At 68.8% G+C, this 461,373-nt stretch carries 371 protein-coding genes, 1 other RNA gene, 9 pseudogenes and 1 riboswitch (2 of these 382 running past the window's edge); of the genes and pseudogenes, 215 read left to right on the forward strand and 166 right to left on the reverse strand.

From position 1 onward, the window contains the following. On the forward strand, positions 1–4 hold the 3' end of the coding sequence (locus HEP73_RS03130) for a hypothetical protein (protein WP_185822085.1). The gene continues 719 nt to the left of window position 1, outside the view; the window shows 4 of its 723 coding nt (coding positions 720–723); its start codon lies beyond the left edge, outside the window; the stop codon is at positions 2–4. 68 nt (positions 5–72) lie between these two features. Here the strand turns inward: HEP73_RS03130 and HEP73_RS03135 are convergent, their stop codons facing one another. The 4 genes from HEP73_RS03135 to HEP73_RS03150 are packed head-to-tail and all read right to left on the reverse strand — an operon-like array spanning position 73 to position 4,597. Continuing rightward, positions 73–1,518, reverse strand: coding sequence for an efflux transporter outer membrane subunit (locus HEP73_RS03135; protein ID WP_185822086.1), 1,446 nt, complete (start codon positions 1,516–1,518; stop codon positions 73–75). Beyond that, complete coding sequence (locus HEP73_RS03140) at positions 1,515–2,399, reverse strand: efflux RND transporter periplasmic adaptor subunit (RefSeq protein ID WP_185822087.1); 885 nt, start codon at positions 2,397–2,399, stop codon at positions 1,515–1,517. The genes HEP73_RS03135 and HEP73_RS03140 overlap by 4 nt, the downstream gene beginning before the upstream one ends. A 1-nt stretch (position 2,400) precedes the next feature. Then, entirely contained in the window at positions 2,401–2,610 is a 210-nt protein-coding gene (locus HEP73_RS03145; protein WP_185822088.1) for a DUF1656 domain-containing protein, read from the reverse strand. A 4-nt stretch (positions 2,611–2,614) separates the two neighbouring features. Continuing rightward, the gene (locus HEP73_RS03150) at positions 2,615–4,597 is read right to left on the reverse strand and encodes an FUSC family protein (RefSeq protein ID WP_185822089.1); all 1,983 of its coding nucleotides are present in this window, start codon (positions 4,595–4,597) and stop codon (positions 2,615–2,617) included. A gap of 77 nt (positions 4,598–4,674) precedes the next feature. Between HEP73_RS03150 and HEP73_RS03155 the strand changes: the two genes are divergently transcribed. Then, complete coding sequence (locus tag HEP73_RS03155) at positions 4,675–5,493, forward strand: AraC family transcriptional regulator (protein WP_185822090.1); 819 nt, start codon at positions 4,675–4,677, stop codon at positions 5,491–5,493. A gap of 14 nt (positions 5,494–5,507) precedes the next feature. On the opposite strand, the pseudogene HEP73_RS22790 reads toward HEP73_RS03155, so the two are convergent. Further along, positions 5,508–5,597: pseudogene (locus HEP73_RS22790) on the reverse strand (transposase); the annotation flags it as partial. Between the two features lie 149 nt (positions 5,598–5,746). Here HEP73_RS22790 and HEP73_RS03165 point away from each other — a divergent pair. Together HEP73_RS03165 and HEP73_RS22740 are read left to right on the forward strand one after the other, a co-directional pair. Beyond that, on the forward strand, positions 5,747–6,787 hold the full coding sequence (locus tag HEP73_RS03165) for an HNH endonuclease (RefSeq protein ID WP_185822092.1): 1,041 nt from the start codon (positions 5,747–5,749) through the stop codon (positions 6,785–6,787). A 54-nt stretch (positions 6,788–6,841) separates the two neighbouring features. Then, a pseudogene (locus HEP73_RS22740) lies at positions 6,842–7,055 on the forward strand (helix-turn-helix domain-containing protein); the annotation flags it as partial. A gap of 51 nt (positions 7,056–7,106) precedes the next feature. Here HEP73_RS22740 and HEP73_RS03175 read toward each other — a convergent pair. Beyond that, positions 7,107–8,126 carry a DUF4238 domain-containing protein gene (locus HEP73_RS03175; protein WP_185822093.1) on the reverse strand — a complete coding sequence of 340 codons (1,020 nt, stop codon included), beginning with the start codon at positions 8,124–8,126 and terminating at the stop codon, positions 7,107–7,109. An 881-nt stretch (positions 8,127–9,007) separates the two neighbouring features. On the opposite strand from HEP73_RS03175, the gene HEP73_RS03180 reads away from it, so the two are divergent. The 3 genes from HEP73_RS03180 to HEP73_RS03190 all read left to right on the forward strand — a co-directional run bounded on the left by HEP73_RS03180 (position 9,008) and on the right by HEP73_RS03190 (position 13,220). Beyond that, complete coding sequence (locus tag HEP73_RS03180) at positions 9,008–9,364, forward strand: type II toxin-antitoxin system VapC family toxin (protein ID WP_255423654.1); 357 nt, start codon at positions 9,008–9,010, stop codon at positions 9,362–9,364. A gap of 362 nt (positions 9,365–9,726) precedes the next feature. After that, entirely contained in the window at positions 9,727–12,390 is a 2,664-nt protein-coding gene (locus tag HEP73_RS03185; protein WP_185822094.1) for an AAA family ATPase, read from the forward strand. A 389-nt stretch (positions 12,391–12,779) separates the two neighbouring features. Continuing rightward, complete coding sequence (locus tag HEP73_RS03190; RefSeq protein ID WP_185822095.1) at positions 12,780–13,220, forward strand: SymE family type I addiction module toxin; 441 nt, start codon at positions 12,780–12,782, stop codon at positions 13,218–13,220. A 199-nt stretch (positions 13,221–13,419) separates the two neighbouring features. On the opposite strand, the gene HEP73_RS03195 is transcribed toward HEP73_RS03190, so the two are convergent. After that, positions 13,420–14,169, reverse strand: coding sequence for an SDR family oxidoreductase (locus tag HEP73_RS03195; RefSeq protein WP_185822096.1), 750 nt, complete (start codon positions 14,167–14,169; stop codon positions 13,420–13,422). 99 nt (positions 14,170–14,268) lie between these two features. Between HEP73_RS03195 and HEP73_RS03200 the strand changes: the two genes are divergently transcribed. The 3 genes from HEP73_RS03200 (at position 14,269) to HEP73_RS03210 (ending at position 16,981) form a co-directional block, all read left to right on the forward strand. Then, positions 14,269–15,219 carry an AraC family transcriptional regulator gene (locus HEP73_RS03200; RefSeq protein ID WP_185822097.1) on the forward strand — a complete coding sequence of 317 codons (951 nt, stop codon included), beginning with the start codon at positions 14,269–14,271 and terminating at the stop codon, positions 15,217–15,219. A 159-nt stretch (positions 15,220–15,378) separates the two neighbouring features. Next, positions 15,379–15,639 carry a helix-turn-helix domain-containing protein gene (locus tag HEP73_RS03205; RefSeq protein WP_185822098.1) on the forward strand — a complete coding sequence of 87 codons (261 nt, stop codon included), beginning with the start codon at positions 15,379–15,381 and terminating at the stop codon, positions 15,637–15,639. 1 nt (position 15,640) lies between these two features. Further along, complete coding sequence (locus HEP73_RS03210; protein WP_185822099.1) at positions 15,641–16,981, forward strand: type II toxin-antitoxin system HipA family toxin; 1,341 nt, start codon at positions 15,641–15,643, stop codon at positions 16,979–16,981. A 202-nt stretch (positions 16,982–17,183) separates the two neighbouring features. Here HEP73_RS03210 and HEP73_RS03215 read toward each other — a convergent pair whose 3' ends face one another. From HEP73_RS03215 to HEP73_RS03230, 4 genes are all read right to left on the reverse strand, one after another. Beyond that, positions 17,184–18,047: an IS3 family transposase gene (locus tag HEP73_RS03215; protein ID WP_345776850.1), complete on the reverse strand. Its 864-nt coding sequence runs from the start codon at positions 18,045–18,047 to the stop codon at positions 17,184–17,186. Beyond that, positions 18,041–18,334, reverse strand: coding sequence for a transposase (locus HEP73_RS03220; RefSeq protein WP_185821683.1), 294 nt, complete (start codon positions 18,332–18,334; stop codon positions 18,041–18,043). The genes HEP73_RS03215 and HEP73_RS03220 overlap by 7 nt, the downstream gene beginning before the upstream one ends. A 146-nt stretch (positions 18,335–18,480) precedes the next feature. Beyond that, positions 18,481–19,137: a serine/threonine protein kinase gene (locus HEP73_RS03225; protein WP_185822100.1), complete on the reverse strand. Its 657-nt coding sequence runs from the start codon at positions 19,135–19,137 to the stop codon at positions 18,481–18,483. 19 nt (positions 19,138–19,156) lie between these two features. After that, a complete protein-coding gene (locus HEP73_RS03230) occupies positions 19,157–19,690 on the reverse strand; it encodes an RNA polymerase sigma factor (protein WP_185823270.1) in 534 nt (177 codons plus the stop codon). Positions 19,691–19,811: 121 nt separating this feature from the next. On the opposite strand from HEP73_RS03230, the pseudogene HEP73_RS03235 reads away from it, so the two are divergent. Then, a pseudogene (locus tag HEP73_RS03235) lies at positions 19,812–20,144 on the forward strand (helix-turn-helix transcriptional regulator); the annotation flags it as partial. Between the two features lie 14 nt (positions 20,145–20,158). Here the strand turns inward: HEP73_RS03235 and HEP73_RS03240 are convergent. Continuing rightward, the gene (locus HEP73_RS03240; protein WP_185822101.1) at positions 20,159–20,743 is read right to left on the reverse strand and encodes a TetR/AcrR family transcriptional regulator; all 585 of its coding nucleotides are present in this window, start codon (positions 20,741–20,743) and stop codon (positions 20,159–20,161) included. A gap of 64 nt (positions 20,744–20,807) precedes the next feature. Here HEP73_RS03240 and HEP73_RS03245 point away from each other — a divergent pair, with 64 nt between their 5' ends. The 4 genes from HEP73_RS03245 (at position 20,808) to map (ending at position 23,773) form a co-directional block, all read left to right on the forward strand. Then, positions 20,808–21,842, forward strand: a complete 1,035-nt coding sequence (locus HEP73_RS03245) for an NADP-dependent oxidoreductase (protein ID WP_185822102.1) — start codon at positions 20,808–20,810, stop codon at positions 21,840–21,842. Between the two features lie 292 nt (positions 21,843–22,134). Then, positions 22,135–22,566: a gas vesicle protein gene (locus HEP73_RS03250; protein ID WP_185822103.1), complete on the forward strand. Its 432-nt coding sequence runs from the start codon at positions 22,135–22,137 to the stop codon at positions 22,564–22,566. Positions 22,567–22,787: 221 nt separating this feature from the next. After that, the gene (locus HEP73_RS03255) at positions 22,788–23,000 is read left to right on the forward strand and encodes a ParD-like family protein (RefSeq protein ID WP_185822104.1); all 213 of its coding nucleotides are present in this window, start codon (positions 22,788–22,790) and stop codon (positions 22,998–23,000) included. After that, positions 22,997–23,773: a type I methionyl aminopeptidase gene (gene map, locus HEP73_RS03260; protein ID WP_185822105.1), complete on the forward strand. Its 777-nt coding sequence runs from the start codon at positions 22,997–22,999 to the stop codon at positions 23,771–23,773. The genes HEP73_RS03255 and map overlap by 4 nt, the downstream gene beginning before the upstream one ends. Positions 23,774–23,908: 135 nt before the next feature. Here the strand turns inward: map and HEP73_RS03265 are convergent, their stop codons facing one another. The 6 genes from HEP73_RS03265 to HEP73_RS03290 form a co-directional block, all read right to left on the reverse strand. After that, entirely contained in the window at positions 23,909–25,477 is a 1,569-nt protein-coding gene (locus HEP73_RS03265) for a S41 family peptidase (protein ID WP_185822106.1), read from the reverse strand. Positions 25,478–25,556: 79 nt separating this feature from the next. Next, positions 25,557–26,729 carry a helix-turn-helix domain-containing protein gene (locus HEP73_RS03270; protein ID WP_185823271.1) on the reverse strand — a complete coding sequence of 391 codons (1,173 nt, stop codon included), beginning with the start codon at positions 26,727–26,729 and terminating at the stop codon, positions 25,557–25,559. Positions 26,730–26,915: 186 nt separating this feature from the next. Beyond that, positions 26,916–27,149, reverse strand: a complete 234-nt coding sequence (locus HEP73_RS03275; protein ID WP_255423655.1) for an MBL fold metallo-hydrolase — start codon at positions 27,147–27,149, stop codon at positions 26,916–26,918. Between the two features lie 90 nt (positions 27,150–27,239). Next, positions 27,240–27,626 carry a hypothetical protein gene (locus HEP73_RS03280; protein ID WP_185822107.1) on the reverse strand — a complete coding sequence of 129 codons (387 nt, stop codon included), beginning with the start codon at positions 27,624–27,626 and terminating at the stop codon, positions 27,240–27,242. Next, entirely contained in the window at positions 27,607–28,026 is a 420-nt protein-coding gene (locus tag HEP73_RS03285; protein ID WP_221899374.1) for a hypothetical protein, read from the reverse strand. Before HEP73_RS03285 ends, HEP73_RS03280 begins: the two co-directional genes overlap by 20 nt. A 115-nt stretch (positions 28,027–28,141) precedes the next feature. Then, complete coding sequence (locus HEP73_RS03290; RefSeq protein WP_185822109.1) at positions 28,142–30,457, reverse strand: TonB-dependent siderophore receptor; 2,316 nt, start codon at positions 30,455–30,457, stop codon at positions 28,142–28,144. 350 nt (positions 30,458–30,807) lie between these two features. Between HEP73_RS03290 and HEP73_RS03295 the strand changes: the two genes are divergently transcribed. The 4 genes from HEP73_RS03295 (at position 30,808) to HEP73_RS03310 (ending at position 37,210) form a co-directional block, all read left to right on the forward strand. Further along, entirely contained in the window at positions 30,808–31,953 is a 1,146-nt protein-coding gene (locus HEP73_RS03295; protein ID WP_185822110.1) for an efflux RND transporter periplasmic adaptor subunit, read from the forward strand. Between the two features lie 11 nt (positions 31,954–31,964). Then, the gene (locus tag HEP73_RS03300) at positions 31,965–35,057 is read left to right on the forward strand and encodes an efflux RND transporter permease subunit (protein WP_185822111.1); all 3,093 of its coding nucleotides are present in this window, start codon (positions 31,965–31,967) and stop codon (positions 35,055–35,057) included. A 13-nt stretch (positions 35,058–35,070) separates the two neighbouring features. Further along, positions 35,071–36,513: an efflux transporter outer membrane subunit gene (locus HEP73_RS03305; RefSeq protein ID WP_221899375.1), complete on the forward strand. Its 1,443-nt coding sequence runs from the start codon at positions 35,071–35,073 to the stop codon at positions 36,511–36,513. 124 nt (positions 36,514–36,637) lie between these two features. After that, complete coding sequence (locus HEP73_RS03310) at positions 36,638–37,210, forward strand: Fur family transcriptional regulator (protein ID WP_185822112.1); 573 nt, start codon at positions 36,638–36,640, stop codon at positions 37,208–37,210. Positions 37,211–37,257: 47 nt separating this feature from the next. Here HEP73_RS03310 and HEP73_RS03315 read toward each other — a convergent pair whose 3' ends face one another. After that, complete coding sequence (locus HEP73_RS03315) at positions 37,258–38,109, reverse strand: AraC family transcriptional regulator (protein ID WP_185822113.1); 852 nt, start codon at positions 38,107–38,109, stop codon at positions 37,258–37,260. A gap of 194 nt (positions 38,110–38,303) precedes the next feature. Between HEP73_RS03315 and HEP73_RS03320 the strand changes: the two are divergent. Further along, a pseudogene (locus tag HEP73_RS03320) lies at positions 38,304–38,463 on the forward strand (type I methionyl aminopeptidase); the annotation flags it as partial. A 21-nt stretch (positions 38,464–38,484) separates the two neighbouring features. Here the strand turns inward: HEP73_RS03320 and HEP73_RS03325 are convergent. From HEP73_RS03325 to HEP73_RS03340, 4 genes are all read right to left on the reverse strand, one after another. Then, positions 38,485–39,474: an MBL fold metallo-hydrolase gene (locus tag HEP73_RS03325; protein ID WP_185822114.1), complete on the reverse strand. Its 990-nt coding sequence runs from the start codon at positions 39,472–39,474 to the stop codon at positions 38,485–38,487. Between the two features lie 79 nt (positions 39,475–39,553). After that, positions 39,554–40,237, reverse strand: a complete 684-nt coding sequence (locus tag HEP73_RS03330; protein ID WP_255423656.1) for a TetR/AcrR family transcriptional regulator — start codon at positions 40,235–40,237, stop codon at positions 39,554–39,556. Continuing rightward, positions 40,209–41,726 carry an FAD-dependent oxidoreductase gene (locus tag HEP73_RS03335; protein ID WP_185822115.1) on the reverse strand — a complete coding sequence of 506 codons (1,518 nt, stop codon included), beginning with the start codon at positions 41,724–41,726 and terminating at the stop codon, positions 40,209–40,211. The genes HEP73_RS03330 and HEP73_RS03335 overlap by 29 nt, the downstream gene beginning before the upstream one ends. Positions 41,727–42,012: 286 nt before the next feature. Then, positions 42,013–42,492 (reverse strand): VOC family protein, encoded by a 480-nt coding sequence (locus HEP73_RS03340; protein WP_185822116.1) that lies wholly within the window; start codon positions 42,490–42,492, stop codon positions 42,013–42,015. Positions 42,493–42,776: 284 nt separating this feature from the next. Between HEP73_RS03340 and HEP73_RS03345 the strand changes: the two genes are divergently transcribed. Next, complete coding sequence (locus HEP73_RS03345; protein ID WP_185815159.1) at positions 42,777–42,932, forward strand: hypothetical protein; 156 nt, start codon at positions 42,777–42,779, stop codon at positions 42,930–42,932. Between the two features lie 329 nt (positions 42,933–43,261). Here HEP73_RS03345 and HEP73_RS03350 read toward each other — a convergent pair whose 3' ends face one another. The 6 genes from HEP73_RS03350 to HEP73_RS03375 all read right to left on the reverse strand — a co-directional run bounded on the left by HEP73_RS03350 (position 43,262) and on the right by HEP73_RS03375 (position 52,410). Then, positions 43,262–46,435, reverse strand: a complete 3,174-nt coding sequence (locus HEP73_RS03350) for a bifunctional cytochrome P450/NADPH--P450 reductase (RefSeq protein ID WP_185822117.1) — start codon at positions 46,433–46,435, stop codon at positions 43,262–43,264. Further along, a complete protein-coding gene (locus HEP73_RS03355) occupies positions 46,432–47,136 on the reverse strand; it encodes a TetR/AcrR family transcriptional regulator (protein ID WP_185822118.1) in 705 nt (234 codons plus the stop codon). Before HEP73_RS03355 ends, HEP73_RS03350 begins: the two co-directional genes overlap by 4 nt. Positions 47,137–47,430: 294 nt before the next feature. After that, entirely contained in the window at positions 47,431–48,726 is a 1,296-nt protein-coding gene (locus tag HEP73_RS03360; RefSeq protein WP_185822119.1) for a carbohydrate porin, read from the reverse strand. Between the two features lie 275 nt (positions 48,727–49,001). Beyond that, positions 49,002–49,931 (reverse strand): dihydrodipicolinate synthase family protein, encoded by a 930-nt coding sequence (locus tag HEP73_RS03365; protein ID WP_185822120.1) that lies wholly within the window; start codon positions 49,929–49,931, stop codon positions 49,002–49,004. A gap of 114 nt (positions 49,932–50,045) precedes the next feature. Next, positions 50,046–51,452 (reverse strand): MFS transporter, encoded by a 1,407-nt coding sequence (locus tag HEP73_RS03370; RefSeq protein WP_185822121.1) that lies wholly within the window; start codon positions 51,450–51,452, stop codon positions 50,046–50,048. A gap of 103 nt (positions 51,453–51,555) precedes the next feature. Beyond that, positions 51,556–52,410 carry an IclR family transcriptional regulator gene (locus HEP73_RS03375; RefSeq protein ID WP_185822122.1) on the reverse strand — a complete coding sequence of 285 codons (855 nt, stop codon included), beginning with the start codon at positions 52,408–52,410 and terminating at the stop codon, positions 51,556–51,558. A 433-nt stretch (positions 52,411–52,843) separates the two neighbouring features. Here HEP73_RS03375 and HEP73_RS03380 point away from each other — a divergent pair, with 433 nt between their 5' ends. After that, positions 52,844–53,314 carry a hypothetical protein gene (locus HEP73_RS03380; protein ID WP_185823274.1) on the forward strand — a complete coding sequence of 157 codons (471 nt, stop codon included), beginning with the start codon at positions 52,844–52,846 and terminating at the stop codon, positions 53,312–53,314. 30 nt (positions 53,315–53,344) lie between these two features. Here HEP73_RS03380 and HEP73_RS03385 read toward each other — a convergent pair whose 3' ends face one another. Further along, complete coding sequence (locus HEP73_RS03385; protein ID WP_185822123.1) at positions 53,345–54,100, reverse strand: nuclear transport factor 2 family protein; 756 nt, start codon at positions 54,098–54,100, stop codon at positions 53,345–53,347. A 260-nt stretch (positions 54,101–54,360) separates the two neighbouring features. Between HEP73_RS03385 and HEP73_RS03390 the strand changes: the two genes are divergently transcribed. The 8 genes from HEP73_RS03390 (at position 54,361) to HEP73_RS03425 (ending at position 73,008) form a co-directional block, all read left to right on the forward strand. After that, positions 54,361–55,692 (forward strand): sensor histidine kinase, encoded by a 1,332-nt coding sequence (locus HEP73_RS03390; protein ID WP_185822124.1) that lies wholly within the window; start codon positions 54,361–54,363, stop codon positions 55,690–55,692. Between the two features lie 69 nt (positions 55,693–55,761). Further along, a complete protein-coding gene (locus HEP73_RS03395) occupies positions 55,762–56,478 on the forward strand; it encodes a response regulator transcription factor (RefSeq protein ID WP_185822125.1) in 717 nt (238 codons plus the stop codon). Positions 56,479–56,955: 477 nt separating this feature from the next. After that, positions 56,956–64,590 carry an SdrD B-like domain-containing protein gene (locus tag HEP73_RS03400; protein ID WP_185822126.1) on the forward strand — a complete coding sequence of 2,545 codons (7,635 nt, stop codon included), beginning with the start codon at positions 56,956–56,958 and terminating at the stop codon, positions 64,588–64,590. Next, on the forward strand, positions 64,587–67,961 hold the full coding sequence (locus HEP73_RS03405) for an Ig-like domain-containing protein (protein WP_185822127.1): 3,375 nt from the start codon (positions 64,587–64,589) through the stop codon (positions 67,959–67,961). Before HEP73_RS03400 ends, HEP73_RS03405 begins: the two co-directional genes overlap by 4 nt. A gap of 10 nt (positions 67,962–67,971) precedes the next feature. Next, positions 67,972–68,991 carry an OmpA family protein gene (locus HEP73_RS03410; RefSeq protein ID WP_185822128.1) on the forward strand — a complete coding sequence of 340 codons (1,020 nt, stop codon included), beginning with the start codon at positions 67,972–67,974 and terminating at the stop codon, positions 68,989–68,991. 505 nt (positions 68,992–69,496) lie between these two features. After that, positions 69,497–70,288: a C40 family peptidase gene (locus tag HEP73_RS03415; protein ID WP_185822129.1), complete on the forward strand. Its 792-nt coding sequence runs from the start codon at positions 69,497–69,499 to the stop codon at positions 70,286–70,288. Between the two features lie 196 nt (positions 70,289–70,484). Continuing rightward, a complete protein-coding gene (locus HEP73_RS03420; protein ID WP_185823275.1) occupies positions 70,485–72,746 on the forward strand; it encodes a methyl-accepting chemotaxis protein in 2,262 nt (753 codons plus the stop codon). Between the two features lie 49 nt (positions 72,747–72,795). Next, complete coding sequence (locus tag HEP73_RS03425) at positions 72,796–73,008, forward strand: hypothetical protein (protein WP_185822130.1); 213 nt, start codon at positions 72,796–72,798, stop codon at positions 73,006–73,008. A 36-nt stretch (positions 73,009–73,044) separates the two neighbouring features. On the opposite strand, the gene HEP73_RS03430 is transcribed toward HEP73_RS03425, so the two are convergent. Beyond that, positions 73,045–73,929 (reverse strand): SOS response-associated peptidase, encoded by an 885-nt coding sequence (locus tag HEP73_RS03430; protein WP_185822131.1) that lies wholly within the window; start codon positions 73,927–73,929, stop codon positions 73,045–73,047. A gap of 82 nt (positions 73,930–74,011) precedes the next feature. Between HEP73_RS03430 and HEP73_RS03435 the strand changes: the two genes are divergently transcribed. After that, positions 74,012–74,653, forward strand: a complete 642-nt coding sequence (locus HEP73_RS03435) for a DUF6766 family protein (RefSeq protein WP_185822132.1) — start codon at positions 74,012–74,014, stop codon at positions 74,651–74,653. A gap of 292 nt (positions 74,654–74,945) precedes the next feature. Here the strand turns inward: HEP73_RS03435 and HEP73_RS03440 are convergent, their stop codons facing one another. The 3 genes from HEP73_RS03440 to HEP73_RS03450 all read right to left on the reverse strand — a co-directional run bounded on the left by HEP73_RS03440 (position 74,946) and on the right by HEP73_RS03450 (position 77,041). Then, complete coding sequence (locus HEP73_RS03440) at positions 74,946–75,848, reverse strand: manganese catalase family protein (RefSeq protein WP_185815177.1); 903 nt, start codon at positions 75,846–75,848, stop codon at positions 74,946–74,948. A gap of 124 nt (positions 75,849–75,972) precedes the next feature. Beyond that, entirely contained in the window at positions 75,973–76,479 is a 507-nt protein-coding gene (locus HEP73_RS03445) for a YciE/YciF ferroxidase family protein (protein ID WP_185815178.1), read from the reverse strand. Positions 76,480–76,528: 49 nt separating this feature from the next. Beyond that, a complete protein-coding gene (locus HEP73_RS03450) occupies positions 76,529–77,041 on the reverse strand; it encodes a ferritin-like domain-containing protein (RefSeq protein ID WP_185815179.1) in 513 nt (170 codons plus the stop codon). 265 nt (positions 77,042–77,306) lie between these two features. Between HEP73_RS03450 and HEP73_RS03455 the strand changes: the two genes are divergently transcribed. Both HEP73_RS03455 and HEP73_RS03460 read left to right on the forward strand, forming a co-directional pair. Then, on the forward strand, positions 77,307–78,062 hold the full coding sequence (locus HEP73_RS03455; protein WP_255423657.1) for a histidine phosphatase family protein: 756 nt from the start codon (positions 77,307–77,309) through the stop codon (positions 78,060–78,062). Then, a complete protein-coding gene (locus tag HEP73_RS03460; protein WP_255423658.1) occupies positions 78,059–78,940 on the forward strand; it encodes an NAD(P)H-hydrate dehydratase in 882 nt (293 codons plus the stop codon). Before HEP73_RS03455 ends, HEP73_RS03460 begins: the two co-directional genes overlap by 4 nt. A 62-nt stretch (positions 78,941–79,002) precedes the next feature. Here HEP73_RS03460 and HEP73_RS03465 read toward each other — a convergent pair whose 3' ends face one another. Both HEP73_RS03465 and fabR read right to left on the reverse strand, forming a co-directional pair. Then, positions 79,003–79,869, reverse strand: coding sequence for an SDR family oxidoreductase (locus tag HEP73_RS03465; protein WP_185822134.1), 867 nt, complete (start codon positions 79,867–79,869; stop codon positions 79,003–79,005). Between the two features lie 231 nt (positions 79,870–80,100). Then, complete coding sequence (gene fabR / locus HEP73_RS03470; RefSeq protein WP_185815183.1) at positions 80,101–80,748, reverse strand: HTH-type transcriptional repressor FabR; 648 nt, start codon at positions 80,746–80,748, stop codon at positions 80,101–80,103. A 94-nt stretch (positions 80,749–80,842) separates the two neighbouring features. Between fabR and HEP73_RS03475 the strand changes: the two genes are divergently transcribed. From HEP73_RS03475 to HEP73_RS03495, 5 genes are all read left to right on the forward strand, one after another. Further along, on the forward strand, positions 80,843–81,919 hold the full coding sequence (locus HEP73_RS03475) for a ferredoxin reductase (RefSeq protein WP_185822135.1): 1,077 nt from the start codon (positions 80,843–80,845) through the stop codon (positions 81,917–81,919). Positions 81,920–81,929: 10 nt separating this feature from the next. Next, entirely contained in the window at positions 81,930–83,060 is a 1,131-nt protein-coding gene (locus HEP73_RS03480; protein WP_185815185.1) for a fatty acid desaturase family protein, read from the forward strand. A gap of 175 nt (positions 83,061–83,235) precedes the next feature. Beyond that, entirely contained in the window at positions 83,236–83,568 is a 333-nt protein-coding gene (locus tag HEP73_RS03485; protein ID WP_255423659.1) for a type II toxin-antitoxin system RelE/ParE family toxin, read from the forward strand. A gap of 36 nt (positions 83,569–83,604) precedes the next feature. Further along, the gene (locus HEP73_RS03490; RefSeq protein ID WP_185822136.1) at positions 83,605–83,907 is read left to right on the forward strand and encodes a helix-turn-helix domain-containing protein; all 303 of its coding nucleotides are present in this window, start codon (positions 83,605–83,607) and stop codon (positions 83,905–83,907) included. Between the two features lie 225 nt (positions 83,908–84,132). Then, positions 84,133–84,588, forward strand: a complete 456-nt coding sequence (locus HEP73_RS03495) for a low affinity iron permease family protein (protein WP_185822137.1) — start codon at positions 84,133–84,135, stop codon at positions 84,586–84,588. 147 nt (positions 84,589–84,735) lie between these two features. On the opposite strand, the gene HEP73_RS03500 is transcribed toward HEP73_RS03495, so the two are convergent. Further along, positions 84,736–84,972: a hypothetical protein gene (locus tag HEP73_RS03500; protein ID WP_185822138.1), complete on the reverse strand. Its 237-nt coding sequence runs from the start codon at positions 84,970–84,972 to the stop codon at positions 84,736–84,738. A gap of 294 nt (positions 84,973–85,266) precedes the next feature. Between HEP73_RS03500 and HEP73_RS03505 the strand changes: the two genes are divergently transcribed. The 7 genes from HEP73_RS03505 to HEP73_RS03535 all read left to right on the forward strand — a co-directional run bounded on the left by HEP73_RS03505 (position 85,267) and on the right by HEP73_RS03535 (position 93,864). Further along, positions 85,267–85,638: a hypothetical protein gene (locus HEP73_RS03505; protein ID WP_185822139.1), complete on the forward strand. Its 372-nt coding sequence runs from the start codon at positions 85,267–85,269 to the stop codon at positions 85,636–85,638. A gap of 128 nt (positions 85,639–85,766) precedes the next feature. Then, positions 85,767–87,476, forward strand: a complete 1,710-nt coding sequence (poxB, locus tag HEP73_RS03510) for a ubiquinone-dependent pyruvate dehydrogenase (protein ID WP_185823277.1) — start codon at positions 85,767–85,769, stop codon at positions 87,474–87,476. 80 nt (positions 87,477–87,556) lie between these two features. After that, positions 87,557–88,996 carry a sensor histidine kinase gene (locus HEP73_RS03515; protein ID WP_185822140.1) on the forward strand — a complete coding sequence of 480 codons (1,440 nt, stop codon included), beginning with the start codon at positions 87,557–87,559 and terminating at the stop codon, positions 88,994–88,996. After that, complete coding sequence (locus HEP73_RS03520) at positions 88,981–90,321, forward strand: sigma-54-dependent transcriptional regulator (RefSeq protein WP_185822141.1); 1,341 nt, start codon at positions 88,981–88,983, stop codon at positions 90,319–90,321. Before HEP73_RS03515 ends, HEP73_RS03520 begins: the two co-directional genes overlap by 16 nt. Before the next feature lie 554 nt (positions 90,322–90,875). Further along, on the forward strand, positions 90,876–91,676 hold the full coding sequence (locus tag HEP73_RS03525; RefSeq protein ID WP_185822142.1) for a hypothetical protein: 801 nt from the start codon (positions 90,876–90,878) through the stop codon (positions 91,674–91,676). A gap of 93 nt (positions 91,677–91,769) precedes the next feature. Then, a complete protein-coding gene (locus HEP73_RS03530; protein WP_185822143.1) occupies positions 91,770–92,426 on the forward strand; it encodes a hypothetical protein in 657 nt (218 codons plus the stop codon). 169 nt (positions 92,427–92,595) lie between these two features. Further along, positions 92,596–93,864, forward strand: a complete 1,269-nt coding sequence (locus HEP73_RS03535) for an MFS transporter (protein WP_185822144.1) — start codon at positions 92,596–92,598, stop codon at positions 93,862–93,864. Positions 93,865–93,897: 33 nt separating this feature from the next. Here HEP73_RS03535 and HEP73_RS03540 read toward each other — a convergent pair whose 3' ends face one another. Further along, the gene (locus HEP73_RS03540) at positions 93,898–94,884 is read right to left on the reverse strand and encodes an NAD(P)-dependent oxidoreductase (RefSeq protein WP_185822145.1); all 987 of its coding nucleotides are present in this window, start codon (positions 94,882–94,884) and stop codon (positions 93,898–93,900) included. Between the two features lie 92 nt (positions 94,885–94,976). Between HEP73_RS03540 and HEP73_RS03545 the strand changes: the two genes are divergently transcribed. From HEP73_RS03545 to cobA, 12 genes are all read left to right on the forward strand, one after another. Then, entirely contained in the window at positions 94,977–95,549 is a 573-nt protein-coding gene (locus tag HEP73_RS03545) for an ANTAR domain-containing response regulator (protein WP_100225477.1), read from the forward strand. A 7-nt stretch (positions 95,550–95,556) separates the two neighbouring features. Further along, positions 95,557–96,672 (forward strand): CmpA/NrtA family ABC transporter substrate-binding protein, encoded by a 1,116-nt coding sequence (locus HEP73_RS03550; protein ID WP_185822146.1) that lies wholly within the window; start codon positions 95,557–95,559, stop codon positions 96,670–96,672. A 215-nt stretch (positions 96,673–96,887) separates the two neighbouring features. Further along, the gene (locus HEP73_RS03555) at positions 96,888–97,160 is read left to right on the forward strand and encodes a type II toxin-antitoxin system TacA family antitoxin (protein WP_184412216.1); all 273 of its coding nucleotides are present in this window, start codon (positions 96,888–96,890) and stop codon (positions 97,158–97,160) included. Positions 97,161–97,163: 3 nt separating this feature from the next. Continuing rightward, the gene (locus HEP73_RS03560; protein WP_185815196.1) at positions 97,164–97,640 is read left to right on the forward strand and encodes a GNAT family N-acetyltransferase; all 477 of its coding nucleotides are present in this window, start codon (positions 97,164–97,166) and stop codon (positions 97,638–97,640) included. Positions 97,641–97,753: 113 nt separating this feature from the next. Continuing rightward, the gene (locus HEP73_RS03565; RefSeq protein ID WP_185822147.1) at positions 97,754–97,969 is read left to right on the forward strand and encodes a hypothetical protein; all 216 of its coding nucleotides are present in this window, start codon (positions 97,754–97,756) and stop codon (positions 97,967–97,969) included. Between the two features lie 51 nt (positions 97,970–98,020). Beyond that, positions 98,021–98,296 carry a hypothetical protein gene (locus HEP73_RS03570; RefSeq protein WP_185822148.1) on the forward strand — a complete coding sequence of 92 codons (276 nt, stop codon included), beginning with the start codon at positions 98,021–98,023 and terminating at the stop codon, positions 98,294–98,296. 72 nt (positions 98,297–98,368) lie between these two features. Continuing rightward, positions 98,369–99,154, forward strand: coding sequence for a hypothetical protein (locus HEP73_RS03575; protein ID WP_185822149.1), 786 nt, complete (start codon positions 98,369–98,371; stop codon positions 99,152–99,154). A gap of 1,100 nt (positions 99,155–100,254) precedes the next feature. Continuing rightward, entirely contained in the window at positions 100,255–101,424 is a 1,170-nt protein-coding gene (locus HEP73_RS03580; protein WP_185823278.1) for a nitrate/nitrite transporter, read from the forward strand. 61 nt (positions 101,425–101,485) lie between these two features. Next, positions 101,486–103,903, forward strand: coding sequence for a nitrite reductase large subunit NirB (nirB, locus tag HEP73_RS03585; protein ID WP_255423758.1), 2,418 nt, complete (start codon positions 101,486–101,488; stop codon positions 103,901–103,903). A gap of 3 nt (positions 103,904–103,906) precedes the next feature. Continuing rightward, a complete protein-coding gene (gene nirD, locus HEP73_RS03590) occupies positions 103,907–104,287 on the forward strand; it encodes a nitrite reductase small subunit NirD (protein ID WP_255423660.1) in 381 nt (126 codons plus the stop codon). Then, positions 104,287–107,079 (forward strand): nitrate reductase, encoded by a 2,793-nt coding sequence (locus tag HEP73_RS03595; RefSeq protein ID WP_458309672.1) that lies wholly within the window; start codon positions 104,287–104,289, stop codon positions 107,077–107,079. The genes nirD and HEP73_RS03595 overlap by 1 nt, the downstream gene beginning before the upstream one ends. Before the next feature lie 250 nt (positions 107,080–107,329). After that, complete coding sequence (gene cobA / locus HEP73_RS03600) at positions 107,330–108,070, forward strand: uroporphyrinogen-III C-methyltransferase (protein WP_221899409.1); 741 nt, start codon at positions 107,330–107,332, stop codon at positions 108,068–108,070. Positions 108,071–108,595: 525 nt separating this feature from the next. On the opposite strand, the gene glgX is transcribed toward cobA, so the two are convergent. From glgX to glgA, 7 genes are all read right to left on the reverse strand, one after another. Next, positions 108,596–110,770, reverse strand: coding sequence for a glycogen debranching protein GlgX (gene glgX / locus HEP73_RS03605; RefSeq protein WP_185822152.1), 2,175 nt, complete (start codon positions 110,768–110,770; stop codon positions 108,596–108,598). 9 nt (positions 110,771–110,779) lie between these two features. Next, the gene (locus tag HEP73_RS03610; RefSeq protein WP_038238289.1) at positions 110,780–110,968 is read right to left on the reverse strand and encodes a DUF2934 domain-containing protein; all 189 of its coding nucleotides are present in this window, start codon (positions 110,966–110,968) and stop codon (positions 110,780–110,782) included. A 44-nt stretch (positions 110,969–111,012) separates the two neighbouring features. Further along, positions 111,013–113,634, reverse strand: coding sequence for a malto-oligosyltrehalose synthase (gene treY / locus HEP73_RS03615; protein ID WP_185822153.1), 2,622 nt, complete (start codon positions 113,632–113,634; stop codon positions 111,013–111,015). Further along, the gene (gene malQ, locus HEP73_RS03620; protein WP_185822154.1) at positions 113,631–115,586 is read right to left on the reverse strand and encodes a 4-alpha-glucanotransferase; all 1,956 of its coding nucleotides are present in this window, start codon (positions 115,584–115,586) and stop codon (positions 113,631–113,633) included. Before malQ ends, treY begins: the two co-directional genes overlap by 4 nt. A gap of 154 nt (positions 115,587–115,740) precedes the next feature. After that, positions 115,741–117,477, reverse strand: a complete 1,737-nt coding sequence (gene treZ / locus HEP73_RS03625; RefSeq protein ID WP_185823280.1) for a malto-oligosyltrehalose trehalohydrolase — start codon at positions 117,475–117,477, stop codon at positions 115,741–115,743. Between the two features lie 61 nt (positions 117,478–117,538). Further along, complete coding sequence (locus tag HEP73_RS03630; protein WP_255423661.1) at positions 117,539–119,788, reverse strand: 1,4-alpha-glucan branching enzyme; 2,250 nt, start codon at positions 119,786–119,788, stop codon at positions 117,539–117,541. After that, positions 119,785–121,299 (reverse strand): glycogen synthase GlgA, encoded by a 1,515-nt coding sequence (gene glgA / locus HEP73_RS03635; protein WP_185823282.1) that lies wholly within the window; start codon positions 121,297–121,299, stop codon positions 119,785–119,787. The genes HEP73_RS03630 and glgA overlap by 4 nt, the downstream gene beginning before the upstream one ends. A 326-nt stretch (positions 121,300–121,625) precedes the next feature. On the opposite strand from glgA, the gene HEP73_RS03640 reads away from it, so the two are divergent. Continuing rightward, a complete protein-coding gene (locus HEP73_RS03640) occupies positions 121,626–121,949 on the forward strand; it encodes a hypothetical protein (protein ID WP_255423662.1) in 324 nt (107 codons plus the stop codon). A gap of 52 nt (positions 121,950–122,001) precedes the next feature. Here HEP73_RS03640 and HEP73_RS03645 read toward each other — a convergent pair whose 3' ends face one another. Then, on the reverse strand, positions 122,002–122,301 hold the full coding sequence (locus HEP73_RS03645; protein ID WP_255423663.1) for a response regulator: 300 nt from the start codon (positions 122,299–122,301) through the stop codon (positions 122,002–122,004). 187 nt (positions 122,302–122,488) lie between these two features. Between HEP73_RS03645 and HEP73_RS03650 the strand changes: the two genes are divergently transcribed. After that, positions 122,489–123,784 carry a two-component system sensor histidine kinase NtrB gene (locus HEP73_RS03650; protein WP_185822156.1) on the forward strand — a complete coding sequence of 432 codons (1,296 nt, stop codon included), beginning with the start codon at positions 122,489–122,491 and terminating at the stop codon, positions 123,782–123,784. 9 nt (positions 123,785–123,793) lie between these two features. On the opposite strand, the gene HEP73_RS03655 is transcribed toward HEP73_RS03650, so the two are convergent. Then, on the reverse strand, positions 123,794–124,333 hold the full coding sequence (locus HEP73_RS03655) for a cysteine hydrolase family protein (RefSeq protein WP_185822157.1): 540 nt from the start codon (positions 124,331–124,333) through the stop codon (positions 123,794–123,796). Beyond that, on the reverse strand, positions 124,330–124,611 hold the full coding sequence (locus HEP73_RS03660) for a hypothetical protein (RefSeq protein ID WP_185815209.1): 282 nt from the start codon (positions 124,609–124,611) through the stop codon (positions 124,330–124,332). Before HEP73_RS03660 ends, HEP73_RS03655 begins: the two co-directional genes overlap by 4 nt. A 457-nt stretch (positions 124,612–125,068) precedes the next feature. Here HEP73_RS03660 and mdoH point away from each other — a divergent pair, with 457 nt between their 5' ends. From mdoH to hemC, 4 genes are all read left to right on the forward strand, one after another. Then, positions 125,069–127,000, forward strand: a complete 1,932-nt coding sequence (gene mdoH, locus HEP73_RS03665; RefSeq protein ID WP_185822158.1) for a glucans biosynthesis glucosyltransferase MdoH — start codon at positions 125,069–125,071, stop codon at positions 126,998–127,000. A 43-nt stretch (positions 127,001–127,043) separates the two neighbouring features. After that, positions 127,044–127,709 (forward strand): alpha/beta hydrolase, encoded by a 666-nt coding sequence (locus HEP73_RS03670; RefSeq protein ID WP_185823283.1) that lies wholly within the window; start codon positions 127,044–127,046, stop codon positions 127,707–127,709. A 127-nt stretch (positions 127,710–127,836) separates the two neighbouring features. Beyond that, positions 127,837–128,565, forward strand: a complete 729-nt coding sequence (locus HEP73_RS03675; protein ID WP_185816488.1) for a LytR/AlgR family response regulator transcription factor — start codon at positions 127,837–127,839, stop codon at positions 128,563–128,565. Positions 128,566–128,769: 204 nt separating this feature from the next. Beyond that, entirely contained in the window at positions 128,770–129,693 is a 924-nt protein-coding gene (hemC, locus tag HEP73_RS03680) for a hydroxymethylbilane synthase (protein ID WP_185822159.1), read from the forward strand. Positions 129,694–129,894: 201 nt separating this feature from the next. On the opposite strand, the gene HEP73_RS03685 is transcribed toward hemC, so the two are convergent. Next, a complete protein-coding gene (locus HEP73_RS03685; RefSeq protein ID WP_185815212.1) occupies positions 129,895–130,683 on the reverse strand; it encodes a DUF481 domain-containing protein in 789 nt (262 codons plus the stop codon). 194 nt (positions 130,684–130,877) lie between these two features. Between HEP73_RS03685 and HEP73_RS03690 the strand changes: the two genes are divergently transcribed. After that, a complete protein-coding gene (locus HEP73_RS03690; RefSeq protein WP_179567441.1) occupies positions 130,878–131,849 on the forward strand; it encodes a helix-turn-helix transcriptional regulator in 972 nt (323 codons plus the stop codon). Between the two features lie 120 nt (positions 131,850–131,969). Here HEP73_RS03690 and HEP73_RS03695 read toward each other — a convergent pair whose 3' ends face one another. Both HEP73_RS03695 and HEP73_RS03700 read right to left on the reverse strand, forming a co-directional pair. Continuing rightward, the gene (locus HEP73_RS03695) at positions 131,970–132,386 is read right to left on the reverse strand and encodes a winged helix-turn-helix transcriptional regulator (protein WP_185822160.1); all 417 of its coding nucleotides are present in this window, start codon (positions 132,384–132,386) and stop codon (positions 131,970–131,972) included. A gap of 111 nt (positions 132,387–132,497) precedes the next feature. Beyond that, the gene (locus HEP73_RS03700) at positions 132,498–133,079 is read right to left on the reverse strand and encodes a lipocalin family protein (RefSeq protein ID WP_185822161.1); all 582 of its coding nucleotides are present in this window, start codon (positions 133,077–133,079) and stop codon (positions 132,498–132,500) included. Positions 133,080–133,192: 113 nt separating this feature from the next. On the opposite strand from HEP73_RS03700, the gene HEP73_RS03705 reads away from it, so the two are divergent. Together HEP73_RS03705 and HEP73_RS03710 are read left to right on the forward strand one after the other, a co-directional pair. Continuing rightward, positions 133,193–133,513 carry a hypothetical protein gene (locus tag HEP73_RS03705; protein ID WP_185823284.1) on the forward strand — a complete coding sequence of 107 codons (321 nt, stop codon included), beginning with the start codon at positions 133,193–133,195 and terminating at the stop codon, positions 133,511–133,513. A gap of 66 nt (positions 133,514–133,579) precedes the next feature. Continuing rightward, the gene (locus tag HEP73_RS03710; protein WP_185822162.1) at positions 133,580–135,685 is read left to right on the forward strand and encodes a prolyl oligopeptidase family serine peptidase; all 2,106 of its coding nucleotides are present in this window, start codon (positions 133,580–133,582) and stop codon (positions 135,683–135,685) included. 524 nt (positions 135,686–136,209) lie between these two features. On the opposite strand, the gene HEP73_RS03715 is transcribed toward HEP73_RS03710, so the two are convergent. Next, positions 136,210–137,433, reverse strand: a complete 1,224-nt coding sequence (locus HEP73_RS03715; protein ID WP_185822163.1) for a pyridoxal phosphate-dependent aminotransferase — start codon at positions 137,431–137,433, stop codon at positions 136,210–136,212. 206 nt (positions 137,434–137,639) lie between these two features. Between HEP73_RS03715 and HEP73_RS03720 the strand changes: the two genes are divergently transcribed. The 9 genes from HEP73_RS03720 to hslU all read left to right on the forward strand — a co-directional run bounded on the left by HEP73_RS03720 (position 137,640) and on the right by hslU (position 145,673). Next, entirely contained in the window at positions 137,640–139,727 is a 2,088-nt protein-coding gene (locus tag HEP73_RS03720; RefSeq protein WP_185822164.1) for a S9 family peptidase, read from the forward strand. 320 nt (positions 139,728–140,047) lie between these two features. Continuing rightward, complete coding sequence (locus HEP73_RS03725) at positions 140,048–140,431, forward strand: YbaN family protein (RefSeq protein WP_185815220.1); 384 nt, start codon at positions 140,048–140,050, stop codon at positions 140,429–140,431. A gap of 99 nt (positions 140,432–140,530) precedes the next feature. Then, entirely contained in the window at positions 140,531–140,782 is a 252-nt protein-coding gene (gene lptM / locus HEP73_RS03730) for an LPS translocon maturation chaperone LptM (protein WP_185822165.1), read from the forward strand. Continuing rightward, on the forward strand, positions 140,775–141,629 hold the full coding sequence (dapF, locus tag HEP73_RS03735; protein WP_185822166.1) for a diaminopimelate epimerase: 855 nt from the start codon (positions 140,775–140,777) through the stop codon (positions 141,627–141,629). The genes lptM and dapF overlap by 8 nt, the downstream gene beginning before the upstream one ends. Continuing rightward, complete coding sequence (locus HEP73_RS03740) at positions 141,626–142,297, forward strand: DUF484 family protein (protein WP_185815223.1); 672 nt, start codon at positions 141,626–141,628, stop codon at positions 142,295–142,297. Before dapF ends, HEP73_RS03740 begins: the two co-directional genes overlap by 4 nt. Before the next feature lie 140 nt (positions 142,298–142,437). Next, complete coding sequence (gene xerC, locus HEP73_RS03745) at positions 142,438–143,268, forward strand: tyrosine recombinase XerC (RefSeq protein ID WP_255423665.1); 831 nt, start codon at positions 142,438–142,440, stop codon at positions 143,266–143,268. A 112-nt stretch (positions 143,269–143,380) separates the two neighbouring features. Continuing rightward, on the forward strand, positions 143,381–143,605 hold the full coding sequence (locus HEP73_RS03750) for a DUF3079 domain-containing protein (protein ID WP_185822167.1): 225 nt from the start codon (positions 143,381–143,383) through the stop codon (positions 143,603–143,605). 48 nt (positions 143,606–143,653) lie between these two features. Continuing rightward, on the forward strand, positions 143,654–144,205 hold the full coding sequence (hslV, locus tag HEP73_RS03755; protein WP_003465879.1) for an ATP-dependent protease subunit HslV: 552 nt from the start codon (positions 143,654–143,656) through the stop codon (positions 144,203–144,205). Between the two features lie 100 nt (positions 144,206–144,305). Then, positions 144,306–145,673, forward strand: coding sequence for an ATP-dependent protease ATPase subunit HslU (gene hslU, locus HEP73_RS03760; protein ID WP_185815225.1), 1,368 nt, complete (start codon positions 144,306–144,308; stop codon positions 145,671–145,673). 394 nt (positions 145,674–146,067) lie between these two features. Here the strand turns inward: hslU and HEP73_RS03765 are convergent, their stop codons facing one another. Next, positions 146,068–147,432: a DUF2252 domain-containing protein gene (locus tag HEP73_RS03765; protein ID WP_185822168.1), complete on the reverse strand. Its 1,365-nt coding sequence runs from the start codon at positions 147,430–147,432 to the stop codon at positions 146,068–146,070. A gap of 94 nt (positions 147,433–147,526) precedes the next feature. Beyond that, positions 147,527–148,693, reverse strand: coding sequence for a DUF1624 domain-containing protein (locus HEP73_RS03770; protein WP_185822169.1), 1,167 nt, complete (start codon positions 148,691–148,693; stop codon positions 147,527–147,529). A 61-nt stretch (positions 148,694–148,754) separates the two neighbouring features. Between HEP73_RS03770 and HEP73_RS03775 the strand changes: the two genes are divergently transcribed. Beyond that, positions 148,755–150,923, forward strand: a complete 2,169-nt coding sequence (locus HEP73_RS03775) for a TonB-dependent siderophore receptor (RefSeq protein WP_185822170.1) — start codon at positions 148,755–148,757, stop codon at positions 150,921–150,923. Between the two features lie 13 nt (positions 150,924–150,936). Here HEP73_RS03775 and HEP73_RS03780 read toward each other — a convergent pair whose 3' ends face one another. Beyond that, complete coding sequence (locus tag HEP73_RS03780; protein ID WP_185822171.1) at positions 150,937–151,392, reverse strand: nucleoside deaminase; 456 nt, start codon at positions 151,390–151,392, stop codon at positions 150,937–150,939. Positions 151,393–151,659: 267 nt separating this feature from the next. Here HEP73_RS03780 and HEP73_RS03785 point away from each other — a divergent pair, with 267 nt between their 5' ends. From HEP73_RS03785 to HEP73_RS03840, 12 genes are all read left to right on the forward strand, one after another. After that, positions 151,660–152,799, forward strand: a complete 1,140-nt coding sequence (locus HEP73_RS03785; RefSeq protein WP_185822172.1) for a porin — start codon at positions 151,660–151,662, stop codon at positions 152,797–152,799. An 88-nt stretch (positions 152,800–152,887) separates the two neighbouring features. Continuing rightward, positions 152,888–153,649 carry a bifunctional demethylmenaquinone methyltransferase/2-methoxy-6-polyprenyl-1,4-benzoquinol methylase UbiE gene (ubiE, locus tag HEP73_RS03790; RefSeq protein WP_185813890.1) on the forward strand — a complete coding sequence of 254 codons (762 nt, stop codon included), beginning with the start codon at positions 152,888–152,890 and terminating at the stop codon, positions 153,647–153,649. 142 nt (positions 153,650–153,791) lie between these two features. Next, the gene (locus tag HEP73_RS03795) at positions 153,792–155,729 is read left to right on the forward strand and encodes a M1 family metallopeptidase (RefSeq protein ID WP_185822173.1); all 1,938 of its coding nucleotides are present in this window, start codon (positions 153,792–153,794) and stop codon (positions 155,727–155,729) included. Between the two features lie 206 nt (positions 155,730–155,935). Further along, positions 155,936–156,925: an alpha/beta fold hydrolase gene (locus HEP73_RS03800; RefSeq protein ID WP_185822174.1), complete on the forward strand. Its 990-nt coding sequence runs from the start codon at positions 155,936–155,938 to the stop codon at positions 156,923–156,925. Continuing rightward, positions 156,922–157,641 carry an outer membrane protein assembly factor BamD gene (locus HEP73_RS03805; protein ID WP_185822175.1) on the forward strand — a complete coding sequence of 240 codons (720 nt, stop codon included), beginning with the start codon at positions 156,922–156,924 and terminating at the stop codon, positions 157,639–157,641. The genes HEP73_RS03800 and HEP73_RS03805 overlap by 4 nt, the downstream gene beginning before the upstream one ends. Further along, on the forward strand, positions 157,632–158,258 hold the full coding sequence (locus HEP73_RS03810; RefSeq protein WP_185822176.1) for an HAD family hydrolase: 627 nt from the start codon (positions 157,632–157,634) through the stop codon (positions 158,256–158,258). Before HEP73_RS03805 ends, HEP73_RS03810 begins: the two co-directional genes overlap by 10 nt. Positions 158,259–159,349: 1,091 nt before the next feature. Next, positions 159,350–161,356: a methanol/ethanol family PQQ-dependent dehydrogenase gene (locus HEP73_RS03815; RefSeq protein ID WP_185822177.1), complete on the forward strand. Its 2,007-nt coding sequence runs from the start codon at positions 159,350–159,352 to the stop codon at positions 161,354–161,356. Further along, entirely contained in the window at positions 161,353–163,113 is a 1,761-nt protein-coding gene (locus HEP73_RS03820) for a quinoprotein dehydrogenase-associated putative ABC transporter substrate-binding protein (RefSeq protein ID WP_185822178.1), read from the forward strand. The genes HEP73_RS03815 and HEP73_RS03820 overlap by 4 nt, the downstream gene beginning before the upstream one ends. A gap of 77 nt (positions 163,114–163,190) precedes the next feature. After that, positions 163,191–163,766, forward strand: coding sequence for a c-type cytochrome (locus tag HEP73_RS03825; RefSeq protein WP_185823286.1), 576 nt, complete (start codon positions 163,191–163,193; stop codon positions 163,764–163,766). Next, complete coding sequence (locus HEP73_RS03830; RefSeq protein WP_185822179.1) at positions 163,763–164,794, forward strand: beta-propeller fold lactonase family protein; 1,032 nt, start codon at positions 163,763–163,765, stop codon at positions 164,792–164,794. The genes HEP73_RS03825 and HEP73_RS03830 overlap by 4 nt, the downstream gene beginning before the upstream one ends. Before the next feature lie 46 nt (positions 164,795–164,840). After that, positions 164,841–165,950, forward strand: coding sequence for an S-(hydroxymethyl)glutathione dehydrogenase/class III alcohol dehydrogenase (locus HEP73_RS03835; RefSeq protein ID WP_185813881.1), 1,110 nt, complete (start codon positions 164,841–164,843; stop codon positions 165,948–165,950). Between the two features lie 15 nt (positions 165,951–165,965). After that, entirely contained in the window at positions 165,966–168,362 is a 2,397-nt protein-coding gene (locus HEP73_RS03840) for a TonB-dependent receptor (protein ID WP_185822180.1), read from the forward strand. Between the two features lie 745 nt (positions 168,363–169,107). Here the strand turns inward: HEP73_RS03840 and HEP73_RS03845 are convergent. The 4 genes from HEP73_RS03845 to HEP73_RS03860 form a co-directional block, all read right to left on the reverse strand. After that, positions 169,108–171,093, reverse strand: coding sequence for a sigma-54-dependent Fis family transcriptional regulator (locus tag HEP73_RS03845; RefSeq protein WP_185822181.1), 1,986 nt, complete (start codon positions 171,091–171,093; stop codon positions 169,108–169,110). 232 nt (positions 171,094–171,325) lie between these two features. Continuing rightward, positions 171,326–173,080: an XVIPCD domain-containing protein gene (locus tag HEP73_RS03850; RefSeq protein ID WP_185822182.1), complete on the reverse strand. Its 1,755-nt coding sequence runs from the start codon at positions 173,078–173,080 to the stop codon at positions 171,326–171,328. 46 nt (positions 173,081–173,126) lie between these two features. Further along, positions 173,127–173,654 carry a hypothetical protein gene (locus HEP73_RS03855; protein ID WP_185823287.1) on the reverse strand — a complete coding sequence of 176 codons (528 nt, stop codon included), beginning with the start codon at positions 173,652–173,654 and terminating at the stop codon, positions 173,127–173,129. A 429-nt stretch (positions 173,655–174,083) separates the two neighbouring features. Then, positions 174,084–175,016: a carbohydrate kinase family protein gene (locus HEP73_RS03860; RefSeq protein ID WP_003465839.1), complete on the reverse strand. Its 933-nt coding sequence runs from the start codon at positions 175,014–175,016 to the stop codon at positions 174,084–174,086. A gap of 261 nt (positions 175,017–175,277) precedes the next feature. On the opposite strand from HEP73_RS03860, the gene HEP73_RS03865 reads away from it, so the two are divergent. The 9 genes from HEP73_RS03865 to HEP73_RS03905 all read left to right on the forward strand — a co-directional run bounded on the left by HEP73_RS03865 (position 175,278) and on the right by HEP73_RS03905 (position 187,394). Beyond that, positions 175,278–176,324, forward strand: a complete 1,047-nt coding sequence (locus HEP73_RS03865; RefSeq protein WP_003465837.1) for a rod shape-determining protein — start codon at positions 175,278–175,280, stop codon at positions 176,322–176,324. Positions 176,325–176,494: 170 nt separating this feature from the next. Continuing rightward, entirely contained in the window at positions 176,495–177,631 is a 1,137-nt protein-coding gene (gene mreC / locus HEP73_RS03870; RefSeq protein WP_185822183.1) for a rod shape-determining protein MreC, read from the forward strand. Continuing rightward, complete coding sequence (mreD, locus tag HEP73_RS03875; RefSeq protein WP_185822184.1) at positions 177,628–178,116, forward strand: rod shape-determining protein MreD; 489 nt, start codon at positions 177,628–177,630, stop codon at positions 178,114–178,116. Before mreC ends, mreD begins: the two co-directional genes overlap by 4 nt. A 1-nt stretch (position 178,117) precedes the next feature. Continuing rightward, positions 178,118–180,178 (forward strand): penicillin-binding protein 2, encoded by a 2,061-nt coding sequence (mrdA, locus tag HEP73_RS03880; protein WP_458309646.1) that lies wholly within the window; start codon positions 178,118–178,120, stop codon positions 180,176–180,178. After that, the gene (gene rodA, locus HEP73_RS03885) at positions 180,175–181,293 is read left to right on the forward strand and encodes a rod shape-determining protein RodA (RefSeq protein WP_185813876.1); all 1,119 of its coding nucleotides are present in this window, start codon (positions 180,175–180,177) and stop codon (positions 181,291–181,293) included. The genes mrdA and rodA overlap by 4 nt, the downstream gene beginning before the upstream one ends. A gap of 336 nt (positions 181,294–181,629) precedes the next feature. Next, positions 181,630–182,964, forward strand: coding sequence for a virulence factor family protein (locus tag HEP73_RS03890; protein ID WP_185822185.1), 1,335 nt, complete (start codon positions 181,630–181,632; stop codon positions 182,962–182,964). 437 nt (positions 182,965–183,401) lie between these two features. Further along, positions 183,402–184,538 (forward strand): lytic murein transglycosylase B, encoded by a 1,137-nt coding sequence (gene mltB / locus HEP73_RS03895; protein WP_185822186.1) that lies wholly within the window; start codon positions 183,402–183,404, stop codon positions 184,536–184,538. After that, a complete protein-coding gene (locus HEP73_RS03900) occupies positions 184,535–185,989 on the forward strand; it encodes a septal ring lytic transglycosylase RlpA family protein (RefSeq protein ID WP_185822187.1) in 1,455 nt (484 codons plus the stop codon). The genes mltB and HEP73_RS03900 overlap by 4 nt, the downstream gene beginning before the upstream one ends. 193 nt (positions 185,990–186,182) lie before the next feature. Further along, the gene (locus HEP73_RS03905; RefSeq protein ID WP_185822188.1) at positions 186,183–187,394 is read left to right on the forward strand and encodes a D-alanyl-D-alanine carboxypeptidase family protein; all 1,212 of its coding nucleotides are present in this window, start codon (positions 186,183–186,185) and stop codon (positions 187,392–187,394) included. A 106-nt stretch (positions 187,395–187,500) separates the two neighbouring features. Here the strand turns inward: HEP73_RS03905 and HEP73_RS03910 are convergent, their stop codons facing one another. Beyond that, positions 187,501–188,562, reverse strand: coding sequence for a lipid A deacylase LpxR family protein (locus HEP73_RS03910; protein ID WP_185822189.1), 1,062 nt, complete (start codon positions 188,560–188,562; stop codon positions 187,501–187,503). A gap of 281 nt (positions 188,563–188,843) precedes the next feature. On the opposite strand from HEP73_RS03910, the gene HEP73_RS03915 reads away from it, so the two are divergent. From HEP73_RS03915 to HEP73_RS03930, 4 genes are all read left to right on the forward strand, one after another. Further along, the gene (locus tag HEP73_RS03915) at positions 188,844–189,122 is read left to right on the forward strand and encodes a DUF493 family protein (protein WP_009606261.1); all 279 of its coding nucleotides are present in this window, start codon (positions 188,844–188,846) and stop codon (positions 189,120–189,122) included. 98 nt (positions 189,123–189,220) lie between these two features. After that, a complete protein-coding gene (lipB, locus tag HEP73_RS03920) occupies positions 189,221–189,823 on the forward strand; it encodes a lipoyl(octanoyl) transferase LipB (protein ID WP_255423761.1) in 603 nt (200 codons plus the stop codon). 22 nt (positions 189,824–189,845) lie between these two features. Continuing rightward, positions 189,846–190,859 (forward strand): lipoyl synthase, encoded by a 1,014-nt coding sequence (lipA, locus tag HEP73_RS03925; RefSeq protein ID WP_185822190.1) that lies wholly within the window; start codon positions 189,846–189,848, stop codon positions 190,857–190,859. Positions 190,860–191,087: 228 nt separating this feature from the next. Then, positions 191,088–193,265 carry a carboxy terminal-processing peptidase gene (locus tag HEP73_RS03930; protein ID WP_185822191.1) on the forward strand — a complete coding sequence of 726 codons (2,178 nt, stop codon included), beginning with the start codon at positions 191,088–191,090 and terminating at the stop codon, positions 193,263–193,265. 292 nt (positions 193,266–193,557) lie between these two features. Here the strand turns inward: HEP73_RS03930 and HEP73_RS03935 are convergent, their stop codons facing one another. Then, a complete protein-coding gene (locus HEP73_RS03935) occupies positions 193,558–194,301 on the reverse strand; it encodes a sulfite exporter TauE/SafE family protein (RefSeq protein WP_185822192.1) in 744 nt (247 codons plus the stop codon). Positions 194,302–194,386: 85 nt separating this feature from the next. Between HEP73_RS03935 and HEP73_RS03940 the strand changes: the two genes are divergently transcribed. Beyond that, positions 194,387–195,301 carry a LysR substrate-binding domain-containing protein gene (locus tag HEP73_RS03940; protein ID WP_185822193.1) on the forward strand — a complete coding sequence of 305 codons (915 nt, stop codon included), beginning with the start codon at positions 194,387–194,389 and terminating at the stop codon, positions 195,299–195,301. A 25-nt stretch (positions 195,302–195,326) separates the two neighbouring features. Here the strand turns inward: HEP73_RS03940 and HEP73_RS03945 are convergent, their stop codons facing one another. Both HEP73_RS03945 and HEP73_RS03950 read right to left on the reverse strand, forming a co-directional pair. Continuing rightward, a complete protein-coding gene (locus HEP73_RS03945) occupies positions 195,327–196,205 on the reverse strand; it encodes an endonuclease/exonuclease/phosphatase family protein (RefSeq protein ID WP_185822194.1) in 879 nt (292 codons plus the stop codon). A gap of 166 nt (positions 196,206–196,371) precedes the next feature. Continuing rightward, the gene (locus tag HEP73_RS03950) at positions 196,372–197,370 is read right to left on the reverse strand and encodes a glycoside hydrolase family 53 protein (protein WP_185822195.1); all 999 of its coding nucleotides are present in this window, start codon (positions 197,368–197,370) and stop codon (positions 196,372–196,374) included. A gap of 223 nt (positions 197,371–197,593) precedes the next feature. On the opposite strand from HEP73_RS03950, the gene HEP73_RS03955 reads away from it, so the two are divergent. From HEP73_RS03955 to HEP73_RS03980, 6 genes are all read left to right on the forward strand, one after another. After that, positions 197,594–198,649: a bifunctional nicotinamide-nucleotide adenylyltransferase/Nudix hydroxylase gene (locus tag HEP73_RS03955; RefSeq protein ID WP_185822196.1), complete on the forward strand. Its 1,056-nt coding sequence runs from the start codon at positions 197,594–197,596 to the stop codon at positions 198,647–198,649. Between the two features lie 64 nt (positions 198,650–198,713). Then, a complete protein-coding gene (locus HEP73_RS03960) occupies positions 198,714–200,138 on the forward strand; it encodes a nicotinate phosphoribosyltransferase (protein ID WP_185813860.1) in 1,425 nt (474 codons plus the stop codon). Positions 200,139–200,176: 38 nt separating this feature from the next. Further along, positions 200,177–201,253, forward strand: coding sequence for a hypothetical protein (locus tag HEP73_RS03965; protein ID WP_458309673.1), 1,077 nt, complete (start codon positions 200,177–200,179; stop codon positions 201,251–201,253). Further along, on the forward strand, positions 201,246–202,310 hold the full coding sequence (locus HEP73_RS03970; protein ID WP_185822198.1) for a DNA methyltransferase: 1,065 nt from the start codon (positions 201,246–201,248) through the stop codon (positions 202,308–202,310). The genes HEP73_RS03965 and HEP73_RS03970 overlap by 8 nt, the downstream gene beginning before the upstream one ends. Positions 202,311–202,388: 78 nt before the next feature. Further along, positions 202,389–203,120 carry a DUF2242 domain-containing protein gene (locus HEP73_RS03975; RefSeq protein WP_185822199.1) on the forward strand — a complete coding sequence of 244 codons (732 nt, stop codon included), beginning with the start codon at positions 202,389–202,391 and terminating at the stop codon, positions 203,118–203,120. A 142-nt stretch (positions 203,121–203,262) separates the two neighbouring features. Next, positions 203,263–203,631 carry a glycine zipper 2TM domain-containing protein gene (locus HEP73_RS03980; protein WP_179567333.1) on the forward strand — a complete coding sequence of 123 codons (369 nt, stop codon included), beginning with the start codon at positions 203,263–203,265 and terminating at the stop codon, positions 203,629–203,631. Positions 203,632–203,898: 267 nt separating this feature from the next. Here the strand turns inward: HEP73_RS03980 and HEP73_RS03985 are convergent, their stop codons facing one another. After that, on the reverse strand, positions 203,899–204,786 hold the full coding sequence (locus HEP73_RS03985) for a TIGR01777 family oxidoreductase (protein WP_185822200.1): 888 nt from the start codon (positions 204,784–204,786) through the stop codon (positions 203,899–203,901). A gap of 217 nt (positions 204,787–205,003) precedes the next feature. Here HEP73_RS03985 and HEP73_RS03990 point away from each other — a divergent pair, with 217 nt between their 5' ends. Beyond that, complete coding sequence (locus tag HEP73_RS03990; protein WP_185822201.1) at positions 205,004–206,317, forward strand: hypothetical protein; 1,314 nt, start codon at positions 205,004–205,006, stop codon at positions 206,315–206,317. A 69-nt stretch (positions 206,318–206,386) separates the two neighbouring features. Continuing rightward, positions 206,387–207,328 carry a phosphogluconate dehydrogenase (NAD(+)-dependent, decarboxylating) gene (gnd, locus tag HEP73_RS03995; RefSeq protein WP_185822202.1) on the forward strand — a complete coding sequence of 314 codons (942 nt, stop codon included), beginning with the start codon at positions 206,387–206,389 and terminating at the stop codon, positions 207,326–207,328. Between the two features lie 11 nt (positions 207,329–207,339). On the opposite strand, the gene HEP73_RS04000 is transcribed toward gnd, so the two are convergent. After that, on the reverse strand, positions 207,340–208,383 hold the full coding sequence (locus HEP73_RS04000) for an oxidoreductase (RefSeq protein WP_185822203.1): 1,044 nt from the start codon (positions 208,381–208,383) through the stop codon (positions 207,340–207,342). A 152-nt stretch (positions 208,384–208,535) separates the two neighbouring features. Between HEP73_RS04000 and HEP73_RS04005 the strand changes: the two genes are divergently transcribed. From HEP73_RS04005 to HEP73_RS04025, 5 genes are all read left to right on the forward strand, one after another. Beyond that, positions 208,536–208,925, forward strand: a complete 390-nt coding sequence (locus tag HEP73_RS04005; RefSeq protein ID WP_185813852.1) for a BON domain-containing protein — start codon at positions 208,536–208,538, stop codon at positions 208,923–208,925. A gap of 199 nt (positions 208,926–209,124) precedes the next feature. Beyond that, positions 209,125–209,490, forward strand: a complete 366-nt coding sequence (locus HEP73_RS04010; protein WP_185822204.1) for a hypothetical protein — start codon at positions 209,125–209,127, stop codon at positions 209,488–209,490. A gap of 202 nt (positions 209,491–209,692) precedes the next feature. After that, the gene (locus tag HEP73_RS04015) at positions 209,693–211,504 is read left to right on the forward strand and encodes a sensor histidine kinase (RefSeq protein ID WP_185822205.1); all 1,812 of its coding nucleotides are present in this window, start codon (positions 209,693–209,695) and stop codon (positions 211,502–211,504) included. Continuing rightward, positions 211,501–211,941, forward strand: a complete 441-nt coding sequence (locus tag HEP73_RS04020) for a response regulator (RefSeq protein ID WP_179567317.1) — start codon at positions 211,501–211,503, stop codon at positions 211,939–211,941. The genes HEP73_RS04015 and HEP73_RS04020 overlap by 4 nt, the downstream gene beginning before the upstream one ends. A 6-nt stretch (positions 211,942–211,947) precedes the next feature. After that, positions 211,948–213,462 (forward strand): hybrid sensor histidine kinase/response regulator, encoded by a 1,515-nt coding sequence (locus HEP73_RS04025; protein WP_185822206.1) that lies wholly within the window; start codon positions 211,948–211,950, stop codon positions 213,460–213,462. 190 nt (positions 213,463–213,652) lie between these two features. Here the strand turns inward: HEP73_RS04025 and HEP73_RS04030 are convergent, their stop codons facing one another. Next, the gene (locus tag HEP73_RS04030; RefSeq protein ID WP_185822207.1) at positions 213,653–214,492 is read right to left on the reverse strand and encodes a 20S proteasome subunit A/B; all 840 of its coding nucleotides are present in this window, start codon (positions 214,490–214,492) and stop codon (positions 213,653–213,655) included. Between the two features lie 95 nt (positions 214,493–214,587). Here HEP73_RS04030 and folK point away from each other — a divergent pair, with 95 nt between their 5' ends. Continuing rightward, the gene (folK, locus tag HEP73_RS04035; RefSeq protein WP_185822208.1) at positions 214,588–215,109 is read left to right on the forward strand and encodes a 2-amino-4-hydroxy-6-hydroxymethyldihydropteridine diphosphokinase; all 522 of its coding nucleotides are present in this window, start codon (positions 214,588–214,590) and stop codon (positions 215,107–215,109) included. Between the two features lie 102 nt (positions 215,110–215,211). On the opposite strand, the gene HEP73_RS04040 is transcribed toward folK, so the two are convergent. Next, a complete protein-coding gene (locus HEP73_RS04040; protein ID WP_185822209.1) occupies positions 215,212–215,946 on the reverse strand; it encodes a pteridine reductase in 735 nt (244 codons plus the stop codon). A gap of 54 nt (positions 215,947–216,000) precedes the next feature. Here HEP73_RS04040 and HEP73_RS04045 point away from each other — a divergent pair, with 54 nt between their 5' ends. From HEP73_RS04045 to HEP73_RS04055, 3 genes and pseudogenes are all read left to right on the forward strand, one after another. Continuing rightward, the gene (locus HEP73_RS04045; protein ID WP_255423667.1) at positions 216,001–217,185 is read left to right on the forward strand and encodes a class I SAM-dependent methyltransferase; all 1,185 of its coding nucleotides are present in this window, start codon (positions 216,001–216,003) and stop codon (positions 217,183–217,185) included. Then, a complete protein-coding gene (locus HEP73_RS04050) occupies positions 217,185–217,592 on the forward strand; it encodes a VanZ family protein (protein WP_458309647.1) in 408 nt (135 codons plus the stop codon). The genes HEP73_RS04045 and HEP73_RS04050 overlap by 1 nt, the downstream gene beginning before the upstream one ends. Positions 217,593–217,927: 335 nt before the next feature. Beyond that, positions 217,928–218,530: pseudogene (locus tag HEP73_RS04055) on the forward strand (expansin EXLX1 family cellulose-binding protein); the annotation flags it as partial. A gap of 205 nt (positions 218,531–218,735) precedes the next feature. On the opposite strand, the gene HEP73_RS04060 reads toward HEP73_RS04055, so the two are convergent. Together HEP73_RS04060 and HEP73_RS04065 are read right to left on the reverse strand one after the other, a co-directional pair. After that, positions 218,736–221,366 carry a TonB-dependent receptor gene (locus tag HEP73_RS04060; protein ID WP_185822211.1) on the reverse strand — a complete coding sequence of 877 codons (2,631 nt, stop codon included), beginning with the start codon at positions 221,364–221,366 and terminating at the stop codon, positions 218,736–218,738. A gap of 174 nt (positions 221,367–221,540) precedes the next feature. Then, a complete protein-coding gene (locus tag HEP73_RS04065) occupies positions 221,541–221,774 on the reverse strand; it encodes a hypothetical protein (protein WP_185822212.1) in 234 nt (77 codons plus the stop codon). Positions 221,775–222,497: 723 nt separating this feature from the next. On the opposite strand from HEP73_RS04065, the gene HEP73_RS04070 reads away from it, so the two are divergent. The 10 genes from HEP73_RS04070 (at position 222,498) to HEP73_RS04115 (ending at position 238,128) form a co-directional block, all read left to right on the forward strand. Next, the gene (locus tag HEP73_RS04070) at positions 222,498–225,206 is read left to right on the forward strand and encodes a TonB-dependent receptor (RefSeq protein ID WP_185823290.1); all 2,709 of its coding nucleotides are present in this window, start codon (positions 222,498–222,500) and stop codon (positions 225,204–225,206) included. A 111-nt stretch (positions 225,207–225,317) separates the two neighbouring features. After that, positions 225,318–228,203, forward strand: a complete 2,886-nt coding sequence (galA, locus tag HEP73_RS04075) for a beta-galactosidase GalA (RefSeq protein ID WP_185822213.1) — start codon at positions 225,318–225,320, stop codon at positions 228,201–228,203. A 106-nt stretch (positions 228,204–228,309) separates the two neighbouring features. After that, positions 228,310–230,562 carry an alpha-N-acetylglucosaminidase gene (locus HEP73_RS04080; protein WP_255423762.1) on the forward strand — a complete coding sequence of 751 codons (2,253 nt, stop codon included), beginning with the start codon at positions 228,310–228,312 and terminating at the stop codon, positions 230,560–230,562. Next, the gene (locus tag HEP73_RS04085) at positions 230,559–231,713 is read left to right on the forward strand and encodes an acyltransferase family protein (protein WP_185822215.1); all 1,155 of its coding nucleotides are present in this window, start codon (positions 230,559–230,561) and stop codon (positions 231,711–231,713) included. Before HEP73_RS04080 ends, HEP73_RS04085 begins: the two co-directional genes overlap by 4 nt. Before the next feature lie 104 nt (positions 231,714–231,817). Continuing rightward, positions 231,818–232,540: a GntR family transcriptional regulator gene (locus tag HEP73_RS04090; protein ID WP_179568040.1), complete on the forward strand. Its 723-nt coding sequence runs from the start codon at positions 231,818–231,820 to the stop codon at positions 232,538–232,540. Between the two features lie 38 nt (positions 232,541–232,578). Further along, complete coding sequence (locus tag HEP73_RS04095; protein ID WP_185822216.1) at positions 232,579–233,859, forward strand: sugar MFS transporter; 1,281 nt, start codon at positions 232,579–232,581, stop codon at positions 233,857–233,859. A 42-nt stretch (positions 233,860–233,901) separates the two neighbouring features. After that, entirely contained in the window at positions 233,902–234,969 is a 1,068-nt protein-coding gene (locus HEP73_RS04100; protein ID WP_058360639.1) for a LacI family DNA-binding transcriptional regulator, read from the forward strand. 8 nt (positions 234,970–234,977) lie between these two features. Then, complete coding sequence (locus HEP73_RS04105; protein ID WP_185823291.1) at positions 234,978–236,006, forward strand: SIS domain-containing protein; 1,029 nt, start codon at positions 234,978–234,980, stop codon at positions 236,004–236,006. Further along, on the forward strand, positions 236,006–237,151 hold the full coding sequence (gene nagA, locus HEP73_RS04110; protein ID WP_185822217.1) for an N-acetylglucosamine-6-phosphate deacetylase: 1,146 nt from the start codon (positions 236,006–236,008) through the stop codon (positions 237,149–237,151). The genes HEP73_RS04105 and nagA overlap by 1 nt, the downstream gene beginning before the upstream one ends. Before the next feature lie 170 nt (positions 237,152–237,321). Further along, positions 237,322–238,128, forward strand: coding sequence for a fructosamine kinase family protein (locus HEP73_RS04115; protein ID WP_185822218.1), 807 nt, complete (start codon positions 237,322–237,324; stop codon positions 238,126–238,128). Positions 238,129–238,350: 222 nt separating this feature from the next. Here HEP73_RS04115 and HEP73_RS04120 read toward each other — a convergent pair whose 3' ends face one another. After that, positions 238,351–239,586, reverse strand: coding sequence for a multifunctional CCA addition/repair protein (locus HEP73_RS04120; protein WP_185822219.1), 1,236 nt, complete (start codon positions 239,584–239,586; stop codon positions 238,351–238,353). Between the two features lie 128 nt (positions 239,587–239,714). Further along, positions 239,715–241,679, reverse strand: a complete 1,965-nt coding sequence (locus HEP73_RS04125) for a transglycosylase SLT domain-containing protein (protein WP_185822220.1) — start codon at positions 241,677–241,679, stop codon at positions 239,715–239,717. Positions 241,680–242,332: 653 nt separating this feature from the next. On the opposite strand from HEP73_RS04125, the gene HEP73_RS04130 reads away from it, so the two are divergent. Continuing rightward, positions 242,333–245,218, forward strand: a complete 2,886-nt coding sequence (locus HEP73_RS04130) for a TonB-dependent receptor (protein WP_185822221.1) — start codon at positions 242,333–242,335, stop codon at positions 245,216–245,218. 227 nt (positions 245,219–245,445) lie between these two features. On the opposite strand, the gene HEP73_RS04135 is transcribed toward HEP73_RS04130, so the two are convergent. The 4 genes from HEP73_RS04135 to HEP73_RS04150 form a co-directional block, all read right to left on the reverse strand. Continuing rightward, positions 245,446–246,213, reverse strand: a complete 768-nt coding sequence (locus tag HEP73_RS04135; RefSeq protein WP_185822222.1) for an endonuclease/exonuclease/phosphatase family protein — start codon at positions 246,211–246,213, stop codon at positions 245,446–245,448. A 28-nt stretch (positions 246,214–246,241) separates the two neighbouring features. Beyond that, positions 246,242–247,069, reverse strand: a complete 828-nt coding sequence (locus HEP73_RS04140) for a thiol:disulfide interchange protein DsbA/DsbL (protein ID WP_185822223.1) — start codon at positions 247,067–247,069, stop codon at positions 246,242–246,244. 118 nt (positions 247,070–247,187) lie between these two features. Further along, positions 247,188–247,829: a thiol:disulfide interchange protein DsbA/DsbL gene (locus HEP73_RS04145; protein WP_185822224.1), complete on the reverse strand. Its 642-nt coding sequence runs from the start codon at positions 247,827–247,829 to the stop codon at positions 247,188–247,190. Between the two features lie 85 nt (positions 247,830–247,914). Beyond that, positions 247,915–248,736, reverse strand: coding sequence for a c-type cytochrome (locus tag HEP73_RS04150; protein WP_185822225.1), 822 nt, complete (start codon positions 248,734–248,736; stop codon positions 247,915–247,917). Between the two features lie 129 nt (positions 248,737–248,865). On the opposite strand from HEP73_RS04150, the gene yihA reads away from it, so the two are divergent. Beyond that, positions 248,866–249,489, forward strand: a complete 624-nt coding sequence (yihA, locus tag HEP73_RS04155; RefSeq protein ID WP_185822226.1) for a ribosome biogenesis GTP-binding protein YihA/YsxC — start codon at positions 248,866–248,868, stop codon at positions 249,487–249,489. A 723-nt stretch (positions 249,490–250,212) separates the two neighbouring features. On the opposite strand, the gene HEP73_RS04160 is transcribed toward yihA, so the two are convergent. From HEP73_RS04160 to HEP73_RS04170, 3 genes are all read right to left on the reverse strand, one after another. Continuing rightward, a complete protein-coding gene (locus HEP73_RS04160; protein ID WP_185822227.1) occupies positions 250,213–251,205 on the reverse strand; it encodes an MBL fold metallo-hydrolase in 993 nt (330 codons plus the stop codon). A gap of 112 nt (positions 251,206–251,317) precedes the next feature. Beyond that, positions 251,318–252,148, reverse strand: a complete 831-nt coding sequence (locus HEP73_RS04165; RefSeq protein ID WP_185822228.1) for a helix-turn-helix transcriptional regulator — start codon at positions 252,146–252,148, stop codon at positions 251,318–251,320. A gap of 226 nt (positions 252,149–252,374) precedes the next feature. Then, complete coding sequence (locus tag HEP73_RS04170; RefSeq protein ID WP_185822229.1) at positions 252,375–253,070, reverse strand: VIT1/CCC1 transporter family protein; 696 nt, start codon at positions 253,068–253,070, stop codon at positions 252,375–252,377. 225 nt (positions 253,071–253,295) lie between these two features. Between HEP73_RS04170 and HEP73_RS04175 the strand changes: the two genes are divergently transcribed. The 9 genes and pseudogenes from HEP73_RS04175 to HEP73_RS04215 all read left to right on the forward strand — a co-directional run bounded on the left by HEP73_RS04175 (position 253,296) and on the right by HEP73_RS04215 (position 260,676). Next, entirely contained in the window at positions 253,296–254,660 is a 1,365-nt protein-coding gene (locus tag HEP73_RS04175; RefSeq protein ID WP_185822230.1) for a glutamate--cysteine ligase, read from the forward strand. A 188-nt stretch (positions 254,661–254,848) separates the two neighbouring features. Next, positions 254,849–255,304 (forward strand): helix-turn-helix domain-containing protein, encoded by a 456-nt coding sequence (locus HEP73_RS04180; protein WP_185822231.1) that lies wholly within the window; start codon positions 254,849–254,851, stop codon positions 255,302–255,304. Between the two features lie 1,279 nt (positions 255,305–256,583). Further along, positions 256,584–256,946, forward strand: coding sequence for a TonB family protein (locus HEP73_RS22795; protein WP_458309674.1), 363 nt, complete (start codon positions 256,584–256,586; stop codon positions 256,944–256,946). 279 nt (positions 256,947–257,225) lie between these two features. Then, positions 257,226–257,558, forward strand: a pseudogene (locus tag HEP73_RS04190) (glutamate--cysteine ligase); the annotation flags it as partial. Positions 257,559–257,907: 349 nt separating this feature from the next. After that, positions 257,908–258,240, forward strand: a complete 333-nt coding sequence (locus tag HEP73_RS04195; protein WP_185822233.1) for a hypothetical protein — start codon at positions 257,908–257,910, stop codon at positions 258,238–258,240. A 59-nt stretch (positions 258,241–258,299) separates the two neighbouring features. Then, complete coding sequence (locus HEP73_RS04200; RefSeq protein ID WP_185822234.1) at positions 258,300–258,701, forward strand: Imm10 family immunity protein; 402 nt, start codon at positions 258,300–258,302, stop codon at positions 258,699–258,701. Between the two features lie 55 nt (positions 258,702–258,756). Next, positions 258,757–259,206, forward strand: a complete 450-nt coding sequence (locus tag HEP73_RS04205) for a hypothetical protein (protein ID WP_185822235.1) — start codon at positions 258,757–258,759, stop codon at positions 259,204–259,206. An 877-nt stretch (positions 259,207–260,083) separates the two neighbouring features. Continuing rightward, on the forward strand, positions 260,084–260,341 hold the full coding sequence (locus tag HEP73_RS04210) for a DUF1287 domain-containing protein (RefSeq protein WP_255423763.1): 258 nt from the start codon (positions 260,084–260,086) through the stop codon (positions 260,339–260,341). A 2-nt stretch (positions 260,342–260,343) separates the two neighbouring features. Beyond that, positions 260,344–260,676: a hypothetical protein gene (locus HEP73_RS04215; protein WP_185822237.1), complete on the forward strand. Its 333-nt coding sequence runs from the start codon at positions 260,344–260,346 to the stop codon at positions 260,674–260,676. Positions 260,677–260,831: 155 nt separating this feature from the next. Here the strand turns inward: HEP73_RS04215 and HEP73_RS22800 are convergent. The 3 genes and pseudogenes from HEP73_RS22800 to HEP73_RS04225 form a co-directional block, all read right to left on the reverse strand. After that, positions 260,832–261,791 (reverse strand): annotated as a pseudogene (locus HEP73_RS22800) (ATP-binding protein); the annotation flags it as partial. A 263-nt stretch (positions 261,792–262,054) separates the two neighbouring features. Then, positions 262,055–262,382, reverse strand: a pseudogene (locus HEP73_RS22805) (two-component sensor histidine kinase); the annotation flags it as partial. Further along, the gene (locus tag HEP73_RS04225) at positions 262,379–263,095 is read right to left on the reverse strand and encodes a response regulator (protein WP_185815272.1); all 717 of its coding nucleotides are present in this window, start codon (positions 263,093–263,095) and stop codon (positions 262,379–262,381) included. The pseudogene HEP73_RS22805 and the gene HEP73_RS04225, both read right to left, overlap by 4 nt. Before the next feature lie 261 nt (positions 263,096–263,356). On the opposite strand from HEP73_RS04225, the gene HEP73_RS04230 reads away from it, so the two are divergent. From HEP73_RS04230 to fghA, 5 genes are all read left to right on the forward strand, one after another. After that, complete coding sequence (locus tag HEP73_RS04230; protein ID WP_185822239.1) at positions 263,357–263,623, forward strand: hypothetical protein; 267 nt, start codon at positions 263,357–263,359, stop codon at positions 263,621–263,623. A gap of 715 nt (positions 263,624–264,338) precedes the next feature. After that, positions 264,339–264,614 carry a metal/formaldehyde-sensitive transcriptional repressor gene (locus tag HEP73_RS04235; RefSeq protein ID WP_145702911.1) on the forward strand — a complete coding sequence of 92 codons (276 nt, stop codon included), beginning with the start codon at positions 264,339–264,341 and terminating at the stop codon, positions 264,612–264,614. A gap of 43 nt (positions 264,615–264,657) precedes the next feature. Next, entirely contained in the window at positions 264,658–265,767 is a 1,110-nt protein-coding gene (locus HEP73_RS04240) for an S-(hydroxymethyl)glutathione dehydrogenase/class III alcohol dehydrogenase (RefSeq protein ID WP_185815275.1), read from the forward strand. Positions 265,768–265,836: 69 nt separating this feature from the next. Then, complete coding sequence (gene gfa, locus HEP73_RS04245) at positions 265,837–266,409, forward strand: S-(hydroxymethyl)glutathione synthase (protein ID WP_185815276.1); 573 nt, start codon at positions 265,837–265,839, stop codon at positions 266,407–266,409. A gap of 107 nt (positions 266,410–266,516) precedes the next feature. Beyond that, positions 266,517–267,347, forward strand: a complete 831-nt coding sequence (gene fghA / locus HEP73_RS04250) for an S-formylglutathione hydrolase (protein WP_185822240.1) — start codon at positions 266,517–266,519, stop codon at positions 267,345–267,347. Between the two features lie 715 nt (positions 267,348–268,062). Here the strand turns inward: fghA and HEP73_RS04255 are convergent. Together HEP73_RS04255 and HEP73_RS04260 are read right to left on the reverse strand one after the other, a co-directional pair. Continuing rightward, the gene (locus HEP73_RS04255; protein ID WP_185822241.1) at positions 268,063–268,221 is read right to left on the reverse strand and encodes a hypothetical protein; all 159 of its coding nucleotides are present in this window, start codon (positions 268,219–268,221) and stop codon (positions 268,063–268,065) included. An 87-nt stretch (positions 268,222–268,308) separates the two neighbouring features. Further along, entirely contained in the window at positions 268,309–269,718 is a 1,410-nt protein-coding gene (locus HEP73_RS04260; RefSeq protein WP_185822242.1) for an aminotransferase-like domain-containing protein, read from the reverse strand. Between the two features lie 125 nt (positions 269,719–269,843). On the opposite strand from HEP73_RS04260, the gene HEP73_RS04265 reads away from it, so the two are divergent. Both HEP73_RS04265 and HEP73_RS04270 read left to right on the forward strand, forming a co-directional pair. Continuing rightward, positions 269,844–270,635: a PhzF family phenazine biosynthesis protein gene (locus HEP73_RS04265; RefSeq protein ID WP_185822243.1), complete on the forward strand. Its 792-nt coding sequence runs from the start codon at positions 269,844–269,846 to the stop codon at positions 270,633–270,635. Continuing rightward, positions 270,632–271,561, forward strand: a complete 930-nt coding sequence (locus HEP73_RS04270) for a DMT family transporter (protein ID WP_185822244.1) — start codon at positions 270,632–270,634, stop codon at positions 271,559–271,561. Before HEP73_RS04265 ends, HEP73_RS04270 begins: the two co-directional genes overlap by 4 nt. Before the next feature lie 162 nt (positions 271,562–271,723). Here the strand turns inward: HEP73_RS04270 and HEP73_RS04275 are convergent, their stop codons facing one another. The 3 genes from HEP73_RS04275 to HEP73_RS04285 all read right to left on the reverse strand — a co-directional run bounded on the left by HEP73_RS04275 (position 271,724) and on the right by HEP73_RS04285 (position 273,870). Further along, the gene (locus tag HEP73_RS04275) at positions 271,724–272,062 is read right to left on the reverse strand and encodes a hypothetical protein (RefSeq protein WP_185822245.1); all 339 of its coding nucleotides are present in this window, start codon (positions 272,060–272,062) and stop codon (positions 271,724–271,726) included. A gap of 162 nt (positions 272,063–272,224) precedes the next feature. Next, positions 272,225–273,166 (reverse strand): DegV family protein, encoded by a 942-nt coding sequence (locus HEP73_RS04280; RefSeq protein WP_185822246.1) that lies wholly within the window; start codon positions 273,164–273,166, stop codon positions 272,225–272,227. A 74-nt stretch (positions 273,167–273,240) separates the two neighbouring features. Next, the gene (locus tag HEP73_RS04285) at positions 273,241–273,870 is read right to left on the reverse strand and encodes a 2-hydroxychromene-2-carboxylate isomerase (protein ID WP_185822247.1); all 630 of its coding nucleotides are present in this window, start codon (positions 273,868–273,870) and stop codon (positions 273,241–273,243) included. A gap of 324 nt (positions 273,871–274,194) precedes the next feature. On the opposite strand from HEP73_RS04285, the gene HEP73_RS04290 reads away from it, so the two are divergent. Further along, a complete protein-coding gene (locus HEP73_RS04290) occupies positions 274,195–275,013 on the forward strand; it encodes a GH12 family glycosyl hydrolase domain-containing protein (RefSeq protein ID WP_185822248.1) in 819 nt (272 codons plus the stop codon). A 223-nt stretch (positions 275,014–275,236) separates the two neighbouring features. Here the strand turns inward: HEP73_RS04290 and HEP73_RS04295 are convergent, their stop codons facing one another. Continuing rightward, the gene (locus tag HEP73_RS04295; protein ID WP_185822249.1) at positions 275,237–276,529 is read right to left on the reverse strand and encodes an amidohydrolase family protein; all 1,293 of its coding nucleotides are present in this window, start codon (positions 276,527–276,529) and stop codon (positions 275,237–275,239) included. After that, positions 276,526–277,926: an amidohydrolase gene (locus HEP73_RS04300; protein WP_185815286.1), complete on the reverse strand. Its 1,401-nt coding sequence runs from the start codon at positions 277,924–277,926 to the stop codon at positions 276,526–276,528. Before HEP73_RS04300 ends, HEP73_RS04295 begins: the two co-directional genes overlap by 4 nt. A gap of 174 nt (positions 277,927–278,100) precedes the next feature. On the opposite strand from HEP73_RS04300, the gene HEP73_RS04305 reads away from it, so the two are divergent. Continuing rightward, complete coding sequence (locus tag HEP73_RS04305) at positions 278,101–278,646, forward strand: DUF924 family protein (protein ID WP_185822250.1); 546 nt, start codon at positions 278,101–278,103, stop codon at positions 278,644–278,646. Between the two features lie 116 nt (positions 278,647–278,762). Here the strand turns inward: HEP73_RS04305 and HEP73_RS04310 are convergent, their stop codons facing one another. Both HEP73_RS04310 and grxD read right to left on the reverse strand, forming a co-directional pair. Then, positions 278,763–279,653 (reverse strand): hypothetical protein, encoded by an 891-nt coding sequence (locus HEP73_RS04310; protein WP_185822251.1) that lies wholly within the window; start codon positions 279,651–279,653, stop codon positions 278,763–278,765. A 100-nt stretch (positions 279,654–279,753) separates the two neighbouring features. Then, on the reverse strand, positions 279,754–280,680 hold the full coding sequence (gene grxD / locus HEP73_RS04315; RefSeq protein ID WP_185822252.1) for a Grx4 family monothiol glutaredoxin: 927 nt from the start codon (positions 280,678–280,680) through the stop codon (positions 279,754–279,756). A 45-nt stretch (positions 280,681–280,725) separates the two neighbouring features. On the opposite strand from grxD, the gene HEP73_RS04320 reads away from it, so the two are divergent. Continuing rightward, a complete protein-coding gene (locus HEP73_RS04320) occupies positions 280,726–281,517 on the forward strand; it encodes a polysaccharide deacetylase family protein (RefSeq protein WP_185822253.1) in 792 nt (263 codons plus the stop codon). A 105-nt stretch (positions 281,518–281,622) separates the two neighbouring features. Here the strand turns inward: HEP73_RS04320 and HEP73_RS04325 are convergent, their stop codons facing one another. The 17 genes from HEP73_RS04325 to HEP73_RS04405 form a co-directional block, all read right to left on the reverse strand. Beyond that, the gene (locus tag HEP73_RS04325; protein WP_185822254.1) at positions 281,623–281,964 is read right to left on the reverse strand and encodes a hypothetical protein; all 342 of its coding nucleotides are present in this window, start codon (positions 281,962–281,964) and stop codon (positions 281,623–281,625) included. A gap of 368 nt (positions 281,965–282,332) precedes the next feature. Then, positions 282,333–283,673 (reverse strand): hypothetical protein, encoded by a 1,341-nt coding sequence (locus HEP73_RS04330; RefSeq protein WP_185822255.1) that lies wholly within the window; start codon positions 283,671–283,673, stop codon positions 282,333–282,335. Positions 283,674–283,676: 3 nt separating this feature from the next. Continuing rightward, positions 283,677–284,573: a hypothetical protein gene (locus HEP73_RS04335; RefSeq protein WP_185822256.1), complete on the reverse strand. Its 897-nt coding sequence runs from the start codon at positions 284,571–284,573 to the stop codon at positions 283,677–283,679. Between the two features lie 10 nt (positions 284,574–284,583). Next, the gene (locus HEP73_RS04340) at positions 284,584–285,834 is read right to left on the reverse strand and encodes a hypothetical protein (protein WP_185822257.1); all 1,251 of its coding nucleotides are present in this window, start codon (positions 285,832–285,834) and stop codon (positions 284,584–284,586) included. A 15-nt stretch (positions 285,835–285,849) separates the two neighbouring features. Next, entirely contained in the window at positions 285,850–287,184 is a 1,335-nt protein-coding gene (locus HEP73_RS04345) for a hypothetical protein (protein ID WP_185822258.1), read from the reverse strand. A gap of 91 nt (positions 287,185–287,275) precedes the next feature. Next, the gene (locus HEP73_RS04350; protein ID WP_185822259.1) at positions 287,276–288,328 is read right to left on the reverse strand and encodes a hypothetical protein; all 1,053 of its coding nucleotides are present in this window, start codon (positions 288,326–288,328) and stop codon (positions 287,276–287,278) included. 10 nt (positions 288,329–288,338) lie between these two features. Beyond that, positions 288,339–290,087: a hypothetical protein gene (locus HEP73_RS04355; RefSeq protein ID WP_185822260.1), complete on the reverse strand. Its 1,749-nt coding sequence runs from the start codon at positions 290,085–290,087 to the stop codon at positions 288,339–288,341. A 232-nt stretch (positions 290,088–290,319) separates the two neighbouring features. After that, complete coding sequence (locus HEP73_RS04360; protein ID WP_185822261.1) at positions 290,320–291,771, reverse strand: S8 family peptidase; 1,452 nt, start codon at positions 291,769–291,771, stop codon at positions 290,320–290,322. Continuing rightward, positions 291,768–292,547, reverse strand: coding sequence for a hypothetical protein (locus HEP73_RS04365; RefSeq protein WP_185822262.1), 780 nt, complete (start codon positions 292,545–292,547; stop codon positions 291,768–291,770). The genes HEP73_RS04360 and HEP73_RS04365 overlap by 4 nt, the downstream gene beginning before the upstream one ends. Beyond that, complete coding sequence (locus HEP73_RS04370; RefSeq protein ID WP_185822263.1) at positions 292,544–292,783, reverse strand: hypothetical protein; 240 nt, start codon at positions 292,781–292,783, stop codon at positions 292,544–292,546. Before HEP73_RS04370 ends, HEP73_RS04365 begins: the two co-directional genes overlap by 4 nt. After that, a complete protein-coding gene (locus HEP73_RS04375; RefSeq protein ID WP_185822264.1) occupies positions 292,783–293,754 on the reverse strand; it encodes a hypothetical protein in 972 nt (323 codons plus the stop codon). The genes HEP73_RS04370 and HEP73_RS04375 overlap by 1 nt, the downstream gene beginning before the upstream one ends. A 6-nt stretch (positions 293,755–293,760) precedes the next feature. After that, positions 293,761–298,587, reverse strand: coding sequence for an N-acetylmuramoyl-L-alanine amidase (locus HEP73_RS04380; protein ID WP_185822265.1), 4,827 nt, complete (start codon positions 298,585–298,587; stop codon positions 293,761–293,763). Positions 298,588–298,596: 9 nt separating this feature from the next. Beyond that, positions 298,597–298,914 (reverse strand): hypothetical protein, encoded by a 318-nt coding sequence (locus HEP73_RS04385; protein WP_185822266.1) that lies wholly within the window; start codon positions 298,912–298,914, stop codon positions 298,597–298,599. A 297-nt stretch (positions 298,915–299,211) separates the two neighbouring features. Continuing rightward, positions 299,212–300,144: an AfsR/SARP family transcriptional regulator gene (locus tag HEP73_RS04390; protein ID WP_185822267.1), complete on the reverse strand. Its 933-nt coding sequence runs from the start codon at positions 300,142–300,144 to the stop codon at positions 299,212–299,214. 363 nt (positions 300,145–300,507) lie between these two features. Then, positions 300,508–301,179 (reverse strand): methyltransferase, encoded by a 672-nt coding sequence (locus HEP73_RS04395; RefSeq protein WP_185822268.1) that lies wholly within the window; start codon positions 301,177–301,179, stop codon positions 300,508–300,510. A gap of 60 nt (positions 301,180–301,239) precedes the next feature. Further along, positions 301,240–301,881 (reverse strand): SGNH/GDSL hydrolase family protein, encoded by a 642-nt coding sequence (locus HEP73_RS04400; protein WP_185822269.1) that lies wholly within the window; start codon positions 301,879–301,881, stop codon positions 301,240–301,242. Positions 301,882–301,971: 90 nt separating this feature from the next. Further along, positions 301,972–303,252 carry a pyridoxal phosphate-dependent aminotransferase gene (locus HEP73_RS04405; protein ID WP_185823292.1) on the reverse strand — a complete coding sequence of 427 codons (1,281 nt, stop codon included), beginning with the start codon at positions 303,250–303,252 and terminating at the stop codon, positions 301,972–301,974. A 90-nt stretch (positions 303,253–303,342) separates the two neighbouring features. On the opposite strand from HEP73_RS04405, the gene rsgA reads away from it, so the two are divergent. The 3 genes from rsgA (at position 303,343) to HEP73_RS04420 (ending at position 306,526) form a co-directional block, all read left to right on the forward strand. Further along, positions 303,343–304,458 (forward strand): ribosome small subunit-dependent GTPase A, encoded by a 1,116-nt coding sequence (rsgA, locus tag HEP73_RS04410; protein WP_185822270.1) that lies wholly within the window; start codon positions 303,343–303,345, stop codon positions 304,456–304,458. A gap of 28 nt (positions 304,459–304,486) precedes the next feature. After that, positions 304,487–305,740, forward strand: coding sequence for a flavohemoglobin expression-modulating QEGLA motif protein (locus HEP73_RS04415; RefSeq protein ID WP_185822271.1), 1,254 nt, complete (start codon positions 304,487–304,489; stop codon positions 305,738–305,740). A gap of 105 nt (positions 305,741–305,845) precedes the next feature. After that, entirely contained in the window at positions 305,846–306,526 is a 681-nt protein-coding gene (locus HEP73_RS04420; protein WP_185822272.1) for a type 1 glutamine amidotransferase domain-containing protein, read from the forward strand. Positions 306,527–307,098: 572 nt separating this feature from the next. On the opposite strand, the gene HEP73_RS04425 is transcribed toward HEP73_RS04420, so the two are convergent. From HEP73_RS04425 to HEP73_RS04435, 3 genes are all read right to left on the reverse strand, one after another. Further along, positions 307,099–308,961, reverse strand: a complete 1,863-nt coding sequence (locus HEP73_RS04425; RefSeq protein ID WP_185823294.1) for an alpha-amylase family glycosyl hydrolase — start codon at positions 308,959–308,961, stop codon at positions 307,099–307,101. A gap of 78 nt (positions 308,962–309,039) precedes the next feature. After that, entirely contained in the window at positions 309,040–311,481 is a 2,442-nt protein-coding gene (locus HEP73_RS04430) for a TonB-dependent receptor domain-containing protein (protein ID WP_458309648.1), read from the reverse strand. A 142-nt stretch (positions 311,482–311,623) separates the two neighbouring features. Next, on the reverse strand, positions 311,624–311,794 hold the full coding sequence (locus HEP73_RS04435) for a hypothetical protein (RefSeq protein WP_185822273.1): 171 nt from the start codon (positions 311,792–311,794) through the stop codon (positions 311,624–311,626). Between HEP73_RS04435 and HEP73_RS04440 the strand changes: the two genes are divergently transcribed. Then, the gene (locus HEP73_RS04440) at positions 311,793–313,133 is read left to right on the forward strand and encodes an MFS transporter (protein WP_185822274.1); all 1,341 of its coding nucleotides are present in this window, start codon (positions 311,793–311,795) and stop codon (positions 313,131–313,133) included. The genes HEP73_RS04435 and HEP73_RS04440 overlap by 2 nt on opposite strands. 63 nt (positions 313,134–313,196) lie before the next feature. Here the strand turns inward: HEP73_RS04440 and HEP73_RS04445 are convergent, their stop codons facing one another. The 4 genes from HEP73_RS04445 to HEP73_RS04460 all read right to left on the reverse strand — a co-directional run bounded on the left by HEP73_RS04445 (position 313,197) and on the right by HEP73_RS04460 (position 317,841). Continuing rightward, positions 313,197–314,228 carry a LacI family DNA-binding transcriptional regulator gene (locus tag HEP73_RS04445; RefSeq protein WP_185822275.1) on the reverse strand — a complete coding sequence of 344 codons (1,032 nt, stop codon included), beginning with the start codon at positions 314,226–314,228 and terminating at the stop codon, positions 313,197–313,199. Between the two features lie 87 nt (positions 314,229–314,315). Continuing rightward, positions 314,316–315,056 carry an acetoacetyl-CoA reductase gene (gene phbB / locus HEP73_RS04450; protein WP_185815299.1) on the reverse strand — a complete coding sequence of 247 codons (741 nt, stop codon included), beginning with the start codon at positions 315,054–315,056 and terminating at the stop codon, positions 314,316–314,318. Positions 315,057–315,169: 113 nt separating this feature from the next. Further along, the gene (locus HEP73_RS04455; protein WP_185815300.1) at positions 315,170–316,495 is read right to left on the reverse strand and encodes a CitMHS family transporter; all 1,326 of its coding nucleotides are present in this window, start codon (positions 316,493–316,495) and stop codon (positions 315,170–315,172) included. A gap of 146 nt (positions 316,496–316,641) precedes the next feature. Then, positions 316,642–317,841 (reverse strand): OprO/OprP family phosphate-selective porin, encoded by a 1,200-nt coding sequence (locus tag HEP73_RS04460; RefSeq protein WP_185822276.1) that lies wholly within the window; start codon positions 317,839–317,841, stop codon positions 316,642–316,644. Between the two features lie 231 nt (positions 317,842–318,072). On the opposite strand from HEP73_RS04460, the gene HEP73_RS04465 reads away from it, so the two are divergent. From HEP73_RS04465 to HEP73_RS04475, 3 genes are read left to right on the forward strand one after another with little or no spacing between them, the layout of a single operon-like run. Continuing rightward, on the forward strand, positions 318,073–318,786 hold the full coding sequence (locus HEP73_RS04465) for a response regulator transcription factor (protein ID WP_185822277.1): 714 nt from the start codon (positions 318,073–318,075) through the stop codon (positions 318,784–318,786). Beyond that, entirely contained in the window at positions 318,779–320,167 is a 1,389-nt protein-coding gene (locus HEP73_RS04470) for a sensor histidine kinase (RefSeq protein WP_185822278.1), read from the forward strand. Before HEP73_RS04465 ends, HEP73_RS04470 begins: the two co-directional genes overlap by 8 nt. Beyond that, on the forward strand, positions 320,164–321,264 hold the full coding sequence (locus tag HEP73_RS04475; protein ID WP_185822279.1) for an ABC transporter substrate-binding protein: 1,101 nt from the start codon (positions 320,164–320,166) through the stop codon (positions 321,262–321,264). The genes HEP73_RS04470 and HEP73_RS04475 overlap by 4 nt, the downstream gene beginning before the upstream one ends. Before the next feature lie 24 nt (positions 321,265–321,288). Here HEP73_RS04475 and HEP73_RS04480 read toward each other — a convergent pair whose 3' ends face one another. Next, entirely contained in the window at positions 321,289–324,450 is a 3,162-nt protein-coding gene (locus tag HEP73_RS04480) for a ligand-binding sensor domain-containing diguanylate cyclase (RefSeq protein WP_255423668.1), read from the reverse strand. A gap of 111 nt (positions 324,451–324,561) precedes the next feature. Here HEP73_RS04480 and HEP73_RS04485 point away from each other — a divergent pair, with 111 nt between their 5' ends. Beyond that, the gene (locus HEP73_RS04485) at positions 324,562–325,200 is read left to right on the forward strand and encodes a LuxR C-terminal-related transcriptional regulator (RefSeq protein ID WP_185815305.1); all 639 of its coding nucleotides are present in this window, start codon (positions 324,562–324,564) and stop codon (positions 325,198–325,200) included. Positions 325,201–325,317: 117 nt separating this feature from the next. After that, positions 325,318–325,659: a DUF5713 family protein gene (locus HEP73_RS04490; RefSeq protein ID WP_185822280.1), complete on the forward strand. Its 342-nt coding sequence runs from the start codon at positions 325,318–325,320 to the stop codon at positions 325,657–325,659. Positions 325,660–326,306: 647 nt separating this feature from the next. On the opposite strand, the gene HEP73_RS04495 is transcribed toward HEP73_RS04490, so the two are convergent. Together HEP73_RS04495 and HEP73_RS04500 are read right to left on the reverse strand one after the other, a co-directional pair. Continuing rightward, positions 326,307–328,955 carry a hybrid sensor histidine kinase/response regulator gene (locus HEP73_RS04495; RefSeq protein ID WP_185822281.1) on the reverse strand — a complete coding sequence of 883 codons (2,649 nt, stop codon included), beginning with the start codon at positions 328,953–328,955 and terminating at the stop codon, positions 326,307–326,309. Between the two features lie 268 nt (positions 328,956–329,223). Next, positions 329,224–330,396, reverse strand: coding sequence for an OprO/OprP family phosphate-selective porin (locus HEP73_RS04500; protein WP_185822282.1), 1,173 nt, complete (start codon positions 330,394–330,396; stop codon positions 329,224–329,226). Between the two features lie 474 nt (positions 330,397–330,870). Between HEP73_RS04500 and HEP73_RS04505 the strand changes: the two genes are divergently transcribed. Further along, the gene (locus tag HEP73_RS04505) at positions 330,871–332,235 is read left to right on the forward strand and encodes a dicarboxylate/amino acid:cation symporter (RefSeq protein ID WP_185822283.1); all 1,365 of its coding nucleotides are present in this window, start codon (positions 330,871–330,873) and stop codon (positions 332,233–332,235) included. Positions 332,236–332,385: 150 nt separating this feature from the next. Next, a complete protein-coding gene (locus tag HEP73_RS04510; protein ID WP_185815310.1) occupies positions 332,386–334,680 on the forward strand; it encodes an NADP-dependent malic enzyme in 2,295 nt (764 codons plus the stop codon). A 458-nt stretch (positions 334,681–335,138) separates the two neighbouring features. On the opposite strand, the gene HEP73_RS04515 is transcribed toward HEP73_RS04510, so the two are convergent. Then, positions 335,139–335,378 (reverse strand): helix-turn-helix domain-containing protein, encoded by a 240-nt coding sequence (locus HEP73_RS04515; protein ID WP_145703540.1) that lies wholly within the window; start codon positions 335,376–335,378, stop codon positions 335,139–335,141. A 202-nt stretch (positions 335,379–335,580) separates the two neighbouring features. On the opposite strand from HEP73_RS04515, the gene HEP73_RS04520 reads away from it, so the two are divergent. The 3 genes from HEP73_RS04520 to HEP73_RS04530 are packed head-to-tail and all read left to right on the forward strand — an operon-like array spanning position 335,581 to position 338,229. After that, complete coding sequence (locus HEP73_RS04520; protein WP_184412051.1) at positions 335,581–335,778, forward strand: zinc-finger domain-containing protein; 198 nt, start codon at positions 335,581–335,583, stop codon at positions 335,776–335,778. A gap of 11 nt (positions 335,779–335,789) precedes the next feature. Further along, a complete protein-coding gene (locus tag HEP73_RS04525; RefSeq protein ID WP_185822284.1) occupies positions 335,790–336,902 on the forward strand; it encodes a glycosyltransferase in 1,113 nt (370 codons plus the stop codon). Continuing rightward, on the forward strand, positions 336,883–338,229 hold the full coding sequence (locus tag HEP73_RS04530) for an O-antigen ligase family protein (protein WP_185822285.1): 1,347 nt from the start codon (positions 336,883–336,885) through the stop codon (positions 338,227–338,229). Before HEP73_RS04525 ends, HEP73_RS04530 begins: the two co-directional genes overlap by 20 nt. A gap of 280 nt (positions 338,230–338,509) precedes the next feature. Here HEP73_RS04530 and HEP73_RS04535 read toward each other — a convergent pair whose 3' ends face one another. Continuing rightward, positions 338,510–339,454 (reverse strand): LpxL/LpxP family Kdo(2)-lipid IV(A) lauroyl/palmitoleoyl acyltransferase, encoded by a 945-nt coding sequence (locus HEP73_RS04535; RefSeq protein ID WP_185822286.1) that lies wholly within the window; start codon positions 339,452–339,454, stop codon positions 338,510–338,512. Between the two features lie 114 nt (positions 339,455–339,568). On the opposite strand from HEP73_RS04535, the gene waaA reads away from it, so the two are divergent. Beyond that, positions 339,569–340,888, forward strand: coding sequence for a lipid IV(A) 3-deoxy-D-manno-octulosonic acid transferase (gene waaA / locus HEP73_RS04540; RefSeq protein WP_185822287.1), 1,320 nt, complete (start codon positions 339,569–339,571; stop codon positions 340,886–340,888). 234 nt (positions 340,889–341,122) lie between these two features. Here waaA and HEP73_RS04545 read toward each other — a convergent pair whose 3' ends face one another. The 3 genes from HEP73_RS04545 to HEP73_RS04555 form a co-directional block, all read right to left on the reverse strand. After that, positions 341,123–342,487, reverse strand: coding sequence for a TolC family outer membrane protein (locus tag HEP73_RS04545; protein WP_185822288.1), 1,365 nt, complete (start codon positions 342,485–342,487; stop codon positions 341,123–341,125). Between the two features lie 18 nt (positions 342,488–342,505). Next, positions 342,506–343,165: a protein-L-isoaspartate O-methyltransferase family protein gene (locus HEP73_RS04550; protein ID WP_185822289.1), complete on the reverse strand. Its 660-nt coding sequence runs from the start codon at positions 343,163–343,165 to the stop codon at positions 342,506–342,508. Positions 343,166–343,294: 129 nt separating this feature from the next. Then, positions 343,295–343,954, reverse strand: a complete 660-nt coding sequence (locus HEP73_RS04555) for a TetR/AcrR family transcriptional regulator (protein ID WP_185815318.1) — start codon at positions 343,952–343,954, stop codon at positions 343,295–343,297. A 380-nt stretch (positions 343,955–344,334) separates the two neighbouring features. Here HEP73_RS04555 and HEP73_RS04560 point away from each other — a divergent pair, with 380 nt between their 5' ends. Then, positions 344,335–347,229: a two-component regulator propeller domain-containing protein gene (locus HEP73_RS04560; protein ID WP_458309649.1), complete on the forward strand. Its 2,895-nt coding sequence runs from the start codon at positions 344,335–344,337 to the stop codon at positions 347,227–347,229. 188 nt (positions 347,230–347,417) lie between these two features. Here the strand turns inward: HEP73_RS04560 and leuB are convergent, their stop codons facing one another. The 10 genes from leuB to ilvC all read right to left on the reverse strand — a co-directional run bounded on the left by leuB (position 347,418) and on the right by ilvC (position 357,383). Then, positions 347,418–348,509 carry a 3-isopropylmalate dehydrogenase gene (leuB, locus tag HEP73_RS04565; protein WP_185822291.1) on the reverse strand — a complete coding sequence of 364 codons (1,092 nt, stop codon included), beginning with the start codon at positions 348,507–348,509 and terminating at the stop codon, positions 347,418–347,420. Continuing rightward, complete coding sequence (gene leuD, locus HEP73_RS04570) at positions 348,499–349,077, reverse strand: 3-isopropylmalate dehydratase small subunit (protein ID WP_185822292.1); 579 nt, start codon at positions 349,075–349,077, stop codon at positions 348,499–348,501. The genes leuB and leuD overlap by 11 nt, the downstream gene beginning before the upstream one ends. Further along, positions 349,077–349,283, reverse strand: a complete 207-nt coding sequence (locus HEP73_RS04575; RefSeq protein WP_185823296.1) for a hypothetical protein — start codon at positions 349,281–349,283, stop codon at positions 349,077–349,079. Before HEP73_RS04575 ends, leuD begins: the two co-directional genes overlap by 1 nt. Then, on the reverse strand, positions 349,283–350,698 hold the full coding sequence (leuC, locus tag HEP73_RS04580; protein ID WP_185822293.1) for a 3-isopropylmalate dehydratase large subunit: 1,416 nt from the start codon (positions 350,696–350,698) through the stop codon (positions 349,283–349,285). Before leuC ends, HEP73_RS04575 begins: the two co-directional genes overlap by 1 nt. Positions 350,699–350,734: 36 nt before the next feature. Further along, positions 350,735–351,517, reverse strand: a complete 783-nt coding sequence (locus tag HEP73_RS04585) for a class I SAM-dependent methyltransferase (RefSeq protein WP_185822294.1) — start codon at positions 351,515–351,517, stop codon at positions 350,735–350,737. A gap of 4 nt (positions 351,518–351,521) precedes the next feature. Then, on the reverse strand, positions 351,522–353,081 hold the full coding sequence (locus HEP73_RS04590; RefSeq protein WP_185822295.1) for a 2-isopropylmalate synthase: 1,560 nt from the start codon (positions 353,079–353,081) through the stop codon (positions 351,522–351,524). Next, a complete protein-coding gene (locus HEP73_RS04595; RefSeq protein ID WP_185823297.1) occupies positions 353,078–354,184 on the reverse strand; it encodes a threonine dehydratase in 1,107 nt (368 codons plus the stop codon). Before HEP73_RS04595 ends, HEP73_RS04590 begins: the two co-directional genes overlap by 4 nt. A gap of 195 nt (positions 354,185–354,379) precedes the next feature. Next, on the reverse strand, positions 354,380–354,628 hold the full coding sequence (locus tag HEP73_RS04600) for an ACT domain-containing protein (protein WP_185815326.1): 249 nt from the start codon (positions 354,626–354,628) through the stop codon (positions 354,380–354,382). After that, entirely contained in the window at positions 354,612–356,333 is a 1,722-nt protein-coding gene (gene ilvG / locus HEP73_RS04605) for an acetolactate synthase 2 catalytic subunit (protein WP_185822296.1), read from the reverse strand. The genes HEP73_RS04600 and ilvG overlap by 17 nt, the downstream gene beginning before the upstream one ends. A gap of 42 nt (positions 356,334–356,375) precedes the next feature. Further along, positions 356,376–357,383 carry a ketol-acid reductoisomerase gene (gene ilvC, locus HEP73_RS04610; RefSeq protein WP_185822297.1) on the reverse strand — a complete coding sequence of 336 codons (1,008 nt, stop codon included), beginning with the start codon at positions 357,381–357,383 and terminating at the stop codon, positions 356,376–356,378. A 523-nt stretch (positions 357,384–357,906) separates the two neighbouring features. Between ilvC and HEP73_RS04615 the strand changes: the two genes are divergently transcribed. The 3 genes from HEP73_RS04615 to ggt all read left to right on the forward strand — a co-directional run bounded on the left by HEP73_RS04615 (position 357,907) and on the right by ggt (position 363,147). After that, on the forward strand, positions 357,907–358,542 hold the full coding sequence (locus tag HEP73_RS04615) for an ECF-type sigma factor (RefSeq protein WP_185822298.1): 636 nt from the start codon (positions 357,907–357,909) through the stop codon (positions 358,540–358,542). After that, complete coding sequence (locus HEP73_RS04620; protein ID WP_185822299.1) at positions 358,539–361,289, forward strand: serine/threonine-protein kinase; 2,751 nt, start codon at positions 358,539–358,541, stop codon at positions 361,287–361,289. Before HEP73_RS04615 ends, HEP73_RS04620 begins: the two co-directional genes overlap by 4 nt. A 142-nt stretch (positions 361,290–361,431) precedes the next feature. Next, positions 361,432–363,147 (forward strand): gamma-glutamyltransferase, encoded by a 1,716-nt coding sequence (gene ggt, locus HEP73_RS04625; protein WP_185822300.1) that lies wholly within the window; start codon positions 361,432–361,434, stop codon positions 363,145–363,147. 88 nt (positions 363,148–363,235) lie between these two features. Here the strand turns inward: ggt and HEP73_RS04630 are convergent, their stop codons facing one another. Beyond that, positions 363,236–364,813 carry a BCCT family transporter gene (locus tag HEP73_RS04630; RefSeq protein ID WP_185822301.1) on the reverse strand — a complete coding sequence of 526 codons (1,578 nt, stop codon included), beginning with the start codon at positions 364,811–364,813 and terminating at the stop codon, positions 363,236–363,238. A 454-nt stretch (positions 364,814–365,267) separates the two neighbouring features. Between HEP73_RS04630 and HEP73_RS04635 the strand changes: the two genes are divergently transcribed. The 6 genes from HEP73_RS04635 to HEP73_RS04660 all read left to right on the forward strand — a co-directional run bounded on the left by HEP73_RS04635 (position 365,268) and on the right by HEP73_RS04660 (position 376,700). After that, a complete protein-coding gene (locus tag HEP73_RS04635; protein ID WP_185822302.1) occupies positions 365,268–367,118 on the forward strand; it encodes a methyl-accepting chemotaxis protein in 1,851 nt (616 codons plus the stop codon). Between the two features lie 217 nt (positions 367,119–367,335). Next, a riboswitch (TPP riboswitch) is annotated at positions 367,336–367,436 on the forward strand. 109 nt (positions 367,437–367,545) lie between these two features. Next, positions 367,546–369,423: a phosphomethylpyrimidine synthase ThiC gene (gene thiC / locus HEP73_RS04640; protein ID WP_185822303.1), complete on the forward strand. Its 1,878-nt coding sequence runs from the start codon at positions 367,546–367,548 to the stop codon at positions 369,421–369,423. A gap of 71 nt (positions 369,424–369,494) precedes the next feature. Beyond that, positions 369,495–370,160 carry a two pore domain potassium channel family protein gene (locus HEP73_RS04645; protein WP_185822304.1) on the forward strand — a complete coding sequence of 222 codons (666 nt, stop codon included), beginning with the start codon at positions 369,495–369,497 and terminating at the stop codon, positions 370,158–370,160. A gap of 256 nt (positions 370,161–370,416) precedes the next feature. Then, positions 370,417–372,759 (forward strand): winged helix-turn-helix domain-containing protein, encoded by a 2,343-nt coding sequence (locus HEP73_RS04650; protein WP_185822305.1) that lies wholly within the window; start codon positions 370,417–370,419, stop codon positions 372,757–372,759. A 121-nt stretch (positions 372,760–372,880) separates the two neighbouring features. Next, a complete protein-coding gene (locus HEP73_RS04655) occupies positions 372,881–373,777 on the forward strand; it encodes a helix-turn-helix transcriptional regulator (RefSeq protein ID WP_185822306.1) in 897 nt (298 codons plus the stop codon). Positions 373,778–373,826: 49 nt separating this feature from the next. Then, on the forward strand, positions 373,827–376,700 hold the full coding sequence (locus HEP73_RS04660; protein ID WP_185822307.1) for a TonB-dependent receptor plug domain-containing protein: 2,874 nt from the start codon (positions 373,827–373,829) through the stop codon (positions 376,698–376,700). A gap of 491 nt (positions 376,701–377,191) precedes the next feature. Here HEP73_RS04660 and HEP73_RS04665 read toward each other — a convergent pair whose 3' ends face one another. Next, positions 377,192–378,307 (reverse strand): HDOD domain-containing protein, encoded by a 1,116-nt coding sequence (locus HEP73_RS04665; protein WP_185822308.1) that lies wholly within the window; start codon positions 378,305–378,307, stop codon positions 377,192–377,194. 161 nt (positions 378,308–378,468) lie between these two features. Then, complete coding sequence (gene ppa / locus HEP73_RS04670; protein WP_179567039.1) at positions 378,469–379,002, reverse strand: inorganic diphosphatase; 534 nt, start codon at positions 379,000–379,002, stop codon at positions 378,469–378,471. 195 nt (positions 379,003–379,197) lie between these two features. Here ppa and HEP73_RS04675 point away from each other — a divergent pair, with 195 nt between their 5' ends. Beyond that, complete coding sequence (locus HEP73_RS04675; protein ID WP_185822309.1) at positions 379,198–379,686, forward strand: hypothetical protein; 489 nt, start codon at positions 379,198–379,200, stop codon at positions 379,684–379,686. Positions 379,687–379,745: 59 nt separating this feature from the next. Here HEP73_RS04675 and HEP73_RS04680 read toward each other — a convergent pair whose 3' ends face one another. After that, entirely contained in the window at positions 379,746–381,773 is a 2,028-nt protein-coding gene (locus HEP73_RS04680; RefSeq protein ID WP_185815341.1) for a sodium-translocating pyrophosphatase, read from the reverse strand. A 257-nt stretch (positions 381,774–382,030) separates the two neighbouring features. Here HEP73_RS04680 and HEP73_RS04685 point away from each other — a divergent pair, with 257 nt between their 5' ends. Then, positions 382,031–382,570: a hypothetical protein gene (locus HEP73_RS04685; protein WP_255423669.1), complete on the forward strand. Its 540-nt coding sequence runs from the start codon at positions 382,031–382,033 to the stop codon at positions 382,568–382,570. A 280-nt stretch (positions 382,571–382,850) separates the two neighbouring features. Here HEP73_RS04685 and HEP73_RS04690 read toward each other — a convergent pair whose 3' ends face one another. The 4 genes and pseudogenes from HEP73_RS04690 to HEP73_RS04700 form a co-directional block, all read right to left on the reverse strand. Further along, entirely contained in the window at positions 382,851–383,078 is a 228-nt protein-coding gene (locus HEP73_RS04690; RefSeq protein ID WP_185822310.1) for a DUF6434 domain-containing protein, read from the reverse strand. A gap of 613 nt (positions 383,079–383,691) precedes the next feature. Beyond that, positions 383,692–383,846: pseudogene (locus tag HEP73_RS22570) on the reverse strand (IS5/IS1182 family transposase); the annotation flags it as partial. Between the two features lie 251 nt (positions 383,847–384,097). Then, on the reverse strand, positions 384,098–384,898 hold the full coding sequence (locus HEP73_RS04695) for a hypothetical protein (protein WP_185822311.1): 801 nt from the start codon (positions 384,896–384,898) through the stop codon (positions 384,098–384,100). A gap of 264 nt (positions 384,899–385,162) precedes the next feature. Continuing rightward, entirely contained in the window at positions 385,163–386,422 is a 1,260-nt protein-coding gene (locus tag HEP73_RS04700; RefSeq protein ID WP_185822312.1) for a 6-phosphofructokinase, read from the reverse strand. Positions 386,423–386,567: 145 nt separating this feature from the next. On the opposite strand from HEP73_RS04700, the gene HEP73_RS04705 reads away from it, so the two are divergent. The 3 genes from HEP73_RS04705 to HEP73_RS04715 all read left to right on the forward strand — a co-directional run bounded on the left by HEP73_RS04705 (position 386,568) and on the right by HEP73_RS04715 (position 390,323). After that, entirely contained in the window at positions 386,568–387,131 is a 564-nt protein-coding gene (locus HEP73_RS04705; protein ID WP_185815346.1) for an adenylate kinase, read from the forward strand. A 1,100-nt stretch (positions 387,132–388,231) separates the two neighbouring features. Then, positions 388,232–389,713 carry a UDP-N-acetylmuramate:L-alanyl-gamma-D-glutamyl-meso-diaminopimelate ligase gene (mpl, locus tag HEP73_RS04710; RefSeq protein WP_185822313.1) on the forward strand — a complete coding sequence of 494 codons (1,482 nt, stop codon included), beginning with the start codon at positions 388,232–388,234 and terminating at the stop codon, positions 389,711–389,713. 28 nt (positions 389,714–389,741) lie between these two features. Further along, complete coding sequence (locus HEP73_RS04715; RefSeq protein WP_185822314.1) at positions 389,742–390,323, forward strand: LON peptidase substrate-binding domain-containing protein; 582 nt, start codon at positions 389,742–389,744, stop codon at positions 390,321–390,323. A 302-nt stretch (positions 390,324–390,625) separates the two neighbouring features. Here HEP73_RS04715 and HEP73_RS04720 read toward each other — a convergent pair whose 3' ends face one another. Continuing rightward, a complete protein-coding gene (locus HEP73_RS04720) occupies positions 390,626–392,641 on the reverse strand; it encodes a bifunctional DedA family/phosphatase PAP2 family protein (protein ID WP_185822315.1) in 2,016 nt (671 codons plus the stop codon). A gap of 49 nt (positions 392,642–392,690) precedes the next feature. On the opposite strand from HEP73_RS04720, the gene HEP73_RS04725 reads away from it, so the two are divergent. The 4 genes from HEP73_RS04725 to HEP73_RS04740 all read left to right on the forward strand — a co-directional run bounded on the left by HEP73_RS04725 (position 392,691) and on the right by HEP73_RS04740 (position 396,374). Then, positions 392,691–393,365 carry a serine/threonine-protein kinase gene (locus tag HEP73_RS04725; protein WP_185822316.1) on the forward strand — a complete coding sequence of 225 codons (675 nt, stop codon included), beginning with the start codon at positions 392,691–392,693 and terminating at the stop codon, positions 393,363–393,365. A gap of 125 nt (positions 393,366–393,490) precedes the next feature. Beyond that, positions 393,491–394,306 carry an SDR family oxidoreductase gene (locus HEP73_RS04730; RefSeq protein WP_185822317.1) on the forward strand — a complete coding sequence of 272 codons (816 nt, stop codon included), beginning with the start codon at positions 393,491–393,493 and terminating at the stop codon, positions 394,304–394,306. A 319-nt stretch (positions 394,307–394,625) separates the two neighbouring features. Next, positions 394,626–395,786: an ROK family protein gene (locus HEP73_RS04735; RefSeq protein ID WP_458309650.1), complete on the forward strand. Its 1,161-nt coding sequence runs from the start codon at positions 394,626–394,628 to the stop codon at positions 395,784–395,786. 165 nt (positions 395,787–395,951) lie between these two features. Continuing rightward, the gene (locus HEP73_RS04740) at positions 395,952–396,374 is read left to right on the forward strand and encodes a VOC family protein (RefSeq protein ID WP_185815352.1); all 423 of its coding nucleotides are present in this window, start codon (positions 395,952–395,954) and stop codon (positions 396,372–396,374) included. A gap of 4 nt (positions 396,375–396,378) precedes the next feature. Here HEP73_RS04740 and HEP73_RS04745 read toward each other — a convergent pair whose 3' ends face one another. After that, on the reverse strand, positions 396,379–397,248 hold the full coding sequence (locus tag HEP73_RS04745; RefSeq protein ID WP_185822318.1) for an ion transporter: 870 nt from the start codon (positions 397,246–397,248) through the stop codon (positions 396,379–396,381). Positions 397,249–397,489: 241 nt separating this feature from the next. On the opposite strand from HEP73_RS04745, the gene HEP73_RS04750 reads away from it, so the two are divergent. Further along, a complete protein-coding gene (locus HEP73_RS04750; RefSeq protein WP_185822319.1) occupies positions 397,490–398,722 on the forward strand; it encodes an acetylornithine transaminase in 1,233 nt (410 codons plus the stop codon). A 399-nt stretch (positions 398,723–399,121) separates the two neighbouring features. Here the strand turns inward: HEP73_RS04750 and HEP73_RS04755 are convergent, their stop codons facing one another. Then, a complete protein-coding gene (locus tag HEP73_RS04755) occupies positions 399,122–399,739 on the reverse strand; it encodes an HAD-IA family hydrolase (protein ID WP_255423767.1) in 618 nt (205 codons plus the stop codon). 288 nt (positions 399,740–400,027) lie between these two features. Here HEP73_RS04755 and HEP73_RS04760 point away from each other — a divergent pair, with 288 nt between their 5' ends. The 6 genes from HEP73_RS04760 (at position 400,028) to azu (ending at position 407,338) form a co-directional block, all read left to right on the forward strand. Next, positions 400,028–402,724 carry a TonB-dependent receptor plug domain-containing protein gene (locus HEP73_RS04760; protein WP_255423670.1) on the forward strand — a complete coding sequence of 899 codons (2,697 nt, stop codon included), beginning with the start codon at positions 400,028–400,030 and terminating at the stop codon, positions 402,722–402,724. Positions 402,725–402,925: 201 nt separating this feature from the next. Continuing rightward, positions 402,926–404,524 carry an FAD-dependent oxidoreductase gene (locus HEP73_RS04765; protein WP_458309651.1) on the forward strand — a complete coding sequence of 533 codons (1,599 nt, stop codon included), beginning with the start codon at positions 402,926–402,928 and terminating at the stop codon, positions 404,522–404,524. Then, on the forward strand, positions 404,521–404,949 hold the full coding sequence (locus tag HEP73_RS04770; protein ID WP_185822321.1) for a c-type cytochrome: 429 nt from the start codon (positions 404,521–404,523) through the stop codon (positions 404,947–404,949). Before HEP73_RS04765 ends, HEP73_RS04770 begins: the two co-directional genes overlap by 4 nt. 44 nt (positions 404,950–404,993) lie before the next feature. Continuing rightward, positions 404,994–405,503, forward strand: coding sequence for a RidA family protein (locus HEP73_RS04775; protein ID WP_185822322.1), 510 nt, complete (start codon positions 404,994–404,996; stop codon positions 405,501–405,503). 31 nt (positions 405,504–405,534) lie between these two features. Further along, positions 405,535–406,731 (forward strand): pyridoxal phosphate-dependent aminotransferase, encoded by a 1,197-nt coding sequence (locus HEP73_RS04780; RefSeq protein ID WP_185822323.1) that lies wholly within the window; start codon positions 405,535–405,537, stop codon positions 406,729–406,731. Between the two features lie 166 nt (positions 406,732–406,897). After that, complete coding sequence (gene azu, locus HEP73_RS04785) at positions 406,898–407,338, forward strand: azurin (RefSeq protein ID WP_185823302.1); 441 nt, start codon at positions 406,898–406,900, stop codon at positions 407,336–407,338. A 203-nt stretch (positions 407,339–407,541) separates the two neighbouring features. Here the strand turns inward: azu and HEP73_RS04790 are convergent, their stop codons facing one another. Further along, positions 407,542–410,316, reverse strand: a complete 2,775-nt coding sequence (locus tag HEP73_RS04790) for a LuxR C-terminal-related transcriptional regulator (RefSeq protein ID WP_185822324.1) — start codon at positions 410,314–410,316, stop codon at positions 407,542–407,544. 221 nt (positions 410,317–410,537) lie between these two features. Beyond that, entirely contained in the window at positions 410,538–411,830 is a 1,293-nt protein-coding gene (hemL, locus tag HEP73_RS04795) for a glutamate-1-semialdehyde 2,1-aminomutase (RefSeq protein ID WP_185822325.1), read from the reverse strand. 334 nt (positions 411,831–412,164) lie between these two features. On the opposite strand from hemL, the gene HEP73_RS04800 reads away from it, so the two are divergent. After that, entirely contained in the window at positions 412,165–415,332 is a 3,168-nt protein-coding gene (locus tag HEP73_RS04800; protein WP_185822326.1) for a TonB-dependent receptor, read from the forward strand. 438 nt (positions 415,333–415,770) lie between these two features. On the opposite strand, the gene thiE is transcribed toward HEP73_RS04800, so the two are convergent. Continuing rightward, positions 415,771–416,394 carry a thiamine phosphate synthase gene (thiE, locus tag HEP73_RS04805; RefSeq protein WP_185822327.1) on the reverse strand — a complete coding sequence of 208 codons (624 nt, stop codon included), beginning with the start codon at positions 416,392–416,394 and terminating at the stop codon, positions 415,771–415,773. Between the two features lie 74 nt (positions 416,395–416,468). Between thiE and HEP73_RS04810 the strand changes: the two genes are divergently transcribed. Further along, positions 416,469–416,660: a rubredoxin gene (locus tag HEP73_RS04810; protein ID WP_185815365.1), complete on the forward strand. Its 192-nt coding sequence runs from the start codon at positions 416,469–416,471 to the stop codon at positions 416,658–416,660. 204 nt (positions 416,661–416,864) lie between these two features. Here HEP73_RS04810 and HEP73_RS04815 read toward each other — a convergent pair whose 3' ends face one another. The 10 genes from HEP73_RS04815 to HEP73_RS04860 form a co-directional block, all read right to left on the reverse strand. Further along, a complete protein-coding gene (locus tag HEP73_RS04815; RefSeq protein ID WP_458309675.1) occupies positions 416,865–417,779 on the reverse strand; it encodes a SirB1 family protein in 915 nt (304 codons plus the stop codon). Between the two features lie 38 nt (positions 417,780–417,817). Then, positions 417,818–418,267, reverse strand: a complete 450-nt coding sequence (locus HEP73_RS04820; RefSeq protein WP_185822328.1) for a DUF192 domain-containing protein — start codon at positions 418,265–418,267, stop codon at positions 417,818–417,820. Between the two features lie 181 nt (positions 418,268–418,448). Then, positions 418,449–419,096, reverse strand: coding sequence for a ribose-5-phosphate isomerase RpiA (gene rpiA / locus HEP73_RS04825; RefSeq protein ID WP_185822329.1), 648 nt, complete (start codon positions 419,094–419,096; stop codon positions 418,449–418,451). A gap of 100 nt (positions 419,097–419,196) precedes the next feature. Beyond that, the gene (locus tag HEP73_RS04830) at positions 419,197–419,667 is read right to left on the reverse strand and encodes an EVE domain-containing protein (protein ID WP_185822330.1); all 471 of its coding nucleotides are present in this window, start codon (positions 419,665–419,667) and stop codon (positions 419,197–419,199) included. Then, positions 419,664–420,257, reverse strand: coding sequence for a 5-formyltetrahydrofolate cyclo-ligase (locus HEP73_RS04835; protein WP_185822331.1), 594 nt, complete (start codon positions 420,255–420,257; stop codon positions 419,664–419,666). Before HEP73_RS04835 ends, HEP73_RS04830 begins: the two co-directional genes overlap by 4 nt. A gap of 78 nt (positions 420,258–420,335) precedes the next feature. Further along, positions 420,336–421,115, reverse strand: a complete 780-nt coding sequence (locus tag HEP73_RS04840; RefSeq protein ID WP_185822332.1) for an acyl-CoA thioesterase — start codon at positions 421,113–421,115, stop codon at positions 420,336–420,338. 178 nt (positions 421,116–421,293) lie between these two features. Continuing rightward, positions 421,294–421,479, reverse strand: a non-coding RNA gene (gene ssrS / locus HEP73_RS04845) — 6S RNA. Positions 421,480–421,577: 98 nt separating this feature from the next. Beyond that, the gene (locus HEP73_RS04850; RefSeq protein WP_185822333.1) at positions 421,578–421,871 is read right to left on the reverse strand and encodes a cell division protein ZapA; all 294 of its coding nucleotides are present in this window, start codon (positions 421,869–421,871) and stop codon (positions 421,578–421,580) included. Continuing rightward, the gene (locus tag HEP73_RS04855) at positions 421,868–422,089 is read right to left on the reverse strand and encodes a TIGR02449 family protein (protein ID WP_053836518.1); all 222 of its coding nucleotides are present in this window, start codon (positions 422,087–422,089) and stop codon (positions 421,868–421,870) included. The genes HEP73_RS04850 and HEP73_RS04855 overlap by 4 nt, the downstream gene beginning before the upstream one ends. 67 nt (positions 422,090–422,156) lie before the next feature. Continuing rightward, on the reverse strand, positions 422,157–424,376 hold the full coding sequence (locus HEP73_RS04860; protein WP_185815372.1) for a putative bifunctional diguanylate cyclase/phosphodiesterase: 2,220 nt from the start codon (positions 424,374–424,376) through the stop codon (positions 422,157–422,159). A 161-nt stretch (positions 424,377–424,537) separates the two neighbouring features. Here HEP73_RS04860 and HEP73_RS04865 point away from each other — a divergent pair, with 161 nt between their 5' ends. Both HEP73_RS04865 and pepP read left to right on the forward strand, forming a co-directional pair. Then, positions 424,538–425,083 carry a YecA/YgfB family protein gene (locus HEP73_RS04865; RefSeq protein ID WP_179566969.1) on the forward strand — a complete coding sequence of 182 codons (546 nt, stop codon included), beginning with the start codon at positions 424,538–424,540 and terminating at the stop codon, positions 425,081–425,083. 3 nt (positions 425,084–425,086) lie between these two features. Beyond that, the gene (gene pepP, locus HEP73_RS04870; RefSeq protein ID WP_185822334.1) at positions 425,087–426,436 is read left to right on the forward strand and encodes a Xaa-Pro aminopeptidase; all 1,350 of its coding nucleotides are present in this window, start codon (positions 425,087–425,089) and stop codon (positions 426,434–426,436) included. 198 nt (positions 426,437–426,634) lie between these two features. Here the strand turns inward: pepP and pepQ are convergent, their stop codons facing one another. From pepQ to rph, 7 genes are all read right to left on the reverse strand, one after another. After that, complete coding sequence (pepQ, locus tag HEP73_RS04875) at positions 426,635–427,963, reverse strand: Xaa-Pro dipeptidase (protein ID WP_185822335.1); 1,329 nt, start codon at positions 427,961–427,963, stop codon at positions 426,635–426,637. A 271-nt stretch (positions 427,964–428,234) separates the two neighbouring features. Further along, on the reverse strand, positions 428,235–428,576 hold the full coding sequence (locus HEP73_RS04880) for a PilZ domain-containing protein (protein WP_185815382.1): 342 nt from the start codon (positions 428,574–428,576) through the stop codon (positions 428,235–428,237). Beyond that, a complete protein-coding gene (locus tag HEP73_RS04885) occupies positions 428,573–431,083 on the reverse strand; it encodes a DUF1631 domain-containing protein (protein WP_185822336.1) in 2,511 nt (836 codons plus the stop codon). Before HEP73_RS04885 ends, HEP73_RS04880 begins: the two co-directional genes overlap by 4 nt. Before the next feature lie 87 nt (positions 431,084–431,170). Next, the gene (gene hemW, locus HEP73_RS04890) at positions 431,171–432,328 is read right to left on the reverse strand and encodes a radical SAM family heme chaperone HemW (protein ID WP_185822337.1); all 1,158 of its coding nucleotides are present in this window, start codon (positions 432,326–432,328) and stop codon (positions 431,171–431,173) included. A 103-nt stretch (positions 432,329–432,431) separates the two neighbouring features. After that, on the reverse strand, positions 432,432–433,025 hold the full coding sequence (gene rdgB / locus HEP73_RS04895; protein ID WP_185822338.1) for an RdgB/HAM1 family non-canonical purine NTP pyrophosphatase: 594 nt from the start codon (positions 433,023–433,025) through the stop codon (positions 432,432–432,434). Continuing rightward, on the reverse strand, positions 433,022–433,414 hold the full coding sequence (locus HEP73_RS04900) for a VOC family protein (protein WP_185815386.1): 393 nt from the start codon (positions 433,412–433,414) through the stop codon (positions 433,022–433,024). Before HEP73_RS04900 ends, rdgB begins: the two co-directional genes overlap by 4 nt. Next, positions 433,411–434,136, reverse strand: a complete 726-nt coding sequence (rph, locus tag HEP73_RS04905) for a ribonuclease PH (RefSeq protein WP_046981340.1) — start codon at positions 434,134–434,136, stop codon at positions 433,411–433,413. Before rph ends, HEP73_RS04900 begins: the two co-directional genes overlap by 4 nt. 109 nt (positions 434,137–434,245) lie before the next feature. Between rph and HEP73_RS04910 the strand changes: the two genes are divergently transcribed. The 9 genes from HEP73_RS04910 to HEP73_RS04950 all read left to right on the forward strand — a co-directional run bounded on the left by HEP73_RS04910 (position 434,246) and on the right by HEP73_RS04950 (position 444,534). Next, positions 434,246–435,106 carry a YicC/YloC family endoribonuclease gene (locus tag HEP73_RS04910; protein WP_185822339.1) on the forward strand — a complete coding sequence of 287 codons (861 nt, stop codon included), beginning with the start codon at positions 434,246–434,248 and terminating at the stop codon, positions 435,104–435,106. Between the two features lie 110 nt (positions 435,107–435,216). Continuing rightward, on the forward strand, positions 435,217–435,846 hold the full coding sequence (gmk, locus tag HEP73_RS04915) for a guanylate kinase (RefSeq protein ID WP_179566932.1): 630 nt from the start codon (positions 435,217–435,219) through the stop codon (positions 435,844–435,846). 112 nt (positions 435,847–435,958) lie between these two features. Then, the gene (gene rpoZ / locus HEP73_RS04920; protein WP_003470812.1) at positions 435,959–436,258 is read left to right on the forward strand and encodes a DNA-directed RNA polymerase subunit omega; all 300 of its coding nucleotides are present in this window, start codon (positions 435,959–435,961) and stop codon (positions 436,256–436,258) included. A gap of 101 nt (positions 436,259–436,359) precedes the next feature. After that, positions 436,360–438,531: a RelA/SpoT family protein gene (locus HEP73_RS04925; RefSeq protein WP_185815389.1), complete on the forward strand. Its 2,172-nt coding sequence runs from the start codon at positions 436,360–436,362 to the stop codon at positions 438,529–438,531. Positions 438,532–438,929: 398 nt separating this feature from the next. Next, a complete protein-coding gene (locus HEP73_RS04930) occupies positions 438,930–439,313 on the forward strand; it encodes a RidA family protein (RefSeq protein ID WP_053842173.1) in 384 nt (127 codons plus the stop codon). Between the two features lie 9 nt (positions 439,314–439,322). Beyond that, positions 439,323–441,479, forward strand: coding sequence for an ATP-dependent DNA helicase RecG (recG, locus tag HEP73_RS04935; RefSeq protein WP_185822340.1), 2,157 nt, complete (start codon positions 439,323–439,325; stop codon positions 441,477–441,479). Positions 441,480–441,611: 132 nt separating this feature from the next. Continuing rightward, on the forward strand, positions 441,612–442,550 hold the full coding sequence (locus HEP73_RS04940; RefSeq protein ID WP_185822341.1) for a nucleoside hydrolase: 939 nt from the start codon (positions 441,612–441,614) through the stop codon (positions 442,548–442,550). A 162-nt stretch (positions 442,551–442,712) separates the two neighbouring features. Continuing rightward, positions 442,713–442,955, forward strand: coding sequence for a type B 50S ribosomal protein L31 (locus tag HEP73_RS04945; protein ID WP_046977672.1), 243 nt, complete (start codon positions 442,713–442,715; stop codon positions 442,953–442,955). 289 nt (positions 442,956–443,244) lie between these two features. Then, positions 443,245–444,534: a citrate synthase gene (locus HEP73_RS04950; protein ID WP_185815393.1), complete on the forward strand. Its 1,290-nt coding sequence runs from the start codon at positions 443,245–443,247 to the stop codon at positions 444,532–444,534. 377 nt (positions 444,535–444,911) lie between these two features. Here HEP73_RS04950 and HEP73_RS04955 read toward each other — a convergent pair whose 3' ends face one another. The 3 genes from HEP73_RS04955 to HEP73_RS04965 all read right to left on the reverse strand — a co-directional run bounded on the left by HEP73_RS04955 (position 444,912) and on the right by HEP73_RS04965 (position 449,082). Further along, positions 444,912–445,730 (reverse strand): DMP19 family protein, encoded by an 819-nt coding sequence (locus tag HEP73_RS04955; protein WP_185822342.1) that lies wholly within the window; start codon positions 445,728–445,730, stop codon positions 444,912–444,914. 64 nt (positions 445,731–445,794) lie between these two features. After that, positions 445,795–446,442 (reverse strand): hypothetical protein, encoded by a 648-nt coding sequence (locus HEP73_RS04960; protein WP_179566916.1) that lies wholly within the window; start codon positions 446,440–446,442, stop codon positions 445,795–445,797. A 210-nt stretch (positions 446,443–446,652) separates the two neighbouring features. Further along, complete coding sequence (locus HEP73_RS04965; RefSeq protein ID WP_185822343.1) at positions 446,653–449,082, reverse strand: penicillin-binding protein 1A; 2,430 nt, start codon at positions 449,080–449,082, stop codon at positions 446,653–446,655. 217 nt (positions 449,083–449,299) lie between these two features. On the opposite strand from HEP73_RS04965, the gene HEP73_RS04970 reads away from it, so the two are divergent. The 11 genes from HEP73_RS04970 to HEP73_RS05020 all read left to right on the forward strand — a co-directional run. Further along, positions 449,300–450,358 carry a pilus assembly protein PilM gene (locus tag HEP73_RS04970; RefSeq protein WP_343203498.1) on the forward strand — a complete coding sequence of 353 codons (1,059 nt, stop codon included), beginning with the start codon at positions 449,300–449,302 and terminating at the stop codon, positions 450,356–450,358. Then, the gene (locus HEP73_RS04975) at positions 450,358–451,128 is read left to right on the forward strand and encodes a PilN domain-containing protein (RefSeq protein ID WP_185822344.1); all 771 of its coding nucleotides are present in this window, start codon (positions 450,358–450,360) and stop codon (positions 451,126–451,128) included. The genes HEP73_RS04970 and HEP73_RS04975 overlap by 1 nt, the downstream gene beginning before the upstream one ends. Then, complete coding sequence (locus tag HEP73_RS04980) at positions 451,125–451,799, forward strand: type IV pilus inner membrane component PilO (protein WP_185815399.1); 675 nt, start codon at positions 451,125–451,127, stop codon at positions 451,797–451,799. Before HEP73_RS04975 ends, HEP73_RS04980 begins: the two co-directional genes overlap by 4 nt. Beyond that, positions 451,796–452,335 carry a pilus assembly protein PilP gene (locus HEP73_RS04985; RefSeq protein WP_185822345.1) on the forward strand — a complete coding sequence of 180 codons (540 nt, stop codon included), beginning with the start codon at positions 451,796–451,798 and terminating at the stop codon, positions 452,333–452,335. The genes HEP73_RS04980 and HEP73_RS04985 overlap by 4 nt, the downstream gene beginning before the upstream one ends. A gap of 20 nt (positions 452,336–452,355) precedes the next feature. Next, on the forward strand, positions 452,356–454,248 hold the full coding sequence (locus HEP73_RS04990; RefSeq protein WP_185822346.1) for a type IV pilus secretin PilQ: 1,893 nt from the start codon (positions 452,356–452,358) through the stop codon (positions 454,246–454,248). A 177-nt stretch (positions 454,249–454,425) separates the two neighbouring features. Then, positions 454,426–455,445 carry an AAA family ATPase gene (locus tag HEP73_RS04995; RefSeq protein WP_185822347.1) on the forward strand — a complete coding sequence of 340 codons (1,020 nt, stop codon included), beginning with the start codon at positions 454,426–454,428 and terminating at the stop codon, positions 455,443–455,445. A gap of 122 nt (positions 455,446–455,567) precedes the next feature. Next, positions 455,568–456,497, forward strand: coding sequence for a DUF58 domain-containing protein (locus HEP73_RS05000; RefSeq protein WP_185822348.1), 930 nt, complete (start codon positions 455,568–455,570; stop codon positions 456,495–456,497). After that, positions 456,494–456,949 (forward strand): DUF4381 family protein, encoded by a 456-nt coding sequence (locus tag HEP73_RS05005; RefSeq protein WP_185822349.1) that lies wholly within the window; start codon positions 456,494–456,496, stop codon positions 456,947–456,949. Before HEP73_RS05000 ends, HEP73_RS05005 begins: the two co-directional genes overlap by 4 nt. Continuing rightward, a complete protein-coding gene (locus tag HEP73_RS05010; protein WP_053841925.1) occupies positions 456,946–457,977 on the forward strand; it encodes a vWA domain-containing protein in 1,032 nt (343 codons plus the stop codon). The genes HEP73_RS05005 and HEP73_RS05010 overlap by 4 nt, the downstream gene beginning before the upstream one ends. Further along, the gene (locus HEP73_RS05015; RefSeq protein ID WP_185822350.1) at positions 457,974–459,788 is read left to right on the forward strand and encodes a vWA domain-containing protein; all 1,815 of its coding nucleotides are present in this window, start codon (positions 457,974–457,976) and stop codon (positions 459,786–459,788) included. The genes HEP73_RS05010 and HEP73_RS05015 overlap by 4 nt, the downstream gene beginning before the upstream one ends. A gap of 41 nt (positions 459,789–459,829) precedes the next feature. Next, a protein-coding gene (locus HEP73_RS05020) for a BatD family protein (RefSeq protein ID WP_185823303.1) crosses the window boundary here: on the forward strand, positions 459,830–461,373 show its 5' portion. Its footprint extends 181 nt past the window's final position; the window shows 1,544 of its 1,725 coding nt (coding positions 1–1,544); its start codon is at positions 459,830–459,832; its stop codon lies off the right edge, out of view.

Here is a 461,373-nt window from a genome sequence, read left to right on the forward strand (position 1 = left end):
GTGAATCCGCGAGCGTTCCGTGCGGCGGGCCCTCGATAAGCGGTCAAGGGACGGGCGCCGGCAATGGCGCAACTATTGACCTGCTCTCGCCTGATCGGCCTCCGACGCGGCACCCGACCAGCCACCGCCGAGCGCCAGGAACAGATCCACCTGGCGGTCGACCAGTTGCGCGCGCGAGGACGCCAGCGCCGATTCGGCGTCCGCCAGCGCGGCCTCGGCGGAAAGAACGTCGAGGAAGTCGATCCTGCCGAACCGATACAGCTGCCCCGCCTGGCCGCTCGCGCGGGCGGCAGCGTCGCGCGCCTGGGCGAGGCTGCGTTCGCGGTCGATCTCCTGGGCGTAGGCCGACAGCGCAGTCTCCGTCTGTCGCAAGGCCTGCAGCACCGCGCCATCGAACGACGCCAGCGCGGCATCGGCGTCGGCGCCGGCCGCGTCGATGCGGGCCTTGGCCACGCTGCGATTGGGCCAACGCCACGACAGCAGTGGGCCAATGGTGGCGCCGAAGCTGTCGCCGGACAGCAGTTTCCCCAGCGAGTTCGCCATGCCTGCGGAGGCGCCGATGCTCACCTGCGGGTAGAGGTTCGCCGTTTCCACGCCGATCGTGGCGGTGGCGGCCGCCAGGTTGCGCTCCGCCGCGCGGATGTCCGGGCGGCGCTGGATCAGCTGCCAGCCATCGCCGATCGGAATGGCGCGCTGCAGGCGCGGCGGCTGCGGGCAACGGCGCGCGTCCTGCGGGTAGTCCGCCGGCAGCCGGCCCATCAGCGCGGCCAGTTCGAACAAGGCCGCCTGGCGCTCGGCCACCAGATGCGGGACCGCCGCCGCGCTGCGGTCGACCGCGGCCTGGGCCCGGCTGACGTCGAACGCCGTGCCGCGCCCGCCCACCGCAAGCCGACGCGTGGCATCCAGCGTGGCGCGCTGCGTCTCCAGCACGCGCTGCGTGGCCACCAACGTCAGGTTGGCCGAGCAGGTGCCCAGATAGGCGCGGGTGACGGCCGCGGCGACGACCACCCGCACGTGGTCGCGTGCCGCCGCCACGGCCTGCGCGTCCGCGCTGGCCGCCTCGATGCCGCGGCGGATGCCGCCGGCCAGATCCAGCGGATAGGACAGGCCGATGCCGAGCGCGTACACCTGTGGCGACGACGAAGGCGAGGTGTATCCCCCGGCATGCGCCAGCGTGGCCGACGCGCTCGCGTCGGTGTGCAACGCGCCTTGGGCGCGGTACTGCAGCACCGTCGCCGAGGCGCGCCGCAGGTTGGCGTCCGCCGTGCGCAGGTCGGTGTTGGCCTTCAGTGCTTCGGCGACGTAGGCGTCGAGCCTGGGATCGTCGTAGAGCTGCCACCAGCGCTGCGGCGGCTCGGCCAGTGCGAACGCCGGGTCCTGGCCGGAGACGAACGCGCGCCCGGCCTGCGGCGCGGCCGCAACCGCGTCGGCCGGAACGCGGTAATCCGGGCCGGACACGCAGCCGGCCAGCGACAGCGCCAACGCCATCGCGCCGGCGCGGCGAACCTTGCCGCTCATTCGCAGGCACCCGATGCGCTCGGGATCACGGTCACGCTCGCGGTCCTGCCGATGATGAGCCGGGTCTGCGGCGCGGCGTCGTCGATCCGGATGCGGACCGGAATGCGTTGCGCCAGCCGCACCCACGAATAGGTCGGCGCCACGGCGGGCAGCAGGTTGTGGGTGCTCGCGCGCTGGTCGTCGGCAATGCCGGCGGCGATGCTCTCCACATGCCCGCGCACCGCGCGGCCATCGCCCATCAGCCGGGCGACGGCGGCGTCGCCTTCGCGGATGCAGGCGAGCTTGGTTTCCTCGAAATAGCCTTCGACCCGGACGCTGCCGGCATCGATCAGCGCCATCGCCTGCGCGCCCGGCTGCAGGAAATCGCCGGTGTGCAGGTCGAGGTTGGTCACGATGCCGTCGGTGCTGGCGCGTACCTCGGTGCGCTGCACGTTCAGCAGCGCCACCCGCCGCTGCGCCTGGGCCTGCGCCAGGTTCGCCAGCTCCGTCTCCACCTTGGCGGCGTTGCGCTCGCGCGTCTCCGAGGCGACCAGATCGCCCAGCGCCATGTCCCGTTTCGATTCGCGCCGGGCCAGGCCGAGCGTGGCCTGCGCGCTGCGCACGCTGGCCTCCGCCTGCTCCAGCGCGGCGGCGACGCGGGGCTGGTCCAGCACCAGTAGCAGCTGGCCGGCCTTCACCCGCTGGTTGTCGTGCACCAGCACCTGCGTGACCAGCCCGCCCATGTCCGATGCCACGCGCACCACGTCCGCGCGCACCCGGCCATCGCGCGTCCATGGCCGCGTTTCGTAGCGGTTCCAGATGGACAGGGCCGCGACGACGGCGATGGCGAAGACGGCGAGCGTGGCGCTCCAACGTCCGATGACGACAAGCATGTGCTTCATTTCATTTCTCGAGCAGGGGCGCGAGCCGGATCAGCAGCTCCGCCAGGATCACGAACAGCGACAGGCCCACCAGCGGCCGATAGGCGAACACCCGGTACAGGCCGAGGCGCGCCAGCAGCCGCGACACCAGCAACGACAGCGCCAGCGCGACCAGCGCCACCGCCAGCAGGCCAGGGACGAAGACGCCATCGATGGAAAGGTCGGCAAACATCGCCTCAGTCCCGTTGCACGATCAGCGGCGCCAGCAGGTCGCGGCGCAGATCCGAAAGCAGCGAGAGCACGCGTTCGCCTTCGGGTTCCTTGTCCGCGACCACCGCCATGCGCAGGCGGTCGAGGGAGTCCAGCAGTTGCCCGTCCAGCGCGTGTGCGGGCATGGCACGGGTCCGGAAATGGGCGGCCGCCCGGTCGAGCAACTCGGCATGGCGGGCACGGGCGTGTTGTCCCTTCAGCGCCGTGCCCATCGCACGCAACTCGGCCACGGCACCTGCCGCGCGCATGTCCGCAAACAGCGTGCGCAGGATGTGGGCGGCATCCGGCTGGCCGCGCAGGCGCGGGGCGAGCAGCCCGAGCCGGTCCACCATGCGGCTGGTCCAGTCGGCGGTAGTGCGTCCGCGCCCGCGGGCGCGGCGTGCGATGGCGCGCGCGATCGACCCCAGCAGCCGCTTGCGGGTGCGCCGCGTGTCCATGGTCTGGAACAGCAGCATGCTGCACAGCGCCGCCGCCGTGCCCACGAACAGCGCCACGCTGCCGTTGAGCGCGCCCGCGAAGCTCGCCGCATTGGTGGCACCCAGGCCCGCGATGAGCGGAAACGTCAGCACCACTCCCAACGCGCCCATGATGAAAGCCGGGCGCCCCAGGAACGACCCGCACAGCAGCAGCGCCGGCGCGAGCGCGGCCGCCAGGCCGATGAAATCGGACAGGCTCGGGAAGATCACGAAGCCGTACAGCAGCCCGACCGCGACACCGATGGCCGACCCGGCCAGATAGCGCATGACATGGCCGGCCGGCGCCTCGGTGGTGCCGAACAGCAGGCACGCCGTGCCGACGATGGACACTGCCGTTGCGCCATCGGACCAGGCCGTGGCGATCCACAGGCCGCAGCTCAGCACGATGCCGACGAAGGCACCGAACGCGGCGCGCAGCGCAAGGCGGTGATCGCGATGCAGGACGTGGCCGCGCGCCTGTTTCGCCAGCCGCGCGGGAACCCGCAGGCGCCAGTGCGGGTTGGCGGCGCGCAACTGCGCTTCCAGCAAGCGGCAATCGCGGTGCGCGGTGTCCAGCTCGGCAAGGCGCGATGCCAGGTTGGCCTGCAGCACGTCGCGCCAGCCGTCCGCGTCGTCCGTGTCCACGCCCTGCGGACCGCGCTCGGCTGCGCGCAACTCGGCCATCGCATCGTCCACGGCACTGGACAGCAGCAGCACGTCGAGCATCCGATCGTGCAGCGCCCGCAGCATCTCCACCTGGGCAGGGCCATGCGCGCTATCGAAACGCAGGTGCACGGAGAGCGTGTGCAGCTCCAGCAGGTCCACCGCCGCCTTCGCGCGATCCTCCGCCAGCACCGTGTCCTTCGCACCCGCCCGCATGTCCTGCGTCCAACGCTCGGCATCGGACAGGATCGCGGCGACGCGCGCCTGCACACGCGGCGCCACCTTGCGCGGCAGCACCAGCCCATGCACCAGCGTGGCGGCCAGGATGCCGATGGCGATTTCCTGCACGCGGGTGATGGCGATGGTGAAGACCTCACCGGGCACCATCACGCTGGGGAAGCCGATCAGGCTGGTCGTGTACCCGGCCAGCAGGAAGGCGTAGGAACGCGGCGTCCGGTCGAGCATGGCCAGGTACAGGCACAGCCCCATCCACGCGGCCAGCGCCACGCTCAGCACCAGCGGCGCGTTGGCGAAGCGCGGCACCAGCACGATCGTGGCGACCGCACCCCCCAGCGTGCCCACCAGGCGGAACAGGCCACGGCTCAGCGTGGCCCCGGACAGCGGCTGCGACACCAGGTAGACCGTGCCGATCACCCAGAACGGACGCGTCAGGCCGATCCGCAACGACAGGTACAGCCCGAGCAGCGCGGCGGCCAGGCATTTGAGCGAGAACAGCGCGGCCTCCCGATCGGCCTGCAGCGCGGGCGCCGCCAGCAGCGCGCGCGGCCGCGCGAGGAAGGAGCGGAAAGGGGAGGGGGCCGGCGTGTGCATGGGCACATCGTAGGCAGCGGCCCGCTCGCCGAATTTCGCTACAATGACAACGTTTCGCTAAATCCGGTCAACCTGACATGACGCGCGTAGCGCTCCCCGGCTTCGATCTGGACCCGGACGCGACGGACCGGCCAGCGGTTGCCAGCCGCTTGCAGGTGGCCGACCACGATGCCGAGATCCCGGTGCACGAACACCGCAAGGGGCAGTTGATCCTCGCCCTGCACGGCGCCGTGACCTGCCAGGTCGAACGCGCCCTGTGGATCGTGCCGCCGCAGTGCGGCGTGTGGATTCCCGGCGGCATGCCGCACAGCAACCGCGCCACCGCCAATGCGCGCCTGTGCTACCTGTTCGTCGAGCCCGGCCTCGTGGACTTGCCGCAGCACTGCGTGACCCTGTCCATCTCGCCGATGGTGCGGGAGATGATCCTGCACCTGGCCGATGCACCGCCCGACGAGCCGCGCGACGGGCACACCGACCGGCTCGCGCGCGTGCTGCTGGACGAACTGGTGCAGATGCCGGCGGAACGCCTGTACCTGCCGGTCAGCCACCACCCGAAAGTACGGGCGCTGGCCGACGCGCTGGCCGCGCATCCGGCGGACCGCAGCACCATCACCGACTGGGCCAAACGCCTGGCGCTGGGCGAGCGCACGCTGACGCGCCTGATCGCCCGGGAAACCGGCCTGTCCTTCGGCCGCTGGCGGCAACAGCTGCACCTGCTCATCGCCATCCGCGACCTGGCCGGCGGCGCCCCGGTCCAGCGCGTGTCCGAAAGCCTGGGCTACGAATCGGTCACCGCGTTCATCACGATGTTCAAGAAGGCGCTGGGGCTGTCGCCGACACGCTATTTTGCGGTGCGGTCGCGGGGTCGATCTTCTGGTGGGCGGGAGGAGAGGTGAGTCTTTCGGCTGTGCTCGGCGACCTCTGCCACTTTGAACCCGCGATCATTCACCTGACGGGCTGCCTCTACCTTGAACTCATCCGTATACCGCTTCCTGCTCATGGACACCTCCGAATAGCCATTTTCCATGGCCTTGAAATATCTAGGAAATCCTGGGTGAGTCACGGGGTTTTTCTCTATCAATAACTTTGGCCATGGCGCCGCCGCTCAAGCAATGATAAGAAGTGCTTCCACCTTCACTGGAAAAAGCAATGGAACTGCTCAGATCCCTTAAGCCTTCTAAGAAAGATCGAATCATGGACCTCGTAGAGGCAGTCGGTATTGACGTGACCGCCTGGAAGGCTAGTGGGCCCGCAAACCCGAGCTTTTGCTACCAGTGGGGCTTTGCTAGTGATGATCGCAATCGGATACTGCTTTGCTTGTGGTACGACGACTGTGGGCTGGACGCGGACGGTGTTCTTCAGCGGTGGAACTTCAGAGACTACATTAAGCAAATCGAGTCGGATGGTGGGCCCAAGGCGGGCCGCGCACGAAGAGTCGACGAGCTACTTCAGGATGCATGGAGGCTGAAAGTTCCTATCCGCGTAGCACTCGTAGAGGAGAGCGAGCGGAAGAAGGCGGCGAAGAAAGAAGGAGACCCTTCAAAGCCTGATTTCCGCGAGCTTGATCCAGTTCCATGGAGGCTGACCCACTACGATTGGATGACGGGAGAGTGCGTTCTTCGCAGAGGCTTGGGTGATGTAGATCGCGAGCTCGATTCAGTCGAGCGAGGTCATGGCGGCCCCACTGTAATCGCCGAGGTGACGCCTGAGAACGAAGTCGCCTCTTCCAATCAGCGATCAGACGAGCTTCTTGAAGATTTGATTGCCGAGGTCACGCGAACGGACATTCCTAGCACTACACGCGATGCGTTGATCCAGGCGCGCGTTGGACAAGGGTCTTTTAGGGCCGCATTGATCAAAGCATGGGACGGCCGATGTGCGGTGACGGGATGTAAAGAGCTGGCGGTGCTGCGAGCATCGCACGTGAAGCCATGGCGACGAAGCAACGATAGTGAGCGGTTGGATTCATCAAACGGATTGCTGCTGACTGCGAACCTGGATGCCATGTTCGACACCGGCCTTATTAGCTTCACTGACGATGGAGGAATGTTGCTAAGTGAGGAGATAGGGGTTGATAGCGCTGCAGAACTCGGGCTTCCGGCACCACTGAGAATCGCTTTATCAGAAATACAGCGACGCTATATGGATTTTCATCGAGCCGAGCGATTTCGTGCTGATATTCGTCGGTAGCTTTTTTTGAATCGCATCCGGGCCGGCGGTGCGGGCGCTGGCCGACGCTGGCCACGCACGCTGATGCGCCTGATCGCCCGCGAAACCGGCCTGTCCTTCGGTCGATGGCGGCAACAGCTGCATCTGCTCATCGCATCCGCGACTGGCCGGCGGAGCCCCGGTCCAGCGCGTGTCCGAAAGCCTGGGCTACGAATCGGTCGCCGCGTTTATCACGATGTTCAAGAAGGCGCTGGGGCAGTCGCCGACACGCTATTTTGCGGGGCGGTAGCGGGGTCGACGCTAGAGTGAATTTGGCCCTGCTATTTTTGCCCCGAAGATGTCAACCAAAACTGTAGCCGTGCTCTGCTCGCGCCTGGTCTGAATTCCAGCTTTCCCAGGCCATTCGTTCCTCCTTCAGTAGCTGCGCATCTACGGTCCGCTTACGGATACTCTCAATGTCGAACTCTTGCTGTGCGAAGACGTAGCGGTCCGCATGTTCAATGATGATCCTGATGATCTGCCGAGTTGTGGCGACGTCTAGTCTAGTGCCCGGGGTCTTGGGTCGAACACCAGCGCATCTATGGAGTAGATGAGTTGGAGAGAGCGGCAGCAGGACGTCGCCTAGAGGTGCGTTCCAGCCGCCCTCAAAATTGTAGTTGTTCTCGTTCCAGTAGTTCAGCCTTATCAGTGGACTGTCCGACGAAGGCCAGAGGTAGCCCCGTGCGGGTTTGACGATAGACCACCCCCTCGCCGGAACCTTTGCGATGGTGCCCGTCAGTAGGCGCCGGATCGACCAATGCCATAACGACCTTCCAATTATTGCTTCCGCGCGCAAGATGCCTGACTCTTGATCTTCAGATGCTTCGATGGAGACCTTAAGTGGGAAGCCGGTCGCTTCTATCCCATGCACTGAGTGAACTGCTGCGTCTTCACTGATTAGCTTGTCAGCCACGCGCTTTACAGCGCTATCTAGCATGGCCGGAAGCTGCTCGGCCTGGCGTCGCATGAATTCCCGCAGGCGCGCGGGAGTTCTAACGTCTTGCGCGACAGCGAAGCGCACCAACTTGTGCCAGTCATCGGGCTCCAGCCTGCAGTCATGAGTCGCGAGAGCCAATGGACGTTCCGCTGGTGCTTCAAACTCGCTGTCCAGCCACCGTTCGAGCTCGTCGTTCTCGGCTCCATTCACGATATTCGTGTAAAGGTTCCGGTGATAAGCGAGTCCCTTAGGGGAACGTGACTTCCAGAGAGGAGCGTTGTGATGAGCCACCAGTAGGCTGTATGTAGGGATCCGCCCATTGATCGCCCACTGCTTCAAATACAGCTGTGGGACGTAGTGGTTGTCTATGTGCAGTTGTGACATAGCAAACTTTCGGGGTGAGGAAATGGCGGCTTATCTCCAACTATTCTGCAGCCAGTTGGCTTGGGCCGCAAAGAGCCTTGCAGCTGCAGAAGTGACCCTGACCCCGTTCTTTGTTGCAACGAGATCCAGAAGTTCGCACGCATTCCGGTCAGGGCAAAGCAGCTGAGTCCCGTTCCTTACGTGTAGTCTCCTGGTTTGCCGGGGATGATGTGGGAGTCGTCTAAGGGGGCCTTGCAGGCAATGCAGCGGGGCGATGTCTCGCTGCCCCCAAGGTTCTCCAGCCGGGTGCGCTCCCAGTTCTGAGAGTACGGCTGATCGTTTTCGGACGTGTGCACAGCGCCGATTTGGCCGCAGGTGCAACAATAAGTGGTGTAGGTATGCAGCGTCATTGGCGAAGCCCTTCTTGTTTCTGCGAAAATACACCTCAACGCGCCCTTGAATCCGGCATCAGCAGGCGTATGCTCAGCTTGTCTCCCACTCGGGGGAGTCAAAGGAGCTGCCATTGAAGGGTTTCTTTTCTCCCCGACTCCGATCCGGGCCTTGTGGCCCAAGGAACGGGTGTTGACCTAAGGGAGCACAGAGGGCCAAACGACGAAGGCTGGAAGAGTCACGTACTTCCCGCGCCTGTAGGGGCCACCTGCAGGTGAGACCACGGTGCAAGTCTCCTGCTTTGCTGGGGCGACCAAAAAAGGCAAACGAGTCGGTTCGGAGGTCAACAACGGGCCAATTGGGGATCCGGCGGTGCCGGACAGTCTCGAAAGGCTCCGCTCCGGAGCAAGCCGAACGGACCTCGACTATGTGGGCTGGCATGCAGCGCCACCTGCCCGCACAAGGGCTACAATCAGGCGGCGTGGCCGACGGACGGCAGGGCGGATGCGAATGTGGCGGCATGGGCGGAAAGCGTTGATGCCGCCGATCTCTTCATCTCGGCCATCACCGTCATGGAGCTGGAGCTTGGCGTTCTGTCAATCGAATGCAAGGACGCTACCCAGGGCGCCATGCTGCGCTCGTGGCTAGAGCAGCACGTACTGCCCGAGTTCTCCGGGCGTACATTGCCGATCGATACCGCTGTGGCGCAACGCTGCGCCCGGCTGCATGTACCCGACAAGCGAGGCGAGCGCGACGCGCTTATCGCGGCGACGGCGCTGGTGCATGGCATGGCGGTTGTAACGCGCAACGTTTCTGACTTCGAGCCCACGGGAGTTCCCGTCGTCAATGCTTGGGAGCCGTTGCCATGATCGCCCACGAGCTTATGCGTAAGGGCAATTGAAAATTGTCCGCTATGGAAAAAAGCGAGGTTAGAAGTCAACCTGACCCCGTCTATTCGTGCCCTCGCCCTATCAGTGGTCGGCGGCCGTTTGGCACGGCGCTTTCTAATGCATGCGTCCCGGCTGAGCATGGGGGAAGCTATGTGGGCGCATTTGCCATGTCTTGTTTCGAACACACTATGGGTTGACGGCGTCGGGGTGTTACTCCCAAGCCGCCTGGCGGCCAGTAGTAGACTTCACGGCACCAAGGGAAATCCGGGGTGGGACGATGCGCTATGCAGCGGAAACGGCTTTGCCGGAGATATGCGCCAGGTGCGGAGGGAAAACCTGACATGGCTCTCTTAGATGACATTTTGACGTGGTCCGAGGGGTTGCCTGCATGGCAGAGAGATGCGCTCCGGCGGCTGTTTGCGAATCGCACGATGGCCCCGGATGACCTCGGAGAGGTTCTCTCCATGGTCAAGGAGGAACATGGCGCTGGTGGAGCAGCTCCGGTTCAACCCATTGTGTTGAGTGCGGAACACATTCCGACCGCCGGCGCTAGGTCGAACGTGCATCTCCTTCGCATCGGCAACCTCCAGCACGTGAACCGGCTTCCGGCCGGCCACGGCGTCGATCTGGCTTCCGACAAACTGACGGTGCTGTTCGGAGAGAACGGTGCCGGGAAGTCTGGATATGCCCGAGTTCTGAAAAACGCTTGTCGAGCGCGAACCAAGCTAGCGGTGCTCCCAGACGTGTTCGCTGCAGTCGAACCGAGGCCGACTCCGTCGGCCGACATTACCTATGCCATAAACGGCGGCGCGGCAACGACGAGTTCTTGGCGTCAGGGTGCTGTCGCCGTCCGTGCGCTGAGTAACGTGGCTGTCTATGACAGCGCCTGCGGGTCAGACTACGTAGCCAAGGAAGGCGTCAGCGATTATCAGCCATATGGCTTGCCCTACCTCAATCGCTTGGCAGACGCCCAGAAAACGATGCAGGCCACGATCGAGCAGGAGAGGAATCAGATCCGGCTTAATGCGGCTGCGTTCACTGATCTTCATGGGCAGCATGACGTCGGCGAGATCCTTGGTCGCCTAGATAAGGATACCGACGTCGCTCGTCTGCGCGTCCTAGCGACCGTCACTGCTGAGGAAAGTGCCAGGATCGGAGAACTCGAAAAGATCCTCGGCAGCATGAATCCGGAACCCGATGCACGAGCCGCCGAACGCTTGGCAGAGCGGCTCGACGCCGCTGCCGCCAGTGCGCAAAAAGGCCAGAGATATGTGGCCGACAGGGCGCTGGATGAGGTTCGACAGCGTCAGGCGAATGCCAGCGCCGCCGCTGATGCGTGGAAGCTGGCTCAGGATCGGCTTCATATGAAAGAGGACGATGCTGACGTCGATTTGCTCGAAGGAACAGGCAACGATGCGTGGAAGAAGCTCTTCAAAGCTGCTGAGGCCTTCTCCACGGGTCATGCTTATCCCGCACATCCTCATCCCAATGTCGAAGAAGGAGCTCGTTGCGTCCTCTGCCAGACTCCGCTGGACGAATCAGCCAAGGACCGGCTGACCCGCTTTGCCGCCTTCATTGCCGACGCGGCATCGACAGAAGCCGATGCGACTGCCGCGCGGATGAAGGAGACTATGATGGCGATAGCAGACGCCAACTTGGCTCCGCTAGACACCCCTACACTGACCGAACTCGAAACCGTCGCCCCAGAACTGCGCGTGTTTGTAACCCAAGCCGTTGAAGCCTGGGCCAAGCGTAGGCTTTGGGTAGAGACGTGTGTTGGAACGAATGAGTGGTCAACCGAACGGCCTCCGCTTCCGGAAGGGGAAGCACTCGATGTTCGCCTGCGCAGCAAAGCGGAGGCTCTGCGGACGCACGCTAAAGAGCTGCGTGCGTCGCTTAATCCGGAGGCAAAGCGGACGCTGGACGGCGAAAAAGTGGCTCTCGTCGCTCGACAAAGACTCGCCCAGCGCCTCGCTCAGGTAGAACAGCACATTTGCGATGCAAAACTTCACCACAACTTGACCACGGTGCACGCTGCACTCGCCCCTCGTAAGGTCTCGGTGAAGATGACTGAGCTCGCCAACGCGTATGTCACTGCCGAGCTCGCCAAGGTCATGACCGAAGAGCTTACCGCCCTGGGCTATCGGAGAAAGGTACTTCCTGACATCCGAGGCCGCACTGACGTTGGTCAGACCATGGTCACGTTGAGGGTCAAGGACTGCAATGACGCTCCCGGGCTAGTTCTCTCAGAGGGCGAGCAGCGAGCAATGTCGCTCGCTCTCTTCTTGGCTGAAGTTCGCTTGCAGGGTCACCATTCGACGGTGGTGTTCGATGACCCTTCGACTTCTTTCGATCATCATCATCGCCGGCACATCGCGGATCGCATCGTCGCTTTGGCGTCCGAGCGCCCGGTCGTCATCTTCACCCATGACGCTGTTTTCCTCACCGAGCTGAGCCGAGCGATCGGTGACCATGCTCAGACCGTCGCTTACCGCACGATTGCTTGGACCGGCGAAGGTCCTGGCTTTGTCAGCGATGGGCTGACGTGGGAGACGATGAACGCCGATGCGCGGCTCAACGACCTGGAGGCATCGGTTAAGCCCCTCACCACCTATGCTGGCGACTACATGGACGAGGCGACTAAGGAAGCTGTAAAGGTCGGCTATACCAAACTCCGTGGAACCATCGAGCGGGCGGTCCGGGAGGTGTTCTTGAACAACACCGTTCGCCCGTTCACAGACGAAGTTTCGGTCGGAAGTTTCGGTGCTGTGATAGGTCATCCTCAGGAGGAATGGGATCGTGTGTCTGAGATATATGCGCGCTGTTGCGAAGTCACGGATGCCCACGACACAAATGCTGCAAGGCAACTACCAATCCCAGACCCCGTCGTACTTCTGGAAGACATTGCTGTTTTCAGGGCGCATCTCGACCTAGCGAAGAAGCGGAGGCGGGCATTCCAGGCGGAGCGCAGCAAGCAGATTGAAGCTGCGAAGAACCCTTTCTAGACGCGTGCAATGTATCAGCGCTCGAAAAACAGGGGGGTGGCTCAGGTTGACTCAATCTGCACCGGAAGCATCTTCCGCAGATGTCTACAGGCATCCGTTTTTTGACGTTGACAACCGCTGTTGGTAGAGCTAAATATCTGCCTGCTGCGGCAAATTCCGCAGCCGGGATTGGTCTCCCGAAATCAAATGGCGCACCAGCGCCCCTCGTCGATGTCAGGCGCTTTTTTGTTGCCTCGACATTGCGTCGGGGCTGTTCGCTCTTCAATGGCGGGCGGTGCGTGGGGGCCTTCGGGCCCGCCGGGTTGCCTTTTGACCGGTAGACCAACCCGCACCGTCCGCCACCCCGATTGGTCTCGCGATGGCGGACTCCTACTCAAAAGGAGAACGTCATGCCCCGTAACGCTTCCGTCCGTTCGAAGTCCGCGTCCACCCGCCGCGCCGTTGAGGCGCCCCCATGCTGGCTCAGGGTCGAATCGCCAGACCCCATCGCGGCCATTGCCGACGAACCACTGCTACCGCCGCCTGGCTCAGCCGCGGCGCTGCCTGCGTGTGCCGAGCCCAACGAGGTCACCGCGCCCAGGCGCTCGGTCCCGCGCCGGCCGAGGCAATGCACCATCGGCTATCGCTACTACGATGTGGATCGCAATGGCATGCGGGTCGGGCGGCAGGTGCCCAGCCTGCGCTTGCATGGCCTGTGGCTGGAAGGCCTCGGCTTCGCGGTGGGCGGCAAGGTGCGCATCACGATGGCCAATGGGGCTCTGTTGATCACGGCCGAGCGTGCGGCGCCGCCGGCGGCGAAGACGCGGCGCGGCGCCACTGCGGCGCTGTAGCCGCCTGGCCCTGGTGTGGCAGGTGCCGGGGGCACTGTGAGGCGCAGCAGGCGTTCCCCGCTCCCTGCCGACCCGACAGATCCTTTGCCTCCAGCAATGTCGTTGACTACCTGCAGCATGTCGACGACACCGTTGCAGGTTTCCAGCAAATGCCGGAACCGCCAGGCGCGTCGTGCGCGCGCGCCCGGCGGCCGCCGGCTCAGCGTGCCTCTGCCGCCCACTGCAGGGCATCCGCTCCGGCCGGCAGGTACATCGGTGTCGACACATCGGTCGCCGCGCGCCATACGGCGTCGGCGACATCCTGCATGCGCGTCCCCGGGCCGGTGGATTCGGCCATCCGCGCGATGGTGCGGCGCATGAAGTCGCCATAGACCGCATCGTCCATGCCGCGCAGGCGGGTGCGGGCGGTGTCGCGAAAACGTGTCTCGCCGGAAGATCCGGGCAGCACGATGCGCACGCGCACGCCGAACGGCTCCAGTTCGCTCGCCAGCGATTCGGAGAACGCATTCACGGCCGCCTTGGCCGCCCGGTAGATGCCGACCAGCGGCAGCGGTTTGTAGGTGACGCTGGAGGTGACGTTCACAATGACGCCGGCACCGCGCGCGCGCATCTGCGGCAACACCGCTTGCGTGACCGCCATGGTGCCGAAGGTGTTGGTTTCGAACAGGGCGCGCACGGTCTCCATGTCCGTCAACTCGAACGGCGCGGGCGCGCCGAAGCCGGCGTTGTTGACCAGCACGTCGATCGGGCCGGCGGCCGCGACGGCGGCGCGGATGCTCTGTGCGTCGGTGACGTCCAACGGCAGCACGCGCACCTGCTCCGAGGGCGGCAGCAGGTCGTCTTGGGGCGTGCGCATCGTGGCGAGCACGCGCCAATCGCGGGCGAGGAAGTGGCGTGCGGTTTCCAGGCCGAAGCCGGAGGAGCAGCCGGTGATCAGGACGGTCTTCAAGGGGATTCCTTCGATGGGTGGACGATGCAGCGACGATAGATTGCCGCCGCCGTACTCGCTACGATTCAGAGTCCTTGATTCGTTTGCGAGCGTCCAGCGATGGTGGATCCTCTTGCCGAGGTGGTCACGCTGCTGCAGCCGACCGCCCGGTTCTCCAAGCATGTGGTCGGCGCAGGTCCCTGGCGCATCCGGCGCTCGGACGCCGGCCAGCCCTTCTACTGCGCCGTGCTGGAGGGCGGCTGCCGGCTGGCGCTCGATGGCGGCGAGCCGATCGTGCTGCAGGCGGGCGATTTCGTCCTCGTCCCGGCGGCTTACGAGGTCACGATGTCCAGCCTTGCGCCGCACGAGGGCACGGTCGAGACCGTGCCGACTGCGCTAGGGCCGGGGTTGTTCCGGATCGGCGCGCAAGAGGGTCCGACCGACCTGCGCATCCTCGCCGGCCACTGCAGCTTCGGCTCGCCGGATGCGGCGCTGCTGGTTTCGTTGCTGCCGCAACTGGTCTGCGTGCGCGGCGAGCAACGACTCGCCACGCTGGTGCAGCTGGTGAGCGAGGAGTCGCGCGAGGCGCGGCCCGCACGCGAGGTCGTGCTCGCGCGGCTGCTGGAAGTGCTGCTCATCGAAGCCCTGCGCTCGGCCGCCGGCACAGCGGCGTCGCCGGGCCTGGCGCGCGGGCTGGCCGATGCGCGCCTTGCCGCGGCAATCCGCGCGATGCACGAACAGCCCACGCACGCATGGACGGTGGTGGCGCTGGCGAAGGAAGCCGCGTTGTCGCGCTCGGCGTTCTTCGAGCGCTTCGGCCGCACCGTGGGCATGACGCCGATGGAATACCTGCTGGCCTGGCGCATGGCATTGGCCAAGGACCTGCTGCGCCGCACCGAGTTCGGCATCGCCGAGATCGCCGAGCGCGTCGGCTACAGCTCCGCGAGCACCTTCAGCGTCGCGTTCGCGCGCCACGTCGGACAGCCGCCGACGCAGTACGCGCGCGCAAGCGGCCGCGGCAGTGCGCGCAGCCAAGCAGCGGTCTCCGATCGAGTTGAGGACATGGAGTAGCTGCTCTTCGTGTCGCCCAGCCGACGCCCCGCCTCCGCTTCGGCGCACGGCGATCAGGCGCGGCCATGCGCAGTATGTGTGCTAACTTGAATATCAGCTATTTGACGCTTATTTGTTTTACAGGTATTTTGCGTTTAGCTGGATTACGGGTGCAGCCCAATGTCGATACGCCACGTTCTGGTCACCGCGACGCAGCTAGGCGCGACGCTGCAGGCCGCGCGCAAGGCCAAAGGCCTGACCCAGTCGGCGCTGGCTAGCCGTCTTGGCTTGAGCCAATCGCGCGTCTCCCATCTGGAACTGAACGCCCATGCGTTGAGCGTGGAGCAACTCCTGGCCTGGTGCGCGGCGCTGGGGTTGGAGTTGACCATTGGCACCCGCGGCGACGCTGGCGCGCGCTCCAGCGCGCCTGTGGAGTGGTGACATGGGGCGCCGATCCCACAGCCGCAGCCTGTCCATCTGGACCAACGGCGTCCGCGTCGCGCGCTGGACGATGCCGACACGCGGGGACATGGAGCTGCACTACGACACGGACTGGCTGGGTGCCGACGTTGGCCGGCCGCTGTCGCTATCGCTGCCGTTCAACCTGCAGAACCAGCCGCTCAAGGGCGAGAAGGTCTTCAACTACTTCGACAACCTGCTGCCCGACAGCGATGCGATCCGCCGGCGCGTGGCGCAGCGCTTCAGGTCGCCATCCACCGATCCCTTCGATCTGCTGAGCGCAGTCGGGCGCGATTGCGTGGGGGCCGTGCAGATCCTGGGCGAGGACGAGGTACCGCAGGATGTCGAACGCATCGATGGCGTGCCCCTATCCGAAGAGGACATCGAACGGCACCTGATCGAGACGGTCTCGCCGCATGCCTTCGCCGCGCACCGCGACCCGGATGCGGACTTCCGCATCTCCCTGGCCGGTGCGCAGGAGAAGACGGCCTTCCTGTGGTGGGGCGGTCAATGGCACTCACCGCGCGGCGCCACGCCGACCAGCCACATCTTCAAGCTGCCGATGGGCCTGGTGGGCGGGCGGCGGGCGGATTTCAGCACCTCGGTCGACAACGAATGGCTGTGCCTGCGGCTGTTGAAGGCCTATGGCTTGAACGTGGCCGATGCGCGCATCGCCCGCTTCGGCCAGCAGCGCGTGCTGGTGGTGGAGCGCTTCGACCGGCGCCTGGCGCCCAATGGGCAGTGGCTCATGCGCCTGCCGCAGGAAGACTTCTGCCAGGTCGAGGGCTGCTCGCCGCTGCGCAAGTACGAGAATGAGGGCGGTCCAGGGCTCAAGGCCTTGTTCGGCACGTTGCGCCAGTCGGTCGACCCCGAGGCCGACATGAAGACGGTGCTGGCTGCGCAGGTGTTGTTCTGGTTGCTGCGCGCGCCCGATGGTCATGCCAAGAATTTCAGTATCCAGCTTCTGCCGCGTGGCCGCTTCCAGTTGACTCGGCTGTATGACGTGATGTCGGCCTATCCGGTATTGGGCGACGGTCCCCATCAATGGTCGCCCTACGACATCACGTTGGCCATGGCGTTGCTCGGCAGGAACAAGCATTACGCGATGCACAGCATCCAGCGCAGGCATTTCAGCAGCACGGCGCAGCGGGTGGGCTATGCGTCGACGGCCGAGCCGGTCATCGAAGAGATCCTGGCACGTACACCGGCCGCTATCGCCGAAGCGCGCGCGGATCTGCCGCAGGACTTCTCGCCGCGCGTTGCCGACGCCATCCTGGGCGGACTCGAGCAGGCTGCCGCCGCGCTCGAAGGGATGGCCGCGTAGCTGGCGAGAAACCGCCAGCGGACGGTTGCAGTCCGGATGCGGCTTCTGCGCGCAAGTGGGTGGCAAAGTGCGCATCCGGAATCGCCAAATGCATCATGCGGACGCACCTGGCGCGGGCGCCGGCTTGACTGCCTCCGCCGCCCACTGCCGTGCAAAAACAAGGGGTCAGATTGAGCCACCCCCGATTTCTCGGACAGGTTAATTAGGGAACAACCGCCATCTTCTCGAACTCGGCCGGCGAGCGGTAGCCCAGCGCACTGTGCAGCCGCTGCCGGTTGTAGAACACTTCGATGTACTCGAACACTTTCCCGCGCGCTTCGTCGAGACTGGCGAAGCGCTCGTGGTGCGTCAGTTCCTGCTTGAGCGAACTGAAGAAGCTCTCCATCACCGCATTGTCGTAAGGCATGCCCTTGCGGCTCATGCTCGCGACCAGCCCAGCTTCCTGCAACTGCCGCTGATATGCACCGCTGGTGTATTGCGTGCCCTGGTCGCTATGGTGGATTGCACCCTGCGCTGGCCGTCGGCGGTGCACGGCCATGGCCAGTGCAGCGCTGGCCAACGCCTGGTCGGCCCGCTCGCCCATCGCCCAGCCCGCGATCTGCCGACTGTGCATGTCCAGCACCGCCGCCAAGTACAACCAGCCCATCCGAGTCGGGACGAAGGTGATGTCCGCCACCCACACCCGATCTGGTCCTGGACTGACGAACGGCCATGCCAGCCGGTTAGGCGCCACCGCCACACGCTGATAGGTGCTGCGCGTGCGCAGGTAGCGTTGCCGCCGTTTGGTGCTGATCGCATGTGCCTGCCGCAGGCGCCGCACCCGATGCCGGCCGCAGGTCTCACCTTGCTGGCGCAACGCGCGCCACAGGCGCTCGCTGCCATACGCCTCGCGGGTTTGTACGTGCAACTGCTCGATCCGCTGCAATAGCCGAGCATTCTCCTGCGCGCGCGGCCCCGGACGGCGAGCGCACCATGCGTAGTAACCACTGGGCGACACGCCCAGCGCATGGCAAAGCCAACGTACACGGTAACCCTGCTGGTCTCGGATCCAGGCGTACTTCACGATAGTTCTCGCGCAAAGTACGCCGCCGCTTTTTTTAGGATCTCGTTCTCTTGCCGCAGACGCTCGTTCTCGCGCTGCAGCTTGGTCAGTTCATCCGGGTTGGACTTAGGTCGGCCACTGCCGCCAAAGGCGCCCGCGCCTTTCGCATCGAGGTCCGTGGCCCACTTGTAGAGCCGGTTGCGCGGGATGCCTAACTCCCGCGCGATCACGGCCGCTGGCCGATCCCCCGCCTTGAGCAATCGCACTGCTTCCCGCTTGAACTCCGCCGTGAACCGCTGCCGCTTCTGCATCGAACACCTCCGTGCGAGGATTGTCCTCGCTTTCAGGTGTCCGAGTTATCAGGGGTGGCTCAGATTGCGCTTGCTCGCATCAGTTCCCAATGAGCAAGGTCAAAAACCTATGTAGTGTGAGATGTCCTTTGACCCCAGCTTCTCCCTCATTCGCGCTCGAAGCGTTGTAGTTCGTCCAGTTGCGCCAGCGCTCGGCGCAGGCTGCCGCCGCTTAAGGAATCGTCCATCTTCCGGCCGAACTCGGCGCGTTGCGGGCGGCGTGCCCAGCGGTGGAACCACCAGGTCGCCAGCAGGCCGGCGACGCCGATGCCGTAGCCGCTCCACACCAGCGCTGGGGCCTTGGCCAGCAAATCGGCATCGCTCAGGCCAGCCAAGGTCTGCAGAACCGCGATCCACAGAAACCACCACGGCAGACCGGCGACCATGCCGCTGCGGATGTACAGCATGCGTGCGCGCAGCAACTGCTTCTGGATACCGAGCACCGGTTGCGAATAGTCGATGTTGCCGATCTGCCCCAGCACCACGCCCGCGGCGACGATCGTCAGTACGCCATACGCCTGCACCAAGACGCCGGCGACGATGGACGAGGCGTGCGCCGGCTGGCTCATCCACAGCAGCGAAGCGAGCAGGATGAAGAGAACGCCGAACAGCATCTGCACGATTTGTCCCCAGAACAGCGGACGCAGGCTGCCGCGCGTCCTGTCCAGTTTGCGCTCGCGCAGTTCGTGAAGTTTCAGTGTGTTGTCCAGTTGCAACCGGCTGTCCAGCGATTGCCAGGCGGATTTAAGGTTATCGAGTTCCATCGTGGTCTCCATGTCGGGTCTATCGAAATTCGTCGCGGATGCGCTGTTTCAGGCGTCCGATCTTGGTGGAGACATTGCTTTCGGTGATGCCGAGGATCTGGGCGATCTCGCGTTGCGGGCGGTCTTCGAGGTAGAGCAGCAACAGCGCGCGATCAAGCGGCGGCTGGCGGGCGATGAAGTCCTTTAGCAGGCGAAGCCGCTGTTCGTTCTCCGGGTCTGCGACGTTGCTGTCGGCCACGTCGTGCAGGGTTTCGTCCAGCGGCATCGCATCGTGCCGCTGCCGCAGTTCGCGGTTGCGCAGGTGGCTGATCGCCACGTTCAGCGCGATCCGGTACATCCAGGTGCTGACCCTGCGCGCCGGGTCGTACTGCGGCCAGGCATGCCAGAGCTGTGCCGCGATTTCCTGGGCCAGATCGGCGCGGTCCTGGGCGCCGCGCGCATAGCTGCCGGCAACCTTGAACACGATGCCGGAATGGCGCTGCAGCAGCGCGCTGAAGGCGTCTCTGGCGTCTTTGGCGTCGTTCGCGGTCATGGTGGTTGTGATGGTATCCATTGGTTCACCTACGCGATCTTCGCGCCCCTCGGAACCATGATTCGCGCCAGCGCACGGAATCTCACACCCCGCCAGCAAGAAATTTCAAGGAGGTGCTCGGCCCCGAGTCCCTCGGTGATCGCAGCCCACACGCGCGTGGACGGTGGCAGCCTTGGCCAAGGAAGCCGCGTTGTCGCGCTCGGCGGTCTTCGAGCGCTTCGGCCGCACGGTGGGCGTGGCGCCGATGGAATACCTGCTCGCCTGGCGCATGGCCTTGGCCAAGGAGCTGCTGCGCCGCAACGAGTTCGGCATCGCCGCTGTCGCCGAGCTTGTCGGCTACAACTCCGCGAGCACTTCCAGCGTCGCGTTCGCCCGCCACGTCGGGCAGCCGCCGACGCAGTACGCGCGCGCAGGCGGCCGCGGCGCTGCGCTCGGCGAGCCGTCGTTCTCTGGGCAAGCCGAGGGCAGGGAGTAGGCATTCGGCGCGGCTTACCGCTTCCGCGCAGGCGTTTTCTTCGCACGCGGTGCGGGCTGCGCAAGGACCGCCCCGGTCACGAGTTCGAAGAGGCGCTCGGAGCGCTTGGCATGCGACGGTTGTTCCCGTAGCCAGGCCAGCGCCGCGATCAGGTCGAACAGTTCGTCGCCGTCCATGTCGGCGCGCGCCTTGCCTTCCGCCTGCGCGCGGGCCAGCAGCGCGGCGCCCGCGGCGCGGAGCCGCACGCAGGACGTGTGCAGCGCTGACGATGCGTCTTCGATGGCGGACATCATCGGGGCGATGACGCCGCGCTGGCGATGGGTGAAGGCAATGATCTCCTGCAGCCAGGCCACCAGGGCCTGGTCCGAGTCTTGTGCGCTGCGCAAGGCGTCGGCCTTCGCCGCCAGGTCCTCGAAGCCGCTGCGCAGCAGCGCTTCGAGCAAGGCTTCACGGGTGGGGAAGTGGCGGTACAGGGTGCCCAGGCCAACTTCGGCGCGGCGGGCGATGTCCCGCAGCGAGGCGTCCGCGCCGGTTTCGGCCAGGGCCTCGCGGGCCACGTCCAGCAGGCGTTGGTAGTTCTTTTGAGCGTCGGCGCGCATGCTGTCCTTTACATGTGGAACAGTGCTCCGTATATTCGGAGCACTGTTCCGATCAGGATACGCCATGCACAGCTCCGACGACACACGGCCCATGATGAAAGTGGTCCGCCAGCAGGCGTTCGGCGGCCCTGAGGTGCTCCATTACGAGGGCGCGCCTCTGCCCGTGGTGCGGCAGGGTGAGGTACTCATCCGGGTTCACGCCATCGGCTTGAACCCGCCGGACCTGTACCTGCGGGAGGGCTACAGCCGCCTGCCTCCGGAATGGCGCCCGTCGGTGACCTTTCCGCTGATCCTGGGCACGGACGTGTCGGGGGTGATCGAGGCGGTGGCGGAGGATGTGGACGGGCTGTCGCGCGGCGACGCGGTCTACGCGATGGTGCGCTTTCCGGACGGATTGGCCGGCGGCAGCCAGGCGTATGCGCAGTACGTCACCGCGCCCGCCACCGAGGTGGCGCGCAAGCCGGCCGGGATCGACCACGTGCACGCCGCGGGCGCGCCGATGTCGTTGCTGACGGCGTGGCAGTTCCTGATCGCGCAGGGCCACGCCGTGGCCAATCCGCTGCAGCCCATGCCGCATGTGCCGGTGCCGTTGCAGGGCAAGACCGTGGTGGTCAATGGGGCGGCCGGTGGCGTCGGCCATTTCGCGCTGCAGCTGGCCAGGTGGCAGGGTGCGCGCGTGATCGCTGTGGCCTCCGGCAAGCAGGAGGCCTTTGTGCGTGCGCTGGGGGCCGAGAGTTTCGTCGACTACACCAAGGCCGCGCCCGAGGAGGTGCTGCGCGACGTGGACCTGGTGGTGGATGCCGTCGGCGGCCCCGGCGCCGGCAGGTTCCTGCGCACGCTCAAGCGAGGCGGCGCGCTGTTCCCGATCTTCCCGCTCGGCTTCGATGGGCACGCCGAAGCGGCGGCGCGGGGCGTGACGGTGTCCACCACCCAGGTGCGCTCCAGCGGCGCGCAACTCGGCGAACTCGCGGCACTGCTGGACGCGGGCACGGTGCGCGTGGCCATCGACAGCACCTTCGCGCTGTCCCAGGCCCGGCAAGCGCACGCACGCGCCGAGCAAGGGCACATCCAGGGCAAGATCGTGATGACGGTCGACTGAGGCCGCGGGCCGGGGCGTTGCCACCTGGATCGATGCTGGCGATCCCGGCAGGCGGTGCGCGCGCTGGCCGCAGTGGCGACGCCACGCAGGAGCGACGGCGATCGTCTGAATGCGCGGCAAGCGCTGTTGCAGCCTTCCCCGTGCCGGGAGCCGGTGCGCGCGGCACGTTGGCCGGTGCATCGTGGCAGGGATTTCCGCCACGGCACGTGCCGGCGTCTCTGCGCGCGCCGACGAATCTGTATACCCTCATGGCGCCATGGGATCGCTGTGGCGACTCAAGGGAGAGACACACATGTCACAACACGAAGAACAATCGACCGCGGCGCTGGATACCGATGCGCTGCTCGCCGCGGCGCATCACCCCGACTACCTGCTGCAGGATCTGGTGGCGATCGCGAACCTGGGCGTGCAGATCGGGCTGACGCTGACGGTGGGCGGCAGCACCATCTCCGGCATGCTGATCGGCGGCAAGGAGTTCATGCAGCGGCTGACCGAGTCGATCACCGAGGTGGCGCCCGACGAGTTGGTCGCGCCGCTGCAGGAGCGCTTCCAGCCCTACCGCGACATCTACGAGCAGAGCGATCTGAAGCCGGCCACCTTCGTGCACCTCGCCGATGCGCGGGTCGTGGCCAGCGGCGGCGAGTTTCCGGTCAACGGCTGTCTGTGGCGTGGACGGATCAGCCAGGTCTCCGGCTTCAGCATCGGCCTGATGTCCAGCGTCTGATGCGCTGCAGCGGCACGGCATGACCCCGCTTCGGCGGGGTTTTTTTTGCCCGTTGTGATGCGCTGCCTGGGCCGCGACCTCGCGTGACGGTGTCGGCTCGGCGGACTGCCGCGCGATCACGCGTGCCTGTCTGACCTGCACAGGCGCGGCACCGGCGGCGGTTGCGCCACCATATACGAAACGTATACGATCCGTGCATCCTCTCGCTACCGGGTGCACCCATGGGCATCGTCAACATCGATGACGACCTGCACGACCAGCTGCGCCGCGCCTGCACGGTCACCAGCCGCTCGATCAATGCGCAGGCCACCTTCTGGATCAGGATCGGCATGCTGTGCGAGATGCATCCGGAACTGTCGTTCCAGGACCTGGTGGCGCGCGAGTTGCGTGCGGCCGGGGTGCAACCGCAGGCGCTGAAATCGGGGCGGGCGTGATCAAGCAGCCGGACGAGCTTGTGTTGATGGCCGAGTCCGGCCGGCTGCTGGCGCAGGTGTTCCATGCGCTGGACCAGTTGCCGCTGCAAGGCCGCAGCACGCTGGAACTCAACGACTTCGTCGAACGGATGATCGTCGATGAACTGGGCGCGCGGCCGGCCAGCAAGGGCCAGTACGGATTCCCGTTCGTGCTCAACGCGTCGATCGACGACGTGGTCTGTCACGGCGTGCCGTCGGCCGACGACGTGCTGCGCAGCGGGCAGATCGTCAACCTGGACATCACGCTTGAGAAGAACGGCTACATCGCCGATTCCAGCACTACCTACCTGGTCGGCGAGGTCGCCTATCCGGCGCGGCGGCTGGTGCAGGCGACCTATCAGGCGATGTGGAAGGGCATCGCCGCGGTGCGCCCCGGTGCGCGCCTGGGCGACATCGGCCACGCCATCGCCCGCCATGCGCGCGAGCACGGCTACAGCGTGGTGAAGGAATACTGCGGGCACGGCATCGGCCGCGAGATGCATGAAGATCCGCAGATCCTGCACTACGGCCATGCAGGCACCGGGCTGGAACTGCAGGAAGGCATGGTGTTCACCATCGAGCCGATGCTCAACCAGGGCCGCGCGGCGATCCGCGCGCTACCGGATCAATGGCCGGTGCATACCCGCGACGGCAAGCTGTCGGCGCAGTTCGAGCACACCGTGGCGGTGACGCGCACGGGAGTGCGGGTGCTGACGTTGCGGCCTGGGGAGAAGCCGCTTTGCCTGGTTGAGTGACGCGTACGTAGCGTGTGCTTGCTGCGTGTCGCAGCAGACGCCGGCAACAAGGGCCTGCGCGTTTGGCGCTGTCGCTGGCGGCGCGAAGCGGCGGCAGCAGCGTTGGCCGATGCAACGCACCGATCAGCAACGCTTTTACAGCGCGTTCCCTGGCGGCGACGAAGGCGACGCGTCCGGCATGCCAGTCAATGCCTTCAGTACCGCGGCCATTTCCGCATCGCGCCCCGCGGCGATATCGGCGATGCCGGGTGCGACCGCTACATCCGGTGAGATGCCGGCATCGGGTTGCGCGTCGGCCGGGTACTGGCCGACCAGCGGCAGATCCAGTTCGATGCCCGAATGCGGCAGGTGCAGGAAGAAGAAGGCGCTGCCGTTGATGCCGCGGCGGTTGCCGCCGCTGGTCTGGCCCACCAGCGTCGCCAGGCCGCTGGCCTTGAGTTGGTCGGCGAATTTGAAGGTGGCCGAGCTGTTGTCCGGGCCGATCAGCACGAACACCTTGCCGCGGTAATGCGGCGCCTGCGGCTGTATCGCCGCGCTCGCCGTCGCCGGTTGCCAGCGGGTCAGGGTGTAGTAGCGGCCGTCGTAGGGCTGCGCGGCGTCGCCCCAGTCGCGGAACGAGGCGTCCCAGGTGCTCAGATAGGGGGCGAGCGCATCGGGTACGCGCCGGTAGCGCACCAGCTGGCGGATCTGCGGCAGGTGCACAGGCTGGGTCGTCAGGTGCGCCAGCAGCGCGTTGCCGACCTCGTCCAACCCGCCCTCGTTGCCGCGCAGGTCGATCACCAGGGCCGGCACCTGGCGCGCATCCAGATCGGCGAAGGTGGTATCCAGGAAGTCGCGCCAGTTCCAGACGCTGTCGTAGAGCGCCCAGTCGGGCATGCTCAGCACCGCCAGCTGCGGGGTCTGCATGCGGATGGTCCATGCCGGCGCATCGCTGCCGCGTTCGCGCACGCTGGCCATCGCGCTGCGTTGCGCAGGAGCGAAGCCTTGCACGCGCACGTTGCGTGGCGCTCGCTCGTCGGGCAGCTGCACGCGCAGCAGTGGGTTTTGTGCGATCTGCGGGAACAGCAGCAGCAGATAGACGTCAAACGCCTCGGTCCGTTCGCGGCCCTGTATCTGCATCTGTGCGACACGCTTGGCGTCGTTGCCGCCGTCGGCGCGGGCCACCTGCATCAGGGCCGACAGGATGCGGCTTGTCGGGATACCGTCGATCACCAGCACCTGGGTGCCGCGCGGCAGGCGTGCCGGGACGCTGCCGTCGCGGGTGATCACCATGCGCCCATCCAGCCATACGAACTGGAACGGCAGCAGTCCCGCGTGGGCGAACAGGGCGCGCCGGATCGGCTCGGGCTGGTTGGCGAAGTTGGGATAGGTATGGCCGCAGCGGATGCCTGCGGTGAACCGGGAAAATGCCAGGTAGGCCTGGCCCAGGGTGGCGCCATTGCGCACTTGCTCGCGCAGCGCATCGAAACGGCGGGCCATCTCCGCTTCGCCGACGTAGCGGTAGAGGCCCGGGTGCAGGGCGGTATAGGCCTGGCGCAGCAGCTCGACATCGGCGACCAGTCCGGCGCCGGGCAGGGGACTGTCCGCGTGCGGATCGGCGGGGAGGTCGGCAGGCGCTGGGATGGCGCCATGCGCAAGCGGGGCAGACAGCAGCAGCGCCAGGCACAGCGGCCAGGCGCACAGGCGGAACAGGAGCTGGGACATGGGCGATCCTCGGAAGAGCGCCCAGCCTGCGCGACGCCCGCCGCCGCCGCGACTCAAAAGCGCCTGCGCGCGATGTTTTTCAGGCGATGGGACGTTGCGCCCGGCGGTAGTCGCTGGGCGTGCGGCCGACGTAGGCGCGGAACACGCGGTTGAAGCTGGCCTTGGAGCCGAAGCCCACGCGCAGCGCGATGGCGAGCACATCGTCGTCGCCGGCCAGCAGCGCCTGCGCCTCGGCGATGCGCTGGCGGTTGAGGAACTCGCTGAAGCTCTGGCCCAGGCCTTCGTTCAACGCCCGCGACAGGTAGTTGCTGTTGGTGCCCAGGCGCCGCGCCAGTTCGCCCAGGCTTAGCTCCGGCTCGCGCCACCAGCCTTGCGCGGCGACCTGTGCGGCGAAGCGCTGGCCCAGTGCGGCCCAGTCCTTTTCCGTGCCTGCACCGGGTGTTGCGGTTGCGTCCGACTCGACCGGCTCGACGAACTCCACTGGCTCGACGGGCTGCGCCGTCTCGGGCACCGCCGCCGTGGCGTCGGCCGCGTCCTGTGCCGATGCGCGCTGCGGATAGGCGACGCGCGCATGCCGCCAGCCTTCCAGGCCCAGGTAGTACATCAGCAGCACCAGGCCCAGGTAGCGCGGGAATTCGTCGAAGTAGGACAGCGGCCGCAGCAGTCGATCGGTGACGGTGAACCCCAGCCGCAGCAGCACCAGCAGCGAGGCGGCGACCAGGAAACCGCGCAGCCAGGACAGCCGCAGTTCCTCGCGTGCGCCGCTGTGCTGTTCCAGCCAGCGTTGATAGTCCAGGTACTGGCGCCAGGCCAGGCCCAGATAGATGGCGAGGGACAGCAGCACCAGCGCGTCCTGCGCCGGCTGCACCCATGGCTGCTGGACCTGTGTGTCCCAGGCCCACTTGCGCGACAGCGGCCAGGTGAACAGCACGCTGTAGTAAAGGCCTTGCAGCGCCCCGGGCAGCAGATGGCAATACCAGTAGCGCGGCAGGCGCGCATGCGCCAGCTGGCGCACGTACATCCACACCAAGGGGCCGATCGCCAGCTCCCAGAAGAAGGGCGCGTAGGTCAGCTGCGGGTAGGCATCGTAGACGCCGGCGTAGCCGAGCGTGTACGGGGTGACCAGCGCCACCACCACCAACAGCAAGGCCGCCAGGCAGCGATTGGCGCTGCGGTTGACCGGGGCGAGCGACAGCAAGACCGCGCCCAGCACGCCGTGCAGGCTGCCGAGCAACAGGATGGTGCTCCACATGCCGAACTTGATCGGGGACATGCCGCAGGTTGCTGGGAACGGCGTACAGCATATCGCCAGTGCCACGATCAGGCAGGATGTGTGCCGGCCGCACCGGCAGGCGCGCCTGGTCGAGGCGTAGCCGTCGTCGCTGCCTGACCAGAGGGTTTACGCGCGCGCGATGCTGAGACAGCATGGCTGTAGCGCTTAGCGCGGGGCTTCGCGGCCTTCGTCGGTGAGTTGGAAGGTTCCCAGTGGATGCCGGGCGCCGGTGTCCTGGAAGACGCGCACGGCTTCGGCGGGGTCGATATGCTGGGGCGCCATGAACCAACGCGGCGCGTAGGCGCCGATGGGGATCAACGCCACATCGGGCGCGCCGTACCTGTCGCGGATCTCGCTAAAGATGGCGTCATCGCCGTAGCTGGTATCGCCGGCGAACAACGGTCAGGGCGGCAGCTCGCTGCGACAGTGCGCTGCGACAGGGTTTCATGGGAGATCGGACGCCCGCGTGGGCCATCAGTTGGATGGCCTTCAGTCCTTTGGGAGCAGTTCTCCAGCCATCTCGATTGCTTGCTCACGCGAAGCGGCAAGCAGTAGGGGGTAGCCCCAGAACTTGGCAAAAAGGACCGCAAATGCCTTGAAACCAAGACGTTTTGCCGAGTTGGGCTCGACCAGGATCATTGCCAGAACCAGCCTTCGCAATTCAAGCTTGTGCTTCTTCATCCACAGCGCGGTGCGTTTCTTTTCTTCCGGCGAGTGCTCATGGTCTTCAGCAGGCGCGGTATCGGTCAAGAGCACGAAGGGCTCCCCGCGGCGCAGATTTTCCTCGAGTTCGTCGAAGTCCTTCTCGTGATCATGTCCGGATTCTTGCGCAAAATTCATCCAGACCAAAGGGAAGTCAGAACTGTTCATCAACATGGCCGTTTCCTTTGTTTTTGATGTGCCGCCAAGTGGCCGCAATGGCGAACACGCCGGGCAACGTAATGAAAAACACTACCGAAAAGGCAATGTGCCAACCGTCGCGCAACCCGTCGGAGATTCCCCCGAGGGTATCCAGGACGACAAGCAGGCTGCCGAGGACCAGCGCAACCCACTGGGCCTTGCGGGTTCCGATCAGTGCGAGAAGCACCGTGACGATCCAGCAACCATAGAACGCGGAAAACATCCACAGTACGTTGGGCTCAAACGTAATCGCCGGTGTCGCTCCGTGCGCTCTCACAAAGTCGTTTACGTAAAAGAACAGCTGGAAGGTGACAAAAAGCACGGCGCCAGCGGCTGTCGTCAACCAGAACAAGGCAACCTTGTTTGCGATGTTCACGGCCAGGTCTTGTGCGGGGCGTGGGGGGAACTGAAGGGGCATGGGAGCTGTCTCGGTAGTCAGTGGCGATATGTCTGAGAATTTCCAACGGCTGAAGCGTTCGCCTGAGCGCAAATCAATACCTGTAGTTCAGCGTCACCATCACGTTGCGTGGTGCGCCATAACCTACGGTGTCGAAATCGCCTTTCTGTAGCGCGTACTTCTTGTCGAAAACGTTGTTGACGTTGACGGCAACGTCGGTCTGCTTCGTCATGGAGTAACGCCCCATCAGTGATGCCAGGGCATAAGACCCCTGTTCCCCGCCCAACGAACTGGTGCCAGTGTTGGGCGCCTGGTAGAAGCGGCTTTGCCATTTGACGCCTCCGCCCAGCGTCAACTTGCTCCACACTCCGGGCAACTGGTAGGTGCTGAAAAGCTGGGCCGTGGTGCGCGGCAGTTGCGAATTCAAGCGGACGCCATCGCCATCTTGCGCCGTGAAATGCGCGATCCCTGCGTAGATGTTCCAGCCGCGCGCCAGTTCACCCTGCAGGTCCAGCTCGATCCCGCGCGACTTCGTCCCATCCGAGCCTGTATAGGCTTGGGCACCACTTGGCGTATAGGTTCCTGCGACTATCTGTGCAGCGTTGTCCAGTTCGGTGTCGAACAAGGCTACCGACGCATTCAGACGCCCGTCCATGTAAGCGCCTTTGAGGCCGATTTCCTTGGTTTTTCCCTTCGGCGGCGTGAGTACGTTGCCGCTGCTGTCGCGATAGTCGGTTTGCGGGTTGAAGATGCCGGTGTAGCTCGCGTAGGCCGAATAGGTCTTGTCGATGTCGTAGATCAAGCCGGCATACGGGGTGAATTCGCTGTTCTTCTTGTAGTGCAACGACGCGCCACCGGCGACGTCGTCGATTTCGTAGTTGCTGAAGCGGCCGCCGACAATGAGTTTCAGTGGTTCGGCCAGCGAGAACCGGGCTGCGCTATAGACACCGCTCTGCTTGATTCGGGTGCGGGTCGGTATCCAAGCCATGGCATCGAAGTCAGGGCGGGGATAGGCCGGGCTCAGGTCATAGACATTGACCGGCGCAATGCCTGCATAGAACGGAGCGATATCCTCCTGGCTGGCCGTACGGCGCGAACTCGTCGCACCCACTACCAGGTCATGCTGGCGGCCCAGCAGTTCGAAGCGGCCGCTCGCCATCACGTCGAAGGTGTTTTGACGGCTGCGACCTTCGGACGCCAGTGCTACCGGATAAGCCCCGTACGGATAGAAGCCCAGTCCGGTGGCGCGATCGGGGCGGCCGATCAGGCCGAGCAGTTCGGCATCGTATTCCGTGCGGTATTGGTTAGCGACGGCCCGGAAGTTCCAGCCGTTTTCGAAGCGGTGCTCGATTTCGGCAAACGCCGTCTTCAGGCTGTTGTCCCAATGGCTCCAGTCCTGCGCGTAGTTCCTGGAGCGCGAATACTCCGCCTGCGTGCCGTCGCTGAACCATAGCGGCAAGCCTCCCCAGGTGGAGCCCTTCGGCGTGATGTCCTGATAGTCATAGCCCAGGCTCACCGTCGTGTCTGGTGTCAGATCTGCCTCGATGATGCCGTAGAACGACTTCCTCTTCGGCTTGTAGCCGTCGATGTACGAGTGTCCGTCCTGGTACGTCCCCACCACGCGCGCGCGGATGCGGCCGTCTTCGGTCAACGGCGTCGAGATGTCGCCCATGCCCCGGTAGGTGTCCCAACTCCCGGCACCAAGCGAGGCGGCTGCCGAGAAGTCACGGGTCGGTCGTTTGCGCACCAGGTTGATGGCGGCCGAGGGATTGCCGGTGCCCGTCAGCAAGCCGGAGGCGCCGCGCACGACCTCGACACGATCGTAGAACGCGGTATCGAGGGAGCCGATGCCGCTCCCATTGACGATGTCGCCGACGACGGTGGGGATGCCGTCGTACTGAACGTTGTTGATCAGGAAACCACGCGAATAGAAACTCGTCCGTTCGCTGTCGGACTGGTACGGCGAGACGCCCGTGGTGTTCTCCAGTACGCCCTGCACCGAATTCAATTGCTGGTCGTCCATGCGCTGGCGGGTGATCACCGTTACCGCCTGTGGGGTTTCCCGTAGCGACAGCGGCAGGTGCGTCGCTGCCGCCGTCGCGCCCGTGGTGTAGGAGTCCGTACCCTCGGTCGCCGCCGGATCCACGCGGCGCGTTACGGTGATGGCCGGCAAGGTCGTCCCCTCCTGAGACGTTTTTCCCACCGCCTCGTTTTGCAGCTGCGCTGGCTCGGCGGCGAATGCGCCCTGCGCGCTAATGAAAACCGCCGCCGCAACTGCCGAGCCAAGCACGATGCGGGACGCGCTCCTGATGGCGCCCTTGTACTGCCCATCCAGATGAGGATGAGCGGCGCGCGATGTGCGCGTGGCGATTGGCCAGCGGGACTTCCCGGCAGTTGTGGGGGCGGGCATTAACAATACTCATTTGCGTTTAGATGCCGTATTTAACAATAGAGCGGCATGAGCACGATGGTGAAATTAAGCCAGATTGTTATTCACTTAGGCCAAATGCGCTCGCCCCCGGGTCTTTGGCCGTATTGCGAAATAAATTTACCTTTTTTCGCAATGTAGAAGTGTGCCCACGCGGATAGGCTGCGCTTCATCGTGGTCTGCCATGCCTCCACCCAGCGTGCTTGGCCGGCCGAACGAGAACCCCGTTCTTCCCGAGGAAATTCCCCCATGCATTCGCTTTGCCTTGGTGGATCGGCCCCGCACAGCCGGTCACGCGCCACCCCAATTCCCGTTGTCGCCGGGAGGAACGCATGAGCACCGCCGTTGTCTCCCGTGCCAAACCCATTGTCGTCAGCGTTGTTGGTCTGGTCGTGGTCTTCGGCCTGCTGTATGCCTGGCGCACCACCCGCAGCGGTGGCGCTGAACACTACGCGATGCCGCCGATGCCGGTCTCGACGATCCGCGCCGAACCTCGCGGCGTGGCCGAGGAGTTGCAGGCCGTCGGCAATTTGCAAGCCGTGCGCGAAGTGCTGCTGGCCCCCGACACGTCGGGCCGCGTGACCGCCATCCATTTCGACGCCGGCCAGTCCGTGAAGGAAGGGGCGGTGCTGATTCAGCTCTACGACGCTCCCGAGCAAGCGGATCGTGCCGCTGCTGCGGCCAAGGCCGATTTCGCCCAGGCGCAATTACGGCGCTCGCAGGAACTTGCGCCCACCGGCGCCGAGCCGCGCGAATTGCTCGAACAACGCAAGGCAGAGGCTGCTCAGGCCGTCGCGGCAGTCCGGCAACTGGACGCACGTATCCAGCAGAAAAGCATTCGTGCGCCGTTCTCCGGCCAGATCGGCCTCCGGCGCATCAATCCCGGCCAGTACCTCAATGCCGGCGATGCGATCGCCACGCTGACCCAGCTCGACCCGCTCTACGTGAACTTCACGCTGCCCCAGCAGGACTTGCCCAAGCTGACGCCGGGCGCGCCGGTGCAGGTGACGGTAGATGCAGCACCAGGTCGGGTGTTCAACGCCACGATCAGCACCATCGAACCACGCATCGACGGCGAAACCCGCAATGTGGCCGTGCAGGCACTGTTGCCCAATGCCGACCGGCTGCTGAAGTCCGGCATGTACGCGACGGCGCGGCTGGCGTTGCCCGCCACGACCAACGCCATCGTGTTGCCGCTAACGGCGATCCAGACGTCGGCCTCCGGTGACAGCGTGGTGCTCGTGCAAGGCGCCGACGCGCAGGGAATCGGCAAGGCGGTCGCCGTGCCGGTCGTCACGGGTCGCCGGCTCGGCGAGGACGTCCTGGTGACCCAGGGCGTCAAGCCCGGCGACGTCGTGGTGATGGCCGGCCAGAATCGGCTGCCGCCCGGCGCGACGGTGAAGATCAATGCGCCCGCGCCTGCCGCCGCAGTGCCGCATGCCGCCCCTGCGGCCGCTTCCGCCGCTGGCGCACGATAGAGGACGGCGCCATGCATTTCACCGACATCTTCATCCGCCGCCCCATCCTGGCCCTGGTCGTCAGCCTGCTGATCCTGCTGATGGGCGCCACCGCCATGTTCCTGCTGCCCGTGCGGCAGTACCCCTATCTGGAAAACGCCACCATCACGGTCAGCACTACGCTTCCGGGTGCGACCCAGGACGTGATGCAGGGCTTCGTCACCACCCCGATCGCGCAGTCCATCGCCACGGCCAGCGGTATCGAATACCTCAGTTCGACCACCACGCAGGGCAAGAGCGAGATCAAGGCGCGGCTGGTGCTCAACGCCAACGCCGATCGCGCGATGACCGAGATCCTCGCCAAGGTGCAGCAGGTCAAGTACCAGTTGCCGGCCGGCGTCACCGATCCGGTCATCGCCAAGTCCACCGAGGGCGGCACCGCCGTGCAGTACGTCGCCTTCTACAGCAAGACGCTGTCGATCCCGCAGGTGACGGATTTCGCATCCCGGGTGGCGCAACCGCTGTTCACCAGCATTCCCGGCGTGGCCTCGGCCGACGTCTTCGGCGGTCAGGCGCTGGCCATGCGCATCTGGATCGATCCGGTACGGTTGGCTGCACATGGACTGTCGGCCGGCGAGATTTCGGCCGCACTGCGCGCCAACAACGTGCAGGCCGCGCCAGGCCAGCTCAAGAGCCCGCTGACCGTCACCAACATCAGCGCCGCCACCGACCTGCGCGGTGTCGAGGACTTCCGCCAGATGGTCATCAAGTCCAGCCCCGGGGGCGGCGTGGTGCGGCTGTCGGATGTCGCCACGATGGAAGTCGGTGGTCAGAACTACAACAATCTCTCGTTCGCTAGCGGTGTCCCCGCGATCTTCGTTGCCCTCCAGCCGACGCCCGATGGCAATCCGCTGGAGATCGTCAAGCGGGCCAACGAACTGCTGCCCAAGATCCGTGCGATGGCGCCGCCGGGACTGACGGTGGCACCCAATTACGACGTGGCACGTTTCGTCAACGCCTCCATCGAGGAAGTGAAACACACGCTGATCGAAGCCATCGTGATCGTGATCGTGGTGATCTTCCTGTTCCTCGGCACCTTCCGCGCCGTCATCATCCCGGTCGTCACCATTCCGCTGTCGCTGGTCGGCACGGCGGCGCTGATGCTGGCCTGCGGCTTCTCGATCAACCTGTTGACGCTGCTGGCGATGGTGCTGGCGATCGGCCTGGTGGTGGACGATGCCATCGTCGTGGTGGAGAACATCCATCGCCACATCGAGGAAGGACTGACACCCGTGCGTGCGGCACTGCTCGGCGCGCGCGAAATCGTCGGGCCGGTGATCGCCATGACCATCACGCTGGCGGCGGTCTATGCGCCGATCGGCATGATGGGCGGGCTGACCGGCACCCTGTTCAAGGAATTTGCCTTCACGCTGGCTGGCTCGGTGCTCGTCTCGGGGATCGTCGCGCTGACGCTCTCGCCGGTGATGAGCTCGATGCTGCTCAGTTCCAAGCAAGGCGAGGGACGGCTGGCGAAGCGGGTCGAACACACCATGCAAGGGCTGACCACATTTTATGGACGCCTGCTGGCCCGCACGCTGGCCGCTCGCGGTGCGGTGCTGCTGGTCGGCGCGGTCGTGCTGGCCGCCATCGTGGTGCTGTTCACCGGCACCCGCCACGAACTGGCGCCGACCGAGGATCAGGGCGCCGTCATCGTCGTCACCAAGGCGCCGCAGTATGCCGGCGTGGGCTACACCGCCCACTATGCCCAGCAGATCGAAAAGCTGTTCGAGTCGATTCCGGAGTTCGATAGCAGCTTCATGAATATCGGCGACTATGCCGGCGGCCAGAACATGATGGTCGGCGGCGCAATCCTCAAGGATTGGTCGGAACGCAAGCGATCGGCCGCCGACATCCAGGGCCAGATCCAGGCCGCCGGCGGCGCCATCGACGGCGAGACGCTGACCGCCGTGCAGTTGCCCCCGCTACCGGGTTCCAGCGGCGGCCTGCCGGTGCAGATGGTGCTGCGCTCGCCCGACGACTTCAAGACGCTGTACGAGACCGGCGAGAAGATCAAGACCGCCGCCTATGCCAGCGGCCTGTTCCTCTACGTGCAGAACGACCTGTCCTACGACAGTCCGCAGGCGCATATCAGCATCGACAATGCGAAGGCCAGCGAAATGGGTGTGACCATGCAGTCCATCGCCGACACCCTGGCCGTGCTGGTCGGTGAGAACTACGTCAACCGCTTCAACTTCCACGACCGCTCCTACGACGTGATCCCGCAGGTGCGTGGCGGCGAACGCATGACGCCGGAAGACCTCGGGCGCTTCTACGTCAAGGCGACCTCCGGCGCACTGGTGCCGCTATCGACCGTGACCCGCGTCGAAATGCGTCCGCAGGCCAACCAGCTCACCCAGTTCGGCCAGATGAACTCGGCGACGTTGGAAATGCTGCCGGCCCCGGGCGTGACCATGGGTGACGCCGTGGCGTTCCTGCAATCGCAACCGCTGCCGCCCGGCACCAGCGTGGACTGGCTCAGCGACAGCCGCCAGTTCGTGCAGGAAGGCAACCGCCTGCTGGTGTCGTTCTGCTTCGCGCTGGTGGTCATCTTCCTGGTGCTGGCGGCGCAGTTCGAGAGCCTGCGCGATCCGCTGGTGATCCTAGTGACGGTGCCGCTGGCGATCTGCGGCGCGTTGGTGCCGCTGTGGCTGGGCTACGCGACGCTCAACATCTACACCCAGATCGGACTGGTCACGTTGATCGGGCTGATCTCCAAGCACGGCATCTTGATGGTCACCTTCGCCAATCACATCCAGCGTCACGAAAACTTGAGTCGCATCGAGGCCATCGAGAAAGCCGCAGCGGTGCGTATGCGCCCCGTGCTGATGACCACCGCGGCGATGGTCGCCGGCCTGGTGCCGCTGCTGTTCGCAGATGGCGCGGGTTCGGCCAGCCGCTTCTCCATCGGCATCGTGGTGGTGATGGGCATGCTGGTCGGCACCTTCTTCACGCTGTTCGTGCTGCCCACCATCTACAGCTTCATCGCCAAGGATCACCGGGCGGCAGCGGAGAGTCCCCGTGCCCGCGAACTCGCCACTGCGGAGGCCCCCCATGTCACGCTCTAAGCCGATTGCTGCCATGACGACTGCTTCGCATCCCGCCATGTTTCCTCCTCGGCGCGCTGCCTTCATGGCCATTGCCGTTGCCGTGATCACCGCAGGCTGCGCCAGCGGCCCCGACTATCGCGCTCCGGCCACGCCGGAAACCGCGGCAGGCCCCTTCGTCAGCAAGCCGGCCGATACGGACTCCGCTGCATCACTGCCGGCGGACTGGTGGAAGCTGTATGCCGATCCGGCACTCGACCATCTGGTGCGCGAAGCCCTGTCGGCCAATACCAACCTGCGCGTGACGCTGGCCAACCTCGACCGCGCACGGGCCATCTACAAGGAAGCGCGCGGTGGCCTGTTTCCCTCGACCAACGTGTCGGCGGGCGCAGGCTACGGCCGCGACCAGTCCACATGGACGGGCACCGGCCAGGCGCCCACACAATGGAGCTACAGCGGTGGCCTCGACGTCTCCTACGAACTCGACCTGTTCGGCCGGGTCAGGCGCGACATCGAGGCCGCAGGCGACGACACCGATGCAGTCGCCGCCGCCCATGATGCCGCCAAGGTCGTCGTCGTCGCCGAGACGACACGCGCCTATGTGGACGCCTGCACCTATGGCGAATCCATCGGCGTCGCACACGCGTCCATCGACCTGGCTCAGCGCAGCCTGGATCTGGTCAGCCGCCAGGAACACGCCGGCTCGGCGTCGCATCTGGATGTGGAGCGGGCCGGTGTCACGTTGGCCCAGGCCCGGGCCGCCTTGCCGCCGTTGCAGGGTCAGCGGGATGCCGCGTTGTTCGAACTGGCCGCGCTGATCGGCCGCACGCCGTCGCAAGTGCCCGAGTCGGCGCGCACCTGTACCCAGGCGCCGGAGATCGCGGGGGCGCTGCCGATCGGTGATGGCACCGCGCTGCTGCGCCGCCGTCCGGACTTGCGCCAGGCCGAGCGGCAACTGGCTGCCGATACCGCCCGCATCGGCGTGGCCGTTGCCGACCTCTATCCGCGCGTCACGCTGGGCGCCTCTGGCGACTACCTGCGCAACGACTACCTAAAAGGCAATCGCACCTGGTCGTTCTCCTTCGGACCGCTGATCTCCTGGAGCTTCCCCAACACAACGGCCGCACGTAGCCGCATCGCACAGGCAAAGGCGCAAAACGCGGCATCGCTGGCCAGCTTCGATGGCGCCGTGCTGAATGCCCTGAAGGAGTCCGAACAATCGTTGAGTGCATACGGGGCCGCAATGCAGCAGCGCGAGGTACTGATCGACGCGCGCGACCGGGCCGAGAAAGCCTTCCAGTTGGCAGACCAACGTTACCGCGCCGGGTCGATCAGCTACCTCGACGTGATCGTCGCGCAGACCAGTCTGATCGACACGAAATCGCAGGTGGCCGCTGCCGACCAGCGCGTAGGTTCCGCGCGGGTCAGCGTGTTCAAGGCGCTTGGCGGCGGATGGGAACAGGCCAGTACGCAGTAGCTCCTACGGATATAGGCGCGGCGACGGCCCTGCCATCGCGCCCATGTCCGAGGCCAACCATCAGCCACGCCGCTCCGCATTGTCACAAACAACCGGAGATTCGGCATAGCGAAGGAAGACACAGATGGAACCGCACGATGACCCACCTCGGATCATTGACCTGATTACCTCATTCGGTAGCAAGAACCTGCCGTCAGGCAAACACACGATGAAGCACACCGCAGCAGCCAATCCCGAGGCCGGAGCGCCGATGTCGTCTCAGGAACAACGATTGGCGGCGAGCCGACTGCGACCGACGCTCGCTCGTACCAGAGTCTTGAACGCGCTGGAGCAGGCGACACCGAACTGTCTGGATGCAAACCAGATGTATCGTCTCCTCAGCACGCAATCCGACAGCTTCGCCCCGGGATCGATCTACCGAACGCTGAATGATCTATGGACTGCCGGGTTGTTGGTTCGCACGGAAGGCGCACGTGGGCGCGCGTTCTATGCAATCAAACCGGAGGCGCTGAACGACCAGCACGACACACTGCGATGCCATTGTGGCGCGCGGCTGGTTTTCATTGAAGACCTGGCGTTGCGTGAACACCTGCAGTCGCTGGCATCCGAGGAGGGCTTCGCTCTCGACGAGGAGTCGGTCTTCACCATCACCACGACATGTGCGAAATGCCGGCAACTGCGCAAGGAAGGACAGTAGACGATGGAGGGCGGTGGGTGGTCCCGGGCCAAGACAGCCTGATCCAATCAGGCCGAGATTTCATCGGGGAGCATGATGCCGGGCACGGGAGCAAGCTCCGCGCCGCTCATGCGCTCCGAGAGGTAGCGTGCCGGGGGCTTGCCTACTGCCTTGCGGAACATGGTGACGAACCCGCTGGCGTTTTCGTAGCCCAACTCCAATGCCACCGTTTGCACGCTTTCACCCTTGGTCAAACGTTGCAGCGCAAGGATCACATGCAGCTGCCGGCGCCAGCGCCCGAAGCTCATTCCGATTTCGTGCAGCAGAAGCCGGCTCATGCTTCGCTCGCTCATGCCAATGCGAATGGCCCAATCGGCCTTCGAGGTTTTGTCCGTGGGATCGGCCAGCATCATTTCCGCGAGGCGGCGCAATCGGAGGTCGCGCGGCATGGGCAGATGCAGGTCTTCCACCGGTGCCGCCACCAACTCATCGATCAAGGCTGCAATCAAGCGGTCTTCCCGTCCCCCCAGCGCGTACAACTCGGGAAAACCGGCCACCTTCAGCAGCAACTCGCGTAGCAATGGCGATACCGAAATCGTGCAACAGGTTTTCGGAAGATCCGGTGCGGCGTCCGGCTCGACGAACAGGCAATAGCATTCCGTTTCACCCGTCCCCCGCGCCGCGTGCGGCAAGTCTCCCGGTATCCATATGGCGCACTGCGGCGGCACGATCCAGACGCCGTCTTCGATTTCGCAGTTGAGGATGCCGCGTAACGAGTAGATCAGCTGCGCCTTGCGGTGCTGATGTCTCGCATTTTCCCAGTCCTTGGTTACCGATGTGGCACTCAAGGCCACAACGGGTCGCGAGACGCTGTCGATGTCCCTGGCCGCGGTGAGATCGGTGATTTCAATGCTGGACATGTTGTCTTGTAGAGCCCCGGATGGACGATCAGGCTTTGGCCTGATCGGAAAATATCATGAAATACTTTCTCAATTTCGCCTAGCCATTCCGCAGGTAAGGTGCGATTAGCCGAGCCGGCCATTCGTCCGGCTCGAGGTCTGGCTCCTCCTGACTGGGGAGGGACCAAGGTGCGGATGGTTGACGCGGAGTTGGCGGCCGCGTGGCGATCCGCGTGCTATCGGAGCAGTGGGCCGGTGCATACCCGCGACGGCAAGCTGTCGGCCCAGTTCGAGCACACCATGGCGGTGACGCGCACCGGCGTGCGTGTGCTGACGTTGTGGCCTGCAGAGAAGCCGCTTTGCCGGATCGACTGACGGGACGGCAGGAGCTGAGCGCTACGCCGCAGGATCGTCGAAGTCGAAGACCTGCCCAGGCTCGGCGGCGACGAAGCTGGCCGCGGCGATACCTGCCTGGTGTAGCGCATCCGACAACGCCTCGCGCGGTTCTTCGCGGCCTTCGTCGGTGAGCTGGAAGGTGCCCCAGTGGATGCCCAGGGCATGCCGGGCGCCGGTGTCCTGGAAGATGCGCACGGCTTCGGTGGGGTCGATGTGCTGCGGCGCCATGAACCAGCGCGGCGCGTAGGCGCCGATGGGGATCAACGCGACATCGGGTGCGCCGCATCTGCTGCGGATCTCGCGAAAGATGGCGCCGTCGCCGTAGCCGGTGTCGCCTGCGAACCAGACGGAACCCCGCGCCGTTTCGATGAAGAAGCCGCACCACAGCGCCATCCTGCGGTCGCGCACGCCGCGGCTGGACCAGTGGTTGGCGCGGGTGAGGGTCACCGTCGCGGTGTCGCCGATCGGGAGCCGGTCGTGCCAGTCGCCGGTTTCGATGCGTGCATCGGGCACGCTGTTGCGCAGCAGCAGGTCGTTGCCCAGCGGCATCACGAACAGCGGGCGATGCGCGTGATGCAGCTTGCGCAAGGTTGCGATGTCGAAGTGGTCGTAGTGGTTGTGGCTCAGCAGGACTACATCGATCGGCGGCAAGTCCGCGAAGGTTACGCCTGGCACCGTGACTCGCTTCGGACCTGCGATCTGCGAGGGGCTGGCGCGTTGCGACCAGACCGGATCGGTGAGCAGGTTGATACCGGCCACCTGGATCAGCAACGTGGCATGGCCGACCATGGTGACGCGCAGGCCGTCGTGCCGCGGCGCAGGAATGGCGGGACTCACCGGCACCTGCGTCGGCCAGCGAACCGTGGCCATGGCGGCTTTCCAGCGCAGCACCTTGCCCAGCGAATTGTCGATGGTCGGTTGGCCGGGATTGAAGAAGCGCACGCCATCGAAGTGATCGCTGATGGGGCCGTTGTAGTAGGGGTTTTTCATCGGAAGTGGGATCAATGCGATGGGGGGTGATGAGGCAGGTAGAGCGGCGCGGAAGGGATGGGCGAAGTCCGATCCCGGTTTATCCGGTACCGGCTCTCGGCTCGATCCCGTGCAACAGCAACCGTCCGTGCTGTTCGGCCAGCGCGCCGAGATCCGGCGCGTGCGCGCTGTCGCTGCCGAAGACCTGCTGGAACAGCATCGCCATCAGCATCGGCCCCATGATCGACAGCACGTAGAGCTTGGGATCGCCGGCGGGGGCCGCGCCGCGCGCCTGGGCTTTTGCGATGAGGCCGGCGACAGTGGACATCACCCGGTCGATGGCTTCGGCGTGCCAGATGCGGGCCAGTTCCGGAAACGCGCGGCTCTCGCCGATCACCATGCGCATGATCGCGGGCAGGCGTTGGTCGCCCATGCGCTCGGCGGCGCGCGCCAGCAGCAGGGTGCTGAGTTCGGCGAGCCCGCCTTCGAAGCTGGCGGCGGCTTCCTCGATCGGGGCGAGGCTGGTCAGCAGCCCGTGGCGCACGACCGCGGCGAACAGATCCTGCTTGTTGTCGAAATACAGGTATAGCGTGCCTTTCGCCACACCTGCACGTTTCGCCACGTCTGCCAGCTTGGTCTCGGCAAAGCCGTTCTCGGCGAACGCGTCGAGCGCGGCGCTCAGGATCTCCGCAGGGCGGTCTTCCTTGCGGCGTTTCCATTTGGGGGTCGTCGGTTGCGTCATGCGGTCTCGGTGCTCAGTGCGGGCTGTATCCGTGGGACACACGATACGCATCCAGCGCCGCGGGCGATGCGTCGGCCGTGGCGAAGGCGATATAGCCGTCGGGACGCACGAGATAGGCTGCGTCCTGCGCGAAGCCGGCGGCGTGATGGCCGGGCTGCCATGCGAAGACGCGCAGGGCGATGTCGCGCGCGTCGCACCAGGCCTGAAGTGCGGGCTGCGCGTTGCCGTAGACGTGCAGCTGCCAGCCGATCTGCGGCAACGCGGCGTAGTTGTCGGCGTCCGCGGTCTGCACCCACGGCAGGCGATCGCCGCCGGCGACGTCGCCGGCCTTGCCGGCGCTCAATGGACTGTCGCAATAGTTCAGCATCGTCTGCGACACAGTGCGGAACATCAGCTCGCTGACGTTGCGCAGTCGGTAGGCCAGGCTGGCCAGGGTCGGGGCGACGTAGGTCCTGACGAAACTCGCCGCGCTGCCTTCGGCGGTGACCAGGGTGAAGGCGCGGTCGGTGGTGTTGACCAGGGTGCGCGCGAAGGCCTGCCGCTCGGCGGCGTAGCTGTCGAGCACGGCGTCGGACGCGTGGTTCTGGAGCACGTCGGCGAGTTTCCAGGACAGGTTGATGGCGTCGAGGATGCCGGTGTTCATGCCCTGGCCGCCGACCGGGCTGTGGACGTGCGCGGCATCGCCGAGCAGGAACACGCGGCCGCGACGGAAGGCGTCGGCGACGCGATGGTGCACACGATAGGTCGAGAACCAGTTGACCCGGTCGATACGCACGCCGAGGTTGCGGATGGCGTCCTGGCTGACGTCGGCGAAGGTCAGGCTTTCGGCCCGGTCGGCGCGCGCGTCGCGTACGGTGCCGATCAGCCGGTAGTGCCCGCGCTTGCTGTAGGCCAGCACGAGGATGAAGTCGCCGTCGCCCAGCGCGATGTGCGCTTCGTCCATCGACTGCAGGCCGCCGAGTTCGACATCGGCGACGTAGAACACCTGTTTGTAGGTGCCGCCTTCGAAGCCGATTCCGAGCTGGTGGCGCACGGGCGATCGCGCGCCATCGCAGGCGGCCAGATAGCTGAAGTCCGCCGCCTGCTCGCTGCCGTCGGGCAGGCGCAGGCGCGCGGCGACGCGATCGCCGTGGTCCTCGAGGGCCAGCAGTTCGGTAGTGCGCTCGACGGCAACGCCCAACGCCTGGAGCTGGGCGATCAGCAGGCGCTCATGCTGGTCCTGCGGATACACCAGCACGAACGGGTAGGGCGAGATGCCCGCCGCGGAATCCTGCAGCGCGATCCGCGCGCGGCGCTTGCCGCGTGCCCACAGGTTCATCGCCGGCGTGCGATGGCCGGCAGCGACGACCGCGTCCGCGATGCCCACCTGCCGGTACAGCTCGAGGGTGCGTGCCTGCACCGCCATGGCGCGCGAGGTCTCGCCCGGGCCGGCGCTCTTGTCGATGAGGCGCACGCGCACGCCCTGCCGGGTCAGCCACAACGCCAGAGTGAGCCCAGTGGGACCGGCGCCCACGATCAGTACTTCGGCCATGGCATGTGTCCTCGATATAAATGACCAATGGGTCATTTATTGCAGGCCGAGGTCTGGCAGTCAAGCAACAATTACTTGGCGAGTACGGGTTCCTCTCAAAAGCGACGCAAAAAGGGCTGTTTTGCCGATGCGGCGATTACGGTTCCTAATCGCCGCAAAAAATGCGGTGATTTGTGCCTGCGGGAAATGGCACCAGATACGACATCGTGATGGGAGGCGATTGAGCTTGCGAATCTGCGCAGTGCCGTCCGCGGCGGCCGGCCAGATCGCGAAGCATGCGCAGGCATCAACCGCGCCGCGCGGCCTCGATCGTGGCGATGTCGATCTTGATCATGCCCATCATCGCCTCGAACGCGCGCTTGGCCACCGCGGGATCGGGATCGGTGATCGCGGCGGTCAGCACGCGCGGGGTGATCTGCCACGACACGCCCCATTTGTCCTTGCACCAGCCGCAGGCGTTTTCCTGGCCGCCGTTGCCGACGATCGCGTTCCACAGACGGTCGGTTTCGGCCTGGTCGTCAGTGGCCACCTGGAACGAGAACGCCTGGCTGTGCGGGAACGCGGGGCCGGCGTTGAGGCCGAGGCACGGAATGCCGAGCACGCTGAATTCGACCGTCAGCACATCGCCCTGCTTGCCGGCGGGGTAGTCGCCGGGCGCGCGGTGCACGGCTTTGACCGCGCTGTCGGGAAAGGTATCGGCGTAGAACGTGGCGGCATCCAGCGCGGTGCCGTCGAACCACAGGCAAATGGTGTTCTTGCTGATCATCTGGATGCTCCTGAGTGGGCAGGGATATCGCAGCGGACAGCATCGCCGCCGCGCGAGTTGGGGACAGCCGTGGCGCGCATGCGACGAGAAGCGCCACGCTGCTGGCACGTGGCGCACGCCGGATGCTACGGCGCGATTAAGCTACGGATGGCGCCGGAAGGCATGTCGCACGGCAGCATGCCGCATTCGGTCTGGCGCGCGCGCCGTCGAGGCGGGTCCAGGCTAGCAAGCCCTTCACCTGCGGTGTGGTGTTTTAGAGGCCGCACAACCACACGGAGCTTTGCATGGACACCACGCTGATGCCATGGGTCGCCGGACTGTTCATCCTGTTCGTCGGATCCGCCTTCTATCTGGTCACCCGGGCCAAGAAGAATCGTAACCGCCCGGCCAAGGATGCAGCCGCGACGAAGAGCGGCGACGATGCGTCGCTGAAGAAGTAGCGTGCATGGGCAGCGTGCGCATGGCGCGCTGCCACGAGGGTCCTGTCGCAACGCGGCACTCCGATGTCGCTGCTCCTGCGGCTTTCCAGCCCGCAACCGGACTAGAGAAACCTACGCTGCCGTTCGCGCCGCGGCTGCGCAGGGATACGCCTGGCTTGGCGCCGCGTTGGCCGTCGCACAAGGCGATGCCGATGCGAAGGCGTCAGCAGCATGCGCTGTCCCGAACGAACCCATCGGCGCATGGCCGCAAGCAAGGCCGCCCGGGGCGAGCGCATTCGCAGGCGGTTGCCTCCGCTGCCGTTCGCCAGACGGTCCTGATCTCCTCGCTGTCACGAAAAAATGTCCGCCACGTAGCGGCCGTGTTCGCGTTCGATACGGTCGGCCCAGGCGTTTGCCGCTTCGTCGCTGACGCCCATGCTGTCGCGATAGATGCGCACGAAGGTGTCGCGTACCGCCGGCGCCATGTGCTCGCCGTCGCCGCAGACGAACACGGTGGCGCCTTGCTGGAACAGCGCCGACACGCGCTCGCGGTCCTGCCACATGCGGTGCTGGACATAGGCGATGCCGTCCTGCGGCGCTTGCGAGCAGGCCAGGCGCACATCGACCACGCCCATGTCCTGCCAGCGCTGCAATTCCTCCTGGTACAGGCAGTCGACGTCGGGATGGTCGATGCCGAAGAACAACAAGGCTTCGCCGACGTCGCGGCCGCCCGCCTTCTGGATCGCGCGCTCCTGCAGGAAGCCATGGAACGGCGCGATGCCGCTGCCGGCGCAGACCAGGATGATCGGCGTGGCCGGATCTTCCGGCGGGTGGAAGCTGGCCTGCGAAGGCCGCACCGCGACCGACACCAGCGCGCCTGCGTCCAGGCCGGCCAGATAGGTGGAGGCCACGCCGCGGCGCCGCCCGATTCCCGATAGCGCCGGTGCGTCGAGCACGGCCACGGTCAGCGAACACTGTGCCGGGTCGCGCAGCGGCGAGGAGGAAATGGAATATTGCCGCGCGCGCATGGCCGGAAGCGCGCCGAGGAACGCGCCCAGCCCCAGTTCGCAGGCGGGGAAGCGCTCGAGCAGATCGAGCAGGCTGGTTTTCCTGGCGAGCACCTCGTCGGTATAGGCCGGCTCGGCGGCCAGCGTTTCCAGCGCGGCGCGATCGGGCGGGCAGCGCGTGGCGGCGGCCAGTTGCGCGACCTGCGCGCGGGTGGCCGGTTGCGCCAGCTCCACGTAGTCGGTGAGCACCTGCGCCAGCGCGACCGGATAGCCGCTGGGCAGGCCGGATGCCGCACCGGGCCGCTGGCCGATGACGACCTGGGTATCGCTGGCCAGCCCGAAGCGCCGCAGCGCGCGCTCGACCTGCGCGGCGGGGTTGCGCGGCAGCACCGCGAGATAGTCGCCGGTGCGGTAGCGCATGCCGTCGGGCAGCGCGATCTCGATGTGGCGCTTGGAGCGCGCGAACGGCGCGGACATGTCGACCAGTTCGCGATTGTCGACGATGCGCCCCTGGTCGAGTTCGGTCAGCCGCAATGCGCCGAGCCGTGCCGAGGGCACGATGTCCACCTCCAGCGCGTGCGCGGTCTGCTCCATCGTCGCCTTTCCCAGGGCCTGGCCCAGATCCGCCCACAGGCCGGCGTACCAGGCATCGAAGCCGCCGAAGAAATCGCCGCCGGCATCGGTTTCGCCGCGAGGTTTGAAGCGTGCGGCGCCGGCCGCTTCCAGCGCGGCATCGACGCGTTTCGGAATCGCCTGGTAGGTGCGTGCCCATTGCCGGTTGCCGGATCCGAACACGGCGTAGCGCACGCCGGCCAGATCGCCGGCAGCCAGGGTTTCGATCCAGTCCACGAAGCGGCGCGCGTTGTCCGGCGGCTGGCCTTCGTAGGAGGAGGTGACCACCACCACCGCGCCGTCGCGCGGCAGGCGGCCGACATGGTCGTCCAGCGGCGCGACCACCGGCGCATAACCCTGCGCCGCCGCGTCGCCGCCGATGCGCTGCGCGAACGCCTCGCACGAACCGGAATTGCCGCCGTACAGCACCAGCAGCGGCGTCCCCGCGGCCGTGCTGGCGGGCGCCGGGATGGTGGCCGGCGCCAGGATTTTCTGCGGCGCGGACGGCACCGCGCTACGGCGGCGCAGGGCGACATCATCGCGCCGGCGCGCGCGGATGCGGAAGCCGTCCGGCTTCAGCGTCAGGGTTTCCGCGACCTCGAGCTGGTAGTTCGGATCGACCTGGTCCAGGTCGAAACGTTGCAGGATCATCGTCAGCACCAACTGCGCCTCCTGCATCGCAAAGCCGCGCCCGATGCAGGCGCGCGCGCCGTTGCCGAACGGTTTCCAGGCATTGGGCGGCAGCCGTTCGGCCGCGTCGGGCGCGAAGCGCTCCGGACGGAAGGCTTCCGGCTCCTCCCATACCTTCGGATCCCGGTGCAGGGTGGGAATCAGCACCAGCAAGGTGTCCTGCGGCGTGACCGCATAGCGGCCGGCCAGCGTGGTCGCTTCGCGCGCCGCGACCGCGAACGCCGGTGCGGTCGGCCACAGCCGCAGGGTTTCCTGCAGGATCTGCTCGATGTAGCGCAGTTTGGCCAGATCCTCGACCTGCGGCGGCTGCGTGCCCAACGCGGCGTCCACCGCCTGGCGCGCGCGCGCCAGCGCCGCCGGATGGCGCAGCAGCAGATACAGCGCGAACGACAGCAGGCCGCTGGTCGTCTCGTGGCCGGCGATCAGGAAGGTCACCATCTGGTAGCGGATGTTCTCGTCCGACAGCGCTTCGCCGGTCGCCTGGTCGCGTCCGTACAGCATCAGGTTGAGCAGGTCGTCGCGCGAGGCCGCGTCGGGGTCGGCCCTGCGCTCGGCGATCAAGGTATCGGCGACGCTGCGGATCATCGCCAGGTCGGCTTCGTAGCGGCGCCGGCCTGGCGCCAGCAGGCGATTGGCCAGGTCAGGCCGGCGCGCGCGCGATCCGGCCTCGGCCAAGGCGCCCACCATCGCCGCGACGAAGGGGTGCATCTCGTTCTGGTAGAAGCTGTTGAAGCGGTAATCGAAAGCGCACAACGCGATGGTGTCGAGCGTCAGCCGGGTCATGTTGTCGGCCACGTCGATCACCGCGTCCGGGCCGAACCGCTCCCAGCGTTGCAGCATCTGTTCGGCGATGTCCTCCATGCGCCCGAACATCGAGCGCACGCCGATCGGACCGAACGCAGGCATCAGCAGCCGGTGCGCCTTGGCCCAGTTGGGTTCGTCGTTGTAGGCGGTGAACAGGCCGTCGCCGCCGAGGTCGCGCAGCGCCTGCAGCGGACGGTGCAGCTTCTTCTCGAAGCGGGTTTCGTCGCAGACCTCGTCCACCAGGTCCTGCCCGCTCAGCACGGTCAGCGACAGCGGGCCGCTGTTCAAGCGAAAGATCGGGCCGTGCACCTTGGCCAGCCGCATCAGGCTCTGCACCGGCGCATCGCCATCGAGGTGGTGGAAATTGCCGAGCAGCGGCAGCGAACGCGGTTGCGGGATTGCGTCTGTCATGGGGTGCCTTCCTGGGGAGCGTGCAGTGGCGCGACCGGCGCGCGATCGGTGTCGCGATGCGGTGGATGCAGCAAGGTGGCGAGGACGGTGGCGACCAGTCGCGGCCGCGCCTCGCCGGCAGCGATCTCCGGGGCCAGCCGCGCCAGCAATTGCGGGAATTCCGGCGGCTGGCTCAGCATGCTGTTCAGCAGCACGAAGAACAGCGCCGGGTGCGTGGCCTTCACGATGCCGGCCTCGATGCCGGCAAGGATCAGCGCATGGCCGGCTTCGTAGGAGGGACGCAGCAAGCGTTCGGCGACGACGGTGGCGCGCTCTGGGCTTTCCGACACCACGCGCGCGACGAAGTCGCGGACCGCGGGGTTGGCCTCGTAGAAGGTGGCCATGATCAGGATGGCGTCCGTCAGCCGTTCGTGCAGCGGGCGCTGGTCGTGGCGGGTCAGCTGCGCCATGGCCGCAAGGCGCGGGACGACGTCCTGCGCGAGCTGGTTCACGCAGGCGTTCCACAGTTCGGCCTTGCTGCCGAAATGCACGCGCACCAGGCTCGGGCTCACCCCTGCGGCGGCAGCGATGGTGCGGATATCGGCCCGCTCGAAGCCGTACCGGGCGAAGCTGCCGGTGGCCGCCGCCAGCAGCGCCTGGCGGCCGTCGGCCTGGTCCTTGCTGGGGCGGCCGCGGGGGCGCGGGGGTGGCTTTGCCGCCATGGTCGGTGTTCCTGCATAAATGTTCAGTCGTACATTTAATGGCAGTCGGCGGTCTTTGCAACTCGGCCGTTCAGCGGGCAGAGCGTTTGCGCGGCGGCTGGCGCAGGCACGGCATTGCTGCGTGTTCCTGCCCGAGAAGCGGCCGCTGCGCCGTGCCGCGAATCGCGGCGAGATACGTTGCCCGTCCTCGCCGCAGGCTTTGCCCGATCGGCATGCCGCTCAGGTGGGCGCGCGGCCGTGCAAGCGCTGCAAACCGCAGCGCTTGCCGCTATCGCAGTGCGCCCTGCATGCGTTTCACTTCGGCGTACCCAGCCCGCCGATATTGACCATCACCCGCAAGCCGATCACCAGCGCGTTGTCCGGCGCGCGGCGTGCGGCGGTATTGCCGAGGATGTCGGGATTGACGATGTACTGCACGTTCGGGACCAGGGACAGCGGCAACTGCGCGACGCGGTAGCTGTAGTTGAGTTCGAAGATGGTTTCGTTGCGCGAGATGTCCGGCGCCGCGCCGCGCTTGCGCAGCAGGTCGTTCATGTAGCCCTGCTGGTCGGCGCTGAAGCGGTAGTAGTTCGCGACGATGCCGAATCCGTCGCCCGGCCGCGATGCGAACGGGCCGGCGTAGTACAGGCCGGCGGTGACCTGCAGGTCGTACACCTGGCGCGAATCCAAAGGCGCGGCGATGTTGCCGAATGCGACCAGCATGCGCTTGCCGGCCATGCCCTGCGGCCGGTAGAGCGCGCGTTCGCCCATCACGTAGGTGCCCCAGCGGCCGCCGTCGTACATGCGCGCCTGCCCGCCGACCAGGCCGCGCAATCCGCCGCTGCGGTTGTAGCGCAGGTCGCTGTAGTCGGCCGAGTTGTACCAGACGCCGGCCACGTAGCGCGGCGCACCTCGGCCGAGCGCGGGGTCGGGCTCGTAGCCGACCTCCATGGTGCCGAGCACGCCGCTGCTGTCGGCGGTGCTCCAGTCCAGGCCGTGGTTGTTCTTGCGTTGCGGATTGAGTTCGAACGCGCCCACCGAGACGTAGGTCGCGCCGGGTTTGTAGCGCAGCTTCGCGCCCCAGTTGACGTAGGGAAAGCCGACGAAGCCGCCATCGGCCTGGCTCAGCTGGAACGGGCAATCCGATGCGCCGACGAAGCGGCAACCGTAGCGGCTGCGCGCGAATTGCCAGGTGGTGTTCATGCGTCCGGCGACGAGTTGCCAGCGGCCATCGGCGAACACCTGTTCCCAGGTCAGCTGCGCCAGTTGCGCCTGTTGTTGCGGGTACCAGTAGCCCTGCACCTTGACCGTATTGCCGATCTGGCGCTGCGACAGGCTGTCGCCGTAGTACCAGGCGCCGGTGGCGTGCAGCGTGGCGCCGGGAATGCCGAACAGACGCTGCAGGTCCAGGTCGGCGCCGGCGACCACGCCGCCGGCATTGCGATCGCCGCGCGACAGACCGCCATCGGCATTGCGCGCGTAGTCGTTGGACCAGACGAAACGCGGCGCGATGCCGTGTTCGTCCAGCCATCGATCGGTGTCGGCGGCCATGGCGGTGGCGGGCAGCGCGGCGGCGGCCAGCAACGAGACAAAAGAAAGAGTTCGGGACATGGGACGCTCCACGGACGAGGCGAGGCACTCGCTGGACGCGCGCAGTAGGTGTGCGGCGTCGCGGCAGTGCGCGAAGGGGAGACACCTTCCGGTCGTGGAGCCGCAGGACAGCGTTGCGTCCGTCGGCGACGGACACGGCATGTGCGCAGAGCTGTGGGGGGACCGGCAAAACACGCGGTGACGAACACATTGCGCTGCGCCGATGCGCGCGCCATCGGCGCAGCGGATGGGCCGCGCAACCGCGCGGCCCATCGAGCTGGATCGGACCGGTCGGCTCAGGCCACCTTGCCGAGGCCGGCGGCGGCCATCGCGTCGGCGATTTCCTTGTCGGCGCCTTCGGCCAGCGGCAGCAGCGGCGAACGCACCGTGGCGTGATCGAGCAGGCCGCGCGCGGCCAGCGCCCACTTCAGCGCGACCGAACCTTCCATGTGCGAGCCGCGGTGATAGACGCTCTTGGTCACCGGCAGCAGGCGGTCGTGCAGTGCGCGCGCCTTGGCGTAGTCCTTGGCCTTGCCGGCGGCGATCATCTCGATCAGCGGTTCCGGTGCGATGCAGCCGTAGCCCACCAACGCACCGTCCACATCGAACATGGTGTGCAGCAGGTATTCGTCGTGGCAGGTCAGCACCGGCACGTTCGGGCGCTCCTTGCGGAACACCGGAATCTCGGTGTCCCAGCGCTTCATGTTGCGCACGCCGTTCTTCATCGCGATCACGCCCGGCAGCGCGGCGATCTCCAGCAGCGTGTCCAGGTTGTAGGTGGCCTTGGTCACGTCCGGGTACTGGAACAGGATCATCGGCAGGCCGCTGGCTTCGTGGATGGCCTTGTAGCGGTCCTGCGGCGCGCCCTTCTGGTAGCCGAAGCGCAGCCAGCCGTGCGAGGGATAGATCAGGCCCGCCGATGCGCCGGCGGCGACCGCGCGCTTTGCTTCGTCGGCCGCCACGCGGGTGCCTTCCAGGGTGATGCCGGCGATGATCGGAATGCGCGCGTCGACGGCATCGCGGAACGCCTCGATCACCTTGGCCTGCTCGTCGCGCTCCAGGAAGGTGCCTTCGCCGGCGTGGCCGAGCACGGTCAGGCCCTTGACGCCGTCGATGCCGCCCAGCCACTTGCCGATGCGCTTGATCGCGGGATAGTCGACGGCGCCGTCGCGGGTGAACGGGGTGACGGGCGCGGGAACCAGGCCTTTCAGGTCGATGTTGCTCATGTTGTTTTCCTTTTCTTCGGGTCAACGGGGGATGGAGTCGAACGCGAGGCTCGACGTGGGGTGGTGCGAATCGAAGGCGTGCGGCGGATTGCGCAGCCGCGGCCGGCGCCGGACTCAGGGCGAGAGTTCTTCCAGCGATTTGCCCTTGGTTTCCAGCGCGCACAGCAGCGTCACCGCCGCGCCGGCCAGCAGCACCGCGGCGAAGGCGACGAACACGTAGCGCAGGCCGATGCCGGCGATGACCGCGCCGACCACCAGCGGGCCGCTGGCCGAACCCAGGCGCAGCCAGGCGCTGCCCAGGCCGGTGCCGATGGCGCGGATGCGGGTGGGATAGAGCTCGGCCGAATACAGGTACAGCGAGAAGGTGATGGTCTGCACCGCGGCATAGCCCAGCGCGGCGAACACCAGCACCTGCAGTGCCGAGGTGCCGCCCAGCATCGCCAGCGCCAGCAGCGGGACGCTACCGACAGCGAAGGCGACGACGTACCAGCGCTTGCGCCCGACCTTGTCGATCGACAGTGCGCACACCACCGCGGCGGCGACGCCGGCCAGCGAGGTGAGGAAGCCGTAGGCGATGCTCTGCTGCAAGGACAGCCCGAAATGCTGGCGGTACAGCGTCGGCAACCAGGTGATGAGGCCGTTGGCCACCAGGTAGGAGCAGAACCACAGGCACCAGATCACCAGCGTGCGCTTGAGATAGACGCTGCCGAACAGTTCGCGCCAGTCCGAGCGCTGCGCCTTGGGCAGCGCGTTGCGGTCGAACACGGGCGCCGGCAACGGGCCGTGGCGGCGCTCGGCGCTGCGCTCCAGTTCGGACACGATCGCATCGGCCTTGTCGTAGCGGCCCTTTGACGCCAGCCAGCGCGGCGACTCGAACATGAAGAAACGCAACGGGATCATGATCGCCGCGGGCACCAGCCCGACCATGAACATCGCCTTCCAGCCGTAGGCCGGCACCAGGAAGTAGCCGATGCCGCCGGCGGCGACCAGGCCCAGCAGGAACATCACTTCGTACAACAGGAAGAAGCGGCCACGCTTCTTCGAGCCGATCAGTTCGTTGATGTAGGCGCTGGCCACCGGCACTTCGCCGCCGGTGCCGATGCCCTGGATGAAGCGGAACGCCATCATTGCCGCCGCGCCGCCGGCGAACAGGCAGGCGACGTCCATCGATACGAACAGCAGGATGGTGAACAGCAGTACGTGCAGGCGGCCGATGCGCTCGGCCAGCCAGCCGAAGAACACCGAGCCGAGCAACTGTCCCAGGTAGCCGGCCGACAGGATCATGCCGATCTGCGCCGGCGACAGGTTCCATTCCTTTGCCAGCACCGGCATCGCGTAGGCGATGGCGATCACCGTGTAGCCGTCGAAGAAGGTGGCGGCGCCGACGATGTTGCGCGCCCACCAGACCTGGCGGGTGATGGGCAGGCGTTCGAGCCGGGCGCCGATTTCGGCCTGCGCCTCGGCGGGCGGCAGCGAACGGGCGGTGGCGGCGTTGGCGGTGGTGGTGGTGGTGGTGGGCATGAGCATCGTTGCTGCCTCTCGCAGGACAAGAAGAACCCGGCGCGGGCGCCGGAGCGTCCACGAAGCGGTCGGATTGCAGGGGACCGGGCGGGCGCCCGGACGGTCAGGTGCTGGGTGCGGTCACGGCGACGCTCCCGCTGGCCTGGATCGCGAAGGCGATGTCCTTGGCCGCGAGCAGGGTGGGTTGCAGGGCGGTGTCGAGCAGTTCGTCGTGGCTGGTGCGCACCGACGGCGCGGCGACGCTGATCGCGCCGAGCGGATAGTCGTCGGCATCCAGCACCGGCACCGCCAGCACGCGCAATCCCTCGGTCAGCATCGAATCGAGGATCACGTAGTTGTCGCGGCGGATGCGCTCGAAGGTGGCGAGCATGGCGGCGATCTCCGGTGCGTGCGGCGCGTGCACGTTCACCCCGGTCACCCGCGTCACTTCCGCCGGCGACAGATGCGCGAGCATGGCCAGGCCGATCGCGGTGCGGGTGCTGGGCACGGTGGTGCCGATGCGGATGTCCACGCCCAGGCGGGTGATGCCGGCACGCACCCGCTCGATGTAGAGCACGGCGGGACCCTGCAACACCGCGAAGCTGGCCGCTTCGTTGACGTCGCTGACCAGTGCGCGCAGCAACGGCCGCACCACGCTGCGCAGGTCGCGGCGGGCGATAGCGTGGAAGCCGAGGTCGAGCACTTTCAGGGTCAGGCGGAAGCGGCGGCTTTCCGGAAGGCGGTTCACGTAGCCCAGTTCGACCAGCGTGTTGAGCATGCGGAAGGTGGTTCCCGGATCCAGCTTGGCCAGTGCCGCGATCTGGCTCAGCGACAGTTCCTCGTGCTCGGAGGAAAACGCTTCGAGCACCCGGAACCCCTTCGCCAGCGATTGCACGGTGCTGCGCAGCTTCTTGTCCGCCGCGTCGCCGCTGTCGTCGGAGGCGACGTCCAGCACGCCTGGGGAGATGGTCTTGGTCATCGGCTTTCCTGGTGGCTGTCGTGCGTGGCCAGCTTGCCGAACCGGCGGGCTGATGTCGCTTGACAAGTAGGTTTCGGATTGCGAAAATTATTTCGAAAGTACATGGCAAGGTTCCGCCAGGCGCAGTCGCTGCGTCAAGTTGCGGCGCAGCATGCGTGGAAGCGCGGCATTGGCCGCGGGTGCGGGTGGTGGCGCCGGGTGCGATCGCGCGGCGCGCGACGATGGTGGTCAAGGCCATTCCGCTGACGATCGGCGCCATGCCCGATCGAGCGGGTTCGCCATGCCGTGTTGGCGCCGATCCTCCGCCGATCGCTCCATCCTTCGACCGATGCATGGTTGGACTGCGGAGCGCTGTGTAGACGGAAGCTTCCGCGATCCACAGCGCAAGCCGTGCTAACAGACAAGCCTGCGCGGCGCCGATAGCGTGGCGTGCATGGCCCGAGCGAACCGTCAGCCGCCGCAACCACCTGCGCAGAAATGGTGGCAGACGCTGTCGTTCAAACGCGCCGCCGCCGAGGTGTCGGCGGTGCTGGTGCTGGTCGGCGGCACTTACGGATGCGTGCAGTACGTGGAGGTCAAGCCGCTGGAGCGGCGTTTGGCCGAAGCGCAGGCCGCCGCGTGCAAGCCGGCGCCCAGTTCGCCCTCGATCGAATTCAGCCTGCTGCCGGGCGACAGCCGCGTCCTTTGGGACGGCGCGCTGACGGTGACCAATGCGACGCGCGGCGAGGATGGCGCGAAGACGCGGTTGCGGGCGACGCCGCGCCAGGGTGCATCAGTCGAGCGCGCAGGGCTGTCGCCGGGCGATGGCTTCGATGTGCCGATTGCCGGACAGGGCAGCTATCGGGTCTATCTGAAACGCAGCACGGCCGATTTCATCGAGGTGTCCGTGCTGCATCGGCGTTGAAGCGCAGCCCGCGACGTCGCCGTCGCTGCCTCACTGCGCGGTTGCGGTCTCGACGATGGCGCCGTTCTCGTACACGCTCAGCTGGCGCACGCTTGCGTCGGTTGCCGGCGCGAATACGAAGCGCAGGTCGCGTTCCTCGGCGAAGAAGCGCGTCGGCGATTCGGCGCGCAAGGTGACGACCAACGCGCCGGCAGTGAGCTTCAGGTGGTCGCCTTCCACCGCAACGAGGATGTCGCCGACCTTCTTGCCGAGATAGGTGCCGGCGTAGCCGGCCAGGATGTCGGGCGCCAAGGTCAGGTGCGTGGCGGGCGGCACGTACGCCACCGCACCGTGCGCATAGCTGTAGATGCGGCGCATGCGCCAGTGGCCATCGACCGCTTGCCAGAGATTGGTGAACTCGGCCTGGCCGTCCAGGTGTTCGGGCGTGCCGTCGCGCTGTACGTAGAAGCGGTGCGTGCCCGACAGCAGCGCGAAGCCGCCGGCCAGCGGATGGAACTGCAGGCTGTCGGCCACGGCTTCGCGGCGCAGGTGCATCGCCGGATCGGCGCAGGGGCCGTTGCGCAAGGATTTCAGTACCGCGGGTCTGGTCGCGGTGAGGCCGGTCTTGTCGTGGTAGAACTCCACGTCGTCGGTGAGCAGTTCGCCCATCGCGCGCATGTCGCAGGCGTTGTAGGCCTGCCAGTAGCGCGCATCGGCGGCGCGTACCGCCGCTGCGTCGTCGTCGGCCGCGGCCGCGGCGCCGCTCAGGCTCAGCAGTACGCACAGGACAAGGTGGCGAAAGCGCATGGCGGGCTCCTGCAGCAGGACCGCGATTGCAGCGCACTTCCGCGCCGGTGGCGCGTGCAGTAGGTCATGTGCACGAATGGAGCGGCAAGGCCGGCGCGCGCGGCTCACGCGTTCGCAAGCGCGTGAAGGATGCGTATGGGACGCAATCGTCGCATACTGGTCGCGCAGGGGTGCGCGGGGAGGAGCGGTTGGCGGTGCTGATGCGGGGAGATGGGATATTCAACCGGTTGTTGCATGGCCCGGCTAGATGGTTGCGTGCCGTGCCGGTCGCCGATCCGGTGGATCTGCGCAATGCGCCGATGTTCCAGGTGGTGTTGCTGCTTTTCGGGACCTTGCCCGTCGCCGCGTGGTTGTATCGCGCGATCGCGGTGCCGGTTGCGTGGCGCCCCGGCGAACTGACCAGCCTGGGGTTGAGCGCGCTGTTCAGCGCGGTCGCGCTGCTGGGCGTGGTGCTGATCCGTTTCGGTCGTTTCCGCTGGGCCGCCCACCAGACGCTGTGCGTGTTCGCGATCTCGGTCGTGGCGAGCTACGCCGCCAGCGGCTTCGGTGGACAACGCTTCGAGCAACCGGTGCTGGTGGTGCCGATGGCGATCGCCGCGCTGGCGGTGGGGCGGCCGGCGTTGTGGATGATGTTCGCCGTCGTCGCGCTGTCGTTCGCGCTCGGAACGAACCTGGACCTGAGCAATGGCGAGCCGCAGGACGTCATCGGCGATGCGCTCATCAGTGGCGTCATCTTCCTGCTGATCGCGGTGGTACTGGACCGCACGTCGGCCGCGTTGCGGCAGAGCCTGCGCGATGCGCAGGCGCGCGCCGAGCAACTCGGCATCGCGCACGCCACTCTGCAGCGCGAAGTGGCCGAACGGCAACGGGTCGAAGAGCAACTGGTGAACGCGAAGAAGGTGGAAGCGGTAGCGCGACTCGCCTCCGGCCTCAACCATGATTTCAACCATCTGCTGAGCCTGGTGCTGGGCTACGTGCGCCAGGGACGCCGCGCCAGCGATGCGCAGGCGATCGGTGCGGCGTTCGATGGCGTCGAGTCGGCGGCCAGGCGCGCCACCGCGGTCAGCGCGAAATTGCTCAGCTTCAGCCGCCAGGACGAGACCCAGGCCGAGGCGCTCGATCTCGGCGAACTGGTGGCGACGCTGCAGCCGCTGTTGAAGCAGGCGCTCAAGCCCGGAATCGCGCTCGATGTCCAGGTGCCGCCCGGGTTGCAGGTGCATTTCGACCGGCATCAGCTGGAGCTGATCCTGCTCAACCTGGTCGCCAATGCCGACGATGCGATGGAGCATGGCGGCACGGTGACCTTGCAGGGCCGGCGCGTGGGCAGCGAAGCCTGGCTGCAGTGCCGCGATACCGGCCCGGGCATTCCCGCCGATCTGCACGACAGGATCTTCGAACCGTTCTTCACCACCAAGCCGGTCGGCCAAGGCACCGGGCTGGGCTTGGCGATGGCGAACGGGCTGATGCAGCGGCATGGCGCGCGGATCTGGATCGATGCAGAGACCGGCACCGGCGCCGCGTTCGTGCTGAGCTTCCCGCACGAGCATGCGCAGCCGCCTGCGCTGGCTGGCGCGAATGGCGGGGAGGGCTAGCCGCGTGGCCTGCGCGCGCTACCTGGCGTACGCCGCGCGCGTGCCGTCGCCTTCTGCGAGCGGCCGGCGATGACTGCGTCGCAGGGTCTGGTGCTGGACGGTGTGCGGATCGCGGTGGTCGAGGACGACGCCGAACTGTGCGCGATCATCGTCGATGAGCTGCGCCACGAGGGCGCGCAGGTGCTCGGCTTCGGCAGCGCCGAACTGCTGTACCGGCATCTGCTCGGCCATATCTGCGATCTGGTGGTGCTGGATGTCGGGCTGCCGGGCGAAGACGGCTATTCGGTGGCGCGCTATCTGCGGCAGATCGCGCCGCAGGCGGGCATCGTGATGCTCACCGGCCGCGGCGCCAACACCGACATGACCCGCGGCTTGCTGCAAGGCGCGGATATCTACCTGGTCAAGCCGCTGGATGTGGAACTGCTGATCGCCGCACTGGCCAATCTGCGCCGGCGCCTGCAGCCCGCCACGCCGCCGGAGGCGGTGCCGGCGCAGGAATGGCGCCTGAGCGACGACGGCTGGACGCTATCCTCACCGGCGCAGCGCACGCTGGCGCTGACCGAGGCCGAACGCGGCCTGCTCAAGGCGCTGTTCGCGCAACGCGGCGCGCCGGTCGATCGCGACACGCTGATCGCGGCGGTCACCGACGCGCCGTGGGATTTCGATCCGCACCGCCTGGAGGTGCTGGTGCATCGCCTGCGCGCACGGGTGACCGCGGCCACCGCGGCGACGCTGCCGCTGCGTGCGGTGCGCGGGCAGGGCTATCTGCTGGGCGACAACGCCTAGTCTTCGCAGCCTCCGCATCGGTATCGGCATCGCACGCGAAGCCGCTGCCACTCGATCGGTAGACAGATCGCGGCGTTTTGCCCGCCATGCCGGCTTGCCTCCTTCCGTCACAGCGCCGCCACGGCCCCCATCTCATTGCCATTGCGCCCTGCGTCTCGCTGTGCGTGTGAGGAAGTGAGAGCGAACGCGAACTGCTGCTACTGACTGCCTGCGTCCTCCTGCGCAGAATCCGCGCCACCACACCGGCAGGCCTCGCCTGCGCTTTCGGGGTGGGTACCGATCCCGATCGTCAGCGCGTCCCGCACGGCCTAGGCCTGGGGCGCCGGTTCGTGGGTCCGGCTTGGATGCTTGGGGAGAGAGAGGCACATGGATCATCTGATGCGCGGCAGCCGTGCGGCTGCACTGCGGGCGTGGGCGCGTGCCGCCTGCGAATACCACCGGACCACGGCGTCGTCGGGGCGACGCTTGCGGTTGCTGATGGCCGTCCTGCTGTCGGCCGCGCCTGCGCTGGCCGCGGCCGCGGACCTGCAGATCACCAACCTGTCCGACACCGGCTACGATCCGACGCCGGCCGGGGGCAACGTGGTCTACAGCGTCACCGTCGAGAACAGTGCCGCCGATACGGTCAACAACGCGGTGGTGATCTTCGATCTGCCCACCGGTGCCCAGGCGGGCTCGCCGTTGCCATCCTCCTGCAGCGTGGCCGCCGGCAACGCGCAGCGCATCGAATGCCGGGTCGGCACACTGGTCGGTACCTTCTCTTCCAACGGCGCGCCGGTGACCTTCCAGTTACCGGTGAGCACGGTCGGCCTGGCCCCAGGCACGATCGAGATCCGCGGTGCGATCGGCGTGGAAACCGGCCTGCCCGCGGCGAGCACGCCGATCGCGTCGCTGGCCGATGCCGATCCGTTCTTCGCTGGCGACAGCAACGCGGCCAACAATCGCCGCCTGGAAGCGACCACGCTGGAATCGGCGGGCGACCTGAGCGTGGAGAAGACCGCGACGCCGAACCCGGTCGTCGCCGGCGCCGAGGTCACCTATACCGTCACCGTGCGCAACGCCGGGCCCAGCGCTTCGGCCGGCTTCACCGTGGTCGACACGTTGCCGGCCGCGGTGCAGTACGTGGCCAACAGCTTCAATGGCAGCGGCTGGACCTTCAACAGCGGCAGCATGACCGCCACCCACGCCGGCGCGCTGGCCAACGGCGGCAGCAGCAGCTTCACCTTCCGCGCCCGGGTCACCGCGGCCAGCGGCAACATCGTCAACACCGCACGCGTGCAGGCCGGCTCCACGCCGGATCCGCTGCCCGACAACAACACCGGCAGCGTGACCACCACGGTCACCGCCGGCGCCGACCTGGCGCTGAGCAAGAGCGTCAATCCCTCGCCGGCGATCTCCGGCCAGCCGGTCACCTTCAACATCCAGGTGCGCAACCAGGGCCCGAGCGCTGCGGTCAATCCGCGCTTCGTGGACAACCTGCCCACCGGCTTCCTGGCCTCCGGCGGCACCGTGCCGGCCGGCTGGACCTGCACCAACAGCAACGGCAACGCCACCCGCACCTGCGCATTGAACGGCAGCCTGGCGGTCGGCGCCGTGGCCGATTTCACCATCGAGAGCACGGTGCCGGCGTCCGGCACCAACAGCAGCGGCGACGTCACCAACAGCGCCACCGCCAGCTCCGATACGCCGGACGCGAACAGCACCGACAACACCGGCAGCACCACCTTCACCGTGCTCGCCGACGGTGCCGACCTGTCGTTGCAGAAGACCAAGACCCCGGCGCTGGTGCCGGTGTGGAGCGGCGTCGGCAGCGATCTGGACAGCCGCATGACCAGCAGCATCGTCGTGCGCAACATGGGCCCGCGCCCGGCCACCGGCCAGGTGCAGACGGTGGATACGCTGGCGACCGGCGAAGAACTGTTGCAGCCGGACGGCAGCGTGGCGCAGCCGGGCGTGGCGTTCGCCAGCGGCGCGTGGACCTGCAGCGTGGACCAGGCCTACAGCGGCTCCAGCGTGCAGCACGTGACCTGCGACCTCGGCGCCGGTTCGCTGCCGTTGGCAGTGGGCGCGCAGGCGCCGACGCTGCAGTTGCTGACGCGTGCGCGCAGTTCCTCGGCCAACCTGCTCAACAACGCCTGTACCGGCGGCTCCGGCGGCTCGATCGAGCCGCTGACCGGCAACGGCATCGACCGCGATCCGGAAACCGGCAACGACTGCTCGGGCGCGGGCACCCGTACCACCGACGAGCGCGCCGACCTGTCCATCGCCAAGCAGACCAATGGTGCCGGCGCTGCCGACAACGTGCTGGCGGCCAACCAGGACACGCTCAGCTACACCCTGACCGTGACCAACAACGGCCCGGACAGCACCACCGGCGTGGTGGTCAACGACACCGTGCCCGGCTTCGTCAACGGCCGCACCCAGATCAGCGTGACCGCCGCCCCGGTCGGCTGGAACTGCGCCATCAACGGCGCCTCGGTGGTCTGCCGCTCCGGCACCAACGCACTGGCCAACGGCGCCAGCGCGCAGATCGTCATCCAGGTCAAGCGCGCGCTGTTCGACAGCTTCAACCAGCCCGCCGGCACCTGCGGCGGCACCGCCATCAGCGGCGCGTTCTGCAACACCGCCGGCGTCGGCATCGATGCGGCCGTGGCCGGTTCGGTGGGCGAGCTCAACGGCAACAACAACCAGGCCTCGGACTGGATCCGCATCGCGCGCGTGGCCAACGTCGCCACCACCGCCAAGACCATTTCCTCGGGCACGCCCGGCCGCGCCGGCGTCAACACCACCTATGTGATGTCCTACATCAACCGCGGCCCGTCGACGGTGCCCGGGGTGATCTTCCGCGACGTGTTCACCCTGCCGGCCAACGATTCGGGCTTCGTGCTGGTGTCCGCGCAGCGCACCGGCGCCGGCACCAAGGCCTGTACCGCCACCGCTGGCGCCGGGGTGACGGTCACCGTCGATGCCGGCGGCACCTCCTATGCCAACCCGACCGGTTCGCCGGCGCAGGTCACCGTGCAGTGCCCGGCGCTGCCCTCGCTCACCAATGAGCAGACCGAAACCCTGCAGGTGGTGATCCGGCCCAACGTCAACAGCGGCAACACCGGCCGTCAGTTCGACAACATCGCCGACTTCGTGGTGGACATCGATGGCGACGGCAACGGCGATGCCACCGCGGGCACCGACGGCGACGGCAACACCTACGACTTCAACACCGACACCAGCGACGACAGCAAGAGCGCGCAGCTGCCGTTCGAGGCCGGCCAGGTCGACCTGATCACCAACAAGGTGGACACCGGCTTCACCGGCGGCGTGGACCCGCTCGGCTTCGACGCGACCAATGCCGCGGCGAACCTGATCACCTACCGCATCACCATCCGCAACAACGGCCCGTCGGTCGCCACCGACGTGCGCCTGGCCGACACCTTCACTCCGCCGTCCGGCCGCACCGTCACCTTCATCGGCGCCTCGGCCACGCCCACCGGCACCTTCGATCCGGCCGCCTGTTCGGTGACCTCCGGCAGCAACCCGACCGTGGGCGCGGTGCAGGTGCTGAACTGCCTGATGCCTGGCATCGGCTTCAGCACCAACGTCGCCGGCGTGGTCGCCTCCGGCCAGACCAGCACGCTGTACCTGCGCTACCGCTACGACACCCCGCCCGGCGCGGCCGGCGACACGGTCAGCAACCTGGCCCAGGCCACGTCTGCCGAAACCGACAGCAACACCGCCAACAACGGCGCCAGCCAGGAAACCACGATCCGCGCCTCCGCCGACGTGGGCGTGAGCAAGCACGTGGTCACCACCGCGCCCGATGCCGATCCGGATGCGGCGCTGCCGGCCAATGCCACCTCGGTGGGCCTGCGCCAGCCGTTCTTCTACGTCATCGACGGCGTCAACAACGGTCCCGGCGCGAGCCTGTCGCGCGACCGCAGCGGCAGCAGTCCGCTCAACGGCACCGGCACCGTGGTCAGCGACACGCTGCCCGCCGGGCTGGTGGTCGTCGGCCAGGTGACCTGGCAGAAGAAGGGCCCGATCCCGGGCGGCGGTGGCGGCGAAGTGCCCAACGGCACCGGCAGCTGCACCCAGGCCTCGGCCACGCTGACCTGCAACCTCGGCGACGTCACCGTCAGCGGCAAGCTGCGCATCGTGGTGCCGGTGCGCTGGGATACCTATCCGGGCGCGTCGGCGATCAACAACACCGCCACCATCACCACCGAGCAGGTCGATCGCGTCCCGCCGAACAACACGTCCACCGTGCCGATCCTGGTCACCCGGGCGTCGCTGGCCGGTACCGTGTTCGAGGACCGCGACCGCGCGGGCGGCAACGGCGGCGTGCACCAGAACGGCGAACCCGGCATCGCCGGCGTGACCATCGTGCTGAGCGGCACCGATGCCTACGGCAATGCGGTCAACCGCAGCACCACCACCGCGTCCGACGGCAGCTACAGCTTCGACAACCTGTCGGCGGCCGGCGCCAGCGGCTACACGCTGACCCAGACCCAGCCCACCGGCTATCGCAATGGCCCGGTGGATCCGCCGGCCGCCGGCGCCAGCGCGCCGTCGCTGGGCGGCACCTATGCCGCCGGCAGTCCCAACTCCAGCTACACCACGATTCCGGTCGGCGCGACCGACGCGGCGGTGCGCTACGACTTCCCGGAAGTGCGTCGTCCCAGCCTGTCCGGCCGGGTCTACGTGGACCTGAACTTCAACAACGTGCGCGACGGCGGCGATCCGGCGATCGCCGGTGCCACCGTGGAACTGCTCGACGCCACCACCGGCGCGGTACTGGCCACCACCAGCACCGACGGCAACGGCGCCTATCGCTTCGACGACCTGGATCCGACGCTCACCTACAGCGTGCGCGAGCCGCTGCCGAGCGGCCAGTACAGCAACCGTCCCAGCGCGATCAATCCCGGCCAGATCGGCGGCGCGGCGTGCGCGGCGGCCACCTGCGTGCCCGGCACCGCGGTAGCCGCGCCCGGCGGCCCGGATGCGGCCAGCACCGACCGCATCTCGCAGATCCAGCTGGGCGCAGGCCTGGACGGCACCGAGTTCAACTTCGGCGAGAACCCCAGCGGCAGCGCGATCCAGGGACGGGTGTGGCGCGACGATGACAACGACGGCGTGATCGACCCGGCCGAGACCGGCCTGGCCGACGTGGAGCTGGTGCTGACCGGCACCGACCAGAACGGCCAGGCGGTGAACCTCACCACCAAGACCGATGCGACCGGCAACTACAGCTTCATCGGCCTGCTGCCGGGCACCTACACGGTGACCGAGCCGACCCAGCCGACCGGCACCCTCAACGGCAAGACCGTGCCCGGCGACAAGGGCGGCACCGCCACCGGCGTGACCACCACGCCGTCGGCGATCGCCACCATCGTGCTCGGCGCCAACCAGCAGGGCCAGCACTACGACTTCGGCGAAGTGGCGGCGGCCTCGCTGTCCGGCCGCGTGTACTACGACAACGACGACAACGGCGTGGTCGGCAGCGACGAGTCGGGCATCGCCAACGTGCGCGTGGTGCTGACCGGCACCGACGATCTCGGCGCCGCGGTGCAGCTGAGCGTGCAGACCGACGCGCAGGGCCACTACCGCTTCGAGAACCTGCGTCCGGGCACCTACACGGTGACCGAACCCGATCAGCCGGCCGATACCCGCAACGGTGTCACCACGGCCGGTACCGTCGGCGGCGCCACGCGCGGCGTGGCGACCCCGCGCGAGACCGTGCCGTCGGCGATTTCCGCGGTGGTCCTGGCCCCGGGCGCGCAGTCGATCGACAACAACTTCGGCGAGATCGCCAACACCCCGGACCTGGTCGTCAGCAAGCTCGCCGACCCGGTCAAGTTCACCGTCAACAACACCGCCAGCTACACGATCAGCGTGCGCAACATCGGCCCGCGTCCGACCGCCGGCGTGTACCAGGTGCAGGACCGCCTGCCGCCGGGCGTGACCCTGGCGGCGCTGCCCACCGGCAACGGCTGGACCTGCACCGGCGCGGTCGGCGGCGACCGCTTCAGCTGCGATGCCAGCGCCACGATCGCGCCTGCGCAGACCGCCAGCGACCGCATCAAGGTGCAGGTCGCGGTCGGTGCCGCGGCGGCGACCGGCACTCCGGTCAACAACGCGGTGCTGGTGCAGGGCGGCGGCGAAGATGCCACGCACAGCCCGACGCCGGCCGAACGCGGCGCGTTCGAGGGCGACGTGACCCAGCTGCCGGTGTGCGATCCGGCGATCACCCAGAACGCCTGCCGCGTGCCGACCCAGGTGCAGTTGGCGGCCTCGGTGTCGGGCACGGTGTGGTTCGACGTCGGCAACGACGACACCCTGCTCGACGGCGGCGATCGCCGCCTGCAGAACTGGATCGTCGAACTGGTCGATCCGACCAGCGGCCAAGTGGTCAAGACCACGCTCAGCGCCGCCGACGGCAGCTACCGCTTCGGCGACGTGATCCCCGGGCAGAAGTGGCACATCCGCTTCCGCGATCCGAGCTCCGGGATCATCTGGGCGTTCCCGGTCAGCGGCGAGACCGCTTCCGGCGCCGCCGCCCCGTGCGCGGCCGACGCGGCGATCAGCAACGGCAGCAACAGCTCGTGCCGGGTCAGCGACGGCGGCATCAGCCAGCTGGAAGTGGTGCTCAAGGCCGGCGAGAACCTGCCGCAGCAGAGCCTGCCGGTGGATCCGTCGGGCGTGGTCTACGACGCGGTCACCCGCGACCCGGTGCCCGGTGCGATCGTCACCCTGGCCCCGGTCGGCGTCTGCGCCGGCTACGACCCGGCCACCAGCCTGCTCAACACCGCGGCCGGCGGCTACCGCATCGACGGCAACGCGGTGTCGATGACCGTTGGCAACGACGGCTACTACCAGTTCCTGTTCGGCCCGGCGGCGCCGGCGCGCTGCGAGTTCGCGCTGACAGTGACCCCACCGGGTGGCTACGTCTTCGTTTCCACGTTGATCCCGGCCGAAGGCAGTTCGCTGTCGCCGCCCGGCGCGGTGGGCAGCAACTACCAGGTGCAGCCCAACGCGCTGGCGCCGACCGGTCCGGTCGGCACCGCGACCCAGTACTACCTGCAGCTGTTCGCCGGGTCGGCCACCGCCGGCATCGTGCACAACCACATCCCGCTGGACACCGCGGTGGCCACCGGTTTGGCCATCACCAAGACCGGCGACCGCCAGACCGCCGAAGTGGGCGATACCGTGCAATACACCATCACCATCCGCCAGACCGCCGGCAGCCCGCTGCAGACGGTGAACGTGGTCGATCGCCTGCCGCGCGGTTTCACCTACATCGACGGCACCGCGCGCGCCAACGGCGTGGCCGTGGCCGCGCCGCTGGGCAAGCCGGGTCCGACCCTGGGCTTCGCCACCGGTCCGATCCAGGTCGGCCAGCAGATCGCGCTGACCTACCGGGTGCGTATCGGCGTCGGCGCGCAGCAGGGCGACGGCATCAACCGCGCACAGGCGCACGGCTGCTCGATCGCCGGCGGCTGTATCGATCCGGTCTCGCTGCAACCGCGTTCCGGCTCGTTGCCGTCCAACCAGGCGCAGTACCGCGTGCGTGTCAGCGGCGGCGTGTTCACCGAGGAGGGCTGCGTGCTCGGCAAGGTGTTCGTGGATTGCAACGTCAACCACGTGCAGGACCGCGAAGAGCTCGGCATTCCCGGCGTGCGTTTGTACTTCGAGGACGGCACCTGGGTGATCAGCGATTCGGAAGGCAAGTACAGCTACTGCGGCCTGCCGCCGCAGAGCCACACGCTGAAGGTTGATGCCAGCACGCTGCCGGTCGGCTCGCGCCTGACCACCAGCAGCAACCGCAACCTCGGCGATGCCGACAGCCTGTTCATCGATCTCAAGAACGGCGAGCTGCATCGCGCCGACTTCGTCGAGGGCAGCTGTTCCAACCCGGTGATCGAGCAGGTCAAGGCGCGCCGTACGCAAGGCGAGGTGCGCGCGCCGGAAACCGAAACCGGCCACGCGCCGCTGCGCTTCAGCAGCAAGCCGCTGCGCGCGCCGCAGCAGGGCACCGATAGCCCGGCGCAAGCGCCGATCGTCAAGCCACGCGGCACCCCACCGCCCGATGTCACCGTTCCTGCGGAGGTGCAACCATGAGCCGGCCCGTCACGACGCGCCGCCTGCCGCGGCTGACCCTGCTCGCCTGCGCCCTGGCCGCGCTGCCGGCGCTGGCCCAGCAGACCGTCGGCAGCAGCCGCTTCACGCCGGTGCTGGGCGAGGCCGGCACGCTGTACCCGCGCACGCCGAGCAGCGCCGATGCCGCCGCGCAGACGCTGGCGCCGCGCGGCACGCTCGACGCGCATGCCGCGCAGGGCATGGACCAGGTGCAGGTGGAGGTCGACCGCGATGGTGCGCCGGCCGACGGCCAGACCCCGGTGCACGTGACCGTGCGCCTGCTCGACGACGCCGGCAAGCCGTTGCAGGGCGAAACCTTCGCCACCGTCGAACACACCGGCGGCCGCATCCTGCTGCCGGGCTCGCGCACCGACGAATTGGGGCCGGGCGCGGCCGATGCCGACAAGGTCACCCCGGGCGTGCAGCTGCCGGTGCGCGACGGCGTGGCCGAGTTCGACCTGCTCGCGCCGGACCAGCCGCAGGACGTGGTGCTGCGGGTCACCGCCGGCGGCCACAGCGCCGAAGGCACGATCGGGTTCGTGCCGGAAATGCGCGAGATGATCGCCACCGGCCTGATCGAGGGCGTGGTCAACTTCGGCCGCCGCGACAACAGCGGGCTGATCGCCCCTGTCGACCACGACGACGTGTTCGAACGCGACATCCGCCGCTGGGAAAAGCAGTTCAACAACGGCAAGGCCAACGCCGCCGCGCGCACCGCGTTCTTCGTCAAGGGCCGGATCAAGGGCGAATACCTGCTCACCGCCGCCTACGACTCGGACAAGGAGGTGCGCGGCCGCCTGCTGCGCGACATCCAGCCGGAAGAGTTCTACCCGGTGTACGGCGACTCCTCGCTGCGCGGCTTCGACGCGCGTTCGGCCGAGCGCCTGTACGTGCGCGTGGACAACCGCCGCAGCTATCTGCTGTACGGCGATTTCCAGACCGGCGACACGCTGGCCACCGCGACCGGCATCGGCGCGCGCAGCAGCATGCCGCAGCGCAGCCTCGGCACCTACAATCGCACCGCGACCGGCCTGGGCTGGCACTACGAGAACGCACGCGTGCGCTCCAACGTATTCGCCATCCAGGACTCGCTGCGCCAGGTGATCGAAGAATTCGCCAGCCAGGGCAGCGGCCCGTACGCACTGCGCAACAACGCGGTGCTGGAAGGCAGCGAGCGGGTGGAAGTGGTCGTGCGCGACCGCAACCAGCCCTCGCGGATCGTCTCGGTGCAGCCGCTGGCGCGGTTGGTGGACTACAGCTTCGAGCCGTTCTCGGGGCGCATCCTGCTCAACCAGTTCCTGGCCACGTTCGACAGCGACCTCAATCCGGTGTCGCTGCGCATCACCTACGAACTCGACCAGGGCACCGAGCGCTTCTGGGTCTATGGCGCCGACGGCCAGCTGCGGCTGACCGATGCGCTGGAAGTCGGAGGCGCGGTGGTGGACGACCGCAATCCGTTCGCCGAATTCCGCATGGGCAGCGTCAACGCCGGCTACCGTTTCGGCCCGAATACCGCGATGGCGGTGGAGTTCGCGCGCACCCAGAGCGAGATCAACACCAACTCGATCAACCAGGTCGCCACCCCGGGCCTGCAGGATCTCAGCGGCCGCGTCGAAGGCGATGCGTGGCGCGTGGAGTTCGGCCACGACGGCGAAAAGCTCGACGCCAACCTGTTCGCCGCGCGCACCGATCCGGCATTCAACAATCCGGCCTCGCCGCTGTTCGGCGGGCGCGGCGAGTACAACGCCAAGGTCGACTATCACCTGACCGAGCGCGTGGAGCTGTATGCCGAAGGCCTGCGCAGCGAGGACCGCAATCCGGACGGCGGCAAGCGCGATGCCGGCGGTGCCGGCGTGCGCGTCGGCGCCACCGAGAAGCTCACCCTGGACTTCGGCCTGCGTTCGATCCGCGAGACTGTCGGCGCGTACTCGCCGTGGTCCTCGGGACTGGGCTACGGCAACACCGGCGGCCTGACCGGCGGCTTCGCCACCGGCTCCGGCGGCGGCGCGCTCGGCTACGGCCAGCAGCCGCTGGATCCGCTGACCGGCCTGCCGGTAATCGGCTCCAGCAGCGCCGTCACCGGCACCGCCAGCGACCTGCCGATCGGCACCCGCCTGGAATCGGACAGCGCCCGCATCGGCGCCGGCTACCGCGTCGGCGCGAAACTGTCGCTGGGCGCCGAGTACGAGCAGAGCGTGTCCGGCGAAGACCGCAACCGCATCGCCGCCGGCGTCGATTACCAGGTGCTGGAACGCAGCCGCCTGTACGGCCGCTACGAGAAGCAGACCGGCCTGACCAGCGCCTACGGCATCACCACCACCGACCGCGAGGCCGATGCGCTGGTGTTCGGTATCGACAGCAGCTACGTGCGCGACACCCAGGCGTTCTCCGAGTACCGCATGCGCGATGCGATCAGCGGCCGCGACGTGCAGGCCGCCTCCGGTATCCGCAACACCTGGGACGTGCGCGAGGGCGTGCGCCTGAGCAGCTCGGCCGAACACGTCAAGGTGTACGACGGCAACACCGGCGATGCCACCGGCCTGGCGCTGGCGCTGGACTACGGCGTCAACCCGCTGTGGCGCGGCTCGGTGCGGGTGGAATACCGCATCAGCGGCGACGTCGCCCAGACCGCGACCGACGAGGCCTTCGACACCACGCTGGTGCAGTTCATGCTGGCGCGCAAGCTCAGCCGCGACTGGACCCTGCTCGGCCGCAACTACCTGCTGCAGACCGACTACGCCGCGCGCGGCGACGTGCTGCAGAACCGCTTCCAGCTGGGCGTGGCCTACCGCGATACCGACACCAACCGGATCAACGCGCTGGCCCGCTACGAGTACAAGCTGGAGCGCGACGAGAGCGGGTTGACCCTGCTCGACGGGCAGGTGGTGGACGGCAGCAGCCAGGACATCAGCAGCCGTGCGCACATCGTCTCGACCCATGCCGACTGGCATCCGTCGCGGCCGTGGTGGCTGACCGCGCATGTGGCCGGCAAGTGGCAGCAGGACCGTTTCGCCTATGCCGACGGCGGCCGCGTGGACAGCCGCTTCCATGCGGTGCTGGTGTCCGGGCGGGTGGTCTACGACATCACCGAGAACTGGGACATCGGCGTGCTCGGCTCCACCTTCCGTGGCCAGAGCGGTTCCAACCAATACGCCTACGGCATGGAAGTGGGCCGGCTGCTGCGCCAGAACCTGTGGCTGTCGGCCGGCTACAACTGGTCCGGCTACACCGCCGACCGCGACCTGTCCGGTTACGAGTACACCCAGCAGGGCGTGTTCCTGCGCCTGCGCTTCAAATTCGACGAAGACCTGTTCCGCCGGGATCCGGTCCGTTACCGCGACCCGGCGCGCTGAGGAATCCATGATGACCACGACCCACTCCCGCTTCGTCCTGTCCCGCACCGTCGCCGCCGCGCTGCTGCTCGGCGCCTGTGCCGCCGGCAACGCGCAGACCCAGTTGCTGCCGCAGCAGCAACGCATCAGCGACGAGGCCATCGCCGCCGACCTGCACGGCTACCAATCCGTGCAGGACCGCATCCAGGCGCTCAACGATGGCGGCCGTCCAGTACGCGACTACGTCCTGTCCAAGGCGCAATGCTGGCTCGACGTGTCCTTCCACGAATACACCCGCAACGACCGCAGCGCGTTCCCGCAAGGCGCGCTCAGCGAGTCGGAGAAACTGGTGCAGCTGATGGAGCAGGGCGCCACGACGATCCCGACCGAGACGCCGTTGGTCAACGACGCCAAGTACCTGCGCGACGACCTGTGGCGGCGCCTGCGCGCGCTGCACGGCACTGCCGGTTTCAGCTGCGCGCAGCAGGCGGCGGCCTGCGGCGAGGTCGAGCTGGTGCACGCCGGCAACGAGTTCAACCAGCAGCAATGGCGCCATTCCAAGCCGTACATCCAGATCGCCGAAGACCTGGTCAACGATGCCGAGGCGCTGGCACGGCAGTGCGGCGGGCCGGAGCGGCCGGACACGCCAGCGGCGGCGCCGATCCCGCTGGTGGCCAACGTGCTGTTCGAGTTCGACCGCGACGGCTACAAGGACATCCGCACCCATTCGCTGGAAAGCCTGGATCGCGCGCTGGCACGCATCGCCGAAGAGAAGCTGACCTTGCAGAAGGTGGAACTGGTCGGCCATGCCGACCGCATGGACGGCCGCGGCCACGACTACAACCAGGGCCTGTCCGAGCGTCGCGCGCGCACCGTGCGCGAGCTGCTGATCGGTCGCGGCGTTCCCGCCGACCGCATCCGCTACGAGTACCGCGGCGACAGCCAGCAGGTACAGCAGTGCGCCGGCGTGACCCCGCGTGCGGCCTTGCTGGAGTGCCTGCTGCCGAACCGCCGCGTCGAAGTGCGGCTGGTGGTCGGCCGCGGCGACTGACGGCGTGTAGAGCCCCTCTCCCACCGGGAGAGGGGTTGGGGAGAGGGTACGGCGCGAAGCGTCTCGCGGAGTTTGGGGGCGCGAGGCTGCGCCCGTACCCTCATCCGCCCCTGCGGGGCACCTTCCCCCGGTGGGAGAAGGGGAGCAGCCGTACCCCTCTCCCGCAAGCAGAGGGGTTGGGGAGAGGGTACGGCGCGAAGCGTCTCGCGGAGTTTGGGGGGCGCGATGCTTCGCCCGTACCCTCATCCGCCCCTGCGGGGCATCTTCTCCCGGTGGGAGAAGGGAACAGCCGTAGCCCCTCTCCCGCCGGGAGAGGGGTTGGGGTGAGGGTACGGCGCGAAAGCGACTCGCGGAGTTGGTGCACGAGGCGGCACCCATACCCTTATCCGCAGGAAGGACGCGCTGTCGGCCGCCCAGCACTCAAGAATTCCCCAGCAGCGCCGCCATCATGGAGAAGCGAAGTCGCTTTCGCCGCCCGGATCGGGCTGTCCATGAGGGAACGCGCATGCTGTCCTTGCCACGCCTGCTGGGTCGTCACCTGGCCAAGTTCCTGTCCAAGCCGCGCCGGCACCGCTCGGAACTGCCGACCAGTCCGCCGCAGCTGCTGCAGGCGACGCTGCGCAAGGGCGACGTGCTGCTGGTCGAGGGCAACAGCCGCTTCTCCACCGCGATCAAGTACCTGAGCCAGTCCACTTGGTCGCACGCCGCGCTGTACATCGGCGATCACCTGGGAACCGCATCCGACGCGGACGCGCCGACGTTCTGCGACGTGGACATCAACGTCGGCGTGCGCCTGATCGGGCTGAGCGAATTCGCCGGGCTGCACACACGCATCTGCCGTCCGGTGGGGCTGGGCGCCGACGAGATCGACGCGGTGGTCGACTACATGGTCAGCCGCGTCGGCAACAGCTACGACCTGAAGAACATCCTCGATCTGGCGCGCTATCTGATCCGCACCCCGCCACTGCCGTCGTCGGTGAAGCGCCGCTTCCTGGAACTGGGCAGCGGCGAGCCGACCAAGGCGATCTGCTCGACGCTGCTGGCGCAGGCCTTCGGCGCGATCCGCTATCCGATCCTGCCGGAGATCGGCAGCGTGCCGGTGCCCGATGCGCAGGATGCGGAGATCCTGCACAACCGTCATCACAGTCTGTATCTGCCGCGCGACTTCGACGTCTCGCCCTACTTCAACGTGGTGAAGCCGCGCCTGCAGTCCGGTTTCGATTTCCATCGCCTGATCTGGCAGGGCGATGCCGGCGAAGACGTGGCGCAGCGTCAGCGCGTCGCGTCGGTTGCCTGAAAACGGGATTGCAGCCCGGCGTCGCCTCGGCCCGAAAGTCAGATCTTCACCGTTGCCGCAACGCAAACCGCGTATCCGATCACAACACCTTCAGCTTGCGGTGCGGGCAAGCGTCAAGTTTGAAACGACTGCGGCCGATATCAGCAGACATACATCATCGATATCGCTCAGGATCGCCATGAATCCCGTCCATTTCCTGCGTCGTCGCATCGCCAATCTGCCGATGACGCGCAAGTTCGTCGTGCTGTGCACCCTGCTCGCCATCGGCGTGATCCTGCTCGCCGTCGCCGCCGCGCGTCTGCAGTACCTGGACCTGGTGGATGCGCGCAAGCAGACCGTGAAGACCCAGATCGACATGGGCATGAGCGTCATCGAGCACTATGCCGAAAAGGCCAAGCGCGGCGAACTCACCGAGGCGCAGGCCCAGGACGCAGCCAAGTCGGCGCTGGCCGACATGAAGACCAACGGCGGCGTGGACTATTTCTTCATGCTCGACCCGCAGATGCGCATCCTGATGCATCCCAAGCGCAAGGTCGGCACCGACATGAGCGACTACAAGAGCGATGCCGGCGAATACGTGTACCGCGACATCCGCACCGCAGTGACCAGCGGCGACGGCTTCAGCTACTACAGCGCGCCCAAGCCGGGCAAGAAAGAGCAGCTGCCCAAGATCAGTTACGCCAAGCTGTACCCGCAGTGGAACTGGGTGCTGGTGATGGGCGTGTACGCCGAGGACATCCAGGTCGAGGCGCTGGGCTTCACCAAGATCCTGACCATCATCGGCGCCGCCCTGGTCGGCCTGGTGGTCGGGCTGTGCTGGCTGATCGCCAGCGCCATCGTCACCCCGCTGCGCGCGGCCACGCGCACCGCCGAGGCCATCGCCTCGGGCCGTTTCGACAACACGATCAAGGTCGAGTCGCGCGACGAGACCGGGCAGCTGATGACCAGCATGCAGCAGATGCAGACCCAGCTGCAGCGCTTCAACGGCGAGATGCAGACCCTGGTGCAGTTGCAGCAGGGCGACGACATCAGCCACCGCATGCCGGAGGATTTCCCCGGCGATTACGGCACCCTGGCGCGCGGCATGAACACGGCGCTGTTCGAACACCTGGACGCGATCATCGAGGCGATGGCGATCATGGGCGAGTACGGCCGCGGCGACCTGCGCCGCGACATGCGCCGCCTGCCGGGCCAGCGCGCCGCGCTGCACGAAGCGCTGGATGCGGTGAAGAGCAACCTGTCGGCGATCAACGGCGACATCGCGCGCATGGCCGATGCGGCGGCGCGCGGCGACTTCTCCGCACGCGGCGACGAAGCGCGCTACCAGTTCGCGTTCAAGGAAATGGTGGAAGCGCTGAACCGGCTGATGCGGCAGGCCGAAAGCGGCCTTGCCGACGTGGGCCGGATCATGGGCGCGATCGCCGACGGCGATCTGTCGCAGCGCGTGGACGTGCGCTACGAGGGCGCCTTCGGGCAGCTGGCCGATGCCGCCAACCGCACCGCCGAGCAACTGACCACGATCGTGCAGGGCATCCAGCGTTCGGCCGAGTCGATCAACACCGCGGCCGGCGAGATCGCCAGCGGCAACAGCGACCTGTCGGTGCGCACCGAGCAGCAGGCGGCGAGCCTGGAAGAAACCGCCGCGTCGATGGAAGAGCTGACCTCCACGGTCAAGCAGAACGCCGACAGCGCGCGCCAGGCCAACCAGCTGGTGCTGGGTGCCGGCGAAGTGGCCGAGAGCGGCGGTCGCGTGGTCGAGGATGTGGTCACCACGATGGCTTCGATCAGCGCGGCTTCCGCGCGCATCGCTGACATCATCGGCGTCATCGACGGCATCGCCTTCCAGACCAACATCCTGGCGTTGAACGCCGCGGTGGAAGCCGCGCGTGCCGGCGAGCAGGGCCGCGGCTTCGCCGTGGTCGCCTCGGAAGTGCGCTCGCTGGCGCAGCGTTCGGCGGCGGCGGCCAAGGAGATCAAGACCCTGATCTCCGACTCGGTGCAGGAAGTGGAGCAGGGCTCGACCCTGGTCGCACGCGCCGGCACCACCATGGCCGAGGTGGTGACCTCGGTGAAGCGGGTCACCGACATCATGGCCGAGATCTCCGCGGCCAGCGCCGAGCAGAGTTCGGGCATCGAGCAGGTCAGCAAGACGGTGATGCAGCTGGACGAGACCACGCAGCAGAACGCGGCGCTGGTGGAGGAAGCCACCGCGGCGGCGAAGAGCATGGAAGACCAGGCTTCGGACCTGACCCGCGCAGTGGCGGTGTTCCGCCTTGCCGGCGCCGCCAGGCCGGTGGCCGCGGTCGCGCCCAGGCCGGTGGCGGCACAGGCCTCGGTTCGCCCGGTCGCCGCCGCACGCGCGCCGGTCAAGAAAGCGCCGGCCGCGGCCGCACGCCCGCTGGTGCGCAGCAAGCCCGGCGGCGCATTGGTGGAAAGCTCGGAGTGGGAAGAGTTCTGAGCCAGCGCCACGGCGTCCGTAACGGACGCCATCGCCGATGACGACGCCGATGCCTCAGTGCATCGGCGTCTTTGTTTTTGTGCCGGCCGCGGTGGTGGCCGCGGCATCGCTGCGCGGCAGCATGGGGCCGGATTGCGTCCGCGAGGCGCAGGCCGTACGCGCGATCGGCGGCAAGCTGGAAGCCGGCCATGTGATCGCCTCGGCCGGCTGCGATCGCGGCCCGAACGACCAGAAGATGTTCGTCGCCGGTTTCGACTGGTGACGGTCGCGCGCGTGGCGCGACCGCCCGGTGCACGTGTCACTCGCCTTCGTCGTCTTCTTCCTCGTCCACTTCGGCATCATCGCCAAACCCTGGTGCATCAGCATCCACCGGCTCCAGCAAGGTGTAGTCGTTGCGCTCGCGGCGCTGGTAGGCCGACGACACCGGATAGGCCAGCAGCGGCGGTTGCGGCGCGCGTGCCAGGAACGCGGTGGGAAACAGCCGCGGTCCGCGCAGCCAGCTGCGCCAGCGGTCGCCGCTCAGGAAGATCGGTCCGTCCGCGGTCAGCGGCGCCGGAATCGCGGCGTTGGCATGGGTCAGCACGCTGAAACTGAGCAGCGCCGGTTCGCCGCGGTCCCAGCGTTCCCACAGCCCCGCCGCCAGCAGCACCTCGCCTTGCGCATGGTGAATGTAATAGGGCTGCGCCGGTTTGCGGCTGCGGTCCCACTTGTAGTACCCGGACAGCGGAATCACGCAGTGCTGGCTCTTCCACGGCGCGGCGAAGATACGGCTGCGCGCGGCGCGTTCCAGCCGCGCGGTGACGGTGGTGTACGGCGTATCCGGTGTCTTCGACCAGCGCGGCACGATGCCCCATTGCAGGCGCTGCACCTGCGCCGTGCCGTCGTGGCACAGGATCGCGGACGCGACGTCGCCCTTGCCCAGGTTGTAGTGGTCCGGGTAAGCCGCAAGGGCCTGGCGTAGCGGCGGCTCCAGCCGCGCGGGCAGGTCGTCCTCGATGCTGAAAGCCTGCACGAAGCGTCTCATCGGTTTCTCGCAGTGCGCACGCCCGCACCTTAGTGCGTGGGGTGGACAAGCCGAAGTGAAGACCCGCGCGCGCCGGCACAGTGCACGGCCGGTAGTGTCGCCGCGACGCTGCGGCATCCGGCGCATCCGATGCGCGCGACGCAACAGCTTCTTCTTCATCCGGCCTTTCCTTGGCCCTGGGCATAGTCGCCGCCGACCAAGGCGACCGCCACTGGGGCGGTGCAGGAGGAGACGTCCACGCATGTTCTTTAAACGCAACGGCTTGTCGCTGGTGTTGTTGGGCCTGACCCTGCTGTTCATCGGCGGCCAGGCGCTCAGCGGCCATCTCGCCTACAACGACGAATTGCGCCAGCAGGGATTGGCGCCGCTGATGTTCTGGGAGTACCTGCACAGCGGTCATTTCATCGGTGCCTTGTTCGAGAACTGGGAAAGCGAATTCCTGCAGATGGGCATGTATGTGCTGCTCACGGTGAAGCTGCGCCAGTGGGGTTCGGCCGAATCGCGGCCGCTGCCGCCGGACGAGGAGCACGAGACCATCGCGCCGGGTACCACGCCGTGGCCGGTGCGTGCCGGCGGTCTGTGGCTGTGGCTGTACGAACGCTCGCTGGCCCTGGCATTCGGCCTGCTGTTCCTGACCAGTTTCGTGCTGCATGCGCTCGGCAGCTGGCGGCACGAACTGGCCGAGCGGGCGATGCAGCGGTTGCCGGCGATTTCGCTGTTCGAGCACGTGACCGGCGCGCAGTTCTGGTTCGAATCGATGCAGAACTGGCAGAGCGAATTCCTCGCGGTGTTTTCCCTGGTGGTGCTGACCATCTGGCTGCGGCAGAAGGATTCGCCGCAATCCAAGCCGGTGCCTGCGCCGCACGCGCAGACCGGCGATTGATCGGGCGTCGCTGCCGGGCCCGCTGCGTTCCGAGGCGACGGCGTATTTTTATGCTGCTGGAGTGCGCCACGCGCGCATAGCCGACTCGAGCGAGCTGGCGTATCAACTGGGAAACAGCTTCGACATCCGATGATGTTGAATATTGTAGGAGCGACTTCAGTCGCGACAGGGCGCTATCGACAGTGCCTGTCGCGACTGAAGTCGCTCCTACAAATGCCCGCACCGCAGGCGTGGCCCGGCGCGTCCTTGTGAATCTACCGCGGCGGAGAACACAGTGCCGCGGACCGCGCGATCACAGCTTGATATCGCCCTTGGTCGAACCCGCGCCCGGGCCGGCGCCCAGGTCGGCGCCGGTGGTCGGATCGCTGTCCTGCTGCGACATGGTGCGTGCCGCCAACGCCTGCAGCGCGCTTTCCTCGGCCGGACTCAGGCCGACGCTCGGCACGCCGCTGCCGCCGTCCACGGCCGCCTGGCGGTTGCGGTCGGACACCTTCTGCCACTGGCTGCCGCTGTTCCACGGACCGTTGATGTCGCCGTCGCCCTGCGACATGTCGTAGAACGTGTCGGTGAACATCGGCTCGCCCGGCAGCTTGCCCGGCGGGAAGTTCGGCTCGATCGCGTACAGCGCCTTCTCGAACGACTTCTGGTGCGCCACCTCGCGGGTCATCAGAAACTTCAAGGCATCGACGATGCCCGGATCGTCGGTGACGTTGATCAGGCGCTCGTAGACGATCTTGGCGCGCGCCTCAGCGGCGATATTGGAGCGCAGGTCGGCGGTGGGTTCGCCGATGGAATCGACATAAGCTGCGCTCCACGGCACGCCGCTGGAATTCACCAGTGCCGGCCCGCCGCCGTACAGGATCTGCTGGGTCTGGCTGGTGTTGTTGTTCCTGGTCAGGTTGCGCATCTCCTCGGCCTCGACCATGCCTTCGGACAGCACCGCCTTGGGGCCTTGGTTGAGCATGGCGATGATCGACCCGATGATTTCCAGATGGCTCAGCTCTTCGGTGGCGATGTCGTACAGCAAGTCTTTGCGGCCGGGATCGACTTCGCCGATGGCCTGGGTGAAATAGCGCATGGCCGCGGCCAGCTCGCCTTGCGGGCCGCCGAACTGCTCGAGCATCAGCGAGGCCAGCGCCGGGTCCGGTTGCGCCACACGCACCGTGTACATCAGCCGTTTGTTGTGCATGAACATCGAATATCTCCTGGAGTGCCGCCCACGGCAAAGCCACGACGACCGACGATCGGGCGTCGTGGCCAGTGGGGGCGTCTGGGTATAAAAAGCCGCGGCACCGGGAAGCGGCGCCGCGGTCGTACGGTCAGGCCGCCTTGCGCTTCTGCGCGGCCTCTTGGTTGCCGCCCTGTTCGGCGAGCATGGTCAGCTTCTCGTCGGTGGACTTTTCCTCTTCCAGCGTTTCCAGCAGCAGCTTGAGCGCGTCGGTCTTGCCCAACTGCTTGGCCATCGCGGCGAGCGTGCCGTAGGACGCGATCTCGTAGTGCTCCACTTTCTGCGCGCCGCCGATCAGCGCCGCATCGCGCACCGGGCCGGCCTCGATCGATTCGATCACTTCCTTGCCTTCTTCGACCAGCCCTTCCATGGCCGCGCACTTGATGCGCTTCAGACGCAGCTCGAGTTTTTCCACGATCTGGTCGATACGCTCGATCTGGCCCTGGGTTTCCTCCAGATGCGCTTCGAAGGCCGCACGCAGGGCCGGATTGGTGGAGGCCCGGGCCAGTTTCGGCAGCGCCTTGGTCAGTTGCTTTTCCGCGCTGTAGATATCGGAAAGTTCGTGCAGGAACAGGTCGTCGATGGTCTTGATAGCCATGTCGATGGATCTCCGTGGTTGGGATGGATGGTGCGGGAGGTGCGCGGACTCAACGCTTGGCCGTCTGGCCTTCGGTGCGTTCGCGTTCCAGGAAGGCGAGAACCGTCGCCTCCTGGTGTTCGATCAGCCACTCGGCCATGGCGATTTCCTGGTCGAGGATGGCGGCGCAGATGTCGGCGATCTGCGGCTGGTCGGCCTGCTTGGCGGCGATCACCAGCGCCCGGTAGCTGGCAACCTCCAGGTGTTCGAATGCGTAGCTGATGCCGAGGCTCTTGGCCACTTCGTCGCTCATCATCGAATTGCCGGCCGCGTGCACCGTCGCCATCACGCTGGCCACCGCACCCTTGATGGCGGGCGTGGAGCCACCGAGCAGTTCGATGCAGCGCTTGACCTGCTCGGACTGGCCCTTGGTTTCGGTGATGTGCTGCTCGATGCGTGCCTTCAGCTGCGGATAGTGCTCCAGGCGTCCGGCAGTGGCGGTCAGCATGGTGTTGGCTTCCTGCTCCATCGCGTAGGCGTCCTGCAGCCACTTCAACAGGCGCTCGGTATTGCTTCGGGTCATGAACGTTGCTCCAAGGTGTCGGTCGATTGCGTGTGCGGGGAGTCTTCGTCGTGCCGCGATGCGGCGTCTCCCCTGTGCGAACCAAGCTAGACCGCCGTGCGTTAGTGACGATTCAATGCAGGGTGAACGCAGCGCGAGAGCGGCATCCACGCCGCGGTGAGAACACTGAATGCGATGCCTGCGCTGCACTCTCCTCAGGCACGGCGACCGTGCGTTCACGGTCGCCACGCGAGGCTCCGTGTGGACCCCATCGCAGGAGACCCGTGTGCCGAAACTCGATCACGCCGACTGGCCGCAGCGCTTGTGGCTGGTGCGACATGGACAGAGCGCGGGCAATGTCGCCCGCGATATCGCCGAAGCCTCGGGGCAGGAACTGATCGACGTCGCCACCCGCGATGCCGACACGCCGTTATCGGAGCTGGGCCTTGAGCAGTCGCAGCGACTCGGCCGCTGGTTCGCCGCGTTGCCGGCGGCGGCGCGGCCGAAGGTGCTGCTGACCTCGCCGTTCCTGCGCGCGCAACAGACCTGCGCGGCGATCGGCGAGGAACTGGGCGTGCAGGCACACGCGCTGGTGCTGGACGAGCGCCTGCGCGAGAAGGAGTTCGGCATTCTGGACCGCTATACCCGGCACGGCATCGCCAGCCGTTTCCCGGAACTGGCCGAACAGCGCGCCTCGGTCGGCAAGTTCTATTTTCGCCCGCCCGGCGGCGAAAGCTGGTGCGACGTGATCCTGCGCCTGCGCAGCGTGGTCGAGGAACTGCGCCGCGACCATGCCGGCGAGCGCGTGTTGATCGTCGCCCACCAGGTCATCGTCAATTGCATGCGCTACCTGCTCGAGCGCTTCGACGAGGCGGCGATCCTGGAGATCGACCGGCGCGGCGACGTGCCCAACTGCAGCGTCACCGAATACGGTTTCGGCGATGCCGAGGGCGGGCCGCGCTTCGGCCTGGTCCAGGCCAATGCGGTGCCGTTCGAGGTGCCGGTGACCACCGCCGCCGACCAGCCGGGCGGGCCGCGGTGACCCAGGCGCGCGCGACCCCGGTGAGAGCGATCCCGGTGAACGCGACGCTGCTGCGGCGCTGGCCGTTGCCCAGCGCGGCGGGCGTCGCCGACAAGGAGCAGCGCGGGCGCGTGCTGGTGATCGGCGGCAGCTGCGAAATTCCCGGCGCGGCGTTGCTGGCGGCGGAGGCGGCATTGCGCGCAGGCGCCGGCAAGCTGCAGGTGGCCACCGCGCGCACGGTGGCCACGGCGATGGCGATCGCTTTGCCCGAGGCGCGCGTGGTGGCGTTGCCGGTTGGCGCCGACGGCGAACTGCGCATCGGCGGACAACCGCTGCAGCGCGATGCGGCGCGCGCCGATGCGGTGCTGATCGGCCCCGGCATGCGGACCCGCCCAGCGCTGCGCAAGCAGATCGCGCAACTGCTGGCGCACACTCGCTGTGGCGTCGTGCTCGATGCCGGTGCGCTGGTCGATACCCACGGCATGGCCGATCCGGGGCGCATCGTGCTGACCCCGCACCATGGCGAGATGGCGGCATTGAGCGGCGTGCCGATCGAGCGCATCGCGGCGGACCCGGCGGCGATCGCGCTGCGTCATGCGCGGCACAGCGGCGCGGTGGTGGTGCTGAAGTCGGCGACCACGGTGATCGCCGCGCCCGACGGCGCGCACTGGGTGCATCGTGGCGGAAGTCCATGCCTGGGCACGTCCGGTTCCGGCGACGTGCTGGCCGGCATCATCTGCGGCTTGCAGGCGCGCGGCGCCAGCAGCACGCAGGCTGCGGTGTGGGGCGTGCATCTGCACGCGCGCGCCGGCGCGCTGCTGGCGCGACAGATTGGCCCGCTGGGGCCGCTGGCGCGCGAGATCGCGGTACAGATTCCACGCCTGCTCGCTGCAGACTGAAGCCGGCGCCACAGTGGGCGCCGGCTTCTACGACTCTCCAATACCGAATCCCGAATCCCAGCCTAAAGCGTCGCCGCCCCGCCCGCGATCGTGATCAACGCACCGGACGTATAGCTGGATGTATCGCTGGCGAGCAGCACATAGGTCGATGCCAGTTCCACCGGCTGCCCGGGGCGGCCGAACGCGGTCTGCGATCCGAATTCCTTCACCTCCTCCGCATCCATGCCGGCGGGGATGAACGGTGTCCAGATCGGGCCAGGCAGTACCGCGTTGACCCGGATCTTCTTGTCCGCGAGCAGCCCGGCCAGGCCAATGGTCATGTTCGCCACTGCGCCCTTGGTGGTGGAGTAGGGCAGGATGTTGGGCGTCGGCTTCTTCGAATTGACCGAGGCGGTGTTGATGATCGAACCGCCCTCCGGCATGTGCGGCACGGCCAGGCGCACCAGATTGAAGGTCGCGTGCACGTTGGTGGCGAAGGTTTTTTCCCACTCGTCCAGGGTGATCTCGTCGAAGCTGTGGAAATAGCGCTGGTAGGCGGCGTTGTTGACCAGCACGTCGAGTCCGCCGAGGGTGCCGGTCACGGTCTCGATCAGCGCTTGCGCCTGCGCGCGATCGCTGATGTCGCAGGGCTGCAGCAGCACGCGCACGCCGGCCGTCTCGATCAGCTGGCCGATGCGCTCGGCGTCGTGCTGTTCGCTGGGCAGGTAGGCGATGGCCACGTCGGCGCCTTCGCGCGCATAGGCGATCGCCACCGCGGCGCCGATGCCGCTGTCGCCGCCGGTGATCAGCGTGCGCTTGCCCTGCAGCAGGCCGTGGCCGACGTAGCTGTCCTCGCCGTGGTCCGGCTTTGGATCCATCTTGTCGGTCAGGCCGGGGAACGACTGCTGCTGCGGCTTGAAGGGCGGGTAGGGATAGTTCGGAACGGCCATGGGCATGCCTCGTCGTGGGGATGTCCCTGCGAGGGTGCGCAAACGCGGGTAAAGGTGCGGCCAAGATCCTGTCGGCGGCATGTGAGATGCGGGCGCGATCCGGGGCCATGCGTGCATGCACGCGCGGCGGCGGGCAGTTGCGCTGTTTACGGATTACACAGATTCGGCCCTGGATCTATCCTTGCGGCGGCGGTCTGCAGGCGCGCCGGAAACCGGGCCGTGCCGTGCCGCTCAGCTGGCGGCGATCGTGCGCGAGCCGAGGATGATCATGCGCAGCATCGCGCTGATCTGGCGAATCAGTTCCGGGTCTTTTTCCGGCGGCAGGTCCATCGCGGTGGCGCCCATCGCGAACACCAGCCGGGTGATCGCCTTGGACACCAGCGCCGGCTCATGCAGCGGCGCGTTGTCGATCGCGGCCAGGCGGATCAGGTCCACGCGCAGTTCTTCCTCGAAGTAGTTCAACTCGCGGTCCACCGCGTGCTTGAACGCGTCCGAGCCGACCGTGCCCTCGCGCAGCAGCACGTGCAGCAGCTTGTCGTCGGCGCGCAGCTGCTCCATGAAGGTTTCCACCGAGCTGAGGATGACGCTGCGGTTGCTGCCGGCCGCGCGCTGCCGCGCCTGGCCGATGATGGTGCGCAGCGAACTGCCGGCCAGGTCGATCAGCGCCACCGCCAGTTCGTCCATGTCGCGGAACTGGCGATAGAAGCTGTTCGGGGCGATGCCGGCTTCGCGGGTCACTTCGCGCAGGCTCAGCGTGGACACGCTGCGGTGCGGCCCGATCAGCTTCAGCGCCGCCGCCAGCAGGTCTTCGCGCGAGATCGCGCTCTTGCGCGCGGGCAGCGCGTCCTCGGGCAGCGGCAGGGGAACGATGGACGTCATGGGCGGACTGGGCGAGACAAGGCCGCGATCATACCCTTCTTCGTGAATATACAACTGTATAGACATCTGTATCTGCGTCTGTATAGTGGTCGCCATGAACGCTGCCCGCCGTCCTGCCTCCACCCGCTCCGCCACCCGCGCCCTGCGCGCCTGGGTGCAGCCGGAGGTGTTCGATTTCTGGTCCACGCGGATCCATCCGCTGTGGACCTGGCAGCGCCCGCGCGCGCGGCTGCTGCAGCGCGAACGCGCCAGCAGCGACGCCGTGACCCTGATCCTCAAGGCCAACCGCCACTGGCGCGGCCTGCGCGCCGGCCAGCACGTGCAGCTGGGCGTGGAGATCGACGGACGCCGCCTGACCCGCAGCTACAGCCCCACGCCGCTGCCGGGCGGGCGCCTGGCGATCACGGTCAAGACGATCGACGGCGGCCGCGTCAGCCAGTACCTGGCCGACGCCGCACGCATCGGCGAGACCTTCGAATTGGGCCAGGCGTTCGGCGACATGGTGCTGCCCGCCGCGCCGCAGGGACGCTGGCTGCTGCTGGCCGCCGGCAGCGGCATCACCCCGATGCGTGCATTGCTGCGGCAGCTGGCCGACGCCGGCATGCCCGCCGACGTGGACTTGATCTACTGGGCGCGGCGCAACGACCAGTTGTGCTTCGTCGATGAACTGCAGGCGCTGGCCGCCGCGCATCCGCGTTTCCGCCTGCAATTGGCGGTCACCGGCGAAGGCGCGCTGCCGGCGCCGCGTGTGGACACGCTGTCGCTGGCGTACTTGGCCGGGCTGGAACAGGCGCAGGTGCTGGCCTGCGGCCCCGGCGGTTTCGTGCAGGCCGCGCGTACGCGGCTGGAAGGTAGCGTCGCGCGCTTCCAGGCCGAGGCGTTCAGCACGCCGCCGCTGGCCGATGCCGAAGTCGGCACGGTCGCGGTGACGCTGGCGCGCAGCGGCCGTGTGCTGCAGCTGCCGCGCGGGCAATCGCTGCTCACCGCGCTGGAAGCCGAAGGCCTGCGCCCGAAGCACGGCTGCCGCATGGGCATCTGCAACAGCTGCGCCTGCGGCAAGCAATCCGGCGCGACCCGCGACCTGCTCACCGGCGCGCACGCCACCGAACCGGGTTCGATGCTGAAGCTGTGCATCAACAGCGCCAGCAGCGACCTGATCCTGGACCTTTGAAGGAATCCCCATGGCTGCTCCCCGCAACCGCGCACTGACCCCGGCCGAACTGCAGGCCTTCGGCGACGAACTCGACGCGCTGCGCGTGCGCACCGTCGCCACCCTGGGCGAGGCCGACGCGCGCTACATCCGCCGCATCGTCGCCGCGGTGCGCTACACCGGCCTGGCCGGGCGCGCGCTGCTGTTCCTTGGCGCGTTCGTGCACAGCGTGCTGTGGCCGGCGTGGATCGCCGGCGTGGCGCTGCTGACCCTGTCCAAGATCCTGGAGAACATGGAGCTGGGCCACAACGTGATGCATGGCCAGTACGACTGGATGGGCGATGCACAGCTCAACGGCAACACCTACGAGTGGGACATCGTCGCCACTGGCGACAACTGGCGCAAGACGCACAACTTCAAGCACCACACCTACACCAACGTGCGCGGCATGGACGACGACATCGGCTACGGCCTGCTGCGCATCTTCCCCGAGCAGCGCTGGCGCCCGTTCTATCTCGCACAGCCGTTCATCGCGGTGGTGTTCGCGCTGCTGTTCGAATGGGGCGTGGCGATCCAGGACCTGCGCCTGGGCCGCTGGTTCGCCGGCAAGATGAAGCGCGGCGAGCTGCGCCGCACGTTCCTGCCGGTCGGCCGCAAGATGGGCCGGCAAATCCTGAAGGACTACGTGATCTTCCCGGCGCTGGCCGGCCCGTTCTTCTTGACCGTGCTGCTGGGCAACCTCGCCGCCAACGTGCTGCGCAGCATCTGGACCTTCGTGATCATCTTCTGCGGCCACTTCACCGCCGATGCGGAGACGTTCCCGAAGGAGTCGATCAAGGGCGAGTCGCGCGGCCACTGGTACCTGCGCCAGCTGCGCGGTTCTTCCAACCTGGCTGGCGGCAAGCTGTTGAACGTGCTGTCGGGCAACCTGAGCCACCAGATCGAGCACCACTTCTACCCGGACATCCCGGCCAACCGCTACGCGGCGCTGGCGGTGGACGTGAAGGCGATCTGCGCGCGCTACGGCCAGCACTACAACACCGGCTCGCTGCCGCGCCAGTTCGGCCAGGTGATGTGGCGGATCGTGCGCCACGCCTTCCCGAGCCGGCCGCGGCCGGTGCGCCAGGTACGCCAGCACGAGGCGATGCAGCAGACGGGTTGATCGCGCCGGACAACCCGTGATGCCAACGAAGCAGGCCAGTCTGGCCTGCTTTTTTTATGCCGACTCCTTTGGCCTCGCGGCCGTAGTCTTGTGCAGACGGGAGGAAATGGCGGGGTGCAGGCGCTGCCAGGATATGGAAATATGTACCCGTTTCGGGTATGTTTTGGAGGCAAGGATGACCCGCACGTTCAAGCGAAAGGATTTTGCGCGGTGGCAGGCCGGCGAAAAGCTGTCCGACACCGTTCTGTGCAAAGCGGTCCAGGAAATGGAAGCCGGACTGATCGACGTGGATTTGGGCGGCCAGCTCTACAAGAAGCGGATGGCCCGTCCTGGAGGCGGCAAGAGCGGTGGTGGCTACCGCACGTTGTTGGCCGCTCGCATCGGCAGCCGCTACGTGTTCCTGCATGGGTTCCCCAAGAGCGGCAAGGCGAACATCGCGCAGGAGAGAAGAAAGCGCTGCAATTCGCCGGCAAGGTTTTTCTGGAACTGTCCGGGGAAGCCTTGCTGAAAGCCTTGCAGTCGGGCGTATTAGTGGAGGTGCGGTGTGAGCAAAATCATTGAATCGCTGCGTGGTGATCTGGGCAAGCTTCACGAAGTGGGAGCGATCGGCAAGGTGACGATGCGCGAATTCGACGCGATCTGTCCGCCGCCGGTGCGAGAGTTCGGCGCGGCCGACATCAAGCGTCTACGCGAAGCCCTGAAGTTCAGCCAGCCAGTATTCGCGCATCACCTGCATACCACGGCATCGACGGTGCGCAAGTGGGAGCAGGGCGAAACCCGTCCTGCCGGGCCAGCGCTCAAGCTGCTCAACGTGATCGCCGACAAGGGGCTTCAGGCAATCCTGTAACGCGCGCGATGCGTTTCCGGCGCAGTGCTGCAGCGGGGCGGTGCAGGTGGCTAAGCGTTGGCGCACGGCCAAGCACGGCGGCGGACATGCACACGGACTGGCGCGAGAACCCGCTGGTTTTTGTGCCTGACTTTCCACGCATCGCTCACGCGGCGCAGCCGATCATCCGCGCTGCCCGCGCATCACGCCTGGTGCGCCGGTCCATTCGACTGCGCGAGGTGTGCGATGAAAGCTGCAAACCTGTTCAATGCCGTCGCCAAGAAGGCGTCGTACGCGGCCGGTACGCCGTGGACGTTCTGCATTGCGCTCGGCATCGTGGTGCTGTGGGGCGCCAGCGGCCCGGTGTTCGGCTTCAACGACACCTGGCAGTTGGTGATCAACACCGGCACCACCATCATCACCTTCCTGATGGTGTTCCTGATCCAGCACACCCAGAACGCGGATACCGCGGCGATGCAGATCAAGCTCGACGAGCTGATCCGGGTCACCGCCAAGGCCAACGACGAGTTGCTCGATCTCGAGGAAATGGACGAGAAGCGGCTGGAGCAGATCCGCAAGCAGTACGAAGCGCTGGCGAGCAAGGCCGGCGAAACGCTGCGCGCGCGCAGTGCGCAGCGCGGCGGCCAGGATGCCCAGGACGACGCGCCCGAGATCGACGGTGGCGACGACGAGCGCCACTGACGCCGCCGGTCGTCTTTGGCGTGTGACCGGCGACGTAGTGGCCGCGGCTATTGGCCGGTGAGGCATACGCGCATTAGGCGTGGCCCGCAGTGCGCGGGCCAGCGCGGAACAGACGGTACTTCGCTAGAAAAGAGGCCGCCCTACGCCTCAGGTCATTGCCGGCCCGGTGCGTAACCCGGCTACGTTCTCGCCGCGCGGCACGTCGGTGGCCGACACCACGTCGCCGTGCGGCGGTGTGAACGCGCCATCGTCCGGTTCGGCGCGGAAGGCGCGATCCTGCGAAAACACCGCAGTGCGCTGCTGCTGCGTTGCGCGACGACGATAGGCCCTGACGACCGCGACCGCGGTTCCGGCGACCGCCAACTTCCAGAGTAATCCGCTCATGTTCGGCTCCCGTGCGATAGGAGCGTGGATCGTCGGCAACCGCCGGTTAGCGTTGCGTGGATGCCAGGCGAGCGCAGCGTGCACTCGCTCTACGCTGTCGGAACAGGCGATGCGCTAGCTGGTCTGAGAGGCACCGATCCCGCATGCGCTTGGCCCTGCAGACACCGACGACGCGCTGCTCGCGTCGCCTTCATCGCCCCTTGTACCCGCGCTAACGCACGCCGGCCTAGGCTGCATCGCACGCCGTGTCGCGGCACGGCATCCGATCATCGAGCGATCATCGAGGAGACTTTCATGCGCGATCACGATTCCCACCGACCTTCCGTTCCGCTTGGCGATCACGACGTCCGCCAGGCGGGTTACCGCGGCGATACCGCGGATGTTGCGCAGGATACGGGCGTGCCTCGCGGACGCGGACGCGACGTGCCGTCGCGGACCACGCCGCAGCAGGATGCGTCGGGTTTGCCGGACAACGCTGCCGACGATCCGGGCGCCGACCGCAGCGGCCGGACCCAGCCCAACTTCGGCCAGGCAGGCACCTATGCCGCTACCGGCGAACACGCCGGCGGCGCGCACGGCAAGGCCGCGACCGGCGGCTACCACGAGGATGCCAGCGGCGAGGACGGCGGCCGCGACGAGCGCGCCGCAGATCGCGGCACGGACTGAGTGCCGCCGCGGCCGGTCCGGAGCCGGTCTGCAACGCCAATCGGGCATTGCGGCAGCACGCCCGTGTAACGGATCGCGTGCCAGCATCAGCGCTTCCTTTTGCGGAGCCGCTCATGTCCAAGCCGACCATTGCCCGCCTGCTCGCCGAGACCTTGCACAGTGCGGGGGTCGAACGCATCTGGGGCGTCACCGGCGACAGCCTCAACGGGCTGACCGATGCGCTGCGGCAGATGGACAGCATCGAGTGGATGCATGTGCGCCACGAAGAGGTGGCCGCGTTCGCCGCCGGCGCCGAGGCCGCGCTGACCGGCAAGCTCGCGGTCTGCGCCGGCAGCTGCGGGCCGGGCAACCTGCACCTGATCAACGGCCTGTTCGACTGCCACCGCAGCCACCAGCCGGTGCTGGCGATCGCCGCGCACATTCCTTCTTCCGAGATCGGCCTGGGCTACTTCCAGGAAACCCATCCGCAGGAACTGTTCCGCGAGTGCAGCCACTACGTCGAGCTGGTCACCAATCCGGCGCAGATGCCGGAGGTGCTGCACCGGGCGATGCGCACCGCGATCCTGCAACAGGGCGTGGCGGTGGTGGTGATTCCCGGCGACGTGGCGCTGCAGGAACTGCCCAAGGGCACGCCGACCGCCTGGCCGGCGCTGACGCCGCCGCGGATCCTGCCGGCCGACGCCGACGTGGAGCGCCTGGCTGAGCTGCTGCAGGCGAGCGAGGCCACCACGCTGCTGTGCGGCAGCGGCTGCGCCGGCGCGCACGACGAACTGGTGGCGCTGGCCGACCTGCTCGGCGCGCCGATCGTGCACGCGCTGCGCGGCAAGGAACACGTGGAATGGGACAACCCGTTCGACGTCGGCATGACCGGCCTGATCGGTTTCAGTTCCGGCTACCAGGCCATGCTCAACTGCGACACGCTGCTGATGCTCGGTACCGATTTTCCGTACCGCCAGTTCTATCCGAAGGACGCGGCGATCGTGCAGGTCGATCGCGACCCAGCCGCACTGGGTCGGCGCACGCCGCTGCAGCTGGGCATCGCCGCCGACGTGCGCGAGACCATCGCCGCATTGCTGCCGAAGCTGCAGCGGCGCGAGCAGCGCGGCTTCCTGGACAAGTCGCTGGCGCACTACCGCAAGGCGCGCGAAGGCCTCGACGAACTGGCGGTGGCGGCCGCGCCCGGCGAGCCGCTGCACCCGCAGTTCGTGACCCGGATGATCGATGCGCTGGCCGACGAGGATGCGATCTTCAGCTGCGATGTCGGCACGCCTACGGTGTGGGCGGCGCGCTACCTCACCATGAACGGCAAGCGCCGCTTGCTCGGCTCGTTCAACCACGGCTCGATGGCCAACGCGATGCCGCAAGCGCTGGGTGCGCAGGCGCAGTTCCCGCGGCGGCAGGTGATCTCGCTGTCCGGCGACGGCGGCTTCACCATGCTGATGGGCGACTTCATTTCCCTGGCGCAGTTGGGCCTGCCGGTCAAGGTGGTGGTCTACAACAACGCCTCGCTCGGCTTCGTGGCGATGGAGATGAAGTCGGCCGGCTATCTGGACACCGGCACCGACCTGAGCAACCCGGACTTCGCGGCGATGAGCAATGCGATGGGCATCTTCGGCCTGCGCGTGGACGAATCGGAGCAGCTGGAGCCGGCGCTGCGCCAGGCCTTCGCGCATCCGGGGCCGGTGCTGGTCGATGTGCGCGTGGCCACCCAGGAACTGGTGATTCCGCCGGCGATCAAGCTGGAGCAGGCCAAGGGCATGGGCCTGTACCTGCTGCGCGCGGTGATGAGCGGGCGCGGCGACGAGGTGATCGAACTGGTCAAGACCAACCTGCGCTGAGCGATGAACGGCAACAGCGCGCACCGCCGTTGCGGCGCGGCGCGCTGCTACATTTTCATCTTTCGCGTCCCCGGTGGACCATGCCCCGTTCGCTGTTGCGGCAACTGCTGCTGATCTGGATCGTCATCCTCGCCGCGTGCGTAGGCATGGCGGTGGTGCTGTTCGGCCTGTACCGGCATAGCGAGGGCGTGCGCGTCGGCGAGGCGCAGGCGCGGCTGCAGGGCGAATGCACGCGCATCGTGCAGCGCTACAACGGCGCCAGCGCCGCCGCGCGCGGCAGCGACGGCGCCGGCCTGGCCGCGGTGGTGCTGCAACTGGTGCTGGCCGACGCCGCGGGCGTGGAGGGCGGGGTGTGGGAGCGGCAGCGCGGCTTCGTCGCCTATGCCTATCCCACCTACGACGGCAGCGACCACAAGACCGATGTGCCGACCGCCGAACGCAGTGCCATCGTCGCCACCGCGCAACGCGGCGTCGCCAACCAGCAGGCGGTGCATTACCGCCGCGATGGCCAGCGCGAGACGCTGTTGATTGCGGCCTGCCCGCTGGATCGCAGCAGCGCGGCGTGGACGATGGCCCGGGTCGCCGCCACCGGCGAGGCCTCGGCCAGTCGCCCGCTGGCGGTGGGCGTGGCGCTGATCCTGGCGCTGGTGGTGGTGTCGGCGGTGGCGCTGGGCTGGGTGGTGCGGCGCTGGAGCCAGCGCGTGCACGGCATCCAGCAGGCCTTGTCGACGCCGGCGGAGGTGCCGACGATTCCGGCGACCGGCGCGCCGGAACTGGACCGCCTCGGCGCGGCGGTCACCGACTATGCGCAACGCAGCGTGCAGGCCCTGGCCGAGGCGCGCCGACTCGGCGAGGAACTGTCGCGGCACGAGCGACTGGCCGCGCTCGGGCGCATGACCGCGACCGTGGCCCACGAGATCCGCAACCCGATCGCAACTCTGCGCCTGGCCCTGGAAAACCAGATCGCCGCCGGCGAAGGCGGTTTCGACGAGGCGCAGGCGCAGCTGATGCTGGCACAGATCCAGCGCCTGGATGGCGTGGTCGAAAGCCTGCTGGGCATGGTCCAGCCGATCCGCCTGCAGCGCGACACGGTGGCGTTGCAGCCGTGGCTGCAGGCGCTGCTCGATCCGGCCGACTGGGATTCGCTGGCGCCGCCGATCGCATTGCAACTGGCGCAGGCGCCGGACGAGTGGACGCTGGATTCGCAGCAGGCGGCGCGGGCCTTGCACAACCTGCTGCGCAACGCGCTGCAGCACGCCACGCCCGGCACCGCGGTGACGCTGACGGTCGCAGCCGACGCCGACCTGCTGCGGCTGACCGTGGTCAATCAAGGCCCTCCGGTGCCCGCGCCGGTGGCCACGCACCTGTTCGAACCCTTCGCCAGCGGCCGCAGCGACGGCAATGGCCTGGGCCTGGCGCTGGTACGCGAGATCGCGCGCGCGCACGGCGGCGAGGTGCGCTACGTCCACCACGACGGCATCACCTCCTTCATCCTGGAATTGCCATGGCGCGCGTCCTGATCGTCGACGACGACACCGCTTTCCTGAGCACGCTGCAGGCCACGCTGCGCTCGTTCGGCCACGAGGTGATCGCCGCCGCCGATGGGCAGGCGGGACTGGCACGGTTGCGCGCAGGCGGCATCGACCTGGCCTTCGTCGATTTCCGCATGCCCGGCATGGACGGCATCGCGCTGATGCGCGCGCGGCAGGACGATGCGCAGGCGGCCGCGGTGCCGCTGGTGATGCTCACCGCCTACGCCTCCAGCAGCAACACCATCGAGGCGATGAAACTTGGCGCGTTCGATCACCTGGTCAAGCCGGTCGGCCGCGCCGACATCGTCGCGGTGGTGGAGCGCGCATTGCAGGCAAATGCCGGCGACGACGGCAGTGCGGCACCTCCGCAGGCGCCGGCCGAGGAAGCCGGCGCGCTGCTCGGCCACAGCGCGGCGATGCGCACCGTGCACAAGCGCATCGGCCTGGCCGCGGCCTCTGACCTGCCGGTGCTGGTCAGCGGCGAAACCGGCACCGGCAAGGAACTGGTGGCGCGCGCGCTGCATCGCGCCAGCGCCCGCGCGGACGCGGCGTTCGTGGCGGTCAACTGCGCGGCGATCCCGGCCGAGCTGATCGAAAGCGAATTGTTCGGCTACCGCAAGGGCGCCTTCTCCGGCGCCACTGCCGATCGTCCCGGGCTGATCCGCGAAGCCGACGGTGGCACCCTGTTCCTGGACGAGATCGGCGACATGCCGCTGCCGATGCAGGCCAAGTTGCTGCGCTTCCTGCAGGAGGGCGAGGTGTCGCCGCTGGGCGGGCGCGGCGCGCAGAAGGTGGACGTGCGGGTGATCGCCGCCACTCATCGCGAGCTGGCGCAGCTGGCCGCCGACGGCCGCTTCCGCAGCGATCTGCGCTACCGGCTCAATGTGGTGCCGATCGAATTGCCGCCGCTGCGCGAGCGCGGCGACGACATCGTGCTGCTGGCCCAGCATTTCCTCGAGGAGGGCGCCAATGCGGCACGCACGCTGTCGGCGGCGGCGCAGGCGCGGCTGCGCGCCTATCCGTGGCCGGGCAACGTGCGCGAGCTGCGCAATGCGATGCAGCGCTGCCAGGTGCTGGTGCGCACGCCGACGATCGAGGCGCACGACCTGGACGAGGTGTTGGCCGGCGATGCCGCAGCGGCATCCGCCGAGACGCCGGCGCTGACCCTGCCCGACGCGATCGCGCAACTGGAGAGGCAGATGATCCAGGCGGCACTGACGCAAGCGCAGGGCAATCGCGCCGAAGCCGCGCGCCGGCTCGGCATCCACCGCCAGCTGCTGTATCGCAAGCTAGACGATTACGGGCTGGGCTAGGGCGTGCCGCCACCGGCCAGATTGCGCCGCGCTGGTGCAAGCGCTGAGCTACCAATCGCAGCGAAGACGCGCCTGCGCACCCGCGCGCCGCCAGGCACAGCGCGGCCCGCCCACACGAACGACTCGCCCCCAGCAGCGCTTTTTGTAGGAGCGGCTTCAGCCGCGACGAGCGAAGCGGCGTGCTTTCTGGTGGCGCAACGCGTCGGGACTGAAGTCCCTCCCACAGTGCACCCGGTTGCCTCGCCACACCTCCCTGTAGGAGCGGCTTCAGCCGCGACAGGCACTACCCGTACGCCTACCAAGCCAAACGGCCGAGCACACAAGCGCGTCTCCACCGAATCCGCGACCAGCAAGCGAACGAAACAGCAAACGCCAGGTGTCTCATTTCAGACCCCGCAGCTGTCCGCAAAGCGGACGACAGTGGATGAAGCGCAGACACCCACCATGGCCGCTCGCAAGTACTGTTCCTTTAAAAATCAATGGTTTGGAACCTGGCACGGATACTGCGATGACATCCCTACAGGCGGCTCCCTCGCCGCCCTGGAGAACTTCCGATGATCCGTCGTAGCGCACTCGCTTTTTCGCTGGCCATCGCCACCGCCACTGCCGCCGCGCAGGTGCCGGCTCCCCCCGCACCGCCTGCCGCCGCCGCGGCCGGCATCGCGCCGCCGCCCGCGCCGCCGGCACCTCCTGCGCCGCCCGCGCCGATCGCCGCCGCGCCGGTCAGCGTCGAAGGCACGGTCGACCGCTTCATGCTCAATCCCAACGGCGACGTCGATGGGCTGTGGCTGCGCGACGGCACCCAGGTCGGCTTCCCGCCGCACCTGTCGGCCGAACTGCAGGCCGCGGTGCGCCGCGGCGATGCGGTGACCGTGCAGGGCTATCGCCTGGGCACGCTGCCGCTGCTGCAGGCCAGTGCGATCAGTGCACGCCGCAGCGGCAAGCAGGTGGTGGACCGCCCGCCGAACCCGCTGGCCGGCCCGCCCGCGCCGCCGACTCCGCCTGCGTTGAATCCGATGCAGGCCGAAGGCCGCATCGAACGCCTGGTCTACGGCCCGGGCGGCGACACCGCCGGCGTGCTGCTCAGCGACGGCACCGTGGTGCGGATGCCGCCGCACGTGGCCGTGCAGTACGGCACGCTGTTGCGCGTCGGCGCGCCGCTGAGCGTCAGCGGGTTCGGCGTGGCCACCGCGGCCGGCCGCTCGCTGGAGGCGACCCAGCTCGGCCGCGACCGCGCCTCGCAGCGCACCCTGTTCGCGCCGCCCGCACCGCCGGTCCCGCCGGCTGCACCGCCGCCGCCGGGCGGTCCCGCTGCGCCGGCTGCACCGCCGGTGCCGCCGCCCGCGCCGCGCTGATCCGCCTGCCCGTGTGACCCGGCGCCCGCCGCTTGCCGCGGCGGGCGCCGCTACCGGCGCGACGTCGGTTCCCACTTTCATTGGAGTAACGCTATGCATTGGGTCGATCCCGATTACCTGCCGGAAACCCGCGGCACGCTCGCCCGCTTCCTGCTCAATCCCAAGGCCGAGGTCGATGGCCTGCTGCTCGACGACGGTACCGAGGTGCATACCGCGCCGCACCTGTCGGCGCAGTTGCTGAAAACGCTCAAGCTGGGCATCGCGCTCGGCGTGCGCGGACTCAAGCCCTACGGCGTGGACATGCTGGTCGCGCTGGCGATCGACCCGGACGGCGGCAAGCGCATCGCCGATCGCGGGCCGCATGGGCCGCACGCCGAGCACAAGCCTGGCAAGAAGCCGGAGAAAGCCGCAAAACCCGAGAAGCCCGCAAAGCCCGCCAAGACCCAGCACAGCGGTGTGGTCGCGCGGCTGTTGCACGGTCCGCACGGACAGGTGCACGGCGCGCTGCTCGAAGACGACAGCACCGTGCGCTTTCCGCCGCACGCCGCCGCGCCCTTGGCCAAGTGGTTGGCGGTGGGCAAGCCGCTGGCGGTGGAAGGCCACGCGCTGGCCTCGCCGTACGGCACGGTGATCCACGCGCAGGCCTTGGGCGCGAAAGCGTCGGCGTTGCAGCCGATCGCGCCCAAGCCGCATCCGCCCAAACCGCACGCCGCCGACAAGCCCAAGCCGAAGCCCAAACCCAAGCACTGAACCGGGCAGGGCGGGGCGGCCGCGGTGACGCGGCGGCTCCTGCGTCGAGTATCGTTTCGCGTCCGTCGCGGTGTCCGCGGCGGCGCTTTCAGGACTTCGCCATGTCGCTTATTCGCTGTGCGCCTCGCTACGGTTTCCCGCTTGCTTCCGCCCGCCTGGCGGTGCGGCGATGAGCGCGCGGCCGGCCGCCGCGCCTGGCGCTCGCCCGCGCGGCACGCGTGCGCTGGAAGCGCTGAACTTCACCCTGGCCGACGTGCAGGACGGGCTCGGTCCGTTCCTGAGCGTGTTCCTGCAATCCAAGGGCTGGTCGCTGGCGGCGATCGGCTCGGTGATGAGCATCGGCGGCATCGCCGGCATGCTCGCGACCACGCCGGGCGGCGCGCTGGTCGATGCGACCCGGCGCAAGCGCAGCATCGTGGTGGTCGGCTGCACCTTGATCCTGCTGGCCTCGGCGCTGCTGTGGTGGTCGCCGAGCTTCGCCGGCGTGGTGACCGCGCAGGTGATGACCGCGCTCGCCGCCGCGGCGCTGGGTCCGGCGCTGTCGGGCATCACCCTGGGCCTGGTGCGGCAGGCCGGTTTCGATCACCAGATCGCGCGCAACCAGGTCGGCAGCCATGCCGGCAACGTGGTCGCGGCGGCGCTGGCCGGCCTGCTCGGCTGGAAGTTCGGCTTTGGCGCGGTGTTCGCGCTGACCGGCTGCTTCGGCGTGCTGGCGATCGCCTCGGTGCTGCTGATCCCGCGCGATGCGATCGACCATCGCGCCGCGCGCGGCTTGGCCGACGCCGGCGCGCACGGTGCCGCGCATGCCAGCGGCTGGTCGGTGTTGCTGACCTGCAAGCCGCTGCTGGTCTTGGCGTTGGCGTTGGCGCTGTTTCATCTTGGCAATGCGGCGATGCTGCCGCTGTACGGCATGGCCGTGGTCGCCGCGCACCAGGGCGATCCCAGCGCGCTGACCGCGACCACGATCATCGTCGCGCAGGCGACGATGGTGGTGGCGTCGCTGCTGGCGATGCGCCTGATCCGCGTGCGCGGGCATTGGTGGGTGATGCTGCTGACCTTCCTGGCGCTGCCGTTGCGCGGCCTGATCGCGGCCAGCCTGATCCATGCCTGGGGCGTGTTCCCGGTGCAGATTCTCGACGGCGTCGGCGCCGGCCTGCAGAGCGTGGTGGTGCCGGCGCTGGTGGCGCGGCTGCTGCAGGGCACCGGCCGGGTCAACGTCGGCCAGGGCGCGGTGATGACGGTGCAGGGCATCGGTGCGGCGCTGAGCCCCGCGCTGGGCGGCTGGATCGCGCAGGACTTCGGCTACCGCACCGCGTTCCTGCTGCTCGGCGGCATCTCGCTGCTGTCGCTGGCGCTGTGGGTGGGTTTTCGCAAGCAGTTGCTGCAGGTGGCCGGGGTGCCGACGGCGGAGGTCGCGGTGGCGCCAGCGCCGGCTTGATTCGTTGCCGCGATCGCGCTGCGCCGCGCTGAATCAGTCCAATGCCACGCCCGCGACCACATCGCAGGCGATGCCGGCAGCGGCCAGTTGTGCGGCCAGCTGCGCATGCGGCGGCTGCCGGAATGCGTCGCCGGGTTTCAGGCTGACCACGCGCTGCCCGGCCTGCACCTGCTCGATCAGCAACGCCAGATGCGCGTCGGGATCGGATGGCAGCGGTTGCCGCGTCGCGTCGCGGCGCGCCAGGCTCAATACCGCTGCCTCCACCGCCGGATCGCACAGCAACAGATCGGCCTGGTTCAACGCGCGCAGCGCCTTCAGCGTCAGCGCGCCGGGATCGCCGTTGCCGGTGCCGACCAACCACACGCTGCCGCGGCGCGGCACGTCCTGCTCGCTGCGCTGCAGGGCGTCATGGAACGCCTGCTCGGCGGCCTGCGTCTGCCTGCTCTGCAGCAGCACCTGCACCGGGCCTTCCAGCACCTGCTCGAACCAGCGCCGACGCTGCGCCAGCTGCGGCAGGCGCGCGCGGATCGCCTCGCGGTGGCGCGCGAACAACTGCGCCAGCTGCGCGTAGGAATGGTCCAACTCGGTTTCCCAGCGCTCGCGCAGGCGCCGCGCCAGCATCGGCGCCGCGCCGCTGGAGGAGATCGCCACCAGCAATGGATCGCGGTCGATGATCGCCGGCACCTGGAACGTGGACAGCTCGGCATCGTCGACCACGTTGACCAGCTTGCGGCGCTGCCCGGCCTGCGCGGCGAGTTCGCGGTTGAAGGCGTTGTCGTCGGTGGCCGCGACCACCAGCCAGGCGTCGTCCAGCCACTGCGCATCGAACGTGCCATCGACCCGCTGCAGCCGGCCCTGTGCCAGCCACTGTGCCACCGTGGCGTTGAGCGCGTGCGCGTACACCAGCACCTGCGCGCCGGCGTGCAGCAGCGCCTCGATCTTGCGCATCGCCACCTCGCCGCCGCCGACCACCAGCACGCGGCGCCCGCCCAGATCGGCGAACAAGGGATACAGCGGCATGCGGACTCCTGCGGGGTGGGGACGGCTCGCGGCGGACGCGTGTTGCATGGCACCATGCGGCTCAGCCAACTTCCGTTAGCCAGGCCCGAATGCTGCGCGTCCTGCTGGTCAACGATACCGAAAAGCCGATCGGGCAGCTGCGCCAGGCGCTGCTCGACGCTGGCTACGAGGTGTTGGACGAAGTGGCGGCGGCGCCGGCGCTGCTCAAGGCGGTGTCCACCCAGCAGCCGGACGTGGTCATCATCGACGTCGATTCGCCTTCGCGCGACACCCTCGAGCAACTGGCGCTGATCCACCGCCAGGCGCCGCGTCCGGTGGTGATGTTCTCCGCCGACGGCGACGACCAATTGATCCGCGCCGCGGTGAGCGCTGGCGTCACCACCTACGTGGTCGACGGCCTGGCGCCGGCGCGGCTGGCGCCGATCGTGCAGGTGGCGCTGGCGCGCTTCGAGCAGGAAGCGGGCATGCGCCGGCAACTGGACGAAGTGCAGGGCAAGCTGCGCGATCGCGAACAGATCGACCGCGCCAAGCGCCTGCTGATGGACAAGCGCGGCATGAGCGAGAACGAGGCCTACGCCGCGCTGCGGCAGCAGGCGATGAAACAGGGACTGAAGCTGGCCGAGGTCGCCCAGCGCATCCTCGCGATGGCCGACTTGCTGGGATGAGGAAGCGATGAGCGCACCACTGCACCCCGAACCACGCACCCTGCGCCTGGGCTACCTGCCGCTGATCGACTGCGCGCCGCTGGTCGCCGCGGTGCGGCTGGGCCTGGACCGCCGCCACGGCCTGCGCCTGGAGCTGCAGCGACAGGCCTCGTGGGCGGCGGTGCGCGACAAGCTGCTGTCCGGCGAGCTGGACGCGGCGCATGCGTTGGCCGGCCTGGTCTACGGCGTGGAATGCGGCATCGGCGGGCCGCAGGCGGACATGGCGATCCTGCTCACGCTCAACCAGAACGGCCAGGCCATCACCCTGGCGCCGGCGCTGGCCGACGCGCTGGCGCAAGGCACGCCGCTGCGCAGCGCGCTGGCTGCGCTAGGTCGCCCGCCGGTGTTCGCGCAGACTTTCCCCACCGGCACCCACGCGATGTGGCTGTACTACTGGCTGGCGGCGCAGGGCGTGGATCCGATCGGCGACATCCAGGCGGTGACCCTGCCGCCGCCGCAGATGCCCGATGCGCTGGCACGCGGCGAACTGGACGGCTACTGCGCCGGCGAACCGTGGGCGGCGCAGGCCGAAGCGATGGGCGTGGGCCGGCGCGCGATCCGCAGCGGCGAACTATGGCCCGGCCATCCGGAGAAAGTGCTGGCCTGCCGCCGCGCCTTCGCCGCGCTGCAGCCGGAACTTGCGACCGCACTGACCGCCACGCTGCTCGACGCCTGCCGCTGGCTCGACGATGCCGCGCACCGCCGCGAAGCGGTGGCGTGGCTATCCGATCCGGACGTGATCGGCTTGCCGGCCGAGCGCATCGCAGCGTGTCTGCTGCCGGGCGGCGACGCTGATGACGGTGGAGATCCGCAGGGTCTGCGCTTCCATGCGGGTGGCGTGGCGAACATGCCGTGGCTGTCGGATGGACGCTGGTTCCTGCAGCAGTTCCGGCGTTGGGGGTGGTTGCCGGCGAGCGAGGCGGGGGCCGGGCAGGATGCGGCGCACGATGCGCAGATCGTGGCGCGGGTGCATCGCTTTGAGACGTATCGTGCGGCGGCTGCGCAGCTGGGGATTGCGGTCCCGGAGCGCGACGAGCGTGAGGATGGGTTGCCGGATTGGCGGGCTGGACTTGCGCCTGATTAGTGCCTGCTCGGGCCGGAGCGATGCAGCCTCGGCACTCTCAGCATAGGCCCATGAGTGATATTCAATGAAATCAATTAGCTGATGCGATGGAGGGTGGCGCGGAGGCTGAGCCCAGGTTGAGTAATCTCCGCACTGTGTGTACATTGTGCATACAGAGGCGATCGCATGAGAGCGCCTTTATCCGCACGCATGGGTAGTAGTGAGGAGAACTTGCGATGAGCACCGCCGCCAGCAAAGTCATCAACTTTCGGGCGCCTGCCGCCAAGCAGGCGCTGATCGACCACGCCGTGGAAGTCAGCGGCATGAACCGCACCGAGTTCATCCTGGACGCCGTATGCGAGAAGGCGCGCGAGGTGCTGGCCGACCAGACCCGATTCGCCCTGAGCCGGCAGCAGCTGCAGCGCTTCAATGCGCTACTCGATGCGCCCCTGGAGAGTAATGCAGCGATCCGTCGCCTATTGAGTACACCGGCGCCTTGGGAGCACTGAGTTTTGTCGCTCACTGCTCCCGGCCCGCTCACCGATGGGCATCGGCTGGACGACTTCCAGTGCAGTGCGCCGGAACTGACAAGATGGTTGCTGGAACGAGCGCACCAGAATCAGCTATCCGGCGCATCAAGGTGCTTCGTTGTCTGCGACGGACAGCGGCGCGTTGTGGGTTACTACGCACTGGCGGCCGGTGTGGTGGCGCATGAAGATGCGCCTGGCCGCATCCGTCGCAACATGCCAAATCCGGTTCCGGTCATCGTCCTGGGGCGTCTGGCCGTGCACGTCGACTGGGCAGGCCAGGGAATCGGCAAGGGATTGCTCAAGGACGCCGTACAACGAACGCTGCAGGTCTGCGAGCAGGTGGGCGCCCGTGCGCTGCTGTGCCACGCCATCGATGAAGCAGCGAAGGCGTTCTATCTCAAGCACGGCTTCATTGCCTCTCCCATCCACGACATGACGGTGATGTTGCCGCTTAGGTGATGCGCGAGGCTCTTGTGCGGGGGCGCATGGGAAAAGAATCGCGTGGGACACTCGCTGCAGCCGACGTCGCCTCGCAGCGCGACTGAGCGCATACGCTTGCCAATGGATGACGAATGGCCAATACACTCATTGCCCTGGTGTTGATCGAGGGCTTCCTGCTGGTTTTGTGGAACCACGCCTATTGGTCGTTGGGAATACCGTTGTTCAGTCGGCGCGTCGCGGTGCCGACCTCGGTGCTGTTGCACTTTCCTTTCGACCGGATGGAAGGCGAAGTCGCTGCGGAGAAATGGCCCGCACTGGTGTTCCGTCCGCTGTCCAGGCGCACCTAGGCATTCCGCGAAAGCTTCGGTCTCCACTTCGGCTGGCGGTACCCGCCGATCATGCGTGGGCTGATCGTGATCGATCGGCAGCGCAGCGAGATCCGGGTGGTCGGCTTGTGCAACTGGTCGGTGCTGTTCGCCGTCGCGACCCTGGTTCTGGCAGTGGCCGTGAAGCCCGCTGCGGTGCTGATCGTCGCAGTGTTGCTCTGTGGGAGCTATCTCATGCAGCGGCACAGGTTTATGGCCGTCGATTCGGCGGTGCGCATGCTGATGATGCGCTGCGAGACGCAGCGGCTGATCGATGGCAACGAGTCCCGTACTGAGCAACACCGCTAGGCGTGGCGCATCGTAAGGTAATAGTGGCTGCTTCTGGCCGATGGCAGTCATTGATTAGGTACAGGATAGGAAATGGGAATCAATTCTGAAGTTGGAGAAGAGATGAGTCCTCAATGGGACATTGGGTTGACCAAAAGCCTGGTCACTGCGATTTTCGGTTCTGCGCAGTGGAAGAAAGCACACCCGAGCGTAAGGTCCATGACAGATCGATCTGAGTTCTGTCGCTACCACTACCACGAAACGTTAGGCATGATGAACAACTACATCGAGTCCAATCTAAAGGAGAGGGGCTTGTGGGGTGTATACGATGACTATGATGAGTTCAGTTATTTGATGCTGAAGATCAGGGCAAATATCGTTGCCTTCGTCCAGAGTATGCATGCCGTGGCGGACACCTGCTCACACATGATTTATTACTCCTTGGGGCTGGATATGCTTTCCAAGCCCCTTAAGGAGCGTAACATCAATGCCAGCGAAGTCCTCAGTCGCCTAGAGCAGCAAAGGGATGCCGGACACTGCGAGTACGATAAGCTCTGCAGGTTGCTCCGTGAGCTCTCAACAGGAAGCGACTACAAGTACCTCAATGCCCTGACCAACACGTCAAAGCATCGCAGTATCGTCCGCCCTCAACTGAACGAGGATGTCACTGGCACTCGGGAAGAAAAATGGATTCTCTTTTTGGATTCTTTTTTTTACGACGGAGAGTTTTTTGGAAAAATCAACGCTCGTGGCTTCATGCGCAGTGAATATGATCGTATCCAGCCTCTGATAGTGAATATAGGTGTGGAGCTGAACGAGGTGTTGAAGATGCTCCAAACTTTGAAGCCGGCGGACCAGAATTTAGAGAAGGGCAGCTGATAAGGCTGAAGTGGAGCGCGCTGGTGAGATAGTAATCGTCTTGCTTGCATGATTTTTCACCATGGTCTTCTTGAGATGGTCGTCCAGACAATATCGGAGACGGCTGGTATGGCCGCAGGCGGATATCGGGGCCTTTAAGTAACAGAAAAGTGATTGCGCCATCTCTTCGGGCTATGCGGCGCATGAGTGCGTTGTAGGTGACTTATGTGAGTCCGCAATAATTCAGCGATCTAGCAGCGCCCGCACGCCTATTACGACTCCAGCGCAGCCAAGCACGTAAATCACGGAAGCTAGCCAAAAACGCGGCGCCTTATGTGCAGGTCTCAGATACGCCGCAAGGAAGGAAAAAATAGCGAGTATTGTCGTCGCTAGGCTGACAACGATGCCTGGGAGCAATACCCAAGGCGAGCCTCCCGTAGTGTCTTGTGGAAGCATCTTCAATACTAAGACAACGGCCATTCCTAATGGCCATCCTGCCAATACGAGGAAAACGCACACTCTGATCCAATGCAGCAAGACGAAACCTCCCTGTCAATTGTTGACTCCTCGACGGTATGCAAGCTGCAGCTGCTCCGCAAGCCGCTTTGAGTCGAGAGCAACCTTAGCAGCGGTAAGAGCTACTTCGCTTTAGCTATCCGAATGCCCAGGCGGCTTGCTCACCAACAACGAGCACGCTGTCAGCGCCGTTGCAGTTGTCGCGGCGCACAATAAAGGTGCGCCGCGCACCACTTGTGTTCGTTGAGACTCGCCGCAGTGGCCGCACGATCAAGCGACAGGTGGACGGAGGATCCGCCAGTGCGTTGAATTTTCTGGTAATTCTCTCGCTTCACCAAAGCCCCGAACACTTGGCACACCAATTGCGATAGTCCCAGCGCGGATGCAACGGGGTGTCCGCACCAACTCGATTCGGCAGGTGGGCCAACGGCGGCCCATCTGCCCAGACAACGGCGTCTTCCGGTGCGAACCGGACGGCGCCGTTTTCGTTTTTCCCTCCCCTCGACTACAGCGCGCTGCGGGTGGTGTGCAGCGCTGCGGCCCAACGTTTCTCGGAGATGGCGCGGATGAATCGATCCTTCTGGCAAGCCGGGCATACGCCCACGCTGTTGTCGGCGTTCCTGTATTTCGACCTGAGCTTCATGGTCTGGTATCTGCTCGGTCCGCTGCAGGTGCAGATCGCCGCGGTGCTGCAGCTGGATACGCAGCAGCGTGCGCTGATGGTGGCGGTGCCGATCCTGTGCGGGGCGGTGCTGCGGCTGTTCCTGGGCATGCTCGCCGATGTGATCGGCGCCAAGCGCGCGGGGATGCTGGCGCAGGTGCTGGTGATCGTTGCGCTGGCGGTGGCGTGGCAGCTGGGCGTGCACAGTTTCGCGCAGGTGCTGCTGCTGGGGCTGATGCTGGGCGTGGCCGGGGCCTCGTTCGCGGTGGCGCTGCCGCTGGCCTCGCGCTGGTATCCGCCGCAGCATCAGGGCACGGCGATGGGCATCGCCGGCGCCGGCAATTCCGGCACGGTGTTCGCGGCGCTGTTCGCGCCGGTGCTGGCCACCGCGTTCGGCTACCAGGCGGTGTTCGGGCTGGCCTGCATCCCGCTGCTGTTGACCTTGCTGGTGTTCGCGGCGTTCGCCAAGGACGCGCCGGTGACGGTGCCGCGCAAGCATCTGGGCGACTACGCGCGGGTGCTGGTCGGCAACCGCGATTCGTGGTGGTTCATGCTGTTCTACGCGATCACCTTCGGCGGTTTCGCCGGGTTCGCCAGCGCCTTGCCCGGCTACTTCCACGATCAGTTCGACTTCTCGCCGAAGCTCGCCGGCTGGGCCACCGCGGCGTGCGTGCTGGCCGGCTCGGTGATGCGTCCGCTCGGCGGTGCGCTGGCCGATCGCATCGGCGGCACGCGCACGCTGCTGTCGATCTATCTGCTGGTGGCGTTGCTGGTGGCCGCCGCGGCGGTCGGGGTCGGCGGTCCTGCGGCGACGGTGGCGCTGTTCGTGCTGACCCTGCTGTGCCTGGGCACCGGCAACGGCGCGGTGTTCCAACTGGTGCCGCAGCGTTTCGGCCGCGACATCGGGCTGATGACCGGGTTGATCGGCATGGCCGGCGGCATCGGCGGCTTCCTGCTCGCCGCGGGGCTGGGCATCGTCAAGCAGCACACCGGCAGCTATGCGCTGGGGCTGTGGCTGTTCGCCGGCTGCGCGCTGCTGGCCTGGGGCCTGCTGTCCAACGTCAAGCAGCACTGGCGCAGCCAATGGGCCGCGGCCGGTGCTGCGCGCGTCTGATCCTCTCCACCGAAGCGAGACTCGCATGAACAAGCCAAGACTGGTGGTGGTGGGCAACGGCATGGCCGGCATCCGCACCGTGGAAGAACTGCTCAAGCTGATGCCGGGGATGTACGACATCACCGTGTTCGGCGCCGAGCCGCATCCGAACTACAACCGCATCCTGCTGTCGCCGGTGCTGGCCGGCGAACAACGGTTCGACGAGATCGTGCTCAATCCGCTGGCCTGGTATGCGGAGCACGGCATCCGCCTGCACGTGGGCAAGGAAGTCACCCGCATCGACCGGATCAAGCGCAAGGTGATCGCCGCCGATGGCACCGAGGCGCCGTACGATCGCCTGCTGCTGGCCACCGGCTCGCTGCCGATCGTGCTGCCGGTGCCGGGCAAGGAGTTGAAGGGCGTGATCGGCTACCGCGACATGCACGACACGCAGACCATGATCGACACCGCAACGCGCAAGCGCCACGCGGTGGTGATCGGCGGCGGCCTGCTCGGCCTGGAGGCGGCGAACGGGCTCAAGCAGCGCGGCATGAAGGTGACCGTGGTGCATCTGGCCGACTGGCTGCTGGAGCGCCAGCTCGATCCGGTCGCCGGGCAGTTGCTGCAGCAATCGCTCAGCGAACGCGGCCTGGAGTTTCGCCTCGGCACCTCCACCACCGAACTGCTCGGCAACGCCGACGGCGAAGTGGTGGCGGTGAAGTTCTCCGACGGCAGTGAAGTGCCGGCCGACCTGGTGGTGATGGCCGCCGGCATCCGCCCCAACATCGGGCTGGCGCAGGCCGCCGGCATCCACTGCACGCGCGGCGTCGTGGTCAACGACACGCTGCAGACCTTCGACCCGCGCGTGTACGCGGTCGGCGAATGCGCCAGCCACCGCGGCATCGCCTACGGCCTGGTCGCGCCGCTGTTCGAGCAGGCCAAGATCTGCGCCAACCACCTGGCCGGGTTCGGCATCGGCATCTACCGCGGCTCGGTGGCCTCGACCAAGCTCAAGGTCACCGGCATCGACCTGTTCTCCGCCGGCGATTTCATGGGCGGGGAGGGCAGCGAGGAGATCGTGCTGTCCGATCCGGCCGGCGGCGTCTACAAGAAGCTGGTGCTGAAGGACGATAAGCTGGTTGGCGCCTGCCTGTACGGCGATACCAACGACGGCGCCTGGTATTTCCAGCTGCTCAAGGACGCCAGCCCGATCGGCGAGCGCCGCGAGCGGCTGATGTTCGGCGAAAGCGCGCTCGGCGACGCCGGCACCGCCGGCCAGGACCGAGCCAGCGCGATGCGCGACAGCGACGAGGTATGCGGCTGCAACGGCGTGTGCAAGGGCACCATCGTCAAGGCGATCAACGCGCAAGGCCTGTTCACCGTCGACGAGGTCAAGAAGCAGACCAAGGCGGCCAGTTCCTGCGGCTCGTGCACCGGCCTGGTCGAGCAGATCCTGATGAACTGCCTGGGCTCCAACTTCCAGCAGACGCCGAAGACCAAGGCGGTCTGCGGCTGCACCGACCTCAGCCACGGCGAGGTCCGCCAGGCGATCCGCGAGGGCAAGCTGCTCACGCATGGCGCGGTGTACGCGCAGTTGCAGTGGCGCAGTCCCAACGGCTGCGCCACCTGCCGCCCGGCGATCAATTACTACCTGCTGTCGACCTGGCCGCGCGAGGCGGTGGACGATCCGCAGTCGCGCTTCATCAACGAGCGCGCCCACGCCAACATCCAGAAGGACGGCACCTTCTCGGTGATCCCGCAGATGAAGGGCGGGGTGACCAACGCCTCGGAACTGCGCCGCATCGCCGACGTGGCCGACAAGTACGCGGTGCCGATGGTCAAGGTCACCGGCGGCCAGCGCATCGACCTGCTCGGCATCCGCAAGGAAGACCTGGTGGGCGTGTGGAAGGACCTGGGGATGAAATCCGGGCACGCCTACGGCAAGTCGATCCGCACGGTGAAGACCTGCGTGGGCAGCGAGTTCTGCCGCTTCGGCACGCAGAACAGCACGCAGATGGGCATCGACCTGGAAACGATGCTTGCCAACATGTGGAGCCCGCACAAGGTGAAGCTGGCGGTGTCCGGCTGCCCGCGCAACTGCGCCGAATCCGGGATCAAGGACGTGGGCATCATCGCCGTGGAGTCGGGCTGGGAGTTGCATATCGGCGGCAACGGCGGCATGAAGACCGAAGTCGCCAAGTTCCTGGTCAAGGTCAAGACCGCCGAGGAGGTGAAAGAGTACACCGGCGCGTTCCTGCAGCTGTACCGCGAAGAGGCCTACTACCTGGACCGCACCGTGCACTACATCGAGCGTGTGGGCATGGACTACATTCGCCAGCGGGTGATCGAGGACGCGCCCAACCGGCGTGCGCTGTACGAGCGGCTGCTGTACGCGCTGGAAGGCCTGCCCGATCCGTGGGCCGAGCGTATCGCCGGTGCCAGGCAGCGCGAATTCCAGCCGCTGCGCGTGGCCGCGCCGCTGGCGCTGGTGGAGGACTGAGCGATGCACGCAGCCGCTTCCGACCTCGTCGCGTCCGACAGCAGCGCCGCCGACGCCAGCGCCCGCCACTGGATCCGCATCTGCCGGCTCGACGACATCCCCGCGCTCGGTGCGCGCGTGCTGGAGATCTCCGGCATCGACCCGATCGCGCTGTTCCGCACCGCCGGCGACCGTGTGTTCGCACTGGTCGATCGTTGCCCGCACAAGGGCGGGCCGCTGTCGCAGGGCATCGTCGCCGGCGACAGCGTCACCTGCCCGCTGCACAACTGGAACATCGCCCTGGACAGCGGCCAGGCCTGCGCGCCGGACGTGGGCTGCGCGCGCCGCTACCCGGTGCGGGTGGACGACGGCGAGGTGTGGCTGTCGTTGCAGAGCGCCGCATGATGGACGGCGCGCACGTGCCCGCAGCGAACGCGGCCGCGGACAACGCGGCGCGGCGCACGCTGACCCGTTCCACCTGCTGCTACTGCGGGGTCGGCTGCGGCGTGCTGATCGAGACCGAACACGGCGCCGACGGCGCGGCGCGCATCGTCGGCATCGAAGGCGACCCGGAACACCCGGCCAACTACGGCCGGCTGTGCAGCAAGGGCCGCACCTTGCCGGAGACCGTGCGCAGCCTGCATGGCCGCGCGCTGCAGCCGGAACTGCGCACCCACCGCGACGCGCCGCGGCGCGCGGTGGACTGGGCGGTGGCGCTGGACAGCGTGGCCGAGCGCCTGGCCGGCATCGTTGAACGGCACGGGCCGGACGCGGTGGCGTTCTACCTGTCCGGGCAACTGTTGACCGAGGACTACTACGTCTTCAACAAGCTGGCCAAGGGCCTAATCGGCACCAACAACATCGACACCAATTCGCGGCTGTGCATGTCCAGCGCGGTCAGCGGCTACAAGCTGGCGCTGGGCGCGGATGGCCCGCCGACCTGCTACGAGGACCTGGAACTGGCCAGGACCGTGCTGCTGGCCGGCAGCAACATGGCCTACGCGCATCCGGTGCTGTTCCGCCGGCTCGAGGACGCGCGCGCGCGCGATGCGGACGTGCGCTGGATCGTGGTCGATCCGCGCCGCACCGACACCGCGGCGATGGCCGACCTGCACCTGCCGATCCAGCCCGGCACCGACGTGGCGCTGTTCAACGGAATGCTGCACCACCTGATCTGGGAAGACCGCATCGACCGCGCGTTCATCGCCGCACACACGCAGGGCTTCGCCGAACTGCGGCAGACGCTGCGCGAGTACACCCCGGCGATGGCCGCCGACATTTGCGGCATCCCAGTCGCCGACCTGGTGCAGGCGGCGGAATGGTTCGGCCGCGATGCGCCGGCGCTGTCGCTGTACTGCATGGGCCTGAACCAGTCCGCGCACGGCACCGACAAGAACCTGGCGCTGATCCACCTGCACCTGGCCACCGCGCAGATCGGCAAGCCCGGCGCCGGCCCGTTCTCGCTGACCGGACAACCGAACGCGATGGGCGGGCGCGAGGTCGGCGGCATGGCGACGATGCTGGCCGCGCACCGCGAGATCGCCAGCGCCAGCGATCGCGCCGAACTGGAAGAGCTGTGGCAACTGCCGGCCGAGCGCCTGTCGGCGCGCCCGGGCCTGCCGGCGGTGGCGCTGTTCGATGCGCTGCGCCGCGGCGAGGTCAAGGCGGTGTGGATCGCCTGCACCAATCCCGTGCACTCGATGCCGGACATCGCGCAGGTACGCGACGCGCTGCGCCAGGCCGAGCTGGTGATCGTGCAGGAAGCCTTCGTGCACACCGACACCGTGCCCTACGCCGACGTGCTGCTGCCGGCGGCGAGCTGGGGCGAGAAGGATGGCACGGTGACCAACTCCGAGCGCCGCGTCTCGCGCGTGCGCAAGGCGCTGCCGGCAGCGGGCGCGGCCAGGCCCGACTGGTGGATCGCCAGCGAGGTGGCGCGGCGGCTGGAAGCGCGGCTGGAGGCGCCGGCAGCCGGCTCGCGCTTCGGCTTCGCCGATACCGCGGCGGTGTTCGACGAGCACCGTGCATTGACGGTCGGCCGCGACCTGGACATCGGCGGACTCGACTACGCGCGGCTGGACGCGCAAGGCCCGCAGCAATGGCCGCTGCCGGCCGGCGCCGCGCACGGCCAGGCGCGGCGTTACGCCGATGGCGTGTTCGCCACCGCCGACGGCCGTGCGCGCTTCCATCCCACGCCGTACAAGCCGGTGGCCGAGCCGATCTCGGCGCGTTTCCCGTTGAGACTTTTGACCGGGCGCCTGCGCGACCAGTGGCACGGCATGTCGCGCAGCGGGCGGGTGCCGTCGCTGTTCGCGCACAGTCCGCAGCCGGGCCTGCGCATGCATCCGCAGGACGCCGCACGGCGCGGGCTGCGCGACGGCGACTTGGTGCGCATCGTCAGCAAGCGCGGCAGCCTGGTGTTGCCGCTGCAAGCGTGCGAGGAAATGCGCTCGGGCGACGTGTTCGCGGCGATGCACTGGAACGCGCAGTTCCTGGACAGTGGCGGCATCAACGAACTCAGCCTGGGCACAGTGGACGCGCGTTCGCAGCAGCCAGAGCTCAAGCACGCCGCGGTGCGCGTGGAGAAGGCCGAATTCGGCTGGCACCTGTTGCTGGCGCGGCGCGGCGATGCGCTCGCGCTGCAGGCCGCGGCGCAACCGTGGTTGCGCGACTTCGGCTATGCCGCGTTGAGCCTGCAGGCCGAGGCCGGCGAACAGGAGCAGGCGTGGCTGGTGCTGCGCGCCGCCGCCGAGCAGGCACCGGCGCCCGCGCAGCTGGAAGCGCTGGCCGCGGCGCTGGCGCTGGCTGGCGGCGATGCCGACACTCTCGAATACCGCGATGCGCGCCGCGGCCTGCTCAAGCGCGTGACATGGCGTGGCGCTGCGCCCGTCAGCCATCTCGATGGCCTGCTGCTGGCCGGCGCGCGGCGCGATGCTGGCGGCGAAGCGTTGCTCGAGCGCGCATTGAGCGGCGACGCCTGGCACGGCGCGCGGCTGGCGGCATTCGCCCAGGCCGGTGACGCGGCGCGCGATCCGGTGGTGTGCCAGTGCACCCAGGTGCGCGAATCGGCGATCCGCGCCGAAGCCACGCGCGGCGCGGCGCCCGCCGAGATCCGCACGCGGCTGGGCTGCGGCAGCGTGTGCGGCTCGTGCATGCCACAAGTGCTGCGGCTGTGCGCCACGGCGGTGCGCGCATGAGCGGTCGCAATTTCCAGATCGCCTGTGTGCCAGCTGTCGAGTGCGCAAGAAGCGCTGTAGGCGCCCGTCCTGCTTGTCACGCGAATGACGAAGCGCGGCGACAGCGCGCGTGGCGGCCGCGGGCAGGTGCCGTTGCGGATGCGCGCAACTGTGCACCGGCGGTTGCGAGGTCTCGAGTGTTGTTCCTTCTTTCTGGGTGGAGTCTGCAATGAACGATGCAAGCGTGTCGGGTGTGCGTGGTGGCGGTGGCGTGATGCTGCTGTCGGCGGGTCCTGGCGACCTGGAACTGCTGACGCTGAAGGCGGTCAAGGCGCTGGCCGCGGCGCAGGTGCTGTTGCTCGACGATCTGGTCAATCCCGACATCGTGCAGTTCGCGCCGCAGGCGCGGGTGATCCGCGTCGGCAAGCGCGGCGGCTGCCGGTCCACGCCGCAGGATTTCATCTGCCGGCTGATGCGGCGCTATGCGCTGCAGGGCGCCAACGTGGTGCGTGCCAAGGGCGGTGAAGCGCTGCTGTTCGGCCGCGCCGGCGAGGAGATCGCGTTCCTGCGCGCGTCGGGCGTGGAGGTGCGTATCGTCAATGGCGTCAGTGCCGGGTTCGCTGCGGCGGCCGAGCTGGGCATGTCGTTGACCCATCGCGATCATTGCCACGGCATCACCTTCGTCACCGCGCATACCCAGGACCATGGCGAGCCGGACTGGGCGGCGCTGTGCGCCACCCGCACCACGCTGGCGATCTACATGGGCATGGGCCGCATCGCGGCACTCACGGCCGCCTTGCTAAGACACCTGCCCTGCGCCACGCCGGCGGCGGTGGTGCAATCGGCGAGCCTGCCGCAGCAGACGCAGTTACTGACGACGCTCGAGCGCCTGGCGGCCGATGTGGAAGGCATGAGCGTTGGCGCACCAGGGGTGATCCTGATCGGAGGCGCGGTGGGCGAAGCGCAGGTGCAGCCGTTCGTGCAGTCGCACGCAATGCAGGCGATAGCGTGATTCTTGTGGGAGCGACTTCAGTCGCGACGGGCGTCACCGGTAAAGCCCGTCGCGACTGATGGTCTGAGGCCACCCAGAGTCGCTCTCACAACTGACAACATCGGCATCGAAAATTCGCCAGCGCTCCCTGTAGGAGCGGCTTCAGCCGCGACGAACGCAGTCGCAGTGCGTCCACATCGCACAACGCCCCGAAGCCGACGACCTCGAGCCATCGCGGCATCTTGAACACGGATGGGCTACCGGCTACGGATACAGTCGCGGCTGAAGCCGCTCCTACAGTGCACCGCATGAATCTGCCGCGGTCCTGTAGGAGCGGCTTCAGCCGCGACGAACGGCGCCGAAATGTCTCGACATCACAGAACGCCCCGAAGTCGACGACCCCGAACCATCGCGGCATCTTGAACCCGGATGGGCCGCCGGCTGCGGATACGGGTCACGGCTGAAGCCGCTCCTACACAGGCGGGTTTGTCTGTGCGGAGAGCGGCCCAGCAATCGATCTGGGCCGCTGTTTGCCACCGCTTCGGGTTACGCCGCCGGTGCCGGCGGCGGCGCCGCATTCTGGTGTTGGGACGCGGCGACCTTGCCGTCGCGTTCCGCGGCCAGCAGGGTCAGCGAGCGGCAGATGCCATGCCATTGCGAGCCGCCGGGCAGGCCGTGTTCGTGGTCGCGTTCGGCGGTGTCGATCAGTACGCGCCAGTGCTCGCCTTCGACCATCGGCAAGGTGAAGGTCACGTCCTCGGTGGCGCCGTTGACGATCATCAGCAAGGTCACGTTCGACGCCGCCTGGCGCAGGCCGCTGGACGGCGCCCTGCCGTCCAGGCGCATCATCAGCGCGCGGGCGTGCGGGTCGTGCCAGGATGCCTCGTTCATTTCCTCGCCGTCCGGCGCCAGCCAGCTCACGTCCTTGATGCCCAGTTCTTCGTCGTAGACGCCGTCGAAGAAGCGCGCGCGGTGCAGCAGCGGGTAGTGCGCGCGCAGATGGGTCAGGCGCGTCACGAACGCGGTCAGCCGTTGCGCGCGCTCGCCGCTTTCCCAGTTCAGCCAGGTCAGTTCGTTGTCCTGGCAGTAGGTGTTGTTGTTGCCGCCCTTGCTGCGCCCGAACTCGTCGCCGGCCAGCAGCATCGGCGTGCCCTGCGACAGCAGCAGCGTGGCCAGCATGTTGCGCATCTGCCGCAGGCGCAGCGCGTTGACCTGTTCGTCGTCGCTCTCGCCTTCCACGCCGTAGTTGGCCGAGATGTTGTTGTCCGAGCCGTCGCGGTTGTCTTCGCCGTTGGCTTCGTTGTGCTTGTGCTCGTAGCTGACCAGATCGTGCAGGGTGAAGCCGTCGTGGGCGGTGACGAAGTTGACCGAGGCGGTGGGGCGGCGGCCGCGGTGGTTGAACAGGTCGGCCGAGCCGGTCAGGCGCGTGGCCAGTTCCGCCAGCTGGCCTTCGTCGCCGCGCCAGAACGCGCGCACGTTGTCGCGGAACTTGTCGTTCCATTCCGACCAGCCGGGCGGGAAGCCGCCGACCTGGTAACCGCCAGGCCCCACGTCCCACGGTTCGGCGATCAGCTTGACCTGGCTCAGCAACGGATCCTGACGGCAGGCGTCGAGGAAGCCGCCCTTCGGGTCGAAGCCGTGATGCTCGCGGCCGAGGATGGTGGCCAGGTCGAAGCGGAATCCGTCCACGTGCATCTCCGACACCCAGTAGCGCAGCGAGTCGTTGACCATGCGCAGCGCGCCGGCATTGGTCAGGTCGAAGGTGTTGCCGGTGCCGGTGTCGTTGATATAGAAGCGGCGGTTCTCGGCCAGGCGGTAGTAGCTGGCGTTGTCGATGCCCTTGAACGACAGCGTCGGCCCCAGCTCGTTGCCTTCGGCGGTGTGGTTGTAGACCACGTCCAGGATCACTTCCAGCCCGGCGTGGTGCAATCGCGCCACCATCTGCTTGAACTCGGCCACGGTGCGCGTGGCCATGTAGCGCGGTTGCGGCGCGAAGAAGCCGATGGTGTTGTAGCCCCAGTAGTTGCGCAGGCCCTGCTTGAGCAGGTATTCGTCGTCGACGAAGGCATGCACCGGCAGCAGTTCCACCGCGGTCATGCCGAGCCGCTTGATGTGCTCCACCACCTCGTCCACCTTGAGTCCGGAGAAGGTGCCGCGCCAGGCCTCGGGCACCGACGGGTGGCGCATGGTGGTACCGCGCACGTGGGTCTCGTAGATCACCGTGCGGTCCCAGGGCGTCTGCAGGCGCTGGTCCTTGCCCCAGGTGAAGGCTGGATCGATCACCGCGCACTTGGGCACGTAGGCGGCGCTGTCGCGGCGGTCGAAGCTCAGGTCCGCGTCCTTGTGGCCGATGGTGTAGCCGAACAGGGCGGGCGCCCATTTCAGCTCGCCGACCAGTTGCTTGGCGTAGGGATCGAGCAGCAGCTTGTTGGGATTGAAGCGGTGTCCGGCGTCGGGCGCGTACGGGCCGTACACGCGGTAGCCGTACAGCTGGCCGGGGCGCGCGTCGGGCAGGTAGCCGTGCCAGATCTCGTCGGTGTACTCGGGCAGCACGATGCGCTCGACCTCGCGGCCGCGCTCGTCGAACAGGCACAGCTCGACCTTGGTGGCGTTGCTCGAGTACAGCGCGAAATTGACGCCCAGGCCGTCCCAGGTGGCGCCGAGCGGATAGGAGCGGCCTTCGCGAATGCGGGAGCGGCGGGCGAGCTTGCGAAGCGGCATGCGAAATCCTTACGACGTGGCGGGGCCGTTGCCGGCCGGGGAAAGCGAGTGGTCTTGCGGATCGGCGCGGGCTTCGGCGTCGACCAGGCGTTCGGCCATGGCCCAGTGGCGGGCGGCGCGGCCGTCGGGCCGGCCTTCGGCTTCCCAGATTTCGTGTGCGAGTTGTTCGATGCGGCGCTGGCGTGTGTCTGCGTCCATGGCGGTCTTGTCAGGGGAAGGTGGCCAGCACGGCCACCGGCATGTCAGGGAACGGCGACCAGCACGGCCACCGGGAACTCGGCGAACAGGTCCGCCACCGGCATCGAGGCCGATGCCGTGAGGTCGCGCCCGCTCAGCACGTTCCTGTACTGTGCCGCGGGCAACGTCAGAAAGGTGTTATGCCAATCCAACTGCGCGCGTAACGGCGCCGCCGCATCCAGCGCTTGCGCCGCGGCGGTGAGGCGCGGCACCACCACCAGCAAGGTCTTGCCGGCGTGTTCGCGCGCGAAGCCGAGCACGTGTTGTGCGTGCGGACCCTGCGCCTGCAGCGGGCGATAGCCGCCATGCGCGAACAGCGCCGGATGCGCGCCACGCAGATGCAGCAGCTGCGCGGTCAACCAGGCCTTGATGTGGCCGCTGTGCCAGTCGCGCAGCAGCGCCGGCGCTGCGGTGTCGTCGTGCAGCCAGGCCTGGCGCAGCGCATAGTCCACCGGGCGGCGGTTGTCCGGATCGACCAGCGACAGGTCCCAACCTTCGCTGCCCTGGTACAGATCGGGCACGCCAGGCACGCTCAGCCGCAGCGTGGTCTGCACCAGGCTGTTGAGCGCGCCGGCCGGGGCCAGCGCGGCCGCGGCCTGCGCCAGCGCCTCGCGCAGCGGCGCGCCGGCCGGCGCCAGCAGCGCCGCGTCCAGCAGCGCGCGCGCGCCGCGTTCGTAGGCTTCGTCCGGCCAGGTCCAGTAGGTGCGCAGCTTGGCTTCGCGTGCGGCCTTCAGCTGCCAGGCGCCGATGCGCTCGGCGTAGTCGGCCAGGCCGGCGGCATCGTCGCTGGCCAGTTCCAGCGGCCAGGCGGCGACCAGCATCTGCCACAGCATCAGCACGTCGCCGGGCAGCGGCGCGGCGCTGCCGGCCGGCAACAGGTCGGCGGACAAGGCCTGCAAGCGCGCCACCTGTTCGGCCCACCACGGCGCCTGCGCACTGAGCACGGCCAGGCGCATGCGCACATCTTCGCCGCGCTTGTGGTCGTGGGTGGCGGTGGCCAGCAGCGCGCGCGGATGGTGTTGCGCGCGCGTGGCGTTGGCGGCGTGGAAATCTTCCGGCGTCCACGCGAACACGTCCGGGTCGCTGCCGACCTCGTTGCGCGACAGCAGCACGCCGTGGCGATAGAACGCGGTGTCCTCGACCGACTTGGCGTTGAGCGGCGCCGACAGCTGCTCGATGCGCCGGCGCACGATGCGCCGCAGCGCGATCTGTGCCTTGCCGGTGCCGCGGCCGTCGCGGCTCCAGCGTTCGATCGCGTCGATCGCCGCGCACACCCGCGGCTCGGCACCATTGCGCGCACGCTGCGCGGCCTGCGCCAGGCGCGCCGCATCGGCTTCGTCCAGGCCATCGGGGCCGGCGTAGGTGCGGTACACCTCGAAGTGCCGCAATAGCGCCATCAGCCCGCGCGCCAGCATCTGCGGGCTGAACTCGCGGGTGGCCGGGTCCAGGTGCGCGGCGGCGGCCAGCGCCTGCACGGTGCGCACGAACTCGGTCTGCAGCGAACCTTGCAGGATCTCGTCGCGCGCGGCGCGCTGCTCCTGGCCAAAGTCGCCGCTGCGGCCGGTCTCGCGGCGCCACAGCGCGGTCAGCGGCGCGGCGCCGGCCGGGTCGTGCAGCACGCCGGCGACCTGGTCCATGAAGTCGTAGCCGGTGCTGCCGTCGCACGGCCAGTCGCTGCGCAGGGTTTCCTGCGGCGCCAGGATCTTCTCGATGTACAGCGCGATGCCGCCGGCGGCGATGCCGCGGCGGCGCCCGGCACGGTCCAGCTGCGCGCGCAACCGCTGCACGTAGCCGGTGGGGTCGGCCAGGCCATCGACATGGTCCACGCGCACGCCGTCCAGGTGGCCTTCGGCGACCAGCCGCAGCGGCAGTTCGTGCACCGCGGCGAACACGTCGTTCTGCTCCACGCGCAGCGCGGCCAGCGAGGTGATGTCGAAGAAGCGGCGGTAGTTGAGCATGTCGTTGCCGACCCGCCACCAGGCCAGCCGGTAGCACTGGCGCTCGATCAGCCGATGCAGCGCGTCGTCGCCCAGCCGCGCCGCGTCGTTGAGCCGTGCCGCCCAGGCCTGGCGCGCTGCCGGCGGATCCTGGGCCACGGCGCCTTCCAGGCGGATCGGAAAGCGCTGGTCGTGGTGTTCCAGCTCCACTTCACCGTCCTCGGCCACGCGCAGTTGCAGCGCGCCTTCGCTGAGCGCCTGCGCATAGCTGCGGTCCAGCACCGGCAGCCACAGCTTGCCGTCGCGTCCGGGCGCGCGCCAGTCGATGTCGAACCAGCCGGCATGGCGGCTGCGCCGGCCATGCTTGAGCACGTCCCACCACCATGGATTTGCCGCGTGCGCGGCCATGTGGTTGGGCACGATGTCCAGGATCAGGCCCATGCCGTGCGCGCGCACGCGCTCGGACAGGTGCAGCAGCGCCGGTTCGCCGCCGAGTTCGGGATTGACCTGGCGCGGATCGGTGACGTCGTAGCCGTGCGTGGAGCCGGGCACCGCGCAGCCGATCGGCGACAGGTACAGATGGCTGATGCCCAGGCCGGCGTAGTAGGGCACCTGCGCGGCGGCGTCGAGCAGGGTGAAGCCGGCGTGCAATTGCAGGCGCGCGGTGGCGCGCAGCGGGGTGAAGCTCATGCGTCGGTTCCTTGCGCGGGTGAGGCGTTGCGGCGCGCGCGCGCGAACGCCTCCAGGCGGGTGTCGAGCGGTGCGCCGGCCGCCGCGGTGTCCGCTGCCGGCAAGCGCCGGCGCCAGTTCGGGTGGCCATCGACGGTGCCGGGCAGATTGGGTTGCTGCTCCAGGCCCAGCGCGTCCTCGGCCGGCAGCAGCGCCAGCGGCGAGGGCGTGGCGGCGACGAAGCGCAGCGCGTCCAGTTCCGGGTCCTGCGCCTGCGGCAGCGCCGCGGCGACCGCGGCATCCATGCGCGCCACCTCGGCGCTGCGGGTCAGGTGGTCGGCGCGCTGCTGCACGGCGTCGGACAGCAGCAGGCGGCGGCGCCAGTCGATGTCCTCGCCGCGGCGCCAGCCGCGCAGCGTCGGCAGGTCGTGGGTGGTGGTGGTGGCGATGGCATCGCCTCGCCATTGCGCCGGCGGCAGGAACGCGCCCTTGGCGTCGCGGGTGAACAGCAGCACGTCGATGCCCATCACTCCGCGCTGCGACAGTTCGGCGCGGATGCCATCCGGCACCACGCCCAGGTCTTCGCCGATCACGATCGCGCGGTGCCGCCACGATTCCAGCGCCAGCAGGCGCAGCAGGTCGTGCAGCGGATAGCGCAGGTACACGCCGTCGGCGGAACTGGCGCCGCGCGGGATCGTCCACAGCCGCAGCAGGCCGAGGATGTGGTCGATGCGCACGCCGCCGCGGTCGCGCATCACCGCACGCAGCAGTTCGATGAAGGGCGCGAAGCCGCTGGCGCGCAGCCCGGTCGGCGAATAGCCGCCGATGCCCCAGGCCTGGCCGTCGCCGTTGAATGCATCCGGTGGCGCGCCCAGTTCCAGCCCGGCCAGCACCGCCTGCGGCCAGGCCGCGGCCTCGGCACCGCCTGGATCGAAGCCCACCGCCAGGTCGGCGATCAGGCCGATGCCCATGCCGGCAGCGCGCGCCTGCCGCTGCACGCCGGCCCAACTGCGCGCGGCCAGCCACTGCGCGAAGCTGTGCAAGGCCGGATCTGCATCGCCGAAATCGCGCGCGGCGAACGCGGCGTAGTCGCGCAGCGCGGCGCCGCGTTCGTGCTGGAACGCCGCGAAATCCGCGTGCAGCGCGGCGTCGGCCTGGGCGAAATCGGCATGCAGTTGGCGCAGCCACTGCCACTTCGCCGCGGCCGAGGCCGGCCAGTCGATCAGCGCGCGCGTCTGCGCGTCGGCGAAGGCCTGTTCCAGCCCGGCCGCCTGCATGGCGCGCTGCGCTGCCGCGGCGCCAAGCACGCGTGCCGGGGCGGCCTGCAGCGGATCCAGGAAACGGCGGTCGCCCGGCGAATACGGGCTGTAGTGCGTGCCGATCGGCCGCGCCGCATGCACCGGACTCAGCGCGATCGCATCGCCGCCGGCACGTGCGATGCGCTCGGCCCAGGCGGCGACGCCGTCCGCATCGCCGATGCCGGCGTCGCCCGGGGCTTGCGCCGAATACACCTGCAGCGACAGGCCCCAGCGCCGCGGCGCGTCCTCGCCGACTGCGTCGGCCACGCCGTAGCAACGCGCCGGCGCCACCGCCAGCGTGGTGTGGCGGTCGCCGTGCTGCAGGGTCCAGTAGCCGTGGGCATCCAACGCGGCGACACGGCCCTGCGCATCGAAGCGGCCGTCGCGACTGCTGCCGTCCTCGTGCTCGAGCCGGTACGCCGCGCCCGTCGCGCCGCCGGCGTCGATCGTCGTGCCGACGTCGGCGGTCAGCAACGGCGCGGCGCTGCCGCCGCCGGCCTGCAGCCGGCGCAGGCTGTCGCGGCAGGCGGCGTCGTCGTGCGCGTCTAGGCCGAGCGCGCCGAGCACGCTGCGCAGCGTGTCCGGGCCGACCGTCCGCGGCGTGTCGGATGCGTCGATCCAGTCGACCAGCAGGCCGGCGGCGGACGCCAGGGTGTGCAGGGGTGTATCGGTCATGAGCGAGTCGGGGCCGCGGCAATGGGGAAAGAAGGACGCACAGCCGCCGCCGCGCGCGCGGCGCACCTGTCGGGCAGGCGCACGCTCGCGGGCGACGAACGGAATGGGCAGCTTGCCGGAAGCGCTGTCGCGGTGGCGTCGCGACAGCCCGCGCTCACGTTGCGGAACCGGCTCGGTAGCGGGCGACGAAGGCGTTCGGCGGCAGCTGCGCCGGATCGTCGCCGGCGTTTTCGGCATACACCGTCACGCCGGGCAGATCCAGCGCCACCGGCGTGTCGCCGAAGTTCGCGGCCACGTGCCACTCGCCGTTGCCCAGGTTCCAGCCGGCGGCCACCGCCTTCGGCCCCAGCGTGCGCGCGCCTATCGCGCGCGCCTGGGGCAACGCCGGCACCAGGTGCTGGCGGCGCAACGCCATCAGCGCCACAAACCAGTCGCGCCAGCGCGCGCCGTCGCCATGGGTGGCATCGCTGATGTCGGCGATGGAGGCTTCGAACGTGCTCGGCGCGTTCGGGTCGGGAATGGTCGCGCGCTGCGCGGGATCGGCGAACGCGGCGAAATGCGCGAACTCGCGGCGCCGGCCTTCGCGCACCGCCTCGTCCAGCGGCGGCGCGAAGTCGGTGAAGAACAGGAACGGGGTGCGGCTGCCCCACGGCTCGCCCATGAAGAACAGCGGGATCATCGGGGTCAGCGCGGTCAGCGCCAGCGCCGCGCGCAGCGCCGGCTCGGACACCTGGGTGATCAGCCGGTCGCCGCGCGCGCGGTTGCCGATCTGGTCGTGGTTTTGCGCGAAGATCACGAACTTGTGCGGCGGCAGCTGCACGCTCGGCTCGCCGCGCGCATGCCCGCGGTGGTCGGCCTGGCCCTGGTAGGCGAAGCCTTCGCCCAGCACTCGCGCCAGGTGCTGCGCCGGCGCATCGGCGAAGCCGGCGTAGTAGCCCTCGTCCTCGCCGGTCAACAGCACGTGCAGGCTGTTGTGGAAATCGTCGTCCCATTGCGCGCTGTAGCCGCGCTCCAGCACGCCGGCCTGGTTGGCCTCGTTTTCCAGCACCAGGTGCACGTGGCGCCCGGCCGGCACGCTGGCCGCGATCGCCTCGCGCAGCGTGTCCAGGAACGCGTTCGGCACGATCGCGTGCACCGCGTCCAGGCGCAGGCCGTCGAAGCGGTATTCGTGCAGCCACATCAGCGCGTTGTCGATGAAGTAGCGCTGCACCGGCGCGAGCCGGAAGTCGATCGCCGCGCCCCACGGGGTCGGCGCGTCTTCGCGGAAGAACGCCGAGGCGTACTGGCCGAGGTAATTGCCGTCCGGGCCGAAGTGGTTGTAGACCACGTCCAGGAACACGCTCAGGCCCAGGCCGTGCGCCTCGTCGATCAGCGCCTTCAGTTCGTCCGGATGGCCATAGGCCGCGGCCGGCGCGTACGGCAGCACGCCGTCGTAGCCCCAGTTGTGGCGGCCGGGGAAGGCGGCCAGCGGCATCAGTTCGATCGCGGTGACGCCCAGCGCCGCCAGCGTGCGCAACTGCGCGCGCAGCCCGGCGTAGCCGCCGCAGGCACCCACGTGCAGTTCGTAGAACACCGTTTCCGCCCACGGCCGCCCGCGCCAGGCGTCGTGCTGCCAGCGATAGCCGTCGCTGGCCAGCACCGCGCTGGCGCCATGCACGCCGTCGGGCTGCCAGCGCGAGGCCGGGTCCGGCACCGGTTCGCCGCCATCGATCGCATAGCGGTAGCGGGTGCCGGCGGCGCAGGCCACGGTCGCGGTGAAATAGCCGTCTGCGGCGGCGGCCAACGGCTGCCGGCTGCCGTCGTCGAACACGATGTCGACGCTGCTCGCGTCCGGTGCCCACAACACGAAGCCGACCTTGCCGTCGGCGGTGGGCCAGGCGCCCTGGCGCAGCGCCGTGGGCGAAGCGGTGGCGGCGTCGCCGGTCGGCGTTGCGCTCGTTGCGATGTTCACGTCAATGCTCCGCTTGCAGCCAAATGGTGGACAGCGGAGGCAGGGTCAGCGCCAGCGATTGCGCATGCCCGTGCATCGGCTGCGCGACGCTGCGCAAGGCGCCGCCGTTGCCCTGGTTGGAGCCGCCGTAATGGCCGCTGTCGGTGTTGAGGATCTCGCGCCACAGCCCGCTGCGCGGCACGCCGAGCCGGTAGTCGTGGTGCACGTTAGGGGTGAAGTTGCTCACCGCCAGCAGCGGCGGCGCGCCACCGGCGCGGTCGTGGCGCACGAAAGCGAACACGCTGTTGCGGTGGTCGTCGGCCACGCTCCATTCGAAGCCTTCCGCCGCGCGGTCGCTGCGGTACAGCGCCGGCAATGCGCGCAGCTGGCGGTTGAGGTCGCCGACCAACCGCGCCACGCCGCGGTGCTCCGGGCGCTGCGCCTGCGCCCAGTCCAGCGCGCGGTCGTGGTCCCATTCCTGCCACTGCCCGAATTCGCCGCCCATGAACAGCAGCTTGCGTCCCGGGTGCGCCCACATGAAGGCCAGATAGGCGCGCAGGTTGGCGAAGCGCTGCCAAGTGTCGCCGGGCATCTTCGCCAGCAGCGAACCCTTGCCGTGCACCACTTCGTCGTGCGACAGCGGCAGCACGAAATGCTCGGAGAACGCGTACACCAGGCCGAAGCTCATCTCGCTGTGGTGGTGCTGGCGGTGGATCGGGTCGCGCCGCATGTAGCTCAGCGTGTCGTGCATCCAACCCATGTTCCACTTGTGGCTGAAACCCAGCCCGCCCTGTTCCGGCGGGGCGGTCACGCCCGGCCAGGCGGTGGATTCCTCGGCGATCACGCGCACCCCGGGGAAGCGTTGCGCGATCTCGGCGTTGAGCCGGCGCAGGAACGCGATCGCCTCCAGGTTCTCGCGCCCGCCCTGGGCGTTGGGCACCCATTCGCCCTCGTTGCGGCCGTAGTCGCGGTACAGCATCGCCGCCACCGCATCCACGCGCAGGCCGTCGACGTGGAAGCGCTCGATCCATTCCAGCGCGCTGCCGATCAGGTAGGCGACCACTTCGGCGCGGCCGTAGTTGTAGATCAGCGTGTTCCACTCGCGATGCACGCCTTCGCGCGGATCGGCGTGTTCGTACAGTGCGGTGCCGTCGAAGCGCTGCAGGCCGTGCGCGTCGTCGGGAAAGTGCGCGCCGACCCAGTCCAGGATCACCCCGATCCCGGCGTGGTGGCAGGCATCGACGAAGCGCGCGAAACCGTCCGCGTCGCCATGTCGCGCGGTCGGCGCGAACAGGCCCAGCGGCTGGTAGCCCCAGGAGCCGCCGAACGGATATTCGGTGATCGGCAGCAGTTCGATATGGGTGAAGCCCAGTTCCTGCACGTACGGGATCAGCTGCGCGGCCAGCGCGTCCCACTGCAGCGGCTGGCCGTGCGCGTCGTGGCGCCAGGAGCCGGCGTGCAGCTCGTAGATGCTCATCGGCTGCGCGGCGCCGGCGCGCGTTTCGCGCTGCGCCAGCCAGGCCGAATCGTGCCAGGCGAAGTCGGCGGCGCTCGGCACCACCGAGGCGGTATCCGGCGCGCGCGTGCTATGGCGGGCGACCGGGTCGGCCTTGCGCGGCAGCGGCGTGCCGTCGGCGTCGAGGATCTCGTATTGGTAGTGCTCGCCGCCGCGCAGCCCCGGCACGAACAGTTCCCAGACGCCGGCCTGGCGATGCAGACGCAGCGGATGGCGGCGGCCGTCCCAGCCGTTGAAGTCGCCGACCAGCGCGACCCGCCGCGCATGCGGCGCCCACACCGCGAAGCGCACCCCGTCGACCGTGCCGATACGGGTGTGGTGCGCGCCCAGCGCGGTGCGCAGCGCGGCGCCATCGCCCTCGGCCATGCCTTGCAGCCAGGCCTCGTCCAGCACTGGGCCGAAGGCGTACGGATCGTCGATTTCCTGCACCGCGTCCGGCCACACGATGCGCAGCCGATAGGCTGTCGTGGTCTTCAGTTCGCCTTCGAATACGCCCTCGGCCTCCGGGTGCGCGCGCATCCGCGCCACCAGTTTGCCGTTGCCGTCGAGCAGGCCCAGCGCGTCGGCGCCTGGGACCAGCGCACGCACCCGGAGCACGCCGTCGTCGCCGGGATGCGGGCCCAGCCAGGCGAACGCGTCCACCGCGTCGCCGCGCGCCAGCGCCTGCAGGGCGAGGCGTTCGCGCTGATCGTTCGCCGCTTCCAGCGGCGCGTCCCACACCGGGATCGCGTCCGGCGCCTGTTCCCGTTCGCTCATGCCACCGCCGGCGACAGCGGAGCAGTGCGGTCGTACAGGGCCATGTACTTGCGCCCGGCCAGATCCCAACCGCTGGGCCGCAGCATCGCCGCGCGGCGCATCGCCTGCAGCAGACCGGGCAGGCGGAAGGTGCGGAACACCCGCTGCAGGCAGCGGCGCAGGCCATCGGCGGACGGCTCCTCGAACAGGAAGCCGGTCACGCCATCGTCCACGGTATCGATCAGGCCGCCGGTGGCGTGCGCGATCGGCAGGCTGCCGAAACGCTGCGCATACATCTGGCTCAGCCCACACGGTTCGAAGCGCGACGGCATCAGCAGGAAGTCCGAGCCGGCGAACATGCGCCGCGCCAGGCGCTCTTCGAAGCCGATATGGGCGCCGACATGGCCGGGGAAGCGCCGCGCCAGTGCCGCCACCGCCTGCTCGATCTGCGGCTCACCGCCGCCGATCACCACGATCTGGCCGCCGGCGGCGACGATCTGCGGCGCCACCTCGCAGATCATGTCCAGGCCTTTCTGGTGCACCAGCCGCGAAACCACCGCGAACAGCGGGCCGTCGCTGTCGATCAGGCCGAACGCGCGACGCACCTGGGCCGCGTTCTCGCGCTTGCCCTGGACCTGGTCGATGCCGAAATGGGTATGCAGGTGATCGTCGGTCCGCGGGTCCCAGCTGGCGTCGATGCCGTTGACGATGCCGCTGAGGCGGCCGCTGGCGGCATGCCGGGCCAGCAGCGTGTCCAGGCCGCAGCCCTGCGCCGGGCCGGTGATCTGCGCCGCGTAGCTGACGCTGACCGTGTTGACGTGGTCGGCGTGGACGATGCCGGCGCGCAGGAACGACATCTGCCCGTAGAACTCCAGGTCCTGCAGGCCGTTGTCGGGAATGCCCAGCGCGTTGGCCATCGCGTACGGGAACAGGCCCTGGTAGGCCAGGTTGTGGATGGTCAGCAGGCACGGCGTGCGCCCGCCGGACCAGCGCACATAGGCGGCGGCCAGCGCGCACGGCCAGTCGTTGAGATGCAGCAGGTCCGGATTCCAGTCCAGCCCGGCGCGGCCGCCGGCGATCTGCGCGGCGGCGTGCGACAGCGTGGCGAAGCGCAGCGCGTTGTCTTCCCAGTCGCGGCCTTCGCTGGACACGTAGGGCGAACCCTGGCGCTCGAACAGCTGCGGGCATAGCAGCACGTACACGCACAGGCCGTCGGGGCGGTCCGCGCGGCCCAGCGCGCAGGCCGGCAGCCCGGCGTGCGCAGCGATGTGGCCGACGATCTCCAGCGGACCGGTCTTGCGCAGCACCGCCGGGTAGCCGGGGATCAGCACGCGGATGTCGCAGCTGCCGCGCAGCGCGCGCGGCAGCGCCGCGGCGACGTCGCCCAGGCCGCCGGCCTTGATGAAGTCGGCCATTTCCGAGGTCACGAACAGGCTGGCGCGGCGCGGCGCCGGCTGCAGCTTGACGGTGACTTCGGCAGTGCGGATGAAGCGTCCGCGCGCATCGCGGTGGCGGCGCCGGGGCGCGCGCAGGACCGGGTGGGTGTCGCGTTGTCTATCGGGCAGATCGGCGGGCGGGGAGGCGACATTGGCGATTCCGTCGGGGAGGGGGACGGGCACACGGAAAACGACTGCCGTCGCGTGTCCGCAGCGGGCGCGCGACGTGAAACCGGAAAAAAAGAGGGGCGGCACAACCCAGCGGGTCAGCGCCTCTTCAGTAATGTACGAACGCAGCGATAAAAGGGGCGTGAAGCGCGTGGCTTGTCTACGCTGCGCCCGCCGCGTTACCGCATAGTGATTTCGCCGCAATACAGTGGGTTAGACCCGCACAGCCGATGAACCGTTTAGTTTCCTTTCCGGTGCCGCCGTCCGCCACGCCGCTCGGCATGAATGCGCAGGTTGCGCTGTCTTCATCGGGCCTGTGCTGCAATGCCGGCATGAACCAACCGGACCCAAGGATGCGACGCGAGCTGGACGGCTTCGTATTGGATGCCGTCCTCGCCGCGGCGCCGGACGGCGTGCTGCTGCCGCAGATCCGCATCTCGGACGCGCAGGGCGCGGTGTTGAGCCGGCATGCGTTCGATGGCGTGTACTTCGGCGATGTTCGCGCAGGGGAGCACTTCGTCGCCGAACGTCTGGCGGCGATCCGTTCGGCGCAGTATGGAAAATTGGTGTTCGGCTGAGCGGCGCCGTTCTGTACGCCGGTATCGGCGCGGGCCGTGCATCGGCCCTGCGTCAGTGCGCTGGCTGCAGGCGCTGCAGCGCCGCCAGCAGGCCGGCATGGCTGTAGGGTTTGGGCAGGAAACCAGTATGCGTCGGCAGCGCGGCGGTGTCGGGATGTTTCATGCCGGAGGTGAGCAGGGCCGGGATCTCGACCGCGCGCCGGCGCAGTTCGCGCACCATGGTCACGCCATCGCAGCCGGGCATCTGCACGTCGCTGAAGATCAGGTCGACATCGGGGTCCTGTTCGAGCAAGGCGAGCGCCTCGTGGGCGGTGCCGGCGGACAAGACCCGGTAGCCGTCGGCGTCGAGCATCATCCGAGCCAGTTCGCGAATCGTCTGGTCATCCTCAACCAAAAGAATGGTGGTGAGGGCGCAAGTGCCACGCATAATGCTGATACCGCCGCGTTTTCAATACTGGCAGCTTCACGATTCAGCGGTGAAGCGCTGGTGACGCTGCGGTGATGCCGATATGCTCGACCCACTCATCGCGAGACCCCGCTTGTCCACTCACGCCCGCTATCGACAGATCGTCGAACTCTCGCACGACTGCATCAAGGAGATCGGCCGCGACGGTGTCGTGCGTTCGATCAACACGCGCGGCCTGCGCCTGCTCGGTGCTGCCGAGCCCAAGCATGTCGTCGGCCGCGCCTGGCAGGAGCTGTGGCCGGAGGAGATGCGGCCGCTCGCGGAAGCGGCGTTCGCCGCGGCCTTGCGCAACGAGCAGTACGAATTCTGGGCGCAGCGCGAAACCTTCGACGGCCGGCCACGCTGGTGGCACGTGCAGGCCAGCCCGCTGACCAACGTCGATGCCGAAGTGGAAAGCGTGCTGGTGATCAGCCGCGACGTCACCCAGCATCGCCAGATCGAGGAGGCCCTGCGCACCCTGGGCGATCTGCCGCAGGCCGGCGCCGGCGCACCGGCGCAGGTCGTCGGCGAGATGCTGGGACAGCAGTTGCAGGCCGAGCACATCGAGCTGCGCGGGCAGCTGGACATCGCCCTCGCCGCGCAGCGCGTCGCCGAGCGGGCCATGACCCAGGCGCAGAAAGGCGAGGCGATCGGGCAAATGCTGGCCGGCATCGTGCACGACTTCAACAACATGCTGCAGACCGCGATGACCTCGGTGAGCATGGTCGCCGAGCATCCGCAGCGCCTGCAGCCGGACCAGCGCAAGCTGCTCGGCATCGCCGGCGACGCGCTGCAACACGGCGCGCGGATGACCCGGCGCCTGCTCGGCTTCGCCCGCGCGCACCCGGTCAAGCCGCAGTGGCTGGATCTGTGCGAGGTGGTCGCGCACATGCAGCCGCTGCTGGCGCAGGCCTTGGGCGGCGAAATGAAGCTGCAACTGACCAGCCTGGCCGGCGGCGCCACTACCTATGCCGACCGCAGCTCGGTCGAGCAGGCGGTGCTGAACCTGGCTTTGAACGCACGCGACGCCTGTCAATCCGGCGACGTGGTGTCGATCCGCTGCGGCAGCTTGCAGGTACCGCCAGAGCAGGCTGCGGCGCTGCGCCAGCCGGGCCGTTACGTGACCCTGTCGGTCAGCGATCAGGGCGAGGGCATGTCCGAGGACACCAAGTCGCGACTGTTCGAGGCCTATTTCACCACCAAGCCCGAGGGCAAGGGCACCGGCCTGGGCCTGGCCCAGGTCTACGGTCTCGTGCGCCAGGCCGGCGGCTTCGTCGACGTGGACTCCGAACTGGGACGCGGCACCACCATCACCCTGGCGTTCCCGTACGTCGCCGAAGCGCCGCCGGGCGAGGGCGGCGACAGCGCCGCGCTGCCGGCACCGGCCTGAGCCGCCGCCTCAGCGCGCCGGCAGGCGCTCGCTCAGGCTGACCGCGAACGCCTCGTGCAGCAGCCGCAATGCGCGCTGCTGCCGCGCCGCGCCGAACGTGGCGCAACATGACGGCGGCATCTGCACTTGGAACTCGCGCATCCGCGCATCGACCGCCGTCGCCAGCAGGCAGGCGTCGGTGGCCACGCCGGTGACCACAAGGCGGGTCACGCGCAACTGCGCCAACAGGATCTGCAACGCCGAGTCCAGGAACGCCGAGTGCTTGGGCTTGAGCACGTAGTAGTCCTGCGGTTGCGGCGCCAGCAGTTCAGCGATCTTCGCGCCGCGCTGCGCCGGATCGGCGCACAGCCGCCACAGGCCTTCGAAATCGGTCTGCCAGTCGGCGAAGTTGTCGTTGGCGAACAGCACCGGCCAGCCGCGGCGATGGAACCGCGCGCGCAGCGCCGCGATGCGCCCGGCCACCGGCAGCGCCGCCCTGGCCAGGCGCGCACCGTCGGGGAAATCGAAGCGGCTGATCATGTCCACGATCAGCAGCGCCGGCCGGTTCATGGCGCCCGCCCGCGCTGCAGGCGCCGCCGCTTCAGCGTCTGCAGCAGTTGTCCGGCCACGGCGGTCAGCAGCACCAGCGTATTGGTGGTCACGAACACGTAATTGCGCAGCGCCAGGCTGTAGACGACGAACAGCAACGAAGCGCCGATCTGGCCGGCGAACAGCCAGGCCGACACCGCCTGCAGATCGGGCGCACGCCACTGCGTGTGGATCTGCCGCAGCAGCGTCGCCACCAGGAGCAGTGTCGCCGCCCAGCCGATCAGGTCCATCGGGTTCATGCAGGCCTCCCGCGCGGGCGTGTCGCTGCGCCCTGCCGCAGCGATTGCGTAGCGCCGCGATAGCTGCGCGGCCGGGCGGCCCGGCCTGCGGCCAGCACCGCTGTCTGAAATGAGGGACGCATCTGCACTGCCTCCTGCGGACCGCTTCCCATGTTCTCCGGGCGCGGTGAAACGCCGGTGAGCGGTATTTGTGCATGCGGTGAAACGCGATCGGCGCCGGAATGGCTGAACGAACCTGCCGGCGCAGCGCCGCCGCGCGCTTGGCCATCTTCGCGAAAGCTTACTATTTAAGGTTTACAGTGGCGGCCGTATTTTGCCCGCCGACAGGAGAGAACGTGGGTACGAGTGGCAATCACCGCAAGACGGCGCCGGTAGCGGCGCCAGGATCCGCCGCGTCGCGCGCTTGCGCGGACGCATCGCCGCGTCGTGGCGATGCCCGACGAGGCTGGCGGAACGCATGAGCATGGTCGCCCCCACACCGACCCTGCCCGATTCCGTTGTGCTCGATGCCGGCCATGCGGTGCTGCCGCCCGAGGCGCCGTTGCCGATGCCGGTGCAATCGCTGCGCCAGGGCAAATTGCGCAACAAGCGCCTGCCCAGCACCCCGCCCGGCATGTTCTGGCGGCGGCTGTACGTGTTCGGCAGCACCGCGCTGATGACCGCCTACGCCAGCGTGCTGATCGGCAAGGTGCTGCTGATCGGCGGGGTCAGCGTACTCGAAGCCTGCCTGATGGCGCTGTTCATTCCGCTGTTCGCGTGGATCGCGTTTTCGTTCGTCAGCGCGCTGGCCGGATTCGTGACCCTGGTGTTCGGCGGCGGGCGCAAGCTCGGCATCGATCCGGACGCGCCGCTGCCGCTGGTGCGCAGCCGCACCGCCTTGCTGATGCCCACCTACAACGAAGACCCGCATCGGTTGATGGCCGGGCTGCAGGCGATCTACGAATCGGTCGAGGCCACTGGCCAGATCGCGCACTTCGATTTCTTCATCCTCAGCGACACCACGCGCGCCGCGGTCGGCGCCGAGGAAGAGCAGGTCTACGCCGAACTGGTCGAACGCACCGGTGGCCAGGGCCGCATCTTTTACCGGCGCCGCGCCGACAACGCCGAGCGCAAGGCCGGCAACATCGCCGACTGGGTGCGCCGCTTCGGCGGGGCCTACCCGCAGATGCTGATCCTGGACGCCGACAGCCTGATGACCGGCGAGACCATCGTGCGCCTGGTCGCGGGCATGGAAGACCATCCCGACGTCGGCCTGATCCAGACCTTGCCGGAAGTGGTCAACGGCAACAGCCTGTTCGCGCGCATGCAGCAGTTCGGCGGCCGCGTCTACGGCCCGGTGATCGCCTACGGCGTGGCCTGGTGGCACGGTTCGGAAAGCAACTACTGGGGCCACAACGCGGTGATGCGCACCCAGGCCTTCGCCGAACAGGCCGGCCTGCCGGCATTGCCCGGGCGCAAGCCGTTCGGCGGCCACGTGCTCAGCCACGATTTCGTCGAGGCGGCATTGATGCGCCGCGGCGGCTGGGCCACGCACATGGTGCCGTACCTGCAGGGCAGCTACGAAGAGGGCCCGCCGACACTGACCGACCTGCTGGTGCGCGACCGCCGCTGGTGCCAGGGCAACCTGCAGCACTCCAAGGTGGTCTTCGCGCGCGGCCTGCACTGGATCAGCCGCATGCACATGATGATCGGCATCGGCCATTACTTCACCGCGCCGATGTGGGGTTTGCTGATGCTGATCGGCATCGCGATCCCGCTGCAGAGCGGTGGCTTCGACCTGGTCGCCACGGTGGTGTCGCCGTTCTCGCCGGCGCGCTACTGGCACCAGCAGGACTCGACCCGGGTGTTCTGGGTGTTCGCGGTGACCATGTTCGTGCTGCTGGCGCCGAAGGTGCTGGGCTACTTCGCCATGCTGCTGAAACCCGAGGAGCGGCGCGGCTGCGGCGGCGCGCTGCGCGCACTGCTGAGCATGCTGCTGGAAACCGTGCTGGCGGCGCTGATGGCGCCGGTGGTGATGTACGTGCAGTCGCGCGGCGTGGCCGAGGTGCTGGCCGGCAAGGACTCGGGCTGGGACGCGCAGCAGCGCGACGACGGCCGCCTGTCGTGGTTGGCGCTGGCGCGCAGCTACGGCGGGCTCAGCGCGTTCGGGCTGCTGATGGGCGGGATGGCCTACGTGGTGTCGCCGTCGCTGGCAATGTGGATGGCGCCGGTGGTGATCGGCATGGCGCTGGCGATTCCTGTGGTCGCGGTGAGTTCCTCGCGCGCGGCCGGGCTGTGGCTGCGCCAGCTGCGCATCCTGGCCATTCCCGAAGAGCAGAAGCCGCCGGCGGTGCTGCTGCGCGCGGGCGAATTGCGCCGCGCCGCCGCCGCCCGCCGCGCTGACGGCTGACGCGGCAGGCATAATGCGCCCCATCTCGATGGGGACCGCGCGCATGCTGGAAACAGTGGAACACGAAACCGCCGCTTCGCCGGCATGGACCGTGCTGTGGTTGCACGGACTCGGCGCCGACGGCAACGACTTCGCGCCGCTGGTGCCGGAGTTGCTGCGGCCGGGCTGGCCGGCGTTGCGCTTCGTGTTTCCGCATGCGCCGGTGCGCGCGGTGACGATCAACAACGGCGTGCGCATGCGCGCCTGGTACGACATCGTCAGCCCGGATTTCTCCAACCGCGCCGACAGCGCCGGCGTCGCCGCGTCGGTCGCCCAGGTCGAGGAATTGATCGCGCGCGAACATGTACGCGGCGTGCCCGCCGAGCGCCTGCTGCTGGCCGGTTTCTCGCAGGGCGGTGCGATCACGCTGGCGACGGGACTGCGCCGCGAACGGCCGCTGGCCGGGTTGATCGCCCTGTCCACTTACCTGCCGGAGGTGGCCGACGTGGCCCGCTGGCATGCGCCGGCGGCGCTGTCGCAGCCGCTGTTCATGGCCCACGGCCAGGGCGATCCGGTGATCCCGCAACCCTATGCCGAACAGACCGCACAGGCGCTGCAGGCGCTGGGCATGCCGGTGCAGTGGCAGCGCTATCCGATGGCGCACCAGGTCTGCGCCGAGGAGATCGCGGATCTGCAAGACTGGATGAGCGCGCGCTTCGCCGCTGGCTGAGGCGCGACCGCGGCGCCGGGCTGCGCGCTGGTCCCGCGGCGACAGGCGCTGCGGCGCGGATGACGGCCCGCCAGCGGCGGGGCTACTATGCGGCGAGACTGCGCTCCAGCGCACTGAGGTGACGTACGTGAAGGTGGTGATCGCCGACGACGAACCCCTGGCACGCGAGCGCTTGCGCGCGCTGCTGGCCGAGCATGCCGGCGTCGAGGTGGTGGCCGAGGCCGGCAATGGCCTGGAGACGCTGCGCGCCTGCGCCGAGTTGCGTCCGGATCTGGTGCTGCTGGACATCGCCATGCCCGGCGTCGACGGGTTGGAGACCGCGCGCCACCTGGCCAGCTTCGAGCCGCGCCCGGCGGTGGTGTTCTGCACCGCCTACGACGCGCACGCGCTGTCCGCATTCGAGGCCGCGGCGATCGACTACCTGATGAAGCCGGTGCGTGCCGAGCGGCTGGCGGCGGCGCTGGAGCGCGCGCGCACCTTCATGGCCGGCCGCGGCAGCGCTGCGGCGGTGTCGTCGGCGCAGCGCCGCAGCCACCTGTGCGCGCGCCTGCGCGGCAGCCTGCGGCTGATCGCGGTCGACGACATCCACTACCTGCAGGCCGAGGAAAAGTACGTGGTGGTGCATCACGCGCGCGGCGAGGACCTGATCGAGGAGTCGCTGAAGTCGCTGGAAGAGGAGTTCGCCGAGCGCTTCGTGCGCATCCATCGCAACTGTCTGGTCGCGCGCCACGAACTGGTCGAGCTGCGTCGCCTCGGCGAGGGCCAGGTGCATGCGGTGCTGCGCCATGGCAAGCAGCCGCTGGAGGTGAGCCGGCGCTGCGTGGCGCAGCTGCGGCAGGAGATCCGGCATCTTTGAAGGCCGGGATTGGGGATTGGGGATTGGGGATGACCAGCCGTTTGGCTGTGGAAAGCCGGGATTCGCGATGAGCAGCCGTTCGGCTTTGGAAAGTGGGGATGGGGATTACCGGCCGTTCGGCTGAGGAAAGGCCGGGATTGGAGGCAATGGCACTCGGCCTCGGTGCCAGCGGCCGGTGGCGGCGCTTTCCGCGATAATGGGCGCATGAAGATCCTGCGCATCGCTACCCGCAAGAGTCCGCTCGCCCTGTGGCAGAGCGAACATGTCGCCGACCGCCTGCGCCAGGCGCACCCGCAGCTGGACGTGGTGCTGGTGCCGATGAGCACCCGCGGCGACGAAGTGCTGGACCGTTCGCTGGCGGCGATCGGCGGCAAGGGCCTGTTCCTGAAGGAACTGGAGCTGGCGATGTTGCGTGGCGAGGCCGACTGCGCGGTGCATTCGCTGAAGGACGTGCCGATGGAGCTGGACCCGCCGTTCGTGCTGCCGGCGATCCTGGCCCGCGCCGATCCGGCCGACGCGCTGATCTCCAATCTCTATGCGTCGCTGGAGGCGCTGCCGCTGGGCGCGCGGGTGGGCACTTCGTCGCTGCGCCGGCAGGCGCAACTGCGCGCGCGGCGCCCGGACCTGCAGTTGCTGGACCTGCGCGGCAACGTCAACACGCGCCTGGCCAAGCTCGACAACGGCGGCTACGACGGCATCGTGCTGGCCTGCGCCGGCTTGCAGCGGCTGGGCCTGGAGGCGCGCATCACCGAGCGCCTGCAGGCGCCGGACTGGCTGCCGGCGCCGGCGCAGGGCGCCATCGCGGTGGAATGCCGCGGCGACGACGCGGCCGCGCTGGGCCTGTTCGCCGCGCTCGACGACGCCGCCACCCGCAGCTGCGTGGAGGCCGAGCGGGCGATGAACCGGGCGCTGCACGGCAGTTGCCACGTGCCGGTGGCCGCGTTCGCGCACTGGCAGGGCGAAGACCTGCTGCTGCAGGGCATGGTCGGCGGCGTCGCCGACGGACGCCTGGTACGCGCCGACCTGCAGCGCAGCGCCCAGGACCCGCAGGCGCTGGGCGAGGCGGTGGCCGAAGCGCTGCTCGGCGCCGGCGCCCGCGAACTGCTGGACGCCGCGCTGCCGGCCTGAGCGCAGGCCGGCACACATCCGGCAGCCATCCTGTAGGAGCGGCTCTGGGTGGCCTCAGGCCATCAGCCGCGACAGGCTTTGCCGATGGTGCCTGTCGCGGCTGAAGCCGCTCCTACAGAACCGCCGTCAGCTAAACGCCCAGGCCCAAGCGGCGCCTGCCGTTACGAATCCCGACTCCCCAATCCCGAATCCCGGCCTCACTCACTTGAACTTGTAGACCACATTCATCGTAGCCAGCGTATCGGTCTTCTTCTTGTCGTCGCTGACATCGCTGTTGTGACGCGCCTGCCAGCCGGCCTTCAGCGCCAGCCGCGAGTTCATGCTGACCGAGATGCCCAGGTCGTTCTGCGCGAAGGTGTTGTAGGAGCCTGATTCGACCAGCAGGGTATTGGCCAGTTCGGTGTTCTCGGTCAGGCCGTACTTGAAGTCGACCAGGCCGCGGCCGATCAGCCCGGTTTCGGTGCGGTCCTCTTCCACGTCGTGGGCGCGGCGCACGCCGGGGCCGATCTGCACGTCCAGGCTGCGGTGGTCGCCGTCCATGATCCGCGTGCCGTAGCCGATGCCGATCGTGGCCAGGCGGTCGTAGGTGGCGAAATCGTCGCGCTCGTAGCGCAGCGAGGCGGTCAGCTGGCGGTGCTCGCCCAACTGCAGCGCGCTGCCGGCGCTGCCGGTGTAGCGGTTGGAGGTGGTCTGGCGCACGCGCTCGGTGCTGCCGTCGTCGTTGGTATTGGTGTACTCGGCGCTGGCGCGCAAGGCGAACAGGTCGATGCTGTGGATCCAGTCGCCGTCCAGGTACTGGCCCTTGAGCCGGCCGTTGAAGCTCTCGTTGGAACTGTTGCCGCGCGAGGAGGAGAGTCCCAGCTCGCCGGAGCCGCTCCACGGTGAACTGCCCGGTTCCGCCGGCGGGGCGGGCACATCGGCGGCCAGGGCCGTGGAGGTGCACAGCAGCAACAAGGTGATGGCGGATACTACGGTGGCGCAGCGGGGCATGGCTTTACTCTCCGGTTGAGGACGCAGCCTTCGGCTAACGAAATGGAAACGATTTCATCATACCGGATCTACATGACGCCCCGGCCGCCGCCCGGCCCCGGCTTCATCGCCGGTTCGGCCGCGCCGCCGCGGTTCAGGCGCGCGAGCGGCCGCAACGCGCTTTTCCGCCACGGACTTCGGACATAATCGGGGCCATGGACCGCTACGAACGCATCAATGCTCTGCACCGGCTGCTCAAGTCCGCCCGCTATCCGGTGACGGTGGCGCGGCTGCAGGACGAATTGAGCTGCTCCCGCGCCACCGTCTACCGCGACCTGGCGTTCCTGCGCGATGCGCTGATGGCCCCGGTCGAGGGCGACGGCGAGGCCGGGTTCCGCTACGAGTCCGGCGAGAGCGACCGCTTCGAACTGCCCGGGCTGTGGCTCAGTTCCGAGGAGCTGCACGCGCTGCTGGCCTCGCAGCAGTTGCTGGCGCGGACCGGCGGCGGGGTGCTGTCCTCGGTGCTGGCGCCGCTGCAGCAGCGCATCGAGAGCCTGCTGGCGGCGCAGGCCGGGGCCACCCACTGGCCGGTGGAACGGGTGCGGGTGATCCCGCACCGCGGCCGCAAGCTCGACGAGGCCAGTTTCCGCACCGTCGCCTCGGCGGTGCTGGAGCGCAAGCGGCTGTCGTTCGACTACCGCGCGCGCTCCACCGACGAATCGACCAAGCGCACGGTGTCGCCGCAGCGCATCACCCACTACCGCGACAACTGGTACCTGGACGCCTGGGACCACGGCCGCGACGCGGTGCGCAGCTTCGCCGTGGACCGCATCAACCATGCGCGGCTGCTCGATCAGGTGGCGCAGGACGTGGCGGACGAGGAACTGGATTCGCAGCTGGCGGCCAGCTACGGGATCTTCTCCGGCGCGCCCAAGGGTTGGGCGACGATCGTGTTCAGTCCCAAGGCGGCGCGCTGGGTCGCCGACGAGCACTGGCATTCCAAGCAGCAGGGGCGCTTTCTGGCCGACGGCCGCTACGAACTGAAGGTGCCGTACAGCGTCTCGCGCGAGCTGCTGATGGACGTGCTGCACTACGGCTCGGACGCGGAAATCGTCGAGCCGCGCTCGCTGCGCGAACAGGCCAAGTCGCTGCTGTCGCTGGCGCTGAGCAACTACAGCGACGACTGAGGCGTTCGCGCTGCGCGCTGCCGTCGTTTTTTTGTAGGAGCGGCTTCAGCCGCGACAGGCATTATCGATAGCTGATACCGCCTGTCGCGGCTGATGGCCCGAGGCCACCCAGAGCCGCTCCTACAGTGCATCCGGCGATGCACCGCCGCCGCTCAGGATGGCGCCGATGTTGCTCTCGATCCAGTCCACCAGCGCCTGCACATGCGTCGCCGCGTCTTCGCCCAGCGGGGTCAGCGCATATTCCACATGCGGCGGGACCACCGGATAGGCGGTGCGTTGCACCAGGCCATCGGCTTCCAGTGCCTGCAGGGTCTGCGACAGCATCTTCTCGCTGACCCCTTCGAGCTTGCGGCGCAGGTCGCCGAAACGATGCGTGCCCTTGCGCAAAGCCACCAGCACCAGCACGCCCCAGCGGCTGGTCACATGGCTGAGGACGGCGCGCGAGGGACAGTGCTGCGCGAACACCTGGCCGCGGGTGGGATCCGTGGTGGGGACGCGCGGCGCAGTGCTGGGGATGTCGGACGGAACGCTGGCCAATCGGTGCACCTGTCTGGGGGACGGACCGGCCCGATCATACGTGCACCGGCTGGCGCCTCGCTGAGCGGCAGGCGATGGCGGTGCAACCTATTCGGTGATCGGCGACACGCCTCAGGGCTTGCTCGGCACTTCGAAACCGAGTTTGCCGACCTGGTCGCGGCGCTGCGCCACGCGCTTGAGCTTGTCCACCTTGACCCCGTAATCGTGGTCCAACTTGCCGACCAGCTCGCGATACTGCTTGTAGTCCATGTCCGGCGTGCGCGAAAACACCCAGGCCAGGTCGCGGCCGGGATAGTCGATCAGCGCCCAGGAATAGTCCGGCGCCACTTCGAGGATGCGGTATTTGGTCGGGACCACGGCGAAGAACCAAGTGGTCCAGCGGCGGTCGCCGCTGCCTTCCTTGACCGTGGCGCGCGAGGTGACTTCCTTGACCGGTTCGTCGAAGCCTTCGCGGTACTGGTAGCGCACGGCGATCTTGCCGTCTTCCTTGAGCGTGTACTCGTCGCTGCTGGCGACATGCCCGCGCTCGGCGAAATAGGGCACGTGCGCGATCACGTACCAGCGGCCCATGAAGCGCTGCAGGTCAATCGGCGGCTGCGAGGGTTCTTGCTCCGGGGATTTCGCCCGCGCCGCCGGCAGGGGAACGGCCATGCCGAGCAGCAGCACGGAGGCGAACAGGGAAAGCAGGCGCATAGGGCAGGGATCCGGGGCTTGAAGAGACACGCTACCCAGTATCGGGCGAAAGTGATGTCAATAGTGGGTCGCAGCCGTTGAGATGGCCGCGCGGCAGGCTGCACGCCTCAGCCCTGCTTCGGAGTCGCCGCCATGCCGATCGCCCGTTCTTCCCGCCCCGCCCACCCCCGCACCCCGTTCTGCGCCGCCTGGTGCGGCAGGCGCTACTCGCCGGCCTGGCCCTGGTGCTGGTGTGGCCGGCGGCGCGCGGCTACAGCGAATGGCTGGGCTGGCGGCCGCTGTGGCTGCTGGGCATGCCGCTGAGCGCGTGGTGGGCGCTGCACCGCTTCCCGCTGCCGCTGCGGCCGTTGCGGCGGGTCCTGGCGCGGGTACGGCCGCGGGTGCAGGCACGGCGCCGGCGTGCGCCGGCCTGGCGGGTCAGCCGCGCAGCCTGACCTTCGGCAGGGGAGGGCCGCGGCCCCGCATGCTACGGTTCCGGGCTGTTCTCCTGGACGTGACCCATGCCCTCTCTTGCCCATGCCTGCCTGCTCGCCGGACTGATCGTCTCCGGCACCGCCGCGGCGAAGGAAACCGCGATGCCCCAAGATTCCTATGCCTGGCTCGAAGACGTCACCGGCGCCAAGCCGCTGGACTGGGTCAAGGCGCAGAACGCCAAGACCGAGGCGCGGCTGACCGCGCAGCCGGGTTTCCAGGCACGCGAGGCCGGCATCCGCAAAGTGCTGGACTCCGACGCGAAGATCCCGGCGGTGCAGAAGATCGGCCCGTACTACTACAACCTGTGGAAGGACCGCGAGCACGAGCGCGGCCTGTGGCGGCGCACCACCCTGGACGAATACCGCAAGCCCGAGCCGAAGTGGGAAACGGTGCTGGACCTGGATGCGCTGAACAAGGCCGAGGGCGAGAACTGGGTGTGGCATGGCGCCGACTGCCTGCGCCCGGACTACCGCCGCTGCCTGATCGCGCTGTCACGCGGCGGCGCCGATGCCGACGTCACCCGCGAGTTCGACCTGGGTTCCAAGCAATGGGTGAAGGACGGCTTCTTCCGCCCCGAGGCCAAGGGCGGCCTGGGTTGGATCGATGCCGATACCGTCTACCTCTACACCGATTTCGGCGCCGGTTCGCTGACCAGCTCCGGCTATCCGCGGGTGGTCAAGCAGTGGAAGCGCGGCACCCCGCTGCAGAGCGCGAGCCTGGTCTACGAAGGCAAGCCGGAAGACATGTACATCGCCGCGATGCACGACGACACGCCCGGCTACGAGCGCGATTTCGTCAGCCGCACGCTGGCCTTCTATAACGACGAGATGTACCTGCGCAATGCCGACGGCAGCCTGCGCAAGATCGACGTGCCCAACTCGGCCAGCAAGCGCGTGCATCGCGAATGGCTGACCCTGCAGTTGCGCGATCCATGGACCGTGGACGGCACCACCTATCCCGCCGGTGCGCTGCTGGCCGCCAAGTTCGACGACTTCATGGCCGGCAAGCGTGCGTTCCGGGTGTTGTTCACGCCGACCGACAGCACCTCGCTGGAGGGGTTCGCGTGGACCAAGTCGACGCTGGTGCTGAACGTGCTGGACGACGTCAAGAGCCGGCTGTGGGTGCTGACTCCTGGCGACGGCGAGTGGGCGCGCGCGCCGTTCCCGGTCGGCGACCTGGCCTTCGGCAGCATCAGCGTGGATGCGGTCGATGCCGACGAGAACGATCAGGTGTGGCTGACCTCCACCGATTTCCTGACCCCGACCACGCTGATGCTGGCCGACGTGCAGCGCGGCCCGCAGAGCATCGAGACGCTGAAGGCGATGCCGAGCTTCTTCGATGCGTCCAAGGACGCGATCGAGCAGCACTTCGCGGTGTCCAAGGACGGCACCAAGGTCCCGTACTTCCTGGTCCGGCCGAAGCAGCTCAAGCTGGACGGCAGCCATCCGACCCTGCTGTACGCCTACGGCGGCTTCGAGGTCTCGATGACCCCGTTCTATTCCGGCGGCCTCGGCCGCGCCTGGCTCGACCAGGGCGGCGTGTACGCGCTGGCCAACATCCGCGGCGGCGGCGAGTACGGCCCGCGCTGGCACCAGGCGGCGCTGAAGCAGAACCGGCACAAGGCCTACGAGGACATGGCGGCGGTGGCGCAGGACCTGGCCGCGCGCAAGATCACCTCGGCCAAGCACCTGGGCGTGCAGGGCGGCAGCAACGGCGGGCTGATGGCCGGCAACATGCTGGTGCAGTACCCGCAGCTGTTCGGCGCGGTGGTGGTGCAGGTGCCGCTGCTGGACATGAAGCGCTACAGCCATCTGCTGGCCGGCGCTTCGTGGATGGCCGAGTACGGCAATCCGGACACCGACGACTGGAAGTACATCCAGTCCTTCTCCCCGTACCACCTGTTCGATCCGAAGAAGACCTATCCGCCGGTGATCTTCCTGACGTCCACCCGCGACGACCGGGTGCACCCGGGCCACGCGCGCAAGATGGCGGCGAAGATGATCGATGCCGGCAAGGACGTGAGCTACTACGAGAACACCGAAGGCGGCCACGGTGGCGCTGCCAACAATGCGCAGGCTGCGCATATGCAGGCGCTGGCGTATGGGTTCCTGTGGGAGCGGCTGAAGGATTGAAGGCTCGGTAGCGGACGGCCGCAGCGATGCGGCCGCCCCGCTGCGAGCGTTTGCAGTTCTAGCAAGGCGGGGGTAACTCCAGGGCCTGAGAAACGGCAAAGGCTGGGGCAACAGCAAAGGCTTTCGCGCCCTTGGCGCGAGTCACTTTTGTCTTGGCAAAAGTAACCAAAACCGCTGTCGCCGACGCGATCCGATGCGATAAAGCCGCATCGGTTCCCTGCGCTCCTCGGCACAAGCGGCACGGCGCCCAAACTCGCTTCGCTCAAACAAGGGCGCCTCTTCGGCCGCTTGCGCCTGCGGTGCTCGGCTCGCTTTAAGGCGAAGACAATCAAAAGCCAGAGCTACAGCCAAGGCCACAGCCACAGCCACAGCCACAGCCACAGCCACAGCCACAGCCAAAGCCAAAGCCAAAGCCAAAGCCAAAGCCAAAGCCATGACGGCGTTGGCTATGCGGTGTGGCGGTTGGTGATCTTGGGCCTGGTTTCGGTCTGCAAGGTGATTGTGATCGGCAGCGCCTGAAGCGCTTACGGTTCGGGGTGGCGATTCCAACGCTCTAGCCCGCGGGCGATGCGCGCCACCGCTTCCTGCAGCCTGGGCAAGCTCTGCGTATAGGCGATGCGGACGTGCTGGCGCGCGCGGTGATGGCCGAAGTCCACGCCGGGGGTGAATGCCACGTGCTCGGTCTCGAGGAAATGCGCGCAGAACGCCTGCGCGTCGTCAGTGAAGGCGCTGACGTCGGCGTACAGGTAGAACGCGCCCTGGGGTTCCACTTCGATGCGGAAGCCGAGTGCGCGCAGCGCCGGCAGCAGGTAGTCGCGGCGCTGGCCGAATTCGGCGCGGCGCGCTTCCAGGATCTGCAGGGTTTCCGGCAGGAAACAGGCCAGTGCCGCATGCTGGGCGATGCTGGACGCGCTGATGTACAGGTTCTGCGCGAGCTTCTCCAGCGACGGCACCGCCGCGCGCGGCGCCACCAGCCAGCCCAGGCGCCAGCCGGTCATGCCGAAGTACTTGGAGAAGCTGTTGAGCACATAGGCGCCGTCGTCGACCTCGAGCACGCTGGGCGCGTCGATGCCGTAGCTGAGGCCGTGGTAGATCTCGTCGACCACTAGGTGGCCGCCGCGCGCCTGCAGTGCCTGCGCCAGTGCGGCCAGTTCGGCGCGGTCCAGCAGGGTGCCGGTCGGGTTGGCCGGCGAGGCGACCAGCGCGCCGACGCTGTCGGCGTTCCAGTGCGCGTCCAGCAAGGCCGGGGTCAACTGGTAGCGGCTGTCCGGGCCGACCGGCACCAGCTGCGCCGCGCCTTCGACCAGGCGCAGGAAATGCCGGTTGCACGGATAGCCGGGGTCGGCCATCAGCCAGCGCTTGCCCGGGTCGACCAGCAGCGCGCTGGCCAGCAGCAACGCGCCGGAACCGCCGGGGGTGATCATGATCCGCGCCGGGTCCAGGTCCACGTCGTGGCGTTGCCGGTAGAACACGGCCAGCGCCTCGCGCAGCGCCGGCAGCCCGCGCGCCGCGGTGTAGCGGGTGTGGCCGGCCGCGAGCGCGGCCTGGCCGGCGGCGACGATCGGCGCGGCGGTGGTGAAGTCCGGTTCGCCGATCTCCAGGTGGATCACGTCGTGGCCGGCGTGTTCCAGTTCGTTGGCGCGGGCCAGCAACGCCATCACGTGGAACGGTTCGATGTCGCGGCTGCGTTGGCTGTAGGCGGACAGCGCCTGCGGCGCGGTATGGGGGTCGGTCGGAAGCGGGTTCATGGCCCGATGATAGAGGAGCGCGGCGCACGAAATCGTTGCGCGCTTGCCAGGATGCGGCGTTGCGCGGAGACTCGGCCGGCATCGTGCGGGGCCATGCCGCATGCCTGCCGTCTCCCGGCCCGGGCGGCGCGTCCTCAGTTGCGTTACTGCCGCCGGAGCCCCATTAGATGCATCACCGTTCCCTGCTAACGAGCTTTCTGCTGCTCATGACCGCGCCCTTCGCTTCCGCCCTCGCCACCGACGCCACCCCGCCGCATCCGGCCAAGCAGCCGCACACGGTCAAAGCGCCGTTCGGCGCCACCCGCCAGGACGACTATTACTGGCTGCGCGACGACAAGCGCGAAAACCCGCAGATGCTGGCGTATCTCAACGCCGAAAATGCCTACGCCGACCAGGTGCTGAAGCCGCTCAAGCCGCTGGAAGACACGCTGTACAAGGAGATCGTCGGCCGCATCAAGCAGGACGACAGCAGCGTGCCGTACCGCGAGCGCGGCTACTGGTACTACACCCGCTTCGAGAGCGGCAAGGACTACCCGGTGCATGCGCGGCGCAAGGGCAGCATGCAGGCGGCTGAGGAAATCCTGCTCGACGTCAACGCGATGGCCGCGGACAAGGGCTATTTCAGCCTGGGCGATGCGGTGGTCAGCCAGGACAACCGCATCCTGGCCTGGACCGAGGACGACGTCGGCCGCCGCCAGTACGTGGTGCGCTTCAAGAACCTGGACACCGGCGAGATCTACCCCGACCGCGTGCCGGGCGTGTCGCCGGACGTGGTCTGGGCCGACGACAACAAGACCCTGTTCTACGTCGAGAACGACCCGGAAACCCTGCTCACCGTGCGCGTCAAGAAGCATGTGCTGGGCACGCCGGCCACGCAGGACGCGCTGGTCTACGAGGAGAAGGACGACAGCTTCTACATGGGCCTGGGCCGCAGCCGCGACGACAAGTACATCCTCATCGGCGTGGAGAGCACGGTGTCCTCCGAGCAGCGCTACGCGCCGGCCGCCGACCCGCAGCACTTCGCCGTGCTGGCGCCGCGCGAGCGCGACGTCGAGTACAGCGCCGACCATTTCGACGGACGCTGGGTGATCCGCACCAACTGGAAGGCCAAGAACTACGCGCTGATGACCGCGCCCGACGGCGCTACCAAACGCGCGCAGTGGCAGGCCTGGCTGCCCTACGACGAGAAGGTGTTCATCGACGGCTTCGAACTGTTCGACGGCTACACCGCCATCGCCGAGCGTTCCGATGGCCTGGAGCGGATCCGCCTGCACTTCGCCGACGGCAAGGAGGACTACGTCAAGGCCGACGAGCCGGCGTATTCGATGGGCCTGTCGGTCAATCCCGAGCCGGACACGCCGTGGCTGCGCTACAGCTACACCTCGCTGACCACGCCGGCCACCACCTACGAACTCAACACCCGCACCGGCGAGCGCAAGCTGCTCAAGCAGCAGCCGGTGATCGGCTACGACGCGGACAAGTATCAGACCGAGCGCGTGTGGGTGACTGCGCGCGACGGAGTCAGGGTGCCGGTGTCGCTGGTGTACAAGAAGGGCTTCAAGAAGGACGGCACGGCCGCGCTGTACCAGTACGCCTACGGCAGCTACGGCATGTCCACCGATCCCAACTTCAACCTGCCGGTGGTCAGCCTGCTCGACCGCGGCGTGGTCTACGCCATCGCGCATATCCGCGGCGGCCAGGAAATGGGCCGCGACTGGTACGACCAGGGCAAGCTGCTGCACAAGAAGAACACCTTCACCGACTTCATCGACGTCACCCGCGGCCTGGTCAAGCTGGGCTATGCGGCGCCGGACCGGGTCGCTGCGGCCGGCGGCAGTGCCGGCGGCCTGCTGATGGGCGCGGTGGCGAACATGGCGCCGCAGGATTACCGGGTGCTGGTGGCGCAGGTGCCGTTCGTCGACGTGGTCACCACCATGCTCGACCCGAGCATTCCGCTGACCACCAACGAATACGACGAGTGGGGCAATCCGGAGCAGAAGCAGTACTACGACTACATGCTCGGCTATTCGCCGTACGACAACGTCGCGCGCCAGGCGTATCCGGCGCTGTTCGTCGGCACCGGCCTGTGGGATTCGCAGGTGCAGTACTGGGAGCCGGCCAAGTGGGTGGCCAAGCTGCGCGAGGACAACACCGGCACCCGCCCGATCGTGTTCCGGGTCAACATGGAAGCCGGCCACGGCGGCAAATCGGGGCGTTTCCGCCGCTACCGCGAACAGGCCGAGTCGTACGCGTTCATGCTCGACCAATTGGGTGTGGAGCAGGCGGCGAAGTAAGCGGATTGGCGTGGCGTTCTGTCGCGGCTGAAGCCGCTCCTACAGGAAGCAGGCCGGGTGCACTGTAGGAGCGGCTTCAGCCGCGACGGATTCCGAAGTCGCTGACTGACGGATCCCGCGTCGCGACTGAAGCCGCTCCCACAAGGGTGGGTGCGCCGAGCGCTGGCTGGGCACACTGTGGGAGGGACTTCAGTCCCGACTGCACGAAGCCCGGCAAGCACGTCGCTCCGCTGCTCGCAAACGAACTCGCCCGCACAAGCGGCGAGCGCCGAGGGTACATATCCCGCGTCGCCGTCCGGCCGCGGCTTTATCATGCGCCGATGGAACCCCCTTCCCGTTTCCGCTGGGCCTGGTGGCTGCTGGCCTACGTCAGCCTGGCCACGGGCATCGTCGGCATCTTCGTGCCGGGCTTGCCGACCACCGTGTTCGTGCTGATCTCGGCCTATGCCGCCTCGCGCGGCTCCGAGCGCCTGCGCCGGCGGTTGCTGGAGGATCCGCGTTTCGGGGCCAGCATCCGCGACTGGGAAGCGCACGGCGCGGTCAGCCGCCGCGGCAAGTGGATGGCCACGCTGACCATGGCGGTGTGCGCGCTGGTGCTGCTGCTGTTCGTGCACAAGCCGTGGGTGCAGGTGGTGGCGATCGGCTGCATGAGCTGCGTGGCGCTGTGGCTGTGGCTGCGCCCGGAGCCTCCGCCGCGCGAGTGAAGCGGGATCGCGCGTCTGCATCGGCCCAGGCATCGCTGCGCTGGTCGCAGCGTGGCAGGCGGCACAGCCGGTTCATGCCCTTCTGGCTATACTCGGCGCATGAGCACATCGTTCCGTCATCCGATCCGTATCGCCCTGTTCGGCGCCGCCCTGCTGGCGCTGTCCGGGTGCGGCAACAAGGGCCCGCTGGTGATGCCGCAGAAGCCGGTACCGGTGGAAGCCGCACCGGCCGCCGCGCCCGATGCGACGCCGCCCGCCACCACCGATCCGGCCGGCCATGCGCAGCCGGTCGATGGCCAGCAGAAGCCGACCGACGCCACCAGCACCACGCCCACCGATGGGAATGAGTGAGGCCAGCGTCGCGGCGCGCCTGCGCTTTTCCAAGATGCAGGGCGCGGGCAACGATTTCGTGGTGCTCGATCTGCGCGACGGCACCCCGCCGCCGGACGCCGCGCTGGCGGTGCGCCTGGCCGACCGCCATTTCGGCGTCGGCTGCGACCAGCTGCTGACCATCGAGGCGCCGCGCAGCGCGGACGCGGTGGCCAGCTACCGCATCTGGAATACCGACGGCAGCCTGGCCGGGCAGTGCGGCAACGGCGCGCGCTGCGTCGCCGCCTGGCTGGTGCGCGACGGCGCCGCCGGCAGCGACCCGTTCGTCATCGACAGTCCGTTCGCCTCGCATCGCATCGAACGCGGCGCCGACGGCCAGTTCGCGGTGGCGATGGGCGTGCCGCGCTTCGCCCCGGAGGACGTGCCGCTGATCGGCTTCCCGCGCATGCGCGAGGAATATGTGCTGCCGCTGCAAGGCGGCAGCGTGCGCTTCGGCGCGGTGTCGATGGGCAATCCGCATGCGGTGCTGGAAGTGGGCCTGGTCGATGCGGCGCCGCTCGAGCGGCTGGGGCCGTTGCTGCAGCAGCACGCGTCGTTTCCCGATTCGGTCAATGTCGGCTTCGCCCAAGTGATCGACCGCGGCCATGTGCGCCTGCGCGTGTACGAGCGCGGCGTCGGCGAGACCCTGGCCTGCGGCAGCGGCGCCTGCGCGGCCGCGGCGGTGCTGATCCAGCGCGGCCGCGTGGACCGCGACGTGCGCGTGGTGCTGCCCGGCGGCGAGCTGCGCATCCGCTGGCCGCACGACGACGCGCCGGTGGTGATGTCGGGGCCGGCCGCATTCGTTTTCGATGGGGAGTGGATCCGATGAGCGAGACCCAGGACAAGATCGGCGCGCACGAAATCGCCGCATGGCTGCGCCGTCATCCGGCGTTCCTGAAGCAGTTCCCCGACCTGGCGCTGACCCTGGTGGTGCCGCGCGACGACGGCCCGACCGCGTCGCTAGCGAGCTACCAGCTGGAAGTGCTGCGCGACAAGAACCGCGAACTGTCGCGGCGCCTGTCCGAGCTGGCCGGCAATGCCCAGGTCAACGAGCGCCTGGCGGTACGCACCCACCAGCTGACCCTGGCGCTGATGCGCCAGACCAGCGCTGCCGACAGCGTGCGCGCGATGGCCGCTTCGCTGCAGGAGGATTTCCAGGGCGACCTGGTCAGCATCGTGCTGCTGCGCCCGCTGCCCGGGCTGGAACAGGCGCCGTGGCTGCAGATCCTGGCGCAGGACGATCCGCGGCTGGCGCCGTTCCGCGACTGCCTGCAGGACGGCGAGCCGATCTGCGGGCGCCTGCAGCCGGAAAAGCAGGCGCTGCTGTACGCCGAGCGCATCGAGGAAGTGCAGTCCACCGCGCTGCTGCCGCTGCCGGGCGTGGGCCTGCTCGCGGTCGGCAGCCGCGATCCGAACCGCTTCTATCCCGGCATGGGCACCTTGTTCCTGCGCATGATGGGCGAGTCGCTGACGGTGGCGCTGCAGCGCTTCGCATGAGCGTCGGGACTCGGGACTCGGGACTCGGGACTCGAAAAGTGCGGTCCGGCGCGCCGGCCGATGTTGCCACCGTTGAAGCCGAGTCCCGCGTCCCGCGTCCCGAGTCCCGGTTCCTCGCCTACCTGCAAGTCGAGCGGCGCATGTCCGCGCACACGCTGGACGCCTACCGCCGCGACCTCGCCGCGCTGGCGGCGTGGACGGCGGACAATGCCGGCGGCGACATCGCCGCGCTCGGCGCCGAGCAGTTGCGCCATTTCATCGCCGCCGAGCACCGCCGTGGGCTGTCGCCGAAGAGCCTGCAGCGGCGCCTGTCGGCGTGCCGCAGTTTCTATGCGTGGTTGCTCAAGCACGGCCAGATCGCCGCCAGCCCGGCCGCCGCGCTGCGTGCGCCGAAGGCGCCGCGCAAGCTGCCACAGGTGCTGGACGCGGACGAGGCGGTGCGCCTGGTCGAAGTGCCGACCGACGTGCCGCTGGGCCTGCGCGACCGCGCGCTGCTGGAACTGTTCTATTCCTCCGGGCTGCGCCTGAGCGAGCTGTGCGCGCTGCGCTGGCGCGACCTGGATTTCGCCAGCGGCCTGGTGCGCGTGCTCGGCAAGGGCAACAAACAGCGGCTGGTACCGGTCGGCTCGCACGCGCGCAAGGCGCTGCTGGAATGGCAGGCGGAAACCAAGGCGGCGGCCGAGGCGCCGGTGTTCCCGGGCCGCGGCGGCGCGCCGATCGGCGCGCGCGCGGTGCAGATCCGGATCAAGCAGCTGGCCGGGCGCCAGGGCCTGTTCAAGCACGTGCACCCGCACATGCTGCGGCACAGCTTCGCCAGCCACATCCTCGAATCCTCCGGCGACCTGCGCGGCGTGCAGGAGCTGCTTGGCCACGCCGACATCGCCACCACGCAGATCTACACCCACCTGGATTTCCAGCATCTGGCCAAGGTCTACGACGCCGCGCACCCGCGCGCCAAGCGCAAGTCCTGACCGGCCGAACGCAGACGGCGCGGCGGTAGGTTCGCGCGCGCTTGTTCTGGATCAAGGCGCGCGTCGCTGCGGGCGCGGACACTGTCCGCCGAACGTGCAGCGAGGCAGGCCGATGGCGAAACCCTTTCCGTTGAAACCCGCGCATCCCGAGCGGATCTGCTGGGGCTGCGACCGCTACTGCGCGGCGGACGATCTGGCCTGCGGCAACGGTTCCGGACGGGTCATGCATCCGATCGAGATGCAGGGCGAGGACTGGTACCTGCTGTGGGGTATCGCACCGGAGCCGCAGCGCCCGAGCCACGCCAGAATGGACAACCGCCGACCGGCGGACGCTTGAACGGGCGGCGGCATGCCCCCACACCTGAAGAACCGCTCAGGAGGCCGCATGGACCCCAGTCAGAATCCCAACGTTTTCCACGCCACCACGATCCTGTCGGTGCGCCGCAACGGCCATGTCGCCGTGGCCGGCGATGGTCAGGTGACGCTGGGCCATACCGTGATGAAGGGCAATGCGCGCAAGGTGCGCCGGCTCGGCCGCGACGGCCAGGTGCTGGCCGGTTTCGCCGGCGCCGCCGCCGATGCGTTCACCCTGTTCGAATTGTTCGAGGCCAAGCTCGAGAAGCACGGCCAGCTGACCCGCGCGGCGGTGGAACTGGCCAAGGACTGGCGCACCGAACGCCGCCTGGGCAAGCTCGAGGCGTTGCTGGCGGTGGCCGACAAGGAAACCTCGCTGATCATCAGCGGCACCGGCGACGTGATCGAGCCGGAGGACGGCATCATCGCCATCGGCTCCGGCGGTTCCTACGCGCTGTCGGCGGCGCGCGCGCTGCTCGGCCACACCGAACTGGACGCCAAGACCATCGCGGTCGAAGCGCTGAACATCGCCGGCGACATCTGCATCTATACCAATCGCAACGTGGTGGTCGAAGAGCTGTGATTCGGCATTCGGGATTGGGGATTCGCAAAAGCGCTCCTTTCCCTGTGCCCGGACACGCATCGATCGTTCCCATTCCGCTTCTACCAATCCCGAATCCCCAATGCCCAATCCCGACACCTCAACCATGACCCCGCGCGAAATCGTGCAGGAGCTGGACCGCCACATCGTCGGCCAGCACGACGCCAAGCGCGCGGTGGCGATCGCGCTGCGCAACCGCTGGCGGCGCATGCAGCTGCCCGATGCGCTGCGCAACGAAGTGATGCCCAAGAACATCCTGATGATCGGCCCCACCGGCGTCGGCAAGACCGAGATCGCGCGGCGCCTGGCGACGCTGGCCAACGCGCCGTTCGTCAAGGTCGAGGCCACGCGCTTCACCGAGGTCGGCTACGTCGGCAAGGACGTGGAGCAGATCGTGCGCGACCTGGCCGACACCGCGGTCAAGCTGTACCGCGAACAGGCCAAGGTGCGCGTGCGCACCCAGGCCGAGGAACGCGCCGAAGACCGCATCCTCGACGCGCTGCTGCCGCGGCGCAGCGCCGGCATCGGCTTCGATCCGGAAGCCGCGCGCAACGAACCCTCGGCGCAGGACAACGACACCCGCAGCAAGTTCCGGCGCATGCTGCGCGCCGGCGAACTGGACGAGCGCGAGATCGAGCTGGACGTGGCGGTCAACGTCAGCATGGATATCATGACCCCGCCGGGCATGGAGGAAATGGGCCAGCAGCTGCGGCAGATGTTCTCCAACCTGGGCGGCAGCAAGTCGCAGTCGCGCAAGCTGACGATCAAGGCGGCGCGGCCGCTGCTGATCGAGGAAGAGGCCGGCAAGCTGGTCAACGAGGAAGACGTGCGCGCCGCGGCGATCGAGGCCTGCGAGCAGCACGGCATCGTGTTCATCGACGAGATCGACAAGGTCGCCAAGCGCGGCGAGGCGGGATCGTCCGGCGGCGACGTGTCGCGCGAAGGCGTGCAGCGCGACCTGCTGCCGCTGGTCGAAGGCTCCAACGTCAGCACCAAGTACGGCACGGTCAAGACCGACCATATTCTGTTCATCGCCTCCGGCGCGTTCCACCTGGCCAAGCCCAGCGACCTGATCCCTGAGCTGCAGGGCCGCTTCCCGATCCGGGTCGAGCTGTCCGCGCTGTCCAAAGACGATTTCATCCGCATCCTCACCGAGCCGAAGGCGGCGCTGAGCAAACAGTACGAAGCGCTGCTGCTGACCGAAGGCGTGACCCTGAGCTTCACCGAGGATGCGATCGACCGCCTCGCCGAGATCGCGTTCCTGGTCAACGAGCGCCAGGAGAACATCGGCGCGCGGCGCCTGCACACGGTGCTCGAGCGCCTGCTCGATACGCTGAGCTTCGAGGCGCCGGATCGCGACGGGCAGAGCGTCGTCGTCGATGCCGCCTATGTCAACACGCACCTGGGCGAGCTGGTGCAGGATCCGGATTTGAGTCGTTACATCCTGTAAATGCGTTGCCTGCTCTGATTGCTTGCATACCGGCACACAGCGGGCGCGCCAGTACCTTGTGGGAGCGACTTCAGTCGCGACGGCTTTACCGGTAGAGCCCGTCGCGACTGATGGCCCGAGGCCACCCGGAGTCGCTCCCACAAAAGTTCCATCTGCGAACCGGATTTCGCAGATGGAACTATGGAAGAACGCACGCCGAATATGGAAGAACGCACGCTTGCGCGGCGCGCGTAGTGTGGCGGCGCTTCCTGCGGGTACTGGGCCACGAATGCCTGTCAGGCGTCGGTCTGCGGAAATTTGTAGGAGCGGCTTCAGCCGCGACCGGGCATTACCGGTAACGCCCGGTCGCGGCTGAAGCCGCTCCTACAGGTTTCGCTGGCGGTGAACCTAGCGCTTAGTACAACGGCGTCCCGGCCTGGTACGCGGCTACGAATCCCTGCCAGTCCAGCTGCACCTGCGCGGCGTAGTCGAACGCGAACTGGCGCAGTTCCGATTTCAATCCGCTCTTGCTGCTGGCCGCCGCGTCGATCTGTTTGTCGATGCTGTAACCGACCACCGCCGGATCGTAGTCCTGGTCGGACAGCGCGTGCGCCGAGGCCAGCGCCTGGCCCAGGTAGGTGGCGGCGGTGGCCAGCTTGCCGGCGCTGCTCAGCGCGGCCGGATCCAGGTCTTCCTGGAACGGCGATTTCTCGTGCACGTAGAACGGCACGCCGGCGACGCTGGCGTAGCCGATCAGCACGTCGGCATCCAGGGTCTGCGCCTTGGCGGTGCGCGCCACGCGCTCGCCTTCGTGGTTGTCGTAGCTGGAGGCGGGCATCTGCGACGGCGCGGCGACGGCGACCACGCTGGCCGCTTCCTGCTTCCATTCCAGGATCACGTCGTCGCCGGTCGCGCTGCTGGCGCCTTCGATCAGCACGTACAGCCGCTGCCGGCCGAGGCTGCCGGTGCCCGAGCCGAGTTTCTGACGCACGTCCTTGATCGCGTAGTAGCTCGTCGCATAGCGCTTGGACGCGGCGATCGAGGCCACATAGCCGTTCATCGCCGCGGCGACCGCCGAGGCGGTGGCGCTGTCCACCGCGACCAGATTGTCCAGGCTCTGGAACATGCGCTTGCCGCCGCCGACCGCCGTGTATTTGGCCAGCAGGCTGCTGCGGCTCTTGCCGTCGGCGCTGTCGATGGCCTTGGCCACCACGCCGCTGGTGTTGCTCTTGGCCAGCTGGAAACTCTTCTCGGCGTCGCTGCCCTTGAAGTCGCCGATCTTGTCCAGGTAGGCGCCGACCATCGTGTCGATCGCGCTACCGATGTCGCTGTCGGACAGGCCGTTGTCGCGCCCGGCCAGGACCATGCTCGCCGCCAGCCGGCGCAGGTCCCACACGTACTGGCCGAGATGGCCTTCGTCGAAGTCGGCGACCTTGAACACCGCCTTGCCGCTGCTGTCGCGCGCGGCGTCGAAGTTGCCGATGTGGGTGTCGCCGCCGAGCCAGGTGTAGCCGGTCTGCGGGCTGGTCCACAGCGAGGCCGGCAGGGTCTTCATGTCCTGGTAGAACAGATGGTCGGTGCCGCGGTAGAACGCGTAGGCGCTGCCGGCCATCGTCGCCATCTTGGTGTCCAGCTCGGCCTGCTGCGCCGCATAGGGATGGTTGTAGTCGTGGATCTGCTGCACCACCCAGGCATCGCGCTGGCTCGCTGCGGTGGCGCAGCCGGCGGTGGCGGCGAAGATCAGGCCGATCGGCAGCAGGCGCGGCAGGCGGGTGGGCATCGCAGGTCTCCAGGCGCGAACAGGGCGACCAGTCGAGCATGCCGGCATTGCACGGCGATGAATCCGGGTCCGAGCCGGCCCGGCGCAGGCGTCGCTACAGATAGCGCAGCCAGGCCAGGTCGCGGCGGCGCGCCTTCAGCCGCGCGAACGCCGCCACCGGCCAGTACAGCGCCAGTCCCAGCGCCGCGGCGATCGCCCACAGCGCGGCGACGCTGTCCACGCCGAACAACGCGCCGTGGTTCGCGCCCCAGTACGCCAGCGCCGCCAGATACAGCAGCTTCAGCGCGTACAGGTGCAGCAGGTAGAAGAACATCGGCGCCGCGCCGATCGCCGCCAGCGGCGCCAGGATCCTTGCCAGCGGCGGATGCTCGTACAGGCGCAGCAACAGCAGGCCCACGCCCAGGGTCAGCAGCAGGAACAGCAGCGACGGCGGGTACTTGGTCAGGTTGAAGAAGCTCATCGCGGTGTGCGCCACGTCGGCCTGGTCGCGCCAGGGCGCATCGCCGTAGCCGTTGTGCCAGCGCAGCAGGTGGAACAGCGCCAGCGCGCCGAGGCCGCAGGCCAGCAGGCGCTGCCGGCGTTGCGGCGCCGCCGTGTCGGCGCCGTACCAGGGGCCGGCCGCATAGCCCAGCGCGATCACCCCGATCCACGGCAGCAACGGATACGAGGTGCGCACGCGCATTTCGCCCAGCTGCAGCCAGCTGCGATCGTGCAGCACGGCCCAGGCCGTGGCCAGCGGGCCGTCGCCGTGCACGTGCACGCCGTCGAGCAGGTTGTGCCCGGCCACCAGCGCCACGCCGAGCAGCGCCAGCAGCGGGCGCGGCAGCCACAGCAAGGCCGCCAGCGCCAGCATGCTCAGCCCGATCGCCCAGATCACCTGCAGGTACAGCACCTGCGGCGGGAACGAGAAGGTCCAGGCGAAGTTGACCAGGGTCAGTTCCAGCACGACCAGGAACAGCCCGCGCTTGAGCAGGAACGCTGCCGCCGCTTTGCGGCCATGCGGCTGCCGCGCCGCATACAGCCACGCCGACAGGCCGGTCAGGAACACGAACACCGGCGCACACAGATGCGCCAGCAGACGCGCCACGAACAGCGCCGGGGCGGTGGTTGCCACGTCCACCGGATCGCCGATCGGGTGATGCAGATAGAACGTCTCGCGCACGTGGTCGAGCAGCATCAGCAGCATCACGGTGCCGCGCAGCAGATCGATCGAGGCCAGGCGCGAGGAGGCTAGGGAAAGGGCGGGGGAGGCGGAAGACATGCGCTGCGGTTCGTGCCAGTATTGAAATAATATAACATTTCTTTTTCGGGTGCTTCGCTCCATGCCGCCACGTTCGCCGCAGTCGCTGTCCTTCGTTGCCGCCTTGCTCGCCGGCCTGAGCGCCGGTCCGGCCGATGCCGATGCGGTTCTCGACGCCGCGTCCGAGCCTGCCGAACTGGATACGGTGCGCGTGGTCGGGCGCCGCGACTCGGGCACCTACTACGCCGATGCCACCCAGGGCAGCAAGACCGAGCTGAGCCTGCGCCAGTTGCCGCAATCGGTGCGGGTGCTGCCGCGGCAGGCGATCGACGACCTCGGTGCCACGCACCTGGACGGCACCCTGGACTACGTCGGCGGCATCTCGCGGCAGAACGGCTTCGGCGGGCTGTGGGACAACTTCGCGGTGCGCGGGCTGCCCGGCAACGAGAACACCGGCAGCGCGACCCTGCTCAATGGCCTGGCCGGCAACCGCGGCTACAACGCGCCGCGCGACACCGCCAACATCGAGGCGATCGAGTTCCTGAAAGGACCGGCCGCTGCGCTATACGGCAGCAGCGAACCCGGCGGCACGCTCAACATCGTCACCAAGCTGCCGCAGTGGCGGCCGGCGACCGCGCTGGAACTGTCCGCCGGCAGCCACGACGCCTACCGCGTCGCGGCCGACAGCACCGGGCCGCTGGGCGACAGCGTCGCCTACCGGCTCAACCTCGCCGCCGAGGACAGACACAGCTTCCGCGACTTCGTGCAGACGCGGCGCCGCTTCCTCGCGCCGGCGCTGACCTGGCGCCTGGGCAAGGCCACCACGCTGGACTACAACGGCGAATGGCTGCGCCACCGCACGCCGCTGGACCGCGGCGTGGTCGCGGTGCGCGGCGACCTGCGCGCGCTGCCGCGCTCGCGCTTCCTCGGCGAGCCGGGAGATGGCGACGTGCAGGTCGAGAACCGCAATCACCAACTGCTGCTGCGGCACGCGTTCTCCGAGACATGGAGCGGGCTGCTCGCCGCGTCGCAGCGCGACGCCAGACTGCGCGGCTACTCCACCGAACCCAGTGCGGTGCAGGCCGATGCGCGCACGCTGTGGCGGCAGCGGCGCTGGCGCGATTTCGCCTCGCACGACAGCGCGCTGCAGGCGGAACTGCGTGGCCAGCTGCGCAGCGGCACCTGGCGCCACGATCTGCTGGTCGGCATGGAGGCCTACGACTTCGTGCTCGAGCAACGCATGCTGCGGGTCCGCCCCAGCGCCGCCGCGCCGTACGCGCTGGACCTGTTCGCGCCGGTCTACGGACAAGCGCTGCCGACGCCGCTGCCGTTCGTCGATAGCCACGAGCGCCAGCGCAACCTGGCGCTGTACCTGCAGGACGCGGTGGCGTTGAACGCGCAGTGGACGCTGCTGCTCGGCCTGCGCCACGACCGCTACCGGCAGACGCTGGAGGACCGCCGCAGCGGCGGCCGCTACGCGCAGACCCCGGCCAGGACCACGCCGCGCATCGGCCTGAGCTATGCGCCGGGCGAGCAATGGTCGTGGTACGTCAATGCGGGGCGTTCGTTCCGCCCCAACAGCGGCTCCGACGTCTGGTACGGCACCGGCACCAGCACCACGCCGGCGCCGGAAACCGGCCGCGCGCTGGAGCTGGGCGGCAAGTGGCAGGCGCGCGACGGCCGCCTCGGGGGCACCCTGGCGTTGTACGAGATCGTCAAGGACAACGTGCTCACCGGCGATCCGCGCAATCCGGGCAACCAGATCGCCGCCGGCCGCGTGCGCAGCCGCGGCGCCGAGGCCGACGTTTCCGGACAGCTGAGCGCGCACTGGCGGCTCAACGCCAGCGCCTCGTGGAATCGGGTGCAGGTGCTGCGTGACAACACGCTGCAGGTCGGCGGAAGCCTGATCAATGTGCCCAAGCTCAACGGCAGCGTGCTGGCGGTGCGCGAGACGCCGCTGTCCGGCGGCGGCCTGCTCGGCGTCGGTGGCGGCATCACCCATACCGGCGCGCGGCTGGCCGAGGCCTATACCCAGGTGCAGGCCGATGCCGGCATCGCACCGGCGCGATTGCCGGCCTACACCGTGGCCAAGCTGATGGCCTACTGGCGCATCGACGAACGGTTGCGCGTGTCGCTGGACGTGGACAACGTGTTCGACCGCAGCTACTACACCAGTTCGGTCGCGGCGACGCCGTGGGTGGCGGTGGGCACGGCGCGCACCGTCAGCGCCGGCGTGCAGTACCGGTTCTGAGCGCGGCGCGCGCTCAGTCCTCGCCGATGTCCTCGTTCCACACGTCCGGATTGGCCGCGATGTAGCCGCCGAGCAGGTCGATGCATTCCTGGCTGTGCAGGTCGATCACATTGACTCCATTTTCGCGCAGCCAGTCGATGCCGCCCTGGAACGTGACCGATTCGCCGACCACCACGGTGCCGATGTTGAACTGCCGCACCAGGCCGCTGCAGTACCAGCAGGGCGCCAGCGTGGTGACCATGATGGTGTCCTGGTAGCGGCGCTGGCGGCCGGCCTTGCGGAACGCATCGGTCTCGCCGTGCACCGACGGGTCGCCTTCCTGCACGCGGCGGTTGTGGCCGCAGCCGAGCAGGCGGCCGTCGTTGTGGTACAGCGCCGCGCCGATCGGGATGCCGCCTTCGGCCAGGCCCTGGCGGGCCTCGGCGATGGCGGTGTCGAGCAGGGTGCGGTAGTCGGGTGTGGCGATCATCGAGTGCGGCTCGGTGGCGGGATGACGCCATAGTGCGCACGGCGGCGCTGGCTGTCACCACCGCAAGCCGGCGCGGGGCGGGCGCACGCGGCGGCGTCTTGCGAAAGCAGCCCGCGCGCGCGCCGCATCAGCGTTGCCGACGGCGTGCGCTGCGGCTTTACTTACCGCGCAAATAGGGCTATGAACGCTCTACCCCACCCCCCGCATCACCGGCTCGGCGCAGGCCTTGCTGCAGAAACGCTGTTGTCCGACGACAGGAGACACGCGATGCGCACCACGATGTGGAAAGGGATTGGCGGGCTGGCCGTGGCCGCAGGGATGGCGACCGGCGCGCAGGCGCAGGACCAGGAAAAGGCGCAGGGACTGCAATGGAGCGACGGCGCGGCCAGCGCCTCGCTGTACGGCACGCTGGACATCGGCTACGTCGGCCGCCGCGGCGGCAATGGTGCGGTCGCCGATACCGGCAGCGAACACGACCTGCAGAGCGCCGCCGGCTCCGACGGCAGCAATGTCGGCCTCAAGCTCGGCTATGACCTGGGCAACGGCACCCGCCTGATCGGCGAGGTCGAGGTCGGGGTCGACCTGACCGGCGACAAGGACGCCGGCAGCGGCGGCGATACGTTCTATACCCGACATGCCTGGTTGGGCGCGACCGGCAACTGGGGGACGCTGCTCGGCGGCACCGTCGATGGCGGGCGCGCCGCGGTGCTCAAGCAATACGATCCGTTCAAGGGCCGGTCGGTCGCCAGCGCCGGTTCGCTGCAGGTGGTGGTGTCGCGGGCCAAGGACGCAGTGGTCTACGTCACGCCCACCTGGCGGGGCCTCAACGCCACCTTCGCCTATACGCCGAATCTGCTCGGCGTCAGCGACCGCGACAGCCGCAGTCCGCTGTATGCGGTGATCCTGGGCTACAGCAACGGACCGCTGAGCCTGGGCTACGACCACGAAGAGGAATGGTGGAACGACGTGCCCGGCCTGACCCGGCTCAAGATCAACCTGTTCGGGGCCAGCTACGACGTCGGCCCGTTCAAGCTGTACGGGTTCTACGAACGCATCGACATCCAGCAGCCGTTCGACGTCGCCGCGCTCGGCTTCTACCACGAGCACAAGGGCTATCTGCTGGGCTTCACCGCGCCGATGGGCGCCAACGGCCTGTGGAAGGCGGCCTGGAGCCGGCGCGATTCGTCCTACGTGGACAATACCTGCAACAAGTGGGGCGTGGGCTACCAGCACACTTTGTCGCCCAAGGCCTATCTCTACGCCGACTACGCCCGGATCGACAATGGCGCCGGCGGCACCTGCACGATCGCCTACAGCAACGAACAGACCTCCGCCGACCTCGGCCAGGGCGACGCCGGCGGCTACGGCATCGAGGGCGTGGACGTGGGCCTGGTGCTGAAATTCTGAACGTGGGCCGGTACCTGGCCGGCGCCGCGTGGCGGCTGCGACCCTCGGCGGCAGACCACGACGGCGCCGGCAGTGCGATAATCCCGCCATGAGCGAATCCCCCTACAAGACCGGCACAACCCATTTCGGCTTCCGCGATGTCGATGCCAAGGACAAGCAGAAGCTGGTCGGCGAGGTGTTCACCTCGGTCGCCGGCAACTACGACCTGATGAACGACCTGATGAGCCTGGGCATCCACCGGGCCTGGAAGCGCTATTTCGTGGCCACCGCGCAGGTCAAGCCGGGCGACCGCGTGCTCGACCTGGCCGGCGGCACCGGCGACATCGCCGCGCTGCTGAAGGAGCGGGTCGGCGACGACGGCGCGGTGGTGCTGGGCGACATCAATGCCGGCATGCTGTCGGTGGGCCGCGACCGGCTGACCAACCGCGGCCTGGTCGCGGGCCTGGACTACGTGCAGTGCAACGCCGAGGCGCTGCCGTTCCCGGACCAGAGCTTCGACCTGGTCACCATCGCCTTCGGCCTGCGCAACGTCACCGACAAGGACGCGGCGCTGCGCGAGATGTACCGGGTGCTGAAGGTCGGCGGGCAGGCGCGGGTGCTGGAGTTTTCCGCGGTCACCGCCGACTGGTTCAAGCCGATCTACGACTTCCATTCGTTCAAGATCCTGCCGCGCCTGGGCAAGCTGTTCGCCAAGGATGCCGACAGCTACCAGTACCTGGCCGAGAGCATCCGCAAGCACCCGCCGCAGGACGCGCTGAAGGGCATGATGGCCGAGGCCGGCTTCGAGCGCAGCCACTACAAGAACCTGACCGGCGGCATCGTCGCGATCCACTCGGGCTACAAGATCTAGTCGAAGTGCCGGGATTGGGGATTCGGGATTGGGGATTCGTAAAGAGCGCACGCCGCTTCGCTGTTGCGAATCCCCAATCCCCAATCCCCAATCCCGGCCGTCAAGGTAAACTTCCGGTTTCCCCGAACCGGTGCTGTCCGCCATGCGTTCCCCGTTCCTGTTGCTGTCCCTGGCCGCGGTCATCGCGACCGGTTGTTCCCGCGAGGCTCCTAGCGAAGCCGCCGCTCCCGCCGCCAAGCCCGCGCCCGCCGCCGTGAAACCCGCCGACCGCAGCCACGACGAAAGCTCCTATGCCGAGCCGGGCAAGGTCGTGATCAAGGACCTGGCGCTGGACCTGAAGCTGGACTTCGACAGCAAGCAGATTGGCGGCACCGCCACCTACACGCTGGACTGGAAGGACAAGAGCGCCAAGCAGCTGCTGCTGGACACGCGCGAGCTGACTATCGAAACCGTGCAGGGCGACGACGGCAAGGGTAACCTGGCGCCGCTGCAGTACGCGCTGGCGCCGGTCGACAAGATCTACGGCAGCAAGCTGACCATCGAAGCGCCGAACCAGCCGCAGAAAGTCACCATCGCCTACCACACCGCCGCGACCGCCTCGGGCCTGCAGTGGCTGGAGCCGTCGATGACCGAGGGCAAGAAACTGCCCTTCATGTTCAGCCAGTCGCAGGCGATCCATGCGCGCAGCTGGGTGCCGCTGCAGGACACGCCGAGCGTGCGCTTCACCTACAGCGCGCATGTCGTGTCGCGTCCGGACGTGATGGTGCTGATGAGCGCCGACAACGACCCGAAGGCGGCGCGCGACGGCGACTACACGTTCAAGATGCCGCAGCCGATCCCGTCCTACTTGCTGGCCATCGCCGCCGGCGACCTGGTGTTCAAGCCGATCTCCGAGCGTTCGGGCATCTGGGCCGAACCGTCCATGGCCGACAAGGCGGCCAAGGAGTTCGAGGACACCGAGAAGATGATCGTCGCCGCCGAGACGCTGTACGGTCCGTACCGCTGGGGCCGCTACGACATGCTGGTGCTGCCGCCGTCGTTCCCGTTCGGCGGCATGGAGAATCCACGCCTGACCTTCGCCACCCCGACCGTGATCGTCGGCGACAAGTCGCTGGTGTCGCTGATCGCGCACGAACTGGCGCATAGCTGGTCCGGCAACCTGGTGACCAACGCCAGCTGGAAGGACATCTGGCTCAACGAAGGCTTCACCACCTACGTGCAGGCGCGCATCACCGAAGCGCTGTACGGCGCCGAAGCGGCGGAGATGGAGCGCGAGATCGACCAGACCGACCTGCTCGCCGAGGTCAAGGACATGAGCCCGGCCGACCAGGCGCTGGCGTTGCCGGCGCTGACCGAACGCGATCCGGACGATGCGCTGAGCCAGGTCGCCTACGTCAAGGGCGCCTGGTTCCTGCAGTTCCTGGAACAGCGCTTCGGCCGCGCCACCTTCGATGCGTTCCTGCGCGGCTGGTTCGACGACCACGCGTTCCAGAGCGCCAACACCGACCAGTTCGTCGACTATCTGAAGAAGAACCTGCTGGCCAAGAAGCCCGATGCGGTCAGCGAGGCCGAGCTGCACGCGTGGCTGGACGAGCCGGGCATCCCGGCGTTCGCGCAGAAGGCGCGTTCGCGCAACTTCGCGATGGTCGATACCGCGCGCATCGCCTGGGCCGGCAGCGGCACCCTGCCGGGCAAGCAGGTCACCGATGCGTGGAGCACGCAGGAGTGGACGCGCTTCCTCAGCGGCCTGGGCGCCACGCTGAAGCCCGAGCAGCTCAAGCAGCTCGACGCCGCCTACCACTTCACCGGCACCGCGAACGGCGAGATCGCCATGCGCTGGTATCCGCTGGCGATCCGCAGCGGCTACGCCGAGGCGCGCCCGGCCGCTGGCGAGTTCATCGCCCGCGTCGGCCGCCGCAAACTGATCCTGCCGATCTACGCCGAACTGGTGAAGACCCCGGACGGCCTGGCCTTCGCCAAGCAGGTCTTCGCCCAGGCCAAGCCCGGCTACCACCCGATCACCACGGTGTCGGTGGAAGACATGCTGGCCAAGGCCGACAAGGGCGCCGCCGCGCACTGAGGCGGCGCTGCGTGCGAACGCACGGCACGGATCGCGGCGCCGGGAGCAGTCCCGGCGCCGTTTTCTTTTGCGCAACGGCGATTGCCGCTGCCCACTGCCTGCGGCATACCGACCCCGGGCGTAACGCCCCAGCATGCAGGACTTGGCGCAAACCAGGCCGCATGCGAAGGTAGGCGCATGGCACGTTTCCGGTTCCCGGCTCTTCCATGTTGCTGCTGACGTTGTTGCTGCTTCTGGCGTTCACCGCGCTGGCCGTGGGCTTGGCGCTGCTGGTGGGCGCGGTGCTGTTGTTGCGCAGCAAGCCGGTCCTGCTGGTGCGCCTGGAAAGCCTGCGCCTGCGCTGGGGCAGCGGCCTGCAGCGTTGCCAGACGCAGGTCGCCGGGCATCGCTGGACCTACCTGCACCGCGCCGCGGCCGATCCCGCCGCGCCTGCACTGATGCTGGTGCACGGCTTCACCGGCAGCAAGGAGAACTGGTTGCCGCTGGCGCGCGCGCTCGGCGATCGCTATCACCTGTTCATTCCCGATCTGCCCGGCTGGGCCGAGAGCCAGCGCATCGACGGGCAGGACTACGGCTTCGTCGCGCAGGCCGAACGCGTGGCCGCGTTCGCCGCGCAATGCGTGCGCGGTACGGGCAGCGAATGCGTGCTGATCGGGCATTCCATGGGCGGCGGCATCGCCGCGCTCGCCGCGGCGCGCCATCCGCACTTGTTCGATCGCGTTGGCCTGCTCAACGCTGCTGGCGTGCGCTTCGCCGACAACGCCTTCGGCCAGGCGGTGCTGGATGGCGACAATCCGTTCGCGGTGTACGACGCCGACTCGCTGCGCCGCTACGTCGACACGGTGTTCCTGCTGGAGCCGAGCAAGCCGCGCATCCCGTCCTGGGCGGTGTCGTCGATCGTCGCCTGGCGGCGCAGCGAGGCCGGCTTCGAACAGCAGGTGCTGGCGCGGATCGGACGCAGCGAGGAGGCCTTCCTGCCGTTCGAGGAAGCCGCGCGCATCCGCCAGCCGGCGCTGCTGCTGAACTGCGTGCAGGACGCGGTGATCGATGCCAGTGCGCTGGCGCTGTACGCCGAGCGCGTGCCGCAGGCGCTGCAGGTGCTGCTCGACGGCAGCGGCCACATGTCCATCGTCGAGAAACCGACCGAGGTCGCGCAAGCGATCGATGACTTGATCCAACGAGGAGTTCCCCGATGAAACGCATTCTGCTCGGCGCGCTATGCGCCGTCGCCCTGGCCGGTTGCGGCGACCACGAGGCCGAGCGCAAGGCGCAGGCCGCGGCCGAAGCGCAGGCCAAGGCGCAGGCCGCCGACGACTTGGCCAAGCAATACGACGCCGCGGTGAAGTCCGGCAACTGGGACCTGGCGCGCATCCATGGCGCGGCGCTGCTGGAGCAGTATCCCGGTTCGGACGCGGCCGAGCGCATCGAGCCGGGCTACGCCGAGGTCAAGGCCAAGGGCGAGGCGGCGCGTGAGCTGCGGCGCATGCAGGCCGCCTGGGAATATTCGCAGGTGCCGGCCGGCAAGGGCACGCAGCGCTCGGCGATGCTGTACAGCCGCGACAAGGTCGATGTGGACGGCAGCGGCCCGAAGCCGGTGCAGCTGGTGTTCCGCGATCACCCCGAATGGAAGCGCAGCGCCTACCTGGTGCTGCAGGCCGGCGATTTCCGTTGCGCCGGCGGCTGCAAGGTGCAGCTGAAGGCCGACGACGCGGCGCCGCGCGCGGCCGCGGCGTGGCGCCCGAACACCGACGAGGCGATCGCGATGTTCATCAGCGACGACAAGGCGCTGTGGAAGCTGGCGCGCAAGACCACGGTGCTGCAGATCGAATTCCCGGTGAAGGCCGGCGGCACCCGCACCGCGGTGTTCGAGACCGGCGGCCTGGACGGGTCGCAGATGCCGGGATGGGATTGAGCGTGGCGGCACCCGGCGCGCGCCTGCGCCAGGTGCGGCACTGGGTGTTCGACATGGACGGCACGCTGACTCGCGCGGTGCACGATTTCGCGCTGATCCGCCGTAAGCTGCAGATTCCGCCGCAGGCCGACATCCTGCAGCATCTGGCCGCGCTGCCGGCCGAGGAGGGTGCGGCCAAGCACGCCTGGTTGCTCGAGCACGAACGCGCGTTGGCCTTGGGCGCCGTCGCCGCGCCCGGCGCGCCGGCGCTGCTGCGCACGCTGCATGCGGCCGGTTGCCGGCTGGCGCTGTTGACCCGCAATGCGCAGGAACTGGCGCGGGTGACGCTGCGCGAGATCGGGGTCGATGAGTTGTTCGAGGAGGTCGCCATCCTCGGCCGCGACGAGGCGCCGCCCAAGCCGCATCCTGGCGGTCTGCAGCAGTTGGCTGCGCACTGGGGCGTGGCGCCGCATTCGCTGGTCATGATCGGCGACCACGAATACGATCTGCAGTGCGGGCGCCATGCCGGTGCGACGACGGTGTTGTTGCATGCGGACAATCTGTGGCCGGCGCTGGCCGATTTGCATTTCGCCGATTGTGCGGCGCTGCTGGAATGGTGGCAGGACGCAACCGGGTAGGGCGTTCTTTTCTGTGGGAGGGACTTCAGTCCCGACGCTTTATCGGTGAAGCATCGTCGGGGCTGAAGTCCTTCCCACAAAGAGCGAAAGGCGTGCAGTTGTTGCCACCGCTATGCAGATCCGGCGCTCTGTGCCCATGCGTCGCATAGCGGATTGCCAATCTCTGCATCCTTCTCGTTCTCCTGCCATCGCCACTGCAACAGGCGAGCATTTGCTTTTGTAGGAGCGGCTTCAGCCGCGACTGGTTCTGTCAGGAAGGTGTCGCGGCTGAAGCCGCTCCTACAGTGAGTTACCACCGCCATCGCAAAAGCAAATGCTTTCGCCTTGCGGCGAGTCACTTTTCTTTGCTTGTGCAAAGAAAAGTAACCAAAAGAAAGCACACCCTGCCTACGCGCCCTCCGCGCTCCGCGCTCCGGGTCCGCGAATAGGACGGGATTCGCGGAAGGGGCATCCTGCCCCTGCCGCGAACGGCGCACATCCCTGTGCGCCGCCCCTTCGGGGTTTTTCCCGCCCTATTCGCCGCTGCGTAAGGGACCCGGAAAGTCCAAAGCAACAGCAACAGCAACAGCAGAGCAACAGAGCAACAGAGCAACAGCAGGGGCGAGAGCACGAGCGCGCGAGCTGGAGAGTTTGCTGCCGCGGATGCTGCGGTTTGCCGCTCGCGCCGGTGATCTGCGGCGCCGCGCCTCCAATCCCTGCTGTGCGATGCAATAGCGTCGGGACTCAAGTTCCTCCAAAGAGTCTCGGGCGCCCGCACCCCAACGCGCACCGACAGCGGCGACGGATCGGTCGGGGACCTGTCCCGGGGTCTGCCAGGTGCACAGGTCGTTTGCCGCGCATGGCGCTCAGGCCCCGCTGCGCCAATCGCGATACAGGCCGGTGGCGCAAAGTGTGCCGTTTCCGATACAGCGCGGCCGCTCGGCAGGGGCGCGGCTCTGCCCATGCCGCGGCCGATGCTTGTGGCTCAACGATGGCGCACTGCAGCAGCGCGCTGGCACGTTGATTGCTCTCTCACTCGCGATGTTTCCACATCCCGCCGCGCAGGCCGTTCGACGGTAAGCGCACGGCTCTTCAACGAGGGGAGTAGAACGATGCACAGTCATCCATGTCGTACCCGTGCCTGGACGCTGCTCGCGCTGGCAACCGCGCTGGTGCTGGCGGGTTGCAAGAAGCAGGAAGAAACCGCGGCGCCGGCCGCGCCGGCCGCTGCGCAGCAACCGGCCGCTGCCGCGCCGGCCGCGGTGGCCGATACCGATAGCGAGTTCGCCACCAACGCCGCCAATCCCGACAACTGGGGCGGCATCGGGCGCGACTTCGGCCTGAACCGGCACAGCCCGCTGGCCGAGATCAACCGCGACAACGTCAAGAACCTGAAGATGTCGTGGGAGATGAAGACCGACGCCACCCGCGGCCACGAAGGCCAGCCGCTGGTGATCGGCAGCATCATGTACATGGTCAGCGCGTATCCGAACAATGTGTTCGCGATCGACCTGGCGGCGCAGGACGACGGCGGCAAGGTGCTGTGGAAATACACCCCGCAGCAGGACGAGCGCTCGGTGGCGGTAGCGTGCTGCGACACGGTCAACCGCGGTGCGTCCTATGCCGACGGCAAGCTGGTGTTCGGTAGCCTCAGCGGCGACGTGATCGCGCTCGATGCCAAGACCGGCAAGGAAGTGTGGAAGCAGAAGCTCGCCTATCCTGAAAAGGGCGAGACCATCACCATGGCGCCGATCATCGCCGACGGCAAGGTCATCGCCGGCATCAGCGGCAACGAATTCGGCGTGCGCGGCCGCGTCGCCGCGTATGCGCTCGGCGACGGCAAGCAGGCCTGGTCGTGCGAAGCGACCGGCACCGACAAGGACATCTGCCTGGGGCCGGATTTCAACAAGGCCAATCCGCAGCACGGCCAGCTCGGCGACCTTGGCGTGAAGACCTTCCCGGAGGAAGGCTGGAAGCGCGGTGGCGGCGCGGCGTGGGGCTGGTACAGCTACGACCCGAAACTGAAACTCCTCTACTACGGCACCGGTAACCCCGGCCTGTGGAGTCCGTCGTACCGCTGCGGCAAGACCACGCAGAAGGAATGCGATACCGGCGAATACGACAACAAGTGGTCGATGACCCTGTTCGCGCGCAAGATCGAGACCGGCGAAGCGGTGTGGGGCTACCAGAAGACGCCGTTCGACCAGTGGGACTACGACGGCATCAACGAGCCGATCCTGGTCGACCTGACCATCGACGGCAAGCAGGTGCCGTCGGTCGTGCAGTTCGATCGCAACGGCTTCGCCTATGTGCTCGACCGTCGCGACGGCACGCTGCTGCGCGCGCACAAGTTCGTGCCGGCCAACTGGGCCGAGAGCATCGACATGAAGACCGGCCGCCCGATCAAGGTCGCCGCGCATTCGCCGCTGGAGCGCGGCAAGAAGGTCGAGGCGTTCCCGTCGGCGATGGGCGGTAAGGACCAGCAGCCGTGCTCGGTGGATCCGGCCAATTCGGCGGTGTTCTTCTGCGGCACCAACAACTGGCACATGGAACTGGAACCGCAGGAACGCGGCAACACCATGATGGGCCTGCCGTACGTGTTCGCCAACGTGATGATGAAGCCGAACGAACCCGGCGCGCTGGGCATCGTCAAGGCGTTCGACGTGGTCGAAGGCAAGTCCAAGTGGGAGATCAAGGAGAAGTTCCCGGTGTGGAGCGGCACCCTGGTCACCGACGGCGGGCTGGTGTTCTACGGCACGCTCGACGGCTGGTTCCGCGCGGTGGACAAGGACACCGGCAAGAAGCTGTGGGAGATGAAGCTGCCGTCCGGCATCATCGGCAACCCAATCGCCTACAAGGCCAACGGCCACCAGTACGTGGCGGTGTTCTCCGGCATCGGCGGCTGGATCGGCCTGCCGGTCGCCGGCGGCCTGGATCCGGGCGATCCGTACGGCGCGCTGGGTGCGGCGGGTCTGGCCTTCAGCAACGGCTTCGACAAGATCCCGTTGGGCGGCATGGTGCATACCTTCCGCATCGACGGCGCCGGCAAGACCGTCACCGCCAGCGCCACCGCTGCGGCGGGTGGCGCACCGGCCGCCGCGGCCAAGACCGCGCGATGAGCCGGCGGCGACGCGTCCATGTCGCGAGCGACCGCCCGGGGGAGGCGGTCGCCCGGCGGCGCTGGTATCGGGGCGCGCGCGCCGTGGTGTTGCTTTGCAGCCTCGGACTCGTCGCCGCAGGTTGCACGCGCGAGCCGTCGTCCGCGACGGCTCGCGTTCCTGAGGCCGCCTCCAGCGCGGCCGCCAAACCAGCGGCGGGCACCGTGCCCGCCCCCGCGCTCGCCGCCGATGCGGCGGTGCTGCGGGTCTGCGCCGATCCGGGCAACATGCCGTTGTCCAATCGCGCCGGCGAAGGCTTCCAGAACAAGATCGCGCAGGTCCTCGCCGAGGCGATGGGCCGGCGCCTGGAATACGAATGGCGCACCTACTATCAACGTGGGTTGGCGCGCAGCACGATCAACGCCGGGCGTTGCGACGTGCTGATGGACATGAACAGCGATTTCGAGATGGGCTTGCCCACGCAGCCGCTGTACCGCTCAACCTATGTGCTGGTGACCCGCAAGGGCCTGGCGTTGCAGCCGGCCTCGTTGGACGATCCGGCGCTGAAGAAACTCAAGATCGGCGTGTTCCAGAGTTCGCCGGCGCGGCAGGCGCTGTTCGACCACGGCGTGTCCGGCGATGTGCAATACCTGTTCTACGACTCGGCGACCTCGCCGCAGGACCACCCGGGCAAGCTGGCCGAACGCGTCGCCGGCGGGCAGCTCGACGCCGCCGAATCCTGGGGCCCGGTCGCCGGCTATTACGCCGCGCGCGGCGGCATGGGCGTGGTGCCGCTGAACGTCATCGACGACGAGGTGCTGGAGTATTCGATGGCGTGGGCGGTGTCGCGCAAGAATGCCGATCTGCGCGATGCGCTGAACACGGCGATGCAGCGCAGCGCCGGCAAGATCGGCGCGATCCTGCGCGAATACCACGTGCCGTTGGTGGCCTGCGCCGACTGCATCGTCAACGGCGATTTGCGCTCGCACGGCAGCTACGACACGCCGGGCGACGACACCACGACGCCGAGTGCGCAGGCCTCTTCGGAGATGCTGGCGCAACTGCAGCTGCGCATCGCCGGCGGTGCCGACCCCAACCAGGAACTGGCGCATGCGCTGGACGCCGGCGATGGCGTGCGCGTGGCCTGGCTGCTGCGCCACGGCGCCAGCGCCGACCGGCCCAACCTGCTGGGCGAGCCGCCGCTGCACCAGGCGATCCGCAACCAGGCGCCGACCCTGGTCGGCGAGTTGCTGGCGGCCGGCGCCAACGTGGAAAGCCGCGACGGCAGCAGCGGCTGGACGCCATTGATGAAGGCGGCCTGGGGCAACGACGCGCAGAGCGCCAAGCTGCTGCTTGCGCGCCGGGCCAAGGTCGATGCGGTATCCAAGGATGGCTGGACCGCGCTGGATCTGGCGATCTCCTATGCCGATATCGAGCTCGTGCAGGTGCTGCTCGGCGCTGGCGCCAACGTGCGCCGCAGCAATCCGGCCGGCTTCACCCCGGTAATGTTCGCGGTGGCGCGCAACGATCCGCAGATGCTGGACGCCTTGCTGGCGCGCGGTGCCGAGGCCGACCGGCCCAACCGCGCCGGCGTCACCCCGCTGATGCTGGCCGCCGCCGCCGGCCGCGCGGATGCCAGTCGACGCCTGCTCGCCGCCGGTGCCAACGCGGCCACCCGTGACGCCGACGGCAAGACGCCGGCGGCACTGGCGCAACAGCGTGGCGATGCGTCGCTGGCGCAACTGCTCACGGAGGCCGAACACCGACGCACGCAATGACCGCCACGCCTTACCTGCTCGCGCCGCAGCCGCGGCATTCACGTCCCCACAGTCCGTCCCGCAAAGGTTCTTTTCCCATGCGCAATGCCGTCGTCCGCCGTTCCGTCGTCCCGAAGCTGCTGCACCTGTCCCTGTTCGCGTTGACCCTGGCCCTGGCCGCCTGCGGCAAGGATGCACCGCCTTCCGCCCCTGCTGCCGCGCCTGCCGCTCCATCGACGGCCCCCGCGGCCGCACCTGCGCCCAGCGCCGCCCCGGCGGCTGCGCCGGCCGCCGCCGCTGCGACCCCGCCGCCGGCCGCGGTCACTCCGATTCCGAAAGGCCCGCCGGTGAAGGTGACGCCGGAGCTCGCCGCCGAAGGCAAGAAGATTTTCCTGTCCGCCGGCTGCAGCGCCTGCCACGGCGGCACCGGCGGTGGCGGCATGTGCCCGCCGCTGACCAACGACATCTGGGTCTACGGCCACGACGACGATACGCTGCGCACGCTGATCAGCGAAGGCACCGCCGGCATGACCGCGCACGGCAAGGTCCGCGTCGGCCACGAGAAGGTGGTCGGGCAGATGCCGCCGTTCGCGCCGGTGCTCAAGGACGGCGACACCGAAAAGCTGCTGGCCTTCATCCACTCGATCAACAAGACCGCGGGCGCGGCTCCATGACCCCAGGCGCACGCCGCACGTTGGGCACCGCTGCGCTGGCGCTGCTGCTGGCCGGTGCGGCCTGCCAGCGCGCGGCGGCGCCTGCCGGTGCCGCGGATGCGAACGCCACCGCCAAGCCATCCGCCACGCCGGCAGCGGCGCTGGCGTACGTGCCCAACCAGCGTGCCGGCACCATCTCGGTGATCGACACCGGCACCGACGCGGTGCTGCGCACGCTGTCCGCGCAGGGCCAACTCGGCAAGCGCCTGCAGCAGCTCCTGCCCGGACCGTCCGGGCATCTGTACGTGATCGACGCGCAAGGCCACCGGCTGCTGGAACTGGATACGGTGCAGGACCGGGTGCTGCGCAGCGTGGACATCGGTGAGAACGCCGAGGGTATCGCCGCGTCGCCGGACGGCCGCCAGTTCGCGGTATGCGTGGAAGGGCAGAACCAGGTGATGCTGATCGATCCGACCAGCTTCGCGATCGGTGCGCGCATCGCCACCCAAGGGCAGGCGCCGGAGCACTGCGTGTACAGCCCCGACGGCGCGCTGCTGCTGACCAGCAACGAAGGTTCCAACGATCTGGACGTGATCGACCTGAAGGCGGGCAAATCCACCGGCGTCATCGCCACCAGCGGCCATCCGCGCGGCATGGCGTTCGCCCCCGACGGCAACACCGTATACGTGGCGCAGGAAGCGGCCAGCGTGGTCGATGTGATCGACCTGGTCGCACGCCGGCGCGTGGCCAGCATTCCGGCCGGGCAGCGTACCGCCGGCATCGCCATTTCGCGGGACGGCAGCCGCGTCTACGCCTCCAACGGCGGCGCCGGCACGGTCAGCGTGATCGACCCGGCCGCGCGCGCCAGCCTGGCCGAGATCCCGGTCGGGCAGCGCCCGTGGAATCCGGCGCTCAGCGCCGACGGCAAGAAGCTGTACGTGGCCAACGGCCGCTCCAACAGCGTGAGCGTCATCGACACCAGCGCCATGAAGGAGATCAAGCAGATCGCAGTGGGCGACATGCCCTGGGGTGTGGTCATCGCGCAGTGAGGCGAGGAGCGCATGCGGCACAGCGAGAGGATGCGGGGAGAGGGGAATGAAGACGCGAGCCGCGGTCGCCTGGGCGGCGAACCAACCGCTGGCCATCGAGGAAGTGGATCTGCAACCGCCCAAGGCCGGCGAGGTGCTGGTGCGCCTGGTCGCCAGCGGCGTGTGCCACAGCGACGCCAGCACCCTGTCCGGCGCCGATCCGGATGCCGCGTTCCCGGTGATCCTTGGCCAGGAAGGCGCCGGCGTGGTCGAGGAAGTCGGCATCGGCGTCACCAGCGTGCGCCCCGGCGATCATGTGATCCCGCTGTACATGCCCGAATGCGGCGTGTGCAAGTTCTGTCGCTCCGGGCGCACCAATCTGTGCCAGGCGATCCGCGCCAGCCAGGACCGCGGGCTGATGCCCGACGGCAGCAGCCGCTTCTCGCTGCGCGGGCGGCCGATCCTGCACTACATGGGCACCAGCACCTTCGCCGAGTACACCGTGCTGCCGGAGATCGCGGTGGCCAAGATCCATCCCTCCGCGCCGCTGGACAAGGTGTGCCTGCTCGGCTGCACCATCACCACCGGCATCGGCGCGGTGCTCAACACCGCGCGGGTGCGGCCCGGCGACAGCGTGGCGGTGTTCGGGCTCGGCGGCATCGGCCTGTCGGTGGTGCAGGGCGCGGTGATGGCGCGCGCCGGGCGCATCATCGTGGTCGACATCAACCGCGACAAGTTCGAGCTGGCGCGCGCGTTGGGCGCCACCGACTGCCTGGATCCGAAGGACTTCGGCGCGCCGGTGCAGCAGGTGATCGTCGATCTCACCGACGGCGGCGCCGACCACAGCTTCGAGTGCGTCGGCGACGTGCGCGCGATGCGCGCGGCGCTGGAGTGCTGCCACAAGGGCTGGGGCGAAAGCATCATCCTGGGCGTGGCGCCGAGCGCGCAGGAGATCAGCACGCGGCCGCTGCAACTGGTCACCGGCCGCGCCTGGCGCGGCAGCGCGTTCGGCGGGGTCAAGGGCCGCAGCGAACTGCCGGCCTATGCCGAGCGCTACCTGGCCGGCGAGATCCGCATCGACGAACTCATCAGCGAGACGCTGCCGCTGCAGGACATCAACCGCGCCTTCGATGCGATCCGCGAGGGCAGGGGCATCAAATCGGTCGTACTGTACTGACATCAAGGAGCACGCATGGTTAGCAGCAAAGGACGCGGTATCGGGCAGGCGCACGCGCACGGACTGGCCGCCGCCATCGTCATGGCCCTGGCCGCCGCGCCGGCCGCCGCGCAGACCACGGTCAATGCCGGCGATGCGCAGATCACCGCGCTGGACCGGGTCGAGGTCACCGCCACGCCGATTCCCGGCACCCTGATCGATGCCGACCACCTGCCGTACACGGTGCAGACCGCCAACGCCGACGACATCGCGCGCAGCCAGGCCGGCAACCTCACCGATTTCATGCTGCGGCAGATGAACGGCGTGGACACCAACGAGGTGCAGGGCAGCCCGTTCCAGACCGATCTCACCTTCCGCGGCTTCCGCGCTTCGGCGTTGCCGGGTGCCTCGCAGGGCGTGTCGGTGTACTTGGACGGGGTGCGCATGAACGAGCCGTTCGCCGACATCGTCAGCTGGGACATGATGCCGGAGGCGGCGATCCGCAGCGTCGCGCTGATGCCCGGCTCCAACCCGCTGTTCGGGCCGAACACGCTCGGCGGCGCGCTGGCGTTCACCACCCAATCCGGCCTGACCGCGCCGGGCCTGCGCGCGGATCTGTCGTTCGGCAGCGGCGCGCGCAAGCGCCTGGATGCCTCCTACGGCTACGCCGGCCGCGATGGCCTGCACGCCTTCGTCGCGGTCACCGGCTTCGACGAGGACGGCTGGCGCGATGCCTCCGAAGGACGCCTCGGTACCGTGTTCGGCAAAGTGGGCAAGCAAGGCGACAATACCGACTGGGACGTATCGCTGCTGCACGGGCGCAGCCGCCTGATCGGCAACGGCCTGCTGCCCAGCAGCCGCTACACCGACGACGGCATCGAGTCTGGCCTGTACGAGGCCGACCGCGACGCGGTCTACACCTCGCCGGATATGACCCGCAACCGCAACACCTTGCTGACCGCGCAAGTGGACCACCGCTTCGACGCGGATACGTCGCTGCACCTGCTGGCCTACTACCGCGACGGCCGCCGCGACACCGTCAACGGCGACATCAACGAGGACTACGAGGAATTCGTCGAGGACTGCGCCGACGGCTACGCCGCCGACGGCACGCCGCTGGACGACGATTGCGCCGTGTCGCGCGCCGATGCCGACGCCTTGCACAGCGGCGTGCTCAACACCACGCAGATGCGCCAGCACGCCGAGGGCGTGGCGCTGAACTTCAGCCGCCAGGCCGGCGCGCATGCGCTCAGCCTCGGCGCCACCTACGACCGCAACCGGGTGCGCTACCGGCAGTACGCACAGGAGGGCTTCGTGGAGGACGACCGCGCCGTCGTCGCCGATCCCGACGAGGAGCGCGCCTTCTTTTCCGGGGTCAGCGGCCGCAGCAGCACGCTGGGCGTGTTCGCCGCCGACACCTGGGAAGTGAGCGAGGCCACCCACGTGACCGGCGCGCTGCGTTGGAACCGGGTCGAGGTCAGCAACGTGCTGTCCACCGCCGAGGACGGCGCATTGCCGCGCGAGCGCTTCGTGTTCGCCAAGGCCAATCCGTCGCTGGGCATCACCCAGCGCCTGGGCGGCGGCTTCACCGCCTTCGCCTCGGCCTCGCAGAACAGCCGCGCGCCGACCGCGATCGAACTGGGCTGCGCCGACCCGGAACAGCCGTGCCGGCTGCCGACCGGGCTGCAGGCCGACCCGCGCCTGGAGCAGATCGTCTCGCGCACCTACGAAGTCGGCGTGCGCTGGAATCCGTCGCCGGAGCAGGCCTTCAACGCCTCGCTGTACCGCGCCGACAACCGCAACGACATCCTGTTCCTGCGGGCGCCGAACACCCAGCTGGGCTACTTCGACAACGTCGATCGCACCCGCTACCAGGGCGCGGACCTGAGCTGGCGCGCCAGCAGCGGCGCGCTGCGCTGGTTCGCCGCCTACAGCTACCTGGACGCGACCTACCGCAGCGACGGCGAACTGCTGTCCGGCGAGCGCACCATCGAACTGCATCCGGGCATGCGCATCGCAGGCCTGCCGCGCAACACGCTGAAGCTGGGCCTGGAGTGGCAGGCGCTGGCGCAACTGGCGCTGGGCGCGGACCTGCGCGCGATCTCGCGGCGCGTGGCCAGCGGCAACGAGGACGGCCTGGTCGAGGATCCCGAGGACGGCGAAGACGCGGTGCGCCACGACCTGTCCACCGGCGGCTACGCGTTGATCGACGTGCACGGCACCTGGCAGATCGCCGACGGCCTGTCGCTGTACCTGCGCGTCAACAACCTGTTCGATCGCCGCTACGAGACCTATGCGGCAGTCGCCGAAGACCTGTTCCCGGACGGCGCGTTGGCGCGCCCGCAGGACGCCGCGGTCGAAGACGGCGCCTCGCGCTTCGTCGCACCCGGCGCGCCACGGCAATACCAGGTCGGTTTGCGCTGGCGGTTCTAGGGTGGCCGGTAAACTGTGCAGTGCAGTGCAGTGCAGTGCGCTGCGGCGCCGCCGACACCAGGCACCTGATTTTTGTAGGAGCGGCTTCAGCCGCGACCGAATCCGGAAGATGGCCGACTTCGGGAAGAGTCGGGACTGAAGTCCCTCCCACAAAAGCCGTGCAGATCGCCGTCGATATGATTGTTGCGTTGAACACGAGAGCAGACCTGCGCTCATGCAATGCCGCATCGGGCCAAGGCTTGTCGAGGGAGCGACTTCTTGTGGGAGCGACTTCAGTCGCGACACCGGAGCCGGAATTTTCAGGCTTCGACAGCAGTCGGGGCTGAAGCTGCTCGCACAATAGCGTCGCGGATACATCGCTGCATCACGCGATGGTTGTTTGTAGGAGCGGCTTCAGCCGCGACACCGAGGCCGGAAGGCATCCGGCTTCGACAGCACTCGGAACTTAAGTTGCTCCTAAGAAAGCAGCGCCGATGAGCATCGCCGTAGCAGACGACTGCTTCTTTGTGGGAGCGACTTCAGTCGCGACACCGGAGCCGGGAATTTGCAGGCCTCGGTAGCAGTCGGGACTGAATCTCCTACTAAAACAGCGGCATCGCTGCATCACGCGATGGTTGTTTGTAGGAGCGGCTTCAGCCGCGACCCCGAAGCCGACCTGTATCCGGCTTTGGGGTCGCGGCTGAAGCCGCTCCTACAGGAAGTGGGATGCAGAAGATGGCGTGACCGAACAGCTTCGCCTCCGCACTCAAGCCGTCGCCAACCCATGCTTGCGCAGCTTGCGGTACAGGGTGTTGCGGCTGATGCCGAGCGCGTCGGCGGTGCGGCTGACGTTCCAGCGATGCCGTTCCAATTGCTGCTGCAGCACGCTGCGTTCGGCGCTGTCCAAGGCCACGCGGCCGGGCATGTCGTCGGCGGCGACCGCATCGCCGTTGACCAGGCACGGGCCGCTGTCGGCGTCGACGATTTCCTGCGGCAGGTTGGAGATGCGGATCATGCCGTCGGCGCACAGCACCGCAGCGGTGCGCAGCACGTTGCGCAGTTGCCGCAGGTTGCCCGGCCAGGCGTAGCTGAGCAGCTTGTGCAGCGCGTCTTCGCTGATGCGCACGTGGTGCTCGCCGCTCTCCTCGCGCAGCAGGGTGCGGATCAGTTCGGCCTTGTCGCTGCGTTCGCGCAGCGGCGGCAGGTGCAGCACCACGCCATTGAGGCGGTAGTACAGGTCCTCGCGGAACTCGCCGGCGGCCACCATCTGCATCAGGTCGCGGTGGCTGGCGCTGATCACGTGCAGTTCCAGCGGCATCGCCCGGTCGCTGCCCAGCGGGGTCACGCTCTGTTCTTCCAGCACGCGCAGCAGCCGCGTCTGCAGCGGCAGCGGCATGTCGCCGATCTCGTCCAGGAACAGGGTGCCGCCGCTGGCCTGCAGCAGCTTGCCGTGGCGGCCTTCGCGCGCCGCGTCGGTGAACGCGCCGCGCGCGTAGCCGAACAGTTCGCTCTCGATCAGCGCCTCGGGGATCGCCGCGCAGTTCACCGCCACGAACGACCGCGCCGCCCACGGCGAGCCACGGTGTACCGCCTTGGCGAACTCTTCCTTGCCGGTGCCGGTGGCGCCGCACAGCAGGATCGACACGCGATGCGCGGCCAGCTTCAACGCGTTGTCCAGGTTGTGGCGCATGCGCGGATCGGAGCCGACGTGTTCGCGGGAATAGGCAGCCTCGCCACTGTCGGCGCTGGCGGCACGCGCGCGGCCGGCGGCCGCGTCGCGGCGCGGCGGCTGCGCCAGGGCGAAGAAGCGGCGCCCGTGGCAGGCGCAGCGGATCGACCACAGCGTGCTGGCATCGTTGCGCGCGCGCTGCTCCACGGTGTCGAAGTCCAGCTGCATCACCTGCGAGATGTCGCGCCCGACCAGCAGGCTGCGGTCGCCCTTGCCGAGCTGTTCCAGCGCCGCCTCGTTGACGGCCAGCACGCAGCCGTCGGCGCCGATCGCCATCAGCGCCTCGTGCAGCAGGCCGGCGAACTCCGGGCGGCTGTGGAAGCGCAGGATCCACGCGTGCCGGTACTGCTCCAGGAAATACGAACGCGCGATCTGCGCCGCCGACATGCGCACCAGCGCACTGGTATGGCGCTGCACCAGCTTGGTGTCGCGCGCGTCCGGCGTGGACGCATCCAGCACCGCCAGCAATTGTCCATGCGGGTCGAGGATCGGCGCGCCGCTGCACGACAGCGGCAGATGCCGGACCAGGTAGTGCTCGCCGCGGTGCACGCCGAGCGCGCTGCGTTCCACCGCGCAGGTACCGATGCCGTTGGTGCCCTGGTAGCGCTCGGCCCAGCTGGCGCCGCAGAACAGCCCGGTCTCGCGGAATTCGCGCAGCAGCGCCGGGTCCTGCACGCTGTGCAGCAAGGTCGCCTCGGCGTCGGCGAACACCACCGCATAGCCGCCGCCGGCGATCTGCTCGTAGAGGTTCTCCATCTCCACCTTGGCGATGCGCAGCACTTCCTCGAGCCGCTGCTGGCGCTCGCGCAGCCCGTTGCCGTCGTGGACCATCGGCGAAGGGGGGGCATCCGGGCTCAGTCCGTGCTCGTCCATGCAGCGCTGCCACGAGCGCGCCAGCGCCGGCGGCAGCGGTTCGATCTGGCGGAAACGGCGCATCCGCGCCAGCAACGCGGATTCCGCCTCGGCAGCGGACGGCGCTCCGGCCGTGGCCTGCAGGAGGTTGGCGACAGTCAGCTCCGACACGTGGCGCATCCTCGGGTCCTCACCCGGGACCAGAACGGCAGTGACGCACAAACCGGGCCGGGGCTCAAACCGCAGTGCAGCAAAAGCCGGGATTGGGGATTCGGGATTAGGGATTGGCGGGGTCGGGCCAGGAGCGCAGCCGTGGGGGCAAGGCCGCCGCGCAAGCAGGCCGGCGGCCTTTGCCCTCGCGGGCTTGGTGATCGGGACGCTCTCGGTCCGGCTCCTGCCATCACTAGGCCATCGCCGGGCCGCCGCGGGTGGGCGCGTCCATGCCGCGTTCCAGCTCGGCTTGCCTGCCTTGTTGCAGTTCCTTGCCGATCGCCAGGTTCGCCGCCTGCAGCTTCTGGTCCGATTGCTCCACCGGGGTGCTGATCGCCAGTTCGACGTTCACCGCGGCGCGCTTGTGCGCTGGATCGCGCGGCTCGCCCTGCACGACGAACAGGTGGCCGTTGTCGCCCAGCGTCACGTGGTCCGCGCGGTCCAGCGCGTTTGACGCAAGCGGGAAGTCGTTGTGCGCAGACGTCCCGCGATTGTCCCGGCAGGCGGCCAGGGCGGCCCGGCTCAATCGCTCGCTGGCCTCGTCGTACGGCTTGCCGAGGTCTTTGTCGATCTTGCCGACGCCGTCGCGGATCTGGTTGAGCAGGGTGTGGTTCTGGTGGTCGGGATCGCCCGGGTTCGCCGGCGCCGAACGCCCTGGCGCCGGTTCCGCCGGGGCCGGGGTTTCCTGTGCGTTGTGCCGTTCGCGCATCTGCGCCTGGGTCGGCACGTGCAGCAGCGTTTCTGTCTTGCCGTCCTTGCTCACCTGCAGGTCGACGCTCTGGTCGGCATTGCCGACGCGCTTGACGTCGCCGTGTTCCACCGCGCTCCACTTGCCGCCGACGAAGGCCGTGCCGTGGCCGTTGCCGTCGAAGACCACGAGATCGTTGTCCGCGCCGAACAGGCTGGACGACTGCGCGGACACCTTGCCGCTCTTGTTCTGGAGGTTGTAGCCGAAGGACGTGTCCTGGTCGAGCGCGGCGATCAGCTTCGGCGCCTGCCCGTTCTGCAGGAACAGGGTCTTGACCGCGTCGTACTGGTGGCGCGCGTCGGGATGGGCGGTGTCGTTCTTCAGGTCGATCGGGCTGCGCAGCGGATCGGCGGCGACCGCGTTGAACGCGTCGTGCAGCGGGTTGCCCGGCTGTGCCGCGCGCAGCTTGTTGAATACCTCGGTGCCGGCGAGCGCATGATGCACCCCGGTCTCGATGTAGTCGGGAACTTCCTTGCCGTCCTTGATCTTGTTCGGCAGCATCGCATCGACCTTGCTCACCACGTCGTCGACGCTGGCCAGGCTGCCGTCCTTGATTCCGTTGATGATCTTCGGGTACTGGCCCTTGCCCGCCTGGTTCTCCAGCTTCATGACCACGGTGGCGAACTTGGCCTGGTCGTCGAGGCTGGCGTTCTTGTAGAGATCGGTCTGTTGCAGCTGGTGCAGCGCGCCGCCCGGGTCCTTGTTGCCGTCGCCCGGACGCAGCAGGCGCTCGACCTGCGTCCGGTCGTGGTCGTGCACAAAGCTCACGCCGGCATCGGAGGCCAGGAACGTGTTGAGGTTGCCGCGCACCGTCTCGTCGAGCGCGCGATTGTTGTCCGCCTTGATGGCCTTGCCGTCGCGCTGCAGGTCGGTGGTGGTTTGGGTCTTCTCGCTCTCCGACAGCGCCAGGCTCGGCGTCTGCTTGGCGGCCCAGGTCTGGTAGGCGGACACCAGGTCGGTGGCCACCTCCGGGTGCGCGCCGAAGTCGGTCTGCAGCGTGCCGATGGTGAAGCCGCTGTTCCCCACCGGCGTCATCTTGCCGTCCGCTGTGGTGCCGGCGAAGGACAGGTGGTAAGCCACGTTCTTGGGGCCGATGCTGCCTTCGGACGACACGCCGATGGCGAAATACGCCAGCGTTTTCAGTTCGTTATCGCTCAATTGCGGTTTGGCCGCGGTCGTGCTGTCGCTCGGGTCTGCCATGTCCGTTCTCCTTAACGTTGTGCAATCCTTGGGGCGGCGATCCGCGCTAGCCAGCCGCGCCGTGGCCGCAGAGTTTGAGGTTGGTGCGCGCGGCGCGAATCACCCCCAGGTAATCGTCGACGATGGCCGGGCTCATGCCGTCGGTGATGGCATCGTCGCTGCGGCTGGCGTCGTCGCGATAGGGGGCCAGTGTCTGCAGGCATCCGGCATCGTCGCCGAGCCTGTGCTGGGTGATCGCGTAGTCGTTGCGGATCGCGCCTTCGTCGCTGAAGCTGGAAGTCGCCAGGCAGCTGCGGTAGAGCGGCGCCAGCGTCGCCTCGGCTTTCGCGTAGTCCTTGTGGTCGTAGAGCGACTGGAACGCCTTGCGCGTGCGCTGCACGGACGCCGGTTCGCAGGCCGCCGCCAGCGGCAGGTAATCGCCCTCGAAGCTGCCGTTGCCGCCGCAATACTCCCGGCAGGCGCTCTCGCTGCCGGTCGCGGCACGGATCGCGGCGCCGGCGCCGGTCTTGGCGATCTCCAGGGTGCAGGTGCCTGGATGATCGCCGTCGTACACCGCCGCCTGGGTGCCGCGCAGCTTGCCGCTGAAGCTGCAGCTGGCATCGGCATTGAGCGTTTCCAACGAGAAGCCGGAGCTGCCTTGCGTATCGGGTTCTATCGTGAGCTGGCCCCAGCCGCGCTCGGTGGCGTAGTGGCCGGGTGCAGGCAGCGGCGCCGCCGCGGTGTTCGCAGGCGCGGTGGCGGCAGCGGCCGCCGGGGCAGTGGCATGGCCGGCGCCGGCGGGAGTTGCTGCAGACGGGGAGGGCGGCTGCGCCGCCTGTCCGGAGTTGCCGCATCCGCACAAGGCGGCGATGCACAGCGCCAGGCAAAGACGGACGGCGTTGTTCGCCGAGGTCAGGCGTCCGCTGAACGGAACAAGCGCATTTCCCACGGCATCCTCCACTGACGCGAACGCCGCGAGCCTATACCCGTGCAAGCGGCCCGGCAAGCGAGTGCCGGGCTGTGCTTACAGCGCGTACCCGAACTGCTGCTTGAACTGGTCGTTGAACTCGTCGAAGTCGAAGCGCTGGTTCTGCGTGCCGGGATGCTCGACCTTCAAGGCGCCCATCAGATTGCCCATGCGCCCGATCGTCAGCCAGTCGCAGCCGCGCTCGATGCCGAAGATCAGGCCGGCGCGGAACGCGTCGCCGCAGCCGGTCGGGTCGACCACGCGGCGCTCGTGCGCCGGCGGGACGTCGTAGGTCTTGTCGGGGGTGTACACCAGCGCGCCCTTCGGGCCCTGGGTGGTGATGTAGGCCTGCACCCGCGAGACGATGTCCTGCTCGTTCCAGCCGGTGCGCTCCTGCAGCAGGTTGGACTCGTAGTCGTTGACCACCACGTAGTCGGCCTGTTCGATGAACGTGCGCAGTTCCGGGCCGTTGAACAGCGGCATCGCCTGGCCGGGATCGAAGATGAAGGGAATGCCGCCGGCGGCGAACTCCTCGGCGTTCTGGATCATGCCCTCGCGCCCGTCCGGGCCGACCAGGCCCAGGGTCACGCCCGGCACGTCGCGCACGTGGTTCTCGTAGCTGCGCATCATCGCGCCGGGATGGAACGCGGTGATCTGGTTGTTGTCGTGGTCGGTGGTGATGAACGCCTGCGGGGTGAACAGGTCCTCGATCACCTTGACCCGCGACAGGTCGATGCCCAGGGTCTCGAAATGTTCGCGGTACGGGCCGAAATCCTGGCCCACCGTGCCCATCGGGATCGGATCGCCGCCCAGCAGGTGCAGGTTGTAGGCGATGTTGCCGGCGCAGCCGCCGAACTCGCGGCGCATCCGCGGCACCAGGAACGACACGTTCAGGATGTGCACCTTGTCCGGCAGGATGTGGTTCTTGAACTGGTCCGGGAACACCATGATGGTGTCGAAAGCGAGGGAACCACAGATCAGTGCGGACATCGGGCAGGCCTTGGCGGAGGGATGAGCCCGCATTCAGGCGGGCAGAGCGCGGGGTCGCCGCGGCGCAAAGGGTAACGGCTGCGGCCTGGCAGGGCCAGAAGCACGATGCACGGCGCCGCTGCGAGCGTGTGCAAGGCGCGGTTTTAGCGAGAATTTTCCTTGCCCGCACCCAGGTGGGTTGTTACGCTAGCAGACTTCGTTTTCTGCCCATTTTTTCGCCATTCGGCGACGGCACGCGACTCCCCAGGACTCAATTCCCCGATGTTCAAGAAACTCCGCGGCATGTTCTCCAACGACCTGTCCATCGATCTGGGCACGGCCAACACCCTCATCTACGTGCGTGGCCAGGGCATCGTGCTGAACGAACCGTCGGTGGTCGCGGTGCGCCAGGACCGGGCGATCGGCGGCACCCGGTCGGTGGCCGCGGTCGGCGCCGAGGCCAAGCAGATGCTCGGCCGCACGCCGGGCCACATCACCACCATCCGCCCGATGAAGGACGGCGTCATCGCCGACTTCACCTACACCGAGGCGATGCTGAAGCACTTCATCAAGAAGGTGCACAAGTCGCGCTTCCTACGCCCGAGCCCGCGCGTGCTGGTGTGCGTGCCGGCCGGCTCGACCCAGGTCGAGCGCCGCGCGATCAAGGAATCGGCCGAAGAGGCCGGCGCACGTGACGTGTACCTGATCGAGGAACCGATGGCCGCGGCGATCGGCGCCGGCATGCCGGTCACCGAGGCGCGCGGCTCGATGGTCATCGACATCGGCGGCGGCACCACCGAGGTGGCGGTAATCTCGCTGAACGGCATCGTCTACTCGCAGTCGGTGCGCATCGGCGGCGACCGCTTCGACGAGTCGATCACCAACTACGTGCGCCGCAACCACGGCATGCTGATCGGCGAGGCCACCGCCGAGCGCATCAAGCTGCAGATCGGCTGCGCCTATCCGCAGGAAGAGGTGCAGGAGATGGAGATCTCCGGCCGCAACCTCGCCGAGGGCGTGCCGAAGATGATCAAGATCAACTCCAACGAGGTGCTCGAGGCGCTGCACGAGCCGCTGTCGGGCATCGTCTCGGCGGTCAAGCTGGCGCTGGAGCAGACCCCGCCGGAACTGTGCGCCGACGTCGCCGAGCGCGGCATCGTGCTCACCGGCGGCGGCGCGCTGCTGCGCGACCTGGACCGGCTGATCTCCGAGGAGACCGGCCTGCACGTGCAGGTCGCCGACGACCCGCTGACCTGCGTGGCCCGCGGCGGCGGCCGTGCGCTGGAGCTGGTGGACATGCACGGCAACGAGTTCTTCGCGCCGGAGTGATGGTGAGGCCGGCAATCGGGAATGGGGAATGGGGAATCGAACCCCCCATCCGCACCGATATTGCCGGCTCCGCGACCGCTACCGTGCCCGCGCCCCGGCCCGATCGAGCCGGGAGCGCGCTGTCGTTTTCCGATTCCCCTTTCCCGATTCTCCTTTCCCGGCTCTAGCCCGTGCCTCCCTACGCCGGTCCTCCCGTCACTGCCCGCCCGGGCGAAGCCGCCAGCACGCCGCGCCTGCTGGCGTACCTGGCCTTGGCGGTGGTGCTGATCGTGCTCGATGCCCAGGCCGGCTGGCTGGCCCAGCTGCGCAGCCAGACCAACCTGCTGGTGCAGCCGCTGTGGGCGCTGGCCGGGTTGCCGGGCCGGCTCGGCTCGCAGGTGCAGGAAAACGCCGCCAGCCATGCGCAACTGGTCAGGGAGAACCGCACGCTGCGCAACGAGCTGCTGATCGCCAAGGCGCGGCTGACCCGGCTGCAGACCGCGGCGCTGGACAACGCGCAGCTGCGCGAGCTGCTGGGCGTGGCCGAGCGCCGCGGTCTGGACGTGCAGCTGGCGCCGATCCTGGACATCGACCTGGACCCGACCCGGCAGCGCCTGGTGCTCGACGCCGGCGGCCGCGACGGCGTGCACGTCGGCCAGGCGGTGATCGACGCCGGCGGGCTGATGGGGCAGGTGATCGAGGTGACTCCGCTGCACTCCACCGTGCTGCTGCTGACCGACCCCGATCACGCGGTGCCGGTGACGGTGGCGCGCAACGGCGTGCGCCTGATCGTCTACGGTCGCGGCGACACCCTGGAACTGCGCGACGTGCCGCTCAGCGCCGGGGTCGAGATCGGCGACGAGATCGTCACCTCCGGCCTGGGTGGGCGCTTCCCGGCCGGCTTCCCGGTCGGCACGGTGGCGACGCTGCGCCCGGACGACACCCACGCCTTCCTGGTCGGCAACCTGAAACCGGCGGCGAAGCTGGACCGGGGGCGGGATGTGCTGTTGCTGCGGCCTTCGGCCGCTGCAACGGGATTGGGGATTGGGAATTTGGGATTGGATAGAAGCGGCGCCAGCGGCGGTGGCAATGGTCGTGTGGCACCCGCGGTTTCCACCACGCCCGGACAGCCTGCGTCCCCCCCAATCCCCAATCCCCAATCTCCAATCCTCGCCTCTCCGCGATCAGCCGCCACGCAGCCACCCGCGCGCCCTGCGACCGCTCCCGCTGCCTCCGCCTCGCCCGTCGCCCCCAAACAGCCAGAGCCCTCCCCAATCCCCAATCCCGAATCCCGAATCCCGGCGTCTCCACAGGAGACGCAGCAATGAGCCGCCCCCGCAGCAAAGGCTGGGTGCTGCCGGTCAGCGTGATCCTGGCGCTGGTGCTGGGCTTGTTGCCGTTGCCGCTGGTGCTGCAGCCGCTGCGCCCGTACTGGCTGGCGCTGGTGGTGGCGTACTGGGTGATCGAGACGCCGGACACGGTCGGGCTGGGGTTCGCCTTCGCCATCGGCGTGGTCGCCGACCTGCTGTACGGCGGGGTGCTCGGCGAGCAGGCGCTGCGGCTGGTGATCCTGAGCTTCATCCTGCAGCGCTTCCGCGCGCGCATCCGCTTCTTCCCGATGTCGCAGCAGGCGCTGGCGATCGGTGGCTTGCTGGTCAACGACCGCATCGTCGCCGCGGCCGTGCATCTGGCGGTGGGCGAGCCGACGCTGCCGTGGAACTACTGGTGGGCGCCGCTGCTGGGCATGGCGCTGTGGCCGCCGCTGTTCGTGCTGCTGGACGCGCTGCGGCTGGGTCGGCGGAGCAAGAAGTAGCGTGGCCCTGAACACCCGCCGCACGCAGAAGAACCCGCACGCCGAGGCCGAGCAGTTCCGGCGCCGCGCGGCGCTGGGCTTCTTCGGCGTGCTGGTGGCGCTGGTCGGCCTGGGCGCCTGGTACTTCAAGCTGCAGGTGCTGGACCATGACATCTACGCCACGCGCTCGGACGCCAACCGGATCAAGCCGCGGCCGGTGGTGCCGGGGCGCGGCATGATCTACGACCGCAACGGCCGCCTGCTGGCCGAGAACGTGCCCGCGTTCCGGCTCGACGTGACCCCGGACAAGGTCGAGGACATGGACGCGCTGCTGGCCGAGCTGGGCAAGGTCATCGCGCTGTCGGCGGAGGACATCGAGCGCTTCCAGGCTGCGCGCAAGGCCAGCCGCAGCTTCCGCCCGGTGACCCTGAAGCTGCGGGTCAGCGAGGAGGAGCGCGCACGTTTCGCGGTGGACCGCTGGCGCTTCCCCGGCGTGGAGCTGGAGCCGTATCTGACCCGCCACTATCCCTACGGCGACCTGTTCGCGCACATCATCGGCTACGTCGGCCGCATCGACGAGAAAGACCTGGAGATGCTCGGCGAGGGCAATGCCGCGCTGACCCACATCGGCAAGTCCGGGCTGGAGCGCTATTACGAAGAGGAACTGCGCGGCAAGGTCGGCTACGAGCAGGTCGAGACCAACGTGCAGGGCCGCGCGATCCGCACCGTCGGCCGGGTCCCGGCGCAGTCCGGCGCCGACCTGCGCCTGTCCATCGACGCCGACCTGCAGCGCGCGATGGTCGCCGCGTTCGGGGACTACCAGGGCGCGGCGATCGCGATCGATCCGCGCACCGGCGAGATCCTGGCCATGGTCAGCCTGCCGTCCTACGACCCCAACCTGTTCGTCAACGGCATCTCGCACGCCGACTTCCAGGCGCTCAACAGCGATCCGTCGCGGCCGCAGTTCAACCGCCTGGTGCTCGGCGGGGTGGCGCCCGGTTCGACCATCAAGCCGTTCATGGGCCTGGCCGGGCTGGACAGCGGCACGCGCCGGCCGGAGGACAAGATCCTGTCCACCGGCATGTTCTACCTGCCCGGGGTCAGCCGCGGCTGGGGCGACTCGCACCGCGGCGGGCACGGCTGGACCGACCTGCGCAAGTCGATCTCGCAGTCGGTCAATACGTACTACTACAAGCTGGCCATCGACATGGGCATCACCAAGGTCGACCAGTACATGAACCGCTACGGTTTCGGCGCGCCCACCGGCATCGACCTGATGGGCGAGATCGGTGGCATCGTGCCGTCGCCGGCCTACAAGGCCAAAAGCCGCAAGGAAGCCTGGTATCCCGGCGACACCGTCAACATCGCCATCGGCCAGGGCGACTGGAAGGTGACCCCGCTGCAGCTGGTGCGCGCGGTGGCCGGCATCGCCGATGGTCAACTGCGCACCCCGCACCTGGTGATGGCCCAGCGCGGCGCATTCGACCAGCCGTGGGCGCCGGTGGCGCTCGGTGCGGGCAAGCCGATCAGCGACAATCCCGGCAACCTGCAGGCGGTGCGCGAGGGCATGATGGACACCATGCGTCCGGGCGGCAGCGGGCATGCGATCGCGGTCAGCGCGCCGTACCAGATGGCCGGCAAGACCGGCACCGCGCAGGTGGTCAGCCGCAAGGGCCTGGCCGCGGTGGATCCGCGCAGCCTGCCGATGCACCTGCGCCATCGCTCGCTGTTCGAGGGCTTCGCCCCGGCCGAGCAGCCGACCATCGCGCTGGCGGTGGCGGTGGAAGGCGGCGGCTACGGCGCCAGTACCGCCGCGCCGATCGCGCGCAAGATCTTCGACGCCTGGCTGCTCGGCCGCCTGCCCGCCGGCATCGAGCCGCTGGACAGCCTGCGCGGCGCCACCGCATTCGGCAGCCAGCTGTACTACGCCGAGGATCCGGGATCGCGCGGCGCCGCCGACGCGGTGGCGCTGGCCGCCGGCGAGCGCCCGGTGCTGGTCGGCCCGGTCGAAGTGGAAGCCGCCGCCGTGCCGCTGCCGGCCGCGCCGCCGCCGATCCCCGACGAGATCCCGGACGAACGATGAAGGATTTCCTGCGCTGGCTGGCCGATCTCGGCGGCCGTTTCGCCCGCACCCTGGACTGGCCGATGTGCCTGGCCCTGGGCGCGCTGATGGTGATCGGCCTGGCGGTGCTCAAGAGCGCCGGCGGCCAGGCCGGCGGCAACCATCTGATGCTGGCCCAGGCCATGCGCTTCGCGATCGGCGCGGCGGCGATGTGGGGCCTGTCGCGGGTTTCGGCGCTGCGCCTGCGCGCGTGGACGCCGCTGATCTACGCGCTGTCGATGCTGCCGCTGCTGGCGGTGTTCGCGCTGGGCACCGGCAAGTACGGCCGGCAGTGGCTGGACCTGAAGGTGTTCTACCTGCAGCCGGCCGAGCTGCTGAAGATCAGCATGCCGATGATGGTGGCCTGGTACCTGCATCGCGTGCCGCTGCCGCCGCGCGTGCCCACGGTGCTGGTCAGCGCGGTGATCATCGGCCTGCCGACCGCGCTGATCATGCTGCAGCCGGACTTCGGCACCGGCGTGCTGATCGCCGCCAGCGGCGGCTTCGTGCTGCTGCTGGCCGGGCTGCCATGGTGGTGGGTGGGCATCGCGGTGGGCGGCGTCGCCGCGGCCGCGCCGGTGGCCTGGCTATGGCTGCTGCGGCCGTACCAGAAGGACCGGATCATGATGTTCCTCAATCCGGAGAACGATGCGCTCGGCGCCGGCTGGAACATCATCCAGTCCAAGATCGCGATCGGCTCCGGCGGCCTGCACGGCAAGGGCTGGGGCCTGGGTTCGCAGTCGCACCTGAACTTCATTCCCGAGCAGACCACCGACTTCGCGTTCTCCGTGCTCAGCGAGGAATTCGGCTGGATCGGCGTGGCCACGGTGCTGACCCTGTACCTGGTGGTGATCGCGCGCTGCCTGTGGATCGCCGCGCAGGCGCGCGACACGTTCTCGCGCCTGCTCGCAGGCGCCACCGGCCTGGCGTTCTTCGTCTACGTGCTGGTCAACGGCGGCATGATCTCCGGGCTGCTGCCGGTGGTCGGCGTGCCGATGCCGCTGATGAGCTACGGCGGCACCTCCGCGGTGTCGCTGCTGGCCGGGCTGGGTTTGGTGATGGCGGTCAAGGCGCACCGCCCGGTGCACGGCTACTGAGCCGCCGCGGCAAGCCGGCGCGCGCAGGCTTAACCGCAAGCATGCGGTGATGTGGCAAACGATTGCGGCGTATGTCGGCGCTGCGCACAATTCGCGTCGATGCCACGTCGCGGCGCCGCTGGAGCCGGCCCGCCACGAGCGCAGGATCTGTTCCGGGTGAGCCATGCGCGGCGTCGACGCCGCCCAGCCGGCCCGCGTCCATCGAGGGAGCCAACGCAGCGCATCGTCGATCCGGGCATGTCCCGTGTCGTTCTTCTGCGTCCGTCCGCGCCTGTCCTCCTCGCGTCTTTCCCGTGGTTCCTGTCCGCTCGGCTGTGCCGACATGGATGTGTGTCGATGAAATTCCTGCGATTCCTGTTGCTGCTGAGTGTCGTGCTGGGCCTGAGCGGCTATGCGCTGATCCGCTACTACTTTCCCAAGGGCGCCATGCACAGCCACGGCTACGGCCGGGTCGCGCTGACCCAGCCGGCCGGCCCGCCGCGGGGCGTGGTGATCCTGTTCGCCAGCGGCAACCGCGCGCAGCGCCAGGCGGCGGCAGCGCGCATCGCCGCGACCGGCGCGGTGGTCGCGACGGTCGACGGCGATCGTTACCTGATGCGCCTGCAGCGCGGCGGCAGCGGCTGCGGGCATGCCTGGCACGATGCCGAGCAGTTGAGCCGGCACCTGCAGCGCGACCTGCACGGCGATCGCTATTTCCTGCCGATGCTGGCCGGCACCGGCACCAGCGCAACCCTGGCCGAGCGCATCGTCGGCGCCGCGCCGGCGGCGACCCTGGGTGGCGCGATCGGCATCGCGCCGGCGCCGACCGAGGTCTGCGCCGGCACCGCGCAAGCCAACAGCGCGCAAGGTTTCGTCGATCTCGCGGCGGCACCGCTGGGCGCGGCGCCGGAGACGGCGCTGGCCGCGCGCGTGGCCGCGCACCTGCACGCGCCGGGCAGCGGCGGCGCGCTCGACGATCTGCCGTTGACCGAACTGCCGGTGCGCGTGCCCGGCGCGCCGCTGGCGATCGTGCTGTCCGGCGACGGCGGCTGGCGCGATATCGATAAGGGCATGGCCGAGGCCCTGCAGCAGCGCGGCATCGCGGTGGTCGGCTGGGACAGCCTGCGCTACTTCTGGCGCGACAAGCCGCCGGCGCAGGCCAGCGCCGACCTGGCGCGGGTCATCGCCCACTACCAGCAGCGCTGGCACCCGCAGCGCATCCTGCTGGTGGGCTATTCCTTCGGCGCCACCGCGATGCCGTTCATGTACAACCGGCTGCCGCCGGCGCAGCGCGCGCAGGTCGGCCTGCTGGCCTTGTTCGGTGTGGACCACAAGGCCGATTTCCAGATCCGTGTGCGCAACTGGTTCGACCTGGGCGATGCCAACGACGCCAAGCCGGTGTTGCCGGAAATCGCGCGCATCGCGCCGTCGCAGCTGCTGTGCGTTTATGGCGACAAGGAAAAGGACACGGTGTGTCCGGAACTGCGCGACAGCGGCGCGAAAGTCGTCGCGCTGCACGGCGGCCACCATTTCGACCAGCACCCGGCCGGATTGGCGACGATCGTGGACGCGCGCTGGCAGCAGCTCGCGGAGGACGCACGCCAACCTGTCGCGGCACTGGATGCCGGGCATCCTCGCGCAGGCACGGTGCAACCCGCTCCGCTGCGTACCCCACCCGGAGCGCTGCAATAGCGATGTCCGCTGCCTCGGTGGCTTGGCGCTGCCGATGTCGGAACGGGGGACGTTCTAAGCATCCGCAGCGCCCGGCCAGGCGCGCACGGCCGCCGACCTGCCGTTCGGCGACGTGCGCCGCTCCGGCTACGGCGCCGAGCTGATCGGGCTGGGCATCAAGGAGTTCGTCAACCACCAGCTGATCGACGCGGTGGAGATCGACGCGCCGTTCTGAGCATCGCCGCCACGCGGCACCCGGGGCCGTCGGTGGGCAACCACCGGCGGCCCTTGCGTTTGCGCCGCAAGGCCGGCGGTGGCGCCGATGCCGATGCCGTGACCCACGGGCATCGCCGCGCTCCCCAGCATGAATACGCCAGGCGCACTTGACTCGCGGCAAAGTTCTTTTGTTTCATGGCGTTATTGGTGGAAATTCATCTGGACTCTGTTAACCTGCCGCCATGATTCGACGCTCGCTGATTTGCCTGATGACGCTTGGTCTGGTCGCTTGCGCGACCCAGCCCAAGGCTCCGCCGCCGCCGCCGCAGGCCAATGCGCTGCCGCAGACCGCGCCGCGCCCGCCGCTGCCGGCCGGCACGGCGCCCGAGGCGGTGCCCGCGCCGCCGGTCGACCTGACGCCGGTGCCGTTCGAGATAGCGCGCGCCAACTTCGTCCGCGACACCGCCGCCAAGTACGGCCTGGACCCGGCGCAGATCGAGGCGACGCTGGCGCAGGCGCAGTTCAAGGATGCGATCGTGGCCGCGATGTCGCGCCCGGCCGAGCGGGTCAAGCCGTGGAACGAATACCGGCCGATGTTCATCAGCCAGGCGCGCATCGACGGCGGCCGCGCGTTCCTGGCCACGCACCGCGAAGAACTGATGCGGGTGCAGGCACGCACCGGCGTGCCGCCGGAGATCATCGTGGCGATCATCGGCGTGGAGACCAGCTACGGCAAGAATGCCGGCAGCTACCGCGTGCTCGACGCGCTGTACACGCTGGCGTTCCGCTATCCGCGCAGCGGCGACCCGGCCAAGCTCGAGCGCGAAGTGCGCCGCGAGCTGTTCTTCCGCGACGAACTTGGCCAGCTGTTCGCGCTCGGCCGCGAAGAGAACCTGGACATCGCCACCCTGATCGGCAGCTACGCCGGCGCGATGGGCCTGGGCCAGTTCATGCCGTCCAGCTACCGCCAGTTCGCGGTGGACGGCGATGGCGACGGCAAGCGCAACCTGTTCACCGACTACGACGACATGTTCTCCTCGATCGCCAACTACTTCGTCAAGAAGGGCGGCTGGGTGCGCGACGGCGTGGTCGCGGTGCCGGCCACGCTGCGTCCCGGTGCCGAGGAACTCAATCCGACCGACTGGACCCCGAGCTACACGCTGGCCGACCTGGCCGCGCGCGGCTACCAGCCGGCCGCGCCGGTCCCGGCCGGCGCCACCGCCACCCCGATCACGCTCGACGGCAGTGCCGGCAAGCAGTACTGGCTCGGCTTCCAGAACTACTACGCGATCACCCGTTACAACATTTCCAAGATGTACGCGATGGCCGTGTACCAACTGTCCCAGGCCATCGCCGGCAAGGAGTTACCCCCGGCATGAACCCGAACGCGCTGCTCCGGATCGTCCCCGTCGTCGCCCTGCTGGCGCTGGCCGCCTGCAGCAGCGTCCCGAAGAAGACCGCCGCTGGCGGCGCCGCCGCGCCCGGGGTCAGGGTGGAAGGCCGCGGCCCGGCGCATGTCGCCACCGGCTGCCCGTCCACCTCGCCGTACGCACCGGCCAAGGAAGACCCGTCCACGCGCGGCAACTACACTGCTGGCGGCCTGTACGCGCCGGGGGTCAGCGACAGCACCCCGGACTACGTGCCCAACGTGGCCTGCATCCCCGAGCCGCTGGTCACCAACGAGCCGCGCTCGGCGGTCGGCAACCGCTCGCCGTACATGGTGCTGGGCCGCGAATACAAGATCATCGACGACCCGCACAGCTACGTCGAACGCGGTACCGCCTCGTACTACGGCAGCAAGTTCCATGGCCGGCTGACCTCCAATCGCGAGGTCTACGACATGTACGCGTTCACCGCCGCGCACAAGACCCTGCCGCTGCCCAGCTTCGCCCTGGTCACCAACCTGGACAACGGCGAATCGGTGGTGGTGCGGGTCAACGACCGCGGCCCGTTCCACGACGACCGGGTCATCGACCTGAGTTACGCGGCGGCGGTCAAGCTCGGCATCACCGGCAAGGGCACCGGTCGGGTCGAAGTGCGCGGGCTGACCCCGGCCGACAACGGCAACCTGCTCGCGTCGCGGCGGACCGGCAAGCAGGTCGCGACCGGCACCGCGCTGGCCAGCGCGGCCGGGGCGGGCAGCGCCGCGCAGACCGCGGCGGCGCGCCGCGCCACCGACATGGACAACCTGGTCAAGGCCTTGCCGGCCAAGCCGGCCACTGTCGTCGCCGCGGCCAGCGTGCCGGCGCGCAGCGCTGCCGCGTCCAGCACCACTGCCGCGCCCAGTGCCGCCAGCGCGAGCGCGGCGGCGGCCGCTTTGCCGGAAGGCGAGCGCTGGCGCTACCGGGTGCTGGCCGATGCCGATACCGCGGCCAATGCCGACCATTTCGACGACTGGATGAAATCGCGCGGCGTGCGCGTGGCGACCGGCAAGCCGGCCAAGGTCGATGCGGCCGTGGCCGCCACGCAGGCGCCGCCGCGACGCGCCACCGTTGCCGCCGCGCCGACGCCCACCGCGACCACCGTCGCGGCACCGGCACCGGCGCCTGCCGTGTCGGCGACCCGCGCGGCCGTCGACAACGCCGCGGCGCGCGGCCCGCTCGGCATCTTGCTGCAGGTAGCCAGTTTCGCCAGCCGCGAGAACGCCAACCGCGCGCTGTCGCAGCTGGCCTCGGCCGGCATCGTCGGCGCCAGCGTCAGCGACATCGTGTCCGGTGGGCGCACCTTGTGGCGGCTGCGGGTCGCCGCCGAGGACCATGGCCGCGCCACCGAGCTGGCCAGCCGCATCGCCGGCCTCGGCTTCGGGCGTCCGCAGATCGTCAAGGACTGAAGCGCGCGGCGAACCCGCACGCCTGACGCTGCCGCCACCGCGCGCCAGCCGTCGCCAGGTTCGCGTGCCGCTCCCGCGCCGATGGCTTAACGCCGCCTCCCGCCTGCGCCGCCGTGGCGCCTGGGCGGGCGCCGGCTGGCCCTACAATGCCTCGTTTACCATCGGCCCTCGGGCCCGCCAGGAGTCGTTTTAGATGAAATTCCGCTTTGCCGTCGCCGCCATGGCCACCTTCGCCGTCGGCCTGGTTTCCGCGCAGACCCCCGGCCCGGTGCCGGCATCGCCTGCCGCCGCCGCCACCGCGCCCGCCGCCGTGGCGATTCCGCCGGCGCCCAAGCCGGCCGTGTCCAAGTCCTGGGTGTTGATGGACTACGCCACCGGCCAGGTGCTGGCCGGCGAGAACGAGCATGCGCGGGTGGCTCCGGCCAGCATCACCAAGGTGATGACCTCCTACGTGATCGCCGCCGAACTGAAGCTGGGCAAGATCAAGCGCGACGACCAGGTCATGCTCAGCGAGCGCGCCTGGCGCGAGGGCGGCGCCGGCACCGACGGCAGCTACAGCGGCTTCCCGGTCAATCAGACCGCGCGCCTGGAGGACATGGAAAAGGGCATGGCGATCCAGTCCGGCAACGACGCGGCGATCGCGCTGGCCGAACACGCCGCCGGCAGCGAGGAAGCCTTCGCGTCGCTGATGAACAACTACGCGGCCAAGCTCGGCATGACCGGCTCGCACTTCGTCAACGCCCACGGCCTGTCCGCCGAAGGCCACTACACCACCGCCTACGATCTGGCGCTGCTGGGCCGGGCGATGGTGCGCGACTATCCGGAAACCTACGCCTACAACAAGATCAAGGAGTTCAAGGTCGGCGACATCACCCAGCAGAACCGCAACCTGCTGCTGTGGCGCGACCCCAGCGTGGACGGCATCAAGACCGGGCACACCTCCGAGGCCGGCTACTGCCTGCTCAGCTCGGCGCAGCGCGGCGACCAGCGCCTGGTCGCAGTGGTGATGGGCGACAGCTCCGAGAAGCAGCGCGCCGAGGACAGCCTGGCGCTGCTGAACTGGGGCTTCCGTTTCTTCGAGACCCACCGCCTGTACGAGCCGGGCAAGCAGGTTGCGCAGCAGCGCGTGTGGAAGGGCACCGAGAAGGAAGTGCTGCTGGGCGTGGCGCAGCCGCTGCTGGTCGGCGTGCCGCGCGGCCGCTACAACGAACTGAAGCCGTCGATCGACGTGCCCAAGACCCTGGAAGCGCCGATCAAGCAGGGCCAGGCGATCGGCACGGTGAAGGTCTCGCTGGACGGCAAGGTGATCGCGCAAGCGCCGCTGGTGGCACTGAAGGCGGTCGACGAGGCCGGCTTCTTCAAGCGTCTGTGGGACAGCTTCTGGATGTGGTGGGAAGCCGAGTGAGTTGAAAAAAAGCCGGCTTACGCCGGCTTTTTTTTCGGGATTCGGGATTGGGGGATTGGGGATTCGCTGAAGCCGCGAGCGGTTTCCAATCCCGAATCCCGGCTCTTCACAGCCGCCGACTGATCGTGAAACTGCCGAACACCGGCGTCTGTTTCTGCAGGTCGAATTCGCGGGTGCTCCAGTAGCGCGCCAGCGCGAACTTCCACTTGCCGCGCATCACCGCCAGGCCGAACCCGGCCTCGCCGACGAAGGGACGCTTCTTCACGCTGTGGCTGTCGCGGAAGGTGTTGCCGTCCAGGGTGATGTCGCGCAGCACCCAGCTCGCGTCGCTGGTCAGGAACAGATGGGCGGACCAGCCGCGGCCCATGCCGTAGCGGGGCGGGGCGGTGTTCTCGCCGGCCGGGCGCAACGGCGAGCTGCCGAAATCGTCGGGCAGTTTCCAGCCGAAGCGCACTTCGCCGCCGGCGTTGGCGTGGGTCTGCAGGGTGCCGAGCGCGCCGCCCCAGTGGCTGATCGCGTCCCAGCCCCAGCCGTCGGCGTTGACCGTCGCGTCGCCGGGCCAGCGGCGCATGCGTTCGTGCACCAGGCGGAACACCGGTTCGTCGTGCAACTGGTTGTCCCAGCCGAGGAATTTCTCGTCGCCGAGCGCGTCGTGCACCGCGTCCTGCACCTGCTTGCCCTGCGCCGACGGGCCGACCATGCCCAGCAACAACTGGGTGGTGCGCAGGCGGTCGCCATTGCGCGCGTTGTAGCCGAAGTTCACCGCCAGCACGGCGGCGTAGGGGCGGTCGTCCCTGATCAGGTCGCGGCGGGTCTTGTCGGTCGGGGTGAAGATGGCCTGGCCGAAACTGAAGACCATGTTCTGCTGCTCGAACTCGCCCGGGTGCAGGCGCTCCAGGTAGCGGTTGACCGCCCGCGCCAGCCGCGGCAGGCAGGGGTCGTCGGTGAAGTCGACCAGGTTCGGCGACACCAGGGTCATGCCGAAGCCGTTGGTGTAGCCCTGGTCCTGGCCGGCACCGCCGAACAGGTCGTTGTCGACGCGAAAGTTCACCGTCGGCGGGGTGTCTTCCAGTGCGCTGCCGGCGCACCGGTCGGTGGCGGCGGCAGCGGGCAATGAAGCGATGGCGAGCACGACGGCGAAGGCGAGAGGCAGGCGCGATGACGGCATGGGCGACGTCCCTGGAGGAAGGAGGGGAATGGGTACACCGACGCTAGCGGGCCGGATGCGCGCGTCCCGTGAAGCCTGCATTCATGAAGATGCCGGGTCGAGCATAGGCCGCGCCGGCGTTCGCGCGAAAGCCGCGTGGCCGTATCGCTTCGTCCTATTGGCATCGCTTGCCAACCGCGCCCACATGCTGACGCGGCGCGGCTGCCGCCAGCGCCCGTACAAGCGGCCTGCCGGCGCGCCGCGGCCTTGGGTTTGCCCGGCGCCGGCCCGATAATGCAGCCATGGATATCACCTCGGACAACCCCGATCACGGCTTCCAGTTCCCCGGCGTCTTCGAGCTCAGCGCGATGGGCACCGCCAACACCGGGCTGGAGACCGAACTGCCGCGCCTGCTCGCCCAGGCCGGCGTGGACGTACTGGAAGAGCGCATCAGCTGGAAGCATTCGTCCAACGGCAAATACGTGTCGGTGCGGATCGCCTTCCGCGCCGCCGACCGCGCCCAGTACGACGCCGCGCACCTGGCGCTGCGCGAGCATCCGGAAGTGAAGTGGACGCTGTAGCCGGCGCCGCGGTACTGCCGCCGGAGCCGACGCAGGCACTGCCGCCGTGCCGGGTCCGCGATCTCGGCCGCCAGCCCTACGAGCCGGTGTGGCGGGCGATGCAGCGCTTCACCGATGCGCGCGAGGAAACCAGCGCCAACGAGCTGTGGGTGGTCGAGCACGAACCGGTGTTCACCCTCGGCCAGGCCGGCAAGCCCGAGCACGTGCTGGCGCCGGGCGAGATCCCGGTGCTGCACGTGGACCGCGGTGGCCAGGTCACCTACCACGGCCCCGGCCAGTTGGTGGTGTACCCGCTGCTGGACCTGCGCCGGCTGAAGATCGGCGTGCGCGACTACGTGTGCCGGATCGAGCAGGCCCTCATCGACACGCTGGACGAATGGAACATCCTCGGCCAGCGCCGCGATGGCGCGCCCGGCGTCTACGTTGGCGCAGCCAAGGTCGCCGCGCTCGGTATCCGCGTGCGCCGCGGCTGCACCTTCCACGGCCTGTCGTTCAACGTGGCGATGGATCTGGAGCCGTTCCACCGCATCAACCCCTGCGGCTACCAGGGCCTGCAGGTGACCTCGGTGCTAGACTTGGGCGGTCCCTCCGGCATGCAGGCCGTCAAACCGGTGCTGCTGGCCCAACTGGCACGCCAGTTCGGGCTGACCCTGCAGCCGCTCGACGCCTTGCCCGACCTCACGCTCACGCACGCGGCCTGACCGCCTGCCCGCCGACGACGCCATGACCCAGCCCAGCGCACGCAGCATCCCCTTGCAGGTCCTCTCCGACAGCGCGCCCGCGTCCGCGCCGCTGCAGGCCGGCGTCAAGCAACTGGGCGGGGACAAGATCAACCGCTCGCCGGTGCAGTTCGCCGACGCGCCTGTGCTGCGCAAGCCGTCGTGGATCCGGGTACGGATCCCGTCCGGCAACGCGGTGCAGACGCTCAAGGCCAAGCTGCGCGAGAACCGCCTGGTCACGGTCTGCGAGGAAGCCAGCTGCCCGAACATCCACGAGTGCTTCAGCCACGGCACCGCCACCTTCATGATCCTGGGCGAGGTCTGCACCCGCCGCTGCTCGTTCTGCGACGTCGCCCACGGCCGGCCCAAGCCGCCGGACGCCGGCGAGCCGGCCAGCCTGGCGCAGACCGTGGCCGACATGGGCCTGCGCTACGTGGTGGTGACCAGCGTCGACCGCGACGACCTGCGCGACGGCGGCGCCCAGCACTTCGCCGATTGCATCGGCGCGATCCGCGCCGCCGCGCCGGCCACCCGCGTCGAGATCCTGACCCCGGACTTCCGCGGCAAGGGCCGCATGGACCGCGCGCTGGAGATCCTGGCGACCAATCCGCCGGACGTGTTCAACCACAACATCGAGACCGTGCCGGACCTGTACCCGAACGTGCGTCCCGGCGCCGACTACCAGTGGTCGCTGACCTTGCTGCAGAAGTTCAAGGCACAGCACCCGTCGATCGCCACCAAGTCCGGGATCATGCTCGGCCTGGGCGAGACCATGGAGCAGGTGCAGGCCACGCTGCGCGACCTGCGCGCGCACGACGTGGACATGGTCACCATCGGCCAGTACCTGCAGCCGACCGCGCACCACCACCCGGTGATGCGCTACTGGACGCCGGACGAGTACAAGGCGCTGGAGGAGTACGGCAATGCGCTGGGCTTCAGCCACGTCGCCTCCGGGCCGATGGTGCGCTCGTCCTACCACGCCGATCGGCAGGCTGCCGGCGCCGGCGTCGCCGCCTGAGTTCGCCCAGCGGCACCGTTGCGGCGCGGCCGCCGCGTCCTGGCGAGCGTCCAGGACGCCCGCCGTGCCGGCGCCCGCAGCGCCTGCACCGGCGCCATTCACACTTCGCTACCGGCCCCCGGCTAGTCTGATTCAGGAACAGGTGACACGGCCTGCAACTTGCGGCACTGTCGTGTTGTCTCACGCGATCTGCAGCCCCCCTGACGGCCTCGTGCCGAGAGTACGTAGATGAAATTCAAAGCTTCCGTCTTCCTGCTGGCGTTCGCGCTGACCACGCCGCTGGCGCTGTTCGCCCGCACCGACGCGCCCGCGCTGCCGGCGGCCTCGACCGCCGACCAGTCCACCACCGCCAAGCTGGTGTACGGGCTGCTCTCCGACAGCCGCTACGCCTACCGGCCGCGCGCGCTCGACGAGGCGACCTCGAAGGAAGTCTTCAAGAAGTACCTGGAGACGCTGGACGGCAGCAAGCAGTTCTTCACCCAGGCCGACGTGGACAAGTTCGCCGCGTTCCAGGCCAATCTCGGCAGCAATATCGCCGCCGGCCAGCTGGAGCCGGCGTTCCAGGTGTTCGCCGTGTACCGGCAGCGCGTGGACGAGCGCATCGGCTACGCGCGCAAGCTGCTCAAGCAGGACTTCGATTTCAACGGCAGCGAGAAGTTCGAGTACGACCGCAAGGACGTGCCGTGGCCCAAGGACAACCAGGAGCTGGACGAGCTGTGGCGCAAGTCGGTGATGAACGACTGGCTGCGGCTCAAGCTCGCCGGCAAGAAGCCCGAGGACATCCGCAAGACCCTGGACAAGCGCTACGCCAACCTCGCCGACTCGGTGAAGGAACTGAAGAGCGAGGACGTGTTCCAGTTCTTCATGAATGCCTACACCAACACCGTCGATCCGCACACCGACTACTTCACCCCGCGCACCGCCGAGAACTTCAACCAGCAGATGTCGCTGTCGCTGGAAGGCATCGGCGCGCAGTTGCAGAAGCAGGACGACATGGTGGTGATCCGCGAGGTCATCCCCGGCGGCCCGGCCGCGGTGGACGGCACGCTGAAGCCAGGCGACCGGATCGTCGGCGTCGGCCAGGGCAAGTCCGGCCAGGTCGAGGACGTGATCGGCTGGCGCATCGACGACGTGGTGGCCAAGATCCGCGGCGACAAGGACACCCAGGTACGTCTTGAGTACATTCCGGCCGAGGCTGGCGTGGACGGCAAGCACCGCCAGCTGCTGCTGACCCGGCAGAAGGTGCGCCTGGCCGAACAGGCCGCCAAGGGCGAGACCATCACCCTGCCGGCGAAGGACGGCGAACCGGCGCGTCGCGTTGGCGTGATCAAGCTGCCGGCGTTCTACCAGGACTTCGAAGGCCGCCGCCGCAACGCCAGCGACTACGCCTCGGCGACCCGCGACGTGGCCAAGCTGCTGGCCGGCTTCAAGACCGACAAGGTCAATGGCGTGGTGCTTGACCTGCGCAACAACGGCGGCGGCTCGCTGGACGAGGCGATCGAACTGACCGGCCTGTTCATCGAGCAGGGCCCGGTGGTGCAGGTGCGCGAATCCGGCGGCCGGGTCACCGTCAACAGCGACGACAACCCCGCCGTGGCCTGGGACGGCCCGCTGGCGGTGCTGATCAACCGCGGTTCGGCCTCGGCCTCGGAGATCTTCGCCGGCGCCATCCAGGATTACGGCCGCGGCCTGATCATCGGCGAGACCAGCTTCGGCAAGGGCACGGTGCAGAATATCGTCGACCTGGACCGCTGGCCGGCCAACGAGACCGACCGCTTCGGCCAGGTCAAGCTGACCATCGCCCAGTTCTTCCGGGTCAGCGGCAGCAGCACCCAGCACAAGGGCGTGGTGCCGGACATCGCGTTCCCGGCCAGCGTCGATGCCACCGAGTTCGGCGAGAGCACCTATCCCAACGCCTTGCCGTGGACCCGCATCGCCGCGGTGCCACACACCCAGTACGGCAACTTCGCGCCGCTGCTGCCGAAGCTGGAGACGCTGCATGCCAGCCGCATCGCCAGCGACAAGGAATTCCAGTGGTGGGAAGAGGACGTGCAGCAGTTCCGCACCGAGGCGGCGAAGAAGTACGTGGTGCTCAACGAGGCCGAGCGCCGCGCCGAGCGCGAGAAGCAGGACGTGCAGCGCAAGCAGCGCCAGGAGATGCGCAAGCAGCTCGGGCTGCCGCTGGATCCGCTCGCCGACGACAGCAGCGACGACGGCCTGACCGGCAACGAGCGCGACATCATCAAGGATGCCGCGCGCGAGAAGCTGGTCGACAAGCGCCCGGATCCGCTGCTGCGCGAGTCGGCCTCGATCCTGGCCGACGCGCTGAACCTGCTGGAAAAGGACCACCCGCTGTCGGTGCAGGTGCTGCCGCAGTCCACCGGCCCGGGGCGCTGGGCCGACTGAGCCCGCACTTCATCGCCGCGCGAACACGAACGCGCCATCGCCCAGCGATGGCGCGTTTTTCGTTGGGCGTCTGCGTGGCCGCGCGCGCTTGCGTTCTGCGCGGCTGGTGCCGAACGCTGTGGCAGAGCAGCCAGTCACGGTACCGACGATCGCACTGCAGGGTTCGCCTCGGGCACCAGCCTGACAGGCTCTCTGTAGGAGCGGCTTCAGCCGCGACCGTGCGTTACCGGTAACACTCGGTCGCGGCTGAAGCCGCTCCTACAGGTGCGCATCAACTGGATCGAAAACTGCGCTAACTCAGCGCCTGCCACAGCTGATGCACACCCAACGCCAGCAAGGTCAGGAAGAACACCCGCCGGAACGCTTCGGCGGAAATCCGCTGGCGCAGGCGCGCACCCAGCCACATGCCCAGCGCGGTCGGCAGCAGCGCCAGCAACGAAGGGCCGAGCGCGCCACGCGCGAACGCGCCGTGCCAGGTCAGGGCAATGGCCAGCGCCAGCGTGGCGGTGAAGAAGCAGTAACCCAATGCGCGCATCAGCGTATCCCGCGGCAGGCCCAGCGCGACCAGATAGGGCAACGACGGCAGCACGAACACGCCGGTGGCGCCGGTCAGCAGGCCGGTCGCCAACCCGGCCGCCGGGCCTGCCCAGGGCTCGTGCCGCGGTGGCAGCCGGCCCTGCCAGCGGCTCAGGCCGAGCAGCGCGTACAGCGCCAGCAAGGCGCCGAGTCCGCCGCGCGCCAGCGCCGGATCGGCGCCGATCAGGATGCCGGCGCTGAGCCAGGTGCCGATCGCGATCGTGAGCAGCAGCGGCCACAGCCGCCGCAGCAGCGGCGCCGCGCCCTTGCCCCAGGCCTGCTGCAGATTGGTCAGCAGCGACGGCAGCACCAGCAGCGCGGCCGCTTCGGGCGGCGCCAGCCACAGCCCTAGCAAGCCCATGGCGACCGTTGGCAGGCCGGTCCCGGCCACGCCCTTGACGAAGCCGGCCAGGCAGAACACCGCGGCGATCGGCAGCAGATGCGGGATGAGCGATTGCATGTCTGCAGCATCGGCGGTGCCGCGGCGTCGGACAATGCGCGATTGCTTCAGGCAGACTTCGGCAACGACGAAGGCTGGAACGGCGATGCACCTGGATTTCATCGACTTGCGGCTGTTCGTGGCGGTGGCCGAGGCCGGCAGCATCACCGCCGGTGCCGACCGCGCGGCGTTGTCGTTGGCCGCGGCCAGCGCGCGCATCCGCGCGCTGGAACTGCAGGCCGGTGCGGCGCTGTTCGCGCGCGGCCGCCGCGGCGTGAGCCTGACCGCGGCCGGCGCCGCGCTGTTGCGGCACGCACGGCAGCTGCTGCGCCAGGCCGAGGCGATGCGCGCCGAACTGGGGGAGCACACCGGCGCCAACCAGGCCACGGTGCGGCTGCTGGCCAATACCGCGGCGCTGTACGAATGGCTGCCCGAACTGCTGGCCGAGTTCCTGGTCGCGCATCCGCGCATCGACCTGGCCTTGCGCGAACAGGGCAGCACTGCTGCGGCCGATGCGGTGCGCGAGGAGCGTGCCGACCTGGCGGTGATCGCCGACCACGCCGACCTGTCCGGCCTGCACGCGCAGGCATTCCGCCAGGATCGGCTGGTGCTGGTGGCGGCGGTCACGCATCCGCTGGCGCGCGCGCCGCAGCTGCGCCTGACGCAGCTATGGCAGGCGGAATTCCTCGGCCTGGCCGACGACAGCGCGCTGCAGCGGCACCTGCGCACGCAGGCCGCGCGCGCAGGCGGCCAGCTGCGCATCCGCGCCCACGTGCACGGCATCGAGCCGCTGTGCCGGATGCTGGCACGCGGTGCCGGCGTGGCGATCCTGCCGCAGGCCGCGCTGGCCCGGGTCAGCGTGCGCGAACAGCTGGTCGCGGTGCCATTGCAGGAGCCGTGGGCGGCGCGGCAGTTGTCGATCGTGTGGCGGCCCGCACCGGCGCCGGCGCCGGCGGTGCGTCAGATGCTGGACTGGCTGTGCGCGCACGCCGACGCTGCAGCGACTACCGGCGCGGGATGAGGTCCCCGCGCGCAGTCGATGCACCTCACTGCGGCCAGGCGAACTCGGCTTCCACCGGGAAGTGGTCCGACGGCCAATGTCCCTGCGGCCGCGCATCGAGCGTGGCGAAGTGGGTGGCGCGCAATCCGCGCGACAGGATCCAGTCGATGCGCCGGTCGGGATGGCCGGTGAAATCGTGGAACGTCGCCTCCGGTCCCTGCGCGTGCGGCGCCTGCTTGCGCGTGTCGGCCAGCGCAGGCACCAGCGTGCGGTAGGTGGGCGAATCCGGCGCGGTGTTGAAGTCGCCGGTGATCACCACCGGCACGTCGGCCGGCAAGGCCTGCACGCGCGCGAGGATCAGCGCGGCGCCCTTGGCGCGCGCGGCCTCGTCTTCGTCGCGGTACGGCAGGTGGGTGTCGAACAGGTAGAAGCGACGGCCGTCGGCGATGCGTTCGAACAGCCCCCAGTTCACCATCCGCGGCAGCGGGTGGCCCCAACTGATGCTGCCGACCACCGTCGGGGTGTCTGACAGCCAGAAATCGCCCGATTCCACCAGCTTCAGGCGGCGGCTGTCGTAGAACACGCCCATGCGCTCGCCGTCCTCGCTGCCGTCGCGGCTGCGCCCGAACCAGCGGTAGTCGGGCAGTTGCGCGGCCAGGTAGTCGGCCTGCAGCTTGACCAGCTCCTGGGTGCCGAATACGTCGGGATGCTGCGCGCGGATCAGCGCCGCCATCGCGCTGCGGCGGATCTCCCAACGCTTGTCGCCGTCGGTATCGACCGGCACGCGCACGTTGAAGCTCATCACCTTGAGCGTGGCTGGCGCGTCGTGCGCTGGCGCGCGTGCCTGCGCCGTGGCGAACACTGCGCCCAGCGCGAGCAACAGCAGCAACCCAAGCGAACGCGGTGACAACGAGAATTTGGACATGGCGACAAGTCTGACGGCGGTGGGATCGCGCCAATGGTGGCATGCCGATGTGACCGCCATCCAGTCGCGGACTGCGTCGCGCACGCAACGCCACGACGCTCACATTGGCGCACACCACGCGGCGAAACCCGCCCGGCGCGCAGCGGCGCGACAGGCGCCGCGTGCGTTATTGGAACGCCGACAGCGCCTGGGTGAGCTGCCCGTTATTGTTCACCGCGCCCTTGGTATAGCCCTGCCAGCCCGGATACGCATCCGGCTCCCAATAGAACACGCCCAGTCCATGCGCACCGACCGCGCGGGTCTTGGCGACCAGGTCGGCCAGCATCGCGCGGGTCGCCGCGTCCTGCTGCCAGTCCATGCCCACTTCGCTGACGATCACGTCCGCGCCGTAGCGTGCGACCATGTCGCGCATGTTGCTGGCGATCTGCGTGTTCGCGCTTTGCCAGCCGCTGCTCGAGGGATAGTGCGACATGCCGACCACGTCCCACTTGCCGCCGGCGGACTTGAGGCCGTCGAAGAACCAGCGGAAGGTCGCGTTGTCGTAGCCGTTGGCCAGATGCACGACCACCTTGGCGTTGGGAAACACCGACTTGCTGGCGTTGTAACCGCTGTTGATCAGCTGCGCGAGATTGCCGAAGTTCGGAGTCTTGCCATCCGGCCACAGCATGCCGCTGTTGATCTCGTTGCCGACCTGCACCCAACTCACGCTGATGCCGTTGGACTTCAGGTACGACAGGATGCCGCTGGTGTGCGCGTAGACGTCGGTGACCAGTTTGGAGAACGCATCGCCGCTCCACGCCGCCGGCTTGGTCTGCTGTCCGGGATCGGCCCAGCTGTCGCTGTAGTGGAAGTCGATCATGATCTGCATGCCCTGCGCCTTTGCCCGCTTGGCCATGTTCAGCACGTCGGCGCCATCGCACCAGCCGTCCTTGGGATTGACCCAGACGCGCAAGCGCACCGCGTTGACGCCGCTGCCCTTCAGCAACGCGAAGAAATCGGCGTTCGCGCCTGCGGCGTTGTGGAACACGCGGCCGCTGCTTTCCTGCTGGTCGATCCAGCTCACGTCCGCGCCCTTGGCGAAACTCTGCGCCGCTGCCGGCGCGCACAGGCAGGCCAGCAGCAACAGCGCCAGCCACGTGCACATGCTCTTGCTCGATCCGTTCATGGGTTCCTCGCGATGATGGAGTGCCGGTAAGCGACGCCTGCGGCGCTGGCCGTGGCGTGCGCGAGGCTAGCGCGATCGCGCGCGGCGCGCGCGCTGCGGCGCAGGGTGTCTACGCCTGGCGACAGCGGCGCCTCGCGCGCGGCACTTGACGCCTTCGCCCATCGGCGTAGCATTTGCGCCACGCCAAGGGACAGACCCGCGGCGACTCCAATCACCGTGAGGGATGCTCATGGAATACGACTACCTGGTGTTCATCGGGCGCTTCGAGCCCTTCCATAACGGCCACGCTGCCGTTGCCCGCCACGCCCTGGCGCGTGCGCAGAAACTCATCTTCCTGATCGGCTCGGCCGAGACCCCGCGCACCATCCGCAATCCGTGGACGGTGGCCGAACGCAGCGTCATGATCCAGGCCGCGCTCGAGGGCGCCGGCGAGCGCCTGATCCTGCGCCCCTTGCGCGATCACCTGTACAACGAGAGCCAATGGATCGCCGCGGTGCAGTCGGCGGTGGCCGAGGCGGTGCGTGCCGATGGCGGCGGCGCCGAGGCGCGCATCGGCCTGGTCGGCATGGACAAGGACGCCAGCAGCTATTACCTGCGCGAGTTTCCGCAGTGGCCGCTGGTCGACGTGCAGCACACCGAAACCCTGTCGGCGACCGAACTGCGCCGCTACCTGTTCGAGGCCGGCAGCATCGATTTCCACGGCGCGCTGCTGATGCTGCGCGGCAACGTGCCGGCGCCGGTGTTCGACATGCTCGAGGCGTTCCGCAAGAACTCGCCGTCGTATGCGGAACTGCTGGCCGAGTACCAGTTCATCGAGCAGTACCGCGCGGCCTGGAAGGAGGCGCCGTATCCGCCGACCTTCGTCACCGCCGACGCGGTGGTGGTGCATTCGGGCCACGTATTGCTGGTGCGACGCCGCGCCGCGCCGGGCAAGGGCCTGTGGGCGCTGCCGGGCGGCTTCGTCGGCCAGCACGAGAGCATCTTCGATGCCTGCCTGCGCGAGTTGCGCGAGGAAACCCGGCTGAAGATCCCGGTGCCGGTGCTGAAGGGCTCGCTGAAGAACCGCCACGTGTTCGACCATCCCGAGCGCAGCCTGCGCGGGCGCACCATCACCCATGCCTTCCACTTCGAATTCACCTTCGGCGAACTGCCCGAGGTGCGCGGTGGCGACGATGCCGACAAGGCGCGCTGGATTCCGGTCAGCGAAGTGCTGGGCATGGGCCCGAAACTGTTCGAAGACCACCTGCACCTGCTCGAATTCTTCCTGGGCCGCGGTTGACCGCGGCTTTCTCGGCCGGCGGACAGACCGCTGGCCTTCCCCCGACGCGAAGGAGCTTCCCGTCATGCAATGCCTGAACAACCTGCTGCTCAACACCGACAGCTACAAGGCCAGCCACTGGCTGCAATATCCGGCCGGCACCGATGCCACGTTCTTCTACGTGGAATCGCGCGGCGGCGTCTACGACCGCACCGTGTTCTTCGGTCTGCAGTCGATCCTGAAGGAGGCGCTGGGCCGCGCCATCACCCATGCCGACGTCGACGAGGCGCGCGACCTGTTCGCCGCGCACGGCGTGCCGTTCAACGAGGCCGGCTGGCGCGACATCGTCGACCGCCTCGGCGGGCAGTTGCCGATCCGCATCCGCGCCGTGCCCGAGGGCAGCGTGGTGCCGACCCACAACGCGCTGATGACCATCGAGTCCACCGACGCGCAGGCCTACTGGGTGCCTTCGTACCTGGAAACGCTGCTGCTGCGCATCTGGTATCCGGTCACCGTGGCCACGGTCAGCTGGCACGCCAAGCAGACCCTGCGCCAGTTCCTGGAGCGCACCAGCGACGATCCGGAAGGGCAGTTGCCGTTCAAGCTGCACGACTTCGGCGCGCGCGGCGTGTCCAGCCTGGAGTCGGCGGCGATCGGCGGCGCCGCGCACCTGGTCAACTTCCTCGGCACCGATACCGTGTCCGGGCTGTTGCTGGCGCGCGCGCACTACCACGAGCCGATGGCCGGCTATTCGATCCCGGCTGCCGAGCACAGCACCATCACCAGTTGGGGCCGCGAGCGCGAAGTGGATGCGTACCGCAACATGCTCACCCAGTTCGGCAAGCCCGGCGGCATCGTCGCGGTGGTGTCGGACAGCTACGACATCTTCCACGCGATCCGCGAACACTGGGGCACCACGCTGCGCGAGGAAGTGATCGCCTCCGGCGCCACCGTGGTGATCCGCCCCGATTCCGGCGACCCGGTCGCGGTGGTGCACCAGTGCCTGGAACTGCTCGACGAGGCCTTCGGCCACAGCGTCAACGGCAAGGGCTACAAGGTGCTCAACCACGTGCGCGTGATCCAGGGCGACGGGGTCAACCCGACCAGCATCCGCGCGATCCTGGAACGCGTCACCAGCGCCGGCTACGCCACCGACAACGTCGCCTTCGGCATGGGCGGCGCGCTGCTGCAGCGGCTGGACCGCGACACCCAGAAGTTCGCGCTGAAGTGCTCGGCCGCGCGCGTGGACGGCAAGTGGATCGACGTCTACAAGGATCCGGTCACCGACAAGGGCAAGCTCAGCAAGCGCGGCCGCATGAGCCTGCTGCGCCATCGCGAATACGGCGGCTACCGCACCGAGCCGGTGCCGGCCTCGGCCGCGTCGCTGGACGAACTGGCGCGGCCTGCCGGCTACGACGATGCGATGGTCACGGTGTGGGAAAACGGCCGCCTGCTGCACGACTGGAGCCTGGCGCAGGTGCGCGAGCGCGCGAACGCCGCGCGCCTGTAGGTGCCGGCATGGACGCCAGCATGGAGTTCGCGCCGCCGCTGAGCGGCGCCTCGCCGCTGTTCGCCGCACTGCGCGCCGGCATGCCGCACCTGGAATGGCGGGTGCCGGCCGCCGCCGATGCCGCGCGCTGGCGCGTGCAGCGCATCGGCGGGCGCGACTATCGCGTCGCGCAGCCGGTGACCTTCACCCCGTACGCATCGGTGCGGCCCTGTTCGGCGCGCTGCCGCTTCTGTTCGGAGACGCTGCGCCCGCAGGCCGGCGGTACCGCCGCGGCCAGCCTGCGGCCACCGCCGGACTATTTCGCGATGCTGCGGCAGGGATTGGCGCAGCTGTCCGGGCTGCCGCTGTCGCACTCGCTGTCGGGGCTGGAAATGACCGACGACGAAGCCTGGTTCCTGCAGCTGCTGCAGACATTGGCCGAGGCCGAGCGCGATGGATTGCTGGTCGAGCAGCGCGTGCTGTACAGCAACGGCGCCGGCTTCGCCCGCGGTCGCGGCGATGCGCTGCTGGACGCGCTGCAACGCTTCGGGCTGTCGTGGGTGGAGTTGTCGCGGCACCACCCGCAGCAGGCCGGCAACGACGCGATCATGCGCTTCCGCGACGGCGAGGAGATCGCCAATGCGCAGGTGTTCGTCGCCACCGCGCAGCGCATCGCCGCCGCGCTGCCGCTGCGCCTGGTGTGCATCCTGCAGCACGGCGGCATCGCCGATGCCGATGGCGTCGCCGGCTATCTGCGCTGGGCGCGCGAATGCGGCGCGGGCACGGTGATCTTCCGCGAGTTCTCGCGGCTCGGCGACGGCTACCGCGCCGGCGGCACCCAGCGCTATCTGGCGCAGGCGCGGGTCGGCGTGGAGCAGGTCGTGGCCGCGTGCATGGCCACGCCGTGGTGGCGCACGTTGCGGCCGCTGCAGATCACCGAGGGCTATTACTTCTGGAACCTGCGCATGGCCACCGCCGACGGCATGGAGGTGGTGTTCGAAACCTCCGACTACGCCGCCATGCAGGCGCGCCACGACAGCGGCGACATCTACAAGCTGGTGTTCTTCGCCGACGGCCGGCTGTGCGCGGGCTGGCAGCCGGATCGCGACCTGTTGTGGCAGGCCCGGCATGGATAGCCGCAGTTGGTGGACGCCGCCGCCGGATCCGCCCGAACACCGGCTGCCCGACGACCTGTGCCGGCGCGATCCGCTGGGCGCGCGCGATTGCGGCTGGGTCAGCCAGATGCGCCCGTTCGTGCGCCAGTTCAGTGCGCCGGACGCCTGCGTGCTGGATCCGTTCTGCGGCTTCGGCAGCACCTTGCTCGCCGCCGAACTGGAGGGCCGACGCGGACTGGGCCTGGAGATCGATGCCGGGCGCGCGGCGCTGGCGCGCGAGCGCCTGCAGCGGCTCGGACTGCGCGCGCAAGTGCGGGTCGGCGCGCTGCCGCAGCTCGCGCTGGAGACGCCGGTCGATCTGTGCCTGACCAACGTGCCGTACTTCGGTTGCGACTGGCCTGGCGCGACGGCACCGGGCCAGCTGTATGCCAGCCCCGACTACGCGGCGTATCTGGGCGGGCTGCGCGCGGTGTTCCATGCGGTGCGCCGCAGCCTGCGCGACGACGGCTTCTGCATCGCGATGGTCGAGAACGTGGAGGTCGGCGGCGTGTACGTGCCGCAGGCCTGGGACCTGGCGCGGGTGCTGGGCAGCCTGTTCGTGCCCTGCGCCGAACGCGTGCTGTGTTATCCCCGCGAAACCGCGCAGTCGCTGGCGCGCGGCGACACGCGCAGCGACCGCAGCCACGAGTACGCGCTGATCTTCCAGAAGCGGCGCGAACCGATCGACCTGCCGGGCAGCGCACAGCTGCTGGCAGCACTGTGCGCGGATGGGTTCGCCTACGCCGTGTACGGCAGCTATCCGGCCTGGCTCGCCGACCCCGGCGCGGCCGCGTGCCCGCCCGGTGACGTGGACCTGCTGCTGCCGCGCGACCTCGGCCACCTGCAACGGCTGCTGGACTGGCTGCGTGCGCGCGGCTTCGCGCTCAGTCTGTGGGGCGAACCGCTGGCCGCGCCGCCGACCCTGGCGCTGCTCGACGCCTACCACTACCTGCGCGCCGAACGCCGCGACCGCGGTGGCGGCCTGCTGCGGGTGGACCTGTCGCTGCAGCCGGCGCCGGGCTCGCTAACCGCGGGATGAGCGCTGGCGGCGGCATCAAGGCCGCCTCGACACGCTTGCGGCTATCCTTGGCCGGTTCCTTCCTTTCGGTCCACGGCCATGTCCGCTTCGTCCAACGTCCTCGCCTTTCCTGCGCTCGTGCTGGTCGCGATCGGCCTGAGCGGCTGCTTCGCCCGCAAGCAGGACAACCTGGTGAAGGAGACCTTCAACTCCGACAACACCTATTCGCGCAGCTATCCGGTACAGCCGGGCCAGGCCTGCGAGTCGGCGCGGCGCGCGCTGCTGAGCCAGGGCTATGTGGTCGCCAAGGCCACCGCCGATGCGGTCGAAGGCACCAAGAACTTCCAGCCCAACCAGGATTCGCACGAGCAGCTGGAGCTGCGCGTGTCGTGCGTGGCGCACGGCCAGGACGAGTCCTGGGTGTTCGTCAGCGCGCTGCAGGACCGCTATGCGCTGAAGAAGAGCGCGACCTCGGCCAGCGTCGGCGTCGGCGTGCTCGGCTCGGTGTCGCTACCGGTCGGCAGCAGCGACGACTCGCTGGTGCGCGTGGCCAGCAGCACGGTGCAGGACGGCGATTTCTACAAGCGCTTCTTCGAACTCATGGCGCAGTACCTGCCCAAGGCCAAGCCGGCCGCACCGCCGGAGCCGCCGCCGGCGGCAGCGCCCAAGCCCGAGCCGGCCGCTGCGGTACCGGCGCCTGCACCGACGCCGCCGCCGGCAGCAGCGCCGCCGGCACCTGCACCCGCAGCAGTGCCACCGACGCCGGTGGCGGAAGCTACGCCCGCGCCTGCTGCCGCGCCCGCGGTCAACGACGGCACCACGCCGCGCTGAGGCGTGCGTTCATCCACGGCTACGGAAGCTGAATAGCGGCATTTCGCTTCACGATTCATTCGCAATCGCGGTGCAAAGGTGGCGCCGTCGGGAGTGCGATGCCTGTAACAGGCATCGGCTCCGCCACCCAGGAGCAACCAGCATGAATACTTTCAAATCCGCCGTGTGTCTCAGCATCCTCGCGATCGCCACTGCTGCCGCGCCGCTTGCGCAGGCGCAGCGCCATTACGGGCCGGAAGACGCCGGACGCCGCTTCAACGACGGCACCCGCGTGCACTGCAAGAAGGTCGCGGTGCAGAAGAACAACACCGACCCCAACCGCATCGGCGGCACTGTGGCCGGCGCGGCGATCGGCGGCCTGCTCGGCAACCAGATTGGCAAGGGCGACGGCAAGAAGCTGGCGACGGTCGGCGGCGCGGTCGCCGGCGGCGCCACCGGGCGCTACATCCAGGGCCAGCGCCAGCAGGCCAACGGCAACCGCCGCGTCGAGACGGTCTGCAAGCGCTACTGAGGCTACGCCGCGATCGGCCATCGCGGCGCACTTGGCAAGCAAGCAAAAACGCCCCGGCGGATAGCATCCGCCGGGGCGTTTTGCGTTGTTGCAACCACGCACTTGTGTGGACAGGTCAGTGGATGCCGCCGCGCGGCTCGCAGGCGCTTGCCAGGCCATGTCACGCTTTTTCTGTAGGAGCGGCTTCAGCCGCGACAGACATCATCCGGCAAGGCCCTGTCGCGGCTGAAGCCGCTCCTACAGAGGCAGGCTGCGGCGTTGCTGGCCTTAGCCGACGATGGCACTCAGCGCCGCCCCCAGCTCCGGGTAGCGAAACACGTAGCCTTCCTGCTGCGCGCGGGTCGGCAACACCCGCTGGCTGCCCAGCAACAGATCGGACATCTCGCCGAAGGCCAGGCGCAGCGCCGCGGCCGGTGCCGGCAGCAGCGCCGGCCGGTGCAGCGCCTGGCCGAGCTGCTGGGCGAAATCGGCATTGGTCACCGGGGTCGGGGCGGTGGCGTTGTAGGCGCCTTCGCCGCCGTGCTGCAGCAGCCACAGCAGCAGGCCGACATGATCGTCGCGATGGATCCAGCTCATCCATTGCCGGCCGTCGCCCATGCGTCCGCCCAGGCCGAGCCGGAACGGCGGCAGCATCCGCGACAACGCGCCGCCGTCGCGGCCGAGCACCACGCCGGTGCGGACCAGGCTGGTGCGCACGCCCAGCGCCTGCGCGCGCAACGCCTCGGTTTCCCAGTCGCGGCACAGGTGCGCGGCGAAGTCCGCGCCGGCCGGACTGCGCTCGTCGAGCAGGTCGTTGCCGCGGTCGCCGTAGTAGCCGATCGCCGAGCCGGATAGCAGGCAGGCGGGACGCTGCGCCGGGTCCAGTTGCGCGATCCAGTCGAGCAGCGCGCGGGTGGTGCCGATGCGCGAGGTGCGGAAGCGGCGCTTGCGGGTCTCGTTCCAGCGGCCGTCGCTGAGCGGTTCGCCGGCGAGATTGATCACCGCGTGCGCCGGCGCTGCACCCTGCAGGTCTTGCAGCGCCTGCACGCCGGGCAGCGCCCGCGTGGCGCGCGCCGCGTCGCGGCTGAGCACGCTGACCTGGTGTCCGGCCTGGAGCAGAGCGGGGCACAGTGCGCGGCCGATGAATCCGGTGCCGCCGGTGACGAGCACATGCATGACGAGGCTTCCACGAGCGGGGGAGCGGCAGTGTAGGGCCGGCCGGCATGGCAGCCGAGTGAATACGCCTGCCGCTGGCCGCCATGCGTATCGCCGTGGCGCACGGTTTCGCGGCGCGTGCACCGCGCGCGCGTCACGCTGCGCACCCGCATGTGCGCGCTGCTGCGCGGCTATGCATCCCGCCGCTTTCCTGTTTCGCATCTGCCATGCTCGTGCCATGACCGTCAGCATTCCGAACCCGCCAGCGCCGCGCCGATGCCGTTTCGCCGCGCGCCTGCTGCTGGCGCTGGCACTGGCCAGCGGCGGCGCGCTTGCCGCGCCGCCCGAGCCGGCCGACCAGGCTAGCGCCGATTGTCTTGCCGCGCTGCTGCGCCAGCTCGGCTGGCGCATCGACAGCACGCCGGCCGCGCAGCCGTGGCTGCTGCCGGGCGCGCCCTGCGAACGCAGCTCGCTGGCAGACGCACAGGCCCACGGCGACCTGCAGGCGGCGTTGCCGGCGCAGTGGAGTCCGGCGCAACGGCGCGACGCGCTGCGCGCGCTGCTGGAGACGCCGGCCACGCAGTGCGGCTATTTCCTGTTGCTCGGCGCGGCCACCCAGCGCGCGGTGACGCGGTTGCAGGACAACCCCGGCTACCGCTTCAGCGCGCTGCAACTGGGCTGGATCGGATTCGGCCCGGGCGGTGCGCGCCGGCAGGGCTGGCAGCGCTTCCGCAGCTTCGGCCGCGGCTATCGTCCGGCGCAGGGCAATGCACGCGCGATCGAGGCGTTCTACAGCGGCCACGTGCGCTCGGAGTGCGGCGTCGGCCGGCAGATCGCGCAGCTCGCCACGCAGCGCGAGCTGTACGGCGATGCCGGCTTCGATCGCGCGTTCAGCGCCGGGGAGCTGTCGATCGGCACCTTCCTCACCCTGCACGACACCGACAGCATCCTGCTCGGCGCGCATGCCGGCGAGTTCCTCGCCGACGGCAAGGCGGCCAAGACCGCGCAACGCGGCGGCGCCGCCTTCCTCGGCGCGCCCGGTTTCATCGCCCATGTGTTCGAGCGACGCTACCTGGACGACATCAACAACCAGGCGGAGAACTTCGTGGTCGTGGCGGTCAGCGCCGACGCGGCGGCGGCGTTGCGCCGGCATGGCGGCTTCGCCCATTACGACGCCAGCAACCGGCGCATCTGGGAACTGGCGCAGGCGCTGCGCGGACCCGGCCGCGAGCGCTTCGAGAAACTGCTGTTCGAACGCGACCCCACGCTGCGCGCGACGCTGTCGCCGGCGCAACGCAGTGTCCTGGCACAGATCGACACGCTGCTCGATGATCCGTTCTACCGGGGCTTCGACGTATACGTGCATCCCAAGGGCACCAAGCCGATCGGTTACCACGTGGCACGCCTGCTGGACCGCAATCCGCGCACGCCGTTCGCGATCGACCTGACCCTGCACAACCTGCATACCACCTTGTACCGGCGCTGGCGCGACCAGCAATTGCAGGACTGTGCGCGAGCGGCGCAGGGCGCTTCATCCGGACGCGTTCCTTAGCTGCGCGTCACGCCGCCGGCGCCGCTTCGTGCGACCCTAATGCTCCTCACTTCGAGCTAGGACAGACGCATGGAACTGGGACTTGTAGGCTTGGGCCGGATGGGCGCGAACATGGCCGAGCGGCTGGTGCGTGGCGGCCATCGCGTGGTCGGTTTCGACCTGGGCGAGGCGGCGCGCAGCGCGGCGCAGCAGCGCGGCGTGGAGACGGCGGACTCGATGGCGGCGCTGGTCGCGGCATTGCCGGCGCCGCGCGCGGTGTGGCTGATGGTGCCGTCCGGCAAGATCGTCGACGACACCCTGGCCGCCTTGCTGCCGCTGCTGACCGCAGGCGACGTGGTCGTGGACGGCGGCAATTCGTACTACAAGGATTCGATGCGCCGTGCCGCCGAGTTGGCCGCGCATGGCATCGCCTACGTCGATTGCGGCACCAGCGGCGGCGTGTGGGGCCTGAAGGAAGGCTACAGCCTGATGATCGGCGGCGACGAAGCGGCCGTGAGCCGGCTTAACCCGCTGTTCGCCACCCTGGCGCCGGCCGCCGATGCCGGCTGGGGCCGGGTCGGTCCCAGCGGTGCCGGCCACTTCACCAAGATGGTCCACAACGGCATCGAGTACGGAATGATGCAGGCCTATGCCGAAGGCTTCGCGTTGATGGCGCGCAAACAGGAATTCGAACTGGACCTGCACCAGATCGCCGAGGTCTGGCGCCAGGGCAGCGTGGTGCGCTCGTGGCTGCTGGACCTGTGCTCGGATGCGCTGGGCGACAACCCCACCTTGGCCGGGATCGCGCCCTATGTCGAAGATTCCGGCGAAGGCCGCTGGACGGTGGCCGAGGCGATCGACCTCAACGTTCCCGCGCCGGTGATCACCTTGTCGCTGCTGGAACGGCTGCGCTCGCGCGACGACGATTCGTTCACCGACAAGCTGTTGTCGGCGATGCGCAACCAGTTCGGCGGGCACGCGATCAAGCACGAAACGCCGGCCGTGCCGCCGTCCGGGACCGCGGCCGGGTAAGCACAGGCGTTTCAGTCCAGCGCCAGCGTGCGGCCTTCGGCGGCGCTGCGCTGGCCGAGTTCGAGCAAGCGCATCACCGCCAGCGCCTGCGCCGCATCCACCGGCGCGGGCGCGCGTCCGGCCATCGCCTCGCGAAAGCCGGCATAACAGTGACGATAATCGCCGCGCTGCGTCTGCAGCGCGTGCGCGGTGGTACTGCCGTCGTCGGCAACCAGCGTCAGCTGGCCGGCGAGCGGATCCTCGCCCCACTGCGGCGCGGCCGGGGTGAGTCCGGCGCGCAACTGCGCCTCCTGCGTGTCCAGGCCATGCTTGAGATAGCTGCCGCGCTCGCCGTGCACGGCGAAGCGCAGCCCGTTCGCCGCGACCAGCGAGCCGGCATGCAGCACCGCACGCAGCCGCGGGTAGCGCAACACGGCGTGGAAATAATCGGTTGCCTGTGCGCTATGGCGCTGCTGCGCCAGATCGACCTGGATCGCCTCCGGCAGGCCGAACAGTTGCAGGGTCTGGTCGAGCAGGTGCGGCCCCAGGTCGAACCACAATCCGGAACCGGGCAGCGCATGCTCGCGCCAGCGGTTGCCGACCTGCGGGCGATGGCGATCGAAGTGCGAGTGGAACTCGGCGACCTCGCCCAGCGTGCCTGCTTCCAACAGCGCGCGCAGGGTGAGGAAATCGCCGTCCCAGCGCCGGTTCTGGAACACGCTGACGATGCGTCCGGCGCGTTGCGCCCGCGCGATGAGTTGCTGTGCCTCGTCCACGTCCAGGGTGAACGGCTTGTCCACCAGCACGTGCTTGCCCTGCGCTAGTGCCGCCAGCGCCAGCGGCGCATGGGTCTGGTTCGGCGTGGCCACCACTACCGCATCGATCTGCGGATCGGCGAAGGCCTGCTGCGCGTCGGCGACGATGTGCGCCTGCGGATAGGCCGCGGCTGCCTCGTCGTGGCGGCTGGAGACGATGGTGTGCAGGCGCAGGCCCGGCGTGTGCGCGATCAATGGCGCATGGAACACGCGGCCGACGAAACCGTAGCCGAGCAGGGCGAGATTGAAGGTCTGATCCATGGCGTGCGGTGTAAGTCCAAGGGAAGACAGTATCCCTGCAGCGTGCTTCACCTGGCGTGCACGCCTTTCACGCTGCCGCGATTTGCCGGTCACGTCGCTTGTACGCCACCGCGCAGACACTCCGCCCCACACCTTCAACGGAGGAAGACATCATGAAAAAGTTCACATCGCCCACGCTGCTCAGCGCCGCACTCGCTTTCGGTCTGACCCTGGCCGCCGGCCAGGCGCTCGCCGTCGATCCGCCGACCACCGCCGACAAGGACCATGCCGCCATGGCCCACAACGACGGCATGAAGCACGAATCCAAGGAGCCGGTCACCGACACCTGGATCACCACCAAGGTGAAGGCCGATCTGCTCGCCACCAAGGACGTCTCCGGCACCGACATCAAGGTCGAGACGCTCAATGGCACGGTCAAGCTGTCCGGTGCGGTCGGAAGCAAGGCGCAGCACGACAAGGCCGTGTCGGTCGCCAAGATGATCGACGGGGTCAAGAAGGTCGACTCGACCGGCCTGAAAGTGACTGGCGCAGCCAAGCACTAAGTCACGCCATCGGTGACGGTGGTGGGGCGCGCGACGAGGCGCGCCCCACCACCGCACTACGACGCACTCTTCGGAGTGCGTTTTTTTTGGGCGACGCACTCGCGTGCCGGGAGCATCACGCGGCGTGTCGCCGCGCTTCGCATTGCATTGACGCACGTTCAGTCATCATCAAGCCACGTTAGCTACCAGGCGAATTGCCATGTTGGATGCTTACTCTCCAGCCGCGCCAAGCCACGCGGCCACGCAACCCGCGCCGCTCGACGCGGTGGATACGGCGCTCTCCTCGACAGACGCGCCGCCGCGACCGTCCTCCCTGCTCCTGGCGATGCGCCAGCTCGAATCGAAGCTGGGCATGCTGCTGGTCACCTTCCACGACGATGCCGGGTTCTGGCGCGCCTTCGCCAGACTGATGCAGGACCTGGACAAGGACCTGACCGCCGGCGAGCGCGCGCGCCTGCACAGCCATGCCGATTTCCTGCTGGTACGCGCAGGGATGTCGTCGTGGACGCTGATCGGCGCGGCGCACGACGCCGCTGCCCGCATGGTCCGGGCGTCGGCGCGCTGATCCGGGGTACGGTCGAATGGCCTGAACCGATGGGCGGCGCACAGCCGCCCATTTCTTTGTCCCCAATCGTTAAGATAAAGTCGCATTCAGGCGCCGCGATGGGGAGCTTGCGCGAAGCCTGAATAATTCATCGTGCGCTCGCGGGGATCGGCGACAATGCCGCCCCGCTGTCGCTGCCGTCTTCAATCTTCAAAGAACAGGTATGCAGATCACCGCCAAACATGACGCCTGGGACCGCTGGCGTTTGCCGCTGCTGGTGCTGGCGGTGGTCCTGATCGTGATCCTGCCCTCGTTGCTGTTGCGGCAGATGAGCGAAAGCACCTTGCGTGCGGCCGATTGGGTCAGCCATAGCCAGGAGGTCACGGCGGCGCTCAGCAGGTTGGAGGCGGACATGCGCGACATGGAGTCGGCGGCGATGGCGATGTCGCACGATGTCGACTCGCCGATCCTGCGTGCCCGTTTCAGCGGAGCGCGCGCGGCGATCACCCCGACCATCGCGCGCCTGGTCGAACTGACCCGCGACAACCCCGACCAGCAGGTGCGCATCGGCCGCCTGCAGAGCACCCTGGAACGGCGCAGCCTGCTGGCGGCGCGCATCGCCGAGAACCGCGACCCGGAACGGATCCGCGCCTTGATCCAGGAGATGACCGCGGACAACCCGATCCGCGGCCTGGTCGCCGAACTGCAGAAGCGCGAGGATGCGCTGCTGGCCGAGCGCACCGCCGACGCCGACCAGCGGCGCATGCTGGCCTCGGCGATCAGCTGGGTGTCGCTGGCGGTGCAGTTGCTGCTGCTGGGCCTGGTGATCTGGCTGCTGCAGCGGCAGATCGGCCGGCGCCTGGACGCGGAGCGGCACATGCTGCGCGCCAATGCCCGCGCCGCCGCGGTGCTGCAGACGGTGCGCGAGCCGATCGTGCTGCTCGACAGCGAGCAGCGCATGCTGATGCACAACGCCGCTTTCGGCGAGCTGTACGGGCTGGACCCGGAGCGTCCGACGAAGATGCTGGCCGATGTCGGCGACGGTGTCTGGGAGGATCCCCTCGTGCGCCAGCGCCTGGCCGACGTGCTGCTGCGCGGGCGCGAGCTGTGGGATTTCGAACACGAACAGGCCGGCGCCGACGGCGTCGGGCGGACCATGCTGCTCAACGCGCGGCGCATGCCGCTGCCGGACAGCGAGGACGAAGTGGTGCTGATGACGGTCAGCGACATCAGCCTGCAGAAGGCCTCGCAGCAGCGTATCCAGATGCTCAACCGGCAGCTCGAGGGCAAGGTGGAGCAGGTCTCGGAGGTCAATCGCGAACTGGAGGCCTTCAGCTATTCGGTCTCGCACGACCTGCGCGCGCCGCTGCGCCATGTCGCCGGCTTCGCCGACAAGCTGGCACGCCACCTCGGCGACGACGCCGACGAGAAGAGCCGCCATTATCTGGAAGTGATCGGCACCTCGGCGCGGCGCATGGCCTCGCTGATCGACGACCTGCTGGTCTACTCGCGGCTGGGCCGCAGCGCGCTGCGCCTGCAGGCGGTAGACATGCAGTCGCTGGTGGCGGAGACGCGTTCGGTGCTGGACGCCAACTTCCAGTCCGATCATGCCGGCAGCGGCCACCGCATCGAGTGGAGCGTCGCGCCGCTGCCGATCCTGGTCGCCGACGAGAACATGATGCGCCAGCTGTGGTTGAACCTGCTCGGCAATGCGGTCAAGTACAGCGCCAAGCGCGAGGTCGCGGTGATCGAGGTCGGCTATCAGCTGCAAGCCGACGGCAACCACCACTTCACTGTGCGCGACAACGGCGCCGGTTTCGACATGGCCTACGCGGCCAAGCTGTTCGGCGTGTTCCAGCGCCTGCACAAGGCCAGCGAGTACACCGGTACAGGCATCGGCCTGGCCAGCGTGCGCCGCGTGCTCACCCGCCACGGCGGCCATATCTGGGCCGATGCGACGCCGGACCAGGGCGCGACCTTCCACTTCGTCTTACCTCCCGCGCTCGAAGCGCCTACCAACGAGTTGACCGCATGACCGCCATCCGCACCATCCTGCTTGCCGAAGACAGCCCCGCCGATGCCGAAATGGCGGTCGATGCGCTGCGCGACGCGCGCCTGGCCAATCCCATCGTGCATGTCGAAGACGGCGTGGAGGCGATGGACTACCTGCTGCGCCGCGGCGCCTACGCCGACCGCGAGGAAGGCCTGCCGGCGGTGCTGTTGCTGGACATCAAGATGCCGCGCATGGACGGGCTGGAAGTGCTGAAGCTGGTGCGCACCGACGAATCGCTCAAGCGCCTGCCGGTGGTGATCCTGTCGTCCTCGCGCGAGGAAAGCGACCTGGCCCGCAGCTGGGATCTGGGCGTCAACGCCTACGTGGTCAAGCCGGTGGACGTGGACCAGTTCTTCACTGCGGTGAAGACGCTGGGCACGTTCTGGGCGGTGATCAACCAGGCGCCGGACAAAGAGTAAGCGCCTATGCCTACGACCGGCACCAAGCTCGGACCGATCCGGATCCTCATGGTCGAGGATTCCCCGGAAGACGCCGAGCTGCTGTCCGACCAGTTGCTGGAGGCCGGCCTGGAGGCGACCTTCCGGCGGGTGGAAGGCGAGTCCGCGCTGCGCGTCGCGCTGCGCGAGTTCGCGCCGGACATCGTGCTGTCGGACCTGAGCATGCCGGGCTTCTCCGGACACCAGGCGCTGCGCGTGCTGCGCGAGCACAGCACCTCGGTGCCCTTCATCTTCGTCTCCGGCACGATCGGCGAGGAGACCGCGGTGGAGGCGCTGCGCGACGGCGCCAACGACTACATCATCAAGCACAACCCGACCCGGTTGCCGTCGGCGGTGGCGCGCGCGATCCGCGAGGCGCGCACCGAGCGCGAGCGGCAGCGGGTCGAGGGCGAACTGATGCGCGCGCAGCGGCTGGAGAGCCTGGCCATGCTCGCCGCCGGCCTGAGCCACGACCTGCGCAACATCCTGCAGCCGCTGCTGATCGTGCCGGAGTTGATGATCGGACGCAGCGACGACCCGCAGCTGCGGCATCTGGCCGAAGTCATCGCCGAGTGCGGCCGGCGCGGCCACGAGATGGCCGAGTCGATGCTGTCGTTCGTGCGCGGCTCGCGCACGCCCAGCGAGCGGGTGTCCATCGCCGGCCTGTTCCAGGCGGTGCAGATGCTGCTCAAGAGCAGCCTGCCCGAGCGGGTCGGCCTGCAGGTGGAGGTGGCCGACGCCGAGCTGTCGATCGAGGCCAACTACACCGAGCTGCAGCAGTGCCTGCTCAACCTAGGCCTGAACGCGATCCAGGCGATGCCCGATGGCGGCACGCTGGCCATTTCGGCGGCGCCGGCGATCGGCGCCGACGGCAGCGAGCGGGTGCGGATCCTGGTCCGCGACACCGGCGTGGGCATGGACGCGGACACACAGGCGCAGCTGTTCAGTCCGTTCTTCACAACCAAGCCCGACGGCACCGGCCTGGGCCTGATCTCGTGCAAGCGCATCGTCGAAAGCTACGGCGGCAGCATCGGCGTGGACAGCACGCCGGGCGTGGGCACCTGCTTCGAACTGCTGATCCCGCTGCGCGGTCACGCACCCTCGGCCGAGCCGGAGCCGGCGATGCCGATGGGCAGGGGCCAGCGCGTGTTGCTGGTGGACGGCGAGGCCACGCGCCTGTCGCTGCTCGGCAACGCCTTGTCCAGCCAGGGCTACCAGCCGCAACTGGCCTCCGACGGCGCCGCGGCGCTGCGCGAAGTGCGCGAACGCGGCATGCCGGATCTGCTGATCGTGGACAGCGACATCATCCTGCTGTCGGCGGTGAGCCTGCTGCTGGCGCTGCAGGATCTGGACTACCACGGCCCGGCGATCGTGCTCGAGGATGCCGGCACCGCCCTGCAGCGCGATCACTTCCCGCGCGACATCGCCGTGCACGTCCTGCGCAAGCCGCTGGAGATGCAGCGCGTGTTCCGCGCGGTGGCGCATGCGTTGGAGAGTGGCTGAGAGGCCGGGATTCGGGATTGGGATTCGGGATTCGTTTCAGGCAACAGCAAAGGCAACGCCGTTGCACGGACAGTAGAGCGCTTCAGCGCGGGCGATCAGAGCCTGGATGCGCTTTTGCGAATCCCCAATCCCTAAATCCCGAATCCCTGCTTCACAGCGAATCCCCAATCCCGAATCCCCAATCCCGGCTTCACTGCTGCGACGACTGGTCTTCCGGGTCGCGCCGGGCCGGCACGCGGCGTGGCGGCAGCGGCGGCAGGGTGCCGCGGGTGTCGGCGTCGCTTTCGGTGGTCAGCGCCGGCTCCCACGGGAAGCGCGGCAGGGTACGCACCGCGTTTTCCAGCTTGCGCGACCAGGTGTCGTGGATTTCCGAATACAGCGGGGTGTCCGCTTCCAGGCGCAGGCGCTCGGTGACGCGCAGGTCGTTGCGGCGGATCACCGCCAGGTCGATCGGCATGCCGACCGACAGGTTGGAACGGATGGTGGAGTCCAGCGACACCAGCGCGGTGCGCGCGGCGTCTTCCAACTGCATCTCCGGGCGGATGATGCGGTCCAGGATCGGCTTGCCGTACTTGGACTCGCCGATCTGCAGGTACGGCGTCTCCGGCGAGGTGGCGATGGCGTTGCCCAGCGGGTAGATCATGTACAGCCCGGGCCGCTCGCCGGCGATCTGCCCGCCCAGGATCAGGGTGGACTGCACGCTGACGCCGCTGTGCTGGGACTGGTCGGAGAGCTTGACCTGGCTGGAGACCAGCACCTCGCCGACGTACTCGGCGACCTCGAACAGGTGCTTGAACGAGCGCAGGCTGCGCGGTGCGTCCGGATCGTCCGCATCGCGTTGCAGCTTGGAGATCGCCAACTGGGTGGTGGCCAGGTTGCCGGCCGACATCAGCACGAACACCGCCTGCCCCGGATACTCGAACACATGCAGCTTGCGATGCACGCGGACGTCGTCCAGCGAGGCGTTGGTGCGCGTGTCTGCGGCGAAGACCAGGCCTTCGTCCACTTCGATGCCTACGCAATAAGTCATGTCGCTGCCGGAGTTCAATGCGTTTCGATTCTATGCGGGGGGGACGGGCTTGGCTACCCGTTGACGGTCGCGGCCGCGGCATGCGCGAATATCCCATGACCACCGTGCTCCTCAGCCTGGGCAGCAATCTGCGCCCGCAACAGCATCTGCCTGCCGCGATAGGTGCGCTGCGGCAGCGTTTCGGCCCGATCGCGGTATCCCCGACCTACCGCACCCCGGCGGTCGGATTCGACGGCCCGCCGTTCCTGAACAATGCCGTGTCGTTGCAGACCGAGTGGGAGCTGGAAGTGCTGGATGCCTGGCTGCATGCGCTGGAAGACGCGCATGGGCGCGACCGCAGCGGCCCGCGTTTCAGCGACCGCACCCTGGATATCGACGTGGTGTTCTACGGCGACCGCATCGTCGAAGGCCCTGGCCACCTGCGCATCCCGCGCCCGGAACTGCGCCACGCCTTCGTGCTCAAGCCGCTGGCCGATATCGCCGCCGACTTCGTCGACCCGCTCAGCGGCCGCAGCCTGGGCGCGCTGTGGCAGGCGCACGCGCAGTTCGGGGAGGCGTTCGAGGTGGTGGAGCTTTATGAAGCCGGGAATGGGGAATCGGGAATAGGGAATCGGTAAAGGCGGACGCCGGGTCGGTCTTCAGGCTGTCATGGCGCGGTAAGCAGTGGTTCCCAGCAACGACTGGCCCAGGCGCGCTTGCCTATTCCCCATTCCCAGCCTTCAAGAAAGGCCTCGGCCCCCGTCCACCCGCAGCGTCTGCCCGGTGACGAAGCCGGCGTCATCGAGCAGCCAGCGCACCGCCTCGGCGATCTCTTCGATCTGGCCGATCCGCGCCAGCGGCGTGCGCGCCAGCAAGGCTTGCTGCGCGGCGCTGTCCTTGCCGGTTTCCGGCCACAGGATCGCGCCCGGGGCGATCGCGTTCACCCGCACCTGCGGCGCCAGCTCCAGCGCCAGCGAACGGGTCAGCATCGCCAGCGCCGCCTTCGCCGCGCTGTACAGCGGATGCGCGCGCAGCGGCTGTTCGGCATGCAGGTCGGTGATGTTGACGATCGCGCCGCGGTGTTCGCGCAGTTGCGCGGCCGCGGCCTGGGCCAGGAACAGCGGCGCGCGCGCGTTGACCGCGAACAGGTCGTCCCATTGCGCCGGCGTGGCCTCGGCCAGCGGGGTCGGGTAGAAGTTGGAGGCGTTGTTGACCAGCGCATCGAGCCGGCCGAAACGTTGCACGCATTGGTCCACCAATGCCGGCAATTGCGCGGCGTCGCGCAGGTCGGCGTGCAGGGTCAGGGTGCTGCCGGCGCGCGTGGCTTCCAGTTCCTCGGCCAGCGCCTGCAGCTCGGCCTGCGAGGTGTGCGCGTGCAACGCCACGCGATAGCCGGCCGCGTGCAGGTGCCGCGCGATGCCGGCGCCGATGCGGCGCGCGCTGCCGGTGATCAGGGCGACTTTGGTTTCGGTCATGTGTGCATTCCACGCTCGGCTATGCTGTGCATTGTCCACGCAATCCAGCGCCGCATGCCTATCGACTTTCCCACCCCCGACGCCGACGCGCTCGCCCACAGTGATCGCCTGGCCGCGCATCTGCGCGCCGAGATCGCCGCCGGTGGCGGCGCGATTCCGTTCTCGCGCTTCATGGAGCTGGCGCTGTACGCGCCGGGCCTGGGCTACTACAGCGCCGGCAGCAGCAAGTTCGGCGAGGACGGCGACTTCGTCACGGCGCCGGAGCTGGGGCCGCTGTTCGCCGCCACCGTTTCCAACGCGCTGGCGCCGGTGCTGCAGCAGCTCGGGCCGCAGGCGCGGATGCTGGAAGTGGGCGGCGGCAGCGGCGCGTTCGCCGAGGTGATGCTCAAGCGCCTGCTGGCGCTGGACGCGCTGCCCGAGCGCTACGCCATCCTCGAGCCCAGTGCCGACCTGCGCGAACGCCAGCGCGAGCGGCTGCAGCGCGCGCTGATCCCGCCAGTGTTCGACCTGGTGGAGTGGCTGGACCGGCCGTTCGAGGACGACTGGAACGGCGTGCTGTTCGCCAACGAGGTGGTCGATGCGCTGCCGACGCCGCGCTTCACCCTGCGCGATGGCGAGGTGTTCGAGGAAACCGTGACCCTGGACGGCGAAGGCCGCTTCCGCCGCGGCGAGCAGCCGGCCGATCCGCTGCTGGCGGCGGCGGTGCGGCATGTCGAACGCTATCTGGAAACGCCGTTCGCCGACGGCTACCGCTCCGAACTGCTGCCGCAGCTGCCGTACTGGATCCAGGCGGTGGCCGGCGGCCTGCGCAGCGGCGCGATGCTGTTCGTCGACTACGGTTACCCGCGCGGCGAGTTCTACCTGCCGCAGCGCGACGATGGCACCCTGCGCGCGTTCTACCGGCACCGCACCCATGCCGATCCCTATCTGTGGCCGGGCCTGCAGGACCTGACCGCGTCGGTAGACTTCACCGCGCTGGCCGAGGCCGGCACCGGCGCAGGGTTCGAACTGGGCGGCTACTGCACCCAGGCCAGCTTCCTGCTCGGCAACGGCCTGGATGCGCTGCTGGCCGAGGCCGAGGCGCGCAGCGACGAACGCGGCCGCCTGCGCCTGCGCGAGCAGGTGAAGCGGCTGACCCTGCCCAGCGAGATGGGCGAGCGCTTCCAGGTGATGGGCTTCGAACGCGATGTGTCGCTGGCGCCGGCGTTCCTGGTCGGTGACCTGACCTGGCGGCTGTGATGGCGGCGATCCGCGCGTTCCGCCGGCCCTGGCTGTGGCTGGGGCTGTGGTGGCTGGGTGTGCTGGTGCTGATCTATGTGTGCATGATGCCGCACCCGCCGCAGCTGTCCGATCTGCCGGACACCGACAAGGCCGAGCATTTCACCGCCTACCTGCTGCTCGCGGCCGGTGCGGTGCAGATCTACGCCGGGCCGCGCGCCTGGCGTTGGGCGGCGCTGGGCCTGCTGCTGCTCGGCATCGGTATCGAGTTCGCGCAGGGCGCATGGACCACCACGCGCTCGGCCGATCCGTTCGATGCGCTGGCCGATGCGCTGGGTGTGGCGGCAGGGATGGCCACCGCGCTCACCCCGCTGCGCGACCTGCTGTGGCGGTTGGAAACCGGCGCGGGGCGGCGCCGCCGCGGCTGATGCCCGGGCGTGTTTCGCGCGCGCGGTGACGTCGGCCCGGCGCCGCGGTCTACGCCATCGGCCAAGATGCAGTTTCCCCGGTGGCGGTGCCGGTGTGCGCGCGGCGCCTGGCATAGAGTGCGTCGGCCCGCGCAGTGCCCGGGCCGATGCGCGGCGCACCGCGCACCTGGCGCATGGCCGGTGGCGGCACGCCAGCGGCCGGCGCCGCCTTCGCCGAGGAGAATCCCATGCCGACACGTCGCGCCCGCGCCTTGCGCAGCACCACCCTGTTCGCCGGGCTGTGCCTGGCCGCCATCGCCGCCCCCGCCGCTGCCGCCTGGGACGGGATCTGCAACGGCACGGCCACCTATACCGGTTCCGGCTACTCCGGCGGCGCCGTGCTGCTGGATCCGATTCCAGCCGATGCGATGATCACCGCGCTGAATCCGACGCAGATGAACTACGGCGGCATTCCCGCCGCGCTGGCTGGTGCCTACCTGCAGGTGCAGGGGCCGCGCGGCACCGCCACGGTCTACGTCACCGACCTGTATCCGGAGGGCGGCGATTGCGGCCTGGACCTGTCGCCCAATGCCTTCGCCGCGATCGGGGACATTGGTGCCGGGCATATCCCGATCAGCTGGAAGGTGGTCGCCGCGCCGATCGACGGCAACGTGGTGTACCGGATCAAGGAAGGCAGTTCGCAGTACTGGGCCGCGATCCAGGTGCGCAATCACCTGTATCCGGTGGTCAAGTTCGAATACAAGAAGAACGGCGCCTGGGTCAGCCTGCCGAAGATGCCGTACAACCATTTCGTCGGCGAGCAGATGGGCGCGCAATTGCTGGAGATCCGCCTCACCGATATCCGCGGCCAGGTGGTGACCGACACGCTGTCGGCGTTGCCGAGCCAGGGCGACAAGGGCGTGTACTTCGTCGAGGGGCACGTGCAGTTCGCGAAGTGAATGGCGGCGTGGCGCGGACTGGCGCGTCGCGTCGTGACGGATAGCGGCGCCGCGGGAGGGGCGCCGGGCAGCCTGCCAAATGCACTGTAGGAGCGGCTTCAGCCGCGACCGGCAGCGTGGAGCACTTGTGACGCTCTGCGCTGTCGCGGCTGAAGCCGCTCCTACAGGAAGCGCGGTTCGGCTGCGGCCGACCGCGCAGTCGCGCTCAGAACTTGAAGTGCACGGTGGCCATGTAGCGGCGGCCGTTCTTGTAGCGCCCGGCCGGGTGATCCTTGTCGCCCAGGTACTGGAAGTACTCCTCGTCCAGCAGGTTCTGCGCGTCCACCTGCAGCGACCACTGGTCGCTGATCGCATAGCCGATGCTCGCGCCCAGGTCGGTGTAGTCGTCGACACTGGCCGGCGCGGCGCCGGCGACGTAGCCGCCGGCCAGGTAGCTGTCGCGCCAGTTCAGGCTGACGCGCGCGTTCCACGGCCCCTTCTCGTAGTAAGGGCTGAAGGCCACGCTGTTGCGCGACTGGTAGGGCAGGCGGTCGCCGGTGTTGTTCTCGCCGTTGGCATAGGTGTAGTTGGCGGTGAGGCCGAAGCCGCTGCTGCCGAACGGCTGCTGGTAGGCGAGGGTGAAGCCCTTGACCTTGCCGTCGCCGGCGTTGCGCGGGCGCTGGATGCTGTAGTTGCAATAGCCGTCGGCGCTGCAGCCGTTGCTGCCCAGCATCTGCGCCCAGGTCTGCGGCGAGGTGTCGCGGATCGAATTGTATTGGCGCTCGATCGTGGCCGAAGTGTCGATGTAGTTGTCGATCTTCTTGTAGAACAGCGACCACGCCACCACCGCCTGCTGCGCGAAGTAGTACTCGGCCGACAGGTTGAAGTTCCACGATTCGTACGGCGACAGCGCCGCATTGCCGCCGCTGCCGGTGAGCGTGGTGTCGTTCAAGAAGGTGTTGTTGACCATCTGGTTGTACGGCGCCCAGGCGATCACCTTGCCCGCGGCGAAGCGGAACACCCAGTCGGTGTCGGTGTCGTAGGCCAGGTTCAACGACGGCAGCAGGAAGTGTTCCTTGCGGGTGCGGGTCTGCCATTTGCTGTCCAAGTCGTCCAGCGTCGGCGTGCCGCTGTAGACGAAGCCGCTGCCTTCGGTCTTGGAATCCACGTAGCGCACGCCGAGGTTGCCGCGCAGGCCGCCGTTGGAGAAATTCAGCTGCACGTAGGCGGCGTTGTTGGTCTGCTGCAGTGCCCAGCTGTTGTTGAGGTAGCTGGCCGGGTCGGGATTGGCGTAGTCCACCGGGCTGTTGCGGATCCAGTCGATGACGTTGCCGCGGCCGGCCTGCACATGCCGGCCCTGGTCGGGATAGAAGCCCTGGATGTCGGTCAGGCCGATCGTGCCCACGTCGGCCAGGGTGCCGGGGGTGACGCCGCCGTACACGTTCAAGGTGAAGTCTTCGTCGTGCTTGCCCTGGCGCACGCCGAACAGCAACTGGTTGAACACGCTGTCGAACTGCAGGTTGAAATCCAGTTGCCCGTAGCGGTCCTTGCTGTGCGTGGCGAAGATGCCGTTGTTGCCGAACCAGCCGCCGGCCGAACCCCAGTTGGCCGGATCGCGCGCGCCGGCCGCATCGTCGAAGCGGATGCCGCGCTGCAGGTCCCAGCTGAAGCCGCCGTTGTAGAACGGCTCGATGAAGTATTGCGACAGGTCCTTGTTGTCCGACTTGCTCTGGCCAATCTGGCCGCTCACGCCCCAGCCTTCGCCGCGGAACGCGCCGCGCAGGTCGATGCCCTTGGTGACGACTTCCGATTGGCGCACGTTGTTGTCGTAGATCACCGTGCCGCCGCCGGCATTGGCGTTGGCGCCGGAATGGCCGCTGCCGACCACGCCGTTGCGCACGCTGCCGAGCGCGTCCACCGCGTCGATGGTGCCCTGGTTCCAGGTCAGGAAGCTGTACATCGACTGGTTGTAGTTGTCGAAGTTCTCCTTGATGTACAGGCCGCTGAGGTTGAACTCCAGCGCATCGCTGGGCTTGAGCTGCAGATTGACCACGGCGCTGTCGCGCTTGCGGTCCTGCTGGAACCAGGCCGCGTTGACCGAGTTGGGCACGTCGGCATCGGCCGGCACGCCGCCGGCGTTGCCGAAGGTCGCGGCCTTGGCGTAGCCGAACACCTCCATGCCCTGACGATCGACGCGCTCCTCGTAGTGCTGCGCGGACACCGCGATGCCGAAGGTCTGCTGCGGGTTCTTCCAGCTGTACAGCAGCGAGGCATTGGGTTTGCCCTCGCTGGCCTGCTGGCTGTAGCTGTAGCCGACCGAGCCGGCGATCTCGTTGGCCTTCAGGTCCAGCGGCTGCCGGCTGTGCATCAGCACGGTGCCGCCGAGGCTGCCTTCGACCAGCCGTGCCTCGGAGGATTTGACGATCTCCGCCCGGCCCAGGATCTGCGGCGACAGCAGGGTGTAGTCGAAGCCGCGGTTGGGCTGCTCGCCGTACAGCCAGATCGCCTGCGCCACCGGGTGGCCATCCAGGAACGACAGGTTGAGGCTGGGGTCGGTGCCATCGATGCTGACCCGTTCGCCCTGGCCGAAGCGGCGGTCGATGGTGACGCCGGGAATCTGCGCGAACGCTTCGGCGACGTTGGTGCTGGGGAACTTGCCGATGTCCTCGGCGGTGATCGCTTCGGACACGGTGACGTTGTTGCGCTTGGTGTCCAGCGATTTTTCCAGGCTGGCGCGGATGCCCAAGACCTGGACCGCGTCCAGGTCGGTGGCGTCGCCACCGGCTTGCTGCGCCTGCGCGGAAAAGGCCAGGGTGGCGAGGATTGCTGCGGACAAGACGGAATGGCGGTATTGCATGATGTCTCTCCTCATCATTCAATGGGTCGACGCGGCGCGCGAGCGTTGCGCTGCGTGCCGGCTCTGCCTGTTGCCTTACTGCCTGCTGTGCTGATGCCTGCTGTGCTGCTGCGTGCGGTGATGCGGGGTGTGGCTGGCTGCAATCTCCCGCCCGAGGGCGGCCGGTTCTTTCGCTTATGCGTGCAATGCCAGGCGCAGCGTTCTGCCGTGGTACGGGACGCGGTGCGTCGAGCTGTCGAGCTGGAAACAATGCGGATGCGGCGGGGTGGCGCTGGCTAGGGCGATGCCGGCCGCTGCGGCGTGCACCAGTACCGGCGCGCCGACCCCGATGGCGCACAGGGCGCGCAACGGCGTCGGGTGTTGCAACGGCGTGCCGAGTGCGGCACACGATTCGTGCGTACGGACCATTGCGATCACATGCCTCCCATGCCCCGCTTTTGCGCCGCGTATGCGCGGCCCCACCCCCGTGTGTGCCGATTCTTACGAGGCTATGACAACGATGTCAAGTCTTGTCCGGGAAATTTGTCTGGTGCTGGTTTCGCGCTGCGTCACCCAGGCCTGCGCTTGGCCGCGGTCGCCTGGAAACGCTGAAAGACAGCTGCATCAACGGGTTATGCGGAACGCCGGGGCGGCGGTGGCGGCGCGCAAATGAGAACGCGGCGCAATCATGTCGCGACGCACAAAATTGGTCTCATTCGTAGAATTGGTGCGTCATAGGTATCGTGACAACGATACGTGAAATTGAACCCATACAAAATATTTTAAATCTTCAAGTTTCTGATAATAAATGATATTTTTCGAAATCCACGACAAGTCCAGACGCCATTTGCCGATTGTGCGTATTGCGGCGTTGACACAATCTTTCTAAGACCATAAGAATCGAGGCGCCTGGAATTGGTCTTTGCCAATTCGGGTCGATCAGCCAGCAGCATGCAATCGCCCGCTCCGGGGTAGGGACGGGGACGCGCCTTCCGCAACACGAGGCGCAGCAACAGACAGCACGTTCCATCGACTCCGTGCCCGCACGGACGGCATCGCCCTGCGCGTCGCGTCGGGCGCAATGGAGGGTGCTGCCTGCCGATCGCTGCCGCTGGATGTCAGACGTGCCGTGCCGACCAGCCATCAACCAGGATTAGCCCAATGCCACATGCCGCCCGCTCCCGTCCGCACTGTTGTTCCATGTCCGTCCTCGCCAGCGCCATCGCGTTCGGCCTGCTCAGTGCCGGAGCGCAGGCGCAGCAAGCGCCCGCATCCGATGCGATCTCCCAGCTCGACACGGTCACCGTCACCAGCTCCTATCAGAAGAGCCTGATCACCGCGCTGGACAACAAGCGCGAAGATGCGCGCATGACCGACGGCATCTCTTCCGAAGACATCGGCAAGTTCCCGGCCGAGAACATCGCCGAGGCGATCCAGCGCATTCCCGGCGTGCAGATCTCCACCATCAACGGCCGCGGCTCGACCATCAGCATCCGCGGCCTGGGCCCGCAGTATTCGGCCACCACGATCAACGGCCAGACCATCAAGAGCGCCGATTTCACCGACGGTTTCCGCTACGACATCATCCAGCCGGAAGTGGCCGCGGCGATCGAGGTGATCAAGTCGCCGTCGGCGGACATGGATGCCGGCGGGCTGTCGGGCACGGTCAACATCGAGACCACCAAGCCGCTGGATTACAAGGAGCGCAAGCTGCTGCTGTCGGCGAAGGAGCAGTACTCCGAATTCGCCGGTGGCGCGCCGACGCCGAAGGCGGTGCTCACCTACATCGACCAGTTCCAGCTCGCCGATGGCGGCCAACTGGGCGTGTTCGTCAACGCCGGCTACCAGAAGCTCAAGGACCGTGCCGACTACCTGTGGATCGACCGCTGGTTCACCCAGGACACTGACGACGGCACCTTGTACATCCCGCGCCGTCCGCGCTACCGCTCGATCGAGCGCGAGACCGACCGCAAGATGCTCACCGCCGGGCTGCAGTGGAAACCGAACGACCGGCTGGAGATGAATCTGACTGCGCTGTATTCGCAGGACAAGACCGACAACGACATGAACCAGTTGGTCTATTCCTTCGAACGCAATTCCCTGAACGTGCTGGAGACCGACGGCCTGACCGCGACCAAGGTGTCGGCGTCCAACTACTGGCTGGAGAACAACCGCCAGCTCGAGCGCCACGATCTCACCTCGCAGTTGCTGACCTGGGACGCGAAGTGGAAGGGCGATGCGTGGACCTTCAGCGGCGTGGCCAACTACACCGAAGGCAAGACCGACGAGGACGAGCGCGCGGTGATCCTCGGCCGCAAGCCGTCGGCGACGCTGTTCGACATGTCCAATCCCGGCGCGATCTCGCTGACCACCGATGCCGACGCCAACGACGCCAGCGCCTGGAACCAGGCCAACCTGGTGCGCGACGAATACCCCAACGGCGCGATCACCAAGCTCAGCAACAAGGAATGGTCGCTGCAGTTCGATGCCGAGCGCTACGTCGGCGCCGGCTTCCTGGACTCGGTGAAGTTCGGCACCAAGTTCCGCCGCGAGACCTTCGACCGCAACGTCTGGCGCCGCGATTTCCTGTACCTGATCAACTCCGGTGCGGTGTCCGGCTACGCGATGTTCCCGGAACTGTCGGCGGCCAGTTCCAGCGTCAGCAACTTCCTCGACGGCAACCTGGCCTCGCAGGCCGACTGGGTGGCGCCGGACGTGTACGCCTACGCCGAGGCGCTGGCCGCCTCCGGCATCACCGTGCCGGTGCTGTTTGCGCCGCAGGCCAGCTATCACATCCGCAACGACATCTTCTCCGCCTACGCGTTGGCCAAGATCGACACCGAACTGGGCAGCATGCGCCTGCGCGGCAATGTCGGCGTGCGCTACGAGAACACCAAGCGCACCACCGACACCTACCTGACCACCGCCTCGCAGTACAGCGAGGACGCCAACGAGGTGATCGGCACTGAACGCGCGCCGTACGACTACCACAACTGGCTGCCGAGCCTGAACCTGGTGCTGGACATGCGCGAGGACCTGCTGCTGCGCTTCGCCGCCGGCAAGGTGCTGGTGCGGCCGATCCTGGACAGCAACACCGCCATCGCCAGCACCTTCTCCTCGGGCAGCAACACCGGCGGCACCACCACCTACGACGTGTCGCTGGGCCAGACCGACCTGAAGGCGCTGACCGCCAACCAGGCCGACCTCAGCCTGGAGTGGTACTACGGCCAAGGCGGCGGCCTGACCCTGGCCGGCTTCTGGAAGCAGGTCAAGAACGGGACCTTCAACAGCATCGTGTGCCCGACCACGTTCAACGGTGCGGCGCTGTCCAGCAACAGCTCCGGCGATTGCGTGGACGGCAGCGGCAACATCTACGAGATCACCGCCACCCGGAACGATCCGAGCAAGGTCAAGATCAAGGGCTACGAGCTGGGCTGGACGCAGTCGTTCGATGCGTGGCTGCCGATCCAGGGCTTCGGCCTGACCGCCAACTTCACCCGGGTACTCCCGCAGCGCGACACCGACTTCCAGATCCGCAATCTGTCGGAGAAGACCTGGAACGCCACCGGCTACTGGGAGAACGCGATGTTCTCCGCGCGGCTGTCGCTGAACCACCGCAGCGAGTACGAGCAGGACAGCAGCGACAGCTTCTTCGCCCGCGAAGGCCACACCATGAAGGCGCGCACCCAGCTCGACGCGGTGCTCGGCTACCAGGCTACCGACAAGCTCAGCTTCCAGCTCGGCGGACTCAACCTGACCGACAAGAAGGAAGAGGCGTACAAGGACATCAGCGACCGCTGGCAGATGACCGGCGTCACCGGCCGCAGCTTCTACGTGTCGATGCAGTGGGACATCCTGTGACGGCGGTGCGGTCGCTTGCAGGCTAGTCCGCAGCCTGCCCGGCGCCGCGCTGGCGCCGGGCATGGCAACGTGGCCTCTCCCGATCGCATTCACAGGTTCTAGGGCAAGCGCATGCAACGACGAGAATTCCTGGCGGGCGGCGCGGGCGCCGGCCTGCTGCTGGCGGCGCCGCAGTTGAGTTGGGCGGGCAGCGCGGCGGATGCCGGCATGGCCGCTGGCGCGACCGGCACTGCCGCCGCGGCAGTGCCGGCGTTGACGCTGGCGGTCGATCCCGGCCTGTTGTGCCTGGACGAAGGCTGGCGCTTCCACGAAGGCGACATCCCGTTTCCGCCGGTCGTCGGCCAGGACGCCAGCTACGACAACGCCAAGGCCGGCAAGGCCTGGGGCGCGGCTGCGGGCGATTTCGACGACAGCCAATGGCGGCAACTGCGGCTGCCGCACGATTTCGCCATCGAGCAACCGATCGAGGCCAGCGCCAACGTGGCGCAGGGCTACCGCCGCCGCGGCATCGCCTGGTACCGGCGCAGCCTGCGGCTGGACGAGGCGCAGCGCGGCAAGGCGTTGGAGCTGCGGTTCGACGGCATTTCCAGCCGTGCCACGGTGTGGGTCAACGGCTTGCTGATGGCGCGCAGTTGGAGCGGCTACGACGGGTTCGCCATCGATCTGAGCGCGATCGCGCGCTACGGCCAGGATCTCAACAGCATCGCGGTGCGTGTGGATGCCGAGGCGATGGACGGCTGGTGGTACGAAGGCGCGGGCATCTACCGGCACACCTGGCTGGCGGTACGCGATGCGCTGCATATCGTCGGCGATGGCGTGCACGCGGTGCCGCGGATCGGCGACGGCGAACGTTGGACGCTGCCGGTTGCGGTCACCGTCGCCAATGCCGGCGAGCAGGCCGACGCGGCGCTGCTGGAGGTGGCGCTGTACGACGCGCATGGCACGCTGATGGCGCAGGGCAGCAGCACGCTACAGGTGGGCGCGCTGGCGCAGGCGGTGGCGCAGGTCGAACTGCAGGTGCGGCAGCCGCAGCGCTGGGACGTGGCCGCACCGCATCTGTACCGGGTCGTGGCGGTGCTGCGCAGCGCCGGCCGCGAGCGCGACCGCCGCGAATGCGCGATCGGTTTCCGCACGCTGCGCTTCGATGCGCAGCAGGGCTTCTTCCTCAACGAGCGGCCGCTGAAGATCAAGGGCGCCTGCCTGCACCAGGACCATGCCGGAGTCGGCGTGGCGATGCCCGACAGCCTGCTGGAGTTCCGCATCCGTCGGCTCAAGCAACTGGGCTGCAATGCGATCCGCCTGCACCACGCGGTGGCCAGCGAACTGCTCGACGTGTGCGATCGCCTTGGCATGCTGGTGATGGCCGAGAACCGGGTGTTCAATCCGGCGCCGGACTACGCCGCGCAGTTGCGCTGGCTGGTGCGCCGCGACCGCAACCGCGCCTGCGTGTTCCTGTGGTCGGTATTCAACGAGGAACCGATGCAGGGCACTGCTGCCGGCTACCAGATGGTGCGTCGCGCAGTGGCGCTGGTGCGCGAACTGGACGACAGCCGTCCGGTGACCGCGGCGATGAACGACGGCATGCTGACCCAGCGCAATGCCGCCGATGCGGTGGACGTGGTCGGCTTCAACTACCGCCAGTTCAACTACGACCGGGTGCGCGCGGCGATGCCGCACAAGCCGCTGCTGTCCAGCGAGGACACCAGCGCGTTCCAGACCCGCGGCGCCTGGTTCACCGACATGGAAGCGCACGTCATCGCCGAGGACGATTCGGTCGCCGCGCCGTGGGGCAACACCCATCGCACGTCCTGGAAGCTGATCGACGAGCGTCCGTATCTGGCCGGCGGTTTCGTCTGGACCGGGTTCGACTACCGCGGCGAGCCGACCCCGTTCGAATGGCCGTCGGTGTCCTCGTTCTTCGGCATCATGGATCTGTGCGGTTTTCCGAAGGGCGCCTACTGGCTGCGCCAGGCGCAGTGGATCGACGACGCGCCGGTGCTGCAGCTGTTGCCGCACTGGAACTGGCCGGGCCGCGAAGGCACGCCGATCAAGGTGATGGCGTTCTGCAATGCGCAGCAGGTGGAGCTGTGGCTCAACGGGCAATCGCAGGGACGGCAGGCGGTGGACCGGATCGAGATGAACGCCTGGCAGGTGACGTACGTGCCGGGCGTGCTGGAGGCAGTGGCCTATCGCGATGGTCGCGAAGTGGCGCGGCAGCGGGTACAGACGGTCGGCGCGGCGGTCGCGCTGCGGCTGACCGCGGACCGCGCGCGGATGCGCGGCGATGGCCGCGATGCGCAGCCGATCACCCTGGAAGCGGTGGACGCGCAGGGCCGCCACGTGCCGTTCGCCGATGCGCAGATCGCGCTGCAGGTCGAAGGCGGGCGCCTGCTCGGCGTCGGCAACGGCGATCCGAACCGGCATGCGGCCGACAACGTGCCGCAGGTGCAGTTGTTCAACGGCCTGGCGCAGGCCATCGTCGAGGCCGGCAGCGGCCAGCGCCGGCTGCGCATCGAGGCGCGCGCGCCCGGGCTGCGGTCTGCGCAGGTCACGATCGGCCTGGATGCGGTGGCGGTGCCGCCGTCGCTGCCACCGGCCGCTGCGGCGATGGTGGTGCCCGGCTGGCGGCGCACGCTGCCGTTCGCCGCGCCGCCGGATCCGGCGCTGCCGCGCGCGCCCAACGACAACAACAGCTGGAGCTTCTGCCAGCCGGGAAATCTGGAAACGCGTGCCGAGCGCGATGGCTATGTGCTGTACCGCACCGCGTTCACGCCGTGGGCCGGGATCCAGCAGCGCGGCGGCGTGCTGCGGTTGGGTCGCGCGACCGGCGCGGCGCAGGTGTATCTGGACCGGAAACTGGTTGCCCGCGTGGCCGCGGGGCAGCATGCGCACCTGCGCTTGCCGCCTGCGGACGGCGAACGCGTGCTGGCGGTGGTGATGCAGGTGACGGCCGGAATGCCTTTCGGCTTCGACGATGTCGCGATAGTGGAGTATTGACCGAATGAAGCGAGTTTTCCGCCATGCCTTCCCGCACGCGCGTGCCTGGATGCGCGTCGTGCGTGCGTTGCCGATTTCCGGGCAAGCCGTGTTGCTGCTGGCCTGCATGCTGCTGGCGCCGGCCGCGGTTGCGGCACCAGTTCAGGACACGCAGGGCGACGCCGCACGCGGCGTGCTGCTGCGTACGCTCGGCCCGCGCGCCGCCGCGCTGACCTTGCAACGGCAGCCGCGCGGCAACGGCAACGACTGGTACCAGGTCGGGGCCGATGCGGGCACGCTGCGCGTGTCCGGTTCCTCGGAAGTGGCGCTGGCGCATGGCGCATACAGCTATCTGCAATCGATCGGCGCCGCCTCGGTGAGCTGGGAGGGCAGCCGGGTCGCGTTGCCTGCGGCCTATGCCGATTTCAGCGGGCAGCGCGTGGTCACGCCGTTCGCCTATCGCGCCTATCTCAATGTCTGCACCTACGGCTACACCACGCCGTGGTGGGACTGGGCGCGCTGGGAGCGCGAGATCGACTGGATGGCGCTGCACGGCATCGACATGCCGCTGGCGATGGAAGGCCAGGACTACGTGTGGCAGGCGCTGTGGCGCGAGTTCGGGGTGAGCGACGCGGATCTGGCGCAGTATTTCTCCGGCCCGGCGTTCGCGCCGTGGCAGCGCATGGGCAATATCGAAGGCTACGACGCGCCGTTGCCGCAGCAGTGGATCGAGGACAAGCACGCGCTGCAGCAGCGCATCCTGCAGCGCATGCGCGCGCTGGGCATGAAGCCGGTGCTGCCGGCCTTCGCCGGCTACGTGCCGAAGGCGTTCGCGCAGGCGCATCCGCAGGCGCGCATCTACCGCATGCGCGCCTGGGAAGGCTTCCACGAAACCTATTGGCTGGATCCGGCCGATCCGTTGTTCGCCAAGATCGCGCAGCGTTTCATCCAGCTCTACGACCGCACCTACGGCAAGGGCACCTATTACCTGGCCGATGCGTTCAACGAAATGCTGCCGCCGATCGCCGCCGACGGCAGCGACGCGCGCCTGGCCAGCTACGGCGACAGCACCGCCAACACCGCCAAGACTGCGCCGCCCGAGGTGTCGCCGGCGCAGCGCGACAAGCGCCTGGCCGATTACGGCCGCGCGCTGTACGAATCGATCCATCGCGCCAATCCCGACGCGGTGTGGGTGATGCAGGGCTGGCTGTTCGGCGCCGATCGCCATTTCTGGACGCCGCAGGCGATCGCCGCGTTCCTGCGCGAGGTGCCCAACGACAAGCTGCTGGTGCTGGACATCGGCAACGATCGCTATCCGGGCACCTGGAAACTGTCCGACGCGTTCGACGGCAAGCAGTGGATCTACGGCTACGTGCACAACTACGGCGGCAGCAATCCGGTGTACGGCGACCTGGCGTTCTACCGCGACGACCTGCGCGGGCTGCTCGCCGACAAGGACAAGCAGCAACTGGTCGGCTTCGGCGCGTTCCCCGAAGGCCTGCACAACAACTCGGTGGTCTACGAATACATGTACGCGCTGGCCTGGGGTGGGCAGGAGCGTTCGCTGCAGGACTGGCTCGGCGACTACACCCGCGCCCGCTATGGACACACTTCGCCGGCATTGCGCGCGGCCTGGGACGATCTGCAGGCCTCGGTGCTGTCCACCCGCTACTGGACGCCGCGCTGGTGGCGCAGCCGGGCTGGCGCCTACCTGCTGTTCAAGCGGCCGACGCTGGACATCGGCGAATTCGAAGGCGCCCCCGGCGATCCGCCGCGCCTGCGCCGCGCGCTGGACCAGTTGCTGGCGCTGGCGCCGGAGTACGCCGACGCGCCGTTGTACCGCTACGACCTGGTCGACTTCGCCCGCCACTACGCCACCGGCCGCGTGGACGCGCAGTTGCAGCAGGCGGTGGCCGCCTACAAGCGCGGCGACGTCGCCGCCGGCGATGCCGCCTTCGCCCGTGTGCAGGCGGCGGTGCAGCAGCTCGACGGCCTGGTCGGCGGCCAGCAGGAAACCCTGTCGAGCTGGCTCGGCGATGCCGAAGGTTATGCGAAGACGCCGCAGGACGCGGCCTACTACCGGCGCGACGCCAAGGCGCAGGTCAGCGTGTGGGGCGGCGAGGGCAATCTCGGCGACTACGCGTCCAAGGCCTGGCAGGGCATGTACGCCGACTACTACCTGCCGCGCTGGGCGCTGGCGATGCAGGCGTTGCGGTCGGCGGCGGTCGGCGGCGGCAGCGTGGACGAGGCGGCGCTGCAGCAGCGGCTGCGCACCTGGGAGCGGGACTGGGTGCAGCGCGAGACACCCTACACGCGGCAAGCCCCAGCCGACCCGGTCGCCGCGGTGCGCACCCTGCTGCAACAGGTGGATGCCCGATGAGCGCCGCTTCCGTGAGCATCCCCGCCATGGCGCCGTCGCGCGAACGCTTCCTGTCGCTGGACGTGTTTCGCGGCCTGACCATCTTCCTGATGATCCTGGTCAACACGCCCGGTGCGGGCGCCGATGCGTTCGTGCAGTTGCGGCACACGCCGTGGTTCGGCTTCACCGCCGCCGACCTGGTGTTCCCGTCGTTCCTGTTCGCGGTCGGCAATGCGATGAGCTTCGCGCTGGACCGCGGCCAGCCGCTCGGCGCGTTCCTGCGCCGGGTAGGCAAGCGCAGCGCGCTGATCTTCCTGCTCGGCTTCCTGATGTACTGGTTTCCGTTCGTGCACCAGGGCGCCGACGGCAGCTGGAGCTTCACCGCGATCGACCAGACCCGGGTGCCCGGCGTGCTGCAGCGCATTGCGCTGTGCTACGCGCTGGGGGCGCTGCTGTGCCGCTGGCTGCCGCCGCGCGGGCTGCTGGCCGCCTGCGTCGCGCTGCTGCTCGGCTACTGGGCGGCGCTGTACCTGTGGGGTCAGCCGGGCGCGGAACTGAGCAAGCTCGGCAACGCCGGCACGCGCCTGGACCTGTGGCTGCTGGATCCGGCGCAGCTGTACCGCAAGGACGGCGGCTTCGATCCGGAAGGCCTGCTCGGCACGCTGCCGGCCACGGTGAATGTCATCGCCGGCTATCTGACCGGCCTGTACGTGCGCCGTGTCGGCAAGCAGGCACGCACGGTGCGCTGGCTGCTGCTGGCCGGCATCGCGCTGGCGCTGCTGGCCCTGGCCTGGCAGCCGTGGTTCCCGCTGGCCAAGAAGCTGTGGACCAGCTCGTTCGTGCTGCTGACCGTGGGCCTGGACCTGTTGCTACTGGGCGCGCTGCTGTGGGCGATCGAGGTACGCCAGTGGCGGGCCGGCAGCGGCTTCTTCACCGTGCTCGGGCGCAATCCGTTGGCGATCTACCTGTTCTCCGAACTGTTCGTGATCAGCCTGCGGCTGGTTCCGGCCGGCGCCAGTGGAATGGACCTGTACCAATGGGTGGGTATCGCGGTGTTCCAGCGTCTGCTGCCGGGACCCTGGGGCAGCCTGGCCTGCGCGCTGGCCTACACCCTGCTGTGCTGGGCGATGGGCTGGTGGATGGACCGGCGGCGGCTGTACCTGCGGCTCTGACCCGGCGTGCACAGGCCGCAGATTGGTACTATATTGGACATAATGAATCCATACGGTCCGGAGGGAGCACGATGACCAAGCCCAAGCCGGAAGCCGACCCCAGACTGGCAGGCTTGGCCGTGGACCCGAGCGCGCCGACCCCGCTGTACCTGCAGCTGGCGAGCAAGCTGGTCGAGGCCATCAAGGGCGGCCAATGGAAGCCGGGCGAGGCCCTGCCTGCCGAGCGCCAGCTGTGCGAGCAACTGCAGGTGTCGCGGGTGACCCTGCGCCAGGCGGTGGACGCGCTGGTCGAACAGGGCCTGGTCTCGCGCCGGCAGGGGGCCGGCACCTTCATCACCTCGCACATCCAGCACCAGCTCAGTGGTCTGGCCAGCTTCAGCGAGACCCTGCGCATGAAGGGCCTGGAACCGGGCACGCGCTGGCTGGAGCGGCGCGTACGCCCGGCGCACGGCGAAGAGATCCTGCGCCTGGGCCTGTCGCCCGATACCGTGGTGGCGTCGCTGACCCGCCTGCGCAGCGCCGACGGCCGGGTCATGGCCTACGAGAAAGCGGTGCTGCCGCAGCGCACCGTGCCCGATCCGCTGGCCATCGGCGATTCGCTGTACGCCTACCTGGACGCGCAGGGCACCCCGGTGGTGCGCGCGCTGCAGTACTTCCGTGCGATCAACCTGCCGGCGCGGCTGGCCGGGCACCTGGGCATGAAGGAAGGCGAAGCGATCTTGCACGTGGTGCGGGTCGGCTACACCCGCGACGGCAGCGCGATCGAGCTGACCGACACCTATTGCCACAACGACTATTACGACTTCGTCGCCGAGCTGCGACGCTGATCGACCGACCCACGCGCCTTTCCGGAGCCCGCCCGCCCATGACCACCGCACGGCCTGCCAGTCCCTTCGCCTCGATCGCCATCGTCGGGCTGCTGTTCTTCATCATCGGCTTCTTCACCTGGATCAACGGCCCGCTGATCACCTTCGTGCGGCTGGCGTTCGACCTCAACGAGGTCAACGCGTTCCTGGTGCTGATGGTGTTCTACCTGTCGTACTTCTTCCTGGCGCTGCCGTCGTCGTGGATCCTCAAGCGCACCGGCATGAAGAAGGGCCTGGCGCTGAGCCTGGTGGTGATGGCGGTGGGCGCGGCGGCGTTCGGCCAGTTCGCCACGCAGCGTTTCTATGCAGGCGCGCTGACCGGTCTGTTCGTGATCGGCAGCGGCCTGGCCCTGCTGCAGACCGCGATCAACCCGTACATCAGCATCCTCGGCCCGATCGAGAGCGCGGCGCGGCGCATCGCGATGATGGGCATCTGCAACAAGATCGCCGGCATCCTGGCGCCGTTCCTGATCGGCACGCTGGTGCTGCACGGCGTTGGCGACCTGGCCACGCAGGTGCAGGCCGCCGATCCGGTGGCCAAGGAAGCGCTGCTCACCGCGTTCGCCGCCAAGATCCACCTGCCGTACCTGGTGATGGCCGGCGTGCTGGTGGTGGTGGCGATCGGCGTGCTGTTCTCGCCGCTGCCGGAACTGAAGGCGTCGGAAGTCAATGCCACGCCGGTCGGCGCCGGCAGCACCGCGCAGAAGACCAGCATCTTCCAGTTCCCGCACCTGTGGCTGGGCGTGCTGTGCCTGTTCGTGTACGTGGGCGTGGAAGTGATGGCCGGCGATGCGATCGGCACCTACGGCAACGGTTTCCACCTGCCGCTGGACGAGACCAAGCTGTTCACCTCCTACACCCTGGCGGCGATGCTGGCCGGCTACGTGGCCGGCCTGCTGCTGATCCCGACGCTGATCTCGCAGGCGCGCTACCTGAGCGTGTCGGCAGTGCTGGGCGTGCTGTTCTCGGCCGGTGCCTACTTCACCCACGGCTACGTGTCGGTGGGCTTCGTCGCCGCGCTCGGCTTCGCCAACGCGATGATGTGGCCGGCGATCTTCCCGCTGGCGATCAAGGGCCTGGGCCGCCACACCGAGATCGGTTCGGCCTTGCTGGTGATGGGCATCGCCGGCGGCGCGATCATCCCGCAGCTGTTCGCGGTGCTGAAGCAGCACTTCGACTTCCAGCTGGTGTTCCTGCTGCTGATGGTGCCGTGCTACCTGTACATCCTGTTCTACTCCCTGGTCGGCCACCGCGCCGGTCAAGCCTCCGCCCGCGCGTGATCGCGCATCATGGGCGTACTTCCCGACGTGCAGGACCGCAGTATGCGTAGACCCACCATCAAAGATGTCGCCGAACGGGCGCGGGTATCGTTGAAGACCGTGTCGCGGGTCATCAACAACGAGCCGTCGGTGATGCAGGCCACGCGCGCGCGCGTGCTGCACGCCATCGCCGAGCTGGACTACGAACCGGATCCGTCGGCGCGCAACCTGCGCAGCGGCACGCCGTTCGTGATCGGGCTGGTGTACGACAACCCCAACCCGTACCACATCATCGGCGTGCAGAACGGCGTGCTGGCGGCGTGCCGCGAGACCGGCTTCGGCCTGCAGATCCATCCCTGCGATTCGACCTCGCCGATGCTGGCCGAGGAACTGGCCGAATGGACCCAGCGCTCGCGCCTGGCCGGGCTGGTGCTGACCGCGCCGATGTCCGAGCGCGCCGAACTGGTCGCGGCGCTGACCGCGCGCGGGATCAAGACCGTGCGCATCATCGCCGCCACCGAAGATCCCAAGGACGGCCCCTGCGTCTACGTCGACGACCGCGATGCCGCCTACGAGGTCACCGAACACCTGATCCAGCTCGGCCACCAGCGCATCGGCTTCCTGTGGGGCGGCACCTCGCACCGCTCCAGCGGCGAGCGCTACGCCGGCTACGAGGCGGCGCTGAAGGACTACGGCATCACCCTGGACAAGCACCTGGTGGTGCCCGGCGACTACACCTTCGACGATGGCTTCCGCGGCGCGCGGCGATTGCTGGCGCTGCGCGAGCCGCCGACCGCGATCTTCGGTTCCAACGACGAGATCGCCGCCGGCGTGCTCGCCGCGGCCAAGTCGGCGGGCATGAACGTGCCCTACGACCTGTCCATCGCCGGCTTCGAGGACAGCCCGTTCTCGCGCCAGTCGTGGCCGGCGCTGACCACCGCCAAGCAGGCCACCGAAGACATCGCGCGCCACGCCGCACGGCTGCTGATCAGCCAGCTGCGCAGCGACGCCTACGAAGACCATCCGGCACCGATGCACAACCAAGGCTTCGTGCCGCAGCTGGTGGTGCGCGGCTCCACCGCGCCGATGCAGCCGCATTCCCGCCGCTCTCCTTCCCCCGATCCCACATGACCCTGCCCATGGCACTGCCCACCGAAACCGAAACCCTGATGTTCCGCGAAGCCGCGGAAACCGCCGACGTCGTCGCCGCGCAGTTCGCGCGCAACCATGCCGTGGTCAGCGCGCTGGCCGCTTCGCTGCGCGCCGATCCGCCGCCGTTCGTGGTCACCTGCGCGCGCGGCAGTTCCGACCATGCCGCGACCTACGCCAAGTACCTGTTCGAGACCCAGCTCGGCGTCGTCACCGCCTCGGCCTCGCCGTCGGTGGGCTCGGTGTACGCCTCGCCGCTGCAGTTGCGCGGTGCGCTGTACGTGGTGATCTCGCAGTCCGGTAAAAGTCCCGATCTGCTGCGCAACGCCGAGGCGGCCAAGGCCGCCGGTGCGCGCGTGGTGGCGCTGGTCAATGTCGAGGATTCGCCGCTGGCGCAGCTGGCCGACACGGTGATCGCACTCGGCGCCGGCCCGGAGAAGAGCGTGGCCGCGACCAAGAGCTACCTGGCCTCGCTGGCGGCGATCCTGCAGCTCGGCGCGCACTGGAAGAACGATGCGACGCTGCTCGCCGCGCTCGATGCGCTGCCGCAGGCGCTGCGCGCCGCGTGGCAGGCCGATTGGCGCCCGCTCACCGAAGGCCTGGTCGATGCGCACAACCTGTTCGTGCTCGGCCGCGGCCTGGGCCTGGCCGCGGCGCAGGAAGCGGCGCTGAAGTTCAAGGAAACCTGCGGCCTGCATGCCGAGGCCTACAGCTCGGCGGAAGTGAAGCACGGGCCGATGGCGCTGGTCGGCCCCGGCTTCCCGGTGCTGGCCTTCGCCCAGCCGGACGAAACCGGCGCCGGCACCAGCAGCCTGGCCGAGGAATTCCGCGGCCGCGGTGCGCAGGTGTGGCTGGCCAGCGCCGACGGCGATCTGCCGCTGGTCGCCGCGCCGCATCCGGTGTGCGCGCCGCTGCTGACCATCCAGAGTTTCTACCGCGCGATCAACGCGCTGGCGCTGCGCCGCGGCTACAACCCGGACCTGCCGCCGCATCTGAACAAAGTGACGGAGACGGTGTAATGACGACGACGGCGCTGCGCAATGCGCGTGTGCTCGGTGCGGACGGATTCCTCGATGGGGTGAGCGTGCTGCTGCAGGACGGGCGCATCGCCGCGCTGCTCGACGACGGCGACGCGCGCGTGGCTGCGGCGACGACGCAGCTGGACCTCGGCGGCGGCACGCTGCTGCCGGGTTTCATCGATGTGCAGGTCAACGGCGGCGGCGGCGTGCTGTTCAACAACAGCACCGACGTCGCCGCGCTGCGCCGCATCGGCCAGGCGCATCGCCGCTACGGCACCACCGGCTATCTGCCGACGCTGATCAGCGACGATGTCGAGGTGATGCGTGCGGCGATCGCCGCGACCCGCCAGGCCATCGCCGAGGGCGTGCCGGGCGTGCTCGGCATCCACCTGGAAGGGCCGTACCTGGCGCCGGCGCGCAAGGGCACCCACAACGTGGACAAGTTCCGCGTGCCCGACGCCGCCGAACTGGCGCTGGCGACCTCGCTGGACAACGGCGTCACCCTGATCACGCTGGCGCCGGAACGGCTGCCGGTCGACAGCATCCGCGCGCTGGCCGCTGCCGGCGCGCGCGTGTTCGCCGGCCACACCGCCGGCAGCTACGACGAGATCCGCGCCGGCCTGGAGGCCGGCGTGTGCGGTTTCACCCATCTGTACAACGCGATGTCGCCGCTGCAGGGACGCGATCCCGGCGCGGTCGGCGCCGCGCTGGAAGACCGTCACGCCTGGTGTGGGCTGATCGTCGACGGCGTGCACGTGCATCCGGCCAGCCTGCGCGTGGCGCTGGCGGCCAAGCCGCGCGGCACGCTGTTCCTGGTCACCGACGCGATGCCGATGGTCGGCGCCGACAGCCCCAGCTTCGACCTGTACGGCGAAACCATCACCGAGGTGGACGGCGTGGTGCGCAACGCGGCCGGCGCCCTGGCCGGCTCGGCGCTGGACATGGCCAGTGCGGTCCGCAACAGCGTGCAGTGGCTGGGCGTGAGCCTGGACGAAGCCGCACGCATGGCTTCGCTGTACCCGGCGCAATGCCTGGGCCTGGACGATCGCTACGGACGCATCGCGCCCGGCTACCAGGCCGACCTGGTGCTGCTCGACGACGCGCTGCAGGTGCGGCAGACCTGGATCGCGGGGGCGGTGGAATAATCGGCGGCGTTGCCGATCGTGCGCCGCGCGCGTCCGCCCTCGCGCAAGCCGGTGGCGTTCGTCGCCGGCGTGCTGGCGATTTCGATCCAGTTGTGGGAGCGACTTCAGTCGCGACGCGCTGCACCGTGAATGCCGATCGCACCCAAGCGAAAGCCCTCTAGCCTGAGCCGATGCCTACCGCCGGTTCCGACCTGTTCGCCTTGCCGCTGCACGACGGCCTGCACCGGCTGACGTTGCGCGACGGCCGCGACGCGATCTGCAAACGCCGCCGCGCGATGCCGGCCGATTTCTTCGCTGCCGAGGTGCGCGGCCTGGAAGCGCTACGCGTTGTCGGTGGTCTGCGCGTGCCGCAGGTATACGCGCAAGGCGAAGACTGGCTGTTGCTCGAAGACCTGGGCGCGGCAGCGCCGCATCCGCACTTCGCCCGGCTCGCCGGCGAGGGCCTGGCACGCCAGCACCACGTACGCGGCGGCCACTTCGGTTTCGACCACGACGGCTACATCGGCGACAGCCCGCAGAACAACCGTACCGACTGCGACGGCCATCGCTTCTTCGTCGAACGGCGGCTGCGCCCGCAGGCGGAGCGCGCACTGCGCAACGCAGCGCTGAGCCCTGCCGACATGGCGCGTCTCGAACGCCTGTACGCACGCCTGTCGCAGCTGATCCCGGCGCAGCCACCGGTGCTGCTGCACGGCGATCTATGGCAGGGCAACCTGCACTGCGCCGGCGACGGCCTGCCGGCGCTGATCGACGCCGGCGCGGCGCACTACGGCTGGGCCGAGGCCGAATTGGCGATGCTGACGCTGTTCGGCGAACCCGATCCGCAACTGCTGCGCAACTACGCCGAGCACGCGCCGTTGGCGAACGACTGGCGCGAACGCGCGCCGCTGTACAACCTCTACCACCTGCTCAATCACCTCAACCTGTTCGGCGGCGGCTATCTGCGAGCGGTGCGTGCGGTGCTGGCGCGGTATTGATGGCCGCGGTGCGTGCGGCTGGCGAATTCGACCAAGACATCTGCGACGGCGGTTTGTTGTAGGAGCGGCTTCAGCCGCGACAGATATCCCGAGCGACCTGTTGCCGATCGAGATCGCCGACGACCTGTCGCGGCTGAAGCCGCTCCTAACAGGGTTTTCAGAATCACGGAACGAGCGCCTGGGCCAAGCTGCGAGATATGTGTGGCGTGAGGCCCGGCCGCGTCAGTCCGCAGGCGTGCCGCGCGCCGCCGCGATCGCCTTGATCCGCGCCTTCGCCAGCGCCTCGCCGATCTGCGGGCCGCTCAGGTCCTGCGCGGCCAGGTCGCGGGCGTTGACCGCCAGCGCCGCGGCGTGCAGGCGCTGCAGTTCGCGGCCCTGCGGATAGTCGGCGTCCTCGCTGCCGAGGCGGCCGCGCTTGTCGGCTTCGCACACCAGCGCCAGCTGCGCGATGCGTTCGGGCTTGCGGAAGCCGTCGCAGCGCTGCAGCAGTTCGTGCACGGTGCGGTCGCGCAGTTCGGCCAGGCGATGCACGTTCAAGTGCTCGCGGCAGGCGATCTCGGCCAGCTGGCGGTGTTCCTGCGGCAGCTTCAGGCGTTCGCACAGCGCACGCAGCGGGCCCACGCCGCGCTGCTCGTGCATCACGTGCCGCGGCCACTCCGCTTGCGGCGTCAGCGCCTTGCCCAGGTCGTGGGTCAGCGCGGCGAAGCCGATCAGCGCATCGCCCGGCGCCAGCCGCGCGGCCATGTCGCTGACCAGTTCCTGGTGGCGGCCGGTATCGATCTCGGGATGGTATTCGGCGCGCTGCGGCACGCCGTACAGCGCGTCCAGTTCCGGCAGCACGCTGCGCAGCGCGTCGGCATCGTGCAGCGTGCGCAGGAATGCCGACGGCTGCGCCGAGGCGAGGCTGCGGCGCAATTCCTGCCACACACGCTCGGGCACCAGCGTGTCCAGCTCGCCGCTGGCCGCCATCTCGCGCATCAGCGCCAGCGTTTCCGGCGCCACGCTGAAACCGAGCGGCGCCAGCCGCGCCATGAAGCGCGCCGCGCGCAGCACGCGCAGCGGATCTTCGCCGAAGGCCGGGCCGATGTGGCGCAGCACGCGTTGCTCAATGTCGCGCACGCCGCCATACGGATCCACCAGCGCGCCGCTGTCCTCGTCGCGGGCGATCGCGTTGATGGTGAAGTCGCGCCGCTGCAGGTCCTCTTCCAGCGTCACCGACGGGTCGGCGTCGACCACGAAGCCGTGGTAGCCGCGCCCGGACTTGCGTTCGGTGCGCGCCAGTGCGTATTCCTCGCCGCTGTGCGGATGCAGGAACACCGGGAAATCGCGGCCGACCTGCTTGTAGCCCTGGTCCAGCATCTGCTGCGGCGTGGCGCCGACCACCACCCAGTCGCGGTCGCCGGGCTGTTGCCCGAGCAGGCTGTCGCGGACGGCGCCGCCGACGAGGTAGATGTTCATTGGCCGGGATTCGGGAGTGGGGATTCGGGATTGGCAAGAGCGGGGTCGCCGCGTCTGAAGCCGCAACGGCATGCGGACGCCAGTTTCGGCACGATCTCGCGCGGTGCGCCGTTGCGATTCTCCATTCCCTATTCCCGATTACCGGCCGCGGAAGCGGCCCCACACACGAACTTCTTGCGCGGCGCGTCCAGCTTGCCGAGCATGCGGTCGCTGACCGGCAGCGCGTCGCCGTTGAGGCGCCAGTCGTAGATCACGCTGAAGGCGAGGATGCGCGCCACGTACTCGCGGGTTTCCTTGTAGCTGATCGTCTCGATCCAGAAGTCGGCGTCGTGGCCGGGGCGCTGGGTCTGCCAGCGCGCCGCCGGGCCGGGGCCGGCGTTGTAGGCGGCGATGGTCAGGTACGGCAGGCCGTAGGTGTTCAACAGCTGGCGCAGGTAGGCGGTGCCGATGGCGATGTTGGTGTCCGGGTCGTACAGGCTGGCGGCGCCGCCGTAACCGGCCAGGCCGAGGTTCCTGGCCACGCTGGCGCCTGTGGCCGGCAATACCTGCATCAGGCCCATCGCATTGGCCGGCGAACGCGCGTTCGGATTGAAGATGCTCTCGGCGCGGATCTCGGCGGCGACCCAGGCCGGGTCGATCGCGTTCTTGCCCGCTTCGCGGCGGATGCTGGCGTCGTGGTGCAGCGGGAAGCGCAGCGAGTACAGGCGCTGCTCGTCGGGCAGCTTGCCCAGCGCGAACACCGCGCGATCGAACCAGCCGTTGTCGCGCGCCACTTCCACCGCGATGCGCCGCTGGCTGTCGTCGAAGCGGGTCAGCGCGTCGTTCCATTCGGCCACCGCCCAGGCCGCGCGGTCGATCTTGAACAGTTCCAGCGCACGCACCAGCGCCGGATCGCGGGCGACCGCGGCTTGCGCCTGGGCGCTGTCGTTGGGTTCCCACGGACACAGCGCGTAGGGCTGCTTGAGCCGGTCGGCGGCCATGAAGCCGTGGAAGGTGGCGGACTTGGCGGCCTCGCGGTACAGCCGCTGCGCTTCGCCGGGATTGCCGGTCTTCTCCGCCAGCCGCGCCTCGAAATACTGCCAGCGCGAATCGTTGCGCTGCGCCGGCGCCATCTTGCGGATCGCCGCCAGTGCCGCCGGCCAGTCGCCGCGCGCCATCGCCTCGCGCGTGCGCCACTCGTGCAGGCGTTCGTCGTAGGCGGACTCGGGCACGGCGTTGAGCCGGCGCGCCGAATCCGGGCCGTACGAGGCCACCGTCCACAACGCGATCTGGTACAGCACCTCGCCGCGCTGCGCTTCGCTCAGCTGCAGCGCCTGGGCGAATTGCGGCAACTGCCGCTCGGCCGCGTCCGGATCGGTCTTGGCCAGTTTCTCCAGGCCGTCCACCGCCACCTTGCGGCTACGCTCGGTCTTCGGCCAGGTCAGCGCGCGCGTATGCACCGCGTCCAGGAACGCCGCGTAGTCGTTGGCCAGGGCCAGTTCGGCGGCGGGCAGGCCGCGCGCGGCGCTGCGCATCACTGCCGGTTGCTGCGCATCGGCCGCCGCTTCCACGCGCGTCCAGCGCAACGCGTCGGTCATGCCGCCGCGTGCCTGCAGCACCGCGAACACCGCGTCGCAGGCGTCGGGCAGCGACTTGCCGTTGCTGCGCCACAGCGTCTGCGCCTCGTCGACCCATTGCGCGTCGGCGCGGCCGGTGGCCTGGCGCGCGTTGAGCTGGGCGCAGCGCAGGCCGGTGTTGTCGGTGGGCTTCCAGTTGGCCAGCAGCGCCGGCCAGTCCTGGCGCCGCGCCAGCGCGGGCAGCCACAGCGTGCGGAAGCTCTCGGCCACCGGCTGCCCGGCGTAGCGCTTGAGGAAATCCTGCGCCTGCGCATCGGAGACGCGGTCGATGCTGCGGCGTAGGTTGGCGTATTCGAGCCATCCGTACAGCGGGTTCTGTTTGAATGCGGCCGCTTGCGCGGGATCGAATTGGCCGCGCTCGGCGGCGTCGATCGCCGCGCGCAGGGCGGGACGCTGGGCGTCCAGGGTCTGGGCTAGGGCAGGGACGGGGCCGCACAACGCGGCGGCGAGCAGCAGGAGAGACGTGCGCAATTTCATGCGCGGGACTATACCGAACGCCGATGAATCGGCGCGGCAAGGGCGCTGCGCCGACGGCGAAGCGGGCGCAGCGGGGCAGGGGTATGCGTAGGTTGCGCCGTGGCCCGCCGCAGCCTGCGCAGCGCTGTCGGGCGCGGCATGGGCGTTGGTTGGATCGGGCGTCAGCTGCGCTTGGCGTGCCGATGCATTGGGCTGTCGCCATGGGCTTTGCTTGCCGCACGCTTTGCGCTGCTTCGAGCCGTGTCCGCCGCGTACCGTCGAAGGTCGCGATGCGGTGCCGCGACCGGACGCAATGTCGCGATGCGTGCGGCCATGTCGCGTCGCCCGCATGGTCCGCGCAGCGGCTGTGCCGGCAAGAACACCGCGCACGTGTTCCCCGCATTTCGCCGAACCGGCCGTCGTGGTCTGCGTGCCGTTGTCTTCCACCATGTCCCGGTACTCGCTCGCCTGGCGCGCGCTGTCCCGCGCAGCCGGGATGCGAGTCCGGATCGACTGCCGCTATGTCTACGAAATCGTCCAGTCGGTCCACGACTGTCCGAATCGCGGTCCGATTGCTTGCTTAGGGTTTACGTTTTGTTTACAAGGTAGGCCACGCCGTCGCGGTGCAGGGGGTCGCAGCGGCCGACCCACATCCTTTCTGGAGAGAGAGACGGATGAATTGCCTGCACCGCCATCCTTTGGTTTTCGCGGTTTCCTTGTCCTTGCTGGCCGGTTCGCCCGCGCTGGCCATCGCCCAGCAGGCCGCGCCCGCTGCCCCCGAGTCCGCCACCACCCTGGACAGCGTCCAGGTCACCGGCACGCGCATCCGCAAGGCCGAGTTGGAGGGCCAGGTGCCGGTGCAGACGCTGAGCCGCGCCGACATCGAACGCACCGGTCTGACCTCGATCGGCGACGTGCTGCAGGAACTGACCGCCTCCGGCTCGGCGTTGAACACCAAGTTCAACTCCTCCGGCAACTTCGGTTTCCCGCCCGACGGCAGCGGCGTCGGTGCCGGCTCGGCGCAGGTGGATCTGCGCCATCTGGGCGCCAAGCGCGTGCTGGTGCTGGTCGACGGCATGCGCTGGGTCAACGAGTCCTCGGCGTCCGGCGTGGGCGCGGCCACCGATCTCAACACCATTCCGCTGGCCATCGTCGAGCGCATCGAAGTGCTGGAGGACGGCGCCTCCTCGCTGTACGGCTCCGATGCGATCGCCGGTGTGGTCAACATCATCACCCGGCGCAAGTTCGACGGCGGCCAGGTCACGCTGAACTACGGCCAGTTCGACAAGGGCGACGGCGCCAGCAAGGGCGTGGACCTGGCCTGGGGCCACAGCACCGAGCGCACCAGCCTGTTCCTCGGCGCCAGCTACACCAAGCAGGATCCGATCTACGCGCGCGACCGCAAGCAGTCGCTGTATCCGGTGCCGGGCACCGGGCTCAGCTTCGGCAGCTCGGCCACGCCGGACGGCCGTTTCATCTTCGTCGATCCGATCACCGGCGCCGAGCAGGACCTGACCCCGAACAGCGGTGCCGGCGCCCCGACCTACGACGGCAGCGCCGGCTGCACGCGCAGCGACGGCTACCACTGCTTCGGCACCAGCGACCGCTACAACTTCGCCGCTTCCAACCTGTTGCTGACCCCGTCCGAGCGCAAGGGCGTGTTCGGCCAGTTCCGCTACTTCTTCAACGACGACGTGCAGTGGTACCTGAAAGTGCTCGGCAACCGCCGCGAATCGACCAACCAGGCCGGGCCGGAGCCGATCTTCCTCGGCCCCGATGCCGGCACCGGCAATCCGCTGGCCGACAACATCGTCATTTCCGCGGCCAATCCGTACAACCCGTTCGGTTTCGACCTGGATTCGTCCAGCAACCTGATCATGATCGGGCGGCGGCCGGTGGAAGGCGGTGCGCGCGTGTTCGAGCAGCGCGTGGACACCCAGTACGTGGGCACCGGCTTCATCGGCAGCTTCGAGAGCGCCGACCGCACCTGGTTCTGGGACGTCAACGGCGCCTACAGCAAGAACAAGGCCGAGCAGACCAACTACGGCAGCTACAACATCTACAACATCAACCTGGCGCTGGGCGACCCGGCGGCCTGCGCGGCGGTGGCCGGCTGCGTGCCGCTGGACATCTTCGGCGGCGCCGGCAGCATCACCCCGGAAATGCTGCGCTGGATCCAGCCGGTGGTGCGCGACCGCAGCCAGAACGAGCTCACCCAGTTCACCGCCAACCTCAGCAGCGACCTGTTCACCCTGCCGGCCGGCGCGGTGTCCTTCGCCACCGGCGTGGAATACCGCAAGTACGAAGGCTGGTACCAGCCCGATCCGCTGACCGTGATCGGCCACTACAACGGCGTGCCGTCGTTGCCGACCGAGGGTAGTTACGACGTCAAGGAGGCCTACCTCGAACTGAGCGTGCCGATCTTCGCCGACTCGCCGCTGGGCGACAAACTGGACCTGAGCCTGGCCGGGCGCTATTCGGATTACTCCACTTTCGGCGGCGAGTTCACCCCGAAGTACGGCCTGCGCTGGCAGGTGTCGCCGGACTTCGTGCTGCGCACCAGCTACGCTGAAGGCTTCCGCGCGCCGACCATCGGCGAACTGTACGGCTCGGCCGCGCGCGCCGACCTGACCCTGTCCGATCCGTGCTCGATCGGCCTGGGCGGCACCGCGCCGCGCGGCAGCGCAGCCAACTGCGCCGCGCTCGGCGTGCCGGCCGGCTACCAGCAGGCCAACTCGCAGATCTCGGTGACCACCGGCGGCAACCGCGCGCTGGAACCGGAGAAGGCGCGCAGCTTCAGCGCCGGCTTCGTGTGGAGTCCGTGGTTCGCCAGCAACGTGCCGTGGTCGGACCGCTTCGACGTCGAGGTGACCTTCTACCGCCACGACATCGACGGCGCGATCCAGGCGATCAATGCGCAGACCCAGCTCGACCTGTGCGCGGACACGCTGGACGCGACCTATTGCGACGGCATCACCCGCGCCTCCACCGGCGGCATCAACGGCTTCAACAACCGGCTTACCAACCTCGGCTCGATCAAGACCGACGGTTGGGACGTGGACCTGTTCTGGACCTCGCCGCAGACCGCGGCCGGGCGGCTCAAGATCGGTTGGCAGAACACCTTCGTCACCCGCTACGTCGCCACCGGCGCCGCCGGCCAGGTGCAGCCGCAGGAACCGGGCGTGGAAGTGGTGGACAGCTCGATCCCGGAGTGGACCAGCAATCTGACCCTGGACTGGTCGTTGAACCGCTGGAACGCCTCGTGGACGGTGCGGCACATTTCCGAACTGACCGAGCAGTGCGGCGACGCGGTGGCGTTCCCGGTGTGCAGCAACCAGACCGCCGGCACCAACACGCTGGACGCGATCACCTACCACGACGTGCAACTGGGCTACCGCTTCGACTGGATGAAAGGCCTGACCGTCAGCGGCGGCGTCAACAACGTGTTCGACAAGGATCCGCCGATCTGCCTGTCGTGCTCGCTCAACGGCTACGACGCGTCGACCTACGACATCCCAGGCGGCCGTTATCTGTACGTGCGTGCGGATCTGAAGTTCTAGGGCGCTTGCGCTTCGCCTGAAGCCGAATGTGGGAGCGATTCTTGGTGGCCTAGGCCATCCAGAGTCGCTCCCACAATTCCTTGCGAGTCGCCGCATTTCTGTAGGAGCGGCTTCAGCCGCGACCGGGCGTTACCGGTAATGTCCGGTCGCGGCTGAAGCAGCTCCTACAGGGACCTCGGCGGCAGCAGCACAGCGAATGCATTCCGCACAGGAAACCCAGCAGCTGGCTAGCGCAGCATCCCCTGCGGCACTTCGATCTCGGTCGCCACCGCCAGGTGGTCGGAGAACGCGGCGGGGAGCGCGCGTTGTTCGTTGCAGCGCAGGCCGTCGCTGACCAGGATGTGGTCGATCGCGCGCTGCGGGCGCCAGCTGGGGAAGGTCGGCACCACGCAGCCCGGCGGTTGCAGCCGGGTGCGCTTGTACAGGGCCTGCATTTCGGGCCGGTCGGCGACACAGTTGAAATCGCCCATCAGCACCGCGTTGGGATGGTCGGACAGCAATTCGGCGATGAACGCCAATTGCGAGGCGCGCGAGTTGGCGCCCAGCGATAGATGCGCCACCGCGATCGCCAATCCTTCCGCGCCGTCGCCGAACTTGGCCAGCAGCACGCCGCGCCCGCCGAGCCGGCCGGGCAGGGGATGGTCCTGCACTTCCACCGGCTCCAGCCGGCTGAGCAGGCCGTTGGCGCTGGAGGCCACGCCGCCCATGCGCCGGTTCGGCTGGTGGCTCCAATAGTTGAAGCCGGCGCGCTCGGCCAGGTAGTGGGTCTGGTTGGTGAAGCCCGAGCGCAGGCTGCCCGGGTCGCTTTCCTGCAGGCCGACGATGTCGTGCCCGCGGGCCAGCTGCGCGATCGCATCCAGGCTGCTTCGCTTGCTTCCCGCCGGCAGCGCATGCGACCAGCTGCGGGTCACGTAATCGCTGTAGCGGCGCGTGCTGGAGCCGGCCTGGATATTGGCGGTGAGCACGCGCAGCGTGCGGGTGGCGGGAGCGGTCACGGCAGAGCGGCCTGGTGGGAGCGGGAGCTTACTTGGCCAGCGCCGCACGCTCGCGCGCGATCAGGTGATCGGCGATGCGCAGGATGTCGTTGTAGTCCTTGCCCTTGACCAGGTACTTGCCGTTGACGATCAGCGACGGCGTGCCGGTGATGCCGCTGCGCATGGCGAATTGCTTGGCGCGGCTGGTCTTGGTGCTGACCGCGAAGCTACCCATGGTGTCGGCGAACTGCTTGGCGTCCACCCCGTACTTGGCGTAGAAGCCGGCGATGTCCTCAACCGAGTCCTTGCCGCGCTCGCCCTTGAGGGTCTCGTCGACGTGGATCGCCTTGTACAGCGCCTCGTGGGTCTTTTCCTGCACGCCCAGCGTCTCGGCAGCGTAGAACGCGCGCGCATAGTCGTCCCAGGGGCCACCGAACATCGCCGGCACGTAGACGAAGTGCACATCCGACGGCAGGCCGGCCTTCCACGGGCCGATCAGCGGCTGGAAGCGCGCGCAGGCCGGGCACACGTAGCCGAACACTTCGGCCACTTCGATCTTGCCATTGGTCGGCTGGAACGGCTGGCCGCCCGCGATGTCGACATAGTCGGTGCCGGCGACCGGCTCGGCCCCGCTCGGCGCACGCGCCGCGACCGGCGCGGCAGGCGCATCGGCGGCAGGCGGCGCAGCGGCATTGGTAGCCAGGGTGGAGGCGGTGTCGGCAGTGGCGGCCGGCGCGGCGTCGCTGGCGGGCGCAGCCGGCGCTGCGGCAGGCGCGTCGGCGGCCGGGGCGACGGTGTCGGCAGAGCCGTCCTGGGCCTTGCATGCGACCAGGATCGGCAGCAGGGCCATCAGGGTCAGGGCGAAGCGGGTCTTCATCGGCGACATCTCCAGCAGGATGGGGGGCAGAACGCCGGCCGCGCCGAAACGCGCGGCAGGCAACCCCGGCATGATGCCATGGCGTGGATGAAGCGCCGTGTTGCGGGTTAGGGCGGGATTACTTGCCCGCGCGCTCGCGGGCGACCAGCGCATCGGCGATGCGCAGCATGTCCTGGAAATTCTTGCCCTTGACCAGGTACTTGCCGTTGACCACCAGCGCAGGGGTGCCGGGGATATCGCTGCGCGCGGCGAAGTCGCGCGCGGCCTTGACCTGCGCGGCCACCTGCGGGCTGCTGTAGGCGGCGACGAAGTCCTGCGGCTTGACCCCGTACGCGGCATAGAACGCGGCCAGCTCTTCCGGCGCCACGTTCTGGACCGGCACGCTGTGCTTGTCGTGGATCGCCTCGAACAGGTCATGGTGGCTGCGGGTCTGCACGCCCAGCTTCTGCGCGGCATAGAAGGCGCTGGCGAAGCTGTCCCAGAAACCGCCGAACGCGGCCGGCACCAGGGTCACCCGCACGTCCTTGCCCTGCTTGCGCGTCCACTCTTCCAGGATCGGCTCGAAGTGCGCGCAGTGCGGGCAGGTGTAGCCGAACACCTCCACCACTTCGATCTTGCCGGCCAGCGGCGCGAACGGCTGCGGCTTGGCGATCAGCGCGTAGTCCTCGCCTTCGACCAGGGCGGCGGTCTTGGGCTGCGCGCAGGCGCTCAGCGGCAACAGGGTGAGCAGGCACAGCAGCAGGCGGGGCAGACGGTTCATGCGATCTCCATGGCAAAAAACGAACGCCGGTCGTGACGACCGGCGCGAGGGGGAAACGGTCCGGCGCCGCGACGGCGGCGCACGCTCAGGATTGTTGCGCAGGCGCCGCCTGTTGCGGCGCGGCCGCTGCCGGCGCGGCCTGCGCCGCGGCCGCGTCGTCGGCACGGTCGTGCAGGCCCTGCAGATAACTGCCCAGCGCTTTCATCTCCTGCTCGGTCAGGGGCTTGGCCACCTGCGCCATGATCTTGAACATGGTCTGGTCGCGTTCCTGGGTGGTGCCGGACTGGTATTCCTGCAGACGCCGCGCCACGTAGTCGGCGTGCTGGCCGCCCAGGTGCGGATACGCCGGGCCGGGATTGCCGGCGCCGGTGGGGCCGTGGCAGGCCATGCACGCCGGAATCCCGCGCGCCGGATCGCCGCCGCGATACAGCTGCTGCCCGACCTCGTAGAACTTCATGCCGGCGTACGGGCCTTCACTGACCACCGCGTCGTCGGCGATGCCGGCACCGGCCTTCTGCGTGGCGAAGTAGGCGCCGATATCGCGCATGTCCTGCGCGCTCAGCGGCTGCACGAACGGCATCATCGCCGCCACCGCACCGGAGGTGCGCTCGCCGTGCGCGATCAAGGCCATCTGCCGCGCGCTGTAGCGTTCGCTCTGGCCGGCGATGCGCGGATACATCGCCAGCGCCGGGTTGCCGTCGGCGCCATGGCAGGCGGCGCAGGCCGCGGCCTTGGCCTGGCCGGCCTTGGGATCGCCCCAGGCGACTTTGCCGACGTCGCCTTCCAGCGGCGCGGTGCGCACCGGTGCGTTGTCGGGAATGGGAACCACCGAGGTCTGCGCGAACGCGACCGCGGCGGCGATGGAAATTGCTAGACCGGCAAAGGCAAGAACGCGAGCGTGGCGCATTAGCTGAAGCTCCGTGTGACCCGACCCGCGGCTGCCAGGTCGGCCACCGCACTCGCGCGATTATCCCTGTGCGGCGCCCTGCCGGTCAACGAACCCCGCCCGGAGCGGCGGACGTGCGATCCTAGCGCCATGTCGCTCCTCATTGAACGTGCCCAATACCTGCTTTCCGCCCACAATCCCCGGCAGCTGCCGGAGGACGGGGGCTGGGAGGTGGCCTTCGCCGGCCGCTCCAACGCCGGCAAATCCAGCGCGCTGAACGCGCTCACCCGGCAGAACGCGCTGGCCCGCGTGTCCAAGACCCCCGGCCGCACCCAGCAGCTGGTGTTCTTCCAGATCCAGCCCGAGCGCTATCTGGTGGACCTGCCCGGCTATGGCTACGCCAAGGTGCCGCTGGAGCTGCAGGCGCACTGGCAGTCGTTCATCGACAAGTATTTCCGCACCCGCGATGCCCTGCGCGGCCTGGTGGTGGTGATGGACATCCGCCACCCGCTGAAGGATTACGACCGGCAGATGCTCGGCTACGCGGTGCAGCGCGGGCTGCCAGCGCATGCGCTGCTGACCAAGGCCGACAAGCTCGGCCGCGGCCAGCAGGCGCAGGCGCTGCAGCAGGTGCGCAAGGACCTGTCCAGTTCCTTCGGTGACACGGTCAGCGTGCAGCTGTTTTCCGGCGAGACCCGCCAGGGCGTGGACGAGGCGCGTGGCATCGTCGGCGGCTGGCTGGGGCTGGACACGGAGCCGACCGCCGCGGAGTGAGCGCGGCGGCGCCGGACCTTCGGCGTCTTTTGCGCGGGGGCTGCTTGCGATCGATCGCGAGCGGCGGACGTGGCGGTCATTTCTGCGTTGGCTGCATCGCATGCGCGATGCTGGGCGCCCGCAGGGGCGGATGCGGGTACGGGCGCAGCCTCGTGCCCCCAACCCTGCGAGACGCTTTCGCGCCGTACCCTCACCCCAACCCCTCTTCCGGCGGGAGAGGGGCTAGCGGCTGTTCCTTCTGCCGTCGGGAGGAGGTGCCCCGCAGTGGCGGATGAGGGTACGGGCGCAGCCTCGTGCACCCAAACACCGCGAGACGCTTCGCGCCGTACCCTCACCCCAACCCCTCTCCCGGTGGGAGAGGGGCTAATCGGCTGTTCCCTTCTCCCGTCGGGAGAAGGTGCCCCGCAGGGGCGGATGCGGGTACGGGCGCAGCCTCGTGCACCCAACTTTCCGAGTCGCTTTCGCGCCGTACCCTCACCCCAACCCCTCTCCCGGTGGGAGAGGGGCTAGTCGGCTGTTCCCTTCTCCCACCGGGAGAAGGTGCCCCGCAGGGGCGGATGAGGGTACGGGCGCAGCCTCGTGCATCCAAACTCCGCGAGACGCTTCGCGCCGGACCCTCACCCCAACCCCTCTCTCCCACGGGACTTCCTTCGGTCGCCGAGGAGAGAGAGGCTCAGGCGCACCGCGGCTGTTCTTCCTTCTCCCACCGAAAGCAGGCCGCCCTCAAGGCATAGCCGGCAACGGCGCGAACTCGGCCGGGACCCAGGCGAACGCATCGTTATCGCGGCGAACATGGCCCAGGCCCGGGAACGGCAGATGCGCGCCGGCCACCCACCAGCCGCCATCGGCGGCCTGGGCCATGGTCCGCTTGCGCGCGGCGATCGCCGCGGCGCGGTCGCTGTCGGCCTCGTACGATGCCTGCGGCTGCGCGAACTGCACCGCGTGGTAGTGCACCAGATCGCCCCACACCAGCAACTGCTGGCCGCTGCCGCCATCGAAGCGATAGGACACGTGGCCGGGCGTATGCCCATGCGTATCCAGCGCCACCGCGCCGCCGGGCAACGCATCGCCGGGGTGGAAGCGGCGGAGCCGGTCCTTGGCCTGGTACGGCGCCGCCGCCGCGCGCGCCAGCGGGAACGCGAACTTCAGCATCTGCGGTGCGCTCGCTTCGCTGGCTGGATCCAGCCAGTACGCAGCATCGGCCGCGCTCAGCCACACCGTGGCGTTGGGGTAGGCCGCCCGTCCCTGCGCATCGAGCAGGCCGCACATGTGGTCGGGATGCGCGTGAGTCAGCAGCACGTCGTCCACCTGCGCCGGCGCGTAGCCGGCCGCGCGCAGGTTCGCCAGCACCTGGCCCAGGCCGGGGCCGAAGCAGGCGGCGGTGCCGGTATCGACCAGGGTAAGGTGCGTGCCGTCCTGGATCAGGTAGGCGTTGACCGCGGTCTGCAGCCCCTTCTCGGTTTCCGGCACGTAGCGGTGGTCGAGCAGGCGCGCGATCGCGTCGCTGTCCAGATTGGACAACTGCGCCCGCGGCAGCGGCACGGTGCCGTCGAACAGCGCGGTGACGCGCAGTTTGCCGATCGCCTGGCGGTACACGCCGGGGACCTGCTGGACGGGCGCGGCCGGCGCGGCGGCATGGGCGGCCGGCGGCAGCGGCAAGGCGATCACGGCGGCCAGCGCCAGCAAGGCCAGCGGGCGCGATAGGGAAACAGGCATCGAGAGTTCCAGCGGAAGCGGCATTCGCCGCGGTGCCTGCATGCTGCGCGGACGGCGCTGCGCGATTCGCTCATTCGGCTGCGCGCGGCGCTCGCTGGATTGCGAACGGGTTCTAGTTGCCGATGCTCGCCGGATCCAGGCCGTAGCGCTGCTGGAAGCGCTGGCTGAAGCTGCGCGTGGACCGATAGCCCGCGCGCGCGGCCACCGTCTTCAGCGGCCAGCGGGTGGTGTAGAGCAGCTCCATCGCATGCGCCAGGCGCGCGTCAGTGATCAGTTCGCGCAACGACGTGCGCTCGCCGGCCAGGTGCCGGCGCAAGGTCGCGCCGCTCAGGCCGAGGCTGTCTTCCAGATCGCGCGATCGCCACGCGCGCTGCGGCTGGGCCGCGATCAAGTCGCGCACCTGCGCGGCGATGCTCGGGGCCGGCGGCAACAGCAAGCCGCCATGGCCGCGGCGGCAGAACGCGACCACCAGCGACGCCAGCGCCAGCCTGGCTTCGGTGTAGTGGCCGTCCTGCAGCGCCTGCCGCCACTGCAGCAGCGCGCTGCTGAACTCGACCGTGCGCAGCCGCGCGAGTTCCTCGCCGGCGGCCGGCAACGGTTCGTTCCACAGCGTGCGTGCGGCCGTCAGCGCTTCTTCGCACAATGGGATCACCGCGCTCAGATAGATGCCGCTGTGCGGGTCGGGGATATTCACTACGTCGATGCGGCAGCGCCGGGTGACCAGGAACAGATCGCCCGGCGCGAATTCCAGCGTCTGCGTTGCCGTGCGCACCTGCTTGCGGCCTTGCAGCAGGATCGCCAGCTGCGGCCGCGGAATAGCGACCGAGCTTGCGCCGTGTTCGCGGCGCGCGGTGATACAGGCGTAGCCTTCGGCGCGCTCGCACTCCGCCAGCGTCGCCAGTTGCGCGAGCAGCAGGAATTCGGGGTCGTGGGTGTCGGCCATCGTTGGCGATGCTACCGCAGTGCGCAGCGCCGCATGCGCGGCGTCGGCGCGCGATGCGGTCCGTGGTCGGCGCATTTCCGGTCAGAAGCGGTCGCGGCCGAAGGCGATTCCAGTCGCGACGGTGGTGTCGCCCTGGCGTTACGCGTCGCCGCCGCTTGATCGAGGCGGCCAGGCTCGCTGCCGTGCCGGAAAGGAATCTCCCTGGTCCAGGCTGCGCAGCGTCGGATCAGACCTGTACGCCGAACAGGCGGCCGACCGCGCCGGTGGCGAGCATCGCCGCCGCGCCCCAGAACACCACGCGCACCGCGCCGCGCACCCCGGAGGCGCCGCCGGCACGTGCCGCCAAGGCGCCGGTCAGCGACAGCCCGAGCAGCGTCGCCGCGACGGTGACCCACACCTGGCGCCCGGCCGGCGCCAGCAGCGCGGCCAGGATCGGCAGTGCCGCGCCGCAGCAGAACGCGGCCGCCGACGCCAGCGCGGCCTGCAGCGGGCGCGCGCGCAGGGTCTCGGTGATGCCCAGTTCGTCGCGCGCATGCGCGCCCAGCGCATCGTGCGCGGTCAGCTGCTCGGCGACCTGGCGCGCCAGCGCCGCGTCCAGCCCGCGCTGGCGGTAGATCCCGGCCAGTTCTTCCAGCTCGCTGTGCGGATCCTCGCGCAGTTCGCGGCGCTCGATCGCCAGGTCGGCGCGTTCGGTGTCCACCTGCGACTGCACCGAGACGTATTCGCCGGCGGCCATCGACATCGCGCCGGCGACCAGGCCGGCGATGCCCGTCGCCAGCACCGCCGGCGCCGGCGCGCCGCTGCTGGCCACGCCGACCACCAGCCCCGCCACCGACAGGATGCCGTCGTTGGCGCCGAGCACCGCGGCGCGCAGCCAGCCGGCGCGATCGGCGCGATGCAGTTCGGAATGGGCGGGGCGCATCGGGATGCCTGCCTGCATGGCGGAAAACAGGCCTGCAGCCTAGCCGAGCGCGGCGCGGCCGGCGGTGCTGCGTATCACTCTCGCCGGCGCCGACCGGGTGGATCCGTGGAATGCTGCAGCACCGCCGGTAGCGATGTGGGCTTGGCGCCGGTCACGCTATAGTGCGGGCCTTGCGAGGCGGGCGTTGCATCCCCACATCGCCTCATCTTCCGTGCGAGCCTGCCCTTGTCGAGCCCAAGCCACGTTGCCGAAACGCCGATCACCGACCGCAACGAACTGGTCGAGGTGTTGGCCTCCGGAGAAAAGCCCGAAGCGCAGTGGCGCATCGGTACCGAACACGAGAAGTTCGGCTTCCGCCTGGACGACCTGCGCCCGCCTACCTTCGAAGGCGAGCGCGGCATCGAGGCCCTGCTCACCGGCCTGACCCGCTTCGGCTGGGAGCCGGTGCGCGAAGGCGGGCACACCATCGCGCTGTTGCGCGACGGCGCCTCGGTGACGCTGGAACCGGCCGGGCAGCTGGAGCTGTCGGGCGCGCCGCTGGAAACCATCCACGACACCTGCGTGGAAGTGGGCAGCCACCTCAACGAGGTCAAGCAGGTCGCCGACGAGTTGCGCCTGGGCTTCCTCGGCATGGGCTTCCAGCCGAAGTGGCGCCGCGACGAAATGCCGTGGATGCCCAAGGGCCGCTACCAGATCATGAAGAACTACATGCCCAAGGTCGGTTCGCTCGGCCTGGACATGATGACCCGTACCTGCACGGTGCAGGTCAACCTGGACTACGCCAGCGAAGCGGACATGATCAAGAAGTTCCGCGTGTCGCTGGCGCTGCAGCCGATCGTCACCGCGCTGTTCGCCGACTCGCCGTTCACCGAGGGCAAGCCCAACGGCTACCTCAGCTACCGCTCGCACATCTGGACCGATACCGACGCCGACCGCACCGGCATGCTCGACTTCGTGTTCGAAGACGGGTTCGGTTACGAGCGCTACGTCGACTACCTGCTCGACGTGCCGATGTACTTCTCCTACCGCGACGGCACCTACGTCGACGCCAGCGGGCAGAGCTTCCGCGATTTCATGCAGGGCAAGCTGCCGGCGTTGCCGGGCGCGCTGCCGACGCTGCGCGACTGGTCCGATCACATGACCACCGCGTTCCCGGAAGTGCGCCTGAAGAAATACCTGGAAATGCGCGGCGCCGACGCCGGCCCGTGGGGCCGGCTGTGTGCGCTGTCGGCGTACTGGGTCGGCCTGCTCTACGACGATGCCGCGCTGGACGCGGCCTGGGACCTGGTCAAGGATTTCAGCCTGGTCGAACGCCACGCGCTGCGCGACGGCGTGCCGAAGCAGGCGCTGAAGCTGCCGTTCCGCAACGGCACCGTGCAGGACCTCGCCGCCGAGTCGGTGAAGATCGCCCTGAACGGCCTGCGCCGCCGCGCCCGTTTGAACGGCGACGGCCAGGACGAATCGCGCTTCCTGGAGCCGTTGGTGGAGATCCTGCACGCCGGCGAGACCGCGGCCGAGCGCAAGCTGGCGCTGTATCACGGGGCGTGGCAGGGCGATATCGATCGGGTGTTTCGCGAGTTTGCTTACTGAGCGTCAGCGCAGCGGCCCGACCAGCCGTTCTCGCCGATGCCGTGTCGTCCTGTGCGTGTCTGGATTCTATTCAAGATCAGTGGGTTGCAGGCCCTGTCGTAGGGGTGACGCCTCCGTGGCGGGTCGCTGACGTAGACGGGCTCCGGTCTGTCGCTCACGATGCATTCGCCAAATCCAGGGACGACGAGATGATCACGCAAAAACTTCGGCTCAAGAGAGGTTGGTCTCAGCAGCAGCTGGCCGACGTCAGTGGAACCAGCCTGCGCACGATTCAGCGCCTGGAAGCAGGTGCCAAGCCCAGCCTGGAAACGCTCAGGTCCTTGGCCGCGGTCTTCGATGTCTCCATCGAAGACTTGGGAGAGCCGGAAATGGCGAGCGCCGAAGACCGGGTCTCACCGCAGGAAGCGCTTGCCATGAAGTCCACCGGCCAGCTGCGAGAGTTCTACCTGCACATCGTTGTCTATCTCGTGGTATATGCTGCCGTCGTTGCAGTGCTCTTGTTGATCTCCCCCGACCATTGGTGGGCCGGATTGCTGCTGTGGCTCGTCTGGGGCGCTGGCCTCTCGATCCACGCGCTCAAGACCTTTTTGCTGGGCGGTGCGTGGGAGCGGCGCCAGGTCGAGCGAAGGCTGGGCCGGACCTAGTAGCGGTGTTTTCCGCGCGCCGCGAGTGCGGCGCCGACGGAAGGTTTGCGCTTGGCCAAGGCACTCGCTGAAAGCACTTTGCCGCGTGCGATTACTGGGGATCATGCAATGCCTGCGCGCGTGCGTTGGCTCTGCTCCGCGTTCGCCAGGAAGCGCGAACGCGGCAGTGCATCTCTTTGGCCATATCGCAGAAATTTCTGTAGCGTAGGCTGCGGTGAAGGGCTGCATCGGCGGTGTCGCCGCCTCTTCTTCCCATGCCGGGGTGCCACGTGTTCCGCAGTCCCGGGGCGTTGCAGAACGCGTAGGTTGGATTGGGCTTTTCGCTCTTTTGCGAATACAGTGCAAGGGGGGCGTGCAGTATTTCGGTCAAGTGGATGCATATCCAGCCTCCTGGAGCTATCCCGTTGAGGTTGTGATACGTGCTTTGGAGGATTTTCGGGCTAATGGCCTGCCGCCATCTTTCATTGCCTGGCATAACGATTAGGGCGCCAGTCAGGCGTCATGTCCTGGGCCTAAAAATTCATTCAAGCCGAACCCGCTTCGCGGGTCGGCTTAATTCAGGCGTAGTAGTCCATGATTAGATCCATCGCTCCCAAAGACAAAGGGATCCATTGGCACGTAGTGATTCGTCTGTCGGTCGCGCTTTGCGTAGTTGCCGTAACCGCTGGCGTGCTCTGGCCTCAGCCGCGCCGCTTACCCGTGCCGGCTCCCTTGGTCGAGCCATTAACCCCATGGGCACCAACACCGGCACTCGAGACATCCAATGACTTGGCTGTGCTCCGTACGGTGTTGTCCCGCTCCTGCGCAGGTAAAGGTTACAGCGTATTGGCGTCGGCGCCGGACAAGCCGGCAGGGCAGCGCAGTTCCGGAGGCCCTTCCGCGTTCCCGGCGGGGCTCCAATGTCGGGGCGTAAAGCTCGTCAATTCTGTGGAGTTGGATCGGCTGTTCGATCGTCCTTACCGCGGAAAGAAAGACTTCATCCACCAGGGGGGCTGGGGCAACTTCTATCAGGCTTATCCTGAGGCTTCTGGCATCATCCACCTGAGCCTACCTGCGTACACGTCCCCGAGGTCTGCAGTCGTAAAGCTTGGGCGCACCGGATGCTTTCTTTGCGGCGCAGGATGGGAAGTTGAGCTTGAGAAAATTGGTAACAAATGGGTGATTCGGCAAGAACGTCCAAGCTGGATCGCCTAACAATTCGTCCAGGTCGACGCCGCTTCGCGGCGCGGCTTCACTCAGGTGTTCGTCCGCAGGGGAGGGTTTGATGGTCGCCACACTAATGCTTCTTCTTGCCTTACAGAGTAATTTGGGTTCCGCTGTCACTCCGAGCGAGAACCCTGTGTTCGCGCCCATATACATAGAGGCTTGCACGCCACAAGCACCCCGCCAGACAATCAACTATCCACCTCAGCTAGTTGGAATTGACGTATTCGGTCAGGTAGAACTGGTGCTGTTCTTGAATCCGTGCGGCCAAGTGCGGCACGTGATCATTTCACGATCGTCAGGAGTTCCCGACCTTGATGTCGCAGCGGTGGAAAGCGCGAAGACTTGGGTAATTTCCCCTGGCCTCGCCAAGCTCCAACCCGGACGGGGAGGTTTAGTAAGGTTGCCAATTCAATTCGCGGGAGAATCGGAGCCATGAGCGCCGTGCGGCCTAACAATGCGTTAAAGCCGAACCGACTTCGTTATGCGGACCAGGCTGCCGGTAGAGCTTACGACTTGGTCCACTCGACTGCGCGGGCCGGCTTACCTTAGGCGTTAGACCCCATGACAGCACTCTCTTTGCTCGGGAAATCACTCAAGGACGAGGAGATCATCGACATCCTTGAGCAGTTTGACGTTGACGTTGTGTATTCCTTCGACAGGATCCACGAGAACATGCCAGATGTTTATTGGGCTGCAATCAAGTCTGCCGGGTTTCAATGCCGCGCTGGACGCGGCCTGGGACCTAGTCAAGGATTTCAGCCTGGTCGAACGCCACGCGCTGCGCTACGGCGTGCCGAAGCAGGCGCTGAAGCTGCCGTTCCGCAACGGTACCGTGCAGGAACTCGCCGCCGAGTCGGTGAAGATCGCCCTGAACGGCCTGTGCCGCCGCGCCCGCTTGAACGGCGACGGCCAGGACGAATCGCGCTTCCTGGAACCGCTGGTGGAGATCCTGCACGCCGGCGAGATCGCGGCCGAGCGCAAGTTGGCGCTCTATCACGGGGCGTGGCAGGGGAGTGTGGACCCGGTGTTTTCCGAGTTCGCCTACTGATCGGCATGCGCCGGCCGTGTTCGATGCGGCTGGCGGCAATGCGGAGCGAAGCCTCGCTCTGGAGAGCGGTTTCGTTCCCGATGCCAAAACGCGAAGCGACAATCATCGCCCGAGGTCAGATCGCGATCGCATCTGCGAGCATTCGTTTCCCTTTGGCAAGTTGAGGCGCAAGGCGATACAAGCAACTGGTGGTTCCGTGAAGTTCGGAAGGTTGTCCTTTAGTCGGCGCACTGCAGGAGCCGGCCATGCATAAGGCTTCAGGGGCAGACCACCTGTGCGTCACATGAGGCCGCACGGCAGTGATGCCTCGCATTTGTGCAAGCCGACGTTAACTCATATGTTGGGTGCTATGAAAAAAAAGGCCATTCGCCCCAAGATCGAAATTCTGCACCTCTCTACCGTGAGCCAGGGGTGCCAACTCGAGCTCAATACAGTCTTTTCCAACATATCGCACGCGCTGGCCAAGATCGTTGCGGATGATGCGGATGAATCACTTTGGGTTGAGATTAACGTCGGTGATCAGCCAGTTCAGATCCCGTTGGAGCTCGTGCGCGAGGCGGTGCATCTCGCCGAAGCGCATGTGCACTCTGAAACGTGGTACGAGACGCATGATTCCTCGGAATCCGGTGAGAGCGCCGCGGCTCACGGGCTCGGAAAGCGAGAATCCAGGCATGGAGCCTAACGGTTCGCCCAATCTGGCGCCGTTCACGGTTCGACTCAACTCAGGCCTCAGGTGTCGGAATGACGTCATTCGCGTTTGAGGCAAAGAGCGTCGCGGTGGCCCACCCCGAGGGTGAGTTCCATCTGGTCGGATTCGCCAATCACGAGTCCGATGTCGAATGCTACTTCATGCTTCAGCGCGCCCTGGAATTCGACGAGCAAGACGTTTCCCTTGGCATGGATACCTATCACGTCGAGTGGTGCGGCCAAGAAAATTCGGGCTATGACGGCATCTCTCGGTTCTTGCTTTTCCGCGACCACGCTGAGATCACGTTTGCTCCGGGCGGGGCGGGTGCACTGGGCGGCTTGGAGCTCCTCGGCATCTCCTTTGAGCTGACGCCTTCCGAGTACTCGGCGTTGTTGGAGGCTCTTGCCGACATCTTTGAGGGGAGCGGTTGCCTTGTCGTCGCCGATGCCCAATAGTCCCGTCAAGCCGATCCACTCCACGAGTCGAATCAATTCAGGCATTGGACGCACCATGAACATTCGCGGTATCGGCATCTGCTTGCTCGCGTTATCGTTGCCTCAGCAACTCGGCGCTACGAGCATCGACTTCTCCAGCATCGCATTCGCCCCCGGTCGCCCGATGCTGAGCGATTCGCTTGCGGATGCTGTTCAAGATCGGACGTTGTTGAAGGAAGCAATAGCGCTCAATCTCCAGTTGATTCGACGGGTGCCGCATATCAAGTATCAGGTCGCTGGCTATGCGGATGGAAAAGAGTGCACTGGTTCAGGATGTCACGACCTTGCATTGCGCCGAGCACGCCTGTTTCAAGCGGCGCTCATGGCCAGCGGTGCTCCAGCGCACATTTTCTGCCACCCGGCAGCGATGGATCGCCCTTGGCCCTCCAGCTACGTCCCTAGTGCCGACGAGCTCGTAATCGGGCGACAGGCTACCCTCCAGCCGGTATTCGATGGTTGCGCCTGACAATGCTCAATTCGACGCCGCTTTGCGGCGCGGCATGGCTCGGATACCTGCCTCCATGAAAATTTTCAGAAATTTATTTGCCAAAAGCACAGTGGGGCAGCGTCCCGAGTTTCCGGAGGGCATGCTCCGTGAAGCGAGAGCCAATCCGGGCGGATGGGTGTACGAGATATCGAGTCAGTACGACCCCAATGGCGCGGTTCCGCCTCACGCAATCAAGGGCGCCTGGCGCGTGGATGACCGAGGCGAAATCGTTTCCGGGAGCTACACACCCAATCCCAACTTCCGGTCGGAGCCGTAGTGCTTCCAGTCACACGCAGGTGCATCGTGCGGTTCAGCGCCGCGCCCAACCCCTCATTCCAGCCGGAGCCGCATCGCGGCTCGGCCTAGTTCAGGCGCAAACGCAATGGGAACGCTTCGAAGGCTTGCGGCGGCTCTTCTCCTGGCGGTGGGAACTGTCGCAGCTTTGCTGGGGGCTTTCCAGGTCGTTCGCGTTCTTTGGGCCATGGCTCATCCGCCAGAAGGCGTGTTCGAGCCGCTCGTACCTTTGGTTGTAGGTGGCCTGGCGTTGTTGGTGGGCCTTTGGCTGCTCAAGGTCGGGCGCGCGTTGCGACCGGCTGACGGGACTGGCTCCGACTAGTTCGCCTCTGCTCGCCTTGGGTCATACAATCCATGCAAGTCAAACCGGCTTTGCGGATCGTCTAACTCAGGCGGTGGATGCCATGTCCAAATTTAGCGTGCTTTTCGGTATCGGCATCTGCTTTGTGCTGTCTGCCACTTCATGCAAGCTGCACCGGGGAAGAACCGACCCCTGCTCCACGATCATCCAACTCCGATGACGCGGTTGCCCATCCTGCGGCTCAGGACAATTTGCCTGCCAATGTCCGTACGATCATCGCAGCCATTCGCGCACGAACGTCTCTGGGGGGGGGGCTACGATCCGAAGTACTACTCCATCGCCTACCCGGGTGGCGATGTTCCCAACGATCGCGGTGTTTGCATCGACGTCGTCATTCGAGCCTACAGGCATCTCGGGATCGATTTACAGCAACTGATTCATGAGGACATGCGGCAGAATTTCTCTGCGTATCCGCGACTGTGGGGGAACACATCAACCGACAGGTCCGTGCATGGGTAGCGATGAACATCATTAGCAGGCTTTTCGCCAACTTTTCCTGGCCGATCTACTGTCGCAGCTATCTTGTCACGCTGGGTGCGCTCTTCATCGGATTGGGTTACTTGCTCGTGGAGCGCCAATTGGCGGGCGTCGGTGCGCTTTCTCCAGGCTATCAGCTTGGACTTGTGCTTGCCTTGTTCATCGGAATCCTGCTGGTGCTCGCGGGCCTGCTAGGTTCGTCCCGCCTGATCCAGGGCTGGGCCGACAGTTGGTCAGGACACGAGATCGCGCTCGTGCTCATGCTTCTGGCGATCCCTTTGTACTTCGTGCTGGTTCCAATCTATCGACGTCGCTAGGCTGTCGCCGCGCTGCTTATTCAGATCCATGTCGCTCCGCAACGCCGCTTATTTGGGGGAGGAACGGCATGCGTGCCACCTTGCTGGACAAGTCTGGTTGATGTCTTGCATGGAGCGCTGCACGTCGCGGCGCGACGAGCAACGCCGCCGCTACCTCAGCTCGCCGCCGCCTGGCACGGCAATTCCACGCATACCCGCAAGCCGCCTTCGGGGCGGTTGGTCAGGGTGATCTCGCCGCCGTGGGCGAGGACGATGCTGTGCGCGACCGACAGGCCCAGGCCGATGCCGCCGGTGTCGCGGTTGCGCGAGTTCTCGCCGCGGAAGAACGGCAGGAACAGCTGCTCGTGTTGGGCTGGGTCGATGCCGGGGCCGTCGTCGTCGATCCACAGCACGCAGTCGGCGCCGTCACGGTGCAGTTGCAGGCGCGCGCGCTTGCCGTACTTCAATGCGTTCTCCAGCAGGTTCATCACCATCCGTCGCAGCGACAACGGATCGCCATCGAGGGTAATGGCCTGGCCGGCGATGAAGCTGGCCTCGGCGCCGGTGTCGCTGGCGTCGTCGACCACGCTCTCCACCAATAGGCGGAAATCCAGCGGTGCGCGGGTGCCGCGGCGGCTGTCGTTATGGATGAAGTCCAGCGCGGCGGAGATCATCGCCTTCATCTCGTCGATGTCGGCGATGGTCTTGTCGCGCAGCGGCGGCTGCAGGCCTTCCAGGCGGAACGCCAGGCGCGCCAGCGGGGTGCGCAGGTCGTGGGCGATCGCCGCGACCATGTGCGTGCGCTCGTTGATCAGGCGGTTCAGGCGCGCCTGCATGGCGTTGAACGAGTCGGCCGCCTGTACGATTTCGCTGGGGCCGCTGCGCTGCAACGGCTCCGCATCGGGATTGCGGCCGAGCCGGTCGGCGGCTTCGGCGAAGCGCTTGATCGGTGCGGCCAGCGCGCGCGAGAACCACCACGCCAGCGGCAGCATCGCCAGCAGGCCGGCGACGAACAGCAGTGCGACCTGGGTCTTGAACGCGGTGGAGAAGCGTCGCGGCGGCGATACCACGCTGCGCCAGCGCCCGTCGGGCTGCTGCAGTGCGGCGGTGAAGCCGCCCAGCAGCGGCGACGCCGGGGCCAGCCCGCGCTCGCGCCAGCGCGAACCCGCCGCGCGCATCGCGCTGCCGAACGCGTCAGGATTGGCCTCGCCCGGTGGTGCCGGTGGCGGCTGTTGCGGGTCGGCTTCGCTGTCGAAGGGCGCCTGCGGCGGCACGCCGGGATCGGCGAACGGCGGCGGTCCATCGTGCAGGAAGCGCGCGTCGCCGGGCGGTCCGGAGCGAGAGCGCAGGCGATTCTCGTCTTGTGGCGAGAAATTCGGGTTGGGCAGCTTCTCGTCGCTGCTGCGATAGAAGCGGACCTGTTCCGGCGCCACGTCCAGCCAGTTGGTCAGCATGAACTCGGCGAAGCGGTCGCGCACCTGCCCCGGCGCCGGCAGCGGTGCCTGCCTGGAATCGTGCACCTTCAAGGTCTGCGTGCCGGCCGGCATCTTGGTGGTCAGCAGCGCGATCACTTCCGGCGGATGCACCGGCATTTCGTAGACCGGCGTGCGCAACACCAGCAGGGCGATGCCGATCAGCTGTGCGGTCAGCAGGGCGGCCAGCAGCAGCAGGAAGGTGCGGGCGAAGATCGAGACGCCGCGGCGGCCCCGCTGCTTGGGCGCGCTCACAGCCGGGCGACGCTCGGCAGCAGCATGTAGCCTTCGTTGCGCACGGTGCGGATCAGTTCGGTCTGCACGCGTTCGTTGATCTTGCGCCGCAGGCGGCTGATCTGGCTGTCGATGGCGCGGTCGTAGACCTCGGTGTCGCGGCCGCGCGCGTAGTCGAGCAACTGGTCGCGGCTGAGCACCCGCTGTGGATGCTCGACGAAGGTGCGCAGCAGGGCGAATTCGCCGTCGGAGAGGTTGATGAAGATGCCAGTGGGATCGCGCAGGTCGCGGCGGATCACGTCCAGGCGCCAGCCAGCGAATTCGTAGACGTTGCCGCGCGCTTCCGGCGGCAGCGACGCCGCCTGGCTGCGGCGCAGCAGCGCGCGCACCCGCGCCAGCAGTTCGCGCGGATTGCATGGCTTGGCCAGATAGTCGTCGGCGCCCACTTCCAGGCCGATGATGCGGTCGGTGTCGCTGCCCAGCGCGCTGAGCATGATCACCGCCGGCGCACCGCGCTCGCTGGCCAGCTGCCGGGCGGCGCTGAGGCCGTCTTCGCCGGGCATCATCACGTCCAGGATCACCAGGTCGGGCTGGCGTATCGCCATCAGCCTGCGCATGTCCGCGACATTCTCGGCAGCTTCCACCTGGTAGCCGTGCTCTTGCAGGAACTCGCTGATGAGCCGGCGCAGATCGGGGTCGTCGTCGACTACCAGAATGAAGGATTGCATATCCATGATCTTGAAGGGCGGCCGCTCGGAGTACAGCCAGTCTAGACGCGGCCGCTGCCGCCGGTAACTGGTGCGGGCAGGCCGTCGCTGCCGGAAGCAAGCGGGCGCATGATCGCGGCGCCATGATAGGGAGTGGCGACGGTGGCCTCATGGCGGGTTTGTGTCGTATTCAGCCATGCGTTGACACAAAACGCTGACGCGCCGGCGCCTCGCAGCCGACCATGGCGGCATCAAGCCGGCGTCAGCGGGCGTCAGCGGGCGTCGGCATTGCCGCGCGCCTCGATCGCGCACCGCTATTTCTGCCATAACGACGCGGCTTTCGCGGCGCGCTTCCAGGTCGCGGTGCTGACCGAGTCGGCGCCTGCCAAGGCGGCCGATGCGGCGCGTCGCTGCCATGAGCTTTCCGACGCCGGCGCGGTGTCTGCGGTTGCGCCGCAGTCGGCGGCCGAGCGGCGCTGCGCTGCGTGCGTCGTGCTCGGCAAGCGCGCTTTCCCACGTGTCGCGCGGCGACAACGGCGCGCGATATCGGCATGAAACGATGCCGTGCGTGGATGCATTGGCGAGCGGGCCGCGGGGAGCGAGGCGCGGCGCCGTCGGCGCACCGCGCCCATTGTCTATTTTCACCACCCGCCATCAGGAGGAGGCATGCCTAGCATGACATCGCATCGAGTCGCCAAAGCGGCGCTGACCCTAGTGTTGAGTGCCGCGCTGAGCGGCTGCGTCACCGTCTGTGTCGGTGGCCCCGCCGCGCCGCCGCCGCCGCCGGATGGCGGGCCGCATCACGGCCCCGGTCACGGAGTGGGCGGGGGACCGGGCCACACTCAGCCGCCGCCGCGCGACCCGGCGTTCGAGGCCGCGGTGCAGTCCTGTGCGCGCGAACTCGGGCTGCCGCTGCCTGGACGGCCGCCGGGTCCGTCTCCGGCCGCTGCCGGCGCGAGTACGGGTGCCCCAGCCAATGGTGGCGCGCGGTCGGCTGGCGCTGGGCCGGATCCGGCCAAGCCAGACCCGGCGATGCGCGCCAACTTCGCCAAGCTCGACGCCTGTCTGCGCGGCAAGGGCGTGGCCCCGCCACCGTGGCGCGGCCCGCCGCAGGAGGGCGCCGCGCCTTCCCCGGCCGCGCCGCCCGCCCAACGCTAAGTCCTGCGGCCCGGTGCCGCATGCCCGCGTCGTCCCGATCCGGGACGGCGGGGGCGTTTTCTTTTTCGGGCAGGGGAATATACTGTCCCCCAGTATAGTTCCCAGGTCCCGCATGCCGCATACGCCCCACGAGAAGAAACGCGTCCTGGCCCGCATCCGCCGCGTGCGCGGACAGACCGAGGCGCTGGAGCGCGCGCTGGAAGGCGGCGCCGATTGCGCCGCGGTGCTGCAGCAGATCGCCGCGATCCGCGGCGCGGTCAACGGCCTGATGTCGGAAGTGATGCAGGCGCATATCCGCGAAGAATTCGGCCACGCCGCCGCCTCGGACACGCAGCGCGCCGCGCGCGTGCGCGAGATGGGCATGCTGGTCCGTTCCTACCTCAAGTGATCCCGAACCCCACGACCCAACCCGTTCTTCCAGGAGAAACCTCATGAAATCCCGTGCCGCCGTCGCTTTCGAAGCCGGCCAGCCGCTGCAGATCGTGGAGATCGACGTCGAACCGCCGCGCCAGGGCGAGGTGCTGGTCCGCATCACCCACACCGGCGTCTGCCATACCGATGCGTTCACGCTGTCCGGCGACGATCCGGAAGGCATCTTTCCCGCCGTGCTTGGCCATGAAGGCGGCGGCATCGTCGAGGCGATCGGCGAGGGCGTGACCAGCGTCAAGGTCGGCGACCACGTGATCCCGCTGTACACGGCCGAATGCCGCAAGTGCAAGTTCTGCCTGTCGGGCAAGACCAACCTGTGCCAGGCGGTGCGCGCCACCCAGGGCAAGGGGCTGATGCCCGACGGCACCACCCGCTTCTCCTACAACGGCCAGCCGATCTTCCACTACATGGGCTGCAGTACCTTCAGCGAATACACCGTGGTGCCGGAGATCTCGTTGGCGGTGGTGAATCCGGAGGCGCCGTTGGAGAAGGTGTGCCTGCTCGGTTGCGGCGTCACCACCGGCATCGGCGCGGTGCACAACACCGCCAAGGTCAAGCCGGGCGACTCGGTGGCCGTGTTCGGCCTGGGCGGCATCGGCCTGGCGGTGATCCAGGGCGCGGTGCAGGCCAAGGCCGGGCGCATCCTGGCCATCGACACCAATCCGGGCAAGTTCGATCTGGCGCGCAGCATGGGCGCCACCGATTGCATCAACCCGAAGGACTACGACAAGCCGATCCAGGAAGTCATCGTCGAGCTGACCGATGGCGGCGTGGATTTCAGCTTCGAGTGCATCGGCAACGTGCACGTGATGCGTTCGGCGCTGGAGTGCTGCCACAAGGGCTGGGGCGAGAGCGTCATCATCGGCGTGGCCGGCGCCGGCCAGGAGATCAGCACGCGTCCGTTCCAGCTGGTCACCGGCCGCGTGTGGCGCGGCAGCGCGTTCGGCGGCGTCAAGGGCCGCACCCAATTGCCGGGCATGGTGGAGCAGGCGATGCATGGCGAGATCGATCTGGATCCGTTCATCACCCACACCATGCCGCTGGAAGAGATCAACGAAGCCTTCCACCTGATGCACGAAGGCAAGTCGATCCGCACCGTGATCCATTTCTGACCTGACGGTCAGTCCGGCGCGCGGCCGATTCCGCGCATGCAGGTACGCGACAAACCCGGGAGGGGCATGATGAGTACCGTAACGATTCATCCGTCGGTGGACGGTGGTGTGCGCGCAGGCGCAGAGAATTTCCAGGGCGGCACGCTGGAATGCCACTGCGCCAGCGACAAGGTCACCGTGGACGTGGGGGCGCAGACCGCGCACAACCACGCCTGCGGCTGCACCAAGTGCTGGAAGCCGAAAGGGGCGACCTTCTCGGTGGTGGCGGTGGTGGGCCGCGACAAGGTCAAGGTCACCGCGCACGAAGAGAAGCTGAAGGTCGTCGACGACAGCGCGACGATCCGGCGCCATGCCTGCACCGGCTGCGGCGTGCACCTGTACGGGCGCATCGAGAACACCGAGCATCCGTTCTACGGCCTGGACTTCGTGCATACCGAGCTGTCGCCGCAGCAGGGTTGGTCGGCGCCGGGCTTTGCGGCGTTCGTGTCCTCGATCATCGAGAGCGGCACCCGCCCGGAAGCGATGGACGGCGTGCGCAGCCGGCTGCGCGAGCTGAAGTTGGAGCCGTACGACTGCCTGTCGCCGGCGTTGATGGACGCGATCTCCACCCACGTCGCGCGCAAGAACGGCGTGCTGCAGTAAAGCCTGTCGCTTCCCGCGGCGTGCCGCCCTGGCGGCGCGTTGCGGCGGCGTCTCCGGAGGCGGCCGGCGTTTGCCCGGCCGCCTCCCCCCTCTTCGGGATCCCTTTCATGGAACGCATCGAACACCATGCCTGCTGCGGCGGCTGGCAGGACGTCTATCGCCACGACTCGGCCGTGCTCGGCTGCACGATGAACGTGGCCGTGTACCTGCCGCCGCAGGCCGAACACGCCACGCTGCCGGTGCTGTACTGGCTCAGCGGGCTCACCTGTACCGAGCAGAATTTCATCACCAAGGCCGGCGCGCAGCGCTACGCCGCCGAGCACGGGGTGATCCTGGTCGCGCCGGACACCAGCCCGCGCGGCGACGACGTCGCCGATGCCGAAGGCTACGACCTGGGCAAGGGGGCCGGTTTCTACGTCAACGCCACCCGCGAGCCGTGGGCCAAGCACTACCGCATGTACGACTACATAGTGCAGGAGCTGCCCGCGTTGATCGAGGCGCAGTTCCCGCACAACGGGCGGCGCGCGATCAGCGGCCACTCGATGGGCGGCCACGGCGCACTGGTGATCGCGCTGAAGAATCCGGGCCGCTATCGCAGTGTGTCGGCGTTCTCGCCGATCGTGGCGCCGTCGCAGGTGCCGTGGGGCGAGAAGGCGTTTTCGGCCTATCTCGGCGACGACCGCGCCAGTTGGAAGGCCTACGACGCCACCGCGCTGATCGCCGAGGCCAGCGAGCGCCTGCCGTTGCTGATCGACCAAGGTGGCGGCGACGAGTTCCTCGACAAGCAGTTGCAGCCGCAGTTGCTGCAGGCCGCGGCCGATGCCGCCGGCTATCCGCTGACGCTGCGCCTGCAGCCCGGCTACGACCACAGCTACTACTTCATCGGCAGCTTCATCGGCGAGCACATCGCCCACCACGCGCGCGCACTGCAGGATTGAGGGCGCGTTGCGGCGGCTCACCGGCGTGCCGGGCGCCGGCGGTTGCATGCGCCAGTGCAGCGTGCTCCGCGTTGGAGCGATGGCGAGATGCATGCCGGGCATCATTGTGGGAGCGACTTCAGTCGCGACGGGCTCTACCGGTAAGGCCCGTCGCGACTGAAGTCGCTCCTACAAGGTTGCGTTGCCTGTAGTAGACAAAGAACCGCGCTGGCGCCGTCTTGCGCTGCCGCTGGCATGCCGGCACTGGCCGGCTCCCGCCACCACCGGATCATCGCGCTCACTGCCGCACGATGACGGCGCAATGGCAGTTGCATGTCGATTCCGCTCGCGGACCGGCGCCGCTCGTAAACAAATGCACCGCGCATCGTCCAATGCGCGGTTGTGCGATTGCCGTCGCGTCGGCTGAGACGGCGTGCCGCTAGATTCCTCGGCCTTCGCCATCGTGTCTTCCGGGACTGGAGTCGCGCCATGCTCGCTTGCCGCAAATCTGCATCGTTGTTCTCGCGGCAACGCTGGCGCAGTCCGCTCAGCGCGCGGGCCATGCTCGCCTGCACCTTGTTCGGCGCTTGCGCAGCGCTGGCGATCGGCGCGGCGACGCCGTAACTGGCGCCACGCTCGGAGCAATCCGGGGTCGCGTTGCAGGCCCACGAGCGGCGCCGTCGGTCGTGATCGATGGCAGGCCGGCGAGCGTTGCTACCACGGCTCTGGTCGTCCGCTACTGGATGAGATAGGCGCTTGGCGCATTGCTGGCCTGATGCAGCGACGCGATGGCCTCCATTCGGCGTTGGATGCAATCGCCGATATCGAATGCACCGCCTGCTGCGCTCCGGCGCAATGTCGGCGCGCGTCCGCGCTTGCCATAGGCAATATCCAAGCGTATCCCGGCCCAGCGACCAGCGACCAGCGACCAGCGACCAGCGACCCGCGATTCAAAGACTCAAAGACTCAAAGACTCAAAGACTCAGTGCGGCAGCCGCGCGGCCAGCTTGCCCAGCCGCCGCATCGCGCTTTCCAGGGTCTCGCTCCACGGCTGGCCGCAGGTCAGGCGCAAGTGGTCGGCGTAGTCGCCGCGGCTGGAATACAGGTGCCCGGGCGAGGTGCCGATGCCTGCGGCCAGCGCCGCCTCGAACAGCGCCTGGCCGCTGCCGCCGTCGGCCAGTTGCAGCCAGAGCGATAGCCCGCCGGCGGGATCGCCGACGCGGGTACCGGCCGGCCAATGCCGCACGATCGCCTCGCGCAGGCGCTGGCCGTTGTCGGCGAGGGTGCGGCGCAGCTTGCGCAGGTGCCTTTCCAGGTCGTGCTGCGCCAGGTAGTCGGCCAGCGCCAGCTGCGGCAGGCTGGCGCCGCCGACGGTGGAGAAGTACTTGGCGCGGACCAGCGCGTCGGTCCATTCGCCGCCGAGCAGCCAGCCCACGCGCAGGCCCGGCGCCAGCACCTTGGAGAACGAGCCGCAGGTGATCACGTTGCCGTGCGTAGCGAAGTGGCGCAGCGGGCGCGGGCGCTGTCCTGACCAAGCCAGCTCGCCGTAGATGTCGTCCTCGATCACCACGGTGCCGTGGCGCGCGCAGCTGTCGAGCAGGGCGCGCTTGGCGCTGTCGGGGGTGAGGCTGCCGAGCGGATTGTTGAAGTTGGGCACCAGCACCGCCGCGCGCGCCGGGGTGCGTTGCAGCAGCGCGTCCAGGCGCGCGGCGTCGATGCCGTGGCCGGCGCGGTTGGGGACTTCCAGCACCTTCAGCCGCAGCGCCGCGACCGCCTGCAGGATGCCGTGGTAGGTCGGCGTTTCTACCAGCACCACGTCGCCGGGTGCGGTCAGCGTGCGCAGCGCCAGGCTGATCGCCTCCATCGCGCCGGCGGTCACCACCACTTCGTCCGCCGCCACCGTGGTGGCGCAGTGCGCGTAGCGCTGCGCGATCTGCCGGCGCAGCGCGGCGTGGCCTTGCGGCGGCGCGTAGTCGAGTGCGACCGCGCGATGGCGGCGCAGCTGCCGCGCCAGCGCCGCGGCGAGGTGTGCGGCCGGCAGCAGCGCCGGCGCCGGGGTGGCGGTGTGCAGCGGGACCAGGTCCGAGCGCGCGAGCATGTCGAGCACGCCCTGCAGCGCCGGGTTGTCGACCACGCCCGGCGTGCGCCGCCGCATCGGCGTCGGCAGCGGTGGCAACGCGTCCGTTGCGGCACGCACGAAATAGCCCGAGCGCGGCCGCGCCTGCACCCGTCCTTCGCGTTCCAGCTGCAGGCAGGCCTGCACTGCGGTGGCGGTACTGATGCCGTGGTTGGCGGCCAGCTGACGGATCGACGGCAGGCGCTCGCCGGCGCGCAGCGTGCCGCGCTCGATCTGCGCGCGCAGCTGCACGGCGAGCGATTCGTACAAGAGCATGCGGTCACCTCATCTGTATCGGTCTACTTACAGCGTATCTGAATCTGTACTGGTCGGGGACGGCGCTGCACACTGGTCCTGTGCCGGCCACCGTGTCGGCGTTCCCATTGTTTGCGAGGCCGGCCATGCCGCTTTCCGTGTTCGTCGTCGATGCCTTCACCACGGTCCGCTTCAAGGGCAATCCCGCCGCGGTGGTGCCGCTGCAGGCCTGGCTGCCGGATGCGCTGATGCAGGCCATCGCCAGCGAGAACAACCTGTCGGATACCGCGTTCTTCGTGCGCGATGCCGATGGCGTGTTCGCGATCCGCTGGTTCTCGCCGCTGAAGGAAGTCGGCTTCTGCGGCCATGCGACGCTGGCCAGTGCGTTCGTGATCGCCACCCAGCAACTGGCACCGTTCCCGCTGCGCTTGCGTGCGGCCGCAGTCGGCGAACTCGGTGTGGAGCGGCTCGCCGACGGCAGCTTCGAGATGCGCTTTCCGAATCAGGCGCCGGCCTTGTTGGCGTCGGTGCCGCAGGCCTTGTTCGATGCCTTGTCGATCGCGCCGCAGGCGGTCTACGCCAACCAGCAGGCGTACATCGCGGTGTACGCGGACGAGCGCCAGGTGCGCGAGGTGGTGCCGGATCTGGCGCGAATGCTGGCGCTCGCGCCGCGCGATGTCGCGGTGACTGCGCCCGGCAGCGGCCACGATTTCGTGTCGCGCTATTTCTGGCCGGCCAATGGCGGCGCCGAGGATCCGGTGACCGGCTCGATCCATGCCGCGCTGGCGCCGTTGTGGGCGCAGACGCTGGGCAAGGCGCAGTTGACCGCGCTGCAGGCCTCGGCGCGTGGCGGTGAGCTCGGGTGCCGGGTCGAGACGCAGTACGTGTATGTCCGCGGCAGCGCGGTGCAGTACCTGCACGGGACGATCGAATTGTGAGCGCGGCCGTCGCGGTTCCCGCCGGCGCCACGCGGCGCGCGCTGTGGCAGCTGTTGCTGGCCGAAGTGCTGATCGGCTCGGTCGGCGTGTTCGTGCACGAGAGCGGGCAGGACCCGGTGACCGCGGTGTTCTACCGCTGCCTGTTCGGCGCGTTGTTCCTCACCGTGTGCGGGCTGCTCGGCGGCCAGCTGCGCGGGCTGTGGCGCGAGCGCAGATTAATGCGCGACGCCGCGATCAGCGGCGTGCTGCTGGTGCTGAACTGGGTGGCGCTGTTCGCCGGCATGGCGCGCTCGTCGATCGGCGTGGCGACGATGGTCTATCACGTGTTCCCGTTCGTGATGCTGATCCTAGCCGCGATGCTGCAAGGCGAGCGCACGCGCCGCAGCGACCTGGGCTGGACCCTGCTGGCCTTCGTCGGCCTGGCCTGTTCGGCGGACCCGGCACGGCTCTGGCATACCGCCGATCGCGGCTACCTGCTCGGCATCGCGCTGACCTTGCTGGCGGCGCTGCTGTGCGGCGCGTCGCTGTTGATGTCGCGGCGTATCAGCCGCGAGCGGCCGCTGGCGGTGGTGACGGTGCAGTGCTGGGTAGGCACGCTGCTGCTGGCGGGATTTTCCAGCGGCAGCGCATTGCATCCGGGCATGCACTGGCTGTGGCTGGCGGGCCTGGGGGTAATCCACAGCGGCATCGTCTACGTGCTGTTCTATTCGTCGTACCGGCACTTGCACGTGGCGACGATCGCGATCCTGGCGTTCGTGTACCCGCTGGTCACCCTGCTGCTGGACTTCCTGCTGTACGGTCACCGGCTGGTGCCGGTGCAATGGCTGGGCCTGGCGCTGATCGTGCTCGGCACGCTGGCGGTGAACCTGAAATGGCGTTGGCCGCAGCGCGCGGCAGGCGCGGCGGCAGGCGGCGTAGTGCCTTAGATAGATCTCATTGCAATCGGCGAAGCACTGTAGGAGCGGCTTCAGCCGCGACAGACTTCTCCAGCAAGGCCTGTCGTGATTGAAGTCGCTCCTACGGGTGTCATCGCCTGCACCAAGGCTGCTCTAGCCGATCCACGTCGTCGCGGGCATGCGGCGACGCGCTCAACGCACGTTGCGCAATTCCCAGCCGTTGCCGGCAAGCAGGCGCATGCGTTGCTTGAGGATGTCGCCGGGAATGCTGGTGGTGGCGACTAGGTCGATGCGCAGGTCGTCCTGCTTGCCGCTGACCGTGGCGGCTGCATCGACCACGCCCAGCGACGGGTCCACGTCGTCCGGTTCCGGCTGCAGCGCGCGCCAGCGCTCGAACCAGGCGGGGCTGCTCAAGGCCTGCTGCAACTGCTCGGCGAAGGCGTCGGCGCCGTTGGCGCTGAAGCTGAGCGAGGGCTCGCTGCCGCGTGCGCGGGCGGGGTCGGGCAAGCTGATCGAATAGGTCACGGCCATGGCGGTTCCTCTGGAGCGGTGCGGCGCAGCCTAGCAGGCGGCGTCGTGAGTGGGCTGTCTACACCGCGATCCCTGTAGGAGCGGCTTCAGCCACGACCAGCTGCCGATCGCACCTGTCGCGGCTGAAGCCGCTCCTACAACGACAGGATCCGCCCGCAACGTCTAGGCGAACGCATGCGGCCCATCGGCGAAACCCAGGGTGAGTGCGCCCTTGCCGACGTTGACCATGCCGGTCAGGCTCATCACGCTTTCCAGCACCTCCACCGCATGCGCCTCACAGACCTGGCGCAGTGCCGCGTAGCCGGGCAGGGCGCGCAGTTCGCTCAGTTCGCCGCCGTAGCTCAGGCACAGCGTCGGCGTCATCAGCCCGGCGGCGACGCGCTTGCCGACGAACTCGAACAGCTTCTGCACCGCGGCGTCGAAGCCCTTGATCTTGGCCACCGGCGCCGTTTCGCCGCGATAGCCGTGCAGCACCGGCTTGATGTCCAATGCAGTGCCGAGCGCGGCGCTGATCAGGCCGACGCTGCGGTCGCCCTTGCTGCGCGCGCGGGCGCGCATGTAGTACAGGTCGCGGGTGATCATGTAGCCGTGCACGTTGCCGGCCAGTTCCTCCAGCCGTTCGCGGATCGCCTGCACGCTGGCACCGGCCGCGCGCAGGCGTACCGCCTCGACCGCGGTCACCGCCTGCGCGGCGAACAGGTTCTGCGTGTCGATCACCCGCAGCGCGAACGGCGAGGTATGCCCGGCGGCCTGGCGGATCGGCTTGTAGTCGTTGAGGATGGCGAAGCTGGCCTGCAGCGCATGCTGGTGGATCGGGCTGCGGGTCTTGGTGATGGTCATGCAGAACACGTGGTCGTAGTCGATCACCAGCCGGCTCAGGAACAGCTCACGGATCTGCGCGACGCTGAACGGAATGGTCTCCGCTTCGGCACCGTGCTCGGCCACGTGCGCATGCAGGAAGCTGAGCGTGGCTTCCTCGTCGCGATGGTCGGCCAGCACCGCCTCGCCGATGCGCACGCTGATCGGCAGCAACACGATGTTGTTGTCTGCGATGTAGTCCTGCGGCAAGTCGCAGGCAGAATCCACCACGATCCCGATACGCATCTGGCCCCCTCCGGCGTTGCGCCTCGTCAGTACCGGCTAGGTTAGCGCAGACGCCTGGCGACGTCGCGGCCGGCTCAGCCGCCGCGCTGCACGGCGACCGGCAGCGCCGCCAGCCGCGCCATCTCGCCGCGCTGCAGCAGCTGCGGATCGGCCAATAGCGCCTGCATCAGCGGGTGCGCATCGTTGCCCCAGAGCAAGGTCTCGCCGATCTGCAGCGTCGGCACGCCGAACACGCCGGCGGCGATGGCCTGTTCGGTATTGGCGCGCAACTGCGCCTTGACCTGCGGATCGCCGACGGCGGCGGCCGCATCGGCGATGCCCAGCGCCTGCGCCACCGGCGCCAGTGCGGCGGCATCGTCGCCGGCCTGGCCATCGCGCCACAGCCAATCGAACAACGCGTCGATCGCCTGCGGCGTGCTGCCGGCAGCGATGCACAGCCGCAGCGCGGCCAGCGGGTTGAACGGATGCGCCGGCGGAAACCGCAGCGGCACGCCTTCCTGCTGCGCCTGCCACTGCACGAACTGATAGGTGAAGCTGCGCTTGTGCGGGATCTCCGCCGGTCCGCGCGTGTGCAGATGCTGCAGCACCGCGCCGAACACGATCGGCACCGGTTCGATCCGCGCGAACTCGGGCAGCGCCTTGAGCTTGTGCCAGTGCAGATAGGAAAACGGCGAGACGAAATCGAAATACCAGCGCAGGCGCATGAGCGGGCTCCGGTCGGGGATGCGCCAGCTTACTCGCCTGCCCGCGTGCGGCGCAGCGTGTTGCACTGCGGCGCATGCCGCGTTCGTGCGCGTGTTGCGACCGGTATGCTGGACGCTGCGGTAGACAATGCGTCGCCGCCGATCTCGATGGCATGTGGGAACTGGGAACGTGCGCACGCTGCACGCCTCGATCGCGTGGCGCTATTTCCGCAGCGCATGCCGCCAGGCGTTCTTCGCATAGCTCGTGCCGCGACGGTCTTGCTAGCGTCCGCCGCGACAGCACCTCCGCTGCCGTGCCTGCCGACCTCCTGGGAGAAACCGAACATGCATGATGTCCAGATCGCTCCGATCGCCGCACCGCATCTGCGCGCCGCCGTGCCACGCGCGCGCTTGCGCCGGCGCCTGCTGCAGGCGTTGTTCGCCGTGTCGTGCCTGGCGGCCGCGCCGCTGGCCTTGGCCGGGCCTTACAAGATCTTCGGCAACCACTATGCGTGGGTCAACAATTTCAACGATCCCAACAATGGCATCCAGGGCACCTTCGGCACCGGCAGCACGCCGGAGCTGAGGGTCACCTTCAATTTCGCCAACTCCAGTCTGTACGGGTATCCGGCGATCGTGCGCGGCTGGCACTACGACTGGAATCCGACCAGCGATACCTTGTTCCCGCGGCAGGTGTCGTCGCTGAGCACGATCCCGGTCAAGTTCAACTACAGCGCCGGCGGCAGCAACCTGGGCGGCGATTTCGCCTACGACCTGTTCTTCCGCCACGACACCAGCAAGGGCGTGCCGCAGTTGGAAGTGATGATCTGGGGCGGGCACAACTCCTGGCCGATCGGCACGCTCAGCGCCAGCAACGTGATCAGCGCCGGCGGCTATACCTTCGACCTGTGGGAAGGCAACAACAGCGCCGCCGGCTACTACGTCTACACGTTCATCCCGCACGGCACCGCCGGCCAGCCCAACCTTCCCACCAGCGGCAACCTCAACGTCGACGTCAAGCCGTTCCTGAACTGGCTGCAGGCCAACCGCAGCAAGGACGGCCGCTACAGCAACGCGCTATACCTGCATGTGGTCGAGGCCGGCTTCGAGGTGGTGCGCGGCAACGGCTGGGCCAAAGTCAGCGCGACCATCGACGCGCATTGAGTCGCGCGCCGTGGCGACGGCCAGGCCGGGCCGTCGCCGCCATGGCGGGACATTTCCGGCATCGATGCTGGCGCGCCGGTAATAGCCGGCGCCAGCGGAGCGGACGGGAGCGCCGCACTTGTCGTCGCGGCGCAACCGCGGACGCTTGCAGAGCAGCAGCCGGGCCACGCTGCGTGTCGCGACGTCCTGCGTCGCGGCCCGCACCGCCTGCACCGCTCGCGCGCTACTGCGTATACGCCCGTGGCAGCGCGCCGGCCTGCTTCATGTAGCGGTCGCGCAGTTCGGTCTGGCGCGAACGCATCGGCATTGCGCGGCCGCCCAGCCAGACCTGCTCGGCGTAGTGGGCCACGTCCAGCGGATCGCCTTCCCACAGCACCAGGTCGGCGAGCTTGCCGGGAGCGATGCTGCCGAGCTTGTCGCCCACGCCCAGCGCTTCGGCCGGGACCCGGGTCAGGCCGGCCAGGCCGTCTTCCCAGGGCAGGCCGTGCGCTACCGCGTTGCCGGCCAGCTGGCGTTGCTTGCGCGCGTTGTGCGAGCCGTCGCCGCCCTGGGTGAAGCTCACCGCGACGCCGGCCGCGTGCAGGCGCGCGGCGTTCTCCAGGGTGGCGCCGATCTGGTCGAAGCTGGCCGGCAGGTCGTCCAGTGCGTTGACGAACACCGGCACCTGCGCCCTGGCCAGTTCCGGCGCCAGCTTCCACGCCTCGTCGCCGCCGGCGATGGCGATGCGCACCTTCTCGCGTTGCGCCCAGCGCAGCAACTGGCGGATGTCGGCGGCGCGGTTCACCGCCACCACGATGCGGCCCTGGCCGGCCAGGTACCTGGCCAGCACGGCGCGCCCGGCCGGGGTCAGCAAGGCATGCGGCGAGTCGGCCGGCATGCGTCCGCGCGCTTCGGCCACCAACTGGTCGAGCAGCATCCATTGCGCGGCGCGCGACTTGCCGCTCAGTTCCAGCGCGTCGCTGCCCAGGCGCACGTACAGCGCGCGTGGGCCGATCGGGTCGGCGCCGCCGTCCAGGCGCATCACCGCGCCCTGGCCGGCGATGAAGGCGCCGCCGCTGTTGGCGCCGAGCGCGGTGAAGCCGATGCCCTCCACGCGCGCGACCGGGATCAGCACCGAATCCGGGTTGTAGGCCAGGGTCACGTCGAACTCCGGGCGCATCGGCTGGTCGTGCGGCAGGCTCAGCGCGCTGTCCACGGTGGAGGACTCGCCGGACACTTCCTCGATGCCGATCTCGGTGATGCCGCCGAACAGCGCGGGAGTCAGCGGGCGGCCCTTGGCCTCGATCACCGCGACCCCGGCCGGCGCCGACAAGCCGCTGCCGACCGCGCGGATGGTGCCGCCCTGGACCAGCACGTCGGCGTTCTGCAGGGTGCCGCGGGCGCTGGCGGTATGCACGGTGGCGCCGCGGATCAGCACGTCCTGGGCGAACGCGGGCGCGCTGCCCATGATGGTCAGGCAGGCCGCGATGAGCAGGCGTTGCGCCAGGCGGCGCGAGGGCGGAGCGGAGCGGCTCATGGGGCAGCCTCCTGGCCGAGCATGAAGTCGGATGTGGGTTGCAGGCGGCGATCGGCGCGGTCGTAGACCTGCGCGCCGTCGATGTAGACCTTCTCGGCCAGCGCATAGGAACTGAACGGGCTGCCGTTCCACACCACCACGTCGGCCATCTTGCCCGGCTCCAGCGAGCCGGTCTGTTTCTCGATGCCCAGCGCCTTGGCCGGGTTGCTGGTCAGCCAGCGGATCGCGCGCTCGGGTGCGATGGCGATGCCGGCGCGGCGCCCGGCGGCCATCGCCTTGGCCGCTTCCTGGTTGAGCCGCTGGATGCCTTCCTCCGAATCCGAATGCACGATGGCGCAGCCGTTGGCCGGGCGATCGACCAGCGCGATGTTCTCCTGGATGCCGTCGAAGGCCTCCATCTTGAAGCCCCACCAGTCCGCCCACAGCGCGCCGCAGACGTTTTCCTGGGCCAGCCGGTCGGCGATCTTGTAGGCCTCCACGCCGTGGTGGAAGGCGGCGATCTTGAAGCCGAATTCCTTGGCCAGGTCGAGCATGGTGGTCATCTCGTCGGCACGGTAGCAGTGGATGTGCACACGGATGTCGCCGTTGATCGCGCCGGCCAGGGTGTCCAGCTTCAGGTCGCGCTTGCCGCCGCTGTCGCCGGAGCTGTCGTTGTCGCCGGCGCCGCGGCTCCACCAATGACGCTTTTCCGGCGCCTTCTTCTTCGGCGCGTTCTTGCGCAGGTATTCGCTGGCGTCGATGAACGCGGCGCGGTAGCCGGCCACGTTGCCCATGCGCGTGGCCGGGCCGCCCTTCTCGCCGTACACGCGCTTGGGGTTCTCGCCGCAGGCCATCTTCAGGCCCCACGGCGCGCCGGGGAACTTCATCGCCTGGTAGGTGGTGGCCGGCACGTTCTTCAGGGTCACGCCGCGGCCGCCGACCAGGTTGGCCGATCCGGGCAGCACCTGCAGCGAGGTGACGCCGCCGGCCAGCGCGGTGCCGAAGCCCGGATCCTGCGGCCAGATCGAATGCTCGGCCCAGACGTTGGGGGTCACCGGCGCGGTCATCTCGTTGCCGTCGCTGTGCGCGCTGACGCCGGGGCTGGCGTACACGCCCAGGTGCGAGTGCACGTCGATGATGCCGGGCGTGACCCACTTGCCGTGGCCGTCGATGCGGGTGACGTTGGCCGGGGCGGCGAGCGCGCGGCCCACCGCCTGCACGCGGCCGTCCTGCAGCAGCACGTCGGCATCGTCCAGGCGCTCGCCGGTGCCGGTGAGCACGGTGGCGTGTTCGATCAGCACCGGCGTGGAGGCCAGCGGCCGGTAGGTGCTGGGATAAGGGTCTTCGACGAAGCGCGAGGCGGCCGCGGCAGGGCCGCACAGCGCCACGCCCAGGCAGGCGAGCAACAGATGACGCATCAGATTTTCCCCGGATGTTGGCTGCAGCGTTGGCGCCGCCTGCGCACGCTAGCCCGAGCCGGCGCGCTTGCCAAGTGCGGGCGGCGTCGGCCGCGCACCGGCGGCGCCGCGGCGCACACCGCATGCCGACGCCGGATCGGGTATAGAGGCCGATTGCCGACCGATGGAAATGCGATGACCGAGATCCTGCCCTGCGATGTCGTGGAGTTCTGGCGCAGCGCCGGCCGTGAGCGCTGGTTCGCCGCCAACGACTCGTTCGACGCGAACGTCCGCCAGAATTTGCTGGACGCGCATCACGCCGCGGCGCGCGACGAATACGCGGCGTGGATGGGCAGCGCGGAGGGCGCGCTGGCGCTGTTGCTGTTGCTCGACCAGGTGCCGCGCAACGCCTTTCGCGGCAGCGCGCACGCCTACGCCACCGATGGTCTGGCGCGGCGCTACGCGCAATGGGCGTTGGCGGCCGGCTTCGACCAGCAGGTCGAGCCGGAGTTGCGCATGTTCTTCTACCTGCCGTACGAACACGCCGAGGATCCGGGCCTGCAGCGCGAGGCGGTGGAGCTGTTCAGCGCGCTCGGCGATGCCGACAGCCTGCAGTGGGCCACGCAGCACGAGGACATCATCCAGCGCTTCGGCCGCTTCCCGCATCGCAATGCGGCGCTGGGGCGGGAGAGCACGCAGGACGAGCAGCGGTTTCTGGACGAGGGCGGTTTCGCCGGTTGAGGGGCGCGCCGACGTTTGCGCTGTTGTAGGAGCGGCTCCAGCCGCGACAGGGTTTATCCGGAGAGTCTGTCGCGGCTGAAGCCGCTCCTACAGTGCAGCGCCGAGCGTTTTCGCGCTCAGCAGCCGCCGACCAGGTCGTCGCTGCGCCATTGGCCATCGACCAGGTGCAGCAGCCAGAAGCCGTAGGTCTCGTAGCCGCTGTGCTGGATCAGGAAATCGACCGTGCCGTCGGCATCGATATCGGCGAACTGCAGCAGTGCATAGTTGTCCTTGCGCCCTTCGCAATCGTCGCAGCCGTAGTCGGCGAGGATCTTGCGCATGCGCCAACCGCTGTCGCCGCGTTCCAGCACCGCCAGCAGGGTGGTCAGCTTGGGCGAGGCGCCGTCCGCGTTCGTGGCCGGCGCCGGGTCGTAGACGCTGGCGGTGACCAGCGCCACGTCGTGCCCCGGTTGCTTGGCATCGGCGATCACGGTCAGTGCCGGCTTCTCGTCGGCCGGCGCCGCGGCCAGATGCGCCAGCAGCCGCTTCAGTGCCGCGGCGGGCAGGCGCTTGCGCACCGACGGATCGGCGCCCACGACCTGCAATAGCGCACGCCGCTGGGTGGCATCGGGATCGTGGCGGGTGAAGCGCTGGCCGGGATTCAGGTCGAACGAGGCGAGCAGGGCATCGTGGGCGAAGGTAGCGCCATGCGCGGTCTTCAGGCGCACGCGCAGGTCGCCGCCGCACATGCTGTTGTCGTCGACCGAGAACGCCAGTGGGGTCGCCACGCCGTCCTCGGCGCCTTTGTCGAACACCCGCAGCGGCTTTTTCAGCCCGCGCCAGGCGCCCAGTTCTGCCTCTTCCGACGGCGCGCCGCGCACCGGGATATAGCTCATCACCTTCGCTTCGTCCGAGACCGGGGTGACGTAGATCACCGTCTGCGGCGCCGGTGCGGTTGGTGCGGCGACGGCAGGCAGGGCGGCGAGGCCGATCAGTGCTGCGGTCCAGCGTTTCAGTGTGCGTGTCATGGCTTGCTTCCTCCCCGGAAGCGCAAAAACCGTATCGCAAAAAAAGCGGGCGACCCTCTGGATCGCCCGCCGTGATGTCGCTGTATCGCGTGCCGCTGGCTCAGTATTTCGCCACGCTGCTGTCCACGTCGCTGGCCCAGGCCTCGATGCCGCCGACCACGTTGTGCACGCGGCTGAAGCCGAGCGCGCGGAACTGCTCGGCGGCCTGCGCGCTGCGCCCGCCGTGGTGGCACAGGAACGCCAGCGCGGTGTCCTTCGGCAGCGCTTCCAGCTGCGCGCGCTGGTCGCCGTCCAGGGTGCGGAACGGCACGTTCACCGAGGCGATCGCGCGCTCTTCCGGGGGGCGCACGTCCACCAGGATCAGGCCGCCGGCGCGCACTTGGTCGTCGGCGTCGCGCACGCTCAGTTCCTGCACCGGCTTGGGCGCGTTCGGGTTGTCGATCGCCAGGCCGCGGCCGCGCAGGTCGTCGACCCAGTCGATGGTGATGCCTTCGGCGCGACGCGCGCTGGCCAGGTCGAACTGCACGCGCAGGCCGTTGGACTCGGCGGCGATGGCGTTGGGGTCGGTCGGCGCCAGCTGGAAGTTCGGCTGGAACTGCGCGTCGATCGCCAGCGCCAGGGTCGCGCCCGGGGCATCGGCCAGCGCGCCGCGCAGCATGTCCGCGGCGGCGTCGGTGATGGTGATCGAGGGCGGGGTGCGGTCCGGCGCCTGCACACCGAGCAGTTCGCTCAGCTCGCCGCTGCCGGCCATCTGCAGGATGATGTCGCTGCCGCCGACCAGTTCGCCGTCCACGTACAGCTGCGGGATCGTCGGCCAGTCGCCGTAGGCCTTGATGCCTTCGCGGATGTCCTGGTCGGCCAGCACGTTGACGTGGGCGAAATCGACGCCCAGTTCGTTCAGCGCACCCACCGCCTTGGCGGAGAAGCCGCACTGCGGCATGCTCGGCTGGCCTTTCATGAACAGCACGACGCGGTTGGAATTGAGCAGCGTTTCGATGCGGGAACGCAGGGCGGGATCGAGGGACATGGCAGTGATTTCGGTCGCTGAGTCGGACCGGGCATTCTACGCCGCATGGCATCATGGGGCATGACAGTTCCGGAAACGCTGCATCGCATCCCCCGTCACCCCTACCGCTGGCTGCCTGTGGCGCTGGCCTCGCAGGCGCTGGTGGCGGCGCTCTGGTGGCACTGGGGCTGGCGGATCGGGCTGCCGGCGCTGCTGGCCTCGCATGCGGCCCTGGTGCTGCCGGTGTTCCTGCCGCGGGCCTGGCTGTACGCGCCGGTGCTCAGCCGCCTGCCCGGCACCGCCCCGCGGGTGTGGCTGACCATCGACGACGGCCCTTCCGACGACACCGCGCCGCTGCTGGACCTGCTCGACCGCCACCAGGCCAAGGCCACCTTCTTCCTGGTCGGCGAACGCGCCGCCGCGCGGCCGGAACTGGTGCGCGAGATCCTGCGCCGCGGCCACGGCATCGGCAACCACAGCCACACCCACCCGCAGGCCTGGTTCTGGGCGCTGGGGCCGCGGCGCATGGCACGCGAGATCGGCCAGGCGCAGCAGGCGCTGGGCGCCATGGCCGGCACCGCGCCGCGCTGGTACCGCTCGGTGGTGGGCATGACCAACCCCTTCGTCGCCGCGCCGCTGCGCGCACATGGCCTGACCCGGGTCGCCTGGAGCGCGCGCGGCTTCGACGGCGTGAACTGCGATCCCGCCGCGACCGTGGCGCGCATCGCGCGCGACCTGGCGCCCGGTGCGATCGTGCTGCTGCACGAAGGCGCGGCGCATGGACACAACCTGGCGATCGTGGAAGGCGTGTTGCAGGCGATGCGCGAGAAAGGCCTGGTCAGCACACTGCCGGGCTAGCGCGCCTGCACGATTGGGATGCCCCGGCCGCAAACGTGCTGGTCTGTCTGCACTGCAGTCCCTGTGAATCGCGATGCGAGCGAGCAGCTCGCGTTCGCGCCGGACTCAGCCGCCCTGGATGAGTCCGAACACGATCAGCGCGGCGACGCCGACCAGGGTCGCGATCGCAAAGATCAGGCCGAGCACGCCGTACAGCTTCCCGCGGTCGCGCTGGAACAGGCTGCCGATGCCGAGCGCGGCGGCGGCCAACTCGGCGAAGACGCCGACCATCATCGCCATGCCGACCAGCATCGCCAGCGGCGAGTCTTCGTCCAGGCTGTCGGGCTGGGAATACACCAGCGCCGCGCAGACGCCGATCAGCACGAGCGTCAGCACCGCGGCGATCAGGCTGACCGCGAACGAGGCGATGCCGAGGCCGGAATAGGGAGGAAGCGTTGGGGATGTCATGGGGACTCCGAGGGGGGGACAGGATCGTTCCGGCGCCGATGCGCGCAGGAGAGCGTGATGCGGTTTGCATGCGCGGCGCTGGCCGCGTCGGCATGCGCTGCCAGCGCAGCGGTTGCAGATGCGGATCGGGATGGCGAGGTAGCCAGATCGCGCTGCACGGAGGCTGCCGGCGCAGACGTGGTGGTTTCCATCCGTGGAGTGCGTGCGTCGCTGCGATACGTCGGCGCGGCAGTATAAGCGTGACCTGCGGCAACGGGTGAGTGGTGCAGTGGATGCGGCGACTGTTTGCGCTGCGCATTGCTGCTTCGGCAGGTTCAGCCATGGACCGCTACCGCGCCGGCCTTGCGAAATGGCGCGGCGCGCAGCGGCTACCGCGCAGGTGTCGGTGTCGGTGCCGCCGCAGTCGCCGGTGTCGTGGCGACCGGAGCCGTGGGTGTGGTGGTACGCGCAGCAGTGCCGGAGGTTGGTGTTGGTGTTGGTGTTGGTGTCGGAGTCTGAGTGGGCGCAGGCGGGATCGGACGCGCCGCGCTGGCGATGCTGCTGTCCAGCGCGGTGCGGCGTTCGCGCTCGGCGCTGTGCTGGGCTTGTACGCGGGCGGCGCGGGCCGTGCTTGGGTCGGGAATCTCTGCGCCGGGGTTGAGGGTGGCGCTGCGGATGCGCTCGGCCTGCGCGGGCGCGGCCATCTGGTTGAGCGGCAGGTAGTCGCTGCGGAAGTTCAGTTCCACCGAGGAGTTGAGTTCCAGGTCGGTGTTCATTTCCTCGCTGCTCTGCGAACGCTGGGTGGAGACGTAGCCGATGTTGTTCTCGATCTCCGCGCTTGCGCCCCATGGGCCTGCGCCGAAGCTGCCGGAGGCGCGGACCCGATTCTGCATGCTGAACTGGCTACCGCGGTCTTCGTTGGCGGCGCTGTGGGTGTCGATGTGGAAGCGCATCGCGGCGTTGATGCGGCCGCTGTCCACGACGATGCGCTGCATGCCCATGGCCACCATCGTCGCCAGCATCTGCTGCCGCTGCCGCGCCAGATAACGCCGCGCTAGCGGCACCAGTTGTTCCGGCGAGGAGGCGTCCAGCGGCTCTTCCGGGGCCATGCCCAAGGTGGCGCGCACGTCCTCCGCGTTCGGCATGGCGGCGCCGCTGCGCAGGCGCAAGCGGATCGCCGCGGTTTCGTCCGGATCGGGCTCGTCGTCCGGGTCGGGGGTGTCGTATTCGATCGCTTCGGGAAAATGATCCGCCACCCATTGCCGCACCTGCGGCAGGCCGAACTGGGTGCGCTCGAAGCCGGCCGCGGACGCGGAGACGGCGCCGAGCAGTTCCACGTACTGCTGCATCTGCTGGGCATTGGAGTCGAGCATGGCGCGGAACACGCCGTTGATCAGGTCGGTGACGAAGCGCGGAAACGAGACGGCGTTGAGCACGTTGCGGGTGGTGCCGGCGATGCGGTCGGCGGCGGCGCCGAATTCCTCGGCCTGCGCATGCGCCAGCACCGGCGCGCGGCCGGCGATCTGGTGCTCGGCTTCGTGCTCTTCGCGGATCAGGTCGGCGGCCAGGGTCGAGACGCTCACCATCGAGCGCGCCAGTGCCTGCCGGTCGTTGGGCGCCAGCGCCTGGTACTGCGGGCTGCGTTCGAGCACGTCGCGCACCGCGGCGCGGACCCACGGCGGCGGTGCGGCGGCGGAGCCTGCGCTGGGCGGGGCGGCGACGGCGTTCATCGCTCAGGCCGCGGCCAGCAGCGACACCGACGCCGGCGCGGCCACGGTGTCGGCCGCGGCCGCCGGCAGCGACGCCAGCCAGCGCTGCGCGGCGGTCATCACCGCCACGTCCTGCGCTTGCGCCGGGTCCAACTGCAACGGCGCGGCGGGTGGTTGCGCGGCCAGCCACAACAGCACGCTCTGCCCGGCGCGGCCGCGTTCGGCCTGCGCCTGCAGGCCGCTGGCACGGCCGGCTTGCGCGGCGGCGACCAAGGGCCACAGCCCATCGACGCCGAACGCGGCCTGCAGGCGGCGATCGCGCAGGAAGCCGAGCGCGGCGTTGAGGTTGTCGACGATCTCGCGCGCGGCCATGGCGGCCATCGCGTCGGTGCGCAACGCCAGGAATTCGCCCAGGTCCTGCACGCCGATGCCCAGCGCCACGTCCTCGCGCAGGTCTTGGCCGTCGGCCGCGGCCACGATTGCCGTGCAGCACACGCGCATCAGCCGCTCGAACTGCGGCGCTTCGAACACGCGCCGGAAGATGGCGTCGCGCTCCTCGCGCTGCAGGCGCTCGCGGCGGCCGCGCCAGAAGGCGTTGAGCATCTGCGCGACCGGCCCCAGCGGCTGGGTGACGGCGCCGCTGGCGAACAGGCCGGCGATCTGCTCGGCGGCGGGCAGCACGCCGGCGCTTTCCAGCGCGCTGGCGAAATACAGCGGTGCGGCCGCCTGCAGTTGCGCGCGGTCCAGCGCGGTAGGCGCGCCGGGCGGCAGGTCGATGTCGCCCAGCTCGGCCAGCGCCTGCGCCAGGGTGTGTTCGCGCTGCGCCAGGGTCGCGCGCGCCAACGCCAGCGCGTGCAGCAGCGGCGCATGCGGATGGCAGTGCGGCAGGCGCAGGTCCGCCGGTGGCGCATGCAGGCGCATGGCCGCCGGCTCAGCCGCCCGCCGCGGCAGGTGCGCCCGCAGGTGCACCCGCCGCGCCGGCGCGGGCGTTGGCGGGCGTGTTCGGATCGAACGGCATGGCGTTGCCCTGGATGCTGGCGATCATGCCGGGCGAGGCCAGTTTCTCCATCGGGAAATAATCGGACTTGAAGTTGACCCGCACCTCGCCGGTGAGCTTGGCCTTCATTTCCTGCTTGGATTCGGAGTCTTCGTTGACCGAGGACTGCACCGTGGTCATGTGCCGCTGCACGTTGGTGTTGGCGCTGCCGGCGGCGCCCCAGCCGAAGCCGACCACCGCGGCGCTGGTGTTGCGGTTGTAGCTGGACTGGCTGTCGCGCAGCGAGGCGCCGGCCTGGCGGCTGGCCTGGTCGCTGGCGCGGAAGTCGAACACCACCTTGGCGTTGATCGCGCCGTCGGTGACCACGATGCGGTTGATGCCCAGCATCACCATCGACGACAGCAGCTGTTGCCGGCTGCGCGCCATCTGCAGCCGCGCGGCCTGCACCAGCCGCGTCTCCTGTTCCTCGTCGGACAGGTCGCTGATCGGCTTGGCCAGCTGCATCTCCTGGTTCATGCTGCCGAGCACGGCGTCGGCGCGGTCCTCGTTGCCGATCGCCAGGCGCGCGCCGTCGTCGCCGCTGTTGACCACTACGTCACCGGGGAAGCGGTCGGCCAGCCAGCCGCGCGCGCTGTCCATGCTGATGTTGTCGGCGGCGAACTGGTCCACCGTCTGCGCCACCGACTTGAGTAGCTCGCCGTAGGCGTTCATCTGCTGGATCGAGGCGTCGACGATGGCCTGGAACACGTTCTGGATCAGGCCGCCGACGAAGGCGGGGAAATCCACCGAGCCGACGTACTTCTTGAAGTTGTCGGCGCCTTGCTCCACCGAGCCGGCCTTGAAGTCGCTGCCGGCGAAGGTGCCGACCTTGTCCGAGGCCTTGGCCTTGGCGTCCTGTACCGGGTCGGCGAGCGCGCGTGCCGGCGTGGCCTCCTGCGCCTTGGCCAGCACGCCGCCGGTCGGCGCCAGTTCCTGCTTGGCCAGGCCGTCCGGGTTGGACATGTACGAGGCCACGCGCACCATGTTGCGCGCCAGTTCCTGTTGTTCGGCCACCGGCAGCTGGCGGAAGCCGGGCGAGGATTCGAGCAGGCGCCGCACCTGCGGGCGCACCGCGGCCAGGGTGTCGTCGTCGAGCCAGGCCGGGGCATGCGCTGCGGCGAAGGTGCGGGAGGTGGCGGCGTACATGGGCGGCGCTCCGGATCAGGTGGCGGGCGTCGGGGTCGTTGCCGGCGCTGGCGCTGGCGCCGCCGGCGCGGCCGCCGCGGTGCCGGGGCGGTTGGTCGCCAGCGACTTGACCATGCCCGGCTGCGCGTTCATCTGGATCGCGGCGATCGATTCGGGATTGGCCAGTTTCTCCAGCGGCAGGTAGTCGCTCTTGAAGTTCACCTCGACCTGCCCGGCCAGGCTGGCCTTGGCCTGCAGCGAGGAATCGCTCTGCAGTTGCGAGGTACTCATCATCTTGATGATCGGCTGCTCGGAATACTTGTAGTTGCCCTTGGCGTAGTAGCTTCCGTCCTGCCGGTCGACCGCGCCATCGGCGCCGCGGGTGTAACTGCCGCCCTCGCTCTTGTTGTCGTATTCGCCCTCGTAGCCGCGGGTCTTCTGCACGTTGCCGGCCGCGTCCTTCTGGTGGTCCATCTTGCTCGCGCTGTAGCGGTAGCGGCTGTTGTCGCGCGCCTGGAAGTCGTACATCACCTTGGCCGAGATGTGCCCGTCGGTGACCACGATGCGGTTGATGCCCAGCATCACCAGAGTGGCCAGCAGCTGCTGGCGGCCGGTGGCGATCTGGGTGCGCGCGGCCGGCACCAGCAGCGCTTCGACCAGGTCGTCGTTGAGCGAAGTGATCGGCTTGTCCAGCGGCAGCGACTGGTTGATGCGGTTGACCGCGGCTCGTTCGTCTACATCGCCGCGCACCACCACCCGCGGTTGCGGTGCGCCGCCGCCTTCGTCGCCGAAGCCGCCCATGTCGCCGAAGCCATCGCCGCCCATCTGCAATTGGAAGATGTCCGGGAACTGCTCCACCAGGTGGTCGCGACCCTGGTTCTGCGTGGTGTTGTCGTCGCGGAACTGGTTCAGGCTCTTGGACACGTCGGCGACCAGCTTGGCGTAGGCCTCCATCTGCTCGATCGAGGAGGTCACGATCGAATGGAACACGCCGTTGATCAGGCCGCTGACGAAGGTGGGGAAGTTCACCGCGTCCATCAGCGCGCCGGCCTGCTGCACGCCGGTGCGCAGCGCCTGGCCGAATTCGGGCTGCGCGTCCTCCTTGAGCGGCGTGCTGTCTTCGTCGGCCATCGCCCGCACCTGCGGACTCTGCCGCTTCAGGCGCACGCCGTCGGGTTCGGCCAGATAGCTGCCGATCTGCACCAGCCCCTTGGCCAGGGTCTCGCGCTTGTCCGCCGGCAGTTCGTTGAACGATTGGCTGCGCTGCAGCAGGTCGCGCACCGCCAGGCGCGCGGCCTCGTGGGTCTCGCGGCTGGCGGGTGCGGCCGCGGCGCGGGCGGCGGGCACGGATCGGGGAAAGATGGAGGACATGGGTGCGCTCCGGTGGCGAGGCGATTCGGGTCGGAAGGACGGGCGTGCGGTGCGCGGCAGGGAGCTGCCGCTGTGCGATAGGCGGGCAGCGTCACTGCAGGGCGCGCGCCTCCTCGATGGCTTCGCGCATCTCGAATTCGATCGGGCGCACGTAAAGGCTGATGCGCGCCGGCGAGGCCGGGGTGACGCGGATGCTGAGCACCGAGAAATGGCCTTGCTCGCCGGCGTCGTCCATGCCGAACGCGTCCAGCCAGCGCGATAGCGCGGCCAGCTGCCGTGGGCGTTCGGCCAGGCCGAGCTTGAGCAGGTCGAGGAAGCGCGCGGGCAGGTCGGGGATCGCCGCCAGCAGGATTTCCAGCTTCAGTTCCGCGCCCTCGGCGCTTTCGCGGATGCCGACCAGCACCGCGCCCGGCGGCAGTTCGAAGCGCCCGCCCAGGGCCACGCCGACGATGCGCATCAGGCTCGGCAACTGGTGGCCGATGCCGAGCCGGTTCATCAGCGGGCCCAGCGCGTTCACCGCCAGCGCGCCGCGGTGCAGGAAGGTCACCCGCTGGCTGCCGGTATCGCGCTTGCAGCCGATCGAGGTGAAGATCGGCATCAGCCCCGGCATCTCGGCGATCACCTGCCGGGTGAGCCGTGCCAGGCCCGGCGCCAGCGCGTCGATCTGGGTGGGCAGCAGTTCGTAGTAGATCTTGGTCGCGTACAGGCCGTCGCGGTCGAAGGCACTGCCGAACCAGGCGCCGTAGTTCATCCAGCTCATGCCGCCGAAGCCGCGCCATTCCTCGCTGCGCGTATCGAACCAGCGCAGCGCGTCGTTGCCGAAGATCGGCGCCACCAGCCGGCGCATCTCGCGGGTGGCCTCGTCGCGGCGCGCGACCGGCGCCGCGTCCGGGCCCAGCGGTTCGATGGTGAAGCGCAGCGTGTTCGGCTCGGTCTCGGAGAACGACGGCTCGTAGGGCACCGCGCCCGGCGCCAGCGAGTTGCGCGCATACGACACGTCGTCGTCGGGGAGGTAGAACGCGCGGTCGATCAGGCCATCGACGTAGGGCATCGGGTCGCGTGTGCCGAGCGCGTGGGCGGCGGCGCGCAGCGAGTGCTTGACCAGGTTCTTGACCGGTTGCGGTCGGGTGTCGTGGATCGGCATGGCGGCGCTCCTACATGCCCGGCAGGCTGATGCCGGCCTGGTTGAGCAGGTCGCGCGCGGCCTGCGGGATCTCGATCGGGCGGCTGGTGATCACCGGCGACTCCACCGATTGCGAGTACTGCTCGATGCTGGCGTCCTGCACGCCGCCCACCGCCAGCCATTGCTCGCAGGCCTGCACCAGATCCCAGTCGGTGGGATCCACGGTCGGCTGGTCGCTGCCGCGCAACTGCGGATTGGTCAGCGCGCTGATCGAGATCACCTCGCCATAGCGGCTGCCCAGGCGTTGGTGGTTGTTGGCGATCCAGCGGATGATCACCGCGCCGGCGCGGGCCTGGGTGCGGAAGCGGTTGGTGTTGCGCGCCCCGCCCAGGTAGTTGGCGTTGACCTGATCGATCACCTGCCACATGTCGCGCGCGCCGAACGAGCCGCGCACTTCGCTGTCGCTGAGCAGGTCGCGGTATTCCAGGATCATCTGCTGCAGTTCGGTGGCGGCGAAGTAGGCGATGCCGTAACCGCTGCGCGACATGCTGGCGCCGAGATCGCGTGCCGCCTTGCGCACCTGTTCCTGCGAGACCGCGACCGGGATGTTGGTGCGCAGCATGCGGTCCACGCTGAGCTGGCGGCCGAACGCGGACACCGCCGAGATGAAGCGCAGCCACAGTTCGTTGAACTCGCGGTTGGGCTCGTTGCCGTTGGGATCGCCGCCGGGCGCGCCGAAGCAGCGCATGTACAGGTCGCGGCGCTCGCCTTCGGTGATGCGCTCGGCGGAGGTCTTGTAGTAGCGGAACAGGTAGTCGCCGGCCTTGCCGCGGCCCAGCGGCAGCAGGCCGCTGCGGAACAGTTCGACGATGCGCTCGACCACCTGCGGCATGCGCGTTTCCTCGAGCATGTAGGCGAAGTAGATCGCCTGCACCGCGTTGAGGTTCTCGCGCACGATCTCCACGTCGGTGGCTTCGTCCAGGTCCGGCAGGATGATCTCCATCGCCGACGGCGGCGCGCCGGCGACCACTCCGGTCTGCATCTCGTAGCCGTTGTGCAGGTGGCTGGCCAGCCACGCGTTGTCGGCGTCGATGCCGTTGCTGGCCAGGCGCCGCACGGTGGCGGCGAGATTGCGCGTGCTCAGCGCGCAGACTTCGTCGTCGGCGCTGGGGCGGAACTGGGTGTCGGTGCTGTAGCGCTCGCGCCGGTCTTCGGGATTGTCGTCGGGCCATTCGCAGCCGACGATGTCCGCATCGATCGTGCCGCCGGCGATCTGCGACTTCAGCGTGACCTTGTACAGCGGCGCCAGCAGCGTGTAGGCCGCATCGAACAGCGCGCGGTTCTGCCGGTATTCGCCCTGGGCGACGCTGAGCCGCTGCACGAAGCCTTTCAGCGAGGCGTCGGTGTAGCCGTCCAGTTGCATCAGCCCGCAGATGCCGAGGATCTCGCGCTCGTCGCAGCCCAGCGCCTTGCGCAGTTTTTCCGGCGTGCGCTGCGACCCGACCAGGCCGTACTTGTGCAGGTTTTCCTGGTTCTTTTCCAGCTCGCCCCAGGACTTTTGCTGCTGGGTGGCGGCGATCAGCCGGTAGAACGGATCAATGGTCACGTCGCTGCCGAGGCTGGCCTTGATCTGCGCCAGTTCGGCGCTCTGCCGCGCGTTCAATCCGCCGCTGGTGTCGGCGGTCTTGTCCAGGGTTTCCAGGACCTGGCGGCGCGCGCGCAGTTCCTGGCGCTTCTTGGTCTCGCGTTCGCCAAGATCGACCAGCAGGATTCGGTTCATGGGTGTGGCTCCGTTTGCGGAAGGAGGGTCTTGCTGCGAGGCGGCGGCCTCTTTCTTTGCGGCGGCGGCCTGTAGGGCGGCAACCTCCGCGCTGCGCTTGGCGGCACGCCGCGCGGCCGCGCGGGCCTTGCTGGCGACGGCCTTGGCGGCCGCATCGGCCTGTGCCTGTGTGCGTGGAGAGGGCTTGCGGGGTGTTGTCGCCATCAGGGTGTCCTCGGCAGCGTCTGGGAGATCAGGCCGCGACGGGCGCGGAGGGAAGCGGAGCGGGGGTGGGTTCGGATTCGGGTTCTTCGCCGGCGTCGCGCATCTGCGCATCGATGCTGGCATCGAGCGCGTACAGCGCCGCCTGCGCATCGACCACGCCGCTGCCGCAATCGGTCACCCCGGCGGCTGCGAACGGCCGCGCGCTGGCGTGCAGCAGGCGCCGCGCGAGGTGGCTGTCCAGCGGCCAGGCGCGGCGCTGCGCGCGCGCCACCATCAGGCCGCACACGGCGGCAACGAACGGCGCGGCGAAACTGGTGCCGGAGGCGACCTGGTAGCCGTCCAGCGCGCAGGTGCGGATGTCGCGGCCCGGCGCGCACAGCGCGACATGCGTGCCGCGGGTGCTGAACCCGGCCGGGACCAGGCCCGGATCGACCGCGCCCACCGCGATCACGCCGTCGTGCGCGGCGGGATAGAAGCGTTCGTTCAGCCCCGAATTGCCGCTGGCCGCGACCAGCACCACGCCGCGCGCCAGCGCGTAGCGCACGGTTTCCTCGTGCGGCTTGGGCGCATCGGCCAGCAACGCCGACTCGGGCGTGCCGAAGCTCATGTTGATGACCTTGACCCCCAGATCGATCAGCCGCTTCATGCCGGCGTCGATGTTGTCCAGCGCGCCGACGCCGACCCGGCGATCGCCGCTGCCCAGCGCGGCGCCGAGCACCCGCACCGGGGTCAGCCCGCAGGCGCCGGCGCTGCCGGGCGGCAGGTGGCGGCCGTTGGCCACCAGGATCGCGGCGCAGCCGCTGCCGTGGCCGACTTCGTCCTGCGGGCGCTCGCCGCTGCGGCGGAAATCGCCGACCAGGGCCAGGCCACCGACGCTGTCCGGATCCAGGTCGACGCTGTCGAAGCCGGCGCGCAGGCGCCCGGCCAGTTCCGGGTGCTGCAGGGCGACGCCGGTATCGGCCAGGCCGATCACCACCGCCGGATCGCCGGGCTCCAGGCGCAGCGCCTGCGGCAGCCGCATCGCCTCGCGCGCCCAGGCATCGTGCGCCGGCGCGGCGTTGCGCTCGCCGCCATCGCTCACATCGAACGGCAGACCGCACAGGTGATCGGCGCCGACCCGCTCCACCATCGGCAGTTCCGCCAGCGCGCGCAGCAGCGCCGGCAGGCGTTCGCCGTCGCGCAGGTCGATGCGCAGCACCCGCGCCACGCCGCTGAGCTGTTCGGCCTCGTCGAAGCGGCGCGCACCGATGGCGCGGCTATCGTTGCGGCGCAGGCGCGCGCTGTGCAGCCGCGCGGCGCGGAACGCACCGCCGTGGTGGCGCAGCAGCCGGTCGATGGCGCCGCGGTCCACGTACTCGCCCATCGCCGCGCCGTAGCCGCGCACCGCGCGCAGACCGGGCAGGTGTTCGGGCATCTCGCCGAGCTTGAGCGTCAGCAGCAGCCGGCGCGGCACCAGCAGTGCGCGATGCATTGTGTTCATGGCGCCACCCATTGCCCGAGTTCGCCGCTGCGCAGCGGTACGCGCGCGATCTCGCCGTCGCCGAAGTCGAGCTCGGCTTCGCAACCCAGCTGCGAGGCCAGCGGCGCCAGCACCATGCGCCCGTCCTCGCTGGCGCTGACCGGCACCGCCAGGCCCGCGGCATGCACCCGCGGCAGCCGCGCCGCGCGCAGGCCGGGCGCGCTCAGGTGCACGCGCGGCGCCGGCGTTTCGCCATCGGCGGCGCCGTCGTCGATGCGGGTCACGCGCGGCGCGGCGGCCTTCAGCAGCGCCTGCTGCAGGCGGTTGATCGGCATCCGCGACAGGCGCGCGATCACGTCGGTGCCGGCGCTTTCCTTCAGTTCGTTGAGCTGGGTGATGGTGCGCACGCCGATGCGCTCGAGCTGGCGTTGCTCGTTGTCGGAGATCTGGTCGCCGAGCGCGGCCTTGAGCCCGAAGCCGGGGTCCTCGGCGCGGAAGTCCATCGCGTTCTCCTCGATCATCGGCTTGGTGATCGTGGTCAGCGACAGGCGGATGGTGCTGGCCTCGCTCTCGCCGGGGCCGGCCGGGCGCAGGTACACGTCGTCGTCGATCATCTGCACGAAGGCGCGGATGTCCAGGGCCACGTCCTTGACCGCGAAGGTCAGCGGCAGCTTGCCGACCCGCGCCTTGATGGTCATCGCCGCCTGCGCCTTGTCCAGCTGTTCGGTCAGGGCCTGGATGAACAGGTCGAACGGCACGCCGGCGTCCTGCAGCAGCGGGGGCAGTTGCGCGCTCATGCGGCGTCTCCGATGCTCCAGCACAGACGCAGTTTCGACGGCGCGGCCAGCCACGCGTCGACTGAGCGGCTGCGCGCCACGTCGGCCAGCAGGCGGCAGCCGCCGTCGCGCAGGATCGGGCGCAGTTCCAGCGGCAGGGTCATCTCCACCTGGGTCAGCTGCAGTCCGGCGCGCGCTTCGATCGCGAGCAGGCCGTCGTGCAGTTCTTCCAGCAGTTGCGACAGTTCGCGCAGCATCACGGTGCTCCTTCGGCGGCAGGACGCGGCAGGGCGGCGACCGGCGCGGCGGCGCTCGCCGGCGGGCCGAGCGTGGGCGAGTGGCGCTGCACCAGGGCGATCTTGGCGGCGTCGGCCATGCGTTCCAGCGGCAGGGTTTCGCTGACGAAGTTGAGCTTGACCTCGCCGTACAGGTCGGCGCGCACGTTGGATTCGTTCTGCGCGTTGACCTGCACCGTGGACACCATGGTCGAGGTCTGCACGGTCTGCGCGGCCGAACCGCGCGCGCCCCATTTGTCCACCTGCGGTAGATCGCTGCTGCTGGCGTAGCTGACCTTGGCCGCGTCCTGCGCGGCGGCGCGGAACATCACCTTGCTGCTGATGCTGCCGTCGCGCACCACCACCCGGTTCATGCCCAGCAGCACCATCGTCGCCAACAGCTGCTGGCGCTCGCCGCCGACCTTGAGCCGCACCTGCGGCAGCACGGTGTTCTCCAGCAGTTCGGCGGTCAGCTCCTCGTCCTCCACGCCATAGGCCGACAGCCACGCCGGGCGCAGGCCTTCGCTGCGCGGCAGCAGTTGCGGCTGGGTGCGCGCACCGCCGTCGGGCAGCAGCAACTGCACGTCGCCTGGGTAGTGCGCGGCCAGCCAGTCGCGGGCCTGATTCGGGGTGACGTTTTCCTCGGTGAACTGATCCACCGTCTTGGCCACCGCAGCGACCATGCTCGAATAGCTTTCCATCTGCCGGATCGAGGCATCGACGATGGCGTCGAAGGTGCCGTGCACCAGTTGCGCGACGAAGCCGGGGAAATCCACTTCGTTGACCATCGCGCCGGTGCGCTGGGCGATGCTCTCGGTGGCCTGCGGTTTGACCGTGGCCGGTGCCGGTGCTGGTGCTGCGGCCGCCGGCACCGCCTCGGCCAACGCGCGCACCGCCGGCACGCTAGCGCGTGGCGGGAAGATGCGGCTGCCGGGGCGGGCGCTGGCGTTCATCGGGGCTCAGGCCGCCACCGCGGCGCCGGCCGGCTGCGCGGTCCAGCGGTTGATGCGCTCGTAGCGGCCATCGCCGAGCAGGCGCAGTTCGATGCTGGCGGCGGGATTGCCCTGGGCCAGGCCGCTGAAGCGGTACTCGATGCAGACTTTCAGCGCGGCGGCGTTGCCGACGTCGTCGGCATCGTCGATGCGGGCGATCACTTCCACGCCGTAGTCCAGGCGTGCCGGCACGCCGGCTTCGATCCGCACCTCGCCGACGCTGCCGGCCTCGGCGTAGAAGCCGACCGTCAGCGGCAGCGGCGTAGCCGCGCCATCGATCGCCGGCCAGTCGTCGAGCGCGATGCGAACGTCGCCGACGGCGCTGCTGCCGGGTCCGCTGCTGCCGGCCTGCGGCGCCTTGCGGCCCTGCAACTGCTCCAGCGCCCAGCGGCAGGCGCCGGCGCTGCCGCGTGTGCGGGTCATGCGGGTGCCGGCGATGCGGCTGGGTTCCAGCGGCTCGCTGCTTTGGCCTGCGGCGGCATCGGCCTGCAGCGCACGGATCGGCGCCGGCGGCCGCGCCAGGCGCATCGCGCCGAGGCCCAGGCCCTGTGCGGTGGCCGCGGTTGCGGGCAGGTACAGCACGCGCCAGTTGCCGTAGTCCGGCTCGGCCATGTTGCCGAAGTCCGAGGCGAAATCCTGGAACGGCAGCCAGTCGGCGTAGCCGGCGTTGGGCGGATTGAACGCGATCGGATCGTTGTCGAAGGCCACCCGCGTGTCCCAGGGATTGAGCAGCAGCACCTGCGTGTCCGCCGGATCGGCGAGGTTGCCGCGGATGCCGGCCAGCACCACCGCATGCGGCGCGCCGACGATCACCACCCACAACGGACCGTGCGCGCCGAGCCAGTCGGCCCATTGCTGTGGCGTGTGGTAGAGGCTGGCGTTGGACGGTTGCTCGATGGCGACGAAGCCGTAGCGCGCCTTCACCGCATCCAGCAGCGCCCAGTCGTACGACGTGCTCAGCGACTGGCCGACTTCGGCGGCCAGCGTCTCCGGCGCGAACGAGGCCTGGCGGCGGTACGACAGCAGCATCGCCATCGACGCTGCCCAGCACGCGTTCTTGTCCGGCTGCGGGATCAGCGCCACGTCGTACAGCGGTTCGGCGCCCAGCGTGCGTGCCGTGTTCGGCAGCGCGAAGGCGCTGCTGCGGCCTTCGATCCACTCCAGCTTGGCGGGGGTGAGGAAGCAACCGCGATTCAGCCCCTGCGCCGCCGGCGCGCCGGAGATGTGCACTGCACAGACCCGCGCCTCCAGTTGGCCGCTGCTGCGGTCCAGCGCATAGACCGGTGCGCCGCTGGCGCGATGCAGGGTCAGGATCGGGTATTCGATCAGTTCGGCATTGCTCATTTCCCGCGCGTAGCCGCCGTGCAGGTGCTGCTTGTCGCCGTTCATCAGTGCGGTCAGTTCCGGCACCGCGTCCGAGCGTCGCGAGTAGCCGCATACCACCAGCGGCATGTGCTCGGACGGGGTCGCCTGCAGGAAGCGGAACCACTGGCCGTTGGGCGCTTCGATCGGCACGTTCTCGATCACCGCCAGGTCGCGCTCGCTGTCGTTGGGCGAGGCGTAGCCCGGCGCCAGCCGCCACGACGACGCCGGCACCGTGCAGCTGCCGAACGGCGCGTTGCCGGCGCCGTTGAGCGCGGGCAGGATGGTGACCTGCGAACTGCCGTGCAGGTTGTGCGCGCAGGTGAGGATGCGGTTGCGACCGATGTAGAAGCCGGTGCCGGTGCCGTTGTCCGATACCAGCTGGCAGATCGCCGAATGCGGGAACGCGCGGGTGTCCTCGACGCCGACGAACCATTCCTCGCGCGCCTGGCTGAAGGCGTCGTCCTGGCAGGTCAGCGCGCTGGCCGGATCGCTCGGGTCGTAGAACGGGGTGATGATTTCCTGCGCACGCGCATAGCTGCGCGTCGCCAGGCTTTGCGCGGTGGCCGCGGGCGCGCTGCGTTCGGCCAGCGCCTGTTGCACGCAGCCGAGGTAGTGGTCCCAGTCCCAGATCGAGGACGGACAATCGTGGTTGTCGCGCGGGGAGATCTCGAAGTGGCCAACGATGTGCTCGCGGTCGGCGGCGATGCCGAACTGCGTGCACAGCCACGCCACCAGCTGCGCCGAGGCCTGGTACTGCGGCTCGGTCGGCGGCAGGTCGCGCGGATTGCCGCGGCTGGGCTTGTTGGCGCAGTGCTCGATGCCGACGCTGCGCGAATTGGCGGCGCTGGCGTGGTAGGCGGTGTCGGCGTTGCGCACCATCTGCACCACTTCGCCGTCGCGGCCGACGATGTAGTGCGCGCTGCTGACATTGGGCCGCTCGCCGTTCTGGAACCAGGCGATGGTGCCGTCGATGCGCGGCCCGCCGGCGGTGATGTGGATGACGATGCGGTCCACGCTGGTGCCGGCGCGGCGGCCGCGGCGGAAATTGCGCGCATGCGCCGGCGCGAAGCGGGTGGCGCCGGGATAGTCGGGCGCGGGCGCCTGCAGCGCGTTCGCGCGCAGCGATTGCGCGCTCGCGGCGACGCTGTCGGTGGGTTCGTCTTCGCAGATACCGAACGCGTCCGGATCGATCTCGGCTTCGACGGCGCTGGCAGCCTCCTGCGCCAGCGCACGCGCGCCCAACGAGAACGCCAGGGTCTGGCCCCAGGCCGCCGCCTGCTGGCGGATCCAGGCCAGCTTGCCGGCGGTGATCCGGCAACCCAGGTTGGTGGTGGCGGTGGCGCCGGCCACGTGCACGCCGACCATGTGCGCGCGCGGGGCGTCGCCGGCTTCGATGTAGTACACCGGCGAGCCGCTGGCGCCGCCGAGCGATTGCAGGTCGTAGTCGAACGTTTCCTCGCTCGGCAGCGAACGGATATGGCCGCCGTGCAGGTGCTGCTTGTCGGCGTCGATGACCGCATTGACCAGCCCGCCGATCGCGCTGCTGTCCTGCGAATAGGCCGAGTAGCCGCACACCACCACGCCTTCCGGCCGCGACTGGGTCAGTTCCTCGACCAGGTCGAAATAGTCCGACGCGGCGGCGCCGGCCGGCACGCGGATCAGCGCCATGTCGAAGTCGCGGTTGCCGGCGCTGTAGGCCGGATGCGTCAGCATGTCGGCGGCGCCGACACGGAAGCGCCCGCGCGGTTCGCTGTCGCCGTCGCTGCCGGCGCCGTTCTTGCCCGGCACGATGATCAGTTCGTCCTGCCCGGCGACCACGTGCGCGGCGGTGAGCAGCAGGCGCGGGCCGATGAAGAACGCGCTGCCGTGCGCCGCGCCCGCCTCGCTGCCGTCTACGCGCCGCGCCTGGCAGATCGCGCTGTGCGGCGGCACGCTGGTGTCGTCCACGCCGAGCAGCCATTGCGCGCTGCCGGCGAAGAACTCCAACTGCGCACGCAGCGCGTCCAGCCAGCCGCTGGGACGGTAGTACGGCCCGACCACACGCATCGCCTGCACCGGCGCCGTCCCCCTGCGCGGTGCGGCGCCGCGCAAGCCCAGGCCCTGCGCGGTCGCCGCTGCGGGCCCGGCCAGGCAGCTGCGGCTGGTGATCGACTGCATGTACGCCGGCCACTCCCACACCGCATCCGGGCAGCCGCGATGGCTGGTCTGCGGGTCGGCCTCGGCATGGCCGAGGATGTGCGTGCGGTCGGTGGCGATGCCGTAGCGCTCGCACAGCCACAGCACCAGCGCCGCCGACGCGCACAGCTGCGCCTGGCTCGGGCGCAGGCCACGCGTGTTGGCCACGTGCTCGATGCCGATGCTGCTGCCGTTGGCGCTGCGCGCATGCCAGGCGACATCCTCGTGGCGCACCATCTGCACCACTTCGCCGTCCTGGCCGATCACGTAGTGCGCGCTGACCCGGGCCGCCGGATTCTGGAACCAGCCCAGGGTGCCGTCGATCCTGGCGCCGCCATCGGTGATGTGCAGCACGATGCGCTCGATGCTGCGCGGCGCGCTCGACGCGCGGTAGTTGGCCGGGTCGGCGGCGACGAAGCGGCTGGCCTGCGGATATTGCGGTGCCTGTGCGCCCAGCGGCGAGGCGAGGGTGCGCAGGCCCAGGCTGCCCGCGCTGAGCGTGTCGTCCGGAATCGGTCCCTCGATGCCGTAGGCGTCGTCGGGATCGGCCGTGGCGTCCTGCGCCAGGCTGCGGGCACGCCAGGCTTGCGCCGAAGCGGCCGGCGCGGCGGGGCTGGAGGCGGTAGGCGCAGCAGGTGCCGGCGCAGGCGCCGCCGCATTGCCCGCGCCGTTGCTGGCAGGCGGTGCATGTTGCTGCTGCCACAGTTCGTCCGAATAGCCATCGCTGTAGCCGCCGCCGCGGGTGCCGGCGCTGCCGCCGGCGTTCGGCGCGGCGGTCGTGGAGCCGCTGTTGCCGGCGGCGGGCGCCGCGGCGTCGCCGCCCCAGCCCAGGTCGCTGCCGCCGTTGCCGTAGCTGCCGCCGTCGCTGCTGCGCGTGGCGCGGCGCAGGCTGCGCTCGCTCAGACCGGCCAGGCTGACGTACATGCTGCCGCGATCGGGCAGGTTCACTTCGAGCGGCTGGCTGCGGTTGCGATCGCTGTAGGTGACCAGCCCGAAGTACAGCCGCGGCTGGCCGACGAAGCGTGCCATCACGCTCGGCGGCACCAGGTACATCGCCTCGCGCTCCTTGCTGCGCGGCTGGATGCGGCTGGAGAAGAAGTTGCGCGCGGTGCGCTGCGCGCGGTTCTCCGGCTTGAGCAGCTGCGGATCGGTCGCCAGGCCGATCTCGAACAGCGGGTTCTCGGTGCGGACGCTGAAGCTCAGCACGTTGAAGCGATCGTTGACGGTATCGCGGGTGGCGCGGATCAGGGCCATGACGCACTCCTAGCGGCGTTTGCGTGGACGGGGCGGCGAGACGGTCACGGGGACGGCCACCGCTTCCAGCGCGGCGCCGTCGCCGGGTTCGGGATCGATCGCCGCGGCGATGTGTTCCCAGAACCGTTGCCGCCCGTCGATGCCGATGCCTTGCAGATGCGGTTGCATGAAGGCGAGGGCATGTTCGAGGTGGCGGAAGAAGCGGCGTTCCCCGGTCTGCACGTGTTCCACCGAGCCGCGCCATTCGCCCAGTGCGCTGTCGGCATCGCCGCGCTCGCACCAGATGCGGATGATGAAGACGGCGGTACGGTCCTCGAGCAATGCCATTGCCGCGTTTCCATCGGGTTGCAGCCACCCTAGGCGGCCGCGCTCACCGCGGTGTCACCAGCGCATCACCGCCCTCTCACTGCAGGCGCGAGGGTGGTGATGTCGGAGTGATGCGCATCCCGGAAGTACGCCGCGGGCGCTGCGGCGCATGCCTGCGCCACCGGGGGTGTAGGCAGATTTCGCGAGCGAGGACGAATGCGGCGTACGCCGCAGAGAGGCGAGCCTGGCTGACAGACGCGACGACGCCGCGCCGGGCAGCCAGTGCCCACGCCGTCGGCGGATACGCGGTGTGCGTGCTCAGTGTTCCAGGAATTGCAGGCTCAGCTGCAACTGCGAATCGGCCGCGGCCAGGCCGCGGCGGGCGGCCTCGATCAGCACTTGCGCCTGCATGGCGGCGCTGGGCATCTGCGTCGGCATCGGCAGCGTGGCCGGCACGGCGAAGCCGGCGTAGGCCGCGTGCGGTTCCGCCGCCGCGCCGATCGCGCCGTCGGCGATGCGCTGGTACAGGGTCAGGGTTTCGCGCATCGGCTGGATCGCCAGTTCGCGGCGCAGCAGGTCGCGGCAGCGTTCGAACTGGCGCAGGGCGTGCGCGCGCTGTCCGTTGAGTTCGAACAGCTGCATCAGTTCGCGGTGCACGTCCTCGCGCAGGGTGTCGTTGTCGAGGATCGCCTGCGCATGGCGGATGCCGTCGGCGTAGTCGTAGCGCAGCCGCGCCAGCTGCATCAGTCGCCACAACGCGTTGAGATAGCTACGGCGATGCCGCTCGCGCTCGCGCAGCGCCCAGTCGTCGGCCAAGTCCATCAGGATGTCGGAGCGGTACAGGGCCACGCCGCGGCGCAGCGCCTCGACATCCGCCTCGCTCATGCGCTCCGGTGGCTTGCCCAGCGCCGGGTCGATCAGGCTGGAGAACTCGGCCACGTCCAGCCAGATCTCCATGGGGCCATCCAGGCCGATAGCGCCGCGGCGGTCGCTGACGATCAGGTCGCCGTGCCGCAGCGGCGGCGTCTCCACGATCCGCCGCAACCGCCACAGCGCGGTGTTGAACGAGCCGCTGGACGCGCAGGCATCGCGCTCGGGCCACAGATTGGCGAGCAGTTCGCTGCGGCTGAAATAGCGCCGCTGGCCCAGCGCCAGATAGGCGAGCAGGCTACCGCAGCGTCCCGACACCGCAACCGCGCGCGCATCGCCATAGGCGATCGACACCGAGCCGAATACCCAGATCCTGAACATCCTTGCTGCCCTCCTCCGAAACGCACTTACCCCTGCCCTGAACCCAAACGCGAATCGGCGGCAGCAGCGGCCATCGCCGTCCAGGCCTTGCGTACCCGGCCGTAGGGAGCCGCGGCCGCGATGGTCGGCAGGCGGAGAATTCTTGGGAAATGCGCTGCGCCTGCGCCCAAGCGCAGGGCGGGGCGCATCACGACATCGATCAGGCGCGGCCGGCGCAGCGCAACGTGCGCGATCCGTTCGGTCGCGCCTGCCGCCTTCGTCAACCTCGTCTGCCGAACGCAACGGCTCTGCGCCGAACTGTGCGGCGCGAAACCGAACCGGTCGTGGATGTTCTGGATCAGGCCGAGCGCATGACCAGCCGTGTCAGCGCAGTTCGGCCACGATCAGCCAGTTGTTGAATGGCGTGTTGCCGTACAGCGGCGCGAACGTGGCGCGCAGCCCGGCGTCGCCAAGCTGGGCTTCCAGGCTGTCGCGGGTCGGATAGCACTTGGGCACTTCCTGCATCCAGCCGGCCAGGTGCGCGAGCACGTCGGTGACGCGGCTGGTGCGGCCGCGGCCGCTGGCATCGCCCAGGGCACTGCGGATCACCAGCTTGGCGCCGGGGCCGAGCATCTTCGCCACGCTGCGGATCAGGTTGGCCTGCATGGCGGCGTCCAGGTACTGCAGCACGTCCAGGATCGCCACGCTGCCGCTGTGCTCGGGCCAGGCCTGGCCGAGATCGACCACGTCGAAGCGGGTGTCGTGCAGTTCGCTGCGCGCGGCGATGCGGAGCGCGCGGCGGATCTTGGACGCGTCGATGTCCACGCCGTGGTAACGCTGCCGCTGGCCGTCGGCGCGCAGCGCATGCGCGAGCAGGCCCAGGCCGCAGCCCAGGTCCAGGATCGGCGCGTCGGTGCCGCGCAGCGCGGCGAGCACGCCGGGGTAGAGCGGATCGGTGCGCAGCTTGGTGCGGGTGTAGTAGTAGTCGTAGCGGTTGCCGAGCGGATGCGTCGGCAGGAAGGCGCGGGCGATGGCCAGGGCCTGCGGACGGGTCATGGGCTGGATGGTGCTGGCGTCGCGCAATGTCGGTCCTTGGCAGCGGGGCGTCGTACTCCGCTAGGCTAACGCATCGCGCGCCGCAGGCAACAGCAGGCCGGTCCAGCGCGCATACATCGCCGCCGATGGATGCAGGCCGTCGGCGGCGAGCATCGCGGCGCTGCCGCCGCCATCGCGGCTTGCCGCGGTGATGTCGACGAAGCGCACCGCACGCGCCTGGCAGCAGGCCTGCGCGGCCGCATTGAACGCATCGATCTGCGTGCCGATCAGTGCCGGATCGTGTTCGGGCGTCTGCGCGAACGCGGTCACGCCCCAGTCCGGGATCGATACCGCCAGCACCCGCCGCGGCTGGCCGTCGGCAAAGCCGATCGCGCGTTGCAGCAGCGCGGCGAACTGCGTGCGGTACTCGTCGAGCGCGCGCCCGCGGTACTGGTTGTTGACCCCGATCAACAGCGTCACCAGCGCGAACGGCCCCTGCGGCGCGATGGCATCGATGCCGGCAGCGAGTTCGTCGGTGGTCCAGCCGGTGGTGGCGACGATCTGCGGATCGGCGATGGCAATGCCGTCATGGCGCAGCGCCGCGGCCAGTTGCAGCGGCCAGCGCCCGGCGTCGGCCACGCCTTCGCCGATCGTGTAGGAATCGCCCAGCGCCAGATAGCGCAGCGGGGCATGCTGGAGCGTGGCGAAGCTGGCCTGGCTCATTGCGACGACACCGAAGACGACCGGGTCACCGGCACCGGAAATCGCAACAACGCCTCAACGCTTGCCCATTCCCGATTCCCCATTCCCGATTCACCGCCCCCCAGCCACGCTGCGCGGCTTCAGCGGTACCACCTTGGTCGCCGCGTCGGCGCGGCGCGCCAGCACCCGGTCGATGCGCGCGAACACCTCGCGCATCACCGCCGCTTCCGGCAACAGGGTCACGCGGAAATGGTGGCGGTAGGGCACGTTGAAGCTGGAACCGGGCACCACCAACACGCCCTCGTCGTTCATCAGCTCCAGCGCGAAATCGTGGTCGTCGAAATTGCGCGCGGCCGCGCCGACCACCGCCGGGAACGCGTACAGCGCGCCGGCCGGCTGCACCAGCGCCAGGTGCTCGCTGGCCGCACACGCCTCGATCACCGCGCGGCGGGTTTCGTACAGGCGCCCGCCCGGCGCGCACAGCGGCGAGATCGTATCCGGGCCGTTGACCGCGGCGTCGATCGCGTACTGGCCCGGCACGTTCGCGCACAGCCGCAGCGCGCCGAGCAGATCCATCGCGTTGCGGAATTCGGTGACGCGCTCGGCGGCGCCGGACAGCAGTGCCCAGCCCACCCGCCAGCCGCAGGCGCGGTGCACCTTGCTCAGGCCGCCGAAACTGATGCACGGGTGCTCGCCGGCCAGCGGCGCGACCGGCACGAAGTCGGCGCCGTCGTACAGCACCTGGTCGTAGATCTCGTCGACCATCAGCAGCAGGTTGTGCTTGGCCGCGATCGCCACGATCTTCTCCAGCAGCTCGCGCGAATAGCTGGCGCCGCTGGGATTGTTCGGATTGATCAGCACGATGGCGCGGGTGCGCGAGGACACCAGCGTCTCGATCTCCACCGGATCGGGCTGGAAGCCGTTCTCCGGCGCGCAGCGGTAATAGACCGGGCGGCCATCGTTGAGGATGGTGGCGGCCGACCACAGCGGATAGTCGGGCGAGGGCACCAGCACTTCGTCGCCGGGATTGAGCAGGGCGCGCAGCGACAGGTCGATCAGCTCGCTGACCCCGTTGCCGATGAAGATGCGGTCCGGATGCGCGTCCGGGTGCTGGCGCCGCGCATAGGCCGCGGCGATCGCTTCGCGCGCCTCCGGCAGACCCTGCTGGTGGGTATAGGGATCGGTGCGGCCCATGTCGTCGGCGATCGCGCGCTGCAGATGCTCCGGCGCGCGGAACCCGAACGCGCCGGGATTGCCGATGTTGAGCTTGATCAGCTTGCGCCCCTGCGCCTCCAGCTCCCGGGCTCGCCGCGCCAGTTCGCCGCGGATTTCGTAGCGGACTTCGGACAGGCGTTCGCGGATCGCGAGCGGCTTGATCGGCAGGGTGGGCATCGCATAGGCCGGTGGGGGCGTGGAACCGGCATGGTAACGGAAATGTGACATGGCGGCCGGGCCGGGCCCCGCACCGTCTAGAATCCGCCCATGACTTCCCCCCAGATCGACTTCGACGCGCTGCGCCCCATCGGTTGGCCCTGGCCCGGCATGCCGGAAGAACCAACCTGGCTCGCGGCGATGGCCGCGCATCCGCTGGCGCGGCCGGCGCGGGTCAGCGAGCAGCATCGCACCGGCTACGTGGTGGCCGATGCGGTGGATGCCGGCTTCAAGGTCGAGTCGCTGCCGGAATGGCAGCGGCCGCGCTTCCCCAGCCACGAGCGCGCCGCGGTCGGCGACTGGGTGCTGCTGGAGGACGACAAGCGCATTGTCGCGCTGCTGCCGCGGCGCACCGCGATCAAGCGCGGCGCGGCCGGCGAGCACTATCACCAGCAGGTGATCGCGGCCAACATCGATACGGTGTTCATCGTCTGCGGCCTGGATGCGGACTTCAATCCGCGGCGCATCGAGCGCTACCTGCTGTTGGTCGGCGGCGGCGGCGCCGAGCCGGTGGTGATCCTGACCAAGGCCGATCTCACCGAATACGCCGACGATGCGCTGGCGGTGCTGGAGGAGTTGGCCGCGCAGTCGATTCCGCTGCTGACCGTCAACGCCAAGGACCCCGACAGCGTGGCGGCGCTGCGGCCGTGGCTGGGCGCCGGGCGCACCGCGGTGCTGGTCGGCTCCTCCGGCGCCGGCAAGTCCACGCTCACCAACACCTTGCTCGGGGTGGAGAAGATGCGCACCGCGGCGGTGCGCGAGAACGATTCGCGCGGCCGCCACACCACCACCCACCGGGCGCTGCTGCCGCTGCCGTCCGGCGCCTGCCTGATCGACACGCCGGGCATGCGCGAGCTCAAGCCCACCGGCGAGGAAGACCTGGCCGAAGGCGGGTTCGCCGACATTGAGGCGTTGGCCGCGCAATGCCGCTTCAACGATTGCGCGCACCAGGCCGAACCGGGCTGTGCGGTGCAGGCGGCGATCGAGCGCGGCGACATCGAGGAGGCGCGGCTGGCCAACTACATGAAGCTGCGCGAGGAAGTCGCCGGCGCCGCCAGCAAGCTGGCGCAGCGCCAGGCGCAGAACGCAGACGCTGCCAGATCGGGCCGGCCCGGCCCGGGCAAGCCCGGCGGCAAGCGGCCGCCGCCGCGCAATCAGCGCCGCTGAGCGGCCGCGCCCGCCCGCCACGCTCGCGATGACCGCGCTGCCTGCCGAGATCCTGTACCACGCCGCTCTGGATGCGCGCCTGGTCAAGGCAGTGCGCGGCATCCGCCTGTTGGCGCTGGCGAGCTGGCCGGCGGCGGTGCAGGCGCCGTTCCTGGACAGCGTGGCGCGCGGCCAGCCGCAGCTGCCGCAGGTGCAGTACCCGCGGCTGGATTTCGCCGACACGCGCCGCGAGCTGGCGGCGATCGCGCAGGCGGCCGATCCGACGCATCCGCTGGGCGCGTATCTGCAAGCCTCCGCGCATAGCTGGGACCTGGCCGCGGCGTTGCTGGAGTCGCTGGGCACGCCGGCGGTCGGCATGTATTCGGCGCAGTTGTTCGGCGTGCCCGAGGATCCGATGCCCGGGCATGGCCCGACCACCCGCGATGCCGCGCGCCATTTCATCCAGATCGCGCAGGACCTGGATCGCGAACTGCTGTCGGCCGAAGAACAGGTGCCGGTGTCGGCGACGGCGCTGCGCCTGCTGCTGCAACGCGATCTGGACGAATTCTTCGGCGCGCGGGTGATCGCGGTGGAGCTGGATCCGGAGCTGCTGGCCAAGGCCGCGGCCGGCGCGCACCGCATCCGCCTGCGCACCGGCGCCTCGTTCAGCGATTACGACCGCGCGCAGCTGTTCCACCACGAGGCGCTGGTGCATTCGCTGACCGCGCTCAACGGCCGCGAGCAGGCGCACCTGCCGAGCCTGGCCTTGTCGTCGCCGCGGGTCACCGCCACGCAGGAGGGCCTGGCCACCTTCGCCGAGCAGATCACCGGCAGCATCGACATCGCGCGGATGAAGAGGATCAGCCTGCGCATCGAGGCGATCGCGCTGGCGCGCGGCGGTGCGGATTTCGTCGAGGTGTTCCGCTATTTCGATGCGGCCGGGCAGTCGCCGGCGGAGAGCTTCTCCTCGGCGCAGCGCGTGTTCCGTGGCGTGCCGACCGGCGGCGGTGCCGCTTTCACCAAGGACACGGTGTATTTGCGCGGGCTGGTCTCGGTGCACACCTTCTTCCGCCAGGCCTTGCAGCGCGATCGTTTGCCGCTGTGCCGCTGGTTGTTCGCCGGCAAGATGGCGCTGGAGGACGTGGCCGCGTTCGCGCCGTTGTTCGAGGCCGGCGTGCTGGCGCCGCCGCGCTGGTTGCCGAACTGGGTCGCGCGCGCCAGCGGCCTGGCCGGCATGCTGGCGTTCTCGCTGTTCGCCAACCGCATCCGCATGGATCAGCTGGACGGCGCCGAAGGCGCCTGAACGCCAGCGCGTCGCGCTCACCCGCTGCGAATGTGCGCGTGCCGATACTGCGCGCCTGGCCTGCAGCGCATGGCCGCCATTTCCACGCAAACAAGGGACATCGACATGAAAATTCTGATGGTGCTGACCTCGCACGACCGCCTCGGCGACACCGGCCACAAGACCGGTTTCTGGCTGGAGGAATTCGCCGCGCCGTACTACGTGTTCAAGGACGCTGGCGCCGAGATCACCCTGGCTTCGCCCAAGGGTGGGCAACCGCCGCTGGACCCGAAGAGCGACGCGGCCGACGCGCAGACCGCCGCCACGCAGCGGTTCAAGGCCGATGCGGATGCGCAGCGGCAACTGGCGAGCACGCAGCCGCTGGCCGACGTGCAGATGGCCGACTACGACAGCGTGTTCTATCCCGGCGGCCACGGCCCGCTGTGGGATCTGGCCGAGGACCGCACCTCGATCGCGCTGATCGAGGCGTTCGAGCGTGCCGGCAAGCCGATCGGCTTCGTCTGCCATGCGCCGGGCGCGCTGCGCCGGGTCACCGCCGCCGATGGCGCGCCGCTGGTCAAGGACCGCCGCGTCACCGGTTTCACCAATGGTGAAGAGGCTGCGGTCGGCTTGACCGAGGTAGTGCCGTTCCTGATCGAGGACGAGTTCCAGCGGCTCGGCGGCCTGTACGAAAAGGGCGCCGACTGGGGCGTGCACGTGGTGGTGGACGGCAAACTGGTCACCGGCCAGAACCCGGCTTCGTCCGAGGAAGCGGCGAAGGCGTTGCTGGGGTTGTTGGGCAAGTGAGTGTCTGCGGCGCGCGTTTTTCGGCGGATGCCGGGTGCGTGTCGCAATGCTGGCTCGAGGGCTAGGCAAGGCGCCGGCTTGCCTTCTTTAGGACGGACTTCGGTCACGACCGCTTTCGGGATCGGCCAGGTTGCGGCTTCGTTCGTCGCGGCTGAAGCCGCTCCTACAAGGGGAATTGGCTTGCGTGCCATGCCCGTTTTTTGTAGGAGGGATCTCAGTCCCGACCGCTTCTGGCATCTGCCAGGCCGCGGCTTTGTTCGTCGCGGCTGAAGCCGCTCCTACAAGGGGGATTGGCGTGCATGCCATGCCCGTTTTTCTGTAGGAGGGACTTCAGTCCCGACCGCTTCTGGCATCTGCCAGGTTGCGGCTTCGTTCGTCGCGGCTGAAGCCGCTCCTACAGAGGCGTGTTGCCGCGCAGGCATCGCTGCTTTGTGTGGGAGGGACTTCAGTCCCGACTGCATCGGAGCCGGATCGAGATTGCGAGCCCGTGCGTCCGCGGTCCAATCCTCAAAAGCGCTGCTTCCGTGCAGCGCTTTCGCGAGTCCGCGGCGTCGGCAGGGCGTACTCCGCGCTCAGCCGCGCCGCCACCAGCGCAGGCCGTAGGCCGGCAGGATGCCGTCCCATTCCTGCAGCGTGGCGTCGTCGCGTCCGCCGTCGGCGATGGCCTGCCAGTCGCCATCGCCCAATGCGGCACGCTCCACCGGCACCGGTTGCGCACTGAAGTTGTAGGCCGCGACGAAGTCTGCGCCGCGGGCGATCCCGAGCAAGGCAGGATCGCCCAGCGGCAACGCCCGCAGCGGTTGCCCGGCAGCCAACGCAGCGGTCGCCGCACGCGCGGCGATCAGCCGCCGCAGGCGGGTGTAGACCTGGCCTGGAAGGCTGGTTTGGTCGTCGCGCCGCGCGGCGCGCTCCCAGTCCATCGGCGGACGGTGCAGCCAACGGCCTTCGTGGCGGCGCAGCGGGTCGCTGCGATAGTCCGTGTCGTTGCCCAGCGCCAGTTCGTCGCCCATGTACAGCAGCGGGATGCCGGGCATCGCCAGCGCCACTGCGTACAACAGCAGCAGGCGCCGGATCGCCAGTTCCAGGGCGGCGGCATCGCCGGCGGCCAGCGCCGCTTCGATGCCGACCAGCGCGGCGCTCATGCCGTTGCTGCCGTGCACGCCGTCGCCGCTGCTCTGGAACGCTTCGCCGCGCGCATAGCTGCCCGGCACGCCGCCGGCGAAAAAGCGTGCGGCATGCGCGAGGTCGAACGGCGCGTTGCCGTCGCCGCCGGCCGCTTCGCGCTGCAGCACGTTCCAGCCGATGTCGTCGTGGCAGCGCACGTAGCTCAGCCACGCGCAGGCCGGCGGCAACGCCGGTGTCTGCGCGATCGCGCTCTGCACGATGTCGCCGCGCTGCGCGGCCAGCGCTACCCAGCCGGCGGCCATCAGCGTGCTGTGGTAGGCCAACTGGCATTCGTTGCCGCGTGCGTCGCCGTCGCCGAAGTAGGGCGGCAGCTGCGCCATCGGCACGATCGCCTCGGCCTTCAGCAGCACCGCCGGCGCGGCGATGTCGGTGAGCGCGCGCAACGCCTGCAGGATGGTGTGCGCCTCGGGCTGGTTCATGCAGTCGCTGCCTTCGCGCTTCCACAGGTAGGCGGTGGAATCCAGCCGGAACACTTCCACGCCCAGGTTGGCCAGGCGCAGCAGGGCCAAGGCCATCTCGCCGAACACCGCCGGGTTGCTCCAGTCCAGGTCCCATTGATACGGGTAGAAGGTGGTCCACAGCCAGGCCTGGGCGTCCTCGACCCAGGTGAAGTTGCCCGGCGCGGTGTGCGGGAACACTTCGCCCAGGGTGCGTTCGTAGCGGTCGGGCAGGTCGCGGTCGGCGAAGTGGTGGTAGTAGTCCAGGTAACGCGCGTCGCCCCGTTTGGCGGCCAGCGCCCAGGGATGGTCGTCGGCGGTGTGGTTGAGCACGAAGTCGGCGCATAGGCTGATGCCGGCGCCGCGCAGGCGCGTGGTCAGGGCGACCAGGTCGGCGTTGTCGCCGAGCCGCGGCTCGACCTGGCCGTAGTCGCTGACCGCGAAGCCGCCGTCGTTGTCGCCTTCGCGCATGCGCAGGAACGGCAGCAGGTGCAGGTAGCGCACGCCCAGTTCCTGCAGGTAGGGCACGCGTTCGCCGACCCCGGCCAGGGTGCCGGCGAAGCGGTCGGCGTAGGCGCTGTAGCCGAGCATCGACGGCTCGCCGAACCAGTCCGGCGCGCGCGCCGCATCCAGTTCGGCCAGTGCCGGCGCGCGCGCGCGGATCGTGGCGGCGACCGCATCGAGCCAGCGCGGCAGCCATTGCGCGTAGTGCGGATGCTCGCCGTACAGGGCCTGCAGGGCGGCGAACAGGCGTGGGCCATGGGCGCCGTAGCGCGCGTGCGCGCCGGGCTGTGCGGCCAGTGCCGCGTGCATGCCGGCGTGATCGAAGAGAGGAAAAGCGGTGTTCATGATGGGCCGCGCCCGGGGGCCGGGCGCGACGGGCTCCTTGGGTCAGAAATCGTAGCGCACGCCGACGCTGGCGGTGCGGCCGGGGATGGAGCGGGCGCGGATGATGGCATTGTCCGGAATGCTCGCGTCCTCGGCTTCGGTCAGGCCGAAGGCGTCGAACAGGTTGTTGACGTTCAGCGACAGCGTCAGCGCATCGCTGACCCGGTAGTTGCCGAACAGGTTCACCTGCGTGTAGCCAGGCATCTTCAACTGGTTGCTGTCCTGGGTGTAGGCCGAGCTGGTGCCGATCGCGTTGATCCCCACCTCGTAGCGCTCGCCGCGGTAGCTGGGAGTCAGTTGCCAGACGAACCTGGCCTGGCGGCGCGGCGTGTGGCCTGCGTTGGCCGGGGTGATCTGGTCCTTGTCGATGGTCGCATCGGTCCAGGTCGCGCCGCCGTTGATGGCGAAGCCGCCGCTGCGGTAGGCCGCTTCCAGCTCCAGCCCGTGCGCCTTGTAGGTGCGGTTGAAGAAGTGCTGGCTGGTGGCCTCGTAGTTCTGTTCCTGTGTGCGCGCGGCGAAGGCGGTGGCGAACAGGCTCAGGCCGCCGGCGCGCCACTTCAGGCCGCCCTCGAGCTGCTTGACGAAGTTCACCGCTTCGTCGGAAGACACCGAGCCGTCGTCGCGCACCACGCCGAACAGCAGGCGGTCGGCGTTGGCGCGCGCGCCGCGGCTGTAGCGGGCGAACGCGGCCAGATCGTCGTTGAGCATGTAGTTGCCGCCGAGCGAGTACGACAGGTAGTTCCAGTCGTAATCCACCGGCTTGCGGTTGGCGTAGTCGATCGTCGCCACGCTGCGCTCCGGCGCCTGGATCACGCCGTCGCCATCGACGTCGAGATTGTCGACCAGCAGCCCGCCGGCGGTGTCGCCGCGCGCTTTGCCCATGTCGTAGCGCACGCTGGCGTCCACGCTCAGCGGGCCCTGGTCCCAGCCCAGCGCCACGTACGGCGCGTTGATGGTGTAGCGCACGTCGTAGTGGCGGGTGTTGTCGGTGCCCCAGTAGGGCACGCCGTAGGCATACAGGCCGTTCTGCGAGAGCAGGCTGCCGTCGGCCGCGACCACGTCGAGCAGGCGCGAACGGCTGGACACCGACTGCACGTAGGAATTCCAGGTCCAGTCCATGTCGATGACCTGGCGCGAGCTGTACAGGCCGGCCTTGAGATTGACGTTGCCGCCAGCGCCGTTGCCGAAGTCGCGCGCCAGGCTCAGGTCGTTGACCGCGTTGCCGAGGTCGTTGATGCGGGTGTTGAACAGATGGGTGCGCACCGCCTGGCCGCTGTAGGGTTGGCCGTCGGCATCGCGCAGCGTGGCGCCAGCGCCGCCGATCTCCGCCGCCAGGCTGGCGGCGTCGGCCACTTCGGCCGGGAACGGCGAAACGAAGCGGCCGGAGGTGTCGGCGATGCGGAACTTGTCGGTCAGGGTCCAGCCGCCGCCGATGTCGAACTGCGCCTCGGCGCCGATCGCGCGCGACACCGGGTGCATGCCGTCGCCGAGCTCGACGCGGGTGAGCCGGTTGCTGCCGTCCAGGCTGTTGCTGCTGCGGAAATACGGGCTGTACAGGGTGTCGCTGCCCGGGTCGAAGCTGCCCACATCGTGGAAGTGCGGCGAACCGTCGCTGCCGCTGACCAGGGTCGGCACCGGCGTGTAGGCGGCGGCACGGTAGTTGAGGTACTTGGCGTAGACGCGCACGTAGCCGTTGTCGAACAGCCGGGTCAGGTTGGCCTTGAGCTGGCCGCCCTTGTCGGTGGCGTAGCCGGCGTCGCGCACGCCGTCGCCGCGGCGGTAGTAGCCGCCGACGTTGAACTGCCAGTGCTCGGCGAATGGCGCGCCGTAGTCGAAGTCCAGGCGCGTGTTGTCGAAGCGGCCGAGGCCGCGGCTGAGGCCGACACTGCCGCCGGCGGTGTCGCCGGTCTTGCTGATGAAGTTGATGATGCCGCCGGGCGAGTTGCTGGCGAAGGTCGAGGCCGAGCCGCCGCGGATCGCTTCGATGCGCTCCAGGCTGTAGTCGGCGCGCAGGAAGATGTCGGCATTGCCGAAGGCGATGTCGCCGAATTCCAGCACCGGCAGTCCGTCTTCCTGCAACTGCAGGAACTTGGCGCCGCCGGAGGCCACCGGCAGGCCGCGCACCGCGATGTTGGCGTTGCCTTCGCCGCCGCTGGATTCGGAGCGGATGCCGGGGATGTTGCGGAAAATCTCGGCGGTCGAGCGCGGCGCGGATTGCTCGATCGCTTCGGCGCCGACGGTGCTGACCGACACGCTGGATTTGAGCTTGCTCTTGGCGCTGGCGGTGCCGGTCACGAACACCGAATCCAGGCTGACCACGTCGGCCTGCGCGGGACCGGGCTGGGCGGCGGGCGCGGCCGTGTCCTGGGCGAAGGCGGCCGGGGCGGCCAGGGCCGCGGCGACGGCCCAGGCCAGGGTATGCAGGCGGATCGAAGGGTGGTGCATCGCTATCTCTCCCGAAGCGAGGGGTGACGCGGGTAGGGCCTGTATGCGGCGTGCGACGGCGTGGACCGGCGCGGCGCCCATGCCGGACAGGCGGTGGGGTGGCGCAGTGATACGGCCTTTTGCAATCGATTGCAATTTTTATCTATGGAAAATTGTGGAAGTCGCCGTAGACAATGCTGGAATGCGGTTTTTTCAAGAAAATCATGGTGCAACGCAGCGTTACAAACGATTGCATAAATCCCAACATCCGCTCCGCCGCCGTGGCGCGCCGCCCGCGGCGTCCTCGGCTTCTTCCTGTCAGGCTGATGCCCATGCGCTCCGATCGCCCCTTGCTTCCGCTGTCGCGCGTACTGGCGCTCAACGCCGGTTTCTTCGGCGTGCAGTACAGCTTCGGTCTGCAGCAGAGCAACATGAGCCCGATCTACAACTACCTGGGTGCCGATCACGCCAGCCTGCCGTACCTGTGGCTGGCCGGGCCGATCACCGGGCTGGTGCTGCAGCCGGTGGTCGGCGCGCTGAGCGACCGCACCGTCACCCGCTGGGGCCGGCGCATGCCGTACATGCTGGTCGGCGCGCTGGTGTGCAGCCTGTGCCTGCTGCTGATGCCCTTCAGCGTGGCGCTATGGATGGCGGTGAGCCTGCTGTGGATGCTGGACGCGGCCAACAACGTGGCGATGGAGCCGTATCGCGCCCTGGTCAGCGACGTATTGGCGCCGCGCCAGCGCCCGCTCGGCTATCTCACCCAGAGCGCGTTCACCGGCCTGGGCCAGACCCTGGCCTACGTGACCCCGCCGCTGCTGGTGTGGTTCGGCATGAACCAGGACGCTGCCAATGCGCATCACATTCCCTACGTCACCATCGCCGCGTTCGCGATCGGCGCGGGCTTCTCCGCGGCCTCGATCCTGCTCACCGCGCGCAGCGTGCGCGAGCCGGTGCTGCCGCCGCTGGAACTGGAGCGCTTGCGCGCTGCGCCAGTGGGGCCGTTGGCCACGCTGCGCGAGATCGCCGATGCAGTGCGGCACATGCCGCCGACGATGAAGCAGATGGCGCCGGTGATGCTGTTCCAGTGGTATGCGATGTTCTGCTACTGGCAGTACATCGTGCTGTCGCTGTCGACCACGCTGTTCGGCACCACCGAGCCGAATTCGCACGGCTTCCGCGAGGCCGGTCTGGTCAACGGCCAGATCGGCGGCTTCTACAACTTCGTCGCCTTCGTCGCCGCGTTCGCGATGGTGCCGGTGGCGCGCCGTGTCGGCCCCAAGGCCACGCATGCGGCCTGTCTGCTCGCCGCCGGCATCGGCATGTGCCTGCTGCCCACGATCCACGACCGCTGGCTGCTGCTGTTGCCGATGATCGGCATCGGCCTGGCCTGGGCGAGCATGATGGGCAACCCGTACCTGATGCTGGCCGACAGCATCCCGCCCGAGCGCACCGGCGTGTACATGGGCCTGTTCAACCTGTTCATCGTGCTGCCGATGCTGATCCAGATCGTGACCCTGCCGCTGTACTACGACGCCTTGCTGCACGGCGACCCACGCAACGTGATCCGCCTGGCCGGCGCACTGATGCTGATGGCGGCGGTGGCGATGCTGTTGGTCAAAGGCCGGGAATCGGGAATAGGGAATGGGGAATCGAAGAACGGAAGTCGATAAGGCTTCAGTTCGCGCCGCCGCGCTTTTCCGATTCCCCACTCCCGATTCTCCATTCCCGGCTCTTCACGCCGAATCGCGCACCACCAGGCTAACCGCCAGTTCCACCGATTGCAGCGGTTGCCCGTCGATCAGGCCGAGCACGCCGTCCACCAGCAGCTTCGCCGCCTGCGCCAGGTCCTGGCGCACCGTGGTCAGCGGCGGCTGGCTGTAGGTGGCCAGCGGGATGTCGTCGAAGCCCACCAGCGAGATGTCCTGCGGCACGCGGTGGCCGGCTTCGGTCAGCGCGCGGATCGCGCCCAGCGCGATCACGTCGGAGGCGGCGAACACGGCATCGGGCGGATCGGCCTTCTTCAGCATCGCCCGGGTCAACCGGTAGGCGTCTTCGCTGAGAAAGTGGCTGCGCGCATGCAGCCGCGGATCGAACTCCAGGCCGTGGCACTCGAGCATGCGCCGGTAGCCGGCGAAACGCGGCGCCACCTCCGGCAGTTGCTCGTCGCCGAGGAAGGCGATGCGGCGGCGGCCGATCTCGATCAGGTGCGCGGTGGCCAGCTCGCCGCCGCGCAGGTTGTCGCTGCCGATGCTGACGTAGGCCTGGCCGTCGATGCGGCTGCCCCACACCACCATCGGCAGGCCGCCGCGCGCGGCGGCGTCGAGCGCGGCGTGCTCGGAACTCTGCCCGAGCATGATCACGCCGTCGGCGCGGCTGCCGTGCGCCAGGTCTTCGACCCAATGGTCCTGGTGCCGGTAGAGCTTGGACAGCAGCATGCTGTAGCCGCGCGCGGTCAGCGCGTCGGCGAGCAGCGCCAGCATGGTCATCATGAACGGGTCCGACAGCGGCTGTTCGTGCGCGTGCATCAGCGGCACCGCGACGCAGACGATGTTGGAGCGCCGCGAGCGCAGGCTGCGCGCGGCCAGATCGACGCGATAACCGGCCTCGCTGGCCAGTTGCTTGATATAGGCGCGGGTGCGCTGGGCGACCACCGGGTTGTCGGCCAGCGCGCGCGAGACGGTGGATTCGGACACGCCGGCCATGCGCGCGATGTCGGCCATCTGCAGGCGCGCGCCTGGCGCGGTGCGGTCGGGTTTGTCGGACATGCGGTGTCGGCGCTGGCGCAGGGAGCGGAATCGGCAGTGTATGCCAGCCGCTGCGATGCCAGCGCCAACCCGTGAGGCAGCGCTGGCCTAGCCCATGTGCAAGCCGCCGTTGACCGCGTAGTCGGCGCCGGTGACGTAGGCCGCTTCGTCGGAGGTCAGCCAGCCGCACAGCGCGGCCACTTCCTCCGGCTTGCCGAGCCGGCGCAGCGGCACCGAGGTCGCCAGGCGGTCGAGCACGTCCGGCGGAAAACTGCTGATCGCCGCGCTGGCGATATAGCCGGGCGACACCGTGTTGACGGTGACCCCGCGCGAGGCCACTTCCTGCGCCAGCGCGCGGCTGAAGCCCTGCATCGCCGCCTTGGCAGTGGCGTAGTTGATCTGGCCGATCTGGCCCTTCTGCGCGCTGACCGCGCCGATGTTGACGATGCGTCCCCAGCCGCGCGCGGTCATGCCGTCCACCACCTGCTTGGTGATGTTGAACAGCGAGTTGAGATTGCTGGCGATCACCGCCTGCCAATCCTCGCGGCTCATCTGCCGGAACAGGGTGTCGCGGCTGCCGCCGGCGTTGTTGACCAGCACGTCGATCTCGCCGACCTCGGCCTTGACCTTGGCGAACGCGGCGACGGTGGAATCCCAGTCGGTGGCGTTGCCTTCGGAGGCGACGAAGTCGAAGCCCAGCTCGCGCTGCTCGCGCAGCCACGCCGACTTGCGCGGCGAATTGGGGCCGCAGCCGGCGACCACGGTATGCCCGTTGCGCGCCAGCTTCTGGCAGATCGCGGTGCCGATGCTGCCCATGCCGCTGGTGACGTAGGCGATTCGTAGAGTCATGGAGAAACTCCTTCGGAGTTGGGATTCGGGAGTGGGGATTCGGGATTGGACAAGCGGAGCGGGCCTGGGCTGTTGCGAATCCCGACTCCCGAATTCCCAATCCCGGGCGGCGGTCAACGCGCCAGCGGAAAGAGGCCGAACAACAAGCCGCCGCCCATCAGCAGCAACGACACCAGCACCGCCCACTTGATGGTGAAGCGCTGGTGGTCGGCGAAATCGACCTTGGCCAGGCCGACCAGCAGATAGGTCGATGGCACCAGCGGGCTGAGCAGGTGCACCGGCTGTCCGGCCAGCGAGGCGCGCGCCATTTCCACCGGGGTGATGCCGTAGTGGCTGGCCGCTTCGGACAGGATCGGCAGCACGCCGAAGTAGAACGCGTCGTTGGACATGAAGAATGTGAACGGCATGCTGGCGAGCGCGGTGATCACCGCCAGGTACGGACCCCAGGCATCGGGAATCACCGCCAGAAAGCTGCGCGACATCGCCTCGACCATGCCGGTGTTGGAGAGGATGCCGGTGAACACGCCGGCGGCGAAGATCAGCGACACCACCGACAGCACGTTGCCGGCATGGTTGACCAGACGCCGGCGCTGTTCGGCCAGGTTCGGATAGTTGATCAGCAGCGCCAGCGCGAAGCCGATCATGAACAGCACCGGCATCGGCAGCACGCCGACCACCAGCGCCGCCATCAGCGCCAGGGTCAGTACCAGGTTCACCCACAGCAGCTTCGGCCGCTTGATGTCCTCGGCGTCTTCCACGGTCGGCAGCGCGTCGCCGTCGTCGGCCACGCTGCTGTCCATCCAGGTGTCGCCCGGCAGCGCGGCCACGCCGAGCCGGCGCCGCTCCTGCATGCCCAGGTACCAGGCCAGCAGCAGGATGCCGGCGATGGCCAGCGCCATCGCCGGCACCAGCGGCACGAACACGTCGGCCGGGTCCACGTGCAGCGCGGTGGCCGCGCGCGCGGTCGGGCCGCCCCACGGGGTCAGGTTCATCACCCCGCCGGCGAGGATGGTCACGCAGGTCAGGTTCAATGCGTTCATGCCGATGCGCCGGTACAGCGGCAGCATCGCCGACACGGTGATCATGTAGGTGGTGGAGCCGTCGCCGTCGAGCGAGATCAGCAGCGCGAGCACTGCGGTGCCGACCACGATCTTCATCGGGTCGCCCTTGACCAGGCGCAGGATGCGCCGCACCAGCGGATCGAACAGGCCGGCGTCGATCATCACCCCGAAGTACAGGATCGCGAACATCAGCATCACGCCGGTCGGCGCGATCTTCTTGATCCCTTCCAGCATCATCTCGTTGATGCCGGTGCCGAAGCCGCCGGCCAGCGCGAAGGCGATCGGCACGATGATCAAGGCGACCAGCGGCGACAGCCGCTTGCTCATGATCAGGTACATGAAGGTGATGACCATTCCGAAACCGAGCGCGGTCAGCATGGGGGAGTTTCCTTGGAGTGGTACGGAAAGGGGGGGCGGGACTCGGGACCCGGGACTCGGGACTCGGAAAAGCGCGACATCGCGATGTGAAGCTTTACCGACTTCGGTTCTTCCGGTCCCGAGTCCCGAGTCCCGGGTCCCGCGCATCAGAAGTCATACTGAAACCGGCCAGTAATCGCCCGAGTGTGATCAAGCGTGGCACCCGCCAGATGGTCGCGGTTGCGGCTGTCGATCAGGTTCAGCATCAGGCGCAGGTTCGGCTTGAGGTACCAGTTGCCGGCCAGCGTCCACGACGCGGTGGACGCGTCGAGGAAGTCCGCCTGGCCGTCCAGGTGCTGCGTGCCCCACATGCGGTCGTAGCGCAGCGCCAGTTCGAACGCGCCGCGCGGGTTGTTGACCTGCTTGATGCGGGTGAAGCGCCCGGTCTTGCTGTCGTAGCGACGCGATTCGCCGGTCGCGAACCAGCTGACGAAGCCATAGGCGGACATCACCTGCGCACGCTGCGCGCCGTCGTCGAACAGGCCGCCGCTGAACTCGCTCTGCCACGACAGCGGGCCGCGCACCTGCGCGTATTCCAGCGACCACTTGTCCACGTCGGTATCGCGGCCGTCGGCGAAGCGCGCCAGGGTGATGCGGCTGTCGTCGGACAGATGCCCGGCCGGGCGCGGGCGGATGCTCAAGGCCGGCGCGCCGTTGGCGCCGGGGTGGTCGTAGCGCTCGTGCGCCAGCGACACGCCCAGGTGCAGCACGTCGCCATCGCGCGCGCCCGGCGCCCAGGTGCCGCGACCGCCAAACGCATCGCCCTTGATGTTGGACACGTCGATGCTTTCCAGGCTGTAGACGCTGGCGGCCCAGGTGTAGTCCTTGCCGGCCGCCTGCCATGACACCGCCTTGCGGTACAGCGGCGCCAGCGTGCTGGCCGCGCCGCTGCGCTCCAGGAACTGGCCGAAGTTGGAGCCGGTGCGGTCGTCCAGCGAGAAATACTGCTTGAACTGGCCGACGCTCAGCGTGCCGGCATCGAATTTGCGGGTCAGGTAGACGTCCTTGGCCTCGATGCCCTTGCCGTTGAAGTCGTCCTGCAACCCGGCGAAATCGCCTTCGACCTTGTAGCCGAAGCCGAAGAACTTGCCGGACACGTCGATCCACAACCGACGGATCTCGGTGTTGTCGGGGTTGGGCGTGCCGCGCTGGTCGTTGTCGAACTGGGCGAAGTCCCAATGCAGGCGGCCGCCGATCTCGGCGGTGACCGGGCCGTCGTGGTCGCCATCGGCGGCCTGCGCCAGGGCGGGCAGGGACAACACGGCGCAGGCACAAGCGCCGCACAGGCTCAATTTCTTCAGGTTCACGTACCCTCCCAGGTGCGCGCAGCGCGTCGATGAGTCGGTAGCCCGCAGCGGAACGCGCAGGCCAGCGTGGCTGCAGCCTAGTGCGGCGTAGCTGTCATCGACCTGTCGGTGGGGGAGGCGGGAATGGAGAATCGGGAATGGGGAATAGGAAGAGCGTTGCTCTCCGGATGCGCTAGGCTTCGGCAATTGCTCTTACCATTCCCGATTCTCCATTCCCGATTCCCGGCACCAATGCGCCTTCTACTGGTCGAGGACAACGCCGATCTGGCCGATGCGATCGTGCGGCGCATGCGCCGCAGCGGGCATGCGGTGGACTGGCAGAGCGATGGGCTGGGCGCGGCCAGCGTGCTGCGCTACCAGAGTTTCGACCTGGTGGTGTTGGATATCGGCCTGCCCGGGCTGGATGGGCTGCGCGTGCTGGCCGGGCTGCGCGAGCGCGGCGACACCACGCCGGTGCTGATGCTGACCGCGCGCGACGGCATCGAGGACCGGGTGCAGGCGCTGGACGTGGGCGCCGACGATTACCTGGGCAAGCCGTTCGATTTCCGCGAGTTCGAGGCGCGTTGCCGGGTGCTGCTGCGGCGCAACCGCGGCAACGCCAGCGAGGTGGTGCAACTGGGTGGCTTCGCCTTCGACAACGCCGCGCATACCGTCAGCCTGGACGGGACGCCGATCGAGCTGCCCAATCGCGAATACCGCCTGCTGGAGATCCTGATCGGGCGGATCGGCCAGGTGGTCGGCAAGGACGAGATCGGCAACGGGCTGTTCGGCTTCGACGACGAGGCCGGGCCGAACGCGATCGAGCTGTACGTCGGGCGCCTGCGCAAGAAGCTGGTCGGCGCGCCGCTGCGCATCGTCACCGTGCGCGGGGTCGGCTACAAGCTGGAAGCGGCCGAGGTCGAAGCGCCGCCGGCGCCGCCGCAGGATGCGGGCGGCGATGGCTGAGGCCGCGCTGCCGGCACCGTCGATCCGGCGCACCCTGCTGCTGTACCTGGGCGCGCTGTCGCTGCTCGGCGCGGTGGCGCTGTTCTTCGCCGCGCGCGACTACGGTCAGCGTGCGGCCAACCGGTCCTACGATCACCTGCTGGTGTCCTCGGCGCTGTCGATCGTCGATTCGGTGGCGCTGGCCGACGGGCAATGGCAGGTGGACCTGCCGTACGCGGCGCTGGACCTGTTGGCGATGGCGCCGGAGGACCGGGTGTTCTACCGCGTGTTCGATGCGCGCGGGCGCACCATCACCGGCTACGACGATCTGCCGAAGGCGCCGTCGCTGCCGCGTGCCAGCACCGCGCCGCGATTGTTCGACGCGTTCTACAGCGGCGAGCAGGTGCGCTTCGCGGTGGTGGCGCGGCGGGTGTCGTCGGCCGCGGCGCAGGACGAGGTGTGGGTGCAGGTCGGGCAGACCCGGCGCGCGCGCGAAGCGCTGGCGCAGGATGTGGTGCTGCACGCGTTGGTCGCGATCGCGCTGCTGTCGCTGCTGTCGCTGGCGCTGGTGTGGCTGGGGGTGTATCGCGCGTTGCGTCCACTGCACCGGATCGAGCGCGACTTGTCGCGGCGCGAACCCTCGGAACTGAAGCCGCTGGCGGTGGCGGCGCCGCAGGAAATGCACCAGATGGTGGCGGCGTTGAACCGCTTCATGGCGCGCCTGGCGAGCAGCAACGAGACCTTGCGCGCGTTCATGGCCGAGGCCGCGCACCAGATGCGCACGCCGCTGGCCGCGTTGCGCGCGCAGGCGCAGCTGGCGCTGGACGACGACGATCCGCGCGATATGCGCCGCAGCCTGGAGGCGATCGAGCGCAACGCCACGCACATGAGCCGGCTGCTCAACCAATTGCTCAGCGACGCCAGCGTGATCCACCGCGCCAACCTGCAGCGCTACGCCAGCGTGGACCTGGCCGAGGTCGTGCACCAGGCGCTGCACGAAGCGCTGCCGCAGTCGCAGCCGCGGCCGCGCGTGCAGCTGGCCATCGCCAGCGAGCCGGCGATGGTGCGCGGCGACGCGCTGCTGCTGCGCGAGGCGATCAAGAACCTGATCGACAACGCCGGCAAGTACGGCGGCGACGGCGCGCTGCAAGTAGCGTTGACCTGCGAAGCGCGCGATTGCGTGGTGACTGTGGCCGATCACGGCCCCGGCATCGCCGCCGCCGACGCCGAGCGCGTGTTCGAACGCTTCGCGCGCGGCGAGGGCGCGGCCGCCGGCGGCGCCGGACTCGGCCTGGCGATCGTCAAGCGCGTGGTCGACAGCCACGGCGGGCGCATCGATCTGTCCAACCGCGTCGGCGGCGGCCTGATCGCCAGCCTGCGCCTGCCCAGGTTGCATCCATGATTCCACTTCGATCGCTTCGCGCCACGCTGTTGCTGCTGGGCTGCCTGCTGTTCCACGACGCGCTGGCCGCACCCGGCGACATCCGCCGCTTCCCGGCGCAGGGCGGCGCCGAGGCGCAACTGTGCATCCAGGGGTCCACCGACATCGAGGTGTTCGCCGCAGTGATCGGCGACTACCAGCGGCTGCATCCGCGTACCGAGGTGGTGTACCAGGACGTGATCGCCTGGGACATGTACCAGCGCTACCTGCATCCGCAGCCGGGCGCGCGCTGCGCCGACCTGCTGATCAGCGCCAGCATGGACCTGCAGACCAAGCTGGTGAACGACGGCCACGCGCTCGCGCACCGTTCGCCGCAGACCGAGGCGCTGCCGGCGTGGGCGCAATGGCGGCACGAGGCGTTCGGAATCAGCTACGAGCCGGTGGCGATCGTCTACAACAAGGCGCGGCTGCCGGCGGCGCAGGTGCCGCGCACGCGCCGCCAGTTGCTGGAGCTGCTGCGCGCGCCAGGCATGCCGCTGCGCGGCAGGATCGGCACCTACGACGTGGAGCGCAGCGGCGTGGGCTATCTGTTCGCGACCCAGGACGGACAGATCGGCAGCATGTCCGGCGCGTTGCTGGCGGCGATGGGCGACAACCAGGTGGTGCTGGAGGAACGCACCGGCGTGCTGCTGGACCGGGTCAGCCGCGGCGAATTGCTGCTGGCCTACAACGTGCTCGGGTCCTACGCGCAGGCGCGGATCGACGCCGGCGCGCCGCTGGCGATCGTGCAGCCGGAGGACTACACCCTGGTCGCGTTGCGCACGGCCGTCATTCCGCGCGATACGCCGCACGCGGTCGAGGCGCGCCGGTTCCTCGACTATCTGCTGTCGCCGCGCGGGCAGCAGGTGCTGTCGCGCGAGGCGCGGCTCAAGCCGATCCTGCCGGGCGCCGGCGGCAGCGGCAGCGGCAGCGGCAGCGGCGGCGCGGCGCCGGCGGCAACGCCGGCGTTCCGCCCGATCGCGCTGGGGCCGGGCTTGCTGGTGTACCTGGACGCGCTCAAGCGCCGCCAGTTCCTGGATGCCTGGCGCAGCAGCATGCGTCGCCATCCGCCGCGCTGAAACCGCCGCGGCGGGCGCCGGCGCTCAACGCGCGAAGTGCGGCGGCTGCGCGGTGGAGTGCACGATGCGCACGCTGTCGCCGAGCTGTTCGGGCGCGCCGCCGGCAAGCAAGGCCTGCACGCGCGGCCGGTCCGGCGCCGCGCCGGCGCCCAGCCCCACCCACGCGTTCTTGCCGGCGCCCTTGGCCGCGTACAGGCAGCGATCGGCCAGGCCCACGCTCTGCTCCCAATCGCCCAGCGCTGGCCATGCCGCCACCAACGGCCACGGCGCGAAACCGATCGAGCAGGTCAGGGTCAGTTCGCGCTGCTCCAGCGCGAAACGCTGCGCGGCCACCGCCGCGCGCAGGCGCTCGGCCAGCGCCTCGGCGGCGCCGTCGCGAGGCAGGCGGGTGACCAGCACGAATTCCTCGCCGCCCCAGCGCACCAGCAGGTCGCGCTCGCCGCACAGCGCGCGCAGGCTGTCGGCGCAGTGCACCAGCGCGGTGTCGCCGGCCTGGTGGCCGTAGTCGTCGTTGATGCGCTTGAAGTTGTCGATGTCGATCATGAAGAAATACAGCGCATCGGCGCTGCTGCCGGCGTCGAGTTGCGCGCGCAGCGCCGGGCATTCGCGGGCCAGCCAATCCTGCAGTTCGCGGCGATTGGAAACCCGGGTCAGCGGATCCAGGCGGGTGGCCGCTTCCAGTTGCGCATTGCTCTGCAGCAGTTGCTGGTTGGCGCGCTCCAGCTGCCGGGTGCGCTCGGCGACGGTGAGGTTCAGCAGTTCCACCATGTCGCGCTCGCGGTTGACCGTGCGGCGCACGCGCTGCGCGCCCAGGCCGAGCAGCAGCAGGCCCAGCAGCGCATAGCCTGCATACGCCAGCGGATGCCGCCATGGCGGCGGCCGCACCTCGATCTGCAGCGTGCGCGCTGCGCCGAACTGGCCGTCGCGCCCGGCCGCCTGCAGTTCCAGCGTGTAGCGGTCCGGCGGCAGATGGCTGACCGAGAATTCGCTGTGCGCGGTCTGCGGATAGATCCAGCCCTTGTGCAGGCCGTCCACCCGGTAGCGCAGCCGTGCCGTGCCCGGCGCGGTGAAGTCGATCGCGGTCATGCCCAGGGCGAACACGTTGTCGCGATAGTCCAGCGCGATGTCGTGCGCATACACCACGTCGGTCTCGGTCTGCCGCTTGCCGTCGTGGCTGCCTTCGCTGGCGTCGAGCACGCGCAGGTCGGTCAGCACCGCGCGTGCCGGGTGGCTGCGCAACGGCAGCTTGTGCGGGTCGATCACGTCCACGCCCTGCGTGCCGCCGAAATACAGCAGCCCGCGGCTGTCGCGATAGCCCTGGCCGCTGTTGTATTCCTGGTTCTGCAGGCCGTCGCGGCTGCCCAGGTTCTGCACGATGCGGGTGGCCGGATCGAGCACGCTCAGGCCGTTGTTGGTGCTCAGCCACAAGCGTCCCTGCGGATCCGGCAGGATGGTGTAGATGACGTTGCTGCTCAGGCCTTCGCGGTCGGTGTAGCGAACCGCGAGGTCGCGCTTCAGGTCCACCGCATACAGCCCGCCGGAGAACGTGCCTACCCACAGCACGCCGTCCTTTTCGTACAGCGCCCACACCGACGGATACAGGCCGGCGCCGCCGGGGCGGTAGGGCTCGGCCGGCCGGTCGCCGCGTATCCGCCACAGGCCGCAGTCGTTGCAGCCGATCCACAGCGTGCCCTGGGTGTCGCGGTACACCCGGGTCAGCATGCGCCCGGCCAGCGGCGCCCAGCGCGGATCGTCCTGCACGCGGCCGTCGACCACCCGGGTCAGCCCGCGGCGCGTGGCCACCCACAGCGTATCGCCCTCGCGCAGCAGGCCGTTGACGTGCGCATCGGCTAGCCCGTCCACGCGTGCCAGCGCGCCGTTTTCGTCCAGGCGCCACAGGCCGTGGCGGGTGCCCAGCCACCAGTGGCGGCCGTCGCCCTCGATGGCCCGCACCATGCGCGTGTCCAGCGCGGCCGGGACCTGCCAGGACGCGCGGCCGCGCTCGCGCAGCAACAACCCCTGGTCGGTGCCGATCAGCATGCGCGCGCCGTCGCGCCAGATGCTGCGCACGCTGGGACTGGGCCAGGCATGGGTGTCGCTGAGGTCTTCCTCGTCGTTGCGGATCACTGCCGACATCGGCCGCACCCGGTACAGGCCGGCGGTGTAGGTGCCGATCCACCAGGTGCCGTTGCCGTCCTGGTAGAACCGGGTGATGGCGCTTTGCGGCGGCACGTCGAAGCGCAGCCGCCGCGGCGTCGCCGCGTCCTTGTCCAGTTGCGTCACCGTGCCATTGGTGGAGCCGACCAGCACCCGCCCGTCGGCCAGGCGGATCAGCGCGCTGAGATCGCTGTGCGCGGTCAGCAGTTGCTGCGTGCTCCAGTGCGCGAGCGTGGCGCCTTGCGCATCGAGCTTGAACAGCCCGGCGCTGGCCGAGGCCAGCCACAGCCCCTCCGGCCCGGATTGCAGGCCCACGCATTCGTCGATGCCGGGCGGTGCCGGCAGCGCCTGGCGCGCGTTCGTGTCGAGCAGCCACAGCCGGCAGCGCCGGTCCAGCGCCACCGCGCGCTTGCCGTCGGGCATCCAGTTCAGGCCGACCACCGGCGCATCCCCGCCCAGCGGCAGCACCCGGCTCAGCGCCGTGTCGACGCGGTCGATGCCGTGCTCGGTGCCGAGCCAGGCGCCGCCGCGCGGATCGATCAGGATGTTGGTGATCCGGTTGTGGGACAGGCCGTTGGTCACTCCCAGTCGATGCCGCTTCCAGGTGGCCAGGTCGATCACCTCCAGGCCGGCGTCGTTGCTGCCCAGCCACAGGCGGGTGCCGCGGGATTCGAAGGCGAGGCTGTCGATGCTGCTGCTGAGCAGGCTTTGCCGGTCGCTGGCGTTGAGCTCGTGCCGGTAGACGCGGAACAGATGGCCGTCGAAGCGGTTCAGGCCCTCCTGCGTGGCGACCCACAGGAAGCCCTGGTCGTCGCTCTGCAGCGCGGTGATGGTGAGCTGCGAGAGCCCGTCGTCCAGGCCGAAATGCTCCAGGCTGCTCGGCAATTCGGTGTCGTCGCCAGTGCTGGCGGCGGTCGCGCCGACCGTCGCGGCCACGCTCGCGCCTGGCGCCAGCAGCGCCGCCAGCAGCGCGCAGCGGCACCCGGTCGGGCGCAGGCCGCGCAGCAGGGTCGAAAGGGTCCGGATCACGCCTCGCTATCGGCCGCCGGTGCTGCGGCTTGAACGCCGCCACTGCCGGGGGCGGGGCGATTCCTGGCGCAGGACCGGCACGGTGGCGGCCGCGCATGCCAGACTGTAGGCATGGATGCGCCCACGATTCTGGTCGCCGACGACCATCCCCTGTTCCGCGCCGCGGTGCTGCACGCGCTGCGCCAGGCCTTGCCGCGCGCGCGGGTGACCGAGGCGTCCAGCGCCGCCACGCTGGATGCCGCGCTGGCCGCGCAGGCGCACGTCGACCTGGTCCTGCTGGATCTGGCGATGCCTGGCGCGCGCGGCTTCTCGGCGCTGCTGCACGTGCGCGGCGAACGTCCGGAGGTGCCGGTGGTGGTGATCTCCTCCAACGACCACCCGCGGGTGATCCGCCGCGCGCAGCAGTTCGGCGCGGCCGGCTTCATTCCCAAATCCTCGCCGGCCGAGACCATCGGCATCGCGGTGGCGGCGGTGCTCGACGGCGGTACCTGGTTCCCGCCGCTGACCGCCGCGCGTTCGGAGGCCGACGCGCAACTGGCCGCGCGCCTGGCGCAGCTGACCCCGCAGCAGTTCCGCGTGCTGCTGTGCCTGGCCGACGGCCTGCTCAACAAGCAGATCGCCTACGAACTGGGCCTGGCCGAGAATACGGTCAAGGTGCATGTGACGGCGATCCTGAAAAAGCTCGAATGCCACAGCCGCACCCAGGCCGCGGTGCTGGTCAAGGCGCTGGAGCCGGAAGGCGAGGCCTGAACCCCGCGCGCGGCGATCGGCCATGCGGTTGGCCGGGAGCGTTTTCCGCCGCGCCCGGATACGCGATGCTATGCACTGGCGCCCGCGCTTCCTGCGGGCGGAAAGGATCACCGGACCATGCCTATCCGCAACGAGCAGATCGCCTACTACCCGTTCCTGCAGGAAATGCTGGACGACGATTATTTTCCTTCCTTCCTGGTCGGCAAGGGCCAGAAGATCCTGCTGCGGCTGTGCGAGGCAATCGAGTCGCAGGCCCCGCCGGACCTGCCGGCGCTGTACCGGCTCACCCACGCCGCCACCGAGGAATTCAACGCGCTGGCGCTGGAGTTCGAGGCGCACGACAGCGAGATCGAGACCGCCGCGCGCGACAACATCGGCGTGGACTTCCTGTATATCGCCAAGACCTATGGTTTCGATGCTGCCGATGCAGAAGAGTTGATCGCGCCGCGCGAGTGGTGAGCGGGGCGGTGGTGGATCGGGCGTCGGGGTCTGTGCACGGCGGCTGTTCCCTTCTCTCCTCGGGAGAAGGTGGCCCGAAGGGCCGGATGAGGGTACGGGCGCAGCCTCGTGCACCCAAACTCCGCGAGGCGCTGCGCACCGCACCCTCACCCCAACCCCTCTCCCGACGGGAGAGGGGCTAGTCGGCTGTTCCTTCTCCCATCGGGAGAAGGTGCCCCGCAGGGGCGGATGAGGGTACGGGCGAAGCCTCGCACACCAAACTCCGCGAGACGCTTCGCGCCGGACCCTCACCCCAACCCCTCTCCCGAGGGGAGAGGGGCTAGCTGGCTGTTCCTTCTCCCGTCGGGAGAAGGTGCCCCGCAGGGGGCGGATGAGGGTCCGGGCGCAGCCTCGCGCACCCAACTCCGCGAGCCGCTGCGCGCCGGACCCTCACCCCAACCCCTCTCCCGATGGGAGAGGGGCTAGCGCTGCTCCCTTCTCCCATCGGGAGAAGGTGCCCCGCAGGGGCGGATGAGGGTACGTGCGCAGCCTCGCGCACCCAATTCCACGAGCCGCTTCGCGCCGGACCCTCACCCCAACCCCTCTCCCGAGGGGAGAGGGGCTAAGGCATGCCGCGGCTGCTCCCTTTCGCCTTCTGCGAAAGGGGCTCAACCGCGTCGCAACAGCATCTGCGTCATCAGCGCGCGTAGTGCCGGCGCGCGCACTGGCTTGGACAGGAAGCCCCAGCCGTGCTCCTGGGCCAGCGCGCGTAGCGCCGGGTCCGGTTCGGCGGTGACCAGGATCACCCGCGGTTCGGCGTTCCAGCGCCCGCACAGTTGCGCGAACAAGGCCGGGCCGTCGCGCTCGCCCATGCGCACGTCCAGCAGCACCAGCTCCGGCGCCTGCGCCGGTTGCGCCGCTGCCAGCGCCTCCTCCGGGCCGGCGGCCAGTTCCACCCGGCAGGCCCAGCGTTCCAGCAGCGCGCGGCTGGCTTCGCACACGCGCGGGTCGTCGTCGATGCACCACACCCGGCAGCCATGCAGGATCGGGTCGTCGCCGTTGTCGCTGGCCACCGCGGTCGGCGCCTGCGCCTGCGCCGCGGCGGCGGCGTCGCCCAGCGCCACGGTGACCGCGAACACACTGCCGCGGCCGAGCTGCGAGCGCAGGCCGATGCGGTGCCCGAGCAGGCGGCCGATGCGCTCCACGATGGCCAGGCCCAGCCCGGCGCCGCGGTCGTGGGCGACGCCGTCGCCGAGGCGGCGGAACTCTTCGAAGATCTCCTGCTGCAGCGCCTCGGGGATGCCCGGGCCTTGGTCGTGGACCTCGATGCGCAGGCTGTCGCCGTCGCGGCGGCAGCCGAGCAGCACGCGGCCGCGCGGGGTGTAGCGCACCGCGTTGGACAGGAAGTTCTGCAGGATGCGCCGCAGCAGGGTCTCGTCGCTGCGCACGGCGGCGCGCGTGGGCACGTAGTCCAGATGCAGGCCGCGGTCTTCGGCGACGATGCCGAACTCGTGCGCCAGGGTCTGCAGCAGCGGCCCCAGCGCGAAGTCGCGCACCTGCGTCTTCAGCGTGCCCGCTTCCAGCCGCGAGATGTCCAGCAGGCTGTTGAGGATCGCGTCCTGCGCGACCAGCGCGTTGTCGACATGATCGGCGATCTGCCGCGCGTCGGCGTCGTGTAGCCTGCCGCGCAACGCCGAGACGAACATGCGCGCGGCGTTGAGCGGTTGCAGCAGGTCGTGCACCGCCGAGGCGACGAAGCGGGTCTTGTAGCGATTGGCGTTCTCGGCCTCGCGCTTGGCGTCGGCCAGGTCGCGGGTGCGCTCGGCGACGCGGTGCTCCAGCGCGTCGGCCAACGAACGCAGTTCGCGCGCGGCGTTCTTGTAGCTGGTGATGTCGGCATAGCTGGTGACGAAACCGCCGTCGGGCAGCGGATTGCCGCGGATTTCCAGCACCGTGCCGTCGTCCTTCTCGCTCTCGCGCATGTGCGGGCGGCCGCTGCGCAGATGGTCGAGGCGGCGCTGGATCGCCGCTTCTACCGGGCCGGGGCCGAGCAGGCCGCGGCGCGCGTTGTAGCGGAACACGTCCTCGATCGGGCGGCCGATGCGGATCAGCTCCGGCGGGAAGCGGAAGATCTCCAGGTAGCGCGAATTCCACGCCACCAGGCGCAACTGCGCGTCGATGATCACCACGCCCTGCGGCAGGTGCTCCAGGCTGCGGCTGAGGCCGGTATCGGCCTGCTGCGCGGCCTGCACCACGCCGTCCTGCGCGGTACGCAGTTCCTGCGCATGCTGTTGCAGCAGCGACTCCAGTTCGCGCCGGCTGCGCTGGCGCAGCCGCGCCAGGCGCTGGCGTTGCTGGAACAGCAGGCCCAGGAACACCAGCGCCAGCCAGATGCCGGCCGCGGCCAGCGCGGCGGCGCGGCCGGCGGCGCGGCTGCCGCCGATGTCGTGCAGCAGGTGCAGGCGCCAGCCGCTTTCCTGCAGCGCCATGCTCTGCCACAGCAGCGGCGCGCGCTGCGCAGGCGCATCGATGCGCATCACCTGGCCGCCGTCGTCCAGCGTGGCCAGGCTGCGCCGCTGCGCCGGCAGCAAGGTCTGCCGCGCGTATTGGCGGGTGGCCAGCAGTTCGTCGCGTTCGTGCGCGCTGAGCGGCTGCAGCTGGCGGTAGCGCCAGGCGTCGCGGCTGGACAGGAACACCACGCCATGGCGATCGCTGACCAGCACCACGTCGGGCACGCGCAGCCATTCGCGTTCCAGCGCGGCCAGTTCGATCTTGATCACGATCACGCCGAGGGTGCGTCCGGCCTCGTCGCGGATCGCCTGCGACAGGAAATAGCCGGGCACGCCGGTGGTCATGCCGATGCCGTAGAAACGGCCGCTGCCCTGCGCCAGCGCCTGCTTCACGTAGGGGCGGAAGCTGTAGTCGGCGCCGACGTTGCTGCTGGCCAGGCGCCAGTTGCTGGCGGCCACCGCCACCCCGTCGGCATCGATCAGGGTCAGCGTCGAGGAGCGGGTGACGTCGTTGGCGCGCTCCAGCTTCAGGTTCAGCCGCTGGTGCGCGGCCGGATCCAGCGGCCTGGTCAACGCCTCGCGCAGTTCCGGATCCAGTGCCAGCACCTGTGGCAGCGTGCGGTAGCGGTCGATGCGCTGCTGCAGGGTCTGCGCGTACAGCTCCAGTTGCTGGCGCAGTTGCCGGCTCTCGGCGCGCAGCGCGCGCTGTTCGGCGAAATGCCCGGCCGACAGCATCGCCAACGCCATGCCGCCGAGGGCGGCGAGCAGCAGCAGGGCGAAGCGGCGATAGCGCAGGGGGGGATACATGCGGCGGAGTGGGCGCGGTCGGGACGGTATCCTGCCAGCTTAGCGGCAGCGGCACGCGTGCTGGTGGCGATGCGTTCCGCGGAAGGTTGCGCTAGGCGTTCCCGCCGTGTCGCGGCGAGCGCGCATGCGGCCGATGCAGCCGGGTTGCCGAACGCGCAACGGCAGCGCCGGCCCAGATGCGGAGGGCCGACGCTGCCGTCGCGTGTCTTCGTTGCGAACGCACCTCGATCGGGCAGTGCCGATCGAGATGCGGATCAGGACCTGCCGATCAGAACTGCACCTGCGCGCGCAGGTCGATCGAGTCCGGCTTGGTGTGCACGCCGGCGCGCTCGGCATCGGCGCGCACGTAGTTGGCCTGGAACTTGAAGTGGCTGGTCAGGTACCAGTTGGCGCCCACGGTCCAGTCGTGCTGGCGGCCGCCGAGCACGCTGCCGTCGTCCAGATCCAGGCGGCTGTAGCGCAGCAGCACTTCGACCGCGCCGTAGGCGTTGGCCGGCTTGACGTTGGCCACGTTGCCGGCGCTGTACGGGCGCGACTCACCGGTCAGCACGTAGCTGGCGAACACGTACTGGCCGTCGGCGGTGTAGTCCGGGCGGCCGTTGTCGCGGGTGACCTCGGCGCGCAGCGCTTCGCCCTGCATCGAGAACGGACCCTTGATCCAGATTCCCTCCAGGCCGGTGCGGCGCACCTGGTCGGCATCGACCAGGGTGCCCGAATCGACCAGGCGCACGTCGGTCAGGCCGGCTTCCGGACGCGCACGCAGGCGCACGCGCGGGCTGAAGCTCACGTCCAGGCCGTTGTGGTAGCCGCGCGGGTTTTCCTGCGAATACGCCAGGCCCAGATGCAGCACGTCGCCGTCGGCCTTGAACGGGGTCCACACGCCGCGCACCGCCTGGGTGGTGCCGGGGTTGTCGCCCTGCAGGTCCTTGCCGCCGTACGCGCCGGCCTGCAGCAGGTACTGCGGACGCTCGAAGGTCCACTCCACGCCGGTGCGGCGGCCCTGGTAGATCGCCTGGATCGGCAGCGCGGTTTCCAGGAAGCTGTCGGCGCGCGAACTGGTCACGCCTTCCAGGCCGACCGGCACCTTGATGTAGCCCAGCCGCACCTTGCCGTAGTCGCTGCCGAACAGCGCCTTGGTCTCGAAGCGGAAGAACACGTCCAGCCACAGCTTGGACTGGAAGTCGAAGTACACCATCGCGTCGTACACGCCCTTCTTCTTCAGCGTGGCGCCGAATTCCTTGCGGCGGAACGCGTTGTCGTCTTCCAGGCGCGCGTCGTCGTCGGAGAAGTTGTTCCAGTCGTAGCCGTAGTTGCCGGTTACGGCCAGTTCGGTGCCGTCGCTGAAGGCGACCTTGGTCGGCCAATCGTCGAACCCGCTGGCGGCAGCGGCGGGAGCGGCGGCGGTCAGGCACAGCGCGGCGAAGAGAAGGGTATGGCGCATGGTGTGATGTCTTCTTGATGAGGAAAAAAGCGCGCCGGCACTCGACAGACGGGACGGCAAGGCTTGCGCGGGCGGTGCAGCGTGATGCCGACCACGACCTTCCCTCGGCCGTGGTGCGGGGCGCATCGCCGGAACAACGAGCCGCCCGCATGCAATAGCGGGCGCATCCGGCGGTTCTTTACAGCGATGTTGCGATCCTGCGACGGCGCATCGCCCCTGAATACGCATGCGACGCCGGCAGCGCCGGCGGCAGATCGGCAGGCGACGCGGTATCGGCGGGCATTTACCTGGCCGGCATCGCGCGTCGCACCTCCCTCCCGTGAGCGTGCCGGAACACTGTAACTGCGTCGGCGGCGTCGCGAACAGGGAACTAGTACCAATAGGTTATCTGCTTAGAAGCGGGCGCCGCGTACAAAGGCAGCATTCCGCGACCTGCGTCGGGTTGCCGTTCTACATCCGCTCCGGAGCGCTCACATGCATATCCCCGCTTCCCCTGCCGGCCCAGCGCCGCGTCCTGTGCCGTTCTATAGGCATACGTACGTCCAGGTGCTGGTCGCCATCGTCATCGGTGCCTTGCTCGGCCATCTGGAGCCGTCCTGGGGCACCCAGCTCAAGCCGCTGGCCGACGCGTTCATCAAGCTGGTGAAGATGATCATCGCGCCGGTGATCTTCCTGACCATCGTCACCGGCATCGCCGGCATGACCCAGCTGAAGACGGTGGGCCGCGTCTTCGTCAAGGCGATGGTGTACTTCCTGTTCTTCTCCACGCTGGCACTGGTGGTCGGCATGATCGTCGCGCACGTGGTGCAGCCCGGCGCGGGCATGAACGTCAATCTGGCGACGCTGGACCAGAGCAAGGTCGCCAGCTACGTGCAGAAGTCGCACGACCTGACCCTGGTCGGCTTCTTGATGGACATCATTCCCAATTCTCTGATCGGCGCGTTCACTGGCGACCAGGTGGTCAACGGCAAGTTGGCCGGCCCCAATGTGCTGCAGGTGCTGTTCGTCGCCGTGCTGTTTGGCGTGTCGCTGGCCCTGGTCGGCGAGCGCGGCAAGCCGGTGGTGAACCTGCTGGAGGCGCTGATCGCGCCGGTGTTCAAGCTGGTGCACATCCTGATGAAGACCGCGCCGATCGGCGCGCTGGGCGCTATCGCCTACACCATCGGCGAACACGGCCTGCATTCGCTGGTGCAGCTGGCCTGGCTGGTCGGTTCGTTCTACGTCACGTCCTTGCTGTTCGTGTTGGTGATCCTCGGCGCCGTGGCGTACCTGTGCGGGTTCTCGATCTTCAAGCTGATCCGCTATCTGAAGGCGGAGTTGTTGCTGGTGCTGGGCACGTCCTCGTCCGAATCGGCGCTGCCGTCGTTGATGGAGAAGATGGAAAAGGCCGGTTGCGAGAAGTCGGTGGTCGGGCTGGTGGTGCCCACCGGCTATTCGTTCAACCTGGACGGCACCAACATCTACATGACCCTGGCGGCGCTGTTCATCGCCCAGGCCACCAACACCGAACTGACCCTGTGGCACCAGATCACGCTGTTGCTGGTGGCGATGCTCAGCTCCAAGGGCGCCGCGGGCGTGACCGGCGCCGGCTTCATCACCCTGGCGGCGACGCTGGCCGTGGTGCCGGAAGTGCCGGTGGCCGGCATGGCGCTGATCCTGGGCGTGGACCGCTTCATGAGCGAGTGCCGTTCGCTGACCAACTTCATGGGCAACGCGGTGGCCACGGTGGTGGTCTCGCGCTGGGAGAACGCGCTGGACCGCGATCGCCTGCGTCTGGCGCTGGACGGCGAGGCCGTGCCGCTGCCGGCGGTGACGGCCGAACCGCTCGCCGCCCGCTGATCCGCTGCAGCGTACGACGCGCCGGCATTGCCGGCGCGTCGCTTTTTTTCAGGTGCCGGCGCGCGCGGCGACAGCCGCCAGACAGGACCGGCCATGGCCGCGGAGAGTAGAATTCCAAGCCTCCGCGCCTTTCGACAAAAGAAGCCCTCGATGTCAAACGACGATTTCAAACAGGCCGCCCTCGACTATCACCGCCAGCAGCCGCCGGGCAAGATCAAGGTCGCGGCGACCAAGCCGATGCTGACCCAGCGCGACCTGTCGCTGGCCTATTCGCCAGGCGTGGCGTTCGCCTGCGAAGCGATCGTCGCCGATCCGCAACAGGCCAGCGAGCTGACCGCGCGCGGCAACCTGGTCGCGGTGATCAGCAACGGCACCGCGGTGCTGGGCCTGGGCAACATCGGCCCGCTGGCGTCCAAGCCGGTGATGGAAGGCAAGGGCGTGCTGTTCCAGAAGTTCGCCGGCATCGACGTGTTCGACATCGAGATCAACGAGAACGATCCGGACAAGCTGGTCGACATCATCGCCAGTCTGGAGCCGACCTTCGGCGGCATCAACCTGGAAGACATCAAGGCGCCGGAGTGCTTCATCGTCGAGCGCAAGCTGCGCGAGCGGATGAACATCCCGGTGTTCCACGACGACCAGCACGGCACCGCGATCATCGTCGGCGCCGCGGTGCTCAACGCGCTGGTCGTCACCGGCAAGAAGATCGAGGACGTCAAGCTCGCCACCACCGGCATGGGCGCGGCGGGCATCTCCTGCGTCAACATGCTGGTCTCGCTGGGCCTGAAGCCGGAGAACATCCTGGCGCTGGACCGCGACGGCGTGATCCATACCGGCCGCACCGATCTGGATCCGGACAAGCAGCGCTACGCGCGCGACACCGACAAGCGCACCCTGGCCGAGATCGTCGAGGGCGCGGACATCTTCCTCGGCCTGTCGGCCGCCGGCATCCTCAAGCCGGAGATGGTGGCGACGATGGCGGCGCAGCCGGTGATCTTCGCGCTGGCCAATCCCAATCCGGAAATCACCCCGGAGGCGGCCAAGGCGGTGCGCCCGGACGCGATCATCGGCACCGGCCGTTCGGACTACCCGAACCAGATCAACAACGTGCTGTGCTTCCCGTACCTGTTCCGCGGCGCGCTCGACGTCGGCGCCACCGGCATCAACGAGGCGATGAAGATCGCCTGCGTCAAGGCGATCGCGGCGATGGCGCGGCGCGAGGCTTCCGACCTGGGCGCGGCCTACGGCGGCGAGACCCCGAGCTTCGGCCCCGATTACCTGATTCCGCGGCCGCTGGATCCGCGCCTGCTGGTCGAGCTGTCCTCGGCGGTGGCGCAGGCGGCGATGGACTCGGGCGTGGCCACGCGCCCGATCGCCGACATGGAGGCCTATCGCGACAAGCTCGGCCAGTTCGTCTACCGCACCAGCCTGATGATGAAGCCGGTCTACGACCGCGCCCGCGCCGACAAGCAGCGCGTGGTCTATGCCGAGGGCGAAGAGGAAGTGGTGCTGCGCGCGGTGCAGAGCGTGATCGACGAAGGCCTGGCGTTCCCGATCCTGATCGGCCGCCCGGATGTGATCGAGGCGCGCATCCAGCGCCTGGGCCTGCGCATCACCGCTGGCGTGGACTTCGAGATCACCAACATCCACGACGATCCGCGCTTCAACGACTATTGGCAGTACTACCACTCGTTGACCGAGCGCCGCGGCGTCACCGTCACCGCGGCCAAGGAACTGATGCGCTCGCGGCCGACGCTGATCGCCGCGGTGATGGTCGCGCGCGGCGAAGCCGATGCGCTGCTCACCGGCGTGGTCGGCCGCTTCCACAAGAAGCTCGGCTATGCGCGCAGCGTGATTCCGCTGGAACCGCGGGTCAGCTCGACCTCGGCGATGACCGGGGTGATCAACCAATTGGGCGCGTTCTTCTTTCTCGATACGCACGTGCAGGAAGATCCGAGCGTGGAGCAGATCGTCGAGGCCACGCTGCAGGCCGCATTCCGACTCAGGCTGTTCGGCATCGAGCCGAATATCGCGCTGCTGTCGCATTCCAACTTCGGCAGCCACGACTCGCGCGACGCGCTGAAGATGCGCCAGGTGCGCGAGGCGCTGCTCAAGCGCAAGCCCGAACTCAACATCGACGGCGAGATGCAGGGCGACACCGCCTGGGACGAAGCGCTGCGCAAGCAGATCATGCCCAACAGCACCTTGAAGGGTCGCGCCAACCTGTTCGTGCTGCCTAACCTGGAAGCGGCCAACATCGCCTACAACCTGGTGCGCGTGTTCACCGATGGCGTGGCGATCGGCCCGATCCTGATGGGCATCTCCAAGCCGGTGCACATCCTCACCACCAGTGCCACCTCGCGCCGGGTGATGAACATGACCGCGATCGCCGCGGTCGATGCGCAGATCCGCAAGCAGCTGGAAGCGGAGAAGAGCGCGCCGTAAGCAAGCGCTCCGGCGCGTTCGGTACGCATGCGCGCAGCCGTTGATGGCTGCGCGTTTCGCTGCAGTCGTCCGGATCGGTTGGTGTGCGTACGGCGGGCTGCCTGCAGCGGGTCCCTGTAGGTCATTGCGTCGGACTTGTCCGGTTCCCCGCCGAGATCACCAATCCGGCGATGGGCCGCACGGCGCGCACGCGCTTCGCGGATGGCCGAGTGAAGCAGCGGGGTCTGGTCGACCAGGCCTGAGGCGGGTCGAAGTCAAAGCAGGCTGGTTTGGCGCCTGGCCACGGAATGCCGTGAACGCGCTAAAAGCAGGCGCGATCAGAGCGTGGCGCGTGAACGACTTAGAAGTTGCTGCGCAAAAACCTGCCGCAAGATGCGCAAAAGCACGACGCCATGCGGCGCCCGCCAACGCGTTTGCGCAGGATCGACCGCGGCGCCACAGCGGGCGCCGCAGCGCGCTCAGGCCAGGCGCTTGCCTACCGGCAGCGGCAGGCTTTCGTGGTCGCCCTGGTTCAGCTTGGACGGCTTGCCGGTCAACAGCACATAGGCATCGACGCCGGTAAGTTCGGCAATCTTCAGCAAATGCCGGGCATTGGGAACGGAACGATTGTTCTCCCAGTGACCCAGGGTGCTATGCGCCACGCCCAGCAAGGCCGCCAGTTCGCGCAGCGTGAAACCGGCATTGCGCCGCGCCTGCATCAATCGCACACCTATATCCACGGGACACCTCAGAGCGGCATGGTTGCGCCGCGTCCCCCGAGCATAGTGGATGTCATCGCTTGGCATCAAGCCGACAGGAACGGACAAACTCGGGACAGGACAGGCGCGGCGTTTCCTGGCCGGCGCGCGCCTGGGGCGGGCTGCTAGAATTCCCCGTCTCCTCCCGCCGTGTCCCACCGCCATGAGCCATACCGCCACCGCGCCCGCCAATGCAGAGAAGCGCTACACCGTGCACCGCGCCGACCTGCCGCTGAGCTGCCCGACCCCGGAGATGGCGTTGTGGAACTCGCATCCGCGGGTCTATCTGCCGGTGGACGAAGAACCCAGCCACGAGGCCCAGTGCCCTTACTGCGGCGCGGTCTTCGTGCTGGTCGACTGACCGCCGGGTCGATGCACCGCCTGACCGTGGTGCAGCTGCTGCCGGCGCTGGAGTCCGGCGGCGTGGAACGCTCCACCCTGGAAATCGCCGCGGCGCTGGTCGCTGCCGGGCATCGCGCGCTGGTGGTGTCGGCCGGCGGTCGCCTGTTGCCGGCGCTGGCCGCGACCGGCGCCGAGCACATCGCGCTGGACATCGGCCGCAAGTCGCTGCTGAGCCTGCGCCATGTGCCGACGCTGCGGCGCCTGTTCGTGCGCGAGCGGGTGGACATCGTGCATGCGCGCTCGCGGCTGCCGGCCTGGCTCGGCTGGCACGCGCTGCGCGGGTTGCCGGCGGCGCAGCGGCCGCGCTTCGTCACCACCGTGCACGGGCTCAATTCGCCCAGCCGCTACAGCGCGATCATGGCCCGCGGCGAGCGCGCGATCTGCGTGTCGGCCACGGTCCGCGACTACGTGCTGCGCCACTACCCGCAGACCGACCCGGCGCGGCTGCGGGTGATCCCGCGCGGCATCGACCCGGCGCAGTTCCCGCGCCGTGCGCAGCCCGATGCGGCCGCGCGCGCCTGGGCCGCGAGCGAGGCGCCGGCAACCGCCGGCAGCGGCCCGCTGCTGCTGTTGCCGGGCCGCGGCACCCGCCTGAAGGGCCACGCCGATGCACTGCACCTGCTCGCCGCGCTGCGCGCCGACGGCAGCGACGCACGGCTGTGGCTGCCCGGCGCGCGCGAGGCCGGGCGCGAGGCCTACCTGCAAGAGCTGGAGGCCGAGGCCGCCGCGCTGAGCATCGCCGACGCGATCGCGTTCACCGCGCCCACTGCGCGCATCGCCGAGGCCTATGCCGCCAGCGATCTGGTGCTGCAGCTGTCGCGCAAGCCGGAAGCGTTCGGCCGCACCGTGGTCGAGGCGCTGGCGGTGGGGCGGCCGGTGCTGGGCTGGGCGCACGGCGGCGCCGGCGAACTGCTGGCGCAGCTGCAGCCGTCCGGTGCGGTTCCCGCGTTCGATCCGGTGGCCCTGCACGCGGCGGCGGCGCGCCTGCTGGCGCAACCGCCGGCACCGCCGGCGCAGATCCCCTACACGCTGCAGGCGATGCAGCACGCGACCCTGGCGGTGTATGACGAACTCCGGCGCTGATTCCTCTCTGCTCGCGCCGCTGACGCCGGCGCGCAGCGAACGCTGGGCCCCGGTCTGGGTGCTGGCGTTCGTGGCGCTGTGGCCGGCGCCCGGCCTGGCCGCCGGCGTGCTCGCGCTGGGCGCGCTGGCGACCCTGGCGCGGCTGCTGCACAGCCGCTTCCGCGGCGGCGCCAGCCTGCTCAGCGGCCCGGCGTGGGCGCTGACCACGCTGCTGTTCCTGAGCTACTGGTTGCCGCAGCCGCTGTCGGCGCTGGATGCGGTGGACGTGCCGCTGGCGCTGCGCGAATCGGCGGTGGACCTGCGCTTCCTGCCGTTCCTGTGGCTGGTGGCGATGGCGGTGGCGACGCCGCGCGGCCGCCGCACCACCTTCAACGGGCTGGCGGTCATCGCCGCGATCTGGACCGTGGATGCGCTGGCGCAGGCGCTGTGCGGCACCAGTCCGCTGTTCTGGTCGATGGACCAGCTGAAGTGGGCGATCAACCACCACGGCCTGTGCACGCCGCAGGAAATCGCGCTGGCCGACCGCCTCAGCGGCGTGTTCGGCCCGTGCAACCTCAAGTTCGGCCAAGTGCTGGCCAGCCTGTCGCCGTTCCTGCTGTTCGCGGCCGGGCGCCGCGGCGGCGCCTGGGGCTGGCTGCTCGCCGCCGCAGCGGTGGGGGTGGTGCTGGTGCTGGCCGGGTCGCGTGCGTCGTGGATCACCTACGCCCTGGTGCTGCTGCTGTCGGGCTGGCGCCTGCTGGGCCTGCGCCGGATGCTGGCGCTGGGCGTGGCCGCGGTGCTGGTCGCTGGCGTGCTCGGCGCGCTCTCGCCGCAGGTGCGCGAACGCTTCGCCCGCACCACGCTGGCGCTGAGCGGGCGCGCGGCCGACGTGAACGCGGCGCTGGCCGGACGCACCCAGATCTGGGACGCCTCGTGGTGCATGATCCGCCAGCATCCGCTCAACGGCGTCGGCGTGCGCGGCTTCCGCGAAGCCTATGTGGCCTGCGACCCGGATCCGGCGCATGGCGGCGCCTGGGGCCGCGAGCCGGCCTTCCATGCCCACCAGATCGTGCTCGAAGTGCTCAGCGAGACCGGCGTGATCGGCTTGCTGCTGTGGCTGGCCGGCGCCGCGCAGGCGTGGCGCGCCTGGCGCTACGCCTCGCCACAGGCGCGCGAACGGGCACGGCCGGCGATGCTGGCGTTGCTGGTGACGGTATTCCCGTTCAACACCCACCTGGCGTTCTATTCGTCGTTCTGGGGCTCGCTGGCGCTGATGCTGGTCGGCCTGTATGTCGGCGCGCTGCTGGCCGAGGAGCGCGACGCCGAGGGCGCTGCAGGAACTGTGTAGCCCCTCTCCCACCGGCGACCGAAGGGAGTCCCCTGGGGGAGATGGGTTGGGGTGAGGGTCCGGCGCGAAGCGTCTCGCGCGGTTTGGGTGCACGAGGCTGCGCTCGTACCCTCATCCGCCCCTTCGGGGCACCTTCCCCCGAAAAGGGGGCCATGGTCCCGGTGGGAGAAGGGAACAGCCGAGCCCCTCTCTCACCGGGAGAGGGGTTGGGGTGAGGGTCCGGCGCGAAAGCGACTCGCAGAGTTGAGCGCGCGAGGCCGCGCCCGCACCCACGTCGCGCTCAATCGCGCTCGTAGAACGTACTGCGGCCGCCAGGCTGGCGCTTGAAGCGGCGGTGGATCCACAGGTATTGCGCAGGCGCTTCGCGCACCATCGCCTCGATCGCGGCATTGACCCGCGCGGTGTCGGCGACCATGTCCTGCGACGGGAAATTTTCCAGTGGCGGGGCGATGCGCAGCACGTAGTCGGCGCCTTCGCGGCGGTGGAAATACGGCACCACCGCGCAGCCGGTCAGCCGCGCCAATTGGTGCGTGGCGGTGATGGTGGAGGCGGGCATGCCGAAGAACGGCACGAACACCGTGTCCTTGCCGCGCATGTCCTGGTCCGGCGCGTACCACAGGAAGCCGCCGCGCTTGAGGTGGCGCACGCTGCCGCGCAGGTCCTCGTTGGCGAACATGGCGATGGCGTAGCGCAGGCGGCCGCGCTTGACCGCCCATTCGAACACCGGGTTGCGGTGGCGGCGGTACATGCCGGCCAGCGGCACGTACTGGCACAGCAGCCGGCCGCACATCTCCAAGGTCATGAAATGGCCCGATACCAGCAGCACGCCGCGCCCCTGCGCCTGCAGTGCGCGCAGGTGCTCCAGGCCCTCGATGCGGGTGCGGCGGCGGATCGGGCCGATGCTGCCCCACCAGGCGCGCGCGAACTCGAATACGCCCACGCCCAGCGCATCGAAGCTGTCGTGCAGCAGGCGCGTGCGCCAGGCCTCGCTCTGTTCGGGGAAGCACAGCTTCAGGTTGACCTCGGCGGCATGGCGGCGGCTGCTGGCCAGGCGCAACGCGATCCAGCCGACGCCGCGGCCGAGCGCGCGTTGCAGCAGCCAGGGCAGCCGCGCGATGGCCACGGCGATGCCGAGCAGCAGCCAGGTCGGCCAGTGCCGCGGCGAGCGCGGCGGCGGCGTGGCCGTGGTGGCGGCGGACGGAAGAGCGGGGGTCGGATCGGACATGCGCCAAGTTTAGCCGGGAGCGGCGGCATCGGTGCTGCAGCGCGGCGCCAGCGCTTGCCGGCGGCGGCCGCGATCGTCTGCCGCCTGCACGACGCAACCCGCTATGCTTTCGCGATGCGCAACGATTTCATCGAACGGCTGCTGCGCGGCCTGTACTCGACCGTGCTGTACATGCTGCTGCCGGTCACCGTCTATCACCTGGTCTGGCGCGGGTTCCGCGTGCGCCAGTACTTCCAGCGCTGGGACGAGCGTTACGCCTCGTATCCGCAGGCGCGCGGGCGGCCGCGGGTGTGGCTGCACGCGGTGTCGGTGGGCGAGGTCAACGTCGCTGCGCCGGTGGTCAACGCGCTGCGCGCGCAGCGCCCGGACATCCGCTGGGTGATCACCACCATCACCCCGACCGGCTCGGAGCGGGTGCGCGCGCTGTGGGGCGATGCGCTGGACCACGTCTACCTGCCGTACGACGTGCCCGGCAGCGTCGGCCGTTTCCTGCAGCATTTCCGCCCGAGCCTGGCGCTGATCCTGGAAACCGAGCTGTGGCCGAACATGCTGTTCGGCTGCCGCGACCGCGATATCCCGGTCTACGTGCTAAATGCGCGGCTGTCGGCACGCTCGCTGCGCGGCTACCGCCTGCTGCGGCCGTTGATCGGGCGCGCGCTGCGCACCGTCACCTGCGTGGCCGCGCAGTCGCAGGCCGATGCCGAACGCTTCATCGAACTCGGCGCCAATCCGCAGCAGGTGCGCGCGCTGGGCAACCTGAAGTTCGATATCGCCGTGCCCGCGCAGTTGCCGCAGTTCGTCGCCGCGTTCGGCGAACGCGTGGCGGCGACCCGGCCGGTGTGGATCGCCGCCAGCACCCACGAGGGCGAGGAGGCGGCGGTGATCGAGATGCACCGGCAACTGCGCCGGCACTGGCCGGACCTGCTGCTGCTGTGGGCGCCGCGCCATCCCGAACGTTTCGCCAAGGTCGAGGCGCTGGCGCGCGACCAGGGCTGGCGCGTGGCCACGCGCCGCCAGCAGCAGTGGCCCGGCGCCGAGGACAGCGTGTTCGTGATCGATACGCTGGGCGAACTGATGATGTTCTATGCCTGCGCCCAGGTCGCCTTCGTCGGCGGCAGCCTGCAGCCGATCGGCGGGCACAACCTGCTGGAGCCGGCCGCGGTCGGCACGCCGTCGGTGAGCGGGCCGCACCTGCACAACTTCGCCGAGATCTCGCGGCGCATGCGCGAGGCCGGCGCGGTGGCGATCTGCGAAGACGCCGCAGGGGTCTGTGCGGCGCTGCACGAATTGCTCGGCGACGCGGCCGCGCGCGCGCGCATCGCCGAAGCCGGCTGCGCGCTGGTCGCAAACGGCCGCGGCGCGCTGCAGCGCGCGCTGCAACTTATCGCCGAGCATCTGCCGCCGGTGGCGCACGACGCGCCGGCCAACGAGTAGCGCGGTTTCGACGCGGGCATTGCAGTTGGCTGCGCGTTGTAGAAGCGGCTTGAGCCGCGACAGGATCTATCGGTAACGCCGTCGCGGCTGAAGTCGCTCCTACAAGTGGCATCCTGATCTGGATCGGAAGTCCCTGGCGCCATCAGGCGTTCCTTCCACCCTTACGCCGGCACCAAGCAAAAACGGCGGACCCGAAGGCCCGCCGTTCGCGGTAGCGCAGTTGCCGGCGCAGCGTTACTGGGTGCTGCTGGCGGAGTTGAGCTTGGATTCGGCGCTCTGCGTCAGCAGCGCGTTAATCGACTGCACTTCGGCCACGTCCAGCGAGCCCAGCGCCTGGCTCAGCAGCAGGCGGTTCTGCAGGAAGTTGTAGCGCGACTGCGCGTAGTTCAGCTGTGCCTGGTACAGGGTGCGCTGGTTTTGCACCACGTCCAGCACGGTGCGCGTGCCCACTTCCAGGCCGACCTGCGAGGCGTCGTACGCGGCCTGCGCCGAGACCACCGCCAGGCGCCGCGCCTCGATTTCGCTGATGCCGGCGACGACGGTCTGGTAGGCGTTGCGGGTATTGCGGTCGAGCGCGCGCTTCTGCTGCTCGAACGTGTCCTGGGCGATGTCGCGCTGCGACAGCGCCTGGCGCACCGCCGACTGGGTCGCGCCGCCGGCGAAGATCGGGATGTTCAAGGTCAGGCCGATGACGTTGCTGTCCGCGCGCGGCGAATTGCTGCCTGAGAGGTTGTCGCCCCAACTGGCATCGCGGCCGGCGCTGGCCGACAGGTTCAGCGTCGGCAGATGGCCGGCGCGGGCGGTGGAGACGTTGTCTTCGGCTTGCTGCACCTGGTACTGGTAGGCGCGCAGCGACGGGTTCTTGTCCAGCGCCGAAGCGATCAGGCTGTCGATGTTGCCGCTCTCGGCCGGCAGCTGCGGACGGAAGTCCTCCGGCAGGCTGCGCAGGTCGTGCACCGGCTGCCCGGTGATCTCGGTCAGTGCCTGGTACAGGTCCTGCAACGAATTGCGCGCGGTGATCGTGTCGGCGCGCGCCTGGTCGTACTCGGCGCGCGCTTCGTGCACGTCGGTGATCGGCGCCAGGCCCACTTCCAGGCGCTTGTCGGCGTAGTCGAACTGCTTCTTGGCAGCGGCTTCGTTGGTTTCCGCGGCGACCAGCGACTCGATCGCGACCAGCACGTTGAAGTAGGCGGCCGAGGTGCGCACGATCAGGTCGTCGTTGGCCGATGCCAGCGTGTAGTCGGCGGCCAGGCTGCGCGCCTTCTGCGCGCGCAGGGTCGAGAACTGGGCGAAGTTGACCAGCGTCTGCTGGCCCTGGATCGCGTAGCTGCGGCTCTTGCCGGTGTTGTCCAGTTCGCCGCTGCCGCGCTGGGTTTCGCTATGGCTGCGCTGCAGCGAGGCGGTGCCGTTGATCTGCGGCAGCAGCGCCGCGCGCGCTTGCACCGCGCCTTCCTTTTCGTACAGCCGGTTCGATTCCGCGCTGGCCAGCTGCGGGTCGCTATTGCGGGCCATTTCGTAGACTTGCAGCAGGTCCGTGGCGTTGGCGGCCAGCGGAAACAGCGCGGCGGCCAGCGCCAGAACGAGGGATCGGCGGATCATTGCGGCTTCCTTGATGGATCAGAATGTGAACTGGGGGACTGGCGCGGCGCCACGCAGGTAGTACGCCAGGTCGGTTTCGAACAGCGATTCCACGCGCGGCGCGCCGGCGTCGGCGTGGACCAGCACCGCGTCCATCACCGGGGCGCGGCCGCGGACCGCGAACAGGCGGCCGCCGGGCCGCAGCCAGGCCAGGAACTGCGCCGGGATCTCGGTGACCGCGGCGGTGACGCAGACCACGTCGAAGCGGCGCTCGCTGTGCCAGCCGAACGCGTCGGCGGTCTCGATGCGCACGTTGCTGCCCAGCCCGGCGGCATCCAGGTTGGCGCGCGCGGCGGCGGCCAGGGCCGGCTCGATCTCCAGGCTGACCACCTCGCGGCCGAGCTCGCCCAGGCAGGCGCTGATGAAGCCGCTGCCGGTGCCGATCTCCAGCACGTCCTCGCCCGGTTGCAGGTCCAGCGCCTGCAGCATGCGCCCTTCGATCACCGGCTTCATCATGTACTGGCCGTGCCCAAGCGGGATTTCCAGATCGGCATAGGCCACCGCGCGGTGGCTTTGCGGCACGAAGGTCTCGCGCGGCAGCCGCGCCAGCACCTCGAGCACGCGCAGGTCGAGCACGTCCCAGGGACGCACCTGCTGTTCAACCATCGTTTCGCGGGCTTGGGAATAGTCGATCGTCATCTGGGGCATCCAACGCGGTGGGTCGCGCATTTTAGCCGGCGCGGGGGCCGTGCGTATGTTGCAGCATCGCCGCAGCGATGCCGCCGCGCGCAGTGCCGGAAGTCATCGGGCCGGCCGGCCGGCGCGGACTCAGCGCGCCGCATAGGCGCGCAGGAAGAAATCCACGCTGGCCTCGACATGGGCCTGGATCCGCGCCCGGCTGGGGTCGCGGCACAGGCCGCACATCATCAGCGAGTGCAGTTCGCCCTTGATCAGGCAGAAGAACTGGGAGGCGGCCAGGCCCAGGTCGGCAATCTCCAGCTCGCCGGCCGCCACGTGCGCCTGCAGCAACTGCGCCAGATCCTGCTGGGTGCGTTTGGGACCGGCATTCCAGAACATCTCGCGCACGTGCTCGTCGCCGGTGCCGGGGGCGAGCATCATGCGGTGGGTGGCCATCGCCGCCTCGCTGCTGATCATCGCGAAGAAGGCCAGGCCGATCTCCACCAACTGGGCGCGCAGCGGGCCTTTCAGCGCATGCCCGAACAGGTCGTCGGGCAGCAGCGCCTGGCACTGCGCGCGCACCGCCTCGGCGAACAGGGTCTCCTTGTCGCCGTAATGGCTGTAGACGGTGAGCTTGGATACCCCGGCGCGGGCGGCGATGCCGTCCATGCTGACCCCGCCGAAGCCCAGCTCGGTGAACATGTGCTTGGCCGCGTCCAGGATCGCCGCACGCTTGCCCATGTCCTTCGGACGGCCCGGTCCGGCGGCGCGGGAAGAGGCTTTGGGGGAGAGAACGGGTTTGCTGACCATGACGGCAATACTAGACCAGTCGGTTCGATATTTATACTACACCCTTAAGTTCACTATTCAGGATGTCAGCCGTGCCCGCCCTGGTCCGCCGATCGAACGGATCGGTGCGCCTGGCATTGGGCCTGAGCGGCGTCATGGACTGCCGCCGTTCGGCAATGTGAGGAACGTCCTGACATCGGCGGCGAACATGTAGTGATAAATTGGCTTCTCGTGCGGTTTGGAGACCGCGTGCTGCCGAGGGCATGATTCGGGAAGCAATGGAGCAGGGGGACCGGCGTCACACAACCATCGGCAGCGCGTCTGCGCTGCGCCGACGCCTGCGCGGGCGCATCGGTTTGTTCCTGATGCTGCTGTGCGCCTGCTGCGCGGCAGGGTCCGCTGTGGCCCAGGCAACGCTGCCGGTGACCGCGCGCAGCATCACCGACCGGCCGACGGTGGTGCGCTGGACGATGGACGAAGGCCTGCCGCACAACCTAGTGCATGCGCTGGCGCAGGACCGCGACGGCCTGCTCTGGATCGGCACCTGGGAAGGCGTGGCGCGCTTCGATGGCCGCGCCTTCACCGTGTTCGACCGGCAGAACACCCCGGGCATGGAGATGTCCGGCGTGTTCGCGATCGTGCCCGAACGCGACGGCGGGGTGCTGGTCGGCACCGCCTACGACGGCGTATTTCGCTACGCGGGCGGCACCTGGGAGCATCTGGGCGATGCGCCTGCGCAGCGGCTGCAGGTGGCGTCGATGCTGCGCGCCCGCGACGGTGCGTTGTGGGTCGGCAGCGAGGACGGCTTGTTCCGGATCGAGGCCGATGGCCGCCTGAGCGCGGCCGGCGCGGCCGCCGGGCTGCCGAAGACCCGGGTGGCGGCGCTGCTGCAGCAGGCCGACGGCAGCGTGCTGGTCGGCACGGCCCACGGATTGTTCCGCCTCGACCCGGCCACGGGCCGCGCGCGGCGTTGGGGCCGCACGGAGGCGATGCGCACCGCGCCGGTACGGCGGCTGAGCCGCGATCGCGACGGCGGGTTGCTGGTCGCCGGCGACGCCGGCGTGTTCTGGCTGCACGCCGACGGCGCGCTGCAGTGGTTGCGCCAGGGCCAGCGCGTTGATGCCGCGTTGCAGGATCGCCAGGGCCAGTTGTGGATGAGCCTGTCCAGCGGCCAGTTGCTGCGGCGCTCGTCGAGCGGGGTCAGCGAGGAGATGCTGTCGATCTCCGGCGTGGTCAGCCCGGCGCTGATCGAAGACCGCGAAGGCCTGATCTGGGCCGGCAGCACCGACGGCTTGTTCCGCGTCGCGGTGGGCGATGCCGGCGGCCTGACCCGGCACGACGGCCTCGGCGGCGATTACGTACGCGTGGTGCAGCAGAGCGCCGATGGCGCGGTCTGGATCGGCCATGCCGCGGGCCTTGATCGCTGGCAGCACGGCCGCATCGCCACGTTGCGCATCGCCGCCGCCGGCCGCGATCCGTCGGTGCTGGCGCTGGCCGCGGCCAACGATGGCGGCATGTGGGTCGGTACCTACAACCAGGGAGTCCTGTTGCTGGCGCCCGACGGTGCGGTCCGGCAACGGCTCGGCACCGAGGCCGGGATCCCGCAGGCCATGGTGCGGGCGTTGTTGCAGGATGCGGACGGCGGGCTGTGGGTCGGCAGCAATGCCGGCCTGGCCTATCGCAACCGTGGCCGCACCCGCCTGTACACCCTGGCCGACGGCCTGCCGGCGCTGCAGGTGCAGGCGCTGTACCGCGATCGCACCGGCGTGCTGTGGATCGGCACCAGCGACGGCATCGCGGCGCTGTCGGCCGAGGGCACGCTGCGCCGCTGGCCGGCCGGCGCAGCGTTCCCCGCGCACAACGCGTTCGATTTCCTGGAGGACGCCGACGGCGCGCTGTGGATCGCCAGCGACCGCGGCCTGCTGCGGCTGCGCGACGGCCGCTTCCGCATCTACGACCATCGCGTCGGGCTGCCGCGCGACAAGCTGTTCCGGGTCATCGACGATGGCAAGGGACATCTGTGGGTGACCAGCAACCAGGGCGTGTTCCGCATCGCCCGCGACAGCATCGCGCAACTGGATGCCGGCCGCCGCACGCAGTTGGCGGTGGACGTGGTGGATCGCAGCGACGGCATGCCCGGCAGCCAGGGCAACGGCAGCAGCGCGCCGGCCGGCTGGCTGAGCCGCGACGGCACCTTGCTGATCCCGACCTCCGCCGGCCTGGCGCTGATCGACCCGGCGCTGCCCAGCCGGCATTCGCTGCGCGCACCGGCGGTGGTGATCGAGCGGCTGCAGGTCGATGGCCGCGAGCAGCCGCTGCGCGCCGACTACCGCTTGCCCGGCAGCGTCGGCCGGCTCAGCGTCGACTACGCCGGACTGAGTTTCCGCTCGCCGAACAAGATGCGCTACCGCTATCGCCTGCATGGCTTCGACCGGCAGTGGATCGATGCAGGCAGCAGCGAGGAGGCGGTGTATACCAACCTGCCGCCTGGCGAGTACCGGCTGGAAGTGCAGGCGACCACCAATGCGATGGACTGGTCGCGCAGCGATCTGGTCGGGCGCGCCTCGCTGCAGTTGGACGTGGTGCCGCCGTTCTGGCAGCGCGGTCCGTTCGTGGTGATCGCGGCGATCGCGTTCAGCGGCCTTCTGTTGTGGTGGTACCGCGGCCGCAGCAATCGTTACCTGCGCCGCCAGCGCCGGCTCAACCGCATCATCGCCGAGCGCACCCACGAACTGCGCGCGAAGAACCTGGCGCTGAAGCTGGCCGATTTCGAACGCGAGGAGCTGGTGCGCAAGCTCGCCTACCAGGCCGGCCACGACGCGCTGACCGGCCTGCCGAACCGGCGCACCGCCGATCCGCACCTGACCGCGGCGCTGGAGCATGCGCGGGCCACGCAAACGCCGCTGTGCGTGGCGCTGCTGGACATCGACAACTTCAAGCGGATCAACGATCGCCACGGCCACGAGATCGGCGACGAAGTGCTGCGCCGGGTCGGCGAGGTGCTGCGCGCCACGCTCGGCGAACAGGCCTTCGCCGCGCGCCACGGCGGCGAGGAGTTCCTGCTGGTGCTGCCGGGTCTGGACCGCGAGCAGGCGCGAGCGCGGCTGGACGACCTGCGTCGCCGCGTCGCCGCGATCGTGGTCCACGACGTCGATGGGCGCACCGTGCAGTGCACGGCCAGCGTCGGTTTCGCCTGCGTCAGCCCGGCGCTGCAGAGCCGGCGCGAATTGCTGGTGCTGGCCGACCAGCGCCTGTACCAGGCCAAGCACGAAGGCCGCGATCGGGTGATCGGCTAGGCGCCAAAGCGCAGGTGCACCCTTGGAGGAGCGGCTTCAGCCGCGACACACAGCACGGCGAGCCTGCGGCGCGGAATCCTGTCGGGGCTGAAGCCCCTCCTACAGGAGCGATCCGCGCCGCCCGACGCGCGAGCCTTCGGCCGCTGCCTATCCGCGCAGCGACCGAACGCAGTGACCAATCCCACTACCTACTCGCGAATCTCGGCCTCCACCGACCCATGCGCCTGCAGCTGCTCCACCACCGCGCGTGCGGCCGCGTTGGTGGAAATGCCATGGCCGGGGGCGGCTAGGTCGGCGGTGAAGGCGTGCGCGTTGAGCGCGGCGTCCACGGCCTGCTCGATCGCCTCGGCTTCGGCATCCAGGCCCAGCGAATGGCGCAGCAGCAGCGCGGCGCTGAGGATGGTGGCGTAGGGATTGGCGATGCCCTTGCCGGCGATGTCCGGCGCCGAGCCGTGGATCGGCTCGTACAGGCCGATGCGGCCTTCGCCCAGCGACGCCGACGGCAGCAGGCCCAGCGAACCGGCGAGCATCGACGCCTCGTCGGTGAGGATGTCGCCGAACATGTTCTCGGTGACGATCACGTCGTACTCGCGCGGCTTGGCCAGCAGGTGCATGGCCATCGAATCGACCAGCTGGTGCTCCAGGCGCACGTCCGGGAATTCGTCGCGGCCGATGCGCGTGGCCACGTCGCGCCACAGCCGCGAGGTCTCCAGCACGTTGGCCTTGTCCACCGAGGTGACGTGGTTGCGGCGCTGCTGGGCCAGGCGGAACGCGCTGCGCAGCACCCGTTCGATCTCCTCGACGCTGTAGCGGCACAGGTCGCTGGCGTCGGTGGCGGTGCGGGTCTTGTCGCCGAAATAGATGCCGCCGGTCAGCTCGCGCACCACCACGATGTCCACGCCGGTGAGCAGGTGCGGCTTGATCGGCGAGGCGTCCAGCGCCGCCGGATGCGGCTTGACCGGGCGCAGGTTGGCGAACAGGCCCAGGCCGCGGCGGATCGCCAGCAGGCCCTGCTCGGGGCGGATCTTGGCGTTGGGATCGGACCACTTCGGCCCGCCGACCGCGCCCAGCAGCACCGCGTCGGCCTGCTGGCAGGCGGCCAGCGTCGCCGCCGGCAGCGGCTCGCCGTGGCGGTCGATGGCGATGCCGCCGATGTCGTGCTCGTGGAACTCGAACGTGTGCTGGTAGCGGCGGGCGATGGTGCGCAGCACCGAGACCGCGGCGGCGGCGACTTCGGGGCCGATGCCGTCGCCGGGCAGGACGACGATGTCAGCGTGCATGGGCGGCCTCGTACTGTTCGATGGCGGGTTGGCGCAGCAGCAGGTAGCCGAGTTCGTCGACGCCTTCGAGCAGGCAGGTCTGCGAGAACTCGTCGAGCGGGAACGGATAGACGCGGCCGTCGGGCGTGCGCAGTTCGCGCGCGGCCACGTCCACGGTCAGCGCGTCGTCCGGGCGCTGCATCAGGGTCTGCACGTCGGCCTCGTCCAGCACGATCGGCAGCAGCCCGTTCTTGAGGCTGTTGTTGCGGAAGATGTCGGCGATCTCGCTGCTGACGATGGCGCGCAGGCCCAGGTCGGTCAGCGCCCACGGCGCGTGCTCGCGCGAGGAGCCGCAGCCGAAGTTGCGCCCGGCCAGCAGGATCTGGCGGCCGGCGTTCTGCGGCTGGTTGAACGCGAACTCCGGGTTCGGTGTGCCGTCGGCCTGCCAGCGCCAGTCGTTGAACGCGTTGCGGCCGAGGCCGGCGCGCTCGGTGGTGGACAGGAACCGCGCCGGGATGATCTGGTCTGTATCGATGTTGGTCTGGCGCAGCACCACGCTGGCCGAGGTGAGGGCGGCGAATCCGGCCATCAGCAGGTCTCCTGTGACACGGTGGCGGTGGCGGTGGCGGTGGCGGTGGCGGTGGCGGCGACGGCCGCGTCGGGCAGCGTCGCCGGCGGCAGCGCCGGAGTGGGGACGTGCGGCGGCAGCAGCGGCTTGCCGCGATGGGCGAAGGCGCGGGTGGTGGCGGCGACGAAGGTCAGCGTGGCCGCGAGCGCGGCGATGTGCGGGACCATCACGCGACCTCCGCGAACAGCGTGCGCGGGTCGCTGACCTTGCCGTTCACCGCGGCCCAGGCCGCGGTCATCGGCGAGGCCAGCAAGGTGCGCGAGCCGGGACCCTGGCGGCCTTCGAAATTGCGGTTGCTGGTGCTCACCGCCAGTTGCCCCGGCGCGACCAGGTCGCCGTTCATCGCGATGCACATCGAGCAGCCGGATTCGCGCCACTCGGCGCCGGCGGCGCGCACCACCTCGTGGATGCCCTCGGCCTCGGCCTGGCGCTTGACGATCTCCGAGCCCGGCACCACCAGCATGCGCACGTTCGGCGCGACGCGGCGGCCGCGCAGCACCTGCGCCACTTCGCGCATGTCGCTGAGCCGGCCGTTGGTGCACGAGCCGACGAACACCACGTCCACCGGGGTGCCGATCAGCGCATGGCCCGATTCGAAATGCATGTAGTCCAGGCCCTTCTGCGCAGCCGCGTCCTGCGCCGCCGGAATCGGCACGTCCACCGCGATCGCGGTGCCCGGGTGGGTGCCCCAGGTCAAGGTCGGGCGGATGTCGCGCGCGTCGATGCGCACGTCCACGTCGAAGCGCGCGCCCGGATCGCTGCGCAGCTGCGACCAGCGCTGCACCGCGGCGTCGAACTCAGCACCCTTGGGCCCGCGCGGCGTGTTCGCCATCCAGTCGAAGGTGATCTGGTCCGGCGCGACCATGCCGGCGCGCGCGCCGGCCTCGATCGACATGTTGCACAGGGTCATGCGCTGCTCCATGTCCATCGCCTCGATGGTGGAGCCGCGGTACTCGAGCACGTGGCCGGTGCCGCCGTTGACCCCGATTACGCCGATGATGTGCAGGATCACGTCCTTGGCGCCGACGCCCGGCGCCAGCGGCCCGTCGACGGTGATCGACATGGTCTTGGCCTTGCGCTGCAGCAGGCATTGCGTGGCCAGCACGTAGCCGACCTCGCTGGTGCCGATGCCGAACGCCAATGCCCCGAAAGCACCATGCGTGGAGGTGTGGCTGTCGCCGCAGACGATGGTCATGCCGGGCTGGGTGAAGCCCTGCTCGGGCGCGATCACGTGCACGATGCCGCGGTTGTCCGAGGCCATGTCGAACAGCTCGATGCCGTAGTCGGCGCAGTTGCGCGCGAGCATGTCCACCTGCGCTTCGGAGGCCTCGGTGTAGTAGGGCAGCTTGCCGTCGGCGCCGCGCGGCAGGGTCGGCGTGGAATGGTCCATCGTCGCCTTGGTGCGGTCGGGACGGCGCGGCGCCAGCCCGCGCGCCTTCAGTTCGGTGAACGCCTGCGGCGAGGTCACCTCGTGGATCAGGTGCAGGTCGATGTACAGCACCGCCGGGGCGGTGCCGCTTTCGGGGACGACGACATGCGCGTCCCACAGTTTGTCGTACAGGGTGCGGGGGGCTGGGTTCATTGCCGATAACCTTGCGTGGGTCTGGAACGGGCGGGCTCAGGCGTCGGCCTGGGCCGGTACCATGGCGTGGAAGCGCAGGCGGACGTAGTCGGCGCTCCAGCGGCCGCGATCGTCGCACAGCGTTGGCGTCAGCAATGCGACGGCGGTAGCGAGAACGTCCTGCCGTGTTGTGGCGTTCAGGCCGACCAGGAACGGGTCGGCGAAGGTGCGTAGCCAGCCGGCCATGCCGGTCGGCAGCGGCGTGGGCCGCGGCAGCAACGCGATCTGCAGCACCTGGAACCCGTGCGCCTGCAGGCGCTGTGCATAGGCTTCAGCGCTGGGGAAGAACCAGGCGAACGCCGCTGCCGGCGCGCCATGCAGGCGCAGCGCCGCATGCAGCGCGGTGACGATCGCCGCCACGTTGCCGTGGCCGCCGAATTCGCCGACGAAGCGACCGCCCGGACGCAGCGCGCGGCGCACGCCGCCCAGCACCAGGTCCGGCTCGCGCATCCAGTGCAGTGCGGCATTGCTGAACACCGCGTCGAAGCGCTGCTCGAACGCCAGCGCATGGCCGTCCAGCACCTGCGCGTCCACGCCGCGTGCGCGTGCGGCGTCGACCAGTTCGGGCGATGCGTCCACGCCGAGCACCTCGGCGCCGCTGGCGGCCAGTTTGGCGGTCAGCACGCCGTCGCCGCAGCCCAGGTCGAGGATCCGCTCGCCCGGCTGTGGTGCCAGCAGCTCCAGCACCGGCGTGCCCAGTGCCGGCACGAAGCCGGCATCGTCGGCATAGCCCTGCGCGTTCCAGCGTTGGCCGGCGGCGGGCACGATGGTTGCGCTCATGTGCTCAGGCGGCCGCGGTGGCGGCGCCGGCATGCGCGCCCTGGCGCTGGCGCAGCACGCGGTTGGCCACGTCCAGCCAGGCCAGCGCGCTGGCCTCGATGATGTCGCGGCTGGTACCGCTGCCGTCGTATTCGATTTCGCCGTGGCGCACGCTGAGGTTGGCTTCGCCGCGCGCGTCGGCGCCGATGCCGACGCTGTGCACCTGGTAGCTGTCCAGGGTCAGCTGCACGCCGGTGGCCGCGGCCAGCGCGGCGAACAGCGCATCCACCGGGCCGTCGCCTTCGGCGCGCTCGCTGACCCGCTGGCCGTCCGGATCGGACAGCTCGACCTGCGCGCTGGCGCGCTGGCCGCGGTCGCTGACGGTCATCGACGACAGCCGGTAGCCCTGGCTTTCCGGCGCGTCCTGCATCATCGCCTGCAGGTCGGCGTCGTTGACCACGCGCTGCTGCTCGCACAGCGCCTTGAACGCCTCGAACGCCAGGTTCAGTTCGGCCTCTTCCAGCACGTAGCCCAGCGCGCGCAGGCGCTGCTCGACCGCGGCGCGGCCGCTGTGGCGGCCCAGCACCATCTGCGAGGACTCCCAACCCACGTCTTCCGGACGCATGATCTCGTAGGTGCCGCGGTGGCGCAGCATGCCATGCTGGTGGATGCCCGACTCGTGGGCGAAGGCGTTGCCGCCGACGATCGCCTTGTTGCGCTGCACCGGCATGCCGACCAGCCGCTGCAGCAGCTGCGAGCTGGCGACGATGCGCTGGGTATTGATCGCGGTGTCGATCTCGTAGAACGCGTTGCGCACCTTCAGCGCCATCGCGATCTCTTCCAGCGCGCAGTTGCCGGCGCGCTCGCCGATGCCGTTGATGGTGCATTCCACCTGCCGCGCGCCGCCTTCCACCGCGGCCAGCGAGTTGGCCACGGCCAGGCCCAGGTCGTTGTGGCAGTGGGTGCTGAAGATCACCCGCTCGGCGCCGGGCACGCTGGCGATCAGCCGCGCGAACATGCCGCGGATCTCTTCCGGCGTGGTGAAGCCGACCGTGTCGGGCAGGTTGATGGTGGTGGCGCCGGCGGCGATCGCCACTGCGGTCACTTCGGCCAGGAAGTCTTCCTCGGTGCGGGTGGCGTCCTCGGCCGAGAACTCCACATCGTCCACGTACTGGCGCGCCAGCGACACGTGCTTGCGCACCGATTCCAGCACCTGCTCGCGGCTCATCCGCAGCTTGTGCTCGCGGTGCAGCGGGCTGGTCGACAGGAACACGTGCAGGCGCGGCTTGGCCGCCGCCTCCAGCGCGCGCGCGGAGGTCTCGATGTCGGTGGCCAGGCAGCGCGACAGCACCGCCAGGGTCGGCTCGCGCAGTTCGCGGCCGATCAGCGCCATCGCCTCGCGGTCGGATTGCGAACTGGCCGGGAAGCCGGTCTCGATGATGTCCACGCCCAGCTCGGCCAGGGCGCGCGCCATGACCAGCTTCTGCGGCGGGGTCATGCTGCAGCCGGGGGATTGCTCGCCGTCGCGCAGGGTGGTGTCGAAAATGCGGATGCGGGGGGTCTGGGAAGAAGCAGAAGTGTTCACCAGATGGTTTCCTCTACGGCGGCGGTGGCTGGCGGATGGGAGAGCGAAGACGCGGGGCGAGCGGAAGCGGGCGGGGCGGCGGCACGTTGGTTGCGAAGTCGCTCGGCATTGCGGCGGCGCGGCTTGCGTGGCGCGCGCGGGCGCACCTCCGACAGCAGCGTCGCCAGCACGCCGGCGTCGATGTTGCCACCGGACACCACCGCGCATTTGCGCTTGCCGGAGACGCGGCGGCCGGCCGCCAGGGCCAGCGCGCCGGCGCCCTCGGCGATGACGTGCTCCTCCAGCGCCAGGCGGACCAGCGTTTCGCGCAGTTCCGCCTCGCGCACGATCACCACGTCGTCGAGCAGGCTGGCGCACAGCCGGCGGGTGATGAACCCGGGGATTTTAACCTTGACGCCGTCGGCCAGGGTGGGCACCGGGTCGATCGCGCGGATATCGCCGCGGATCGCCCGTGCCATGGAATCCACGCCCTCGACCTGCGCGCCGACGATGCGCACGCCCTGCGAGCGCAGCGCCAGGGCCACGCCGGAGGCCAGGCCGCCGCCGCCGATCGGCACGATCACCACGTCCGGGGCGTGCGCGGCCAGCTCGATGCCGACCGTGCCCTGGCCGGCGATCACGTCCGGGTCGTCAAACGCGGAGAGGAAGCGGTAGCCGTTCTGCTCGGCCAGTTCGCGGGCGAAGGCGTAGGCCTCGTCGTAGCTGTCGCCGTGCTGGCGCACGGTGGCGCCCCAATGGGCGACGCCGGCGATCTTGGTCTGCGGCGCGCCGTGCGGCATCACCGTGATCGCCTGCACGCCCAGGCGGTGCGCGGCCCAGGCCACGCCCTGCGCATGGTTGCCGGCCGAGGCGCAGATGATGGTGCGCTCGTCGCCGCGCTCCAGCCCGGCCAGCAGTGCATTCAGCGCGCCGCGCACCTTGTAGGAGCCGGTGCGCTGCAGGTTCTCCAGCTTCAGCCACACGCCGAAACGCTCGGCGTAGTGCACCGGCGTCGGCGGCAGGTAGCGGCGCAGCCGCGCCTGCGCGGCCAGCACGTCGGCGACGCTGACCGCTACGTCGCCTACGTCGGGTTCCTGCGGGGCGGGGCGGCCGGTGTCAGGCATGAATGGGCCGGGATTGGGGAGTGGGGAGTAGGGATTCGACATGCGAATCCTGTGCCCGAAGAAGCGACCTCCGTGGAAGAAGACTCCTCCGCATCGTCGCCCGGCCCTGCCGCGCAGCCGGCATGAAGCCCGAGACCATGGAGCTGCCAGCGCAGCCTCCGAATCCCGAATCCCTAATCCCGAATCCCGGCTTCATCATGGCGCTACATCCAACGCAGTCACCCGTACCGACTCGCAGTCGTACACCTTCTCCATCTGCAGGCGCAGGCTCTCGCCGGGGCGAATGCCATCCACCACCATCTGCAGGTGCCAGCGGCCGGCATCGTCGGGCGCAGACGCGCCGCTGATCGACAGCGGCGCGAAGCCGCGCCGCTCGGCCATGCCGATCGCGCGCAGCAGCGCGCCTTCGGCCGGCTTCAGCACCAGGTCAAGCTGGTATCGCATGGGGGATCTCCTGGCGCTGGGTCGCGGGGTTGCTCTCCAGCATGGTGCTGTTGGCGGTGTTCGGCGGCACCAGCGGCCACACGTTGGCGCGTGCGTCGATGGCCACGTGCAGCAGCGCCGGACCCGGCTGCGCCAGCAGTTCGGCCAGGCCGTCCTCGACCTGGCCGCGCGCGGTGATGCGCTTGGCCGGGATGCCGAACACCTGCGCCAGCGCGGCGAAGTCCGGATTGTCGGACAGGTCGATCTCGCTGTAGCGCTCGGCGAAGAACAGCTCCTGCCACTGCCGCACCATGCCCAGCGAACTGTTGTCCAGCAGCACGATCTTCACCGGCAGCTTGCAGCGCGCGATGGTGACCAGCTCCTGCACGTTCATCATGAAACTGCCGTCGCCGCTGACCAGCACCACGGTGCGCTCGGGGCAGGCGAACTGCGCGCCCATCGCCGCCGGCAGGCCGAAGCCCATCGTGCCCAGCGCGCCGCTGGTCAGGTGGTTGCGCGGATGGTTGAAGCGGCAATGCTGGGCCACCCACATCTGGTGCTGGCCGACGTCGCAGGCGATCACGGTGTCGGCCGGAGCCAGCTCGCTCAGCCGCTTCAGCAGGCCGGGCGCGTAGATGTCGTCGCCCGGCGCGTCGTAGCGCGCGCCGAACTTCTCGCGATGGCCGACGCAGCGCGCGTGCCACGCCTCGCAGGTGCTGGTCGCCGCGCTCAGCGCGCGCAGCGCCTCGGCCACGTCGCCGGGCACGGCGATGTCGGCATGGCGCAGCTTGGAGATCTCGCAGGCGTCGGCATCCAGGTGGATGACCCGCGCGAACGGGGCGAACTCGGCCAGCTTGCCGGTGGCGCGGTCGTCGAAGCGCGCGCCGACCACGATCAGCAGGTCCGACTCCTGCACCGCCATGTTGGCGGCGCGGGTGCCGTGCATGCCGAGCATGCCCAGGTAGTGCGGATGCCCGTGCGGCAGCGCGCCCAGCCCGCGCAGGGTCAGCACGGTGGGGATGCGGGTGGTGTCGACGAACTGGCGGAACGCGTCCACCGCATCGGCCAGGGCGATGCCGCCGCCGCCGTAGATCACCGGCTTGTCGGCGCCGGCGATCGCCGCCAGCGCTTCGGCCAGGGCCGCGGCATGCGGCGCCGGCGGGGTCGGCACCGCGGCCGGCACGTGGTCGGGCAGGTGCGAGGCGTCGCCCAACTGCACGTCCTTGGGCAGATCGATCAGCACCGGCCCCGGACGCCCTTCGCGGGCGATGCGGAACGCGTCGCGCAGCACCTGCGGCAGGTCGTCCACGCGGCGCACCAGGAAGCTGTGCTTGACGATCGGCAGGGTCAGCCCGAACACGTCCAGTTCCTGGAACGCGTCGGTGCCCAGCAGCGGCGTGGCGACCTGCCCGGTCAGGCAGATCATCGGCACCGAGTCCAGCATCGCATCGGCGATGCCGGTGACCAGGTTGGAGGCGCCCGGGCCGGACGTGGCGACGCAGACCCCGACCCGCCCGCTGGCGCGGGCGTAGCCGTTGGCGGCCAGCGCCGCGCCCTGCTCGTGGCGGACCAGGATGTGCTTGAGCTGGCTGTCTACCAGCGCGTCGTAGAACGGCATGATGGTGCCGCCCGGATAGCCGAACAGCGTGTCCACGCCTTCGGCTTCCAGGGCCTGCGTCAGCCAGCGCGCGCCGTTGCGGGGCGTGCCGTGAGCGGAGGAGTTCATACGGTGGCGACCTTTCGGTAAAAGCGGGTGGGGGAGCCGCGGTTACGCGGCTTGCTGGCCGGTCGCGGCCGGCTTGGCGGCGGCGTCGCCGTTCAGCCAGACCATCTTGGCGCGCAGCTGCTTGCCGACCACTTCGATCGGGTGCTCCAGGTCGGCCTGCTTGAACTTGTTGTAGTTCGGCAGGCCGGCTTCGTATTCGGCGACCCAGTTCTTGGTGAAGGTGCCGTTCTGGATGTCGGTCAGCACGTCGCGCATGCGCTCCTTGGTGGCCGCGTCGATGACCCGCGGGCCGCTGACGTAGTCGCCGTACTGCGCGGTCTCGGAGACGAACTCGAGCATGCGGGTGATGCCGCCTTCGTAGAACAGGTCCACGATCAGCTTCAGTTCGTGCAGCACTTCGTAGTAGGCGATTTCAGGCTGGTAGCCGGCTTCCACCAGCACTTCGAAGCCGGCCTGGACCAGCGACGAGGCGCCGCCGCACAGCACCGCCTGCTCGCCGAACAGGTCGGTCTCGGTCTCTTCCTTGAAGGTGGTCTTGATCAGGTTGGCGCGCGCGCCGCCCAGGCCGGCGGCGTACTCGAGCGCGAACTGCTCGGCCTTGCCGCTCTTGTCCTGGTACACCGCCCAGATGCACGGCACGCCGCGGCCGATCTCGTACTCGCGGCGCACCAGCGCGCCCGGGCCCTTCGGCGCGACCAGCACCACGTCCAGGTCGGCGCGCGGCTTGATCATGTCGAAATGCACGTTCAGGCCGTGCGCGAACAGCAGGCAGGCGCCCTGTTTCATGTTCGGCGCCAGCACCTCCTCGTACAGCTTCTTCTGCACCATGTCCGGGGTCAGCACCGCGACCAGGTCGGCGTCCTTGACCGCCTCGGCGGGGCTCTTCACCACGAAGCCGTCGGCCTGCGCCTTGGCTTCGGTCGGGCCGCCCGCGCGCAGGCCGACGGTGACGTCGAAGCCGGACTCGCGCAGGTTCAGCGCGTGCGCGCGGCCCTGGCTGCCGTAACCGACGATGGCGATCTTGGTGGTGGGCTGGGCGGAACTGGTCATGGGGCGAATGTCCTCGGAACGGTGTGGGTAGGAAGGGAAACGTGTGTTTCGCGGTTACTAAAATGAAAAACCCCGCGCCGTTGCCGGTGCGGGGTCTGATCGAATCCAGGCTGCTTGTCGCTTACACGCCGGTTCGTCCCGCACTTGTGGGCGAGGTAATAAGCACGAGTACGAGGAGCGACGCGGCGGCATCCGCGCGCAGCGCGGTGGGCAGGCGGGTCGGCTTCGGGCTGGTGTGGCGATGCAACATGCAGCGAGATAAACATGGCCTTTGCGGGGCTGTCAACCCTGCTGCAGCCGCGAAACAGCGAATGTGCCGAAAGCCGCACCAGCACAGCATCGTTACGCCTGAAACGGTGCGCCGGCGCAGCGAATGCACGTCCGATTGCGCGGAAAATCGGCGTCTTCCGCGCCTGCCACGCGGCGTCAACAGGCGGTCGCCATCCTGCGGTAATCTGGCGCGGCTGCCACGGCCCGGCCGTTGCCTGCCACCTTCAATCACTCCCGTTCGACGATCCGGCGCATGCATTCCGAACCTCTTCCCGTGGCGGTCGCCCCGCGCAAGGCCTCCGTGTCGGCCGTGGCCGAGAGCGCGCAGGTCACCGGCCTGCTGCAGCGCTGGCGCAGCGGCGACGCGCAGGCCGAAGCGCAATTGCTGGAACTTGTCTATGCCGCGCTGCGCGAGATGGCCGCCGCGCGCATGGCGGCGCGCCAGGGCGACGCCTTGCTGCAGCCGACCGCGCTGGTCCACGAAGCCTTGCTGCGCATGCTCGACGCCGACGTGGAGTACCGCGACCGGGTGCATTTCTTCGCCCTGGCCTCGCTGAAGATGCGCGCGGTGCTGGTCGACTACGCGCGCGCCAACCTGGCCGCCAAGCGCGGCGGCGGGGCGATGATGATGACCCTGTCGCATGCCGACCGCGACGGCGCCGCGCCCAGCGAGGAATACCAGGTGCTGGCCCTGCACCAGTCGCTGCAGCGCTTCGCCGGTTTCGACCCGCGCGCGGCGCATGCGGTGGAGCTGGCCTATTTCGGCGGCATGACCCACGACGAGATCGCTTGCCTGCTGGAGGTGTCGGTGCCGACCGTTGAGCGCGACCTGCGCATCGCCCGCGCCTGGCTCAAGCGCGAACTCAGCGCCGATCCTGGCCGCCCATGAGCGACGAACGCTGGCAACAGGTGCGCCAGCTATTCGAATCGGTCTGCGACCTGCCGCCGGCGCAGTGGCAGCCGACCCTGCAGCGGCTCAGCCAGGATCCGGCGCTGGTGCAGGAGGCGCTGGCCCTGCTCGCCGCGCAGACCATGCAGTTGCAGCAGTTGGCCGCGCCATTGCGGGCGCTGGCCGGACGCATGGCCGCGCCGGAACTGGGCGTGGGCGACCGGCTCGGCCCGTGGCGGCTGACCCGCTTCCTGGCCAGCGGCGGCATGGGCAGCGTGTTCGTCGCCGAGCGCGCGGACGAGCAGTATCAGCGGCAGGTGGCGGTGAAACTGCTGCGCGGCCTGCCCGACGCGCTGACTGCGCAGCGGCTGGCGGCCGAACGGCAGATCCTGGCCAGCCTGCAGCATCCCAACATCGCGCGCCTGTACGACGGCGGCGCCACTCCGGGCGGGCAGCCGTACCTGGTGATGGAGTACGTCGACGGCGTGGCCCTGGACCGCTACCTGCAGGCGCAGGCGCCGGACCTGCCTGCGCGGCTGCAACTGTTCCTGCGCATCTGCCGCGCGGTGCAGGCGGCGCACCAGCGCCTGGTGCTGCATTGCGATCTGAAGCCGGGCAACGTGCTGGTGCGCGCCGACGGCGAGCCGGTGCTGCTGGACTTCGGCATCGCCCGGCTGCAGGACGCGGCCGACGGCGCCGAGCGCGGCCGTTTCTGCACGCCGCCCTATGCCAGCCCGGAACTGCTGGCCGCGCAGCCGGTGGGCGTGGCCGGCGACCTCTACAGCCTGGGCGTGATGCTGATCGAAGTGCTGTCCGGGCAGCGCCTGCCGGCGCACGCCGGGACCGGCGCGGCCTGCCCCCCACCCAGCGCGCTGGCGCAGCTGCCGGGGTTGCGCCGGCAACTGCGCGGCGATCTCGACGCGATCGCGGCCAAGGCCTGCGCGCAGGATCCGGCGCAGCGCTACGCCAACGTCGCCGAGCTGGCCGCCGATCTGCAGCGCCATCTCGGCCACCGCCCGGTGCAGGCGCGCCGCGGCGGCCGCCGCTACGCGCTGGCCCGCCTGCTGCGCCGGCGCTGGCGCGAGAGCGCGGTGGCCGCGGCGGTGCTGCTGCTCAGCGCCGGCTTCATGTGGCGCCTGCTGGAGACCCGCGCGCAGGCGCAGCGCGAGGCGGCGATCGCGCTGCAGGTCAGCCAGTTCATGACCGATGCGTTCGATGCCGCCGACCCGCGCAGCCGCGGCGCCCAGGGCACCGCGACGATCAGTGCGCAGCAGGTGCTGGACCGTTCCGCCGCGCAACTCGACCGAGGCTTGGCGCAATCGCCGGCGGTGCGCGCGCGGCTGCGCGCCACGCTCGGCCGCGCCTACATGAACCTGGGCCAGGAAGCGCGTGCCGAGGTGTTGCTGCGCCAGGCCGCGCGCGAACTGCGCAGCGCACAGGTGGGCGAACCGGCGTCGGCATCGCAGGCGCTCAGCGACCTGGCGGTGCTGCTGTACAACCAGGATCGCGGCGCTGCGGCGCTGGCGGCGGCTACCGAGGCGCTGCGTCTGGCCGAACCCGGCGAAGAGCGCGACGCGCTGGCCAAGGCGACCAATGCGATGGGCCTGGCGTTGAGCCGGGTCGGCCGCACCGACGAGGCCGTGGCGATGCTGCAGCGCTCGCTGGCGCTGCGCATGCAGCCGGGGGGCAAGACCGACGGCGGTCCATCCACGGCGATGCACAACCTGGGCCAGGTGTTCAAGGCCAACGGCGACTTGGTGCAGGCCGAGCACTGGTACCGGCGCGCGCTGGCGCTGAAGCAGCGCGACTTCGGCGCGCGCAGCGTCGACTACCTGCACAGCGCCGAAGGCCTGGCCAAGACGCTGGCGGCGCGCGGCGCCTTGCCGGCGGCGAGCGCGCTGATGCAGCGCAACCTGGAACTGTCGCGCGCGCTGTACGGCGCGCGCAGTCCGCTGCTGGCCGATGCGGAAAACGAACTGGCGTCGGTGTACCAGGATGCCGGCGATTTCGCTGCGGCACGCGTGCACTATCTGCAGGCGCTGGCGATGTTGCCGGCGCTGGGCCTGGCGCAAAGCGTCGACCATGCGCGCTATCTCAACAACCTGGCCACGCTGGAGGAATCGCGCGGCGATCTGCCGACGGCCGAGAAGTTGTATCGGCAATCCTGGCAGATCCGCCGGCAGGCGCTGGATGCGGACAACCCGATGACGCTCAACGCCGAGGGCAACCTGGGCCGCATGCTGATGCGCCAGGGCCGGCTGGGCGAAGCCGAGCCGCTGTTGCGGCATGCCTACGAGGGCATGGCGCGGCTGTATCCCGCCGATCATCCGCGGCAACTGGTGCAGCGCCTGAGTCAGGTGGAGCTGCGCATGCGCAGCGGCGAACTGGCGCGTGCGCAACGCGAGCTGGACGCGCTCCGGCCGGCGGCCGGCTGGCCGTCGACGCAACTGCAGCGACGGCGCGACATGTTGGCGGCGGAGTTGGCGCAACGCGCCGGCGACAGCGCCGCGGCGCTGAGCGGCTGGGAACGGGTGGTGCAGGCGAACCAGGCCGAACTGGGCAGCGCGGCGGTGCCCACCGCGATGGCGCGCGTGTCGTTGGCCGAAGCGCTGCTCGCCCTTGACCGGCGCGACGAAGCGCGCGCGCAACTGCAACAGGCGCGTCCGGTGCTGGTCGCGCAGCTGGCGCCGCAGGCCGAGTTGCTGCGGCGCCTGGATGCCGGGCAACAGACGCTGGCGTTGCGCTGAGTGTCTGCGCGTCGGATGCAGCGCCGCGACGCTGTCGTCATCGCGCTGCATCGGGCTCGCTCTGGATGCGCTGGCGCCGCCGCAGCTGCGCGCGCGGCTCCGCTCGGGTAGGGTGGCGCGGTATCCGCTGCGGGGAATGCGCATGTCCGTTTCGAAGTTTTCCTTGGCCTGCCTGGCGCTTGCGCTGGGCCTGCCGTCGCTGGCCGCTGCGGCCGACCGCGTCACCGGCCAGGCGTTCGCCACGCGCTCGGAGGTGATCGCGCCGCACGCGATGGCCGCCACCTCGCAACCGCTGGCCACGCAGATCGCGCTGGACACGATGCAGGCGGGCGGGTCGGCGGTGGATGCGGCGATCGCCGCCAACGCCGCGCTCGGACTGATGGAGCCGACCGGCAACGGCGTCGGCGGTGACCTGTTCGCGATCGTGTGGGATCCGAAGACGCACAAGCTCTACGGCTACAACGGTTCGGGCCGTTCGCCCAAGTCGCTGACCCTGGCCGAATTCCAGCGCCGCGGCTTGAAGGACATTCCGCCGACCGGGCCGCTGCCGGTGTCGGTACCGGGCGCGGTGGACGGCTGGTTCGCACTGCACGAACGCTTCGGGCGCAGGCCGATGGCGCAGAACCTGGCGCCGGCGATCCGCTACGCGCGCGAAGGCCACCCGGTGGCCGAGACCATCGCCTACTACTGGGACCGCTCGGTGCCGCGGCTGTCGCAGTATCCCGGCTTCAAGGAGCAGTTCACCATCGACGGCCATGCGCCGCGCAAGGGCGAACTGTGGAAGAACCCGAACCTGGCCAATACGCTGCAGCAGATCGCCGACGGCGGCCGCGACGCGTTCTACAAGGGGCCGATCGCACGCACCATCGACGCCTATTTCAAGGCCAATGGCGGCTTCCTCAGCTACGACGACCTGGCCAGCCACCATGGCGAATGGGTCGAGCCGGTCAGCAGCAACTATCGCGGCTACGACGTGTGGGAACTGCCGCCCAACAGCCAGGGCATCGCCGCGCTGCAGATGCTCAACATCCTGGAGGGCTACGACTTCTCCAAGATCGCGTTCGGCTCGGCCGAGCACATCCATCTGTTCACCGAGGCCAAGAAGCTGGCCTTCGCCGACCGCGCGCGCTTCTACGCCGATCCGGCGTTCCAGCCGGCGCCGTTGGCCAAGCTGATCTCCAAGGACTACGCCGCGCAGCGTCGCGCGCTGATCTCGATGGACAAGGCCTTGAAGGAAGTGCAGCCGGGCACGCCGAAGCAACTGGAAGAGGGCGACACCATCTACCTCACCGTGGCCGATGCCGACGGCATGATGGTGTCGCTGATCCAGTCCAACTACCGCGGCATGGGCAGCGGCATGGCGCCGCCGGGGCTAGGCTTCATCCTGCAGGACCGCGGCGAGATGTTCGTGCTGAAGAAGGATCACCCCAACGGCTACGCGCCGGGCAAGCGCCCGTTCCAGACCATCATCCCGGCGTTCGTGACCAAGGACGGCAAGCCGTGGCTGAGCTTCGGCGTGATGGGCGGGGCGATGCAGCCGCAGGGCCACGTGCAGATCGTGATGAACCTGATCGATTTCCACATGAACCTGCAGGAAGCCGGCGACGCGCCGCGGATCCAGCACGAAGGGTCCACCGAGCCGACCGGGCAGGCCACGGCGATGAGCGACGGCGGCGAGCTGAATCTGGAAACCGGCTTTTCCTACGACACGATCCGCGCGCTGATGCGCAAGGGCCACCGCGTGATCTTCGCCGACGGCCCGTATGGCGGTTACCAGGCGATCCTCCGCGACCCGGCCAGCGGCGTGTACTACGGCGCCTCGGAAAGCCGCAAGGACGGGCAGGCCGCCGGCTACTGAGCCTGCGCCGCGGCGGTGTCGCGGCCGGCTCGCGTGCGGCGGCCGGCGCGTTGTGTTGATGCGCGGGTCGGCGCTGCCGCCCGCGCGCTCATTCCTGCGCTTGCGTGCGCCCGGCCTCGGTGCGGGTCTGTTCCTGCGCCGCCTGTTCGCGCGCGATCCATTCCTCGATCATGTGCCTGGCGCGTCGATCGCGTCGGCGTTCCCGCGTGTGCTCGGCGTCCAGCACGCGATAGAGCGACACGATCACCAGCACCATCAGCACCGCGAACGGCAACGCGGCGATGGTGATCATGCCCTGTAGCGCATCCAGGCCCCCGGCCAGCAACAGCACCGCCGCGATCAGCGCCACCGCCACGCCCCACACCAGCTTGCGCGCCAGCGGCGGATCGCCGGCCTCGTCGGTGGACATGCTGGCCAGCACCAGCACCGCCGAATCGGCCGAACTGACGAAGAAGATTGTCAGCAACAGCAATGCCACGCTGGACAGCAGCAATGAACCAGGCAGGCTGTCGAACAGGGTGAACAGCACCGTCTCGTAGCCGTTGCCCAGCGCCTGCAGCATGTCGACATGGCCGAACAGCTGCGCCCATAGCGCAGCGCCGCCGAATACCGAGAACCATACGAAGCCGAGCAGGGTGGGTGCCAGCACCACGCCCACCACGAACTCGCGGATGCTGCGCCCGCGCGAGACGCGGGCGATGAACGCACCGACGAACGGCGCCCAGGCGATCCACCAGGCCCAATAGAAGATGGTCCATTCGGCCACCCACTTGCTGCCGGAGAACGGCGACATGCGCAGGCTCATCGTCACCAGCTGGTTGAGATAGGAACCGAGCGTGGTGGTGAAGGTATCGAAGATGAAGCCGGTCGGACCCAGCACCAGCACCGCGGCCAGCAGCAGCGCGGCCAGCGCCAGGTTGAAGTTGGACAGCCACTTGATGCCACGCTCCACGCCACTGGCGGTGGAGGCCATGTACAGCACGAAGGCCACGGCGATGATGGCCATCTGCACGGGGATGCTCGCCTGCACGCCGAACACGCGGTGCAGGCCGGCGGCGATCTGGATCGTGCCGAAGCCCAGCGTGGTGGCCACGCCGATCGCGGTGGCCACCACCGCGGCGATGTTCACCGCGTGGCCGACCCAGCCGCGGTGGTGGCGGCCGATGACCGGCTGCAGCATGTCGCTGACCAGCCCGCGGCCGTTGCGGTTGTACTGGAACCAGGCCATCGCCAGGCCGATCAACGCATAGACCGCCCAGGGATGCAGGCCCCAGTGGAAGAACGCGTAGCGCATCGACGCGCGTGCGGCCTCCATGCTTTGCGGTGCCAGCCCTTCCGGCGGCTTGAGAAAGTGCGAGATCGGCTCGGCCGCGCCCCAGAACACCAGGCCGATGCCCATGCCGGCGGCGAACAGCATCGACAGCCAGCTGGCGCGCGAGAAATCCGGCTCGGCGTCCTCGCCGCCGATGCGCAGATGGCCGAAGCGGCCGAAGGCCAGATACAGCATGAACGCCAGGGTCAGGAACACCACCAGCAAATACATCCAGCCGGCGCCGCGGATGACCTGGGCCAGCGCCGCTTGCACCACGTCGTCGAACGGGCCGGGCGCGAGGCCCGCGATCAGCACTAGCAAGGCCACCAGCGCGATGGAAATACGGAACACCATGCGGCAGCGTCTCCGGGCAAGGAAGCGAGAGGGAGCGTGCCGGCCTTACGGCGATGCGCAATACAGGCGACACGCAGCGGTTGCCGGTCTGGAATCGCTGCAGCAGCGGCGAAAGGCAATCGCGAACGAAGCCGTCAACGATACCGCGTGCATCGTCACGGTGCCGTTATGGTTTGCTGTGGCTGGCGCTGCAGTAGTGCGGATCTTCTCTCCGCAGGCAAGCCAAGCTGGGAGCCGCACAGCCAGATCTGATGCGTCCCGCAAATTCGACGCTGGTTCCTTTCACGACCATGTCCGCGCCCATCGGCTGTGATTCTCGCCATCGCGGCGCGACCGCAGGCGTCTGAATCCGCAAGAGTCCGGACATGACGCCGATCCCGGTTGCGCATGTCCCCGCTCAGGTTGCACGGCGGCGGCCGATACCATGGCGGAAGAATTCCTGGAGGGGAAGACGATGTCGTTGTTCACACGCGGTCCGAACGCCGATGCCGGACATGCCGCGGCCTTGCCGGACGCACCGGTGGCGCTGCTGCGATTGGACCCGCAAGGCCGGGTCTGTGCCGCCAATCGTGCCGCGCTGGATTTGCTCGGGGTGCACGCAGAGGCCTTGCTCGGCGAATCCAGCGAAGCGGTGTGGGGGCTGCCGTTGGCGTCGCTGGCCGGTGCGGAGGGCAGCTGGCTGGCATCGGGCGCCGATCCGGCGCGGCGCGTGCGCTACCAGCGCGATCGCGACGGGGAAGGTTGGCTGCTGTCGCTGCCGCATCCGGAAACCGCCGCGCTGCTGCGCGACGTCGCTCTGCTCGGCGCCGGCCAGGCGCAAGGCGCCATCAGCCCGGCGCTGCAGGCGCTGGCGCAGCAGCTGCAGGCCGGTGCGCAGGCGCAGGCCTTGCTCGACCGGGTCGGCGAGCGCCTGACCGGTTGCGATCTGGACCTGGGGCTGAGCACGCCGCTGTCCGCGCAGGACACCGAGGCGATGGCCGGGCGGCGCCTGTCGGCCGGCTTCGGCAACCTGGCCGAGGCGATCCGCCAGGCGGTGGCGCTGTCGCTGCAGATCGCCGCCGACGTGCCGCACGTGGTCGCCGAGAACGACGAGCTGGCGCAGCAATCGCAGACCCAGATGGAAGCGCTGCAGACGGTGGTGGCGACCACCCGGCGGCTGCTGCAGGGCCTGCACGAGATGGACCAGGAACTGCGCGCGGTGATCGCGGTGGCGGCCAGCGCCGACGACAGCGCGCGCCAGGGCGCGGAAGCGGCGCGCGCGCTGGGCCAGGCGATGCGCGAGGTGGAGCGGCGCTCGGCGCGCGCCACCGAGGTCATCGAGGTGATCGACGCGGTCGCGTTCCAGACCAACATCCTGTCGATCAATGCCAGCATCGAGGCGGTGCATGCCGGCGCCGCCGGACGCGGCTTCGCCGTGGTCGCCAGCGAGATCCGGCGCCTGGCCGAACGCGCCGCCGCCGCCGCGCGCGACGTGCGCGTCATCATCGGCGAGACCGGCAGCGCCTTGCACGACAGCGCCGCCTCGGCGCAGCACACCGAGCAGGTGCTCGGCGGCATCGGCCAGTTGCTCGGCCGCGCCAGTGCGGCGATGGAAACCGTGGCCACCCGCGTCGCCGCGCAAGGCGAAGAGATCGGCGGCATCGATCGCGCGGTCGAGCACGTGGTCGGGCTCAGCCGCAGCAACCTGGACCATGTCGCGCGCGTGGTCGAGCGCAGCGCGGCGCTGGCCGCGGGCAGCGCCACGCTGCACGACTGCGTGGGCCTGTTCCGCTTGCCGTCCGATCCGATGCAGCAGCCGCGGCACGCGCGCATCCGCGAACTGGCGACGGCGGCCGCCGGCAGGATCGGGCAGGCGCTGGCCGATGCGGTCGCGCGCGGCCGCATCGGCGAAGACGCGCTGTTTTCCACCGACTACACGCCGATCGCGGGCATCGATCCGCCCAAGTACCGCACCGCCTTCGATGCGTTGTGCGACGAACTGCTGCCGCCGCTGCAGGAACCGCTGCTGGCCGCGCATCCGTGGATCGTGTTCGCGATCTGCGCCAATCCTGACGGCTACGTGCCCACCCACAACCTGCGCTTCAGCCAGCCGCTGAGCGGCGACCGCGCCCGCGATCTGGTCGGCAACCGCACCAAGCGCATGTTCACCGATCGGGTCGGGCGCAGCGTCGGTCGCCATACCCAGCCCTATCTGTTGCAGGTGTATCGGCGCGACACCGGGCAGATCCTGTTCGACCTGTCGGTGCCGGTGTACGTGCGCGGCCGACACTGGGGCGGACTGCGCGTGGCCTACGTGCTGGAATGAGCGCCGCGGCGGACGCCGCACAAAAAAACGCCACCGGGGTGAGCCGGCGGCAGGGAGAGAGAGACGTCGTTCTTGTGGGGCCCAGGCTAGGCGCGGTATGTCGCCGGGGTTTGCCGCAATGGCGCGCGCGCGTGCCGGCGCTGGCAAGAAGCGGGTCCGGTTGTGCGCCGATTCAGCTGCGCGCGGTTGGCTGCGGCCGCAGAAACGGGTCTAATGGGCGCAGAAGCGGGGGTACCGCCGGCGCAGGCCGCGGTTGAGACAGTCCCTTCGAACCTGATCCGGTTGATACCGGCGTAGGGAAGCTTCGCAAGCCCGGTCCATGCGCTTTCTGCGCCGGTCCGTGCCGCGCCGCCGCTTCGTCCGTGATGCGAGTTCGCTCGCAACCGCCCGCACTCGCTGCAGGCTCTCAGAAATAGGACGAATGCCGATGAATGCCGTACCCAGCCCGTTGCTGCAGCAGGCCGATACCCTGTCCGAGTCGGTGACCCGGCCGATCCCTGGTTCGCGCAAGATCTTCGTGCCAGGCTCGCGTCCCGACCTGCGCGTGCCGATGCGCGAGATCCAGCTGACCCGCACCCCGACCCTGTTCGGCGGCGAAGACAATCCGCCGGTCACCGTGTACGACACTTCCGGGCCATATACCGATCCGGACGCGAGCATCGACCTGCGCGCCGGCCTGGCGCCGCTGCGCGCGCGCTGGATCGAAGAGCGCGGCGACACTGCCGCGCTGGAACAACTCAGCTCCGATTTCGGCCGCGGCCGCGAGCACAACGCGCGGCTGGACGCGGTGCGCTTCCCGGCCCGGCACCTGCCGCGGCGCGCGCTGGCCGGTGCCAACGTCACCCAGATGCACTACGCGCGGCGCGGCATCGTCACACCGGAGATGGAGTTCGTGGCGATCCGCGAGAACCAGCGGCTGGAGGCGGTGCGCGATGCGCTGCTGCGCCAGCAGCATCCAGGCGAAGCGTTCGGCGCCAGCATCCAGCACGTCATCACCCCCGAGTTCGTGCGCGACGAGATCGCCCGCGGCCGCGCCATCCTGCCCAACAACATCAACCATCCGGAAAGCGAGCCGATGATCATCGGCCGCAATTTCCTGACCAAGATCAACGCCAACATCGGCAACAGCGCGCTCAGCTCGGGCATCGCCGAGGAAGTGGAGAAGCTGGTGTGGTCGATCCGCTGGGGCGGCGACACGGTGATGGACCTGTCCACCGGCAAGCACATCCACGAAACCCGCGAGTGGATCATCCGCAACGCGCCGGTGCCGATCGGCACGGTGCCGATCTACCAGGCGCTGGAGAAGGTCGATGGCCGCGCCGAGGAACTGACCTGGGAGATCTTCCGCGACACGCTGATCGAGCAGGCCGAGCAGGGCGTGGACTACTTCACCATTCACGCCGGGGTGCTGCTGCGCTACGTGCCGCTGACCGCCAAACGCGTCACCGGCATCGTCTCGCGCGGCGGCTCGATCCTGGCCAAGTGGTGCCTGGCGCATCACAAGGAGAACTTCCTCTACGCCCACTTCGAGGACATCTGCGAGATCATGAAGGCCTACGACGTGGCCTTCTCGCTGGGCGACGGGCTGCGCCCGGGCTGCATCGCCGATGCCAACGACGCGGCGCAGTTCGGTGAGCTGGAAACGCTGGGCGAGCTGACCAAGCTGGCGTGGAAGCACGACGTGCAGACCATGATCGAAGGCCCCGGCCACGTGCCGATGCAGTTGATCAAGGAGAACATGGACAAGCAGCTGCGCGAATGCGGCGAGGCGCCGTTCTACACGCTGGGGCCGCTGACCACCGACATCGCGCCCGGCTACGACCACATCACCTCGGCGATCGGCGCGGCGATGATCGGCTGGTTCGGCACCGCGATGCTGTGCTACGTGACGCCCAAGGAGCACCTGGGCCTGCCCAACCGGCAGGACGTGCGCGACGGCATCATGGCCTACAAGATCGCCGCGCACGCGGCCGACCTGGCCAAGGGCCATCCGGGCGCGCAGGTGCGCGACAACGCGCTGTCCAAGGCGCGCTTCGAATTCCGCTGGGACGACCAGTTCCATCTCGGCCTGGATCCGGAAAAGGCCAAGGAATTCCACGACGAGACGCTGCCCAAGGACGCGCACAAGCTGGCGCATTTCTGTTCGATGTGCGGCCCGCACTTCTGTTCCATGAAGATCACCCAGGACGTGCGCGACTACGCCGCCGAGCACGGCGTCGGCGAGACCGACGCGCTGCACGCCGGCATGGCCGAGAAATCGGCGCAATTCCTGGACGCCGGCGCCGAGGTCTATCGGCAGGAATAGGCCGGGGGATCGTCCCGCCGCCGTGGCGTGCGCTTGTCTATGATGCGCGCACGCCACTTCCGGAATTCCGCATGCTCCGCTACGCGCTCGCCTTGCGCCGCCACCCGTCCGCGTTGCTGCTGGGCGTGCAATTGCTGGGCCTGCTGCTGTATCCGCTGATGGAAGACACCGCCGCCGGGCGCGCGCTGTTCGGCGCGTTCGGCATCGTGGTGCTGGGCCTGGCGCTGTGGGTGGTCAACCGCAGCCCGTCGGTGCTGTGGATCGCCTGGTGCCTGGCGCTGCCGTCGGTGGTGCTGTCGATCGCCGCGGCGCTGTGTCACAGCCCACAGCTCGGCGCGTTCGCGCAACTGCTGGAAAGCCTGCTGTATTTCTATACCGCGGCCAGCCTGATCGCCTACATGCTGCAGGACCACGAGGTCACCCGCGACGAACTGTACGCGGCAGGCGCGACCTTCACCTTGCTGGCATGGGCGTTCGCCTTCGCATTCTCGGTGTGCCAGCAATGGCTGCCGGGCAGCTTCATCGGCGCGCAGGCGACGCAGTCGCCGCGGACCTGGATGGAACTGCTGTACCTGAGTTTCAGCGTGCTGTCCGGGGTCGGCCTCAGCGACGTGCTGCCGGTGCTGCCGCTGGCGCGTTCGCTGGTGATGCTCGAACAGTTCGCCGGGGTGATGTACATCGCCTTGGTGGTGTCGCGACTGATTGGGCTCAGCGTCACACGCAAATCCAAAGCCTGAACTGATGTTAAAAAAAACGCGCCAACTGGCGCGTAATCTTGCAACGTTTATGTGAGTTTCTTCATCGGCGGAGAGAGAGCCTGTAGTGCTTCGCCACGGTTGGCGGCGGCAACGACTAGGGTAGAATTTGTCGGCATCGCCACGCCTGGCCGCATTCGTCGCATTGGTTTGCCGAATCTGCCCATTGACGCCATAAGGCGTCACTTTTGTCGTGACGTGGTTCCCACACATCGCAGATCGTTGTCGCCTTACTCGCATGTCCTCGTCATCCTCCGCCACTCCACTGCTTCCGGAACGGTTGCAGGTCGGCGATTGCCTGGTGCTGCTGTCGCTGCGCGAGGTGCATGCGCCGCGCGCGCGGCGGCCGCAGCGGCTCACGCCCAAGGCGATGGGCGTGCTGCGCGTGCTGTTGGCGCAGCCGGGACAGGTGGTGGAGCGAGAGACCTTGCTGGCCCAGGTGTGGCCGGACACGCAGCCGACCAACGATGTGGTGACCCAGGCCATCACCCAATTGCGCAAGGCGTTCGCTGCCGGTGCGAAGGGCGACGCGCCGGCGTATATCGAGACCTTGGCCAAGACCGGTTATCGCCTGGTGGCGCCGGTGCAGGCGCTGGCGGAGGTCGAGGTCGATGCCGGCGCGCCGGCGGCTGCGGCCGCGAGCGAGGACCTGCGCGCCGATGCCGATGCCAACGTCGCGGTGCCGGCGGTCGCCGACGCAGCGCCGTTGCCGGCCGCGGTGATGCCTGCGCCGCCGTCGCGCGGTTTGCAGGTGGTGCTGGCGGCCGCCGCGGGCGCCGGCCTGATGTTGCTGGCGATGCTGGTCTGGTGGCTGCCGCGGGGCGGCCAGGACCCGGCCGGCAGCGAGCAGGAGCGGGTGGTCGGCAGCCCGGAGCGGCCGTACCGATTGATCACCACGATGCCGGGCTTCGAGGTGGAGCCGGCGTTATCGCCGGATGGCGCGCAGGTGGCGTATGCCGCCGGGATCGAGGGCCGCGCAGGGACGCAACTGCTGGTGCAGGCGACCGGCCGTGCGGCCGGCGGCGTGCCGCCGCGCTCGCTCGGCGTGCCGGGCAAGGGCTATTCCGACCGGCTGCCGGCCTGGTCGCCGGATGGCCGCCGCATCGCCTTTGCCCGGCTGGGGCCGGAGGGTCAGTGCCAGGTGCTGCTGGTGGCCGCCGACAAGCCTGGCGTGACGCGCGAAGCGACCCGCTGCGACGGCACCGAGCTGCTCAGTTTCGACTGGACGCCGGACGGGCGCGGCCTGCTGTTCGGCAGCATGACCGGGCGCCAGCCCAGCCGCGGGATCCGCGTGCTGGATCTGGCCAGCGGGCACTGGCGTGCGCTGCCCTACACGCTCGGAGCGGGCGATTTCGACTACGCGCCGCGTTATTCGCCCGATGGCCAGTGGATCGCCTTCGTGCGCAACCCGCAGATGGGCGGCCTGTGGCGGATGCCGGCCGGCGGCGGCCGCGCCGAGCCGCTGACCCGCGAGTTCGCCGAGATCCGTGGCTGGGACTGGACCCAGGACAGCCGCGGCCTGGTATTCGGGCGCCGGGTCGACAGCGAGACGCGCCTGTATCGGCTGGATACCGCCTCGCAGCGCCTGCGCGACCTGGACCTGGGCGATGCGCAGTCGCCGACCTTGTCGCGCGACGGCGAACGGCTCGCGTTCGTGCACCGGCGGCCGCAGTTCGCGCTGTATCGGATTTCCGCCGCGGACCGCCAGGGCAACCGCGAGAACCAGCGCCTGTTCGCCTCCACCGGGCGCGACAGCCAGCCGGTGATCGCGCCCGACGGCCGCCAACTGGTCTTCACCTCCGACCGTTCCGGCAGTTTCGCGCTGTGGTGGGGCGACGTGACCCGGCCGCAGTCGTTGCGCCTGATCGAGGGCGTGCGCCCGGAAACCGGGCAGGCGCCGGCCTGGTCGGCCGACAGCCAATCGCTGCTGGTCAGCGGCCGCGATGCGCAGGGACGCTCGATGATCTACGAAGTGCGGCCGCAGTCGGGCAGCGTCGTGCCCTTGCCGGTGCCATCCGGCGAACCGCTGCAGGCGGCGTACACCGCCGATCCGGCGCAACTGCTGGTACTGCTCGGCGAGAACGGCCGCACCCGGCTGCAGTTGTACGACCGGCGCAGCCTACCGTGGCGGCGGCTGGCGGCGCTGGACGATGTCTCGCAGCTGCGCGTGGACCCGGACAGCGGACGCGTGCTGTTCACCCGCCTGGCGCGCAGCGGCCTGTGGCGCGCCGACGCGACCCTGGACCCGGCCAGCGTGGCGGCGGTCGACGCGGCGGTGCCGTCGCTGTGGCGCTACCGCACCTGGGCGCTGGGTGCGGGCGGCGAGGTGCGCTATCTGTTCCCGACCGGCGAGTGCGCCAGCCGGCTGGCGCGGATCGGCGGCGGCCTCGGCGACAGCGCGTGCCTGGACCGTGACCGGCTCAGTTCGACCAATGGCTTCAGTATCGATCGGCGCAGCGGCGACGTGTATGCGGCGCTGGCGGTGGAGGATGGCAGCGACATAGGCTTCATGCGCATGCCCGAGAGCACCGGCTGGTTCTCGGTGATCGCCTCCAAGTGGTTGCTACATAAGGGAAAGTGAGCATCGTAAGTTGTTCGTGACCGCTTCGTGCCGATTTCGGACAAACATCGCCACATCGTCCTGACCCTGCCGCCACATCCGGTAACACTGCGCGCCGGTTCAAGCAAAGCGGGTGCATCGGATGCGACAAGTCTTCATGGCCGATCGTGGGCAGCAACGGATTCTGGATAACGAGGACGCGCCCGCCGGCTCGGCCTGCCTGGGCGCGGCGCGCCTGGGTAGCCTGCAGGCCTCGGCCGCCGCGTTCACGGTCTGGATCCAGCTGCGCGGCAGCGCCTGGATCGAAGCCAAGGAAGGCCGCTTCGAACTGCAGCGCGGCCAGTGGCTGGCCTTCGAGCGCGATTCGCGGCCGCTGGTGCAGGCCGATCGCGACGGGCTGTGCATCGGCCTGAGCCTGGACGCCGACGCATTGAAGGCGCTGGGGCGGATGGCCGATGCGACCCTGTACGCCGGCCGCGGTGTGCTGCCGCCGCGCGAGGCGCGGATCGCGCTGCGGCTATGGCGGCAGGCGGCGGCGCGGCCGGGCGATGTGCTGGCGATGCGTCCGGTGCTGCTGCACCTGGCCTCGATGCAGGGCGAGCTGTCGCACCGCGTGCAGCGTTGCCCCGGACGTTCGCGGGTGCGCAAGCGCCAGGTGTTCGGGCGCATGCAGCGCGCGCATCTGTATCTGGAAGGACACCGCGACCGCGTGGTGCGGATCAGCGAACTGGCCGAACTGACCAACTTCTCCAGTTGGTATCTGTCCAAGACTTTCCAATGCCTGTACGAGGAAAGCCCGCAGGCGCTGTCGGCGCGCCTGCGCCTGGAGCGCGCCGCGGACCTGCTGCGCGACACGGCGATGATGATCGGCGAGGTCGCCGCGGCCAGCGGCTTCGACAACTGCTGCAGCTTCGCCCGCGCCTTTCGTGCGCGCTTCGGCGTCTCCGCTTCGCAATATCGACAGGCGGCGGCGGTGCCGCCAGAGTCGGCAAAGTCTGCGAACGGCCGCAGCAAAGCGCCGGTGCTCACCGGAACGTAACGTGCCCAGGGCGCTTAACACGCCCCTAACGTTACCCCTGGAGAGATGAATGAACCTTCGCACTTCCGCAGTGCGGCTGGGCCTGTTGCCCGCCAGCATCGCGATCGCGTTGACGCCGGCCATGGCCGGCGCGCAAGAAGCCGCTACCGATAGCAATCCGACCAACCTTGACCGCATCGAGGTCACCGGTTCGCGCATCCGTCAGGCCAGCTCGGAAACCGCGCAGCCGGTGATCGCGCTGCAGCGCGCCGACATCGAGAAGCAGGGCTACACCAGCGTCGCCGACATCGTGCAGAACCTGTCCGCGACCGGTTCGCCGGCAATCAGCCGCGCCGACGCGCTGTCCTCGGGCGAAGAAGTCGGTGGCCAGTACGTCGATCTGCGCAACCTCGGCCCGCAGCGCACCCTGGTGCTGCTGGACGGCAAGCGCATGGGCGTCAGCTCCGGCGGCTACACCGATCTGGCCTCGATCCCGACCTCGATGGTCGAGCGCGTGGAAGTGCTGACCGACGGCGCGTCGGCGCTGTACGGCTCCGACGCCATCGCCGGCGTGATCAACGTGATCACCCGCAAGAACTTCGATGGCCTGGAAGCCAGCGCTTACGTCGGCCAGTACGGCCAGGGCGACGGCCACAAGGAAACCTACAACTTCGTCTATGGCGCCAGCAACGACCGCGGTTCGTTGACCCTCGGTGCCGAGTACAGCAAGGAAGATCCGGTCTACGCCAAGGATCGCGACTACAGCGCGTCGCCGAACGGCTACTTCCACCCGGTTCCGACCGCGGAAGACGCCAACGGCTGGAGCGCGATCAGCGAGAAGGGCGCGCTGATCGACGGTTCCGGCAACATGTATTCGCTGAACCCGGGCGGCAACCCGCGCAACTTCGCCGACTACCACGACTTCAGCAACGCCGACCTGTCCAACCCGAGCCAGCAGATGTTCCTGCAGACCGGGATCGAGCGTCGCTCGGTGTTCGCCAACGGCAATTTCGACTTCACCGACAACGTCCGCGGCACCGCCAGCGTGCTTTACACCGAGCGCGAGACGCTGCAGCAGATCGCCGGCTATCCGTACCGCTCCGTGGCCTACGACACCCCGCTGTCGGGCACCAGCTACTTCAACCCGCTGCCGGGTCAGGACGTCAACTTCATGCGTCGTACCTGGGAAATGCCGCGGCAGACCCGGTCCGAGCTGAACACCTTCCGCTTCAGCGGCGGCCTCGAAGGATCGTTCCAGTTGGGCGACAACTACTGGGATTGGGACGTCGGTTACGTCTACAACCGCAACAAGGGCACCAAGACCGGGACCGGCAACCTGTTCATCCCGAACGTGAAGAACGCGGTCGGCCCGTCGTTCCTGGACAGCGATGGCGTGGTCAAGTGCGGTGCCGCCGGCGCCGTGATCGCGGGTTGCACCCCGTGGAACCCGCTGCTGCCGTACGGAGCCGCCGGTGCCGGTTCGCTCGCCGATCCGGCGTTGCAGGCCTACCTGTTCCTGCCTTCGCACGACACCTCAGAGACCACCACCAAGGTCTACAGCGCCAACCTCAGCGGCACCATCATGGCGCTGCCGGCCGGCGACTTGGCGATGGCGGCGGGTATCGAGCACCGCAGCGAAGATGCGCGCTACGATCCCGACGCGCTGCTGCAGTCAGGCCTGAGCACCGACCTGGCCGGCGCGCCGACCAAGGGCGGCTACTCGCTGGACGAGGTGTACCTGGAGTTCAACATCCCGGTGCTGGCCGACATGCCGTTCGCCAAGGAACTGTCGTTCGACGTGGCCGGCCGCTACTCCGACTACGACACCTTCGGCGACACCACCAACAGCAAGTTCGGCCTGAAGTGGAAGCCGATCGACGACCTGCTGGTGCGCGGTACCTATGCGACCGGCTTCCGTGCGCCGACCGTGTCGGACCTGTACGGTGGTACCTCCGAAACCTTCGACTCCTACACCGATCCGTGCGATACGCTGTTCGGTGCCGCGACCCGCAATGCGGGCGTGGCCGCGCGCTGCGGCGCCGCGGTGCCGGCCAACTTCCGCCAGGAAGCGTCGGGCGGCGTGGATGCCAGCGGCCCCGGGTCGCAGTCGAACTACGCGTACCTGTCCGGTTCCAACAAGGAGCTGCTGCCGGAGACCTCCAAGACCTACACGCTGGGCCTGGTCTACAGCCCGAGCTACGTGAACGGCCTGGACATCAGCCTGGACTGGTGGAAGATCCGCATCGACGACGTCATCGCCGCCGAATCGGTCACCTCCATCCTCAACCAGTGCTATGTGCAGAACATCGGCGCGGCCTGCGACCGCTTCGTGCGTGACGCCACCAGCGGCCAGGTCATCGACGTGACCCGGACCCTGATCAACGGCGGTTACCAGGAAACCGCGGGCTACGACCTGGGCGTGCGCTATCGCCTGGCCGACACCGCGTTTGGCAACTTCGTGTTCGACTGGAAGACCACCTACGTGGACTACCAGGAATACAAGCGCGACAACGAGTCGGAAACGCCGGTCGATCAGCGCAATGGCTGGGGCAGCAGCGACTGGGGTTCCAACTTCCGCGTGCGTTCGAACCTGAACGTGGATTGGAGCTACGGCAACTTCGGCGTCAACTGGGGCGTGCGTTACTACTCCGGCCTGCGCGAGGCCTGCGCATACGACCTGGGTGGCGGTTCGGAGTGCAATGAGCCGGGCTTCACCTCGGCCTACACGCTGGAGCAGCCGTCGCGCACGGTCGGTTCCAACACGTTCCACGATGTGCAGATCCGCTACAACGCGCCGTGGGATGCCACCGTGTCGTTGGGTGCCAACAACGTGTTCAATCACCAGGGCCCGATCATGTACAGCCAGCCCAACTCGAACTTCTCGTACAACGGAAGCTTCGACATCGGCCGCATGCTCTACATGAAGTACACCCAGCGCTTCTGATCCATCGGCGTCTGAGTAACAAAAAAGGACGGGCCGCAAGGCCCGTCTTTTTTTGTTTTCGGCTCACGTCGAATGCGGCGGCGGCGAGAGGTTTAGCGCTGAACGAGGAGTGGGTGGCGTTTGTTTTTGTGGGAGCAACTTCAATAGCGACGGGTATTATCGATACTGCCGTCGCGACTGATGGCCCGACGCCACCCGGAATGACTCCCGCAAGAAAGGCCGCAGCGCCGGTGTCCCGCTATCGCTGCGGCGAACGGTCATGGCGGCAGTGTCGGACACGAGGGGGAGCGAAGACAGCGAAGCTGAGCCGATGTGTCTACTTGGATGGCCTATGCCGATGACGCATCGCCGGAATTGCCGGCAAGTCGTCGGCGTCAGCGCCACGTGCGGCACTGCTCATTCCTTTCGATACGATGCGCGATGGGGCCGGCTCTCACGTGAGAGCCGCTTTCCCATCAACTTCCCGCGCCGCGAGGGCAGCGCGGCCGCGGCTAGGCCGAGGTCAGCCCCATCAGGTTGTCCGCCTGTTCGCGCCAGGTCGGCAGCTTGTTCAGCGTGCCGGTCTTGGCCAGGTAGTCCTCATCGATCTCCGAGCCGCTGGCCAGCGCCATCGCCACGTGCACCGCGCCGGTGACCCAGAAGCTGCGGGTACTGGAACGCTGCGGCTCGCGGTGGAACGCCACCGCTTCGATGATCGGCATCGGCAGGCCCCACAGGCCGAGCAGGTAGGCGCCCGCCTCGGCATGACCGGGACGTTCGTCGTCGCCTTCGACGGCAGGCTCGCGCTCGTTGCGGATGCCCGGCAGCAGCAGGCCGATGTCGGCCAGCAGCGCGGCGGTCGCGCCCAGTTCGGCGCTGGAGGACGGCAGCATCTTCGACGCCAGCTTCGACGCCAGCAGCGAGCGCTGCTGCAGCGCGTTGCGTTCGGCATTGGACAGCGCCTGCACCGAGAACACTTCGCTGGCCAGGACCAGGTCGCGCAAGGTGGCGATGCCCAGCCGCGTCACCGCGGTGCGCAGGTCGGAAATCGTGCGGCCGTTGGAGAAGTACGCCGAATTGCACAGCTGCAGCACCTTGGCCGCGATCGCCGGATCGGCCGAGACCAGCTTGGCCAGGTCGGCGGCGTTGCTGCCGTCGTCCTGTTCCAGCGCATGCATCAGACTCAGGTACAGATGCGGCGGCGAGGGCAGCTTCTCGATGCGGCCGATGCTGGCGCGCAATCGGGGATCGCCGAGCAGTTCCTGCAGTTCCTCGATGCTGGTGACCGCCTCGAGCAGCATTTCCGGCGACAGCGGCAGCGGCAGGAAACGATGCGCCACGCCAATGATGCGCGCCGGCGGCGCGCGGTTGCTCTGCTCGGCGTCGATCAGCGCGATGCGGATGGTTTCCGGACTCAGCGTGCGGATCTGGCCGAGCAGGGTGGCCGTGGTCAGGTCCGGCAGCGCCGGCGCGGCGATCACCGCATCCAGCTGCACGGTCGCGGCGGCGGCGATGGCGGCATTGCCGTCGGTCACGGTCTGGACCTGCCAGTCCTCGCCCAATTCGCGGATGTATGCGGTGACTTCGGCCGGCAGGCTCGCCTCGTCGCCGACGAACAGGATACGCAAGAGACTACCCCCCAAGAGGGGCCGGTTCACGCTCGACCGGCCCGGACATTCGTTCAGCAATGTACTCTAAACCCCGGAATACGGCAGCGTCCGTATTCGTAAAACGTGAAGCGAGTCAGCCACGGCGGCGATCCCCCCCGCCGCGGCGTCGGTTCGTCAGGTCAGGCGCCGGCCTTGTAGCGCTCGACCGCGTCCAGCAGGATCTGCTTGGCCTCGGCGGCGTTGCCCCAGCCGTCCAGCTTGACCCACTTGCCCTTCTCCAGATCCTTGTAGTGCTCGAAGAAGTGGCCGATGCGCTCCATCCAGTGGCCCGACACCTGGGCGATGTCCTCGATGTGGCCGTAGCCCTCGAACACCTTGGCCACCGGCACCGCCAGGATCTTCTCGTCGCTGCCGGCCTCGTCGCTCATCTTGAGCACGCCGACCGGGCGACAACGCACCACGCAGCCGGGCACCAGCGGCAGCGGCAGCACCACCAGCACGTCGGCCGGGTCGCCGTCGCCGCACAGGGTGTTGGGCACGTAGCCGTAGTTGCAGGGATAGCGCATCGGCGTGGACAGGATGCGGTCGACGAAGATCGCGCCGCTGGCCTTGTCCACTTCGTACTTGACCGGCTCCGAATCCTTGGGGATTTCGATGACGACGTTGATTTCTTCCGGGAGATTCTTGCCGGAGGTGACCAGTTCCAGACCCATGCGCTAGCTCCAGTGGAGTGGCTTCAAAGAGGCCTGCATTCTAGTCGGTTGGCTGTTGCAATGCAGCGTGGGCGGCTAAGCCTATTCCTACAAGGCTTTCGGACTCCGTACCGCTGCGCATGGGCAGGTTTCCGATGGTGCCTGGCCGCCTGTGGCGCGACGCTATGTCCACAGTCCAACCAAAGGAGCAAGACGATGAAAGGAATCCGGTATTCGATGGGCCCACTGCTGGCGGTCGTGTTGCTGGCCTGTGGCGCATCGCAGGCGCAGGCGCAGCAGCAGGTTTACGTGGATGCGGTTGACTATCCCATCGCGGGCGCGGGCTGGGAGGCGTTCGACGACCTGGAGCGGCGTCTGGCCGAGGACTTCGACCAGAGTTGCGGCGACACCTTCTGCGAGGGCGAGTACAGCGACTACCAGCCGCTGCGCTACCGCTGCTCGGTACGCCAGCGCGACGGGGCGATCGGGCAGTGCGTGTGGACCTTCGGTGCCAGCGAGGCCAGCATCGACCCGGCCACCGGCCAGGTGCAGGTGGATGCGAAGCTGTGGCAGTGCCCGACGCCGTTGCTGCCGCAGACCCGGCTGGTGGCGCTGTACCAGGCGCTGGCCGGCGAGCACCCGTTGTTCGCGCCGCTGCCGCACAGCCAGCGCAGCGTCAACGACGGCTTGATCGATTGCCTGTAGTCGCGCTGCGTGCGGCCCGGCGCCGGCGGATCGCCAGCGCCGGTGCCGGGTGCGTGCCGCTACAGCAGCGGCACCATCAGCAGGGCGACGATGTTGATGATCTTGATCAGCGGATTGATCGCCGGGCCGGCGGTGTCCTTGTACGGATCGCCGACGGTGTCGCCGGTGACCGCTGCCTTGTGCGCCTCGCTACCCTTGCCACCGAAGTGGCCGTCCTCAATGTACTTCTTGGCGTTGTCCCAGGCGCCGCCGCCAGTGGTCATCGAGATCGCCACGAACAGTCCGGTGACGATGGTGCCGATCAGCAGGCCGCCGAGCGCGCGCGGGCCGAGCAGCAGTCCGACCACCACCGGCACCGCCACCGGCAGCAGCGACGGCACGATCATTTCGCGGATCGCCGAACGGGTCAGCATGTCCACCGCGCGGTCGTACTGCGGCTTGCCGGTGCCTTCCATGATGCCGGGGATCTCGCGGAACTGGCGCCGCACCTCCTCGACCACGGCGCCGGCGGCGCGGCCCACCGCCTCCATCGCCATCGCGCCGAAAAGGTACGGGATCAGGCCGCCGAGCAGCAAGCCGATGATCACCGTGTGGTCGGACAGGTCGAAGGCGAAGGTTTCGCCCGGATGCGCGGCACGCAGGTTGTGCGTGTAGTCGGCGAACAGCACCAGGGCAGCCAGCGCAGCCGAACCGATCGCATAGCCCTTGGTCACCGCTTTGGTGGTGTTGCCGACCGCGTCCAGCGGGTCGGTCACCGCGCGCACTTCCGGCGGCAGCTCGGCCATCTCGGCGATGCCGCCGGCGTTGTCGGTGATCGGCCCGTAGGCGTCCAGCGCGACGATCATGCCGGCCATCGACAGCATCGCCGTGGCGGCGATGGCGATGCCGTACAGGCCCGACAGCGCGAACGCGCCCCAGATCGCCGCGCACACCGCGATCACCGGCAGCGCGGTCGATTTCATCGAGATGCCGAGCCCGGCGATGATGTTGGTGCCGTGGCCGGTGGTCGAGGCCTGCGCCACATGCTGCACCGGCTTGTACTGGGTGCCGGTGTAGTACTCGGTGATCCACACGATCAAGCCGGTCAGCACCAGGCCGATCAACGCGCAGCCGTACAGCTTGGTCGCGCCGGCGGCGGTATCGCCCATCAGCTGCTGGGTCACCGGCCAGAACGCCGCCGCCGCCAGCAGCGCGGACACGATCACGCCTTTATACAGCGCGCCCATGATCGAGCCGCCGGGACGCACGCGCACGAAGAAGGTGCCGACGATCGAGGCGACGATCGACACCCCGCCGAGCACCAGCGGATACAGCACCGCGTTGCGCCCCGCCTCGGCCGCCATCAGCCCGCCGAGTAGCATGGTGGCGATGACGGTGACCGCGTAGGTCTCGAACAGGTCCGCGGCCATGCCGGCGCAGTCGCCGACGTTGTCGCCGACGTTGTCGGCGATCACCGCCGGGTTGCGCGGATCGTCCTCGGGGATGCCGGCCTCGACCTTGCCGACCAGGTCCGCGCCGACGTCGGCGCCCTTGGTGAAGATGCCGCCGCCCAGGCGCGCGAAGATCGAGATCAACGAACTGCCGAAGGCCAGGCCGACCAGCGCGTGCAGGCTTTCCTCGACGCTGCGTCCCAGCCATTGCAGCACGCCGTAGTAGCCGGCCACGCCGATCAGGCCCAGCCCGACCACCAGCATGCCGGTGATCGCGCCGCCGCGGAACGCCACGTCCATCGCCGGACCCAGCCCGCGCCGCGCCGCCTCGGCAGTGCGCACGTTGGCGCGCACCGACAGGTTCATGCCGATGTAGCCGGCCACGCCCGACAGCACCGCGCCGATCGCGAAGCCGCCGGCGGTGTACCAGCTCAGGAAGAACCCGACCAGTAGCAACAGCGCCACGCCGGCGATGGCGATGGTCTGGTATTGGCGGTTGAGGTAGGCGCGGGCGCCTTCCTGGATCGCATCGGCGATCTGCCGCATGCGTTCGTTGCCGGCGGGCTGCGCCAGGATCCAGCGTGTGGACACGATGCCATAGAGTATTGCCAAGGCCGCGCACGCCAGTGCCACGGTGACCGCATATCGTTCCAGCATGACCCCTCCCAAGGATGTGGATGACGCCCAAGCGGTGGGACGTACAACGGGATCACACCGAAAGGAGTCTGAGGCATGCAACGACTCCGCGGCCGCAATGCGCCGGTGGTGCGTATCGCAATGTTCGACCTGGCTTGAACCGGGCCGAGTATGCGCCCGGGTCCTGTCCATCGCCAGCGGCGGGCGCCTGCGCGGTCTTGGCGCCGCGTTCAGTCGGCACGTGGCAGCGTTGCGCATCGCTTCCAAGGAGCAAGCCCATGCAATCGACCATCCCGGCGCGGCTGCGCGCACTCGCTTCGACCTTGGCGCTGGGCCTGTGCGCCTGCGCGCCGCTGGCGGCGCTGGCCGCCGATCCGGTCCCGGAGCTGCAGCGCCAGCCCGGTACCGCGCAGGCGGTGGGCGTGGTGCACACGATCCGGCAGATCCCCGAAGCCTGTGTGCGCTTCGAAGGCGTCTACACCGGCGATGCGGCGCAGCCCTACAAGTTTTCCGCGGTGCGCAGCAGCCCCACCTGCCAGCCGCGCGCCAAGCTGGTGGAGTTCGACCAGGCCAAGCCCAGCGAGGCGGCCGGGTGGAAGTTCAACGATGTGATCCGCGTGCCCAGCGCCGCCTGTCCGTCGCAGCAGGCGGTGGTGCGGGTGTGGCGCAAGCCGGTGGCGACCAAGGCGGATCTCGACGGCCAGGGCCAGTCGCGGATTTATTTGGAAGAGGCGAAGAAGCAGGCGGCAGCCGGCGCGATCGCGCAGGTGCCGCAATTCGCCGCGCAGATGACGCTGGAAGGCAAGGCTTGCCGCTGAGCCGGTGCGCGTAAGCGCATTCCTTGCGGAATGCAGCCGCTGCGCGACTGTTCGTGCAGCGGAGCCGATGTGTTGCATGGACATCGCGCGGCCGGGCACGTTTCCTGTCTGACGCGATGCGCTTGCATGCTCGCGCCGTTCGCCGTTCGCCGTTCGCCATCCGCGCTCAGCCCGGCCAGCGGCTGCCTGAAATGCATTTTTTCTCAGCCGCGAACGCGCGTTGCCGTGCGCCGCCGCCAGTTTTTAATCGAACGTATAGGCCACGCGTACCTGCTCAGCGTTATCGCGCTAGCGACAGTCCTGCCCGCCGCCGGCGCAGCCATTCGTCGGCAACGTCGCCCATGTTCTTGGGCGCGCCGTCCTTGATCCATGCCATGAAGGCGCGATCGAACTTGAACCCGGCTCCGCACGCACCGGCCAGGAACCGACGCACGGCCTGCGTATTGCGGTAGGTCTCGTCCACCGGCGTTGTGCGGGTGATCGGACCGTTGTGCCAATCGACATCCATTCTGGTTCCTTGTCGCCGGTTTGTAGCGCGGATGCCGGTTGGCATGCGGCAGCGTAGCCGAATCGTCGCTGCGAACCTGTTACAGCGCTTGGCCGCGTGAAGCCATAACCGATTCTGCCGTTACAAGAGATGGCGACACCAATGCCTGGTGTCGCTCGCGCATGTGCGCAATGCGCGCAGAATCTGTCCATGGTGGGCAGGGCAAGCCATGCACCGGCTTGACTGTCGCAACGCCATTGCCGACGATGTTCGCTGGCGACTGCGCACGCCCAGCCTGATTCGGTCAGCTCAGCGCTCCGCGCGCTGCGCCGCACGGCGCAGCGGCATGGAGGGGGTAACAAGTCGGTTCGGAAGAATCCGTTTCAGCGAACGACGGCCGCAACGGCTGCTGGTGGTTCGCCGCTGGCCGCAATCTGATCGCTCTGAGCCATGAACGCAAAAGCGTGATCCAGTGCATCGGCCAGCGCAAGTTGTAGCCGGCGACGCTGAGCACGGCGTTGCAGCCATTGCCCTGCGCGCCCTGAGCTGACAGCGGTCCAGCCGGTGCTCCTGCTTCAGATGCCCGATCATCGCTTCCACCAGCCTGCTGGCACTTGATACAGCGCCATTGACCAGGCAGCTTCGCCGACAGCGCCTGTTCCAAAGCCGACCAAGACATCGCTGCGGTCAGCCGGGCGAGCGGATGACGCAGGTCGATCTTGTTCTCCAGATGGGAACGGAACAGGCCCTCGGCAGATGGTCATCAGCGGCAGGACGACGGTTGCGCATGCTCGGAAAGTGCAAGAAAACCACAGGTGGCCTAGCGAAAACTGGCAAGACCGGCACGCCTGCTGACGCTTCCAATGCTTGGTCTATAAGGCACGGAGCAGGTGCTCGCTGACTGAGGGTAAAAAAAATCCGATGCCAAATTCATGGCATCGGATTTTCGGAGAAATACCGGAAGGATTTAAATTTCCAAGCAAAAATCAAGCGGGCGCCAGGATGTTTTCGTCCAGAAGAAGGGCCTTTTCTATATGCGATCAGTTGCCGCGGCAGTCACGTAGCCACAGGGCTTTTCCGAGTTGATCGTAATCTTCGACGACGCCGGTCAGTGTTGCTTTTTCTCCCGGGCGCAGCGCGAGCGCATAGGCTGCCTGATTCGCGGCGAACGAACAGATAATGGCAACCTTGTTGTAGGTTTCATCTTCTGGAGTAAAGACGTCGAATCCAACGTTGTACTTGCCGCCGCTTTTGAGCACGCCTGAGCTATTGATCTTGCCGGTAATGCGGTAGACCTTGTCTTTGTATCGCGCCTCAATCGTTGCGGGGCCTTCTTTGGCCTGATTGCGCAACATAAATCCGAACTTGTCCGCGCTGATTTCGACAGGGGCGGCGTCCACTGTCTTCTTAGCAAACTTCTCGCCTTCGGTGCCAGGCTTGACTTGGTTGAGTAGCTTGCACATCTCGTTGCGGACGCTGTCAGAGGATGCCAGGGCGCCCTTGTTGAGCTTGACCAACATCCCAACCTTGCCTTCGCCATTTTCGACGCTGGCCGAGATGATCATCGGAATTGGCTTGTGCGACAATGTCTCAGGTTCTTCGATCAACATGGCACCCGCATCGGCGTCTTCGCTGAGGATGTCCATATTTGCCTGCTTGGCAATTACGTGCATCTGGCCGATTGCGCTTTTCACAGTCAGATTGGGCAGGCTGACCGAGGTCGAATAGCTGGTGCCGATGAAAGGATTGCCCTTCTTCTCGAAATTTGCTTCGCAGGTTGCGGCGAAGGCCGGTGCCGCGGTGAGGAGGAGTAGCGCTGAGACTATATATTGACTCTTCATCAATAACTTCCTTGATAGACGAATTGGCTATTTGCAATTAACGGAGTGGGCAATGTCGGGGCGATTTAAATTTTTGCGTGCGTTGCGTTTTTTGTGTGGCGACTATCGCTGCGTTATTATCAGGACGTTGTCAGCTGTTTTTTTGGAAGGGCGGGTTCTGCTTCAGTACGCGCGCGCACCGAGATGCCGTCCCTGCCACCTTCCGGCTAGGTATGCTCATCCCGATCGCAGCCGGAATATTTTATCACGGCGCGCCCGGCCCAATTACCCCTCCCAGGCCGGCAGCTTCTTCTTCACCGCCACATTCTTCAGCGCCACGTACTTCGGCAGGCCGTCGCTGCGGTCGTAGGGCGGATAGGCTTCGCCGCGGATCAGCGGCTGCAGGTAGCGCCGCGCCTTCTCGGTGATGCCGAACCCGTCCTTGCGCAGGAACGCCGGCGGCATCTTCTTCTCGTGGTTGGCGATCTTGCTCAGCGGCGCGGCTTCGATCTTCCAGCGGTACGGCGCATCGCTGCTGCGCACGATCACCGGCATCACCGCGTTCATGCCCTTCAGCGCGAACTGCACCGCCGCCTTGCCGGCCGCCTGCGCCTGCTCCCAGTCGGTCTTGGAGGCGATGTGGCGGGCCGAGCGCTGCAGGTAGTCGGGCAGGGTCCAGTGCACCTTGTAGCCGAGTTCGGCCTTGACCTTGCCGGCTAGGTACGAGGCCACGCCGCCGAGCTGGCTGTGGCCGAACGCGTCGGTGCCGCCGCCGGCATCGGCGACGAAGCGCCCGTCGGCGGTCTGGATGCCTTCGCTGGCCACGACCACGCACCAGCCGACCTTGTCCACCACCTTGCGCACCTGCGCCAGGAACGCGGCTTCGTCGTAGGCGCGTTCGGGGAACAGGATGATCTGCGGCGCGTCGTCGGGCGACTGCGCGGCCAGTCCGGCCGCGGCGGCCAGCCAGCCGGCGTGGCGGCCCATCGCTTCGTAGACAAAAACCTTGGTCGAGGTCTCGGCCATCGCCGCCACGTCCAACGCCGCCTCGCGCACCGACACCGCGGTGTACTTGGCGGCCGAGCCGAAGCCGGGGCAGTTGTCGGTGACCGCCAGGTCGTTGTCGATGGTCTTGGGCACGCCGATGCAGTGCAGCGGATAGCCGAAGGCGTCGGCCAGCTGCGACACCTTCCACGCCGTGTCGGCCGAATCGTTGCCGCCGTTGTAGAGGAAATAGCGCACGTCGTGCGCCTGCAGCACCTGCAGCAGGCGCTCGTACTTGGCGCGGTCGGCCTCCAGCGACTTGAGCTTGTAGCGGCACGAGCCGAACGCGCCACCGGGCGTATGCGCTAGCGCGCGGATCGCCGCGGCCGACTCTTTGGAAGTGTCGATCAGCTCCTCGCGCAGCGCGCCGAGGATGCCGTTGCGCGCGGCCAGGACCTTGACCTTGCGTGCGCGCGCCTCGCCGATCACGGCGGCGGCGCTGGCGTTGATGACGGCGGTGACGCCGCCGGACTGGGCATACAGCAAGGTGCCTTGGGCCATGGTCGGGACTCGCTCCTGGGGTGGGGACATTGCCGGGACATTGCCCGGATGCGTTAAGCTGGGGGCCTTGCGGTACAGCGCAGGCGTGGCCCCCGAGTCTAACGCCGCCGGCCGCGCACGGTAATTTCCTCGAGGAGTCAGGTTGATGCGATTGGTTCTGTTGGGACCGCCCGGATCGGGCAAGGGCACGCAGGCGAGCCGCCTGAAGGACAAGCTGCAGATCCCGCACATTTCCACCGGCGATCTGCTGCGCGCCGAAGTCGCCGCCGGTACCCCGCTGGGCGTGCAGGCCAAGGAAGTGATGGCGCGCGGCGACCTGGTTTCCGACGACATCCTGCTCGGCATGCTCGAATCGCGCCTCGGCCGCGACGACGTCGCCAACGGTTTCATCCTCGACGGCTATCCGCGCAACCTGGCCCAGGCCTCGGCGCTGGACGAACTGCTGGCCAAGATCGGCCAGCCGCTGGACGCGGTGGTGCAGCTGGACGTGGCCACCGAATTGCTGGTCGAGCGCATCGCCGGCCGCGCCAAGGCCGAAGGCCGCGAAGACGACAACCCCGAGTCGGTGCGCAAGCGCCTGCAGGTGTACAACGATTCGACCGCGCCGGTGATCGGTTTCTACGATAAGCGCGGCACCCTGGCGCGCGTGGACGGCGTCGGCTCGCTGGACGAAGTGCTGGCGCGCATCCTGGCATCGATCGGCCGCTGAGACGGCCCTGCGTCGAGCGGCCGCCTTGCTGCGGCGCTCGACGCGCCTGATGGTCGTGGCCTCGCCCCATTCGCGGCGCTTCTTAGCAGGCCTGAGTCCGTCGTGCTCGCTTCACTGTAGGGGGGCTTCAGCTCCGACGGTTTCCGAAGTCCCAGGGGACTTGCGGCCTACTCGCTGGGTGCACTGTGGGGAGGGACTTCAGTCCCGACGCATCGCGCCGCCGGAAAGTGCGCCGCTTCGCTCGTCGCGGCTGAAGCCGCTCCTACAGGACTTGCGGCAAGCTAACTGGGTGCACTGTGGGAGGGACTTCAGTCCCGACGCAATTGCGCCGCCGGAACGCGTGCGCTTCGCTCGTCGGGGCTGAAGCCGCTCCTGCAGGGACTTGCGGCAAGCTAACTGGGCGCACTGTGGGAGGAACTTCAGTCCCGACGCATCGCGCCGGCGGAAAGCACGCCGCTTCGCTCGTCGCGGCTGAAGCCGCTCCTACAGGGACTTGCGGCAAGCTGACCGGGTGCACTGTAGGAGGGGCTTCAGCCCCGACAGGCTGTGTCCGAAGTCTGCGCCTCACACTTCGCTTGTCGCGGTCGCAACCGCTCCTGCACGGGATAGGACGTAAGGCTCGCGTGTACGGGGTGCGCGCAGGGTTCAAGCCCGCCAGGCGTCGACCCAACTCCGGCTGCCGCGCGTCCGCGCCACGTGGTTGGCGAGCCGCTTTCTGCGCAAGATCCAACCGCATCCGCCGTCAACAGTGGCACGGCAAATCCATGCCTCCCGCCACGCGTGGGCGCGGGCGGGAGGCCGGAACCGTTAGGTGCCAGCGAACGGGCTTGCTCAGGGCCCCACAACATGAGCTCCCTTGGGGATGGCCTCTTGGGGAGTAGGACCGTAGGGGGGTGCGGCTGGCTCGTTCATTTTCGATGTTGGCTCCCGACTTGCCTATCGGGAGCTTTCTTCAGGGGGTGTGGGGGATTTCCTACTTGACGTCGTTGCCATTTCGAGGGCAGAGCGCGGGTCGCTCACCCTTCGGCCGCGCCGCGCCGGAGGCCGGCAGCCGCGTCGTGCCGGTTTGCGCGCGTCGGGGGATCGGCGACAATCGCGGCATGAGCAAGATCCATATTCTCGGCATCGCCGGTACGTTCATGGGCGGTGTCGCCGCGCTGGCGCGCGAACTCGGCGATGAGGTCGAAGGCAGCGACCAGGCGATCTATCCGCCGATGTCCACGCAGCTGGAGCACCTGGGCATCGCGCTGAAGCAGGGTTACCTGCCCGAGCACATCGGCGCCGACTGCGCGCAGGTGATCGTCGGCAATGCGCTGTCGCGCGGCAATGCCGCGGTCGAGGCGGTGCTGGATTCCGGCCGCGCCTACACCTCCGGCGCGCAGTGGCTGAGCGAGCGGGTGCTGCCCGGGCGCGACACGCTGGCGGTGGCTGGCACCCACGGCAAAACCACCACGACCAGCATCCTGACCTGGCTGCTGCAGGCGGCCGGCCGCGAGCCGGGGTTCCTGATCGGCGGCGTGGCCGAGGATTTCGGCGTGTCCGCACGTTTGGGCGGCAGGGCGTCGCCGGCCGGCGGTGCGCATCGCGATCCGGGCGCAGAGACCGTCGCTGCGCGCGAGCACGCCGCGGTCGCCACCGGCGCGCATGCGCGCGTCGGCGAAACCGCCGCCGCGGAAGCGCGGCCGCTGTTCGTGGTCGAGGCCGACGAATACGACACCGCGTTCTTCGACAAGCGCAGCAAGTTCGTGCACTACCGGCCGCTGGTGGCGATCCTCAACAACCTCGAATACGACCACGCCGACATCTTCCCCGACGTCGCCGCGATCCAGCGCCAGTTCCACCATCTGGTGCGCACCGTGCCGCGGCGCGGGCGGCTGATCGTCAACGGCGAGGACGCGCATCTGCGCGAGGTGCTGGCGATGGGCTGCTGGACGCCGGTGGAACGCTTCGGCTTCGATCTGGCGTTCGAATGGAGCGCGCGCCCGATTGCCGCCGACGGCAGCCATTTCGCTGTCTTGCACGATGGCCAGGAACTGGGCGAAGTGCGCTGGCCGCTGCTCGGCCGCCACAACGTGATGAACGCGCTGGCGGCGCTGGCCGCGGCGCATGCGGTCGGCGTGGCGCCGGCGCAGGTGATGCCGGCGCTGGCGCAGTTCCGCAGCGTCAAGCGGCGCCTGGAAGTGCTCGGCCAGGCGCAGGGCATCACCGTCTACGACGATTTCGCGCATCACCCCACCGCGATCCGCACCACCCTGGAAGGGTTGCGCGCGAAAGTGGGCGCGGCGCGCATCGTGGTGGCGATGGAGCCGCGCAGCAATTCGATGCGGCTGGGCGCGCATGCCGAGGCGCTGGCGCCGGCGCTGGACGCGGCCGATGCGGTGGTGTTCCTGCAACGGCCGGAACTGGCCTGGGACGCCGGCAAGGTGATCGCCGCGGTACGCGGCCAGGCCTGGGCCGCCGCGGACGTGGACGCGCTGCTGGCGGTGCTGCAGGCGCAGGCGCGCGCCGGCGACCATGTGGTGTTCATGTCCAACGGTGGCTTCGACGGCGCGCCACGGCGCTTCCTGGCGGCGCTGCAATGAGCGTCATGCCGTGCGCCGGAGCGCCCGCATGAGCGAGGAGCGCGGCACACTGGCGCTGTTCCCGTTGCATGCGGTGCTGCTGCCGGGTGCGTCGATCAAGCTGCGCGTGTTCGAACGCCGCTACCTGGACATGGTGCGCGACTGCGGTCGCAGCGGCAGCGGTTTTGGCGTGTGCCTGATTCTGGAGGGTGCCGAGACCGGCGTCCCGGCGGTGCCGGCGGCGTACGGCACCGAGGCGCGCATCGTCGATTTCGATGTCGGCGCCGACGGCGTGCTGGTGCTGAGTCTACGCGGCGAACGTCGCTTCCACGTGCTGCGCAGCCGGGTCCGCGACAACGGCCTGGTGGTCGGCGACGTGCACTGGCGCGAGCCGGATGAGGACGACGAGTTGCGGCCGCAGCACGCGCTGTTGTCGACGGTGCTGGACAGCATTCTGGACCAGGCCGCCGACGTATATCCGGTGGTCGGTCCGCGCCTGCTCGACCAGGCCGCCTGGGTCGGCTGGCGCCTGGCCGAACTGTTGCCGCTGGACGAGCGCCAGCGCCTGGCGCTGCTGCAGGAAGACGATCCGCACGAGCGGCTGGAGCAGTTGCTCGGCTGGATTCCCTGAGCGCCGGGTGGGATTCGCAGCGGGTGTCGGCGTGGATGCGTGGCGAATGGCCATGCGTCTGCTGGACGCGGATGCTCCAGGCATGATCGAGCGTTTGTAGGAGCGGCTTCAGCCGCGACCTGAGCCATCAGCGACGGGGCATCGTTCCGCAGCATGGCGCCAGACTGGTTGGCGCGATACGAGGTAGCCATGAACCATCGGTCGCGCCAGGTTTTGCCGGCAATGTCTGTTGCGACCGACGTCACTCCTCCATTGCTCCGCTACACGCTCCGCTGGCGCTAAACAGCTGAAGTGGGCCTGCGTTATTGGGCCTCGGCCGGCGCCTCGCCCTCGCTGCGCACCAGCAATACCGGTACATCCGATGGGCGATGCATGTCCTTGCGCGTGGGCAGCGCGTGCAGCGCGTCGGTGACGGCGTTGAGTGCGGGATCGGCGCCGCGCAGCGGGCGCCATAGGCCGATCAGGTTGAAGTGGCGTTCGTAGCGCAGGCTCTGCGCGCTGCCCAGCCACAGCGGCACGTTGCCCGGTTGCAGCCGCGCCGGGGCCGGCCACAGGCGCAAGGCATAGAGTTCGCCGGGGCGCGGGCCGCGGCGCAGCATCAGCAGCGATTCCACTCGGGTGTCCAGCGTCGCCGGCAGCACCGGGACGCGTTCGGCCTGGGTCTTGTAGTCGAGCAACTGCAGCGCCTGCTGCCAGCCGGCCTGCGGCTGCACGCGCCAGCCGGCGGCTTCGAGCTGGCGCTGCAGCGGCGCCAGCGGTCCGGCCACCTGCAGGTCCAGCGGCCAGCGCTGGTCGTCGTCGAACTCGTTGCGCCGCGACGGCAGCAGCCGCCACTCGTCCTGCCACCACGCGCTGGCGGTCAGGTCCATCAGCACCGGCGGCGGCGGCTCGAACTTGGCCAGCTTGCGTTCCAGATCGCGCGGCGCGTACCACAGCGCCGCGGCCACGAAGCCGCCATAGAACAGCCAGGCCAGCGGCTTCATCCAGAACGCACGGTTGAAGCGGCGGCGGTAGGCGATGCCCAGGACCAGCAGCCAGAAGATGCCGAACAGCATGCCGCCGACCACGTCGCTGAGCCAATGCGCGCCCAGGTACAGGCGGGCGAAGCCGATCAGGGTCACCACCACGCCCGACAGCAGGTATGGCCACACCCGCGAGCGCCCGGGCAGTTCGCGCGCGATCAGCACGGCGAAGAAGCCGAAGCTGATCGTGGCCATGGTCACCGCCACCGAGGGAAAGCCGAAGCCGCTGCTGGCCGCCGGCGGGCGCACCACGTGCACGGTGGTGCCGAGCAGCTTGGTCAGGGCCAGGCCGAAGGCCAGTGCCGCCAGCCAGTGCGCCGCGGCCATCCAGCGCTGGCGCCAGATCAGGTAGACCAGGCCCAGCGTGGTGGCCGGCACCAATACCTGCCAGTCGCCGAGCGAGGCCAGCGCGGTCATCGGGTAGTCGGCCAGCGGATTGCGCAGCGCCAGCATCAGGTCGTGCACCGCCAGGTCCAGCCGCAGCGGCTCGCCGTGGCCGACCACCACCATCAGCAGCGCGAACCAGCCCCAGCCCAGCGCCAGCAGCATCACCGCCAGCATCGCCAGCGGCACCGACTCGCGCCGTTGCGGGTCGAACACCGCGATCGAGTAGCGGCCCAGCACCGGGTGCCGGCGCGACCAGTCCAGGCCGCGCGCCAGCAGCGCATCCATGTGCCCGGCCGACCAGCGATAGCCGTACAGCACGATCGCCCAGACCAGGCCCAGCGCCAGCACCAGCAGGCCCAGCACCAGGAACAGGCGTCCGGCAACCGCGGCCACCGCGTCGTAGGCCTGGCCGAGTAGCCAGCCCGGCCCCAGGAACAGCAGCGCCCAGGTTACCGCGGCGACGCCGCTGGCGACGAAGTAGCGGCGCAGCGGCATCTTCATCATGCCCGCCACGGCCGGCACGAACGGGCGGATCGCGCCGACGTAGCGCGCCACCAGGATGCTCTTGAAGGCATTGCGGCGGAACATGGCCTCGCCGCGGTCCAGCAGCTGCGGATAGCGCCGGAACGGCCAGTAGTTGCGCAACTGGTGGCCCCAGCGATGGCCGACCCAGTAGCTGAGCGCGTCGCCAGCCAGCGCGCCGAGGGCGGCGCTGACCACGGCGTACGGGCCGGAGATCTGGCCCAGCCCGATCAGCACGCCGATCGCGAACAGCAGCGGCAGCGCCGGCACGATGGTGCCCAGCACGATGACCGCGTCGCAGAACGCGATGCCGAAGATGACCGCGCCGGCCAGGAGGGGATGTGCTGCGACCCACTCCAGCGTGGCGTCGATCCAGGATGAATTCATGGGAAGGATTATAGGTGGGCAAGGATGGCGATCCGCTTAAACTGGCGTGATGACATGCGCGCCGGCCGCTACCACCCAGATCCTCAAGTCCGACAGCTTCGGCCGCATCCTGCTGGTACGCGAGGCCGACGGCCACGGCGAGCGCGTGTTCGTGCGCCGCGACCTGACCGCCGCGCCATGGTGGCTGCGCCTGCCGGCCTGGTGGCTGGCGCGGCGCGAGGCGAGGGCGCTGCAGCAACTGGCGGGCATGGCGGCGACGCCGCAGCTGCGCGGCTGGGACGGCACCTTCCTGGACCGCAGCTACCTGGCCGGCGACGCGATGTACCAGCGTCCGCCGCGCGGCGACCTGGCCTACTTCCGCGCCGCACGGCGCCTGCTGCAGCAGGTGCACCGGCGCGGCGTGGCGCACAACGATCTGGCCAAGGAAGCGAATTGGCTGGTGCTGGAGGACGGCAGTCCGGCGTTGATCGACTTCCAGCTGGCGGTGCGCGGCGCGCCGCGTTCGCGCTGGATGCGGCTGCTGGCGCGCGAGGACCTGCGCCACCTGCTCAAGCACAAGCGCATGTACTGCCGGCAGGCGCTGACCCCGGTCGAACTGCGCCTGCTCAAGCGCCACTCCTGGGTGCGCGAACTGTGGTTCGCCACCGGCAAGCCGGTCTACCGCTTCGTGACCCGGCGCATTCTGAAGTGGGAAGACAACGAGGGGCAGGGGCCGAAGCCCTGAGAGGCCGGGATTCGGGATTGGGGATTCGGGATTGGTAAGGCGCATGGCTGTGTCTGGGGCTGTCCTGGCGGGGACGACAAAGGCGCTAAGCTGCGGCGAATCTCCAATCCCGAATCCCCAATCCCATGACGTTGCAAGGCAAAACCCTGTTCATCACCGGCGCCTCGCGCGGGATCGGTCTGGCGATCGCGCTGCGTGCGGCGCGCGACGGCGCCAATGTGGCGATCGCGGCCAAGTCGGCGGTGCCCAATCCGAAGTTGCCCGGCACCATCCACAGCGCCGCGGCGGCGGTCGAGGCGGCCGGCGGTCGCGCGCTGGCGCTGAAGTGCGACATCCGCGAGGAGGAGCAGGTGCTCGCGGCGGTGGCGGCCACGGTCGATGCGTTCGGCGGCATCGATATCCTGGTCAACAACGCCAGCGCGATCTGGCTGCGCGGCGCGCTGGACACGCCGATGAAGCGTTTCGATCTGATGCAGCAGGTCAATGCCCGCGGCAGTTTCCTGTGCGCGCAGGCCTGTCTGCCGCACCTGCTGCGCAGCGCCAATCCGCACATCCTGACCCTGGCGCCGCCGCCGTCGCTGGATCCGAAATGGTGGGCGCCGCATACCGGCTACACGCTGGCGAAGATGGGCATGAGCTTCGTGACCCTGGGCCTGGCCGGCGAATTCGGCCCGCAGGGCGTGGCGGTCAATGCGCTGTGGCCGCGCACGCTGATCGCCACCGAAGCGCTGAACATGATCCCAGGCGTCGATGCGGGCAATGGCCGGCGTCCGGAGATCATGGCCGATGCGGCGCATGCGGTGCTGACGCGCACCGCGGCCGGGTTCCATGGGCAGTTCCTGATCGACGACGAGGTGTTGGCCGCGGCCGGGGTGATCGACCTGTCCGGCTACGCGCTGGATCCGGCGCAGCCGTTGTTGCCGGATCTGTTCCTGGATTGAGCGGGGCAGGCGCCGGCCGGTGCAGCGACAGTGCGTCCGTCGCGCCGCCTGCTGCAGGAGGGGCTTCAGATCCGAACCTGACCGCAGACTGGAAACTTTCATTGGTCGCGGCAGGGCTGATTTCTCTGCAGGATGTGCGGCCGAGGATTGGGCGCAACGTGGAGGTTTGATGCGGAAACGCTGCGGTCTTCTGGATCGTTGGCCCACTCCACGCAGCGGCGAGGTTCCATGGCGATGGCGGAAATTTAATAACTAAGGGTGAATTAAATATTTCACCATTGCCCGCTATGCTTTCCCGACCTTTCGCCGATCCTCGCTCATGCCCGCTCCCGTCGCCGTCTCGCTGCCGCGCGCTTCCCGTTCCGTCCATGCCACGCATGCCGATCTGAGCGACAACGAGCGGCGCATGCTCGACAGCCTGCGCCTGTTCGGCACCGTCACCCGCGCCGATCTCAGCCGCATCACCGGATTGACCGTGCAATCGGCGGTGCGCCTGATCGATGGCCTGGCCGAGCGCGGGCTGGTGCTGATCGGCGCCTCGCTGGCGCATGGCGGCCGCGGCAAGCCGGGTGCGGCGATCGCGCTCAATCCCGCGTACGGCCACACCGTCGGCTACTCGATCGCCACCGACGCGTTGTCGCTGGCGCTGCTGGATTTCAGCGGCCAGGTCCGCGCCACCGCCGAGCACCGATTGCGTTCGACCGAGCCGGCGGCCTTGCTGGCGCAGGTGCGCGAGGCCGACGCGGCGCTGCTGGCCGCGGCCGGGCGCGGACTCGGCCCGCGCCTGGGCGCGGGCGTGGCGATGACCGGGTTCTTCGTCGAGGGTGCCGAGCGCATGAACCCGCCCGATCCGCTGCGCGCGCTGGGCGAGTTGTCGATCGGCGACTGGCTGGCCGACGCGCTGGGCCTGCCGGTGTGGGTGGACAACGACGGCAGCGTCGCCGCGGTCGGCGAAAGCCTGCTCGGTGTCGGTCGCCAGTACCGCGATTTCGCCTATCTGTATTTCAGCTACGGTCTCGGCGGCGGCGTGGTGATCGACGGCGCCGTCCTGCGTGGTGCGCACGGCAATGCCGGCGAGTTCGCCGGCATGCTGCCGGGGCCGGGCCTGGAGCGCGGCACGCTGGAGCTGCTGCGGCAGATGTTGATCGAGGATGGGGTGATGCTGGCCGACGTCAGTGCGCTGGTGGCGGCCTACGATCCGTCCTGGCCGACGATCGAGCGCTGGATCGCGCGCGCGGTGCCGGGCCTGTCGCTGATCGTCTCGGCGATCAGTGCGGTCTTCGATCCGCAGGCGGTGGTGTTCGGCGGGCGCCTGCCGCGCGATCTGGCGCTGCGCCTGATCCCGCAGCTGCGCATCGACAACCAGCCGCGGCGCGGCCAGGCGCGGCCGTTGCCGGTGCTGCTGCCGGCTGCGGCGATGGCCGACGCCAGTGCGGTCGGCGCGGCCACGCTGCCGTTGAAGGCCTGCTACTTCCGCTGAAAGGCGTGTGCACGGCGGCCGTGCCGGCGGCTTGCCCACGCCTGCACGCCGCGAGCGCTACCCTATGCGCATGTGCAAGGACTTCGCTGTCGCGCCCCGTGTGGCGGCAGCGGCCGCAAATCGTGGCGGTCCTGCCCGTTTCCCCCGTCTATTGGAGTTGTCGCGATGAAATATCTGCATGCCATGATCCGCGTCCACGATCTGGAGAAGACCAGCAAATTCTTCACCGAGGGCCTGGGCCTGAGCGAGACCCGGCGCATCGAGAACGAAGCCGGCAAGTTCACCCTGGTGTACTTCGGCGCGCCGCAGAACCCGGAGGCCGAAGTCGAGCTGACCTACAACTGGGGCTCGGACGAGGACTACGGTAGCGCCCGCAACTTCGGCCACCTGGCGTTCGAGGTCGACGACATCTATGCGCTGTGTGCGCATCTGCAGGCGCAGGGCATCGTCATCAACCGCCCGCCGCGCGACGGGCGCATGGCCTTCGTGCGCAGCCCGGACCTGATCTCGATCGAGCTGCTGCAGAAGGGTGAGGCGCTGGCCCCGGCCGAGCCGTGGGCATCGATGCCCAATACCGGCGTTTGGTGAGGGCTCAGGGCGCGGTATCGGGAAACGCCTGGCCACAGCCCCGGCAATAGCCGGCGCTGCGGTCATGGCCTTGCAGGCCGCAGCGCGCGCAGCGGCGTTGATCCGGCATGCGGCTGCGCTCGACGTCGCGCAGGCTGTTGGCCAGCTCGGCGGTATAGATGCCGGTGGGCACGGCGATGATGCTGTAGCCGATCAGGATCAGTACCGAGGTGATGGCGCGGCCCAGCGGCGTGAGCGGCGCAATGTCGCCGAAACCGACCGTGGCCATGGTCACGACCGCCCAGTACATGGCGGTGGGGATGCTGGTGAAGCCGTTGGCCGGCCCTTCCACCACGTACATCAGCGCACCGAAGATCACCACCAGGGTGATCACGGTGAACAGGAACACGAACACCTTGCGCCGGCTGCGCCATAGCGCGTCGACCAGCAGGCTGCTTTCCTCCACGTAGCGGGTCAGCTTGAGGATGCGGAACAGCCGCAGCACCCGCAGCACGCGCACCACCAACAGCGTCTGCGCGCCGGGCAGCAGGAACGAGATGTAGGTGGGCAGGGTCGAGAGCAGGTCGATCACGCCCCAGAAGCTCAGCGCATAGCGCAGCGGCCGCTTCACCGTCATCAGTCGCAACGCGTACTCGGCAGTGAACAGCGCAGTGAACGCCCATTCCAGCACGTACATGGAGCCGGCGTAGCGCGCATGCAGGGCCGGCACGCTGTCGGCCATGATCACTGCGACGCTGGCCACGATCGCCGCGACCAGCAGCAGATCGAAATTGCGCGAAGGCCGGGTGTCGTGCCGATAGATGATGTCGAACCAGCGCCGCCGCCAGCCATGCTCGGTCGCCGGGGCGAGTTGGGGATCCAGGAAAAGTCGCATCCGCGCATGCTAACCCGGCCCTGTTCCGGCGGGCGCGTGCTTGCGCGCGCTGGCGAAGGACCTGGGGCGTCTGCCGAGCGTCGCCCCCGATCGATCCTGCTGCGGCTGGTAGTGCGCTGGTGGATTCGTGTTCCTGGCCGCGCGCCGCCGCGACGGCTGCGCGCGTGGGTCCGTTCGCGCCGGCCGCCACGCCGCGCAGCGGTCTTATACTCGTGTGCTGTCTCCCCCAGGAATCCTTTCGATGACCGCTTCCTCTGCCGCGGATCTGATGGCCCTCGGCCAGCACTACTACCTGCCGATCTACCGCCCGCGCCAGCTGGTGCTGGAGCGCGGCCAGGGCGCCAAGGTGTGGGACAGCGAAGGCCGCGACTACATCGATCTGTCCGCCGGCATCGCCGTGTGCGGGCTCGGTCACAACGATCCGGACCTGACCGCGGCGCTGCTCGAGCAGGCCGGCAAGCTGTGGCACACCAGCAACGTGTTCTACAGCGAGCCGCCGCTGCGCCTGGCCGAGGAACTGGTCGCTGCGTCGCGCTTCGCACGCAAGGTGTTCCTGTGCAACTCAGGCAGCGAGGCCAACGAGGCGGCGATCAAGCTGGTGCGCAAGTGGGCAGCGAGCCAGGGCCGCGCGCCGGACCGGCGGGTCATCGTCACCTTCCGTGGCAGTTTCCACGGCCGCACCCTGGCCGCGGTCACCGCCACCGCGCAGCCGAAGTACCAGGAAGGCTACGAGCCGCTGCCTGGCGGCTTCCGCTATGTGGATTTCAACGACATCGTGCAGCTGGAAACGGCGATGGCCGCCGGCGACGTGGCTGCGGTGATGCTGGAGCCGGTGCAGGGCGAGGGCGGGGTGATGCCGGCCGCGCCGGGCTTCCTGGCGCGGGTGCGCGCGCTGTGCGACCACCATGGCGCGCTGCTGTTGCTGGACGAGATCCAGTGCGGCATGGGTCGCACCGGCACGCTGTTCGCGCACTGGCAGGACGAGGTGACGCCGGACATCGTGACGCTGGCCAAGGCGCTGGGCGGCGGTTTTCCGATCGGTGCGCTGCTGGCCGGGCCGAAGGTGGCCGAGACGATGCAGTTCGGCGCGCACGGCAGTACCTTCGGCGGCAATCCGCTGGCCGCGGCGGTGGCGCGGGTGGCGCTGCGCAAGCTGGGGTCGGCGCCGATCGCGGCGAACGTGTCGCGGCAGGCGGCGGCGCTGCGGCAGGGGCTGGCCGCGCTCAACGATGAGTTCGCGCTGTTTTCGCAGGTGCGTGGGCGTGGCTTGATGCTGGGCGCGGTGCTGAATCAGGCGCATGCGGGGCAGGCTGGGGCGATCCTCGATCATGCCGCTGCGCAGGGGTTGTTGACGTTGCAGGCTGGGCCGGATGTGTTGCGCTTCGTGCCTTCGTTGAATATCACGGATCAGGAAGTGGCTGAGGGGTTGAAGCGGTTGCGGGTGGCGTTGCGGGAGTATGTCGGGAAGCGGTGAGTTGGATGACTTGGGGTGTTGGTTGGTTGGTGATTCGGCAACAGCAACATCAACAGCAAAGCTTTCGCGCTTTGCGCGAGTCACTTTTCTTTGCTTGTGCAAAGAAGCGCTTCACAGCAGCCGAAGGCTGATCAAAGTAACCAAAAGAAACACCCCCCGGGCGGCACACCCGCGCTGCGCGCGGGTCCGCAAGCAGGACGGGAATTTTCGGAAGGCACATCCATGTGCCTGCCGAAAACGACGCGCATCCTGCGCGTCGCCCCCTGCGGGGGTTTTACCCGCCCTGCTTGCTGTGCCTCACGGGGGACAACAGCTGAGAAACAACGGCACGGCACGTAACAGCAACGGCAACAGCCGTAGCTGCAGCAATGGCTGGTCTGTTGCGTGTATGCGAGGTGCTTACGTCAGCCCGTGCCGTGCAAGTGCGCGGCGTAGGGCGCGGGCGCCGCTGGCGGTTTCGGCGGGCATGCCGATCGCGCGGGCGCCGCGGACGTTGACGAACAGGTCGTCGATGAACAGCGCTTGCCGCGCGGCGACGCCGAAATGGTCGAGCGCGCGGCGGTAGACCTCGGCCTGCGGTTTGCGTCCGCCGAGTGCGCCGCTGCACAGCACGCGCCCGCGCAGCAGCGGGAACAGGGTCGGCACGATCTGCGGGATCGCCTGGGCCATCAGTGCGCCGTTGTTGGTCAGCATGCCGATGTCGATCCTGTCGGCCAGCGCCAGCACGCGTTCGATCACGCCGGGATCGCCGCGACTGCCGGCCACGCGTGCGGCGATCCAGTCGGCTTCGTCCACATGCGCGCCCAACCCTTCGCCTAACCGGTGCAGATAGGCGGCGGTGGCGATGTCGCCGTTGTCGTAGGCGGTTTCCAGTCCGGAAGCGAACAGGACCTCTCGCACCCGCGCCGAATCGCAGCCGCAGTGGGCGGCCAGGTGTGCGATGCGTGCCGTCCGCGAGTAGGTCGCCAGCACGCCGTCGAAGTCGAGCAGCAGCAATGTCGGGACAGGATGGATCAACGCGGCCACCGCGTCTGGCGCTGCGTGCAACGGCGCGGATGGGGCATGGGTCGGGTCCGAAGTGTCGGCGGCCGAGATTAACCCACTCGCCGCGGCGATGAGCGCCACTACCCGCGCCGTGATGCCTGCCCGCTCGCGCCCACCCGCTCGCTGCGCACCTACCCGTCGGATCCGGCCGCCCGGCGTCGTGCGCTGGCTATGGTCCCTGCACGCCGCGATCGCGGCGCCGCCGGTCGGGGAGCCGGTGCGCATCCGCGCCACATCCACGTCATCTCGGGGGTCTTGAACATGAGCAAGCGTTTGAACGCCGATCGTCTGGCGGAATCGGTATGCAGGGGATTGCGCAACGCACGTCACGGCCACGGGCTGGCCACGCTGACGCTGCTGCTGGCCGGTGCGCAGGCGCTGCCGGCGCTGGCGGAAGAGCCGGGTGGCGAGGCCAAGACGCTGGACGCGATCACCGTCATCTCCACCGGCACGCGCAAGACCAACATGGCGGTGACCGACAGCCCGGCGCCAATCCAGTTGGTGAGCGCGGACATGCTCAAGCAGTCGGCCGCGCCCGACCTGATCAACGCCATCGCCAACCAGGTGCCGTCGTACAACGCCAACCAGACCGGCAACGACATGGCGAGCCAGACGCTCACCGCGAGCCTGCGCAACCTGTCGCCCAACCACACGCTGGTACTGGTCAACGGCAAGCGCCGCCACATCACCTCCAACGTCAACACCACCACCGGTGCGGCTTCGGCCGATCTGTCGTTCATCCCGGCCGCGGCGATCGATCACGTCGAAGTGCTGACCGACGGCGCCGCGGCGCTGTACGGTTCGGACGCGATCGCCGGCGTCATCAACATCATCCTCAAGAAGAACCACGACGGCGGCGAAGTGGACGCCGGTTACGCAGGCTACAAGGATGGCGGCGGCGGCACCGATGCGTGGGGTGCCAATATCGGCTTCGGCAGCGACGCGGCGTATTTCAGCCTCAGCGCCGAGGTCGAGAACCGCAAGACCGTATACCGGCTCGGCTCGTACAGCTACGCCGACTGCGTGGCCAACTACGCCGACTGCTCGGCGGTGAATCCGGACATGGCCGATTTCCTGGCCGACGACGTCGAGGGTATGACCCTCAACGGGCGCTTCCCCAACGTCAACGCCTGGCTCAATCCGCCGGAAGTGCACCGCAAGGCGCTGTTCTTCAATTCGGGTGTGGTGCTCAGCGACACCCTGGAGTTCTACGCGTTCGGCAGCTACGGCAAGAAGACCGCGCAGTCGGAGGAGAACTACCGCCGTCCCAGCCAGGACGGCGGCTACGTCGATCCGGCGAGCGGCGAGGTCAGCCACAAGTATCCGTTGGGCTTCAATCCATCGGAGGCCTCCGACGAGATCGACTACGAGCTGAGCGCCGGGCTGAAGGGCGTGCTGGCCGATTGGTCCTGGGATTTCTCCAGCAGCTACGGCAAGAACGAGATGGACGTGTACACGCTGAACTCGATGAATTTCAGCCTGTGGCAGGACTACGGCTACTCGCCGGAGGACTTCTACGACGGCAGTTTCTGGGCCAGCCAGTGGACCACCAATTTCAACGCCACGCACGATTTCGACATCGGCCTGTCGCAGCCGCTGACCTTCAACGCCGGCGTCGAATACCGCCGCGACCAGTACGGCATCGATCCGGGCGATCCGACCTCGTACTACGGCGCCGGCGCGTCCTCGTTCCCCGGCTACAACCCGTTGTTCAACACCGGCTCCTACAGCCGCCACAGCTACGCCGCGTATGCCGACGTCGTGTTCAATCCGACCGAGAAGTGGCTGGTCGATGTGGCCGGGCGCTACGAGGACTACAGCGACTTCGGCAGCAAGGTGGTGGGCAAGCTGACCACGCGCTTCGACCTCACCGACACGTTCGCGGTACGCGGCACCGCCAGCACCGGGTTCCGCGCGCCGACCCTGCAGGAAGGCTACTACTCGGCGGTGCAGGTCGGCCCGACCAGCGCCACCCCGACCCTGCAGCCCAACAGCGCGGCGGCGGCGGCGCTGGGCTTCGGCAGCCTGAAGCCGGAGACCAGCACCAACTACAGCCTCGGCTTCGTGTTCCGGCCGATGCCCAACTTCGACAGCACGCTGGATTTCTACCGCATCACCATCTCCGACCGCATCGGCGTCGGCACCTTCGAATATTCCAAGGCCGGCCAGCCGGGCGACACCAACGGCGACGGCACGCCCGACGCCGCCTACAACGCTGCGCTGGGCCAGGCGCTGGTCGATTTCGGCTACCTCGGCGGCATCGATCCGGCCGCGCCGGGCGGCTCGCTCGACGCCACCGCGCGGCAGGACATCTCGGTGGCGATCTTCAACAATGCGCTGAAGACCCGCAGCACCGGCGTGGACTGGGTGACCAACTACATCACCGAGTTCGACTGGGGCTCGATCGACTGGATGCTGGCGGCCAACTACAACAAGACCGAAGTGCTCAGCGCCAAACCGGCGCCGGAGGTGCTCGGCGGCGCCACCATGTACAGCGCGGCGACGCTGATCAATCTGGAGAACAACGCGCCCAAGTACCGGGTCAACCTGGGCGCCACGTTCAACGTCGGCAAGTTCAGCCTGCGCGTGACCGAGGCGGTCTACGGCCCGCAATACCAACTGGTGGCGCCGTACGACGAGTGGAACGGCGACATCTTCCCCGACAGCGTGCTGAGCCAGCTCGACGTGGTCGACGTCAACGGTGCGCCGTACTACAAGCACAAGATCGGCACGATGGCGCTGACCAATGTCGAACTGACGTTCCGGCCTACCGAGCAGCTGACCGTCAGCGTCGGCGGCGACAACGTGTTCAACAAATACCCCGACAAGGTGCCGGCAGCGGCGTACGACTACCTGGAGAAGAACTATCTCAGCTACTACAACTCGCCGTACCTGACCGGCAGCCCGGTCGGCTATTTCGGCGCGCGCTACTACGCCAAGCTGACCTACCGCTTCTGAGCTGCGCTAAGCCGCGCTCGAGCCCCTCTCCCCCGGGAGAGGGGTTGGGGTGAGGGTAGGTCCACCAGCGGAGTGCTCGCCCGCGCAATGCCGCGCCATCCGTGGCCCTACCCGCTCCATCGCGACCTACCCGCCGCACGCGGCCTGCGCCGCCGTCGCGGCGGCTATGGTCGATCCGCAATCCGTGAGGCGATATCGACGATGCAAGCACCAACCAGGGGCGCCATGACCCGCCGCCAATTGCTCGCCAGGATCGGCCTGGCCGGTGGCGGCGCGATGATGTACCAGGCGATGCACAGCCTGGGCATGGCCGCCGAATCGCGCTTCGGCGGCGTGCCGCGGCTGGACGGCGACGCCAAGGGCGCCTCGGTGCTGGTGCTCGGCGCCGGCCTGGCCGGGATGACCGCCGCCTACGAGCTGCGCAAGGCCGGCTATCGCGTGCAGGTGATCGAGTACAACGCGCGTCCCGGCGGCCGCAACTGGACGCTGCGCGGCGGCGATCGCTACACCGAGCTGGGCGGCTTCGAGCAGCACTGTGGCTTCGACGAGGGCATGTACCTCAATCCCGGCCCGTGGCGCATCCCGCACCATCACAAGGCGGTGCTGTCCTACTGCAAGCAATTCGGGGTGGCGCTGGAACCGTTCGTGCAGGTCAATTTCAACGCCTTGCTGCACAGCCGCGCCGGGTTCGGCGGCAAGCCGCAGCGCTTCCGCGATATCGATGCCGACTACAAGGGGCACGTGGCCGAACTGCTGGCCAAGAGCACCCGGCAGGGCGCGCTGGACGCGCAGGTGCAGCGCGAGGACCAGGAGATCCTGCTCGAGTCGCTGCGCAACTGGGGCGCGCTGGACAAGGACTTCGGCTACGTCAAAGGCCGCGAGAGCAGCGAACGCCGCGGCTTCGCCAAATATCCCGGCGGCGGACTGTCCGGCAAGCCGCAATTCTCCGAACCGTTCAGCACTCAGGACATCCTGCGCTCGCGGCTGTGGGCCACGCTGGCGGCGGGCAACAACTACGAAATGCAGACCGCGATGTTCCAGCCGGTCGGCGGCATGGACCAGATCGGCAAGGCGTTCGCGCGCGAACTCGGCGACGCGATCCGCTACAACGCGCGGGTCACCCGCATCGACCAGGACGCGCACGGGGTCAGCGTCGCCTACCAGGACGGCAACGGCGCCGAGCAACTGGCGAAAGCCGATTGGTGCGTGTGCACGATCCCGCTGTCGATCCTCAGCCGCATTCCGCTCGCGGTAGGCGAGAAGATGGCCACCGCGATCGGCCAGGTGCCGTATGCGGCGTCGGTGAAGGTGGGGCTGCAGTTCAAGCGCCGTTTCTGGGAAGAGGACGAGGCGATCTACGGCGGCATCAGCTACACCGACCTGCCGATCACCCTGATCAGCTATCCGAGCACCGGTTTCCAGAGCGCCGGCAAGGGCGTGCTGCTCGGCGCCTACGTGTGGGGGCTGGAGGCGTTCGAGTTCACCTCGATGACGCCGCAGCAGCGCGTGGCCAAGGCGGTGGAGTACGGCACGCACTTACATCCGCAGTATCCGCGCGAATTCGACAACGGCATCGCCGTGGGCTGGCACCGGGTGCCGTTCACCCATGGCTGCTTCGGCATGTGGAGCGACGCCGCGCGCACCGAGCATTACGAAAACCTGTGCCAGATCGATGGCCGCATCGCACTCGCCGGCGAACACGCCTCGTACATTCCGGCCTGGCAGGAAGGGGCCATCACCTCGGCGCTGGATGCGATCGAGCGCCTGCATCGCCGCGTCGTCAATGGAGCCCGCGCATGAAGCTCGATCGTCATTGGGTGCTCGCCGCGGCGGTCGCCGCCGGGGTGCTGGCACTGATGCTGCCGCCGGCGATCGGCCCGGCCGCGGCGCAGAGTTCCGATGCCACGCCGCTGTACCCGCAGGCCGCGTTCGCCACCGCCTCCGGCGCCACCGTGTACGCGGCGATCTGCCAGAGCTGCCACATGCCCGGCGGGCAGGGCGCGCGCGGCGGCGGCGAGTATCCGGCGCTGGCCGGCAACCCCAAGGTGGCCGCGGCGCCGTATGTGGCGATGATGGTGCTCGACGGCCGTGGCGGCATGCCCGGCTTCGCCGGCATGCTCAACGATCAGCAGGTCGCCGAGGTCGTGCACTACGTGCGCAGCCAGTTCGGCAACGACTATCCCGGCAAGCTCAGCGCCGACGAGGTGCGCACGCTGCGGCACTGAGCCGGTACCGTTTCATTCCCTTTTCCGATCGCGAGGAATTCCACATGCGCCGTTCGTTCGTTTCCCGCTCGCTCCGTGCCGGCCTTTGCGCGGCGCTGTGGTTGCCCGCCCTGGCCGGCGCCGCCGAGATCGTGCGTCACAAGATTCCCAACAGCGATTTTCCGATTTCCGCGGCGGTAGAGATCCCGGCCGGCAAGACCACGGTCTATCTCAGCGGCGCGGTGCCGCGGCCGATCGATGCGAGCGCGCCGAAGGATTCGCCTGCCGCCTACGGCGATACCAAGGCGCAGACCGTCAGCGTGCTGTCGCAGATCGAGGCGCAGCTGCAAGGCATGGGCCTGGGCATGCGCGACGTGGTCAAGATGCAGGCGTTCCTGGTCGGCGATCCGGCGCTGGACGGGAAGATGGATTTCGCCGGTTTCATGGAGGGCTACCGGCAGTTCTTCGGCACGCCCGCGCAGCCCAACCTGCCGTCGCGCTCGGCGTTCCAGATCGCCGCGCTGGGCAATCCGCTGTACCGCATCGAGATCGAAGTGGTCGCGGTGCGTCCGTAGGTTCTTCGCCCTGTTTTCCAAGGAGTCCGTCATGCAGCAGCCGTCGCGTTCGCGCCGCACGTTCCTCAAGGACTCGGCGCTGGTCGCCGCGGCCGGTTTCGGCGCGCCGTGGCTGGCGCAGGCCGCGCCCGCCACGGCGCAGGCGACCAATGCCGAACTGGCGCCGGTGCTGATCAACGCCAACGAATATCCCGGTGGCCCGTCGCCGGCCGCGCAGCGCGCGATCGCGGCGATCGCATCCAGCGGCGGCCGCTACCTGGGCGAGCTGCAACTGGAATTGCTGCAGACCCTTGCCGACCAGCTCGGCGTGGGCATCGATCACCTGATGGCCTACGCCGGTTCCACCGAGCCGCTGGACTACACCATGCTGGCGTTCACCTCGCCCAGCGCGTCGCTGGTCACCGCCGATCCCACCTTCGAATCCGGCTGGCGCGCCGCTGCGCGCAACGGCGCCAAGGTGATCAAGGTGCCGCTGCGCAAGGACGACGCGCACGACGTGCAGGCGATGTGCGCCGCCGACGCCAACGCCGGGGTGATCTACATCTGCAACCCGAACAATCCCACCGGTTCGGTGACCGCGCGCAAGGACCTGGACTACGCGCTGGCGCACAAGCCCAAGGGCAGCGTGCTGGTGGTCGACGAGGCATATCTGCATTTTTCCGACAGCGCCAGCAGCATGGTCGATCGCGTCGCCGCCGGCGACGACGACGACGTGATCGTGCTGCGCACCTTCTCCAAGCTCTACGGCATGGCCGGCATTCGCCTGGGCTATGCGGTGGCGCGGCCGGAGCTGTTGGCCAAGCTGAAGTTCTACAGCGTCAACAGCCTGCCGGTGACCGCGGTCGCCGCCGGCCTGGCCAGCCTGCGCGATCCGGCGCTGGTGCCGCAGCGGCGCGCGCTCAACAGCGCCATCCGCAACGACGTGGTGCGCTGGCTCGGCGCGCAGGGCCATGCGTGCACGGCGTCGGAAAGCAATTGCTTCATGCTCGACGTGAAGCGCCCGGCGCAGGAGTTCATGGACGCGATGGCGACCTGGGGCGTGTTCGTCGGCCGCAGCTGGGCGTTGTGGCCGAACCGTTCGCGCATCACCATCGGTACCGCGGCGGAGATGGCGCGGTTCAAGCGCGCGTTCGCGCAGGTGGCGGCCGGCCAGCGCGGGCCGCTGCCGGTACCTGCGCCACGGATGGCGCTGCACGATCCGTTGCACGGATTCTTCCGCAACGCCTAGCGCTGCCTGCGCCGGATGCTGCAGTGCACGAGGGCTTGTCGTTGACAAACATTTGCGCAAAGGCAGACAGTCATGGCGACGCCGCTGCGCGCGTAGCGCATGCTGGCGAGGTTTGCGGTGTTGTGCCGTCCCCATTGCCAAGGAGTCCGTCTTGAAAGCGAAGTCGCTGTCCCCCTTACTGGTCCTCGCCGCGCTCGCGTTCGCGCCGGCGGCCTGGGCCAAGACCTGCGCGGTGACCATCACCGGCACCGACCAGATGTCCTTCGACCAGCCGCAGATCAAGGTCGCCGCCGACTGCACCGAAGTGGCGCTGACACTCAAGCACAGCGGCAAGCTCACCGCCGCGGTGATGGGCCACAACTGGGTGCTGGCCAAGACACCGGACTTCCAGGCGGTGGCCAATGCCGGCACCAGTTCCAGCCTGGCCGACAACTACCTGCCGAAGAACGATGCGCGGATCATCGCGCACACCAAGGTGATCGGCGCCGGGCAGTCGGACACGGTCAAGTTCTCCACCGCCAAGCTCACCAAGGGCGGCGACTACACGTTCTTCTGCTCGTTCCCGGGGCACTGGGCGATGATGAAGGGCAAGTTCGTGTTCGGCTGAGCGGCCGCGGTTGCGCTGCAGGTGGCGATCAGCGCTCTGCAGCGCCTTTCGAACATGATGGCGCCGCAGGCTTCGGCCTGCGTCAGCGCCGATACCCCTGTAGGAGCGGCTTCAGGCGCGACCGGGCTTTCCCGGTAAAACCCGGTCGCGGCTGAAGCCGCTCCTACAGGATCGCGAGGACTCTCGCGATTGCGGGATCGCACTCAGTCCAGTGCGGCATCCGGCGGCGCCATGCGCTGCAGCAGGCCGCGTTGCAGCGCGCTGGCCAGTGCTGCTTCGCGGGTGCTGGCTTCCAGTTTGCGGTACAGGTTCTTCAGGTGGAACTTGACCGTGTTTTCCGACAGCGCCAGGCGTCGCGCGATCTGCTTGTTCGCGTCGCCCTGCGCCAGCAGCGCCAGCACTTCCAGTTCGCGTTCGCTGAACAGGTCGGCGCCGCTGTCCTGGTCGTGGCGCAGCTTGTCCAGCAGCGCCTGGATGGTCATCGCCAGCGTGGTGTTCGGCGCGGCCTGCGGATCCTGCTGGCGCGCCATGCGCAGCAGCGCCTTGCCCGGCACGCCCAGTTCCAGCAGGCATTGCCAGGCCTGGGTGCTGGCCACGTGCTGCAGCGTGTGGCGCAGATAGGGCAGGGCGGCGGCGGATTCGCCGCGGTCGTGCAGCACCAGCGCGATGCGCGCGCGCACCCGCGCCAGCTGCACCTGATTGTCGGCGGCCATGCAGGCCGCCTCCACGCCTTGCAGTACCGCCAGCGCGGCGCGGGTGCGTCCGCCCAGGCGGTGCCAGCGGGCCAGGGCGAAGCCGAGCGCGGCGAGGAAGCGCCAGTCCTGCGGCTGGCCCAGCGCGTGCGCGAACCGCGCTTCGCCGCCGGTGCGCGCGACCAGCACGTCGATCGCCGGCGACGGCGGCTGGTCGAGCAGCACGTGCAGCCGCCAGGCCAGCGCCAGGTCGGCGAGCCGGCCCAGGTGCCGCGCGTGCGCGATGCGGTCGATATGGTCGAGCAGGTCCAGCGCGGCGCGGCCGCTGCGGTCGTGTTGTCGCGCCAGCACCAGCGCGGTCTCGTAGCCGGCGGCATAGATGTCCAGCCAGCCGTCGTGCTGCTCCAGGAAACCCAGCGCCGGTTGCAGGCAGTCGGCGGCTTCGTCGTAGCGGCCGTGCTCGCATTGCAGCTGCGCCAGCAGGCACTGGCCCACCGCCTGCAAGGTGGGATCGAGCTGCTGCTGGCGCTGGGCGATGGCCAGCGCCTGGCGGCAGGTGGCTTCGGCCCGCTCCAGTTGGCCACGGTAGTAGTGGCTCTGCGCCAGGTGGATCAGCGCATAGCTGGCGCCGACCTCGCTGCCACTGGCCTGCATCGCGCTGCCGGCCAGTTGCGCATAGCGCTCGGCGCCGGCGAAATCGGCGCGGCCCAATGCGGTGGTGGCGCAGATGCACCACAGCGTGCCGCGGCCCAGGCTGTCGTCCTCGTCCAACGCCGCCGCCTGCGCGGCGATCTGCGCCAGTCCGCGCGGGTTGGCGCAGACCTGGTCGAGCAGGTCGCGCAGCAACGCCACCACCACCGTGTAGTCGCGCTCGAATGGCGCGCGCACCTGCTCGGGAAAATCGCGGAAGCGTTCCAGCAGGGTCTGCGCGTGCGCGAACTCGCCCAGCTTCATGTGCAGGTAGGCCTGGGTCAGGTTCAGCGCCGGCCGCTCGCCGATGCTGCTGCGCGGGAAGCGGCGCAGCAGCGCGCGGATGGGGGCGGTGCCGTGGCGCAGCAGCAACTGCCAGGTGCCGGCGCGGGCGATGCAGTCGGCGGCGCTGTCGATCGCGCCGCCGCGCACCGCATGCCGCACCGCTTCGGGCAACTGTCCGTGCGCGTCGAACCATTGCGCGGCGCGCCGGTGCAATTGCGGCGCCAGTCCGGGCGTGTCGCGCTCCAACTGCTGGGACAGATAATCGGCGAACAGCGGATGGAAGCGAAACCATTCGTGCTCGCCGTCCAGCGCCACCAGCAGGCCCTGGAAGTGCGCCAGGCGCTCCAGCAGGCGGCCGCTGTCGTCGCGCTCGCGCACCGCGTCGGCGAGCGCGGCGTTGAACCGTTCCAGCGGCGAGAGCTGCAGCAGCAACGCGCGCAAGGCCGGATCCAGGTCGTTGAGCACCTGTTCGGCCAGATACGCGGCCAGCTCGGCGGTGCGTCCGGAGAACCGGCCCAGATCGTCGCGACGGCGTTCGTCGCCGCTCAGCCATAGCCCGGCCAATTGCAGCGCGACCGCCCAGCCTTCGGTCTGCCGGCGCAGCTGGCGCGCCATCGCCGCCGGCACCTGCGGTCCCAGCAGTGCCAGCGTCTCGGCGTCGTCCAGCGCGAGTTCGCGCGCGCCAATGCGTTCCAGCTGGCCTTGCAGCGCCCAGCGCGCCAGCGGCAGCGCCGGCGCGCGCCGTGTCGCCAACAAAAGGTGCAATTGGCCGCCGGCGTGTTCGACCAGTCGCGTCACCACCTCGTCGAGCGCGCTGGCGTGGCCGCGATCGTAGTCGTCGAGGATCACCAGCAGGCGTCGCGGCGCGGCACGGATCGCGCGGATCAGCACCGGCAGGGTGCACGCCACCTCCAGGTCCTGGCCTTGCTGCTGCAGCGCGGCCTGCAAGGGCGCGCCGAGGTCGATCCCGGCGCCGCGTGCGGCCAGCGCCAGGTAGGCGAGGAAACGCCCTGGATCGGCGTCGTCCTCGTCCAGCGACAGCCACGCCACAGCGGTCTCGCCGCGCTCGCGCAGGCGCTGGTGCCATTGCCCGAGCAAGGTGGTCTTGCCGAAGCCGGGCGGCGCCAGCAACAGGGTCAGCGGCAGCTCGGCGGCGCGGTCCAGGTGCTGCAGCAAGGCCTCGCGCGGCACAGCGGCCACGCGCGAGCGCGGCGGCGCCAGTTTGTCGGCCAGCACCCAGTCGGGCATGGCGGGACTGTCGTGCACGGCCGCAGGAAAACGCGGATTCAACAGCGTGACAGGCTTGAGCATGTCGCCATGAGTGTCTGCAGCGGTCGCCCTCGCGCCCTCTGGCGGTTCGGGTGACGGTACGGAGTCGGACGCGTGCCGGCTTGCCGCGCAGATCGCGGAAAGCTCGGGTGCGGCGCCGATTCCACGGGCCCCCGCCCTGATGCCGTCCGTTGGCCGTGAACGTTGAACTTATGACACGGCCGCGACAAAAGCAAAGTCGCGACCGGCTGCTCAGTTTCCGTTCAGCCGGCGGCGACCACGCCAAATGCCTCGCGCGCCGCGGCCAGCGTGGCCTCCAGCACGCCTTGGTCGTGCGCGCTGGACAGGAAGCCGGCCTCGTACGCCGACGGCGCCAGGAACACGCCGCGCTCCAGCATGGCGTGGAAGAAGCGGTTGAACGCGGCGGTGTCGCAGGCGGTGGCCTGGGCGTAGGTTTCGACTTTCTGTGAGGTGAAGAACAGTCCGAACATCGCCCCGACCCGATTGGTGGTGACCGCCACGCCGGCGCCGGCGGCGGCCTGTTCCAGCCCGGCGCACAGCGCGGCGGTGGCCGCATCCAGGCGCTGGTGGAAGCCCGGCGCCTGCACCAGCTCCAGCATCGCCAGGCCGGCCGCCATCGCCACCGGATTGCCGCTGAGCGTGCCGGCCTGGTAGATCGGCCCGGACGGGGCGATCTGCCGCATCAGCTCGGCGCGGCCGCCGTAGGCGCCGACCGGCATGCCGCCGCCGATGATCTTGCCGAAGGTGGTCAGGTCCGGCACCACGCCGTAGTGTGCCTGGGCGCCGCCCGGGGCGACACGGAAGCCGGTCATCACCTCGTCGAAGATGAGCAGCGCGCCGTGCCGCGTGCACAGCGCACGCAGGTGCTGCAGGTAGCCTTCGCGCGGCGGGATGCAATTGGCGTTGCCGACCACCGGCTCGATGATGACCGCGGCGATCTCGCTGCCGATCTCGTCGAACAGGGCGGTAGCCCCTTCGAAGTCGTTGTAGCTCAGCGTGGCGGTGAGTTCGCTCAGGCCCGCCGGCACGCCCGGCGAGGTCGGCACGCCCAGGGTCAGCATGCCGCTGCCGGCCTTGACCAGGAACGAGTCGCCGTGGCCGTGGTAGCAGCCTTCGAACTTGACGATGCGGCTGCGCCCGGTGGCGCCGCGCGCCAGGCGCACCGCCGACAGGGTGGCCTCGGTACCGGAGTTGACCATGCGCACCATCTCGCACGAGGGCACCAGGCGGGTGATGGTTTCGGCCATCGTCACCTCGGCCGGGCACGGCGCGCCGAACGACAGGCCGTCGCCGATCGCGCGCTGCACCGCCTCGCGCACCGCCGGGTGGTTGTGCCCGGCGATCATCGGGCCCCACGAGCCGACGTAGTCGATGTAGCGGTTGCCGTCCACGTCGTACAGGTAGGGGCCGTCGGCGCGCTGCACGAAGAACGGTTCGCCGCCCACCGACTTGAAGGCGCGGACCGGCGAGTTGACGCCGCCGGGGATCAGCGATTGCGCCTGGGCGAAGAGGGCGTGCGAGCGGGCATGGTGCATGGGTCGGAATCCTTGGCGGGCTGGCCGGGCCGGTGGGCCGGGCGTGGAGCGATGCCGCCTATTGTCGCGGCTGCCGCCTGCACGTGCCATGTCGCCCGGGCTTGGGCCGCGTACCTACCCGCCCGCCGCGCACCTACCCGCCGCGACCGGCTCCGCCGTGTGATCCGCTGCCTAGTATCGGAACGTCCAGGGGCGCACGGCCCGATCGCCGACAGCGAGTGGCCGTGCGGTGGGCGGAGTTTGCACAGGGTTCGCGGGGCGCGCCATCGGCCATTGGCGTCGCACCTGCATTTTTCGTTGGGTTGCCAACGATCTTCATCTTTGGGGAGAGAGCATGCACCGTACGATCCGCAAGAGCGCCTTGGCGCTCGCGTTGGCGCTTGCCGCCGGCAATGGCTATGCGCAGTCCACCACCGGCAGCATCGTCGGCAGCGTGCCGCCCGGCGCCGGCGAGAGCAGCGTGCTGATCACCAACACCAGCGGCTTCAGCCGCGAGGTCAAGGTGGACGAACGCGGCCGCTACGCGCAGGGCAATCTGCCGCTGGGCACCTACACGGTCACGCTCAAGCGCGACGGCCAGGTGGTGGAGACGCGCGAGAACATCAGCCTGGTGGTCGGCGCCGGCACCGAAGTCGGCTTCGGCGGCCCAGCGCAGACGCTGGATGCGGTGAACGTGGTGGCCGGCAACGTGGCCAGGATCGACGTGGCCAGCGTCGACAGCCGCACCGTGATCACCGCCGAGCAACTGGCGGTGCTGCCGCTGGGCCGCAGCGCCGAGGCCATCGCCTTGCTGGCGCCGGGCGTGGTCGCCAACAGCGGCGGCTACGACAACGGCCCGCTCGGCGGTTCGCTGGCCAGCTTCGGCGGCTCGGCGGCGAGCGAGAACGCCTATTACCTCAACGGCTTCAACACCACCGACCCGGCCAGCAGCCTGGGCGGACTGACCCTGCCGTACGGCGCGATCGACCAGCAGGAAATCTTCACCGGCGGCTACGGCGCGCAATACGGTCGTTCCAACGGCGGCGTGATCAGCCAGGTCGGCAAACGCGGCAGCAACGACTGGCACTTCGGCGCGGCGGTGATCTGGCAGCCGGACAGCCTCAGCGCCCGGCAGAGCGACCTGTATTTCCGCAAGGACAGCGTGTACTGGGATCCGAGTCCGAGCAATACCAAATACACCGCCGGCAACTACATGCCGCTGAGCGAAACCACCGCCGACCAGACCACCTACAGCGCCTACCTCGGCGGCCCGCTGGTGCCGGACCGGCTGTTCTTTTTCCTGGCGCTGGAGCAGGTCGATTCCAGCGGCACCCGCGTCGCCGACGCGCGCGTTACCTCCGGCGGCATCTCCGGTTCGCCGTGGACCCGCTACGACTACAAGCAGACCCGCGCCTACGCCAAGATCGACTGGCAGATCAGCGACAACCACCTGCTCGAATTCACCGGCGCGCAAGACAAGGCGCGCACCAACGGCACCATCTACGGCTACGACTACGTCAATCGCGAGGTCGGCAGCTATGTTGGCCGCGAAGCGAAGAACGAGTTCGGCCCGACCCTGTTCCTGGGCAAGTACACCGGTTATTTCGGCGACAACTTCACCTTGACCGCGCTGTACGGCAAGGAGCGCCTGCCCGACAAGCTCACCGCGATCGGCTACGACGCCGGCAACGGCCCATTCCTCAACAGCGTCGACAACCAGAACCCTGCGTACGTCGGCGCAACGCCGATCAGCAACGAGCAGCGCGTCGTTTCGATCACCGATCCGGACCGCGAGTACAAGAAGGACAACCTCCGCCTCAACCTCAACTGGCGGCTCGGCGCGCACAGCATCGACGCCGGCATCGACAACCAGAAGAGCGAGGCGATCAACATCGGCACGTACAGTTCCGGCCCCGGCTATGGTTGGACTTATGGATACACGACGGAGCCGTACGGCCTGAACAGCGGCGGCAAGGTCAGCACCTCGGTGGCCGAGGACGGCAGTATCGGCGTGCCGAGCCCCGGCTTGGCTGATCCCACCTACGGCAGCACCGGCTACTACGTCACCAAGGACATCGCCACCAACCTGTATTCCTACGACGCCAAGCAGACCGCGTACTACGTCGAAGACCATTGGCAGGCCACCGACAGATTGATGCTCTCGCTCGGCGTGCGCAACGACAGCTTCACCAACTACACCCCGTTCGGCCAGGCCTACATCGAGCTGAAGAACCAGTGGGCGCCGCGGCTGGGCTTCAGCTGGGACGTCCACGGCGATTCCAGCCTGAAGGTGTACGGCAACATCGGCCGCTACTACCTCGGCCTGCCGCTGTCGCCGGCCGGCCTGTTCACCCCCGCGGTGTCCACCAGCACCTACTACACCTACAGCGGCATCAACGCCGACGGCACGCCGATCCTGGCCACCCAGCTGGCGCCGCCGGTGTCGGCCAACTCGCGCTTCGGCCGGCTCGCCGACGTGCGCACCGCCGTGGTCGAGGACATCAAGGGCGAGAACCAGGACGAGCTCATCCTCGGCTTCACCACGGTGTTGCCGAACGACTGGGTGTTCGGCGTGCGCGGCACCCACCGCCGGCTCAACGACGGCATCGATGACACCAACCTCGACAACTCCAACGCAGGCCTGGTGGCGGCGGCGGCCGCGGCGGGCGTGGACATCGACTGGACCAAGAACGCCAGCGCGGCGCTGGTCAATCCGGGCAAGACCAATACCTATCGAGTGGTCGGTACCGACGGCCAGGTGCACGCGTTGACCGTGACCCGCGAGCAGGGCGGCTACCCCGAATTCAAGCGCCGCTATTCGGCGCTTGAATTCAATCTGGAGCGTCCGTTCGACGGCCACTGGTATACCAAGATCAGCTACGTGTGGTCGCACAGCTACGGCACCACCGAAGGCCAGTTGCGTTCGGACCTGTGGCGCACCGGCGGCGCGCTGGGCAGCTACCGGGGCCAGGCGGCGACCTCGACCACGCAGAGCTGGGACCACGCGGCGCTGATGGAGAACTTCAACGGCAACCAGTCCAACGACCGCCGCCATCAGCTGAAGGCGTACGGCTTCTATCAGCTGAGCGAGGAGTGGGGCACCTCCGCGAACCTGAGCCTGATTTCCGGCGCGCCACGGCCGTGCCTGGGCTATTACTACGGCAGCAACTACGACGCCGGCGACCGCGACCCGGCGGGCTACGCCAATCCCAGTATCACCGGCGGCCCGTACCACTTCTGCTACAACCCGGCCACCGGCACCGGCGAAGCGTCGCCGCCGGGATCGCACGGCAACCTGAGCTGGGTGGCGCAGCTCGACCTGGGCCTGACCTACAAGCCGAAGTTCGCCGAAGGCAAACTGGCGCTGAGCCTGGACGTGTTCAACGTCACCAACCGGCAGACGGTGACCAACGTCTATCCGTTCTCCGAATTGAACCCGGGCGAAGTCAATCCGCTATGGAACCAGGCGGTGGCCTACCAAGCGCCGCGCTCGGCCCGGGTGACGCTGAGCTACGACTTCTGAGCGCGCATGGTTCTAAAGCCCCTCTCCCCCCGGGAGAGGGGTTGGGGGGAGGGTACGTGCGCCAAGCGCCTCACCGAGTTGGATGCACGAGGCTTCGCCCGTACCCTCATCCGGCCCTGCGGGCCACCTTCTCCCGATGGGAGAAGGGAAGAGTCAAAGCCCCTCTCCCACCGGGAGAGGGGTTGGGGTGAGGGTAAGGCGCGAAGCGTCTCGCGGAGTTTGGCGCACGAGGCTTCGCCCGTACCCTCATCCGCCCCTGCGGGGCACCTTCTCCCGATGGGAGAAGGAACGGCCTAAGCCCCTCTCCCACCGGGAGAGGGGTTGGGGTGAGGGTCCGGCGCGAAGCGTCTCGCGGAGTTTGGGGCACGAGGCTGCGCCCGTACCCTCATCCGGCCCTGCGGGGCACCTTCTCCCGATGGGAGAAGGAACAGCCGCGGCTCAGTCGAAGCAGGCGCGGTACGCAGCCAGGGCTGCGCGCGGATCCTCTGCGTCGAACACGCCGCTGATCACCGCCAGCAGGTCGGCGCCGGCGGCGACCAGGGCGCGGCCGTTGTCGGGGCTCACCCCGCCGATCGCTACCCGCGGCAATCCCAACGCCGCGGCATCGCGCAGCAGGCCGGGGTCGGCGCGGCGCGTGGTCACTTTGCTGCGGGTGGGAAAGAACGCGCCGAAGGCGACATAGCTGGCGCCGGTCGCAGCGGCGGCGCGGGCCAGGGCGAGGTCGTCGTAGCACGAGGCGCCGATCAGTGCGTCGGCACCAAGCGCTGCGCGTGCGGTAGCCAGGTCGCCGTCGTCTTCGCCCAAGTGCACGCCGGCGGCGCCGACCGCCTGCGCCAGGGCTACATCGTCGTTGACGATCAGCGGCACCCCGGCCTGCGCGCACAGTGCCTGCAGCGCCGTCGCCTGGGCCAGGCGCTGCGCCGCGTTGGCGCGCTTGTTGCGGTACTGCAGCCAGGTCGGGCCGTAGCCGAGCAGCGGCGCCACGCGCGCCAGCAGGCGTGCGCCGTCGGCCTCGTCGGGCGTGATCAGGTAGACGCCGCGGGGCGGCGGTGATGCATTCATGGAGGAGCCTTCCGGTGCGCGGGCGAGGGTGGGACAATGCCCCTCCGTTCGGCCCGTAGACCCGCGATTATCCAATGAGCGATGCCACTGCCACCACCTACCGCGCCTGGATGTGCGTCGTCTGCGGCTTCATCTACAAGGAAATCGACGGCCTGCCGGAAGAGGGCATCGCCCCCGGCACCCGCTGGGAAGACGTCCCCGACACCTGGACCTGCCCGGACTGCGGCGTGACCAAGGACGATTTCGAGATGGTGGAGATGGACTGAAGGCCGGGATTGGGGAGTCGGGATTGGGGATTCGCAAAAGCGGCCTTGGCGGTTATCCGGTGATTGCTTCGGCCTGTAGGAGTGGCTTTAGTTCCGGCGCATGCCGATAAAGCAGGTCGGAGTTGAACCGTCCCACAGGACGCGGCGAATCCGCAGCCACCGCCGAACCGGCTTTTGCGAATCCCAAATCCCCAATCCCGGCCCTCAATGCATCCGCTGCGCGCGCGCGCTCAGTTCCACCAGGCGTTCGCGGATCGGCAGCACGTCGTTGGCTTCCGGGTTCAGTTGCAGGTAGCGGCCCAGGTCGCGGCGCGCGCCGGGGACGTAGTCCATCTGCAGGTAGGCCAGGCCGCGGTCGCGCAGGGCTTCGGGCTGGTCGGGCATCAGTTTGAGCACGCGGTCGGCGCTGCGTGCGGCGCGGTCCCATTCGTCGCGTTCGGCGTAGACGCCGTGCAGGTTGCGCAGCACCCGGGTCAGGATCGCGCGGTGCGGCGCCGGGTCCAGGATCTGCAGCAGCGCGCGATCGTCCGGGGTCTCGCCGCCCAGGTGCGGACGCGCGCGTTCGCGCAGTTCTTCCACCGCCAGCGGGCGGCCGCCGTTGAACGGGTCCATCACCAGCAGGCCGTCGTCCACCGGCAGGCGCACCAGGAAGTGCCCGGGGAAGGACACGCCGTCGAGCGGGATGTCCAGCCGCCGCGCCACTTCCATCTGCACCAGCGCCAGCGAGATCGGATTGCCGAGGCGGCGCTCGAAGACCTCGTTCATGTAGCTGTTGCGCGGGTCGTAGTACTCGTCGTGGTTGCCGCTGTAGCCGAGTTCTTCGAACAGGTGGCGGTTGATCGCGGCCATCTTCAGCGGCCACGGCTCGATCATCGCCACTTCGTGGCGCAGGTGCTCGGCGTGGTTCTGCGCCAGCGTGTCGTAGTGCTCGGCATCCAGTTCCGGATACTCGTCGCGGGCGATCAGCAGCGCGGTGGCCAGCAGCGGCAGCGCATCGTCGTCCAGCGCGGCCAGGGTGTTCCAGCTCGGCAATGTCAGTCGGTCGACCATGGCCCAAGACTGGCCGCAAAGTGCGACGCGATCAAGTCCGGGGGTTCCCGACAGCGGTGTCGGGTTCAGCGCCACAGCGGCGGCGCTTTTCCCGACGCCGGCGCGGCTCAGCGGGCCTTGGGGATGCCCGGGCCGAAGCTCAGTTCGGCGCCGTCCTGCAGCTTGAGTTGCGCGGCCTGGCCGGCGTTGAGTTCCAGCACGTAGCGCGCCGGTGCGTTGCTGGGATACGGCGGGCAGGCGTTGCCTGCCGAGCACGGCGGCACGTCGCGCTGCTGCGCCACCAGCTTGCGCTGGGTGTCGAAGTACAGGATGTCCAGCGCGATCTTGGTGTTCTTCATCCAGTACGCCTGCGGTTCCTCGCGGTCGTGGATGAACAGCATGCCGTGGTCGGCGTCCATCTGGTCGCGGAACATCAGCCCGCGCGCGCGGGTCGCATCGTCCTGGGCCAGCTCGACCTGGTAGCGGTGCCCGGCCAGTTCCACCCAATGGCTGCCGGCGCTGGCGCAGCCGCTGAGGGTCAGCAGGACGAGGACGAACAGGGCGCGGAACAGGGACATGGCGGTGCCGGGGAAGGTGGGATCAGCGCGCACCTTGTTGCATGGTGGGTGGCGAGTCAATAGAGCCGGGATTGGGGATTGGGGATTGGGGATTGGGGATTCGTAAGAGCGGGGAGCTGCGGCCGGAGGTGCTTTCGGCTTTTGCGAATCCCAATCCCCCAATCCCGAATCCCCGCGCGTCCTACAGGACGCGCGGCGGCTCGCCACCGACGATCACCACGTCGGCCGGGCGGCGCGCGAACAGGCCGACGCAGACCACGCCGGGGATCTGGTTCAGTTCGCGCTCCAGCGCCACCGGATCGGTGATGCCGAGGTTGTGTACGTCGAGCACCACGTTGCCGTTGTCGGTGACCACGCCGTCGCGCCAGACCGGCTGGCCGCCGGTGCGCGCCAGGATCTCGCGCGCGACCAGGCTGCGCGCCATCGGGATCACCTCGATCGGCAGCGGGAAGGCGCCCAGCGTCTGCACCTGCTTGCTCGGGTCGATGATGCAGACGAAGCGCTCGCTGGCCTCGGCGATGATCTTCTCGCGGGTCAGCGCGGCGCCGCCGCCCTTGATCAGGCAGCGGTTCGGATCGCACTCGTCGGCGCCGTCCACGTACAGCGACAGGTTGCCGGTGTGGTTCAGTTCCAGCACCTCGATGCCGTGCTGGCGCAGGCGCGCGCTGCTCTGCTCGGAGCTGGACACCGCACCCTTGATGCGATGGCCGATGCGGCCCAGCGCGTCGATGAAGTAGGCCACGGTGGAGCCGGTGCCGACGCCGACGATCATGCCGTCTTCGACGTATTCGATGGCTTTTTCGGCGGCCAGGCGCTTGCTTTCGGACATTGGTAAGGGCTCGGGATTCGGGATTCGGGATTGGAGGTTCGTGAAAAACAGGGCGGGCAGGGCAGGAGACGAATCCCCAATGCCCAATCCCCAATCCCGACTACTCAAGCGCCAACAGCAGCTTCCACTGCGCGGCGCTGACCGGGAACACCGACAGGCGGTTGCCGCGCGCGGTCAGCGGGAAGCCTTCGCCGAGCGCATCGGCGTGCTGCTTGATCTCGTCCAGCGCGATGGTGCGCGCGAGCTTGCGCTCGAAGGCGACGTCCACCAGATACCAGCGCGGCTGTTCGCGGGTGGCCTTGGGGTCGTGGTAGTCGGAGGTGGGGTCGAACTGGGTCACGTCCGGATATGCTGCGCTGGCCACCGTGGCCGTGCCGACGATGCCGGGCACCTTGCAGTTGGAGTGATAGAACAGGATGCCGTCGCCGAGCTTCATGCCGTCGCGCATGAAGTTGCGCGCCTGGTAGTTGCGCACCCCGTTCCAGGGTTCGCTGCCGACCCGCTGCAGGTCGTCGATCGAGAAGGCGTCCGGTTCGGACTTCATCAGCCAGTAGCGCTTGCGTGCGGTCATGCGGGGAGATCGGTCGCGGTCAGGAGGGTGAGGGAGTCGGTGCAGACCGCATCCAGCGCCACGTCCCAGGCGGCGACGGACAGCGCGCCGACCTGCTGCACGGCGAACGCGGCGCCGACCAGCCAGGGCGGAGGCGCTTGCCGCTGGCGAAATGCGAAGCTGCGATCATACCAGCCGCCCCCCATGCCCAGGCGTCCGCCGCCGGCGTCGAAGCCGACCAGCGGCGCCACCACCAGCGCCATCTGCTCCGGCGCCAGCGTCGCCTCGGCGGCGACGTCGGGTTCGGGAATGCCGTAGCGGTTGGCGGTCAGCGGCTGCCCCGGGCGCCACGGCGCGAAACGCAGGGTCTTGCCGCTGAGCACCGGCAGGCAGTACTGCACGCTGGCCGGCAGGCTCAATTGCCAGCGGTGCAGCGCGATCTCCCCGTCCATCGCCCAATAGCCGGCGACGTGGCCGTGCTGCGGCGCGAACGGCAAGTCCAGCAAGCGCTGCGCCAGCGCGTCGGCGGCGGCCAGGCGCGCGGCTGCGGGGAGCGCGCGGCGGCGCGCGCGCAGTTGCTGGCGCAGGAGGTCGCGGTCGTCGGAAGTCATCGGCCAGGCGCGGGAAGGGACGGCGCTATTGTCGGTGCCGGCGCGTGGACTGGCTAGGGCGTTGCCGCCGAAGCGGCGTCACGCGTAGATCGCCACCGTCTGCCGGCCCGACAGCACCAGTTGCCCGGCTTCGTTCCAGATCTGCATGTCCTGCAGCGAGTAGCCGTCGGCGGCGTGCTGGCTGGCCGAGCGCAGCAGGAACCAGTCGCCGGCTGCGGCCGGCTGCGGGAAATCCAGGGTCCAGGTCATCGAGCTGACTGGCGCCGGTTCGGTGAAGCAGGCCATCGCCGCCGGCGGCAGGCTGTCGCCGAGCGCGACCAGGGCCAGGCTCGGATCCACGCCCGCGCTATCAAGATGGCGCACCCAGACCATCAGTTCCGGGCTGGCGGCGCCGGACACCGGCAGTGCGCCACCGGCCAGGCGCATCTCGAAGTTGCCCACGAACGCCGGAGTGATCGCACTGGCGGCGATCGGCGCTGCGGCATCGGGCCTGCACACCGCGGGCCGTGCAGGCATGAAGTCGTGGGCGATGCGGCTGGGGCGCGGCTGCGCGAACAGCAGCGCCGCGCGCAGCGCGAGCTGCGTGCCGGCCAGGCAATCGACCGCGATCGAGGTGGCGGACTTGCCCTGGCGCAGCAGCTGCGCTTGGAAGCGCAAGGTGGCGTCGGTGGGGCCGACGAACCAGATATGCGCCGACTTCAGCGGCGGCAGCGCGGATGGCGCGGCGCGCAGCGCGGTCTGCAGCGCCAGCGCCGCGGACAGGCCACCGAAGGCGGTGCGTCCCTGCAACCAGCTGGCAGGCACGTCGAACCCGGCGTTCGGGTCGAAGCGGTCGATGATCTGGGCGAACGAGGGCATGCGGCGTCTCCTGGAAGGGCGCGACAGTATCCCAGGCTTGTGTATGCGGCTGGTCGGTGTGGGGCTGCTGTGCGCTGCAGAGAGGCCAGCGATGGCGCCGATGCGATGCGTCGTCGGGCGCGGCGCACGCGGACGCGCAAAAGGAAACGGCGCCTTGCGGCGCCGTTTCCGGGATATTGCATTCTCCGCCGTAGACGATGCGTGCGAAACGACCTTGAACCCGGGGTTCAAGTGGGATAGCTGGGGAACCATCGGGCTTCCCGCTACAAGGCGGACCTGCACACCCGATTCCGTCGCCATCCCGTGGTCGTAATTAAGGGACAAGGCGAATGTTTGCACACGCTGTCGTTTACAGCAGAGAACGCAAACGAAGTATAGCGCCGTCGCCGCGCTTGGCTAGTCCGTTCGTCGGTCGCGCGGTACGGCGCAATTCACGTTGATGATCGAAATGCGAGGCGGGTATCAGCGCGCCGTATCGACGACGCCGTCGAGCCGGCGATTGAGATCGGCGAGCGTGCGCGTCATCTCATGATCGCGCCGCGCCTGCTCGTCGCGCAGTTGCTGCAGTTCGTGCGCCAGGTTCAGCGCGGCCAGCACCGCGACCCGGTCCACCGCGGCCATGCGGTTGCTGCCGCGCACCTCGCGCATCTTCGCGTCGAGCAGGCGCGCGGCGGCGAGCAGGCTGTCGCGTTCTTCGGCCTCGACGCCGACGGTGTATTCGCGGTCCAGGATGCGGACGCTGACCGGTTCGCTCACGTGTGCTGCTCCAGCGACTTGAGCCGGGTGATCATCGCCTCGACCCGCGAGCGCGCCTGCTCGTTCTTGGTCAGCAACTGCGAGCGCTCGCCGATCAACTGCTCCTGCTGCTGGCGCAGGCTGCGGTTCTCGTCGGTGAGGCGCTGGCAACGCTCGACCAGCGTCTCCACGCGTGTGGCGAGGGTGCGAAGCTGGGCGAGGGCGTCGGGGCTGTCCATGGCGCCCACGATAGGCATGCGTCCGAGCGGCGGTCAAGACGCCAGCGGAGGGCGCGACGGCCGCCGCTCAGGCGGGCAGCAGCAGCGGCTGCCGCAGCAACTGCAGGCAGGCGTCCGGTTCCAGTGCCGGCGCGACCAGATGGCCCTGGATCTCGTCGCAGCCGTGCTGGCGCAGGAACGCCAGCTGGCCGGGCAACTCCACGCCTTCGGCGACCACTTTCAGGGTCAGCGAGTGGCCCATCGCGATGATGGTGCTGGTGATCGCCTCGTCGTCCGGATCGCGGGTCAGGTCGCCGATGAATTCCTGGTCGATCTTCAAGGTGTTGATCGGCAAGCGCTTCAGGTAGGCCAGCGACGAATAGCCGGTGCCGAAGTCGTCGATCGCCAGGGCCAGGCCCAGGGCGCGGCAGGCATGCAGGGTGGCGGCGTTCTTGCCGACCTGCGACATCACCACGCTTTCGGTCAGTTCCAGCTCGACGTTGGCGGCCGGGACCCCGGTCTCGGCCAGGATCCGCGCCATCAACGCCGGCAGGTCGCCGCGCTCGAGCTGGATCGCCGAGACGTTGACCGACATGCACAGGTCGGTCAGGCCCAGCTGGCGCCAGTCGCGCAGCGTGCTGCAGGCCTGGCGCAGCACCCATTCGCCGATCTCCAGGATCAGCCCGGTTTCCTCGGCCAGGGGGATGAACTGGCTCGGCGAGACCGTGCCGAAATCGGCGCTGTGCCAGCGCAGCAGCGCTTCCACGCCGACCACGCGCTGCTCGCGCAGCGAATAGCGCGGCTGGTAGACCAGCTTCAGCTCCTGGTCGAACGGGATCTTGCGCAGGCTGCTGGCCAGCGTGGCGCGGTGGCGGGTGGCCTCGTCCATGCGCGCCGAATAGACCTGCACGTTGCGGCGCCCGGCCGCCTTGGCCTGGTACATCGCGGTGTCGGCGTGCTTGAGCAGTTCGCTGGGCAGCAATGCGTGCTGCGGGAACAGCGAGATGCCGATCGACGAGGAGATCGCCACTTCGCGGCGGTCCTCCAACTGCAACGGCGCATCGAACGCGGCCAGCACGCGCGTGGCGACGGCTTCGGCCTCGGCCTGATCGGCGATGTCCTCCACCACCACGGTGAATTCGTCGCCGGCCAGACGCGCGACCGTGTGCTGCGGGCCCACCGCCTGCTGCAGGCGTTCGGCGACCGCGCGCAGCACCCGGTCGCCGACCGCGTGGCCGAGCGAATCGTTGATGTCCTTGAACCGGTCCAGGTCCAGGAACAGCACCGCCACCGAACTGCCCTGGCGCCGCGCACGCACGATCGAGCGCGCCAGCCGCTCGGACAGCAGCGCGCGGTTGGGCAGGCTGGTCAGCGTGTCGTAGTTGGCCAGGTAGCGCAGTTCCTGCTCGGCGCGCTTCTGGTCGGTGATGTCTTCCAGCACCACCACGTGGAAGCTGTGCCGGCCGTCGGCGTCGCCGACCGTGTTGCGGCGCACGTGGCAGAGGATTTCCAGGCCGTCCTTGCGCCGCTTCCAGGCATCGCCGCGCCAGGAGCGGCCGTGCTCGAGCGACGGCGCGGCGGGCACGTCGGGCGCATGGTCGAGCAGGGTCATCGGCTGGCCCAGCACCTCGCGTTCGCTGTAGCCGGTGATGCGGGTGAAGGCCGGGTTGACCGAAATGAAGCGCAGGTCTTCGTCCAGCACCGCGACCGCCTCGCTCATGCTGCGCAGCACTTCGCTGGCGATGCGCCGTTCCAGGTCGGCCTGGCGATGCGAGGTGATGTCGCGCGCGGTGCCGGCGAGCCGGCGCGGCTTGCCGGCGGCGTCGTAGTCGACCACACGGCCGCGCACCCGCGCCCACAGCCACACGCCGTCGCCGGCCAGGTCCACTCGGTACTCGGCCACGTAGACCGGTGTCAGGCCCTGCAGGTGTTCGCGCAGCGCGCGCTCGGCCTGCGGCACGTCGTCGGGGTGGATGCGCAGCGGATCGTCCTCGCGGATCACCATGGTGATCTCCTGCGCGTGCGGCGCCGCTTCGTCGGCGCGCATGCGGCGCAGCTTGCGTTGCTGCAGGTCGTAGTCCCAGAAGTGCTCGCCGGAGGCCCACAGCGCCAGCTTCAGGTGGCGGTCGCGCTGCTGCAGCTGCTGCTGGCGTTTCTGCTGTTGCTGCATGCGCCGCCGCCAGTGCAGCGCCTGCAGCGCGGAAACCACCGCGGCCACCGCCAGGATCGCCGCGGCGGCGGCCCAGCCCCAGCGCCAGTCCGTTCCGGCATATCCGGCAATTCCCGCAGCGACGTGCTCGATCGACATGGCGGGAAGGGGGCTTTGGTCAGGAAAGGGGGTGGTGGAGTGTAGGCGCCCGCCGGAAGCCTTAACAAGCAGCGCGACACATGCGGATTGCTACACTGCGCAGTCCCGCTCCGCCGCTGGCCCCGACTCTCGGTGGCCAGCGCACAACAGGCCTTGCGTCCATGATCGAACTTCCTAGCGCCGACGACGTCACCCAAGCCAGCCAGCAGCTGGGCCTGGCCGCGTCGGCGGCCGAACTCCACGGTGCGTTGTGCGGCTGGCTGGCCGGCGGCGGCGCCGACCTGGCGGCGTGGCCGGCCGCGGTGCTGGCCGATGCCGGCATCGCCACGCCGCGCCGCGGCGACGTGCTGGACCGCTTGCGCGAGGCCACTGCCGCGCAGCTGGAGGACCGCGATTTTGCCTTCGACCTGGTCCTGGCCGATGCCGGCGCGCCGCTGTCCGAGCGCGCCGACGCCCTGTTCGACTGGTGCCGCGGCTTTCTCGGCGGTTTCGGCCTGGCCGCCGGGGCCAAGCCGCCGTTGTCGGAAGAAGGCGAAGAATCGCTGCAGGATCTGGCGCGGCTGGCCCAGGCCAGCACCGACGATTTCGACAGCGCCGACGAGGACGAGGACGCGCTGGCCGAGATCGAGGAATTCGTGCGCGTGGCCGCGCTGCTGCTGCACAGCGACTGCGTGCTCGGCCCGCGCCATCGGCAACGCCTGAACTGAGCGATGAAACGACTCACCGGCATCGGCGCGGGCGAATACGCGCGTCGGCGCAAACACTTGATGGACATGGCCGGCGACCACGCCATCCTGGTGCTGCCGAGCGCACCGGAGCGGGTGCGCAGCCACGACACCCATTACCCGTACCGGCAGGATTCGGACTTCTGGTATCTGTGCGGTTTCCCCGAGCCGGAGGCGGTGCTGGTGCTGGTGCCGGGGCGCAAGCACGGCGAGGCGCTGCTGTTCTGCCGCGAACGCGATCCCGAGCGCGAGGCGTGGGACGGTCCGCGCGAAGGCCAGGAAGGCGCGGTGGAACGCTACGGCATGGACGATGCGTACCCGATCGAGGACCTCGACGAGATCCTGCCGGGCCTGCTGGAAGGACGCTCGCGGGTGTACTACCACTTCGGCCGCGACGTCGATTTCGACCTCAAGCTGATCGGCTGGGTCAATCGGGTGCGCGAGCAGGTGCGGCATGGCGCGCAGCCGCCGCACGAGTTCCTGGAACTGGGCCACCTGCTGCACGAGCAGCGCCTGTTCAAGTCGCGCGACGAGATCGCGCTGATGCAGGTCGCCGCCGACCTCAGCGTGGCTGCGCATCGCGCGGCGATGCGGCTGGCGCGGCCGGGCATCCACGAATACCAGTTGCAGGCCGAGATCGAGCGCGAGTTCCGCGCCGGCGACGCCTGGCCGGCCTACGGCAGCATCGTCGGCAGTGGCGCCAACGCCTGCGTGCTGCATTACCGCGCCAACGCCGCGCGCCTGCGCGACGGCGAGTTGGTGCTGGTCGACGCCGGCGCCGAGTACCGCGGCTACGCCGCCGACATCACCCGCACCTTCCCGGTGAGCGGCCGCTTCAGCGCCGAGCAGCGCGCGCTGCACGATCTGGTCGGCGCCGCGCATGCGGCGGCGCTGGCGCAGGCGCGGCCGGGCGTGGCCTACGAGGCCGGGCACCTGGCGGCGGTGCAGACCCTCACCGAAGGCCTGCTGCGGCTGGGCCTGCTCAAGGGCACGCTGGAGCAGAACCTGGCCGATGGCGACTACCGGCGTTTCTACCGGCACAAGACCGGGCACTGGCTCGGCCTGGACGTGCACGACGTCGGCGACTACAAGCTGGCCGGCGCCTCGCGCCTGCTCGAGCCGGGCATGGTCTTCACCATCGAACCGGGGCTGTACATCGCCGCCGACGACAAGCAGGTGGAGCCGCGCTGGCGCGGCATCGGCATCCGCACCGAAGACGACGTGCTGATCACCGACGATGGCCACCGCGTGCTGACCGCCGCGCTGGCGCGCAGCGCCGAGGAAATCGAGGCCTTGATGGCTGGGAAACGGGAATCGGGAATCGGGAATGGGTAAAGCGGCAGGTCGCGCGTGATATGGACTGTCGCAAGCGGAAACGGCTGGGAATGGGGAGTCGGAAATGGAGAATGGGAAAAGCGGAAGGCCGCGTGTCAGATAGGCGGTCGCAAACGAGGCCTCAGGTGATCGCTTTTAAGCTTTTGCTGTTGCGATTTTTCCCATTCCCGATTCTCGATTCCCCATTCCCGGCGGCCGTCAGGCCGCCAAAGCGAACGCCGGCCGCGTCAGGTTCTCCGGATCGCCTTCGGTGCAGGCCACCTCATCTTCGATGCGGATGCCGCCGTAGGGCTTGAACTGCTCGACCCGGTTCCAGTCCACGCTGGCGGCATGGCCGTTCTGCTTGACCTCGTCCAGCAGCATGTCGATGAAGTACACGCCCGGTTCGATCGTCACCACCATGCCCGGTTCGAGCACGCGGGTCATGCGCAGGTAGGGATGGCCGGCGGGGCGTTCGATGCGGCCGCCGCGGTCGCTGGCGGCGAAGCCGGCCACGTCGTGCACCTGCAGGCCGATCGGATGGCCGAGGCCGTGCGGGAAGAACGCGGCGCTGACGCCGGTGGCCAGCGCGGTTTCCGGCGACACGGTGATCACGCCGAAGTCCTTGAGCACGCCCATCAGCGCCAGGTGCGCGTCGAGGTGCAACTGCTTGTAGTCCACGCCAGCGCGCACGCCCTGGCCCATGCGGATCTGCGCGGTGTCGACCGCGTCGATCAGCGCCTGGAACTCGCTGCCGGTGTCGGCGGCGTAGCTGCGGGTGATGTCGCTGGCGTAGCCGTGCGCGGAGGCGCCGGCGTCGATCAGGAAGCTGCGCCGCTGCGCCGGCGCCTGCCGCTCCAGTTCGGTGTAGTGCAACACCGCGCCGTGTTCGTTCAGCGCCACGATGTTCCCGTACGGCAGCTCGTTGGCGTCCTGGCCCACCGCGCTGCAATACGCCATGTGGATCTCGAACTCGCTGCGGCCGTCGCGGAACGCGGCTTCGGCGGCGCGGTGGCCGCGTACCGCCAGCTGCTGCGCCTGGCGCATGAGCACCAGTTCGTAGGCGGTCTTGTAGGCGCGGTGGTACTCCAGGTACTGGACCACCGCTTCGGGATTGTTCGGTACGTAGTCGCCCAGCGCGCTCTGCGCTTCGCCGAGGATCGCGCAGCGCGCGGCCGGTCCCGGCAGCAGCGCCAGCGCCTCTTCCGGGCTGCGGATGACGTGGATGTCGCAATGCTCGACCCACCAGCCGTTCGGTGCGGCCGGCACCACGTGCCAGTAGTCGCGCGGCTGGTGGAAGATCAGCTGCGGGCGGCGCCTCGGGGTGTAGACCAGCCAGCTGTTCGGCACCTTGGTCAGTGGCAGCCACGCCTTGAACTGCGGGTTCACCGCGTACGGATAGTCGCGATCGTCGAACAGCTGGTAGTGCAGGCTGCCGCTGGGCACGAGCAGATGGTCGAAGCCGCCGCGCGCCAGCGCCGTGTCGGCGCGTTGCGCCAGCGTGCGCAGGTGGTCGGCGTACAGGGCGCTGGGGTCTTGCTGGATCATGGCGGCGGCTCGGCGGCGATGCGGAAAGGCAGGCGCCAAGTTTGCCGCAAACGGCACGCACGCGTTGACGCACCGCGTGCCCCTGCATGGCATGCGGCTATGCGTAGGCGTAGCCGGGAAGCGGCAGGCGTTGCCAAGCCCGCCGATCTTCTTCTGTCTTGTGCAGGCGATGAAACTGTAGGAGCGGCTTCAGCCGCGACAGGCGCCATCGAGCATGTCTGTCGCGGCTGAAGCCGCTCCTACAGGGGGCGCCAGCGATGCTGCCGGCGCGCTACCCGGCCGGGCCGGCGTTGATCCATTGCCGCAGCAGCTCGCGATGCGCCGGCGAGATGGTCAGGAAGCGGAAGCCGGCCCAGGCCTGGCCAGGCGCCTGCGCGCGTTCGCTCCACAGCAGGTGCACGCCGACGTCGATCTGCGCCTCGCGGCCAAGTTGCGGCAGCGCGAAGCGCAACTGGTACAGCGCGTCCTCGTGCAGCGGCACCGAGGCCAGCAGCAGCATGCCGCTCTCGGAGAGGTTGCCGAGCCGGCCGACCACGGCGTCTTCCATCATGTCCAGCACCGGCACCATGTCCGGGACCTGGCGGCGCGGCGAACGGCGGGCTTCGGCGATCATGCGTCCTCCAGGGTGTCGGCGGGGATCGGCGCGCCGGCGAGAGTGCGCAAGGCACGCACGGTGGCGTGCCAGGCGCGGTCGATCAGGCGCGCGCGGTCCTCGGTGACGATCCGCGCCTGGCTCTGCGCCAGCAGCCGCGACAGCGCATCCAGCGAGTACTCGGCGGTCTTGTGTCCGCGCTGGTTGACGAACAGGGCGCGGTCGGTGATCGGGCTGTACCAGGACAGGCGCTGCCGTTTCAGGTCGCCCTGCTGGTTGGTCACGAATTCGAACCAGGTGCCGAACGGCAGGCTGCGCAGCCGCGCATAGGCCGCTTGCTCGGCTTCGTTGCGCGGCGCCAGCAGCGGCCGCTCGCCATCCTCGCCCTGGTCGCCGAGGCGGGTGCGCGCCTTCAACTTGGCGCTGAGTTCGGTGCGCGAGGTCAGCGTGTCGCCGCCGCCCGGGGTGGACAGGCGCCGCGCGATCGCTTCGGCTTCGTCCTGGTGATAGCCGACCTGCAGCAGGGCGCTGCGCACTTCGCCGGCCAGGTCCGGATCGGGCTCGCCGCCGCTGGCGCGGCAGGTGACCTCGGCGATGCACTGGCTCAGCTGCTTGCGCTCGCGCCATGCATCGGAGTCTTCGCCCTGGCGCAGCAGGGTCAGGGTCAGCACATCGGACCAGGCCTGGTTCAGCAGCGCCTGCACGAACTTGGGCGGCTCCCAGGTCCGGCACAGCGCTTCCAGCGTGGCGCTGGCCAATTCCTTGGCCACCTCCAGCCGCTCCTTGCCGCGTGCGGCCTCGATATGCCGGCGCTCGGCGATCTCGGCCTTGTGCGCCAGCGCGCGGTACTGCGCCAGGATGTCCTGGTGGGCCTGCTCGAAGACCTGCTCGTCGCCCTCGTATTCCTCGACCACCCGGTCGACGGTCTGGTTCAACTTCAGCAGCAACTGCGGATCGGTGTCCTCTTCGCTGAGCCAGGTGGCGCCGGACTCGGCGACCGCATTGAGCAGCTCGCGCGCCGGGTGCTGGCTGCGCACGAAGAACGCGCTGTCCTGCAGCGCGGCGCGCACCAGCGGCACCTGCAGGCGCTCCAGCAGGTCGGCGGCTGGCGCATCGCTGCGCACTTCGCGTTCGATTTCCGCGTACAGCAGGCCGAGCAGGTCGAAGGTGTCGGCATCCTGCGGCGCCAGCGCCGCCTGCGCGCCATGTTCGCTGCGCAGCGTGGCCAGCAGCGCCGCCTGCACGTCGCGCACCTGGCGGCGCCCGCGCAGGCCGGCCAGGGCGCTGTGCGCCGGCGGCTGCGCCTGCAGTTCGCCCAAGGCCTGCAGCAGCGATGCGGTGGGCACGGCGGGGGCACTGGCCTGGGCGGAGGCGCTCGCCGCGCCACTTGCGGCGGCGCGCGGGGCCGGCATCGGGACGTTGCCGGATGATGCAGGCATCGCTGTCGCTGCGGCAGCGGGGCCGGCGCCTGCGGGCATGGCACCCGCGGTCGCGGCCGGCGCCGTCTGGGTGGCCGGCACCATCGCACGGTCGCGTGCGGCAGCGAGCAGCTGGCGCAGCGTGGCCAGGTCGGTCGGTGCGTTGTCGGGCGTGGCCGGCGCGGCGCTTGCTGCCGTCGCGGCGTTGGCCGCGGTCGGTGGCGGCAGCGGGGGCGCTGCGCTGGGCGGGGCCGCTTCGCCGCCGGCGGCACCGGGGCCCGGGCCGGACCAGCCGCCGGGCGCCGCCTGTCCGGACCAACCGGTGGCCGGGCGCGTGGCGGAGGACGGGCGCGCCGCGGCGCGGTTGCCGGCGGCCGCGGCGGGCGCGTTCGTCGGCCGCGCCACGTAGGGCAGGTAGACCAGGCCGGGCAGCACGCCGGCGTGCGCCAGCAGCACGTTGGCGCGTTCCACCATCTCGCCGTAGCGGACCAGCGCCTGGCGTTCGAAGGCGCGGTACAGGGTCAGCTGCGCGTCAAGCCCCAGCCGCAGTTCCTCGCCGGCTTCGCGCAGGATCCGGCACAGCAGGTGCGGCCCCAGCGGCGTGTGCTCGGCTTCGAACGCCGGCCGCGCGGCGAGCACGCCGAAGCGCTGGCCGAGCAGTTGCAGCGGGGTGCTGGCCCGCGCCGCCTCGCGCCGGGCGATGTCGTGCAGGACGATGTCGCGGTCGATGTCCACGTCGGCGACCAGGGTCAGCATCTGCATCGCCGCGCTGGCCTTGTCCTGGCGCAGCAGGCCGACCGGGGCGAGCGGCAGCCGCAGTGTGGCCAGGGCCGCTTCCAGTTGCGCTTTGTAGAACGGCGCGAAGCGCTCGCGGCGCGCCCGCAGGCCCTGCAGTTCCTGGTAGATGTCCTCCTGCAGCTGGCTGTTGCGCGCGCGTTCGGCCTGGTCGAACAGCTCGCGTTCCAGCTCGCTCAGGGTCGACTGCAACGGCGCTTCCAGCGTCTGCCACACCAGGCCGGTCAGCGCCTCCAGGATGTCGCGCACGCGCGTGGGCAGGGCGGCGCTGGCGAGCGTCGCCGGGCTTGCCGACGGAATGGCAGACAATGACATCCTGTGATCGCCGTTTGATTTCCGGGGTCCGGTATGTAACACGTTTCTGGCGGCGCAACCATGTTGGCGGCGGCCTGGCGCAGCATTTCAGAGCATGAACAGGGCGACCACGTCGTTGGTGAAGCGCCGTCCCAGTTCGGTCGGCAGCGCATGCCCGGATTCCACCTGCAGCCAGCCCCGCGCCTGTGCCTGGGCCAGCGCCGGAGCGATCGTCTCCGGTTCCAGGCCGGTGCGCACGGCGAAGTCGCGCAACGCGAACCCCTGGTTCAGGCGCAGCGCATTGAGCATGTATTCGAACGGACGCCGCTCGGCGCCGATCCAGTCGTCGCCGCCGATCGCCGCCGGGGTGCCGGCGGCGGCCAGGAACGCCTGCGGATGCTTGGTCTTCCAGCGCCGCAGGATACTCTGCTCGGCGCCGGAGCTGATCTTGCCGTGGGCGCCGGCGCCGATGCCCAGGTAGTCGCCGAACTTCCAGTAGTTGAGGTTGTGCGCGCACTGGTAGCCGTCGCGGGCGTAGGCGCTGACTTCGTACTGGGCGTAGCCGGCCGCGGCCAGCAGCGCCTGGCAGTGCTCCTGCATGTCCCAGGCGTCGTCGTCCTCGGGAATGCCCTGCGGCGGGCGCGCGGCGAACACCGTGTTCGGTTCCAGGGTCAGCTGGTAGTGGCTGATGTGGGTGGGCTGCAGCGCCAGCGCGCGCGCGATGTCGGTTTCCGCCCCGGCCAGGGTCTGCTGCGGCAGCGCGTACATCAGGTCCAGGTTGAGGTTGGCGTAGCCGGCGTCCTGCGCCAGCTTCACCGCGCGCTCGGCATCGGCGCTGTCGTGGATGCGGCCCAGGCGCTGCAGTGCGGCGTCGTCGAAGCTCTGGATGCCGAAGCTGAGCCGGTTGACCCCGGCCGCCAGATAGCGGTCGAAACGCCGGTGTTCGGCGGTGCCCGGGTTGGTCTCCAGGGTGATTTCCAGGTTCGGCGCGAAGCGCAGGCGCGCGCTGGCCGCTTGCAGAAAACGGTCGATCGCCTCGGCCGGGAACAGGCTGGGGGTGCCGCCGCCGAAGAACACGGTCTGCACGGTGCGGCCCCAGACCAGCGGCAGGTCCTGGTCCAGATCGCGGATCAGCGCATCCACGTAGTCGTCGAACGGCAGCGCGCCCTTGGCCGCATGCGAGTTGAAATCGCAGTACGGGCATTTGCGCACGCACCAGGGCAGGTGCACGTACAGCGACAGCGGGGGCGGGATCAGCGGCGGCATCAGGCGGGCAGTGTAGGGCGGTGGGCTGGCGCGGCGGCGTATGCGCGCCGCTGTGGCGGGGACTGCGTCTTGAAAGCGACCGGCTGCGCCAGCGCAGCGGCCGCTACAGCGACGCCAGCCGCTGCTTCAGCAGCGCCAGCGCCTGGCCGCGGTGGCTGATCCGGTTCTTCAGCGCCAGCGGCATCTGCGCCGCGCTCTGGCCGTGGTCCGGATCGAAGAACACCGGATCGTAGCCATGGCCGCCGTCGCCGGCGCGCGCATGCAGGATGCGCCCGCGCCAGCGGCCTTCCACCAGCAGCGGTTGCGGGTCTTCGGCATGCCGCAGCAGCACCAGCACGCAATAGAAATGCGCGGTGCGCTGCGCGTCGGGGACATCGCGCAGTGCGTGCAGCAGCTTGTCGATGTTGGCCGCGGCATTGCCGTGTTCGCCGGCATAGCGCGCCGAGTACAGCCCGGGCGCGCCGCGCAGCGCGTCCACGCAGATGCCCGAGTCGTCGGCCAGCGCCGGCAGGCCGGTGACCTGGGCGGCGTGGCGCGCCTTCAGCAGCGCGTTCTCGACGAAGGTCAGGCCGGTCTCGTCGGCATCGCGCACGCCGAGCGTGGACTGCGCGACCAGGTCGATGCCGGCGCCGTCGAGCAGCGCATGCAGTTCTTCGAGCTTGCCGGCATTGCTGCTGGCCAGGACCAGGGTCTTCATTGCTTGGGTTCCAGCAGGTCCCACTTGGTGCCGTACAGGTCGCGGAACACCGCGACCGTGCCATAGGGTTCCGCGCGCGGGGATTCGAGGAACTCCACGCCCTGCGCCAGCATCGCGGCGTGGTCGCGGGCGAAATCGTCGGTGTACAGGAAGTGGTCCACGCGCCCGCCGGTCTGGTCGCCGATCCGCGCGCGCTGCGCGGCGTCGCCGGGTTCGGCCAGCAGCAGCGCGGCATCGTCGCTGCCGCCCGGGCCGACCACCACCCAGCGCTTGCCGTCGCCGAGCGCCACGTCTTGCAGCAGGGCGAAGCCGAGCTTGCCGGTGTACCAGGCGATCGCCGCGTCGTAGTCGGCCACGACCAGCGTGGTCAGCGCGATCCGCCGCTTCACCGCGCCAGTGCCTCGCGCTGGGCGGCAAGCAGTTGGCCGATGCCGGTTTCGGCCAATGCCAGCAGCGCATCCAGTTCGTCGCGGCGGAACGCGTGGCCTTCGGCGGTGCCCTGGATTTCGATGAAGCCGCCGCCGTCGTTCATCACCACGTTCATGTCGGTGTCGCAGTCGCTGTCCTCGGCGTAATCCAGGTCCAGCACCGGGGTGCCGCGGTAGACGCCGACCGAGACCGCGGCGACCGCGCCGAGCACTACCGGCTTCTTCAGATCGCCGCGCTTCTGCAGCCAGTTCACCGCGTCCATCAGCGCCACGTAGGCGCCGGTGATGGCCGCGGTGCGGGTGCCGCCGTCGGCCTGCAGCACGTCGCAATCCAGGGTGATGGTGCGCTCGCCCAGCGCATTGCGGTCCACGCAGGCGCGCAGCGCGCGGCCGATCAGGCGCTGGATCTCCAGCGTGCGCCCGCCCTGCTTGCCGCGCGCGGCCTCGCGGTCGGAGCGCGAATGGGTGGCGCGCGGCAGCATGCCGTATTCGGCGGTGACCCAGCCTTCGCCCTTGCCGCGCAGGAAGCCCGGCACCCGGTTCTCCACGCTGGCGGTGCACAGCACGCGGGTGTCGCCGAAGCTGACCAGCACCGAGCCTTCGGCGTGGCGGGTGAAGGCGCGTTCGATGCGCACCGGGCGCAGTTGATCGGCCGTGCGGCCACTGGGACGGGAAAAGGACATGGGGATCGATCCGGAGGTGTCGTGAGGGCCGGGCGCGGCAGCGGGCCGGGCCGTGGGAGCTGAGAGGCGCTAGGTTACCATTCGCGCTTTGCACGCACCGGAACAGCACATGATCCGCAGCATGACCGCCTTCGCCGGCGCCGAGCGCATCACTCCCTGGGGCACGCTGGGCTGCGAACTGCGCTCGGTCAACCACCGTTTCCTGGAAGTGGGCGTGCGCCTGCCGGAAGAGCTGCGCGCGCTAGAGCCGCAGTTGCGCGAGCGCCTGGCCGCCCGCGTCAGCCGCGGCAAGCTGGACCTGATGCTGCGCCTGCGCGCGCCCGACGCCGCGCAGTCGCTGGCGGTGAACGAGCCGCTGGTCGAGCAGCTGGCAGTGCTCGCGCAGCGGCTCGGCGCGCGCTTCCCGCAACTGCAGGTGCAGTTCGCCGACCTGCTGCAGCTGCCCGGCGTGCTGCAGGGCCAGGCGGTCGACCCGGCCGCGCTGCAGGCGCAGGCGCTGGAGCTGCTGGACGAAGTGGTCGCCGAGTTCGTCGCCGCGCGCGAGCGCGAAGGCGGCAAGCTGGCCGCGGCCATCGTCGAGCGGGTCGATGCGGTCGAGCGCGTCGCCGCCGAGGTGAAGCAGCTGATCCCGGCCATTCGCGAGGGCCAGCGGACCAAGCTGGCCGCGCGCCTGGCCGACCTGCCGCATCCGGTCGATCCGGGCCGTGCCGAGCAGGAACTGGTGCTGTGGCTGCAGAAACTCGACGTGGACGAGGAACTGGACCGGCTCGACAGCCACATCAAGGAGATCCGCCGCGTGCTGCGCCAGCCCGAGCCGGCCGGCCGGCGCCTGGATTTCCTGATGCAGGAATTCAACCGCGAGGCCAACACCCTGGGCTCCAAGTCGGTGGACAGCCGCACCTCCAACGCGGCGGTGGAACTGAAGGTGCTGATCGACCAGATCCGCGAGCAGGTGCAGAACCTCGAATAGCCGGGAACAGGGAATCGGGAATGGGGAATGGCCAAAGCGGTTACGATTCACCCGCGGCGCTGCTTGGCGCTGTTCCCATTCCCCATTCCCGGTTCTCCATTCCCACTCACATGCGCGGCACTCTCTATATCGTTGCGGCGCCTTCCGGCGCCGGCAAGAGCAGCATCGTCAACGCCACCTTGGCGCGCGATCCGCAGATCGCGCTGTCGATCTCGTTCACCTCGCGCGCGCCGCGGCCGGGCGAGCGCCATGCCGAGCACTACCACTTCGTGTCCGCCGACGAGTTCCAGGGCATGATCGATGCCGGCGACTTCTTCGAGTACGCCCGCGTCCACGGCGACTGGAAGGGCACCGCGCGGCAATCGGTGGAGCCGCAGCTGGCCGCCGGCCACGACGTGCTGCTGGAGATCGACTGGCAGGGCGCGCGCCAGGTGCGGGCCAAGGTGCCCGACGCGGTCAGCGTGTTCATCCTGCCGCCGTCGCGGGCGGCGCTGGAGCAGCGCATGCGCAAGCGCGGCCAGGACAGCGAGGCGGTGATCGCGCAGCGGCTGGCCGCGGCGCGCGAGGAGATGTCGCACTACGCCGACTTCGACTACGTGATCGTCAACGAGGACTTCGACACCGCGGTGGACGAGATGTGCGCGATCTTCGTCGCCAGCCGCCTGCGGCGCCTGCCGCAACAGCAGCGGCATGCCGATCTGATCGCCGCGCTGCTCGACCAGGATCAGGCAACTGGCTGATTCCAAAGGAAACTGAATAACGGCCGGTTGATTTCGGCCGGCCCGCGCCCTACAATCGCCGCCCTTTCCCTCATTCGAGCGCGTGGCCGTCACCGGCCCGCCGGGAGCCCGCATGGCCCGCATCACCGTAGAAGATTGCCTGGAAGTCGTTAACAACCGTTTCGAACTGGTCATGATGGCGTCCAAGCGCGCCCGCCAGCTCGCCAACGGCGTGCAGGCCACCCTCGACAACACCGAATCGGCCGACAAGCCGACGGTGCTGGCGCTGCGCGAGATCGCCGCGCGCAAGATCGACAACGCGCTGATCGACGAAGTCGAGAAGTCCGAGCGCGAGCGTGCCGAGCGCGAAGCGCTGGAGTGGGCCGCGGCCGAGGTCGTCGCCGACGAAGACATGTCCAAGAACGACGACTGATCGCGTCACCGCGCTCGGAACGTCTGCCGAACAGCCCGCATCCGCGGGCTGTTTCGTTTTGCGGGTTTGCCGTCCTCGCGCCGCTGGCATAGTCTTCGCGCATGAACCCAGGCCCTTCTGCCCAGGTCGCCACCGCCGCGCCATCGCCGGCCAACGAGGCGATCCCCGACTACGTTCTGCAACTCGAACGCAGCGCCAGCTATCTGCCGGCCGAGCAGATCCCGCTGCTGCGGCGCGCGTGGGAAGTGGGCGCGGCCGCGCATGCCGGGCAGACCCGCAAGTCCGGCGAGCCCTACATCACCCATCCGGTGGCGGTGGCCGGCGTGCTGGCCGAGCTCGGCCTGGACGTGGAGGCGCTGATCGCGGCGATCCTGCACGACACCATCGAAGACACGCCACTGACCCGCGCCGAACTGGCCGCCGAATTCGGCGAGGCGGTGGCCGAACTGGTCGATGGCGTCACCAAGCTGGACAAGCTGAAGTTCCGCGACCGCCAGGAAGCGGCGGCCGAGAGCTTCCGCAAGATGCTGCTGGCGATGTCGCGCGACCTGCGCGTGATCATGATCAAGCTCGCCGACCGCCTGCACAACATGCGCACGCTCGGCGCGCAGAGCGCCGAGGCGCGCAGCCGCATCGCCCGTGAGACGCTGGAGATCTACGCGCCGATCGCGCAGCGCCTGGGCATGAGCCTGATGAAGTCCGAGCTGCAGAACCTCGGCTTCCGCGCGCTGCACCCGTGGCGCCACGCGATCATCGAAAAGCACATCCGCAGCCAGCCGGTGGTGCGCCGCGAGTCGATGGCGCAGGTGGAGGTGCAGCTGTCGCAGCGGCTGGCCAAGGAGGGGCTGGAGCACCGCCTGGTCAGCCGCATCAAGACCCCGTGGAGCATCTACAACAAGATGCGCGACGAGAACAAATCCTTCGACCAGGTGATGGATGTGTTCGGCTTCCGCCTGGTGGTGCGCGGGGTGCCGGACTGCTACCACGCGCTGGGCGCGGTGCACGCCACGTTCAAGCCGCTGGACGCGCGCTTCCGCGACTTCATCGCCATTCCCAAGGCCAACGGCTACCAGTCGCTGCACACCGTGCTGTTCGGTCCCTACGGCTCGCCGATCGAAGTGCAGATCCGCACCGAGGAGATGGACCTGATCGCCGAGCGCGGCGTGGCCGCGCACTGGACCTACAAGTTCGGCGGCGAGTCGCCCAACAGCGCGCAGAGCCGCGCGCATGCGTGGATCGTCGAATTGATCGAATCGCAGCGCGCCGCCGGTTCGTCGCTGGAATTCCTCGACAACGTCAAGGTCGACCTGTTCCCGGACGAGGTCTACCTGTTCACCCCGAAGGGCAAGATCCTGGCGCTGCCGCGCAATTCCACCGCGCTGGATTTCGCCTATGCGGTGCATACCGACGTCGGCAACCGCGCGGTGGCGTCGCGGGTGGACAAGAAGCTGGTGCCGCTGCGCACCAAGCTGGTCAGCGGGCAGACCGTGGAAGTGATCACCGCGCGTTCGGCCACGCCCAAGCCGCAGTGGCTGGAGTTCGTGGTCAGCAGCAAGGCGCGCACCGCGATCCGCCATCAGCTCAAGCAACTCGAGCACGAGGACGCGGTGCAGCTCGGCCACCGCATGCTCGACCGCGCGCTGGAGGCGATGGACAGCGCGCTGGAGCGGCTGCCGAAGGGGCGCCTGGACTCGTTCCTCAGCGAGCACCGCTATCCGCGCCTGGAGGCGCTGCTGGCCGACATCGCGCTGGGCAACTGGATGCCGAACCAGGCCGCGCAGGCGCTGATGGCCTATGCGGAACTGCGCGGCGGCGGCCTGTCCAAGCATTCGCAGGAAAAGATCCTGATCAACGGCACCGAGCGCGGCGTGGTTAGCTTCGCCAACTGCTGCCAGCCGATTCCCGGCGACGAGATCATGGGTTACCACACCGCCGGCAAGGGCATCGTCGTGCACCGGCTGGATTGCCCGAACCTGGCCGAACTGCGCAAGTCGCCCGAGCGCTGGGTGCCGATCGGCTGGGACACCAGCGTCATCGGCGACTACGACACCGCATTGGTGGTGGACGTGGAGAACCGCACCGGCGTGCTGGCGCAGCTGGCCGCGGCGATCGCGCAGAGCCAGTCCAACATCGAGCGCGTGGACTACCTGGACCGCGACTTCAACGCCGCGGTGCTGCGCTTCAACATCCAGGTGCGCGACCGCAACCACCTGGCCGAAGTGATGCGCCGGCTGCGGCGGCTGACGGCGGTGCAGAGTGTGCGGCGCCAGTAGTAGTGGGGCCGGATTGGGGATTCGGGATTGGGGATTCGCAAGTGCGCGCCAGCTGCGCTTTTGTAGGAGGGGCTTCAGCCCCGACACCTTGCTGATAAAGCGTCGGGGCTGAAGTCCCTTCTGTAGAAACGGCTGCACCGGAGCCAGCAAAAAAGTCCTTTTTGCATCAAGCCGCTTGACAGCGATTTGCCCCGGGGCAGCATCCTGCCGTCCCGAGTCCCGAGTCCCGAGTCCCGAGTCCCGAGTCCCGAGTCCCGAGTCCCGAGTCCCGAGTCCCGAGTCCCGAGTCCCGAGTCCCGAGTCCCGAGTCCCGAGTCCCGAGTCCCGAGTCCCGAGTCCCGAGTCCCGAGTCCCGAGTCCCGAGTAAAATACTCATTCCCTTTTCCGTTGGAGCCGCCATGTCCCGCCAGATCATCCACACCGAGCAGGCGCCGGCCGCGATCGGCCCGTATTCGCAGGCGGTGCGCGCCGGCAACACGGTGTATTTCTCCGGGCAGATCCCGCTGGATCCGGCCACCGGTGAGGTCGTGCCAGGCGATGTCGGCGCGCAGGCGCGCCGCGCCTTCGACAACCTCAAGGCGGTGGCCGAGGCTGCCGGCGGTTCGCTCGACCGGATCGTGCGGCTGGGCCTGTACCTGACCGACCTGTCGCAGTTCGCCCAGGTCAATGCGGTGATGCAGGATTATTTCCAGGCGCCGTTCCCCGCGCGTTCCACCGTCGAAGTGTCGGCGCTGCCGAAGGGCGTGGGCTTCGAGGTCGACGCGGTGATGGTGCTCGACTGACCCTCGCCCGTGCCGCGCGTGCAGGTTCCGGCGCCGGCGCTGTCGGCGGCAGGCGAGGCGCCGTTGTCGGCGCTGCCGGGCGTCGGTCCGAAGGTCGCCGAGAAGTTCGCCGCGCGCGGCCTGCTGACCCTGCAGGACCTGTGGCTGCACCTGCCGCTGCGCTATGAGGACCGCACCCGGCTGACCCCGGTGGCGGCGCTGCAGCCGGGCGTGCCGGCGCAGGTCGAAGTGCGGGTGGAGGCGGTGGATCGCGGCTTCCGCTACCGGCCGATGCTGCGCGTGGCGGTGGCCGACGACTCGCGCGCCACGCTGGTGCTGCGCTTCTTCCAGTTCCGCGCTGCGCAGGTGGCGCAGTTCGCGGTGGGCGCGCGGCTGCGCGCGTTCGGCACGCCCAAGCCGGGCCAGCATGGCCTGGAGATCGTGCACCCGAGCTACCAGATCCTCGGCGGCGACGCCGCCGCGGGCCTGGACGACAGCCTGGACCCGGTGTATCCGGCGGTCGAAGGCATCGGCCCGGCGACGCTGCGCAAGCTGATCGGACAGGCGCTGGACCGGCTGCCCGACGAAGCGTCGCTGGAGCTGCTGCCGGCCGCGATGCTGGCCGAACTGGGGCTGCCGTCGCTGCGCAGCGCGCTGCTGATCGCGCACCGGCCGCCGCCGCAGGCCGATCTGGGCGCGCTCGCCGCCGGCCTGCATCCGGCGCAGCAGCGGCTGGCGCTGGAAGAACTGTTGGCCCATCACCTGAGCCTGCGCCGCCAGCGCATCGCGTTGCAGCAGCAGCGTTCGCCATCGTTGCGCGGGCGCGGCCTGCTGGCCAAGCGCCTGCAGCAGTCGTTGCCGTTCCAGCTCACCGGCGCGCAGCAGCGGGTGTTCGCGCAGATCCGCGCCGACCTGGAAAAGCCCTCGCCGATGCTGCGCCTGGTGCAGGGCGACGTCGGCAGCGGCAAGACCGTGGTCGCGGCGCTGGCGGCGATGCTGGCGGTGGACAAGGGCAAGCAGGCGGCGCTGGCGGCGCCGACCGAACTGCTCGCCGAACAGCACCTGGCGAACCTGCGCGCCTGGCTGGAGCCGCTGGGCATCCGCGTCGCCTGGCTGGCCGGCAAGGTCACCGGCAAAGCACGCGCCGCGGTGCTGGCGCAGATCGCCTCGGGCGAGGCGCAGGTGGTGGTCGGTACGCACGCGCTGATGCAGGTGGCGGTAGCGTTCCACGACCTGGCGCTGGCCATCGTCGACGAGCAGCATCGCTTCGGCGTGCACCAGCGCCTGGCGCTGCGCGACAAGGGCGCCACCGGCGCCGGCGTGCCGCACCAGTTGGTGATGACCGCCACCCCGATCCCGCGCACGCTGGCGATGGCCGCGTACGCGGACCTGGACGTGTCGGCGATCGACGAGCTGCCGCCCGGGCGCACCCCGGTGCAGACCATCGTGCTCAGCGCCGAGCGCCGCCCGGAACTGGTGCAGCGTATCCGCGTGGCCTGCGCGGAAGGCCGTCAGGCGTACTGGGTGTGCACCTTGATCGACGAAGCCGAGGACAGCGACAAGCCGGCGCAGGGGCAGGGCGGCGGCGCGGGCAACCGCATCGATGCCAGTGCCGCGCAGGCCACCTACGAAGCCTTGTCGGCGCAACTGCCGGAGTTAAAGGTGGGGCTGGTGCACGGGCGCATGAAGGGCGCCGAGAAGCAGGCGGCGATGCGCGCGTTCAAGCAGAGCGAGATCGACCTGCTGGTCGCCACCACGGTGATCGAGGTCGGCGTCGACGTGCCCAATGCCTCGCTGATGATCATCGAGAACGCCGAGCGCCTGGGCCTGGCGCAGCTGCACCAGTTGCGCGGCCGGGTCGGGCGCGGCGCGGCCGCGTCGAGCTGCGTGCTGATGTACCAGGCGCCGTTGTCGGCGATGGCGCGGCAGCGGCTGCAGACCATGCGCCAGACCAACGACGGCTTCGTCATCGCCGAGAAAGACCTGGAACTGCGCGGCCCCGGCGAATTACTCGGCACCCGCCAGACCGGCCTGGCCGCGTTCCGCGTCGCCGACCTGGCGCGCGACGCCGGCCTGCTGCCGCGGGTGCATGCGCTGGCCGAACGCCTGCTGGCCGAGTCGCCAGGGCTGGCCGATCGCATCGTCGCGCGTTGGGTCGGCGGCGCGGCGCGGTTCGCGGGAGCTTAGTCGTGGCTGGCGCCACGGCTGGGATTCGGGATTCGGGATTGGGGATGCGCCAGAGCCGTGGAAGCCCCGGCTTTCCACGGCCGCGCCGCGGTGCCAGACTCGGCGGCCGAACGGAATGACGAAGAATCACGCATGAGCGACAAGATTCCCCTGTTGATCGACACCGATCCCGGCGTGGACGATGCCCTGGCCCTGCTGATGGCCTTTGCCGACGAGCGCCACGCCGTGGTCGGCCTGACCATCGCCGCCGGCAACGTCGGCCTGCAGCACACCGTGCGCAATGCGCTGAAGCTGTGCGAAGTGGCCGGGCGCGAGGACGTGCCGGTGTTCGCCGGCTGCGCCGATCCGCTGCTGCATCCGGCGGTGGACGCCGCCCACGTGCACGGCCTGGACGGTTTCGGCGATGTCGGCCTGGCGCCGGCGGCGCGCGGCGCCGAGTCCGAGCATGCGGCGCTGGCGATCCTGCGCCTGTCGCACCAGTACGCCGGCGCGCTGCTGCTGGTCGCGCTCGGTCCGCTGACCAACATCGCGCTGGCGCTGAAGCTGGATCCGACCCTGCCGCAGCGGGTACGCCGCTTCGTGGTGATGGGCGGGGCGATCACCTGCCACGGCAACATCACCCCTGCCGCCGAGTTCAACATCGCCTTCGATCCGGAAGCGGCGCACATCGTGTTTTCCGGGTTCCCGCACATCGAGGTCGCCGACTGGGAGGCCACCGTCGCGCATGGCCTGCCGCACCGCGAGGTCGAACAGTGGCTGGCCGCGGACGCCGACAAGGCGCGCTTCTACGAGGAGATCTCGCGCAAGACCCGGTTGTGGTCGGAGGATTCGCGCGGCGAGCACTGGTATGCCGCCGATGCGCTGGCGATGGCCTGGGCGCTGCAGCCCGAGGGCGCGCTGGAGGTGCAGTCGCGGCCGCTGCAGGTCGAACTGGCCGGGGTCCACAGCCGCGGCGCCACCCTGGTCGACTGGAACCGTCAGCTGGGCCTGGCCGACAACGCGGCCATGCTGATCCGCTACGACCAGGCCCGTTTCCAGGCGCTGGCGCGCGCGGCGGTCGGCGCCGGTTGAGCCGGGCAGGGGCGGCGGCCCGGGCGCGGGCCGCCGTGGTCGGGGCCGCTGCGCCTAGGCCTTGGCGGCGGACGTGAATTCGGCGCAAGTTGTTCTTGCGTGCAGGCCGGGTGAGTTGCTATAGTTTCCCTCTTGTCCAGCAGCCCCCTACGGTGCGAGCCCATGAAGGCCGACATCCATCCCAAGTACCACAACGTCGTGTTTCACGACGTCACCTCCGATTTCAAGATCCTGACCCGTTCGACCATGTCCTCGAAGGACAAGGTCAAGTGGGAGGACGGCGAAGAATATCCGCTGGTCAAGGTCGAAATTTCCTCGGCTTCGCACCCGTTCTATACGGGCAAGCACAAGGTCATCGACACCAGCGGCCGCATCGACAAGTTCCAGAAGCGCTACGCGCGCTGATCGAGCGGTCGAAGTGATAAAGAAGGCCGCGCCCTGCGCGGCCTTCTTTTTTTGGCGTCCCCGATGCATCGATTCCCGACCGTGATGTCGGCGTAGATTCTCCCGTCCTGGCGACGGCGAGGATGCAACGCTGTGTCGCTGTCGCACCCTCGCTCTACGACTTCAGTACGAGCGACTACTCAAATGTTGCTGTGCGATAATGGCGCGATCCGTGGTAATTGCCGTGGACTTCCTTCACGCGTCTGTTCGCAAAGCACGGACAGGCGCCTTCCACTGAGGAGCGCACACTGTGTCCGATCTTGATCAGGTCACGCTGAATGCCGGCGACAAGTCGGTCGTTCTGCCGGTACTCAAACCCACCTTGGGCAACGATTGCGTCGACATTTCCAAGTTGACCAAAGAAACCGGTCTGTTCACCTACGACTCGGGCTTCACCGCGACCGCCAGCTGCAAGTCGGCGATCACCTACATCGACGGCGACAACGGCGTGCTGCTGTACCGCGGCTACCCGATCGAGCAGCTGGCCGAGAAGTCCAACTTCCTCGAAGTGGCCTACCTGCTGATGAACGGCGAGCTGCCCACCGCCGACGAATTCAAGACCTTCGACCACGAAGTGACGCATCACACGATGATGCACGAGTCGCTGAAGAACTTCCTCGGCGGCTTCCGCCACGACGCGCACCCGATGGCGATGATGGCCGGTACCGTGGCCTCGCTGTCGGCGTTCTACCACGACACGCTGGACCTCAACGATCCGGAACAGCGGCGCCTGGCCGCGATCCGCCTGATCGCCAAGGTGCCGACCATCGCCGCCGCGGCGCACCGTTATTCGATCGGCTGGCCGATCCGCTACCCGCGCAACAACCTCGGCTACGTCGACCGCTTCCTGCACATGATGTTCGAAGTGCCGAGCGAGCAGTTGGAGATGAATCCGGTCGTGGCCAAGGCGCTGGACCTGCTGTTCATCCTGCATGCCGACCACGAGCAGAACGCCTCGACCTCGACCGTGCGCCTGGTCGGTTCCACCGGCGCCAATCCATACGCGTCGGTCGCCGCGGGCATCACCGCGCTGTGGGGCCCGGCGCACGGCGGCGCCAACGAAGCCGTGCTGAAGATGCTGGAAGAGATCGGCACCGCCGACAACGTCGAGAGCGCCGTGGCCAAGGCCAAGGACAAGAACTCGAGCTTCCGTCTGATGGGCTTCGGCCACCGCGTCTACAAGAACTTCGATCCGCGCGCCAAGATCATCCGCGAGATGACCCACAAGGTGCTCGGCGAACTGGGCGTCAACGATCCGCTGCTGGAAGTGGCGCTGAAGCTGGAAGAGGCCGCGCTGAAGGACGACTACTTCGTGCAGCGCAAGCTGTACCCGAACGTCGACTTCTACTCGGGCATCATCTACAAGGCGCTGAACATTCCGGTGGAGATGTTCACCGTGATGTTCGCCATCGCGCGCACCGCGGGTTGGGTGTCGCATTGGCTGGAACAGCAGGTCGATCCGGAAATGAAGATCGGCCGTCCGCGCCAGATCTACACCGGCTACGACAAGCGCGACTACAAGGCCGACGGCCAGCGCTGATTGCGCTGCCGCTGCTCTGTCGCAATCGAACGCCCCGCTTCGCGGGGCGTTTTTTTATGGTGGCGGACCGCGATGCGTCGGTTTTTCCGGGGGCTCTCGTCGCGACGATGGCCTGAGGCCGCCCTGAGTCGCTCCCACAAGCATGTATGCATTCACCGCGCTGAAGCGCTTTTTATGTGGGAAGGGTTTCAGTCCCGACAGTATCTGCAGCCTGAAGGTCTGCCGCTTCGTTCGTCGCGGCTGAAGCCGCTCCTACAGAGACTCGCGGCCAACTCACTGGATGCACTGTGGGAGGGACTTCAGTCCCGACGCTTTTCTCGCAGCCGCGCCGCGACGCTGGCCGGATTCGGAATTCGAATTCAGTGCCGAGAAGCCCGCTAATGCTCGGCAGGCGCTTCGATCTGCGCCACCAGCGCATGGCTGTCGGCGTCGTGCATGCGCGCGATGCCGTCGAGGTCGAGCAGGTAGAAGTGGCCGCGGTCGGTCAGGAAATGCCAGGCCAGCACCTGGCTGCCGTTGTGTTGGTGGCTGGGGTCGCCGGCGGTGACGCGGTCCAGCGTGTGCCCGCTGTCGGCGCACAGGCGGCGGATCAGTTTCATGTAGCGCGGCTCGTTCTGCAGCGCCGCGGCGATGCGCTCGAGGCGATCGGGCAGGGCGGCGCCACGGCGCTGGACCTCGGCCTGCATCTCCTCGATCGACAGCACCACCAGCTGCGGATACGCGCGCAGCCAAGCCGAATTCAGGGCGATCAGGTCTTCGGCTTCGGCCAGCGCGAAGAACGCGTCGCTATGTCGGTCGAGCGCATCGCGCGCCGGGTTGTCGCCGAAGTAGTCGCCATCCATGAACGCCTGCAGCGTGTCCTCGTCCATCTGTTCGAGCAGCGCGCGGCTGGCCGCGTACAGCGCCGCATGCCGGGTTGCCCGCATCGCCAGCAATCCGCGCCCGACCTGGTCCAGCACCAGCGGATCGGCGTTGCAGTTGTAGACGAACTGGGCGAAGCCGCCGTTTTCCACCTGCGCCACGTAGAAGTCGACGTAGTAGCTGCACATCGCATCGGCGGCGATCTCGTGCGGACGCAGCCATTGGTCGAGCTGGGCGTTGATGAAGCTGATGTTGGACTGGATCGGCGCGTACGCGTCGTCGCTGGCGAGACTGTTGCGCGAGACGACGATGGCGTCGGGCGGAATGGCGGGCATGCAGCGGGGTCCGTTGGCGGAAAGGAAAAGGAATCGGTGCGCCGGGCGCGGCGCGCGCGGGCGCTCAGCGGCGCTGCTGGTAGTCGGCGATGTCCTGCTCGGTCAGCAGCTGTCGCAGCTGGCTTTCCGAGGCGCGCCGCATCGGCTTCTCGTCGACCTGCGACAGCGGCGCCTGGCGCAGCGCGTCGTAGGGCAGCACGGTCAGGTCGAAGGTCAGCTCTTCGGCGGCGAACAGCCACACCGGGAAGTCCTCGCTGCGTTCGCGGTCCAGGCGCAGCCGGCGCGTGCGCGATTCGGCCGGGATCCGGTGTTCTTCGAGGAAGCGCGCCACCGCGTCGGCGTCGTCGCTGTGCAGGTGCAACTGCACTGGGCTGTTGGCATCGGCGGTGCCGTCGTGCACCGGGCCGACCAGGCGCGGCGCGAAGCCGTGCAGGAAGTCCATCGCGCGCAACGCGGCCTCGCGGCGCAGGCGCAGGCCGCCGGCGTGGTCGGGCCCGGCGAACAGGCGCTGGTACTCGCGCAGCGCATCCTCGATCTCGCGGTTGCGCGGCAGCGAGGCGTCGTCGTGGATGCCGAGCCGCTCGGCGGCCTTCAGCTTGGCCTGGTGGAAGTCGCGGATGCCGCCTTCTGCCATCAGCCGGGCGGCTTCGTGGGCCAGCCGGCGGCGGCGTTCGTGCGTGCGGGTCTGGGCATGTTGCCGAGCGTGGTGCATGGGGCCGCCTCCCTCAAAGCCTGCCCCGACTGTACAACAGGGCGGTGACATCGGCATGCAGCGCGATCGACGCGCCGGACAGCCGCTGCAGTCCGCTCGACCGACCTCGGCGAAGCGGCATCCGCCCCGTGGCGATCCCGCCAGCCATCGCCGCCTCGGCACCGGGACCCGCCGCGTCCCGAGTCCCCGGTCCCGAGTCCCGAACGTCGATCAGAAAATATCGAACGCCGCGTCGTCGGTCTTCTGGTCCTGCAGGCCGTAGTCGAACTCCTGGATGCGATCCATGTCCTCGACCTTGACCCACTCCGTGGCACCGTTGAGCGTGGCCTGGACCATGCCTGCCGGCGGATCGTTGCTGGCGATCGGCTTGTCCTTCAGCGCCACGCGCATGTAGTCGATCCAGATCGGCAGCGCCGCCTTGCCGCCGTACTCGCGGTAGCCGAGCGAACGGAAATCGTCGCGGCCGACCCACACGGTGGTCACGTACGGGCCGCCGAAGCCGGAGAACCAGGCGTCGCGGTGGTCGTTGGTGGAGCCGGTCTTGCCGCCGATGTCCGCGCGCCCCAGTACCTTGGCCGGCGTGCCGGTACCGCGCTGGACCACGTCGCGCATCATCGAGACCAACTGATAGGCGGTGCGCTCGTCGATCGCGCGCGGCGCCACCTTGGCTTCGGGGTCGGTCGCCGGCGCGGTCTCGGCCGGAGCCGCTGCGGCGGTGGCCGCAGGCTTGGGTGCCGGCGGCGGCGCCGCGCTGCCGAAGTTGAAGCCGTCGACGACCTGGCTGGCCGGAGTGGCGCTGCCGCCGACGCTGCCGCAGCTGCGGCAGGCGGTGGGCGGATGCTCCTGGAACAGCACGTTGCCGTCGCGGTCGGTGACCTTGTCGATGATCCAGGTGTCCACCCGCGAGCCGCCGTTGGCGAACACCGCATAGCCGCGCGCCACCGACAGCGGGGTCAGCGAGGCGGTGCCCAGCGACATCGACAGGTTGGGCGGCAGCTCGGCCTCCTGGAAGCCGAACTGGCTGATGTACTTGCGCGCGAAGTCCACGCCGATGCTGTCGAGCAGGCGCACCGAGACCAGGTTGCGCGACTGCACCAGCGCCTCGCGCAGGCGCATCGGGCCGCGGAAGCCGCCGCCGTCGTTCTGCGGCGACCAGGTCTTGCCGCGTCGGTCGCGGAACACCACCGGCGCGTCGAGCACGATCGAGGCCGGATTGAAGCCCTTCTCGAACGCGGCCGCATACAGGAACGGCTTGAAGCTGGAACCCGGCTGGCGCCGCGCCTGGGTGGCGCGGTTGAACTTGTTGCCGGCATAGCTGAAGCCGCCGACCAGGGCGCGCAGCGCGCCGTTGTTGGCGTCCAGCGAGACCAGCGCCGACTGCCCGCGCGGCAGCTGGGTGATTTCCCATTCGCCGGGTTTATCGTCGGCCTGGATCCGCACCAGGTCGCCGCGCTTGAGCAGGGTGGCGGGGCTGCGCCCGGTCCAGCGGCTGGACGCGACCGGCAGCACCAGTTCGCTCTTGTTGGCCAGCACCACCGTGGCGCTGCCGTCGCTGCCGGTGGCGGCGACGATGCTCGGCAGCATCCCGCCCTGCGCGTTAATGCCGGCCAGGTGGCTGGCCAGCGCGGCCGCGTCGGCATCGGCGGCGACGTCGAAATGCTTCTCCACGCCATTCCAGCCATGGCGGCGGTCGTAGATCACCAGGCCCTGGCGCACCGCATGGTTGGCCGCGGCCTGCAGCTCGGGGTCGATGGTGGTGGTGACGTGGTAGCCCTTGTCGAGCACGTCGCCGCCGAAGCGGGCGATCATTTCCTGGCGCACCAGTTCGGCCACGTAGGGCGACTCGACCTCGACCGGGCGCTCGTGCGGGGTCGCATGCATCGGGACTGCCTTGGCCGCGTCGGCCTCGGCCTGGGTGACGAAGCCCAGCGCGGCCATGCGGCTGAGCACGTAGTTGTCCCGGCGCTGCTTGGCGCGCTCGGGGTTGCTGATCGGGTTGCCGCTGGAGGGGAACTTGGGAATGCTGGACAGCGAGGCCATCTCGTCCAGGCTCAGTTCGTTGAGCTTCTTGCCGTAGTAGTACTCGGCCGCGGCGGCGACGCCGTAGGCGCGGTTGCCGAAGAAGCTCTTGTTGAGGTACAGCTCGAAGATCTCGTCCTTGCTCAGCTCGGCCTCGATCTTGCGCGCCAGCAGGATCTCGGCCAGCTTGCGGGTATAGCTGTATTCGGAGCTCAGGAAGAACTGACGGGCGACCTGCTGGGTGATGGTCGAACCGCCCGGCACGCGCTTGTCGCTGGTGGTGGCCAGCAGCCACACCGCGCGGGCGATGCCTTTGTAGTCGACCCCGCCGTGCTGGTAGAAACGGGCGTCCTCGGTGGCCAGGAACGCCTGCTTCAGCCGTTCCGGCACGTCCTTCATGGTGATCGGATAGCGCCGGGTCTCGCCGAACAGGGCCATCAGCTTGCCATCGCTGGCATAGACGTACATGGGCTCCTGCAGCTCCACCTGACGCAGCGTCTGCACGTCGGGAAGCTTGGAGGAAACGACGTAATACAGCCCGCCGGCGGCGGCTGCTCCGATCAGGGCGAGGACGACGAACGTGACCAGCGCCCAGCGCAGCCAACGACGAAAACGGGGCATCGAGAGAGATTCCGATTGCAGATTTCTTGGGCGCAGAGTATAGAGTACGCCGGGGAAAGGCTGGGGCCGATTCCGGGGATGCGACCGGTTTGCTGCCATGGGATACGTTGTGACGTAGGTCGCGACATGTCTGCGGCGGTTGCCATTTGCAAAAAATTTGTTATTAATGCGTGGGCGCAGCATTGCCGTCCAAGTGCCCGTCGGCAGGGGAAAATCCGTGGGGCTTATTCCAAAGAGTCAGCAACCGCTGATCGGTATCGACATCAGTTCGACCGCGGTCAAGCTGTTGCAGCTGTCCCGTAGCGGCAACCGGTTCCGCGTAGAGCACTACGCCGTGGAACCCTTGCCGCCCAACGCCGTGGTCGAGAAGAACATCGTCGAGGTCGAGGCCGTGGGCGAGGCGATCCGCCGCGCCGTGACCCGTTCCGGCACCCGCGCCAAGCATGCCGCCGCGGCGGTGGCCGGCTCGGCGGTGATCACCAAGCTGATCCCGATGCCGGCCGAGCTCGACGAGAACGAGCTGGAAGCGCAGGTCGAGCTGGAGGCGGTCAACTACATCCCGTACCCGATCGACGAAGTGAACCTGGATTTCGAGGTGCTGGGGATCATCCCCAACAATCCGGAAATGGTGCAGGTGCTGCTGGCCGCATCGCGCTCGGAGAACGTCGAGCTGCGCCAGTCGGCGCTGGAGCTCGGCGGCCTGGTCGCCAAGGTCATGGACGTGGAGGCCTTCGCGGTCGAGAACGCGTTCGCGTTGGTCGCCAGCGAGCTGCCGGTGGCGGCCGACGGCGTCGTCGCCCTGGTCGACATCGGCGCCACCATGACCACGCTCAACGTGCTGCGCGGCGGACGCAGCCTGTACAGCCGCGAACAGGTGTTCGGCGGCAAGCAGCTGACCGACGAAGTGATGCGCCGCTACGGCCTGACCTACGAGGAAGCCGGCATGGCCAAGCGCCAGGGCGGGCTGCCGGAAAGCTACGAGATCGAGGTGCTGGAGCCGTTCAAGGAAGCCACGGTGCAGCAGATCAGCCGCCTGCTGCAGTTTTTCTACGCCGGTAGCGAATTCAATCGGGTCGACCATATCGTGCTGGCCGGCGGTTGCGCGGCGCTGGCCGGGCTGCCGGAGATGGTCGAGGAACAATTGGGAGTGGCGACCGTGGTCGCCAACCCGCTGGCGCAGATGACCCTGGGGCCGAAGGTCCAGGCGCATGCGCTGGCCCAGGACGCACCGGCGCTGATGATCGCCACCGGCCTGGCTCTGAGGAGCTTCGACTGATGGCAAAAATCAATCTGCTGCCCTGGCGGGCGGAGCGGCGCAAGCAGCGCGAGCGCGAGTTCTACGCGATGCTGGGCTTCGCCGCGCTGGCCGGCGTGCTGCTGGCGCTGCTGATCTGGTTCTACTACGACCGCCAGATCACCGGGCAGAACGAGCGCAATGCCTACCTGCAGACCGAGATCGACAAGGTCAAGGCGCAGAACAAGGAAATCGACAAGCTCGACGAGCAGAAGCGGCGCCTGCTGGCGCGCAAGCGGGTCATCGAGGAACTGCAGGCCAAGCGCTCGCAGATGGTGCACCTGTTCGATTCGCTGGTGCGCACGATCCCCGACGGCGTGGTGCTGACCGCGGTCAAGCAGGAAGGCGACATCCTGACCCTGGAAGGGCGCTCGCAATCCAATGCACGGGTCAGCGCCTACATGCGCAACCTCGAGGGCTCGGGCTGGATGACCAATCCGGAGCTGTCGGTGATCGAAGCCAAGGCGCAGGAGAAGGAGGTCAAGGGGCCGATCGTCGACGCCAAGGCCTTGCCGTACGTGTTCACCCTCAAGGTCAAGCTGCCGGTACCGGGCGATGCCGCGGACGCCATGCCTGACGCTGCCGCGCCGGTGCCAGGCGCGCCTGCCGCAGCTCCGGCTCCGGGCGCCGCCGCCGCGCCGGCGCCCGCTGCCGTTCCCGCGCCTGCTGCACCGACCGCACCCGCGACGCCGCCGGCCGCCGCGCCGGCGACGCCAGCTGCCACGCCAGCGCAACAGGGACCGGCGTCATGAGCAAGAAATTCAACGTAAAAGACCTGGACTTCAACAATCTCGGCAACTGGCCGCAGCAGGCCAAGATCGGCTTCTGCGTGCTGGTCACGCTGTTCATCCTGATCCTGTCCTGGTTCCTGCTGCTCAGCGACAAGCGCGACGAGCTGGGAACGTTGGAGCAGAAGGAAACCGAACTGCGCGCTTCGTTCGAGAAGGAGCAGAGCCGTGCGGTCAATCTCGAGCCGCTGAGGCAGCAGCTGGCGCAGATGGAGCAGGTGCTGCAACAGATGCTGCGGCAGCTGCCGAGCAAGACCGAAATGCCGGACCTGATCATCGACATATCGCAGACAGCGTTGTCCAGCGGCCTGGCCAACGAACTGTTCCAGCCGGGCCCGGAGTCGCCGAAGGAGTTCTACGCGGAGAAGCCGATCGCGCTGCGCATGGTCGGCAGCTATCACCAGTTCGGCGCCTTCGTCAGCGGCGTGGCGTCGCTGCCGCGGGTGGTGATCCTGACCATGCACGACATCAATCTCAAGCCCAAGGACAAGAAGGTCGGCATCACCGCGCGCGGCGAGCTGGAGCTGTCCGGCACGGTCAAGACCTACCGCTACCTGGACGACAAGGAGATGGCGGATCAGGAAAAGGCGGCGGCTGCGGCGAAGAAGGGTTCCAAGCAAGGCGGTGGCGCATGAAGCGGCGGACCAGGGCATTCAAGTGCTTGGCGGGGCTGGCGCTGGTGGCGCTGCTCGGCGGTTGTGGTCGCGGCGTGACCAGCACTCCGGGCGATGCACCGAACCTGGAGAACTGGGTCAAGGAAGTGCGCGCGCGGCCGGCGCAGCCGCTGGAGCCGCTGCCGGTGATGCAGCAGTTCGAGACCTTCGAATATGCGGCGCAGGGCCTGCGCGATCCGTTCAGCGATGCCTGGACGAGTCCGGACGGCAACAACGGGCTGCGCCCGGATCCTAACCGGCGCAAGGAACCCCTTGAGCAGTTCCCGCTGGACGGCCTGAAGATGGTCGGCACGCTGGGCAACGGCGCGGGCCTGGTGGCGCTGGTGATGGCGCCGGACAAGGTGACGTATCGGGTCCGTCCCGGCATCTACATGGGGCAGAGCGATGGCCGCGTGACCGGGGTGCACGAGGATCGCATCGATTTGATTGAACTGGTGCCGGATGGCGCTGGCGGTTGGCTGGAACGTCCGGCTGCCGTGGCGCTGGACGATCAATGATTGATTATGGGGATAGCACGATGACTTTTTCCAAAGCCCTGAGCCTGCGTCCCATCCGGCGCCACGCGACGGTGCGGCTACGCGCATTGGGGTTGGCGGCGCTGCTGGGGAGTTCGGCCGCGATGGGCGCGGCGCTGGCGGCGACGCCTGCGGCGGGTCCGGCGCAGGCGACAGCGCAGGCACCGGCCAAGCTCACGGTGTCGAAGATCGACTTCAAGCGCGGCGACGGCGATGCGGGGCGGCTGATCCTGCACTTCAGTGGCGCTGGCGCCAGTCCCGACCTGCGCACCCAGGGCAACACCGTGGTGGTCGATGTCGGCAACGCCGCGTTGCCGGCGGAGTTGCAGCATCCGCTCAACGTCACCGATTTCGCCACCCCGGTACAGCGCATCGACGCCAAGCCGTACGCCGGCGGCGCGCAGCTGGTGCTCAGCACCAATGGCGCGTTCGAGTCGATGGCCTACCAGTCCGGGAACGAGTACGTGGTGGAGATTTCGCCGCGGACCTCGGCGCCGGCGGTGGGCGCGGTCAGCGCGGCCACGGTCAGCCAGGCGGCGGCGCAGGTCGCCGCGCGCGGCTATAGCGGCCGCCCGGTGACGTTCAACTTCCAGGACGTGCCGGTGCGCACCGTGCTGCAGCTGATCGCCGAGGAATCCAACCTCAACATCGTCGCCTCCGACACCGTGCAGGGCAGCGTCACTCTGCGCCTGGTCAACGTGCCGTGGGACCAGGCGCTGGACATCGTGCTGCGCGCCAAAGGCCTGGACAAGCGCCGCGACGGCGCCGTGGTCTGGGTCGCGCCGCAGCAGGAACTGGCCAAGTTCGAGCAGGACAAGGAAGACGCGCGGATCGCGATCGAGAACCGCGAGGACCTGAGCACCGACTACATCCAGATCAACTACCACAGCGCCAGCACGATCTTCAAAGCGCTGACCGAGGCCAAGGGGATCGGCGGCGGCTCCGGTGGCGGTGGTGGCGGTAGCGGCCAGACCGACAATGGCTTCCTGTCGCCGCGCGGGCGCATCGTGGCCGACGAGCGCACCAACACGCTGATGATCAGCGACATCCCGAAGAAGATCGCGCAGATGCGCGAGCTGATCAACGTGATCGACCGGCCGGTCGACCAGGTACTGATCGAGGGCCGCATCGTCATCGCCACCGACACCTTCGCCCGCGATCTAGGCGCCAAGTTCGGCATCGGCGGCACCCATACCTACGGCGACAACACCGCGACCGTCGGCAGCGGGGCGGCGGGCGGCGGCAGTGCGGCCACGCGCGGGCTCAACGTCGATCTGGGCGGTCCCAGCCTCACCAGTGCGACGACCTTGCCGAGCCTGGCCTATACGCTGCTCGGATCCAACTTCAATCTGGATCTGGAGCTGTCGGCGCTGCAGGAAGAGGGCCGTGGCGAAGTGATCTCCAACCCGCGCATCGTCACCTCCAACCAGCGCGAAGCGGTGATCAAGCAAGGCAAGGAAATCGCCTATGTCAGCATTACCGGCGGCACGGGCGGGACCGCGGCGACGCCGAACGTGCAGTTCAAGGAAGTGCTGCTGGAGCTGAAGGTCACCCCGACCATCACCGACGACAATCGCGTCTTCTTGAACATGAATGTGAAAAAGGACGAAATCGAGCGCTTCGTGATCCTGGAAAACTACGGCACGGTCCCGGAAATCAACCGCCGCGAGATCAATACCGCGGTTCTGGTGGACGACGGCCAGACCGTGGTGATCGGCGGCGTGTACGAGTTCACCGACCGCAACAGCATTTCCAAGGTGCCGTTCCTGGGCGATATCCCGTTCCTGGGCAATCTGTTCAAGAAGCGCGGCCGCAGCAAGAGCAAGGCCGAGCTGCTGATCTTCGTGACCCCGAAGGTGATGCGCGTGGCCAAGCGCGCGCCTGCGGCCGGCTGACGCGCCGGCCTTGCCGAACGACGGCGCACAGGCCAGCATCGCGGCGGTATCGAGACGGGAGAAGCATCTGCTTCTCCCGTCCTCGTTTGTGCCGGCGGATGAGGCAAATCTGAATTTGCGGCCGATTGTTGCGCTGGACGCAGAACCATTTCACCGCCGATGGGTCAAACTCGGCACATGAACACCACGCCCTCCAGCTTCGATCCCACTCCCGCCGCGCCCGAGCAGCAGCGCCTGCACGCGGCGTTCCTTGCCCTGCGCGACGGCCTGTCCGAAACCATCGTCGGCCAGTCCGCGTTGGTGGAGCGCTTGCTGATCGCGCTGCTCGCCGATGGACACCTGCTGGTCGAAGGCGCGCCGGGCCTTGCCAAGACCACCGCGATCCGCGCGCTGGCCGCGCGGCTGGAAGCGGACTTCGCCCGTGTCCAGTTCACCCCGGACCTGTTGCCGGCCGACCTGACCGGGACCGAGGTATGGCGTCCGCAGGAAAGCCGCTTCGAGTTCCTGCCCGGGCCGATCTTCCATCCGATCCTGCTCGCCGACGAGATCAACCGCGCGCCGGCCAAGGTGCAGTCGGCGTTGCTGGAAGCCATGGGCGAGCGCCAGGTCACCGTCGGCCGGCACACCTATGCGCTGCCGAAACTGTTCCTGGTGATGGCGACGCAGAACCCGATCGAGCAGGAAGGCACGTTCCCGCTGCCGGAAGCGCAGCTGGACCGGTTCCTGATGCACGTGCGGATCGGCTATCCGGAGGCTGCCGCCGAGGCCGAGATCCTGCGCCTGGCGCGGGAGCGCGCGCGCGAAACCCTGGATCACGGCGAGGCGCCGCCGCCGCGGATGCCACTGGACGACGTGTTCGCCGCGCGCCGTGCAGTGCTGTCGCTGCATATGGCGCCGCCGCTGGAGCGCTATCTGATCGAACTGGTGCTGGCCTCGCGCGACGCCAGCGGCTACGACCCGGCATTGGCGCGGCGCATCGCCTGGGGCGCGAGCCCGCGCGGCTCGATCGCGCTGGAGCGTTGCGCGCGCGCACGTGCCTGGCTGGCGGGACGCGATTTCGTGACCCCGGACGACGTGCGTGCGGTGGCGCCTGACGTGTTGCGCCATCGCGTGTTGCCCAGCTACGAGGCCACCGCCGAGGGCTGGGACGGCGATCGTCTGGTCGCCGCGCTGCTGGACAAGGTGCCGCCGCCTTGAGCGGGCGGCAGGGCGAATCCGGGCGGCCGCAGCGCCGCAGCACAGCGGCGCATCGCGCCGCCGTGCGGCCAGCGCGCGGCAGCGTGGCGCAGGCGAGGTAAGCGACGATGGCGGTGCAGGTGATGCCTCCGCAGACGCCACGCGCCGATGCCGCGACCGGCGCGGACGGCGTGCGGCCGACCCTGGCCGAGCTGGTGGCGCTGCGCGCGGCAGTGGCGCGGGTGCCGCCGCCGCGGCGCGGGCGCCATGGCCTCAGCGGCAGTGCGCCGGCGGCGCTGCGCGGCCGCGGCATGGAGTACGCCGAGTCGCGCGAATACGTGGCCGGCGACGACGTGCGCCACATCGACTGGCGGCTCACCGCGCGCAGCGGGCGCACCCATACCAAGCTGTTCCAGGCCGAGCGCGAGCGGCTCAGCCTGATCGTGGCCGATACCGCGCCGACGCTGTATTTCGGCACCCGCGTGCGGTTCAAGTCGGTGCAGGCGGCGCGTGCGGGGGCGGTGGCGGCGTGGACCGCACAGCGCCAGGGCGACCGCCTGGCCGCCTTGCGCGGCAGCCGCAGCGAGGCGCCGGTACCGCCTGCGGCCGGGCCGCGCGGCGCATTGCGCGTGCTCGACGCGCTGGCGCGCTGGTACGCGCAACCGCCGCAGGACGATGCCGGCCTCGGCTTGGCGCTGGAACACGCGGCCAAGCTGCTGCGGCCGGGCTCGCGGCTGGTGGTGCTGGCCGATCCGGCCAGCGCGCATGCGATTCCGGCGGCGCGCTGGGCCGGGCTGGCGCTGCACAACGATGTGGTGCTGCTGCTGTTGGCCGACGCGCTGGAACTGCAGCCGCCGCGGGCGGCGTTGCCGTTCTGGGCCGGTGGGCGCCGGGTGGAAATCGATTTGCAGGCGGCCAGTGCGCAACAGCGCTGGCACGAACAATTCGTCGCGCCGCTGGAAACCCTGGCGGCCGAACTGCCCGGCCGCGGCGTGCAGGTGCGCGTGCTGCGCAGCGATGCGGCCAGCGAATCCTGGCTGCTGCCGGTGCCCGGCGGGAGCGCGCCGCGATGACGCCGCAACAGCTGCCGTTGCGCGATGTGCATCTGCCGCCGGCGCCGCCGTGGTGGCCGCCGGCGCCGGGCTGGTTGCTGCTCGGCGCAGGGCTGTTGTTGGCGCTGGGCATCGCGCTCGGCCTGTGGGCCTGGCGGCGCGCGCGCCTGCGCCGCTGGCAGCGCCAGTTCGATGCGGCGCTCGTTACCGGCGCTGCGCCGGCGCAAGTGGCCGCGGTGTCGGAACTGCTGCGCCGTGCGGCGCGGCGGCGCGACCCGGCCGCGGCCGCATTGCAGGGCGAGCCATGGCTGCGCTTCCTCGACGGCGGCAAGCGCCAGGACTTCTCTGCGGGACCGGGCCGCGTGCTGCTTGATGGCGGCTATCGGCGCGACCTGGAGCATGCGCAACTGCAGGCGCTGCTGCCGCTGGCGCGGCGCCGCTTCCTCGAGCTGATGGGCGGGCGCCGCGCATGATGGCGATGGGCACGCTCTCGCAGCACTGGCAAAACCTCAGCGATCTGCTCGCCGGATTCGCCTGGCCGTGGATGTGGCTGGCAATGCCGTTGCCGCTGCTGGCGCGCCTGCTGCTGCCGGCGCAGCGCGGCAGTGCGCCGGCCTTGCGCGTGCCGTATGGCGCGCAGCTGCAGGCGGTGGCGGCTGCGCCCGCGCGCGGCGGCCTGTGGCGGGTCGGCCTGTGGCTGACATGGCTGGCCTGGTTCTGCCTGTGCGGTGCGGCGGCGCGGCCGCTGCAACTGGGCGAGCCGATCTCGCCGCCGCAGCAGGCGCGGCAACTGATGCTGGCGGTGGATTTGTCCGGCAGCATGAGCGAGCCGGACATGACTCTGGGCGGGCGCGTGGTGGACCGGTTGACCGCGGCCAAGGCGGTGCTGGCCGACTTCCTCGACCGCCGCGACGGCGACCGTATCGGCCTGCTGGTGTTCGGCCAGCAGGCGTATGCGCTGACCCCGCTGACCGCCGACCTGGCGACGGTGCGCGATCAGTTGCGCGACAGCGTGGTCGGCCTGGCCGGACGCGAGACCGCGCTCGGCGACGCGATCGCGCTGTCGGTCAAGCGCCTGCGCGAGCAACCGCAGGGCGACCGGGTGCTGATCGTGCTGACCGATGGCGTCAACACCGCCGGCGTGCTGGAACCGAGCAAGGCGGCGGAACTGGCCAAGGCCGAACACGTGCGCGTCTACACCATCGCCTTCGGCGGTGCCGGCGGCTATTCGCTGTTCGGCTTGCCGATGCCCGGTGGCGGTGGCGACGACCAGGTCGACGAGGACACCTTGCGCAAGATCGCGCAGGACACCGGCGGGCGTTTTTTCCGCGCCCGCGACACCGAGCAACTGGTCTCGATCTATGCCGAGCTGGAGCGCCTGGAACCGGTGCGTTCGGCCGGTCCGGCGGTGCGCCCGCGGATCGAGCGTTATGCGTGGCCGCTGGGCGCGGCGCTGCTGTTGGGGCTGATCGCCTTCGTGTGGCCGTGGAGGCGGCAATGAACGCCGTGCTCGGCTTCCTGGAGGTGTTGCATCTGCTGCGTCCGCAGTGGCTGTGGGCGTTGGCGTTGCTGCCGGTGCTGGGCTGGAGCTGGCTGCGCCGGCGCAGGCGCAGCAACGTGTGGCGGCACGCGGTGGACGCGCACCTGCTGCCGCATCTGCTGGCGAAGGAGGACGGGCGGCAATCGCTGTCCGGGTTGTGGCTGGCCGCGCTCGGCTACGTGCTCGCGGTCGTGGCGTTGTCCGGGCCGAGCTGGCGCCAGGAACAGCAGCCGCTGTGGCAGTCGCGCACGCCGCTGGTGATCGCGCTGGATCTGTCGCCGCGGATCGAGGCCGGCGACCTGCCGCCGTCGCGATTGCTGCAGGCGCGCGCCAAGCTGGCGACGCTGCTGCGCGAGCGTGCCGGCGGCGAAGTCGCGTTGCTGGCCTACGCCGGCGAACCTTACACCGTCGCGCCGTTGACCGACGACGTGGCCAACGTCGCCCTGTTCCTGGACGCGCTGTCGCCGCAGGTGATGCCGGCGCCTGGACAGCGCACCGATCTGGCCATCGAGTGGGCGGCGCAGCTGCTGCGCCAGGCAGGGTTCACCCGCGGCGACATCCTGCTGCTCAGCGACCAGGCCGACGCGCAAGCGCAGCAGGCCGCGGCGCGCGCGGCCGGGCAGGGCTACCGGGTGTCGGTGCTGGGAGTGGGAACCGCGCAGGGCGCGGCCTATCGCGACGGCCAGGGCGGTGTCGGCCATGCGCAGCTGGATGCCGGTTCGCTGCAGGCGCTGGCGAGCGCCGGCAACGGCCGCTACGCCGCGCTGACGCCCACCGATGCCGATCTGCGCGGCCTGGGCGTGCTGCAACCGGCGCAGCAGCAGGACGCGACAGCCGCTGGCGAGCATAGCGGCCGGGTCTGGCTGGACCAGGGCTACTGGTTGCTGCCGCCGCTATTGCTGCTGGCCCTGTTCGCGTTCCGCCGCCGTGGTGGCGGCGCTGTGCTGCTGGTGTTGCTGCTGCCGTTGGCGATGCCGCTGCCGGCGCATGCGGCGGCGGCCGAGGCGGTCGCCGGCGATTGGTGGCGGCGCCCCGATCAGGTGCGCCAGCAGCGCCTGGATGCGGGCGTGCAGGCCTACCGCAAGGGCGATTTCGCCGCCGCGCAGCAACAGTTCGAAGGCATCGACAGCGATCAGGGCTGGTACAACCTGGGCAATGCATTGGCCCGCCAGGGCCGCTACGACGAGGCGATCGACGCCTACGACAAGGCGTTGCGGCAGCATCCGCAGATGGCCGATGCGATCGCCAACCGCGCCGCGGTCGATGCCGCGCGCAAGCGCCAGTCCGGGCAGAACGATTCCGCGCAGAACAAGCCGGGGCAGCAGGGCAAGGACCAATCGCAGCAGAACCAGAAGGGCCAATCGCAGCCGGGCGCCGGCGGCGCGCCCAAGGGCCAGGATCCGTCGCAGGCCAAGGCGCCGGCGCCGGCGGATGCGCAAGGCCAGCCGGGACAGAAGAACGCGCAGTCGCAGGCGGGGTCCAAGCAGAAGGACGCGTCGCCGCCGGGGCCACCGAAGCCGGGCGATGCGCAGGCGCAGCAGCAGGCCGACGCCGCGCAGCGCCAGCAGATGCAACAGGCGATGGCGCAGCAGGGCGCGGCAGGCAAGGAAGCGGCCGCACGCGCCGCCGCCGCTGCCGCGGAAACTCCGCAGCAGCGCGAACAGCGCCAGGCGGTGGAGGCGTGGCTGCGGCGGGTGCCGGACGATCCGGGCAACCTGCTGCGCGCCAAATTCAAGCTCGAACACGAACGCAGGCAGCGGGAAGGACCATGATCGAACGCAAGCAACGCCGCTGGCGCGGGGGCGTGTCCGCGATGCGGATGCGATCGGCACTGCTGATGGTATGGGCAGCGTTGCTGCTGACCGCGCTGGCGCTGCCGGCCGCGGCCGCCACCCGTGCCTGGCTGGACCGCGACAGCATCGGCGCCGGCGAGAGCGTCACCCTCAACATCGAGACCGACCAGGGCCTGGCGGCACCGGAGTACGCGCCGCTGCGCGCGCAGTTCGCGCTCAGCGACGAGGTCAACAGCCGGCAGATGCAGATGGTCAACGGCCAGGTCACCGCCAAGTCGCTGTTCGGCGTGGCGCTGACCCCACGCGACACCGGCACGATCGACATTCCGTCGTTGCGGGTGGGCAACGAGCGCACCGCGCCGCTGCGGCTGCAGGTCGCCGCGGCCGCGCCGGCGCCGGCCGGCAGCACCCGCGCCGGGGATCCGGCGCAACTCGGCAATGCCGACGTGTTCGTGCAGACCGTGGCCGACGACGCGCAGCCGTATGTGCAGCAGAGCGTCGGCGTGGTGGTGCGGCTGTACCTGGGCGTGCCGCTGACCTCGGGCGAACTGGACCTGGATCCGCCGGCCGGCGCCGCGCTGCAGCGCATCGGCGACGATGTGCAGAGCCGGCGCGAGATCGACGGACGCATGTTCACCATCGTCGAGCGCCGCTACCTGCTGGTACCCGAGCGCAGCGGGCCGTTGACGCTGCCCGGCGCGCGCTTCCGCGGCCGCGGCCCCAGCGGCTTCTTCGACGATTATTTCGGCCGCGGCGGCGACCTCAGCGCGCGCAGCGCGGCGCAGACCCTGCAGGTGCGCGCGCAACCGGCCAATGCGCCGCAGCCGTGGCTGCCGCTGCACGACCTGCGCCTGCGCTACACCGCCACGCCGCAGCGTGCGGCGGTGGGCGAGGCGGCCGACATCGTGGTCGAGGCCAGCGCGCGCGGCGCCACCCAGGCGCAGTTCCCGGAGCTGCCGACGCCGAGTGTCGATGGCGCGCAGGTGTTCGCCGAGCCGCCGCAGTTCGACGAGAAGTTCGTCGACGGCAGCCCGCAACTGAAGATTACCCGGCGCTACTCGATCGTGCCGCAAACCGCGGGGCCGTTGCGGGTCAGCGGGCTGCGGGTGCCGTGGTGGGACGTGGCGGCCGGCAGCGCGCGCGAGGCCAGCTTGCCCGATCTGGACCTGCAGGTGCTGCCCGGGCGTGCCGCACCCGCCGCGCCTGCGGCGCCGGCCAGCGCAGCGGCGCCGAGCGTGGCCGCGGCGCCGACCGACAACGCGGTGACGCCGACCCACGCAGTGTCCGGCTGGCTCGGGTCGTTGCCGCTGTGGATGGCGCTCGCCGCGCTGTTCGCGCTGCTGTGGCTGGCGACGCTGGTGTGGGCCTGGCGCCGCGGCCGCGGTGCGCCTGCGCCGGCAGGCGCGCACGCTGCGCCAGTTGCGTCGGACGCTGCGCCACGCGCGCGCTACGGCCTGCCCGACCTGCGCAAGGCGCTGGATGCCGGCGGCCTGGACGAGGTTGCCGCGATCCTGTGCGCGCAGGCCGGCGTCGCCGACCTCGATGCGCTGCTGACCCGCCTGGA

This window comes from Xanthomonas sp. GW (assembly GCF_014236815.1).
Taxonomy (GTDB): domain Bacteria; phylum Pseudomonadota; class Gammaproteobacteria; order Xanthomonadales; family Xanthomonadaceae; genus Xanthomonas_A.

Excerpts from the sequence above, each read along its gene's own strand:
- HEP73_RS03990 (WP_185822201.1), top strand. The coding sequence starts at position 205,004 with ATGACCGTCAGCATTCCGAACCCGCCAGCGCCGCGCCGATGCCGTTTC.
- leuC (WP_185822293.1), bottom strand. The coding sequence starts at position 350,698 with ATGAACCCAGCCCCCCGCACCCTGTACGACAAACTGTGGGACGCGCAT.
- hslV (WP_003465879.1), top strand. The coding sequence starts at position 143,654 with ATGGACCCCAGTCAGAATCCCAACGTTTTCCACGCCACCACGATCCTG.
- HEP73_RS03770 (WP_185822169.1), bottom strand. The coding sequence starts at position 148,693 with ATGTCTTCCGCCTCCCCCGCCCTTTCCCTAGCCTCCTCGCGCCTGGCC.
- HEP73_RS03355 (WP_185822118.1), bottom strand. The coding sequence starts at position 47,136 with ATGGCGGCAAAGCCACCCCCGCGCCCCCGCGGCCGCCCCAGCAAGGAC.
- leuB (WP_185822291.1), bottom strand. The coding sequence starts at position 348,509 with ATGCACGCTGACATCGTCGTCCTGCCCGGCGACGGCATCGGCCCCGAA.
- HEP73_RS03190 (WP_185822095.1), top strand. The coding sequence starts at position 12,780 with ATGCCCCGTAACGCTTCCGTCCGTTCGAAGTCCGCGTCCACCCGCCGC.
- HEP73_RS03555 (WP_184412216.1), top strand. The coding sequence starts at position 96,888 with ATGAGCACCGCCGCCAGCAAAGTCATCAACTTTCGGGCGCCTGCCGCC.
- HEP73_RS03720 (WP_185822164.1), top strand. The coding sequence starts at position 137,640 with ATGACCGCGCCCTTCGCTTCCGCCCTCGCCACCGACGCCACCCCGCCG.
- HEP73_RS04180 (WP_185822231.1), top strand. The coding sequence starts at position 254,849 with ATGATCACGCAAAAACTTCGGCTCAAGAGAGGTTGGTCTCAGCAGCAG.
- HEP73_RS04885 (WP_185822336.1), bottom strand. The coding sequence starts at position 431,083 with ATGTCATTGTCTGCCATTCCGTCGGCAAGCCCGGCGACGCTCGCCAGC.
- HEP73_RS04125 (WP_185822220.1), bottom strand. The coding sequence starts at position 241,679 with ATGAAATTGCGCACGTCTCTCCTGCTGCTCGCCGCCGCGTTGTGCGGC.
- HEP73_RS04105 (WP_185823291.1), top strand. The coding sequence starts at position 234,978 with ATGGCACTGCCCACCGAAACCGAAACCCTGATGTTCCGCGAAGCCGCG.
- HEP73_RS03645 (WP_255423663.1), bottom strand. The coding sequence starts at position 122,301 with ATGCTCGACGCCGACGGCTACCGGGTCTTGTCCGCCGGCACCGCCCAC.
- HEP73_RS03295 (WP_185822110.1), top strand. The coding sequence starts at position 30,808 with ATGAGCACCGCCGTTGTCTCCCGTGCCAAACCCATTGTCGTCAGCGTT.
- HEP73_RS03910 (WP_185822189.1), bottom strand. The coding sequence starts at position 188,562 with ATGCCGTCATCGCGCCTGCCTCTCGCCTTCGCCGTCGTGCTCGCCATC.
- HEP73_RS04060 (WP_185822211.1), bottom strand. The coding sequence starts at position 221,366 with ATGCAATACCGCCATTCCGTCTTGTCCGCAGCAATCCTCGCCACCCTG.
- HEP73_RS04840 (WP_185822332.1), bottom strand. The coding sequence starts at position 421,115 with ATGCCCTCGTTCGCCCAGATCATCGACCGCTTCGACCCGAACGCCGGG.
- HEP73_RS03520 (WP_185822141.1), top strand. The coding sequence starts at position 88,981 with ATGGCGCGCGTCCTGATCGTCGACGACGACACCGCTTTCCTGAGCACG.
- thiE (WP_185822327.1), bottom strand. The coding sequence starts at position 416,394 with ATGAATGCATCACCGCCGCCCCGCGGCGTCTACCTGATCACGCCCGAC.
- HEP73_RS04335 (WP_185822256.1), bottom strand. The coding sequence starts at position 284,573 with ATGCGCCTGCATGCGCCACCGGCGGACCTGCGCCTGCCGCACTGCCAT.
- HEP73_RS04265 (WP_185822243.1), top strand. The coding sequence starts at position 269,844 with ATGCCGCTTTCCGTGTTCGTCGTCGATGCCTTCACCACGGTCCGCTTC.
- HEP73_RS04445 (WP_185822275.1), bottom strand. The coding sequence starts at position 314,228 with ATGTCCGACAAACCCGACCGCACCGCGCCAGGCGCGCGCCTGCAGATG.
- ubiE (WP_185813890.1), top strand. The coding sequence starts at position 152,888 with ATGAGCGAATCCCCCTACAAGACCGGCACAACCCATTTCGGCTTCCGC.
- HEP73_RS03495 (WP_185822137.1), top strand. The coding sequence starts at position 84,133 with ATGAAAGCTGCAAACCTGTTCAATGCCGTCGCCAAGAAGGCGTCGTAC.
- HEP73_RS04365 (WP_185822262.1), bottom strand. The coding sequence starts at position 292,547 with ATGAGCGCGCAACTGCCCCCGCTGCTGCAGGACGCCGGCGTGCCGTTC.
- HEP73_RS04100 (WP_058360639.1), top strand. The coding sequence starts at position 233,902 with ATGCGTAGACCCACCATCAAAGATGTCGCCGAACGGGCGCGGGTATCG.
- HEP73_RS04040 (WP_185822209.1), bottom strand. The coding sequence starts at position 215,946 with ATGACCGAAACCAAAGTCGCCCTGATCACCGGCAGCGCGCGCCGCATC.
- HEP73_RS04145 (WP_185822224.1), bottom strand. The coding sequence starts at position 247,829 with ATGAACCGTCTGCCCCGCCTGCTGCTGTGCCTGCTCACCCTGTTGCCG.
- HEP73_RS04295 (WP_185822249.1), bottom strand. The coding sequence starts at position 276,529 with ATGAGCCGCTCCGCTCCGCCCTCGCGCCGCCTGGCGCAACGCCTGCTC.
- HEP73_RS04310 (WP_185822251.1), bottom strand. The coding sequence starts at position 279,653 with ATGACACGCACACTGAAACGCTGGACCGCAGCACTGATCGGCCTCGCC.
- HEP73_RS03255 (WP_185822104.1), top strand. The coding sequence starts at position 22,788 with ATGGGCATCGTCAACATCGATGACGACCTGCACGACCAGCTGCGCCGC.
- HEP73_RS04760 (WP_255423670.1), top strand. The coding sequence starts at position 400,028 with ATGAGCAAGCGTTTGAACGCCGATCGTCTGGCGGAATCGGTATGCAGG.
- HEP73_RS03685 (WP_185815212.1), bottom strand. The coding sequence starts at position 130,683 with ATGCCCCGCTGCGCCACCGTAGTATCCGCCATCACCTTGTTGCTGCTG.
- grxD (WP_185822252.1), bottom strand. The coding sequence starts at position 280,680 with ATGTCCCTCGATCCCGCCCTGCGTTCCCGCATCGAAACGCTGCTCAAT.
- HEP73_RS03970 (WP_185822198.1), top strand. The coding sequence starts at position 201,246 with ATGGATAGCCGCAGTTGGTGGACGCCGCCGCCGGATCCGCCCGAACAC.
- HEP73_RS04360 (WP_185822261.1), bottom strand. The coding sequence starts at position 291,771 with ATGAACACAATGCATCGCGCACTGCTGGTGCCGCGCCGGCTGCTGCTG.
- HEP73_RS04330 (WP_185822255.1), bottom strand. The coding sequence starts at position 283,673 with ATGAACGCCGTCGCCGCCCCGCCCAGCGCAGGCTCCGCCGCCGCACCG.
- nirB (WP_255423758.1), top strand. The coding sequence starts at position 101,486 with ATGGCCGGCATCCGCACCGTGGAAGAACTGCTCAAGCTGATGCCGGGG.
- ggt (WP_185822300.1), top strand. The coding sequence starts at position 361,432 with ATGTCCGTTTCGAAGTTTTCCTTGGCCTGCCTGGCGCTTGCGCTGGGC.
- HEP73_RS03815 (WP_185822177.1), top strand. The coding sequence starts at position 159,350 with ATGCACAGTCATCCATGTCGTACCCGTGCCTGGACGCTGCTCGCGCTG.
- phbB (WP_185815299.1), bottom strand. The coding sequence starts at position 315,056 with ATGACTCTACGAATCGCCTACGTCACCAGCGGCATGGGCAGCATCGGC.
- pepP (WP_185822334.1), top strand. The coding sequence starts at position 425,087 with ATGAAACGACTCACCGGCATCGGCGCGGGCGAATACGCGCGTCGGCGC.
- yihA (WP_185822226.1), top strand. The coding sequence starts at position 248,866 with ATGTCGCTCCTCATTGAACGTGCCCAATACCTGCTTTCCGCCCACAAT.
- HEP73_RS03950 (WP_185822195.1), bottom strand. The coding sequence starts at position 197,370 with ATGAACGGATCGAGCAAGAGCATGTGCACGTGGCTGGCGCTGTTGCTG.
- HEP73_RS04555 (WP_185815318.1), bottom strand. The coding sequence starts at position 343,954 with ATGGTCAGCAAACCCGTTCTCTCCCCCAAAGCCTCTTCCCGCGCCGCC.
- HEP73_RS04750 (WP_185822319.1), top strand. The coding sequence starts at position 397,490 with ATGACCGCTTCCTCTGCCGCGGATCTGATGGCCCTCGGCCAGCACTAC.
- HEP73_RS04650 (WP_185822305.1), top strand. The coding sequence starts at position 370,417 with ATGTCCTCGTCATCCTCCGCCACTCCACTGCTTCCGGAACGGTTGCAG.
- HEP73_RS04975 (WP_185822344.1), top strand. The coding sequence starts at position 450,358 with ATGGCAAAAATCAATCTGCTGCCCTGGCGGGCGGAGCGGCGCAAGCAG.
- HEP73_RS04725 (WP_185822316.1), top strand. The coding sequence starts at position 392,691 with ATGACATGCGCGCCGGCCGCTACCACCCAGATCCTCAAGTCCGACAGC.
- HEP73_RS04965 (WP_185822343.1), bottom strand. The coding sequence starts at position 449,082 with ATGCCCCGTTTTCGTCGTTGGCTGCGCTGGGCGCTGGTCACGTTCGTC.
- HEP73_RS04160 (WP_185822227.1), bottom strand. The coding sequence starts at position 251,205 with ATGCCTGTTTCCCTATCGCGCCCGCTGGCCTTGCTGGCGCTGGCCGCC.
- HEP73_RS03530 (WP_185822143.1), top strand. The coding sequence starts at position 91,770 with ATGCATTGGGTCGATCCCGATTACCTGCCGGAAACCCGCGGCACGCTC.
- HEP73_RS04945 (WP_046977672.1), top strand. The coding sequence starts at position 442,713 with ATGAAGGCCGACATCCATCCCAAGTACCACAACGTCGTGTTTCACGAC.
- HEP73_RS03830 (WP_185822179.1), top strand. The coding sequence starts at position 163,763 with ATGACCCCAGGCGCACGCCGCACGTTGGGCACCGCTGCGCTGGCGCTG.
- HEP73_RS04585 (WP_185822294.1), bottom strand. The coding sequence starts at position 351,517 with ATGAGCGCAACCATCGTGCCCGCCGCCGGCCAACGCTGGAACGCGCAG.
- HEP73_RS03405 (WP_185822127.1), top strand. The coding sequence starts at position 64,587 with ATGAGCCGGCCCGTCACGACGCGCCGCCTGCCGCGGCTGACCCTGCTC.
- HEP73_RS04020 (WP_179567317.1), top strand. The coding sequence starts at position 211,501 with ATGACCGCCATCCGCACCATCCTGCTTGCCGAAGACAGCCCCGCCGAT.
- leuD (WP_185822292.1), bottom strand. The coding sequence starts at position 349,077 with ATGGCCGGATTCGCCGCCCTCACCTCGGCCAGCGTGGTGCTGCGCCAG.
- HEP73_RS03340 (WP_185822116.1), bottom strand. The coding sequence starts at position 42,492 with ATGATCAGCAAGAACACCATTTGCCTGTGGTTCGACGGCACCGCGCTG.
- HEP73_RS03725 (WP_185815220.1), top strand. The coding sequence starts at position 140,048 with ATGGAACCCCCTTCCCGTTTCCGCTGGGCCTGGTGGCTGCTGGCCTAC.
- HEP73_RS03740 (WP_185815223.1), top strand. The coding sequence starts at position 141,626 with ATGAGCGAGACCCAGGACAAGATCGGCGCGCACGAAATCGCCGCATGG.
- HEP73_RS04130 (WP_185822221.1), top strand. The coding sequence starts at position 242,333 with ATGAATTGCCTGCACCGCCATCCTTTGGTTTTCGCGGTTTCCTTGTCC.
- HEP73_RS04200 (WP_185822234.1), top strand. The coding sequence starts at position 258,300 with ATGACGTCATTCGCGTTTGAGGCAAAGAGCGTCGCGGTGGCCCACCCC.
- HEP73_RS04415 (WP_185822271.1), top strand. The coding sequence starts at position 304,487 with ATGACCGCGCTGCCTGCCGAGATCCTGTACCACGCCGCTCTGGATGCG.
- HEP73_RS03140 (WP_185822087.1), bottom strand. The coding sequence starts at position 2,399 with ATGAAGCACATGCTTGTCGTCATCGGACGTTGGAGCGCCACGCTCGCC.
- HEP73_RS03135 (WP_185822086.1), bottom strand. The coding sequence starts at position 1,518 with ATGAGCGGCAAGGTTCGCCGCGCCGGCGCGATGGCGTTGGCGCTGTCG.
- HEP73_RS03765 (WP_185822168.1), bottom strand. The coding sequence starts at position 147,432 with ATGCCCACCCGCCTGCCGCGCCTGCTGCCGATCGGCCTGATCTTCGCC.
- HEP73_RS03485 (WP_255423659.1), top strand. The coding sequence starts at position 83,236 with ATGACCCGCACGTTCAAGCGAAAGGATTTTGCGCGGTGGCAGGCCGGC.
- HEP73_RS03690 (WP_179567441.1), top strand. The coding sequence starts at position 130,878 with ATGGACCGCTACGAACGCATCAATGCTCTGCACCGGCTGCTCAAGTCC.
- HEP73_RS03150 (WP_185822089.1), bottom strand. The coding sequence starts at position 4,597 with ATGCACACGCCGGCCCCCTCCCCTTTCCGCTCCTTCCTCGCGCGGCCG.
- HEP73_RS03270 (WP_185823271.1), bottom strand. The coding sequence starts at position 26,729 with ATGTGGAGCACCATCCTGTTGCTCGGCAGCCTGCACGGCGTGCTGGGC.
- HEP73_RS03240 (WP_185822101.1), bottom strand. The coding sequence starts at position 20,743 with ATGCGCGCCGACGCTCAAAAGAACTACCAACGCCTGCTGGACGTGGCC.
- HEP73_RS03715 (WP_185822163.1), bottom strand. The coding sequence starts at position 137,433 with ATGAACCCGCTTCCGACCGACCCCCATACCGCGCCGCAGGCGCTGTCC.
- HEP73_RS03905 (WP_185822188.1), top strand. The coding sequence starts at position 186,183 with ATGAAATTCCGCTTTGCCGTCGCCGCCATGGCCACCTTCGCCGTCGGC.
- HEP73_RS03300 (WP_185822111.1), top strand. The coding sequence starts at position 31,965 with ATGCATTTCACCGACATCTTCATCCGCCGCCCCATCCTGGCCCTGGTC.
- HEP73_RS03425 (WP_185822130.1), top strand. The coding sequence starts at position 72,796 with ATGCCTCAGTGCATCGGCGTCTTTGTTTTTGTGCCGGCCGCGGTGGTG.
- HEP73_RS04305 (WP_185822250.1), top strand. The coding sequence starts at position 278,101 with ATGACCGAGATCCTGCCCTGCGATGTCGTGGAGTTCTGGCGCAGCGCC.
- HEP73_RS04280 (WP_185822246.1), bottom strand. The coding sequence starts at position 273,166 with ATGCGTATCGGGATCGTGGTGGATTCTGCCTGCGACTTGCCGCAGGAC.
- HEP73_RS04690 (WP_185822310.1), bottom strand. The coding sequence starts at position 383,078 with ATGGATGTCGATTGGCACAACGGTCCGATCACCCGCACAACGCCGGTG.
- HEP73_RS04240 (WP_185815275.1), top strand. The coding sequence starts at position 264,658 with ATGAAATCCCGTGCCGCCGTCGCTTTCGAAGCCGGCCAGCCGCTGCAG.
- HEP73_RS04370 (WP_185822263.1), bottom strand. The coding sequence starts at position 292,783 with ATGCTGCGCGAACTGTCGCAACTGCTGGAAGAACTGCACGACGGCCTG.
- HEP73_RS03570 (WP_185822148.1), top strand. The coding sequence starts at position 98,021 with ATGCGTGGGCTGATCGTGATCGATCGGCAGCGCAGCGAGATCCGGGTG.
- HEP73_RS04420 (WP_185822272.1), top strand. The coding sequence starts at position 305,846 with ATGAAAATTCTGATGGTGCTGACCTCGCACGACCGCCTCGGCGACACC.
- HEP73_RS03915 (WP_009606261.1), top strand. The coding sequence starts at position 188,844 with ATGGATATCACCTCGGACAACCCCGATCACGGCTTCCAGTTCCCCGGC.
- HEP73_RS03940 (WP_185822193.1), top strand. The coding sequence starts at position 194,387 with ATGCACCTGGATTTCATCGACTTGCGGCTGTTCGTGGCGGTGGCCGAG.
- HEP73_RS04300 (WP_185815286.1), bottom strand. The coding sequence starts at position 277,926 with ATGCGTCATCTGTTGCTCGCCTGCCTGGGCGTGGCGCTGTGCGGCCCT.
- HEP73_RS03860 (WP_003465839.1), bottom strand. The coding sequence starts at position 175,016 with ATGTCCGCACTGATCTGTGGTTCCCTCGCTTTCGACACCATCATGGTG.
- HEP73_RS03785 (WP_185822172.1), top strand. The coding sequence starts at position 151,660 with ATGCGCACCACGATGTGGAAAGGGATTGGCGGGCTGGCCGTGGCCGCA.
- HEP73_RS03380 (WP_185823274.1), top strand. The coding sequence starts at position 52,844 with ATGGCCCGAGCGAACCGTCAGCCGCCGCAACCACCTGCGCAGAAATGG.
- HEP73_RS03435 (WP_185822132.1), top strand. The coding sequence starts at position 74,012 with ATGTTCTTTAAACGCAACGGCTTGTCGCTGGTGTTGTTGGGCCTGACC.
- HEP73_RS04015 (WP_185822205.1), top strand. The coding sequence starts at position 209,693 with ATGCAGATCACCGCCAAACATGACGCCTGGGACCGCTGGCGTTTGCCG.
- HEP73_RS05005 (WP_185822349.1), top strand. The coding sequence starts at position 456,494 with ATGACGCCGCAACAGCTGCCGTTGCGCGATGTGCATCTGCCGCCGGCG.
- HEP73_RS04120 (WP_185822219.1), bottom strand. The coding sequence starts at position 239,586 with ATGAACATCTACCTCGTCGGCGGCGCCGTCCGCGACAGCCTGCTCGGG.
- HEP73_RS04485 (WP_185815305.1), top strand. The coding sequence starts at position 324,562 with ATGGATGCGCCCACGATTCTGGTCGCCGACGACCATCCCCTGTTCCGC.
- HEP73_RS03500 (WP_185822138.1), bottom strand. The coding sequence starts at position 84,972 with ATGAGCGGATTACTCTGGAAGTTGGCGGTCGCCGGAACCGCGGTCGCG.
- HEP73_RS04575 (WP_185823296.1), bottom strand. The coding sequence starts at position 349,283 with ATGGTCCCGCACATCGCCGCGCTCGCGGCCACGCTGACCTTCGTCGCC.
- HEP73_RS04165 (WP_185822228.1), bottom strand. The coding sequence starts at position 252,148 with ATGGCCGACACCCACGACCCCGAATTCCTGCTGCTCGCGCAACTGGCG.
- lipA (WP_185822190.1), top strand. The coding sequence starts at position 189,846 with ATGACCCAGCCCAGCGCACGCAGCATCCCCTTGCAGGTCCTCTCCGAC.
- HEP73_RS04440 (WP_185822274.1), top strand. The coding sequence starts at position 311,793 with ATGCGCTCCGATCGCCCCTTGCTTCCGCTGTCGCGCGTACTGGCGCTC.
- HEP73_RS03205 (WP_185822098.1), top strand. The coding sequence starts at position 15,379 with ATGTCGATACGCCACGTTCTGGTCACCGCGACGCAGCTAGGCGCGACG.
- rph (WP_046981340.1), bottom strand. The coding sequence starts at position 434,136 with ATGTCCTTTTCCCGTCCCAGTGGCCGCACGGCCGATCAACTGCGCCCG.
- HEP73_RS04260 (WP_185822242.1), bottom strand. The coding sequence starts at position 269,718 with ATGCTCTTGTACGAATCGCTCGCCGTGCAGCTGCGCGCGCAGATCGAG.
- treY (WP_185822153.1), bottom strand. The coding sequence starts at position 113,634 with ATGAGCTTCACCCCGCTGCGCGCCACCGCGCGCCTGCAATTGCACGCC.
- rpiA (WP_185822329.1), bottom strand. The coding sequence starts at position 419,096 with ATGTCCGAAAGCAAGCGCCTGGCCGCCGAAAAAGCCATCGAATACGTC.
- HEP73_RS03820 (WP_185822178.1), top strand. The coding sequence starts at position 161,353 with ATGAGCCGGCGGCGACGCGTCCATGTCGCGAGCGACCGCCCGGGGGAG.
- HEP73_RS03850 (WP_185822182.1), bottom strand. The coding sequence starts at position 173,080 with ATGGCAGACCCGAGCGACAGCACGACCGCGGCCAAACCGCAATTGAGC.
- HEP73_RS04045 (WP_255423667.1), top strand. The coding sequence starts at position 216,001 with ATGCCTATCGACTTTCCCACCCCCGACGCCGACGCGCTCGCCCACAGT.
- HEP73_RS04645 (WP_185822304.1), top strand. The coding sequence starts at position 369,495 with ATGCTCCGCTACGCGCTCGCCTTGCGCCGCCACCCGTCCGCGTTGCTG.
- HEP73_RS04830 (WP_185822330.1), bottom strand. The coding sequence starts at position 419,667 with ATGACCGCACGCAAGCGCTACTGGCTGATGAAGTCCGAACCGGACGCC.
- HEP73_RS03375 (WP_185822122.1), bottom strand. The coding sequence starts at position 52,410 with ATGACCAAGACCATCTCCCCAGGCGTGCTGGACGTCGCCTCCGACGAC.
- HEP73_RS03975 (WP_185822199.1), top strand. The coding sequence starts at position 202,389 with ATGTCCGCTTCGTCCAACGTCCTCGCCTTTCCTGCGCTCGTGCTGGTC.
- HEP73_RS04990 (WP_185822346.1), top strand. The coding sequence starts at position 452,356 with ATGACTTTTTCCAAAGCCCTGAGCCTGCGTCCCATCCGGCGCCACGCG.
- HEP73_RS04745 (WP_185822318.1), bottom strand. The coding sequence starts at position 397,248 with ATGCGACTTTTCCTGGATCCCCAACTCGCCCCGGCGACCGAGCATGGC.
- HEP73_RS04030 (WP_185822207.1), bottom strand. The coding sequence starts at position 214,492 with ATGACTTATTGCGTAGGCATCGAAGTGGACGAAGGCCTGGTCTTCGCC.
- HEP73_RS04675 (WP_185822309.1), top strand. The coding sequence starts at position 379,198 with ATGAAAGGAATCCGGTATTCGATGGGCCCACTGCTGGCGGTCGTGTTG.
- HEP73_RS03395 (WP_185822125.1), top strand. The coding sequence starts at position 55,762 with ATGACTGCGTCGCAGGGTCTGGTGCTGGACGGTGTGCGGATCGCGGTG.
- HEP73_RS03175 (WP_185822093.1), bottom strand. The coding sequence starts at position 8,126 with ATGTCACAACTGCACATAGACAACCACTACGTCCCACAGCTGTATTTG.
- folK (WP_185822208.1), top strand. The coding sequence starts at position 214,588 with ATGACCACCGTGCTCCTCAGCCTGGGCAGCAATCTGCGCCCGCAACAG.
- HEP73_RS04775 (WP_185822322.1), top strand. The coding sequence starts at position 404,994 with ATGCGCCGTTCGTTCGTTTCCCGCTCGCTCCGTGCCGGCCTTTGCGCG.
- HEP73_RS04405 (WP_185823292.1), bottom strand. The coding sequence starts at position 303,252 with ATGCCCACCCTGCCGATCAAGCCGCTCGCGATCCGCGAACGCCTGTCC.
- HEP73_RS05010 (WP_053841925.1), top strand. The coding sequence starts at position 456,946 with ATGATGGCGATGGGCACGCTCTCGCAGCACTGGCAAAACCTCAGCGAT.
- HEP73_RS03610 (WP_038238289.1), bottom strand. The coding sequence starts at position 110,968 with ATGGACGCAGACACACGCCAGCGCCGCATCGAACAACTCGCACACGAA.
- HEP73_RS04620 (WP_185822299.1), top strand. The coding sequence starts at position 358,539 with ATGAGCGACGAACGCTGGCAACAGGTGCGCCAGCTATTCGAATCGGTC.
- HEP73_RS04955 (WP_185822342.1), bottom strand. The coding sequence starts at position 445,730 with ATGCCCGCCATTCCGCCCGACGCCATCGTCGTCTCGCGCAACAGTCTC.
- ilvC (WP_185822297.1), bottom strand. The coding sequence starts at position 357,383 with ATGACCAGTTCCGCCCAGCCCACCACCAAGATCGCCATCGTCGGTTAC.
- HEP73_RS04535 (WP_185822286.1), bottom strand. The coding sequence starts at position 339,454 with ATGTCCGATCCGACCCCCGCTCTTCCGTCCGCCGCCACCACGGCCACG.
- HEP73_RS04820 (WP_185822328.1), bottom strand. The coding sequence starts at position 418,267 with ATGTCCCTGTTCCGCGCCCTGTTCGTCCTCGTCCTGCTGACCCTCAGC.
- HEP73_RS04205 (WP_185822235.1), top strand. The coding sequence starts at position 258,757 with ATGAACATTCGCGGTATCGGCATCTGCTTGCTCGCGTTATCGTTGCCT.
- HEP73_RS04390 (WP_185822267.1), bottom strand. The coding sequence starts at position 300,144 with ATGTTCAGGATCTGGGTATTCGGCTCGGTGTCGATCGCCTATGGCGAT.
- HEP73_RS22795 (WP_458309674.1), top strand. The coding sequence starts at position 256,584 with ATGCTTCTTCTTGCCTTACAGAGTAATTTGGGTTCCGCTGTCACTCCG.
- HEP73_RS04880 (WP_185815382.1), bottom strand. The coding sequence starts at position 428,576 with ATGATCGCCGAAGCCCGCCGTTCGCCGCGCCGCCAGGTCCCGGACATG.
- HEP73_RS03750 (WP_185822167.1), top strand. The coding sequence starts at position 143,381 with ATGGCGAAACCCTTTCCGTTGAAACCCGCGCATCCCGAGCGGATCTGC.
- HEP73_RS04925 (WP_185815389.1), top strand. The coding sequence starts at position 436,360 with ATGAACCCAGGCCCTTCTGCCCAGGTCGCCACCGCCGCGCCATCGCCG.
- HEP73_RS03505 (WP_185822139.1), top strand. The coding sequence starts at position 85,267 with ATGCGCGATCACGATTCCCACCGACCTTCCGTTCCGCTTGGCGATCAC.
- HEP73_RS03280 (WP_185822107.1), bottom strand. The coding sequence starts at position 27,626 with ATGTTGATGAACAGTTCTGACTTCCCTTTGGTCTGGATGAATTTTGCG.
- HEP73_RS04930 (WP_053842173.1), top strand. The coding sequence starts at position 438,930 with ATGTCCCGCCAGATCATCCACACCGAGCAGGCGCCGGCCGCGATCGGC.
- HEP73_RS04065 (WP_185822212.1), bottom strand. The coding sequence starts at position 221,774 with ATGGTCCGTACGCACGAATCGTGTGCCGCACTCGGCACGCCGTTGCAA.
- HEP73_RS04550 (WP_185822289.1), bottom strand. The coding sequence starts at position 343,165 with ATGACGATCGACTATTCCCAAGCCCGCGAAACGATGGTTGAACAGCAG.
- HEP73_RS03310 (WP_185822112.1), top strand. The coding sequence starts at position 36,638 with ATGGAACCGCACGATGACCCACCTCGGATCATTGACCTGATTACCTCA.
- HEP73_RS04635 (WP_185822302.1), top strand. The coding sequence starts at position 365,268 with ATGTCGTTGTTCACACGCGGTCCGAACGCCGATGCCGGACATGCCGCG.
- HEP73_RS04085 (WP_185822215.1), top strand. The coding sequence starts at position 230,559 with ATGAGCGCCGCTTCCGTGAGCATCCCCGCCATGGCGCCGTCGCGCGAA.
- ilvG (WP_185822296.1), bottom strand. The coding sequence starts at position 356,333 with ATGAACTCCTCCGCTCACGGCACGCCCCGCAACGGCGCGCGCTGGCTG.
- HEP73_RS04430 (WP_458309648.1), bottom strand. The coding sequence starts at position 311,481 with ATGCACCACCCTTCGATCCGCCTGCATACCCTGGCCTGGGCCGTCGCC.
- HEP73_RS04225 (WP_185815272.1), bottom strand. The coding sequence starts at position 263,095 with ATGGATATGCAATCCTTCATTCTGGTAGTCGACGACGACCCCGATCTG.
- HEP73_RS04195 (WP_185822233.1), top strand. The coding sequence starts at position 257,908 with ATGAAAAAAAAGGCCATTCGCCCCAAGATCGAAATTCTGCACCTCTCT.
- HEP73_RS03155 (WP_185822090.1), top strand. The coding sequence starts at position 4,675 with ATGACGCGCGTAGCGCTCCCCGGCTTCGATCTGGACCCGGACGCGACG.
- HEP73_RS03185 (WP_185822094.1), top strand. The coding sequence starts at position 9,727 with ATGGCTCTCTTAGATGACATTTTGACGTGGTCCGAGGGGTTGCCTGCA.
- HEP73_RS04685 (WP_255423669.1), top strand. The coding sequence starts at position 382,031 with ATGCAATCGACCATCCCGGCGCGGCTGCGCGCACTCGCTTCGACCTTG.
- HEP73_RS04545 (WP_185822288.1), bottom strand. The coding sequence starts at position 342,487 with ATGATCCGCCGATCCCTCGTTCTGGCGCTGGCCGCCGCGCTGTTTCCG.
- HEP73_RS03540 (WP_185822145.1), bottom strand. The coding sequence starts at position 94,884 with ATGCCGCTGTATCCCTTGTTCGCCGATCTGGGCGGGCGCCGCGTGCTG.
- HEP73_RS03445 (WP_185815178.1), bottom strand. The coding sequence starts at position 76,479 with ATGGCTATCAAGACCATCGACGACCTGTTCCTGCACGAACTTTCCGAT.
- gnd (WP_185822202.1), top strand. The coding sequence starts at position 206,387 with ATGGAACTGGGACTTGTAGGCTTGGGCCGGATGGGCGCGAACATGGCC.
- xerC (WP_255423665.1), top strand. The coding sequence starts at position 142,438 with ATGTCCGCGCACACGCTGGACGCCTACCGCCGCGACCTCGCCGCGCTG.
- HEP73_RS03955 (WP_185822196.1), top strand. The coding sequence starts at position 197,594 with ATGCTCATGGAATACGACTACCTGGTGTTCATCGGGCGCTTCGAGCCC.
- rodA (WP_185813876.1), top strand. The coding sequence starts at position 180,175 with ATGAAGGATTTCCTGCGCTGGCTGGCCGATCTCGGCGGCCGTTTCGCC.
- HEP73_RS04010 (WP_185822204.1), top strand. The coding sequence starts at position 209,125 with ATGTTGGATGCTTACTCTCCAGCCGCGCCAAGCCACGCGGCCACGCAA.
- HEP73_RS04530 (WP_185822285.1), top strand. The coding sequence starts at position 336,883 with ATGACGAACTCCGGCGCTGATTCCTCTCTGCTCGCGCCGCTGACGCCG.
- HEP73_RS03220 (WP_185821683.1), bottom strand. The coding sequence starts at position 18,334 with ATGCAGAAGCGGCAGCGGTTCACGGCGGAGTTCAAGCGGGAAGCAGTG.
- HEP73_RS04500 (WP_185822282.1), bottom strand. The coding sequence starts at position 330,396 with ATGCGCCATACCCTTCTCTTCGCCGCGCTGTGCCTGACCGCCGCCGCT.
- HEP73_RS04735 (WP_458309650.1), top strand. The coding sequence starts at position 394,626 with ATGCCCGCTCCCGTCGCCGTCTCGCTGCCGCGCGCTTCCCGTTCCGTC.
- HEP73_RS03935 (WP_185822192.1), bottom strand. The coding sequence starts at position 194,301 with ATGCAATCGCTCATCCCGCATCTGCTGCCGATCGCCGCGGTGTTCTGC.
- HEP73_RS03245 (WP_185822102.1), top strand. The coding sequence starts at position 20,808 with ATGCACAGCTCCGACGACACACGGCCCATGATGAAAGTGGTCCGCCAG.
- HEP73_RS04345 (WP_185822258.1), bottom strand. The coding sequence starts at position 287,184 with ATGTCCTCCATCTTTCCCCGATCCGTGCCCGCCGCCCGCGCCGCGGCC.
- HEP73_RS04170 (WP_185822229.1), bottom strand. The coding sequence starts at position 253,070 with ATGCGCCCCGCCCATTCCGAACTGCATCGCGCCGATCGCGCCGGCTGG.
- HEP73_RS04495 (WP_185822281.1), bottom strand. The coding sequence starts at position 328,955 with ATGTATCCCCCCCTGCGCTATCGCCGCTTCGCCCTGCTGCTGCTCGCC.
- mreD (WP_185822184.1), top strand. The coding sequence starts at position 177,628 with ATGAGCCGCCCCCGCAGCAAAGGCTGGGTGCTGCCGGTCAGCGTGATC.
- HEP73_RS04700 (WP_185822312.1), bottom strand. The coding sequence starts at position 386,422 with ATGGCCCAAGGCACCTTGCTGTATGCCCAGTCCGGCGGCGTCACCGCC.
- HEP73_RS04720 (WP_185822315.1), bottom strand. The coding sequence starts at position 392,641 with ATGAATTCATCCTGGATCGACGCCACGCTGGAGTGGGTCGCAGCACAT.
- HEP73_RS04660 (WP_185822307.1), top strand. The coding sequence starts at position 373,827 with ATGAACCTTCGCACTTCCGCAGTGCGGCTGGGCCTGTTGCCCGCCAGC.
- gmk (WP_179566932.1), top strand. The coding sequence starts at position 435,217 with ATGCGCGGCACTCTCTATATCGTTGCGGCGCCTTCCGGCGCCGGCAAG.
- HEP73_RS04095 (WP_185822216.1), top strand. The coding sequence starts at position 232,579 with ATGACCACCGCACGGCCTGCCAGTCCCTTCGCCTCGATCGCCATCGTC.
- HEP73_RS03960 (WP_185813860.1), top strand. The coding sequence starts at position 198,714 with ATGCAATGCCTGAACAACCTGCTGCTCAACACCGACAGCTACAAGGCC.
- HEP73_RS03655 (WP_185822157.1), bottom strand. The coding sequence starts at position 124,333 with ATGAACCGGCCGGCGCTGCTGATCGTGGACATGATCAGCCGCTTCGAT.
- HEP73_RS04780 (WP_185822323.1), top strand. The coding sequence starts at position 405,535 with ATGCAGCAGCCGTCGCGTTCGCGCCGCACGTTCCTCAAGGACTCGGCG.
- HEP73_RS03210 (WP_185822099.1), top strand. The coding sequence starts at position 15,641 with ATGGGGCGCCGATCCCACAGCCGCAGCCTGTCCATCTGGACCAACGGC.
- HEP73_RS03225 (WP_185822100.1), bottom strand. The coding sequence starts at position 19,137 with ATGGAACTCGATAACCTTAAATCCGCCTGGCAATCGCTGGACAGCCGG.
- HEP73_RS04355 (WP_185822260.1), bottom strand. The coding sequence starts at position 290,087 with ATGAACCGAATCCTGCTGGTCGATCTTGGCGAACGCGAGACCAAGAAG.
- HEP73_RS04740 (WP_185815352.1), top strand. The coding sequence starts at position 395,952 with ATGAAATATCTGCATGCCATGATCCGCGTCCACGATCTGGAGAAGACC.
- HEP73_RS04455 (WP_185815300.1), bottom strand. The coding sequence starts at position 316,495 with ATGCTGACCGCGCTCGGTTTCGGAATGGTCATCACCTTCATGTACCTG.
- HEP73_RS03780 (WP_185822171.1), bottom strand. The coding sequence starts at position 151,392 with ATGATCGCCACACCCGACTACCGCACCCTGCTCGACACCGCCATCGCC.
- HEP73_RS04525 (WP_185822284.1), top strand. The coding sequence starts at position 335,790 with ATGCACCGCCTGACCGTGGTGCAGCTGCTGCCGGCGCTGGAGTCCGGC.
- HEP73_RS04465 (WP_185822277.1), top strand. The coding sequence starts at position 318,073 with ATGCGCCTTCTACTGGTCGAGGACAACGCCGATCTGGCCGATGCGATC.
- HEP73_RS04630 (WP_185822301.1), bottom strand. The coding sequence starts at position 364,813 with ATGGTGTTCCGTATTTCCATCGCGCTGGTGGCCTTGCTAGTGCTGATC.
- hemW (WP_185822337.1), bottom strand. The coding sequence starts at position 432,328 with ATGCCGCCGCTGATCCCGCCCCCGCTGTCGCTGTACGTGCACCTGCCC.
- HEP73_RS04050 (WP_458309647.1), top strand. The coding sequence starts at position 217,185 with ATGGCGGCGATCCGCGCGTTCCGCCGGCCCTGGCTGTGGCTGGGGCTG.
- HEP73_RS04765 (WP_458309651.1), top strand. The coding sequence starts at position 402,926 with ATGCAAGCACCAACCAGGGGCGCCATGACCCGCCGCCAATTGCTCGCC.
- HEP73_RS03795 (WP_185822173.1), top strand. The coding sequence starts at position 153,792 with ATGCGTTCCCCGTTCCTGTTGCTGTCCCTGGCCGCGGTCATCGCGACC.
- HEP73_RS04980 (WP_185815399.1), top strand. The coding sequence starts at position 451,125 with ATGAGCAAGAAATTCAACGTAAAAGACCTGGACTTCAACAATCTCGGC.
- HEP73_RS04505 (WP_185822283.1), top strand. The coding sequence starts at position 330,871 with ATGCATATCCCCGCTTCCCCTGCCGGCCCAGCGCCGCGTCCTGTGCCG.
- HEP73_RS04115 (WP_185822218.1), top strand. The coding sequence starts at position 237,322 with ATGCCTACCGCCGGTTCCGACCTGTTCGCCTTGCCGCTGCACGACGGC.
- HEP73_RS03595 (WP_458309672.1), top strand. The coding sequence starts at position 104,287 with ATGGACGGCGCGCACGTGCCCGCAGCGAACGCGGCCGCGGACAACGCG.
- HEP73_RS04385 (WP_185822266.1), bottom strand. The coding sequence starts at position 298,914 with ATGGCATTGCTCGAGGACCGTACCGCCGTCTTCATCATCCGCATCTGG.
- HEP73_RS04080 (WP_255423762.1), top strand. The coding sequence starts at position 228,310 with ATGCTGCTGGCGCCGGCCGCGGTTGCGGCACCAGTTCAGGACACGCAG.
- ppa (WP_179567039.1), bottom strand. The coding sequence starts at position 379,002 with ATGGGTCTGGAACTGGTCACCTCCGGCAAGAATCTCCCGGAAGAAATC.
- HEP73_RS04005 (WP_185813852.1), top strand. The coding sequence starts at position 208,536 with ATGAAAAAGTTCACATCGCCCACGCTGCTCAGCGCCGCACTCGCTTTC.
- HEP73_RS03825 (WP_185823286.1), top strand. The coding sequence starts at position 163,191 with ATGCGCAATGCCGTCGTCCGCCGTTCCGTCGTCCCGAAGCTGCTGCAC.
- HEP73_RS03440 (WP_185815177.1), bottom strand. The coding sequence starts at position 75,848 with ATGTTCATGCACAACAAACGGCTGATGTACACGGTGCGTGTGGCGCAA.
- HEP73_RS03480 (WP_185815185.1), top strand. The coding sequence starts at position 81,930 with ATGGCTGCTCCCCGCAACCGCGCACTGACCCCGGCCGAACTGCAGGCC.
- HEP73_RS04680 (WP_185815341.1), bottom strand. The coding sequence starts at position 381,773 with ATGCTGGAACGATATGCGGTCACCGTGGCACTGGCGTGCGCGGCCTTG.
- waaA (WP_185822287.1), top strand. The coding sequence starts at position 339,569 with ATGCGCAACGATTTCATCGAACGGCTGCTGCGCGGCCTGTACTCGACC.
- HEP73_RS04350 (WP_185822259.1), bottom strand. The coding sequence starts at position 288,328 with ATGCCGATCCACGACACCCGACCGCAACCGGTCAAGAACCTGGTCAAG.
- HEP73_RS03365 (WP_185822120.1), bottom strand. The coding sequence starts at position 49,931 with ATGAGCAACATCGACCTGAAAGGCCTGGTTCCCGCGCCCGTCACCCCG.
- HEP73_RS04730 (WP_185822317.1), top strand. The coding sequence starts at position 393,491 with ATGACGTTGCAAGGCAAAACCCTGTTCATCACCGGCGCCTCGCGCGGG.
- HEP73_RS04595 (WP_185823297.1), bottom strand. The coding sequence starts at position 354,184 with ATGCCTGACACCGGCCGCCCCGCCCCGCAGGAACCCGACGTAGGCGAC.
- mdoH (WP_185822158.1), top strand. The coding sequence starts at position 125,069 with ATGAGCATGGTCGCCCCCACACCGACCCTGCCCGATTCCGTTGTGCTC.
- HEP73_RS05015 (WP_185822350.1), top strand. The coding sequence starts at position 457,974 with ATGAACGCCGTGCTCGGCTTCCTGGAGGTGTTGCATCTGCTGCGTCCG.
- mpl (WP_185822313.1), top strand. The coding sequence starts at position 388,232 with ATGAGCAAGATCCATATTCTCGGCATCGCCGGTACGTTCATGGGCGGT.
- pepQ (WP_185822335.1), bottom strand. The coding sequence starts at position 427,963 with ATGATCCAGCAAGACCCCAGCGCCCTGTACGCCGACCACCTGCGCACG.
- rdgB (WP_185822338.1), bottom strand. The coding sequence starts at position 433,025 with ATGAAGACCCTGGTCCTGGCCAGCAGCAATGCCGGCAAGCTCGAAGAA.
- HEP73_RS04655 (WP_185822306.1), top strand. The coding sequence starts at position 372,881 with ATGCGACAAGTCTTCATGGCCGATCGTGGGCAGCAACGGATTCTGGAT.
- HEP73_RS03900 (WP_185822187.1), top strand. The coding sequence starts at position 184,535 with ATGAACCCGAACGCGCTGCTCCGGATCGTCCCCGTCGTCGCCCTGCTG.
- HEP73_RS04425 (WP_185823294.1), bottom strand. The coding sequence starts at position 308,961 with ATGCACGCGGCACTGGCCGCACAGCCCGGCGCGCACGCGCGCTACGGC.
- thiC (WP_185822303.1), top strand. The coding sequence starts at position 367,546 with ATGAATGCCGTACCCAGCCCGTTGCTGCAGCAGGCCGATACCCTGTCC.
- HEP73_RS04000 (WP_185822203.1), bottom strand. The coding sequence starts at position 208,383 with ATGGATCAGACCTTCAATCTCGCCCTGCTCGGCTACGGTTTCGTCGGC.
- HEP73_RS04470 (WP_185822278.1), top strand. The coding sequence starts at position 318,779 with ATGGCTGAGGCCGCGCTGCCGGCACCGTCGATCCGGCGCACCCTGCTG.
- HEP73_RS04395 (WP_185822268.1), bottom strand. The coding sequence starts at position 301,179 with ATGACCCGTCCGCAGGCCCTGGCCATCGCCCGCGCCTTCCTGCCGACG.
- HEP73_RS03385 (WP_185822123.1), bottom strand. The coding sequence starts at position 54,100 with ATGCGCTTTCGCCACCTTGTCCTGTGCGTACTGCTGAGCCTGAGCGGC.
- HEP73_RS03865 (WP_003465837.1), top strand. The coding sequence starts at position 175,278 with ATGTTCAAGAAACTCCGCGGCATGTTCTCCAACGACCTGTCCATCGAT.
- HEP73_RS04835 (WP_185822331.1), bottom strand. The coding sequence starts at position 420,257 with ATGACTTCCGACGACCGCGACCTCCTGCGCCAGCAACTGCGCGCGCGC.
- HEP73_RS03700 (WP_185822161.1), bottom strand. The coding sequence starts at position 133,079 with ATGCGCCTGCTTTCCCTGTTCGCCTCCGTGCTGCTGCTCGGCATGGCC.
- HEP73_RS03350 (WP_185822117.1), bottom strand. The coding sequence starts at position 46,435 with ATGACAGACGCAATCCCGCAACCGCGTTCGCTGCCGCTGCTCGGCAAT.
- HEP73_RS04380 (WP_185822265.1), bottom strand. The coding sequence starts at position 298,587 with ATGGCCCTGATCCGCGCCACCCGCGATACCGTCAACGATCGCTTCAAC.
- HEP73_RS04475 (WP_185822279.1), top strand. The coding sequence starts at position 320,164 with ATGATTCCACTTCGATCGCTTCGCGCCACGCTGTTGCTGCTGGGCTGC.
- HEP73_RS03450 (WP_185815179.1), bottom strand. The coding sequence starts at position 77,041 with ATGACCCGAAGCAATACCGAGCGCCTGTTGAAGTGGCTGCAGGACGCC.
- HEP73_RS04995 (WP_185822347.1), top strand. The coding sequence starts at position 454,426 with ATGAACACCACGCCCTCCAGCTTCGATCCCACTCCCGCCGCGCCCGAG.
- HEP73_RS04285 (WP_185822247.1), bottom strand. The coding sequence starts at position 273,870 with ATGCGCCTGCGCTGGTATTTCGATTTCGTCTCGCCGTTTTCCTATCTG.
- HEP73_RS03805 (WP_185822175.1), top strand. The coding sequence starts at position 156,922 with ATGAAACGCATTCTGCTCGGCGCGCTATGCGCCGTCGCCCTGGCCGGT.
- HEP73_RS05000 (WP_185822348.1), top strand. The coding sequence starts at position 455,568 with ATGCCTCCGCAGACGCCACGCGCCGATGCCGCGACCGGCGCGGACGGC.
- HEP73_RS03835 (WP_185813881.1), top strand. The coding sequence starts at position 164,841 with ATGAAGACGCGAGCCGCGGTCGCCTGGGCGGCGAACCAACCGCTGGCC.
- HEP73_RS04515 (WP_145703540.1), bottom strand. The coding sequence starts at position 335,378 with ATGCAGGCGCGGCGCAATGCCGGTTTCACGCTGCGCGAACTGGCGGCC.
- galA (WP_185822213.1), top strand. The coding sequence starts at position 225,318 with ATGCAACGACGAGAATTCCTGGCGGGCGGCGCGGGCGCCGGCCTGCTG.
- HEP73_RS03930 (WP_185822191.1), top strand. The coding sequence starts at position 191,088 with ATGAAATTCAAAGCTTCCGTCTTCCTGCTGGCGTTCGCGCTGACCACG.
- HEP73_RS03430 (WP_185822131.1), bottom strand. The coding sequence starts at position 73,929 with ATGAAGAAGAAGCTGTTGCGTCGCGCGCATCGGATGCGCCGGATGCCG.
- HEP73_RS04940 (WP_185822341.1), top strand. The coding sequence starts at position 441,612 with ATGAGCGACAAGATTCCCCTGTTGATCGACACCGATCCCGGCGTGGAC.
- HEP73_RS04435 (WP_185822273.1), bottom strand. The coding sequence starts at position 311,794 with ATGGGCATCAGCCTGACAGGAAGAAGCCGAGGACGCCGCGGGCGGCGC.
- HEP73_RS04140 (WP_185822223.1), bottom strand. The coding sequence starts at position 247,069 with ATGAAGACCCGCTTCGCCCTGACCCTGATGGCCCTGCTGCCGATCCTG.
- HEP73_RS03550 (WP_185822146.1), top strand. The coding sequence starts at position 95,557 with ATGAGCGCACCACTGCACCCCGAACCACGCACCCTGCGCCTGGGCTAC.
- HEP73_RS04615 (WP_185822298.1), top strand. The coding sequence starts at position 357,907 with ATGCATTCCGAACCTCTTCCCGTGGCGGTCGCCCCGCGCAAGGCCTCC.
- HEP73_RS04215 (WP_185822237.1), top strand. The coding sequence starts at position 260,344 with ATGAACATCATTAGCAGGCTTTTCGCCAACTTTTCCTGGCCGATCTAC.
- HEP73_RS04210 (WP_255423763.1), top strand. The coding sequence starts at position 260,084 with ATGTCCGTACGATCATCGCAGCCATTCGCGCACGAACGTCTCTGGGGG.
- nagA (WP_185822217.1), top strand. The coding sequence starts at position 236,006 with ATGACGACGACGGCGCTGCGCAATGCGCGTGTGCTCGGTGCGGACGGA.
- gfa (WP_185815276.1), top strand. The coding sequence starts at position 265,837 with ATGAGTACCGTAACGATTCATCCGTCGGTGGACGGTGGTGTGCGCGCA.
- HEP73_RS03670 (WP_185823283.1), top strand. The coding sequence starts at position 127,044 with ATGCTGGAAACAGTGGAACACGAAACCGCCGCTTCGCCGGCATGGACC.
- HEP73_RS04325 (WP_185822254.1), bottom strand. The coding sequence starts at position 281,964 with ATGACATCCCCAACGCTTCCTCCCTATTCCGGCCTCGGCATCGCCTCG.
- HEP73_RS03335 (WP_185822115.1), bottom strand. The coding sequence starts at position 41,726 with ATGGCCGAAGTACTGATCGTGGGCGCCGGTCCCACTGGGCTCACTCTG.
- HEP73_RS03565 (WP_185822147.1), top strand. The coding sequence starts at position 97,754 with ATGGCCAATACACTCATTGCCCTGGTGTTGATCGAGGGCTTCCTGCTG.
- HEP73_RS04910 (WP_185822339.1), top strand. The coding sequence starts at position 434,246 with ATGATCCGCAGCATGACCGCCTTCGCCGGCGCCGAGCGCATCACTCCC.
- HEP73_RS03945 (WP_185822194.1), bottom strand. The coding sequence starts at position 196,205 with ATGTCCAAATTCTCGTTGTCACCGCGTTCGCTTGGGTTGCTGCTGTTG.
- fabR (WP_185815183.1), bottom strand. The coding sequence starts at position 80,748 with ATGACGTCCATCGTTCCCCTGCCGCTGCCCGAGGACGCGCTGCCCGCG.
- mltB (WP_185822186.1), top strand. The coding sequence starts at position 183,402 with ATGATTCGACGCTCGCTGATTTGCCTGATGACGCTTGGTCTGGTCGCT.
- HEP73_RS03250 (WP_185822103.1), top strand. The coding sequence starts at position 22,135 with ATGTCACAACACGAAGAACAATCGACCGCGGCGCTGGATACCGATGCG.
- HEP73_RS03145 (WP_185822088.1), bottom strand. The coding sequence starts at position 2,610 with ATGTTTGCCGACCTTTCCATCGATGGCGTCTTCGTCCCTGGCCTGCTG.
- fghA (WP_185822240.1), top strand. The coding sequence starts at position 266,517 with ATGGAACGCATCGAACACCATGCCTGCTGCGGCGGCTGGCAGGACGTC.
- HEP73_RS03985 (WP_185822200.1), bottom strand. The coding sequence starts at position 204,786 with ATGCATGTGCTCGTCACCGGCGGCACCGGATTCATCGGCCGCGCACTG.
- HEP73_RS04600 (WP_185815326.1), bottom strand. The coding sequence starts at position 354,628 with ATGCGATACCAGCTTGACCTGGTGCTGAAGCCGGCCGAAGGCGCGCTG.
- HEP73_RS03410 (WP_185822128.1), top strand. The coding sequence starts at position 67,972 with ATGACCACGACCCACTCCCGCTTCGTCCTGTCCCGCACCGTCGCCGCC.
- nirD (WP_255423660.1), top strand. The coding sequence starts at position 103,907 with ATGCACGCAGCCGCTTCCGACCTCGTCGCGTCCGACAGCAGCGCCGCC.
- HEP73_RS03370 (WP_185822121.1), bottom strand. The coding sequence starts at position 51,452 with ATGCCCACCACCACCACCACCACCGCCAACGCCGCCACCGCCCGTTCG.
- HEP73_RS04320 (WP_185822253.1), top strand. The coding sequence starts at position 280,726 with ATGGCATCATGGGGCATGACAGTTCCGGAAACGCTGCATCGCATCCCC.
- HEP73_RS03840 (WP_185822180.1), top strand. The coding sequence starts at position 165,966 with ATGGTTAGCAGCAAAGGACGCGGTATCGGGCAGGCGCACGCGCACGGA.
- lipB (WP_255423761.1), top strand. The coding sequence starts at position 189,221 with ATGCAGCGCTTCACCGATGCGCGCGAGGAAACCAGCGCCAACGAGCTG.
- HEP73_RS04275 (WP_185822245.1), bottom strand. The coding sequence starts at position 272,062 with ATGGCCGTGACCTATTCGATCAGCTTGCCCGACCCCGCCCGCGCACGC.
- HEP73_RS03630 (WP_255423661.1), bottom strand. The coding sequence starts at position 119,788 with ATGAGCGAACGGGAACAGGCGCCGGACGCGATCCCGGTGTGGGACGCG.
- HEP73_RS04855 (WP_053836518.1), bottom strand. The coding sequence starts at position 422,089 with ATGGACAGCCCCGACGCCCTCGCCCAGCTTCGCACCCTCGCCACACGC.
- HEP73_RS04510 (WP_185815310.1), top strand. The coding sequence starts at position 332,386 with ATGTCAAACGACGATTTCAAACAGGCCGCCCTCGACTATCACCGCCAG.
- hslU (WP_185815225.1), top strand. The coding sequence starts at position 144,306 with ATGCCCAATCCCGACACCTCAACCATGACCCCGCGCGAAATCGTGCAG.
- HEP73_RS04235 (WP_145702911.1), top strand. The coding sequence starts at position 264,339 with ATGCCGCATACGCCCCACGAGAAGAAACGCGTCCTGGCCCGCATCCGC.
- HEP73_RS03980 (WP_179567333.1), top strand. The coding sequence starts at position 203,263 with ATGAATACTTTCAAATCCGCCGTGTGTCTCAGCATCCTCGCGATCGCC.
- HEP73_RS04025 (WP_185822206.1), top strand. The coding sequence starts at position 211,948 with ATGCCTACGACCGGCACCAAGCTCGGACCGATCCGGATCCTCATGGTC.
- rpoZ (WP_003470812.1), top strand. The coding sequence starts at position 435,959 with ATGGCCCGCATCACCGTAGAAGATTGCCTGGAAGTCGTTAACAACCGT.
- HEP73_RS03535 (WP_185822144.1), top strand. The coding sequence starts at position 92,596 with ATGAGCGCGCGGCCGGCCGCCGCGCCTGGCGCTCGCCCGCGCGGCACG.
- HEP73_RS04150 (WP_185822225.1), bottom strand. The coding sequence starts at position 248,736 with ATGCGCCACGCTCGCGTTCTTGCCTTTGCCGGTCTAGCAATTTCCATC.
- HEP73_RS04400 (WP_185822269.1), bottom strand. The coding sequence starts at position 301,881 with ATGAGCCAGGCCAGCTTCGCCACGCTCCAGCATGCCCCGCTGCGCTAT.
- HEP73_RS03345 (WP_185815159.1), top strand. The coding sequence starts at position 42,777 with ATGGACACCACGCTGATGCCATGGGTCGCCGGACTGTTCATCCTGTTC.
- HEP73_RS03230 (WP_185823270.1), bottom strand. The coding sequence starts at position 19,690 with ATGGATACCATCACAACCACCATGACCGCGAACGACGCCAAAGACGCC.
- hemC (WP_185822159.1), top strand. The coding sequence starts at position 128,770 with ATGAAGATCCTGCGCATCGCTACCCGCAAGAGTCCGCTCGCCCTGTGG.
- HEP73_RS03360 (WP_185822119.1), bottom strand. The coding sequence starts at position 48,726 with ATGTCCCGAACTCTTTCTTTTGTCTCGTTGCTGGCCGCCGCCGCGCTG.
- rsgA (WP_185822270.1), top strand. The coding sequence starts at position 303,343 with ATGACTTCCCCCCAGATCGACTTCGACGCGCTGCGCCCCATCGGTTGG.
- HEP73_RS04520 (WP_184412051.1), top strand. The coding sequence starts at position 335,581 with ATGAGCCATACCGCCACCGCGCCCGCCAATGCAGAGAAGCGCTACACC.
- HEP73_RS03810 (WP_185822176.1), top strand. The coding sequence starts at position 157,632 with ATGGGATTGAGCGTGGCGGCACCCGGCGCGCGCCTGCGCCAGGTGCGG.
- HEP73_RS04865 (WP_179566969.1), top strand. The coding sequence starts at position 424,538 with ATGATCGAACTTCCTAGCGCCGACGACGTCACCCAAGCCAGCCAGCAG.
- dapF (WP_185822166.1), top strand. The coding sequence starts at position 140,775 with ATGAGTGAGGCCAGCGTCGCGGCGCGCCTGCGCTTTTCCAAGATGCAG.
- HEP73_RS04705 (WP_185815346.1), top strand. The coding sequence starts at position 386,568 with ATGCGATTGGTTCTGTTGGGACCGCCCGGATCGGGCAAGGGCACGCAG.
- HEP73_RS03575 (WP_185822149.1), top strand. The coding sequence starts at position 98,369 with ATGGGAATCAATTCTGAAGTTGGAGAAGAGATGAGTCCTCAATGGGAC.
- glgX (WP_185822152.1), bottom strand. The coding sequence starts at position 110,770 with ATGCCGCTTCGCAAGCTCGCCCGCCGCTCCCGCATTCGCGAAGGCCGC.
- HEP73_RS03265 (WP_185822106.1), bottom strand. The coding sequence starts at position 25,477 with ATGTCCCAGCTCCTGTTCCGCCTGTGCGCCTGGCCGCTGTGCCTGGCG.
- HEP73_RS04810 (WP_185815365.1), top strand. The coding sequence starts at position 416,469 with ATGAGCGATGCCACTGCCACCACCTACCGCGCCTGGATGTGCGTCGTC.
- HEP73_RS03165 (WP_185822092.1), top strand. The coding sequence starts at position 5,747 with ATGGAACTGCTCAGATCCCTTAAGCCTTCTAAGAAAGATCGAATCATG.
- HEP73_RS03660 (WP_185815209.1), bottom strand. The coding sequence starts at position 124,611 with ATGAACCCGATGGACCTGATCGGCTGGGCGGCGACACTGCTCCTGGTG.
- HEP73_RS04340 (WP_185822257.1), bottom strand. The coding sequence starts at position 285,834 with ATGTACGCCGCCACCTCCCGCACCTTCGCCGCAGCGCATGCCCCGGCC.
- HEP73_RS03515 (WP_185822140.1), top strand. The coding sequence starts at position 87,557 with ATGCCCCGTTCGCTGTTGCGGCAACTGCTGCTGATCTGGATCGTCATC.
- HEP73_RS03890 (WP_185822185.1), top strand. The coding sequence starts at position 181,630 with ATGAAATTCCTGCGATTCCTGTTGCTGCTGAGTGTCGTGCTGGGCCTG.
- HEP73_RS03415 (WP_185822129.1), top strand. The coding sequence starts at position 69,497 with ATGCTGTCCTTGCCACGCCTGCTGGGTCGTCACCTGGCCAAGTTCCTG.
- HEP73_RS03465 (WP_185822134.1), bottom strand. The coding sequence starts at position 79,869 with ATGGCCGTTCCGAACTATCCCTACCCGCCCTTCAAGCCGCAGCAGCAG.
- HEP73_RS03200 (WP_185822097.1), top strand. The coding sequence starts at position 14,269 with ATGGTGGATCCTCTTGCCGAGGTGGTCACGCTGCTGCAGCCGACCGCC.
- HEP73_RS03710 (WP_185822162.1), top strand. The coding sequence starts at position 133,580 with ATGCCCTCTCTTGCCCATGCCTGCCTGCTCGCCGGACTGATCGTCTCC.
- HEP73_RS04800 (WP_185822326.1), top strand. The coding sequence starts at position 412,165 with ATGCACCGTACGATCCGCAAGAGCGCCTTGGCGCTCGCGTTGGCGCTT.
- HEP73_RS04985 (WP_185822345.1), top strand. The coding sequence starts at position 451,796 with ATGAAGCGGCGGACCAGGGCATTCAAGTGCTTGGCGGGGCTGGCGCTG.
- HEP73_RS04770 (WP_185822321.1), top strand. The coding sequence starts at position 404,521 with ATGAAGCTCGATCGTCATTGGGTGCTCGCCGCGGCGGTCGCCGCCGGG.
- HEP73_RS04860 (WP_185815372.1), bottom strand. The coding sequence starts at position 424,376 with ATGTCGATCGAGCACGTCGCTGCGGGAATTGCCGGATATGCCGGAACG.
- HEP73_RS03775 (WP_185822170.1), top strand. The coding sequence starts at position 148,755 with ATGCCGCCACGTTCGCCGCAGTCGCTGTCCTTCGTTGCCGCCTTGCTC.
- lptM (WP_185822165.1), top strand. The coding sequence starts at position 140,531 with ATGAGCACATCGTTCCGTCATCCGATCCGTATCGCCCTGTTCGGCGCC.
- HEP73_RS03800 (WP_185822174.1), top strand. The coding sequence starts at position 155,936 with ATGTTGCTGCTGACGTTGTTGCTGCTTCTGGCGTTCACCGCGCTGGCC.
- HEP73_RS04960 (WP_179566916.1), bottom strand. The coding sequence starts at position 446,442 with ATGCACCACGCTCGGCAACATGCCCAGACCCGCACGCACGAACGCCGC.
- malQ (WP_185822154.1), bottom strand. The coding sequence starts at position 115,586 with ATGACCGATACACCCCTGCACACCCTGGCGTCCGCCGCCGGCCTGCTG.
- HEP73_RS03325 (WP_185822114.1), bottom strand. The coding sequence starts at position 39,474 with ATGAAAAACCCCTACTACAACGGCCCCATCAGCGATCACTTCGATGGC.
- HEP73_RS03400 (WP_185822126.1), top strand. The coding sequence starts at position 56,956 with ATGGCCGTCCTGCTGTCGGCCGCGCCTGCGCTGGCCGCGGCCGCGGAC.
- HEP73_RS03290 (WP_185822109.1), bottom strand. The coding sequence starts at position 30,457 with ATGCCCGCCCCCACAACTGCCGGGAAGTCCCGCTGGCCAATCGCCACG.
- HEP73_RS04490 (WP_185822280.1), top strand. The coding sequence starts at position 325,318 with ATGCCTATCCGCAACGAGCAGATCGCCTACTACCCGTTCCTGCAGGAA.
- HEP73_RS04290 (WP_185822248.1), top strand. The coding sequence starts at position 274,195 with ATGCATGATGTCCAGATCGCTCCGATCGCCGCACCGCATCTGCGCGCC.
- HEP73_RS03475 (WP_185822135.1), top strand. The coding sequence starts at position 80,843 with ATGAACGCTGCCCGCCGTCCTGCCTCCACCCGCTCCGCCACCCGCGCC.
- hemL (WP_185822325.1), bottom strand. The coding sequence starts at position 411,830 with ATGCACCATGCCCGCTCGCACGCCCTCTTCGCCCAGGCGCAATCGCTG.
- HEP73_RS04375 (WP_185822264.1), bottom strand. The coding sequence starts at position 293,754 with ATGAACGCCAGCGCCCGCCCCGGCAGCCGCATCTTCCCGCCACGCGCT.
- HEP73_RS03305 (WP_221899375.1), top strand. The coding sequence starts at position 35,071 with ATGACGACTGCTTCGCATCCCGCCATGTTTCCTCCTCGGCGCGCTGCC.
- HEP73_RS03525 (WP_185822142.1), top strand. The coding sequence starts at position 90,876 with ATGATCCGTCGTAGCGCACTCGCTTTTTCGCTGGCCATCGCCACCGCC.
- HEP73_RS04790 (WP_185822324.1), bottom strand. The coding sequence starts at position 410,316 with ATGCTCAAGCCTGTCACGCTGTTGAATCCGCGTTTTCCTGCGGCCGTG.
- HEP73_RS04695 (WP_185822311.1), bottom strand. The coding sequence starts at position 384,898 with ATGAAGAGTCAATATATAGTCTCAGCGCTACTCCTCCTCACCGCGGCA.
- HEP73_RS04715 (WP_185822314.1), top strand. The coding sequence starts at position 389,742 with ATGAGCGAGGAGCGCGGCACACTGGCGCTGTTCCCGTTGCATGCGGTG.
- HEP73_RS03315 (WP_185822113.1), bottom strand. The coding sequence starts at position 38,109 with ATGTCCAGCATTGAAATCACCGATCTCACCGCGGCCAGGGACATCGAC.